This is a genomic window from Actinomycetospora corticicola (assembly GCF_013409505.1).
Taxonomy (GTDB): domain Bacteria; phylum Actinomycetota; class Actinomycetes; order Mycobacteriales; family Pseudonocardiaceae; genus Actinomycetospora; species Actinomycetospora corticicola.
The window spans coordinates 1648722-2105874 of the sequence record NZ_JACCBN010000001.1; the positions used below are offsets into that span (position 1 = coordinate 1648722).

427 protein-coding genes, 2 tRNA genes, 3 rRNA genes, 3 pseudogenes and 1 riboswitch (2 of these 436 only partly in view) are annotated in these 457153 nt (G+C 74.3%); of the genes and pseudogenes, 179 read left to right on the plus strand and 256 right to left on the minus strand.

Going from position 1 to position 457153, the window contains the following annotated elements:
• The 8 genes in view from BJ983_RS07850 to BJ983_RS07885 are tightly spaced (at most 50 nt apart) and all read left to right on the plus strand, a layout consistent with a single transcriptional unit that may run on beyond the window.
• On the plus strand, positions 1 to 11 hold the end of the coding sequence (locus BJ983_RS07850; RefSeq protein ID WP_246325549.1) for a DUF3097 family protein. Its footprint begins 901 nt before the window's first position; 11 of the gene's 912 nt are visible here — the last part of the coding sequence; its start codon lies off the left edge, out of view; its stop codon occupies positions 9 to 11.
• 25 nt (positions 12 to 36) lie between these two features.
• Positions 37 to 468, plus strand: a complete 432-nt coding sequence (locus BJ983_RS07855) for an NfeD family protein (protein WP_179793304.1) — start codon at positions 37 to 39, stop codon at positions 466 to 468.
• Between the two features lie 2 nt (positions 469 to 470).
• On the plus strand, positions 471 to 1658 hold the full coding sequence (locus BJ983_RS07860) for an SPFH domain-containing protein (RefSeq protein WP_179793305.1): 1188 nt from the start codon (positions 471 to 473) through the stop codon (positions 1656 to 1658).
• Between the two features lie 45 nt (positions 1659 to 1703).
• Complete coding sequence (locus tag BJ983_RS07865) at positions 1704 to 3386, plus strand: hypothetical protein (protein WP_179793306.1); 1683 nt, start codon at positions 1704 to 1706, stop codon at positions 3384 to 3386.
• Between the two features lie 50 nt (positions 3387 to 3436).
• Complete coding sequence (locus BJ983_RS07870; RefSeq protein WP_179793307.1) at positions 3437 to 5092, plus strand: glutamate--tRNA ligase; 1656 nt, start codon at positions 3437 to 3439, stop codon at positions 5090 to 5092.
• 28 nt (positions 5093 to 5120) lie between these two features.
• On the plus strand, positions 5121 to 5615 hold the full coding sequence (locus BJ983_RS07875) for a PH domain-containing protein (protein WP_179793308.1): 495 nt from the start codon (positions 5121 to 5123) through the stop codon (positions 5613 to 5615).
• Positions 5612 to 7147 (plus strand): PH domain-containing protein, encoded by a 1536-nt coding sequence (locus tag BJ983_RS07880; RefSeq protein ID WP_179793309.1) that lies wholly within the window; start codon positions 5612 to 5614, stop codon positions 7145 to 7147. The genes BJ983_RS07875 and BJ983_RS07880 overlap by 4 nt, the downstream gene beginning before the upstream one ends.
• Positions 7144 to 8136, plus strand: a complete 993-nt coding sequence (locus BJ983_RS07885; RefSeq protein ID WP_179793310.1) for a DUF3616 domain-containing protein — start codon at positions 7144 to 7146, stop codon at positions 8134 to 8136. The genes BJ983_RS07880 and BJ983_RS07885 overlap by 4 nt, the downstream gene beginning before the upstream one ends.
• A 6-nt stretch (positions 8137 to 8142) precedes the next feature.
• Here BJ983_RS07885 and BJ983_RS07890 read toward each other — a convergent pair whose 3' ends face one another.
• Positions 8143 to 10113 (minus strand): HNH endonuclease signature motif containing protein, encoded by a 1971-nt coding sequence (locus tag BJ983_RS07890; RefSeq protein WP_179793311.1) that lies wholly within the window; start codon positions 10111 to 10113, stop codon positions 8143 to 8145.
• 87 nt (positions 10114 to 10200) lie between these two features.
• On the minus strand, positions 10201 to 10929 hold the full coding sequence (locus BJ983_RS07895; protein ID WP_179793312.1) for a TSUP family transporter: 729 nt from the start codon (positions 10927 to 10929) through the stop codon (positions 10201 to 10203).
• 116 nt (positions 10930 to 11045) lie between these two features.
• Between BJ983_RS07895 and BJ983_RS07900 the strand changes: the two genes are divergently transcribed.
• Complete coding sequence (locus BJ983_RS07900) at positions 11046 to 11594, plus strand: hypothetical protein (protein WP_179793313.1); 549 nt, start codon at positions 11046 to 11048, stop codon at positions 11592 to 11594.
• Between the two features lie 142 nt (positions 11595 to 11736).
• Positions 11737 to 13113, plus strand: coding sequence for a transposase (locus BJ983_RS07905; RefSeq protein WP_281376260.1), 1377 nt, complete (start codon positions 11737 to 11739; stop codon positions 13111 to 13113).
• 146 nt (positions 13114 to 13259) lie between these two features.
• Here the strand turns inward: BJ983_RS07905 and BJ983_RS07910 are convergent, their stop codons facing one another.
• On the minus strand, positions 13260 to 14726 hold the full coding sequence (locus BJ983_RS07910) for an NAD-dependent succinate-semialdehyde dehydrogenase (RefSeq protein ID WP_179793314.1): 1467 nt from the start codon (positions 14724 to 14726) through the stop codon (positions 13260 to 13262).
• A gap of 188 nt (positions 14727 to 14914) precedes the next feature.
• Between BJ983_RS07910 and BJ983_RS07915 the strand changes: the two genes are divergently transcribed.
• The gene (locus BJ983_RS07915; protein ID WP_343053874.1) at positions 14915 to 16423 is read left to right on the plus strand and encodes an FAD-dependent oxidoreductase; all 1509 of its coding nucleotides are present in this window, start codon (positions 14915 to 14917) and stop codon (positions 16421 to 16423) included.
• 90 nt (positions 16424 to 16513) lie between these two features.
• Positions 16514 to 16831, plus strand: a complete 318-nt coding sequence (locus BJ983_RS07920) for a hypothetical protein (RefSeq protein ID WP_179793315.1) — start codon at positions 16514 to 16516, stop codon at positions 16829 to 16831.
• 93 nt (positions 16832 to 16924) lie between these two features.
• Here the strand turns inward: BJ983_RS07920 and BJ983_RS07925 are convergent, their stop codons facing one another.
• Together BJ983_RS07925 and BJ983_RS07930 are read right to left on the minus strand one after the other, a co-directional pair.
• Positions 16925 to 17581 carry a VTT domain-containing protein gene (locus BJ983_RS07925; protein ID WP_179793316.1) on the minus strand — a complete coding sequence of 219 codons (657 nt, stop codon included), beginning with the start codon at positions 17579 to 17581 and terminating at the stop codon, positions 16925 to 16927.
• 44 nt (positions 17582 to 17625) lie between these two features.
• Positions 17626 to 18237, minus strand: a complete 612-nt coding sequence (locus tag BJ983_RS07930) for a putative glycolipid-binding domain-containing protein (RefSeq protein ID WP_179793317.1) — start codon at positions 18235 to 18237, stop codon at positions 17626 to 17628.
• Between the two features lie 68 nt (positions 18238 to 18305).
• Here BJ983_RS07930 and BJ983_RS07935 point away from each other — a divergent pair, with 68 nt between their 5' ends.
• From BJ983_RS07935 to BJ983_RS07955, 5 genes are read left to right on the plus strand one after another with little or no spacing between them, the layout of a single operon-like run.
• Entirely contained in the window at positions 18306 to 19517 is a 1212-nt protein-coding gene (locus tag BJ983_RS07935; protein ID WP_179793318.1) for a hypothetical protein, read from the plus strand.
• Complete coding sequence (locus BJ983_RS32145; RefSeq protein ID WP_179793319.1) at positions 19514 to 20137, plus strand: DUF4129 domain-containing protein; 624 nt, start codon at positions 19514 to 19516, stop codon at positions 20135 to 20137. Before BJ983_RS07935 ends, BJ983_RS32145 begins: the two co-directional genes overlap by 4 nt.
• A complete protein-coding gene (locus BJ983_RS07945; protein ID WP_179793320.1) occupies positions 20134 to 21243 on the plus strand; it encodes a DUF4350 domain-containing protein in 1110 nt (369 codons plus the stop codon). Before BJ983_RS32145 ends, BJ983_RS07945 begins: the two co-directional genes overlap by 4 nt.
• Complete coding sequence (locus BJ983_RS07950; protein WP_179793321.1) at positions 21240 to 22190, plus strand: AAA family ATPase; 951 nt, start codon at positions 21240 to 21242, stop codon at positions 22188 to 22190. Before BJ983_RS07945 ends, BJ983_RS07950 begins: the two co-directional genes overlap by 4 nt.
• Positions 22190 to 23482: a DUF58 domain-containing protein gene (locus BJ983_RS07955; protein WP_179793322.1), complete on the plus strand. Its 1293-nt coding sequence runs from the start codon at positions 22190 to 22192 to the stop codon at positions 23480 to 23482. Before BJ983_RS07950 ends, BJ983_RS07955 begins: the two co-directional genes overlap by 1 nt.
• A gap of 42 nt (positions 23483 to 23524) precedes the next feature.
• Here BJ983_RS07955 and BJ983_RS07960 read toward each other — a convergent pair whose 3' ends face one another.
• Positions 23525 to 24520: a stage II sporulation protein M gene (locus BJ983_RS07960; protein WP_179793323.1), complete on the minus strand. Its 996-nt coding sequence runs from the start codon at positions 24518 to 24520 to the stop codon at positions 23525 to 23527.
• Between the two features lie 66 nt (positions 24521 to 24586).
• On the opposite strand from BJ983_RS07960, the gene BJ983_RS07965 reads away from it, so the two are divergent.
• Positions 24587 to 25336, plus strand: a complete 750-nt coding sequence (locus tag BJ983_RS07965; protein WP_179793324.1) for an RDD family protein — start codon at positions 24587 to 24589, stop codon at positions 25334 to 25336.
• A gap of 27 nt (positions 25337 to 25363) precedes the next feature.
• Here BJ983_RS07965 and BJ983_RS07970 read toward each other — a convergent pair whose 3' ends face one another.
• On the minus strand, positions 25364 to 27571 hold the full coding sequence (locus tag BJ983_RS07970; RefSeq protein ID WP_179793325.1) for a heavy metal translocating P-type ATPase: 2208 nt from the start codon (positions 27569 to 27571) through the stop codon (positions 25364 to 25366).
• Between the two features lie 59 nt (positions 27572 to 27630).
• On the opposite strand from BJ983_RS07970, the gene BJ983_RS07975 reads away from it, so the two are divergent.
• The 3 genes from BJ983_RS07975 to BJ983_RS07985 all read left to right on the plus strand — a co-directional run bounded on the left by BJ983_RS07975 (position 27631) and on the right by BJ983_RS07985 (position 31302).
• A complete protein-coding gene (locus BJ983_RS07975) occupies positions 27631 to 28062 on the plus strand; it encodes a hypothetical protein (RefSeq protein WP_179793326.1) in 432 nt (143 codons plus the stop codon).
• A complete protein-coding gene (locus BJ983_RS32150) occupies positions 28059 to 29936 on the plus strand; it encodes a cytochrome c oxidase assembly protein (RefSeq protein WP_179793327.1) in 1878 nt (625 codons plus the stop codon). Before BJ983_RS07975 ends, BJ983_RS32150 begins: the two co-directional genes overlap by 4 nt.
• Positions 29937 to 30111: 175 nt before the next feature.
• Positions 30112 to 31302 carry an MFS transporter gene (locus BJ983_RS07985; protein ID WP_343053876.1) on the plus strand — a complete coding sequence of 397 codons (1191 nt, stop codon included), beginning with the start codon at positions 30112 to 30114 and terminating at the stop codon, positions 31300 to 31302.
• Positions 31303 to 31308: 6 nt separating this feature from the next.
• Here BJ983_RS07985 and ilvA read toward each other — a convergent pair whose 3' ends face one another.
• Positions 31309 to 32586 carry a threonine ammonia-lyase IlvA gene (ilvA, locus tag BJ983_RS07990; protein ID WP_179793329.1) on the minus strand — a complete coding sequence of 426 codons (1278 nt, stop codon included), beginning with the start codon at positions 32584 to 32586 and terminating at the stop codon, positions 31309 to 31311.
• Between the two features lie 162 nt (positions 32587 to 32748).
• Here ilvA and htpG point away from each other — a divergent pair, with 162 nt between their 5' ends.
• The 3 genes from htpG (at position 32749) to BJ983_RS08005 (ending at position 36784) form a co-directional block, all read left to right on the plus strand.
• Positions 32749 to 34674 carry a molecular chaperone HtpG gene (gene htpG, locus BJ983_RS07995; protein ID WP_179793330.1) on the plus strand — a complete coding sequence of 642 codons (1926 nt, stop codon included), beginning with the start codon at positions 32749 to 32751 and terminating at the stop codon, positions 34672 to 34674.
• A 63-nt stretch (positions 34675 to 34737) separates the two neighbouring features.
• Entirely contained in the window at positions 34738 to 35763 is a 1026-nt protein-coding gene (locus tag BJ983_RS08000) for an LLM class flavin-dependent oxidoreductase (protein WP_179793331.1), read from the plus strand.
• A 172-nt stretch (positions 35764 to 35935) separates the two neighbouring features.
• The gene (locus tag BJ983_RS08005; RefSeq protein WP_179793332.1) at positions 35936 to 36784 is read left to right on the plus strand and encodes an NUDIX hydrolase; all 849 of its coding nucleotides are present in this window, start codon (positions 35936 to 35938) and stop codon (positions 36782 to 36784) included.
• Here BJ983_RS08005 and BJ983_RS08010 read toward each other — a convergent pair.
• Positions 36768 to 37157 (minus strand): tautomerase family protein, encoded by a 390-nt coding sequence (locus tag BJ983_RS08010; RefSeq protein WP_179793333.1) that lies wholly within the window; start codon positions 37155 to 37157, stop codon positions 36768 to 36770. The two genes, BJ983_RS08005 and BJ983_RS08010, sit on opposite strands and share 17 nt — an antisense overlap.
• Before the next feature lie 58 nt (positions 37158 to 37215).
• On the minus strand, positions 37216 to 38448 hold the full coding sequence (locus BJ983_RS08015) for a cytochrome P450 (RefSeq protein WP_179793334.1): 1233 nt from the start codon (positions 38446 to 38448) through the stop codon (positions 37216 to 37218).
• Between the two features lie 75 nt (positions 38449 to 38523).
• Between BJ983_RS08015 and BJ983_RS08020 the strand changes: the two genes are divergently transcribed.
• Positions 38524 to 39027, plus strand: a complete 504-nt coding sequence (locus BJ983_RS08020; protein ID WP_179793335.1) for a DinB family protein — start codon at positions 38524 to 38526, stop codon at positions 39025 to 39027.
• An 18-nt stretch (positions 39028 to 39045) separates the two neighbouring features.
• On the opposite strand, the gene BJ983_RS08025 is transcribed toward BJ983_RS08020, so the two are convergent.
• The 7 genes from BJ983_RS08025 to BJ983_RS08055 form a co-directional block, all read right to left on the minus strand.
• Positions 39046 to 40128 (minus strand): M20/M25/M40 family metallo-hydrolase, encoded by a 1083-nt coding sequence (locus tag BJ983_RS08025; RefSeq protein WP_179793336.1) that lies wholly within the window; start codon positions 40126 to 40128, stop codon positions 39046 to 39048.
• A 62-nt stretch (positions 40129 to 40190) separates the two neighbouring features.
• Positions 40191 to 40691, minus strand: coding sequence for a L,D-transpeptidase (locus tag BJ983_RS08030; RefSeq protein WP_343053878.1), 501 nt, complete (start codon positions 40689 to 40691; stop codon positions 40191 to 40193).
• 93 nt (positions 40692 to 40784) lie between these two features.
• A complete protein-coding gene (locus tag BJ983_RS08035) occupies positions 40785 to 41561 on the minus strand; it encodes an enoyl-CoA hydratase/isomerase family protein (RefSeq protein WP_179793337.1) in 777 nt (258 codons plus the stop codon).
• Positions 41558 to 42649, minus strand: a complete 1092-nt coding sequence (locus BJ983_RS08040) for a cation diffusion facilitator family transporter (RefSeq protein WP_246325550.1) — start codon at positions 42647 to 42649, stop codon at positions 41558 to 41560. Before BJ983_RS08040 ends, BJ983_RS08035 begins: the two co-directional genes overlap by 4 nt.
• A 55-nt stretch (positions 42650 to 42704) precedes the next feature.
• Entirely contained in the window at positions 42705 to 43424 is a 720-nt protein-coding gene (locus tag BJ983_RS08045) for a TMEM164-related integral membrane acyltransferase (protein WP_179793338.1), read from the minus strand.
• Positions 43421 to 44629: a hypothetical protein gene (locus BJ983_RS08050; protein ID WP_179793339.1), complete on the minus strand. Its 1209-nt coding sequence runs from the start codon at positions 44627 to 44629 to the stop codon at positions 43421 to 43423. Before BJ983_RS08050 ends, BJ983_RS08045 begins: the two co-directional genes overlap by 4 nt.
• Positions 44626 to 45315, minus strand: coding sequence for a substrate-binding domain-containing protein (locus BJ983_RS08055; RefSeq protein ID WP_343053880.1), 690 nt, complete (start codon positions 45313 to 45315; stop codon positions 44626 to 44628). The genes BJ983_RS08050 and BJ983_RS08055 overlap by 4 nt, the downstream gene beginning before the upstream one ends.
• A gap of 34 nt (positions 45316 to 45349) precedes the next feature.
• Between BJ983_RS08055 and BJ983_RS08060 the strand changes: the two genes are divergently transcribed.
• Complete coding sequence (locus BJ983_RS08060; protein ID WP_179793341.1) at positions 45350 to 45748, plus strand: DUF5997 family protein; 399 nt, start codon at positions 45350 to 45352, stop codon at positions 45746 to 45748.
• A 4-nt stretch (positions 45749 to 45752) separates the two neighbouring features.
• On the opposite strand, the gene BJ983_RS32685 is transcribed toward BJ983_RS08060, so the two are convergent.
• Both BJ983_RS32685 and BJ983_RS08070 read right to left on the minus strand, forming a co-directional pair.
• A complete protein-coding gene (locus BJ983_RS32685) occupies positions 45753 to 46700 on the minus strand; it encodes a cold-shock protein (RefSeq protein WP_179793342.1) in 948 nt (315 codons plus the stop codon).
• Positions 46701 to 46789: 89 nt separating this feature from the next.
• Positions 46790 to 46873, minus strand: a tRNA-Leu gene (locus tag BJ983_RS08070).
• Between the two features lie 75 nt (positions 46874 to 46948).
• On the opposite strand from BJ983_RS08070, the gene BJ983_RS08075 reads away from it, so the two are divergent.
• From BJ983_RS08075 to BJ983_RS08085, 3 genes are read left to right on the plus strand one after another with little or no spacing between them, the layout of a single operon-like run.
• Complete coding sequence (locus BJ983_RS08075; RefSeq protein WP_179793343.1) at positions 46949 to 48265, plus strand: M20/M25/M40 family metallo-hydrolase; 1317 nt, start codon at positions 46949 to 46951, stop codon at positions 48263 to 48265.
• Positions 48259 to 49014 (plus strand): SDR family NAD(P)-dependent oxidoreductase, encoded by a 756-nt coding sequence (locus tag BJ983_RS08080; RefSeq protein ID WP_179793344.1) that lies wholly within the window; start codon positions 48259 to 48261, stop codon positions 49012 to 49014. Before BJ983_RS08075 ends, BJ983_RS08080 begins: the two co-directional genes overlap by 7 nt.
• Before the next feature lie 2 nt (positions 49015 to 49016).
• The gene (locus BJ983_RS08085; protein WP_179793345.1) at positions 49017 to 49973 is read left to right on the plus strand and encodes a zinc-binding dehydrogenase; all 957 of its coding nucleotides are present in this window, start codon (positions 49017 to 49019) and stop codon (positions 49971 to 49973) included.
• 122 nt (positions 49974 to 50095) lie between these two features.
• Here BJ983_RS08085 and BJ983_RS08090 read toward each other — a convergent pair whose 3' ends face one another.
• Positions 50096 to 50311 carry a DUF5703 family protein gene (locus BJ983_RS08090; RefSeq protein ID WP_179797503.1) on the minus strand — a complete coding sequence of 72 codons (216 nt, stop codon included), beginning with the start codon at positions 50309 to 50311 and terminating at the stop codon, positions 50096 to 50098.
• Positions 50312 to 50380: 69 nt separating this feature from the next.
• On the minus strand, positions 50381 to 51370 hold the full coding sequence (locus tag BJ983_RS08095) for an aldo/keto reductase (protein ID WP_179793346.1): 990 nt from the start codon (positions 51368 to 51370) through the stop codon (positions 50381 to 50383).
• Between the two features lie 83 nt (positions 51371 to 51453).
• Between BJ983_RS08095 and BJ983_RS08100 the strand changes: the two genes are divergently transcribed.
• From BJ983_RS08100 to BJ983_RS08125, 6 genes are all read left to right on the plus strand, one after another.
• Positions 51454 to 52287: an undecaprenyl-diphosphate phosphatase gene (locus BJ983_RS08100; protein ID WP_179793347.1), complete on the plus strand. Its 834-nt coding sequence runs from the start codon at positions 51454 to 51456 to the stop codon at positions 52285 to 52287.
• 38 nt (positions 52288 to 52325) lie between these two features.
• Positions 52326 to 53060 carry an MSMEG_4193 family putative phosphomutase gene (locus BJ983_RS08105; RefSeq protein ID WP_179793348.1) on the plus strand — a complete coding sequence of 245 codons (735 nt, stop codon included), beginning with the start codon at positions 52326 to 52328 and terminating at the stop codon, positions 53058 to 53060.
• A 70-nt stretch (positions 53061 to 53130) separates the two neighbouring features.
• On the plus strand, positions 53131 to 53700 hold the full coding sequence (locus BJ983_RS08110; RefSeq protein WP_179793349.1) for a DUF3090 domain-containing protein: 570 nt from the start codon (positions 53131 to 53133) through the stop codon (positions 53698 to 53700).
• A 31-nt stretch (positions 53701 to 53731) separates the two neighbouring features.
• Positions 53732 to 54562, plus strand: a complete 831-nt coding sequence (locus tag BJ983_RS08115) for an SCO1664 family protein (protein WP_179793350.1) — start codon at positions 53732 to 53734, stop codon at positions 54560 to 54562.
• 1 nt (position 54563) lies between these two features.
• A complete protein-coding gene (locus BJ983_RS08120) occupies positions 54564 to 55499 on the plus strand; it encodes an MBL fold metallo-hydrolase (protein WP_179793351.1) in 936 nt (311 codons plus the stop codon).
• Positions 55496 to 56734, plus strand: coding sequence for an MFS transporter (locus tag BJ983_RS08125; protein ID WP_179793352.1), 1239 nt, complete (start codon positions 55496 to 55498; stop codon positions 56732 to 56734). Before BJ983_RS08120 ends, BJ983_RS08125 begins: the two co-directional genes overlap by 4 nt.
• A gap of 264 nt (positions 56735 to 56998) precedes the next feature.
• On the opposite strand, the gene BJ983_RS30135 is transcribed toward BJ983_RS08125, so the two are convergent.
• The 3 genes from BJ983_RS30135 to BJ983_RS08140 are packed head-to-tail and all read right to left on the minus strand — an operon-like array spanning position 56999 to position 58847.
• A complete protein-coding gene (locus BJ983_RS30135) occupies positions 56999 to 57418 on the minus strand; it encodes an excalibur calcium-binding domain-containing protein (protein ID WP_218890164.1) in 420 nt (139 codons plus the stop codon).
• An 11-nt stretch (positions 57419 to 57429) separates the two neighbouring features.
• Positions 57430 to 58080 carry a class F sortase gene (locus tag BJ983_RS08135; protein ID WP_179793353.1) on the minus strand — a complete coding sequence of 217 codons (651 nt, stop codon included), beginning with the start codon at positions 58078 to 58080 and terminating at the stop codon, positions 57430 to 57432.
• 59 nt (positions 58081 to 58139) lie between these two features.
• Positions 58140 to 58847, minus strand: coding sequence for an ICP22 family protein (locus BJ983_RS08140; protein ID WP_179793354.1), 708 nt, complete (start codon positions 58845 to 58847; stop codon positions 58140 to 58142).
• Positions 58848 to 59192: 345 nt separating this feature from the next.
• On the opposite strand from BJ983_RS08140, the gene BJ983_RS08145 reads away from it, so the two are divergent.
• The 5 genes from BJ983_RS08145 to eccB all read left to right on the plus strand — a co-directional run bounded on the left by BJ983_RS08145 (position 59193) and on the right by eccB (position 65978).
• Positions 59193 to 60653 carry an ATP-binding protein gene (locus tag BJ983_RS08145; protein WP_425484742.1) on the plus strand — a complete coding sequence of 487 codons (1461 nt, stop codon included), beginning with the start codon at positions 59193 to 59195 and terminating at the stop codon, positions 60651 to 60653.
• Positions 60643 to 62628: a vWA domain-containing protein gene (locus tag BJ983_RS08150; protein WP_179793355.1), complete on the plus strand. Its 1986-nt coding sequence runs from the start codon at positions 60643 to 60645 to the stop codon at positions 62626 to 62628. The genes BJ983_RS08145 and BJ983_RS08150 overlap by 11 nt, the downstream gene beginning before the upstream one ends.
• A 284-nt stretch (positions 62629 to 62912) precedes the next feature.
• Positions 62913 to 64163: a cysteine--1-D-myo-inosityl 2-amino-2-deoxy-alpha-D-glucopyranoside ligase gene (gene mshC, locus BJ983_RS08155; protein WP_179793356.1), complete on the plus strand. Its 1251-nt coding sequence runs from the start codon at positions 62913 to 62915 to the stop codon at positions 64161 to 64163.
• Positions 64164 to 64187: 24 nt separating this feature from the next.
• Positions 64188 to 64544: a DUF2237 family protein gene (locus BJ983_RS08160; RefSeq protein WP_179793357.1), complete on the plus strand. Its 357-nt coding sequence runs from the start codon at positions 64188 to 64190 to the stop codon at positions 64542 to 64544.
• Between the two features lie 3 nt (positions 64545 to 64547).
• On the plus strand, positions 64548 to 65978 hold the full coding sequence (eccB, locus tag BJ983_RS08165; protein WP_179793358.1) for a type VII secretion protein EccB: 1431 nt from the start codon (positions 64548 to 64550) through the stop codon (positions 65976 to 65978).
• Positions 65979 to 66063: 85 nt separating this feature from the next.
• Here the strand turns inward: eccB and BJ983_RS08170 are convergent, their stop codons facing one another.
• Positions 66064 to 66921, minus strand: a complete 858-nt coding sequence (locus BJ983_RS08170) for a PAC2 family protein (protein WP_246325983.1) — start codon at positions 66919 to 66921, stop codon at positions 66064 to 66066.
• Positions 66922 to 67048: 127 nt separating this feature from the next.
• Here BJ983_RS08170 and metH point away from each other — a divergent pair, with 127 nt between their 5' ends.
• The 4 genes from metH to hisG all read left to right on the plus strand — a co-directional run bounded on the left by metH (position 67049) and on the right by hisG (position 72679).
• Positions 67049 to 70594 (plus strand): methionine synthase, encoded by a 3546-nt coding sequence (metH, locus tag BJ983_RS08175; RefSeq protein ID WP_179793360.1) that lies wholly within the window; start codon positions 67049 to 67051, stop codon positions 70592 to 70594.
• Positions 70587 to 71258 carry an HAD family hydrolase gene (locus BJ983_RS08180; RefSeq protein ID WP_179793361.1) on the plus strand — a complete coding sequence of 224 codons (672 nt, stop codon included), beginning with the start codon at positions 70587 to 70589 and terminating at the stop codon, positions 71256 to 71258. Before metH ends, BJ983_RS08180 begins: the two co-directional genes overlap by 8 nt.
• Positions 71259 to 71361: 103 nt before the next feature.
• Complete coding sequence (locus BJ983_RS08185; protein ID WP_179793362.1) at positions 71362 to 71643, plus strand: phosphoribosyl-ATP diphosphatase; 282 nt, start codon at positions 71362 to 71364, stop codon at positions 71641 to 71643.
• A 52-nt stretch (positions 71644 to 71695) separates the two neighbouring features.
• Positions 71696 to 72679 (plus strand): ATP phosphoribosyltransferase, encoded by a 984-nt coding sequence (hisG, locus tag BJ983_RS08190; RefSeq protein WP_179793363.1) that lies wholly within the window; start codon positions 71696 to 71698, stop codon positions 72677 to 72679.
• Positions 72680 to 72685: 6 nt separating this feature from the next.
• On the opposite strand, the gene BJ983_RS08195 is transcribed toward hisG, so the two are convergent.
• Positions 72686 to 73516, minus strand: a complete 831-nt coding sequence (locus tag BJ983_RS08195; RefSeq protein WP_179793364.1) for a thioesterase family protein — start codon at positions 73514 to 73516, stop codon at positions 72686 to 72688.
• Positions 73513 to 74388 carry a RecB family exonuclease gene (locus BJ983_RS08200; RefSeq protein WP_179793365.1) on the minus strand — a complete coding sequence of 292 codons (876 nt, stop codon included), beginning with the start codon at positions 74386 to 74388 and terminating at the stop codon, positions 73513 to 73515. Before BJ983_RS08200 ends, BJ983_RS08195 begins: the two co-directional genes overlap by 4 nt.
• A 173-nt stretch (positions 74389 to 74561) precedes the next feature.
• Here BJ983_RS08200 and BJ983_RS08205 point away from each other — a divergent pair, with 173 nt between their 5' ends.
• The 9 genes from BJ983_RS08205 to prcA all read left to right on the plus strand — a co-directional run bounded on the left by BJ983_RS08205 (position 74562) and on the right by prcA (position 84706).
• Entirely contained in the window at positions 74562 to 75491 is a 930-nt protein-coding gene (locus BJ983_RS08205; RefSeq protein ID WP_179793366.1) for a DUF559 domain-containing protein, read from the plus strand.
• 343 nt (positions 75492 to 75834) lie between these two features.
• On the plus strand, positions 75835 to 76620 hold the full coding sequence (locus tag BJ983_RS08210) for a tRNA (adenine-N1)-methyltransferase (protein ID WP_425484804.1): 786 nt from the start codon (positions 75835 to 75837) through the stop codon (positions 76618 to 76620).
• 146 nt (positions 76621 to 76766) lie between these two features.
• The gene (gene arc / locus BJ983_RS08215) at positions 76767 to 78554 is read left to right on the plus strand and encodes a proteasome ATPase (protein WP_179797509.1); all 1788 of its coding nucleotides are present in this window, start codon (positions 76767 to 76769) and stop codon (positions 78552 to 78554) included.
• 20 nt (positions 78555 to 78574) lie between these two features.
• Positions 78575 to 79846 (plus strand): esterase/lipase family protein, encoded by a 1272-nt coding sequence (locus tag BJ983_RS08220; protein ID WP_179793367.1) that lies wholly within the window; start codon positions 78575 to 78577, stop codon positions 79844 to 79846.
• Positions 79843 to 81081, plus strand: coding sequence for a multidrug effflux MFS transporter (locus BJ983_RS08225; protein WP_343053887.1), 1239 nt, complete (start codon positions 79843 to 79845; stop codon positions 81079 to 81081). Before BJ983_RS08220 ends, BJ983_RS08225 begins: the two co-directional genes overlap by 4 nt.
• A gap of 10 nt (positions 81082 to 81091) precedes the next feature.
• Positions 81092 to 82609 (plus strand): depupylase/deamidase Dop, encoded by a 1518-nt coding sequence (dop, locus tag BJ983_RS08230; protein WP_179793368.1) that lies wholly within the window; start codon positions 81092 to 81094, stop codon positions 82607 to 82609.
• 106 nt (positions 82610 to 82715) lie between these two features.
• Positions 82716 to 82910 (plus strand): ubiquitin-like protein Pup, encoded by a 195-nt coding sequence (locus BJ983_RS08235; protein ID WP_179793369.1) that lies wholly within the window; start codon positions 82716 to 82718, stop codon positions 82908 to 82910.
• Positions 82911 to 83035: 125 nt separating this feature from the next.
• Complete coding sequence (prcB, locus tag BJ983_RS08240) at positions 83036 to 83869, plus strand: proteasome subunit beta (RefSeq protein WP_179793370.1); 834 nt, start codon at positions 83036 to 83038, stop codon at positions 83867 to 83869.
• A 57-nt stretch (positions 83870 to 83926) separates the two neighbouring features.
• Positions 83927 to 84706, plus strand: coding sequence for a proteasome subunit alpha (gene prcA, locus BJ983_RS08245; RefSeq protein ID WP_179793371.1), 780 nt, complete (start codon positions 83927 to 83929; stop codon positions 84704 to 84706).
• Positions 84707 to 84799: 93 nt separating this feature from the next.
• On the opposite strand, the gene BJ983_RS08250 is transcribed toward prcA, so the two are convergent.
• On the minus strand, positions 84800 to 86296 hold the full coding sequence (locus BJ983_RS08250) for a bifunctional phosphatase PAP2/diacylglycerol kinase family protein (RefSeq protein WP_343053890.1): 1497 nt from the start codon (positions 86294 to 86296) through the stop codon (positions 84800 to 84802).
• A 149-nt stretch (positions 86297 to 86445) separates the two neighbouring features.
• On the opposite strand from BJ983_RS08250, the gene pafA reads away from it, so the two are divergent.
• From pafA to BJ983_RS08295, 9 genes are all read left to right on the plus strand, one after another.
• Positions 86446 to 87804: a Pup--protein ligase gene (gene pafA, locus BJ983_RS08255; RefSeq protein WP_179793372.1), complete on the plus strand. Its 1359-nt coding sequence runs from the start codon at positions 86446 to 86448 to the stop codon at positions 87802 to 87804.
• A 100-nt stretch (positions 87805 to 87904) separates the two neighbouring features.
• On the plus strand, positions 87905 to 89674 hold the full coding sequence (locus BJ983_RS08260; protein WP_179793373.1) for a serine/threonine-protein kinase: 1770 nt from the start codon (positions 87905 to 87907) through the stop codon (positions 89672 to 89674).
• Positions 89675 to 89747: 73 nt separating this feature from the next.
• A complete protein-coding gene (locus tag BJ983_RS08265) occupies positions 89748 to 90728 on the plus strand; it encodes a helix-turn-helix transcriptional regulator (protein ID WP_343053891.1) in 981 nt (326 codons plus the stop codon).
• On the plus strand, positions 90725 to 91705 hold the full coding sequence (locus BJ983_RS08270; protein ID WP_179793375.1) for a WYL domain-containing protein: 981 nt from the start codon (positions 90725 to 90727) through the stop codon (positions 91703 to 91705). The genes BJ983_RS08265 and BJ983_RS08270 overlap by 4 nt, the downstream gene beginning before the upstream one ends.
• Before the next feature lie 47 nt (positions 91706 to 91752).
• Positions 91753 to 92016, plus strand: a complete 264-nt coding sequence (locus tag BJ983_RS08275) for a hypothetical protein (RefSeq protein ID WP_179793376.1) — start codon at positions 91753 to 91755, stop codon at positions 92014 to 92016.
• Complete coding sequence (gene tatA, locus BJ983_RS08280) at positions 92013 to 92279, plus strand: Sec-independent protein translocase subunit TatA (protein ID WP_179793377.1); 267 nt, start codon at positions 92013 to 92015, stop codon at positions 92277 to 92279. The genes BJ983_RS08275 and tatA overlap by 4 nt, the downstream gene beginning before the upstream one ends.
• 46 nt (positions 92280 to 92325) lie before the next feature.
• Entirely contained in the window at positions 92326 to 95208 is a 2883-nt protein-coding gene (locus BJ983_RS08285; RefSeq protein ID WP_179793378.1) for a DEAD/DEAH box helicase, read from the plus strand.
• A gap of 31 nt (positions 95209 to 95239) precedes the next feature.
• Complete coding sequence (locus BJ983_RS32155) at positions 95240 to 95980, plus strand: DUF4333 domain-containing protein (protein WP_179793379.1); 741 nt, start codon at positions 95240 to 95242, stop codon at positions 95978 to 95980.
• Between the two features lie 97 nt (positions 95981 to 96077).
• On the plus strand, positions 96078 to 96467 hold the full coding sequence (locus tag BJ983_RS08295) for an MmcQ/YjbR family DNA-binding protein (RefSeq protein ID WP_179793380.1): 390 nt from the start codon (positions 96078 to 96080) through the stop codon (positions 96465 to 96467).
• Between the two features lie 19 nt (positions 96468 to 96486).
• Here BJ983_RS08295 and BJ983_RS08300 read toward each other — a convergent pair whose 3' ends face one another.
• Complete coding sequence (locus BJ983_RS08300; protein ID WP_425484743.1) at positions 96487 to 97521, minus strand: 5'-3' exonuclease; 1035 nt, start codon at positions 97519 to 97521, stop codon at positions 96487 to 96489.
• Positions 97466 to 99484, minus strand: coding sequence for a DUF2339 domain-containing protein (locus BJ983_RS08305; RefSeq protein ID WP_179793381.1), 2019 nt, complete (start codon positions 99482 to 99484; stop codon positions 97466 to 97468). Before BJ983_RS08305 ends, BJ983_RS08300 begins: the two co-directional genes overlap by 56 nt.
• Positions 99485 to 99547: 63 nt before the next feature.
• On the opposite strand from BJ983_RS08305, the gene BJ983_RS08310 reads away from it, so the two are divergent.
• Genes BJ983_RS08310 through BJ983_RS08320 form a run of 3 tightly spaced genes read left to right on the plus strand, consistent with a single transcriptional unit; the run spans position 99548 to position 103043 of the window.
• A complete protein-coding gene (locus tag BJ983_RS08310) occupies positions 99548 to 100654 on the plus strand; it encodes a M24 family metallopeptidase (RefSeq protein ID WP_179793382.1) in 1107 nt (368 codons plus the stop codon).
• Positions 100648 to 102240 (plus strand): apolipoprotein N-acyltransferase, encoded by a 1593-nt coding sequence (gene lnt, locus BJ983_RS08315; protein WP_343053894.1) that lies wholly within the window; start codon positions 100648 to 100650, stop codon positions 102238 to 102240. The genes BJ983_RS08310 and lnt overlap by 7 nt, the downstream gene beginning before the upstream one ends.
• A complete protein-coding gene (locus tag BJ983_RS08320; RefSeq protein WP_179793383.1) occupies positions 102237 to 103043 on the plus strand; it encodes a polyprenol monophosphomannose synthase in 807 nt (268 codons plus the stop codon). Before lnt ends, BJ983_RS08320 begins: the two co-directional genes overlap by 4 nt.
• Positions 103044 to 103091: 48 nt before the next feature.
• Here BJ983_RS08320 and BJ983_RS08325 read toward each other — a convergent pair whose 3' ends face one another.
• Positions 103092 to 103430, minus strand: a complete 339-nt coding sequence (locus BJ983_RS08325) for an RNA polymerase-binding protein RbpA (RefSeq protein ID WP_018333474.1) — start codon at positions 103428 to 103430, stop codon at positions 103092 to 103094.
• Between the two features lie 251 nt (positions 103431 to 103681).
• Positions 103682 to 104476, minus strand: a complete 795-nt coding sequence (locus BJ983_RS08330; RefSeq protein WP_179793384.1) for a glycerophosphodiester phosphodiesterase family protein — start codon at positions 104474 to 104476, stop codon at positions 103682 to 103684.
• 234 nt (positions 104477 to 104710) lie between these two features.
• On the opposite strand from BJ983_RS08330, the gene BJ983_RS08335 reads away from it, so the two are divergent.
• Positions 104711 to 105520: a hypothetical protein gene (locus BJ983_RS08335; RefSeq protein WP_179793385.1), complete on the plus strand. Its 810-nt coding sequence runs from the start codon at positions 104711 to 104713 to the stop codon at positions 105518 to 105520.
• On the opposite strand, the gene ligD is transcribed toward BJ983_RS08335, so the two are convergent.
• The gene (gene ligD / locus BJ983_RS32160; RefSeq protein WP_343053896.1) at positions 105517 to 106914 is read right to left on the minus strand and encodes a non-homologous end-joining DNA ligase; all 1398 of its coding nucleotides are present in this window, start codon (positions 106912 to 106914) and stop codon (positions 105517 to 105519) included. The genes BJ983_RS08335 and ligD overlap by 4 nt on opposite strands.
• Positions 106915 to 107002: 88 nt before the next feature.
• Between ligD and BJ983_RS08350 the strand changes: the two genes are divergently transcribed.
• Positions 107003 to 108385: an FAD-binding protein gene (locus BJ983_RS08350; protein WP_179793386.1), complete on the plus strand. Its 1383-nt coding sequence runs from the start codon at positions 107003 to 107005 to the stop codon at positions 108383 to 108385.
• Positions 108386 to 108393: 8 nt separating this feature from the next.
• Complete coding sequence (locus BJ983_RS08355; RefSeq protein WP_179793387.1) at positions 108394 to 109644, plus strand: SAM-dependent methyltransferase; 1251 nt, start codon at positions 108394 to 108396, stop codon at positions 109642 to 109644.
• 411 nt (positions 109645 to 110055) lie between these two features.
• Here BJ983_RS08355 and BJ983_RS30625 read toward each other — a convergent pair.
• Positions 110056 to 110604 (minus strand): annotated as a pseudogene (locus BJ983_RS30625) (sigma-70 family RNA polymerase sigma factor); the annotation flags it as partial.
• An 8-nt stretch (positions 110605 to 110612) separates the two neighbouring features.
• The gene (locus BJ983_RS08365) at positions 110613 to 111182 is read right to left on the minus strand and encodes a hypothetical protein (RefSeq protein WP_179793389.1); all 570 of its coding nucleotides are present in this window, start codon (positions 111180 to 111182) and stop codon (positions 110613 to 110615) included.
• A gap of 543 nt (positions 111183 to 111725) precedes the next feature.
• Here BJ983_RS08365 and BJ983_RS08370 point away from each other — a divergent pair.
• The gene (locus BJ983_RS08370; protein WP_179793390.1) at positions 111726 to 112172 is read left to right on the plus strand and encodes a hypothetical protein; all 447 of its coding nucleotides are present in this window, start codon (positions 111726 to 111728) and stop codon (positions 112170 to 112172) included.
• Positions 112169 to 112651: a hypothetical protein gene (locus BJ983_RS08375; RefSeq protein ID WP_179793391.1), complete on the plus strand. Its 483-nt coding sequence runs from the start codon at positions 112169 to 112171 to the stop codon at positions 112649 to 112651. Before BJ983_RS08370 ends, BJ983_RS08375 begins: the two co-directional genes overlap by 4 nt.
• Before the next feature lie 4 nt (positions 112652 to 112655).
• Here the strand turns inward: BJ983_RS08375 and BJ983_RS08380 are convergent, their stop codons facing one another.
• The 6 genes from BJ983_RS08380 to BJ983_RS08405 form a co-directional block, all read right to left on the minus strand.
• Positions 112656 to 113513 (minus strand): alpha/beta fold hydrolase, encoded by an 858-nt coding sequence (locus tag BJ983_RS08380; protein ID WP_179793392.1) that lies wholly within the window; start codon positions 113511 to 113513, stop codon positions 112656 to 112658.
• Between the two features lie 120 nt (positions 113514 to 113633).
• Positions 113634 to 114659: an aldo/keto reductase gene (locus BJ983_RS08385; protein ID WP_179793393.1), complete on the minus strand. Its 1026-nt coding sequence runs from the start codon at positions 114657 to 114659 to the stop codon at positions 113634 to 113636.
• A gap of 39 nt (positions 114660 to 114698) precedes the next feature.
• Positions 114699 to 115115 carry a MarR family transcriptional regulator gene (locus BJ983_RS30630; RefSeq protein WP_218890167.1) on the minus strand — a complete coding sequence of 139 codons (417 nt, stop codon included), beginning with the start codon at positions 115113 to 115115 and terminating at the stop codon, positions 114699 to 114701.
• 463 nt (positions 115116 to 115578) lie between these two features.
• The gene (locus BJ983_RS08395) at positions 115579 to 116406 is read right to left on the minus strand and encodes a GAF and ANTAR domain-containing protein (RefSeq protein ID WP_179793394.1); all 828 of its coding nucleotides are present in this window, start codon (positions 116404 to 116406) and stop codon (positions 115579 to 115581) included.
• A 224-nt stretch (positions 116407 to 116630) separates the two neighbouring features.
• The gene (locus BJ983_RS30140) at positions 116631 to 117332 is read right to left on the minus strand and encodes an ANTAR domain-containing protein (protein ID WP_179793395.1); all 702 of its coding nucleotides are present in this window, start codon (positions 117330 to 117332) and stop codon (positions 116631 to 116633) included.
• A gap of 83 nt (positions 117333 to 117415) precedes the next feature.
• The gene (locus BJ983_RS08405) at positions 117416 to 118309 is read right to left on the minus strand and encodes a DUF72 domain-containing protein (RefSeq protein ID WP_179793396.1); all 894 of its coding nucleotides are present in this window, start codon (positions 118307 to 118309) and stop codon (positions 117416 to 117418) included.
• A gap of 48 nt (positions 118310 to 118357) precedes the next feature.
• Here BJ983_RS08405 and BJ983_RS08410 point away from each other — a divergent pair, with 48 nt between their 5' ends.
• On the plus strand, positions 118358 to 118999 hold the full coding sequence (locus BJ983_RS08410) for an MOSC domain-containing protein (protein WP_179793397.1): 642 nt from the start codon (positions 118358 to 118360) through the stop codon (positions 118997 to 118999).
• A 429-nt stretch (positions 119000 to 119428) separates the two neighbouring features.
• Here the strand turns inward: BJ983_RS08410 and BJ983_RS32165 are convergent, their stop codons facing one another.
• The 8 genes from BJ983_RS32165 to BJ983_RS08450 all read right to left on the minus strand — a co-directional run bounded on the left by BJ983_RS32165 (position 119429) and on the right by BJ983_RS08450 (position 126458).
• Entirely contained in the window at positions 119429 to 120172 is a 744-nt protein-coding gene (locus BJ983_RS32165) for an efflux RND transporter periplasmic adaptor subunit (protein WP_179793398.1), read from the minus strand.
• Positions 120169 to 121671 (minus strand): efflux RND transporter periplasmic adaptor subunit, encoded by a 1503-nt coding sequence (locus tag BJ983_RS08420; RefSeq protein ID WP_179793399.1) that lies wholly within the window; start codon positions 121669 to 121671, stop codon positions 120169 to 120171. The genes BJ983_RS32165 and BJ983_RS08420 overlap by 4 nt, the downstream gene beginning before the upstream one ends.
• Before the next feature lie 67 nt (positions 121672 to 121738).
• Entirely contained in the window at positions 121739 to 122209 is a 471-nt protein-coding gene (locus tag BJ983_RS08425) for an SRPBCC family protein (RefSeq protein ID WP_179793400.1), read from the minus strand.
• The gene (locus BJ983_RS08430; RefSeq protein ID WP_179793401.1) at positions 122206 to 123075 is read right to left on the minus strand and encodes an acyl-CoA thioesterase family protein; all 870 of its coding nucleotides are present in this window, start codon (positions 123073 to 123075) and stop codon (positions 122206 to 122208) included. Before BJ983_RS08430 ends, BJ983_RS08425 begins: the two co-directional genes overlap by 4 nt.
• Positions 123076 to 123169: 94 nt before the next feature.
• Positions 123170 to 123586 (minus strand): hypothetical protein, encoded by a 417-nt coding sequence (locus BJ983_RS08435; RefSeq protein ID WP_179793402.1) that lies wholly within the window; start codon positions 123584 to 123586, stop codon positions 123170 to 123172.
• Between the two features lie 211 nt (positions 123587 to 123797).
• On the minus strand, positions 123798 to 124073 hold the full coding sequence (locus tag BJ983_RS08440; protein WP_179793403.1) for a FeoC-like transcriptional regulator: 276 nt from the start codon (positions 124071 to 124073) through the stop codon (positions 123798 to 123800).
• Positions 124070 to 126208 carry a ferrous iron transport protein B gene (gene feoB / locus BJ983_RS08445; protein ID WP_179793404.1) on the minus strand — a complete coding sequence of 713 codons (2139 nt, stop codon included), beginning with the start codon at positions 126206 to 126208 and terminating at the stop codon, positions 124070 to 124072. The genes BJ983_RS08440 and feoB overlap by 4 nt, the downstream gene beginning before the upstream one ends.
• Entirely contained in the window at positions 126201 to 126458 is a 258-nt protein-coding gene (locus BJ983_RS08450; protein ID WP_179793405.1) for a FeoA family protein, read from the minus strand. The genes feoB and BJ983_RS08450 overlap by 8 nt, the downstream gene beginning before the upstream one ends.
• A 225-nt stretch (positions 126459 to 126683) precedes the next feature.
• Between BJ983_RS08450 and BJ983_RS08455 the strand changes: the two genes are divergently transcribed.
• Complete coding sequence (locus BJ983_RS08455; RefSeq protein WP_179793406.1) at positions 126684 to 127415, plus strand: VIT1/CCC1 transporter family protein; 732 nt, start codon at positions 126684 to 126686, stop codon at positions 127413 to 127415.
• A gap of 71 nt (positions 127416 to 127486) precedes the next feature.
• On the plus strand, positions 127487 to 128866 hold the full coding sequence (locus tag BJ983_RS08460; RefSeq protein WP_343053898.1) for an 8-oxoguanine deaminase: 1380 nt from the start codon (positions 127487 to 127489) through the stop codon (positions 128864 to 128866).
• A gap of 16 nt (positions 128867 to 128882) precedes the next feature.
• Here BJ983_RS08460 and BJ983_RS08465 read toward each other — a convergent pair whose 3' ends face one another.
• The 3 genes from BJ983_RS08465 to BJ983_RS08475 all read right to left on the minus strand — a co-directional run bounded on the left by BJ983_RS08465 (position 128883) and on the right by BJ983_RS08475 (position 131991).
• Complete coding sequence (locus BJ983_RS08465; protein ID WP_179793407.1) at positions 128883 to 130442, minus strand: uracil-xanthine permease family protein; 1560 nt, start codon at positions 130440 to 130442, stop codon at positions 128883 to 128885.
• A gap of 137 nt (positions 130443 to 130579) precedes the next feature.
• On the minus strand, positions 130580 to 131350 hold the full coding sequence (locus tag BJ983_RS08470) for a helix-turn-helix domain-containing protein (RefSeq protein ID WP_246325553.1): 771 nt from the start codon (positions 131348 to 131350) through the stop codon (positions 130580 to 130582).
• 50 nt (positions 131351 to 131400) lie between these two features.
• Positions 131401 to 131991 (minus strand): TetR/AcrR family transcriptional regulator, encoded by a 591-nt coding sequence (locus BJ983_RS08475; RefSeq protein ID WP_179793408.1) that lies wholly within the window; start codon positions 131989 to 131991, stop codon positions 131401 to 131403.
• Positions 131992 to 132083: 92 nt separating this feature from the next.
• Here BJ983_RS08475 and BJ983_RS08480 point away from each other — a divergent pair, with 92 nt between their 5' ends.
• Positions 132084 to 133589, plus strand: coding sequence for a CocE/NonD family hydrolase (locus BJ983_RS08480; RefSeq protein WP_179793409.1), 1506 nt, complete (start codon positions 132084 to 132086; stop codon positions 133587 to 133589).
• 43 nt (positions 133590 to 133632) lie between these two features.
• The gene (locus tag BJ983_RS08485) at positions 133633 to 134346 is read left to right on the plus strand and encodes a hypothetical protein (protein WP_179793410.1); all 714 of its coding nucleotides are present in this window, start codon (positions 133633 to 133635) and stop codon (positions 134344 to 134346) included.
• An 84-nt stretch (positions 134347 to 134430) separates the two neighbouring features.
• On the opposite strand, the gene BJ983_RS08490 is transcribed toward BJ983_RS08485, so the two are convergent.
• Positions 134431 to 135186: a DUF2071 domain-containing protein gene (locus BJ983_RS08490; protein ID WP_179793411.1), complete on the minus strand. Its 756-nt coding sequence runs from the start codon at positions 135184 to 135186 to the stop codon at positions 134431 to 134433.
• Positions 135187 to 135227: 41 nt separating this feature from the next.
• On the opposite strand from BJ983_RS08490, the gene BJ983_RS32170 reads away from it, so the two are divergent.
• A complete protein-coding gene (locus BJ983_RS32170; RefSeq protein WP_179793412.1) occupies positions 135228 to 135842 on the plus strand; it encodes a methyltransferase domain-containing protein in 615 nt (204 codons plus the stop codon).
• 19 nt (positions 135843 to 135861) lie between these two features.
• Positions 135862 to 136653: a DUF427 domain-containing protein gene (locus BJ983_RS08500; RefSeq protein ID WP_179793413.1), complete on the plus strand. Its 792-nt coding sequence runs from the start codon at positions 135862 to 135864 to the stop codon at positions 136651 to 136653.
• On the opposite strand, the gene BJ983_RS08505 is transcribed toward BJ983_RS08500, so the two are convergent.
• The 4 genes from BJ983_RS08505 to BJ983_RS08520 form a co-directional block, all read right to left on the minus strand.
• Positions 136625 to 137197, minus strand: coding sequence for a mycothiol transferase (locus tag BJ983_RS08505; RefSeq protein ID WP_179793414.1), 573 nt, complete (start codon positions 137195 to 137197; stop codon positions 136625 to 136627). The two genes, BJ983_RS08500 and BJ983_RS08505, sit on opposite strands and share 29 nt — an antisense overlap.
• Before the next feature lie 120 nt (positions 137198 to 137317).
• A complete protein-coding gene (locus tag BJ983_RS08510) occupies positions 137318 to 137803 on the minus strand; it encodes a MarR family winged helix-turn-helix transcriptional regulator (RefSeq protein ID WP_246325554.1) in 486 nt (161 codons plus the stop codon).
• A gap of 106 nt (positions 137804 to 137909) precedes the next feature.
• Positions 137910 to 138845 (minus strand): type I pantothenate kinase, encoded by a 936-nt coding sequence (coaA, locus tag BJ983_RS08515; protein ID WP_179793415.1) that lies wholly within the window; start codon positions 138843 to 138845, stop codon positions 137910 to 137912.
• A gap of 67 nt (positions 138846 to 138912) precedes the next feature.
• Positions 138913 to 139644: an SDR family NAD(P)-dependent oxidoreductase gene (locus BJ983_RS08520; protein WP_179793416.1), complete on the minus strand. Its 732-nt coding sequence runs from the start codon at positions 139642 to 139644 to the stop codon at positions 138913 to 138915.
• Positions 139645 to 139714: 70 nt separating this feature from the next.
• On the opposite strand from BJ983_RS08520, the gene BJ983_RS08525 reads away from it, so the two are divergent.
• From BJ983_RS08525 to BJ983_RS08560, 8 genes are all read left to right on the plus strand, one after another.
• A complete protein-coding gene (locus BJ983_RS08525; RefSeq protein ID WP_179793417.1) occupies positions 139715 to 140179 on the plus strand; it encodes a TIGR03618 family F420-dependent PPOX class oxidoreductase in 465 nt (154 codons plus the stop codon).
• A gap of 10 nt (positions 140180 to 140189) precedes the next feature.
• Positions 140190 to 141548 (plus strand): CNNM domain-containing protein, encoded by a 1359-nt coding sequence (locus BJ983_RS08530; RefSeq protein ID WP_179793418.1) that lies wholly within the window; start codon positions 140190 to 140192, stop codon positions 141546 to 141548.
• The gene (locus BJ983_RS08535; RefSeq protein WP_179793419.1) at positions 141545 to 142687 is read left to right on the plus strand and encodes a CNNM domain-containing protein; all 1143 of its coding nucleotides are present in this window, start codon (positions 141545 to 141547) and stop codon (positions 142685 to 142687) included. The genes BJ983_RS08530 and BJ983_RS08535 overlap by 4 nt, the downstream gene beginning before the upstream one ends.
• 19 nt (positions 142688 to 142706) lie before the next feature.
• Complete coding sequence (locus tag BJ983_RS08540; protein ID WP_179793420.1) at positions 142707 to 143717, plus strand: NAD(P)/FAD-dependent oxidoreductase; 1011 nt, start codon at positions 142707 to 142709, stop codon at positions 143715 to 143717.
• 314 nt (positions 143718 to 144031) lie between these two features.
• Positions 144032 to 144892, plus strand: coding sequence for a VldE C-terminal domain-containing protein (locus tag BJ983_RS08545; RefSeq protein ID WP_179793421.1), 861 nt, complete (start codon positions 144032 to 144034; stop codon positions 144890 to 144892).
• Between the two features lie 26 nt (positions 144893 to 144918).
• A complete protein-coding gene (locus BJ983_RS08550) occupies positions 144919 to 146343 on the plus strand; it encodes an APC family permease (RefSeq protein WP_179793422.1) in 1425 nt (474 codons plus the stop codon).
• Positions 146340 to 147149: a universal stress protein gene (locus tag BJ983_RS08555; protein WP_179793423.1), complete on the plus strand. Its 810-nt coding sequence runs from the start codon at positions 146340 to 146342 to the stop codon at positions 147147 to 147149. The genes BJ983_RS08550 and BJ983_RS08555 overlap by 4 nt, the downstream gene beginning before the upstream one ends.
• 32 nt (positions 147150 to 147181) lie before the next feature.
• Positions 147182 to 148555, plus strand: coding sequence for an MFS transporter (locus BJ983_RS08560; protein ID WP_179793424.1), 1374 nt, complete (start codon positions 147182 to 147184; stop codon positions 148553 to 148555).
• Positions 148556 to 148653: 98 nt separating this feature from the next.
• Here BJ983_RS08560 and gcvP read toward each other — a convergent pair whose 3' ends face one another.
• From gcvP to BJ983_RS08600, 8 genes are all read right to left on the minus strand, one after another.
• On the minus strand, positions 148654 to 151566 hold the full coding sequence (gene gcvP / locus BJ983_RS08565) for an aminomethyl-transferring glycine dehydrogenase (RefSeq protein WP_179793425.1): 2913 nt from the start codon (positions 151564 to 151566) through the stop codon (positions 148654 to 148656).
• A 221-nt stretch (positions 151567 to 151787) separates the two neighbouring features.
• Positions 151788 to 151892: riboswitch (glycine riboswitch) on the minus strand.
• Positions 151893 to 151957: 65 nt separating this feature from the next.
• Positions 151958 to 152575 carry a MerR family transcriptional regulator gene (locus tag BJ983_RS08570; RefSeq protein ID WP_179793426.1) on the minus strand — a complete coding sequence of 206 codons (618 nt, stop codon included), beginning with the start codon at positions 152573 to 152575 and terminating at the stop codon, positions 151958 to 151960.
• A 163-nt stretch (positions 152576 to 152738) separates the two neighbouring features.
• Complete coding sequence (locus BJ983_RS08575; protein WP_026204493.1) at positions 152739 to 153206, minus strand: bifunctional nuclease family protein; 468 nt, start codon at positions 153204 to 153206, stop codon at positions 152739 to 152741.
• A gap of 263 nt (positions 153207 to 153469) precedes the next feature.
• The gene (locus BJ983_RS08580) at positions 153470 to 154357 is read right to left on the minus strand and encodes a MerR family transcriptional regulator (protein WP_179793427.1); all 888 of its coding nucleotides are present in this window, start codon (positions 154355 to 154357) and stop codon (positions 153470 to 153472) included.
• On the minus strand, positions 154354 to 154815 hold the full coding sequence (garA, locus tag BJ983_RS08585) for a glycogen accumulation regulator GarA (RefSeq protein WP_179793428.1): 462 nt from the start codon (positions 154813 to 154815) through the stop codon (positions 154354 to 154356). The genes BJ983_RS08580 and garA overlap by 4 nt, the downstream gene beginning before the upstream one ends.
• Before the next feature lie 246 nt (positions 154816 to 155061).
• The gene (gcvH, locus tag BJ983_RS08590) at positions 155062 to 155448 is read right to left on the minus strand and encodes a glycine cleavage system protein GcvH (RefSeq protein WP_179793429.1); all 387 of its coding nucleotides are present in this window, start codon (positions 155446 to 155448) and stop codon (positions 155062 to 155064) included.
• A gap of 44 nt (positions 155449 to 155492) precedes the next feature.
• Positions 155493 to 156065 carry a cardiolipin synthase ClsA gene (clsA, locus tag BJ983_RS08595; RefSeq protein WP_179793430.1) on the minus strand — a complete coding sequence of 191 codons (573 nt, stop codon included), beginning with the start codon at positions 156063 to 156065 and terminating at the stop codon, positions 155493 to 155495.
• Positions 156066 to 156078: 13 nt separating this feature from the next.
• A complete protein-coding gene (locus BJ983_RS08600; protein ID WP_343053902.1) occupies positions 156079 to 156837 on the minus strand; it encodes an SDR family oxidoreductase in 759 nt (252 codons plus the stop codon).
• Between the two features lie 167 nt (positions 156838 to 157004).
• Here BJ983_RS08600 and BJ983_RS08605 point away from each other — a divergent pair, with 167 nt between their 5' ends.
• Entirely contained in the window at positions 157005 to 158132 is a 1128-nt protein-coding gene (locus BJ983_RS08605; protein WP_218890169.1) for a glycosyltransferase family 9 protein, read from the plus strand.
• A gap of 3 nt (positions 158133 to 158135) precedes the next feature.
• On the opposite strand, the gene selD is transcribed toward BJ983_RS08605, so the two are convergent.
• From selD to BJ983_RS08620, 3 genes are all read right to left on the minus strand, one after another.
• On the minus strand, positions 158136 to 159140 hold the full coding sequence (selD, locus tag BJ983_RS08610; protein WP_179793432.1) for a selenide, water dikinase SelD: 1005 nt from the start codon (positions 159138 to 159140) through the stop codon (positions 158136 to 158138).
• A gap of 55 nt (positions 159141 to 159195) precedes the next feature.
• Positions 159196 to 159918 carry a DUF742 domain-containing protein gene (locus BJ983_RS32175; protein ID WP_179793433.1) on the minus strand — a complete coding sequence of 241 codons (723 nt, stop codon included), beginning with the start codon at positions 159916 to 159918 and terminating at the stop codon, positions 159196 to 159198.
• Between the two features lie 464 nt (positions 159919 to 160382).
• Positions 160383 to 160613, minus strand: coding sequence for an RNA-binding S4 domain-containing protein (locus BJ983_RS08620; RefSeq protein ID WP_179793434.1), 231 nt, complete (start codon positions 160611 to 160613; stop codon positions 160383 to 160385).
• Positions 160614 to 160634: 21 nt separating this feature from the next.
• On the opposite strand from BJ983_RS08620, the gene BJ983_RS08625 reads away from it, so the two are divergent.
• On the plus strand, positions 160635 to 161384 hold the full coding sequence (locus tag BJ983_RS08625; RefSeq protein WP_179793435.1) for a TSUP family transporter: 750 nt from the start codon (positions 160635 to 160637) through the stop codon (positions 161382 to 161384).
• A 12-nt stretch (positions 161385 to 161396) separates the two neighbouring features.
• Here the strand turns inward: BJ983_RS08625 and BJ983_RS08630 are convergent, their stop codons facing one another.
• On the minus strand, positions 161397 to 161846 hold the full coding sequence (locus tag BJ983_RS08630; RefSeq protein WP_343053905.1) for a GatB/YqeY domain-containing protein: 450 nt from the start codon (positions 161844 to 161846) through the stop codon (positions 161397 to 161399).
• Between the two features lie 91 nt (positions 161847 to 161937).
• Between BJ983_RS08630 and BJ983_RS08635 the strand changes: the two genes are divergently transcribed.
• The gene (locus tag BJ983_RS08635) at positions 161938 to 162780 is read left to right on the plus strand and encodes a helix-turn-helix transcriptional regulator (protein WP_179793437.1); all 843 of its coding nucleotides are present in this window, start codon (positions 161938 to 161940) and stop codon (positions 162778 to 162780) included.
• Between the two features lie 3 nt (positions 162781 to 162783).
• Here BJ983_RS08635 and BJ983_RS08640 read toward each other — a convergent pair whose 3' ends face one another.
• From BJ983_RS08640 to BJ983_RS08725, 18 genes are all read right to left on the minus strand, one after another.
• The gene (locus BJ983_RS08640) at positions 162784 to 163530 is read right to left on the minus strand and encodes an SDR family oxidoreductase (RefSeq protein WP_179793438.1); all 747 of its coding nucleotides are present in this window, start codon (positions 163528 to 163530) and stop codon (positions 162784 to 162786) included.
• Between the two features lie 4 nt (positions 163531 to 163534).
• The gene (locus BJ983_RS08645) at positions 163535 to 163906 is read right to left on the minus strand and encodes a VOC family protein (RefSeq protein WP_179793439.1); all 372 of its coding nucleotides are present in this window, start codon (positions 163904 to 163906) and stop codon (positions 163535 to 163537) included.
• Between the two features lie 170 nt (positions 163907 to 164076).
• Positions 164077 to 164802 carry an SDR family NAD(P)-dependent oxidoreductase gene (locus tag BJ983_RS08650; RefSeq protein WP_343053906.1) on the minus strand — a complete coding sequence of 242 codons (726 nt, stop codon included), beginning with the start codon at positions 164800 to 164802 and terminating at the stop codon, positions 164077 to 164079.
• Between the two features lie 35 nt (positions 164803 to 164837).
• Complete coding sequence (locus BJ983_RS08655; protein WP_179793440.1) at positions 164838 to 166316, minus strand: AMP-binding protein; 1479 nt, start codon at positions 166314 to 166316, stop codon at positions 164838 to 164840.
• Positions 166313 to 166639, minus strand: a complete 327-nt coding sequence (locus BJ983_RS08660) for an EthD family reductase (protein ID WP_179793441.1) — start codon at positions 166637 to 166639, stop codon at positions 166313 to 166315. Before BJ983_RS08660 ends, BJ983_RS08655 begins: the two co-directional genes overlap by 4 nt.
• A 26-nt stretch (positions 166640 to 166665) precedes the next feature.
• Complete coding sequence (locus BJ983_RS08665) at positions 166666 to 167058, minus strand: nuclear transport factor 2 family protein (protein WP_343053908.1); 393 nt, start codon at positions 167056 to 167058, stop codon at positions 166666 to 166668.
• Between the two features lie 69 nt (positions 167059 to 167127).
• Entirely contained in the window at positions 167128 to 167820 is a 693-nt protein-coding gene (locus tag BJ983_RS08670) for a nitroreductase family protein (protein WP_179793442.1), read from the minus strand.
• Position 167821: 1 nt separating this feature from the next.
• Positions 167822 to 168181: a nuclear transport factor 2 family protein gene (locus BJ983_RS08675; RefSeq protein ID WP_179793443.1), complete on the minus strand. Its 360-nt coding sequence runs from the start codon at positions 168179 to 168181 to the stop codon at positions 167822 to 167824.
• A gap of 20 nt (positions 168182 to 168201) precedes the next feature.
• Positions 168202 to 168837, minus strand: coding sequence for a TetR/AcrR family transcriptional regulator (locus tag BJ983_RS08680; RefSeq protein ID WP_179793444.1), 636 nt, complete (start codon positions 168835 to 168837; stop codon positions 168202 to 168204).
• 56 nt (positions 168838 to 168893) lie between these two features.
• Positions 168894 to 170009: an acyl-CoA dehydrogenase family protein gene (locus tag BJ983_RS08685; protein ID WP_179793445.1), complete on the minus strand. Its 1116-nt coding sequence runs from the start codon at positions 170007 to 170009 to the stop codon at positions 168894 to 168896.
• Positions 170006 to 171313: an acyl-CoA dehydrogenase family protein gene (locus tag BJ983_RS08690; RefSeq protein ID WP_179793446.1), complete on the minus strand. Its 1308-nt coding sequence runs from the start codon at positions 171311 to 171313 to the stop codon at positions 170006 to 170008. Before BJ983_RS08690 ends, BJ983_RS08685 begins: the two co-directional genes overlap by 4 nt.
• On the minus strand, positions 171310 to 172467 hold the full coding sequence (locus BJ983_RS08695) for a thiolase family protein (protein ID WP_343053912.1): 1158 nt from the start codon (positions 172465 to 172467) through the stop codon (positions 171310 to 171312). The genes BJ983_RS08690 and BJ983_RS08695 overlap by 4 nt, the downstream gene beginning before the upstream one ends.
• Positions 172464 to 172892: an OB-fold domain-containing protein gene (locus BJ983_RS08700; protein ID WP_179793447.1), complete on the minus strand. Its 429-nt coding sequence runs from the start codon at positions 172890 to 172892 to the stop codon at positions 172464 to 172466. The genes BJ983_RS08695 and BJ983_RS08700 overlap by 4 nt, the downstream gene beginning before the upstream one ends.
• Positions 172889 to 173698 (minus strand): SDR family NAD(P)-dependent oxidoreductase, encoded by an 810-nt coding sequence (locus BJ983_RS08705; RefSeq protein ID WP_179793448.1) that lies wholly within the window; start codon positions 173696 to 173698, stop codon positions 172889 to 172891. Before BJ983_RS08705 ends, BJ983_RS08700 begins: the two co-directional genes overlap by 4 nt.
• A complete protein-coding gene (locus BJ983_RS08710; protein WP_179793449.1) occupies positions 173695 to 174924 on the minus strand; it encodes an acyl-CoA dehydrogenase family protein in 1230 nt (409 codons plus the stop codon). Before BJ983_RS08710 ends, BJ983_RS08705 begins: the two co-directional genes overlap by 4 nt.
• Positions 174921 to 175688, minus strand: a complete 768-nt coding sequence (locus tag BJ983_RS08715; protein WP_179793450.1) for an SDR family oxidoreductase — start codon at positions 175686 to 175688, stop codon at positions 174921 to 174923. The genes BJ983_RS08710 and BJ983_RS08715 overlap by 4 nt, the downstream gene beginning before the upstream one ends.
• Complete coding sequence (locus BJ983_RS08720) at positions 175685 to 176704, minus strand: phosphotransferase family protein (protein WP_179793451.1); 1020 nt, start codon at positions 176702 to 176704, stop codon at positions 175685 to 175687. Before BJ983_RS08720 ends, BJ983_RS08715 begins: the two co-directional genes overlap by 4 nt.
• 85 nt (positions 176705 to 176789) lie before the next feature.
• Positions 176790 to 177578, minus strand: coding sequence for an enoyl-CoA hydratase/isomerase family protein (locus tag BJ983_RS08725; protein WP_179793452.1), 789 nt, complete (start codon positions 177576 to 177578; stop codon positions 176790 to 176792).
• Between the two features lie 172 nt (positions 177579 to 177750).
• Between BJ983_RS08725 and BJ983_RS08730 the strand changes: the two genes are divergently transcribed.
• The gene (locus tag BJ983_RS08730; protein ID WP_179793453.1) at positions 177751 to 179094 is read left to right on the plus strand and encodes an MFS transporter; all 1344 of its coding nucleotides are present in this window, start codon (positions 177751 to 177753) and stop codon (positions 179092 to 179094) included.
• A gap of 4 nt (positions 179095 to 179098) precedes the next feature.
• On the plus strand, positions 179099 to 179845 hold the full coding sequence (locus BJ983_RS08735; protein WP_179793454.1) for an SDR family oxidoreductase: 747 nt from the start codon (positions 179099 to 179101) through the stop codon (positions 179843 to 179845).
• 72 nt (positions 179846 to 179917) lie between these two features.
• Here the strand turns inward: BJ983_RS08735 and BJ983_RS08740 are convergent, their stop codons facing one another.
• Positions 179918 to 180937 (minus strand): alcohol dehydrogenase catalytic domain-containing protein, encoded by a 1020-nt coding sequence (locus tag BJ983_RS08740; RefSeq protein WP_179797537.1) that lies wholly within the window; start codon positions 180935 to 180937, stop codon positions 179918 to 179920.
• 55 nt (positions 180938 to 180992) lie between these two features.
• Complete coding sequence (locus tag BJ983_RS08745; RefSeq protein WP_179793455.1) at positions 180993 to 181748, minus strand: SDR family NAD(P)-dependent oxidoreductase; 756 nt, start codon at positions 181746 to 181748, stop codon at positions 180993 to 180995.
• Positions 181749 to 181841: 93 nt separating this feature from the next.
• Here BJ983_RS08745 and BJ983_RS08750 point away from each other — a divergent pair, with 93 nt between their 5' ends.
• The 5 genes from BJ983_RS08750 to BJ983_RS08770 all read left to right on the plus strand — a co-directional run bounded on the left by BJ983_RS08750 (position 181842) and on the right by BJ983_RS08770 (position 186496).
• The gene (locus BJ983_RS08750; RefSeq protein ID WP_179793456.1) at positions 181842 to 183428 is read left to right on the plus strand and encodes an NHL repeat-containing protein; all 1587 of its coding nucleotides are present in this window, start codon (positions 181842 to 181844) and stop codon (positions 183426 to 183428) included.
• A 28-nt stretch (positions 183429 to 183456) separates the two neighbouring features.
• Positions 183457 to 184014: a chorismate mutase gene (locus BJ983_RS08755; protein ID WP_179793457.1), complete on the plus strand. Its 558-nt coding sequence runs from the start codon at positions 183457 to 183459 to the stop codon at positions 184012 to 184014.
• A 71-nt stretch (positions 184015 to 184085) separates the two neighbouring features.
• Positions 184086 to 184604 (plus strand): RDD family protein, encoded by a 519-nt coding sequence (locus BJ983_RS08760; protein WP_179793458.1) that lies wholly within the window; start codon positions 184086 to 184088, stop codon positions 184602 to 184604.
• Positions 184605 to 184622: 18 nt separating this feature from the next.
• On the plus strand, positions 184623 to 185831 hold the full coding sequence (locus BJ983_RS08765) for a sensor histidine kinase (RefSeq protein WP_179793459.1): 1209 nt from the start codon (positions 184623 to 184625) through the stop codon (positions 185829 to 185831).
• On the plus strand, positions 185828 to 186496 hold the full coding sequence (locus tag BJ983_RS08770) for a response regulator transcription factor (protein ID WP_343053915.1): 669 nt from the start codon (positions 185828 to 185830) through the stop codon (positions 186494 to 186496). Before BJ983_RS08765 ends, BJ983_RS08770 begins: the two co-directional genes overlap by 4 nt.
• Positions 186497 to 186506: 10 nt before the next feature.
• Here BJ983_RS08770 and BJ983_RS08775 read toward each other — a convergent pair whose 3' ends face one another.
• On the minus strand, positions 186507 to 189002 hold the full coding sequence (locus BJ983_RS08775; protein ID WP_179793460.1) for a phosphoenolpyruvate synthase: 2496 nt from the start codon (positions 189000 to 189002) through the stop codon (positions 186507 to 186509).
• A gap of 115 nt (positions 189003 to 189117) precedes the next feature.
• Positions 189118 to 189615 carry a hypothetical protein gene (locus tag BJ983_RS08780; protein WP_179793461.1) on the minus strand — a complete coding sequence of 166 codons (498 nt, stop codon included), beginning with the start codon at positions 189613 to 189615 and terminating at the stop codon, positions 189118 to 189120.
• Between the two features lie 130 nt (positions 189616 to 189745).
• Between BJ983_RS08780 and BJ983_RS32180 the strand changes: the two genes are divergently transcribed.
• From BJ983_RS32180 to BJ983_RS08800, 4 genes are read left to right on the plus strand one after another with little or no spacing between them, the layout of a single operon-like run.
• Positions 189746 to 190960 (plus strand): histidine kinase, encoded by a 1215-nt coding sequence (locus BJ983_RS32180; protein WP_179793462.1) that lies wholly within the window; start codon positions 189746 to 189748, stop codon positions 190958 to 190960.
• A gap of 5 nt (positions 190961 to 190965) precedes the next feature.
• Positions 190966 to 191598 (plus strand): response regulator, encoded by a 633-nt coding sequence (locus tag BJ983_RS08790; RefSeq protein WP_179793463.1) that lies wholly within the window; start codon positions 190966 to 190968, stop codon positions 191596 to 191598.
• An 18-nt stretch (positions 191599 to 191616) separates the two neighbouring features.
• The gene (locus BJ983_RS08795) at positions 191617 to 192177 is read left to right on the plus strand and encodes a sigma-70 family RNA polymerase sigma factor (RefSeq protein ID WP_179793464.1); all 561 of its coding nucleotides are present in this window, start codon (positions 191617 to 191619) and stop codon (positions 192175 to 192177) included.
• Positions 192174 to 192884: a methylated-DNA--[protein]-cysteine S-methyltransferase gene (locus BJ983_RS08800; protein WP_179793465.1), complete on the plus strand. Its 711-nt coding sequence runs from the start codon at positions 192174 to 192176 to the stop codon at positions 192882 to 192884. Before BJ983_RS08795 ends, BJ983_RS08800 begins: the two co-directional genes overlap by 4 nt.
• A 42-nt stretch (positions 192885 to 192926) precedes the next feature.
• Here BJ983_RS08800 and BJ983_RS08805 read toward each other — a convergent pair whose 3' ends face one another.
• Positions 192927 to 193649 carry an SDR family NAD(P)-dependent oxidoreductase gene (locus BJ983_RS08805; protein WP_179793466.1) on the minus strand — a complete coding sequence of 241 codons (723 nt, stop codon included), beginning with the start codon at positions 193647 to 193649 and terminating at the stop codon, positions 192927 to 192929.
• A gap of 16 nt (positions 193650 to 193665) precedes the next feature.
• On the opposite strand from BJ983_RS08805, the gene BJ983_RS08810 reads away from it, so the two are divergent.
• The 3 genes from BJ983_RS08810 (at position 193666) to BJ983_RS08820 (ending at position 195949) form a co-directional block, all read left to right on the plus strand.
• Positions 193666 to 194148, plus strand: coding sequence for a GNAT family N-acetyltransferase (locus BJ983_RS08810; RefSeq protein WP_343053918.1), 483 nt, complete (start codon positions 193666 to 193668; stop codon positions 194146 to 194148).
• A gap of 182 nt (positions 194149 to 194330) precedes the next feature.
• A complete protein-coding gene (locus tag BJ983_RS08815; protein ID WP_179793468.1) occupies positions 194331 to 194900 on the plus strand; it encodes a hypothetical protein in 570 nt (189 codons plus the stop codon).
• Positions 194897 to 195949 carry a protein kinase domain-containing protein gene (locus BJ983_RS08820; protein ID WP_179793469.1) on the plus strand — a complete coding sequence of 351 codons (1053 nt, stop codon included), beginning with the start codon at positions 194897 to 194899 and terminating at the stop codon, positions 195947 to 195949. The genes BJ983_RS08815 and BJ983_RS08820 overlap by 4 nt, the downstream gene beginning before the upstream one ends.
• Here BJ983_RS08820 and BJ983_RS08825 read toward each other — a convergent pair.
• The 5 genes from BJ983_RS08825 to BJ983_RS08845 form a co-directional block, all read right to left on the minus strand.
• On the minus strand, positions 195930 to 196466 hold the full coding sequence (locus BJ983_RS08825) for a hypothetical protein (protein ID WP_179793470.1): 537 nt from the start codon (positions 196464 to 196466) through the stop codon (positions 195930 to 195932). The genes BJ983_RS08820 and BJ983_RS08825 overlap by 20 nt on opposite strands.
• A 5-nt stretch (positions 196467 to 196471) precedes the next feature.
• Positions 196472 to 197098, minus strand: a complete 627-nt coding sequence (locus tag BJ983_RS08830) for a class F sortase (RefSeq protein ID WP_179793471.1) — start codon at positions 197096 to 197098, stop codon at positions 196472 to 196474.
• 69 nt (positions 197099 to 197167) lie between these two features.
• Positions 197168 to 197743, minus strand: coding sequence for a hypothetical protein (locus BJ983_RS08835; RefSeq protein ID WP_179793472.1), 576 nt, complete (start codon positions 197741 to 197743; stop codon positions 197168 to 197170).
• A 119-nt stretch (positions 197744 to 197862) separates the two neighbouring features.
• Positions 197863 to 198657, minus strand: a complete 795-nt coding sequence (locus tag BJ983_RS08840; protein ID WP_179793473.1) for a DUF1684 domain-containing protein — start codon at positions 198655 to 198657, stop codon at positions 197863 to 197865.
• A gap of 13 nt (positions 198658 to 198670) precedes the next feature.
• Positions 198671 to 200611, minus strand: coding sequence for an aconitate hydratase (locus tag BJ983_RS08845; RefSeq protein ID WP_179793474.1), 1941 nt, complete (start codon positions 200609 to 200611; stop codon positions 198671 to 198673).
• 45 nt (positions 200612 to 200656) lie between these two features.
• Here BJ983_RS08845 and BJ983_RS08850 point away from each other — a divergent pair, with 45 nt between their 5' ends.
• Positions 200657 to 200992 carry a hypothetical protein gene (locus BJ983_RS08850; protein ID WP_179793475.1) on the plus strand — a complete coding sequence of 112 codons (336 nt, stop codon included), beginning with the start codon at positions 200657 to 200659 and terminating at the stop codon, positions 200990 to 200992.
• A 16-nt stretch (positions 200993 to 201008) separates the two neighbouring features.
• Here BJ983_RS08850 and BJ983_RS08855 read toward each other — a convergent pair whose 3' ends face one another.
• Complete coding sequence (locus BJ983_RS08855) at positions 201009 to 201185, minus strand: YegP family protein (RefSeq protein WP_179793476.1); 177 nt, start codon at positions 201183 to 201185, stop codon at positions 201009 to 201011.
• Positions 201186 to 201367: 182 nt separating this feature from the next.
• Positions 201368 to 202207, minus strand: a complete 840-nt coding sequence (kynA, locus tag BJ983_RS08860) for a tryptophan 2,3-dioxygenase (RefSeq protein ID WP_179793477.1) — start codon at positions 202205 to 202207, stop codon at positions 201368 to 201370.
• Between the two features lie 150 nt (positions 202208 to 202357).
• On the opposite strand from kynA, the gene BJ983_RS08865 reads away from it, so the two are divergent.
• From BJ983_RS08865 to BJ983_RS08880, 4 genes are all read left to right on the plus strand, one after another.
• The gene (locus BJ983_RS08865) at positions 202358 to 203518 is read left to right on the plus strand and encodes a TIGR03617 family F420-dependent LLM class oxidoreductase (RefSeq protein WP_218890171.1); all 1161 of its coding nucleotides are present in this window, start codon (positions 202358 to 202360) and stop codon (positions 203516 to 203518) included.
• Positions 203508 to 204287 (plus strand): crotonase/enoyl-CoA hydratase family protein, encoded by a 780-nt coding sequence (locus tag BJ983_RS08870; protein ID WP_179793478.1) that lies wholly within the window; start codon positions 203508 to 203510, stop codon positions 204285 to 204287. The genes BJ983_RS08865 and BJ983_RS08870 overlap by 11 nt, the downstream gene beginning before the upstream one ends.
• 89 nt (positions 204288 to 204376) lie before the next feature.
• A complete protein-coding gene (locus BJ983_RS08875; protein ID WP_179793479.1) occupies positions 204377 to 204907 on the plus strand; it encodes a phosphohydrolase in 531 nt (176 codons plus the stop codon).
• A gap of 473 nt (positions 204908 to 205380) precedes the next feature.
• On the plus strand, positions 205381 to 205761 hold the full coding sequence (locus BJ983_RS08880) for a cupin domain-containing protein (RefSeq protein WP_179793480.1): 381 nt from the start codon (positions 205381 to 205383) through the stop codon (positions 205759 to 205761).
• A 3-nt stretch (positions 205762 to 205764) separates the two neighbouring features.
• On the opposite strand, the gene BJ983_RS08885 is transcribed toward BJ983_RS08880, so the two are convergent.
• Positions 205765 to 207732, minus strand: a complete 1968-nt coding sequence (locus BJ983_RS08885) for an HNH endonuclease signature motif containing protein (RefSeq protein WP_179793481.1) — start codon at positions 207730 to 207732, stop codon at positions 205765 to 205767.
• Between the two features lie 445 nt (positions 207733 to 208177).
• Between BJ983_RS08885 and BJ983_RS08890 the strand changes: the two genes are divergently transcribed.
• Positions 208178 to 208981, plus strand: a complete 804-nt coding sequence (locus tag BJ983_RS08890) for an HTH domain-containing protein (RefSeq protein WP_218890172.1) — start codon at positions 208178 to 208180, stop codon at positions 208979 to 208981.
• Between the two features lie 2 nt (positions 208982 to 208983).
• Positions 208984 to 209106 (plus strand): hypothetical protein, encoded by a 123-nt coding sequence (locus BJ983_RS31570; RefSeq protein ID WP_281376270.1) that lies wholly within the window; start codon positions 208984 to 208986, stop codon positions 209104 to 209106.
• On the opposite strand, the gene BJ983_RS08895 is transcribed toward BJ983_RS31570, so the two are convergent.
• From BJ983_RS08895 to BJ983_RS08910, 4 genes are all read right to left on the minus strand, one after another.
• Positions 209096 to 210673 (minus strand): DHA2 family efflux MFS transporter permease subunit, encoded by a 1578-nt coding sequence (locus BJ983_RS08895; RefSeq protein WP_246325556.1) that lies wholly within the window; start codon positions 210671 to 210673, stop codon positions 209096 to 209098. The genes BJ983_RS31570 and BJ983_RS08895 overlap by 11 nt on opposite strands.
• A gap of 100 nt (positions 210674 to 210773) precedes the next feature.
• Positions 210774 to 212141 carry an alkaline phosphatase family protein gene (locus tag BJ983_RS08900; RefSeq protein WP_179793482.1) on the minus strand — a complete coding sequence of 456 codons (1368 nt, stop codon included), beginning with the start codon at positions 212139 to 212141 and terminating at the stop codon, positions 210774 to 210776.
• Positions 212138 to 212641, minus strand: a complete 504-nt coding sequence (locus tag BJ983_RS08905; RefSeq protein WP_179793483.1) for a cytidyltransferase — start codon at positions 212639 to 212641, stop codon at positions 212138 to 212140. The genes BJ983_RS08900 and BJ983_RS08905 overlap by 4 nt, the downstream gene beginning before the upstream one ends.
• A complete protein-coding gene (locus BJ983_RS08910; RefSeq protein WP_179793484.1) occupies positions 212638 to 213996 on the minus strand; it encodes an acyl-CoA dehydrogenase family protein in 1359 nt (452 codons plus the stop codon). The genes BJ983_RS08905 and BJ983_RS08910 overlap by 4 nt, the downstream gene beginning before the upstream one ends.
• A 59-nt stretch (positions 213997 to 214055) precedes the next feature.
• Here BJ983_RS08910 and BJ983_RS08915 point away from each other — a divergent pair, with 59 nt between their 5' ends.
• The 4 genes from BJ983_RS08915 (at position 214056) to BJ983_RS08925 (ending at position 217003) form a co-directional block, all read left to right on the plus strand.
• Positions 214056 to 214571 (plus strand): isochorismatase family protein, encoded by a 516-nt coding sequence (locus tag BJ983_RS08915; protein ID WP_179793485.1) that lies wholly within the window; start codon positions 214056 to 214058, stop codon positions 214569 to 214571.
• A 392-nt stretch (positions 214572 to 214963) separates the two neighbouring features.
• Entirely contained in the window at positions 214964 to 215524 is a 561-nt protein-coding gene (locus BJ983_RS31575) for a serine hydrolase domain-containing protein (RefSeq protein ID WP_343053924.1), read from the plus strand.
• Positions 215524 to 216150, plus strand: a complete 627-nt coding sequence (locus tag BJ983_RS31580; protein WP_343054442.1) for a serine hydrolase domain-containing protein — start codon at positions 215524 to 215526, stop codon at positions 216148 to 216150. The genes BJ983_RS31575 and BJ983_RS31580 overlap by 1 nt, the downstream gene beginning before the upstream one ends.
• A 34-nt stretch (positions 216151 to 216184) precedes the next feature.
• Complete coding sequence (locus BJ983_RS08925; RefSeq protein ID WP_179793486.1) at positions 216185 to 217003, plus strand: acyl-CoA thioesterase domain-containing protein; 819 nt, start codon at positions 216185 to 216187, stop codon at positions 217001 to 217003.
• Here the strand turns inward: BJ983_RS08925 and BJ983_RS08930 are convergent.
• Positions 216957 to 218117 carry an FAD-dependent oxidoreductase gene (locus BJ983_RS08930; protein ID WP_179793487.1) on the minus strand — a complete coding sequence of 387 codons (1161 nt, stop codon included), beginning with the start codon at positions 218115 to 218117 and terminating at the stop codon, positions 216957 to 216959. The genes BJ983_RS08925 and BJ983_RS08930 overlap by 47 nt on opposite strands.
• A 258-nt stretch (positions 218118 to 218375) precedes the next feature.
• Between BJ983_RS08930 and BJ983_RS08935 the strand changes: the two genes are divergently transcribed.
• From BJ983_RS08935 to BJ983_RS30655, 3 genes are all read left to right on the plus strand, one after another.
• A complete protein-coding gene (locus BJ983_RS08935; protein WP_179793488.1) occupies positions 218376 to 219299 on the plus strand; it encodes a helix-turn-helix domain-containing protein in 924 nt (307 codons plus the stop codon).
• Positions 219300 to 219370: 71 nt separating this feature from the next.
• The gene (locus BJ983_RS30650) at positions 219371 to 220321 is read left to right on the plus strand and encodes a polysaccharide deacetylase family protein (RefSeq protein ID WP_179793489.1); all 951 of its coding nucleotides are present in this window, start codon (positions 219371 to 219373) and stop codon (positions 220319 to 220321) included.
• Positions 220318 to 221370, plus strand: coding sequence for an NADP-dependent oxidoreductase (locus BJ983_RS30655; RefSeq protein ID WP_343053926.1), 1053 nt, complete (start codon positions 220318 to 220320; stop codon positions 221368 to 221370). Before BJ983_RS30650 ends, BJ983_RS30655 begins: the two co-directional genes overlap by 4 nt.
• A 26-nt stretch (positions 221371 to 221396) precedes the next feature.
• On the opposite strand, the gene BJ983_RS31585 is transcribed toward BJ983_RS30655, so the two are convergent.
• Positions 221397 to 221867, minus strand: coding sequence for a BLUF domain-containing protein (locus BJ983_RS31585; RefSeq protein ID WP_179793490.1), 471 nt, complete (start codon positions 221865 to 221867; stop codon positions 221397 to 221399).
• Positions 221868 to 222079: 212 nt separating this feature from the next.
• On the minus strand, positions 222080 to 222685 hold the full coding sequence (locus tag BJ983_RS08955; protein ID WP_179793491.1) for a L,D-transpeptidase: 606 nt from the start codon (positions 222683 to 222685) through the stop codon (positions 222080 to 222082).
• A gap of 333 nt (positions 222686 to 223018) precedes the next feature.
• Here BJ983_RS08955 and BJ983_RS31590 point away from each other — a divergent pair, with 333 nt between their 5' ends.
• The 3 genes from BJ983_RS31590 to BJ983_RS08970 are packed head-to-tail and all read left to right on the plus strand — an operon-like array spanning position 223019 to position 224747.
• Entirely contained in the window at positions 223019 to 223693 is a 675-nt protein-coding gene (locus BJ983_RS31590) for a transglycosylase family protein (protein WP_343053929.1), read from the plus strand.
• Between the two features lie 41 nt (positions 223694 to 223734).
• A complete protein-coding gene (locus tag BJ983_RS08965) occupies positions 223735 to 224130 on the plus strand; it encodes a hypothetical protein (protein WP_179793493.1) in 396 nt (131 codons plus the stop codon).
• On the plus strand, positions 224127 to 224747 hold the full coding sequence (locus BJ983_RS08970; protein ID WP_179793494.1) for a TetR family transcriptional regulator: 621 nt from the start codon (positions 224127 to 224129) through the stop codon (positions 224745 to 224747). Before BJ983_RS08965 ends, BJ983_RS08970 begins: the two co-directional genes overlap by 4 nt.
• 13 nt (positions 224748 to 224760) lie before the next feature.
• On the opposite strand, the gene BJ983_RS08975 is transcribed toward BJ983_RS08970, so the two are convergent.
• Entirely contained in the window at positions 224761 to 226671 is a 1911-nt protein-coding gene (locus tag BJ983_RS08975) for an acetoacetate--CoA ligase (protein WP_179793495.1), read from the minus strand.
• 139 nt (positions 226672 to 226810) lie between these two features.
• Here BJ983_RS08975 and BJ983_RS08980 point away from each other — a divergent pair, with 139 nt between their 5' ends.
• Complete coding sequence (locus BJ983_RS08980) at positions 226811 to 228655, plus strand: SpoIIE family protein phosphatase (RefSeq protein WP_179793496.1); 1845 nt, start codon at positions 226811 to 226813, stop codon at positions 228653 to 228655.
• Between the two features lie 12 nt (positions 228656 to 228667).
• Here the strand turns inward: BJ983_RS08980 and BJ983_RS08985 are convergent, their stop codons facing one another.
• Entirely contained in the window at positions 228668 to 229558 is an 891-nt protein-coding gene (locus BJ983_RS08985) for an FkbM family methyltransferase (RefSeq protein ID WP_179793497.1), read from the minus strand.
• Between the two features lie 157 nt (positions 229559 to 229715).
• The gene (locus BJ983_RS08990; RefSeq protein WP_179793498.1) at positions 229716 to 231098 is read right to left on the minus strand and encodes a sugar porter family MFS transporter; all 1383 of its coding nucleotides are present in this window, start codon (positions 231096 to 231098) and stop codon (positions 229716 to 229718) included.
• A gap of 116 nt (positions 231099 to 231214) precedes the next feature.
• On the opposite strand from BJ983_RS08990, the gene BJ983_RS08995 reads away from it, so the two are divergent.
• Positions 231215 to 231673 (plus strand): SRPBCC domain-containing protein, encoded by a 459-nt coding sequence (locus tag BJ983_RS08995; protein ID WP_179793499.1) that lies wholly within the window; start codon positions 231215 to 231217, stop codon positions 231671 to 231673.
• Here BJ983_RS08995 and BJ983_RS09000 read toward each other — a convergent pair.
• Positions 231638 to 232579 (minus strand): pseudouridine-5'-phosphate glycosidase, encoded by a 942-nt coding sequence (locus tag BJ983_RS09000; protein ID WP_179793500.1) that lies wholly within the window; start codon positions 232577 to 232579, stop codon positions 231638 to 231640. The genes BJ983_RS08995 and BJ983_RS09000 overlap by 36 nt on opposite strands.
• Before the next feature lie 124 nt (positions 232580 to 232703).
• Here BJ983_RS09000 and BJ983_RS32690 point away from each other — a divergent pair, with 124 nt between their 5' ends.
• The 4 genes from BJ983_RS32690 to BJ983_RS09015 all read left to right on the plus strand — a co-directional run bounded on the left by BJ983_RS32690 (position 232704) and on the right by BJ983_RS09015 (position 237368).
• A complete protein-coding gene (locus tag BJ983_RS32690) occupies positions 232704 to 232781 on the plus strand; it encodes a putative leader peptide (RefSeq protein WP_352231126.1) in 78 nt (25 codons plus the stop codon).
• A gap of 132 nt (positions 232782 to 232913) precedes the next feature.
• Positions 232914 to 234116, plus strand: coding sequence for an acyl-CoA dehydrogenase family protein (locus tag BJ983_RS09005; protein ID WP_179793501.1), 1203 nt, complete (start codon positions 232914 to 232916; stop codon positions 234114 to 234116).
• Positions 234117 to 234334: 218 nt separating this feature from the next.
• Positions 234335 to 234958 carry a ribonuclease H family protein gene (locus tag BJ983_RS09010; protein WP_218890917.1) on the plus strand — a complete coding sequence of 208 codons (624 nt, stop codon included), beginning with the start codon at positions 234335 to 234337 and terminating at the stop codon, positions 234956 to 234958.
• A gap of 271 nt (positions 234959 to 235229) precedes the next feature.
• The gene (locus BJ983_RS09015) at positions 235230 to 237368 is read left to right on the plus strand and encodes an SNF2-related protein (protein ID WP_179793502.1); all 2139 of its coding nucleotides are present in this window, start codon (positions 235230 to 235232) and stop codon (positions 237366 to 237368) included.
• A gap of 113 nt (positions 237369 to 237481) precedes the next feature.
• Here BJ983_RS09015 and BJ983_RS09020 read toward each other — a convergent pair whose 3' ends face one another.
• The 13 genes from BJ983_RS09020 to BJ983_RS09080 all read right to left on the minus strand — a co-directional run bounded on the left by BJ983_RS09020 (position 237482) and on the right by BJ983_RS09080 (position 257727).
• A complete protein-coding gene (locus tag BJ983_RS09020) occupies positions 237482 to 238978 on the minus strand; it encodes an AMP-binding protein (protein WP_179793503.1) in 1497 nt (498 codons plus the stop codon).
• 55 nt (positions 238979 to 239033) lie between these two features.
• Entirely contained in the window at positions 239034 to 239411 is a 378-nt protein-coding gene (locus BJ983_RS09025) for a YchJ family metal-binding protein (protein WP_179793504.1), read from the minus strand.
• Between the two features lie 40 nt (positions 239412 to 239451).
• Positions 239452 to 241719, minus strand: a complete 2268-nt coding sequence (locus BJ983_RS09030; protein WP_179793505.1) for a serine/threonine-protein kinase — start codon at positions 241717 to 241719, stop codon at positions 239452 to 239454.
• On the minus strand, positions 241716 to 242180 hold the full coding sequence (locus BJ983_RS09035; protein WP_179793506.1) for a Rieske 2Fe-2S domain-containing protein: 465 nt from the start codon (positions 242178 to 242180) through the stop codon (positions 241716 to 241718). The genes BJ983_RS09030 and BJ983_RS09035 overlap by 4 nt, the downstream gene beginning before the upstream one ends.
• A 10-nt stretch (positions 242181 to 242190) precedes the next feature.
• The gene (locus tag BJ983_RS09040) at positions 242191 to 243159 is read right to left on the minus strand and encodes a TauD/TfdA family dioxygenase (protein ID WP_179793507.1); all 969 of its coding nucleotides are present in this window, start codon (positions 243157 to 243159) and stop codon (positions 242191 to 242193) included.
• Between the two features lie 2 nt (positions 243160 to 243161).
• Positions 243162 to 244427 (minus strand): 2,3-diaminopropionate biosynthesis protein SbnA, encoded by a 1266-nt coding sequence (gene sbnA, locus BJ983_RS09045; protein ID WP_218890175.1) that lies wholly within the window; start codon positions 244425 to 244427, stop codon positions 243162 to 243164.
• 125 nt (positions 244428 to 244552) lie between these two features.
• The gene (gene sbnB, locus BJ983_RS09050) at positions 244553 to 245635 is read right to left on the minus strand and encodes a 2,3-diaminopropionate biosynthesis protein SbnB (RefSeq protein WP_179793508.1); all 1083 of its coding nucleotides are present in this window, start codon (positions 245633 to 245635) and stop codon (positions 244553 to 244555) included.
• A 17-nt stretch (positions 245636 to 245652) separates the two neighbouring features.
• Complete coding sequence (locus BJ983_RS09055; RefSeq protein WP_179793509.1) at positions 245653 to 248217, minus strand: non-ribosomal peptide synthetase; 2565 nt, start codon at positions 248215 to 248217, stop codon at positions 245653 to 245655.
• Complete coding sequence (locus BJ983_RS09060) at positions 248214 to 252836, minus strand: Pls/PosA family non-ribosomal peptide synthetase (protein WP_179793510.1); 4623 nt, start codon at positions 252834 to 252836, stop codon at positions 248214 to 248216. Before BJ983_RS09060 ends, BJ983_RS09055 begins: the two co-directional genes overlap by 4 nt.
• Positions 252833 to 254905, minus strand: a complete 2073-nt coding sequence (locus tag BJ983_RS09065) for a serine/threonine-protein kinase (RefSeq protein WP_179793511.1) — start codon at positions 254903 to 254905, stop codon at positions 252833 to 252835. Before BJ983_RS09065 ends, BJ983_RS09060 begins: the two co-directional genes overlap by 4 nt.
• A gap of 227 nt (positions 254906 to 255132) precedes the next feature.
• On the minus strand, positions 255133 to 256032 hold the full coding sequence (locus BJ983_RS09070; protein WP_179793512.1) for an alpha/beta hydrolase: 900 nt from the start codon (positions 256030 to 256032) through the stop codon (positions 255133 to 255135).
• Between the two features lie 48 nt (positions 256033 to 256080).
• Complete coding sequence (locus BJ983_RS09075) at positions 256081 to 257031, minus strand: helix-turn-helix domain-containing protein (RefSeq protein ID WP_179793513.1); 951 nt, start codon at positions 257029 to 257031, stop codon at positions 256081 to 256083.
• A gap of 42 nt (positions 257032 to 257073) precedes the next feature.
• The gene (locus BJ983_RS09080; RefSeq protein WP_218890177.1) at positions 257074 to 257727 is read right to left on the minus strand and encodes a heme-binding protein; all 654 of its coding nucleotides are present in this window, start codon (positions 257725 to 257727) and stop codon (positions 257074 to 257076) included.
• A gap of 193 nt (positions 257728 to 257920) precedes the next feature.
• Here BJ983_RS09080 and BJ983_RS09085 point away from each other — a divergent pair, with 193 nt between their 5' ends.
• Complete coding sequence (locus BJ983_RS09085; protein WP_179793515.1) at positions 257921 to 258379, plus strand: BLUF domain-containing protein; 459 nt, start codon at positions 257921 to 257923, stop codon at positions 258377 to 258379.
• Positions 258380 to 258433: 54 nt separating this feature from the next.
• Here the strand turns inward: BJ983_RS09085 and BJ983_RS09090 are convergent.
• Together BJ983_RS09090 and BJ983_RS09095 are read right to left on the minus strand one after the other, a co-directional pair.
• Positions 258434 to 258507: transfer RNA gene (locus tag BJ983_RS09090), tRNA-Pro, on the minus strand.
• Between the two features lie 246 nt (positions 258508 to 258753).
• Complete coding sequence (locus tag BJ983_RS09095) at positions 258754 to 259314, minus strand: TIGR03086 family metal-binding protein (RefSeq protein WP_179793516.1); 561 nt, start codon at positions 259312 to 259314, stop codon at positions 258754 to 258756.
• 120 nt (positions 259315 to 259434) lie between these two features.
• On the opposite strand from BJ983_RS09095, the gene BJ983_RS09100 reads away from it, so the two are divergent.
• The 3 genes from BJ983_RS09100 (at position 259435) to BJ983_RS09110 (ending at position 265425) form a co-directional block, all read left to right on the plus strand.
• Positions 259435 to 262035, plus strand: a complete 2601-nt coding sequence (locus tag BJ983_RS09100) for a helix-turn-helix transcriptional regulator (RefSeq protein ID WP_179793517.1) — start codon at positions 259435 to 259437, stop codon at positions 262033 to 262035.
• Positions 262032 to 264638 carry a LuxR C-terminal-related transcriptional regulator gene (locus BJ983_RS32185; RefSeq protein ID WP_179793518.1) on the plus strand — a complete coding sequence of 869 codons (2607 nt, stop codon included), beginning with the start codon at positions 262032 to 262034 and terminating at the stop codon, positions 264636 to 264638. The genes BJ983_RS09100 and BJ983_RS32185 overlap by 4 nt, the downstream gene beginning before the upstream one ends.
• A gap of 76 nt (positions 264639 to 264714) precedes the next feature.
• Positions 264715 to 265425 carry a hypothetical protein gene (locus BJ983_RS09110; RefSeq protein ID WP_179793519.1) on the plus strand — a complete coding sequence of 237 codons (711 nt, stop codon included), beginning with the start codon at positions 264715 to 264717 and terminating at the stop codon, positions 265423 to 265425.
• A gap of 7 nt (positions 265426 to 265432) precedes the next feature.
• Here BJ983_RS09110 and der read toward each other — a convergent pair whose 3' ends face one another.
• Genes der through BJ983_RS09125 form a run of 3 tightly spaced genes read right to left on the minus strand, consistent with a single transcriptional unit; the run spans position 265433 to position 268377 of the window.
• Positions 265433 to 266806 carry a ribosome biogenesis GTPase Der gene (der, locus tag BJ983_RS09115; protein WP_343053934.1) on the minus strand — a complete coding sequence of 458 codons (1374 nt, stop codon included), beginning with the start codon at positions 266804 to 266806 and terminating at the stop codon, positions 265433 to 265435.
• 3 nt (positions 266807 to 266809) lie between these two features.
• Positions 266810 to 267592, minus strand: coding sequence for a (d)CMP kinase (gene cmk, locus BJ983_RS09120; protein WP_343053935.1), 783 nt, complete (start codon positions 267590 to 267592; stop codon positions 266810 to 266812).
• Between the two features lie 38 nt (positions 267593 to 267630).
• Entirely contained in the window at positions 267631 to 268377 is a 747-nt protein-coding gene (locus tag BJ983_RS09125; protein ID WP_179793520.1) for a pseudouridine synthase, read from the minus strand.
• Positions 268378 to 268419: 42 nt separating this feature from the next.
• Here BJ983_RS09125 and BJ983_RS09130 point away from each other — a divergent pair, with 42 nt between their 5' ends.
• The gene (locus tag BJ983_RS09130) at positions 268420 to 269598 is read left to right on the plus strand and encodes a YbfB/YjiJ family MFS transporter (protein WP_179793521.1); all 1179 of its coding nucleotides are present in this window, start codon (positions 268420 to 268422) and stop codon (positions 269596 to 269598) included.
• A 72-nt stretch (positions 269599 to 269670) separates the two neighbouring features.
• Here BJ983_RS09130 and BJ983_RS09135 read toward each other — a convergent pair whose 3' ends face one another.
• The 4 genes from BJ983_RS09135 to BJ983_RS09150 form a co-directional block, all read right to left on the minus strand.
• Positions 269671 to 270288, minus strand: a complete 618-nt coding sequence (locus tag BJ983_RS09135) for an SDR family NAD(P)-dependent oxidoreductase (RefSeq protein ID WP_179793522.1) — start codon at positions 270286 to 270288, stop codon at positions 269671 to 269673.
• Positions 270289 to 270361: 73 nt separating this feature from the next.
• Entirely contained in the window at positions 270362 to 270931 is a 570-nt protein-coding gene (gene scpB / locus BJ983_RS09140; protein WP_179793523.1) for an SMC-Scp complex subunit ScpB, read from the minus strand.
• Positions 270928 to 271719 carry a segregation and condensation protein A gene (locus tag BJ983_RS09145; RefSeq protein ID WP_179793524.1) on the minus strand — a complete coding sequence of 264 codons (792 nt, stop codon included), beginning with the start codon at positions 271717 to 271719 and terminating at the stop codon, positions 270928 to 270930. Before BJ983_RS09145 ends, scpB begins: the two co-directional genes overlap by 4 nt.
• A gap of 49 nt (positions 271720 to 271768) precedes the next feature.
• Positions 271769 to 272644, minus strand: a complete 876-nt coding sequence (locus BJ983_RS09150) for a ParA family protein (protein ID WP_246326019.1) — start codon at positions 272642 to 272644, stop codon at positions 271769 to 271771.
• A 164-nt stretch (positions 272645 to 272808) separates the two neighbouring features.
• Here BJ983_RS09150 and BJ983_RS09155 point away from each other — a divergent pair, with 164 nt between their 5' ends.
• From BJ983_RS09155 to BJ983_RS09165, 4 genes and pseudogenes are all read left to right on the plus strand, one after another.
• Complete coding sequence (locus BJ983_RS09155; RefSeq protein ID WP_179793526.1) at positions 272809 to 273588, plus strand: IclR family transcriptional regulator; 780 nt, start codon at positions 272809 to 272811, stop codon at positions 273586 to 273588.
• 107 nt (positions 273589 to 273695) lie between these two features.
• Positions 273696 to 274925 carry an MFS transporter gene (locus BJ983_RS09160; RefSeq protein ID WP_179793527.1) on the plus strand — a complete coding sequence of 410 codons (1230 nt, stop codon included), beginning with the start codon at positions 273696 to 273698 and terminating at the stop codon, positions 274923 to 274925.
• Positions 274922 to 275224: pseudogene (locus tag BJ983_RS32190) on the plus strand (thiamine pyrophosphate-binding protein); the annotation flags it as partial. The gene BJ983_RS09160 and the pseudogene BJ983_RS32190, both read left to right, overlap by 4 nt.
• A gap of 96 nt (positions 275225 to 275320) precedes the next feature.
• A complete protein-coding gene (locus BJ983_RS09165) occupies positions 275321 to 276529 on the plus strand; it encodes a thiamine pyrophosphate-dependent enzyme (protein WP_343053939.1) in 1209 nt (402 codons plus the stop codon).
• Here BJ983_RS09165 and BJ983_RS09170 read toward each other — a convergent pair.
• Positions 276517 to 276969 carry an ATP-binding protein gene (locus BJ983_RS09170; protein ID WP_179793528.1) on the minus strand — a complete coding sequence of 151 codons (453 nt, stop codon included), beginning with the start codon at positions 276967 to 276969 and terminating at the stop codon, positions 276517 to 276519. The two genes, BJ983_RS09165 and BJ983_RS09170, sit on opposite strands and share 13 nt — an antisense overlap.
• A gap of 161 nt (positions 276970 to 277130) precedes the next feature.
• On the opposite strand from BJ983_RS09170, the gene BJ983_RS09175 reads away from it, so the two are divergent.
• From BJ983_RS09175 to BJ983_RS09185, 3 genes are all read left to right on the plus strand, one after another.
• Positions 277131 to 277514, plus strand: a complete 384-nt coding sequence (locus tag BJ983_RS09175) for a helix-turn-helix domain-containing protein (protein ID WP_179793529.1) — start codon at positions 277131 to 277133, stop codon at positions 277512 to 277514.
• Between the two features lie 81 nt (positions 277515 to 277595).
• Positions 277596 to 278330: a GAF and ANTAR domain-containing protein gene (locus BJ983_RS09180; protein WP_179793530.1), complete on the plus strand. Its 735-nt coding sequence runs from the start codon at positions 277596 to 277598 to the stop codon at positions 278328 to 278330.
• A complete protein-coding gene (locus tag BJ983_RS09185) occupies positions 278279 to 279520 on the plus strand; it encodes a CaiB/BaiF CoA transferase family protein (protein WP_343053940.1) in 1242 nt (413 codons plus the stop codon). Before BJ983_RS09180 ends, BJ983_RS09185 begins: the two co-directional genes overlap by 52 nt.
• Before the next feature lie 7 nt (positions 279521 to 279527).
• On the opposite strand, the gene BJ983_RS09190 is transcribed toward BJ983_RS09185, so the two are convergent.
• From BJ983_RS09190 to BJ983_RS09200, 3 genes are read right to left on the minus strand one after another with little or no spacing between them, the layout of a single operon-like run.
• On the minus strand, positions 279528 to 280694 hold the full coding sequence (locus tag BJ983_RS09190; protein ID WP_179793531.1) for an acyl-CoA dehydrogenase family protein: 1167 nt from the start codon (positions 280692 to 280694) through the stop codon (positions 279528 to 279530).
• Positions 280695 to 280705: 11 nt separating this feature from the next.
• A complete protein-coding gene (gene xerD, locus BJ983_RS09195) occupies positions 280706 to 281638 on the minus strand; it encodes a site-specific tyrosine recombinase XerD (RefSeq protein ID WP_343053941.1) in 933 nt (310 codons plus the stop codon).
• Between the two features lie 17 nt (positions 281639 to 281655).
• Complete coding sequence (locus BJ983_RS09200; RefSeq protein ID WP_218890180.1) at positions 281656 to 282081, minus strand: pyridoxamine 5'-phosphate oxidase family protein; 426 nt, start codon at positions 282079 to 282081, stop codon at positions 281656 to 281658.
• 81 nt (positions 282082 to 282162) lie between these two features.
• On the opposite strand from BJ983_RS09200, the gene BJ983_RS09205 reads away from it, so the two are divergent.
• Positions 282163 to 282936 carry a helix-turn-helix domain-containing protein gene (locus tag BJ983_RS09205; protein WP_218890181.1) on the plus strand — a complete coding sequence of 258 codons (774 nt, stop codon included), beginning with the start codon at positions 282163 to 282165 and terminating at the stop codon, positions 282934 to 282936.
• A 243-nt stretch (positions 282937 to 283179) separates the two neighbouring features.
• Here the strand turns inward: BJ983_RS09205 and BJ983_RS09210 are convergent, their stop codons facing one another.
• From BJ983_RS09210 to BJ983_RS09335, 26 genes are all read right to left on the minus strand, one after another.
• The gene (locus BJ983_RS09210; protein ID WP_179793533.1) at positions 283180 to 283740 is read right to left on the minus strand and encodes a PASTA domain-containing protein; all 561 of its coding nucleotides are present in this window, start codon (positions 283738 to 283740) and stop codon (positions 283180 to 283182) included.
• A gap of 177 nt (positions 283741 to 283917) precedes the next feature.
• Complete coding sequence (locus BJ983_RS09215; protein ID WP_179797562.1) at positions 283918 to 284565, minus strand: NUDIX domain-containing protein; 648 nt, start codon at positions 284563 to 284565, stop codon at positions 283918 to 283920.
• 38 nt (positions 284566 to 284603) lie between these two features.
• Positions 284604 to 286358, minus strand: coding sequence for a CTP synthase (pyrG, locus tag BJ983_RS09220; RefSeq protein ID WP_179793534.1), 1755 nt, complete (start codon positions 286356 to 286358; stop codon positions 284604 to 284606).
• Positions 286359 to 286459: 101 nt separating this feature from the next.
• On the minus strand, positions 286460 to 287377 hold the full coding sequence (locus BJ983_RS09225; protein WP_179793535.1) for a copper transporter: 918 nt from the start codon (positions 287375 to 287377) through the stop codon (positions 286460 to 286462).
• Positions 287374 to 288585, minus strand: a complete 1212-nt coding sequence (steA, locus tag BJ983_RS09230) for a putative cytokinetic ring protein SteA (protein ID WP_425484746.1) — start codon at positions 288583 to 288585, stop codon at positions 287374 to 287376. Before steA ends, BJ983_RS09225 begins: the two co-directional genes overlap by 4 nt.
• A 121-nt stretch (positions 288586 to 288706) precedes the next feature.
• Complete coding sequence (recN, locus tag BJ983_RS09235; RefSeq protein WP_179793537.1) at positions 288707 to 290614, minus strand: DNA repair protein RecN; 1908 nt, start codon at positions 290612 to 290614, stop codon at positions 288707 to 288709.
• A gap of 96 nt (positions 290615 to 290710) precedes the next feature.
• Complete coding sequence (locus BJ983_RS09240; RefSeq protein ID WP_179793538.1) at positions 290711 to 291619, minus strand: NAD kinase; 909 nt, start codon at positions 291617 to 291619, stop codon at positions 290711 to 290713.
• Positions 291620 to 291639: 20 nt separating this feature from the next.
• Positions 291640 to 292461, minus strand: coding sequence for a TlyA family rRNA (cytidine-2'-O)-methyltransferase (locus BJ983_RS09245; RefSeq protein ID WP_179793539.1), 822 nt, complete (start codon positions 292459 to 292461; stop codon positions 291640 to 291642).
• Between the two features lie 4 nt (positions 292462 to 292465).
• A complete protein-coding gene (locus tag BJ983_RS09250; protein ID WP_218891745.1) occupies positions 292466 to 292636 on the minus strand; it encodes a hypothetical protein in 171 nt (56 codons plus the stop codon).
• A gap of 15 nt (positions 292637 to 292651) precedes the next feature.
• Positions 292652 to 293671 (minus strand): HAD-IIA family hydrolase, encoded by a 1020-nt coding sequence (locus tag BJ983_RS09255; protein WP_179793541.1) that lies wholly within the window; start codon positions 293669 to 293671, stop codon positions 292652 to 292654.
• A complete protein-coding gene (locus BJ983_RS09260; RefSeq protein WP_179793542.1) occupies positions 293668 to 294654 on the minus strand; it encodes a tetratricopeptide repeat protein in 987 nt (328 codons plus the stop codon). The genes BJ983_RS09255 and BJ983_RS09260 overlap by 4 nt, the downstream gene beginning before the upstream one ends.
• A gap of 1115 nt (positions 294655 to 295769) precedes the next feature.
• Positions 295770 to 295886 (minus strand): 5S ribosomal RNA (gene rrf, locus BJ983_RS09265).
• 133 nt (positions 295887 to 296019) lie between these two features.
• Positions 296020 to 299111 (minus strand): 23S ribosomal RNA (locus tag BJ983_RS09270).
• Between the two features lie 548 nt (positions 299112 to 299659).
• Positions 299660 to 301189: ribosomal RNA gene (locus tag BJ983_RS09275) — 16S ribosomal RNA — on the minus strand.
• The 16S, 23S and 5S rRNA genes sit together here, the layout of an rRNA operon.
• A gap of 360 nt (positions 301190 to 301549) precedes the next feature.
• Positions 301550 to 302830, minus strand: coding sequence for a tyrosine--tRNA ligase (gene tyrS, locus BJ983_RS09280; RefSeq protein ID WP_343053945.1), 1281 nt, complete (start codon positions 302828 to 302830; stop codon positions 301550 to 301552).
• 26 nt (positions 302831 to 302856) lie between these two features.
• Positions 302857 to 303486 (minus strand): DNA-3-methyladenine glycosylase, encoded by a 630-nt coding sequence (locus BJ983_RS09285; protein ID WP_179793543.1) that lies wholly within the window; start codon positions 303484 to 303486, stop codon positions 302857 to 302859.
• Positions 303483 to 304949 (minus strand): argininosuccinate lyase, encoded by a 1467-nt coding sequence (argH, locus tag BJ983_RS09290; RefSeq protein WP_343053946.1) that lies wholly within the window; start codon positions 304947 to 304949, stop codon positions 303483 to 303485. The genes BJ983_RS09285 and argH overlap by 4 nt, the downstream gene beginning before the upstream one ends.
• Positions 304946 to 305563 carry an arginine repressor gene (locus BJ983_RS09295; protein WP_218890182.1) on the minus strand — a complete coding sequence of 206 codons (618 nt, stop codon included), beginning with the start codon at positions 305561 to 305563 and terminating at the stop codon, positions 304946 to 304948. Before BJ983_RS09295 ends, argH begins: the two co-directional genes overlap by 4 nt.
• On the minus strand, positions 305560 to 306537 hold the full coding sequence (gene argF / locus BJ983_RS09300; RefSeq protein WP_179797570.1) for an ornithine carbamoyltransferase: 978 nt from the start codon (positions 306535 to 306537) through the stop codon (positions 305560 to 305562). The genes BJ983_RS09295 and argF overlap by 4 nt, the downstream gene beginning before the upstream one ends.
• An 11-nt stretch (positions 306538 to 306548) precedes the next feature.
• The gene (locus BJ983_RS09305; RefSeq protein ID WP_179793544.1) at positions 306549 to 307760 is read right to left on the minus strand and encodes an acetylornithine transaminase; all 1212 of its coding nucleotides are present in this window, start codon (positions 307758 to 307760) and stop codon (positions 306549 to 306551) included.
• Complete coding sequence (argB, locus tag BJ983_RS09310) at positions 307757 to 308683, minus strand: acetylglutamate kinase (protein ID WP_179793545.1); 927 nt, start codon at positions 308681 to 308683, stop codon at positions 307757 to 307759. Before argB ends, BJ983_RS09305 begins: the two co-directional genes overlap by 4 nt.
• A complete protein-coding gene (argJ, locus tag BJ983_RS09315; protein WP_179793546.1) occupies positions 308680 to 309840 on the minus strand; it encodes a bifunctional glutamate N-acetyltransferase/amino-acid acetyltransferase ArgJ in 1161 nt (386 codons plus the stop codon). The genes argB and argJ overlap by 4 nt, the downstream gene beginning before the upstream one ends.
• A gap of 40 nt (positions 309841 to 309880) precedes the next feature.
• On the minus strand, positions 309881 to 310912 hold the full coding sequence (gene argC, locus BJ983_RS09320; protein ID WP_179797572.1) for an N-acetyl-gamma-glutamyl-phosphate reductase: 1032 nt from the start codon (positions 310910 to 310912) through the stop codon (positions 309881 to 309883).
• Between the two features lie 34 nt (positions 310913 to 310946).
• Positions 310947 to 312815 (minus strand): NAD(P)/FAD-dependent oxidoreductase, encoded by a 1869-nt coding sequence (locus BJ983_RS09325; RefSeq protein ID WP_179793547.1) that lies wholly within the window; start codon positions 312813 to 312815, stop codon positions 310947 to 310949.
• Between the two features lie 225 nt (positions 312816 to 313040).
• Positions 313041 to 314684 carry a class I adenylate-forming enzyme family protein gene (locus tag BJ983_RS09330; protein ID WP_179793548.1) on the minus strand — a complete coding sequence of 548 codons (1644 nt, stop codon included), beginning with the start codon at positions 314682 to 314684 and terminating at the stop codon, positions 313041 to 313043.
• A gap of 95 nt (positions 314685 to 314779) precedes the next feature.
• Entirely contained in the window at positions 314780 to 315799 is a 1020-nt protein-coding gene (locus tag BJ983_RS09335) for a DNA glycosylase AlkZ-like family protein (protein ID WP_218890184.1), read from the minus strand.
• 28 nt (positions 315800 to 315827) lie between these two features.
• Here BJ983_RS09335 and BJ983_RS09340 point away from each other — a divergent pair, with 28 nt between their 5' ends.
• Positions 315828 to 317507 (plus strand): alpha-keto acid decarboxylase family protein, encoded by a 1680-nt coding sequence (locus BJ983_RS09340; RefSeq protein WP_179793550.1) that lies wholly within the window; start codon positions 315828 to 315830, stop codon positions 317505 to 317507.
• Here the strand turns inward: BJ983_RS09340 and BJ983_RS09345 are convergent.
• On the minus strand, positions 317486 to 318289 hold the full coding sequence (locus BJ983_RS09345) for an alpha/beta hydrolase (protein ID WP_179793551.1): 804 nt from the start codon (positions 318287 to 318289) through the stop codon (positions 317486 to 317488). The two genes, BJ983_RS09340 and BJ983_RS09345, sit on opposite strands and share 22 nt — an antisense overlap.
• Positions 318290 to 318326: 37 nt before the next feature.
• Here BJ983_RS09345 and BJ983_RS09350 point away from each other — a divergent pair, with 37 nt between their 5' ends.
• Positions 318327 to 318893 (plus strand): TetR family transcriptional regulator, encoded by a 567-nt coding sequence (locus tag BJ983_RS09350; RefSeq protein ID WP_179793552.1) that lies wholly within the window; start codon positions 318327 to 318329, stop codon positions 318891 to 318893.
• A 52-nt stretch (positions 318894 to 318945) separates the two neighbouring features.
• Here the strand turns inward: BJ983_RS09350 and pheT are convergent, their stop codons facing one another.
• From pheT to uvrA, 7 genes are all read right to left on the minus strand, one after another.
• A complete protein-coding gene (gene pheT / locus BJ983_RS09355; protein ID WP_179793553.1) occupies positions 318946 to 321456 on the minus strand; it encodes a phenylalanine--tRNA ligase subunit beta in 2511 nt (836 codons plus the stop codon).
• 36 nt (positions 321457 to 321492) lie between these two features.
• Positions 321493 to 322560: a phenylalanine--tRNA ligase subunit alpha gene (gene pheS / locus BJ983_RS09360; RefSeq protein WP_179793554.1), complete on the minus strand. Its 1068-nt coding sequence runs from the start codon at positions 322558 to 322560 to the stop codon at positions 321493 to 321495.
• A gap of 47 nt (positions 322561 to 322607) precedes the next feature.
• Positions 322608 to 323456 carry a TrmH family RNA methyltransferase gene (locus tag BJ983_RS09365; RefSeq protein ID WP_179797574.1) on the minus strand — a complete coding sequence of 283 codons (849 nt, stop codon included), beginning with the start codon at positions 323454 to 323456 and terminating at the stop codon, positions 322608 to 322610.
• Complete coding sequence (gene rplT, locus BJ983_RS09370; RefSeq protein ID WP_179793555.1) at positions 323453 to 323854, minus strand: 50S ribosomal protein L20; 402 nt, start codon at positions 323852 to 323854, stop codon at positions 323453 to 323455. Before rplT ends, BJ983_RS09365 begins: the two co-directional genes overlap by 4 nt.
• 72 nt (positions 323855 to 323926) lie before the next feature.
• Positions 323927 to 324118, minus strand: a complete 192-nt coding sequence (gene rpmI, locus BJ983_RS09375) for a 50S ribosomal protein L35 (protein WP_179793556.1) — start codon at positions 324116 to 324118, stop codon at positions 323927 to 323929.
• Between the two features lie 114 nt (positions 324119 to 324232).
• Positions 324233 to 324820, minus strand: a complete 588-nt coding sequence (gene infC / locus BJ983_RS09380; RefSeq protein ID WP_179797576.1) for a translation initiation factor IF-3 — start codon at positions 324818 to 324820, stop codon at positions 324233 to 324235.
• Positions 324821 to 325162: 342 nt separating this feature from the next.
• The gene (gene uvrA, locus BJ983_RS09385; protein WP_179793557.1) at positions 325163 to 328060 is read right to left on the minus strand and encodes an excinuclease ABC subunit UvrA; all 2898 of its coding nucleotides are present in this window, start codon (positions 328058 to 328060) and stop codon (positions 325163 to 325165) included.
• A 316-nt stretch (positions 328061 to 328376) separates the two neighbouring features.
• Here uvrA and BJ983_RS09390 point away from each other — a divergent pair, with 316 nt between their 5' ends.
• Complete coding sequence (locus tag BJ983_RS09390; protein ID WP_179793558.1) at positions 328377 to 329054, plus strand: MBL fold metallo-hydrolase; 678 nt, start codon at positions 328377 to 328379, stop codon at positions 329052 to 329054.
• A 25-nt stretch (positions 329055 to 329079) separates the two neighbouring features.
• Here the strand turns inward: BJ983_RS09390 and BJ983_RS09395 are convergent, their stop codons facing one another.
• Entirely contained in the window at positions 329080 to 330345 is a 1266-nt protein-coding gene (locus tag BJ983_RS09395; protein ID WP_179793559.1) for an EAL domain-containing protein, read from the minus strand.
• A 67-nt stretch (positions 330346 to 330412) separates the two neighbouring features.
• Positions 330413 to 331750, minus strand: coding sequence for an EAL domain-containing protein (locus BJ983_RS09400; RefSeq protein ID WP_179793560.1), 1338 nt, complete (start codon positions 331748 to 331750; stop codon positions 330413 to 330415).
• A gap of 150 nt (positions 331751 to 331900) precedes the next feature.
• On the opposite strand from BJ983_RS09400, the gene BJ983_RS09405 reads away from it, so the two are divergent.
• Positions 331901 to 332350 (plus strand): RNA-binding S4 domain-containing protein, encoded by a 450-nt coding sequence (locus BJ983_RS09405; protein ID WP_179793561.1) that lies wholly within the window; start codon positions 331901 to 331903, stop codon positions 332348 to 332350.
• Positions 332351 to 332354: 4 nt separating this feature from the next.
• Here the strand turns inward: BJ983_RS09405 and BJ983_RS30675 are convergent, their stop codons facing one another.
• The 9 genes from BJ983_RS30675 to nadA form a co-directional block, all read right to left on the minus strand.
• Positions 332355 to 333545, minus strand: coding sequence for a GH12 family glycosyl hydrolase domain-containing protein (locus BJ983_RS30675; protein WP_246325559.1), 1191 nt, complete (start codon positions 333543 to 333545; stop codon positions 332355 to 332357).
• Positions 333546 to 333670: 125 nt separating this feature from the next.
• Positions 333671 to 334618, minus strand: a complete 948-nt coding sequence (locus BJ983_RS09415) for a GH12 family glycosyl hydrolase domain-containing protein (protein WP_179793562.1) — start codon at positions 334616 to 334618, stop codon at positions 333671 to 333673.
• Positions 334619 to 334628: 10 nt separating this feature from the next.
• The gene (locus BJ983_RS09420) at positions 334629 to 335732 is read right to left on the minus strand and encodes an FAD-dependent oxidoreductase (RefSeq protein ID WP_179793563.1); all 1104 of its coding nucleotides are present in this window, start codon (positions 335730 to 335732) and stop codon (positions 334629 to 334631) included.
• A complete protein-coding gene (locus BJ983_RS09425) occupies positions 335729 to 336118 on the minus strand; it encodes a type II toxin-antitoxin system VapC family toxin (RefSeq protein ID WP_179793564.1) in 390 nt (129 codons plus the stop codon). Before BJ983_RS09425 ends, BJ983_RS09420 begins: the two co-directional genes overlap by 4 nt.
• The gene (locus BJ983_RS09430) at positions 336115 to 336399 is read right to left on the minus strand and encodes an AbrB/MazE/SpoVT family DNA-binding domain-containing protein (protein WP_179793565.1); all 285 of its coding nucleotides are present in this window, start codon (positions 336397 to 336399) and stop codon (positions 336115 to 336117) included. The genes BJ983_RS09425 and BJ983_RS09430 overlap by 4 nt, the downstream gene beginning before the upstream one ends.
• Complete coding sequence (locus BJ983_RS32695) at positions 336300 to 336737, minus strand: NUDIX domain-containing protein (RefSeq protein WP_218890185.1); 438 nt, start codon at positions 336735 to 336737, stop codon at positions 336300 to 336302. The genes BJ983_RS09430 and BJ983_RS32695 overlap by 100 nt, the downstream gene beginning before the upstream one ends.
• The gene (gene nadC, locus BJ983_RS09440) at positions 336734 to 337606 is read right to left on the minus strand and encodes a carboxylating nicotinate-nucleotide diphosphorylase (RefSeq protein WP_179793566.1); all 873 of its coding nucleotides are present in this window, start codon (positions 337604 to 337606) and stop codon (positions 336734 to 336736) included. Before nadC ends, BJ983_RS32695 begins: the two co-directional genes overlap by 4 nt.
• Positions 337607 to 337694: 88 nt before the next feature.
• A complete protein-coding gene (nadB, locus tag BJ983_RS09445; RefSeq protein ID WP_179793567.1) occupies positions 337695 to 339278 on the minus strand; it encodes an L-aspartate oxidase in 1584 nt (527 codons plus the stop codon).
• A complete protein-coding gene (gene nadA, locus BJ983_RS09450; protein WP_246325560.1) occupies positions 339275 to 340312 on the minus strand; it encodes a quinolinate synthase NadA in 1038 nt (345 codons plus the stop codon). The genes nadB and nadA overlap by 4 nt, the downstream gene beginning before the upstream one ends.
• A 233-nt stretch (positions 340313 to 340545) precedes the next feature.
• Between nadA and BJ983_RS09455 the strand changes: the two genes are divergently transcribed.
• Complete coding sequence (locus BJ983_RS09455) at positions 340546 to 341184, plus strand: NUDIX hydrolase (protein ID WP_179797581.1); 639 nt, start codon at positions 340546 to 340548, stop codon at positions 341182 to 341184.
• A gap of 41 nt (positions 341185 to 341225) precedes the next feature.
• Positions 341226 to 342008, plus strand: coding sequence for an LON peptidase substrate-binding domain-containing protein (locus BJ983_RS09460; protein WP_179793568.1), 783 nt, complete (start codon positions 341226 to 341228; stop codon positions 342006 to 342008).
• A gap of 40 nt (positions 342009 to 342048) precedes the next feature.
• Here BJ983_RS09460 and BJ983_RS09465 read toward each other — a convergent pair whose 3' ends face one another.
• Genes BJ983_RS09465 through bioD form a run of 4 tightly spaced genes read right to left on the minus strand, consistent with a single transcriptional unit; the run spans position 342049 to position 344669 of the window.
• Entirely contained in the window at positions 342049 to 342666 is a 618-nt protein-coding gene (locus BJ983_RS09465; RefSeq protein WP_179793569.1) for a DUF2567 domain-containing protein, read from the minus strand.
• Positions 342663 to 342905 carry a biotin synthase auxiliary protein BsaP gene (gene bsaP / locus BJ983_RS09470; RefSeq protein ID WP_179793570.1) on the minus strand — a complete coding sequence of 81 codons (243 nt, stop codon included), beginning with the start codon at positions 342903 to 342905 and terminating at the stop codon, positions 342663 to 342665. The genes BJ983_RS09465 and bsaP overlap by 4 nt, the downstream gene beginning before the upstream one ends.
• The gene (gene bioB, locus BJ983_RS09475; RefSeq protein WP_179793571.1) at positions 342902 to 343939 is read right to left on the minus strand and encodes a biotin synthase BioB; all 1038 of its coding nucleotides are present in this window, start codon (positions 343937 to 343939) and stop codon (positions 342902 to 342904) included. The genes bsaP and bioB overlap by 4 nt, the downstream gene beginning before the upstream one ends.
• Positions 343940 to 343949: 10 nt before the next feature.
• Positions 343950 to 344669: a dethiobiotin synthase gene (gene bioD / locus BJ983_RS09480; protein WP_179793572.1), complete on the minus strand. Its 720-nt coding sequence runs from the start codon at positions 344667 to 344669 to the stop codon at positions 343950 to 343952.
• Positions 344670 to 344756: 87 nt separating this feature from the next.
• Here bioD and BJ983_RS09485 point away from each other — a divergent pair, with 87 nt between their 5' ends.
• Both BJ983_RS09485 and BJ983_RS09490 read left to right on the plus strand, forming a co-directional pair.
• Entirely contained in the window at positions 344757 to 345662 is a 906-nt protein-coding gene (locus tag BJ983_RS09485) for an SPFH domain-containing protein (RefSeq protein ID WP_179793573.1), read from the plus strand.
• On the plus strand, positions 345663 to 345866 hold the full coding sequence (locus BJ983_RS09490) for a type II toxin-antitoxin system antitoxin (protein ID WP_179793574.1): 204 nt from the start codon (positions 345663 to 345665) through the stop codon (positions 345864 to 345866). It abuts the gene before it with no gap.
• A gap of 374 nt (positions 345867 to 346240) precedes the next feature.
• Here the strand turns inward: BJ983_RS09490 and lysA are convergent, their stop codons facing one another.
• The 5 genes from lysA to BJ983_RS09515 all read right to left on the minus strand — a co-directional run bounded on the left by lysA (position 346241) and on the right by BJ983_RS09515 (position 353430).
• The gene (lysA, locus tag BJ983_RS09495) at positions 346241 to 347644 is read right to left on the minus strand and encodes a diaminopimelate decarboxylase (protein WP_179793575.1); all 1404 of its coding nucleotides are present in this window, start codon (positions 347642 to 347644) and stop codon (positions 346241 to 346243) included.
• A gap of 88 nt (positions 347645 to 347732) precedes the next feature.
• Complete coding sequence (locus BJ983_RS09500) at positions 347733 to 347936, minus strand: hypothetical protein (protein WP_179793576.1); 204 nt, start codon at positions 347934 to 347936, stop codon at positions 347733 to 347735.
• 21 nt (positions 347937 to 347957) lie between these two features.
• A complete protein-coding gene (locus BJ983_RS09505) occupies positions 347958 to 349190 on the minus strand; it encodes an 8-amino-7-oxononanoate synthase (protein ID WP_218890186.1) in 1233 nt (410 codons plus the stop codon).
• A gap of 99 nt (positions 349191 to 349289) precedes the next feature.
• On the minus strand, positions 349290 to 351689 hold the full coding sequence (locus tag BJ983_RS09510; protein ID WP_246325561.1) for a SulP family inorganic anion transporter: 2400 nt from the start codon (positions 351687 to 351689) through the stop codon (positions 349290 to 349292).
• 478 nt (positions 351690 to 352167) lie between these two features.
• Positions 352168 to 353430 (minus strand): adenosylmethionine--8-amino-7-oxononanoate transaminase, encoded by a 1263-nt coding sequence (locus tag BJ983_RS09515; protein ID WP_179793578.1) that lies wholly within the window; start codon positions 353428 to 353430, stop codon positions 352168 to 352170.
• 36 nt (positions 353431 to 353466) lie between these two features.
• Between BJ983_RS09515 and BJ983_RS09520 the strand changes: the two genes are divergently transcribed.
• Positions 353467 to 354312 (plus strand): PaaX family transcriptional regulator, encoded by an 846-nt coding sequence (locus tag BJ983_RS09520; RefSeq protein ID WP_179793579.1) that lies wholly within the window; start codon positions 353467 to 353469, stop codon positions 354310 to 354312.
• Between the two features lie 162 nt (positions 354313 to 354474).
• On the opposite strand, the gene BJ983_RS09525 is transcribed toward BJ983_RS09520, so the two are convergent.
• From BJ983_RS09525 to BJ983_RS09540, 4 genes are all read right to left on the minus strand, one after another.
• Complete coding sequence (locus BJ983_RS09525) at positions 354475 to 354885, minus strand: VOC family protein (protein WP_179793580.1); 411 nt, start codon at positions 354883 to 354885, stop codon at positions 354475 to 354477.
• On the minus strand, positions 354882 to 356258 hold the full coding sequence (locus BJ983_RS09530) for an NAD-dependent succinate-semialdehyde dehydrogenase (protein WP_179793581.1): 1377 nt from the start codon (positions 356256 to 356258) through the stop codon (positions 354882 to 354884). The genes BJ983_RS09525 and BJ983_RS09530 overlap by 4 nt, the downstream gene beginning before the upstream one ends.
• 97 nt (positions 356259 to 356355) lie before the next feature.
• Positions 356356 to 357198 carry an amidohydrolase family protein gene (locus BJ983_RS09535; protein WP_179793582.1) on the minus strand — a complete coding sequence of 281 codons (843 nt, stop codon included), beginning with the start codon at positions 357196 to 357198 and terminating at the stop codon, positions 356356 to 356358.
• Positions 357199 to 357269: 71 nt separating this feature from the next.
• Entirely contained in the window at positions 357270 to 358109 is an 840-nt protein-coding gene (locus BJ983_RS09540; RefSeq protein ID WP_218890188.1) for a class II aldolase/adducin family protein, read from the minus strand.
• Between the two features lie 57 nt (positions 358110 to 358166).
• Between BJ983_RS09540 and BJ983_RS09545 the strand changes: the two genes are divergently transcribed.
• From BJ983_RS09545 to BJ983_RS09555, 3 genes are read left to right on the plus strand one after another with little or no spacing between them, the layout of a single operon-like run.
• Positions 358167 to 359192: an LLM class flavin-dependent oxidoreductase gene (locus BJ983_RS09545; protein WP_179793583.1), complete on the plus strand. Its 1026-nt coding sequence runs from the start codon at positions 358167 to 358169 to the stop codon at positions 359190 to 359192.
• 7 nt (positions 359193 to 359199) lie between these two features.
• On the plus strand, positions 359200 to 360237 hold the full coding sequence (locus BJ983_RS09550; RefSeq protein WP_179793584.1) for an LLM class flavin-dependent oxidoreductase: 1038 nt from the start codon (positions 359200 to 359202) through the stop codon (positions 360235 to 360237).
• On the plus strand, positions 360234 to 361022 hold the full coding sequence (locus BJ983_RS09555) for a crotonase/enoyl-CoA hydratase family protein (RefSeq protein ID WP_179793585.1): 789 nt from the start codon (positions 360234 to 360236) through the stop codon (positions 361020 to 361022). Before BJ983_RS09550 ends, BJ983_RS09555 begins: the two co-directional genes overlap by 4 nt.
• 163 nt (positions 361023 to 361185) lie before the next feature.
• Here the strand turns inward: BJ983_RS09555 and dnaE are convergent, their stop codons facing one another.
• From dnaE to BJ983_RS09685, 26 genes and pseudogenes are all read right to left on the minus strand, one after another.
• Entirely contained in the window at positions 361186 to 364731 is a 3546-nt protein-coding gene (gene dnaE / locus BJ983_RS09560; RefSeq protein WP_179793586.1) for a DNA polymerase III subunit alpha, read from the minus strand.
• Between the two features lie 224 nt (positions 364732 to 364955).
• The gene (gene dapA, locus BJ983_RS09565; RefSeq protein ID WP_179793587.1) at positions 364956 to 365798 is read right to left on the minus strand and encodes a 4-hydroxy-tetrahydrodipicolinate synthase; all 843 of its coding nucleotides are present in this window, start codon (positions 365796 to 365798) and stop codon (positions 364956 to 364958) included.
• Positions 365799 to 365850: 52 nt separating this feature from the next.
• A complete protein-coding gene (locus BJ983_RS09570; RefSeq protein ID WP_179793588.1) occupies positions 365851 to 366828 on the minus strand; it encodes a malate dehydrogenase in 978 nt (325 codons plus the stop codon).
• A gap of 106 nt (positions 366829 to 366934) precedes the next feature.
• Positions 366935 to 368209, minus strand: coding sequence for an NAD(P)/FAD-dependent oxidoreductase (locus BJ983_RS09575; protein ID WP_179793589.1), 1275 nt, complete (start codon positions 368207 to 368209; stop codon positions 366935 to 366937).
• Positions 368210 to 368379: 170 nt separating this feature from the next.
• Positions 368380 to 369066 carry a hypothetical protein gene (locus BJ983_RS09580; RefSeq protein WP_179793590.1) on the minus strand — a complete coding sequence of 229 codons (687 nt, stop codon included), beginning with the start codon at positions 369064 to 369066 and terminating at the stop codon, positions 368380 to 368382.
• 101 nt (positions 369067 to 369167) lie between these two features.
• Positions 369168 to 370103, minus strand: coding sequence for an RluA family pseudouridine synthase (locus BJ983_RS09585; RefSeq protein WP_179793591.1), 936 nt, complete (start codon positions 370101 to 370103; stop codon positions 369168 to 369170).
• Positions 370100 to 370720 (minus strand): signal peptidase II, encoded by a 621-nt coding sequence (gene lspA / locus BJ983_RS09590; RefSeq protein ID WP_179793592.1) that lies wholly within the window; start codon positions 370718 to 370720, stop codon positions 370100 to 370102. The genes BJ983_RS09585 and lspA overlap by 4 nt, the downstream gene beginning before the upstream one ends.
• A 53-nt stretch (positions 370721 to 370773) precedes the next feature.
• Complete coding sequence (locus tag BJ983_RS09595; protein WP_179793593.1) at positions 370774 to 372258, minus strand: potassium/proton antiporter; 1485 nt, start codon at positions 372256 to 372258, stop codon at positions 370774 to 370776.
• A 155-nt stretch (positions 372259 to 372413) separates the two neighbouring features.
• The gene (locus BJ983_RS09600; RefSeq protein WP_179793594.1) at positions 372414 to 373223 is read right to left on the minus strand and encodes a methyltransferase domain-containing protein; all 810 of its coding nucleotides are present in this window, start codon (positions 373221 to 373223) and stop codon (positions 372414 to 372416) included.
• A gap of 40 nt (positions 373224 to 373263) precedes the next feature.
• The gene (locus BJ983_RS09605; protein ID WP_179793595.1) at positions 373264 to 375264 is read right to left on the minus strand and encodes a hypothetical protein; all 2001 of its coding nucleotides are present in this window, start codon (positions 375262 to 375264) and stop codon (positions 373264 to 373266) included.
• A 72-nt stretch (positions 375265 to 375336) separates the two neighbouring features.
• Positions 375337 to 376275 carry a DivIVA-like cell division protein Wag31 gene (gene wag31 / locus BJ983_RS09610; protein WP_179793596.1) on the minus strand — a complete coding sequence of 313 codons (939 nt, stop codon included), beginning with the start codon at positions 376273 to 376275 and terminating at the stop codon, positions 375337 to 375339.
• Positions 376276 to 376660: 385 nt separating this feature from the next.
• A pseudogene (locus BJ983_RS30680) lies at positions 376661 to 377014 on the minus strand (cell division protein SepF); the annotation flags it as partial.
• A gap of 704 nt (positions 377015 to 377718) precedes the next feature.
• Positions 377719 to 378438, minus strand: coding sequence for a YggS family pyridoxal phosphate-dependent enzyme (locus BJ983_RS09620; protein ID WP_179793597.1), 720 nt, complete (start codon positions 378436 to 378438; stop codon positions 377719 to 377721).
• Complete coding sequence (gene pgeF, locus BJ983_RS09625) at positions 378435 to 379145, minus strand: peptidoglycan editing factor PgeF (RefSeq protein WP_343053959.1); 711 nt, start codon at positions 379143 to 379145, stop codon at positions 378435 to 378437. The genes BJ983_RS09620 and pgeF overlap by 4 nt, the downstream gene beginning before the upstream one ends.
• 40 nt (positions 379146 to 379185) lie before the next feature.
• Complete coding sequence (gene ftsZ, locus BJ983_RS09630) at positions 379186 to 380454, minus strand: cell division protein FtsZ (protein WP_179793599.1); 1269 nt, start codon at positions 380452 to 380454, stop codon at positions 379186 to 379188.
• 234 nt (positions 380455 to 380688) lie between these two features.
• Positions 380689 to 382131 carry a heparin lyase I family protein gene (locus BJ983_RS32195; RefSeq protein ID WP_179793600.1) on the minus strand — a complete coding sequence of 481 codons (1443 nt, stop codon included), beginning with the start codon at positions 382129 to 382131 and terminating at the stop codon, positions 380689 to 380691.
• Positions 382115 to 383464, minus strand: coding sequence for a hypothetical protein (locus BJ983_RS09640; protein ID WP_218890189.1), 1350 nt, complete (start codon positions 383462 to 383464; stop codon positions 382115 to 382117). The genes BJ983_RS32195 and BJ983_RS09640 overlap by 17 nt, the downstream gene beginning before the upstream one ends.
• Before the next feature lie 293 nt (positions 383465 to 383757).
• Positions 383758 to 384441, minus strand: a complete 684-nt coding sequence (locus BJ983_RS09645; protein WP_343053960.1) for a cell division protein FtsQ/DivIB — start codon at positions 384439 to 384441, stop codon at positions 383758 to 383760.
• Between the two features lie 206 nt (positions 384442 to 384647).
• Positions 384648 to 386180, minus strand: a complete 1533-nt coding sequence (gene murC / locus BJ983_RS09650) for a UDP-N-acetylmuramate--L-alanine ligase (protein ID WP_179797591.1) — start codon at positions 386178 to 386180, stop codon at positions 384648 to 384650.
• Between the two features lie 11 nt (positions 386181 to 386191).
• On the minus strand, positions 386192 to 387328 hold the full coding sequence (murG, locus tag BJ983_RS09655) for an undecaprenyldiphospho-muramoylpentapeptide beta-N-acetylglucosaminyltransferase (protein ID WP_179793601.1): 1137 nt from the start codon (positions 387326 to 387328) through the stop codon (positions 386192 to 386194).
• A gap of 7 nt (positions 387329 to 387335) precedes the next feature.
• Positions 387336 to 388616 (minus strand): putative lipid II flippase FtsW, encoded by a 1281-nt coding sequence (gene ftsW, locus BJ983_RS09660; RefSeq protein ID WP_343053961.1) that lies wholly within the window; start codon positions 388614 to 388616, stop codon positions 387336 to 387338.
• Entirely contained in the window at positions 388613 to 390109 is a 1497-nt protein-coding gene (gene murD, locus BJ983_RS09665; protein WP_179793602.1) for a UDP-N-acetylmuramoyl-L-alanine--D-glutamate ligase, read from the minus strand. Before murD ends, ftsW begins: the two co-directional genes overlap by 4 nt.
• Entirely contained in the window at positions 390102 to 391169 is a 1068-nt protein-coding gene (gene mraY / locus BJ983_RS09670) for a phospho-N-acetylmuramoyl-pentapeptide-transferase (RefSeq protein WP_179793603.1), read from the minus strand. Before mraY ends, murD begins: the two co-directional genes overlap by 8 nt.
• Positions 391166 to 392641 carry a UDP-N-acetylmuramoyl-tripeptide--D-alanyl-D-alanine ligase gene (locus BJ983_RS09675; RefSeq protein WP_179793604.1) on the minus strand — a complete coding sequence of 492 codons (1476 nt, stop codon included), beginning with the start codon at positions 392639 to 392641 and terminating at the stop codon, positions 391166 to 391168. Before BJ983_RS09675 ends, mraY begins: the two co-directional genes overlap by 4 nt.
• Positions 392638 to 394269 carry a UDP-N-acetylmuramoyl-L-alanyl-D-glutamate--2,6-diaminopimelate ligase gene (locus BJ983_RS09680; protein WP_343053962.1) on the minus strand — a complete coding sequence of 544 codons (1632 nt, stop codon included), beginning with the start codon at positions 394267 to 394269 and terminating at the stop codon, positions 392638 to 392640. Before BJ983_RS09680 ends, BJ983_RS09675 begins: the two co-directional genes overlap by 4 nt.
• 106 nt (positions 394270 to 394375) lie before the next feature.
• A complete protein-coding gene (locus BJ983_RS09685) occupies positions 394376 to 394984 on the minus strand; it encodes a TetR family transcriptional regulator (RefSeq protein WP_179793605.1) in 609 nt (202 codons plus the stop codon).
• A 49-nt stretch (positions 394985 to 395033) separates the two neighbouring features.
• On the opposite strand from BJ983_RS09685, the gene BJ983_RS09690 reads away from it, so the two are divergent.
• Positions 395034 to 395507 carry a GNAT family N-acetyltransferase gene (locus tag BJ983_RS09690; protein ID WP_179793606.1) on the plus strand — a complete coding sequence of 158 codons (474 nt, stop codon included), beginning with the start codon at positions 395034 to 395036 and terminating at the stop codon, positions 395505 to 395507.
• Here BJ983_RS09690 and BJ983_RS09695 read toward each other — a convergent pair.
• The 6 genes from BJ983_RS09695 to BJ983_RS09720 all read right to left on the minus strand — a co-directional run bounded on the left by BJ983_RS09695 (position 395497) and on the right by BJ983_RS09720 (position 402078).
• Positions 395497 to 397407 carry a peptidoglycan D,D-transpeptidase FtsI family protein gene (locus BJ983_RS09695; protein WP_179793607.1) on the minus strand — a complete coding sequence of 637 codons (1911 nt, stop codon included), beginning with the start codon at positions 397405 to 397407 and terminating at the stop codon, positions 395497 to 395499. The genes BJ983_RS09690 and BJ983_RS09695 overlap by 11 nt on opposite strands.
• Positions 397407 to 398141, minus strand: a complete 735-nt coding sequence (ftsL, locus tag BJ983_RS09700) for a cell division protein FtsL (RefSeq protein WP_179793608.1) — start codon at positions 398139 to 398141, stop codon at positions 397407 to 397409. Before ftsL ends, BJ983_RS09695 begins: the two co-directional genes overlap by 1 nt.
• Positions 398138 to 399097, minus strand: coding sequence for a 16S rRNA (cytosine(1402)-N(4))-methyltransferase RsmH (rsmH, locus tag BJ983_RS09705; protein WP_179797597.1), 960 nt, complete (start codon positions 399095 to 399097; stop codon positions 398138 to 398140). Before rsmH ends, ftsL begins: the two co-directional genes overlap by 4 nt.
• A gap of 301 nt (positions 399098 to 399398) precedes the next feature.
• A complete protein-coding gene (mraZ, locus tag BJ983_RS09710; RefSeq protein ID WP_179793609.1) occupies positions 399399 to 399830 on the minus strand; it encodes a division/cell wall cluster transcriptional repressor MraZ in 432 nt (143 codons plus the stop codon).
• Between the two features lie 817 nt (positions 399831 to 400647).
• Positions 400648 to 401055 (minus strand): DUF3040 domain-containing protein, encoded by a 408-nt coding sequence (locus BJ983_RS09715; RefSeq protein WP_179793610.1) that lies wholly within the window; start codon positions 401053 to 401055, stop codon positions 400648 to 400650.
• 255 nt (positions 401056 to 401310) lie between these two features.
• Positions 401311 to 402078 (minus strand): class I SAM-dependent methyltransferase, encoded by a 768-nt coding sequence (locus BJ983_RS09720; protein WP_343053965.1) that lies wholly within the window; start codon positions 402076 to 402078, stop codon positions 401311 to 401313.
• 58 nt (positions 402079 to 402136) lie between these two features.
• Here BJ983_RS09720 and BJ983_RS09725 point away from each other — a divergent pair, with 58 nt between their 5' ends.
• A complete protein-coding gene (locus BJ983_RS09725; protein ID WP_343053966.1) occupies positions 402137 to 403003 on the plus strand; it encodes a ParA family protein in 867 nt (288 codons plus the stop codon).
• Positions 403004 to 403006: 3 nt separating this feature from the next.
• Here the strand turns inward: BJ983_RS09725 and BJ983_RS09730 are convergent, their stop codons facing one another.
• On the minus strand, positions 403007 to 403570 hold the full coding sequence (locus BJ983_RS09730) for an SAV_6107 family HEPN domain-containing protein (RefSeq protein WP_343053967.1): 564 nt from the start codon (positions 403568 to 403570) through the stop codon (positions 403007 to 403009).
• A 26-nt stretch (positions 403571 to 403596) separates the two neighbouring features.
• Entirely contained in the window at positions 403597 to 403887 is a 291-nt protein-coding gene (locus tag BJ983_RS09735) for a hypothetical protein (protein WP_218890195.1), read from the minus strand.
• 302 nt (positions 403888 to 404189) lie between these two features.
• Between BJ983_RS09735 and BJ983_RS09740 the strand changes: the two genes are divergently transcribed.
• Both BJ983_RS09740 and BJ983_RS09745 read left to right on the plus strand, forming a co-directional pair.
• Positions 404190 to 404879 carry a GNAT family N-acetyltransferase gene (locus BJ983_RS09740; protein ID WP_179793612.1) on the plus strand — a complete coding sequence of 230 codons (690 nt, stop codon included), beginning with the start codon at positions 404190 to 404192 and terminating at the stop codon, positions 404877 to 404879.
• A gap of 47 nt (positions 404880 to 404926) precedes the next feature.
• Positions 404927 to 405598, plus strand: a complete 672-nt coding sequence (locus tag BJ983_RS09745; RefSeq protein WP_179793613.1) for an LppM family (lipo)protein — start codon at positions 404927 to 404929, stop codon at positions 405596 to 405598.
• Between the two features lie 129 nt (positions 405599 to 405727).
• Here BJ983_RS09745 and metF read toward each other — a convergent pair whose 3' ends face one another.
• Entirely contained in the window at positions 405728 to 406609 is an 882-nt protein-coding gene (metF, locus tag BJ983_RS09750; protein WP_179793614.1) for a methylenetetrahydrofolate reductase [NAD(P)H], read from the minus strand.
• Between the two features lie 132 nt (positions 406610 to 406741).
• Between metF and BJ983_RS09755 the strand changes: the two genes are divergently transcribed.
• The 4 genes from BJ983_RS09755 (at position 406742) to BJ983_RS09770 (ending at position 410748) form a co-directional block, all read left to right on the plus strand.
• Complete coding sequence (locus BJ983_RS09755) at positions 406742 to 407872, plus strand: polyprenyl synthetase family protein (RefSeq protein ID WP_179793615.1); 1131 nt, start codon at positions 406742 to 406744, stop codon at positions 407870 to 407872.
• Positions 407872 to 409356, plus strand: coding sequence for a phytoene desaturase family protein (gene crtI, locus BJ983_RS09760; RefSeq protein ID WP_179793616.1), 1485 nt, complete (start codon positions 407872 to 407874; stop codon positions 409354 to 409356). The genes BJ983_RS09755 and crtI overlap by 1 nt, the downstream gene beginning before the upstream one ends.
• A complete protein-coding gene (locus BJ983_RS09765; RefSeq protein WP_179793617.1) occupies positions 409353 to 410342 on the plus strand; it encodes a phytoene/squalene synthase family protein in 990 nt (329 codons plus the stop codon). The genes crtI and BJ983_RS09765 overlap by 4 nt, the downstream gene beginning before the upstream one ends.
• A 64-nt stretch (positions 410343 to 410406) precedes the next feature.
• A complete protein-coding gene (locus BJ983_RS09770; protein WP_179793618.1) occupies positions 410407 to 410748 on the plus strand; it encodes a hypothetical protein in 342 nt (113 codons plus the stop codon).
• On the opposite strand, the gene BJ983_RS09775 is transcribed toward BJ983_RS09770, so the two are convergent.
• Positions 410717 to 411076 carry a helix-turn-helix domain-containing protein gene (locus BJ983_RS09775; RefSeq protein ID WP_179793619.1) on the minus strand — a complete coding sequence of 120 codons (360 nt, stop codon included), beginning with the start codon at positions 411074 to 411076 and terminating at the stop codon, positions 410717 to 410719. The genes BJ983_RS09770 and BJ983_RS09775 overlap by 32 nt on opposite strands.
• Positions 411077 to 411184: 108 nt before the next feature.
• Between BJ983_RS09775 and BJ983_RS09780 the strand changes: the two genes are divergently transcribed.
• Complete coding sequence (locus BJ983_RS09780; RefSeq protein ID WP_179793620.1) at positions 411185 to 412384, plus strand: protein kinase domain-containing protein; 1200 nt, start codon at positions 411185 to 411187, stop codon at positions 412382 to 412384.
• Between the two features lie 8 nt (positions 412385 to 412392).
• Here the strand turns inward: BJ983_RS09780 and BJ983_RS09785 are convergent, their stop codons facing one another.
• The 5 genes from BJ983_RS09785 to BJ983_RS09805 all read right to left on the minus strand — a co-directional run bounded on the left by BJ983_RS09785 (position 412393) and on the right by BJ983_RS09805 (position 416445).
• The gene (locus BJ983_RS09785) at positions 412393 to 413727 is read right to left on the minus strand and encodes a class II 3-deoxy-7-phosphoheptulonate synthase (RefSeq protein ID WP_246326036.1); all 1335 of its coding nucleotides are present in this window, start codon (positions 413725 to 413727) and stop codon (positions 412393 to 412395) included.
• Positions 413728 to 413804: 77 nt separating this feature from the next.
• Positions 413805 to 414758: an NAD(P)-dependent oxidoreductase gene (locus tag BJ983_RS09790; protein ID WP_179793622.1), complete on the minus strand. Its 954-nt coding sequence runs from the start codon at positions 414756 to 414758 to the stop codon at positions 413805 to 413807.
• Positions 414759 to 414774: 16 nt separating this feature from the next.
• Positions 414775 to 415203, minus strand: a complete 429-nt coding sequence (locus tag BJ983_RS09795) for a nitroreductase family deazaflavin-dependent oxidoreductase (RefSeq protein ID WP_179793623.1) — start codon at positions 415201 to 415203, stop codon at positions 414775 to 414777.
• A 28-nt stretch (positions 415204 to 415231) separates the two neighbouring features.
• Positions 415232 to 415738 (minus strand): polyadenylate-specific 3'-exoribonuclease AS, encoded by a 507-nt coding sequence (locus BJ983_RS09800; RefSeq protein WP_179793624.1) that lies wholly within the window; start codon positions 415736 to 415738, stop codon positions 415232 to 415234.
• A gap of 14 nt (positions 415739 to 415752) precedes the next feature.
• A complete protein-coding gene (locus BJ983_RS09805; protein ID WP_179797605.1) occupies positions 415753 to 416445 on the minus strand; it encodes a 1-acyl-sn-glycerol-3-phosphate acyltransferase in 693 nt (230 codons plus the stop codon).
• 201 nt (positions 416446 to 416646) lie between these two features.
• On the opposite strand from BJ983_RS09805, the gene BJ983_RS09810 reads away from it, so the two are divergent.
• Complete coding sequence (locus BJ983_RS09810; protein WP_179793625.1) at positions 416647 to 417426, plus strand: alpha/beta fold hydrolase; 780 nt, start codon at positions 416647 to 416649, stop codon at positions 417424 to 417426.
• Positions 417423 to 417980: a hypothetical protein gene (locus BJ983_RS09815; protein WP_179793626.1), complete on the plus strand. Its 558-nt coding sequence runs from the start codon at positions 417423 to 417425 to the stop codon at positions 417978 to 417980. Before BJ983_RS09810 ends, BJ983_RS09815 begins: the two co-directional genes overlap by 4 nt.
• Here the strand turns inward: BJ983_RS09815 and BJ983_RS09820 are convergent.
• The 6 genes from BJ983_RS09820 to BJ983_RS09845 form a co-directional block, all read right to left on the minus strand.
• Positions 417977 to 418930, minus strand: coding sequence for an ROK family protein (locus BJ983_RS09820; protein WP_179793627.1), 954 nt, complete (start codon positions 418928 to 418930; stop codon positions 417977 to 417979). The two genes, BJ983_RS09815 and BJ983_RS09820, sit on opposite strands and share 4 nt — an antisense overlap.
• Positions 418924 to 419652 (minus strand): hypothetical protein, encoded by a 729-nt coding sequence (locus tag BJ983_RS09825; protein ID WP_179793628.1) that lies wholly within the window; start codon positions 419650 to 419652, stop codon positions 418924 to 418926. Before BJ983_RS09825 ends, BJ983_RS09820 begins: the two co-directional genes overlap by 7 nt.
• Positions 419653 to 419680: 28 nt before the next feature.
• Positions 419681 to 420919 carry a TRC40/GET3/ArsA family transport-energizing ATPase gene (locus BJ983_RS09830; RefSeq protein WP_179793629.1) on the minus strand — a complete coding sequence of 413 codons (1239 nt, stop codon included), beginning with the start codon at positions 420917 to 420919 and terminating at the stop codon, positions 419681 to 419683.
• Complete coding sequence (locus tag BJ983_RS09835; RefSeq protein ID WP_179793630.1) at positions 420919 to 421347, minus strand: SRPBCC family protein; 429 nt, start codon at positions 421345 to 421347, stop codon at positions 420919 to 420921. The genes BJ983_RS09830 and BJ983_RS09835 overlap by 1 nt, the downstream gene beginning before the upstream one ends.
• A gap of 97 nt (positions 421348 to 421444) precedes the next feature.
• Positions 421445 to 422245, minus strand: a complete 801-nt coding sequence (locus BJ983_RS09840) for a metallophosphoesterase family protein (protein ID WP_179793631.1) — start codon at positions 422243 to 422245, stop codon at positions 421445 to 421447.
• Positions 422242 to 422679, minus strand: a complete 438-nt coding sequence (locus BJ983_RS09845) for a polyketide cyclase / dehydrase and lipid transport (protein ID WP_179793632.1) — start codon at positions 422677 to 422679, stop codon at positions 422242 to 422244. Before BJ983_RS09845 ends, BJ983_RS09840 begins: the two co-directional genes overlap by 4 nt.
• A 178-nt stretch (positions 422680 to 422857) precedes the next feature.
• Between BJ983_RS09845 and BJ983_RS09850 the strand changes: the two genes are divergently transcribed.
• Complete coding sequence (locus BJ983_RS09850; RefSeq protein WP_179793633.1) at positions 422858 to 424651, plus strand: AMP-binding protein; 1794 nt, start codon at positions 422858 to 422860, stop codon at positions 424649 to 424651.
• Positions 424652 to 424726: 75 nt separating this feature from the next.
• On the opposite strand, the gene BJ983_RS09855 is transcribed toward BJ983_RS09850, so the two are convergent.
• The 4 genes from BJ983_RS09855 to BJ983_RS09870 all read right to left on the minus strand — a co-directional run bounded on the left by BJ983_RS09855 (position 424727) and on the right by BJ983_RS09870 (position 428969).
• Positions 424727 to 425896, minus strand: coding sequence for a glycosyltransferase (locus BJ983_RS09855; RefSeq protein ID WP_179793634.1), 1170 nt, complete (start codon positions 425894 to 425896; stop codon positions 424727 to 424729).
• Positions 425893 to 426963: an NlpC/P60 family protein gene (locus BJ983_RS09860; RefSeq protein WP_179793635.1), complete on the minus strand. Its 1071-nt coding sequence runs from the start codon at positions 426961 to 426963 to the stop codon at positions 425893 to 425895. Before BJ983_RS09860 ends, BJ983_RS09855 begins: the two co-directional genes overlap by 4 nt.
• A gap of 279 nt (positions 426964 to 427242) precedes the next feature.
• Positions 427243 to 427524 carry a hypothetical protein gene (locus BJ983_RS09865; protein WP_179793636.1) on the minus strand — a complete coding sequence of 94 codons (282 nt, stop codon included), beginning with the start codon at positions 427522 to 427524 and terminating at the stop codon, positions 427243 to 427245.
• 107 nt (positions 427525 to 427631) lie between these two features.
• Positions 427632 to 428969, minus strand: coding sequence for an NYN domain-containing protein (locus tag BJ983_RS09870; protein ID WP_179793637.1), 1338 nt, complete (start codon positions 428967 to 428969; stop codon positions 427632 to 427634).
• Positions 428970 to 429042: 73 nt separating this feature from the next.
• On the opposite strand from BJ983_RS09870, the gene BJ983_RS09875 reads away from it, so the two are divergent.
• Entirely contained in the window at positions 429043 to 430920 is a 1878-nt protein-coding gene (locus tag BJ983_RS09875) for a DEDD exonuclease domain-containing protein (RefSeq protein ID WP_179793638.1), read from the plus strand.
• The gene (locus BJ983_RS09880) at positions 430917 to 431195 is read left to right on the plus strand and encodes an Lrp/AsnC ligand binding domain-containing protein (protein ID WP_179793639.1); all 279 of its coding nucleotides are present in this window, start codon (positions 430917 to 430919) and stop codon (positions 431193 to 431195) included. Before BJ983_RS09875 ends, BJ983_RS09880 begins: the two co-directional genes overlap by 4 nt.
• 61 nt (positions 431196 to 431256) lie before the next feature.
• Here BJ983_RS09880 and trpD read toward each other — a convergent pair whose 3' ends face one another.
• The gene (trpD, locus tag BJ983_RS09885; protein ID WP_179793640.1) at positions 431257 to 432327 is read right to left on the minus strand and encodes an anthranilate phosphoribosyltransferase; all 1071 of its coding nucleotides are present in this window, start codon (positions 432325 to 432327) and stop codon (positions 431257 to 431259) included.
• Positions 432324 to 432731, minus strand: coding sequence for a hypothetical protein (locus BJ983_RS09890; protein WP_179793641.1), 408 nt, complete (start codon positions 432729 to 432731; stop codon positions 432324 to 432326). The genes trpD and BJ983_RS09890 overlap by 4 nt, the downstream gene beginning before the upstream one ends.
• A gap of 212 nt (positions 432732 to 432943) precedes the next feature.
• Between BJ983_RS09890 and ctaE the strand changes: the two genes are divergently transcribed.
• The 4 genes from ctaE to qcrB are packed head-to-tail and all read left to right on the plus strand — an operon-like array spanning position 432944 to position 437297.
• On the plus strand, positions 432944 to 433567 hold the full coding sequence (ctaE, locus tag BJ983_RS09895) for an aa3-type cytochrome oxidase subunit III (RefSeq protein WP_179797607.1): 624 nt from the start codon (positions 432944 to 432946) through the stop codon (positions 433565 to 433567).
• Between the two features lie 36 nt (positions 433568 to 433603).
• Complete coding sequence (gene qcrC / locus BJ983_RS09900; RefSeq protein WP_179793642.1) at positions 433604 to 434431, plus strand: cytochrome bc1 complex diheme cytochrome c subunit; 828 nt, start codon at positions 433604 to 433606, stop codon at positions 434429 to 434431.
• Positions 434428 to 435597 carry a cytochrome bc1 complex Rieske iron-sulfur subunit gene (qcrA, locus tag BJ983_RS09905; RefSeq protein ID WP_179793643.1) on the plus strand — a complete coding sequence of 390 codons (1170 nt, stop codon included), beginning with the start codon at positions 434428 to 434430 and terminating at the stop codon, positions 435595 to 435597. Before qcrC ends, qcrA begins: the two co-directional genes overlap by 4 nt.
• The gene (qcrB, locus tag BJ983_RS09910) at positions 435594 to 437297 is read left to right on the plus strand and encodes a cytochrome bc1 complex cytochrome b subunit (RefSeq protein ID WP_281376273.1); all 1704 of its coding nucleotides are present in this window, start codon (positions 435594 to 435596) and stop codon (positions 437295 to 437297) included. The genes qcrA and qcrB overlap by 4 nt, the downstream gene beginning before the upstream one ends.
• 1005 nt (positions 437298 to 438302) lie before the next feature.
• Here qcrB and BJ983_RS09915 read toward each other — a convergent pair.
• Positions 438303 to 438701: a cytochrome c oxidase subunit 4 gene (locus BJ983_RS09915; RefSeq protein ID WP_179793645.1), complete on the minus strand. Its 399-nt coding sequence runs from the start codon at positions 438699 to 438701 to the stop codon at positions 438303 to 438305.
• Between the two features lie 31 nt (positions 438702 to 438732).
• Positions 438733 to 439632 (minus strand): aa3-type cytochrome oxidase subunit II, encoded by a 900-nt coding sequence (ctaC, locus tag BJ983_RS09920; RefSeq protein ID WP_179797609.1) that lies wholly within the window; start codon positions 439630 to 439632, stop codon positions 438733 to 438735.
• 236 nt (positions 439633 to 439868) lie between these two features.
• Here ctaC and asnB point away from each other — a divergent pair, with 236 nt between their 5' ends.
• Both asnB and BJ983_RS09930 read left to right on the plus strand, forming a co-directional pair.
• Entirely contained in the window at positions 439869 to 441827 is a 1959-nt protein-coding gene (gene asnB / locus BJ983_RS09925; RefSeq protein WP_179793646.1) for an asparagine synthase (glutamine-hydrolyzing), read from the plus strand.
• Positions 441828 to 441927: 100 nt separating this feature from the next.
• Positions 441928 to 442917 carry an adenosine kinase gene (locus BJ983_RS09930; RefSeq protein WP_179793647.1) on the plus strand — a complete coding sequence of 330 codons (990 nt, stop codon included), beginning with the start codon at positions 441928 to 441930 and terminating at the stop codon, positions 442915 to 442917.
• Between the two features lie 135 nt (positions 442918 to 443052).
• On the opposite strand, the gene BJ983_RS09935 is transcribed toward BJ983_RS09930, so the two are convergent.
• The 3 genes from BJ983_RS09935 to BJ983_RS09945 form a co-directional block, all read right to left on the minus strand.
• Positions 443053 to 443409, minus strand: a complete 357-nt coding sequence (locus BJ983_RS09935; RefSeq protein WP_179793648.1) for a HesB/IscA family protein — start codon at positions 443407 to 443409, stop codon at positions 443053 to 443055.
• A gap of 168 nt (positions 443410 to 443577) precedes the next feature.
• A complete protein-coding gene (locus BJ983_RS09940; RefSeq protein WP_179793649.1) occupies positions 443578 to 443751 on the minus strand; it encodes a hypothetical protein in 174 nt (57 codons plus the stop codon).
• A 10-nt stretch (positions 443752 to 443761) separates the two neighbouring features.
• Positions 443762 to 444304, minus strand: coding sequence for a glycerate kinase (locus BJ983_RS09945; RefSeq protein ID WP_179793650.1), 543 nt, complete (start codon positions 444302 to 444304; stop codon positions 443762 to 443764).
• A gap of 89 nt (positions 444305 to 444393) precedes the next feature.
• On the opposite strand from BJ983_RS09945, the gene BJ983_RS09950 reads away from it, so the two are divergent.
• Genes BJ983_RS09950 through cobS form a run of 4 tightly spaced genes read left to right on the plus strand, consistent with a single transcriptional unit; the run spans position 444394 to position 447352 of the window.
• Positions 444394 to 445044: a DUF3043 domain-containing protein gene (locus tag BJ983_RS09950; protein WP_425484805.1), complete on the plus strand. Its 651-nt coding sequence runs from the start codon at positions 444394 to 444396 to the stop codon at positions 445042 to 445044.
• Positions 445041 to 445583 carry a bifunctional adenosylcobinamide kinase/adenosylcobinamide-phosphate guanylyltransferase gene (locus tag BJ983_RS09955; protein ID WP_179797611.1) on the plus strand — a complete coding sequence of 181 codons (543 nt, stop codon included), beginning with the start codon at positions 445041 to 445043 and terminating at the stop codon, positions 445581 to 445583. Before BJ983_RS09950 ends, BJ983_RS09955 begins: the two co-directional genes overlap by 4 nt.
• Positions 445584 to 445622: 39 nt before the next feature.
• Positions 445623 to 446567 (plus strand): nicotinate-nucleotide--dimethylbenzimidazole phosphoribosyltransferase, encoded by a 945-nt coding sequence (locus tag BJ983_RS09960; protein ID WP_179793652.1) that lies wholly within the window; start codon positions 445623 to 445625, stop codon positions 446565 to 446567.
• Positions 446564 to 447352 carry an adenosylcobinamide-GDP ribazoletransferase gene (gene cobS / locus BJ983_RS09965; protein WP_179793653.1) on the plus strand — a complete coding sequence of 263 codons (789 nt, stop codon included), beginning with the start codon at positions 446564 to 446566 and terminating at the stop codon, positions 447350 to 447352. The genes BJ983_RS09960 and cobS overlap by 4 nt, the downstream gene beginning before the upstream one ends.
• Positions 447353 to 447393: 41 nt before the next feature.
• Here cobS and BJ983_RS09970 read toward each other — a convergent pair whose 3' ends face one another.
• The 3 genes from BJ983_RS09970 to gcvT form a co-directional block, all read right to left on the minus strand.
• The gene (locus tag BJ983_RS09970) at positions 447394 to 448497 is read right to left on the minus strand and encodes a branched-chain amino acid aminotransferase (protein ID WP_179793654.1); all 1104 of its coding nucleotides are present in this window, start codon (positions 448495 to 448497) and stop codon (positions 447394 to 447396) included.
• Positions 448498 to 448572: 75 nt separating this feature from the next.
• Positions 448573 to 449064, minus strand: a complete 492-nt coding sequence (locus BJ983_RS09975) for a cupin domain-containing protein (protein ID WP_179793655.1) — start codon at positions 449062 to 449064, stop codon at positions 448573 to 448575.
• A 7-nt stretch (positions 449065 to 449071) separates the two neighbouring features.
• Positions 449072 to 450193, minus strand: coding sequence for a glycine cleavage system aminomethyltransferase GcvT (gcvT, locus tag BJ983_RS09980; protein ID WP_343053978.1), 1122 nt, complete (start codon positions 450191 to 450193; stop codon positions 449072 to 449074).
• 48 nt (positions 450194 to 450241) lie between these two features.
• Between gcvT and BJ983_RS09985 the strand changes: the two genes are divergently transcribed.
• The 5 genes from BJ983_RS09985 to BJ983_RS10005 all read left to right on the plus strand — a co-directional run.
• Positions 450242 to 451846, plus strand: a complete 1605-nt coding sequence (locus tag BJ983_RS09985; protein ID WP_179793656.1) for a leucyl aminopeptidase — start codon at positions 450242 to 450244, stop codon at positions 451844 to 451846.
• Between the two features lie 162 nt (positions 451847 to 452008).
• Positions 452009 to 453391, plus strand: a complete 1383-nt coding sequence (gene lpdA, locus BJ983_RS09990; protein WP_179793657.1) for a dihydrolipoyl dehydrogenase — start codon at positions 452009 to 452011, stop codon at positions 453389 to 453391.
• 37 nt (positions 453392 to 453428) lie between these two features.
• Complete coding sequence (gene sucB, locus BJ983_RS09995) at positions 453429 to 455435, plus strand: 2-oxoglutarate dehydrogenase, E2 component, dihydrolipoamide succinyltransferase (protein ID WP_179793658.1); 2007 nt, start codon at positions 453429 to 453431, stop codon at positions 455433 to 455435.
• 175 nt (positions 455436 to 455610) lie between these two features.
• Positions 455611 to 456498 carry a TIGR01777 family oxidoreductase gene (locus BJ983_RS10000; protein ID WP_179793659.1) on the plus strand — a complete coding sequence of 296 codons (888 nt, stop codon included), beginning with the start codon at positions 455611 to 455613 and terminating at the stop codon, positions 456496 to 456498.
• A protein-coding gene (locus tag BJ983_RS10005; protein WP_343053980.1) for an NAD(P)/FAD-dependent oxidoreductase crosses the window boundary here: on the plus strand, positions 456495 to 457153 show its 5' portion. Its footprint extends 622 nt past the window's final position; only the first 659 of its 1281 coding nucleotides appear in the window; it begins with the start codon at positions 456495 to 456497; its stop codon lies off the right edge, out of view. The genes BJ983_RS10000 and BJ983_RS10005 overlap by 4 nt, the downstream gene beginning before the upstream one ends.

Genomic DNA, 457153 nt, shown 5'->3' on the forward strand with positions numbered 1-457153 from the left:
TCACCACCTGAGCGAGATCCGGGGCACACTGGTGACGTGATCCCGCTCATCTGGGCGATCGCGGGAGTGTTGCTCGTCGTCGCCGAAGTGCTGTCCGGCGAGCTCGTGCTGGTCATGCTCGGCGCCGCCGCCCTCGGGGCGGCAGGCGCCTCGGCGCTCGGTGTGCGGCTCGGCCCGGACGTCGCGGTCTTCGCGGTGCTCGCGGCCCTGCTGGTGCTGCTCGTCCGCCCGCAGGTGAACCGCCGGCTCCGGGTGCACGACCCGGTGAACACCGGCACGCGGGCCCTGCTCGGCACCGAGGGCGAGGTGGTCGAGCCGATCACGGCCGACCACGGGACCGTCCGGCTGCGCGGGTCGGTCTGGTCCGCCCGCGCCCTGCACGACGACGAGCTCGCGGCCGGGACCGCGGTCGTCGTCGTCGAGATCTCCGGGGCGACGGCCGTCGTCACCCCGCACGGAAGGAGCTAGGGATGGGAACCGTCCTGCTCGTGTTCCTGGTGCTCGTCGTGATCCTCGTGATCACGACGGTCGCCAAGAGCGTGACCGTCGTCCGCCAGGCCGAGGCCGCCGTCATCGAGCGCCTCGGCCGCTACCAGCGCACCGCCGAGCCCGGCCTGACGTTCCTGGTGCCGTTCATCGACCGCATCCGCGAGCGCGTGGCCCTGTGGGAGCAGGTCGTCTCGTTCCCGCCGCAACCGGTGATCACCCGCGACAACCTGACCGTGTCGATCGACACCGTCGTCTACTACCAGGTCACCGAGCCGCGCAACGCGGTCTACGAGATCAGCGACTACATCAACGGCGTCCAGCAGCTGACCACGACGACCCTGCGCGACGTCGTCGGCGGGATGAGCCTGGAGGAGGCCCTGACCTCCCGCGAGACGATCAACACCGGGCTGCGCCGGGCCCTCGACGACGCGACCGGCCCGTGGGGCCTGCGGGTGGTCCGCGTGGAGCTGAAGGCGATCGATCCGCCGCCGTCGATCCAGGACTCGATGGAGAAGCAGATGCGCGCCGACCGGGAGAAGCGCGCCATGATCCTCACCGCCGAGGGGCATCGCGAGGCGTCCGTGACCGAGGCGCAGGGCAACAAGCAGGCCGCGATCCTCAACGCCGAGGGCGCCAAGCAGTCCGCGATCCTCGAGGCCGAGGCCGACCGGCAGTCCCGGATGCTGCGCGCCCAGGGTGAGCGCGCCGCGCGGTTCTACCAGGCACAGGGTCAGGCGAAGGCGATCGAGAAGGTCTTCGCGGCGATCAAGGCCGGCAAGCCGACGCCGGAGCTGCTGGCCTACCAGTACCTGCAGACGCTGCCCCAGATGGCGCAGGGCGACGCCAACAAGATGTGGGTGGTGCCGAGCGACTTCGGCAAGGCGCTCGAGGGCTTCACCCGCATGCTCGGCGCTCCCGGGGAGGACGGCGTGTTCCGGTTCCAGCCCTCGCCGGTCGACGACGAGACGGCGGCGAAGCGCGCGGGCGACCACGACGAGGACGTCGCGGACTGGTTCGACACCCGGACCGACCCGGAGATCGCCGCGGCCGTCGCGAAGGCCGAGGCCATCGCCACGCAGGGCGTGTCGGGAGACGCAGCGGAGCGGAGCTCGACCGTGCCGGGGAACCCGACGTCGAACGGGGGCGCGGCCCACCGGGCAGCCGAGTAGAACCACCCATCCCGTTCCCGACGCCAGGTCGGGAGACTCCGCGGCGTGCGCGCAGCTCTCGTGGCGGTCGGGATCGCCCTGCTGGTGACCGGTGCGGTCCTCGACCGCACCGGCTGGTGGGGCTGGGCGGGCGAGGTCACCGAGTCCACCGTGCTCGTCATCGCCCTCGTGGTGCTCGCCGTCGGGGGCCTGCTCGCGCGGTCGCGGGCGGTGGCGGCCCGGTGGATCGGGGCGGTGACGACGGCGGGATCCGGAGTCGTGGCGGCCGTGGAGCTGGTCGGCGCGGTCCGGGACGGCCTGCCGGGGCCGGCGGTCGGCGTGCTGCTCGTGGGGGTCGCGGCCGTCGTCGGGGGAGCGGTGGCCCGCGTGGCGCGCGTGACCGCGCGACGGCATCTCGTCGGGAGCGCCGGGGTCGTGGTCGTCGCCGTCGCGGCGGCGGTCGGGGCCGGGCCAGTCGTCGACACCCCGCACCGCACCACCACGGACGCGCCGATCTCGGACACCGCGTTCATCACCCGCGGGGACACGGTCCGCTGGACCTGGTCGGCCGGTGGCCCGGTCGCCGACGTCGTCCCGATCCGGGGCGGGGTGGCCGTGCTCCGGGGTTCGGACGGGCCGCGCGGCGACGCCCCGGAGGACGTCGATGCTCAGGTCGGGGGCCCGGGCGACGAGACCGTCGCGCTCGACGGCACGACCGGCGCGCCGCGCTGGACGTTCCGGCACGGGCAACGGCGCGTGGACGCGCTGACGCCCTCGCCGGACGGGACGGTGCTCGCCGTCTCGTACGTCCTGCCGGGGCGCAGAGCCGTCGTCACCGTGCTGGACGCGGCCTCCGGGGCCACCCGCTTCACCGTCGTCACGCCGATCCGCCGCGGTGTCCTGCAGCTCACCGAACGGGTCCTCACCGTCCTCGAGCCCCTGCCCGCACCGGTCCCGACGTCGTCGTCCTCGTCGCGACCGGAGACCACCTACCGGCTCGTCGCGCACCGGCTCGAGGACGGCGGGCAGGCCTGGACCTGGACCCCGCCGTCCGGCTGCACGCTGGGTGATCTCTGGTCGCCGACGCTCGGGCCGCCCGGACGGTGGACGCTCGCCACCCGGGACGTCGGGGTCACGCCGCTCGACTGCGGCCGCGACCGCGTGCTCACCGGCCTCGACGACCGCACCGGGGCCGTCCGGTGGAGCACGCCCGGCGTCGCCATGGTCACGCCGGACGGCGAGGTCGTGGGCGCCGAACCAACCGTTACGGCCCTGCCCGACGGCTCCGCCGTCCTGGTGGGCGGCGCGCCCGCGCAGGTCGTCGACGCGGCCACCGGCGCGGCTCGCCCCGTGCCCGGTCTCGGCGAGTTCGACCTCGGCGCCGTCCGACCGGGCCCGGTCCGTGCCCTCGCCCTCACCGAGGGGCTGCCGACCGGATCGATCGACCCGCGGACCGGCGCGATCGTGCCGCTGCCCGCGGAGGCCCCGGGCGAGTGCTCTACCCCGGAGGGGGCGGTGGCCGTCACCGACACGGGGACGCTGCGGTTCTGCGGCGCGGGCTTCGCGCTGCGCGTCGACGACGGCCCGGTGCTGCCGGTCGACCTCGGACCGCCCGCGCCGGACGGGGCGGACCCGGACCGGGACACCCTGCTCTACCGACGCTCCGCGGACGTCGTCCTCCCGGCGCCCGGGGCACTCGTGCTCACCACCACCCGCACCGACCCCGCCGTCGTCGTCGGCGTCGCCTGACCGGGGCCGGACCCGTCGTCGGGAGGACGGCCCCGACTAGCCTGGTCACCATGCTGGATCGCGCGACCGTCGACTCCCTCTTCCCGGCCGACCTGCCCGAGACCGAGGAGTGGGAGCAGCGGTACCCGCCGCGCGAGGTCGGAGACGGCGCGTTCGTCACCCGCTTCGGTCCGAGCCCGACCGGGTTCGTCCACATCGGCGGCATCTACACCGCGATGGTGTCCCGCGACCTCGCCCACTCGACCGGCGGCACGTACTTCCTGCGCATCGAGGACACCGACCAGGCCCGCGAGGTCGCGGGCGCCGACGTCCAGTTCGCCCGCGCGTTCGACGCCTTCGACCTGCGTCCCGACGAGGGGCCCCTCTCCGGCCACGAGGACGACGGGCCCTACGGCCCGTACCGGCAGTCGCAGCGCGGCGAGATCTACCTGAGCTTCGTCCGCGAGCTGCTGCGCCGGGGGCTCGCCTACCCGGACTTCGCGACGAAGGAGGAGCTCGCCGAGATCTCCGACGCGCAGAAGAAGCTCAAGCTGCCCACCGGCTACTACGGCCGCTGGGCGCCGTGGCGGGACGCCGACGAGGGCGAGGTCACCCGTCGTCTGGAGGCCGGGGACCCGTACGTGGTCCGGTTCCGCTCCGAGGGCAAGGTGGGGGAGCGGGTCGCGTTCACCGACCGGCTGCGTGGCCGCGTGGAAGCCGAGGACAACCACAACGACGTCGTCATCCTCAAGACCTCGGCCACCGAACCGCGGCTGCCGACCTACCACTTCGCGCACGTCGTCGACGACCACCTGATGCGGACCTCGCTGGTGGTCCGCGGCGACGAGTGGCTCTCGTCGGTGCCCACCCATCTGCAGCTGTTCACCGCGCTGGGCTTCCCTCAGGTGGAGTACGCCCACCTCGCGCCGCTGATGAAGCAGGAGGGCAGCTCGCGCCGCAAGCTCTCCAAGCGCAAGGACGACGAGGCGTCGGTCGACTTCTACCTGCAGGCCGGCTACCCGACCGACGCGGTCCTCTACTACCTGCGCGGGCTGGCGAACTCGCCGCTCGCCGAGGTCCCGCTCGCGGAGGCGCTGGCCACCCCGCTGCAGCTCGACCGGTTCCAGTCGGCGGGCCCGCTGGTGGATATGGTCAAGCTCGCCGACATCTGCGCCGACCACATCGCGACCCTGCCCGCCGCCGACGTCCTCGCCGGCGTCCGCGGCTGGGCCCAGGAGTACGACTCCACGCTGGTCGAGGTGCTCGACGAGAACGAGAAGCTGGCGCTGGCCGCGATCGACGTCGAGCGCGTCGGGGTGGACAACCCGCGCAAGGACCTCGCCTGCTGGTCGGAGTTCCGCACCGCGTACGGCTTCTTCTTCCCCGAGCTGTTCTCCGACGTCACCGACCCCGCCGACGAGCGCTTCAACGGCCTCGACCCGGCCCTGGTGGCGCGGCTGGCCGAGGACCTGGCGGCTCGGTACGTCCAGGAGGGCGACCAGCCGACCTGGTTCCAGCAGATCCGCGACCTCGCCGAGCGGCACGGGTTCGCCCCGAATCCGAAGACCTACAAGAAGGACCCCGACGCCTACCCCGGCATGCTGCGCGACGCCGCCAACGTGATCCGGGTGCTCGTGACGGGGGCGCAGCGCAGCCCCGACCTCTACGAGGTGACCCGGGTGCTCGGCGGCGACGAGGTGGTGCGGCGCATCCGCGCGGTGGCCTGACGCCCGCTCCTGCCCCAGGGTGGCGCACATGTCCGGCTCCGAGGTGCCCCTGCGCCCGCCGCGCGAGTCCCTCGACCCGCGGGTGCGGTGGTGGTGGCGGGTGCACGGCCTGGTCTGGCCGGTCGTGCTCGCCGTCGTCCTCGCGGTGCTCGGGCTGCTGATCCCCGCGGTCGGCTGGTTCCTGCCGGTGGCGGGGGCGCTGGTGGTGCTCGGGCTGGTCGTCGCGCTGCTGTTCCCCGCGTACTGGTACCGCGTGCACCGGTGGGAGCTCACCGAGGACGCCGTCTACACGCGGTCCGGGTTCGTCTGGCAGGAGTGGCGGGCGGCGCCGCTCTCGCGCATCCAGACCGTCGACACCACCCGCGGCCCGCTGCAGCAGGCGCTCGGGCTGGCCACGCTCGTCGTCACGACCGCCTCCGCGAAGGGAGCGGTGACCGTCGCGGGCCTCGACCACGAGCGCGCGGCGCAGATCGCGGAGGGACTGACCCGGGCGACGCAGGCCGTGCCCGGGGACGCGACGTGACCGTCGAGGACGGGTGGCGGCGGCTCGACCCGCGGACGGTCCTCGCCTCGGCGGTCCTCGCGCTGGGGGCCTGCCTGGCCGCAGGCGTGCCGGTGCTGCTCGGCCAGCGGGGGCGGGAGACGTTCGTCTTCACGGTGGGGCTCGTCGGGACGGGCGTCGTCCTGCTCGTCGGGGCGGCCACGCTCCTCGAGTGGGTCCGGCTCCTGCGGACCCGGTTCCGGATCGGCGCGGAGCGCGTCGAGGTGCACAGCGGGATCGTCGTGCGGGCCCGCAAGGGACTGGCGCGGGAGCGGGTGCGCACCGTGGAGGTGACCGCCGACCCCGTCCTGCGGGTGCTCGGACTCGCCACGGTGCGGATCGGGACCGGCCAGAAGGCCTCGGCGACGGACCGGCCGCTGGAGCTGCGGGCCCTGCGCCGCCCGGACGCGGAGGCGGTGCGTCGCGACCTGCTGGAGCGACCCGTCGTCGGGAAGGGCGAGCCGCAGGAGGAGCCGGCGGCCGCCCCGCGCGACGAGACCCTCGCCGTCCTCGATCCCGGCTGGGTGCGCTTCGCGCCGCTGTCGTCGCTCACCCCCGTCCTCGGGGTCGCGGCGTTCGGCACGCTGCTGCAGGGCTCGGACTGGTTCGGGCTGCAGCGGATCGTGCTCGACGACGCGGCGCGGCTGGCGCTGGCGCTCGGTGCGGTGGTGTCGCTGGTGGTCGGGCTCGTGGTGGTCGCGGTCGTGGGGACGGTGGCGTCGCTGGCGGTCTTCGTGGAGTCGTGGTGGGGCTACCGCCTCACCCGTGAACCGCGCACGGGCGCCCTGCACGTGCGGCGGGGTCTGCTGACACGGCGGTCGACGACGCTCGAGGAGGACCGGCTGCGCGGGGTCGCCGTGATCGAACCGGCGGCGGTGCGCTGGTTCGGCGCGGCCCGGCTCGACGCCGTCGCGACCGGGCTGTCGAGCGGTCAGGAGCAGCGCTCGGACCCGCGGGGGCTGCTCCCGGTCGCGCCCGCGGCGGTGGTCGACCGGGTGGTGGCCGAGGTGCTGCGCGAGCCGGCGGCGCCCACGACTCAGGTCGACCTGCGCGGGCACCCGCTCGCGGCGCGGACCCGCCGGGTGCGGTGGGCGTCGGCGGCCTGTCTGGTCCCGGCGGTCGTCCTCGCGGCGCTGGCACTCGGACCGGTGCCGGGGATGTGGTTCCCGGCCGTGGTCGCGGCGGTCCTCGGGCTCGCGCTGGGCTGGTGGTTGGGCCGCCTGGCGTACCGCAACCTCGGGCACGGGCTGGTCGGGCGCTACGTCGTGACGCGGCACGGGGCGCCCGGGCGGCGCACCGTCGCGTTGCGCCGCGACGGCATCCTCACCTGGACGCTGACCCGCACGCCCTTCCAACGCCGGGCCGGGCTGGTGACGCTGTGGTTCACCACGGCGGCCGGCGACGGCGCCTACGGGGTGTACGACCTCGGGATCGAGCAGGCGACGGCCTTCGCCGCCGAGGCGCTCGGGGAGCACTTCGCCCCGTACCTCCTCGACGCCAGGATGACGCCATGACCTCGCGCGCGGTCCTGCACCTGGCCGAGCACACGCACACGTACGGGCTCTCGCTGTCGGGGATGGCGGTCCGCGGGGAGCGGATGCTGCTCGCGCCCGACGAGGGGGCGGCGCTGCTCGGGCTGACGCGGCACTCCTCCGTGCAGGAGTGGAGTGAGCCGGTCGAGCTGCTGCTGGGTGACCTCGTGGACCTGCCGGGCGGTCCCGGCGACGAGGTCGACGTCGAGGGCATCGACGTCCGGGGCGACCACGTGTGGGTCACCGGGTCGCACTCGGCCAAGCGGAAGCGGGTCAAGCCGGGGACGCCGCCCGAGAAGGTCGCCAAGCGGCTCCGCAAGGTCTCGGCGGAGGAGCCGCGTCGGCTGCTGGCCCGGCTGCCGCGCGGGGAGGACGGGCTCCCGACGGCGAGCGGGGTCCGGCTGCCCACGGACGACCGCGGGCTCTTCGCCGCCCTCGCCGACGACGACCACCTCGGGCCGTTCCTCGGCATCCCCGGCAAGGACAACGGCTTCGACGTCGAGGGCCTGGCGGCGATCGCGGACGACCGGGTGCTCCTCGGGTTGCGCGGGCCGGTGCTGCGGGGGTGGGCGGTGATCCTCGAGCTGACCCTGGGGGAGGGCGACGGCGAGCTGACACTGCTCGACGTCCGGAAGCACTTCCTGGACCTGCGCGGTCTCGGCGTGCGCGACCTCGTCCGCGACGGGGAGGACCTGCTCGTCCTCGCGGGGCCGACGATGGTGCTGTCGCGGCCCGCGCGGGTGCTGCGGCTCCGTGGGGGCGCGCAGGGGCTGCCTCCGGCCGTGGCGGCCGACGAGGTCGAGACGGTGTGCGAGCTGGAGACCGGCGACGGCGAGGACCACCCGGAGGCGATCGCGGTGCTGGGGGAGGGGTCGCTCCTGGTCCTCCACGACAGCCCGGCCGCCGACCGTCTCGGCGAGCACACCGTGGCCGGCGACGTACTGCACGGGCTGGACGTCGGACGGCCCTGAGCCGGCTCAGAAGGGCGGATCGTCGCCGGCGTAGGCGGTGCGGTCGGTGCGGGTGGCGAGGTGCCAGGCGGTGTCGAACGCGGGGTCGGTGATGTGGCCGTGCTGGTTGGCGCGGGGTGTGCCGGGTCGCTTCGGGCGCGGGAGGTGCTCGGGGAGCCGGCGGCGGGGTCCGGTGCGGGGGACGGGGGCGGGGAGTGGCCGGTAGCGGTACGGGGTCTTGAGGTGGACGCGGCCGGTGGGGGAGGTCCACTCGAAGTGCCCGGGCGCCGTCTGGGTGACAGTCCAGCCGCTGGTGGGGTCGGACTTGAGGAGGTGGTCGCGGCGGCAGAGGGGGCCGAGGTCGTCGGCGAGGGTGAGGCCGCCGTCGATCACGGGTCGGGTGTGGTCGAGGTCGGCGCTGACGGCGTCGACGGCGCAGCCGGGGGCGTGGCAGGTGTCATCGCGGGCCTGGACCCAGTCGCGCAGGCGGGTGGAGGGGAACCGGTGGCCGGCCTCGGATCTGGTCCGGGCGGGGTGCTCGTCGGCGGGGCGTGCCCGTTCCTTGTCGAGTGCGCGCCGGGCGCGGCGAAGCAGCTCGACGGCGTCGGGATCGAGAACGCCGGGGTCGCGCGTATCGGTGTGCTGCGCGGTGAGGGTGTCGAGGTCGCTGGTGAAGGCGGTGAGTTCGACGATGTGGGCGTGGCGACGTCCGCCGGCCGGGGGTGGTCCTGCGCTGGGGGGTCGGAAGGACAGGACGTGTTCGAGGTGGCCGTGCGGGTCGTGGAGTCGGATGCGCCAGCGGGTGTGGGTGCGGGCCCGGGCCATGGCGACGGCGGCCCGGTGGGTGATCGGGCCGCGGCCGGGGAGTTCGCCGGGGGAGCGGTCGAGCCCGAGGACGCCGCGGAGCTCCATCCGCAGCACCGTGCGCGCCCGGAACGCCACCACCGCGGGCTGACCGCCACCGGCACCGTCCGGCTTGCCTTCCTGCGGGAGTCCACCGCCCGGACCAACGCGGTCGCCCGGGCCGTCGCCGCGCGGATCGTCGGGGCCGTCGCCGCCGCGCTGATCGTCGGGGCCGTCGGGCCCGTGATCGCCGTCAGGTCCCTCAGGCCCGGGCTCGTCGTCGGGGCCACGGTCGTCGGGGTCGTCGGGGTCAGGTCCAGGGCCGGTGTCGTCGGGGTCGGGGTCGGTGGGGCCGCCGAGGGCGGCGACGACGTACTCGACGACGTCGAGGTCGTACATTCCCGCCCCGGCGGGCCCGGTCAGGGTCAGCATCACCTCCGACTCCGCGGTCCCCACCGACACCGAGCCGATCCCGGCGCGCTTGAGCCGCCGCAACACCTCGTGGGCCAACGCGACGATCCGGTCGTGGGCGTCCTGGGCGGGGTCCTCGGGCAGATCCAACCCGCACAGCTCCGCCGCCCCCGAGGGCGCCGAGCGCAACGCCACCCGCCGCCGCGCGATCCCCGCCGCGCGGCGCCGCTCGGCCCACGCCGGGTCCACCGCCATCGCCACCCGCCCCACCAGCGCCCGCAACGCCGCGTACCCCAGCGACGGCGCGGACTCGACGATCTCCTCGACCACCGCGCGGGCCTGGTCGTCGTCGAGGTCGGCGACCAGATCCACGACGATCGAGGCCTTGCGTTCCTCCAGGCGCCCCGACTGCATCTGCTCACCGAGGACCGGGAGCCGCTCGAGGACCTGGCGGGCGAACTCCACCCGCGCCGCCCCGTAGGACTCCGACCACCCCAGCGACGCCGCCACGATCTTCCCCGCCCGCGGCCGCGAGGTGACCCGCTCCGCGGTACCGGCCCGCGCCCGGGAGCACTCCAACAGCCACCGGCACAGCCGCCACGCCATGATGTTCGCCAGCGTGAACTGCACGCTCAACCCGGCGTCGACCCACTGCCCCGGCAGGCCCTCCGGCCCGACCCCCGCGCGCGGCGCGGCCTCGGGCCCACCCTCGGCCCCACCCGGACCCGCCACCGCCGTCGTCATGATTCGAACACTAGATCGAACCTCCGACAGTCACGGCCGGAAAACCCCAGGACGACCAACCCGCCCGCATCACGAGACGGTCACGATCTACAGCTGCAGCAGGCCCCGCGCCACCGTCGCCGCGGCCCCGACCGCGGCCACCGCGAGCATGAGGCGACGCCCGACGACGGGGTCGAGACGCCGCTGCACCGGTCCGCCGAGCAGCACGCCCGCCGTGATGGCGACGAGGCCGGCGACCCACGTTGTCGCGGCGAGGTCGGGGACGCCCTTCACGAGCAGCGCGGTGAGGTTGACCGCGAGCAGGACGGCCTGGGCGGTCGGCACGAAGACCCGCGGCTCGATGCGCTGCGAGGCGCCGTAGGCCGAGATCAGCGGCCCACCCACACCGGCCGTGGCGTTGACGAACCCGGCCGCCACCCCGGAACCCACCGCGCCGGCGGTCCCGCGCAGGGCCGCCCCGGCAGCGGGGACCACGGAGAGAGCCACCCCGAGCAGCGCCAGCACGCCGACCACCACGAGCAGCGGCGCCTCCGGCAGCGTCGTCGCCACGAGCGCGCCCGTCGGGACACCCACGGCCGCCCCGGCGAGCAGCAGGCCGACGGCCGACCACCGGGCGTCCCGCCACGTCTGCACGAGCACCAACGTGCAGAGCACGCTCTGCAGGGCGTTCCCGAACGACACCCCGTCCCGCGGTCCCAGCACCGCCACCAGGAAGGGCGCGCCGACCAGGGCGAGCCCGAGGCCGGTGGTGCGCTGCAGCGTCGCGCCCGCCATCACCGGCACCCCGACGAGGAGGGCCACGACGACGGGACTCATGCCGCGCATCCTCGCACTCCGTGGTCGACACGTTGCGTGACTGGATCTGGTGTCCGGACGGCGGATCAGGGCATGATTCGGGCACTAGCGACACCCAGAGTGAGAAGAGGCGCGCCATGGCCGCTCGTTCAGCCCAGTCGACCCGACCCGTCGTCGGGAAGGAGGTCGCGCAGCGTCAGCAGGACGGTGGCCAACCCCACGCTCCGCGCCGCGGTGCACCGCCGGGCCGGCGGCTCGCGGCCGTCCTGGGGCTGGCGAGCCTGCTCCTGCTCGGCGCGTGCGGCTCCGGCGGGGGCAGCGCCGACGTCCGGTGCTCAGCGGGGCAGTGCCGGGCCGTCGTCACCGGGACGCCGATCGAGGTGTCCGAGCCTCCCGGGGCCGGGTCGATGGCCCTGGTCGCCGGGACGACGACGAGTCGCCCGAAGCCGACCACGTCGAGTTCGAAGAAGACCACCACTCGCCCGACCACGCGGAGCTCCACGCGGTACGCCGACGGACGGGACGAGGTCGACTTCGTCGTGCGGACGGTCGGGCCGGGCTGGGTGGAGATCGACGAGGACGGTATCCAGCGCGTGCCGGTCGGCGGGGTGTTCGCCGAGGACGACACGCTCGTCCGCCTCGAGTCCGCGGACGGTCGGACGGCGGTGTTCGTGTGGGCGAGGTGACCTCCGGACCTGTGAGTAGTAATCCGTGCTGGAGAGGCTGTCGGATTTTGTAGACGGCTGCCACCGGTCCTGATTGGATCTTGTGGTGGCTCGTGGGTTCCGTCCGGTCGATCGTGACACCGGGTTCTTGCTGCCCCCGGACATGCGGGACTGGCTTCCGGAAGGCCATCTGGCATGGACGGTGCTCGACGCGGTCGACGCGCTGGACCTCAGCGCGTTGACCGGGTCCTACCGGCTCGGTGGGCGGGGCCGGCGGGCCTACGACCCGGCGATGATGCTGGCGCTGTTGATCTACGCCTATGCGGTCGGGGAGTCCTCGTCGCGCCGCATCGAGGCCCGCTGCGAGCACGACGTGGCGTTCCGGGTGATCGCCGCCGGGGACGCACCGGATCACAGCAGCATCGCCGGGTTCCGGGTCCGGCACCGGGACACCTTCGCGGACCTGTTCGTCCAGGTCCTGCGGCTGTGTCGGGAAGCGGGGCTGGTCAAGGTCGGCACCATCGCCCTCGACGGCACCAAGATGCGCGCCAACGCCTCCTCCGGGGCCAACCGCACCGCCGCCGGCATCAAGGCCGCGCTCGACGCCGAGACCGCCCCTGACGCCGAGACCGCCCCTGGGGCTGGGGGTGACGCGGCGGTGGTCGCCGAGCAGCTGCGGCGCGCGGAGGCGACCGACGCGGCCGAGGATGCCGAGTTCGGCTCCGATCGCGGCGACGAACCGCCGCCGGGGATGCGGGACCGGTCGGGGCAGCGGTCCCGGTTCGCGGCGGCCGCGGCGCGGATCGCGGCCCGCGAGGCGGCCGAAGCCGCCCAGCAGCAGGGGGCGCAGGCCCGCTACGAGCAGAAGGTCGCGGCGCGGGAGGCCTACCGGGCCGAACACGGCCGCAACCCGCGCGGGCGGCCCCCGAAGCCACCGGCCGCTCCCGATCCCGACCGCAAGCCGGGCCGGGCGAACACCACCGACCCGGACTCGGTGGTGATGGCGACCCGCCAGGGCTTCGTGCAGGGCTACAACACCCAGGTCGTGGCCAGCGAGGACCAGGTCATCCTGGACGCCGAGGTCGTCACCGACACCAACGACACCCAGCAGCTCGCGCCGATGACCCGCGCCGCGCTGATCATGCTGCGGCTGCTCGGGCTCGAGGTCCCGCACACCGTGCTCGCCGACGCCGGCTACTGGAACACCACCGCCATCACCGAGATGGACACCGCCCACGACCGAGGTCTCGGCCCGGAGCCGGTGGTGCCGCCCGACCGGGCGGCGCTGCGACCCGAGCCCGGCGGGCACGACCCGCAACGCCAGTCCACCCGCGCCCGGCGCATGCGTGAACGGCTCCGCGAACCCGACCGACGCGCCCACTACCAGCGCCGCTCCGGGATCATCGAACCCGTCTTCGGGCAGATCAAGCAACGCACCGGCGACCGGTTCCGGCTCCGCGGACTGGCCGCGGTCAACGCCGAGTTCAAGCTGATCGCGATGACCCACAACCTGCTCAAACTCCACGTCGCCAGCCCCTGAACCGCTGGGTGGCGGCGCCCTCCGGGCGCCGCCACCCCGCCATCAGCAACCCGCCGTCAGGAATCACCTACCGCGGGGCAGTCATCGAACTACAAAGTTCGACAGGCTCTGGAGCACGAATTACTACTCACGGGCGCGAAGCGCACCTACACGTTCATCGCCACGTACTTGACCTCGAGGTACTCGTCGATCCCGACGTCGCCGCCCTCGCGGCCGAGCCCGGACTGCTTGACGCCGCCGAAGGGGGCGCCGGCGTTGGACACCATGCCCTGGTTGAGCCCGACCATCCCGGCCTCGAGGCGCTCGGAGAGCCGGATCGCCCGCTGGAGGTCACGGGTGTACAGGTAGCTGACCAGGCCGAACTCGGTGTCGTTGGCCGCGCGGATGGCCTCGTCGTCGTCGGTGAAGGTGAAGATCGGGGCGACCGGCCCGAAGATCTCCTCCTTGACCAGGCGCGCGGAGGTCGGCACGTCGGCGAGCACGGTGGGCGGGTAGAAGTAGCCGGCCCCGTTGGGGATCTCCCCGCCGGTGCGGACCTTCGCGCCCTTCTGCACGGCGTCGTCGACGAGCTCGGCGACCTTGTCGCGCTGGTCGGCCTCGACGAGCGGGCCCACCTCGACGCCCTCGTCGACCCCGCGCCCGAGCTTCATCGACCCCATCCGGTCGACGAGCTTCTTGGTGAACTCCTCGGCGATGTCCTCGTGGACGTAGAACCGGTTGGCCGCCGTGCACGCCTCGCCGATGTTGCGCATCTTGGCGAGCATCGCGCCGTCGACCGCGGCGTCCACGTCGGCGTCCGCGCACACCACGAACGGTGCGTTGCCACCGAGCTCCATCGAGGTCTTGAGCACCTGCTTGGCCGACTGCTCGATGAGCTTCTGGCCGACCTCCGTGGACCCGGTGAACGACAGCTTGCGGATGCGGCCGTCCTCGATCAGCGGCCCCATCACCTTGCCGGTGGACTTCGTCGTCACGACGTTGAGCACGCCCTCGGGCAGTCCCGCCTGCGCGAGGATGTCGGCGAGCTTGAGGATCGTCAGCGGCGTGAGCGACGCCGGCTTGATCACCATGGTGCAGCCCGCCGCGATCGCGGGGCCGATCTTGCGGGTGCCCATGGCCAGCGGGAAGTTCCAGGGCGTGATCAGCAGGCACGGGCCGATCGGCTGGCGCATCACGAGGACGCGGCCGGAGCCGGTGGCATTGACCTTCCACTCGCCGCTGATCCGCACGGTCTCCTCGGAGAACCAGCGGAAGAACTCGGCGGCGTAGGTGATCTCGGCCTTCGACTCGGCGAGCGGCTTGCCCATCTCGAGGGTCATGAGCATGGCGATGTCGTCGGCCTGCTCGGTGATCATCTCGAACGCGCGGCGCAGGATCTCGCCGCGCTCGCGGGGGGCCGTGGCCGCCCATTCGGCCTGCTTCTTCGCCGCGGCGTCGAGCGCCGCCATGCCGTCCTCGGGGGAGGCGTCGGCGACCTCGCACAGGATCTCGCCGGTGGACGGGTCCTCGACCGGGAAGGTCTTCCCCTCCGCGGCGTCCCGCTCCCGGCCGCCGATCAGCAGCTTCTTCGGGACGTCCTCGATGACCCGTCGCTCGCGGTCGGCGTCGCTCATCTGTGCGCTCAGCTCCTCGTTCGTCTCGTACGGTCGGGATGAGAGTCCACGCACGTGTGCCCGGACGGTCGGCCGACTAGTCACGACCTCCCGGCCACGGTCCCGTCGTCGACGAGCAGTGCCCCGGGGAGCAGCGCCACAACCGCCAGCGGGGGCGCGTCTGACGCCGGGTCCCTACCCTCGGGGGCGTGTTCTCTCCGCACGTCGTGGTCGCTCCCCGCCCGGACCTGCCCCAGCGCGTTCCTGACGACGGGGCCGGGAAGGTCGTCGTGGTCGGCGGCGGCCTCGCGGGGGTGACCGCCGCGACCGTCCTCGCGGAGCGCGGGATGGACGTCGAACTGCTCGAGGGCGCCCCCCGACTCGGCGGGCGGCTCGGCACCTGGCCGCGCACGCTGCCCGACGGCACCGCGGTCACCGTCGAGCACGGCTACCACGGGTTCTTCCGGCAGTACTACACGCTGCGCGACGTCCTGCGCCGGATCGACCCGGACCTGTCGTTCCTGCGCGACGTCGGGGGCTACCCGGTGGAGAGCCGGGAGTGGGAGTCCGAGGACTTCACCGACCTGCCGACCACCCCGCTGGCCAACCTCGCCGCCCTGGTGTGGAAGTCGCCGAGCTTCCGGCTGCGCGACCTGCGCAAGGTCGACGGCCGCGAGGCGCTGGCGATGCTGCGCTACGACCCGGTGCGGACCTTCGCCGAACACGACCACCGCACGACGGCCGAGCTCCTCGACGCCTTCGGGTTCTCCGAGCGCGGCCGCGCCATGCTCTTCGAGGTCTTCGCCCACTCGTTCTTCAACACCGAGCAGCGTTACTCGGCGGCCGAGTTCCTCGCCATGTGCCACTTCTACTTCACCGGCAACCCCGAGGGCCTCGGGATGGACGTGCCGGTCGACCAGTACGACGCCACGATCTGGGCGCCCTTCGCCGCGCTGCTCGACAAGCACGGCGCGACCGTGACGACGGACGCGCGGGCCACCGTCGTCGTGAACGGCCCCGGCGGCTGGTCGGTCGGGGTCGAGGGCGGATCGACGCGCACCGCCCGTCACCTCGTCGTCGCCACCGACGTGCCCGGCACCCGCGAGCTGTTCGCCCGCTCACCCGGTTTCCCGACGACGGCTCCCCGGCTCGCCGCGCAGGTGGCCGAGCTGCCCGGCGGCGAGCCCTACGTCGTGGCCCGCCTCTGGTGCCGGGGCGACGTCGACGCCGCGCACGCCGACTTCACCGGCGTCACCCGCGAGCGCATCCTCGACTCGGTGACCCTGTTCCACCGCATCGAGGCCGAGTCGGCCGCCTGGGCCCGCCGGACCGGGGGCTCGGTGATCGAGCTGCACTCCTACGCCTGCCCGCACGAGGCCTCGCGCGACGAGCTGGTCGCCGAGATGCGCCGCGAGCTCGAGGGGCTGTGGCCGGAGTTCGGGGACCTGGAGGTCCTCGACGTCGACGCCCACCTCTACGCCAACGCGCCCGGCTTCGACCCCGGCTACCACGCGCGGCGACCCGGCGTCGTGACCGACGCCCGCGGTCTGCGCCTGGCGGGGGACTGGGTCGCCACCGACATCCCGTCGGCGCTCATGGAGCGGGCCGCCGTGACCGGGGTGCTCGCGGCCAACGACATCCTGCGCGAGGAGGGCGTGGCGCCCGAGCCGATCCGCTCGATCACGCCGCGCGGGATCCTGGCGGGGCGCACGGGGTGATCCACGCCGGGCGCGCCCGACCCGTCGTGGTCGTGCCCGCACCGCTAGGCTGCCGCTCGTACGACACGGCATCGTAGGAGAAGGAGCAGCGTGCAGACCCGACGGGTGACGTCCTTGCTGGTCATCGCGGCGGCCTCGGCGGCCGTGCTGTCGGGGTGCGTGTACGACGCCGAGCCGGCGCCGGGCTCGGCGGCCAGCCCCAACGTGTTCTCCACGGAGGGCTTCCCGCCGCCCGGCCCCGCGCCGGTGCCCGGGCAGATCACGCCGGGTCGCGTCGCCCCGCCCGCCCCGGCGAACGCGCCGCGCCCGGAGACCGGCCCCGAGGGACCGCAGCCGACCCCGTCGCCGCAGACCTCCGAGGTCGAGCCGCGCCCGACGAGCGCGCCCGCTCCGGCGCCGGGGAGCTAGACCCGACCTCCGTGGCAGGAAAGCGTCGTTGCTGTCGTCCCACGACAGCAACGACGCTTCGCTGTCACCGGGCCCGGCTGCACCGAGCAGGGGCTAGGTCGCCGACCCGTCGTCGGGAAGCGGGCGGCGACGGCGGCCCCGGGCCGAGATCAGGATCCCGATCAGGCCGAGCGTCCCGGAGATCCCGAACGCGATGAACGACTGCGGGGAGATGCCACCGCTCACCGCGTCGCCGAGGAAGACCACCGCCGCGGTGCCGGGGATGAGCCCGACGAGCGTGCCGATCAGGTAGGCGTGCCAGCGGACGCTCGTGACGCCGAGAGTGTAGTTCAGCGGCGCGAACGGGATGCCGACCAGGCGCGACGACGTGACCGTCAGCAGCTCCCGCTCGCAGAGCCGTTCCTCCAGCGCCTGCACCCGTTTCGGGCCCAGCCGCTGGATCGCCCGGCCACCGAGCCGGCGGGCGATCCAGAACCCGACGAGCGCCGAGACCATCGACGCCGCCACCGCGATTGCGATGCCCCACACCGGGCCGAACATCAGGCCCGCGGCGAGCGTGAAGGCGGTGCGGGGGATGGGCGTGGTGGTGATGGCGGCGTGCACCAGGAAGAAGATGAGCGGCGCCGTGGGGCCGACGGCGAGCACCCACTCGCGCAGTTCGGTCGGCGTCGGCAACGGGACGACCACCGCCACGACCACGGCCACCACGAGCAGACCGAGTGCCAGCAGGCCCCGCGTCCGGTTGCGCACGCCGTCCCTCTCGCTCGCCGGCTCCCGACGGGACCCCAGACTACTCAGCCGACGCGGGCGAACAGGCCCTGGTACTCGCGGACCATCCCGAGCGGATCGACGGTGAACACGAAGGATCCGTACAGCGGGTCCGCGTAGACCCAGCGGTCCTCGGCCTCACGCCGGTAGCTCTGCGCGACCCGCGAGACGGCGAGCGAGGGCACGTCGACCCAGGCGACGTCGAGCGTGCGCTCCTCGCCGACCGCGAGCCCGAGCCGCCGGACCACGAGGGTGTTGGTGAGCGGGCTGACCGAGACGTCGACGTCCACGCACCCGGTGAGCTCGGGCCATTCCCGGCCGTCGAGGGTCCAGCGCCCGAGCGCGTCGGCGGTCAGCGTGACGCGGTCGAGGCCGTCGCCACCGAGCGCCTCGAGGAAGCACGCCCGGGTCTGCCACCGGGCGTCGACGACCACGGAGAACCGGGTCGACCACGGCCGGGGGACCGCCTGTTCGCCGATCGGGCCGGTGTCGTCGGGAGAGTCCGCACCCAGCGCGGCGCCGTCGAGCAGGAACGCGGCGTCGGGCTGCTCGGGGGTCGGGTCCATCTCCGAGACCACGCCGTGGGCCAGTCCGTGGGGCTCGTCCAACCGGCGCCAGAGTGCGGTCCCGAGGGGCATCGCGACATCGTGGCACGATCGGTGGGGGACGAAGTCGATCAGGTCACCTCGGACGGGGAGGGAACGCCGTGAGCGAGCCGCAGGACCGACGCCTTCCCGACGACGGGTCCGGGTCGGGGTCGGAGTCGGGCTCGGGTTCGGGGCCGGGCTCGGGGGGCGTCCCGCCCTGGGACCCGGCCGACCGTCCCGCCGACCCGCCGTCCGACCGGCCCGCCACGGGCGGCTGGCAGAGCCCCGGCCCGTCCGCGTCCGGTCCTGCGCCCGCCACCCCGGGCGGACCGACCGGCCCGCCGCGGACCCCGCCGCCGGCCGGCGACCCCTGGGGCTTCGGCGGCCCCGTCAGCTCGCCGCGGCCCGGCATCGTGCCGCTGCGCCCGCTCGCGCTCGGCGAGCTGCTCGACGGCGCGTTCCAGTACATCCGGGCGCACCCGAAGGTCGTGCTCGGCGTCTCCGCGGTGGTCGCCGTCGTCACCACCCTCATCCAGGCCCCGTTCCAGGCCCTGTACGGGCAGTCGCTCGAGACGTTCGTCGGTCCGGCCGGGACGACGCCCGATCTCGCCCGGCTCTCCGGCCTGGTGGGAGGCGCCTCGGCGCTGCTCGGGGTGAGCGCGGTGGTCGGGCTGCTCGCCAACACGGTGCTGACCGGCCTGCTCGTCGTCGTGCTGTCCCGCTCGGTGCTCGGCGCGCCCGTCGACGCGCGCGAGTGCTGGTCCGCCGCACGCCCGCGGCTACCCGGGCTGCTGGGCGTCGTCGTGCTGGTGGCGCTGGTGAGCCTGGTCGCGTTCGCGGTGTTCCTCCTGCCCGCGGGACTCGCGTACCTGGCCGGCGCGACCACGCTCGCCGCCGGTCTGGGCGTGCTCGGCATCCTCGTCGGCGCCGCCGCCACGCTCGTCGTGAGCGTGCTGCTGGCCCTCGCCGCGCCGGCCTACGTCCTGGAGGGGATCGGCGTGGTCGCCGCTCTCTCCCGGTCCCGTCGGCTCGTCACCGGACGGTTCTGGCCGATCCTCGGCACCCTGCTGCTCACCTACGTGATCGTGCTGATCATCGCGTCGATCATCGGCATCCCGTTCGGCGGCGGTGCGGCCGCGGTCGCCGCGGCGATGGGCACCAGCCCGTACGCGTTCGTGCCGCTGCTGATCACCTCGATCGGCAGCGTCATCGGGACGGCGCTCACCGCCCCCTTCCAGGCCGGCGTCACCGGGCTCCTCTACATCGACCAGCGCATGCGCCGTGAGGGCTTCGACATCGAGCTGCAGCGGGCCGCTCACGGGCTGGCGTGATCCCGGCCCCGCCGCCGTTCACCCCGACCGCCGACGAGGCCCGGGACCTGGCGGCGCGCGAGCTCGCGAAGACCGCCTACCGGGCGCGCGAGCCCGGCGTCCTGGAGCGGGTCGGGCAGTGGCTGCTCGACCGGCTCGACGACCTGGTCGCGCTGCTCACCGCCCAGCGCCTCGGCGGGGCGGGCGGCGTGCTGGTGGTGGTCGCGCTCGTGGTCGTGGCCGTCGTCGTGGTGCGGTGGCGGCTCGGGCGCGCCTCCCGGGCGGCCCGCACGGCGTCCGCCTCGCTGGACGCCACGGGGCTGACCGCCGCCGACCACCGCCGCCGCGCCGCGGAGCACGCCGACGCGTGCCGGTACGACGAGGCCGTGCGCGAGTGGATGCGCGCGCTGGTCCGCGACCTGGAGGAGCGGGACGTGCTCGCCGCCCGGCCGGGGCGGACCGCCGGGGAGGCGGCCCGCGAAGCGGCGGCCGTCCTGCCGGCCGCGGACGCGGCGTTGACCGACGCGGCGCGGTGCTTCGACGAGACGGTCTACGGCGGGCGCCCCGCCGACGCCACCGCGGTCGACCGCATGCGGGCCGCCGACGCCGTGGTGCGCGAGCAGCGGGTGGCCGTCGGGTGACCCTGCTCGTGCGCGCCCGGCGGGCCCGCGGGCCGCTCGTGACCGGCGTGCTCGTCCTCCTCGCGGCCGTGGTGCTCGCGATTGCCGGTGCGCGGGCCGGTCAGGGCCTGCTGCAGCCCGGCGGCGTGGACCCCGCGGGCAGCGGCGCGCTCGTGACGGTGCTGCGCGAGCAGGGCGTACGGGTGGACGTCGTGACCCGCCCCGAGGACGTCGTCGGCGCCGGTGGGGACACGACGGTGCTCGTCGCGTTCCCGGGCCGGCTCGCGACGACGGGTCGGATCGCCCTGGCGCACAGCGGCGCCGACGTCGTGCTGGTCGCCCCGGACGCCGCGACCCTGGAGGCGCTCACCCCCGGCGTGCGCGCCGCCCAGGCACCGCCGGACCTGCTCACCACCGGCGTCGTCCCTCCGCCCGCCTGCCCGCTGCCCGCCGCGCTCGCCGCCGGTCCGCTCACCCTCGACGGCGCGGTCTACGAGGTCACCGCGCCCGCCGTCGGGTGCTACGCCGCCGAGGGGGTCGCTCCGCTGGCGGTCAGCGGGCGGACGGTGGTGATCGGGTCGCCGACGCCGTTCACCAACGAGGCGCTCGACCGCGACGGCGCGGCCGCCCTGACGATGACGCTGCTCGGCGCCCACCCGCGCGTGCTCTGGTACCTGCCCGACCCCGGCGCCGACGGGGACGCCTCGCTCGCCGACCTCGTGCCCCGCGGATGGCTCTGGGGCACGGTGATGCTGCTGCTCGCGGGCGGCGCGGCCGCACTGTGGCGGGGTCGCCGGCTCGGGCCGGTGGTCGCCGAGCGCCTGCCGGTGCGGGTCGCGGCGGCCGAGACCACCCGCGGTCGCGCCGCGCTCTACCGGCGGATCGGGGCCCGCGGCCGGGCCGCCGCGGTGCTGCGCGCCGACGCCCGCCGACGTCTCGCCGCCCGGCGCGGCCTCCCGCCGGACGCACCCACCGAGGCCCTCGCACCCGGCGTCGGGAAGGATCTCCTCGACGGCGCGGACCCGACCGACGACGCGGCCCTCGTGCGGCTGGCCGACGATCTCGACGAGCTCCTCGGAGACGCAGCACAGCGGAGCTCGACCCGAACAGACAGGAGTGCTCCGTGACCCCCGACGAGGCCCGCGAGGCCCTGACTGCACTGCGCGGCGAGGTGGCGAAGGCGGTGGTGGGGCACGACGCCGCCGTCACGGGCCTGGTCATCGCCCTGCTCTCGCGCCGGCACGTGCTGCTGGAGGGCGTGCCGGGGGTGGCGAAGACGCTGCTGGTGCGCGCGGTCGCCGCAGCCTGCTCGCTGGAGAACCGCCGCGTGCAGTTCACGCCGGACCTCATGCCCGGCGACGTCACCGGCTCGCTGGTCTACGACGCCGGGACCTCCGCGTTCGACTTCCGGCCCGGTCCGGTGTTCACCAACCTCCTGCTCGCCGACGAGATCAACCGGACGCCGCCGAAGACCCAGGCGTCGCTGCTCGAGGCGATGGAGGAGTTCCAGGTCTCGGTGGACGGGACGCCGCGGCCCCTGCCCGACCCGTTCGTCGTCGCCGCCACCCAGAACCCCGTGGAGTACGAGGGCACCTATCCGCTGCCCGAGGCCCAGCTCGACCGGTTCCTGTTCAAGCTCGTGCTCGACCTGCCCGCGCGGGACGACGAGATCACGGTGCTCGAACGGCACGCCGGTGGCTTCGACCCCCGCGACCTGTCGGCGGTGCGTCCGGTTGCGGGCTCCGAGCACCTGACCACGGCGCGGGCGGCGGTCGGGGCGGTCGCGGCGCGCCCGGAGGTGCTGGCCTACGTCGTGGACGTGTGCCGGGCGACCCGGACCTCGCCGTCGGTCGCGCTCGGCGCCTCCCCGCGCGGCGCGACGGCGCTGCTGGTCGCCGCGCGCGCCTGGGCCTGGCTCGCCGGCCGCGACTACGTCACCCCCGACGACGTCAAGGCCTGGGCCCTGCCCGTCCTGCGCCACCGGCTCGCGCTGCGCCCCGAGGCCGAGCTGGAGGGCGTGACCACGGACGGCGTGGTCACCGGGGTGCTCGACTCGGTCCCCGTGCCGCGCTGATGGCCGTCTCCGGGCGGTTCGCACTGGCGGTGGTGGCGGGCGCCCTCGTCGTGGGCCTGCTCGTGCCGTCGCTCGCGGGCGTGCTCGGGATCGTGGCGGCGCTGCTCGTGGCGGTGGTGATCGACGTCGTGCGGGCCGGGTCGCCCGCGGCGCTGCGCCTGGAACGGGCCGAGGAGCTGGTGCAGGTGCGGCTCTCCGAGGAGGCCGCGACCACGCTCGTCGTGGCCAATCCTTCCCGACGGCGGGTGGTGGGGGTCGTGCGCGACGCCTGGCCGCCCTCGTGCGGCGCGCGTGCCGAGGTGCACCGGCTCGACGTCCCGGCGGGGGAGCGCCGGCGGGTGACGACGACGCTGCGGCCGTCCCGCCGCGGCGAGCACGCGGCGGCGCTGGTGACGGTGCGGGCGTGGGGGCCGCTCGGGTTGGCCGCGCGTCAGGGGTCGCGCGCGGTGGGCGGCCGGGTGCGCGTGCTGCCGGAGTTCGCCTCCCGGCGGCACCTGCCGGCCCGGCTGGCGCGCCTGCGGGAGCTGGACGGACGGCGGGCCGTGCAGGTCCGGGGCGCCGGCACCGAGTTCGACTCGTTGCGGGAGTACGTCCGAGGCGACGACGTGCGCTCGATCGACTGGCGGGCCTCCGCCCGCTCGACGTCCACCGTGGTGCGGACGTGGCGTCCCGAGCGCGACCGGCACGTGCTCGTCGTGCTCGACACCGGCCGCACGTCGGCGGGACTGGTGGGGGAGGCACCGCGACTGGACGCGGCGCTCGACGCGGCCCTGCTGCTGGCGGCGCTGGCCGCGCGGGGCGGGGACCGGGTCGACCTGCTGGCGGTCGACCGCGCGGTGCGGGCCTCGGTCATCGGCGCGCGGGACCCGCTGCCCGCGATGACGACGGCCCTCTCCGGCGTCGAGCCCGCCCTGGTGGAGACCGACATGCGGCTGCTCGCGGCCACCGTGCTGACGCGGGCCTCGCGCCGGTCGCTGGTCGTGCTGTTCACCGGGCTCGACGACGCGGCCGTGGCGGAGGGCCTGGAGCCCGTGCTCGGCCCGCTGCTGCACCGGCACACGCTGCTCGTGGTGGGCGTGGCCGACCCGGTCGTGGACGCGCTCGCCGACGGGCGGGGCTCGGGGGAGGCGGTCTACGGGGCCGCGGCGGCGACCGTGGCGCGGGAGGAACGGCGGGCCGTCGTCGGGCGGTTGCAGCGCCGTGGGGTCGAGGTCGTGGACGCCCTGCCCGACGACCTCGCGCCCGCCGTCGCCGACCGGTACCTGGCGCTGAAGGCCCGCGGCCGGCTCTGACTCCGCCCCGCCCCGCCTCGTGACAGCAAAGCGTCGTTGCTGTCACTGGACGCCAGGAACGACGCTTTCCCGTCCTGTGGGGGAGTCGAGGACGTCCGCCCGCGTGCGCAGCACCCGCCGGCCGTGCAGCACGTAGGCCACGAACAGCAGCCACGCCAGGACACCGACCCCGATGCGGGCCCACGTGGGCAAACCCGACGGGGTCACGAACGCCTCGATGACGCCGGAGATCAGCAGCACGCCCACGAGTCCGAGCGCGATGCCCACCGTGATGCGCGCCTGCCGGGCGAGCGACCGGGCACGGGTGAGCGGCCCCGGGTCGATCCACGACCACCCCAGCTTCAGCCCCGCCCCGGCCGCCACGAAGACCGCGGTGAGCTCGAGCAGGCCGTGCGGGGTGATGAGTCCGAGGAACAGGTCGAGGCGGCCGTTCGCGGCGAGGATGCCGCCCGAGATGCCGACGTTCACCACGTTCTGGACCAGGATCCACAGCACCGGGAGCACGAGCACCCCGGTGATCAGGCAGGTCGCGGCGACGAGAGCGTTGTTGGTCCAGACCCGGGCGGCGAACGAGGCGGCCGGGTTCGACGAGTAGTACGACGAGAACTCCTCGTCGACCAGACGGCGGGTCTCCTCGGGCGAGGCGATGGCGCCGGCGACGTCGGGGTTCACCGCCACCCAGGTGCCGACCAGCACCATGATCGCGACCGAGAGCAGTGCCGTCGGCACCCACCAGCGCGCGGACGCGGCGAGTGCGGCCGGGAACTCCTCGGTGACGAAGCGGCGCACCACCGCCCAGCTCCACGGCGTCGTCCCCAGCACCGCCGACCGGGCGCGCGCGACGAGCGAGGAGAGCCGGGACACGAGGGCCGGGTCGGGGGAGGACGACCGGACGACCGACAGGTGGGTCGCGGTTCGGCGGTACAGGTCGAGCGCCTCGTCGGCCTCGTCCGCGCTCCACCGGCGCCGGCCCCGGAGCAGCCGCTCGAGCCGGTCCCACTCCGCGCGGTGGGCGTCGGTGTAGGCGTCGACGTCCACTCGCGGAACCCCTCTCCGTCGTCGTGCCCCGTCGCTGCGCTTGCCCGGATGGCAGCATGTCCGATCATGACCCCACGCGATCCCGGCGTCGTGATCGGCGAGGCGGTCGAGCTCGATCTCGCTCCCGCCAAGCTACCGAGCCGCGCGCTCGCGTTCGCGCTCGATCTCGTGATCGTCGGTGCCCTGCTCACCGCGGCGCTGGTCGTCGTGGTGGTCACCGGCGTCGAGGTCGACGTGGCCCTCGCAGCGACGATCGCGGTGGTGCTCGCGGTGCTGGGCTTCGTCGTCTGGCCGACCGCCTGGGAGACGCTGACCCGCGGCCGGACGCCCGGGAAGATGGCGTTCGGGCTGCGGGTGGTGTCCGACGACGGCGGGCCGATCCGCTTCCGGCAGGCCCTGGTGCGCGCGCTGGCCGGGCTGTTCGTCGACTTCGGCCTCGCGAGCGGCGTGGTCGCGATCGTGGTGTCGGCGTGCACCCGGCGCGGGCAGCGGGTGGGCGACCTGCTCGCGGGCACGATCGTCCTGCGCGACCGGGTCCCGCGCTCCACCCGGCACCCGACCCTGCCCGACCCGGATCCCGCGCTGGCCGGCTGGGCCTCGACCCTCCAGCTCGCCGCACTGCCCGACGACCTCGCACTCGCGGCCCGCCAGTTCCTCGCCCGGGCCGGTGACCTCGCCCCGGAGGTCCGCCGCACCCTGGGGGAGCAGCTCGCGACCGACGTCGCCGCGCGGACCGCACCCGCCCCGCCGTCGGGAACGTCCGTGGAGGCCTTCCTGACGGCGGTCCTGGCCGAGCGCCGTCGCCGGGCGGCGTGAGGCCGCGCTAGGCAGATCTGGCTGGGCTCAGTTCCGCAGCCGCACGCTCGACGACACGACCAGCACCGACGACAGCGCCATCGTCAGGCCCGCGATGAGCGGACTGAGCAGGCCGAGCGCGGCGAGCGGGATGGCCGCGACGTTGTAGCCGAAGGCCCAGACGAGGTTGCGGCGGATCGTGGTCGCGGTCCGCTTGGCGAGGTCGAGGGCGTCCGGAACCGCGTTCAGGTCGTCGCGCACGAGGATGACGTCGGCGGCGTCGAGGGCCACGTCCGTCCCGGCGCCGACAGCGAGCCCGAGGTCGGCGGCCGCGAGGGCCGGGCCGTCGTTGATGCCGTCGCCGACCATGGCGACGCGTCGCCCGCCGGAGCGCAGGGCCTCCAGCGCCTCGACCTTGCCCGCCGGCAGCACGTCGGCGATCACCTCGTCGACCCCGACGGCCGCTCCGACCGCCGACGCCGCCTCGGCCCGGTCGCCGGAGAGCAACACGGTCCGCAGACCGGCCGCCCGCAGGCGCGCGATCGCGGGCGCCGCGGACGGCTTGACCTCGTCGGCGAGCTCGTACACCGCGGCCGGGTCGCCGTCGAGGCTCACGACGACGAGCGTCGAGTCGGCGGCCGGCTCCGGCGCCCACGCCGGCAGGTCCCGCAAAGGCTTCTCCAGCCGCACCTCCACGCCGTCGACCACGCCGCGCGCGCCGAGCCCCGGCAGGGCCCCGAAACCCTCGACGGCGGGGAACTCGTCGGCCTCGGCCCGGGCGCAGGCCACGATCGCCCGCGCCACGGCGTGCTCGGAGGCGTCCTCGACCGCCCCGGCGAGCGTCAGCACCCGTCGTCGGGAATCAAGAGAAGCCAGGTGCACCGCCCGCACGCTCATCGCGCCGGTGGTCACGGTGCCGGTCTTGTCGAAGACCACGGTGTCGACGACGCGCGAGGTCTCGAGCGCCTGGTGGCTCTTGAGGAAGATGCCCTCGCGGGCGCCGCGGCCGGAGGCGACGAGCATCGCCGTCGGGGTGGCGAGGCCGAGCGCGCAAGGGCAGGCGATGACCAGCACCGCCAGGGCCGCGGAGAACACGTCGCCGGCCGTGCCGCCCACGGCCCACCAGCCCAGCGCCGTGAGCACCGAGAGCGCGATGACGATGGGGACGAACACCGAGGAGATGCGGTCGACCAGCCGCTGCACGGACGCCTTCGACGCCTGCGCGGACTCGACGAGCCGGATCATCCCGGCGAGCTGGGTGGCGCCGCCGACGGCCGTGGCGGTGACGACGAGGCGCCCGGACACGGCGACGGTCCCGCCGGTCACGGTGTCGCCCGCGGCGACCTCGACGGGCACGGTCTCGCCCGTGAGCATCGAGCGGTCGACGGCGCTGGCGCCGGACTCGACGGTCCCGTCGGTCGCGACCTTCTCGCCGGGCCGGACGACGAAGCGGGTCCCGACGGCGAGCGCGGAGGCCGGGATGCGCGCCTCGGTGCCGTCGGGGAGCAGCACGGCGACGTCGCGCGCGGCGAGGGCGGCCAGCGAGGCGAGCGCGTCGCCCGCGGACCGCTTCGCCCGGGCCTCGACGTAGCGCCCGGCCAGCACGAACGTCGTCACCGCGGCGGCGACCTCGAGGTAGAGCGGGCCCACCGGGTCGAGGAAGACGCTGAGCGCGCCGGCCGAGGGGTCGGGGAGGTGCCCGGTGAGGATCGAGCCGAGCGACCACACGGTCGCCGCGATGATCCCGAGCGAGATCAGCGTGTCCATCGACGACGCGCCGTGCCGGGCGTTGATGAAGGCGGCGCGGTGCAGGGGCCACGCCGACCACACGACGACGGGGGCCGCGAGCGCCGCCACCACCCACGCCCACCCGGGGAACCGGGCCTCGGGGAGCACCGAGAGAACCAGCGGCAGGTCGACCATCGGGATGAACAGCACGGCCGCGACGACGAGGCGCCGCCACAGGTCGGCCACGCGGTCGTCGCGCGCGGCCTCCGCCTCCGGCACCGACCCGTCGTCACGCACGCTCAGCGGGGTCGCGCCGTAGCCCAGCTTCGCGACGACCTCGACGACGGTGGAGCGCTCGACGTCGGGACGCAGCGTGACCGTCGCCCGCTCCGTCGCGTAGTTGACCTGCGCGATCACGCCGTCGACCTTGTTGAGCCGGCGCTCGATGCGGGACGCGCAGGCCGCGCACGTCATGCCGGTGAGGAGGAAGTCCTCGGCCTGGTCCTCCCGCGGAGCCGCGACGGTCATGCCCCCGATGATGCGCCCCCCACGCGGGCGCGTGCACACCTGGTGTCACCATCGTCGGCGTGACCAGCACCGACGAGAGCACGCCGGACGCTGCCACCGACACCTCCGCGGGCGCCACGGGTGCGGCGACGTTCGCGCTGGTCGTGGCGGGGATGGCGCTGGTCAGCGCCTGGACGGGCTGGGGCGGCATGGCACTCGGCCTCGTGGCGCTGGTCGCCGCGGTGGTCGCGCTGATGCGGGTGCGCTCGGGCCGGGCGTCAGGTCGCGGTAAGCCCCTGGCCGCCCTCGGTGTGGCGCTGATCGCGGTGGTGATCGGCACCATGATCGAGTGGCCGACCATCGAGTCCGCCGTGACCTACCTGCACGCGTCGCAGGCCCGCACGCTCGACGAGTGCATGCGCCAGGCGATCAACGAGAAGGAACAGCACGTCTGCAAGTCCCAGCACCTCGACGAGTACCGGGCCCGCTTCCCCGACCGTCTCGACCCGTGAGGCGCCTCGTCCCCGCCGGGGCCGCGGCCCTGGTCACCGTCCTGGTCGCCGCGCTGCTGCTCGGCCGCTCCGCGTACCCGGTGCTCGGCCTCACCGACCCCGGCGAACTGGTGCAGCTCGGGCTGCCCCTGCTCCGGCTCCTGACGGCGGGTGCGGCGGCGGTGGTGCTGGGCGCCCTGGTGCACGGGCTCGTCGTGGTGCCGGGGGCCGACGGGCCGTCGGCCGAGCTGCGCGGCCTCGCGTCCGGCGCGGCCTGGGCGTGGGCGGCCCTGGCGGCCGGCACGGCCGTGTTCACCGTCGCCGACGTCTCCGGCGGTTTCGTGGCCCCGGGGCCCGACCTCGTCGTCGGGATGGTCGTGCGGGCGGCCCCGGTCGGGTGGCTGGCGTGCGCGGTCGGCGCGGCGGTCGTCGCCGTGTGGGTGCGCGAGGCACGGACGTGGTCGTCGGCGCTGGGCGCCGGCGTGCTGGCCTGCGTGGCGTTGCTCGGCCCGGTGATGACCGGGCACGCGATCGACGGGGTCGGCAAGGACCTCGGCACCCCCGCCGTGGCGCTGCACGTCATCGCGGCGACGGTGTGGCTCGGGACGCTCGGCGCTCTCCTCGTGTCGCCGGTGTCGCCCGCCCGCAGCGGCGCCGTGTCGACGGTGTGCGCGACGGTGACGGTGCTGAGCGGGGTCCTCGCGTCGGCCGTCCTCGTCCCGTCGTGGGGTGAGCTCGCGACGTCCTACGGCGTGCTCGTCCTGCTGGCCGCGGCGGTGACGGTCGTGGCCCTCGGGGTGTTCGTGCGGCGCCGGGTCGCGTCCGGCCGGGGTCTCGTGCTGGTCGAGCTGGTGCTGCTGGCCGTCGTCACGGGCCTGTCCGTCGCGATGACCCGGGCGGTCCCGCCGGTGCAGGCGCCGTTCCACACCACCCCGACCGAGGCGATGCTCGGCTTCGGCATCCCCGACCCGCCCACCCTCGGCCGCCTGCTCGGCGCGTGGCGCCTCGACGTGTGGTTCGCGGTGCTGGCCGTGGTGCTCGTGGTGGTCTACGCGCGGTGGCTGCGCCGGGTGGACGGGTGGCCCGTCGGGCGCGCCGCCTCGTGGTTCGCGGGCTGCGCGCTGCTGGTGGTCACGACGAGCTCCGGCGTCGGCCGCTACGCGGACGCGCTGTTCAGCGTGCACGTCGCCGAGCACATGCTGGTCAGCGTCGTCGTCCCGGTGCTGCTCGTGCTGGGCGGCCCGGTGTCGCTGGCGCGGCGGGCGCTGCCCGACGAGGGGGACACGGAGCGAAGCGGAGCTGGACCATCGGGCACAGACGCCCGCGACCGCCTGGAGGCCGTGCTCGACGCGCCGCTCCTGCGCTTCCTCACGCACCCCGCCGTCGCCGCGGTGCTGATGGTCGGCTCGCCGTTCGCCTTCTACCTCACCCCGCTGTTCTCGCTGCTCCAACCGCTCGGCTGGCTCATGCCGGCGATCTCGCTCTGGTTCCTGACGGCGGGCTACCTGTTCTTCTGGGTGGTGGTCGGGGTCGACCCGACGCCGGGTCAGAAGCTGCCGCACGTCGCACGGCTCGCCGTGCTGATCGCGTCGATGCCGTTCCACGCGCTGTTCGGCGTGATCCTGCTGGCCGCCGACACCCCGGTGGCGCAGACGCCGTCGACGCTCGCCGCCGACGGCGGGGGTGGCCAGGTCTTCGTCACCGACTTCTACTCCCGCCTGCGCCTGCCCTGGGCGCCGGATCTGCTCACCGACCAGCACCTCGCGGCCCTGCTCTCGTGGGGGATGGGCGACCTGCCGCTGGTGGGCGTGCTGGTGATCCTGCTCGTGCAGTGGCACCGGGCCGGGGTCGCCGAGGACCGGGCCGCCCGGGACCTGCTCGCCGCCCGTCGCTGAGCCGCACTCCTTCCGCGTCCGTCGTCTGCCGCGGCCGTCCCCGAAGCGGACGAACGGGCCGTTCGTGCGCCTAGAACGTACGAACGGACCGTTCGTACGGAGTGGGCGCACGTCTCATACCACAGTGTGAGACGGCGTCTCGCCAGGTGGGCGATCGTGAGGCATGCTGACGACCGTGAGCACGGAGACGAGCGCCCCCGCCCGACCACGACGCCGCTGGGCGATCCTCGTGGTCGGCGTGCTCGCCCAGACCGCAGCGTCGTCGTTCGTCTACGGCATCCCGTTCCTCGTGCCGACCCTGCGCGACGAGCGCGGGCTGTCCCTGGCCGAGGTCGGCGTCGTCGTGGCGGCCCCGACGACGGGCCTGCTGCTCGCCCTGGTCGCGTGGGGATTCGTGGTCGACCGGGTGGGGGAGCGGATCCCGATGGCGTCCGGACTCACCCTGGCCGGCCTCGTCGTGGGCGGGCTGGCGCTGGAGACCCCGGCGTCGCTGACGGTGATCGCCCTGCTCCTGGGCGTCGGTGGCCTCGGCGCCGCGTCGGTGAACGCGGCGAGCGGCCGCCTGATCATGGGCTGGTTCTCCGCCGACGAGCGCGGGATCGCCATGGGGATCCGGCAGACCGCGCAGCCGCTCGGGGTCGCGGTCGCCGCCCTGGTCCTCCCCGTGCTGGCGACGACCGAGGGACCGTTCGTCGCCCTCGGGTGGACGGGCCTGGCCTGCCTGGTCGCGGCAGGCCTCGTCGTCGGGATCGCCCAGGACGCCCCCCGGCGCGCACCCGAACCGCACGAGCCCACCGGCAACCCCTACCGGACCCCGACGCTGTACCGCCTCCACGCGGCGTCGGCCCTGCTCGTGCTCCCGCAGTTCGCGATCTCCGCGTTCGCGCTGGAGTACCTGGTCCGCGAGCAGGGCTGGTCGCCCGGCGTCGCCGGGGTGTTCGTCGCGGTCTCCCAGATCGCGGGCGCCGCGGGGCGGATCGCGACCGGCTGGTGGTCCGACCGCGTCGGCTCCCGGCTGCGTCCGATGCGCCAGCTCGCCGTGGGCTCGACGCTCGTGATGCTCGGGTTCGCGGCGGGCTCGGTCTGGGTGCCGGTGATCGCCGTCGCGGGCATCGCCGTCGGCGCGATCGTCACCGTCGCCGACAACGGGCTCGCCTTCGTGTCGACCGCCGAGATGGCCGGCCAGGCGTGGTCCGGGCGTGCGCTCGGCGTCCAGAACACGACCCAGAACATCGTCGCGTCCCTCGCCCCGCCCGTGCTCGGCGCGATCATCGGCGCGACGAGCTACGGGATCGGATTCACCGCGGCCGCACTGGCCCCGCTCGCCGCGATCGCCGTGACGCCGGTGCGCGCCGAGCGTCGCTGAGGCGGCTCAGACGAGGAAGCGGAACGCGGGCGAGCCCGGCTCGAGGACCTCGATCTGCAGCGGCGTCCGCGCCATCCGCTCCAGCAGCGGCTCGTAGTCCTCGCGACGGCCGATCTCGATCCCGACGAGGGCCGGGCCGGACTCGCGGTTGTCGCGCTTGACGTACTCGAAGCGGGCGACGTCGTCGTCGGGACCGAGCACCTCGTCGAGGAAGCGCCGCAGCGCGCCCGGCTCCTGGGGGAACTCGACGAGGAAGTAGTGCTTGAGGCCCTGGAAGCGCAGCGAGCGCTCGATGACCTCGGCGTAGCGCGAGACGTCGTTGTTGCCGCCGGAGAGGATGACGACGACCGTCTCGCCCGCCACGAGGTCGAGCTCCGGGCCGTCGGAGCGCACCGCAGCCCCGGCGAGCGCGCCCGCGGGCTCCGCGATGATGCCCTCGGTCTGGTAGAGCGCGAGCATCTCGGTGCACACGAGGCCCTCGTCGACGGCGAGCACCTGCGCGCCCGAACGGCGGATCAGCGGGAACGTCACGGCGCCCGCCTTCCGCACGGCCGCACCGTCGACGAACCGGTCGAACCCGTCCTCGTCGAGCACCACGGGGCTGCCCGCGTGCAGCGCGGCCGCGACGTTGCGCGCCCCGGCCGGCTCGACGCCGATCACGCGGGTGCGCGGGTAGGTCGCGGCGAGCCAGGTGGCGGTGCCGGCGAGCAGGCCGCCGCCCCCGACCGGGACCACCACGACGTCGGGCGCGTGTCCGAGCTGCTCGACGACCTCGGCGATCACCGTGGCCTGTCCGGCCACCGTGCGGGAGTCGTCGAAGGCGGGGACCAGCGTGGCTCCGGTCTCGGCGGCGTAGGCGCCGGCGGCGGCCGAGGCCTCGTCGTAGGTGTCGCCCTGCAGGACCAGGTCGATCATGTCGCCGCCGAGCGCGGCGATCCGCTCGCGCTTCTGGCGCGGCGTGGTCGACGGAATGATGACCCGCCCCCGCACGCCGTGCGCCCGGCACGCGAAGGCGAAGCCCTGGGCATGGTTCCCGGCGGACGCGCAGACGACCCCGGCCGCGCGCGCCTCGTCGTCGAGCTGGGAGATCAGGTTGTACGCGCCCCGCAGCTTGTAGGACCGCCCGACCTGCAGGTCCTCCCGCTTGAACCAGACGTTCGTGCCGGAGTCCGCGGACAGGCGCGGGTTGTACTGCAGCGGGGTCAGCTCGGCGATGCCGGTGAGACGCTCCGCGGCCTCGAGTACCTGCTTCTCGAACGCGGTCCCGCCCGTCGTGCCCGTCATCGAGCCCTGCTCCTCCGTGCTGCTGATCCGAACGGCTCATCGTAGGTCCGCCCGTCCCGACGGCGGGTCGCGGGGCATTCCCCGGTCCCCGCAGCCTGTCGGGGGGTCCGATTATCGTGGGCGTCGACCACGCCGGTGAGCACGAGAGGACGCAGGGAAGCGATGACCGAGACGATCGAGTTCCAGGCCGAGGCCCGTCAGCTGCTGCAGCTGATGATCCACTCGATCTACTCCGACAAGGACGTGTTCCTGCGGGAGCTGATCTCCAACGCCTCGGACGCGCTGGACAAGCTGCGCATGGAGTCCTACCGGGACAAGGACCTCGGCGTGGACACGTCGGACCTGCACATCGAGCTGCGGACCGACCCCGAGGCCCGCACCCTCACGATCACCGACAACGGCATCGGCATGAGCCGCGACGACGTCGTCACGCTGATCGGCACCATCGCGAAGTCCGGCACGGCCGAGACGCTCGCGAAGCTGCGGGAGGCCCAGGCGTCGGGGACCGAGGAGGTCACCGCCGAGCTCATCGGGCAGTTCGGCATCGGCTTCTACTCCAGCTTCATGGTGGCCGACCGCGTGGAGATGACCACCCGGCGGGCCGGCACCGACGGCGGGGTGCACTGGGAGTCGGCGGGGGAGGGCACCTACGAGCTCGCCGAGGTCGCCGACGCCCCGCAGGGCACGAGCATCACCGTGCACCTCAAGGCGGAGGACGCCGAGGACAACCTGCACGACTACGCCGACCCGTCGGTCGTGCGCCGGATCGTGAAGCGCTACTCGGACTTCATCACGTGGCCGATCCTGCTGAACCCCAGCGGCGTCACCGACACGGTCGTCGAGGGCGCCGAGGACGACGACGAGTCGACGCCCGACACCTCGAACGAGCCGATCAACTCGCGCAAGGCCCTCTGGGCCCGCCCGCGCTCCGAGGTGAGCGACGAGGAGTACGCCGAGTTCTACCGCCACGTCTCGCACGACTGGCAGGAGCCGCTCGAGACGATGCGGTTCACCGGCGAGGGCACCTTCGAGTACCAGGCGCTGCTGTTCCTCCCGGCGCACGCGCCGATGGACCTCTACTACCGCGACGCCAAGCGCGGTGTGCAGCTCTACGTCAAGCGCGTCTTCGTCATGGAGGACTGCGAGGCGCTCGTCCCCGAGTACCTGCGGTTCGTCAAGGGCGTCGTGGACGCGCAGGACCTCTCGCTGAACGTCTCGCGCGAGATCCTGCAGCAGGACCGCCAGATCCAGCTGATCCGCAAGCGTCTCGTGAAGCGCGTCCTGCAGACGATCACGGGCCTGCGCGGTGAGAACGCCGAGAAGTACGACACCTTCTGGCGCGAGTGCGGGCGGGCGCTCAAGGAGGGCCTGCTCTCCGACCAGGACAACACCCAGGCCATCCTCGAGGCCTCCAGCTTCGCCTCGACGCACGACCCGGAGAAGCTCACCACGCTCGCCGACTACGTCGCGCGGATGCCGGAGGGCCAGGAGTCGATCTACTACGTCACCGGCGAGTCCCGCGCGAGCGTGGAGAACTCCCCGCACATCGAGGCGTTCCGGGCCAAGGGCTACGAGGTCCTGCTCCTCACCGACCAGGTCGACGAGGTCTGGGTCGGCATGGTGCCGTCCTACGGCAGCGGGGACGACGCGAAGCCGTTCGCCTCGATCGCACAGGGCGACGTCGACCTCTCCGACGACGCCGAGAAGCCCGAGGGCTTCGACGACCTGCTCGCCTGGATGACGACGACGCTCGCCGACGACGTCTCCGAGGTCCGGCTCTCCACCCGCCTGACCACGAGCCCCGCCTGCCTCGTGGGCGAGGTCGGGGGCCTGCCGCCGCAGCTCGAGCAGATGATGCGCTCGATGGGGCAGGAGATCCCGGTGCAGAAGCGGGCGCTCGAGCTCAACCCGAAGCACCCGCTGGTGGAGAACCTGCGGACCGCGCACGCGGCGAAGCCCGACGACGCCGGCATCGCCGACACCGCCTCGCTGCTGCACGACATGGCGCTGCTCGCCGAGGGCGGGGAGCTCAAGGAGCCCTCGGCCTTCGTCGGGAAGCTCGCCCAGCGCCTCGCCGCCACGCTGTGACGGAATAGCGTCCCCGCTCCGCAGGTTCGTCGTTGAACATGCAACGACCCAGGAGGTAGTGCCGTGCACGTCGGCGTCGACAGCTTCGTCGCGAAGGTCACCGACCCGGACACCGAGCACGTGGTGGGTCCGGTCGAGCGGTTCGCGCACCTGCTGGAGGAGATCGAGACCGCCGACCGGGCGGGGCTCTACTCCTACGGCATCGGCGAGCACCACCGCAGCGAGTACTACGACGCCGCGCCCGCCGTGATCCTCGCGGCGGCCGCGGCGCGGACCCAGCAGATCCGCATGCGGTCCGCCGTCACGGTGCTCTCCGCCGCCGACCCGGTACGGGTGTGGCAGGAGTACGCCACGGTCGACCTGATCTCGGGCGGCCGGGTGGAGCTCGTCGTCGGGCGTGGGTCGTTCACCGAGGCGTTCCCGCTGTTCGGCCTGCCCTTCTCCGACTACGACGAGCTCTTCACCTCCAAGCTCGACCTGCTGCTGCAGATCCGGGACAACGAGCGGGTCACCTGGTCCGGCCCGCACCGTCCGGCGCTGAACGACCAGCCGGTGTTCCCGCGGCCGGCGCAGGACCCGTTCCCGATCTGGGTCGGCGTGGGCGGCTCCCCGGAGTCGTTCTACCGCGCCGGGGCGCTGGGCCTTCCCCTGATGATCGCGATCATCGGCGGGGCGCCCGCGCAGTTCGCGCCGCTGGTCGACCTCTACCGGCGCGCCGGGGCGGAGGCCGGGCACCCGCCGGAGCAGCTCAAGGTCGGGCTGCACTGCTTCGGGTTCCTCGGCGACGACGTCGCGGCCGCCACCAACGCCTTCTACCCGGGCTGGGAGGCGATGTTCACGACGATCGCCCGCGAGCGCGGGGGCATGCCGCCCTCGCGGCGCCAGTTCGACGCGACCCGCGGTCCCGACGGCGCGTACTTCATCGGCGACCCCGACATGATCGTCGAGAAGGCGACGCGGGTGGCCGAGCAGCTCGGTGGGATCGACCGGATCAACCTGCAGATGACGAACCCGCGCCTGCGCCACGCGGACCTGCTGCACTCCATCGAGCTGCTGGGGGAGGCCGCGCCGAAGCTCGCCGACGTGTGAGTGTCGGCGTCACGCTGGACTGCGCCCCGCTCGGCTGAGCCCGGCGGCGCCGCGAGGGTGACACCAGGCATGCCCGGCGGGTCCGGAACCTGCCTGGTGTGAACCTCGCGGCGGCCGCGGACGGCGGGTTCGTCGGGGTTCCGGCGTGAGCCGGATGTGATCAGATGGGCCCATGGACCCCACGGCGCTCCCGCCCGGCTTCGCCGACCAGCTCGCGGACTTCACCGCCCGCGCCGCCGACCCGGCCACGCCGAAGGTCGCGGCGTCGACGGTCCTGCTGCGGTCCGGGACGTCCGGCGTCGAGGTGTTCCTCCTGCGGCGGCGCACCCAGATGGCGTTCGCCGGCGGGATGGTCGTGTTCCCCGGGGGCGGGGTCGACCCGCGGGACGCGACCGACGAGATCGGGTGGGTGGGTCCCTCACCCGCGGACTGGGCTGCGAGCCTCGGCCTCGAGGAGGGCCCGGCGCGCGCGGTCGTCTGCGCGGCGGTCCGGGAGACGTTCGAGGAGACGGGGGTCCTCCTCGCCGGACCCGACGGCTCGTCCGTCGTCTCCGACACCTCGGGCGCGGAGTGGGAGGAGGCCCGGCGTGCCCTCGAGGCGCGGGAGCTGGCCTTCACCGACCTGCTCCGCGACCGCGGGCTCGTCCTGCGCACCGACCTGCTGCGGGCCTGGACCTGCTGGGTCACCCCGGAGTTCGAGCCGCGCCGCTACCGGACGTTCTTCTTCGTGACGGCGAGCCCGGAGGGGCAGCAGGCGGCCGGGGTGTCGACGGAGTCCGACGCGGCGGCCTGGCTGGGGGTCGACGAGGCCCTGGCAGCAGCCGGCGACACCGTGATGATGCTGCCGCCGCAGTACTGCACCTTCCTCGAGCTCCGGCAGTACGGGTCGGTGGCCGAGATCCTCGCGGCCGCCGACCGGCCCATCCCCGAGCCGATCATTCCGGGGCTGGACCCGGACGGGCCGCGGCTCGTCCTGCCCGACCGGTACGCCGAGCTGAACGCCGCTACAACTCGCCGGTGAGGAACTGGGCGCGGCCGTGCCCGAACGACCAGTCCTCCGGCTCGTTGCGCACGACCGAGACGATCAGGTCGGTCGGGCGCACCAGGCCCTCCTCGTCGAGCCGCTTCGCCAGCGCGGCGTAGAGGGCCTCCTTCTGCTCGCGCCCGCGGCCCTGCTGCGTCACCTGGATGATCGTCACGCCGTCGGTGCGCTCGATCCCGAGGCCCGTGTCCTCGGCGATGATCTCGCCGGCGTCGTGCTGGTGGATCACCTGGTAGCGGTCGCCGGGCGGGGCGGCGAAGACGTCCAGCATGACCTCCTGGACGGTGTCGGCGAGGCGGCGCACCTCCTCCGGCGCGCGGCCGCGGACGAGGTCGATCCTGACGAGAGGCATACCTCTGGGGTGCCTTCGGCCTGTGAGCACTAATCCGTGCTGGGACACGGATTACTACTCACGAGGGCGTAGCCCACCTCACGGGCAGCGCCTCCACCCCGTGGATGAGGTTCTCGTGCCGGTACTCGAGCGGACCGTCGACGAGGGCGAGGTCCGGGAAGCGGCGCAGCAGGGCCCGGAAGGCGATCCGCAGCTCCACCCGCGCCAGCGGGGCGCCCAGGCAGTGGTGGATGCCGTAGCCGAACGCGACGTGCGGGATCGGGGTACGACGGACGTCGAGGTGGTCGAGCCCCTCGCCGAGCGCCGGGTCGCGGTTGGCGGCGCAGAGCGAGGCCGTGACCAGCGAGCCTGCGGGGAACTCGTGCGTCCCCACCACCACGTCGTGCGCGGCTACCCGCGGGAAGCCCGCCGAGACCGGGGACACGTGGCGCAGCAGCTCCTCCACGACCCGACCGAGCGCGGCGTCGTCGTCGAGCGCCGCGCGGGTCGCCGCCATCTGCACGGGATCCCGCAGCAGCTCGAGAGTGCCCAGCGCGATGACGTTCGAGGTCGTCTCGTGACCCGCGACGAGCAGCAGGTTGGCGAGCCCGGCCAGCTCGTCGTCGTCGATGCCACCGTCCGCGGCGGGACGGTCGCCGTGCTCGCGGACGAGCATGCCGATGAGGTCGTCGCCCGGGTCGCGACGGGCGCGCTCGACCAGCGTGGCCATGTAGGCGCGGGACTCGGTGATCACCTGAGCCCGCCGGGCGAACGGCAGGTCGGAGCGAAGGGTGAGGGCCGCGCGCTCCTGGAAGCCGTCGCGGTCGGCGTACGGGACCCCGAGCAGCTCGCAGATCACCAGGGAGGGCACCGGGAGGGCGAAGTCGGCGACGAGGTCGGCCGGGGAGCCGGCCTTCTCCATCGCGTCGAGCGCGTCGTCGACGATCGTGACGATGCGCGGCTCGAGCTCCTTCATCGCGCGCACGGTGAACCGGCCGGTGAGCATGCGCCGCAGGCGCGTGTGGTGGGGCGGGTCGAGCGCGAGCAGCATCCCGGCCCGGCGGCGCACCATCTCGTCGGCGTCGAGCTCGCCGGGCGGCAGCGGGAGCCCCTCGAACCCGAACGCCGGGTCGCCGTGCACCGTCCGGGCGTCGGCGAAACCGGCCACGAGCGTCGCGGCGTGCCCGACGAGGGTGGTCACCGGGCAGGTCCCGTCGGCCTCCCGCAGCGCCGTGACCTCGGGAGCGGGGTCCAGCCCGTCCCGTCGCAGCCCCAGCCGCGGTGCCCGCTCCGTCGTCTGATCGATGCCCATGCTCACGACCCTGCCGCACGAGCGCCCGCCGGGGGAAGGGAGGTCGTCGTCGGGGTGTCCTGATAGGCAACCGCCATGGCCGGATTCGTGCTCGGGGACCGCCCCGACCCGCCGATCGCCGCCCCCGAGGCGGACACCCTGGTCGGCTTCCTGGAGTTCCAGCGCGCGACGTTCGCGTGGAAGTGCGGCGGTCTCGACGGGGCGGGGCTCGCGACGAGGGTCGGGGTCTCGACCATGACGCTGGGCGGTCTGCTCGGACACCTGACGGCGGTGGAGGACTCCTGGTTCACCGACGACTTCGCGGGCCGGTCGGTCGCCACCGCGGACGACCCGTGGGCCGCCACCGCCGCGCCGGACGTGCTGCGGTCGCAGTGGCGTGCGGCCGTCGACCGCTCCCGGGCCGTGGTGGCCGAGGCGCTGCGGGAGCAGGGGCTCGACGCGGTCGCCCGCGATCCGAAGCCGCCGGAGCGGCCGGTCACGCTGCGCTGGATCCTCGTGCACATGATCGAGGAGTACGCGCGGCACAACGGCCACGCCGACCTGCTTCGCGAGGCGGTGGACGGCGAGACGGGGGAGTGAGGTTCCCGACGACGGGTCTCACCCGCCTGCGAGCAGCCGCCCGTACGCGGCGACCGCCTCCTCGACCCGGGCGACCGAGCAGGTCTCGTCGGTGACGTGGGCCTGGTCCGGGTCACCGGGGCCGCAGATGATCACGCCGGCCCCGCCGAGCGCGCCGGCGAGGACGGCGGCGTCGGTGAAGTACGTGGCGTACCCGGGCTCCCGTTCGCCGCCGAGGAGACGGCGGGCGTGGGACACCGTCGCGGGGTCGGTGTCGACGACGGGGAGGTCGACCAGGCGCTCGACGGCGACGTCGTCGCCGACGAGCCCGCCGATCGTGGCGACGACCGCGTCCGCGTCGGTCCCGGGCACGAGGCGCAGGTCGACGCACATCTCGGCGCGGTCGGGCACCACGTTCGGCACGACCCCCGCGTGGAAGGTGCCGACGTTCGCCGTCATGGGGCCGTGGGTGTCGCTGACCGGCCAGTCGTCGTGGGCGTGCACGGCCAGCGCCGCGCGGGCGAGGTCGACCAGAGCGTTGTGTCCCAGCTCCGGGCGCGACCCGTGGGCGGGGACGCCGCGCGCGACCAGCCGCAACCACAGCGCCCCCTTGTGTCCCAGGAGGGGCCGACCGCCGGTCATCTCGCCGACCACGAGCAGCGGCGACGGGGCGAGCAGCGTCCGGTCGAGCGCCCGGGCCCCGTCGCACCCCGTCTCCTCGCCGAAGGTGAACACGAGCTGGAGGTCGCCGCCGCCGTCCCGGGCGTGGACGGTGGCCGCCTCGATCATCGCCGCGACCCCGCCCTTCATGTCGCTCGCGCCGCGGCCGCGCAGCCGCCCGTCGACGACGTCCCCGGCCAACGGGTCGAAGGACCAGACGGCGTCGTCCGCGGGCACCGTGTCGAGGTGGCCGGACAGGGTCACCGGGACGGGGCGATCGGTGGCGCGGACGTCCCGGGTCCGGGCGACGACGTTCGCCCGCCCCGCCTGCGGTTCGTCGAGGTCGACCCGGAGCCCGGCGTCGGCGAGCCGCTCGGCGACCAGGTCGGCGGCGACCCGCTCACCCCCGCCGCGGGTGTCGAGCCGGACGAGGGCGCGGGCGAGGTCGAGGGCACGGCTCACGGTGCGGTCTCCCGGGGTCGGCGGAGCGGACCCGTCCATCGTCGCGCGCGCCGAGCCCGGGCTCAGGAGACGACCTGGACCTCGTCGCCGGTCCGCAGGGTGTCGTAGAACTTCTCCGCCGACGCGGCGCGCAGGTGGATGCAGCCGTTGGACGCGACGTTCGGGTTGTCCTCGTGGAAGGCGTCGCCCGGGTAGAAGAACACCGAGTACGGCATCGGGGCGTCGAACTCGCGGCTGTAGTGGTCCTTGTCGCGATAGAGCACGTGGAAGGTGCCGACCGGGGTCGCGGCCCCCTTCTTCCCGCCGCGGGCGGCGACCGGCCCGTAGGTGATGTGGCCGGCGCCGTCGGTGAGCCAGGCCTGGCGCGACGACAGGTCCATGCAGGCCTTCGCCGTGATCGCGCAGGGGGTGGGCGACACGGGCGCCGGCGCGGCCGGGGCGACGGGCACCGGGGCGGGCGGCGCGGGCGGCAGGACGGGGCTCGCCGACGCGGTGGTCGTCGGCAGCAGGACGAGGGCGGCGGACGCGAGCAGGGTCGCGAACGTCCGGACGGTGGCACGCACGGGCACTCCTCGATGGTTGGGCTGCGCAACGGATGACCCGATCGCGCGACCCCACACCTCCCGTGATCGATCCGCAACCCGCGCCCGTCGGGCTCAGCGGCCCCGGAACTGCGCCGTGCGCTTCTCCAGGAACGCCGCGCGGCCCTCGGCGAAGTCCTCGGTCTCGAACATCCCGACCTGCGTGGTCTCCTCGACGTGCAGCGCCTCGGCGAGGCTGGTGGGCGGGTTCGCGAGGATCCGCTTGGTGGCCGCGAGGGCCAACGGCGCGGCCGCCGCCATCTCCTGCGCACGCTCCACCGCGACGTCCAGCGCCGACCCGTCGTCGACGAGCTCGTCGACGAGGCCCAGTCGCTCCGCCTCCGCCCCGTCGAACAACCGGCCGCGCAGCAGCAGACGGCGGGCCGGTCCGGCGCCCACCTTGCGCGGCAGGGTCCAGAAGAGCCCGGAGTCGGCGACCAGCCCGAGGCGGCCGAAGATCGCGCCGTACCGCGAGCTCCGGCCGGCCACGACGTAGTCGCACGCCGCGACCACCGACGTGCCGGCTCCCACCGCGGCCCCCTCGACCGCCGCCACCACGGGTAGCGGGCCCTCGACGAGCAGCGAGATGACGTCGGCGATTAGGTGCAACCGGTCGCGGGCGTCCGCGCGGTCGCCCTGCGGCATCGAGGAGACGTCGCCCCCCGAGCTGAAGTGCTTCCCGGCGCCGGTCACCACGAGCGCCCGGCACCCGTCGTCGAGATGGGCGGCCTCGAGCGCGGCGCGCAGCTCGCGGCGCAGGGGCACGGTGAGGGCGTTCCGGCGCTCGGGGACGTCGAGGGTGAGGACCCGCACCGCCCCGTCGTCGTGGAGGTGCAGGGGACCGTCGCTCATCCGCCGAGTCTGTCCTGCTCCGCCCGCCACTCGGCGAGGGAGGTGCCGAACCTCTCCAGGACGGCCCGCCGGAGGTCCTCGTCCTCGCGGGGGACGGGCTCCAGGAAGACCTGGTCGAGGTCGCCGAAGCGCTCCCGCAGCTCGTCGTCGAGCCGGACGCAGGCCCGCTCGAGGTCGCCGACCGAGAGCTCGTCCCGGAAGTCGACGCGGGCGCACAGCAGGACCGAGTCGGTGCCGGTGAGCATGGTCTGCAGGTCGACGACCGCGGTGACCTCCGGGGCGGCGTCGAGGTGGTCGTAGATCGCCTTGGTCACGCGCGGCTCCGCGGCGCGGCCGATGAGGAGGTTCTTGTTGGTCCGCCCGAGGATGACGGCGACGACGGCCAGCAGCAGGCCGATCATGATCGAGGCGATGCCGTCCCAGATCGAGGAGCCGGTCTCCTGGTGGAGCACGACCCCGACCGCGGCGAAGAGCAGACCGACGAGCGCGGCGGTGTCCTCGAAGAGCACGCTCTTGACCGTCGGGTCGTCGGAGAGGCGCAGGTAGCGCGCGAGCGAGAGCTTCAGCTCCGTGCGCTCGCGCAGGCACTGCCGCAGCGCCTGCTGCCAGGAGATCCCCTCGATGATCGCGGAGAGCCCGAGCACGGAGTAGGCGACCCAGGCGTACTGCTCCTCGGCCGGGTCGGGCGCGTTCTCGATGATCGTCGTGATGCCCTCGTAGACCGAGTACGTGGCGCCGACGACGAACACCGAGACCGAGGCGATCATCGCCCAGAAGAAGCGCTCCTTGCCGTAGCCGAAGGGGTGCGCCCGGTCGGCCCGCTTGCCCGAACGGCGCAGCGCGGTGAAGAGCAGCACCTCGGTGACGCAGTCGGCCGCCGAGTGGGCCGCCTCGGCGAGCATCGCCGACGAGCCGGTGAGCAGGCCTGCGACGAGCTTGAGCACGCCCACCGCGGCGTTCGCCGCGAAGGCGAGGATCACCGACAGCGTGCTCTGTCCCGACGACGAGTCCTCGGCGTCACGGCCCTCGTCGGTCGGGTCCTCCGGGGGCGGCACGAGCGCCGAGGGCGCGTCGTTCCTCGCGGTCATGGGGAGCTTCCTTCCTGAGGCGAACGAACCGGGTCCTACCCGCTTCACCTCCACCTCACCCGCCGCTGAGCTCCCGTTGACCCGGGATCGCTCCGCCCGGCCGAGCGGCCAGGGCCGTCCAGGGGAACGTGATCAGTGCCCAGACCGCGAGCACCACGACCGCCTCCACCAGCAGGTACGTCGGGTAGGGCCCGAAGAGGTCGAGGATGGAGGCGGCGTCGGGCTTGCGGTCGAGGTAGCCGTAGTTGGCACCGGTGAGCAGGTTGACCGGTTGCGCGACCGCGGCCCAGACGAGGGTCGCCGCGACGGTCCGCCCGTAGTCGGTCCAGCCCGGCCGCCGACGCCGGCCCCACGTCAGCAGCACCGCGGCCCAGATCGGCAGCACGTGTGCGGTGAAGAAGGCGAGGAAGCTCGGGGCCGGGAAGTCCGGGCCGCCGAGGGCCGGCGTGGCGATGGCCTGGACGGTGAGCGTCAGCGCCCAGTAGTAGGTCATCCCGTAGGCCCACTGCCGCCCGCTCCACAGGGCGTAGGCCGCGACGTAGGGCACGAGGTCGGAGAGCCAGAGCGGCAGCGTCTGACCCGCCCGAGCGGGCTCGAACGCGTAGATCTGGTACGCCAGCGTGGTCAGCACGAGCAGGACCGCGAGCGTCCGCTCCAGTTTCCCGACGACGGGTGCGGGCGCCCTCCGCGCGAACGGCACCAGCGCGACCGCCCCGACGACGGTGAGGACCACGACGACGACGTGCGACGTCCCCCAGGGCACGAAGGTGCTCACGCGCTCACCCTCCTCCGGCGTGAGGGGAACCCTCGTGTCACGAGAGCGCTCGGATCCTCCCCTCGCGAACGGGCGAGTGCCCAGGCAGCGAACGGGACCGCGCCGGCCCCGAGCGTCAGGTCGGCCTGCCACACGCTGCTGGTGAGCAGCAGCCAGAACCCGGCCGAGAGCACGGTCGGCGCGATCAGGACGGCGGCGGCGCACCAGCCGACCGCGCTCTCCGTGGTCGGCCGCAGCCGGACCAGCGCGGCGACCAGGAGGGCCAGCGCCAGGACCGCGATCCCGACGATGGCCGGGTGCAGACCGCGCTCGCCGGTCACCTTGGCGCCGACGTGCAGGGGCGAGAACCGGTCGGTCCCGCCGAGGAGGAACGGCACGATCAGCACCGCCCACGTGAGCGCGGCGATCCCGCCCACGAGCAGGCCGGCCCGCCACCCCTGTGGCAGGAAAGCGTCGTTGCTGTCAGTGGACGCCGGCAACGACGCTTTCCTGCCACGACGGGAGGGGCGCAACCCCACCGCCACGGCCACGATCACGACGACGAGCGCCAGGTGCGGCCGGGTGCACGTGGCGATCCCGAGAGCGACCGCCCCCGTCGTCAGGAACAGCGGGGAGCGGGCCCGCAACACCCAGGCCGCGGCCGCGACGGCGGGGACGACGCTCGACACGAGGTCGTCGCCGACGAGGAACTCGCGCGCCACCTCGGGGGTGATCGCCACGAGCGCCCACAGCAGCGTCGGCGCCGGGCGCAGGCGCCACCCTCCGTTCAGCACCGGCAGCAGCACCAGCGTCCAGGCGACGTTCTGCCAGGCCGCGTGGCCGGTCAGCGCCCAGAACGGCGCGGCGAGGACCAGCGAGCCGGGGAGCGGGGTGATCGGGTTCCCGAGGTAGGTCAGGCCGGTGTACGGGTAGAGCCCGCCCGCGAGGCGGGTGAGCGCGACGTCGAGCGCGTCGGCGCGATCGCTGCCGAGGCCCGGGGTCCACGACGGCGGGCCGAGCACGAACGCGACCACCAGTCCGACGGCGACGACCGCGACCAGGCCGCCGAGCACCCACCGCGGCGGACGCGCGACGTCGGCGGCCAGGACCAGCGCGACGATCACGACGTAGACGCCGACGACCGCCGGCGGCCCGCCGAGGGACATCGCCGGGAAGGTGGAGACGACGGCGAGGATCGCGCCGAGCGCGAGGGCGCCCGCCCTCATCGGCGGCGCGGGGGGCGGCGGGGCGGACGGCGCTTCTCCACGGTCCGCCGCTTCTCCGAGGTGCGCGGCTTCTCCTCGGACCGCGGGGTCCGGGAGCTGTTCACCGTGCGTCCGCGGACGATGCCGATGAACTCCTCCATGTCCTCGCTGTTCTCCGCGTCCGGCCACGTGAGCGCGACCGCCGAGGTCGGAGCATCGGTGAGGGGCCGGTGGGTGAGGTCGCGGCGGTGGTGCAGGCGGGCCAGCGACAGGGGGAGGACCAGCACCCCGACGCCGGCGGCGACGAGCTCGATCGCGTCGGCGGTGGTCTCCGGGTCGGACACCGCGGCGCGGCCGGGCCGCTCGGTCCAGGGGAGGGTGTCGTCCTGCGGACGTTGGACGATCTCGTCGGCGAGGTCGTCGAGCGTGGCCTCCTCGGCCGCGGTGACCACGTGGTCCTTCGGCACCACGACCACCGTGACCTCGGTGTAGAGCGGGATCGCGTGGAGCCCGGTCCGGTCGATCGGCAGCCGGACCAGGCCGGCGTCGAGCTCTCCGCCCCGGATCCGCGCCACGACCTCGTCGGTGGTCCCGAGGCCGACCTCCAGCGGGACCTGCGGACGACGCTCGGCCCACATCCGCGCCCACTTGTCGGGCGTGACGCCCGGGACGTGGCCGAGCCGGAAGGCGGCGGGCTGCTCGGTCACCGAGGGAGGATAACGAGCCCGATATCGTGGCCCCATGGCCCGCCAGACGCAGACGATGAAACCCGCGACGGCGGCGAAGAAGCTCGGTGTACTGCTCGAGGCGACGCCCGCCGAGTTCCAGGAGGGCGTGGTCTCCCGCGAGGAGCTCGACGCCCTGCAGGCCGACCCGCCGGAGTGGCTGCGCGACCTGCGTCGCGACGGTCCGCACCCGCGTCCCGTCGTCGCCGACCGGCTGGGCGTGTCGATCTCGGGGCTGGCGCGCGCGGAGATCACCGAGCCGCTCACCACCGAGCAGATCGCGGCCATCAAGGAGGAGCAGCCCGAGTGGCTGCGCAACGAGCGGAACCTGCGCGCCGAGACCCAGCGCGAGGAGGCCCGGCTCAAGGCCGAGAAGGCGGGGCAGGCCGAGCGGCCGAGGAGGGCGAGGGCCTGATCCCTCAGAGGCGCTCGACGCGGTCGGCCTGCGGGCCCCGGTCGCTCTGCCGCACCTTGTAGCGGACCCGGTCGCCCTTCTCCAGCGACTCCGACCCCACGATGACGGACACGTGGAGGAAGAGGTCGTCGCCGCCGGCGTCCGGGGTGATGAAGCCGAAACCGCGGTCGGCGTCGTAGCGCGCGACGACGCCCTCGCCGCCGCGCGCAGGCACGTTCTTCGACGGCGGCTTCGCAGCGGGTGCCGGCCGCTGCGGGGCGGCCTGCGGCTCGGCGGCGCCTCGGACCAGGCCGACGTTCCGGGCCTGCGGGCCCTTGTCCCCGGCGGCCACGTCGAAGGCGACCCGGTCGCCCTCCGCGAGCCAGGTCAGCCCCTCGTCCAGCGCCCGGGCGTGGACGAAGACGTCCCCGTCGCCGGAGTCGGGGGTGATGAAGCCGAACCCCTTGTCCTCGTCATACCAGGCCACCGTGCCGTCGGCGCCGTCGCCGGTGCCGGTCGCGCTGCCGGTCGCGGCGGGGGCGCCGGCCTCCGGTCCCAGCGGGATCACGTGCCCGGCCTGCGGGCCGCGCTCGCCCTCGACCACGACGAAGGCCACCCGCTGCCCCTCGGCGACCACCCCGCCGGTCACGATCGCGGAGCTGTGCACGAAGACGTCGGCGCCGCCGCCGTCCGGCGACGCGAAGCCGTACCCCTTGGCCGGCTCGTACCAGGTGACGGTGCCGAGCACCCCCAGGGCGCTGTCGGCGGCGACGTCGCCGGTGACGCGGACGCGGAGCGCCTGGGGGCCGCGGTCGTTCTCGCCCATCTCGAACTCGACGGCCTGGCCCTCGCGCAGCACCGTCCCGTCCCCGAGGACCGCGGAGGCGTGCACGAACACGTCCGGGCCCTCGTCGGGGGCGAGGAAGCCGAACCCCCGCTCGACGTCGAACCAACGGACGGTTCCCTGCGGCATCAGTTGCTCCGGGTCGGACGGTGGACGGGCCCGCGCGACCCGTCGTCGGGAATGACAAAAGGGCCGTCGGATCGACGGCCCTTCGTGTGTGTCCGAGGGGGGACTTGAACCCCCACCCCCTACTCGGGGACTAGCACCTCAAGCTAGCGCGTCTGCCATTCCGCCACTCGGACCTGCAGGAAGAAGACTACGACACCGGTCCCGCAGCGATCACACGGGGTGTCGCTACGGCTGGCAGGATGCGCCGCATGGGTGCCGCCGAGGACGAGGTCGTGCAGCTCACGAGCGAGCTGATCCAGATCGACAGCAGCAACACCGGCGAGCTGGAGACGACGACGGGGGAGGCCGAGGCCGCCCGGTACGTCGACGCGAAGCTGCGCGAGGCCGGGTACGAGACCGAGATCGTCGAGTCCGGCGCGCCGGGCCGCGACAACGTCTTCTGCCGCCTCGAGGGCGCGGACCGGTCGCGGCCGGCGCTGCTGGTGCACGGCCACCTCGACGTGGTGCCGTTCAACGCCGAGGAGTGGTCGGTCCACCCGCTCTCCGGCGCGGTCCAGGAGGGCTACGTCTGGGGCCGCGGCGCGGTCGACATGAAGGACATGGACGCGATGATCCTGGCGCTCGCGCGTCAGTTCAAAGCTGAGGGGATCGTGCCCCCGCGCGACATCGTTTTCGCGTTCCTCGCCGACGAGGAGGCCGGCGGCGCGTACGGGTCGCACTGGCTCGCCGAGCACCGTCCCGACCTGTTCGAGGGCTGCTCCGAGGCGCTCGGCGAGGTCGGCGGCTTCTCGGTGACGCTCGGGGAGGACGTCCGCGTCTACCCCGTCATGACGGCGGAGAAGTCGATCGCCTGGATGAAGCTGCGGGTGCGCTCGCGCCCCGGGCACGGGTCGATGATCCACGACGAGAACGCCGTGACGATCCTGTCCGAGGCCGTCGCGCGCCTCGGCCGGCACCGCTTCCCGCTGACGCTCACCGAGTCGGTGCAGGGCTTCTTCGACGAGGTCACCCGCCTGACCGGCATCGAGTTCCCCACCGACTCGGCGGCCGCGCTCGACGGTGCCGTCGCGAAGCTCGGCGGGGTCGCCCGCGTGGTCGGCGCGACCACCCGCGACACCGCCAACCCGACGATGCTGCAGGCCGGCTACAAGGCCAACGTCATCCCGTCGACCGCCGAGGCGACCGTCGACTGCCGCGTCCTGCCGGGCCGTCAGGAGGCCTTCGAGCGGGAGCTCGACGAGATCCTCGGTCCCGACGTCGAGCGCGAGTGGATCCGCAACCTCCCCGCCGTCGAGACCGAGTTCTCCGGCGACCTGGTCGACTGCATCACCACCGCGGTGCAGGCCGAGGACGGCGACGCCCGCACGCTGCCCTACATGATGTCCGGCGGGACCGACGCGAAGGCGTTCGAGCAGCTCGGGATGCGCTGCTTCGGGTTCGCGCCCCTGCGGCTGCCCCCGGACCTCGACTTCACGGCGCTCTTCCACGGCATCGACGAGCGGGTGCCGGTCGACGCGCTGCAGTTCGGTGTCCGCGTGCTGGAGAGGATTCTGAGGACGTGCTGACCGCACTGGTGACCGGTGGGGCCTCGGGGATCGGCGAGGCGGTGTCGCGGCGGTTGGCCGCCGCGGGCGCGAAGGTCGGCGTCGTCGACCGGGACGCCGTGGCCGCCTCCCGGGTGGCCGCCGAGATCGAGGGGCTCGCCGTGGCGTGCGACGTCACCTCCGAGTCGGCCCTCTCGAGCGCGTTCGCCGAGGTCGAGTCCTGGGGCGGGCGGCTCGACGTCGTGCACCTCAACGCGGGCTCCGTCGGCGGGCAGTCGGGGATCACCGACCTCGACGTCGCGGCCTACCGCACGGTGCTCGGCGTCAACGTCGACCACGTCGTGTTCGGGCTGAACGCCGCCGTGCCGGCCCTCCGTCGCGCCGGCGGCGGGACGATCATCGCGACGGCGTCCCTCGCGGGCCTGGTCCCGCTGCCGGGCGACGCGATCTACACGCTCACCAAGCACGCCGTGGTCGGCTACGTCCGATCGGCCGCGGCGACGCTCGCGCCGGAGGGCATCCGCGCGATGGCGCTGTGCCCCGGGTTCGCCGACACCGCGCTCATCGCGCACATCAAGGAGCAGTTCGGCGACTTCCCGCTCCTGACGCCGGGCGACGTCGCCGACGCGGTCGACGCCATGCTCGACCGCGGCGAGCCAGGGGAGTGCTGGTACGTGCAGCCCGGACGCGAGCCGGGGCCGTACGGCTTCCGCGGGGTGCCGGGGCCGCGGACGGGCGACGCACCTCCTTCGTTGTCCTGGGAGGGCTGAGGGTGCGCGGCTGGACGGTCACGTCGTTCGGGGAGCCGCGGGAGGTCCTGTCGCTGACGGATCTCCCGGAGCCTGCACCGGATTCCGGACGGCGGGTGGTGCGGGTCGAGGCGTCCTCGGTCAACTTCGCCGACATCCTGTACTGCCGCGGCACGTACCAGGAGAAGCCGCCGCTGCCGTTCACGCCGGGCCTCGAGGTGGCGGGCGTCGACGTGGAGACCGGCGAGCGGGTGTTCGGCCCGGCGGCGATGCCGCACGGCGGGTACGCGGAGTACGCGGCCCTGTCGTGGGCCTACCCGTGGCCCGAGGGCATGTCGGCGGCGCAGGCGTCCGGGTTCTGGGTGGCCTACCAGACCGGGTGGTGCGCGCTGCACCACCGGACGTCGCTCTCGGCGGGCGACACGCTGCTGGTGCACGCGGCCGCCGGAGGCGTGGGCGCGGCGGCGGTGCAGCTGGGGAAGGCGGCGGGCGCGCGGGTGATCGCGACCGTGGGGTCGGCCGACAAGGAGGCCGTGGCCCGTCGCTGTGGCGCCGACGAGGTGCTGGTGCTGGACGCCGAGGCGACCGCGCTGATCCCGGCGGTGAAGGAGCTGACCGACGGCCGCGGGGTGGACGTGGTCTACGACCCGGTCGGAGGCGACACCTTCGACGCCTCCCGCCGTGTCGTGGCGTGGGAGGGCCGCATCCTCGTCATCGGGTTCGCGGGCGGGCGGATCGCCGACGCCCCGACCAACCACGCGCTCGTGAAGAACTACGACGTCGTGGGCGTGCACTGGGCGGCCTACCAGAAGCGCTCGCCGGAGCTGATCGACGCGTGGCAGCGGGAGCTGGAGTCCCTGTGGGCCCGCCGCGCCATCGACCCGCTCGTGGGCGCGGAGTACACGCTGGAGCAGCTCCCGGACGCGCTGGACGCGATCGCCGCCCGCACGACGACGGGGCGGGTCGTCGTCACGCCGTGACGGGCCGACCCTGCTGAGCGAAGGGCGGCGGGCGTCCCGAGCCGGCCGAACCCGCCGTCGGGAAAGTGGATTCCCTGCCACTGGACGCCGGCAACGACGCTTTCCTGCCACAGAAGCAGGGCTCAGACCGACACGGCCTCGCGCATCCGCGAGAGCTTCCGGCGCAGCCACACCTTCCGGGTGCCGTCCGCGTAGAGCAGCGTCCGCGCCAGCTCCCACCCGCCGAACTGCGCCCGAAGGCCGAGCTCGGCCGTGGCGTTGAGCCGCGACACGTCGCGCGGCAGGCGGATCGGCTGGTACTCCCAGTCACCGTCGACGACGCCGGCCTCGAGGGTCATGCCGGCGGGGACGGACCGCTGCGAGTCACTCACGTGCAACCTCCTGGGTCGGCCGTCGACCACCGTACGTCAGGTCCAGGGTGCGGGGGCGTCGTCGCCCGACCCCACGACGCCGAGGGGCACCAGAGGCGATGAGGACACGTCGTCGAGGGCACCGCGGATCGCCGGGGGCAGCGTCAGCTCCTCCGCCTCGAGCGACCCGAGGAGCTGCGCGCCGTCGCGCGCGCCCACGACGGGGGCCACGACGCCGGGCCGGTCGCGCACCCAGGCGAGGGCGACCGCGAGCGGCGAGGTGCCCAGTCCGTGCGCGGCCGTGACCACGGCCTGCACGATCCGGGCCGCCCGGTCGGTGCGCCGCGCGCCGACGTAGGGGCCCAGGTGGGCGGACGCGCCGCGGGAGTCGGCGGGCGTGCCGTCGCGGTACTTGCCGGTGAGCACCCCGCGGCCCAGCGGGGCCCACGGCAGCAGGCCGAGCCCGTGGTACTCGGCCGCCGGGAGCACCTCGTCCTCCACGGAGCGATCGAGCAGCGAGTACTCCGACTGCACGCTGACCAGCGGCAGCCCTGCCGAACGGGCCGCCGCGGCGACCTGCCAGCCGGCGTAGTTGGCGATCCCGGCGTAGCGCACCCGGCCCGACGACACCGCGAGGTCCACCGCCGAGAGCGTCTCGTCCAGCGGTACCTCGGGGTCCCAGGCGTGGAGCTGCCAGAGGTCGACGTAGTCGGTGCCCATCCGGGCCAGCGAGGCGTCCAGGGAGGCCAGCAGCGAGGCGCGGGAGGCCCCGCCGCCGAACGGGCCGTCCTCGCGGCGGGCGCCGGCCTTCGTGGCCACCACCACCTCGCTGCGGGGGATCACGTCGGCGAACAGCCCGCCGAGGATCGCCTCGGCCTCGCCGTCGGCGTAGACGTCGGCGGTGTCGACGAGGGTGCCGCCCGCGTCGAGGAACGCCAGGAGCGCGGCCCCCGCCTCGTCGGCGTCGGTGTCGCGGCCCCACGTCATGGTGCCGAGCGCGAGTCGCGAGACCCGTAGCCCGCTGGCACCGAGTCGTCGCTGTTCCACGGAGCGGGAGCGTAGGGGGAGGCACCCCCGGACCGACCGACGACACCCGCAGGGCCGTCCGATAGCGTGCCGTTCCCGTGCAGATGAGCTGGTTGGAATCCGCCGTCCTCGGCCTCGTCCAGGGCCTGACGGAGTTCCTGCCCGTCTCGTCCTCGGCCCACCTGCGGTTCACCTCCGCGTTCTTCTTCGGGCACGACGCCGGGTCCGCGTTCACCGCCGTCTCCCAGCTCGGCACCGAGTTCGCGGTGCTCCTCTACTTCTGGCCGGACATCAAGCGCCTCGTCACGGCGTGGTTCCGCGGCCTGCGCAACCGCCACGAGCGGGGCTACGACTACCGGCTCGCCTGGTACGTCGGGCTCGGCTCGCTGCCGATCGGCGTCGCCGGTCTGCTCTTCCAGGACCTCATCGACGGCCCGGCGCGCAACCTCGCGCTCAACGCCTCGGTGCTGATCGGCTTCGGCCTCGTCCTCGCGGCGGCCGAGAAGTACGGCCGGCAGCGCCGCGGCGCCGACCAGCTCACCCTGCGCGACGGGGTGCTCATGGGCCTGGGGCAGATGCTCGCCCTGATCCCCGGGGTGTCCCGGTCGGGCGCGACGACGAGCGCCGGTCTGTTCCTCGGGCTCGAGCGGGCCGTCGCCGTGCGGTTCTCGTTCCTGCTGGCCCTGCCCGCGGTGTTCGCGTCCGGCATCTACAAGCTCAAGGACATCGGCGAGCCCGCCCTCCCGGGCCAGGTGACGTCGAGCTGGGGCCAGATCGCGCTCGCCACGGTGATCGCCTTCGGCGTGGGCTACGCGTCGATCGCGTGGCTGCTGCGCTACGTCGAGAACCACACCATCTACGTGTTCGTCTGGTACCGGGTGCTGCTGGGCCTGGTCGTGCTGCTGGCCGTCCTCGGCGGCGTCGTCCCGGCCACCTGATCACCCGGTCCGTCGGCGCAGGATTAGGGTGGGCGGACGTGACCACGGTGATCCTGCTCCGCCACGGACGCTCGACCGCGAACGTCTCGGGGGTCCTGGCCGGACGTTCACCCGGCGTCGGGCTCGACGACACGGGACGCGCCCAGGCCGAGAAGCTCGTCGAGCGGCTCGCGCAGCTGCCGATCGCCGCCGCCGTCCGCTCGCCGCTGCAGCGCTGCGACGAGACCCTCGGGCCGCTGCTGGCCGCCCGCGACCTCACCGCGGTCGTCGAGGACGACCTCGCGGAGGTCGACTACGGCGACTGGACCGGCAAGACGCTCGGCGAGCTCGGCAAGGAGGACCTCTGGAAGGTCGTCCAGGCGCACCCGTCGGCGGCGGTCTTCCCGGGCGGCGAGGGGCTCGCGGCGGTGCAGCACCGGTCGGTCGCCGCGATCCGGCGCCACGCGGCCCGGATCGCCGAGGAGCACGGCCCGAAGGCCATCTGGGTCGCCTGCAGCCACGGGGACGTGATCAAGTCGGTGATCGCCGACGCCCTCGGGCTGCACCTGGACTCGTTCCAGCGCATCACGGTCGACCCGTCGTCGATCAGTGTGATCAGCTACACACCGACGCGGCCCTTCGTGGTGCGCGTCAACGACACCGGCGGCGACCTCGCCTCGCTCGTGCCGAAGCCCGACCCGGAGCCCGGGAGCGAGGCCGCCGAGGGGGCGGCCGACCGGTCCGCCGACGACTCCGCCGACGCGGTGGTCGGCGGCTCGACCGGCGTAAACTGACCCGGCGCATGCCGAGCCGTCCAGCCGGGAATCCCATCTCGGCCCGATCAGCACGACCAATCGAGGGGCCATGCCCAGGGTGATCCACGTCTTCCGCCAGCCCGACCGGTTCGTCGCCGGCACGGTCGGCGAGCCGGGCGACCGCTCGTTCTACCTGCAGGCGACCGAGTCGGTCCGCCGCGTGTCGGTGCTGCTGGAGAAGCAGCAGGTGTCCGTGCTCTCGGAGCGCATCGGCACCCTGCTCGAGGAGGTCTCCCGGCGTTTCGGGGCCGAGGTGCCGCCGACCACGCCGGAGAACGAGGTCGACACCTCGCCGCTCGAGGTCCCCGTCGAGGAGGAGTTCCGCGTCGGCACGATGGGCCTCGGCTGGGACGCCGAGTCCCGCAGCGTCGTGGTCGAGCTGCTCGCGGTCACCGAGGAGGAGGTCGACGAGTCGGTGGTGCTCGACGACACCGACGAGGGGCCCGACGCCCTGCGGGTGTTCCTCAGCCCGGAGCGGGCCCGCGCCTTCGCCACCCGTGCCGAGCGCGTGGTGGGAGCCGGCCGCCGCCTGTGCCCGCTGTGCACCCAGCCGCTGGACGCCGCCGGCCACGTGTGCCCGCGCCAGAACGGCTTCCGACGCGTCGCGGCCGAGTCGTGACGGTCCGCACCGGCTCCCGGGGACGGAGCGCTTGACCGACACCCAGAGCACGCCGGACCCGGTCGACGTCGACCGCTTCGAGGACCTGCTGCGGCGGGGGACCCTCGACGTCGAGGGTCGGTTGACCGACGCCTCGAACACGACGCTGTTCTGCGCGGTCACCCTGGACGGCGTCGAGGAGCACTGCGTCTACAAGCCGGTGCGCGGCGAGCGCCCGCTGTGGGACTTCCCCGACGGCACGCTCGCCGGCCGCGAGGTCGCCACCTACCTGGTCAGCAAGGCGGCCGGCTTCCACGTCGTGCCGCCGACGGTCCTGCGCGACGGCCCGTTCGGTCCGGGCATGGTCCAGCGGTGGATCGAGACCGACGACGAGCGCGAGCTGGTCGACGTCATCGAGCCGAAGCTGGTGCAGCCCGGCTGGCGGACCGTGCTGCGGGCCCGCGGCGCCGACGGGGAGCCGGCGCTGCTCGTGCACGCCGACGACCCGGGGCTGCGGCGGATGGCCGCGCTCGACGTCGTCGTCAACAACGCCGACCGCAAGGGCGGGCACGTCCTCGCCGGCACCGACGGCCGCACCTACGGGGTCGACCACGGCATCTGCCTGCACCAGGAGACCAAGCTGCGCACCGTGCTGTGGGGCTGGGTCGGCGAGCCGCTGGACGACGAGGTCAAGGACGGCCTGAAGCGGCTGCGCGCGGCGCTCTCGCCCGGCAACGCCGCCGACCTCGCCGAGGAGCTGAACGACCACATCACGCAGCGCGAGATCAAGGCGCTGCGCTCGCGGACCGACCGGCTGCTGCACGACGACGAGCTGCCCTCGCCCTCCGGCGGGTGGCCGCCGATCCCGTGGCCGGCGTTCTGACGTGACCGCCCCGGACTTCCGCCACCGGCTGAGCTCGGAGCCGCTCGGCCCGTGGGGGGCGCTGCGGCTGTGGTGGACCTACCCGGACGACGCCGACGCGCGGCGGGACGCGGCCCGCATCCCGGTGACGCCAGGGGCGGAGCTGCCCGACCCGGCGTCGGGACGGCTCGGCGTGACCTGGCTGGGGCACGCGTCCGCGCTGCTCTGGGTCGACGGGGTGACGGTGCTCGTCGACCCGGTCCTCTCGCCGGGCATCCCGGGGGCGGCGAAGCGCCTGACCCCGCCCGGTCGGACGGTCGCGGAGCTGCCGCGGATCGACGCGGTGCTGATCAGCCACGACCACTACGACCACCTCGACGTCCGCACCCTCGGCGCCCTCCCGCGGTCGACGCGCATCCTCGCGGGGCTGAACTCCGCCGCCTTCTTCCGGGCCCGCGGGTTCACCGACGTCGTCGAGCTGGACTGGTGGGAGTCGGTCGGCGTCGCGGGGCTCTCCGGCGAGGTGCGGATCGAGTTCGTCCCGGCCCGGCACTGGTCGCGGCGCACGGTGACCGACTACTGCCACCGGCTCTGGGGCGGCTGGGTGGTCACCGCGCCCGACGGCCGCGCGGTCCACCACGCCGGCGACAGCGCGGCCGGGCCGCACGTCGCCCGGATCGCCGCCCGGCACCGCCGGATCGAGATCGCGGCGCTGCCGGTCGGTGCCTACGCGCCGCGGGAGCTGCTGCGCACGGTGCACATGGATCCCGCCGAGGCGGTGAAGGTGGCCGAGACGTTGGGCGTGCGCCGGGTGGTCCCGGTCCACTGGGGCACCTTCGTGCTCTCCGGCGAGCCGGTGCTCGAGCCGATCGAGGCGACCCGCCGGGCCTGGGCCCGCGCCGGCCGTGACCGGGACGACCTCTGGGACCTCCCGATCGGCGGGTCCCGCACGCTGTGAGACTGCTCGTCTGGGGCACGGCGGTCCTCGCGTACGTCTGCTCGGTGACCGGCCGCTCCGCGCTCGCCGCGACCGGACCCGTCGCGGCGGCCCGGTTCGACGTCTCCGCGGGCGTGCTGTCCCTGCTCGCCGTGCTCTCGCTCGCCGTCTACGCCGTGCTGCAGATCCCCGCCGGGATGCTCGTCGACCGCTTCGGCCCGCGCCGCCTCATCGCGGGCGGCGCCGTGCTCGTGGCCGTCGGGCAGGTGCTGCTGGCGGTGGCGCCGTCGTTCCCGGTCGCGGTGGTCGGGCGGGTGCTCGCGGGCGCCGGCGACGCCGTCATGTTCGTCAGCGTCCTGCGGCTCGTCCCGACGTGGTTCGCACCACGACGCGTCCCGGTCGTCAACCAGCTCTCCGGCATCCTCGGCCAGTTCGGGCAGGCGGTGTCGGCCATCCCGCTCGCCGGTCTGGTGGTCTCCTCGGGCTGGACCGCCGCGTACCTCGTCGCGGCCGGCGCCACGGGGCTGGTCGCGGTCGCCGCGGCGCTGGTCGTCCGGCCCGGCCCGCTCGGGGTGGTGGCGGCGACCGAGCACGGCCGCATGCGCGAGGTCGTCGCGAGCCCGGGCGCCCGGCTCGGCTTCTGGTGCCACTTCGCCTCGCCGTTCTCGGCGAACGTATTCGGCCTGCTCTGGGGCTTCCCCTTCCTGACGGCGGGGGAGGGCGTCCCGGTCGGTCCGGCACGGCTGCTGACCAGCGGCGTCGTGCTGGTGACCATCCTCTTCGGCCCGCTGTTCGGGCTGCTCTCCGGCCGGTTCCCGCACCGCCGCGTCACGCTGATCACCGCGTCGGTGCTGGGGCAGGCGGTGGCCTGGTGCGTGGTGCTCGCCTGGCCGGGGACGGTGCCGCTGTGGCTGCTCGTGGTGCTGGTGGTGATCGTCGCGAGCGGGGGATCGGCCTCGCTCGTGGCCTTCGACGTCGCCCGGTCCGCGGTGCCCCCGGGGTCCATCGGCCGCGCGTCGGGGATGACGAACGTGGGCGGGTTCGTGTCCTCACTGCTCGTCGTGGCGCTGGTCGGCGTCCTGCTCGACCTGCAGGGTGCGGGCTCCCCGGACGCGTGGGACGCCGACGTCTTCCGCGTCGCCATGGCCGTGCACGTCCCGGTCCTGCTGATCGGGCTGGCCGGCATGTGGTTCTCCCGCCGTGCGCTCACCGTTCCCGACGACGGGTCGCGGCTGCCGGTGGCTGCCTCGCGCTGAGGCGCTCCGGGCGCCCGTGTCGTTCGGTGTCGCCGGTCGTCCTGGCTCATGTCAGCGGTGGCACACGGCGCGCACCGGACGTCAGCCGCGCGCCACGCTCGCCGGAGCCGCCTGACCATGATCACGTCGAGTGGACGCACATGGCTGTTCCGAAGATCGACATCAGCCATGACGGTCCACTCGACGTGATCATGCTCGGGCGAGACGTCACCCATCGGGCTCCGGCTGCCCCGGGAGCCCGATGCGTGACGTCTCAGCAGGCCGTCAGGCCCGTGCGCGGACCCGGCGCGCGCCGACCATCCCGGCCGCCGCGGCGAGGAGCCCGCCACCGAGCCACCAGGCCGCGCCGTTCTCGGTGCTGCCGTCGCCGGTCTCCGCCCCGCCCTCCGGCACGACCGTCACCTGGTCCGGCCGGGTGTAGTCGGACGTGGAGACCGACTCGTCCTGCCCGGTGTCGCCCGAATCGACCGCACCGTCGGAGCCGTCCCGCTCGCAGGCGACGCCGTCCTTGTCCCGGTCGAGGGCCGGCCGGTACCCGGGCGCACCGAGAGGAATGTTGAAGACGCCGATGGCGGCCGCCTCCTTGCAGCTCGAGAACGTCTGGGCGGAGGCCGAGCCCGCGAGCCCGACCGGGGCCAGCACGAGGACCGCCGACACGGCGACGGCGGATGCGAGGCGCTTCATGGGTGTCTCCTTCATGAGGTGGGTGACCAGCCGTCGTAGGCGGCGAAGACGATCACGTTGTCGTCGTAGCGGTGGGCGCTGCGGTCGAGGGCCCCGCCGCAGGTGATGAGCCGGAGCTGGGCGTCGCGGGTGTCGCCGTAGACCGCCGTCGTCGGGAAGGCGTCCTTGTCGGACTGGACGACGGTGGTGACGGTGAAGAACGCCGTCCGCCCGTCCCGCCGGGCGACGGCGATCCGGTCGCCCTCCTCGACGTCGTCGAGGTCGGCGAACACGCCCGCGCGTCCGTCGCCGTTGACGTGCCCGACGACCACGGCCGGCCCGAGCTCGCCCGGCGTGGGACCGAGCCGGTACCAGCCGGCCTGCTCGGGGGTGTGGACCGAGGGCACCTCGATCCGCTTCTGCGCGTCGACGCCCACGGGCTGGAGCGTCGAGCACGCGTCGATCGATCCGACCGTCACGGAGACGGGGTCGGACGTCGGCAGGGGAGTGCGGTCGAGGTGGACCGGTGCCCCGACCGGCGCGCACCGCGGCGGTGCCGGCGGCACGGACACCAGCGCCGCGAGGGCGAGGAGCAGGGCCGCCACCACGGCGAGGACGAGCGTGGCTCGGGGCGGAGGAGTGCGCGCGAGGTCGTCGACCAGCCGTGTACTGACGATCGTCATGAGGTCTCCCGGGGCGGGCGGGAGGCCGCCCCGTGTTCCGGGGCGACCTCCCACGGCGATCAGAGGCGGGACGTCGCGCGGCGGATCCACACGGCCAGACCCCCCAGGAGCGCCAGCACCGCGCCGCCTCCGAGCGTCATGCCGACCGCATCCCCGGTGCTGCCGTCACCGGTCTCCGCCCCACCGTCGGGAACGACGCTGACCTGGGCCTTCTTGTCGATCTCGTCGACCCGGCCGTCGCCGTCGTCGTCGATGCCGTCGACCTTCTCGGGTTCGCCGTCGCCGTCCTCGTCGCTGTAGCCGGACCCGGGATTCAGCGCGCCCGAGCAGTCCTGCTGAGCCGGAAGCGAGGACCGACCGGCAGAGAAGGATTCGGGCGACGACGGAATGCCGCCGCCGGCCTCGCCGGTGTCGGCATCCGGGTCGTCGGCGTCTCCGGTCCCGTCGCCGTCTGCGTCGCCGGTCTCGTCGTCACCCCCGTTGCCGTCCTCAGCGCCGTCCTCAGCGCCGTCGTCGGCGCCCTCGTCGGAGTCCTCGTCGGAGCTACCTGTGTCGCCTCCGTCCTCGCTCCCGGTGTCGTCGCCTCCGCCACCGACCTCCTCTCCCGTGTCCTCGTCGATCGGCTTCGCGCCGCCGTCACTGTCGGTCTCGCAATTGGCAGCCTGATAGGCCAACGCCGGCGCGGCGCTGAACGTCGACGCCGAACTCACCCCCGGCATCACCATCAGCGCAACCACGGCTCCAGCAGCCATCATGGTCTTCTTCATCTCGAGCCCCCCGACTCGGTCGAAACCGACGAACCGGCCAGTTCGTCGGAGGTGCGGGAGTCAACTCGTGTGGGTGTCGAGAGTCGGGGACATCCACCGTCGGCACGCCGCACCCGATCGGGCGGACCCGGAACTGGGAAAGTGGACTCGCCAACACCAAGATCACGTCGACTGGACCGCCAGAGCTGATGTCGATCTTCGGAACAGCCATGGGCGTCCACCGGACGTGATCATGGTCCGGCGGCCGGACCACCTCGCGCGCGCCGACCCGCCGTCGGGACGAGCCAGGAGGGTGGGACCCGCTGAGCCAGGCAGAGGAGCGGATGCCGTCGTAGCGTGGTGGAGGTGAGCACCCCGCGCCCGAACCAGGCCACCGGCCCGTCCACCCCGGCGCCGAACACCCAGCCGGAGGGCCTCCCCACCACCCTGGGTGAGCTCCGCGCGAGCGACCACCCCGCCAAGACCGCGCGCAGCGTCCGTGACGAGCTGCGCGACAACCTCCTGACCGCCCTGCGGGCCGGCGAGAACCCGTGGCCCGGGATCGTCGGCTTCGAGCGGACCGTGCTGCCGCAGTTCGAGCGCGCGATCATCGCCGGCCACGACGTCGTCCTGCTCGGCGAGCGCGGTCAGGGCAAGACCCGGCTGCTGCGCAGCCTCGTGGCCCTGCTCGACGAGTGGACGCCCGTCATCGCCGGCTCCGAGCTCGGCGAGCACCCGGAGCAGCCGATCATGCCCGCGAGCATCCGGCGGGCGACGCTCGAGGGCGACTCGCTGGCGGTCGGCTGGCGGCACCGCTCGGAGCGCTACGCCGAGAAGCTCGCGACCCCCGACACCAGCGTCGCCGACCTCATCGGCGACGTCGACCCGGTCAAGGTCGCCGAGGGCCGCTCCCTGGGCGACCCGGAGACCATCCACTACGGCCTCGTCCCGCGCGCGCACCGCGGCATCGTCACCATCAACGAGCTGCCCGACCTCGCCGAGCGCATCCAGGTCGCGCTGCTCAACGTCATGGAGGAGCGCGACATCCAGGTGCGCGGCTACACGCTGCGCCTGCCCCTGGACATCCTCCTGGTCGCGAGCGCGAACCCCGAGGACTACACCAACCGCGGGCGGATCATCACCCCGCTGAAGGACCGCTTCGGCGCAGAGGTCCGCACCCACTACCCGCTGGAGGTCGCGGGCGAGGTCGCGCTGATCCGGCAGGAGGCGGACGTCGTCTCCGAGGTGCCCGACCACCTGCTCGAGGTCATCGCCCGCTTCACCCGCAACCTGCGCGGTGCCAGCGCCATCGACCAGCGCTCCGGCGTCTCGGCCCGGTTCTCCGTGGCCGCCGCCGAGACCGTGGCCGCGGCGGCCCTGCGCCGGGCCGCGGTGACGGGGGAGGACGTCCCGGTCGCACGCCCGGTCGACCTCGAGGCCGTGCCGCCGGTCCTGCGCGGCAAGCTCGAGTTCGAGTCCGGGGAGGAGGGTCGCGAGGAGGAGCTGCTGACCCACCTGCTGCGGCGGGCGGTCGCCGAGACCGCGCGCAAGCGGCTCGCCGGCGTGGACCTCGGTCCGCTCGCCGACGCCGTCGCCGAGGGCCGCCGCGTGGTGACGGGGGAGCGGGTCCCGGCCCGCGAGGTCGTCGCGACGCTGCCGTCGATCCCCGTCGTCCGGACCGTCGCCGACCGGCTCGGTGCGGGCGACACCGAGGCGCCCGGCCCGCTGGCCTCCGCCGTCGAGCTGGCCCTCGAGCACCTCTACCTCACCCGCAAGCTGGCCAAGGACGACCACGAGGACGACGGGACGGTCACCTATGGCGGCTGAGAATCTTCCCGACGGCGGGTCGGGGCGGAAGCCGCCGCCCGGCCGCTACTCCTACGGCCGGTTCTACGACGGGCCCGACCCGCTCGCCCCGCCGTTCGACATCCGCGAGGCGATGGACGCGCTCGGCCGTGACGTCATGGAGGGCACCAGCCCACGCCAGGCGATGCGCGAGCTGATGCGACGTGGCCTGCGCGACCAGCAGGGGCTCGACGATCTGCAGCGTCGCCTCAACGAGCAGCGCCGCCGGCTGCAGCGGGAGAACCGGCTCGACGGCACGCTGCAGGAGATCCGGGAGCTGCTGAACCAGGCGCTCGAGGCGGAGCGGAACTCGCTGCAGGCGGAGGACTCCGACGACGCGCGGTTCCGGGAGATGAGCCTGGACGCGCTGCCGGACTCGACGGCGGGCGCGGTCAACGAGCTGGAGAACTACGACTGGCGCAACGCCGAGGCGCGCCAGGCCTACCAGCGGATCCAGGACCTCATGGGCCGGGAGGCGCTCGACCAGCGCTTCCAGGGCATGAAGCAGGCGATGGAGAACGCGACGCCCGAGGACGTCGAGCGGGTGCAGGAGATGCTCTCCGACCTCAACGACCTGCTCGAGGCCCACGGTCGCGGCGAGGACACCACCGAGCAGTTCTCCGAGTTCATGGGCAAGCACGGGGAGTACTTCCCCGAGAACCCGAGCAACACCGAGGAGCTGATCGACGCGCTCGCGCAACGCTCCGCGGCGGCGCAGCGGATGATGAACTCGCTGTCCGCCGAGCAGCGCGCCGAGCTCGAGGGCCTCATGCAGTCCGCGTTCGGCGACCCCCGGCTGGCCGAGCAGCTCTCGCGACTGGACTCGCAGCTGCAGGCCATGCGCCCGGGGGAGGACTGGGACGGGCAGGGCCGGTTCCGGGGCGAGAACCCGATGGGCATGGGCGAGGGCGCGCGGGCGATGGAGCAGCTCGCGCAGCTGGACTCGCTCTCCGAGCAGCTCTCGCAGAGCTACCCGGGCGCCCGCATGGAGGACATCGACCTGGAGGCGCTCGAGGCGTCGCTCGGTCGGCAGGCCCGGGTGGACGCGCAGCGGCTCGCCGAACTCGAGCGTGAGCTGGAGAACCAGGGCGTGTTCGAGCGCGGCCCGGACGGCGCGCTGACGTTGTCGCCGAAGGCGCTGCGCCAGCTCGGCCAGTCGGCGCTGCGGGACGTCGTCGGGTCGCTGTCGACGCGGCGCGGCGAGCGGGAGACCCAGCGGTCCGGGGCGGCGGGAGAGGCGAGCGGGGCGACCCGTCCGTGGGCCTTCGGCGACACCGAACGGTGGGACACCTCGCGCACGCTGCTCAACGCCGAGCTGCGCAAGGCCGGCGGGGACGACCGCGCCCTCGACGTCACCGACGTCGAGATCGTGGAGACCGAGCAGCGGACACGGGCGGCGGTGGCGCTGTGCGTGGACACGTCGTGGTCGATGGTGGCCGACGGCCGGTGGGTGCCGATGAAGCGCACCGCGCTGGCCCTGCACCACCTCGTCTCGACGCGCTTCCGCGGCGACGCGCTGCAGATCATCACCTTCGGGCGGCACGCGCAGGCGGTCGACCTGGGGCAGCTCACGGGGCTGGAGGGGGTCTGGGAGCAGGGCACGAACCTGCACCACGCCCTGCTCCTCGCGGGCCGGCACCTGCGACGGCACTCCGACGCGGCGCCGGTGGTGCTCGTGGTGACCGACGGCGAGCCGACGGCGCACCTCGAGCCGGACGGGCACGCGGTCTTCGACTACCCGCCGACCCCGGAGACGCTGCGGGCGACCCTCAACGAGGTGGACGTGATCGCCCGCCTCAAGGCCGCCCTGACCGTGTTCATGCTCGGCGACGACCCGCGGCTCGAGGCGTTCGTCGACCTGGTCGCCCGGCGCAGCGGTGGCCGGGTGATCGCGCCCGACCTGGACGGGCTGGGGGCGGCCGTGGTGAGTGACTACCTCCACAGCCGGCGACGGTGAGGAGCGGAGACAAACGATCTCCCGGTGGCTCACGGTCACCGTTGTGCCACAGATAACCGGTTGCGTGATCGGGTGCACCCGAACGGGCCTAGCGCGTCGGTTACTCTGGGATACGGCAGGAGTCGAACCCCCCCGCGACTCCCGCCATCCCCGGTCGGGTCCCGGTTCCGCGAGGACAGGCCCGTCGTGCTCGCCCGCGACGGACCTGCGACGGGACCCGGCCGGGACCCACGCGGGTCACGTCCGGCCCCGGTGGGAGCGTGCGCTGGCATAAGGTCGCCCCCATGCAATCGTGGTCTGGAGTCGACGTCCCCCAGGTGCCCGGCACCCCGCCCCCGTTGCGGTTGTTCGACACCTCCACCGGCGAGATCCGACCCACCTCGCCGGCCGCGTCCGGGGCCCGGATGTACGTCTGCGGCATCACCCCGTACGACGCGACGCACCTCGGGCACGCCGCGACCTACCTCGCCTTCGACCTGGTCAACCGGTGCTGGCGCGACGCCGGGTACGACGTGCACTACGTCCAGAACGTCACCGACATCGACGACCCCCTCCTCGAGCGGGCGGAGCGCGACTCCGACGACTGGGTCGTGCTCGGGATGCGCGAGACGGCGCTGTTCCGCGAGGACATGGAGTCGCTGCGCGTGCTCCCCCCGCGGCACTACATCGGCGCGGTCGAGGCGATGGACGAGATCACCGAGCTGGTCGGCAAGCTGCTCGCCTCCGGCGCCGCCTACCGCGCCGACGACCCCGAGCACCCCGACGTCTACTTCGACCACACCACGACGGCGGACTTCGGCTACGTCTCGCGCTACTCGACGGCGGAGATGGAGCGGATCTTCCCGGAGCGCGGCGGCGACCCCGACCGGCGCGGCAAGCGCCACCCGCTCGACGCCCTGCTCTGGCGCACCGCTCGCGAGGGTGAGCCGTCCTGGTCCTCCGACCTCGGCGACGGCCGGCCGGGCTGGCACGTCGAGTGCACCGCGATCGCGATGAACCGCCTCGGCGACGCCTTCGACGTCCAGGGCGGCGGGTCCGACCTCGCCTTCCCGCACCACGAGTTCGGGTCCGCGCACGGCGAGGCCCTCACCGGGATCCATCCCATGGCCCGGCACTACTGCCACGCCGGGATGATCGGGCTCGACGGCGAGAAGATGTCGAAGTCGAAGGGCAACCTCGTCTTCGTCTCCCGCCTGCGCGCCGACCGGGTCGACCCCATGGCCGTGCGCCTCGCGCTGCTCTCGGGCCACTGGCGCACCGACCGCTCCTGGACCGCGGAGCTCCTCACCGGCGGGCAGGCACGCCTGCACCGGTGGCGCGAGGCGGTCTCGCTGGACGCGACGCCCGACCCGACGGAGACCGTCGAGAAGGTGCGCGGTCACCTCGCCGACGACCTCGACAGCCCCGGGGCGCTCGCCGCGGTCGACGCGTGGGCCGACGAGGCCCTGCGTCGTCCCGGCTCGGGCACCGTTCCCGACGGCGGGTCCCGGGCGGCGGGTGCGATCGACGCGCTGCTGGGCATCACCCTGCGCTGACGTATCCGCGAGGAGGAACCCACGATGGCCCGCAACGTGCTCGGTGGCGAGCTCGCCGACTGCAGCCACGACCCCGTCACCGGCTTCTACCGGGACGGCTGCTGCGAGACCGGCCCCGACGACGCCGGGGTGCACACGGTCTGCGCTCGGGTCACCGCCGAGTTCCTGGAGTTCTCGGCGGCCCGGGGCAACGACCTCACCCGGTCCGACGCGAACTTCCCCGGCCTCACGCCCGGCGATCGCTGGTGCCTGTGCGCGGGCCGGTGGAAGGAGGCCCTCGACGGCGGGGTCGCCCCGCCGGTCGTGCTCGAGGCCACCCACGCCCGGACGCTGGAGTGGGTGGACCTCGACGACCTGCGCGCGCACGCGATCACCGAGTAGCGCGTGTCCCGCCCCGCGCCCCCCGCGACCGCCGCGCAGGCCCGTGCGCGGCGCGGGGCGGTGCGGCGGCTGGACCAGGCCCTCGTCGAGCGGGACCCGCACGCGGACCGGGATCCGGAGCACTCCCGCCGTCGTGCGGTGGTGGTCGGAGCCGTGCTCGCAGTCCTGGGGCTGGCCGCGGCGGCCGTGGTCGGCCTGGCCCGCGGGGACACCGACTGGCGCGCCGCGACCATCGTGCGCGGCGTGCCCAGCGGCGCGCTCTACGTGGTGGCGCGCGAGCCCTCGCCCCGCCTGGTGCCCACCACCGACCTCAGCTCGGCGCGCCTGCTCGCCGCCGACGTCGATCCCCGGCGGGCCGACCCGGCCGCGCGACTCGCCCCCGCCGATCCCACCCCCGTCCGGGACGACGCCCTGGCCGGGGTCGAGCGCACCGGGACGGTGGGCCTGGCCGGCGCACCCGCGGTGCTGCCGGACACCGCGACCCCCGCGGCGCCCGACGTCTGGGCGGTCTGCGACGTGCCCGCGGGCGCGGGCGTGCGGGCGATCGTGCTCGGCGGCGAACCCGCGCTCGGCCGGACCCTGACGGCGGGGGAGTCGTTGCTGCTGCGCGGCGACGACGGGCGGACGTGGTTGGTCGGCGACGGCCGGCGGGCGGCGGTCGACCCCGCGGCCGGGGCCGTGGTGCGCGGCCTGGGCATCGCCGGGATCCCCGCCCGCCCCGCCGGGAGCGCCCTGCTCGGCTCGCTGCCGGAGGGCGCGCCGCTGGTGCCGCCGGGCATTCCCGGGGCGGGCCTCGCCCCGACCGACCCGACCACGCGCGCCCTCGGCCTCCCCGTCGGGGCGGTCGCCCGGGTCGGTGGGGCCACGCCCGGGGTCGGCCGGTTCCTGGTCGTGCTCGACGGCGGGGTGCAGGAGGTGCCCGACGTCGTCGCCGAGCTCATCCGCTTCGCGTCCCCGGGCGCCGATCCCCGGGTCGCCGAACTCCCCGCCGCCCTGGTAGACCGCCTGCCGCGGCGCGTGGGCGTCGACCTCGGCGCCTACCCCCGCACCTTCCCGCGCGTCCTCGGCGTGGAGGACGCGCCGGTGGCCTGCGCCGCGCCGACGGTCGGAGGCGCCACCACCGTCGCGGTGGCCGGGACCCTGCCCGCGCCGGTGCCGCCGACCCCGCTCGGCGAGCCCGGCGCTACGGGGCCGGTCACGGCGGTGCGGGTGGCCGGGGCCGGCGCGTACGTGGTGCCGGTCGGGCCGGGGGAGCCGTTCGACCCCGACCGCGGCGTGGTCGTCGACCAGGTCGGCCGGGTCTTCCCGGTGGCGGGTCGCTCCGCGGCCGCCGCGCTCGGGCTGGGCGACCCCCGCCCGGCTCCCCGCAGCGTGGTCGGCCTGCTGCCGCGGGGCCCGGTCCTGTCCGCCGAGGCGGCGCGGACCCTCCGCTGAGCGCAGGCAGTGCGTCGCTGCCTGCGTCCGGTGCCAGGGAACCCGGCACCGTCGGGACCCGGACCCACGACCCGTCGTCGGGAAGCTACCGCTCCCAGGGACCGCCGAGGCTCGGGCCACCGGCGACGTCGTCCGGACCGCCCGGGTCGCGCCGGCGCAGGTAGCGCTCGAAGTCGGCCGCGATCTCGTCGCCCGACGCCTCCTGGAGGTCGGACTCGGCGTCGCCGGCCTCCTCGAGGGCCTTGACGTACTCGCGGACCTCGTCGTCCTCGTCGGCCATCTCCGAGACCGTGCGCTCCCACTTCTCGGCCTGCTCGGGCAGCGCCCCGAGCGGGACCTCGACGTCGAGGACCTCCTCGACGCGCTGCAGCAGCGCGATCGTCGCCTTCGGGGCGGGCGGCTGCGAGACGTAGTGCGGCACCGCGGCCCAGAAGGAGATGGCGGGGATGCCCGCCTGGACGCAGGCGTCGTTGAGGACCCCGGTGATGCCGGTCGGACCCTGGTAGCGGGAGCTGGACAGGCCGTAGCGGGCCGCCGACTCCTTGTCGAACGACGAGCCGGTCACGGGAACCGGGCGGGTGTGCGGGGTGTCGGCCAGGAGGGCCCCGAGCGTGATCACCGTGGTGACGCCGAGCTCCTCGGCCTTGGCCACGATCTCGCCCACGAAGGACCGCCAGCGCATGTTGGGCTCGATGCCGCGCACGAGCACGAGATCGCGCTCCGAACCGGGCGGGCGGCAGAGCGTGAACCGCGTGGTGGGCCAGTCGATCGCCCGGCTGATCCCGTCGACCAACCGCACGGTCGGGCGCGAGACCTGGAAATCGTAGTAGTCCTCGGGGTCGATCGCACCCAGTTCCGTGGCATCCCAGTTCAGCGTGAGGTGCTCCACGGCCGTGCTGGCGGCGTCCCCGGCGTCGTTCCATCCCTCGAACGCACACAGCATGACCGGGTCGTTCAGCTCGCGAGCAGGGATTCCGGCGTCGTCGGAGGCGGACACCGGGCCAGTTTACGGGTCGTGACGAGGCTCGCAGGGCAGACGGTTGACCCGCTCGTCACGTTACGATCGTGTGATGACTACCCCGAGTGAGTCACCTTTCCTGACAGCCCTGCACTCCCGCGTACTCATCGGTGACGGCGCGATGGGAACGGCCCTGCAGGACCAGGATCTGACCCTCGAGGACTTCCAGGATCTCGAGGGCTGCAACGAGATTCTGAACGTGTCCCGCCCGGACGCCGTCAAGCAGGTCCACCTCGGCCACCTCGACGCCGGCGCCGACGTCATCGAGTCCAACACCTTCGGGACCAACTGGCCGAACCTCAACGAGTACGACATCCCCGAGCGGATCTACGAGCTGTCGCTGGCCGGCACGAAGATCGCCCGGGAGGCGGCCGACGAGTTCGCGACCGCCGACCGCCCGCGCTTCGTCTTCGGCTCCAACGGCCCCGGCACCAAGCTGCCGACCCTCGGCCACGCCCCGTACGCGAAGCTGCGCGACGCCTACGTCGAGTCGGTCCTCGGCCAGCTCGAGGGCGGCGCCGACGCGATCCTCGTCGAGACCTGCCAGGACCTCCTGCAGTCCAAGGCCGCGATCCTCGGCGCCTACCGCGCGATGGAGCAGTACGGCCGCCGCGTCCCCGTCATCTGCCACGTCACCGTCGAGCTCACCGGCACCATGCTGGTCGGCTCCGAGATCACGGCGGCCCTGACGGCGCTCGAGCCGCTCGGCATCGACGGCATCGGCCTGAACTGCGCCACCGGCCCGGCCGAGATGAGCGAGCACCTCCGGGCGCTCTCCCGGCAGTCCCGCATCCCGGTCACGGTCATGCCGAACGCCGGCCTGCCCGAGCTCGGCCCGAACGGCCCCGAGTACCCGCTGCAGCCCCAGGAGCTCGCGGACTACTGCGCCTCGTTCATCACCGACTACGGCCTGCAGCTCGTCGGCGGCTGCTGCGGCACCACGAACGAGCACGTCCGGGCGCTCGCGGAGACCTGCCGCGACCTCACGCCGACGCCCCGCGACCCGAAGCCCGAGCCGGGCATCTCCTCGATGTACCACTCGGTGCCGTTCCGCCAGGACGCCGGCCTGCTGATGATCGGCGAGCGCTCGAACGCGAACGGCTCGAAGGCGTTCCGCGAGGCGATGGTCGCCGAGGACTACGAGAAGTGCGTGGACATCGCCAAGGCGCAGACCCGTGAGGGCGCGCACTGGATGGACCTCTGCATCGACTACGTCGGCCGCGACGGCACGGCGGACATGGACCGGCTCGCCCACGACGTCTCGACCGCCTCGACGCTCCCCGTCGTGCTCGACTCCACCGAGCCCGAGGTGCTGGAGGCCGGCCTGGAGCAGCTCGGCGGCCGCTCCGCGGTCAACTCGGTGAACTACGAGGACGGCGACGGCCCCGACTCGCGGTTCATGAAGATCATGAAGATCGCGAAGGAGCACGGCGCCGCGATCGTCGGTCTCTGCATCGACGAGGAGGGCCAGGCCCGTACCGCGGAGTGGAAGACCCGGATCGCGTTCCGCCTCATCGAGGACCTGAACACCAACTGGGGCATCCGCACCGAGGACATCATCATCGACTGCCTCACCTTCCCGATCTCCACCGGTCAGGAGGAGGTCCGCAAGGACGGCATCGAGACGATCAACGCCATCAAGCAGCTCAAGGAGCGCTACCCCGAGGTCCAGACCACGCTCGGGCTGTCGAACATCTCGTTCGGTCTGAACCCGGCCGCCCGTCAGGTGCTGAACTCGGTGTTCCTCTCCGAATGCGTGGACGCGGGCCTCGACACCGCCATCGTGAACTCGGCGAAGATCCTCCCGATGTCGCAGATCCAGGAGGACCAGCGCCAGGCCGCGCTGGACCTGGTCTACGACCGGCGGACCGAGGACCACGACCCGCTGCAGCACTTCATGAACCTCTTCGAGGGCGTGTCGGCGCAGTCGTCGAAGGACCAGCGCGCCGAGGAGCTCGCGGCCATGCCGCTGTTCGAGCGCCTCGCCCAGCGGATCGTCGACGGGAACCGAAACGGTCTCGAGGAGGACCTGAACGCGGGCATGGAGGAGAAGGACCCGCTCGAGATCATCAACACCGACCTGCTCGGTGGCATGAAGGTCGTCGGCGAGCTCTTCGGTGCCGGCAAGATGCAGCTGCCCTTCGTGCTCGCCTCGGCCGAGGTGATGAAGGCGGCCGTGGCCCACCTCGAGCCGCACATGGAGGCGACCGAGAACTCCGGCAAGGGCAAGATCCTGCTGGCGACGGTCAAGGGCGACGTCCACGACATCGGCAAGAACCTCGTCGACATCATCCTGTCGAACAACGGCTACGACGTCGTGAACATCGGCATCAAGCAGCCGATCAACGCGATCCTCGAGGCGGCCGAGGAGAACAAGGTCGACGCCATCGGGATGTCCGGGCTGCTGGTCAAGTCGACCGTGGTCATGAAGGACAACCTCAAGGAGATGAACGACCGGGGGATCGCCGAGAAGTACCCGGTGCTGCTCGGCGGTGCCGCGCTCACCCGCTCCTACGTCGAGAACGACCTCGGCGAGCTCTACCAGGGCGACGTCCGCTACGCCAAGGACGCCTTCGAGGGCCTGCGGCTCATGGACTCCGTCATGACCGGCGAGGGCCCCTCGGAGGACGAGAAGGCCAAGGCCGCCGAGCGCAAGGAGCGCCGCGAGCGGTCCGAGCGGATCAAGGCCAAGCGCGACGCGGAGCGGGAGGAGTCCGAGGACGTCGACCCGGACGCGATCTCCGACGTCGCCCGCCGCATCGAGGTCCCGCAGCCGCCGTTCTGGGGCACCCGCGTCGTGCGCGGCGTCCGGCTCGCCGACTACGCCGCCCTGCTCGACGAGCGCGCGACGTTCTTCGGACAGTGGGGGCTGCGCGGCTCCAAGGGCGGGGACGGCCCCTCCTACGAGGAGCTCGTCGAGACCGAGGGCCGGCCGCGCATGCGCTACTGGCTCGACCGGCTCCAGTCCGAGGGCATCCTCGCCCACGCCGCGATCGTCGCCGGGTACTTCCCGGTGATCTCCGAGGGCCAGGACGTCGTCGTGCTCGACGAGGCCAAGCCCGAGGCCAAGGAGCTCCACCGCTTCTCGTTCCCGCGGCAGAAGCGCGACCGTCGCCTGTGCCTGGCCGACTTCTTCCGCACCCGGGAGGAGGCGACCGAGCTCGGCAGCGTCGACGTCATGCCGATGAACCTCGTGACGATGGGGCAGCCGATCGCGGACTTCGCCAACGAGCTGTTCGCGGCGAACTCCTACCGCGACTACCTCGAGGTCCACGGCCTCGGCGTGCAGCTCACCGAGGCGATGGCCGAGTTCTGGCACCGCCGCGTCCGCGAGGAGCTGACCTTCGCCGACGGGTCGACGATGGCCGACCAGGACCCGGCCGACGTGAACGAGTACTTCAAGCTCGGCTACCGCGGCGCCCGCTACTCCCTGGGCTACGGGGCCTGCCCGAACGTCGAGGACCGGGCCAAGATCGTGGAGCTGCTCGACCCGAGCCGCATCGGGGTCGAGCTCTCGGAGGAGGACCAGCTCCACCCCGAGCAGTCCACCGATGCGCTGGTGGTCCACCACCCGGAGGCCAAGTACTTCAATGCCTGATCTGGCTGCCGTCCTGTGGGACATGGACGGCACGCTGGTCGACTCCGAGGGTCTGTGGTCGATCACGATGACGGAGCTCGCCGCCCACCTGGGCGGCGAGCTCTCCCTCGCGACCCGTGAGGAGCTGACCGGCTCGAGCCTGCGCCGCACCTCGGCCACGGTGCTGCGCGAGGTCGGTCTTCCCGACGACGGGGCCTCGGTCGAGAAGGCCGGTCGGTGGCTGCTCGACCGCACCCACGAGGTGTTCGCCGAGGGCCTGCCGTGGCGGCCGGGGGCACGGGACGCCTTGGCGGCGGTGCGGGCGGCCGGCGTCGCCACGGCCCTGGTGACGAGCACCTACCGCGAGCTCACCGAGGTCGCGCTGGACCAGATCGGCCGCGAGTGGTTCGACGTCACCGTCTGCGGCGACGAGGTCACGGCCACCAAGCCCGATCCGGCGCCCTACCGGCGGGCCTGCCAGCTGCTGGGCGTCGATCCCGACGCGTGCGTGGCCGTCGAGGACTCGCCGACCGGTGCGGCCTCGGCGGAGGCGGCCGGCGCGTGGGTACTCGTCGTGCCCGCGGGCCCGCCGGTGCCGGCCGGTGGGCGCCGGAGCTTCCGGGAGTCGCTGGAGGGCCTCACCGTGAGCGACATGCGGCTGCTCCGATCGGCGAGCGTGCCCTGACCCCTTCGGTCGATCGTTCGGCCGCGGAGCGATACACGTCCGCCGATCGGATTCGGCCGTTCGGAGCAGTACCACCCGTCCATGCACATGAGGAGCCCGGAAGATGCAAGCATCGGCGAACGTGAAGACGTTCGACGGGCTCTTCGAGGAGCTCAGCACCAAGGCCCGTGACCGTCCCGAGGGCTCGGGCACCGTCGCCGCACTCGACGCCGGAGTCCACGCCCAGGGCAAGAAGGTGCTGGAGGAGGCCGGCGAGGTCTGGCTGGCCGCCGAGCACGAGACCGACGACAAGCTCGCCGAGGAGATCTCCCAGCTGCTCTACCGGACGCAGGTGATCATGCTCGGTCGGGGCCTGACGCTCGACGACGTGTACAAGTACCTCTGAACCATCGAACTCGGGTACCGCGCCCCGCGCGTGGTGCCGCCAGGAGAGAGCCATGCTCCGCGTCGCCGTCCCGAACAAGGGGTCCCTCGCCGAGGAGGCGTCGCGCATGCTGCGCGACGCCGGGTACCGGCAGCGGTCGGACAGCCGTGACCTGTCCCTGCACGACCGCAACAACGGGGTGCAGTTCTTCTACCTGCGCCCCAAGGACATCGCGACCTACGTCTCCGAGGGCCAGCTCCACCTGGGGATCACCGGGCACGACCTGACCGAGGAGTCGTCGGCCTCGGTCAACGAGGTGCTCAAGCTCGGGTTCGGCAACTCGGCGTTCCGCTACGCCGCGCCGATCGCCAAGGGCTGGACCGTGCAGGACCTCGCGGGCAAGCGGATCGCCACGTCCTTCCCGCGGCTGGTGCGCGCGAACCTCGCCCAGCAGCGGATCTCGGCCAAGGACGTCATCCGGCTCGACGGGGCCGTCGAGGTGTCGATCGAGCTCGAGGTCGCCGACGCCATCGCCGACGTCGTCTCGACCGGCCGCACGCTCGCGCAGCACGGTCTCGAGCCGATCGGCGACCCGATCCTCGAGTCCGAGGCCGTCATCGTCGACCGCAACGCCAAGTTCGACCAGCAGCCGGACTCCGTGGACATCACTAAGGCCAAGTACCGGTTCATCGAGCGGCTGCGGGGCGTCGTCTTCGCCCGGCAGTACGTGATGCTCGACTACGACTGCCCCCAGGTCGTCCAGGACGAGGCGGTCCAGATCACGCCCGGCGTGCAGTCGCCGACCGTCGCCCCGCTCTCGCTGGACGGGTGGGTGGCCGTGCGGTCGATGGTGCGCCGCAGCCGGGTCAACGACGTGATGGACGAGCTCGCCGACCTCGGCTGCACCGGCATCGTGACCTCCTCGCTGCAGTCCTGCCGCGCCGTCCTGCCCGGACACGGCGGCGTCAGCTCGATGCCGGGCGCCACCCCGCCCCCGGCCGAGTCGCCCTCGTCGTCCGACCCCGCCGTCGCGCGGATGGGCGTCGCGGGCCGCTGAGCGCCCTCAGCGGGGCCGGACGGTCAGCGCCTGGGCGGCGCGGCCGACCGGCCCCAGCTCGTCGTGGAGCACCGAGTAGGCCGTGCCGGTGCCCTCGGGGCCGATCACGCTGTCGGCGTCCAGCCCGGTCCACTCCCCGGTGGGCGCGCGGTGGAGGTGCAGCGTGAGGTCGGTGTTCACGAACAACCAGTTCCGCAGGTCGAGTCGGCTCGCGGCACCGTTCGTCGAGTCGGCCACCGCGGCGAGTCGCTGGGCCGGCGACGGCTCCTCGCCCTCGACGACCTGGCCGCGCAGCCGCCCCCACGCCTGCCCGGGCCCCCTGACCTCCAGGCCACCGGTGATCCAGCGCCAGTCCACCGAGGTCAGGTAGCCCGGCAGCCAGCCGTCGGGGATGTCGCGGGAGGTCCCGGCGTCGGGACCGGGCAGGGCGGGCATCGCGGTGCCCGGCACCGTGACGACGTCCCCGGTGTCGCCGACGCCGTGGAACCAGCCGTGCGCGCGGGCGACCGCCCGCGCCGGGCCGCCGGCCGGGTCGGCCGCGGCGAGCTCCGCCGTGACGAGCTCGATCGTGCGTCCGGGGCGGGTGACCTCCGCGCGCACCTCGAGCTCGCCGACCGGGACCTTGCCGAGCACCTCCACGGTGACCCGGGCGAGCCGCACGTCGTCCCGGCCCGAGCGCCGCTCCAGGGCCCGGATCAGCAGCGCGCTCGGCGGGCCCATGTGCTGGGCGTCGGCGAACCACGGGCCGGCCGTGGACGCGGACGCCGAGACCCGCGTGCCGTCCGGGCGGTCGTCGTCGAGGAGACGGAAGTAGGGCTCGGGGACGGGGGCGGTCATGGGGGAGCGGTCTCCACGGTCTCGTCGGGGCGCACGTCGCGGCTCTCACCGGGCCAGCCGGGGTAGTCCGGCGGCGTCCCGCCGAACGCTGGGCAGACTGCCTGGTGGGAGCACCAGCTGCACGCCCGACCCGGGTTCGGCCGGAAGTCGCCGGTGGGCGCCGCGCGCAGGATCGCGGCCCACAGCGCGACCACCGTCCGCTCGAAGCGCTCCAGCTCGGGCACGGTCGGCGCGTGGGTGAGGCTCTGCCCGTCGGCGAGGTACATCAGCCGCAGCTGGCGGGGCAGCACACCGCGGGCCCGCAGCAGGACGAGCGCATAGAACTTCAGCTGGAACAGCGCCCGTGCCTCGAACACCTCACGGGGCGCCGCCCCCGTCTTGTAGTCGACGATCCGCACGTCGCCCTCCGGGGAGACGTCGAGCCGGTCGACGTAGCCGCGCAGCCCGACCCCGGACGCGAGCTCGGTCTCCAGGTACACCTCGCACGCCTCGGGCCGCAGCCGCCGGGGGTCCTCCATCGCGAAGTACGCGTCGACGAGGGCGGCCGCCGCGGCCGGGTCGCCGAGCAGGGCCCGGTCGTCGCCGTCCAGCTCCGCCACGACCTCCGCCAGCAGCGCGTGCGCCCGCGCCGGGCGGCGCAGCGGTGGGTCGAGCCCGAAGAGCCGCTCCAGCACCGCGTGCACCACGATCCCGCGCAGCTGGGCGGGGCTGCGCCGCTCCGGCAACCGGTCGACCGCGCGGAACCGGTAGAGCAGCGGACACTGCTTGAAGTCCCCGGCCCGGGAGGGCGACAAGGCGGGCCGGCGCCGCGGCCGGTCCTCCGGCGACGTCCGCGGGGCGGGGACGGTGGGGGAGGTCGTCGTCTCGATCATGTCCCGCACGGTAGGGCCGACCCCCGACAGTCTCGCTCCGCCTCCGGCGCGCTCCCACGTCGTGATCGCGGCTTCGTGAGCGACACGCGCAGGCCCTGCCGCGACACGCTCACGAGGTCCATGCGCCCGAAGCCGGACGGATCCGGGCGGCCCCGGGCTGCGTCGGAACGGGTGTGAGCGTCGAGACGAGAGATCGGGTCGTCCGGGCACGGTTCCGGGACCAGGACGGGCTGCTGAGCACAGCGCAGGCGAAGGAGGCCGGCTTCACGCGCGCCCAGATCGCGGCGCGGGTGAAGAAGGGGGAGTGGCAGAAGGACCTGCACGGTGTCCTACGCGCCGCCGACCACACCGTCACACCCCGCTCCCGAGTGCGCGCGGTCGCGCTGTCCGTCGGCGACGTCGGGACGGTCGTCGGGTGCGCAGCGGCCTTCTGGTGGCGGCTGACCGACGTCTGCCCCGCCGTCGTCGAGGTGGCGGTCCCGCACGGCACGCGACTGCGGCCGCGCACAGGGGTCCGGTACGTGCACCGGGCGGTGCCCGACGGCGAACGCGTGGTGGTCGACGGGGTGGCCGTGACGAAGAAGCCCGCCACCGTGCTGGCCGCCGTCGTCTCCCTGGGGTCGTCCCTCGGTGCGCGCCTCATGGACCAGGCGCTCCAGGCGGGCGTCGACCTCGAGGCGATGTGGCGGGCCCATCGGCTCGGGGCGGGCCGGCACGGAGCGGCCCTCGCGTTCACGCTGCTCGTCCTCGCCGGCGGGGGAGCGCGGTCCGAGGCCGAACGTCGGGCGCACCGCAGCCTGCGGGCGGCCGGGATCCGAGGGTGGACCGCCGACCACGAGGTCCGGCTCCGTGCCTACGGCCGGGCGGTCCTCGACCTCGCGTTCGCCGACCAGCTGGTGGTGGTGGAGATCGACGGATGGGCCTACCACCGGGATCTGCGCGCCTTCCTCCGGGACGCGCGTCGGCAGAACGCGCTGATGGTCGAGGGCTGGATCGTGATCCGGACGAACTGGTTCGACCTGCGGGACGACCCCGAGGGGTTCGTCCGCACCGTCCAGGAGGTGCTCGCGACCCGCGGCGGGGCGGAGATCAGGACTTCGTGAGCGCGTCGCATCAGGGCTTGCGCGCGTCGCGCACGAAATCGCGATCATGGTCCGGCGAGGGGGCGACCGGGGGCCAGGGGCCGCCCGCCTAGGGTGGTCCGTCGTGCACCCCGCCGACGTGACCGCCGATCAGCCCGACGACGGGCCGGTGCACGACGAGCCGGCGCTCGCCGACGACACGACGGGCGACGACACGGTCGCCGACACCACGGCCGACGACGCCGCCCTCCCCGCACCGCACGACGACGCGCCCGGGGCGACCGGCCCCGCCGTCGGGAACACGGAGACCGACCGGCGCGGGCCCGCCCGGTCCGGGCCGTTCCTCCCGGGGGACCGGGTCCAGCTGACCGACCCGAAGGGCCGCCACTTCAGCCTCGTCCTGGAGCCCGGGCAGAGCTACCACACCCACCGCGGGGCGATCGCCCACGACAAGCTCATCGGCGCGCCCGAGGGCAGCGTCGTGCACTCCGCGGCCAACACGCCGTACCTCGCGCTACGGCCGCTGCTGCCCGACTACGTGCTGGCGATGCCGCGCGGCGCGCAGGTGATCTACCCGAAGGACGCGGCCCAGATCGTCATGTGGGGCGACGTGTTCCCGGGCGCGAACGTGCTCGAGGCCGGGGCCGGCAGCGGGGCCCTGACCTGCAGTCTCCTGCGCGCGGTGGGCCCGGAGGGCACGGTCACGAGCTACGAGATCCGCGACGACCACCTCGAGCACGCCGAGGCCAACGTGCTCCGCTTCTTCGGCGAGCACCCGTCGAACTGGCACCTCCACCTCGGTGACATGGCGGAGGCCACGGGCACGTTCGACCGGGTCGTGCTCGACATGCTGTCACCGTGGGAGCAGCTGGAGACCGTCCGGAACGTCCTGGTTCCGGGCGGGGTACTGGTGGGCTACGTCGCGACCACCACCCAGCTCTCGACGCTCACCGAGGCCCTGCGCGACCAGAACGGCTGGACCGAGCCCCAGGCGTGGGAATCGCTGGTCAGGCCGTGGCACAGCGTCGGCCTGGCGGTGCGCCCGGAGCACCGCATGATCGCGCACACCGCGTTCCTCGTGACCGCCCGGAGGCTCGCCGACGGGGTCACCCCGCCGCGCGTGCAGCGTCGCCCCACCCGGAGCCGGTAGCACACGTCTGAACCCGCAAGAAGCACGCTCGGTGACAAAAGCAAGGGAACGACGCGAGAAGTCCGTCACCGGCTCGCTACTCCACGGACACCCGGATTCACGGGTACGGTGACGCCACGGAGTAGCGGGAGGAGGGCGCCGTGAGCATGAACGACGACCCCAGGGGCCGATCCGACCAGGGCCGCGAACGCGGTGCGGCCGACATGGCCGCGCAGGTGCGATTCCTCGAAGAAGAGGTCGCCCTGCTGCGTCGGAAACTGACCGAGTCCCCGCGCCACACCCGGATCCTCGAGCAGCGGCTCGCGGACTCGGCGGCGCGGGTGTCCCAACTGACCGAGCGCAACGACAAGCTCACCGACACCCTCAAGGAGGCGCGGGCGCAGCTCGTGGCGCTCCGCGAGGAGGTGGACCGTCTCGCGCAGCCGCCGTCGAGCTACGGCGTGTTCCTGACCCTCCACGAGGATCAGACGGTCGACGTCTTCACGTCCGGCCGGAGGATGCGCGTCGCCGTGTCCCCCGCCGTCGAGGCCGGCGAACTCACGCGCGGCCAGTCGGTGCGACTCAACGAGGCGCTCACCGTCGTCGAGGGTGGCGACTACGAGCGCATCGGCGAGGTCTGCTCGCTGCGCGAGGTGCTCACCGAGGAGGACGGGTCGCGCACGCGCGCCCTGATCATCGGGCACGCCGACGAGGAACGGGTCATCCACCTCGCCGACTCGCTGTTCGGCCCGGACTCGCCGGAGCTCAAGCCCGGCGACTCGTTGATGGTCGACACCAAGGTCGGCTACGCCTACGAGAAGGTGCCGAAGGCCGAGGTCGAGGAGCTCGTCCTCGAGGAGGTCCCCGACGTCGCGTACACCGACATCGGCGGGCTCTCGCGGCAGATCGACTCCATCCGCGACGCGGTGGAGCTGCCGTTCCTGCACGCGGACCTGTTCCGCGAGTACCAGCTCCGCCCGCCGAAGGGCGTCCTGCTCTACGGCCCGCCCGGCTGCGGCAAGACGCTGATCGCGAAGGCGGTGGCGAACTCGCTGGCGAAGAAGGTCGCCGAGCAGCGCGGCGAGGACAGCCGCGACATCAAGGCGCACTTCCTCAACATCAAGGGCCCCGAGCTCCTCAACAAGTTCGTGGGCGAGACCGAGCGGCACATCCGGATGATCTTCCAGCGGGCGCGCGAGAAGGCGTCCGAGGGCACCCCGGTGATCGTGTTCTTCGACGAGATGGACTCGATCTTCCGCACCCGCGGGTCCGGCGTGAGCTCCGACGTGGAGACCACGATCGTCCCGCAGCTGCTCAGTGAGATCGACGGTGTCGAAGGCCTCGAGAACGTCATCGTCATCGGTGCGTCCAACCGCGAGGACATGATCGACCCCGCGATCCTGCGGCCGGGCCGGCTCGACGTGAAGATCAAGATCGAGCGTCCCGACGCGGAGTCGGCGATCGACATCTTCGGCAAGTACCTCATCGAGGGGCTGCCGGTCCACGAGGACGACGTCGCCGAGTTCGGCGGCAACCGCCAGGCGTGCCTCGACGGCATGATCGAGCGGGTCGTCGAGCGGATGTACGCCGAGACCGACGACAACCGGTTCCTCGAGGTCACCTACGCCAACGGGGACAAGGAGGTCCTGTACTTCAAGGACTTCAACTCCGGCGCGGTCATCGAGAACATCGTCGGCCGGGCCAAGAAGTACGCGATCAAGTCGCACCTGGAGAGCCAGCAGTCCGGTCTCCGGGTGCAGCACCTGCTCGACGCCGTGGTGGACGAGTTCTCGGAGTCCGAGGACCTGCCCAACACGACCAACCCCGACGACTGGGCCCGGATCTCCGGTAAGAAGGGCGAGCGGATCGTCTACATCCGCACGCTCGTCACCGGCAAGGGCTCGACGCAGGGCAAGGAGATCGACACCGCGTCCAACACGGGCCAGTACCTGTAGTACCGGGTACCGTCACCCCCATGACGGACGAGCAGCACCGGCCGCTTCCCGCACCTCGCAACGAGGTCCGGGGGGCGGCCGGTGTCGCGTCCGAGGCCGTCGACATCATCTCCCGCCCCGTCGAGGGCACCCACCGCGCCATCTCCGACACGGTGTTCGCCACCCTGCGCAAGGCGGGCCTGGGCCCGGCCTCGAAGCCCGCGCAGATGCTGCACGACGGCATCTCCGCCGGCGTCTACTCCGCCGTCCGCGGGCTCGGGCACGCCGCGGGCCGCGGGATCGGGCTCGCTGCGGAGGTCTACCGCGAGGCGTCCGGGAAGGCCGACTGGACCCCGATCACGTCGCGCCCGGCGGGTGCGGTGCTGACCGGCGCCATCAACGGCCTCGTCGGGGACCACATGGTGGCCCTCGACAACGACCTCGCCGTCCCGATGGCCCTCTACACCTCCACCGTCGGCGACCCCGAGGACGGCATCGACCCGCACGCCCAGCTGCGGCTCGACGACATCCGGGTCGCCGACCACCCGGAGCGGGACCTGTCCCACGTCGTGCTGTTCGTGCACGGCCTGGGGGAGACCGAGCACGCCTGGCGGCTCGCCGACGAGGACAGTGCGGGGGAGGGCTACGCCGAGCGCATCGCCTCCGCGGTCGGAGCGGTGCCGCTGCTGCTGCGCTACAACACCGGCATGCGCATCGCCCACAACGGCGCCGCGCTCTCGGTGCTGCTCGGCGAGGTGTTCGACGCCTGGCCGGAGAAGATCGAGCGGCTCGACCTCGTCGGCCACTCCATGGGCGGGCTCGTCCTGCGCCACGCCTGCCACGCCGCGGTGCTCGCCGGTGAACCGTGGGTGCACGCGGTGCGCCGCATGGTCTACCTCGGCTCCCCGCACGAGGGTGCGCCGTTGGCCCACCGCGTCGACCAGCTCGCGACGCAGCTGTCCCGCTGGGCGCGCTCGCGGACCTGGGGCGAGTTCCTCGACCGGCGCTCGGCCGGCATCCGCGACCTCGTCGCCGGGGTCTCCGACACCGACGTGCCCCTCTTGGCGTCCTCGAGCCACCACGGCGTCGCCGCGTGCCTCACCTCGAACGCCCACCACCCGCTCGCCAACATCCTCGGCGATCTGCTCGTCCCGGTGGACTCCGCGCGCGGCGCGATCGCCGACGTCGAGACGCTGCCGTCGTCGCACCACTTCCACCTGCTCAACGACCCGCGGATCCACGAGCACCTGCTGCGCTGGCTGGCTGTTCCCGACGACGGGGCATCCCCGGCCGTCGTCGACGACCGGCGGTGAGCGGGGACCGGGACCGGGACCGGGAGGACCGGACCCGGGGGAGCGCCGCCCGCACGGTCGTCCTCGGGGCGTTGACCGCGGCGGCCCCGCTCTCCATCGACACCTACCTCCCCGCGCTCCCGGCGATCGCGGTCGAGCTCGAGGCGTCCGCCTCCCTGGTGGCGCTGACCCTCACGGCGTGCGTGGTCGGCCTCGCCGTCGGGCAGCTCGTCGCCGGGCCGCTCTCGGACGTCCTGGGCCGACGCCGGCCGATGATCGTCGGCGCCGTCGGCTTCGTCGTCCTGTCGGCGGCCTGCGCCGTCGCCCCCGACGTCGGGACCCTCGTGGCCCTGCGGCTGGCGCAGGGCCTGTTCGGCGCCGTGGGGATCGTGCTGGCCCGCGCCGTCGTCCGGGACCTCTACGACGGACCTGCCGCGGCCCGCGCGTTCGCGGCGCTGATGCTCGTGTCCGGGGTCGCGCCGATCGTGGCGCCGGTCCTGGGCGGCCAGCTGCTGCGGCTCACCTCCTGGCGCGGGGTGTTCGTCGTGCTCGCCCTGCTCGGGGCGGTCGTGCTGGTCGGCGTGCTGCTCGCGGTCCCCGAGACGCTGCCACCCGACCGACGCCGCACCGGCGGGTGGCGGACCACCCGGCACGCGTTCGGCGTGCTGCTCGCCGACGGCCGGGTCCTCGCGTGCGTCGCGGCGGCGGGCTTCGGCTTCGCCGCGATGTTCGCCTACATCTCCGGGTCGACGTTCGTGCTGCAGGGCCTCTACGGGCTCTCGCCCCAGGAGTTCAGCGGCGTCTTCGCGGTGAACTCCGTCGGCATCGTCAGCGCGGTGCAGATCTCCGGGCGCCTGGTCGGCGCGGAGAAGGTCCGGCCGCAGCGGATGGTCCCGCTCGGCCTCGCGATCGCCGTCGTCGGCTCGTCCACCGTGCTCGCCGGGGCGCTCGGCCTCGGCGTCTGGGGCGTGGTGCCGGGCCTGTTCGTCACCGTCTGCGGGGTCGGCACGGCGCTGCCGGCCGCGACGACCCTGAGCCTCGCCGACCACCCGGAGCACGCGGGCAGCGCCTCGGCCCTGCTCGGCACCGCGCAGTTCCTCGTCGGCGGCTTCTCGGCACCGCTGGTGGGGATCGGGGGCGGGCGCACGGCGCTGCCGATGGGGCTGACGATGACCGGGGCCACGCTGGTCGCCCTGCTGGCCTTCACGGTGCTCTGGCGCCGGGCGAGGACGGCACCGGCGGCGGGAGCCAACTAGGGTCGGACCCATGACCGCGCGCCGCATCATGGGCACCGAGATCGAGTACGGCATCTCCGTGCCGGGCGACCCGACGGCGAACCCCGTCATCACCTCCACCCAGGTCGTCCTCGCCTACGCCGCGGCCGCGGACATCCCGCGGGCCCGCCGCGCCCGCTGGGACTACGAGGTGGAGTCGCCGCTGCGCGACGCCCGCGGCTTCGACCTCGGCCCGAGCGCCGGCCCGCCGCCGGACACCGGCGACCTCGACGACCTCGGCGCCGCCAACGTCATCCTCACCAACGGCGCCCGGCTCTACGTCGACCACGCCCACCCCGAGTTCTCCGCCCCCGAGGTGACCACCCCGCGCGGCGCGGTCATCTGGGACAAGGCGGGGGAGCGGGTGATGGAGGACGCCGCCGAGAAGGCGGCCGTGGTCCCGGGCACCGGGCGGATCCAGCTCTACAAGAACAACATCGACGGCAAGGGCGCCTCGTACGGCTCGCACGAGAACTACCTGTGCAACCGGCAGACGCCGTTCCCGAGCATCATCTCGGGCCTCACCCCGTTCTTCGTCACCCGCCAGGTCATGACGGGGGCGGGGCGTGTGGGGCTCGGGGCCTCCGGGGACGAGGCCGGCTACCAGCTCTCGCAGCGCGCGGACTACATCGAGGTCGAGGTCGGCCTGGAGACCACGCTCAAGCGCGGCATCATCAACACCCGCGACGAGCCGCACGCCGACGCCGACAAGTACCGCCGTCTGCACGTCATCATCGGCGACGCGAACCTCTCCGAGTACTCGACCTTCCTCAAGGTCGGGACGTCGGCGCTCGTGCTCTCGATGATCGAGGACGGCGTCCGCTTCGACGACCTGCGCCTGCTCGAGCCGGTGCGCTCGGTGCACCGCATCAGCCACGACCCGACGCTGCAGGTCGAGGTCGACCTCGCCAACGGCAAGCGGATGACCGCCCTGCAGATCCAGCGCGAGTACTACGAGCGGGCCGTCAAGCACGAGCAGGAGACCCAGGGCGACGACGTCGACGAGGTCACCCGCGAGACCCTGGACATCTGGGGGCAGGTCCTCGACGACCTCGAGGCCGACCCGATGCGCTGCGCCGACCGGCTGGACTGGGTGGCGAAGCTCAAGCTGCTGCAGAGCTACCAGGAGCGCGACAACCTGCCCTGGGACTCCCCGAAGCTCCACCTGATCGACCTGCAGTACTCCGACGTCCGGCAGGCCAAGGGCCTCTACAACCGGCTGGTCACCCGCGGGTCGATCAAGCGCCTCGTCACCGAGGAGGAGGTCCGCGCCGCGGTGACCCGCCCGCCGGAGGACACCCGCGCCTACTTCCGCGGGCGGTGCCTGGAGCGCTACCCGAGCGAGGTCGCGGCCGCGTCGTGGGACTCGGTGATCTTCGACCTGGGCCGGGAGTCGCTCGTGCGGATCCCCACGCTGGAGCCGCTGCGCGGCACCCGTGGGCACGTCGGCGAACTCATCGACAACGCCGAGAACGCCACCGCGCTCGTCGAGGCCCTCACGCGCGGCTAGGGCGGGCGCCGCGACGGGGAGTCGGATGATGTTCCTGACATCGGGACGGGCCCGGGGCAGGTAGGGTCGCACCCAGCAGCACCGACAGCGGTCCCGGGAGGCAGCCATGGCGCAGGAACAGACCCAGCGGCAGGGCGGTGGCGACGACGGAGACGGCGGCGAGGACACCACCGCCGCCGGCCAGGAGCGCCGGGAGAAGCTCGGCGAGGAGACCGACAGCATCCTCGACGAGATCGACGACGTCCTCGAGGAGAACGCCGAGGACTTCGTCCGTGCGTACGTCCAGAAGGGCGGCGAGTAGGGCGCATTGCGCTGCGGGCGAACCGCGGCGCATCGACAGTGCACGAGCGGCGGGCCGGGACTAACGTTCCGGCCCGCCGCGCCGTCTCGGTACCGGTACCACCAGCAGAGGAGCCACGACCGCCGATGGACCCCAGGAGCAGCCACGGGCTGGCCCCCGCGTACTTCGACTCCGGCACCTCCTCGTTCGTCGACTTCCTCTCGACGGTCCGGCCGGACCTCCTGCCGACCGCGCGCGGGGTGACCCCCGAGGTCGCGGGCGGCGTGCCGCACGGCACGACGATCGTGGCGGCGGTCTACGACGGGGGCGTCGTGATCGCCGGCGACCGGCGGGCGACGATGGGCAACCTGATCTCCCAGCGGGACATGCAGAAGGTCTACATCACCGACGACTACTCGGCGGCCGGCATCGCGGGCACCGCCGGGCTCGCCGTCGAGGCCATCCGGCTGTTCGCGGTCGACCTCGAGCACTACGAGAAGCTCGAGGGCGTCGGGCTCACCTTCGACGGCAAGTCCAACCGCCTCGCCTCGATGATCCGCGGCAACCTCGGCGCGGCCATGCAGGGGCTCTCCTACGTCCCGCTCTTCGCGGGCTACGACCTCGACGCCGTCGACCCGGCGCGCGCGGGCCGGATCGTGTCCTACGACGTCGTCGGCGGCCGCTACGAGGAGCACGGCGGGTACGCCGCGGTGGGCTCGGGCTCGCTGTTCGCCCGGTCCTCGCTGAAGAAGCTGCACGACGTGTCCGCCGACCGCGACACCACGGTCCGCAACACCGTCGAGGCGCTCTACGACGCCGCCGACGACGACTCGGCGACCGGTGGCCCCGACACCGTCCGCAACATCTTCCCGATCGTCGTGGCGATCGACGCCCAGGGCGCGGTCCAGCTGCCCGCCGACGAGGTCCAGGGCGTCGCGGAGGCCGTGGTCGCCGGCCGCCGCGAGCGCGCGACCAGCTGATTCCCCGTCGCCCCGCCCTGACCGACCCCACGCCACCGAAGAGGGAGCCTCCCCGCCATGACGATGCCGTTCTACGCGTCGGTCGACCAGCTGATGCGCGACCGCTCGGAGCTCGCCCGCAAGGGCATCTCCCGCGGTCGCAGCGTGGTGGTGCTGAGCTGCGCGGACGGGGTGCTGTTCGTCGCGGAGAACCGCTCGAAGTCGCTGCGCAAGATCTCCGAGATCTACGACCAGCTCGGCTTCGCCGCGGTCGGGCGCTACAACGAGTTCGAGAACCTCCGCCGTGCCGGCGTCCGCTGGGCCGACGTGCAGGGCTACTCCTACGACCGGCGCGACGTCTCCGGCCGGGCCCTCGCCAACGCCTACTCGAACATCCTCGGCGCGAGCTTCATCGAGCAGCAGAAGCCGTTCGAGGTGGAGCTGTGCGTCGCGGCGCTGGGGGAGAACGCGGACTCCGACCAGCTCTTCCGCATCACCTACGACGGGTCGATCTCCGACGAGCCGCAGTTCGTCGTCATGGGCGGCACCACCGAGCCCATCTCGACGGCGCTGAAGTCCTCCTACGACGCGTCGCTGGACACGCAGGGCGCCCTGCGGACCGCGCTCGACGCGCTGCAGGCGCAGAACGGCTCGTCGTCGGAGGACCGCACCCTCGGCGTGGACTCCCTCGAGGTCGCCCTGCTCGACCGCACCCGCCGGCCCCGGCGGTCCTTCCGCCGGATCACCGGTGCCGCGCTCTCGGCGCTCCTGCCCACGACGGAGCCGGCCGCGGACGACGCCGCCGGCGACACGGGCGCGGGCGACGAGGTCTCGGGCGCCGGTGGCGCCGACGCCTGAATCCCATCGAGCGAACGGCACTCTCGCAGCTTCTCGGTGCGCGGGAGTGCCGTTCGCTCGGTCAGTGCCGGTGACGCACGGTCGCCGGGACCATCACCAGGCGGTGGCGCGCTCCGGCCAACGGGTCTCGTCCCGGCGGTAGACCGGCACGGGGTGGTCGGCGACGGAGAAGACCAGCCGCTCGCCCGCGACCATCACCTCACCGTCCGTGGCCACCTCCAGCGGGCCGTCGAGCAGCTCGACGTCCAGGGTGCGGGCGGTGTGCTCGACGTAGGTGCGGATGTGCCCGAGCGTGCCCAGGAGCAGCCCGACGATCGCGCGCGCCCGGGAGAAGCGGCGGTCGGCGCGCAGGTAGCGCACCTCGAGCAGCCCGGTGTCCAGCCGCGGCCGGTAGGCGGGCGTCATGCCGGCGGGGGCGTAGGGACCGTTCCCGACGAAGAGCATCCAGATCGAGGTCTCCCGGCCGTCGATGCGGCACCGGATCGGCTTGGCGGAGACGAGCACCGCCACGAGGGCGGCGGACGCGGCCGGCCACTTGCCCCAGCGCTTCTCCCACTTCTCGCGCAGCCGCACCATGTCCGGGTAGCCGCCGAACGAGGCGGTGTTGACGAACACGACGCGCTCGCCACCGGCGGGCCCCGTCGACGCCGAGTACACGCGCAGCTCGCCCACGTCGACCGCGACCGCCTCGCCCGCCCCGGTCGCGTCGACGACCTCCTGCAGGTCGTAGACGCCCACGTCGCGCCCGAAGTGGTTGAGCGTTCCCGCCGGCATCACGGCCAGCGGCAGGTCGAGGTCCTCGGCGATCCGCGCGGCCGCGGCGACCGAGCCGTCCCCGCCCGCGATGCCGAGCGCCGCCGTCCCGGGCGTCGCCGCCGCCTCCTGCAGCCGCGCCAGGAGGTCGTCGCCGGGCTCGAGCCGGACGAGGGTGGCCTTCGGGAGGGCCGCCGCGATCTCCTCCGCCGGGTCCACCCCCGGTCGCCCGGAGCCCATGTTGACCACCATGGACAGCCCGTCGCCCTGCTCGAGGTGCGGCGCGTCGAGCCACGGCCGCGCGATCGCCTCGTCGACGGGTCGCCGCGGCAGCCAGCGCTGGGTGAGCAGCGCGGCCGCCGCCCCCACCGCGGAGCCGACCGCGACGTCGCTGGTCCAGTGCACGCCGACGTGGATGCGGGAGTAGGCGACCGTGGCCGCCAGCGGGGCGAGGGCGGCCCCGGCGCGGGGGCTCTCCAGGCCGACCCCGAGCGCGAAGGCGAACGCCGACGCCGAGTGCCCGGAGGGGAACGACGACGAGGTGGGCCGGTCGGGCAGGGAGCGGGAGGGCGGCAGCAGGTCCGCCGCGGGCCGCCGACGCGGCACGAGCGGCTTGAGCACCGCGTTGGACGCGAAGCTCGCCAGCCCGATCGCGAACACCCCGCGCAGCGCACCCCGGCGGGTCTTCCGGGTGCCCAGGCCCGCCAGCAGCGAGGCCGCGGCGAACCAGAGGCCGGAGTGGTTGGCCGAGCGCGTCAGCGTGAGCAGGGCGTCGTCGACCCGGGAGAGCGGGAACTCGCCGATCGACTCGGTCACCCGCCGGTCGAGCGCGCCCACCGGCCGCAGCGATCGGCGGCTCTGCCGCAGGCCCGTTCGGAAGACAGCCTTCGCGCGGCGTGCGCGTCGCCGGGGAAGCATGGGCATTGACCCTACGGCCCGGTGTCGAGGGCAGCCGCGAGCGGCCTCGGGGGCTTAGGCTGGAGCCCATGCAGCGGCGGATCTACGGCATCGAGACCGAGTTCGGTGTGACCTGCACCTTCCACGGTCAGCGTCGGCTGTCCCCGGACGAGGTCGCCCGGTACCTGTTCCGACGGGTGGTGTCGTGGGGGCGTTCGTCGAACGTCTTCCTGCGCAACGGCTCGCGGCTCTACCTCGACGTCGGGTCGCACCCCGAGTACGCGACGGCGGAGTGCGACTCGCTGGAGCAGCTGGTCGCCCACGACAAGGCGGGCGAGCGGATCCTCGAGGACCTGCTGCTCGACGCCGAGCGCCGCCTCGCCGACGAGGGCATCGGCGGCGACATCTTCCTGTTCAAGAACAACACCGACTCGGCCGGCAACTCCTACGGCTGCCACGAGAACTACCTGGTCGGCCGGTCCGGCGAGTTCTCCCGCATCGCCGACGTGCTCCTGCCCTTCCTCGTCACCCGCCAGCTCATCGCGGGCGCGGGCAAGGTCCTGCAGACCCCGCGCGGTGCCGTGTTCTGCCTCTCGCAGCGGGCCGAGCACATCTGGGAGGGCGTGTCGTCGGCCACCACCCGGAGCCGGCCGATCATCAACACCCGCGACGAGCCGCACGCCGACGCCGAGCGCTACCGCCGGCTGCACGTCATCGTCGGCGACTCGAACATGAGCGAGGTCACCACCCTGCTCAAGGTGGGCACCACCCACCTGGTGCTCGAGATGATCGAGCAGGGGGTCCAGTTCCGGGACTTCACGCTGGACAACCCGATCCGCGCCATCCGCGAGATCAGCCACGACCTCACGGGCCGGCGGCCGGTCCGGCTCGCCGGAGGCCGCGAGGCCGGCGCCCTCGACATCCAGCGCGAGTACCACCAGCGCGCCGTCGAGCACGTCGCGCGCCGGGGGAGCGACCCGGTGACCGACCGCGTGCTCGAGCTCTGGGGCCGCACCCTCGACGCCGTCGAGCGCCAGGACCTCACCCTCATCGACCGCGAGATCGACTGGGCGATCAAGCACAAGCTCGTCGAGCGGTACCGCAAGCGGGGCGACCTGGGCCTGTCCAGCCCGCGCATCGCGCAGCTCGACCTCGCCTACCACGACATCCGACGCGGCCGCGGCGTGTTCGACCTGCTGCAGCGCAAGGACCTGGTCGACCGGGTCACCGACGACGGCGAGATCGAGGCGGCGAAGGACACCCCGCCGCAGACCACCCGCGCGAAGCTCCGCGGGGACTTCATCGCGGCGGCGCAGAACGCCGGACGTGATTTCACCGTGGACTGGGTCCACCTCAAACTGAACGACCAGGCCCAACGAACCGTCCTGTGCAAGGACCCGTTCCGGGCGGTGGACGAACGGGTGGACCGGCTGATCGCCACGCTGTGACCGACGCTGTCGCGTCGATCACGTCTCGGCCCGGCCGGTCCGTGGACAACCCCCACCCGGCATTTCTCACCGACCGAGGACGAGGACGGCCACGACAGCCATGGATGAGCCCGCACCCCACGACCGCACGTCGCGGGTGAGCGCCGACCGCCAGCCGAGCACCCTGCACGACCGCGACCCGGTCACCCCCGACCCGCAGGTCGAGGGCACGGTGCTCGCCGGGCGGTACCGTGTGGGCGAGTGCCTGGGTGCCGGGGCGATGGGCGTCGTGTGGTCGGCGTGGGACCGCCGACTGCGGCGGACGGTCGCGGTGAAGCAGCTGACGCCGCCGCGGGACGGCGACGAGGCCGAGCTGCGGGCCGCCCGGGCCCGGGCGATGCGCGAGGGCCGGATCGCCGGCCGGGTCGTGCACGCGCGGGCGATCGCCGTGTTCGACGTCGTCATGCACGACTCCATGCCCTGGATCGTCATGGAGTACCTGCCGTCCCGGTCGCTCGCGGCGGTCCTCGCCGAGCGTGGGCCGCTGCCGCCGACCGAGGTCGCGCGGATCGGCGCGCAGATCGCCGACGCCCTCTCGGCGGTGCACGAGGCGGGCATCGTCCACGGCGACGTGAAGCCCGGCAACGTGCTGATCACCGATGACGGCATCGCCAAGCTGACCGACTTCGGGGTCTCCCGGGCGTCGTGGGACACCACGGCGACCGGCGGCGGGCTGGTCGCGGGCACCCCCGGCTACTTCGCCCCCGAGGTCGCCCGCGGCGGCGACCCGACCCCGGCCTCCGACGTGTTCTCCCTCGGCGCGACGCTCTACGCCGCCGTCGAGAACGAGCTGGTCTGCGGCCGCCTCGACAACACCCTCGCCGTGCTGCACGCGATGGCCGAGGGGCGGCTGCGCCCCGCGACGCGGGCCGGCGTCCTGGGCCGCCCGCTCTCGGCCATGCTGCGTCTCGAGGCCCGCCACCGGCCCGACACGGCCCTGCTGCGTTCCGCGCTGGAGGCCCGCGCGGCCCTGGCCGCGGCCGACTCGGCCCTCCCGGCGCCCGCGGTGACCCCGCCCGGCCCCGTCCCGACGCCCGAGGAGCCCGGCGACCCCTCGACCGCCGACGTCGGCGGCCGCCGGCCCGTCGTGGCCGGCCCCCCGACCTCCCCGGACGCGAGCGGCCCCGCACCGCACGACCGGTCCGCCCGCGCGTCCGACGAGGGGACCGGTGACGGCTGGTTCCCGCTGGCGCCCGTGACCGGCACCGCGACGGCACCGTCGACCCGCGCTGCCGGCCGCCGTCGTCGGCGGGTGCTCGCGGTCGTCGCGGCGTCCGCGGTGGTGCTCGCCGCCGGGGTCGGCGCCGCCCTGGCCGCCGCCGACCGGCCGGGCACGACGCCGCGCCCCGCGATCGCCGCGCCCGCCACCGCCCCGACGACCACCGAGGACGCGCCGGTCACGGCGCCGAGCACGGAGACCGTGCCGCCGGTGGCGGGTGCACCGCTCTCGCCGGGCAGCCCGACGACGGCGGAGGCGCTGCCTCCGGACGGCGACCCCGACGCCCCCGTCACCGAGGAGGACACCCGCGCCACGGTCACCGCGTACTACGCGAGCCTGCCCGGGGACATCCCCGGGGCGTGGGCGCTGCTCTCCGGCGACGCCCGCCAGGCCTCCGGGGGCTACGGCGGCTACCAGCGGTTCTGGAGCGGGATCACGTCGGTGAGCGCGGGCGACGTGCAGGTCGAGGGCACCTCGGCCCGCGCGGTCCTGGAGTTCACGACGTCGAGCGGACGCATGACCCGCGAGACCTACAGCTTCGAGGTCGACCGCAACGACCAGGGCGGGCTGGAGATCCGCTCGGCGGCACGGGGCGGCGCCGACTCCGCGTAGCCCGCGCGGCCCGGACGCGCCGGGATGCGGGATGTCGAACACAAGATCGAGCGGCGCACGTAGTCTCTGCTGCGTGCCACCCGCTCCGACCGCTCGCGCCGAGCGCCTCGTGAACCTGGTGCTCGCCCTGCTCTCGACGCGCCAGTTCCTGACGGCGGAGCGCATCCGCACCACCGTCGCGGGCTACGAGGAGGCGGCGACCGACGAGGCGTTCTACCGGATGCTGGAGCGGGACAAGGCCGAGCTGCGCGAGCTCGGCATCCCGCTGGAGACCGGCAAGCAGTCGATCTTCGACACGGTCGACGGTTACCGGATCGCCCGCGGGGACTACGAGCTCGCCGCGATCGACCTGGCGCCCGACGAGGCGACCGCGGTCGCCCTGGCCGCCCGCCTCTGGGACTCCCCGCAGCTCGCCGGGGCGGCTCGGACCGCCGTGACGAAGCTGCGCGCCGCGGGCGTCGAGGTCGACCCGACCGCGGCCTCGGAGGTCCAGCCGCGCGTCCGTGCCAGCGAGCCCGCGTTCGCGCCGCTGCTGGAGGCCGCCCGGGCCGGTCGCACCGTCACGTTCGCCCACCGCGGTCATCCGGCCTCGCCGGCCCGGACCCGCACCGTCGAGCCGTGGGGCGTGGTGTCCTACCGCGGCCGCTGGTACCTCGTGGGGCACGACCGGGACCGCGACGACGTCCGCTGCTTCCGCATCTCGCGCATCGAGGGCGACGTGCGACCGGTCGGCCCCCGCGGCGCGGTGACGCGGCCCGCGGGCGTCGACCTCGTCGACCTCGTGGCCCGCTCGGCCGGACCACCCCCGGCGTCGGGAACGGCCCGGGTCCGCCTGGTGCCGGGCCGGGCGGCCGGGCTGCGCCGCGCGGGCCGGCCCGATCCGCAGGGCGACCCCGACGTCGTCGAGCTCGACCTCGCGCGGCTGGAGTCCCTGGCCCGGTGGATCGCCGGGCACGGCCCCGACGCGGTGGTGCTCGAGCCGCCGGAACTGCGCGACGCGGTGATCGCGACCCTGCGCGCGAGCGCGGACACCCTCACCGAGGTGCGCTCGTGAGCGCCGAGGGCGTCGCGGAGCGCCTGCCCCGCCTGCTCACGCTGGTCCCGTGGCTGCTGGCCCGCCCCGGGGTGCCGGTCGCGGAGGCCGCCGCCGAGTTCGGGATCACCGAGGCGCAGCTGCGCCGGGACCTCGAGCTGCTGTGGATGTGCGGGCTGCCCGGCTACGGGCCGGGGGACCTGGTCGACCTCTCCTTCGAGGGCGACACCGTCACCGTCGTCTACGACGCCGGGCTCTCCCGCCCGCTGCGGCTCTCGGGGCCCGAGGCCGCCACCCTGGCGGTCGCGCTGCGGGCCCTGGCGGACGCGCCGGGGGTCGCCGACACCGATGCCGTCCACCGCGCCCTCGCGAAGATCGAGGAGGCGTCGGGACGGACCGACGACCCGTCGTCGGGGACGGTCGCGGTCGGCCTCGGCCGCACGCCGGGCAACGCCCGCGCCGAGGCGACGGTCCGCGACGCCGTCGCGCGGCACCGGGCGCTGCGTCTGACCTACTACTCGGCCTCGCGGGACGCCGTCGGGCGCCGCGACGTCGACCCGATGCGGCTGATGATGGTCGACGGGTCGACGTACCTCGAGGCGTGGTGCCGCCGCGCGGAGGGCGTCCGGATGTTCCGGCTCGACCGGGTGGACGACGCCGAGATCCTCGACGAGCCCGCCCGGCCGCCGGTGGGCGCGGCACCGCGCGAGGTGCCCGCCGACGCGACCGGCCTGCTCGCGCCCGACGCGGGGCGCCGACTCGCGGCGCTGCGGCTCGCGCCGGAGGCGCGCTGGGTCGCCGAGTACTACCCCATGGAGGACGTCGTCGCCGACGACGACGGGTCGGCGCGGGTGCGGATGCGCTACGGCGACCGGGCCTGGATGGTGCGGCTCCTGCTGGGGCTCGGGGACACCGTCGAGGTGCTGTGGCCCCCGGAGCTCGCCGCCGACCGCGCCGGGCGTGCCCGCGACGCCCTGGCGGCCTACGGCGTGGACTAGGCGAGCGGAGCGACGGGGGAGGGACGCGGTCGCGCTAGGGTCCGCGGGTGGTCGGTCCCATCGTGTGGAGCATCGTCGCCGTCGTCGTGGCCCTCGTGGCCCTCGCGCTGCTGGTCGGGGGCCTGCTGCGCTCCCTGCGGCGCACCAGCGCGGTCTCGGGGGCGTTGGGGTCCCTGCTCTCCGACCGGGTCGCTCTGCTGCGCGCCCGGGCGGCCGCGCTCGGCGTCCGGATGGAGCAGCGGAGAACGTCCGATTCGTCCCCGGTACAGTCGGGGACGACCACGCCGAGCTCGGAGGGGAACCACCCGTGAGCGAATGGATCATCGTCGCCATCGTCGGCGTCGTACTGCTCTTCAGCGCCAAGAAGCTGCCCGACATGGCCCGCGGCCTGGGGCAGTCGATGCGCATCTTCAAGGCCGAGACCCGCGGCATGAAGGAGGACGACGAGCGCGCCAAGTCCACCGATAAGGCCCCGGAGCCCGCGCCGCGGGCGGTCGAGCCCTCCCGGGTCGAGACCCCGGCCGTCGAGAAGCCGCGCGAGACGGTTCCCGACGAGACCCGCACGGCCGACTGAGCGGCTCTCCCAGCGCGCCCCCGCCGATGTGTGACACGGTGGGGGGGTGGCCCGCTCTCCCGCCGAGGCCTACGCCGCAGCGCGCACCCGCTCGGCGCACCCCGAGCTCGGCACCTTCGTCACGTCCCTGAGCTTCGAGCTCGACGACTTCCAGCGACGCGCCTGTCTCGCGCTGGAGGAGGGACACGGTGTGCTCGTCTGCGCGCCCACCGGCGCCGGCAAGACCGTCGTCGGTGAGTTCGCGGTCCATCTCGCGCTCGCGCGGGGTCAGAAGTGCTTCTACACGACGCCGATCAAGGCGCTGTCGAACCAGAAGTACGCCGACCTCGTCGCCCGCCACGGCGCCGACGCCGTCGGCCTGCTGACCGGCGACACGGCCGTGAACGGGTCCGCCCCCGTCGTCGTGATGACCACCGAGGTCCTCCGCAACATGCTCTACGCGGACTCCCCGGCGCTCGACGGCCTCGCCTACGTGGTGATGGACGAGGTCCACTACCTCGCCGACCGTTTCCGCGGCGCCGTGTGGGAGGAGGTCATCCTCCACCTCCCGCAGTACGTGCAGATCGCGTCGCTGTCGGCGACCGTGTCCAACGCCGAGGAGTTCGGCGACTGGCTCGTCGAGGTCCGCGGCGACACCACCGTCGTCGTCGACGAGACCCGGCCGGTGCCGCTGTGGCAGCACATGGTCGTCGGCGGCCGGATGTTCGACCTGTTCGCCGAGGAGCGGCGCGGCACGAACGCGCACGAGGTGAAGGTCGACCCCACCCTCGCCAAGGCCGTCGCCGAGGTCGACCGGGACGGCGGGGGACACCGGCGCGGCCGGTCCGGGCCGCCGCCGCGGGGCGGGCGCGATTCCCGTCGTCGGGACGACCGCGCCTCCGGCCCCGGCCGCGGTGGCCGCAGCGGCGGGCCGGGCTACCGTCCGCCGTCCCGCGTGGACGTCATCGAACGGCTCGACGCGGCCGGGCTCCTGCCCGCCATCACCTTCATCTTCAGCCGGGCGGGCTGCGATGCCGCCGTCACGCAGTGCGTGCGCTCGGGGCTGCGGCTGACCGACCGCGACGAGGTGGAGCGCATCCGCGCGGTGGTCGACCGCCGCTGCGCGGCCCTGCCCGACGCCGACCTCGACGTGCTGGGCTACTGGGAGTGGCGCGAGGGGCTCGAGCGCGGCGTCGCGGCCCACCACGCGGGCATGCTCCCGGCGTTCAAGGAGACCGTCGAGGAGCTGTTCGTCCAGGGCCTGGTGCGCGCGGTGTTCGCCACCGAGACCCTGGCCCTGGGGATCAACATGCCGGCCCGCACCGTCGTGCTGGAGAAGCTGGTCAAGTACAACGGCGAGTCCCACGTCGAGCTGACCCCCGGCGAGTACACCCAGCTCACCGGGCGGGCGGGGCGACGCGGGATCGACGTCGAGGGCCACGCCGTGGTGCTGTGGACCCCGGGGATGGACCCGGCGCAGGTCGCGGGCCTCGCCTCCACCCGCACCTACCCGCTCCGCTCGTCCTTCCGGCCCGGCTACAACATGGCCGTCAACCTGGTCGACCGCCTCGGGGTCACCGAGGCGCGGGCGCTGCTGGAGCAGTCCTTCGCCCAGTTCCAGGCCGACCGGTCCGTGGTGCACCTCGCCAAGCGCGTGGAGCGCAACCGGGAGGCCCTCGAGGGCTACGCCGAGGCGATGGGCGGGTCGGGCGCGGCCGACGGCGCGGAGGGCTCCTCGGCCGAGGCGTTCGCCGAGTACATGGACCTGCGGCGCCGGCTCTCCGAGCGGGAGAAGCAGCTCGCGAGGGCCGGCCGCTCGCAGCAGAAGGCGGAGGCGTCGGCCTCGCTCGAGGCCCTGGGGCGCGGCGACGTGATCGCGGTGCCGTCCGGCAAGCGGGCCGGGCTCGCCGTCGTGCTGGACCCGGGGGTGGACCGGTCCGGGCGCGGGATGGAACCGCGTCCGCTGGTGCTCACCGAGGACCGGTGGGCCGGTCGGCTCTCCATCGCCGACTTCCCCGACCCGGTCACCGCGCTCGGCACGATGAAGTTGCCCAAGCGCGTCGACCACAAGGAGCCGCGGGTCCGCCGGGACCTCGCCAATGCGTTGCGCGACACCGGCATCGAGGCCCCGGGGCGGTCCCGACGGGGCGGCGGGGCCGCCGAGGACCCCGAGCTCGCGTCGCTGCGCCGCGCCGTGCGGTCCCACCCGTGCCACGGGCGGGCCGACCGCGAGGACCGGGCGCGCTGGGCCGAGCGGCACGCCCGGCTGTCCCGGGAGACCGAGCAGCTCGAGCAGCGGGTCCGCTCGACCACGCACTCGCTGGCCCGGAACTTCGACCGCATCCGGGGCCTGCTGACCGAGCGCGGCTACCTCGCGGGAGACGAAGCGCAGCAGAGCTCGACCATGAGGCAGGGCGCGACGGGGGAGCAGGAGCTCACGCCCGCCGGGCACCGGCTGTCGCGGCTGTGGGGCGAGTCGGATCTGCTGGTCGCGGAGTGTCTGCGCCACGGGGTGTGGGTCGGGCTGAAGCCCGCCGAGCTCGCGGCCGTCGCGTCGTCCCTGGTCTACGACTCGCGCCGCGACGACGGCGGCATCCCGCGGGTGCCCGACACCGTCGAGGGCGCGGTGACCCAGACCGCGCAGCTGTGGACCGACCTGGTCCACGACGAGCGTCGCCACCACCTCGACCGCACCCGGGAGCCCGATCTCGGGTTCGCGTGGCCGGTGCACCGCTGGGCGCGGGGCGACGCGCTGGCGGTGGTGCTGTCCTCCGCGCGGGCCCACGGGCTGGAGCTGTCGGCGGGCGACTTCGTGCGCTGGTGCCGGCAGGTGCTCGACCTGCTCGACCAGATCCGCGCCGTCTGCGGCGCCGAGGACCCGGTGGGCCGCGCGGCCGCCGAGGCGGGGCGCGCCATCCGACGGGGCGTGGTGGCGGTGGGGGAGACCTGACGGGTCCGGTGCCCGTGAGACTCTTCGCGGCGTGACCAACACGGCGGGGGAGTCGTCGGCCCGCGAGCCCGAGGAGGCCGCGGAGCCGGAGACGACCCCGCCGGCGTCGCCGTCGCCCGCATCGTCTCCGTCGTCGGGGGCGGCCCCGCCCCCGGAGCGGTCCGACCCGGCGGCGCCGGCGACCGAGGCCGCTCCGACCCGGTCGACGGGGGTGCGCTGGGGCGACGGGTCGAGTCCGGGCACCGGTCGGGACGAGGACGCGACCCCGCCGTCGGGGGTCGTGGCTCCGGTGCCCGTGCGCACCACGGGGGTGGCACCGGTCCCGGCCCCGGGCGCCGCCTGGCCGACCCCGACCCCGACCCCGACCCCGGGCCCGCCCGGTCCGTGGCAGCAGACCGCGCCCGGGTGGGCGCCCCCTCCGGCACCGGCCCCCGACGCCGCCCGGCGTCGACGGGTCCGACGGATCGTGCTGGCGGTGGTGCTCGGGGTCGTCGTGCTCGCCGTCGTCGTCGTGGCCCTGCTGGCATTCCTCGTCGGGCCCCGGTTCGCGCGGTACGACGTGCTGGACCGGGCCGCCGTCGAGCGCGGGGTCACCGAGGTCGTCACGCGCGACTGGAAACGACAGGTCAGCGGCGTGAGCTGTCCCGACGACGAGCGGGTCCGGCCGGGCACGACCTTCTCCTGCACGGGCACGGTGGACGGGCGTCCGGTGTCGATCCCCGTGGACGTGGTGGACGGGTCCGGGACGTACGAGGTCGGCCAGCCCCGGTGATCGTCGAGCACCCTCGGTGGCCCGGCGCGTCATCGCGCCACCGACGGTGCTCGATGATCATGGTCCGCCGGGCGGCGCTGCTCTAGGGTCGGCCCGCATGGCGACGTGGGACGACGTGCGGCGGCTCGCGCTCGCCCTGCCCGAGGTCGAGGAGCTGGGGACCTACGGCGGGTCGGTGTCCTGGAAGGTGAAGGGGAAGCTCTTCGTCTGGGAGCGGCCGCTGCGGAAGCGGGACCTGGCCGACCTCGGGTGGGCCGAGCAGCCGGGTCCGGTGCTGGGCGCCCGGGTGCCCGACCTCGGCGCGAAGGAGGCGCTGGTCGCCGAGCAGGGCGTCTACTTCACGACGCCGCACTTCGACGGGCATGCCAGCGTGCTCGTCCACCTCGAGCGGATCCCCCTCGACGAGCTCGGGGAACTGGTCACGGAGTCCTGGTACGCCGTCGCGCCGCCGATGGTCCTGCGTCGCCACCCGCGCGATCCGGCCTGAGCAGCGCCGCCGGGCCGCGTCAGGCGTCGCGTCCGGCGAGGGCGGCCGTCAGACGGTCGACCGAGCCGGCGAGGTTCCAGCGCTCCGCGAGGGCGGCCAGGGCGTCGGGATCGGCCGGGGCGTGGGGGAGGGACCGGGTCGAGCCCGTCCAGTCGATGGGCGCGTCCTTCGCGACGAGCACCACCTCCGGCGCCACGGTGAGGTACGGCGCTGCCTTCACCAGCTTCGAGCGCACGGCGGCGGAGAGCCGGGCGTCGCCGCCGTCCACCACCGCCGTGATGAGCTCGGCCCACGAGTCGAACTTCGACACGACCTGCGACGCGGTCTTCTCCCCGACGCCGGGGACGCCCGGCAGCCCGTCCGAGGGGTCGCCGCGCAGCATCGCCATCTCGGCGTAGCCGTCGCCGGCCCGCCCGACCGGGACGCCGTACTTCGCCGCGACCTCCTCCGGGCCGTAGACCTCGTACTTGGACACCCCGCGGGCGATGTAGACGATCCGCACGCTGGTCGGCTCGTCGCGGACGAGCTGGAGCAGGTCGCGGTCCCCGGTGACCACCTCGACCGTCCTGGTGGCCTCACCGCTCGCGAGGGTGCCGATGACGTCGTCGGCCTCGAAGCCCTCCGCCCCCGCCGTCGGGATGCCCGCGGCGGCGAGGACGTCGAGGATCACCGGCACCTGGACGCCGAGCTCTGCGGGCGCGGCCTCGGCGTCGGGCCCGCCGCCGACGGAGGGGTCGGACGGGTCGATGCCCGACGAGGTGTCCACCCGGTGGGCCTTGTACGACGGCAGGGCGCGGACCCGGAACGCGGGGCGCCAGTCGCGGTCGAGGCACGCCACCACCGCGGAGGGCTGCCGGGCGCGCACGAGGCGGGCGACCATGTCGCAGAAGCCGCGGATCGCGTTCACGGGCGTGCCGTCGGCGGCGGTGAGCGACGACGGCACGCCGTAGAAGGCGCGGAACCACAGGCTCGCGGAGTCCAGCAGCAGCACGGGCCCCTCAGTCGTCTCCACGCCCGCTCCGGGTCGAGCTGCGCTGCGCTGCGTCTCCGCCATGGGGCGCAAGCGTGCCAGGCTCCTCGGCCGCGGTCGTCACCAGACGCGCGTACCGGGTGCCCGCGGCCAGCAGGACCAGGCCGGCGCCGAGGAACACGACGACCCGCGCGAGCCCGTCGAGCGCGACGAGGTCGAACAGGATCAGCTTCGCCACGGCCGCGACGACGAGCACCCCGCCCAGGACCCGGGGGAGGACCGCCCCGACGCCGCGCACCAGCAGCACGAGCGCGAGGGCCGTCCAGGAGATCGTCACCAGGACGTGGCCGACGAGGAACCCGCCCCGGTCCGGCGCCACCGCGAGGGCGAGCGTGACGACCACGCCCGCGGCGCCGTACAGCCCGACGACGCCGAGCAGACCCACCACGACGGCGGTGCGGTCCCGGCCTCCGAGCAGGTCCGCGCGGGCGACGGCGACCAGCAGCGACCCGGCGGCCGCGGCGAGGAGCACGCCGACCGCAGCCATGGCGAGCAGGGCGCCGGCCGGGCGGACGTCGCCGCCGACCACGACGTCGAGCGGGAGGTCCCGCACCAGGGCGACCACGCCGCCGAGGACACCGAACGCGCCCGCGACGGCGAGGACGACGGTCCGGCCGGTCCGCGCGGCGAGGACGCCCAGCACGGCGGCGACGGCCAGCAGCCCCCCGCCCGCGGCGGCCCCGGTCAGCGCGAGCGGGATCGCCTGCAGACCGAGGACCCCGGCCGCGGCGACCGCGGTGGCCACCAGGGCCGGCGTCGCGGGCACCCGGCCGGTCCCGCGCTCGGCGACCGCACCGGCGGCGAGCAGCAGGAGCACGGCGACGACGTCGAGGGCGGCGCCCCAGGGCCGGTCGAGGGACGGGGCGACGGCGATCAGCGGGAGCACCGGCGCGGCGATCGCGATCCCGGCGACGAGCGTGGCCGTGCGGTCCGCCCCCGGCGCGGCGACCAGCACCAGGGCCGCGACGACCCCGACGGCGAGCAGCGCCCCGACCGCGAGCGCCACCCCGAGCGGCGAGGACCCGGCGACGCCGACGGCCCCCGCCGCGACGAGCGCGGACAGGGCCGCGAACCCGACGGACACGGCGACGAGCACCGGCCAGGCGCGGCGGGCGGCGACCGGCAGGGCGACCGCCACCACGACGACGAGCAGGGCCACGAGCAGCGGCCCGGCCGACTCCGTCACGAGCGGCACGAGGAGGTCCGCCCCGACGACGACGCCGAGGGCCAGGTCCCGCCGGCGCCACCGGTCGGCGAGGAGCAGGCCGCCACCGGCCACGCCCAGCGCGAGCACCACCGCGACGACGGAGGGCAGGAGGTCGTACAGGGAGGCCGCGGCGGCCACCGTCAGGTAGAGGGCGGTGAGCCCGGTGGCGGCGAGCGACACCGGCCCGGGGTCGGCCGCGCCCTCCCCGGCGCCCTCGTCCGCCCGGCGCCGCTGCAGGACGATCCCGGCGCCGAGGAGCCCGAGCCCCACCAGCGCCCCGAACCCGACGCGGGCCTCCGCGCCGAACCAGCCGCGGGACGCGGCGAGGACGAGGAGCAGCACGACGCCGAGCAGGGTCACGCCCGTCCCCGTCGCCGCGAGCAGCCGGGCACCGGACAGCCGGGGGAGCCGGGAGCGCAGCGGGACCCGCGGGGCGGCCGGCGGCGGCGCCCACACGGCGGTCCCGGACGGCGGGGGCGGCACCGGCGGCCCCGATGGCGGGACCCGGACCGGGCCGGACGGCGCCCAGGGCGCGACGCCGGCCGGCAGTCCGGCGGGGGGCGCCGACGGCGGGACCGACGGCGGGGCCGCGGTCGACGGCGGGGCGGGCGCCGGACCCGGGCCGGGGACGGCCGCCGGGGCGAGGGCACCCGTCGTCGGGAACGGGGTCCCGCGGAGCACCCCGAGATCGGAGCGGACCCGCGCGAGCCGGGCCCCGAGGTCGGCGAGCTCGCCGTCGAGGCGGGACAGGAGGGCCGTGGGGTCACCGGGGTTCGTCATGGCGCCCACCCTGGCCGCCGGGGCCTGTGCCCGGGGAGGGGAGAACTACCTAAGGTGGCGGGCATGGGTTCCGCTGACCAGGTCACCGCCCGCCTCGACCGTGCCCGGAAGCTGGCCGCGGACGCGGGGGTGGACGCCCTCGTCGTCACCCCGGGGCCCGACCTGCAGTACCTCGCGGGCGTGGTGAAGCACTCCCACGAGCGGCTCTCCGCCCTGGTGCTGCCGACCCGTGACGAGGCCGCCTTCGTCGTGCCGCGCCTGGAGCGCCCGGGCCTGGCCGGCACCGGGGTGGACCGGGCCGGGATCCGCGTCCTGGACTGGGTCGACGGCGAGGACCCGCACGGCCTGGTCGCGGCGTGTCTGGACGGGGTCAAGCGCGTCGCGGTCGCCTCCGACATGCCGGCGCTGCACGTGCTCGGCCTGCGCGACGCCCTGCCGCTGGCCACCCAGGAGCTCGCGACCCCGGTGCTGCGCGAGCTCCGGATGCGCAAGGACGCCGCCGAGGTCGAGCACCTGCGCCGGGCCGGCGCGGCGATCGACGCCGTGCACGAGCAGGTGCCGGGCCTCCTGCGGGCCGGGCGCACCGAGGCCGAGGTCGGTGCGGACATCACCGCCGCGATCGTCGAGGCCGGGCACGCCGAGGCGGCGTTCGTCATCGTCGGCTCCGGCCCGAACGGCGCGAGCCCGCACCACGAGGTCTCCGACCGCGTGATCGAGACCGGCGACGTCGTCGTGGTCGACATCGGCGGCCCGCTGCCCGAGGGCTACAACTCCGACTGCACCCGCACCTACGTCGTCGGCGGCGCGACCGACGAGATCGTCGCGGCGTACGCCGTGCTGCAGCGCGCCCAGGCCGCCGCCGTCGCCGCGGCGCGCCCGGGCGTGACCGCCGAGAGCGTCGACGAGGCCGCCCGCGCGGTCATCCGCGACGCCGGGTTCGGCGAGAACTTCGTGCACCGCACCGGGCACGGCATCGGCCTCGAGGTCCACGAGGAGCCCTACATCGTCGCGGGCAACGGGTTGACCCTCGAGCCCGGCATGGCCTTCTCCATCGAGCCGGGCATCTACTTCGACGGCCGGTGGGGCGCCCGGATCGAGGACATCGTGGTGGTCACCGAGGACGGGTGCGAGGCGGTCAACACCCGCCCCCACGAGCTGCTCTCGTGCTGACGGCCGACGCGTCGCCGGACACCGCCGCCCGCCGCCGCCGACCGACCCGGGCGACGCTGCTGCGGGCGGTCGCGACCGTCGTCGCCGGGCTCGCCCTCTACGCGTCGTTCCCGCCGCTGGGCTGGTGGTGGGCGGCGCCGCTCGGGATCGCCCTGCTGATCGGGGTCGTGGCCGACCGGTCGTGGAAGGGCGCCCTCGGCTGGGGCGCGCTGGGCGCGGTGGCGTTCCAGTACCCGTTGCTCTCGTGGACCGGGACCTACGTCGGCCCGGTCTGGCTGTTCGCCCTGCTCGTCGTGGTGCTGGCCGCCGCCGTCCCGCTGGCGTTCGTCCCGCTCGTCGCCCGCCTGCCCGGCGCCCCGGTGTGGATCGCGGGCCTGTGGACGGCGGGGGAGGCGCTCATCGAGCGGGCCCCGTTCGGCGGCTTCCCCTGGTCCAAGCTCGCGTTCGGACAGGCCGGCGGCGCCTACGCGAAGCTCGCCTCCCTCGGCGGCGCCCCGCTCGTGAGCTTCGCGGTGGTCCTCTCCGGCGCCGGGCTCTGGGCCCTCCTGCGCGCGCTCCGTGCCCGACGCCTCCCGCCGGCCTGCGGAGCGCTGCTCGCGGTCCTCGTCGGACCCGTCGTCGGGATGGCTGTCCCCGCGCACCCGCTGACCGCCCCGGGGGACCGGGCCATCACCGTGGCCGCGGTCCAGGGCAACGTGCCGCGGGCCGGTCTGGACTTCGCGAGCCAGCGCCGCGCCGTCCTCGACAACCACGTCCGCGAGACGCAGCAGCTGGCCGACCGGGTGGCGGCGGGGCAGGAGCGTCGGCCGGACCTCGTGATCTGGCCGGAGAACTCCTCGGACATCGACCCGTTCCGCAACCCCGACGCGCGCGCGGAGATCCAGGCGGTCACCGATCGGGTCGGAGCCCCTGTCGTCGTCGGGGCCGTGCTGCAGGGCACCCGGGACGCCGACGGCACCATCGTCCAGGGGCCGCGCAACGTCGCCGTGGTGTGGACCCCTCGGGTCGGGCCCACCGACCAGTACGTGAAGCGGCACCTGCTGCCGTTCGGGGAGTACATCCCGATCCGCGGGCTCGCCTCGGTGTTCTCCGCCGACGTCGCGCGGGTGACCGACTTCGAGGCGGGCACCGGGACCCCCGTGCTCGACGCCGGACCGGCCCGGCTCGGGGTCGCGACCTGCTACGAGGTCGTCTTCGACGGCGACGTGCGCGACGCGGTCACGGCCGGCGCGGACCTGCTGACCGTGCCGACGAACAACGCGACCTTCGGGTACACGAACATGACCTACCAGCAGCAGGGCATGAGCCGCCTGCGCGCGGTGGAGCACGACCGGGCCGTCGTGATCGCGGCGACGAGCGGACAGAGCGCGGTCATCGCCCCCGACGGCACCGTGCTCGACCGGACCGGTGAACTCTTCACGCCCGGCGTGCTGGTGGACACCGTCCCGCTGCGCACCACGACTACCCTGGCCACCCGGCTGGGCGCGGGCCCCGAGTGGGTGCTCGCCGGGTTCGGGGTGGCTGCGGTCGTCGTGGGGGGCGTCGTGGGTCGACGGGTGCGACGACGGGAGGGCGGAGCGGCATGAGCGCGTCGCGGTCGCAGGAACTGCCGGTGGCGGGGTCCGGGGCCGACCCGGCACCCGACGGACGCGGGGTGCTCGTCGTCGTCCCCACCTACGACGAACGGGCCAACCTCCCCGGTATCGTCGAGCGCGTCCTCGCGGCGGCGCCGGCCGTGCGGCTGCTCGTCGTCGACGACGGGAGCCCGGACGGGACGGGGGAGCTGGCCGACGAGCTCGCGGCCGCCGACCCGCGGATCACCGTGCTGCACCACCGGCCCAAGCGGGGCCTCGGGGCCGCCTACGTCGACGCGTTCGCCCACGTCATGGCGACCCACCAGGCCGACGACGTCGGGTGGATCGTCCAGATGGACGCCGACGGCTCCCACGCCCCGGAGGACCTGCCGTCGATGCTCGCCGCCGCCCGGACCGAGGGCGCCGACCTCGTGCTGGGCTCGCGGTACGTGCCGGGCGGCCGGGTGGTCGACTGGCCCTGGTACCGCAACGCGCTGTCGCGCGCGGCCAACGTCTACTCGCGCCGGGCGTTGCGACTCCCGGTGCGGGACGTCACCGGCGGCTACCGCCTCTTCCGGCGGCCGGTCCTCGAGGCCGTCACCGCCAGCCCCGTCTCGTCGCAGGGCTACTGCTTCCAGGTCGACCTGACGTTCCGGGTGCAGCGCGCGGGCTTCACCGTGCGCGAGGTGCCGATCGTGTTCACCGAGCGCTCCGCCGGCGCCTCCAAGATGAGCGGGGCCGTGGTGCGCGAGGCGCTCTGGCGGGTGACGGTGTGGGCCGTCCGCGACCGCCTGGCGGGCCGGCCCCGGACATGACACGACCCCGCCACCGGAGGGTGACGGGGTCGGTGTGCGGGGCTGCGATCAGGCTCCGCGGCGCTCCTTGAGGAGGTCCAGACGCTCCTCGAGCAGCTCCTGTAGCTCGGGCTCGGAGCGACGCTCGAGCAGCATGTCCCAGTGGGTGCGCGGCGGCTTGACCTTCTTCTGCTCGGGCTCCGTGCCGTCGATCCGCTTGCCCTCCTCGCCGTGGAGGCGGCACTCCCAGGTGACGGGGGCCTCGGCGTCGTCGGAGAACGGGACCTCGAAGTCGTGGCCCTTGGGGCAGCGGTAGGCGAAGGCGCGGCGGGGTGCGAGGTCGTGGTCGCGATCGGTCTCGTAGCTGACGGCTCCGAGGCGGCTTCCACGGAGAACGCGGTCGGCCATGAGTGCTTCCTTTCCTCGACTGCGTGCGTGCCGCCCCTCGTGGGGGCGACCCAGGTCCCAACGCGGGGCATCACGTGTTCGTTCCCGCGACACCCGTCCGACACGTGGTCGTGACCCGTCTCACGCCGGCTCGCGCTCCGGGCCCCGACCCCTCGCACACATCGATGTGTTCACGTCCGTGTTACCCGGGGACCGGGGACGTCACACCGCGCCGCGGGCCACGAGGTCGCGGACCACCGGAATGCGCGGGGTCAGGCGCCGGACCACTCCCCGCGGACGACGAGGACCTCACGCAGGAGGTCCGGCCGGTCGGTCATGAGCCCGTCGACGCCGAGGTCGAGCAGCCGGTGCATCTCGGAGGGCCGGTCGATCGTCCACACGTGCACCTCGATCCCCATCGCGTGGGCCGCCGCCACCGTCGCCGGGTCGATCACCGGTACGGCGCCGACGCGGGTGGGCAGCTGCGCGAGGTCCCCGCCGACCGGCACGCGGCGTGCGAGGGGCCCCGGGAGCACCGAGCGGGTGCGCAACGAGAGGGCGGCCCGGGCCGAGACCCCGGTGACCACCCGGTCGCCGAACTGCCGGCGCACCGCCCGCAACCGGCCCTCGTCGGTGCTGGCGACCGCGACCCGCTCCGCGACGTCGTCGCGTTCCAGCAGGGCGAGCATGGGCCGCAGCGACCCGGGCGACTTGATGTCGACGTTGAACCGGAGCGTCGGCTCGGCCTCCAGCACCTCCTCGAGGCGCGGCAGCCGCTCCCGGCCGCGGACCCGCACGTCGGCGAGGTCGGACCAGTCGAGCGCCCGCAGCACGCCGGGGTGCCCGGCGACGCGACGCAGCGTGGCGTCGTGATGGACGACGAGGACCCCGTCCCGGGTGGCGTGCACGTCGGTCTCGACGTAGGCGAAGCCCTCCTCGCGGGCGCGGGTGAAGGCGGCCAGGGTGTTCTCGAGCCCCTCGAGGTCGCCGACGTGCCAGCCGCGGTGGGCGAACGCCCGGGGGCGCGGGGCGGCGAGGTAGGGGTGGGAGCGGACGACCGGCAGCACGGCCGCAGTCTGCCCGACCCGGACGACGGGCGGGCGACCACCGGACGGCCCGGACATGTCCCGGGCGCAGCAACCGGATCGCCCGATTGCCGGTCACGCCGGTGACACGGCGTGATCACGAACCCGACACGATGATCGCCGGTCACTCCCCGGCCACCTTGGGGGGATACGTACACATGGAGTAGTGTCGCGTCGGTCATCATCGACGGCCAGGAGTTCGGACTCGGGGGACGAATGACGCGCTCGCGGCACCGCCGCTCGGAGGGCTCGGGGGAGCCCGCCAGTCTGCCCTCCTGGGCGCAGCGCCATCTGGACGAGTCGGGCACCGCCGTGGGCGCCGTCGCGCCCGCCACACGCCACCGCCGTCCGGCCCGGGCCGCCGGGGTACGGGCCACCGCCGGCGACAGTCCGCTCCGGGGCTGGGGCGTCGCGATCCTGTCCGTCGCCGCGGCCGTCACGGCCGTGCCGCTCGCGATCTCCGCCGTGGCCAACGACCGGTCGGACGACCCGATGCCGACCGTCGACACCTTCACCGCCGGGGCTCCAGGCCCGCTGCAGGGCGCCGGGGGCGCCGGGACCCAGGCCTCGCCCGGCCGCGGTGGCACCGCCGGGACCGCCGACGACCCGGCGACGGCGGGGGTCCTGCCGCTGCCGGGCGCACCCGGGGCCGCGGCTCCGGGCCCCGTCCTCGTCCCGGTCCCGCTGCCCGCGGCCGTCGTCCGGCCGACCACGCCGCCGGTCCCGACCGCCGTCACGCCCCGTTCGGCCGCGCCGGCGTCGAGCACCACCACCCCGACGAAGACGACGACGACGTCGTCGGACGAGGGCAAGAGCGCGACGCCGCCGAAGAGCAGCTCCACACCGCCGAAGTCCTCCTCGGGCGGCAGCGGGGGCGGCGGCTCGTCGTCCTCGGGCGGTTCGGGGTCGGGCTCGGGCTCGGGGTCGAACTCCGGGTCCTCGAAGAAGCAGGACGGTCCCGTGACCGGCCTCGTGAAGGGCGTCGGCAACACGCTCGGCGGCGTCACCGGGTCCCTCGGGCTCTAGTCCGGCGGGGCCACCCCCTCGTCGAGCGCGCCCGCGTACAGGTCGCCGTGCTCGGCGATCCGGTCCAGCACCGCGGCGGGGGAGAACACGAGCGCGGCCGCGTCGTCGCACGCCTCGACCTCGGACCACGTCAACGGCGTGGACACCGTGGGGGCCCCGTCGACCGAGCGGGCCCGCAGCGAGTACGGCGCGACCGTCGTCTTCGACGTGTTGTTCTGCGACCAGTCGATGAACACCCGGCCGCCCCGCCGGTCCTTCGCCATCACGGCCGTGACGTCGTCGGGCGTCTCCCGGGCGAGCTCCTGCGCGATCGTCCGCGCGTACTCCGAGGTCCGGCCCGGGTCGGTCACGACGACGGGGGCGGTCATCTGCATGCCCTTCGAGCCGCTGGTCTTCACCACCGGCACCACCCCGTCGTCGTGCAGGCGGTCGCGGACCCGGCACGCGACCCGCGCGCACTCGACGAGGCCGGTGCCGGGCCCCGGGTCGAGGTCGAAGACCAGCTCGTCGGGGGGCTGCGGCACGTCGTCGGCGTCCACGCGCCACTGCGGTACGTGCAGTTCCAGCACCGCCAGGTTCGCGAGGTAGACCAGCGTGGCGAGCTCTTCGACGACGACGAAGCGGGCCGAGTCCGCGCCGCGGGAGGAGCCCGGCGTCGGGACGACGACCGTCCGGAGCCAGTCCGGCGCGTTGCGCCCGGCGTTCTTCTCGTAGAACGACTCCCCGTCGATGCCGTCGGGGAAGCGGCGCAGCGTGAGGGGGCGGCCGGCGAGGTGGGGGAGCACGGTGTCGGCGACCCGTGCGTAGTAGTCGATCACCGCGTTCTTCGGCGTGCCCGGGTAGAGCAGCTTGTCGAGGTTGGACAGCTTGAGCCCGCGCCCGCCGACCGAGACCCGGGGCGACTGGACGTCCCGCGGCGGCCGGGCCTTCGCCTCGGACTTCCGCGTGACGAGCCAGTCCTTCCCGTCCTCGTTCCGCTTCGGCCGGGTGAACACGAACCGCCCGTCGGTGTGCTCCCCGCGCAGCGTCACCGCGACCTCGTCGTCGGTCCACTTCTCGGTCTCGTAGGTGCCCGCGTCGTGGATCGTCATCGACCCGCCGCCGTACTCACCGGCCGGGATCTCACCGTGGAAGTCCAGGTACTCGAGGGGGTGGTCCTCGGTGTGCACGGCCAGGCGGGGTGCACCGGGGGCGTCGGGCAGCCCCTTGGGCACGGCCCAGCAGACGAGCACCCCGCCCCGCTCGAGCCGGACGTCGTAGTGCAGCCGGCGCGCGTGGTGCTCCTGGATCACGAACCGGCCGCCGGCGTCGGTGTCGGCTCCGCCGACCTCCCCGAACGGCTCGGGTGTCCGGCCCGGGTCCCGTTTGTCCCGGTAGGTCCGGAGTTCGCCCATGCTCCCCACCCCTCGTGTCGGTTCACCGTGAAGGATCCCACTGGCGAGACGGGTGCCGGTGGTGCGTACCAGGCATAGTCTCCGGGCCGTGAGCCGGGCGAACACGACGACAGGGTTCTCGACGGCACACGAGCAGGCGGTCACCGCGGCCCGCGAGCGACTCGCCGCGCTCCCGGCCGACGCGCCGGTGCGGCTGCACAAGAAGACCTCGAACCTGTTCCGGTTCCGCGACGGCGCGGGCGGCCTGGAGGTCGACGGGCTGGACCGGGTGCTGCACGTCGACCCGGTGGCGCGCACCGCCGACGTGGGCGGCATGACCACCTACGAGGACCTCGTGGCGGCCACGCTGCCGCACGGGCTCATGCCGCTGGTGGTCCCGCAGCTGAAGACCATCACGCTCGGCGGCGCGGTCGTCGGGCTCGGGATCGAGTCGACGTCGTTCAGGGACGGCCTGCCGCACGAGTCGGTGCTCGCCGCGGACGTCCTCACGGGCGCCGGCGCGATCGTCCGTGCGACGCCGGACAACGACGCCGCCGACCTGCACGCCGCGCTCGCCAACTCCTACGGCACGCTCGGCTACGCCGTCGCGCTGACGATCGAGCTCGCCCCGGTGCGGCCGTTCGTGGCGCTGCGCCACCTGCGCTTCGACGACGCCGCCTCCCTGGCGGAGGCGACCGCGCGGATCACCGCCGAGCACGCCCACGAGGGCGAGCACGTCGACTTCCTCGACGGGACGGTCTTCTCCGCGGGGGAGCAGTACCTGACGCTCGGCCGGATGGTCGACCAGGCCCCGTACCTGTCCGACTACACCGGGCAGGGCATCTACTACCGCTCGATCCAGCAGCGGACGACCGACTTCCTCTCGATCGCCGACTACCTGTGGCGCTGGGACACCGACTGGTTCTGGTGCTCCCGCGCCCTCGGGGTGCAGCACCCCGCGGTGCGCCGCGTGTGGCCGTCCCGCTACCGCCGCAGCGACGTCTACCGCCGGCTGGTCGCCCTCGACCGTCGCTACGGAATTTCCGAGCGCATCCAGATGCGCGCGACGGGGGCGAGCGGCGTCGAGCCGATCATCCAGGACGTCGAGGTGCCGGTGGAGCACCTCGCGGAGTTCCTGGACTTCTTCCACCGCGAGATCGGCATCAGCCCGGTGTGGGTCTGCCCGTTGCAGCTGCGCGGGGACCGCACCTGGCCCCTCTACCCCCTCGAGCCGCACCGGACCTACGTCAACGTGGGCTTCTGGTCCGACGCCCTGCTGCGGCCGGGGATGGCGCGCGATCACCACAACCGGCTGATCGAGCGGAAGCTCATGGAGCTCGACGGGCACAAGTCGCTGTACTCGACGGCGAGCTACACCCGCGAGGAGTTCGACGCGCTGTACGGCGGCGCGGCCTACCGGGCCCTCAAGGCCCGCTACGACCCCGCCGGGCGGCTGCCGGACCTCTACACCAAGTGCGTGACGAATTCGTAGGAGGAGTGATGAGCGCACCAGCCGTGGCCGGTCTGTTCCGCCCGGTGCTCGGGGCCGACGCCCCGATCACCGTGAAGGCGTACGACGGCAGCGTCTCGCGCCCCGCCGGTGGCGACTCGGTGGCCACCGTCGACGTGCGGAGCGAGACCGCCCTGGCCTATCTGGCCAGTTCACCGAACTCCCTGGGCCTGGCCCGGGCGTTCGTCTCCGGGCACCTCGACGTCGACGGTGACCTCTACACCGCGCTGACCGCGATCAGCGAGCTGACGATCTCCGACGTGTCGCCGCGCACGCTCGCCGAGATGGCGCTGCGGCTCGCCCCGATCCGGCTGCGCCACCGCAACCTCGCGCCGCCGCCGCAGGAGCACCGCCAGCACGGCTGGCTGCACTCGAGGTCGCGGGACGCCGAGGCCATCGCCCACCACTACGACGTCTCCAACCGCTTCTACGAGATGGTGCTGGGCCCGTCGATGGCCTACACCTGCGCGGCGTACCCGAGCGAGACGGCCACCCTCGAGGAGGCGCAGTTCGCCAAGCACGCGCTGGTCGCGGACAAGCTCGCGCTGCGCCCCGGGATGCGCATGCTCGACGTCGGGTGCGGCTGGGGCCAGATGTCGATGCACGCCGCGGAGCACCACGGCGTGCAGGCGCTCGGCGTGACGCTCTCGCGGGACCAGGCGCTGTGGGCCCAGAAGGAGGTCGCGCGCCGCGGACTGTCCGACCTCGTCGAGATCCGCCACGGCGACTACCGCGACGTCGCCGAGACCGAGTTCGACGCGGTCGCCTCCATCGGCCTGACCGAGCACATCGGCCGCGCGCAGCTCAAGAACTACTTCTCGTTCCTGTACTCCAAGCTGCGCACCGGCGGCCGGCTGCTCAACCACTGCATCACCCGACCCGACGCCCACCACCGCGCGCACGCCGACCCGTTCATCGACCGCTACGTCTTCCCCGACGGCGAGCTCCTGCCGATCGGCTATCTCGTCTCCCGGATGAACGGTGCCGGGTTCGAGATCCGGCACGAGGAGAACCTCCGCGAGCACTACTCGAAGACCCTCATGGCCTGGACCGCCAACCTCGAGGCGAACTGGGACGAGTGCGTCGCCGAGGCGGGGGAGGGCAGCGCCCGCGTGTGGAAGCTCTACATGCCGGCGTGCGCGGTCGGCTTCGACCTCAACAACATCCAGCTCCACCAGGTGCTGGGGGTCAAGCTCGACGACCAGGGGCGCTCCGGCTTCCCGCTGCGGCCCGCCTACTAGGAGGTGGCCTTCGGCCAGGTGAGCAGAAAAGGGGGCTATGACCCCACTTAGTGCTCACCTGGGCGGAGCCCACCTCGCGGCCACGGCGGCCATCCGGGCGTCCTCGGCGGCGAGCACGTCCTGCCGGACGCCGCGGTCGGTCACCCCGACCGGCCCGGCCGTCCCGTCCGGTCCCTCCGACGCGGCGGCGAGGACGTGGGCGTCCGCGGCGTCGAGGAGCCGGTCGAGCAGTTCGTGCCCGGTGCGCGGCGCGGAGTGCCAGTCGACCGCCTCGGTCGGCGGGGCCCCCACCGCCACGGTCGCGACCGGCTCGGCGGCCGCCCGACGGCGGGGACCCCGGGTGCCGCCGCGACGGCGCGGAGGTGCCGCCGGCCCGGCGTCGGGAGCGGGCGGGTGGTCGCCCCGCTCGATGATCAGCTGCCGGAGGCGGGTGAGCGCGCGGTGCTGCGCGACGCGCACGGCCCCCGCCGTGGAGCCGACCGCCTCCGCGGTCTCCTCCGCGGACAGCCCGACGACCACGCGCAGCCGCAGCACCTCGCGCTGCTTCTCGGGCAGCTCGGCCATGAGGGCCGCCATCTCGACGGAATCGGACAGGTTGACCGCGTGCTGCTCGGGACCGTCGTGGACGTCCTGCTCCTCGGGCAGCTCGTCGACCGGGTCCGAACGGTCGCGGCCCGCCGAGCGGTGCGCGTCGACGACCTTGTGCTGCGCGATGCCGTAGACGAAGGCGAGGAAGGGGCGCCCCTGGTCCTGGTAGGTCGGCAGCGCACGCAGCACCGCGAGGCAGACCTCCTGGGCGACGTCGTCGGGGGAGGCGTTCACCCGGTCGTACCCGCCGAGCCGGCTGCGGCAGTACCGGACGACCAGCGGCCGCAGGATGCGCAGCAGCGTGTTCATCGCGCCGCGCTCGCCGGTCAGGGCGGCCGCGACCAGCCGGTCGAGCTCCCGGGGATCGTTCAGCGGGTCGGTCACGACGCACCCGCCGCCGCGGTGACGGCCTCCCACTGCGCCATGGCCACGGCCAGCCGGCGGTCGAACTCCGGGGCCGGGAGCCCGAGCTCCGGCGCCGCCTCGGCCGCGGGCACGTCCAGCCAACGCAGCACGGCGAGATCCCGCGCGAGGGGATCGAGGTGCGCCAGCGCCCGCAGCGGACGGGCCGCGCGGACCGCGAGGAGCCGCCAGGGGTCCGGGTGCCGCCAGGCCGGGTCCAGCGACCGGGCCGCGAGCACGGCCCGCGGGGCGGGCGGCTGGGCCGGGCGCGGCCGGTGCGTGCCCGGGGCCGCCTGCCCGCCGACGCTGCGCGCGGTGCGCACGAGCAGCAGGGTCAGTTCGAGGGCGCGGACCTCGTCCGGCGCGGCGCCGAGCTGCGGCCACCGGTCCCAGAGGGCGGCCCGGCTGAGCAGGAACACGTCGTGCGCGCCCGCGCCGTAGGCGTGGCCGAGGATCGCGGCCCGGGGCTGGAGCAGGGCGTCGTGCTGCATCAGGAACGGCGCGATCTCGGCGGTCCCACGCCCCCGTGCGACGGGCCCGGGCGTCACGACGTCCTCCGACGCACGCCGTGTGCCTCCCGCTCGCCCTGTCGATCCATGCGTTCGCCCACCCGTGCCCCGACTTCCCCCTCGATGACCGGGCCGGCGAACCGGCCCTCGCGACCCCCCGCCGCGGCGATCACCCCACGTCGCGGGACGGGCCCGATCGGTGATCCCGCACCGGCCCCGACACCACGCCGTCGTGTGATGTCACCGTGACCGATGGGCACGGGCTCGCGGAAGGACCCGTCGACCGGCGGCGCGTCGCGTCGCCTCAGTGGCAGCCGCGACGACCCGCCGAGGGCCCTCGGACGCTGTCACCGGTCGTCCAGCCGCGACGAGCGGCACCACTGGCGGGTCGGAGCAGGACGATTCGCGCCCGATCGGCGGCAATGTTAGGACTCTATGGTGTAGTGATCGCTACCCCGTTCGGGCCAGTTGCCCGGCGTGTCGGTGGTCTGCGTGCCGGATGCGTCCGGATCCTCCGTCGCCCTGCACGCCGGGGGAGCGCCCGGCATCATCACGCGCGGGCGAGCGGACGGAGGCCACGACGTGGGACGGGACGCGGGCGTCGGCCACCCCACGCCGGTGCGGGTCCTGGTCGCCCTCGGCGTGCTGCTCGTGGTCGCGGCAGCCGTCCTCGGGGTCCTCGACCGGCAGGCGCGGGCGCGGGACGACGACGGGGCGACCACCCTCCTCGCCGCCCGTACCCACCTCGTGGACCTCGGCGCCGCGACCACCGATCCCGCCGCCCGCACCCGCGCGGTCGACGGTGCCACCGGGGCCTGGCGGGACCGACTGGCGGCCGCGACCACCACGGGGTCGACGTCGACGGTCGTGCGCACCGTCGGGCTCGAGGACCTCGACGGGGACACGGCGCGGGCGCTCGCCGTCGGCGTCGTCGGAGGTGACGGCGGGACCCGGCCGTTCCGGGCGGTCGTGACGTTGGCCCGGGTGGACGACCGCTGGCTCGTGGCGGACGTGGGGGAGCTCCCGTGACGCGACCCCGGCTCCGCCTCGCGGCCCTGGCGGCGGTCGTGCTGGTCCTCGCCGTCGTCGTCGGGACCCTGGTGCGTGCGGTCGTGTCCGCGGCACGCACGGAGGACGCCACGGAGGCCGCGGTCCTCGCCGCGACGGAGCTGACCCCGGTCCTGCTCGGCTACGACTGGCGCACCCTGGACGCCGACGTCGACCGGATCGACACCGCCACCACGGGACCGTTCGCGGAGCAGAACCGGGCCATCGTCGCGAGCCTCGTGGTCCCGGCGGCGATCGGCACGCGGGCGAGTTCCTCGGCCACCGTCCAGCGCGTCGCGGTGGTGAGCGCCGCGTCCGACCGCGTCGAGACGCTCGTGCTCTACACCCAGACCACGGCACGGGCCGGGAGCCCGGGGGAGACCGTCCCGCGGAGTGCCCGGGTCACGCTCCGGCCCGACGACGACGGGCGCTGGCTCGTCGCCGGGTTCGACGCCTCCTGACCGACTACCGGTCGAGGAAGGCGGTGACCGCGGCCGCCACCGCGTCCGGACGCTCGACCGGGAGGAAGTGGCCGGCGCCGGGGACCTCGACGGTCTCGCAGAGCGGCGCCGCGAGGCGGCTCAGCTCCGGGCGGACACACCCGTCCTCGCTGCCGAAGAGGTAGAGCAGCGGGTGGACGGGCAGGCCGAACACCGCCCGCTCCTCCCGGCGGTAGCGCGGGGAACGGTGCCAGGGCTGCAGCCATGCGCGGTAGTAGCTCAACGCGGCGGTGCGCCGGGCCGGGGTGTCGAGCGCGGCCAGGACCCGGGGGACGTCCCCGCTCGCCTCGTGGCCCGGCGACCAGTCGGCCCAGAGCTGCGGGACGAGCCGGTCGAGGACCGCCTCGGAGACCCAGGGCAGCTGCTGGAAGACGGTGTACCAGCTCGCCCGGAGCTGTTCCCCGACGAGCCGCGGGTCCCGCACCTCCGCCGCCGTCGCCAGGGGCGGCACGGCCATCGTGACGACGCGGTCCCAGAGGTCGGGCGCGAACACTGCGGCCCCGTAGGCGGCGACCGCGCCCCAGTCGTGCCCCACCAGCAGGGCCGGCCGTCGGTCGCCCAGCGCACGACGGAGCGCGACGGCGTCGGCGACGAGCGCACCCGACTGGTAGCAGCCGTCCGGCGCCAGCCCGGTCGGCGCGTAGCCGCGCTGGAACGGCGCCACCACCCGGTACCCGCGGGCGGCCAGCACCGGCGCGAGGTACCGCCACGACCACGCCGTGTCGGGGTAGCCGTGCAGCAGCACCGCCGGCGGCCCGTCCTCGGGCCCCGTCGTCAGGTAGGCCACCTCGAGCTCGCCGAGGCGGATGCGCCGCGTCTCCACCCCTCGATCATGGCCCGTCACGGCGTCCGACGACGGATCGGCGCCGCTCCTGGGCGAGTGGCCCCGCTGACGCATCCGGTGACACGGATCGGCCACCGACGGCCTGCGCGGGCGCCGACGTCACTCGCGGCCGGAGGAGATCCAGTCGTCGGAGGCGAAGGAGAAGTTGCGGCTGCCCTGCACCAGGTCGGCGGCGGCGTCGAGCCGGGACTTCTGCTCGGCGGAGAGCGTCAGGGCCACCGCGCCGGCGTTCTCGACGACACGCTCGGCCGACCGGGTGCCCGGGATCGGCACCGTCGGGACGCCGAACGCCGCGCCCTGTGCGTAGACCCAGGCGAGGGCGACCTGCGCCGCCGTGGCGCCGAGCTCGTCGGCGACCGCACGGACCACGTCGACCACCTCCTGGTTGGCCTCGAGGTGCTCGGAGAACCGCGGGGACTTCGCGAGCAGCGTCTGCGAGACCCGTTCCGCGGTCATCGTGCCGGTGAGGAACCCCCGTCCGAGCGGGCTGTAGGGCACGAACCCGACGCCGAGCTCGACCGCCTTCGGCACCACGTTGGCCTCGACGTCGCGCGACCAGATGCTCCACTCGCTCTGCACGGCGGCGATCGGGTGCACCGCGGACGCCTCGGCGAGCTCCGTGGCGGTGACCTCGGAGAGCCCGAGGTGCCGGACCTTGCCCTCGGCGACGAGCTCCGCCATCGCCGTCACGGTCTCGGTGATCGGCAGGTCGAGCTGGCGGCGGTGCATGTAGTAGAGGTCGATGTGGTCGGTCCCGAGGCGGCGCAACGAGTTCTCGCAGGCCTGCCGGACGTACTCGCGGTCGCCCCGCGTCGGCGTCGCGCCGTTGCCGACCTGCCCGGTGATCCCGAACTTGGTGGCCAGCTGGACCTCGTCGCGCCGGTCGGCCAGAACGCGCGCGATCAGCTCCTCGTTGGTACCCGACGGTCCGGTCGTGCCCTCGCGGGCGGTGCCGTAGACATCGGCGGTGTCGAGGAACGTGACCCCGGCGTCGAGGGCCGCGTGCAGCGTGCGGACACCGGCGTCCGGGTCGGTGGCGCCGTAGACGTCGGACAGCGCCATGCCGCCGAAGCCGAGCGCGCTGACCTGCAGTCCGTCGCCGAGGGTGGTGGTCGGGAGACTCATGGCCGCCACGCTAGGAGTTCGAGCGCACTCCAGGGCAAGTCAGGGGTCCAGCCGGCGGAGCAGCGCGGTCAATTGCGCGCGTTCGTCGCGGTCCAGGGCACCGAACACCTCGGACTGCGCCTCGTGCACCACGATCGCCAGCTCGGCGTAGGTGGCCGTGCCGCCGGGGGAGAGGGCCACCAGCACCCGTCGGGCGTGCTCCGGGTCCGGACGGCGGGTCACGAGGCCCTTGCCGTCGAGCGTCCGGACCGTGGCCGTCACGTCGCTGCGGTCCAGCGCGGCGGCCCGGCCCAGGTCGGCCTGCGTGCGGTGCTCGACGCCCGCGAGCACCGTCAGGACGCGGTACTCGAACGCGCTCGACCCGGCCTCGGCGAGCCGACGGGACAGCACGGTCTGCGCCCGGGCGGCGGCGCGGGTGAGCACGGAGGTCCCGAGGTCGGACCAGGAGGTGGGCACGCCGTTCTCCGTTCGGTGTTGGTCACGCCAACACTAGAGGTGTACGTTGGTGGCGCCAACACGGGGAGGGTCGGGTTCGGCGGCGGGATGCCCGACCGGCCGAGCCTCGGCGCCCGCATCGCGAGGTCGACGTGAGGCAGCTTCGTCGGCATCTCGATGTGCCTGATGCGAACCTCGGGATGCCTGACCGGCGGCCGAAGCCTCGGCGCTCACGCCGCGAGGTCTACGTCAGGCAGCTTCGTCGGCGTCCCAGCATGGCTGATGTGAACCTCGGTGCGCAGCCGGTCCGGCGCGAGCTGCCCGCGCCCGCGAGGTCGACGTCAGGCAGCGACGAGGGCGTCCCGACCTGCCCGGTGTGCACCTCGCGGCCGAGCCCCGTTCGCTCACCCCAGGAGCGATCCGATAATCGACATTATGTCAGATCGGACGGAGAACCCCGGGGTCACCGGGTCCCCCCGAGACCTCAGAGCTCTGCGCGGCGGGAGGCGATCGTCGTCGCGATGTCGCGGATCTTGACGTTCAGGTCCTGCGACGCCCGGCGGAGGATGTCGAAGGCCTCGTCGGCGTCGACCCCACGACGCTGCATGAGGATGCCCTTGGCCTGACCGATGACGTCCCGGGACTGGAGCGCATCGGTGAGCTGCGCCGTGCGCAGGCGCTCGGCCTCCACCCGCTGCGCGGCCTGCAGCGCCACCGCCCCGTGCGCGGCCAGGAGCAGCATCATGTCCTCGTCGACGTCGTCGAGGTGCTCGGCCGAGCTGAAGTAGTAGTTGAGCGCGCCCAGCCGCGGCAGGTCGCTCTCGGGGAACATCCCGGTCGCGACGACGGCGGTCATCCCGAGCTGCGCGACCCGCGGGCCGAAGCGGGGATAGCGCGGGTCGCGGGCGAGATCGCGGCTGTGGGTGGACCCGGAGCTCGAGTCGGCGACCGCCTCGACGCAGGGCCCCTCCCCGGTCTCGTACTGGATGTGGTCGGCCCGGGTGGCGAGCGCGTCGGTCTCGACCGGCGTGTGGAACGAGCCGTTCGCCTCGCGCAGCGTCACCGACACCATCGACGCGCCCGGCGCGAGGTCGTGCGCACGCTCCACGATCCGCTCCAGCACACCGAGGACGCCGGCCTCGGGCGGGACGGAGAACAGGTCACGCGCGAGGGCGAGGAACTGGTCGCCGAGCGGACCCAGCTCGGCCACGAGCGTCCGGCTGCCACCGTTGCGGCTCGCGCCTCCCCCGGCGCCCTCCGTGTCCTCGACGAACCGACGCCTGGCCGCCTGCCAATCCCGCTCCGTCGTCATGCCCTATGAGTACCCGGCGATCGGGGTCGCGCGCACGGGGAGGTTGCTCACGGGCGTGTCGTCCGGTCGGATTCCCCCGGAATCGCGGGCGTTAGCGACGCCGGGGGGTCGGGTATACGGCGGTCGCACCCGTACGGCTGCCCGGGCGGTCGGCTGGTGCAGGTCCTGGATGGTGCAGACCTCGCTGCCGCCAGGACCGCCCTCACGCCCCATCGGTCCCGACCTCACGACGGCTGGGGTGACGTCGCGCTGCCGTCCTGGTCGGTCACGTACCACCGGGCGATGTCGACGAGCTTGACGTTCATGTCCTGCGACGCCTCGACGAGTCGGGAGAACGCCGTCGCCGCGTCGATCCGGTAGCGGTTCATGAGGATGCCCTTGGCCTGGCCGATGACGTCGCGGCTGGCCACGGCGTCGCGGAGCTGCACCAACCGCCGGCCGCCCTCGACGACCAGCACCGCCTGGTGGGCGAGGACCTCGGCGATCTCCCGCTCGTGCCCGCCGTCCGGCTCGGTGCGCGCGAAGAGCGTGATCGCGCCGGCGGCGGCACCCGCGATGACGATCGGGACCGCGAGCACGTCGCGGTAGCCGGCACCGGTCACGGCGTCGGTCCAGGCGTCGGGGAACGGTCGGGCGTCGCCGGGGCCCGCTGCGCGCAGCTCCGACATGGCCCGCGTCGTCGGACCGCTACCGAGCCGGCCCTCGAGCGCGGCGAGCTCCCGGGCCGGACGGGACGTGGCCGCGCGGGTCGCGCGGTTCCGGTCCAGCACGAGGGTGACGGCGACGTCGTGGTCGGGCAGCGGTACGACGGCGGCGTGCGCCAGACCGGCGGCGATGCGGTCGAGCGACGACGGCTCGTCGTGGATGATCGCGAGCAGCTCGTGCGACAGACGTGCGGACGAGGCGATGAGGTCCTTCGAATCCACCTGGTTTCCTCGGGCGGGGACGACACGGCGACGTGCCTGCCTCACGGCTGAACCAGGGTGTCGGGCGATCCTATCCGCTGCCGTCACCCGGGAGGACCACAGGTCCGACCACGGGTACGAGCCGTCAGGGCGAGCGCGTCGCGCGGGGCGTGGGCCCCGCCGTCGTTGTCGAAGAAGACCCACACGTCGCGCGGGACCGCCGGGGCGGGCTCGCCCGGCGCGATGGTGTCCGCGGAGGCGGACGACTCCCCCGCCGCCCACGACCCGATGCGGGCCGCCCAGTCCGCCAGGGCGTCGTCGGAGTACCCGCTGCGGTAGAGCTCCGCGTCGCCGTGCAGCCGTACGTAGACCGGGTCGGCCGTGACGTCGTCGAACCGGGGGAACTCCCCCGCGCCGTCGGAGACGACGAGGGAGACGTCCAGGTCGCGCAGGGTCCGGACGACGGCGGGGTCGCGGAAGCTCGGGTGCCGCACCTCGAGCGCGTGACGCAGGGGGCGGTCGACGTCGACCTCGGTGCACGGGTCCCGGACCCGGTCCGCGTACGGCCGCGCGCGCTCGGCGGCCGCGACGGTGGTGCGGGGCAGTCCGGCCAGGAACCCGCCGATCAGCTCGGCGTCCCAGCGCGTGGCGGGCGGCAGCTGCCAGAGCACCGGGCCGAGCTTCTCCCTCAGGGCCAGCGGACCCGAGGCCAGGAACCGGCCCAGGGCCTCCTCGACGTCGTGCAGACGCTTCATGTGCGTGATGTAGCGGCTGCCCTTCACCGCGAAGCGGAAGTCCTCCCCCGTCTCCGCCGCCCACCGGCGGAACGTCGACGCCCGCTGCAGGGAGTAGAACGTCCCGTTGATCTCCGCCGCGTCCAGCCGGGTGGCGAGGTGCTCGAGGCGGCGCCGCTTCGCGAGACCGTCGGGGTAGAAGGCGCCCTGCCAGTGGTCGTAGGTCCAGCCCGACGTGCCGATGCGCACCCGGCCCGCGTCCATGGCCACGATTCTCCGCCCCCGCCGTCGGACCGGGTTACCGTCGCCGCCGTGGGCGTGATCGAGTCGGTGAACGTCGGCGTGGAGCGGGCGATCCTCGCGAAGACCGGGCGTTCCGGGATCGACAAGCGCCCGGTCGCCGGCGCGGTGTCGGTCGACGTCCCGGCCCCGGGGTGCAGCGGCCTCCCCGGCGACCCCGTCAGCGACACCGAAAACCACGGCGGCCCGGACCAGGCGGTCTACGCCTACGCCCGCGAGGACCTCGAGGCCTGGGTCCCGACGCTGGGACCGCTGCGCGCGGGGACGTTCGGTGAGAACCTGACGACCCGGGAGCTCGACGTCACCGGGGCACGGATCGGCGAGCGCTGGCACGTCGGAGACTCGCTCGTCCTGCAGGTCACGGGCCCGCGCATCCCCTGCCGCACCTTCGCCGCCTGGCTGGACCGCGCGGGGTGGGTCCGGGAGTTCACGACGGCGGGTGTCCCGGGCGCCTACCTGCGCGTGGTCGAGCCGGGCCCGGTGCGGGCCGGTGACCGGGTCGTCGTCGAGCGCCCCGACCACCAGGTGACGATCGGTCTCGCCTTCCGTGCACTGATGACCGCCCCCGAGCTCCTCCCCGAGCTCCTCCCGGCCCTGTCGTCGCTGCCGGCGGACGTGCGGGAACGTCTGCTGCGGCGTCTCCCGGCCCGGTGACCGGGCCGGCCCTGGACAACGGTGGTGGCGCCGTTCGCGGGCTCCGGGGACGCCTCAGCTCGTCGCCGCGGGCACCTCGTCCGGCAGGTCCGCCCCCGCGGTCGCCTGCCACGGGAAGCCGCCGCGACGGTGGCGCACCGCGTACCGCAGCCGGCCGTGGGCGTTGAGGCCGTGCCAGGCGACCTGGCTCAGTGGTGACAGGGCCGGGAGGCCACCGCAGACCGGGGACGAACGGGGTGGCGCCGGTGACCGGCCCGACGTGCGCGGCGTCGATCCGCTGGAGGTTCGCCTCGACGGCGCCGAGCTCGAGCGCGGGCTGGACGACGGCGATGCGCGGCATGCGGGCATCCTCGCGGTCCGGGCGGGACCGGCCGCTCCCCCCGCCCGGGAGAGCGTCCTCCCCCGTCCGAGCCGGCGGATTCGGGTGGGCTACTCCCCCGGCTTGTGGATGTCCACGGTGACGTTCATGCCCGGGATGAGGTCCGCGCCCTGCATGTCGGTGATGCCGACGCGCACGGGGATGACCTGGGTGACCTTCTGGAAGTTCCCGCCGGAGTTCGACTGCGGGAACGGGGAGAACACGGCGGCCGCACCGCCCTGGATCTGGTCGACGTAGCCGCGGAAGGTCCGGCCCGGGTAGGCGTCGACGGTGAAGTCGACCGGTCGGCCCACCTGCACCTCGTCGATGTCGGTCTCGTCCACGCGGGCGGTCACGTAGACGTCGGTCGGGTCGTAGGCGATGGCGAGCTGGCTGCCGGCGGTGAGGTAGGCGCCCTCGGCGGTGTTGGTGGTGGCGACGGTGGCGTCGGCGGGTGCCCGGATCGGGAGCTGGGGCTGCACGTAGGCACCCTGCAGCTCGACCCGGCCGAGGACCTGGTTCTTGCGCACCACCGTGCCGACCGAGACGTCCCAGCCGGTGAGGGTGCCGCTCGCCGGCGCGACGATCGGGATCTGGGTCCCGTCGACCTGCGCGTTGTCGGTGGAGACGAAGCGGCTGGCGTTGAGGAAGTACGACACCGCGAAGGCGATCGCGGCCAGCAGCGCGACCACGATGATCACCGCGAGGGCGATCTTCGTCGAGCGCTTGAGCGGCCGGCGCTTCGCGGGTTCCGGGGTGCCGTCCGCCGGGGTGGCGGTGTCGTCGCCCGTCGCGGTGTCCTGGGGTGTGCTCACGACGCGCCTCCACCGATGACGACCTGCTGTCCCTCGGCGAGGCCGCCGAGGATCTCGGTACGGTCCGCGCCCACGAGCCCGGTGGTCACCGGGGTGGGCACCAGTCGGCCGTCCGGTTGCTGCACCGTGGCCACCGTCGCGCTCCCCTCCCGGCGCAGCGCCGAGTTCGGCACCGAGAGCCGGTCGGACTGCGCGGTGACCACGGTGGTGCGCGCCGACTGGCCGTCGCGGACGCGCGGGTCGGTGTCGGTGAGCGCCATCGTCACGTAGTACTCGATGCTGCCACCGATCGCCGTGCCCGAGGGCGCGACGGACAGGACGGTGCCCGCGAACGAGCGCTCCGGGATCGCGTCCAGGGAGATCACCGTGGGCTGCGCCGGGACGATCTTGGCCGCGTCGACCTCCTGGAACGGCGCCACGACCTGGAAGGTCGCCACGTTCGTCAGGACGAGGAACTGCGTGCCGCCGGGCCGGGTCGGCGACGCGGCTCCGCCGGCGGCACCGGCCGCGGCGCCCGCGGCCTGGGCCGCACCGGGGATCGTCGCGTCCGAGCCCGGCGCGAGCGCGGAGGTGCCGGAGCTGGGCTGGAGGTACTCCCCCACCGCGCCGTTGAGCGCGGAGACGGTGCCCGCCGCGGGGGCCCGCAGCGTGGTGTTGGCGAGGTTGCGGCGCGCGATCTCCACCTGGGTCCGCGCGTTGTCGACCGCGGCCGCCGCGGCGTCGAGGCTGTTGGGGCGCGAGGCGCTGGCCGAGTCGAGCCCGTTCTGGGCGCTGACCTGGCCCTGGCGGGCACTCGCGACCTGCAGGTCGCCCGCCGCGGCGTCCACGCTGCGCTTCTGCTGGGCCTGCTGCAGCGCCTGCTGGGCCTGCTGGACGCCCTGCTGGGCGGACTGCACGGCGTACTGGGCCGCGGGGATGGACTGGCACGCCGCGGCCGGCGCCGTCGGGTACGCCCCGCCCGAGGCGCAGGCCGTCTGATAGGCCTGCAGCTGGGCGACCGCCTGCGCGTACCCGGCCTGGGCCTGCGGCAGCGCGGACCGGGCCGCGGAGATCGCGGCGTCGTCGGCCTTCAGCGTCGCGTCGACCTGGCGCTTCGTCGCCGACACCACCGACGCCGCGGCGTTCAGCGAGTTCTGCGCCCCGCCGACCTGGGTGCCGTCCTTGGTCTGCGCGTACTGCGCCTCCTGGCCCGCGAGACCGGCCTGGGCCTGCTTGAGCGCCTGCCGGGCCTGGAAGTCGTCGATGGTGGCGAGGACGGCGCCGGCCTCGACCTTGTCGCCGACCTTGACGCGCACCGAGGTGAGCTCACCCGCCGTCGGAAAGCCGAGGTTCGTCGAACCGAGCGCGGAGACCGACCCGGCGGAGTCGACCCCGGAGCTGACCGAGGCCCGCTCGACGCGCACGGTCTGTGGCGGGGCGTTGTCCTCGGAGCCGCCGCACGCGGACAAGGAGAGGGCCGCCACCGCCATCAGGGTCGCGAGCACCGCGCGTCGGGTCACGGTTGGTGAACGTATCCGACCCTAACTGGGATACGACTCCCGGCTCGTAATCCACCTCACGGGTGTCTCACCGGTACCCGCGGCGCACGACGCGCTCCAGGATCCCCAGCGTCCCCTTCAGCGCCTGCTCCGAGATGATCGGGAAGACGTTCTTCTCGCGCCACTCCGGTCGGATGTCCGACCAGTCGTAGTACGAGGTGACGAGCGTGCCCTCGTCCTGCGCCGCCAGGCGGTAGCCGTAGACGTGGCCGATGGACGGCCGCACCGTGCCCTCGATGGTCCAGGCGATCTCGCGGTCGGGCTCGAGGACGGAGATCGTCACCGTCACGTCGTAGCGCCCGAGCGGGACGTCGCCGAGGGCCTCGCGGTCCATGTGGACGACGAAGGTGTCGCCGACGGCGCCGACCCGCTCCCCCGTCGCGTCCATCAACATCCCCGAGCTGTCGATCGCGACGTGCCCGACGGGGTCGGTGAGCACGGCGAAGATCGACGCCGGGTCGGCGGGGATCGTGCGGGAGACCTCGATGCGGTCGGTCATCCGGTGATCATGCGCCACGCGTCCAGCGCGGTCGCGTCGAGCTCGCCGCGCGGGCCGGCGGCGTCGGCCAGCCCCACGCAGCGGTCGCCCAGGAACACCCCGAGGCCGTAGCTGACGGTGTCGTCGTCCACCCCGAGCACGGCCACGCCGATCTCGTACTGGGCCGGGTAGCCGACCTCGGCCACGTACTGCACGCGGTAGGCCGACGGCGCGAGCTCCGGCGGCGGGCCGCCCCAGCCCGGCGTCAGGAGCTCGTCGTGCAGGGCGGCGACGCCGTCGGCGTACCAGCTGACGAGGGTCACGTTGTTGACGTGCCGGTTGGTGTCGATGTCGCCCACGCGCGCCCGCAGCGTCACGGCGAACGGGTACGACGACCGGTCCCGCCGGTCCGGGCCGGGCTGGTACGCCGCCGGGGCGTCCGGCTCGTCGAGGACCAGGCCGGCGAGGTCGGAGCGCAGCGCGTCGGGCAGGTGGGCCGGCCCGGCCTCGGTCGCGAACACGGTGACGGTGCTGCCGAGCGCGACGCAGTCCTCGTCGCGGAACACGGCGTAGCCGTAGGTGAACGATGCGCCGCCCACGCGCCGCACGCCGACCCCGATGCGGTACTTGCCGTCGAAGGCCATGCGGTCGAGCCGCTCGACCGACTGCGCGGCGAGCAGGATCCGGAAGGCGCCGAACTCGCCGTCCTCGATCAGCCGCCGGAAGGCCGGCAGCTCCTGCCCCACGCGGGCGTCCTCGAACCAGCGGACCAGGCCGGTGGCCGAGATGTGGCCGTCGGGCCCCAGGTCGGAGTACCGGGGCGCGACGTCCCGCAGGACCGGGTAGGCCGCCGGGTGGGTCAGTGCCGCCGGGTGGGATACGGGCATGCGGCCCATCGTGGCCGTCACGGGTGGTGCCTGGCCGTCCGCCCCGGTGCGCGTCACAGGCCGGACGGGTCACACCCGGACCGCACACCTCCCGTCAGACCAGGCGCACCACCCCCGCCGACGTCGCGGTGAAGACGCCGCGCTGGACCACTCCACGGGCCTCGCACATCGCGACGAGCGCCTCGGCCCAGTCACGGTCGGCGGGGTGCACGGTCGCCGGGCCGAACCGTTCGAGCACGAAGACCACCGACCCGGGCCCGGCCGCGGTGCCCAGCCGCGGGAGCATCTCGGAGAGCAGCCGGCCGAGCCCGACCACGAGGTCACCGGGCAGGTACGGCACGTCGTGGACGGGGACGAGCAGCGGCGGTTGCCGCCGGTCGCCGTCGAGGGGGACGAGCCAGAGCGTGCGGTCCTCCCGCGCGGCGCCCACGAGGGACTCCACCCGGTCGCGCACGTCGTCGTCGGTCAGCAGCGGCGGGAGGTCCGGCGCCGGAGGCATCAGGTCGGTCATGACGACGAGCGTGACCTCCCGCGGTCGCCCGCGGGGGCGGTTCGGGAGAACCCGTCGGACCCGGTTCCGCGAGGGTCACATCAGGCAGGATTTCGGCGCCCGGAACCTGTCTGACGTGCATCTCGCGAGCCGGGCCGGCGGACCTGCCGTCGAGAAGGCGGCGATTCTGGCGTCCAGTGACAGCAACGACGCTTTCCTGGCATCGAAGCCCTCAGCCCGGGGGCCGCACGCTGATCGCCAGCAGCACGGGACGGCCGTCCCCCGTCCCGCAGCCCGGCGCCCCGTGGTCCCCCGAGGGGCACGAGCCGCACCCGCCGGACGAGCAGGCGGCGCTCAGGTCGGCCACGTCGAGCCGGCCCTTGCGGACCCAGTGGTCGACCATCGCCGACGCCTCGTCGCGGGAGACCCCGACCCGGCGGGCGAGGTCGTCGAGCCCCCGGGCCCGCCCGGTCCGGACCTCCTCCAGCACCTGACGCAGCGCGCTCACGAGAACAGGACCCCGATCTGGAAGACCGCCACCGCGAGCACCCAGGCCACGGCGAGCTGCATGACGACGCCGGCCGCGGTCCAGCGGGAGCCGATCTCCTGGCGCTGCGCGGCGATCGTGGTCATGCACGGCGTGTAGGCCAGCAGGAACACCATGAAGGCCAGCACGGCCGCGACGACGTGGCCGCCGGAGGTGGCGGTGAAGGTGTCCCGCAGCGCCGGGCCGAGCGCGCCCGCCTGGTGCACGTCGGACGGTTCCTCGGCGGAGTAGGTCTGCGCCGTGGTGGCGACGACCGCCTCCTTCGCCACGAACCCGGTGATCAGCGCGGCCGAGGCGTGCCAGTCGTCGAAGCCGGCCGGGGCGAACACCGGCGCCACCGCGCGGGAGACCGAGCCGAACAGGCTCTGCTCCGGGGCGACGTGACCGAAGGACGATCCCGCGTCCGCCCCCGGCGCCGCGATCGAGGAGAGCAGCCAGACCACGGTCACCGTGGCGACGATGATCCCGCTCGCCGTCCGCAGGAACGCCCGCAGCTTCTGCCACGTCTGCATCGCCGTGACCCGCAGCGCCGGCCGTCGGTAGGGCGGCAGCTCGAGGAGCAGCGGTTCGTGGGCGAGGTCGCGGAACAGCACCTTCCGCAGCACCCAGCCCATGCCGACGACCAGGACGATCGACAGCACGTACATCCCGAACACCATGGTCCCGGCCTGGTCGCCGAAGAAGATGCCCGCGAGCAGCACGTACACCGTGAGCCGGGCGGAGCAGGAGACGAACGGGATGATCAGCCCCATGAGCAGCCGCTGGCGCGGGTTGCGCAGGATGCGCGTGCCGGCGAGGGCGGGCACGTTGCACCCGAAGCCCACGATGATCGGCAGGAACGCCTTGCCGGGCAGGCCCATCAGCCGCATCAGCCGGTCCACCACGAAGGCCGCCCGGGCCATGTAGCCGGAGTCCTCCAGCACGGCGAGCAGCACGAACATGATCGCCATGAGCGGCGCGAAGCTGAGCAGCTGCCCGACGCCCGACACGAGGCCGTCCTGTACGAGCCCGTCGAGCCACTCCGGGGCCGAGACCGCTCCGAGCACCCACCCGAGGCCGTCGGAGACGGGTCCGTCGAAGAGGCCCTGCACGGCATCCTGCAGCGGCGCGGCGATCGAGGTGGTCGCCTCGAAGACGCCCCACATGACGGCGAGGAAGATCGGCAGCCCGAGGAAGCGGGAGGTGAGGACGCGGTCGGCGCGGTCGGACCAGGTGACGCGGTCGCCCCGACGACGCACGGCGGTCGCGAGGACGCGGTGGGCCCAGGCGTAGCGCGCCTCGGCCACCAGCAGCTCGACCTCCTCGGCGACGTCCTCGGCCGGGGTGTCCGGCGCCACGAGGTCCGCCGCGAGGTCCGCGGCCGCGCCGTCGGCCGCTTCCAGCGCCGCGAGCGCCCGCCAGCGTCCCGCCGGGTCCTCGGTCGCGAGCGCGGCGACCGCGGCGTCGAGCTCGGCGCCGAGGGTGGGCACGACGAGCGGGCGCGGGTCGGCGAGGGCGCCGGCGACCACGCCGGCGAGCACGTCGACGCCCTGGCCGCTGCGGGGCACCACGGGGACGACGGGGACCCCGAGCGCCGCCGCCAGGGCCTCGGGGTCGACCTCGACCCCGCGGGCCCGCGCGACGTCGACCATCGTCAGCGCCACGACCACCGGCGCTCCGGTGTCGGCGATCTGGGCGGCGAGGTAGAGGTTGCGGGTCAGGTTCGACGCATCGAGGACGGCCACGACGAGCTCCGGGCACCGGTCGGCGTCGACCAGCAGCTCCCGGGTCAGCTCCTCGTCCGGCGAGTCGGGCACCAGGCTGTAGGTGCCGGGCAGGTCGACCAGCCCGACGGCGGGTCCGGAGCCCGGCCGCCACTCCCCCGACGCGACCGCGACCGTCTTCCCCGGCCAGTTCCCGACGTGCTGCCGGGCGCCGGTGAGGGCGTTGAACAACGTCGACTTCCCGACGTTGGGGTTGCCGACGAGCACCACGCGGGCCGCACCGGCCGGGGCGTCGTCGGAGCCGTCGACGCAGCACGGCTTCTCCAGCAGCAGCGCCGCCGCTCCGCGGTCCCGACGGCGGACCCGGGTCCGGTGCTCGGTCACCTCAGTCATGTCCGGCCACCCACAGCTCCTCCGCACCCGCACGGTCGATGGCGACCCGGGCGTCGGCGTTGACCCCGACGACCAGGCCTCCGGCGCCCCGTCCGACCACCTCGACGGCCGCGCCCGGGACGAAGCCCAGCTCCGCCAGCCGGCGGCGCCGCGGCCCCGCCGCCCGGACGGCACGCAGGACACCCCTCGTGCCCACCGGCCACTGGTCGAGGGGACGGACCGTCGCGTCGGTGATCTCCGGAACTCGCATCGGGAACGGAGGTTAGCCTCGCCTATTCGACGTCGTCGAGCACGAGTCGGAATTGCCCCGGGAATTGCCGTCCATCCCGTCGCAGAATCGGAGAAATAGCTCGGAAGCGACATATTCCCGACGACGGGCGGAGGGCGCAGGCCAGCCTGGGCTCGGATTCCGGGCGAACCAGGCAAGCCTCGCTTACCTGGCAGACCACGCCCGACGTTGCTTGACTCTGGAGTCGTGAGCGAGGAGAGCGCCGAGGTCCTGCCGACCCACACCGACGAGCCGCACGTCGAGCAGAACGAGAACCGGCTCAACCGGCTGCGGGCCGGGGTGCTCGGCGCGAACGACGGGATCGTGTCGGTCGCCGGCATCGTCGTCGGCGTCGCCGGCGCGACGATCGAGACCGGTCCGATCCTGACGGCGGGGGTGGCCGGCCTGGTCGCCGGCGCGGTGTCCATGGCGCTCGGCGAGTACGTGTCGGTGTCGAGCCAGCGGGACGCGGAGAAGTCCCTGCTGGCCAAGGAGCGCCGGGAGCTGGCAGAGGATCCCGACGACGAGCTCGAGGAACTCGCTGCGATCTACCAGGCGAAGGGGCTGGCGCCGGAGACCGCGATGCAGGTGGCACGCGAGCTCACCGAGCACGACGCGTTCGCCGCGCACGTCGAGGCCGAGCTCAAGATCGACCCCGACGACCTCACCAGCCCGACCCAGGCCGCCGTCACCTCGGCGATCGCGTTCACCCTCGGCGGCCTGCTGCCGCTGCTGGCGATCCTGCTCCCGCCCGCGTCGTGGCGGGTGCCGGTCTGCGTCCTCGCCGTCCTGATCGCCCTCGGCCTCGCGGGCTGGGCCGGGGCCCGGCTCGGGGGCGCGGCGCCGGTCAAGGCGGTGCTGCGGGTGGTCGTCGGCGGCGGGCTCGGCCTGGCCGTGACCTACGGCATCGGCATGGCGCTCGGCACCGCGGTGGGCTGAGCGGTCGTGGCGGCCCGACGCTTCGCGGCGACGTAGCGCCGGCGCAACATCACCGCGATGGGATCCGGTCCGTGACCGACGCTGCGGTACCCGCTGACCTCGTCGTCACCGGTGCGGACCTGCTGGTCCTGTGCGACGACGCCGGCCGTGAGCTCCCGGGCGGCTGGGTCGCGATGACGGGCGGCCTCGTCACCGGCGTCGGGACCGGGCCGCCGCCCCCCGCCGTCGAGACCCTCGACGCCACGGGCTGCCTGGTGACGCCCGGGCTGGTGAACACCCACCATCACCTCTACCAGAACCTCACCCGCAGCCACGGACCGGCGATCCGCGGCGGGCTGTTCTCCTGGCTCACCACGCTGTACCCGCTGTGGGCGGGGCTCGACGAGGAGGCGTCCTACCTCGCCGCCCGCGTCGGGCTGGCCGAGCTGGCCCTCGGCGGGTGCACGACCACCACCGACCACCTCTACGTGGCGCCGGCCGGCGGCGGGGATCTGTGGACGGCCGAGATCGTCGCGGCCCGTGAGGCCGGGATGCGGTTCCACCCCACCCGCGGCTCCATGACCCGCTCGGTCGACGACGGCGGGTTGCCGCCACGCTCGGTGGTGCAGGACGACGACACCGTGCTCGCCGACTCCGAACGCCTCGTCGCGGCCCACCACGACCCCTCCCCCGCCTCGATGTGCCGGGTCGCGCTCGCGCCGTGCTCGCCGTTCAGCGTGTCCCCCGAGCTCATGACCCGGACCGCGGAGCTCGCCGAGCGGCTCGACGTCCGCCTCCACACCCACCTCGCCGAGGACGCCGACGAGGAGGCCTACTGCCTCGAGACGTTCGGGCGCCGTCCGGTGGAGCACTTCGAGGAGGTGGGCTGGCTGGGCGACCGCAGCTGGGTCGCGCACTGCCTGTTCCCCTCCGACGACGAGATCGCCCGCCTCGGCGCGGCGGGGACCGGTGTCGCCCACTGCCCGTCGTCGAACGCGGTCCTCGGGAACGCCCGGATCTGCCCGGTGCCCGACCTGCGGGCGGCGGGCGCCCCGGTCGGGCTCGGGTGCGACGGCTCGGCGTCGAACGACGCCGCGTCGCTGTGGCTGGAGGCCCGGCAGGCCCTGCTCGTCGGCCGGCTCCGGGCCGGTCCCGCGGCCATGAGCGCCCGGGACGTGCTCACCCTGGCGACCCGTGACGGGGCCCGCTGTCTCGGGCGGGACGGGGAGATCGGACAGCTCACCGTCGGTGCGGCGGCCGACCTCGTCGTCTGGCCACGGACCGGCCTCGCCCACGCCGGTGCCCTGACCGACCCGGTCGAGGCCTGGCTGCGGTGCGGCCCGACGGCCGCCCGCGACACCGTCGTCGCGGGGCGCTTCGTCGTCCGGGACGCCCGGCCGGTCGCCACCGACCTCGACGACGTCCTGGTGCGCCACCGCCGCGCGGCGGAGCGCATCCAGGGCGTCGGCTGAGCGCGGCGACTCCCCCTCAGGCGCGGTGGCGGGCCACGCCGTCCTCGGACTCCCGCGGTGCCGGCGCCGTCGCCCCCTCGTCGGGCGGCGCTCCCCCGGTCACCGCGCCGGCCTGCACCGCCTCCTCGACGGCCCCGACGCGCCGCGGGACGTTCGGCAGCCAGTGGTTGAACACGAGGTTCAGCACGAACACCACGATCACCGTGGAGGTGATCGAGGACCCGAAGATCACCTGGAAGTCGGCGGAGAAGTGCTGGTAGAACTTCGGCTGGATCGTCGGGATCAGGCCGACCGAGAACGACACGGCGATGATCAGCAGGTTGTGGTTGTTCGGCCCGCCGAAGGTCACCTTGTGCAGGGTCTGGATGCCGACCGCGGTGACCATCGCGAACATGACGGTGGCCGCCCCGCCCACCACGGGCCCGGGCAGCGCCGCCACCACCGCGCCGACCTTGGGCACCAGGCCGAGGATCACCAGCCCGATCCCGCAGACCGTGACCACCCACCGGCTCCGGACGTTCGTCATGCTCACCAGGCCGACGTTCTCGGCGTAGGCGGTGTCGGGGAACGAGTTCATGAAGCCCGCGAGGAAGGCCGACAGCCCGTCCACGGCGAGGCCGCGGGCGAGGTCGTTCGGGCGGAGGTCGCGGCCGGTCAGCTCACCGACCGCGAGCATGTCGGCGGTCGACTCGACGTAGGTCACCAGCATGACGATGCACATCGAGATGATCGCCGCGGCGGCGAACTTCGGCGGCCCGAAGTGGAACGGCGGGGCAATGCCGAACCAGCCGCTGGAGCCGACCGAGGAGAAGTCGACCAGGCCCATCGGGACGGCGATCATCGTGCCGAGGACGATCGCGATGAGGACCGAGGTCTGGCCCAGGAAGCCCCGCAGGAAGCGGGCGAACACCACGATCATGAGCACGACCACGCCGGCGAGCACGATGTGCGAGACCTGGCCCGCGTCGGGGTTGGTGACCATGGCGACCGAGCCGTCGTCGCCGAGGAAGGGCTGCCCCGCCGCGTTCAGTTCGGGGATCTCCGGGGTGAAGGTGGACGTCTTGTCGCCCGCGATGAGCCCGATGTTGGCCCCGATCAGGGAGAGCCCGATCATCGCGATGACCGTGCCGGTCACCAGGGGCGGGAAGTAGCGGATCACCATGGAGAACGGCTTGGCGATGATCAGGCCGAAGATGCCGGCGATGATCATCGCGCCGTAGACGTAGGGCAGTCCGTCCCGGCCGCCGTACGAGTTCGCGATGATGATCATCGGGTTGAGGACGGTGAAGGTGGCCCCGGCGACCACGGGCAGCCGCACGCCGAGGATCCGGCCGATGCCGGCGGACTGGATGATCGAGGCGATTCCGCACACCAGCAGGTCGGCGCTGACGAGGACCGCGATGTCCGACTCGTCGAGCCCGACGGCCGGGCCGACGATGAGGGGCACCGCGATCGCGCCGGCGTACATGATGAACAGGTGCTGCAGTCCGAGGACGATCAGCCGCGGCAGTGGCAGCACCTCGTCCACGGGGTGGACCGGTGGGCTCTGGTCGTCGGTCCGGGTCGGTGAGGCCATGTCGTCTCCCGGTCACGCCTGGGCACCCGGGGGGGCGGGTGCGCGGACCCCGAACATGACGAGGTGCTGTGACGGCCGTGAGGCGGGGATGTGTCGAGCGGGACAGATGTTGCGATCACCGTGACGATTCGCCGCATTCATCCGAATTCGCGGGCCAGGACGTCGCGCGTGTGCTCGTCGGCGGGCACGAAGGACTCGATCGACAATTCGTCCAGGGTGACGTCGAACGCCGCGCCGAAATGCGTGATCGTCGAGTAGAAGGACAGGTCGCCGAACTGCGGGTGACCGAGGTGCAGCGGCAGCATGAGCTGCGCCGCGCGGTCGAGGACCCGCACCGACCCGGCGTCGGGAGCTACCCAGGGCCGGACCTCCGCCCGCAGCGCGACCAGCCGCGGGTCGCCGGTCAGGTCGACGAGGCGGTCGAGCCGGTGCAGCAGGTGGGCCGACCACTGCGCCCGGTTGCGGACGTCGAGCACGTCCGGGTGCAGGGCGAGGCGGTAGACGTTGAGCGGCGGCGCGAGCCAGGCCTCGTCGACGCCCGCGAGCAGCACCGCGACCGACCGGTTGGCGAGCACCACGTCGCCCCGCCGGTCGAGGACCAGCGCCGGGTAGGGCTCGTGCCCGGTCACCAGGTGCTCCAGCGCCGTGCGCACGCCGGACAGGTCGTCCAGCGCCGACTCCGCGTAGCTCGGCGCGTAGCCCGCCGCGAGCAGCAGCGCGTTGCGTTCCCGCAGGGGTACCTCGAGCCGGGTCGCCAGGTCCAGCAGCAGCGCCCGGCTGGCCTGCGCCTTGCCCGTCTCGACGAAGCTGAGGTGCCGGGTGGAGACGTTCGCCTCCAGCGCGAGGTCCATCTGGCTGCGCCGACGGCGGGTGCGCCAGCCCCTGAGCATCGTCCCGGCGGTGGTCATGGCCGCAGACGCTAGGACTCCGGTGGTCACCGCAGCCATGACCTCGGAGGTCATGACGATGGGCCGATCCCCCGCAGCAGCGCGTCCACGAGGCGCCGCGCCCGCGCGCCGTCGACGGGTTCCCGGGCCAGCAGCAGCCGGAAGTGCACCGGGCCGACGAGCATCTCGACCGCCAGGCGCGGGTCGACCGTGTCCGGCAGCTCCCCGCGCTCGATCGCGCGCGTGACCATGGCGACCGAGCCCGCGGACCGCTCCGCCCAGAAGCGTGCGCGGGCCTCGGCCATCGCGGGCCGGTCGTCGCCGAGGGCGAGGACCTGGTCGAGCGCCCGCCCCACCGGCGTGGCCAGGAACGACGCGAGCGCGACGGCGTAGGTGACGAGGTCGTCGCGCAGGCGCCCGGTGTCGGGCACCCGCAGCTCGTGCTCGGTGGTCCGCAGCAGCGCGTCGAGGAGGACCCCCTCCCGGCTCCCCCACCGGCGGTAGATCGACGTCTCGTGCACCCCGGCGAGCGTGGCGACGGCCGCGATCCGGAAGTCGGTCAGCCCGCGGGCCAGCAGCACCTGGATCGCCGCGTCGAGGACCGCCGTGCGGACCCGGGCCGACCGGCCACCGGGCCGACGCCGCACCTCCGGAGCGCCCATGCCCGCACACTAACGCAAGTCCACTTGGCTTAGGTGTCACGCCGTGCGCAGACTGACGGCACCGTCCCGGTGGAGAAGAGGGAGCCAGCACCATGCGCATCGAGCGGGACATCGCCGTCCCCACCCGCGACGGGACCCCCGTCGTCGTCGACGTCTTCCGTCCCGACGAGGACGGTCCGGTCCCGGTGATCGCGTCGATCAGCCCGTACGGCAAGGGCGTGCACTGGCCCGAGCGCTACCCGCAGTACGAGCACGTCCCGCACCACGAGCACATGGTCTGGGAGACCCCGGACCCGGTGTGGTGGACCGACCGCGGCTACGCCGTGCTGCGCGCCGACACGCGGGGCACCGGCGCGTCGCCGGGGCGCCTCGACCTCTACGGCCGGCAGGACGCCGAGGACTTCCACGACGTGATCGAGTGGGCGGGGACGCAGCCCTGGTCCACCGGGAAGGTCGCCTCCAGCGGGATCTCCTGGCTCGCGATGATGGGGTGGCGGGCGGCGGCCCTGCGGCCGCCGCACCTGGCTGCGGTGATCGCGTGGGAGGGCTCCACCGACTTCTACCGCGAGGCCGCCTACCAGGGCGGGCTCTACACCCACGGCTTCATCGACTTCTGGTGGGCCCGTCAGATCGAGCCGCAGCGCACCGGGGCCGAGGGGGACGACTGGCGCGAGGTGCTGCCGGCCCACCCCCTGCTCGACGACTACCACCGTGCCCGGACGACCGACCTGGAGAACATCACCGTCCCGCTGCTCTCCGGCGCGAACTGGGGCGGGGTCCAGCTGCACCTGCGCGGCAACGTCGAGGGCTGGCGCCGGGCCGCGTCGGAGCACAAGTGGCTCGTCGCCTTCACCGGCACCCACATCGACCCCTACTACGAGGACTGGGCGCTGGAGCTGCAGGAACGGTTCCTCGACCGTTTCCTCAAGGGGGAGGCCGACCGCATGGACGGGGTCGCCCCGGTGCGGCTCGCGATCCGGCACGGCCGGGAGACCACCTGGCGCGACACCACCGACCTCCCGCTGCCGGGGACCGACTGGCGCGAGCTGTACCTCGGCGCGGGCACGCTCGGCTTCGACCCCCCGGCGGCCGGCACCGTGCCGTACCCGTCGACGTTCGACACCGACCCGGTCACCGAGCCGCTGGAGCTCACCGGTCCCGTCGCGCTGCGGCTGTGGCTCACCGCGCGGCAGGACGACCTCGACGTGTTCGCCCGGGTGCACCACCTCGACGCGGACGGCGTCCCGATCCCGGCCGTCGGCCCGCAGGGGCAGGACGTCCCGATGGCGATGGGGTGGCTGCGGGCGTCGCACCGTGCGACCGACCCGGAGCGCTCGGAGCCGTACCGCCCCTGGCACCCGCACGACCGGGCGGTCCCGCTCGTCGCGGGCGAGCCCACGCTGCTCGAGGTCGAGATCTGGCCGACCAGCATCACGCTCGCCCCCGGGGAGCGGCTGCGCCTGGAGTTCGCCGTCTCCGACTCCGAGCTGGGCACGATGGCCCACGACCACCCCGATCTGCGTCGGCCCGCCGAGGGCGCCGTCGTGCACGTCGGCGGGGAGCACGCCTCGCACCTGCTCGTGCCGGTGATCGGCTGACCCGACGGTGGGGGCCGGGCGGGTGCAGGGCAGGGTGACGCCCGTGAGCTCCGTGGACCTGGCCGTCGAGATCGCCGCCGACCCGGGGCGGGTGCGGTCCACCCTGGGCGGCGCGCTCGCGGTGTGGCTGCGCCCGATCGGCCTGGAGACCCGGGGCGACGGTGAGACCGTGGTGGTGGTCACCGGGGACGAGCCGGTGCGGATCACCCACCACGACGACGGGCTCGACACCGAGATCGACGAGGGCGGGGCGACCGTCTCCACGGCGTGGACGGTGGCGGGCCGGGCCGACCGGACCACGGTCGTCACCTGCCGCTCCACCGGCGCGGCCGACCCTGCGGCGTTCGGCGAGCGGATGACGACGGTGCTCGTGGCGCTCGCTGCCCACCTCGAGCACTTCCCCGACCCGCCCGGCACCGAGATGCACGCCTGGGGTCCGTCGCGCGGCCGGACCGCGGAGTCCACCGCGGAGCAGGCCCACGCCCGTTTCCTGTCCCAGGTCGGGGTGGTCGCCCCGCGGCAGGAGTTCCACACCTTCCGCGGGCTCCCGGCGATGTCCGGCACGTGCCTGGAGCGCCGCGGCGGCCGGCACCACAGCGCCGCGGTGATCCTCCTCGACGACCCGCTGCCCGGCGTCGCGGTGTTCGCCACGAGCGGCGCGCCCCCGGTCCACGAGATCCGCGCCCTGCTGTTCGGCGACGAGACGGTGGCCGAGCGTCTCCAGGCCCAGTGGGCGGCCTGGCTCGCGGCCGCCTGACCCGGCCCGACCCGTCGTCGGGAAGCCGATCGGGGGGAACCGTGAGGGGAGGATTCGAGCGCCCTTGTGGCGCGGGGGTTCCCCTCACGCGGGACGGGCCGGGGCAGCGGGGGCCGGCGACGGGCGCCCGCCCGGCACCCCGAAGCGGACCGAGACGCCCGGCGACCAGTGCACGAGGTCCGGCGCCCGCCCCGCGAGCTGCGGGAAGCCGGCCGCCGCGACCAGCTCGTCGTCGAACGCGGTGAGCTCGGCGCGGCGCAGCGGCCAGGGCTCGTGGACGTTCGGCACGTACAGCGGCACCCCGAGGTGCCGCTCGTGCAGGCCCCAGCGGGCGGTGAGGAACGTCGTCAGGTCGTCCTCCGCCGGCTCGCCGGGCCGGACCCGGACGACGCTGCGGTGCCCGCCGACCATCGTCGTGGCCCGGTAGGTCAGCTCGCCGTCGGCGTGCCGGAACGCCATCCGCGCCCACCGGTAGGGCAGCCCGAAGGCCGCCTGCGCGCCGAGGACGACGGCGAGCCGGTCGGCGTCGAGCGAGCGGAAGACGATGCCGCGCCGGCCCCGCTCGTCGACGGTGTACAGCCGGACGTTGGTCTCGAGGAAGGTCCCGAAGAACGGGATCGACGGCCCCCGGGAGATCCCGGCGCCGACCATCCGGAACGGGATCAGGCCGACGTAGGTGACCCCGTCGTGGAGGTCGGGGTGGACCCCGGGCGGCAGGAACGGCGCCACCTCGTCGGGCTCCACCGCCCAGTGCAGGAAGGCGGCGTCCTTCCACGACTGCGTCATCATCGTGGGCCCGCGGAAGGGCGGGGCCGTGGCGTCGACCGGCTCGGGGATCACGGGGAGGGAGTGCCCGCGCGGGCGTGCGGGAACATCAGGGTGTGGCCGATACCGACCTCACGTTCCCCCAGGGTTTCTTCGACCGTTCCGACGCCCGGGACGACGCCGTGTTCTACGGCCCGCCGCGGCTGGTGCAGCACATCGACGACGCCGCCGTCGCGACGGTCAGCGCGTTCTACGACGAGGTGGGGGTGGACGGCGACGTCCTCGACCTCATGTCGTCGTGGGTCTCGCACCTCTCGACGCCGCCCCGGCACCTCACCGTGCTCGGCATGAACACCGCCGAGCTGCGCGCCAACACCTGGGCGCACGAGCGGGTGGTGCACGACCTGAACGCCGACCCCCGCCTGCCCTTCGCCGACGCCTCGTTCGACACCGTGGTCTCCACGGTCTCGGTCGACTACCTCACGCGCCCGGTCGAGGTGTTCCGCGAGGTCGCGCGCGTGCTGCGCCCCGGCGGGACCTTCGCGATCGCGTTCTCCAACCGCTGCTTCCCGACGAAGGCGGTGCGCGGCTGGCTCGCCACGGACGACGCCGGGCACGTCCGCATCGTGCGCGACTACTTCACCGCCTCGGGGGCCTTCGGCGAGCCGGTCGACGAGCAGCGGCCCTCCGCGGGCGACCCGGTGTTCACGGTGCGTGCCACGCGCGCGTGAGCAGGTGTACGAAGGGCACATGGCCCTGACGCGCTTCGGCGGACCGTTGTCGAGGAACCTGCCCGAGACCCGCACGTTCACCGTGGAGGGGCCGGCGCACTCGCTGCTCCTCGAGCCCTTCCGCCGGCGCGTCCGGGCCGTGGTCGACGACGTCGTCGTGCTCGACACCGTCGACGGCTTCCTGCTGTTCGAGACCGGTCTGGGCCCGCAGCTCTACGTGCCCGAGGCCGACGTGCGCGCCGACCTGCTCTCCCCGAGCGACACCTCGACGCACTGCCCGTTCAAGGGCGACGCCACCTACCAGCACCTCACGGTCGGCGACCGCACGATCGCCGACGCGGTGTGGAGCTACCCCGACCCGAAGCCGGACGCCCCCTGGCTGGCCGGCCTCGTCGCACTGCCGATGAGCGCCGCCGACCGATGGCTCGACGAGGACGTCGAGGTCCTGGGCCACCTGCCCGACCCCTACCACCGCGTCGACCTGCGTCCGACGAGCCGGCGGGTCACCGTCACCGCCCCGGACGGCACCGTGGTCGCGTCGACGACCGCGGCCGTGCTGCTCGACGAGACCGGGCTCGACGTCCGGTTCTACCTCCGGCCGGAGGACGTGCAGGCCGAGCTCGTCGCGTCGGGCACCACCACGGTCTGCCCCTACAAGGGCGTGTCGACCTACTGGACGGTGCAGAGCGGTGACACCACCGTGGTCGACGGCGCGTGGTCCTACGAGACGCCGCTGGACGAGTCGCGCGGGATCGCGGGGCGGGTGTCGTTCTCGGACGACTTCACCGTGACGGTGGAGGGTCCTCGCTAGCCATCAGGAACTCGCGGAGGGCCTGCGCCTGTCCGGCACGGCGGGCGGTCTCGGTGATGAGGTGGAGCAGGATCCAGCGCAGCTCGATGTGGCCGCGACGATCGTCGCGCACGGCGTCGTCGAGCGACTCGGCCCCCGCGAGCGCGTCCCGGCCCTTCTCGCACACCTCCTGGTAGGCACCGACGAGTGCGGCCGGGTCGTCGAGCTCGGAGAACCGGAACGGCGCGTCGGTGTCGTCGACGTAGCTGAAGGGGTAGGGCGTCCGGCCGCCACGCTCGCCCCAGCGCTCGACCAGCCAGGTGCGCTCCAGGTCCGTGACCAGCCGCACGATGCCGACCAGCGACGCTCCAGACTCGGGCACCCGGCGCCGCAGCGCCCGGTGCGGCAGCCCGTCGAGGGCCAGGACGACCTGCGCGCGGAAGTAGTCCAACCAGCCCTCGAGTGCCTCCCGCTCGTCCGCGACCTGCGGCGGCTGCAGGCGCCGCACGGGCGTCCGGAACACGACGTCGTCGTCGGGGGCGTGCTGGGGCTCGTCGATGCTCACCGTGGTCCCGTGGTCGGGGGTCCCGGGTGGCGGGCGCCGGGACGTGATCGCGGCGGCCCAATATGCCCGGACCGGTCGGTCCCGACAAGACGGCCGCCGGGTGACACCGGGATCACCCGGCTATGACGACGGCAGGGCGACGAGGGCCTCCAGGGCGGGCAGCGCGGCGGCGAGGGCCTCGCGCTGGTCCTCCGGCAGCCGCTCGAGACGCTCGGCCAGCATCGCCGTGCGCTCGGTGCGGAGCCGCTCGATCATCGCCCGGCCGTCCGCCGAGAGCTCCACGAGCGCGGAGCGGGCGTCCTGGGGGTCGGGCGTGCGGACGAGCAGCCCGGCGTCGTCGAGCGCGGCGAGCACGCGGCTCATCGTGGGGGGCGTGACGGCCTCGCGGCGGGCGAGCTCGGAGAGCCGGAGCGGCTCGTGCTCCTCCAGGGTGACCAGCACGGAGGTCTGCAGCGGGGGGAGCACCGCGCCGGAGTCGACGCGGATCCGTCGGTTGAGCCGGCCGACGGCGAGCCGGAGCCGCGCGGGGAGCATCGGGTCGTGCGGATCGGTCCGCTCCCCCACACCCATCGGGGAGGCCGCGAGGTCGGACGAGGTCGTTGCCATACCTCAGCATCCCATCCCCGGGGCCCGGAGGTCACCATCGGGCACGTGTTTCCTGCCGCTTTCGTCCGATTCGCTCCTCTGGCCGTACCCCGTTCGGCCGTGTGGGTCAGAGTTTGCGCAGGCGAATCCGTCGCACGGCGTGATCAGGACCCTTGGTGAGCACGAGTCCGGCCCGCGACCGCGTCGGCGCGATGTTCTCCCGCAGGTTCGGACCGTTGATCTCGTCCCAGATCTGCGAGGCCCGCTCGCGCGCGGCGGTCTCGTCCATCTCGGCGTAGCGACGGAAGTACGACGCCGGGTCGCGGAACGCCGTCTCGCGCAGCGCGAGGAACCGCTCGATGTACCAGCGGCGCACGTCGGTGGGGTGTGCGTCGACGTAGATCGAGAAGTCGATGAGGTCGCTGACGGCGAGCGCGCTCGCCCGCTCCCCCGTCTGCGGCGCGGGCTGGAGCACGTTGAGGCCCTCGAGCACGAGGATGTCCGGCCGCGCGACCGGCCGCTGCTCGTCGAGCACGTCGTAGACCAGGTGCGAGTAGACCGGCGCCGGGACCTCGGGCTTGCCGGCCTTGATGTCCGAGACGAAGCGCAGCAGGGCCCGCCGGTCGTAGGACTCCGGGAAACCCTTGCGCGCCATGATCCCGCGCCGCTCCAGCTCGGCGTTCGGGTAGAGGAAGCCGTCGGTGGTCACCAGCGCGACGTTCGGGTGGTCCTCCCACCGGGCGAGGAGCAGGCGCAGCAGCCGGGCGGTGGTCGACTTCCCCACCGACACCGACCCGGCGATCCCGATGACGAAGGGCGTGCGCTCCTCGTCCTGGCGCAGGAACGTCCGGTAGGCCTCGAGCAGGCCGGCGCTGGCGCGTACGTGCAGGTCGAGCAGCCGCGAGAGCGGCAGGTACACGTCGCGGACGTCGTCGAGGTCCACCGGGTCGCCGAGGGAGCGCAGCTCCTCCAGCTCGGCCGCCGTCAGGGGGAGGTCGCCGGACTCGTCCCGGAGGGCCGCCCAGGAGGCGCGGTCGAAGTCGACGAACGGGGACCCGCTCATGAGGTCCCATTCTCGTCACGGCCACCCGGCCGGCCGCCACCGGCTGTCCGCCAGGTCACGGCCTGCATCAATTCCGGTACCCCAGCTGCCGCACCGACTGCACGGCGTACTCGACGACCACCACGGCCGGTGGGAGACCCAGCACGTGGACCACCCCGGCGGCGACGTCGGCGGGGTCGAGGCCCTCGTCGTGCATCCGCTCGCCGAACGTCGCGGCGTTCTCCTGCCCGGCCACGAGGTCGGTGGCGACGAAGCCGGGCGAGACCGTGCTGACCCGCACCCCGCGCGGACCCACCTCCAGGCGCAGCGTCTCGGCCACGGCGTGCGCGGCGTGCTTGCTCGCGGCGTAGACACCGCCCGCGGCCGAGGCCACCCGTCGTCCGGACATCGAGGAGATCACGACGACGGTGCCGCCCGGCCCGAGGTGGGGCAGCACGGCCCGCGCCGCGGTGAGCAGGCCGGTCACGTTGACGTCGAGCACGGTCCGCCAGCGCTCCGGGTCGGTCTCCTCGACCGATCCCAGCGCCATGACCCCGGCGGCGAGCACCACGTCGTCGATCCCGCCGAGCCCGTCGGCGACCGCGTGGACCGCGGCGCCGATCGACTGCGGGTCGGTGACGTCGCCCTCCGCGACCACGGCGGTGTCCCCGAGGGTGTCGGCCAGCTCCGCGAGCCGGTCCCGACGCCGGGCCACGAGACCGAGCCGGGCACCGGCGGCGCCCGCCGCCGTCGCGATGGCCGCACCGATCCCGGACGAGGCGCCGACGACGAGGACCCGGCGTCCGTTGAGGCTCTCCACCCGTCCAGCCTAGTGACGGCCGCCGGGCGCGACGCGCCGTGCCGGGGCACCCGCCCGTAGGCTGACGGCCGTGGCGAACACGGCGACGAACGACCGGGTCGGGCGCGAGGAACTGATCGAGTTCCTGCGCACGCGGCACAAGGCCATCGTGGTGACCCGGCGCGGCGACGGCGGTGACCAGACCTCCCCCGTCACGCTCGGGATCGACGCGGACGGCCGCCTGCTCGTCTCGACCTACCCCGAGCGCGCGAAGGTGAACAACATCCGCAAGGAGCCGCGCGTCGCGATGTGCGTGCTCTCCGACGACTTCGACGGCCCGTGGGTGCACGTCGAGGGCACCGCCGAGGTGCTCGACCTGCCCGACGCCCTCGATCCGCTCTGCGAGTACTTCCGCTCCATCTCCGGGGAGCACTCGGACTGGGACGAGTACAAGGAGGCGATGGCGAAGCAGGGCAAGTGCATCATCCGGCTCACCGTCGAGCACTGGGGCCCGATCGCCACCGGGGGCTTCCCCGCGCGGCTGAACAAGGGATAGCGCTCTTCTCGTGGACGTCCTGCTCTCCGTGCTCGGCCTCGTCGGGGTCGTCGCGGTCACCCTCGGCACGGCGGTGTTCGTCGCGGCCGAGTTCTCCCTGACCACGCTCGAGCGCAGCCAGGTCGACCACCACGCCTCCGAGGTCGGCGACCGGCGGGCCACGGCGGTCGCGAAGGCCCACCGCAACCTGTCCTTCGAGCTCTCCGGCGCGCAGCTCGGCATCACGATCACCACGCTGGTCACCGGCTACATGGCCCAGCCCGCGATCGCGACGCTGATCTCGCCGGTGCTCGAGGACGTCGGGCTGCCCGCGGGCGCGGCGACCGGGACGGCGGCGGTGATCGCGCTGATCCTCGCGACGGCGCTGTCGATGGTGTTCGGCGAGCTGGTGCCGAAGAACCTCGCGATCTCCGACCCGTTGCGGACGGCCCGCGCGGTGGCGGGGGTCCAGGCCGCGTTCTCGAAGGCCCTGGGGTGGTTCATCGGCGGGCTGAACGGGGCGGCGAACTGGATCGTGCGCCGGCTCGGGGTGGAGCCCGCCGAGGAGCTGCGCTCGGCCCGCTCCCCCCAGGAGCTCGGCTCGCTGGTCGCCACCAGCGCCGAGCAGGGCACGATCGACGAGGGCACCGCCGCGGTGCTCACCCGCACCCTGCGCGTGGGCGAGCGCCGGGCGGACGAGCTGATGACCCCGCGCGTGCGGGTGGAGACGCTGTCGACCGACGACACCGTCGACGACCTGCTCGCGGCCGCCGTCCGCACCGGCTACTCCCGGTTCCCGGTGGTCGACGGCGACCTCGACGACGTCCGCGGCGTGGTGCACGTCAAGCAGGCGTTCGCCGAGCCGCGCTCCCGCCGTGGCGGGCAGTTCCTGCGCAACCTCATGCGCACCGCGGTCACCGTGCCCGACTCGCTCGACGGCGACGAGCTGCTCGACCGGCTCCGCGGCACCGGCTTCCAGCTCGCCGTCGTGGTCGACGAGTACGGCGGGGCCGCAGGGATCGTCACGCTGGAGGACCTGGTCGAGGAGATCGTCGGCGACGTCCGCGACGAGCACGACCGCGGCGAGACCGCCCGGTTCCGCGAGACCGGCGACGACACCTGGATCGTCTCGGGCACCCTGCGCCCCGACGAGCTCGCCGAGGTGGCTGGCTGGTCGTTCCCCGACTCCGAGGTCTACGAGACCCTCGCGGGCTTCCTCCTCGCCGAACTGGGCCGCATCCCCTCGGTCGGCGACACCGTGACCCACGACGGCTGGCGGATGGACGTGACCCGCATGGACCGGCGCCGGATCGCGGACGTGCGGATCACGCGGCCGGCCGGGGCGGACACCGCCGCGGATCAGCGCGAGACGGCGGGGATCACACCGTGAACGACTATGTCGCCCTGCTCGCCATGGTGGGCCTGCTGCTCGCCAACGCCTTCTTCGTCGGCGCCGAGTTCGCGCTGATCTCCGCCCGCCGCGACCGGCTCGAGACGATGGTCGACGCGGGCACCGGCGGCGCCGCCACGGTGCTGCGCGCCACCGAGCACCTCTCGATGATGATGGCCGCCGCCCAGCTCGGGATCACGATCTGCTCCCTGGCACTCGGGTCGCTCGGCGAGCCCGCCCTGGCGCACCTGCTCGAGGCGGTGTTCGAGCCGCTCGGGGTGCCGAGCGCGCTGCTGCACCCGATCGCCTTCGTCATCTCCCTGCTGATCGTCACGGTGCTGCACATCGTCATCGGCGAGATGGTCCCGAAGAACATCGCGATCGCCGGCCCGGAGCGCACCTCGGTGTGGCTGGTGCCGCCGCTCGTGGCGTTCCTCAAGGTCGCCCGGCCGATCATCTACCTGCTCAACTGGATCGCCAACCACGTGCTGAAGCTGCTCGGGGTGGAGCCGAAGGACGAGCGCGAGTCGGCCTTCACGCCGTCGGAGATCGCCGAGATGCTCTCGGAGTCCCGGCGGGAGGGGCTGCTGGACGCCTCGCAGACCCGCCGGCTCACGCAGGCCCTCAACACCGCCGAGCGCACGGTGGCCGACGTCCTCATCCCCCGCGAGCGGCTCACCGTGCTCCCGTCGCGCCCCACGGTGGGCGCGCTGGAGGAGGCGGTGGCGAGCACCGGGTTCTCCCGCTACCCCGTGCAGGCGCCCGAGGCGCCGGACGCCCACCCGCGTCTGGACAGCAACGCGCTCCAGCCCGGCACCGCGCCGGTGCTGCCCGAGCGGACCGGGGTGGCGCCGAGCGTCGAGCTGGACGGCTACCTGCACATCAAGGACGTCCTCGACCTCGAGGGCGGGCCGGACCAGGTGGTCCCGGTCGAGCGGGTGCGGGCGCTGCCGCGGGTGACGGTCACCGCGCCCGTCGACGAGGCGCTGGCCTCCATGCGCCGCGAGGGCTCCCACCTCGCCCGCGCGGTGGACTCGGACGGCACCACGGTGGGGGTCGTCGCGCTGGAGGACCTCATCGAGGAGTACGTCGGGACGGTGCGCGACTCGACCCACGCGGCGCGCACCGGCCGCACCTAAGACGTCGGTCGCGCCGCGCATGGTCGAGTTCGCCGGCGGGGACACGAGCGGCATGGTCGACAGCGCGCAGCCCCAGCCCGACGTCCTCGTCGTCGGCGGCGGGATCAGCGGGATCGCCTGCGCGCGGGCGCTCACCGCGGCCGGGGTCGGGGTCCGGGTGCTGGAGCGCAGCGGACGGGTCGGCGGGCGACTGTCCAGTCCGCCGTTGCACGACCGCCCCGTCGACCTCGGCGCCGCCTACTTCACGGTCTCCGACGACGAGTTCGGCGAGCAGGTCGCCGACTGGGAGCGCCGCGGGCTCGCCCGTCCGTGGACCGACACGCTGCAGGCCTACGGCGCGGACGGGTCGGCCGAGAGCAAGCCCGGGCCGCAGCGGTGGGCCGCGCCCGGTGGGCTCCGCTCGCTGGTCGCCGACCTCGCCGAGGGACTGACGATCGAGACCCGGCGGGAGGTCGCAGCCGTCACCCCCGGTCCCGCGGTGGACGGCGAGCCCGCCCGCGCGGTGGTGCTCGCGATGCCCGACCCGCAGGCCGCCCGACTCGTCGACGCCCCGCTCGCGGCCGCGGCGGCCGTCGCGGGGCAGGAGTGGGAGCCCGTGATCGCGGTCGCGCTCGGCTACGCGGAGCGCTCCTGGGCGGAGATCCCGGCCGCGTTCGTCAACGACCACCCGGTGCTCTCGCTCATCGCCGACGACGGGTCGCGCCGCGGCGACGACGCCCCGGTCCTCGTCGCCCACACCACCGGGGACCTGGCCCGACGGCACCTCGACGACCCGGACGCCGTGGTCGACGAGGTGGTCGCCGCGGTCGGGGAGCTCCTCGGCCTCGACGCCGCCCCGCAGTGGACGCACGCCCACCGCTGGACCTTCGCGAGCCCGGCGCAGCCGCACGACACCGCCGACGACGTCCCGTTCCTCCTCGGCGACGACCTGGTCGCGGTGGTCGGCGACGGCTGGGGCCCGCCGAAGGTGGAGACCGCCTGGCGGTCCGGCACGCTGCTCGGCCGCACGCTCGCGGCCCGCCTCACGTGATCGGACCAGCCACCTCACCGGCCTGAGAGCCAGCCTGAGAAAGCGGGCCCGCTCGCCGCGCGAGCAGGTCCGGCCGCCGTCGACCCCTTCCCGACGACGGGTCCCGGTCTACCTTGGGTCAAGGAGACGTCACGAGAAGGTCACGGCATCGGCTCCCCACCGCGCCGTGAGCAGTCCCTCCACTCCGTGCCGGCCGACCCCGACGGCCGACGCGGTGGACGTCTCCGGGCCCGAAGCAGCTCCCCGATCCGGAAGGCCCCTGCGTGTCCCGGCACCGCTCCCCAGCGCCGGCGCGCCGCCCCTCCCGCTCCCCCGTGGAGTCGGGAGGGGTCGCGACCGTCGACGCCCCCACGACCGTGCTCGACCTCGCCGCCCTGGTGGCCGACCGGCAGGGCCGCGCCGGGTACACCCCGGACGGTCACGGCCGTCCCGCCCGCCGGGCGCACGCGCGCAGCGCCGCCGCCGCGCGCGACGCCCGTCGGCACGGGCTCGTCGCCGCCGGGGTCGCCACGGTGGCCCTCGCCGCGGTCACCCCGGCCGCCCTCCAACTGCCGGCCGGCGACGACGCGACCCTCGAGCTCTCCGCCCAGGGAACGCGCCTGGAGCCGGCGGCGACCGCCCCGGCCGTCACCCCCGTCGTCGTGAACGCCGCCTCGGACCCCGCCACCGCGGACCTGTTCAAGGCCGGCGACCGCGTCCGCCGTCAGGCCGAGCAGGCGTCGCAGGCCGCGGCCGCCGAGCAGGCGCGCGCGGCCGAGGCCGAGCAGGCCCGGGCCGCGACCGAGCGGGCCGCGTCGATCACCTCCTGCGGCGCCGACTCGAGCTACGGCGGCGTGGCGGACTCGGTGCAGACCGTCGGCAACGCCCTGGAGTGCGTGTTCCCCGGGCACGACGTGCTCGGGGTCGGCAGCCGCGGGAACGCCTCGGACCATCCGGGCGGCTACGCGCTGGACTTCATGACGACGAGCGGCGACGCGATCGCCGAGTGCGTGATCGACAACAAGGACGCCCTCGGCGTGAGCTACGCGATCTGGGACCAGCGGATCAACACCGGGTCCGGTTGGAAGAGCATGGAGGACCGTGGCGGCGCCACGGCCAACCACGAGGACCACGTCCACATCTCCTTCGAGCGCGGGGCCGACCCCGACGTCTCGGCGCTGCGCTCCTGCACCTGATCGGTTCGTCCCTTTAGGGTGCGCCCATGCCTGTGGCCCCGCCCGCGCACGCCTGGCTGCGCCGCAAACCGGTCACCGCGATGGCCGCCGAGACCGGGGCCGACGAGACGGCCGGCGGCGAGCTGCGACGCAGCATCACGCTCTTCCAGCTCACCGCGTTCGGCGTCGGGGCCACGGTCGGCACCGGCATCTTCTTCGTCCTCTCCGAGGCCACCCCGGAGGCCGGACCCGCCGTCGTGGTCAGCTTCGTCATCGCGGCGGTCACCGCCGGGCTGACGGCGCTCTGCTACGCCGAGCTCGCGTCCGCGGTCCCGGTGAGCGGCTCCAGCTACTCCTACGCGTACGCCACCCTCGGCGAGGCGCCCGCGATGGCCGTCGCGGCGTGCCTGCTCCTGGAGTACATGGTCTCCTCCGCGGCCGTCGCGGTCGGCTGGTCGGAGTACCTGAACGCGCTGCTCGCCGACACGATCGGCGTGCGGATCCCGGACGCCCTGTCCGGCGCCCCGGGGGCCGGAGGGGTCGTCAACCTGCCGGCGATGGTGCTCGTCGTGCTCTGCGCGCTGCTGCTGGTCCGCGGGGTCAGTGAGTCGGCGACCGCGAACGCGGTGATGGTCGTGGTCAAGCTCGCGGTCCTGCTGATGTTCGGGGTCATCGCCGCGACCGCGTTCTCCGCCGACCGGTTCGCCGACTTCGCGCCGTTCGGGGCCGCCGGGGTCGGCGCCGCCGCGGGTACCGTCTTCTTCTCCTTCATCGGCCTGGACGCGGTCTCGACGGCGGGTGAGGAGGCCGTGGATCCCCGCCGCACGCTCCCCCGCGCCCTGGTCCTCGCCCTGGTGATCGTCACCGTGATCTACCTGCTGGTCGCCGTCACCGCGATCGGCGCCCAGGACTGGCCCCGCTTCGAGGGGCAGGAGGCAGGCCTCGCCGCGATCCTCGGCGACGTCACCGGCTCGTCGTGGCCCTCGATCGTCCTCGCGGCCGGCGCCGTGATCTCGATCTTCTCGATCACGCTCGTCACCATGTACGGCCAGACCCGCATCCTGTTCACGATGAGTCGCGACGGGATGCTCCCGGCGGCCCTGTCACGGGTCGACACCCGGACGCTCACGCCGGTGCGGAACACGGTCCTCGTCGCCGTGGTGGTGGGCCTGCTCGCCGGTCTCGTGCCGCTCGACGTGCTCGCCGACCTCGTCTCCATCGGCACGCTCGTGGCGTTCACCGTGGTGTCGGTCGGCGTGATGGTGCTGCGCCGCACCGCCCCGGACCTGCCGCGCGGGTTCCGGGTGCCCGGCTACCCCGTCACCCCCGTGCTCTCGATCCTCGCCTGCCTCTACCTGATCTCCGGACTGTCCTGGGTGACGATCATCGTGTTCCTGGTGTGGCTGGCGGTCGCGCTCGTCTTCTGGTTCTTCTACGGCTCCCGCCGGTCGACGCTGGAGGTGGGCCGATGACGGTGCTGGTGGGGCTCTCGCCGCGGGCCCGCGACGACGCCGGCGGCGCGGTCGGGCTCGCGGCCCGACTCGCCCGGGCCTGGGCGGAGGACCTGGCCGTGGCGCTCGTCGTCACGCCCGGCACCGACGACGACCCCGCGCCCGCGTGGGCGGCCGTGGAGGGGGTACTCGCCGCGACCGGGCTCGAGGCACGCCGCGAGACGGTGCACGGCCGGTCGGCGGCCGAGGCGCTGGTGGCGGCCGCGGGCGCCGACGACGTCACGGCGGTGGTCCTCGGCACCGACGCCGACCGTTCCGGACGGATCGCGACCCGGGTGGCCCGTAGCTCGCCGGTCCCGGTGGTCCTCGCGCGGGGTGGCGGCTCGTCGGTGCCGGGGATGCCGGTCACGCGCGTCACGTGCGCCTTCGACGGGACGGATGCTGCGAGCGGGGTGCTCGCGGCGGCGGCCGACCTCGCCCGCCGGTCGTCGGCGTCCCTGCGGGTGGCCTCCTTCGCGGTGCGGCGGCGGGCCGCCATCCCGCCGGAGGTCGGGCTCGACGCCGAGGAGCCGGTGCTCGCGGCGTGGACCACCCAGATCGCGGCGGCGCAGGAGGCGGCGCTCGCGGCCCTGGGGATCGAGGGGGCGGACACCGGGGTGCACGTCGGGACGGGCTGGGACGCCGCCGTGCACGCCGCGGACTGGACCGAGGCCGACCTCCTCGTGGTCGGCGGCTCCCCGGGAGCGGCCACCCGGTTCTTCCTCGGCGACCGGGCCGGGGCGATCCTCGCCGCGGCCCCGGTGCCGACGGTGATCGTGCGCTCTTGACGCGGGGCACACCCGACGTATCAGGTGGCGGCATGTCGACGACGACTCCGGACACCGAGGTCGGGAAGCGGACGCTGCGGAAGGTCTCGCTGCGGGTGATGCCGCTGCTGATGGTCCTCTACTTCGTCAACTACCTCGACCGCGTCAACATCGGGTTCGCCGGACCCAACGGGATGAACCGCGAACTCGGGCTCACGGCGACGGCGTTCGGATTCGCGTCGGGGATCTTCTTCCTCGGCTACCTGCTGCTCGAGGTGCCCTCGAACCTGGCGCTGCACCGCTTCGGCGCGCGCCGCTGGCTCGCCCGCATCCTGATCTCCTGGGGGATCATCGCGACGGCGATGGCCTTCGTCGGCAGCGGCACCTGGCTGATCGTGCTGCGCTTCCTGCTGGGGGTCGCCGAGGCCGGGTTCTTCCCCGGGATCATCCTCTATCTGACCTACTGGTTCCCGGCCGAGCAGCGGGCGCGGGCGGTCGCGATGTTCATGGCGGCCGTGCCGGTGTCGACCGCCGTCGGCTCGGTCGTCTCCTCGTTGATCATCTCCAGCGGGGACGGCCTGTTCGGGCTCTCCGGCTGGCGCGTGATGTTCCTGGTCGAGGGCATCCCCGCGATCCTGCTCGCCGCGGTCACCTTCTTCGCCCTCACCGACCGCCCCGGCGACGCCCGCTGGCTCGCCTCCGAGGAGCGGGCCTGGCTGACCGAGCGGCTCGAGGCCGAGGCCCGCGCGACCGCCGACCGGGGCCACTGGCCGCTGCGCCGCGCGCTGACCAGCCCCCGCATCCTGGCGCTGGCGTTCGTCTACTTCGGCGTCACCTACGGGCTCTACGCGCTCGGGTTCTTCCTGCCGACGATCGTCGCGGGCTTCGAGCAGCAGTTCGGTACGAAGCTGTCGGTCGTCGAGCGGGGCGCGGTCACCGCGATCCCCTACGTGGTCGCCGCCGTCGCCATGGTGCTGTGGGGACGGCGGGCGGACACGGCACGGACGGTGCGCTCGACGGCCTGGTACGTCGCGGCGCCGGCCCTCGTCGGCGGGATCGCCATCCCGATCGCGCTCTACCTGCGCTCGCCGTGGACGGCGATGGCCGCGGTGACGGTGTGCGCCGTGGGAGTGTGCGCGGCGCTCGGCCCGTTCTGGGCCCTGCCGTCGCGCTTCCTCACCGGAGCCGCCGCGGCCGGCGGGATCGCCCTGGTCAACTCGCTGGGCAACATCTCGGGGTTCGCCGCGCCGTACATCACCGGCGCTCTGGCCGACGTGTCCGGCTCCCAGCGGGCGGGCCTCTGGGTGGTGGGCGTGTGCATGGTGGCCGCGGCCGCCGTGGCCGTCGCGGTGGGCACCCGGATCGGCCGCGAACGCGGCGACACGGACACCACCTCGGTCGACCGAAGGGCACCTTCGCTCGACTAGGCGGGCCGTGGGCGCCCACCGCCAGCCGGCCCCGTCACGAGCGAAGGGCCCCTCCGGTCGATCTACTCGACCGAAGGGGCCCTTCGCTCAGTACGGGGTCAGGCCTCGGCCAGCTCCTCCAGGGGCGGGCAGGAGCAGACCAGGTGCCGGTCGCCGTGCGCGGAGTCGATGCGCCGGACCGGGACCCAGATCTTGTCGGGACGACCCGCCGCCGGGAAGGCCGCCTCCTCGCGGGTGAACGGGTGGGTCCACTCGTCGACGAGCACCGAGCGGGCCGTGAACGGGGCGTGGACCAGCGGGTTGTCGTCCGCCGGCCACTCCCCCGCCTCGACCTTCGCCGCCTCGGCCCGGATCGCGATCATCGCGTCGCAGAAGCGGTCGATCTCGGCGAGGTTCTCCGACTCGGTGGGCTCGACCATGAGCGTGCCGGCGACCGGGAACGACATCGTCGGGGCGTGGAAGCCGTAGTCCGCGAGGCGCTTCGCGACGTCGTCGACGGTGACGCCCGAGGCCTTCGTCAGGGGCCGCAGGTCGAGGATGCACTCGTGGGCCACGAAGCCACCCGGCCCGGTGTAGAGCACCGGGAACGCGTCGCGCAGGCGGGCCGCGACGTAGTTCGCCGCCGCGACCGCGGTGAGCGTCGCGCGACGCAGCCCGTCGACGCCCATGAGCCGGACGTAGGCCCACGAGATCGGCAGGATCGAGGCCGAGCCCCACGGTGCGCCCGCGACCGGGCCGATCCCCGTCTCCGGGCCCGCCGACGGCTGGGCCGGGTGGTTGGGCAGGAACGGCGCGAGGTGCTCGGCCACGCCGATCGGTCCGACGCCGGGGCCGCCGCCGCCGTGCGGGATGCAGAAGGTCTTGTGCAGGTTCAGGTGGCTGACGTCGGCCCCGAACCGGCCCGGCCGGGCGAGCCCGACCAGCGCGTTGAGGTTGGCGCCGTCGACGTAGACCTGGCCGCCCGCGTCGTGCACGGCGGCGAGCACGTCCCGCACGCCCGGCTCGTACACGCCGTGCGTGGACGGGTAGGTGATCATGATGGCGGAGAGCTGATCCCCGACCTCGCCGATCACGCGCTGCAGGTCGTCGAGGTCGACGTCGCCGCGCTCGGTGGTCTTCACGACCTTGACCCGCATGCCCGCCGAGATCGCCGACGCGGCGTTGGTGCCGTGCGCCGAGGACGGGATGACGCAGACGTCGCGGTGCAGGTCGCCACGCGAGTGGTGGTACGCGCGGATCGCGAGGAGCCCGGCGAGCTCGCCCTGCGAGCCGGCGTTCGGCTGCAGCGACACCGCGTGGTAGCCGGTGAGGTGCACCAGCCACGCCTCGAGGTCACCGATGACCTGCAGCATCCCGGGGGCATCGGTCTCTGGGGCGAACGGGTGCAGGTTCGCGAAGCCCGGGTAGGTGATCGGCTCCATCTCGGCCGTGGCGTTGAGCTTCATCGTGCACGAGCCCAGCGGGATCATGCTCCGGTCCAGCGCCACGTCCTTGTCCGAGAGCGCGCGCAGGTAGCGCAGCAGCGAGGTCTCGCTGCGGTGGCGGTGGAACACCGGGTTGGTGAGGTACGTCGAGCTCCGCACCAGCGCGGCGGGCACCGCGTCCTCGGTGGCGGCGTCGAGGTCGGCGACCTCGACCTCGCCGACGCCGAACGCGCGCCAGAGCGCGGCGAGGTGCTCGCGGGTGGTCACCTCGGAGCAGGCGACGCCGACGTGGTCGGCGTCGACCTCGCGGACGAGGACCCCTTCCCGACGACAGGCTTCGGTCACCCGGGACGCCTGACCGGGGACGTGGACGAGCACGGTGTCGAAGAAGTCGCGGTGGACCACCTCGACGCCGCCCTTGACCAGGCCCGCGGCGAGCACGGCGGCCATGCGGTGGGTGCGCCGCGCGATGTCGGCCAGGCCCGACGGACCGTGGTAGACGGCGTACATCGAGGCGATGACGGCCAGCAGCACCTGCGCGGTGCAGATGTTGCTGGTGGCCTTGTCCCGGCGGATGTGCTGCTCGCGGGTCTGCAGGGCGAGCCGGTGCGCCGGGTTGCCGTCGGCGTCGATCGAGGTGCCGACGAGGCGACCGGGCAGCTGGCGGGCGAGCTGCTGACGGACGGCGAGGAAGCCGGCGTGCGGACCGCCGAAGCCCAGCGGCACGCCGAAGCGCTGCGTGGAGCCGACGGCGACGTCCGCGCCCTGGTCGCCGGGCGGGGTGACCATCGTGGCGGCGAGCAGGTCGCACGCGACGACGACCTGGGCCTTCCGCTCGTGCGCGGCGGCGATGACGGCCGTGTGGTCGCGCAGGGCGCCCGACGCGCCGGGGGCGGCGAGCAGGAGACCGAAGAAGTCGCCCGCGGGGAGCTCGGCGGTCGCGTCGACCAGCTCGATCGTGATGCCGAGGGAGTCGGCGCGCGTGCGGAGGACGGCGATCGTCTGCGGCAGCGTGTCCGCGTCGACGAGGAAGCGGTCGCCCTGGTTCTTCACCACGCGGCGCAGCAGCATCATCGCCTCGACGGCCGCGGTGGACTCGTCGAGCATCGAGGCGCCGGCGACGTCGAGGCCGGTGAGGTCGCAGACGACGGTCTGGAAGTTCAGCAGCGCCTCGAGCCGGCCCTGGCTGATCTCGGGCTGGTACGGGGTGTACGCGGTGTACCAGGCCGGGTCCTCGAGGACGTTGCGGCGGATCACCGGCGGCGTGATCGTGCCGTGGTATCCGAGGCCGAGCATCGGCACGAGGGTGGTGTTCGACCCCGCGAGGGACCGCAGCTCGTCGAGGACCTCCGCCTCGGTGGCGGCCGGCGGCGGCGCCTGGTCCCGCGCGCCGCTGGTCTCCCAGTCGGCCGGGTCGGTGCGGATCGAGGTCGGCATCGCGGCGTCGGCCAGCTCCTCGAGCGATCCGACGCCGATCGTGTCGAGCATGCGGGCCAGCTCGCCGGCGTCCGGGCCGATGTGGCGCTCGGAGAAGGGGCGGCCGTGCTCGAGGGCGGCGAGGGAGAGTCGGTCACTGCTGGGGCTCACGCGGGGCCTCCCGGCGTCCGGCGGTCAGGGTCTCCCCGACGCGCGCCACGACGGGCGCGCCGGGATCCCTCCCCCTCTGCCACTGCCCGCTTCGGATCCTGCGCGGGCGCCTGAGAGCTTCACCGGACCTCGACCCCGACGCCTGCGCGTCGGGCCGGCTTGCACCATCGGCGGGCGGACTCCGTCATCGCTGACGGGGTCCACCGCTTTCCAGAGGTGGTCTGACCCACGCGGTACGGGATGCCTGAGAGATTCCGGGGAGGAGTTGCTCCTTCGGCGCCTGCGTCCAGAGGCTTCTGACTGCAGGACTCTCCCGCGTGGGGTGAGCGACCAACGGGCGTGACGTTACCGTCACGGGGTGCGTCCTGTCAGCCCGCCGGGGGCGTGAGGTCTACCCCGCCGACCGGGCGCCGCGGTTGCGCCGGGACGCGAGCTCGTCCTCCGGCGCGTGCTCGACGACGGCCGCGCCGGCCCCGGCGCGCTCGGCCGGGAAGTGCGCGATCGAGCCGGACAGCTCGCGCATCGCGCCGCCGACCGCGATCCCGAAGACGCCCTGACCGCCCTGGAGCAGGTCGACGACCTCCTCCGGCGAAGTGCACTCGTAGACGGTGACGCCGTCGGAGAAGAGCGTGATCCGCGCGAGGTCCCGCACGCCGTGGCGGCGCAGCTGCTCGACCGCGGTGCGGATGTTGTTCAGCGACACCCCGGTGTCGAGGAGGTTCTTGACCACCTTGAGCACCGCGAGGTCCTTGAAGGAGTACAGCCGCTGCGAGCCCGACCCGGTGGCCGTGCGGATGCTCGGGACGACGAGCTTGGTGCGCGCCCAGTAGTCCAGCTGCCGGTAGGTGATCCCGACGATCTGGCACGCGGCGGGGCCGCGGTAGCCGAGGACGTCGTCGTTCGGGCCCTCACCGAAGAGCTCCTCGGGGAACAGCGAACCCTGCTCCCCCGCCGGGCCCAGCGGCTGCAACGAGGCACCCTGCTCGGGCCGCTCATCGGCTCCCGCCACACTTGCCTCCTCGACCCCGGCGACCGGCTGTCCGGCCCTGGTCAGAGACCGTACGAGGGGTGTCCACGGGGGTCAACGCGACGCGCGGTCAAGTCTCTACCTGAACTTCACGGTGAGACGAGCGGCGCGTCGGGGCCGACGCGCCGTTCGACCACCCGTTCGATCACGTGCCGGCGAAGTCCTCCGGCGACACGGTGTCGAGGAACTCGCGGAACTTCTCGACCTCGTCCTCCTGCTCGTCGGGGATGACGAGCCCGGCCTCGGAGAGCACGCCCTCCTCGGCGTGGATGGGCACGCCCACCCGCAGGGCGAGCGCGACCGAGTCGCTCGGCCGCGCCGACACCCGCACGTCGCCGTCGAAGACGAGCTCCGCGTAGAAGGTGCCCTCCTGCAGGTCGGTGATCCGCACCTGCTCGAGGCGCCGGTCGAGCGCGCCGAGGACGTCCTTCAGCAGGTCGTGCGTCAGCGGCCGCGCCGGCTTGACGCCCTGCTGCTCGAGGGCGATGGCGGTGGCCTCGACCGAGCCGATCCAGATCGGCAGGTAGCGGTCCCCGTCGGACTCCCGCAGGAGGAGGATCGGCTGGTTCGCAGGCAGTTCGACCCGTACGCCCACGACACGCATCTCACTCATGCGTCTCGCCTCCTGTTCGGCCCTGGTGCGCGCGAGCACACCGTGATCTGGAGTGCCGACCCGGCCGTCCGACCAGCGGAGTACGACCGGAGTCGACGCAGGGGAACGCTACACGCTCCGGGGCTCCCCGGGGCGGTGGCGAACGCCCGCCGGGGACCCGACCGGCACGCGTCGGGAGCGGTCCCGGCGACCGGCCCCGGACGGACGACCGGGCCGTCCGTCACGATCGATCGTGGCGGACGGCCCGGTCCTGGGTCGGTTCTCTAGCGGCGCAGACCGTGGCGCAGGCCGGAGCCCACGAGCAGGGCGTGCAGCCGCCCGGAGAGCGCGGCGAGCTCACCCGAGAGGTCCGCGGCGCGCTTGGTGGCCTCGGGGGCCCGGCTGCGGGCGACGGGGGTGACGAGCTGCGTCAGCAGGCCCACCTCACGGTCGGCGCCCGCACGCAGCCCGCGCAGGAGCCGTGGTTCGACGCCGAGCGCGGAGAGCGCGGCCGCCGTCCGCGCGATCACCGGGGCCTCCGGCTCGTAGCGGCCCGACACGTCGGGCCGCAGGATCCCGTGGTGCTCCAGCGAGGTCAGCAGCGCCTCGTCGACGCCGTCCTCGGCGAGCACGGTCTCGCGGTCGACGCCCTCGGCCGCGCCTGATCCGGCCGCACCGAGCGCCCGGTCCGGGTCGTCGTCGGAGGGCAGGACCGCCGCCGTCGACCCGACGGCGCTCAGCGACCGCGGGCGCGGGACCGCGCCGAACCGGGACCCGCCGTCGGGACCGCCTCCACCGGGGCCACCGGGGCCACCGCCCCCGGTCCGCGGCGCCGGCGCGTCGGCCGGGCCGGCGACGTCGGGCGGCGCGGTGAGCAGCGGGCCGTCGGCCGTGGGCGCGGCGTCGAACTCCTCGAGCTTCGCCCGGATGACCTTCAGCGGGAGGTAGTGGTCCCGCTGCGCGGAGAGCACGAACCGCAGCCGCCGGATGTCCGCGTGGGAGAACTGGCGGTAGCCGCTCGGGGTGCGGGCCGGCGAGATCAGACCCTCGGACTCGAGGAACCGGATCTTCGAGATCGTGATCTCGGGGAAGTCCCCGCGCAGGGCGTCGAGGACCGCGCCGATGGACAGCGCGCCCCGCGAGTCGCCCTGGGGCAACCCTGCCGCGGTCACGAGTACTCGGCGCCCTGTCCGGCCGAGCCGGCGTCACGCGGCCCGGTGAGGAAGACCAGACGGAACTTGCCGATCTGCACCTCGTCGCCGTTGGCGAGCACCGCGGTGTCCACCGGCTCGCGGTTGACGTAGGTGCCGTTGAGGCTGCCCACGTCGACCACCACGAACTCCGCGCCGTCGCGGCGGAACTCCGCGTGACGCCGGGAGACGGTGACGTCGTCGAGGAAGATGTCGCTGTCGGGGTGCCGACCGGCGCTGGTGGTGTCGCGGTCGAGCAGGAAGCGCGACCCGGCGTTGGGACCGCGCTTGACGACCAGCAGGGCCGAGCCGGCGGGCAGGGAGTCGACCCCGGAGACGCCGCCCCGGGACTCCTCGCCGGTCTCGGCGAGGAAATCGGCCCGGAAGACCGACGTCGTCTCGCCCTGACGCTCGGGGGGGACCGGACCGCCTGTGCTCACCGTGCTCCTCCGTCGATGCTCGCGTGCCGCTGCTCGTGCCGGGCTCGTGCGGGTTCCCGGGGGAACCCCCACGCGGGTGCGTCACCCGGCCGGGCCACCCCCACGGCGCCCGGTCGGGGTCGTGGGGAGGAGGCCGTGGTCACGGTACCGTGCGTCACCATCACGCCGTGGGTCGGTCCCGCTTCGCTCTTTCCCACTGATGTCAACGCGCGGTGACCGTGTCGGTCACGCACCGTCGGGTGGAATTCACGCTCCGTCGACGACGGCCTGGTAGGCCTCGGCGTCGAGGAGGTCGGAGCGCTCGCCGGCGTCGGAGAGGCGCAGCTCGAACATCCACCCGGAACCGTAGGGGTCGGAGTTGACCTGCTCCGGGGTGTCGCCGAGGTCGGAGTTGACCGCGGTGATCTCGCCCGCCAGCGGGGCGTAGATCTCCGACACCGACTTCGTCGACTCGACCTCGGCGATGGAGTCGCCGGAGGCGACCGTGTCGCCGACGGTCGGGAGCTGGACGAACACCACGTCGCCGAGCTGCTCCTGGGCGAAGTCGGTGATGCCGACCCGCACGACGTCGTCGTCGCCGGCCGAGGCGATCCACTCGTGTTCCGCCGTGTACTGCAGACCCTCGGGGACCACGACGACTCCTTCTGCTGCGTTGATCGGGTGAACGGGCCGGGAGCCTAGCGTGCGGGTGTCCGGATCAGCTGGACGACGTAGAGCGCCCCCGACCACAAGTGCAGGGCGATGCCCCAGGCGGTGAAGGCGTACGCGAAGGGCCGCGCGACGTCGGCGCCCGGCCAGTCCATCTGGGCGAGCAGCAGCAGCGGGAAGGCGTAGAGCAGGCACAGCGTCGCCGCCTTGCCGACGTAGAGCACCGGGAAGGCCAGGTAGCCCTTGCGGCGCAGCAACGGCAGGGCGGCGGACACCACGACGTCCCGGCCCACGATCAGCACGACCACCCACCACGGCACGATGTCGCGCACCACGAAGGCGACGAGCGCCGCGAGGGTGTAGAGCCGGTCGGCCAGCGGGTCGAGGGCCTCCCCCAGCTTGGAGTACTGGTCGAGCCACCGGGCGAGCTTGCCGTCGAGCCAGTCGGTGACCCCGGAGATCACCAGCACGATCAACGCCCACCCGTCGGCCTGCGGGCCGAGGAGCAGCCACAGGAACACCGGCACCCCGGCCAGGCGGACCGCCGAGAGGAGGTTCGGGACCGTCAGCCAGCGCTCGGACGCGATCTCCCGGATGGTCACGCCGGACAGTGTGTCAGCGTGCGGTCCACCCCATGTCCATGGTGACCGGCACACCGGTGAACGTGGACCCGGCGGGCGTGGTCAGGAACGCGACGACGTCGGCGACCTCGCTGGGCTCGATGAGCCGCTTCACCGCGTGCGGGGTGAGGATGACCTCCTCGATCACCCGGTCCTCGCTGATGCCGTGCGCCTTCGCCTGGTCGGCGATCTGCTTCTCCACCAGCGGCGTGCGCACGTAGGCCGGGCAGACCGCGGCCGCGGTGACGCCCTGCGCCGCCCCCTCGAGCGCGAGCGTCTTCACCAGCCCGAGCACGCCGTGCTTGGCCGAGACGTACCCCGCCTTGAACGGGCTCGCGGCGAGGGCGTGCGCCGAGGCGATGGGGATGAAGCGGCCGCCGCGCGGGGCCTCGACGAGCGCGGGCCACGCGTACTTGGCGAGCAGGAACGGGCTGGTCAGCAGGATCTGCAGCAGGGCGTCCCAGCGGTCCTCGGGGAAGTCGGCGACCGGGGAGACGTGCTGGAAGCCCGCGTTGGGCACCACGAGGTCGATCCGGCCGAACGCCTCGAGGGCGGTGTCGACCGCGGCCCGGTTGCCCTCGCGGGTGGTCAGGTCCGCGCCGAGGGTCTCCGCACCCTTCAGGTCGTCGACGGCCTCGAGGTCGACGCCGAGGACCTGCCAGCCGTCGGAGACGAGGCGGTCGACGACGGCGCGGCCGATGCCGCTGGTCGACCCGGTGACGATGGCGGCGCGGTCTTCTGAAGGGGTGCTCACGGCGCCGACGGTAGGTGGCCCGCGCCCCCCGCGACAGGTGAGGTCCACACCACGCCCCGCGCCCCCGATGTGGTGGGGCCACACCCGTTCGGCGCGCCCGGGGTGCCACCGGCCGTCCCGACCGGTGGACCGGGCGCGGGTCGGGCACCACGGGCGGTGTGACTGCCGTGGTGACCACCCCTGTCGTCGGGACCGCTCCGGCCCTCGGCGTGCCCGCCGACCCCGCCCCGCTGGTGCCCGACGTGCGCCGGCTCGCGATCCTGCGGGCCAACGGCCTGGGCGACCTCGTCGTGTCCGAGCCCGCCCTCTCCGCGGTGCGGGCGGCGTACCCGGACGCGGAGATCACGCTGCTCGGCCAGCCGCACCACGAGGCGCTGCTCGCCGGGCGCCCCTCCCCCGTCGACCGCGTGGTGTTCGTGCCGCCGGTCCCCGGGGTCCGCGTCGGCCCGGGCCCGGACGCGCCCGCCGACGTCGTCGAGGCCTGGGCCGCCGAGCAGCGCGCGTACGGCTACGACCTCGCGATCCAGATGCACGGGGGCGGCGGGAACTCGAACCCGCTCGTGGCCCGCCTGGGGGCCCGCGTGACGGCGGGGACGGCCGCCCCGGGCGCGCCGCACCTCGACCGCTGGGTGCCCTACACGCCCTACCAGCACGACACGCTGCGCTGGAACGAACTCGCGGCGACCGTCGGGGCGCTCACCCCGCGGATCGAGCCGCGGCTCGCCGTCACCGAGGCCGACCTCGCCGCGTCGCGCGACGTCGTCGCCGAGTCCGACCGGCCGCTCGTCGTCGTGCATCCCGGGGCCACGGACGCGCGCCGGTGCTACCCGGAGGACCGGCTCGGGGCGGTGGCGGCGTCCCTCGAGGGCGCGCGCGTGGTGGTGGTCGGCGGGGGGTCCGAGGGCGACCGGGTGGCGGCGGTGGCCCGCGGGTTCGCCGCGGTGGCCGGGCACGAGCCGGAGACCGTCGTCGGCGGGCTCACCCTGCCCGGGCTGGTGGGCCTGCTCGCCCGCGCCCGGCTGATGATCGGCAACGACTCCGGGCCGCGGCACGTCGCCGGCGCGGTCGGCACCCCGACCGTCGCGGTGTTCACCTACGCCAACCTCGCCGACGTGGCCCCGCTGACGCGGGTGTGGCACCGCGTGCTCGTGTCGTGGCACGGCGGCTGCGCGGTGTGCGGGCGCCGGGTGCTCGAGGGCTGGTGCGGGCACCACGCGTCGGCGACGCACGACGTGCCGGTCGACGACGTGCGCGAGGCCGCGCAGGACCTGTGGGCCCAGGCCGCCCTGACGTAGCCGTCAGCGGACCCGCAGGCGCACCCCGTCGTCGGGAACGAGCTCCCCGATCACCGGGTGGCCGGGGATCTCGCCGACGAGGAGCAGTCCGCCCGAGGTCTGGGCGTCGGCGAGCAGGATCCGGTCCTCCTCGCCCACGCCGTCGAGGTCGGACTCCGGCGCCACCCAGTCGAGGTTGCGCCGCGAGCCGCCCGGCACGTGACCGGCGCGGATCGCCTCGCGGGCCCCGTCGAGGTACGGCACCGCCGCAGCGTCGATCACGGCGGTGACGCCGGAGGCGCGGGCGAGTTTGAAGGCGTGACCGAGCAGGCCGAAGCCGGTGACGTCCGTGCCGGCGACGATGCCCGCCTCCACAGCGGCGCGGGAGGCGGCGGCGTTGAGCGTCGTCATCGTCTCGATCGCGCCGGCGTGCACCTCGCCCGTGGCCTTGTGCCGGTTGTTCAGGACGCCGAGGCCCAGCGGCTTGGTGAGCGTGAGCGGCAGCCCGGCCCGCCCGGCGTCGTTGCGGATGAGCTTCGCCGGGTCGGCGGTGCCGGTGACGGCCATGCCGTACTTCGGCTCCGGGTCGTCCACCGAGTGCCCCCCGGCGACGTGGCAGCCCGCCTCGTCGGCGACGACGAGCCCGCCACGCAGGACCTCGGCGGCCATCTCGTAGGGCAGGACGTCGCGCGGCCAGCACAGGAGGTTGAGCGCGACGACGGGACGACCGCCCATGGCGTAGACGTCGGAGAGCGCGTTCGCGGCGGCGATCCGGCCCCAGTCGTACGGCTCGTCGACGACGGGGGTGAAGAAGTCGGTGGTGGCGATCAGGGCGAGGCCGTCCCGGATCGTCACGGCGGCCGCGTCGTCGCCGTCCTCCAGCCCGACGACCAGCTCCCCGACCCGCTCCGCCGTCGGCGACGGGGACAGCGTGCGGACGAACGACTCCAGCTCGCCCGGCGGGATCTTGCAGGCGCACCCGCCGCCGTGGGCGTATCCGGTCAACCGCTTGTCCGCCACCGCCGTCATGGGTCCATCCTGCGCCAGACCTCGACGTCGGGCACGGGCGGATTCGCCCGGATTTCTACAGCCCGTGCAGCCCGCGCAGGACGCGCGCCATGACCTCGCGATCGGGTCCGCGTTGCGGGCCGCTCGCCGCCGTCGGGTGGATCCGCAGCGACCCGTCGTCGGCCATGTCGCCGATGAGCACCCGTGCGACCCCGAGCGGCACCCGCATGAGGGCGGCCACCTCCGCGACCGAGCGGGGGGCCGCGTCGCAGAGCTCCCCGATCACGACGTGCTCCGGGTCCTCCAGCGGGCGACGCGGACGGGGCAGCGAGATGAGGGTCTCGACCATCAGGTCCGGGCGCGCCCGGGTCCGGCCACGGGTGCGGACGTACGGGCGCACGGACACGCGCGACTCGTACCCCTCGGCGCGGTTCTTCAACTCCGCGAGGTGCAACGGAGCGGTCGGCGCCTCGTCCGGGCACGGGGCGATCGGGTCGTAGCGCTTCTCGCGCAGCGGCGCCGCCTGGACCGGCACGGCCGCGTCCTCGGCCGCCTGCTGTTCCCTCGCCCGGCGCAGCTGCCGCCCGCGGGAGCCGAAGCGGGCGCCGGTGCGTCCGATCGCCGGGTCGCCCGACGGCGGGTCGGGCAGGATCGGCTCGTCGGGTGCGGCCTCGAGCACGGACCCGGCGTCCTCGGTGGGCGGCTCGACCAGACGCGGGAACCGGGCCCCGGTGCGGCCGAGCTGCTGGCGTCGGCGGAGCCGGCCGCGTCGCCCCTCACCCACGGGCTCGTCGGTCACGCTCCGCACCCACTCTCCGCGCGCTGCGGGACGAGCGTCCCGTTCTGGACAGGCCCATCACCCTACGGCAGATTTCCGACCCGTCTCCGGTGACTCTCGGTCCGCTCGATGACGATCTCGTGACATCTCACGGCGCGAACGGACCAACGGATGCCGCCGTCCTGTGACCCGTGGGGCGGGCGCGGCGATCGGCGCCGCGAGATGCGCGCCAGGCAGGCCGCGCCGACCGCGGACCTGTCTCCCGTGGCCCTCGCGCACGGTGACACCCGGGTCGGGATTCGGCCGTTCCGGTGGTCGGTGACCGACCTGGTCACTCCTCCGGCCGAGAGGGCTCTAAGCTGGTGTCGGCCCTGCCTACGACCTCTCGGCAGGGCTCATCTCGGCGGAACCCGGGGGTCGTCGTCGTTCCACCCGGTTCGCCGGGACGGCGCCTCCGGGTTTCGTTGCATACGCAAAAGATCGCGCTACTCGGGCGTCACCACGCGGGCCCGGTCTCCCCCGAACGCCACGACGTCGCCGCCCGCGAGCTGCCGTCCGCGCCGCGTCTCGGCCCGCCCGTTCACCGTCACCTCGCCGGACGCCACGACGTCCTTCGCGTCGGCCCCGTGCTCCACCAGACCCGCGAGCTTGAGGAACTGGCCGAGCCGGATGGTCCCGGTCACCTCGACCGCCCGCACCGCGTCGCGTCCCGTCATGCCCGTGATCTGATCACAGCCGTGCTGACGACGCTGCTCCTCGTGCTCGCGGGGGTGGCGGCCGGGTTGTCGGGGTCGATGGCCGGGCTCGCGTCGTTGTTCTCCTACCCCGCGCTCCTGGCGGCGGGCCTGCCGCCCGTCGTCGCGAACCAGACCAACACGATCGCCCTCGCCGTCTCCAGCACCGCCTCGATCGCCTCGTCGCGCCCGGAGCTGCGCGGACAGCGGGCGCGGGTGCTGCGGCTGATCCCGCTGACGGTGGTCGGCGGGGTGATCGGCGGGGCGCTGGTGCTGGTCACCCCGTCGGAGACGTTCGCGCTGATCGTGCCCTTCCTGGTCGCGTTCGCCTCGCTCGTCCTGCTCCGCCCGCCGCGGGCGGCCGCGGCCGGTGCGGGACGGGCCGACGGTCGCCCCGGACCGGCGACGGTCGTCGGCGCGATCCTCATCGGCGTCTACTCGGGCTACTTCGGCGCCGCGGCGGGGGTGCTCATGCTCGCCCTGCTCACGCACCTGCTGGCGGACACCCTCGTCCGGGTCAACGCCGTCAAGAACGTCCTGCTGGGGGCGTCGAACGCGGTCGCCGCGATCGGGTTCATCGTGTTCGGCACCGTGGTGTGGACCGCCGCCCTGCCCCTGATGCTGGGCCTCTTCGTCGGCAACTACGCCGGCCCGGCGATCGCCCGCCGCCTGCCCCCGGGGGTGCTGCGGGTCGGGATCGCGATCGCCGGGCTCGTCCTCGCCGTCGTGCTGTTCGTGCAGGCGGTCGGCTGAGCCGACCCGCCGTCAGGACGAGAGCTGGCGCTTCACCTCGGAGGAGACCCGCTTGCCGTCGGCGCGCGAGCCGACCTGCGGCTGCACGACCTTCATCACCTGGCCCATCTGCCTCGGCCCCTCCGCCCCGGTCTCGGCGATGGCGGCGGCGACGATCGAGCTCAGCTCCTCGTCGGTGAGCGGCTGGGGCAGGTACTCGACGAGCACCTGCTCCTCGGCGCGCTCCCGGTCGGCGAGCTCGACCCGCCCGGCGCCGTCGAACGCCTCGGCGGACTCCCGGCGCTTCTTCGTCTCGCGCACGAGGACGGTCATGACCTCGTCGTCGGAGAGGTCGTGGTGCTCGGTGCCCGCGGTCTCGGCGTTGGTCACGGCGGTCAGCGCCATCCGCAACGTCGCGACCCGCACCTCGTCGCGAGCCTTCATGGCGGTCGTCAGGTCGCTGCGGAGCTTCTCCTTGAGCACCCGTCCAGCGTAGGCGCCGCCGTCCACCCCGAATCGGGGGTGGGACTGCGAGGACCACGACAGGAACGGCCGTCCGGCCCAGACTGAACCCATGACCTCGGAGTTCGGACGCACCGTGCGCCGCTGGCGCGACCGGCTCGAGCCCGCGGCGGTGGGGCTGCCCGCGGGTCAGCGCCGCCGGGCGGCGGGCCTGCGTCGCGAGGAGCTCGCCGGTGTCGCCGGGATCTCGGCGGACTACCTGACCCGCCTCGAGCAGGGCCGGGCGTCGTCGCCGTCGGCGCAGGTGGTGGAGGCGCTCGCACGGGCGCTGCGGGTGTCCGACGCCGAGCGCGACCTGCTGTTCACGCTGGCCGGGCACGCCGTGCCCGGCCGCGACGTGGTGCCCTCGCGCATCACCCGCAGCGTGCAACGGCTGCTCGACCGGCTCGGGCACACCCCGGTCGCGGTGTTCGACGCGTCGCTGACCCTGCTCGTCGCCAACGCGCCCTACGACGCGCTGATGGGCGACACGACGAGCTGGCAGGGGCTCGAGCGCAACGTCCTGTGGCGCCACTTCGTCGGCCCCGGCGGGCGGGTCGCCTACACGGCCGACAGCGCCGTCGTCTTCGAGGAGACGACGGTCGCCACGCTGCGGTTGAGCGCGAGCCGCTATCCCGCGGACCGGTCGCTGCGCCACCTGGTCGACCAGCTCGCGGCGCACAGCCCGCGCTTCGTCGAGCTGTGGGACGCCGACCTGCCGGACCCGATGGCGGAGTCCTCGAAGCGCAAGACGATCGAGCACCCGGCGGTCGGACCGATCGCGCTCGACTGCGACACCCTCGTCGTGGCCACCGACGACGTGCGGATCATGGTCTACACGGCCGACCCGGGGACTCCGGACGCCGAGCGGCTGGAGCTCGCCGTCGTCCTCGGGACCCAGGCGCTCGTGGAGTAGCTCCTAGGTCAGCGCCCGCACCAGGGGCATCGGCATGACGCGCAGAGCCGGCCCGAGGAGCGACCACGGCCAGCGCGGCGCGTAGGCGTGGGCGGGACGGCGTTCGATCGCCTCCACCATCGCCCGGACCCCGGTGGGCGCGTCGACGCCGAACGGCATCGACATCCCCTCGTTGAGGTCGGTGCGGATGTAGCCGGGTGCGATCTCCGTGACGACGATCCCGGTGCCGTGCACGTCGGCGCGCAGGCCCTCGGCGAACGTCGACAACCCGGCCTTCGCCGCGGCGTACACCGTCTGCGCCCCGCGCAGGCCACGGTCGGCCGCGACCGAGGTGATGAGGACGAGGTGCCCGGAGCCCTGCGACCGGAACAGCTCCATCGCGGCCTCGGCCTGGGCGATGGCGGCGACGAAGTTGGTACGTGCGGTGCGCAGGTTCGCCTGGGGCTGCCCCGAGCCCACCTTCCGGCCGTCGCCGATCCCCGCGTTGACGATCACCCGGTCCAGCCCGCCCAGCTTCCCGGCGACCTCCGGGAACACCCGGGCGACGGCCGCGTCGTCGGTGACGTCGAGCGCCGCCGTGACCACCTGCGCCGACCCCGGACGCGCCGACAGCTCCGCCGCGAGCGACTCCAGGCGTTCCGTCCGTCGGGCGACGAGCGCGAGCTCGTGACCCCGGACGGCGAACTCCCGTGCCATGCCCTCGCCCAGTCCGCTCGACGCGCCCGTGATCAGTGTCCGCACGGCTGCCATGCAATCACGCGTCGTGGTGCTCGAGGATGTTCACCACGACACCCCCGGGGGTCCGGACGAAGAACCGCCGCACGCCCCACGGCTCGGTGGTCAGCGGGTGGACGATCTCCAGCCCGGCGTCGATCATCCGGCGGTACAGCGGCTCGTGCTCCGCGGGCTCCACCGCGACGGAGAGCACCGGGTCGACCGGCGCGCTCGTGTCGTGGGTGAGCAGCTGGACCTGCGGGATCTGCGCGACCCCCGTGGCGCTGTGGTTCACCACCCAGCCCTGGTCCATGGGGGTGTCCAGGCCGAGCAGGTCGGTCCAGAAGGCGCGGTCGGCGGTGGGGTCGGTCATCGCGACGTCCGCGATGATCCGGCGTACGGGGCTCGTCATGGGAGGAGAGCCTTCCCGACGCCGGGTGGGTGCGGCTTGGACGAATCCGTCAGCGTGGCGTGACCGGCGCCGGGAGCCAGGTGCCGTCGCGCGCGGCGTCGCCGGGCGCGTCGATCCGGAGGATCAGGGAGAAGGTGCCCTCGGGACAGGGCAGCCGGGCGGCGCCCTCCTCAGGTCGCGTGGTAGCCGCCGTCGACGGGCACGGTGAGCCCGGTGATGCGGGCGGCGTCGTCGGAGAGCAGGAAGGCGACCACCGCGGCGACGTCCTCGGGCGTCCCCATGCCCGGCAGGGGCGACTGGGACTCCATCTGCTCCTCCATCGCCGCCGGGTCCGGCGCCGCCCGGATGTGGGCCTCCACCAGGGGCGTGCGGACGGCACTCGGGGCGACGGCGTTGACGCGGATGCCGTGGGCGGCGTACTCGACGGCCGCCGTCCGGGTCAGTCCGACGACGCCGGCCTTGGAGAAGCCGTAGGGCGCCAGGTGAGGCTTGCCCGACAGCCCCGAGGAGGAGGACATGTTCACCACCGCACCGCGTCCGGCCGCGACCATCGCCCCGAGGGCGGCCCGGAGCACGTAGAACGCGCCGTCGGCGTTGACCCGCATGACCGACGTCCACGCCGCGTCCGACGTCAGGTGGACGGGCACCTGCTCGCCGACCACCCCGGCGTTGTTCACCAGGGCGTCGATGCTCCCGTGCGTCGCGACGACGTGGTCGAAGGTCGCGGCGACGGCACGGGCGTCGGTGACGTCGACCTCGTGGGCGGTGGACCCCGGCAGTCCCGCCGTGGCCTCCCGCACCGCGTCGGCGTCGCGGTCCAGGAGCTGGACCGCCGCCCCCTCGTCCGCGAGTCGGCGGGCGGCGGCCAGGCCCAGCCCGGAGGCCGCACCCGTCACGACCGCCACCCGGCCCGTGAACCGTCCCACGTCCGTCAGGCCCGGACCGCGCGCAGCTGGTCGGCCAGCCGCGCCGCGTCGACCCGCGAGAGCTTGCCGACGCGGTTCATCGGCAGGTCCTCGACGCGGAACACGTACTCCGGCCACTTGCCCTTCGTGAGCCCGAGCTCGCCCAGGTGACGCTGGACCTCCGGGAGGTCGAGGTCGTCCCGGGCGGTGACCAGCAGGACGGCGACCCGCTCGCCGAGGACCTCGTCGGGCACCGGGACCACGCAGACCTGGTCGACGTGGGGGTGGCGCGCCACCGCGGTCTCCACCTCGGTCACGTCGATGTTGCGGCCGCCGCGGATGATGATGTCCTTCTCGCGCCCGCGGATCGACACGGTGCCGTCCGCCGCGACCGCGACGAGGTCGCCGGTCGGCAGGAACCCGTCCCCGGTGAGCGCGGGCGGGACCACCTCCCCGGCCCGCGCGTAGCCGACGAAGAGCGACGGCCCCCGGACCTGCGCCCGACCGGTCGACCCGGCCGGCAGCGGCACCCCGTCCTCGTCGACCGCGCGCAGCTCGGTCCCGGGGAACGGCGTGCCGTCGGTCCCGAGCCTCGTCACGGGATCGTCGCCCGGGAGGGACGTGGTGTGCCCGAGGCACTCCGACATCCCGAACACGCGCAGGATCCGGGTGCCCAGGTGTTCCTCGGCCCGCCCGAGGGCCCCGGCGTCCATCGGCCCGCCGCCGACGGTCATGGCCGTCATGGCGTGGAGCTCGCCGCCCCGGCGCGCGGCGGTGCCCATCTGCAGCGCCATGGTCGGCACGCACATCGTCCAGCGCGCGTCGTGCTCGGCCATCAGGTCGACCGCCACCGCGGGGTCCCAGCGGTCGAGCAGGAGGACCCGACCCCCGAGCAGCAGGGGCAGGTACAGCCCGAAGCAGATCGCCGCGGCCGAGGAGAGCGGGACGAGCGCGGCGACGGTGTCGCCCGGGTGGAGCCCGACCGCGTCGATCGTGGCCCGCCCGGCGTAGCGCAGGGCGTCCTCGGACTGGACGACCCCCTTGGCGCGCCCCGTCGAGCCCGACGTCAGGCCGATCACGACCCCGCCGCCCCAGCGGTCGCCCCCGCGCGCGGGACGGGCCGTCAGGTCCCATCCGTCGAGGACCTCCGCGTCTCGCGGACCGGGTGCGATCGCCGCGGCGACCTCGGGCGAGAGGACGACGGCGTCGGGATCGACGTCCTCGCACGCGCCGACGAACTCCTCCCGGGTGGTGTGCCGGCTGAGCAGCGCCAGGGTCCCGTCGAGGCGTCCGACGGCGACGGCCGCGACGAGCGTCCGCCACGAGTTGTCGGCTTGCACCATCACGGTCGGCCGTGGTCCGGTGCGTGCCTCGAGAGCGGCGGCGAGCACCACCGCCCGCGCCAGCACGGAGTCGAGGCGGTGCGCCCCCTCGGCGTCGATCGCGACGACGTCGTCGGGCGCTGCGGCGGCGCGGCGTTCGAGCTCGGCGTGGAGCTGCCTCACGGCCGGGCCCCGACCATCTCGCGCTCGTCACCGAGCAGGGCGATGCGCCGGCCCTTCATCGACCCGACGTGCCGCACGGCTGCGGCCCACTCCTCGCTCTCGAGGGCGGCGCGGGCCGAGGCCTCGTCGTCGAAGCTCAGGATCGACACCCCGTCCCAGCCCTCGGAGCGCGGTTCGAGGGCGCTGGACACGGCGGTGTGCCGCCAGGCCCGCAGGCCGGGCAGCGGGTAGGTCATCTCCGCGTGCTCGCCGCGCCACCAGTCGATGAACTGCTCGTGGGTCCACTCGGGCGGACGGGCGGCCAGCAGGACGAGGTTGAACACGATTGCCTCCTTCTCGACGACGGGTGTCAGTGGGCTGCGACGTCGAGCTCGGGCGAGCGCCCGATCATCAGGTCGGTGACGCGGCCGTCGGCGTCGAGCCGGGCGGCCGCCACGAACGTGGACTCGAAGGCGTCCCCGCGGCGGGCCTGGCCGAACACCAGCTCGTCCGAGGCCACGGTGGAGGCACTCAGGACGTGGTGCGTCAGCACGCTCTTCTCGCGCTGGGCGAGGTAGCCCTCCATCGCCGCGCGTCCGCCCGCGAAGTCCCGCGCCTCCCCGCCCCCGGTGCCGAAGACGATCGAGAACCGGAAGTCCGGCGCGATCATGTCGAGGATGTCGTCGGGGGAATCGCCGTCGAGACTGGCGAACCAACGGCGCAGGAAGGGGGCCGCGGGGGCGGCCGGATCGGCGTCGATCACCACAACTCCTGAGTTGAGTTCAGTTTAGGTTGTTCGAGAGTAGGCACCGGGTGCCGCCCGGGGCAAGGGTCACCGTGCGGCGAGACCCCGCACGTCGGGGACGGACGGCAGGCTCGCGTCCCAGCCGTCCAGGTGCAGGACGTCGTCGACGGCCGGTCGGCGGGCGCGGCCGAACTTCTCCCCCGTCGTGAAGGCCACCGGGGTCAGGCACACCTGCTGCACCCGGTCGAAGGGGATGCCCAGCAGCTCGGCGGCGTCGCGCTCGCGGGCCATGTGCATCGTCGTCCAGCAGGTGCCCAGACCGCGGGCCCGGGCGGCGAGCATGAAGCTCCACGTCGCCGGGAGGACACCGCCCAGCAGCGAGGCGTTCGCCATGGCCGACGCGCCGTCGAGGCGGGCGCCCTCCAGGCAGGTGATGACGATGGTGTCGACCTCGTGCAGGGCGCTCGCCAGGGCGTCGGCGGACCGTGCGGAGCGTTCCTGCGTGCGGGCACCGCTGGCGTCGTCGGTGGCCACCTTCCCGATGTAGCCCTCGGACTCGCGGTAGGTGCCCTCGTAGACCTCGGTGTAGAGGTCGGCGAGGCCCTTGCGCAGCACGGGGTCCCGGACGACGACGAAACGGGTCCGGGGCAGGTTGGAGCCCGCCGGGGCCTGCAGCGCCACGTCGATGCAGTCCCGGATCAGCTCGAGCGGGACGGGGCGGGAGGGGTCGAGCCGGCGGCGGACCGCCCGCGTCGTGGTGAGGACCTCGTCGGCGTCCATCTCAGCTCCCCTCGGGCAGGGCGAACATGCCGAAGTCGGGTCGGAAGAACGCCTGGTAGCGCGAGACCAGCCCGTCGGTGACGAGTGCCGTCGCCGTGAAGGAACCGGTCCCACGGCCGTCGGCCTCGGTGACGATGCCGTGCACCATCTCGAGGTCGCCGTCGACGGCCCGGCGGTGCACGTGGTGGCGGCGACCCACCGCGGGACGTCCGGCCACGTAGGCCTCCAGGTCGGCGCGGCCGGAGCCCCGCACGTCCTGCCCGGGGATCGCGATCAGGAACTCGACGTCGGGCGCGACGAGGTCGAGCCCGCTCAGCGGGTCCGCCCCGTCGAGGCGCCCGTAGTAGTCCTCGATGATCATGTTCAGTCCTCCTCGACTCCTCACGGTTCGTCGGCGGCGACCATGCGCGCAGCACAGCCCGCCATGTAGGTCGCGATGTCGTCCAGGTCGAGCGCCCCGTCCGGGCGGTACCAGCGCCAGACGCCGGTGAGCAGCCCCAGCAGGCTGCGCGCCATGATCACGGGGTCGCGGTCGGGGAACTCCCCGGCGCGGATGCCCCGCTCGAGCAGCTCGACCCAGTTCCGCTCCACGCGGGCCACGAGTTCCCGGGAGGCGAGCCGTTCGGTCTCCTCCCGCTCGGAGGAGCGGGCGGCGGCGAGCAGGCCGATGTTCGCGACGAGGATCCGGTTCTGCTGCACCTCCTGCGGCGAGAGGGCGTAGGCCGCCCCGACCGCGGCCCGCAGGGCGGCGAGCGCGGTGGGCGCGTCGGCCGTGGCCGCGTGGAAGGCGACGTCGGAGTTGCGCAGGCCCAGGCGCATGACGGTGAGCAGGCAGTGGGCCTTGGACTCGAAGTAGTGGTAGAGCGCGGTCTGGCCGATCCCCACCCGGCCGGCGACCGCCGACCACTTGGTGCCCTCGTAGCCGGTCTCCCCGAAACACTCGACGGCGGCGGCGAGGATGGCGGGTCGCTTGGACCGCGGGCCGTCGTCGACCTCGGTGAGTGCTGCGATGCTCATGGGCGGCCCTTTCGGCAGACGGGTCGCGTCCAGCCTAGTCAGCGCCTGAACCGGGTTCATGCGCGTGCGACGTCGACGGCCTCGAGGAGGGCCTCGCCGTGTGCGGCGCCCAGCAGCACACCGTCGGCGGTCGCCCGCCGGACGTGCAGGTGGGCCACGTGCTCCCAGGTGAAGCCGATCCCCCCGTGGACCTGCACGGTCTCGGCCGCGACCCAGGCGTAGGCCTCGCTGCAGACCAGCGCGGCCGTGGCCACCGCCGCCGGGGTCTCCGACGAGACCTCGGCCAGGGCGGCGGCCGCCCACCAGGACGCGGAGCGGGCGGCCTCGACCCGGACCGCCATGTCGGCGCAGCGGTGCTTGATCGCCTGGAACGTCGCGATCGGGCGGCCGAACTGGACCCGGTCCGCGGCGTAGGCGACGGACAGCTCCATCGCGGCCGCCGCCCCGCCGGTCTGCTCGCAGGCGAGCGCGGCCCGACCGCGGCGCAGGACCCGCGCGACGGCCTCGCGGGCGTCACCCGGGTGCCCGAGACGGCGCGCCGGGACGCGGTCGAGCAGGACGTCGGCGAGCTGCCGACTCAGGTCCAGGGCCCGCAGCGGCGAGCGGACCAGCCCTTCGGCCGTGCCGTCCACCACGAACACCGCCGGCTCGCCCTCGACCGCCGCGACCACGAACAGGAGGTCCGCCGTCGCCCCGTCGACGACCTGCAGTTTCGTCCCGGAGAGGCGCCACCCGGCGTCGTCGTCGCCCTCCGCCCGGGTACCGAGGTGGTCGGGGTCCCACTCGCCGTGGTCCTCGCGGAACGCGAAGGTCCCGGTCCGCTCGCCGCTCGCGAGGGACGCCAGCAGCTCGCGGCGCAGCTCGTCGGTGCCCGAGAGTTCCAGCAGGGCCCCGACCGCGAGCACGGCGGTGGAGAACCAGGGCAGCCGGACCGGTCGGCGGCCGAGTTCCTCCGCGACCACGGCGACCTCGCGGAAGCTCGCGCCGGCACCCCCGAGGTCCTCCGGGACGTCGAGGGCGGCGACCCCGAGCTCGCCGGCGAAGCGCCGCCAGAGGTCGGGGTCCCACGTCGGCTCGGCATCGCGGGACGGCTCGCCCCGGCGCTCCAGGAGGTCGCGGACGACGGCGCGCAGGTCCTCGGCGTCGGCGTCGGGCGTGATGCGCAGGCTCACGGGGTCTCCCCGTCGTCGGCCGCCGCCGCCAGGACCTCGGCGTAGCGCTCCCGGGACTCGGCGCGGCGGGTGGGCAGGATGTAGGGCGGGAAGAGGCCGTCGTCGGGCTGGGTGCTGCGCAGCAGGGCCTGGGCGAGGTTGACCTTGTGGACCTCGGTGGCGCCGTCGGCGAGCCCCATGTGGTACGACTCCAGGACCCACTTCCCGAACGGCAGCTCCTTCGAGATGCCCAGCGATCCGTGGATCTGGATGGCCCGTCCGGCGGCGTCGGCGAGCACCTTCGGCATCGCCGCCTTGACCGCCGCGATGTCGGCGCGGACCTTGCGGTAGTCCTGGTAGCGGTCGATGCGCCACGCGGTCTGCAGCACGAGCAGACGGAACTGGGTGAGCTCGATCCAGGTGTCGGCGATCATCGCCTGGACCAGCTGCTGGTCGGCGAGCCGGCGTCCCTTGCTGGTCCGCGACACCGCCCGGCGCTTCATCATCTCGAAGGCGGCGGTGACAAGTCCGACCGTGCGCATCGCGTGGTGGATGCGGCCCCCGCCGAGGCGGGTCTGGGCGACGGCGAAGCCCTCCCCGCGCTCGCCGAGGATGTTCTCGGCCGGGATCCGGACGTCGGTGTAGCGCAGGTACTGGTGGGTGCCGACCGGCTCCTCGTGGCCCCAGACCGAGGTGTCGCGCACCCGCTCGATCCCGGGGGTGTCCGCCGGGACGACGAACATGGACATCGAGCGGTGCGGCTCGGCGTCGGGCTCGGTCACCGCCATGACGATGAGGAACTCCGCGAACAGGGCGTGGCTGGAGAACCACTTCTCGCCGTTGATGACCCACTCGTCGCCGTCGAGGACGGCGGTGGTGCGGAAGCCGGTCGGGTCGGACCCGCCGTGCGGCTCGGTCATCGAGAAGCTGGAGACGATGTCGCCCGCGATGAGCGGCTCGAGATAGGCCTTCTTGAGGTGGTCGGTGCCGTAGTGGGCGAGGATCTCGGCGTTGCCGGAGTCCGGCGCCTGGCACCCGAACACGACCGGGCCGGAGTGCGTGCGGCCGAGCTTCTCGTTGAGCAGGGCGAGGCGCAGCTGGCCGTAGCCCTCGCCGCCGAGTTCCGGGCCGAGGTGGCAGGCCCAGAGCCGACGTTCCTTGACCTTCTCCTGCAGCGGCTTGATCAGCGCGTTGCGCACCGGGTCGCGCGGGTTCCAGGCGTGCTCGACGACGAGGTCGACGGGCTCGATCTCGTCGCGGACGAACTCCTCGACCCACTCGAGCTCCGCGGCCACCTCGGGCTCGGACTCGAATCCCCAACTCATGACGGCTCCTCGCGGGTCAGCACGGTGCAGGCGGAGATGCCCGGCGCGCCGTAGACGTGGGTGAACCCGACCTGCGGGTTCCCCGGGACCTGGTGCTCGCCGGCGTCGCCGCGCAGCTGGAGCACGTTCTCGTGGACCTGGCGCAGGCCCGAGGCGCCGATCGGCTCGCCGTTGGCCAGGCAGCCGCCGTCGGTGTTGATCGGCAGGCGGCCCTCGATCGCGGTGGCGCCGGAGAGGATCAGTTCCTCCTGCTCGCCGTGGGCGCACAGGCCGGTCTCGGCCATGTGCATCAGCTCGGCGCCGGACTCGGTGTCCTGGATCTGGGCGACGTCCACCGCCGACGGTGCGATCCCCGCCGCCGCGAACGCCGCGGCGGAGGCCTCGACGGTCGGCGGGTCGGCCCGGTCGAGGGCGAGCCACGGCGAGAAGACCTCGAACGACCCGTAGCGGCGGCTGCGGAAGGTCGCGGCGGCCAGGTACACGGGCCGGTCGGTGTAGTGGTGGGCATCCTCGGCACGGCAGAGCACCAGCGCCACGGCGCCCTCGGCCGGCGAGCAGTACATGTACTGCGTCAGGGGGTGGGAGATCATCGGCGCCGCGGCGATCTCCGCGGCGGCCATCTCCTTCCGACGCCACGCCATCGGGTTGCGGGCGCCGTTGCGGAAGGCCTTGGCGGACACCTCGGCGAGCACGTCGGGCTTGATGCCGTGGTCGTGCAGGTAGCGCTGGATCTTCATCCCGAAGAACTGTGTCGTCACCATCATCCCGGTCTCGCCGTACCAGGACCCGATCCCGTGGTCGGCGGGGTCGGTGTCGAAGGCGCCGCGCGGGTGCTTGTCGAAGCCGATGACGATGCCGAGGTCGTGCGTCCCGGAGCGGATCGCGGCGTCCGCGGCGATGAGGGCGGACCCGCCGGTCGCGCAGCCGTTCGCGACGTTGATGAACGGCAGCCCGGTCAGCCCGAGCTCGGAGACGAGGGTGTCGGCGTCCCCGGCGGAGTGCGAGCCCCCGAAGCCGAACTGCATGTCGGAGAACCGCAGGCCGGCGTCGTCGAGGGCCCGTCGCGCGGCGTGGACGGCCTGGGCGCGGCCGGAGACGCCCTCGGTGCGGCCGAACCGGTGCATCCCGATCCCGACGATCGCGACCCCGCTCACGGTGTACTCCTCACGAACGCGAAGGTGTGGACCGGGCCGTCGGCGTCGTCCCGGAAGGGCACCAGGGCCAGCTCGACCGGCATGCCGATCTCCAGGCGGTCCGGGTCGGCCTCGGTCAGGCGGGACTCCACGAGCAGCTGCCCGGGGAGCTCCACGTAGCCGACGGCGTAAGGCTCGTGGGCCTCGGTGCCGGTGTAGGGCGGCTTGGGGCGGAAGCCCTGCGTGGTGAAGGACCAGAGCGTGCCGGTCCGCGAGAGCGGGACGTCCTCCATGTCCGCGCCGGTGCAGCGGGGGCAGCCGCCCTGGCGGGGGAAGGTGTGGGCACCGCAGTCGGAGCACCGGCTGCCGAGCAGCGCGGGGCCCTCGGCGGTGTCGGTGAGCAGCGAGGGGTCGACGAACCTCGTCGTCGGGTCCGGCGCGGTCACGGCGCGGCCAGCCGTCCGCCGTCGACGGCCAGCAGCGCGCCGGTGGTGTAGCTCGCGCCGGGCCCGCACAGGTACAGGGCCGCCCCGACGATCTCGGCGGGCTCCCCCACGCGCTCCGACGGCCAGTCCTGCGCCATCCGTGCCACGACGGCCGGGTCCCACGACCGGCTGATGTCGGTGGCGAAGGGGCCGGCGAGGATCGTGTTGACCCGGACCGTCGGCCCGTACTCCTGGGCGAACCCCGCGGTCAGCGTGTTGAGCGCCGACTTCGCCGCGGTGTAGGGCAGGTCGCCCGCGGTCGGGCGGCCCGACCCCATCGAGGAGATGTTGAGGACGACGCCGCCGCCCCGCTGGGCCATCCGGGCCCCGGCGAGCGCGGTGAGCCGGAACGGGCCCTTCACGTTCACGGCGAAGACCTTGTCGAACAGCTCCTCGGAGACCTTCTCCAGCGAGGGGTAGGTCGGCGCGATGCCGGCGTTGTTCACCAGGACGTCGACCGGGCCGAGCTCCTGCTCGACCTCGTCGAGCAGCGTGTCCACCTGGTCCCACTGGCCCATGTGCGCGGCGTGCGCGGTGACGCGGCGCCCGGTCGCGGCGGCGAGCTCGGTGGCGAGCGCGACGCAGGCGTCCTTCTTGCGCGACGCCACCGCGACGTCGGCACCCGCGGCGGCGAGCGCGATCGCGATCTCCCGGCCCAGGCCCCGGGAGCCGCCGGTGACCAGGGCGGTGCGCCCGGCCATCGGCTGCGGGTCGGGGCGGGCCGCCGCGACGGCGTCGGTCACGGAGGTCCTCACGGTGTCCGTCATCGGGGGATGTCCTTCCAGGCCACCCCGCGGTCGGCGCGGGGTTCCGGCGGCAGCCCCAGCAGGCGCTCCGCGATGATCGTGCGCTGGACCTCGTCCGACCCGCCGGCGATCCGGTAGCCCGGGGCGCCCAGCACGTGCTCGGTCCAGCGGTAGCTGCCGTCCCCGGCGTCGGCGATCAGCCGCGACCCGAGGACGGCCGCGGCGGCCTGCGACACCAGCGACAGGCGCTCGGTCCAGGCCAGCTTGCGCAGCGACCCGATCGCGCCGTTCTCCTCGCCGGCCAGGCGGGCCTCCCGGTCGCGCTGCGCGGACACCGCGGCGACCTTCTCCGCCGCGTACACGGCCGCGAGCAGCCGGCGGACCTCGGGGTCGCCGGTCCGTCCGAGGCGACGGGCGTCGGAGAGGAGCTGGTCGAACCCGCCCCCGAGGTCGGCGTTCGCGCCGGAGTGGCCGCGCTCGAAGCCGAGCGTCGCGAGCGTGACGCCCCAGCCGCCGCCGACCTCGCCCAGGCGCCACGCGTCGGGGATGCGGACCTCGTCGAGGAACACCTCGCAGAACGACGTGCCGCCCGACATCTGGCGCAGCGGCCGCACGTCGACTCCGGGGGTGTCCATCTTCAGCAGGAAGGCGGTCAGGCCCTTGTGCTTCGGGACGTCGGGGTCGGTGCGGCAGATGAGCTCGCCCCAGTCCGCGAACTGGGCCCCCGAGCTCCACACCTTCTGCCCGGTGACCACCCAGCCGTCGCCGTCGCGGACGGCCTTCGTGGCGAGCCCGGCGAGGTCGGAGCCCGCTGCGGGCTCGGAGAACAGCTGGCAGGCGGTGACGTCGCCGCGCAGGAGCGGGCGGACCAGCTCCTCGGTCTGCGCCGGGGTGCCGAACAGCTGCACGGTGGGGGCGACCAGGGCCGTGGAGACCGAGGTCAGCTCGTGCTGACCCGGCGTCGAGAACTCGCGCTCGACCTCGGCGAACGCCTCCTCGTGCAGGCCGGAGAGGCCGGCGCCGTGGTGCTCGGTGGGCCAGGAGAGCGCGCCGTACCCGGCGTCGAAGCGCGTGCGCAGCCAGCCGCGGATGCGGTCGATGAGCGCGCGCTCCTCGTCGAAGGGCAGGTCGTGGAACACCGCGACCGAGTGCCGGTCGTCGTCGCCGCGGGGCGGGACGGTGTCCGCGAGCCACTCCCGGGCCCGCTCGGTGAACTGGTCGAGCTCGGTCTCGCTGACGGTGGTCATCGTGCCGTCCACCCTCCGTCGACGGTGAGGATCTGTCCGGTGAGGTAAGTGCTGGCCGGCGAGCACAGGAAGAGCAGCGCGGTGTCGAGCTCCGCGGGTTCCCCGGCGCGGCCGAGCATCGTGTTGCGGCCGATCCAGCGCACGGAGCGCTCGTCGGCGAACAGCTCGTCGTTCATCTCGGTGCGGAACCAGCCGGGGGCCAGGGCGTTGACCCGGACCCCCCGGCGGCCCCAGTGGCCGGCGAGCTCGCGGGTCAGCCCGAGCAGCCCGGCCTTGGACGCGGCGTAGCTCGCCCCGCCCATCGGCGCGGCCGACACCAGCCCGAGGATCGAGCTGACGTTGACCACCGCCAGTCCGTCCGTCCCGGCGGCCTCGGCGGCCATCCGGGCGAGGTGGAACGGGCCCACGAGGTTGGTGCCGAGGACCTCGGCGAAGCGCTCGGAGGTCTCGTCGGCGGGCGCCGCGCCGCTGTCCACGCCCGCGTTGTTGACCAGCAGGTCGATCGTGCCCGAGCCGGCCCGGACGGTCTCGATCAGGACCCGCCGCCCGTCGTCGGTCGACAGATCGGCCGCGACGGGGCGGAACAGCGGCTGGTCGGCGGCGAGTTCGCGCAGGCGCTCCTCGCGCCGGGCGGCGGTCCACACCGTGGCCCCGGCGGCGGCGAGCACCGCGGCGAACCGGGCCCCGAGCCCCGAGGAGGCCCCGGTGACGACGGCGGTGCGGCCGGTGAGGTCGAACAGCTCGGCGGGGGCGGCGACGCTCACGGCGCGCCCCCCGCGAGCAGGTCCCGACCGGAGTCGATGAGGGCGGCGATCGTCGGTGGCAGCTGCTCCTGCACCGGGTCGTGGTGGCGGCCCTCGCGGTGGCGCCGCAGGTTGTGCCCCATGATCGCGGCCATCTTCATGCGGGCGAGCGCGCGGAACCACGGCGTCTGCGGCTGCGTCCCGCCGGCCGCGCGGTAGAGCTCGCCCAGCTCGTCCTCGGACGGCAGCCCCGGGACCACCCGGCCGACGCCGGGGAAGAGCGTGCCGTCGGTGAAGACCCCGAACCAGCCGAGGTCGACGCGGGGATCCCCGATCCCCCAGATCTCCCAGTCGACGAGGGCGGTCGGCTCCAGGCCGTCACAGAGCAGGTTCCCGAGCCGGAAGTCCCCGTGCACCAGCACGGGCGCCACGGCCTCCGGGACGTCCGCGTGCAGGGCCGCGAGCAGGTCCCCGGAGCCGGGCCGGAGCTCGACCGGGACCGCGTGCATCGTCTCCTCCCAGCGGAGGAGCTCGTCGTGCGGCGTCGCGGGGTCGGGCAGCTCCCCACCCGCCGTCCGGACCCCCTGGGCGAGGGCGTCCAGCGGCACGGCGTGCAGGGCGCCGAGGACGCCGGCGGCCCGGGTCATGCGCTCGCGGGCCACGCGCGGGGAGAGGTCGGTGTCGACGTCGAGCACGGGCTCGACCGCCTCCCCCGCGGCCAGCTCCATCGCGAACCAGGCCGGGGCCTCCTCGTCCCGGGCCGTCACGGCGGGGATCGGCAGCCCGCGCCCGGCGAGCGCCGAGAGCACGCGCGACTGGCGGAGGACGTCGTGGCGGCCCCTCGCCGGCCGCCCGGGGGGCACGGCCTTCACCACGTGCCCCGACCCGCCGTCGCGCAGGACGTAGGTGAGCCCCGACCGACCGCCCTCGAGCACGGTCAACGGCCCGGCGTCCGGGGCGCCCAGCGCCGTGCGGACGCGGCCCGCGAGAGCGGGGTCCGCATCGTCGGTGCGCACCGGCACCGTCTCCTGGGTCATCGGGGTTCCTTCCCACCGGATCGTCGTCGGCCCGGGCGGCCCCGCCGGCAGCCCGAGCGGGCCGCCGGCGTCGATCAGGACCGGCTCAGCGGCCGGTCCACTTCGGGTCGCGCTTCTCCAGGAAGGCGGACACGCCCTCGGCGGCGTCGTCGGAGTTCAACGTGACGCCGACCGCCAGGTGCTCGAGCACCATCAGCGAGGCGATGTCGGCGTCGAGGCCACGGTCGACCGCCATCTTGGTGAGCTTCATCTGGAACGGGCTCTTGTCCGTCAGGTGGCTGACGAACTCCTCGACGGTGGCGTCGAGCTGGTCGGCCGGCGCGCTCGTGTTGACGAGGTCGAAGTCGGCGGCCTCCTTGCCCGTGAGGAGCTTGCCGGTGAGCATGAGCTCCTTCGTCTTGCGGATGCCGATCATGCGGGGCAGCCGGTAGATCGGGCCCGCGCCGCCGAACAGGGCGCGACGGATGTGGAAGTCGCCGATCAGCGCGGCGTCGTCCGCGATCGCGAAGTCGCACGAGATCATGACCTCGAAGCCACCCGCGGTCACGTAGCCCTCGAGGACCGCGACCGACGGCTTCGACATGTTGTAGAAGCGGTCGCACACCTTCGCCGAGACGACGGCGACGTCCATCGCCGTGCTCGAGCCGATGAAGTCCGACTGCAGGCTGTCCAGGTCGAAGCCCGAGGAGAAGGTGTTGCCGCGGCCGCGGACCACCACGGCGCGGATCTCGTCGTCACCCTCGATCTCGGTGATGATCTCGTCGAGCCGGTGCAGCATCGGCACCGTGATGCAGTTGCGCTTGTGCGGCCGGTTGAACCAGACCCGGGCGATGTGCCCGTCGCGCTCGAACTGGATGTCGTCCTCGACTGCCATTCGGAGCCTCCCAAGTTGAACTGAGTTCAGGTCGAAGCTTGAGCTGAACCGAGTTCGATGTCAACCCCTCGCGTCGCCGAAACTCGGGGTTGAACTGATGTCAGTTCAGTGTCTACCGTCACGTCTCGTCGAGGACGACGGGTCCCCGGCGCCGAGCGCGAAGGAGCGCCGCATGACGACGAGCACCCGGACCGACCGGGAGGTGGTCGCCCGCCGGGCCAGCACGGCAGCGGCCGTGGGCACCGCCATCGAGTACTACGACTTCGCGATCTACGGCTCCCTCGCGGTGGTCCTCGCGAAGCTGTTCTTCCCCGCCACCCAGGGTTTCGTGGCGCTCCTGTCGACCCTCGGGGTGATCGCCGGCGCGTACGTGATCCGGCCGCTCGGGGGCCTGATCTTCGGCCGCATCGGCGACCGGCGGGGACGCCGCACGGTGCTGCTCGCGACCGTCGCCCTCATGGGGATCGCGACCACGCTGACCGGCCTGCTGCCCACGTACGCCTCCATCGGCGTCGCGGCGCCGATCCTGCTGACCGTCCTGCGTCTGCTGCAGGGACTCTCGGCCGGCGGCGAGGTCGGCGGTGCCGTGTCGCTGTCCACCGAGTCCGCGCCGTCCAAGCGACGCGGCCTGTTCGGCTCCTCGACGTCCATCGGGGTCGCGATCGGCCTCGCCGGCGCGGCCGCCGTCGTCGGGACCGTGAGCGCGCTGACGACCGCCGAGCAGATGGCGAGCTGGGGCTGGCGCATCCCCTTCCTCATCGCCGCACCGCTGCTCGTCGCCGCCGTGATCTACCGCCTCAAGGTCGAGGACTCGCCGCTGTTCCTCAGGATGGTCGAGGAGTCGGCCCCGCCCAAGGCACCGCTCACCGAGGTCGTCCGCGACCACAAGGGCAGCCTGCTGCGCATCATCGGCCTGGCCTACTCGACCCTGACGACGGGCGCCCTCGCCTCGGTCTACCTGGTCGTCCACCTCTCGGGGGTGCTCAAGTACTCGCTCTCGAGCAGCCTGTGGCTGACGGTGCTCATCATCCTGGTGCCGATGGGGCTCATCCCCTGGGCCGGCGCCCTGAGCGACCGCTTCGGCCGCAAGCGGGTGGCCGCCACCGGCATGATCGGCTTCGTCGTGCTGTCGGTGCCCTGCTTCTGGCTCATGCAGCAGAACTCGCTCCTGCTCGCGATCATCGCCGCGCTCGTGCTCAACGTGCCGTTCGCCGTCCAGCAGGGCGTCGTCTACACGATGTACGCCGAGCAGTTCCCGACGCGCGTGCGGTACTCGGGGGTCTCGCTGGGCTTCAACCTCGGCGGCATCATCGGGACCGGCACGGCCTCGCTGGTGGCGACCTCCCTCGTCGCCGCCACCGGCGTGACGATCGCCCCGGCCTTCTACGCCGTGTTCGCCGCCGTGGTCGGACTCCTCGTCCTGCTCGCGGTCCGGGAGAGCGCCGGCGAGCGGCTCGCGAACGGCACCCCGGACGGGAGCGACGCCACCCCGGTGCCCGCCGCCGCGGACCGCTGACGCCGTGCGGGGACTCGAGGGGCGCCGGATCGTCCTGACCGGCGCCTCCGGCGGCCTCGGCCGCGCGATCGCGCAGCGGCTCGTCGAGGAGGGCGCCTCGGTGGCGCTCACCGACGTCGACGAGGGGGCGTTGACCGACCTCGCCGAGACCCTGGCCGGCGACACGCTCGTCGCCGTCCTCGACGTCGCCGACCCCGACGCCTGGTCCCGCACGGTCGACGCCGTGCGGGACCGGTGGGGCGCGGTGCACGGGCTCGTCAACAACGCGGGGATCGGCAGCCTCGGCACCGTCGAGACCGAGACCCGCGAGCGCTGGGACCAGGTCGTCGCGGTCGACCAGCTCGGCACCTGGCTCGGCATGCAGCACGTCGGCCCGGTGATCGAGGGCAGTGGCGGCGGCGCGATCGTGAACGTCGCCTCGATCCTCGGGGCGACCGGCGGGCTCGCCAACAGCTTCTCCTACGCCGCGGCCAAGGGCGCGGTCCGGGCCATGACGATGAACGCCGCGCTGCACTGGGCGCAGCGCGGGGTCCGGGTCAACGCGGTGGTGCCCGCGTTCATCGGCACCGCTCCCCTGCTCGAGCGCTACGAGGGCACCGACCGGCACGCCGCGATGCTGGCGAACACGCCGATGGGACGCCTCGGGCGTGCGGAGGAGGTCGCCGCCGCCGTCGCGTTCCTCGCGAGCGCGGACTCCGCCTACACCACGGGCTCGGAGCTCTACGTCGACGGCGGCTGGGCGGCCCGGTAGAGCGGGTCCGGCGCTGCCTGCCGACCCGCCCTGCCGCGACCGTGTCCGACGGACACGGTCGCGGCGTCCCGCTCACCCCGTGGCCGGCACCAGGACCGCGCGGCCGAGCAGCCGGCCTCCCCGGAGGTCGTCGAAGGCGCGGTCCGCGTCCGTGAGCGGGTAGATCGTGGTCCGGGGCGTGAGCGCCCCGCCCCGGGCCACCCCGACGACGGCCTCGAGCTCGGGCCGCGACCCCCAGAACGGCACGCGCACCACGGCCCCGGAGGGCAGCACCCCGGGCTTGGACACCGTGAGCGCCCCGCCGCCGCTCCCGACGACGACCAGCTCACCCGCCGTCCGGAGCAGGGAGACCGCGAGGTCCAGGCTGCTCTGCGCCCCCGCGAAGTCGAAGACGACGTCGGCGCCGTGGCCCCCGGCGCCCGCCACCGCCGCGGCGGCGTCGCCGGGCAGCACCGCGACGTCCGCGCCGCACTCCCGGGCCAGGCCGAGCGCCTCCTCCCGGGTGTCGACCGCGACGACCGTCGCCGGCCCGAGCGCCCGGAGCAGGCCGATCGCCAGGTGCCCGAGACCCCCCACGCCGATCACCACGGCGAGCGCGTCCGGCTCGGCGAGCGCCTCGCGGGCGCCCTGGACCGCGTGGAACGAGGTGAGCCCGGCGTCGGTCAGCGTCGCGGCCACCACGGGGTCCAGCCCGTCCGCGGGCACCACCCGGGCCCGGTCGAGGACCATCGCCTCCGCCATCCCGCCGTCGAGACCGAGCCCGAGACCCGCGGCGGGCAGGCTCGCCCGGAGGTCGCAGTAGTTCGTGCGGCCCGCGGCGCAGCGTGGGCAGTGCCCGCAGCCGAAGGGGGCGTGCACGACGACCTGCTGCCCGACCGCCAGGTCCTCGACCCCCTCCCCCAACGCCGCGACCCGGCCGCACGTCTCGTGCCCGAGGGTGAACGGCAGCTCCCAACGCGCCGCTGCACCACCGTGCAGGACGGCGAGGTCGGAGTGGCAGACCCCGGCCGCGAGGACGTCGAGGCGGACCTGCCCCGGGCCGGTCTCGGGGACATCGACGTCCCGCAGTTCCGCCGATCCCGGCGCGGTCATCCGATACGCGAGCACGGTGTGCCTCTCCTTCGAGGAACGGATGTCGTAGTGACGGTCAGACCGCGGTGTAGCCGCCGTCGACCGCGATGGACGCGCCGGTGGTGAAGGCGGCCCGGTCGGAGAGCAGGAATGCGACCATGGCGGCGATCTCCCCCGGGGAGCCCGGGCGTCGCAGCAGGGGCGTCACCCGGCCCGCGATCGCCGTGCGCGGGACGGACGACAGGCCCGCCGGGTCGGCCGCGCTGTTCGCCGCGAGGTCGGTGGCGACGAGACCGGGACACACGCAGTTCACCCGGAGTCCGCGGTCGGCGTACTCGGCGGCGAGGCTCCGGCTGAGGGCGACCACCCCGCCCTTCGTGGCGTCGTAGGCGGCCGACCGGCCCGCGGCGACGAGACCCCCGACCGAGGCGACGGTGACCACCGCTGCAGCCTCCTCGCGCAGGAGATGGGGCAGGCAGGCGCGGACGGCGAGGAAGGTGCCCGTGAGGTTCACGTCGAGCAGGCGACGCCAGGTCCCCAGGCTCATCTCGTCCGTCGGCGACCCGTCGGTCACGCCGGCGCAGGTGACGAGCCGGTCCACCCCACCCATCCAGGCGGCCGCCTGCTCGACAGCCGCTTCGACCGCGTGCTCGTCCGCGACGTCGCAGGTCAGGGGCAGCACCACGCCGTCCGGGAGGACCGGCGAGGGCGCCGGAGCGCGCAGGTCCAGCGTCGCGACCCGCGCGCCGTCGTCGGCGAGCTGCTCGACCACCGCACGTCCGATCCCGCTGCCCCCTCCGGTGACGACGACCCGCCGCCCCGTCTCCGGCATGCCGCACTCCCGTCGTGACGACCTTCGACTGAAACGAGTTCACTTCACCACATCCCGGCGGGGCGGGCCACCTACTCGACACAGGAGTCGTGCATGACCGTCGACGACACTCGCCCGGACCTCGCACCACGCTGGCGGGTGCTGGGCCGGACGCCGGCTCGGCCCATCGGCGGCGCGAACGGGCTGCGCATCGGCCCGGACGGAGCGCTGTACAACGCCTCCGCCTTCGGCAACCAGGTCTCGCGGATCGACCCCGACACCGGCGAGGTCACCGTGGTCTCCGCACGCGGGAGCGCCATCGTCTCGCCGGACGACCTCGCCTTCGACAGCGAGGGCGTCCTCTACGTGGCCGAGTGCATGGACGCCCGCGTCACCGCCCTCCGCGACGGGGTCTACACCGTCGTCGCCGACGACGTCCTCGGCGCCAACGGCATCACCGTCTTCGAGGACCGCATCTTCGTGGGCCAGTTCATCCCCGGCGGATCGATCCTCGAGGTGTACCGCGACGACCGGCCCGCCCGCCTCGTGGCCGCGGACCTCGACGGACCGAACGGCCTGACGATCGGGCCGGACCGGCTCCTCTACACCGCGCTGCCCTTCGCCGGGCAGGTCGCCCGGGTGTCGGTCGACGGCGGCGAGGTCGAGATCGTCCTGGAGGGCCTCGCCGCACCGTGCTCCTGCCGTACCGGACCCGACGGCCGCATCTACGTCGGCCTCGGCGGTTCGGGCGAGGTCGTGGCCTTCGACCCGGCGACGTCCGTCACCGAGACGGTGGGACACGGCCGGCCCGGGATGGACAACCTCGATCTCACCGCGGACGGTCGCCTCTTCGCCTCGTACTACATCGACGGGGCGGTGTACGAGCTCCTTCCCGACGGCAGGTCGCGGGAGATCGTGGCCCCGGGCCTGATGGCGCCCTACGGGCTCGCGGCCACCACGGCCGGCCTCTGTGTCGCGGACGGTCTTGGCGCCGCGCGCATCACCGCGGACCTGACCCTGGAACGGACGGACAAGATCACGGACCCGGGCTTCCCCGGCTACGTCCGCGGGGTCTGCGCGTCCCCGGACCGCACGGCGATGTTCGTGACCAACAACCTCGGCATGGTCACCCGCCACGCCGCCGGATCGTGGACGTCGTCCGAGACGTGGGCCGAGGGGCTCGGTGAGTGCACGGGCGTCGCGGCCCGGGGGGACGGCGTGGTGGTGGCCGACTCCGGGGGTGGGCGGGTGCTCGAGCTGCCGCGGCCCGGCGAGACCGTGGAGCTCGCGACGGGGCTCGGCCGTCCGAGCGACGTCGCGGTGACCGCCGACGGCCGCGTCTACGTCTCCGACGAGGCCCGGGGCACCGTCGAGCTGATCACGGCCGGCTCGACCCCCACGGTGTTCGCCGACGACCTGAGCATCCCGCAGGGCATCGCCGTGGACGGTGAGGGGCTGCTGGTCTGCGAGGTCGGTCACCGCCGGGTGGTGTGGCTGCCGTTCGACGGCGGCGGACGCCACGTCGTGGCGGACGAGCTGCCGGTCGGCGAGGACGGCACGCTGCGTCCGACCGTGAACGGCCTGCCGATGATGATCCCCGGACCGATCGCCCCGTTCGCCGGTGTCGAGGTCGACGAGGACGGCACCGTGTACGTCGCGGCCGACCAGGAGGGCAGCGTGATCGCCCTCCGTCGGGCCTGACCCGCCCGGGTCCCTACGCTGATCGACCATGACCCGACGGCTGGTCCTCCTGGCGCTGCTCGCATGCTGCGCCGGGTGCGGCACCATCGCGTCCCCGAACGCCGCAGCCGGGCCCTGGGACCCCGTCGTCGGGGTGGTCGCCGACCGGCTCGCGACGGCGGACACCGTCGCGGCCTCGAAGTACGTCTCGAAGGCGGGCGTCGAGGACCCGGCCCGGGAACGGGTCGTCCTCGACGCCGCGGCCGCGGCCGGATCGACCCGTCGTCTGGACCCCGCGGAGGTGGCCGCGGTGGTCGGCGACCAGATCGCCGCGAGCAAGGTCGTGCAGTACGGCCTGCTCGAGGACTGGACCGACCGCCCCGCGACGGCGCCGACCACGCCGCCCGACCTCGCCGCCGTCCGCACGACCCTCGACGCCGTCACCCCGCGCCTCGTCGACACCCTGGCCTCCGCGCAGCCCGCGCGCACGGACCCGGTCTGCCGGGGCGAGGTGACCTCGGCGGCGGTGCGCGTCGCGGCGGCGCGGTCGCTCGACTCGCTGCACCGGCGGGGGCTGGAACGGGCTGTGCGGTCGTTCTGCCCCTGACGTCTCCCCCCACGGGTGGAGACCGGAGATCGTCCCGTGGGCCGAGGATCTCCGGCCCGCGGACGATCATCGTGGACGACACACGGCACCGGTCCACGGTGCCCACGCCCGAGGAGCTCCTCGTGTCGATCACCGCGGTCCCCCCGCTCGCGCCCGCCCCGCCCGCCCCGCTCGCCTCGATCTCCCGGCGCGTCCTGGGGTTCGTGCTCGACGTCGGCCTCGTGGCCGTCCTCGGGCTCGGCGTGTGGTGGCTCGAGCACGGCGGGCACCTGGTCCGTCTGTTCCCGGTGCCCTACCCGGGGGTCCAGAACGTCGCGATCCCGCTGTTCTACGTGCTGGTCCTCGCGGTCGTGCCGGCGGTCGCGGGCCGGACGCCCGGGATGGCCGTGCTCGGGATGCGGGTCCGCGACGCCGGGCACCGCGGGCGGGTCGGGTTCCTCCGTCAGCTCGTGCGGGCGGTGCTCCTGCCCGTCGACCTCATCGCCCTCGGGCTCGTCGGCGTCGTCGTCATGTGGCGGACCCCGCAGCGCCAGCGGACGGGCGACGTGATCGCGCAGACCGTCGTCGAGCGCACCCCGCAGGCCGGGTGAGGCACGATGTCGCAGGTCATGACCACCGTCGGAGAACGACCCTCCTGGCTCGACCGGGCCGTCGCCGCCGTCCGCCGCCGCCCGGTCGCGGTCGACGCCGTGCTCGCCGCCGCGGTCGCCGCCGTCTCCCTGGGCTGGGCGACGGACGGCCACGTGGCGCGGGTGGACCGCGTCGCCGGGCTCGTCTGCGCCGTGCTGTTCGCGCTGCCCGTGGTCCTCCGACGCCGGTACCCACTTCCGATCGCCGTCGGGGTCGCCGTCGCCGCCGCGATCACCATGGTCGTCCTGCCCGGCGTCAGCGCGACGATCCTCCTGCCCGTCCTCGTGATCGGCTACTCGGTCGTGGTGTACGGCCCGCGCTGGGCCGGGCCGGTCGCCGCCGCGGTGCTGGTGCTCGGCGCCGTGCTGCCGTTCACCCTGCGGCTCGGGGCGCCGGGCGTCGGGTCGGCGGCCGGCGTCCTCGCGATCATCGGCGCCCTCTTCGGGGTCATCGTCTGGCTGCTCGGTGCCCTGCGCCGGGCGCAGCTGCGCTCGGTCGGGCAGCTCCGCGAGCGCGCCCGCCTGCTCGAGGAGGGCCGTCGTCGGGAGGTCCGGCTGGAGCTGTTGGCCGAGCGCTCCCGTATCTCCCGCGAGGTGCACGACATCGTCGGACACTCGCTCTCCGGGATCATCGCCCAGGCCGACGGCGGGCGGTTCGCCGCGGCGCAGGACCCGCAGCGGGCCGTCGAGGTCCTGGCCGGCATCGCCGACGCCGGACGTGGGGCCCTCGGCGACATCCGCGGGCTGCTGAGCACCCTGCGCGAGGGTCCCGACGACGAGTCCGACGCGACGCCGCCGACCGTCGACGACGTCCCGGCCCTGGTCGCCCAGGTCCGCGCGGGCGGACTGCCCGTCTCCCTCGACGTCACCGGCTCCCCGCGGGCCCTGCCCGCCGGCGCCGGGCTGACCGTCTACCGCGTCGTGCAGGAGGGCCTCACCAACGTGGTCAAGCACGCCGGCGTCGCGACGCCGACCCGCGTCACGCTCGCCTGGGGGCCCGAACTCGAGGTCGCGGTGCGCGACGACGGACCGCGCGGCGCGCGCCCCGCCGCCACCCGCGACGGCTACGGCCTCCTCGGCATGCGCGAGCGCGCGGCGCTGCAGGGCGGCTCGCTGGACTCCGGGCCCCGTCCCGACGGCGGGTTCGCGGTGCGGCTGCGGCTGCCCCTGCCGGCGGCGGCCCGGTGAGCGCGCTCCGCGTCCTGCTGGTGGACGACCAGCAGCTGGTGCGGGCCGGGTTCGCGATGGTCCTGGAGTCGGCGCCCGACCTCACGGTGGTCGCGCAGGCCGGCGACGGGCAGGAGGCGCTCGACCTGCTCGCGACCACCGAGGTGGACGTCGTCCTCATGGACGTGCGCATGCCGGTGCTCGACGGGATCGAGGCGACGCGGCGTGCCGTCGCCGCTCACCCCGGCGTCCGGATCGTGGTGCTCACGACGTTCGACCTCGACGAGTCGGTCACCGCCGCCATCGCCGCGGGGGCCAGCGGCTTCCTGCTCAAGGACGCGGCCCCCGAGGACCTCATCGAGGCGGTCCGCACCGTGGCCCGCGGCGACTCCGTGATCGACCCGGTCTCCACCCGCCGGCTCCTGGCCCACGCCGCGCCCCTGCTGGCGGGTCCGGCGCCGGTCGCCGACCCGGTGGACACCCCTGAGCTCGAGCACCTCACGCCCCGCGAGCGGGAGGTGCTCGTGCTCATGGGCGAGGGCCTCACCAACGCCGAGATCGCCGAGCGCCACGTCGTCAGCGAGGCCACGGTGAAGACCCACGTCGGGCACGTCCTCGCCAAGACCGGCTCGCGGGACCGCGTGCAGGCGGTGGCCCTGGCGTTCCGTGCGGGCCTGGTCCGCTGACCCGTCCGCCTCACGCCCCCAGGAGCTCGACCGACCCGTTCGTCCCGTCGACCCGGATGCGCTGCCCGTCGACGATCCGTCGCGTGGCGCCCTCGACCCCGACGACGGCCGGCAGGCCGTACTCCCGGGCGACGACGGCGCCGTGGGTCATGGTGCCGCCGACCTCGGTGACCAGGCCGGCGACCGCGACGAAGGCCGGGGACCAGCTGGGGTCGGTGAAGGCGGTGACCAGGACGTCGCCGGGCGCGAACACGGCGTCCGCGAGGTCGAGCACCACGCGGGCGCGGCCCTCGACGACCCCCCGCGACACCGGCAGGCCGGCGAGCGCACCGGGCGGCAGGTCGTCCCGGCGGAACGCCCCGGAGAGCGCCTCGCCGTCGGAGGTGAGCACCCGCGGCGGGCTCAGCGTCCGCGCGACGGCGAGCTCCTGCCGCCGCTGCTCGAGGAGGTCCCGGTCCACCCGGCCCGTGCGGGCCACGTCCTCGAGCTCGTCGAAGCGCAGCAGCGCGACGTCGTCGGCCCGATCGAGCACGCCCGCCGCGACGAGGCGCGCCGCCTCGTCCCACAGCGCCCGGCGGTAGAGGGCGTAGCGCCGGATCATCGCGAACTTCGGGTACTCGCGATAGCCGATGAAGGTGCGCAGCCGGTCGATCATCGCAGCGGCCGCGGCGGCCTCCTCCTCGCCGTCGGGACGCTCCCGCAGCCGCGCGAGCACCTCCTCCCGCTTCTGCTGCGCCATCCGGCGTCCCTCCTGGACGCGGCGCGCGCCGGCGCCGGGCTCCGCGTGCTCGACGTGTCCGAGGAGGACCGGGACGAGGGTCGCGGGACGGTCGGCCCACCGGGGCCGGCTGATGTCGATCTCGCCGACGCAGCGCGCGCCGTAGGCGTCGAGGAACGCCTGCAGCGCGTCGTGGGCCGCGCGACCGCCCTCGACGTCGAGCAGCCCGTCCAGCCCGTCGTCGTCCCCGAGCCCCCGGAGGAAGGTCACGACCGCCGGGGAGTCCCGGACGACGTCGGCGACGTCCAGGAGGGCCGTCCCCATCTGCGAGGTGACGTCGTCGGGCACGGCGAGGGTCAGGGTGTCGGACACGTGCGTCTCCCCCAGCCACACCGCCAGGTGCTCGTCGAGCCAGAAGGCCGCGTCCATCGCCGTCGTGAAGACCCGGTGGCTCCGCGGGTCGAACAGGAGACGCCGGAGCTCGCCGAGATCGGAGCGGACGAACGCGAACAGGTCCGCGCCGTGGCGGGCCCGGATCTCGCGGGCCGCGGTCGCGACGGAGGCCTGCGCCGCGGCGACCAGCTCGGCGACCACGGCGGGGTCGGCGTCGAGCATCTCCTGCCCCGCAGGCGGGGCTCCCCGCCCGTCGTCGGCGGCGGGGTCGATCTCCCCGCGCGCGAGCACGGACTCCAGCGCGTCCCGGACCAGCGGGTCCCCCCGGCCCATGACGTCGAGCAGCACCTCGCGGCCGGTGGGCGAGGCCAGGGCGGCCGTCACGTCGACGAACAGGCGGCTGCTGGCCTCCGCCATCGGTCGGGGCGTCGTCAGCTGCCAGACCGAGAGCCCGAGCGGGGTCATGGCGCCGGTCATCATCTGCTGGTGTCCGACCGACACGTAGACGTGCAGCCGGTCGTCCCCGACCGGTGGGACCGGGAACAGCGTGGTGATCGGTCGGCTCTGGACCACCGCGAACCCGCCGTCGGCCCGGCACCACTCGATGTCCTGCGGGCCCCCGAGGGCCGCCTCGATCCGGCGGCCCAGCTCCACGAGGGCCACGACCTGCTCCTCGGTGAGGACCCCGGTCCCGGGGGCCTCGAGCACGGCCCCGTCGCGGACGGTCCACCGGTCCGGCTCGGCGACGCCGGAGACCAGGGCCTCCCCGAGCCCGGCGACGGCCTCCACGGCGGCTGTTCGCCGGTGCGAGGTCACGGGGTCGGCCGTGAACAGCACGCCCGAGGCCTCCGCCGGCACCATCTCCTGCACGACCACGGCCATCGCCACCGCGCGGTGGTCGATGCCCTGCCGGAGCCGGTAGGTGGTCGCGCGGTCGGTGAACAGCGAGGCCCAGCACCGCCGCACGTACTCGGGCACCTCCGCGACGGGGACGTCGAGGAAGGAGTCCTGCTGCCCGGCGAAGGAGGCGGTCGGGAGGTCCTCGGCGGTCGCGCTGGAGCGGACCGCGACCCGGCCGTCCCCCGACGCGAGAGCGGCGATCGCCGCGGCGACGTCGTCGGGCACGGGCAGCCGCACGATCCCCTCCCGGATCGCGGTGCTCGCCGTCGCGATGGCGGCACGGTCGTCGGGCGCCAGGTCACCGAGGCGCGCGATGCGGTCCCCGAGCGCAGGAGACCCCGCCAGCACCCGCCGGAACGCCGCCGTCGTCACGGCGGAACCGGGCGGGATGCGGACCCCGGGGATCCGCGTCAGAGCCCCGAGGTTCGCAGCCTTCCCACCCACCTCGCCGATGCGGCTGCGGTCGATCTCGTGCAGGTCCAGGACGTAGGTCATCGGCCCCCCTCGGCGACGTCCCCGCGACGTCGAGCCGAGATCGTGGGGCACGACCCGGGTCTTGCCGCAAGCCCCGTCAGCCGCTATAGCTTGGAGGTGGCGGAGAGGACTCCGGTCACCTCACGCGCTCGAGCGTCATCGCCGGCGCCCCCGGCAGGGACCGCGCCCGCTGCATCGTCACGAGGCCCTGCGCGCCGAGGCTCACCGCGATGAACAGCAGGATGCTCGACGAGTTCAGCGTCGCCGCCGACGGCGCGACCACGCCCGCGAGCACGTCCAGCCCCACGTGCACGCCGATCCCGACGAGCCACAACGCCGCGGTGCCCCAGTGCCCCTGGGTGAACACCTTCCCGTCGGCCACCCAGAGGTTCACCGTCGCCGCCCGCAGCAGGCCGAGCGCCGCCCCGACCGCCAGGCCGGTCACCAGCAGCACCCAGCCCAGGGTCGACACCTGCGCCAGACCGGTCGCCTGCGCGATCTCCACGACGCCGACGATCCCGAGGATCCCGGCGACCCGCACCCGCTTCGGCGTGAACTCCCGGACCCGCACCTGGTTCCAGATCACCCACCCCAGCACCGCGACCCCGATGACCACCGACAGCATCCCGTTCACAGGTCCCGCCCCTCTCGTCCGTTGGTGATGACGAGCGTCGTGCGCCGCGGTCCCCGGCACGTCGACCCCCGGGTGGAGACGGGGTGGAGAACCGTCGTCACCGGGGAGGAGCGGGTCCACACTCGACGTCGTGACCGCCACGACCACTGAGCGCCGCGAGCCCCCACCCCGCGCGGCCTTCACGACGGCGGGCGTGCCGCACGTCGATCCGGGCTCCTCCCGCGCCGCCTTCCTGCAGCGGCTCCGCCCCGTGCTGTGGCTCTCCCTCGTCGCCGGGACCGTCTGGCCGCTCACCGGGGCCTCGCTCCTGGCCGGCGGGTTCGTGCTGGTCGGGGCGGTGTGCGCGATCGCCGCGGCCCGCGATCCACGCATCACCACCGCGGCCGCCGAGGGCGACCGGTGGCGGACCGGGCTCCTCTCCCTCTGTGCGGTCGCGGGCCTCGTCGCGACCGTCCTGGTCCCGGTCGGCGCCGCATACGCGACGCTGTTCGTCGCGGCCGGGCTCCTCGGGCGGATCGTCCTCGACCCCCGGCTCGTCTGGGGCTTCGTGACCTTCTTCGGCGTGGTGCTGTCGATCGTCTTCGCGCTCGCCGTCGAATCCCCCTGGGGCCTGTTCCTCGGGCTCGTCCTCCCGGTGCTCGCGTCCCAGTCCCTCAACCGCGCCCGCCTGCAGCGCGAGCACGTCCGCGTCGTCGCCCTGCTCGCCGAGCGGGACGCCCTGCGCGAGGCGGAGCTCGCCGGCGCGGCCGCGCAGGAGCGCGCCCGGATCGCCCGCGACCTGCACGACGTGCTCGCCCACAGCCTCTCCGGGCTCTCCCTGCACCTTCAGGCGATCCGGGCGGTCCTGGCCAAGCGGCTCGGGCCCGACGACGCCGTGCTCACTTCCGTCGACACCGCCGCCGACCTCGCCCGCTCCGGGCTCGCCGAGGCCAAGCAGGCGGTGGCCGCCCTGCGGGAGAACCCGGCCGCGACGACGGCCGACCTCCACCGCCTCGTCGACTCCCACGGCGCCGTCCTCACGGTCACCGGCGACCTCGACGCCGTCGGCGAGCATCTCCGCGACGCCGTCCACGCCACGACCCGCGAGGCGTTGACCAACGCCGCCCGCCACGCGCCCGGAGCCGCGGTGACCGTGACGGTGGACGTCGCCGACGAGCTCGTCCTCGACGTGACCAACGGAGCCGGGGACCCGTCGTCGGGACGGAGCGCCGACGGAGGCGGGAACGGCCTGGTCGGGCTGCGCGAGCGCGCGGCGCTCGTCGGCGGGACGCTGCAGGCCGGTCCCGACGACGGGGGGTGGCGCGTGACGCTGCGGGCGCCGGTCCCCGGCCGGGTGGCAGTCTGACGCCCGTGATCCGGATCGTGCTCGCCGACGACCAGGCCGTGGTCCGCGACGGGCTCTCCATGCTGCTCGGTGCGGCCGACGACCTGGACGTGGTCGCCACGGCGAAGGACGGCGTCGAGGCGGTCCCGACCATCGTGCGCGAGCGCCCCGACGTCGCGCTGGTCGACCTGCGGATGCCCGGGCTCGACGGCGCCCAGGTCACCGCGGAGGTCACCGCGCAGGCCCCCGACGTGCGGGTCCTCGTGCTCACCACCTACGCCGAGGACGACGCCGTCCTCCCCGCCCTGCGCGCGGGCGCGGCCGGGTACCTGACGAAGGACACCACCGGCGAAGCCCTGTGCGCCGCGATCCGCACGGTGGCCGCCGGCGGCTCGGTGCTCGACGCGGCCGTCCAGGCCCGCCTGGTCGCGCTGGCCGGGACCCCGGCCCCGGCACCGTCGATCCCCGACGGGCTGACCGCCCGGGAGGTGGACACGCTGCGTCTGGTCGCCCAGGGGCTGTCGAACCAGCAGGTCGCGTCGCAGCTGTTCGTCAGCGAGGCGACGGTCAAGACCCACGTCAACCACCTCATCTCCAAGCTCGCCGTCGACGGACGCCCGGCGCTGGTCGCGTGGGCCTGGCGCAACGGCGTGACCTGACCCGGTGTTCTGCTCGTCGTGACCGGGACCGCGACCGACCTGCGCGCCGCCCTCGTCGCGGACCTCGACCTCGGGTTCGCGGACGTCGTGCGGACCTACCAGGGGCTGCTGCTCGGCACGGCGCTGCGCCTCACCGGCGACCGGCCCGCCGCGGAGGACCTCACCGCCGAGGCGTTCCTGCGGGCGTTCCGGGCGCTGCGCGACTACGACGCGGCGCGCCTCGCCGCCCTCGAACCGCGCGGTTGGCTGGTGACGGTGCTGCTCAACGAGCACCGCAACACGATCCGCACCGCCACCCGCCGGCCCGCCCTCACCGGCGTCCCGGTCCCGGACCGGGCCGCGCCCGGACCCGACCCGGCCGACGTCGCGACGCGCGCCGACCCGGAGCTCGCGGCCGCCCTCGCCGCCCTGCCCGCCGTCCAGCGCGACGCCGTCGTCCTGCGCCACGTCGCCGACCTCGACGTCCCGGCCGTCGCCGCCGCCCTCGGGGTCGGCGAGGGCACGGCCCGCTCGCACGTCTCCCGCGGGCTCGCGCGCCTGCGCACCCTGCTCGCCCCCGCCGATCGGAGCACCCCATGAGCGACCCGCTGCTCACCCGCCTGACCCCGCCCGACGTCGGGAAGGATCTCGCCGACCGCGTCGTCGACACCTTCGCGACGACGACGGGCCCCCTCGGGGAGGTCCTCGTCGCCCGCTCCACCGAGGGCGTCACCTACGTGCGCCCGGTCGACGACCCCGACGGCTTCCGCGCCGAGTACCGCCGCCGCCTCGGGCGGCCGCTCGTTCCCGACGACCGGTCGGTGCCGGCCATCGACGCCCGCACGCGGGTCGACCTGCGGGCCTGCTCGTCGTTCGAGCGCGACGTGCTCGACGCGACCGCCTCGATCCCGGCCGGACAGACCCGGCCCTACGGCTGGGTCGCCCGCGAGGTGGGGCGCCCCGCGGCGGTGCGGGCGGTCGGCACCGTCCTCGCCCGGAACCCGGTCCCACTGATCGTCCCGTGCCACCGCGTGACGAGGGCCGACGGCTCGCTGGGGCGCTACATGCTCGGCGAGGCCGCGAAGGCCCGGCTGCTCGCGGCCGAGGGCGCGGACCTCGACCGCCTCGCCGGCTTCACGACGGCGGGGGTGGTGCTGATCGGGAGCGACACCACCGGCATCGCGTGCCTGCCGTCGTGCCACCACGCCCGCCGGATCACCGACGCCCACCGGGTGCCGTTCCGGTCGGCGGCCGCGGCACGGGAGGCGGGCTACCGGGGCTGCCTCGTGTGCCGTCCCGGCATGTGAGCAGAAAGGGGGCCTATCGGCCCACTTTCTGCTCACCAGTCCTCACAACGTCTGGCCGCCGTCGACCGTCAGCGTCTGGCCGGTGATCGCCCGGGAGGTCACGAGCCCGACGACGGCCGCGGCCACGTCCTCCACGGTCGTCTCACGGCCGACCATCGCGCCGGCCGCGAGCGTGCGCCCCCGCTCCTCCTGACCGGCCCACCAGCGCGTGAGCACGAGCCCCGGCGCCACCTCGTTGACCCGGACCGGCGCCAGCGCGTGGGCCAGGGCCCTCGTGAGCCCGGACAGCGCCGCCTTCGACACGACGTAGGGCACCGACGAGCCGCGCCCGGCTGCGGCGGCGATGCTGCCGACGTTCACCACGCACCCGTCCTCGGCGGCCTGCAGGTCCGCCGCGCAGGCCTTGGCGCAGTGCCAGGCCGAGAGCGTGTTCAGCCGGAAGAGCCGCTCGAAGACCTCGTCGGTCGCCGCGTCCAGGTCCGCCATCGCGATGTGCTCGGTGCCGCCGGCGTTGTTGACCAGCACCGAGACCGGGCCCAGCGCCTCGCGCACCTCCCCGGCGAGGGCCGTGACCGCGCCCTCGTCGGTCACGTCGGCCCGGAACGCCCGGGCCGACCCACCCGCCGTCGTGATGGCCTCGACGGTGGCCGCGGCGTCGTCGGCCGACCGGCTGTAGACCACGGCGACCGGGTGCCCGAGCCGCGCGAGCGCCTCCGAGATCGCGCGTCCGATACCCGTCCCGCCGCCCGTGACCAGTGCCGTCATGGCGCAGGATCGTCGCGTGTCCGTGACGATCCGACCAGCCGAGCCCGCCGACGTCCCCGCCCTCGTCCGCTTCGTGCACGACCTCGCGGCGTACGAGCGCGAGCCGGAGTCGTGCCACCTGACCGAGGACCAGCTGCACGAGGCACTGTTCGGCGACACGGCCGCCGTGTTCGCGACGACGGCGCTCGTCGACGACGAGCTGGCGGGCGCCGCGATCTGGTTCCTGACCTACTCCACCTGGACCGGGGTGCACGGGATCCACCTCGAGGACCTCTACGTCTCCCCCGCCCACCGGCGGCGCGGCGTGGCGCGGGCGCTGCTCGCCGAACTCGCACGGACCTGCCTGCGCCGGGGCTACGCGCGGCTCGAGTGGGCCGTCCTCGACTGGAACACCCCCGCGCTGGACTTCTACGCGACGCTCGCCTCGGTCCCGCAGGACGGGTGGACGACCCACCGCGTCGACGGCGCGGCACTGGACGCAATCGCGCACGACGACTAGACCGACCGCGGTAGGCCAGGCCGACGATCGAACCCGTCGACATCGGCGGTCGTCGGCAACTACCGTGCTCCAGCTACGCATCCGGGTTCGGGCGAGCTGATCGCGGGCACTGGATTTTCGGTCGGGATCCCTGATCCGTCGCTCCGACCCCGGGGCGGCCAGGGGCCCGGCGGAGGGAGTTCATGGTGGACGGGACCGTACTCACGATCGTGATCGTCGCGGCCGTGGTGATCGTGCTCGGCATCGTGCTGATCCTGGTCGCCCGGTACCGCGCCAGGGCGACGACGGCGTCGCTGAAGAGCCGGTTCGGCGAGGAGTACGACCGCGTGATCGCCGAGTACGGCAAGCGCGACGGCGAGAAGGAGCTGCGGGCCCGGCTGAAGCGACGCCAGGAGCTCGAGCTGCGTGACCTCGGCGCCGACGAGCGCGACCGCTACGCCCGGGCGTGGGAGTCCGCGCAGTCGACGTTCGTGGAGAACCCGCCGACCGGGCTGCGCGACGCCGACCTGCTGGTGCAGCAGGTGATGCGCGACCGCGGCTATCCCTCGGAGCGTTTCGAGGAGCGCGAGAAGCTGATCTCGGTGGACTACCCCGACCTCGTGGAGCACTTCCGCTCCGCCCACACGGTCGCGGTGGCCGACGAGCAGGCCGACCAGTCCCTCGAGGACCGCCGCCAGGCCATGGTCGACCACCGCTACCTGTTCGACGCCCTGCTCGGCGGCGGGGACGCCCAGCGGACCCGACGGCTGTGACCCGGCCGTACACCTCCTCCCACGACGGTGCCGCCGGCCCCGTCGTCCTGGGCGACCGGTACGAGCTCGTCGAGTTGCTCGGCCGGGGCGGGATGGCCGAGGTGCACCGGGCCCTCGACCGCGACCTGGGCCGCGTCGTCGCCGTGAAGCTGCTCCCCGAGGACCGGCGCGACGATCACACCGACGCCCGCCGGCTCCGCGACGAGGCCCGGGCGGCGGCCGTGCTGAGCCATCCCCACGTCGTCGCCGTGCACGACGTCGGGTCCTCCCCGCACGGCGTGTACGTGGTCATGGAGCTCATCACCGGCCGCACGTGGGGCGACACCGTGCGGGAGCAGGGGCAGCCGGGCCTCGTCGAGGCGGCCCGGGTGGGGGCGATGGTCGCGTCCGCGCTGGCGCACGCCCACGAGCAGGGCATCGTGCACCGCGACGTGAACCCCAACAACGTCATGCTCCTCGACGACGGCACGCCCAAGCTCATGGACTTCGGCATCGCGAAGACCGAGAACGTCCCGGGGCTCACCGAGACCGGCAAGGTGGTCGGGACGGTCGCCTACATGTCCCCGGAGCAGGTCCGGGGCGAGCGGCTCGACGGCCGCTCGGACGTCTACTCCCTGGGCTGCTCGCTCTACGAACTGCTCACCGGTCGGCCCCCGTTCGCCGGCGTCGGCGCCGCGGAGGTCGCCGCGCAACGACTGCGCCAGCCGCCGACCCCCCTGCGCCAGATCACCCCGTCGGTCCCGATCGGCTTCGAGGACGTCGTCCTCCGTGCCATGGCACTCGACGCGCGCGACCGCCCCGACGCCGCCACGCTGAGCCGCTCGCTCGACGACCTCGCCGACCGCTACGCCGCGCCGCCCCCGCAGGAGTCCGCGACCGAGGTCATCGACGCGCATCCCGACGGCGGGTCCGACCGGACCGACGACGCAGCTCCCCCGTCCCCGGAGACACCCTCGCGCGGTTCGGGCCTCCGCACGGCGGGGGTCCTGCTGGTCGTGCTCGGCGTCCTCGCGCTGGCCGCCGTGGTGGTCATGCTGCTCGTGCGCTGAACAGCCGCACCGCGGCGATCGTGCTGGGGACCAGCAGCGTGACCCCCGACCCGACCCCCGCGACGAGCGCGACGACGTCGGCGGTGTCCTCGCCACCGGTCAGGCCGATCGCGAACCCGAGGACGCCGAGCACGGTCATGACCGCACCGATCGCCAGGAACGTCCGTTCCCCGGGCAGCCACCACACGGCGAACGCGACGAAGTGCAGTCCCACCACCAGGGCCACCCAGGCGATCGGCAGGTGCGGGGCGAACCGCGCCAGCAGCGGTGCCCCCACGACGAGCGCGACCGCCTCGACCGCGACGATCCGCAGGTAGGCGGTCCGGTGCATCGGGGGGCCGGCGGCGCCGGACATTCCCCGGCTGCGCTGCGCGGCGACGACGATCGCGATCCCGGCGGCGATGGCCACGACGATCACCGGGAGGCGCGCGGCCCCGAGGAGCTGCGAGTTGGCGGCCACGAAGACCACCCCGAACATCGCCGCGATGAGGTCACCGGGATGGAGTGGGCGCGGCACGCCGGTCACCGTAACGAGGTCTCCCGCGCGAAGACGACGGTGTTGTCGCGGTAGCTGCGCGCGGCCGCGTCGAAGGAGCCGCTACAGGTGATGAGGCGCAGCTCCGGCCCGGCGGTGCCGGAGTAGACGTCGGCGGTGGGGAAGGCGTCCTTGGCGAACGCCCGGGTGGCGTACACCGCGAACGTGACGACCCGCCCGTCCGCCCGCGTCACCTCCACCGTGTCGCCCGGGGCCAGCGCGCCCAGCCGGAAGAACACCGACGGCCCGTTCTCCGCGGAGTCGATGTGCCCGATGATCACCGACGGGCCCTGCTGACCGGGAGTCACCGAGTAGCGGTACCAGGCCGCCAGGTCGTACAGCGGGCCCTTCGCCGGGACCTCCATGGTCCGGTCGGGGTTCAGCCCCACGGACGCCACGCGCGAGTCGACGCCGATCTTCGCGACGACGATGCGCGCGGGCGGCGACGGCGGAGGGCCGGTGGGGGTCGTGCGCGGCGCGGCGCTCGTCGCGGGCGGCGCGCGCAGGGCGCCCGCGTCCCGCTCGACCGGTGCCCGCTGCTGCAGCGCCAGGCCGACGACCACGGCCACCACGCCCACGACGGCGAGCAGCGCCGCCACCGCGAGCAGCACCACCCGCCGTCGGGAACGGGCGGGCGGGGCCGACGTCGAGGCGTCGGCACCGCCCGGTCCGGTCGTCAGGTCTCAGTCCTCGGCACGACGACGGGTCGCGGCGACCGCGACGCCGCCGGCCGCGAGCAGCGCGAGGCCACCGAGACCGAACAGCTCGGGGTGCTCGACCCCGGTGGTGCTGCCGCCGCCGGTCTGCACGCCGCCGGACGGGGTCTGGCTGGGCGCGCCACCGGTGCCGCCGGCGCCGTTCGAGCCGGAACCGTCCGAGCCGTTCGCCCCGGAGCCGGTCCCGCCGGCGCCCGACCCGGTGCCGCCCGCGGCGCCCTGGCCCGAGCCACCCTCGCCGTTGGTGCCGGTGCCGGTGCCACCCGCGGCACCCCCCGCGGCCCCGCCGGCAGCACCACCCTCGGCGCCCGGCGTGCCCGGGGCACCCGGCTGGCCCGGGGCGGGAGCACCCGGAGCCGGTGCCCCCGGCGCCGGCGCGCCCGGCTGGCCCGGGGCGGCGGGCGCGGACTGGCCCGCGGCGCCCGGCTGGCCCGGAGCACCGGCCGGCGCCTCCCCACCGCTCGAGCAGGCCCCGAGCGCACCGATGGACAGCGCGGCCGCGGCCACGCTGTAGCCCACGCGACGTCGCGTCATTCCCGACATGAGTCCTCCTCGATCTCGTTCAGATCACGATCGAGGGGTTCATACCCGCTTCACGTCCGCCATCCCGTCCGGGAACACGAATGACCCACATCGAATCGGTGGCGCCCGTCGGCCCTCGCTCAGAGGTAGCGGCGCTCCCCCGCCTCGACCGCGACGTCGAGGACGTTGTCGGCGGGCGGCAGCGGGCACGTGGCGAAGGCGACGAGCGCGCAGGGCAGGTTCACCGTGCGGTTGAAGTCGAGCGTCACCGAGCCGTCGGCCTCGGGATCGGCGGTCCGCAGGATGCGGCCACCGCCGTAGGTGGATTCCCCGCTCGTGGCGTCGCGGAAGTGCAGGGAGAGCCCCTCGCCCTTCCCGGCGAGCGCGACGAGCCGCTGCTCGACGCCGTCGAGGGTGAAGGTCACCGTGCCGACCGCGGTCGGGAAGTGCTGCAGCCCGTCGACCACGGCGCCGACCGTGATCCGCCGCGGCTCCGGGTAGGCCTCGAACCGCCCGGTGGCCACCCAGCGCCCGTCGACCGGGAACGTCGGCACGCCGGTGAAATCTCGTCGGGTCGGCGCCTGCGGGTCCCGGACGCGCAGCGCGTACGAGTCGGTGCGGCGGGCGAGCTCCACGACCCGCTCCCCCACGGTCACCAGCACCCCGGGCGCCCCGTCGACCGGCGCCACCGTGGCCGTGCCGTCCACGGTCGTCCCGTCGACCTCGACCCCGTCCGCCGCCCCGGCGGTGATCCGCACGGTGCCGTCGCCGGGGGCCCGCCACGTCCCGGGCAGGTCGGTGATCACCTGCTCCGAGTCGTCCAGCCACTCCAGCGCGGTGAGCGACATCCAGCCGTGCGGCTCGCGGAGCGTCGTCTCGCGCTCGTCGTGCCAGCGCTGCCAGTCGGTCTGCAGGTCCTGCGTCGCCGTCGTCATACCGGGTGCAACCTCAGGCCCGGGACACGGATTCCGAGCGGAGGCGGGCGATCGTGCCGCCGGCGAGCAGCGTCGCCCGCTCGCGGGGTGCCAGCCGCAGTCGCAGGCGGACCTCCCCGACGTCGGTGGACGCGGTCAGCTCCTCGATGCCCGCCTCCACGGCGTCGCGCAGCCCCTCGATCGTCCAGGTCTGGTCGGTCTCCGCCCGCCCGTGGTCCTCGGCGTCGACGAACTCGAGCGGCACGATCCCCTGCGCGATCAGGTTCGCCCGGTGGATGCGCGCGAAGCCCGCCGCGATCACCGCCCGCGCCCCGAGGTACAGCGCCGCCTGGGCCGCCTGCTCCCGCGACGAGCCCTGTCCGTAGTTGTGGCCACCGACGATCACGCCGTGCTCGCGCGCGAGGGCCCGGTCGTGGAACCCCGGGTCCTGCCGGGCGAACATCGACCGGGCGCACTCCGGGATGTTCGACCAGTCGCTCATCCCCATGCCGTCCGGCGCCATGTCGCCGGTCGAGACGTCGTCCCCGACCACGATGAGCACCGGGTCGGCCAGCCGGTCGGGCACCTGCGCCCCGGCCGGCGGCGGCACGATGTTCGGGCCGCGGACCACCTCGACCTGCGCCGCCTCGTCGTCGGGACGGGGCCGGAGGATCTGGTCGTCGACGCGCCGCGGGTCCGTCGGCGGCGGGTCGAACGACGGGACCTCCCCGAGGTCCCGCGGGTCGGTGATCACGCCGTGCAGGGCGGTCGCGGCCGCGGTCGGGGGTGAGCAGAGGTAGACCTGGTCGCCCGCGGTGCCGCTGCGGCCGGGGAAGTTGCGGTTGAACGTGCGCACCGAGGGCCTGCCCGCGCTCGGGGCCTGCCCCACCCCGATGCAGGGCCCGCACACCGGTTCGAGCATCCGCGCGCCCGCGGCGACCAGCTCGGCGTACACCCCGCCCCGCGCGACCCGGTCGAGGATCTGCCGCGAGCCCGGCGTCACGGTCATCTCGATCGCGGGGTGCACGATCTCGTCCCGCAGCACGGCACCGACGATCGCGAGGTCCTCGTAGGACGAGTTCACCGACGACCCGACGCAGACCTGCACCACCTCGGTGCCCGCGACCTCCCGGACCGGCACCACCGACCCCGGCGACGACGGGCACGCGATCAGCGGCTCGAGGTCGCCCAGCTCGATCACCTCGTGCTCGTCGTAGGTCGCGTCGTCCTCCGCCGCGACGTCGGCGAAGTCGTCCTCGCGTCCCTGGGCCCGCAGCCACGACCGCACCTGCCCGTCGGCCGGGAACACCGCCGCCAGCGCGCCCAGCTCGGTGATCATGTTGCAGATCGACCCGCGTTCGAGCACCGACAGCGCTGCCGCACCGGGCCCGGTGAACTCGTAGGCCCGCCCCTGGCCGCCGCGCACGCCGTGGCGACGCAGCAGCTCGAGGATCACGTCCTTCGCCGCCACCCACGGCGGCAGCTCGCCGCGCAGCTCCACGTTCACGACGGCGGGTGCGGCGGTCGCGACGCCGTGCCCGGCCATCGCGACCGCGACGTCGAGCCCGCCCGCGCCGAACGCGACCATCCCGACCGCGCCCGACATCGTCGAGTGCGAGTCCGCCCCGAGCAGCAGCGCTCCGGGGCGGGCGAAGCGCTCCAGGTGCACGTAGTGCGAGATGCCGTTGCCGGGGCGGGAGAAGTGCAGGCCGTAACGCGCGGCGAAGGTCTGCAGGTAGCGGTGCTCGTCCATGTTGCGGCCGTCGACCTGCAGCACGTTGTGGTCGACGTAGAGGACCGACGGCGAGACGGCGACCCGGTCGACCCCGAGCGCCTCGAACTGCAGCGCGCACATCGACCCGGTCGCGTCCTCGATCAGCACCTGGTCGACGTCGAGGACGATCTCCTCCCCCGGCGTCAGCTCCCCCTCGCGCAGGTGGTCGGCGAGGATGCGCCGGATCAGGTTCTCGGGCACGGGGGCTCCTCCTCGACTCGGCGACGCTGGACGAGACTGGACGCCGTGAGCGACCCCGCGGCGCGACGCCTCGTGGTCGCCGGGGCGTTGCGCCTGCACCTCGCCCGGCGGCTCGGGACCGGGGTGCCCCCGGAGGCGGACGACGACGCCCTGCTGCGCGCCGCGGCATCGCTCGGAACCGACGTCGACCGGGTGGCCGGACTGCACCGGGTCGCCTTCGACCCGCCCTACCCGGGCAGGGGTGTCGTGCAGCCCGTGCGCCACGGGCGTCGGCTCGTGCTGACGACCGCCGCCCGGGACGACGACGGGACCACGCTCGGCGTGGTGCTCACCGTCCTCGTGCCCGGGCGGGCGGCCCAGGTGCAGATCAGTCCGGCATGAGGGCCGGCGTGCGGGCTCAGACCTCGGTGACCGCGGCGCCGTCGGCCGCCTTCTGCACCGACTCGCAGCCCTTCCTGGCGGCGGCCTTCGTCTCGTAGGCCTCGCCGCTCGCGACGATCTGCCCGTTGCTCGCCTTGAGCCGGAACCGGAACTTGCCCGACTTGTCCTCGTAGACCTCGAACTTGCCCGCCATGACGGCCTCCCTGATCAGGCTGGGGTGTGAACCTGCTGGTCAGGGGCGGAGGCTAGCGGGACCCGCCGTCGGGAAGGAACACCCCGACACGCCCTTCGTGTCGCGCGAGAGACAGTGACGCTCATCCACGCGATCAGCGGCAACCACCCGGTCGTCGCCGAACGCCCACCGCGCGCGGACGACTAGAGCGCCGTGCGCACCGCGTAGAGCTCCGGGAAGAACGTCAGCTCGAGGGCCCGGCGCAGGAAGCCGGCGCCGCTCGATCCGCCGGTCCCGGTGCGGAACCCGATCGTCCGCTCGACGGTCTTGAGGTGGCGGAAGCGCCAGAACTGGACGTTCTCCTCGATGTCGACGAGCTCCTCGCACGCCTCGTAGAGGTCCCAGTACCGGTCCGGGTCGGCGTAGATCCCGCGGAACACCTCGACGAGGCCCGCGTTCTCGACGTGCGCCCGCGTCAGGTCCCGCTCCAGCAGCTCCGTCGGGACCGGGTGGCCGCGCCGGGCGAGCAGGCGCAGGAACTCGTCGTAGAGGCTCGGGCGCTCGAGGGCCCCGGTGAGCACCCGCTGCGCGGTCGGGTCGTCGGCGAAGAGCTCCAGCATCGCGGCGTTCTTGTTGCCGAGGACGAACTCGACGGCGCGGTACTGGTAGCTCTGGAACCCCGACGACGTCCCCAGGAAGCCGCGGAACTCGTGGTACTCGCTCGGCGTCAGGGTGGCGAGCACGGACCACTGCTCGATGAGCTGGCGCTGGACGTGCTTGACCCGCGCGAGCCGCTTGAGGGCGAGCGACAGGTCGTCCCGGGCGAGGTCGTCGCAGGCGCCCGACAGTTCGTGCAGGGCCAGTTTCAGCCACAGCTCCGAGGTCTGGTGCTGGATGACGAACAGCATCTCGTCGTGGTGCTCGCTGCGCGGGTGCTGGGCCTCGAGCAGCTCGTCGAGGTGCAGGTACCGCCCGTAGGACAGGTTCTCGGTGAAGTCCCGGACGATGCCCTGCTCGAGGTCGCGGGTGTTCTCGGTCGTCATCGTTCGATCTCCTCGCCGCACCGGGGGCAGGTAACTCCCGACGCTGCATCCGAGCACGCCGACAGGGGGTCCTCCGGGTCGGGCATCGCCCCGCACGCGGGGCAGAGCAGGTGCGCCCAGCAGACGGGGTCGCCCCCCTGGTCCTCCGACATGGCTCCCAGGGTGCACCAGGACCCGTCGTCGGGAAGGCTCGCGTCCGTGCGCCTCGAGACGCTGCTGCCCCTCGGCAAGGTCGACCCGGGGCTGCGCGCCCCGGAGACCCCGCTGGACCTGCACGCGGTCGCGGACACCGCGCGGTTCCTGGAGGAGATCGGGTACGGCGGGATCGCGGTGGAGGAGACGAAGGACGACCCGTTCGTCGTCCTCGCCCTGGCCGCGGCCGCGACGGAGCGGCTGCGGACCACCACCGCCGTCACGATCGCCTTCCCGCGCAGCCCGACGGTGATGGCGCTGCAGGCGTGGACCCAGCAGAAGCTCTCCGGCGGGCGGTTCACGCTCGGCCTCGGGACGCAGGTGCGCGGCCACATCCGGCGGCGGTACGGGCTGGAGTGGCACGCGCCGGCGCCGTGGATGCGGGAGTACGTGCAGGCTCTCCGCGCCGTCTGGGACACGTGGCAGCACGGGGTGCCCCTGGACTTCGCCGGGGAGCACTACCGGCTCGACCTCATGGTCCCGCTGTTCGACGCCGGCCCGATCGAGCACCCGGACATCCCGGTCCACCTGGCCGCCGTGAACCCGTTCATGTGCGCCGTGGCCGGGGAGGTCGCCGACGGCGTCCGGCCGCACCCCGTGTGCACCCCGAGCTACATCGCCGAGGTGATGCTGCCCGCCGTCCGGCGGGGGGCGGCCCGTGCGGGACGGTCCCTGGACGACTTCCGGGTGTGCATGAAGCCGCTGGTCGCCTCCGCGCGGACCGAGGAGGAGCTGGCCCGGAAGGTCGAGGACGCCCGCGCGCGGATCGCGTTCTACGCGTCGACGCCGGGCTACCGCGCCGCCTTCGACCACCTCGGGCTGTCCGACCTCGCGGCCGAGGCGAAGGAGCTGTCGAAGGCCCAGCGCTGGGAGGAACTGCCGGGCATGATCGACGACGCGACGCTGGACCGGTTCGTGGTCATCGGGCTGCACGACGAGATCGGCCGGCTCCTGCTCGACCGGTACGCCGCCGTGGTGACCGACGTGGAGTTCTCGATCGCGGTGCGCGACGACACGGACCGCGAGACGCTGCGCTCCACGGCCGCCCAGGTCCAGGGTGCCGACGACGGAGCGGCACGGGCGGAGATTCTCGGGAAGGGGACTGCTGGTGTCCGATGAGGTGCGGGTCGAGACGGCCGACGGGATCACCGTCATCACGCTCGACCGTCCGAAGGCGCTCAACGCGATCAACTCGGTGGTCGCCACGGCGCTCGGCCGGGCGCTGCGGGCGGCCGACGACGACGAGGCGGTGCGCGCGATCGTCGTGACCGGGACCGGACGGGCGTTCAGCGCGGGCGCCGACCTGAAGGCGGTCGCGCAGGGCGACACGCTCTCCGACGCCGACCACCCCGAGTGGGGCTTCGGCGGCTTCGCGCAGCAGGCCGTCGCCACCCCGACGATCGCCGCGGTCAACGGCCTGGCGTTCGGCGGCGGCTGCGAGCTCATGCTGTCCTGCGACCTCGCGATCGTCGACGAGAACGCCCAGCTCGGTCTCCCCGAGGTCACGCGCGGCCTCGTCGCCGCCGCGGGCGGACTCCTCCGGCTGCCGCAGCGGATCCCGCGCGCGGTCGCGCTCGAGATCGCCATGACCGGTCAGCCCATCACCGCCGCCCGGGCCTACGAGCTCGGTCTGGCCAACCGTGTCGCCCCGGCCGGGACCGCGCTGGAGGCGGCCCGCGCGATGGCCGCGACGATCGTGGCGAACGCCCCGCTCGCCGTCCGGGAGTCGAAGGGCCTCATGCTCGCCGCGGCCCACCTCGAGGAGCTGGGGGACGACGCCTGGGCCGCCAACTCCGAGGTCCGGAAGCGCATCTTCGTCAGCGAGGACGCGAAGGAGGGACCCCGGGCGTTCGCGGAGAAGCGCGCGCCGCAGTGGACCGGCCGCTGAGCCGTTCCCGGCGGCCCGCGCACGGTCGGTGGACGAGGCGCGTCGCTCGGTCTCGCGATGATCGTCGCGCGGGGCTAGCGTCGCCGCCCGTGCCGTCGGATCTGCCGTCGTTCGCCGCGTCGCGGGCGCTCGCCGAGACCCTGCTGGCGGACCACCGGCCCGAGTGGTGGCGGCACGCGCAGGCTGCCGCCCGCGAGGCCGTCCGGCTCGCGCAGCTGCCCGGCGTCGACCGCGACCCCCTGCTCCACGCCGCGGTGCTGCTGGACGTCGGGCGCTCGCCGGTCGTCGCGCGGGTCGGCTTCCCGTCCCTCGACGCCGCACGGTTCCTCCGGGTCCGGGGCTATCCGCGGCGGGTCGTCGGACTGGTCGCCCACCAGTTGGCGTCCGACGTCGAGGCGGAGCAGGCCGGGGTGGACCTCAGCGGGTTCGCGGCGGAGGACTCCCCCACCGCCGACACGCTCTGGTGGTGCTCCCTGGTCGCCGACACCTCGGCCGCCCCTCTGGCGGTGGGTGACGGCCGGGCCGACACCGACGGTCGGCGCCGCGATGCCACACGGGGTGCCGTCGCCCGCACCCGGGACCGCATCGACGCCGCCGGGCTGCCCGTCGTGGTCCCGTGAGCTGATTGAGGTGCTCCGCGGTCTCTCGGGCCTGGTCGACGCGGGCAAGGTCCCGCACATCGGCTTCTCGAGGACCCACGCCGTCGCCACCTGCGCGGGCGTCCGATCCGGGGCGTCGGCGATCCGGGCGGCCCGGAGGACGTCGAGACGGCCGGTGCGGAGCCGGCGCAGGCTGCCCTCGACCGCTGCCCGCATGCTCGCGAGCTCGTGGCCGGACGGCTCGGTGCCGTGTCCCCACCGCGTCCCGAGGTTGCCGGTGCCGAGGGCGGTCCGGGAGGTCAGCAGCCCGGTCCTGCGACCGACGGTGGTGTGGCGCATCGGGGCCTCCGGGATCGAACGGTTCGCGATGTCGGATCGAGCGTCGACCTCCGGGCTTGGCGCGCACTGAGCGTCCGCTCGTCGGAGGGACGCGTGACCTGGCCGCTCTCCGGCCGACATCGAACCGTCACAGCGGCAGCGGAAGCTCCTCGCCCATGACCACTGCATCCGAGCCCGTCGAGCTCGTCGTCACCGACACCACCACCGCGGAGTGGGAGGACTTCCCGGTGCCCGCGATCGGCGCCGTCCTCGAGCACGTACCGCTCGTCGACGACGCCGAGACCGGGATGATGGTCGTCAAGATGGTCTACCGGGCGGGCTTCACCAATCCCTGGCACACGCACCCCTGCGGGCACGGCATCTACGTGCTCTCCGGGACGCTGAACACCCACCAGGGGACGTACGGCCCCGGGTCGTTCGTGTGGTTCCCGGAGGGCGGCTCGATGGAGCACGGTGCCACCGACGACGCCGACTGCACGTTCCTGTTCATCACGAACAAGCCCTTCGACATCCACCACCTGCACCCGACGACCTGACCGTCAGGTCGCCCGTGCGGTGATCTGCCAGGGCCGGTTGTGCCGGGGTGTTCGGGTGGGGTCGAGCCAGGCCGGTGGGGTGAACCAGGGCAGGTGGTCGATCATCGCGACGTCCCATCCGGCGTGGTGGACCAGGTCGTGGTGGTACCGGCACAGGCAGACCAGGTTGTCCAGGGCGGTGTCGCCGCCGTGGGCCCAGTGGGTGATGTGGTGGGCCTGGGTGGTGCGGGCTCGCCGGCGGCAGCCGGGGAACGCGCAGTGCCGGTCGCGGTGGACCACGGCGCGGAGGATCCCGGCGGGGACGGCGCGGGTCTTGCGGCCGATGTCGAGGACCTCGCCCTTCGATCCGAGGACGACGGGGATGATCTGGGCGTCGCAGGCGAGCCGGCGGGCGGTTTCGGGGCGGATCCAGGTGGAGTCCCCGAGCAGCGCGAGCGTTTGGTGGGCGTCGGTGAGTTGTTGGCGCAGCGTCGCGTAGTCCAGGGTGACGGTGAGGGTGACCCCTTCCCGGCCCGGTAGCGACATCGCGTCGAGGTCGGGTGGGGTCCACGGCCGGTGCGGCGGCGGTTCGTCCTCGGGCTCATCCTCAGGTGGCCCGTCGCCGAACAGCGGAGAGTCTCCGGGTTCGGTGTCGGTGTCCACGCCCGGTGGCACCTCTGCGAGGTCGCAGTCAGCGCGGTCGGCGGTGTCGTCGTGCGGGCGGGCGGCGTCGGTGTCGTGGTGGGGCTTAGCAGTGTCGGGTGCGGGTTCGGTGGGCCAGGCGGTGGTGTCGCCGTGGTCGTCGAGGTCCGGCAGCGGCATGGAGGCGGTGGGGCTACCGGGATGCTGTTCGCCGTCGGGGTGGTCGAGCCCGGCCCGGTGGCTGGCGGAGATCAGGTCGAGCAGTCCGGTGGCCTGCCGGTTCGGCTTTGAATCCCGGGCCTCGACCCGCGGGTCGACCCCGACCCGGCGACCGTCGGCGTCGTCGGAGACCGGTGGCAGGCCGGTGTCGGGGTCGGCGGTGACCGCGGAGGCGGGTGCGGGGGTGGCGGCGCGGATGGCGTCGGTGAACAACGCCGCCGCGGCCGGCTCGCGCAGCACCAGTTTCGCGTTGACCTGACCGTTGCGTCGCCGGGTCAGGTGCAGCTCGTTGCCGGTCGGGTCGTCGTCCTTCGGGGCAGCGCCGTCGGGGTCGAGGCGGTCGGCGATCGTCTTCGCCGCCGACGCCAACGCCCGCGGCGAATGCGTCGCGGCCAACCCCGCGAGCTGCTCCTCAGCCACCGCGAGCACGCCGTCGTCCAACTCGGGGACTTTCCGCAGCCGGTCCATGGTCTTGTTGATGATCTCGACGTGGTACCCGTCGATCACCCCGTCATCCACCGCCGCGGCGGTGGCGGGCAGCTGCGCGGGGGTGGTCGCGCCGGTCGGAGTGGTGTGCGGGTGCAGGACCTCGGCGTGCCGGTCGAGCATGGCGACGGTCTTCGGGTCGAGCCGGACGTGGTCCTCCAACAACCGCGGCAGCCGCTGATACCGGGTCTCGGCCAGCACGTCACTGGCCCGCAGCGCCGTCACCGCCCTGTACAACCGGGCCCCGGCCAGCCGGTGTGCGGTTGTGGCGGCGTCGACCTCGTCCAACACGGCCTGCGACGACGCCGACAACCCGCCCTCGCGGTCGGCAGCAGAGCCTGTGTCGGTGACCCCGGGCACCGCCCAGCCCGGCTCGTCAGCTCGGGACTCGTCAGTCCCGGGGTCCCGCGCGCCGGACTGATCCACACCCGGGCCGTCGGCCGTGGGCACACCAACCCACGGCACGTGGTCCTGCGGGTCCTCGGGCTCGAAGAACGGTGGCTCGGGTTCAGGCGCCCACGGGAAGAGCGCCTCGAACTCGACGTCGGAGAGCGGGCGCCAGGTGGGCTCGTCGGGGTCCTCGGGTTCCCAGGGCGGCAGCGGCTCGGGCCCCGTCCAGGGGTCCCACGCCGCGTCGATCGCCATGCACCCAGTATCGAACACCAGTTCGACTAGATCAACCGGCGAACGGAGCAACTTCGACCACGTCCTGCACCAGACACGCCACTCGAGGACCTAGCGACCACAGCCATGGTCGCCCGGCAGCAAAGGCGGATCTCATGTGCCGGCGGCGACACCGGCGGACGGAGCGACGTCCGAGCGGGGATGCCCAGCGGGGCGGCCACCGATGACCGCAGGGCTGCCGCCGGGGACCTCTGCCGGGTCCGGACCATGATCGCGACTTCGGGTGCGACACGCGCACGATCTGATGCGACACGCTCCCGAAGTCCTGATCTTCACCGAACGCGGCCGCGAGGGCGGCCCGCATAGGTGCGCCGCGCTCAGGACCGAAGACGAACGCCACCACCCATCCAGGTCCCCGAGCTCCTGCCGGTCACCCGGTGACCGCTTCCCACGGCATCCTCACCCCGTGGCCACGACCTCCGCCCGCACCCTGACCCTGCTGTCCCTCCTGGGCACCGGGCGGACGTACTCCGGCCGTGAGCTGCGGGAGCGGCTCGAGGTCTCCGAGCGCACGCTGCGGCGGGACGTCGACACGCTGCGGGAGCTCGGCTACGTGATCGACCCCGTGATGGGCACACACGGCGGCTACCGGCTCGGACCGGGCGGGGCCGTCCCGCCCATCGTGCTCGACGAGGACCAGGCCGTCGCGGCGGTCGTGGCCCTGCAGAGCTCCCCGAGCGTGCTCACCGGCATCGAGGAGTCGGCCCGCCGCGCCCTCGACACGATCGTCCGTGCCCTCCCCCGCCGGCTGCGACCCACGGCCGACGCCTTCACGGTCACCGTCGTGCCGAACCAGTGGGAGTTCCCCACGCCACCGATCGACGCCGCACTCGTCGAGCAGGTCGGCCGGGCGGTGCGGCAGAACCAGCTCCTGCGGCTGGACCATGACCAGGAGCCACTACGTCTCGAACCCCACCACCTCGTCGTCTGGGCGGCCCGCTGGTACCTCGTCGCGTACGACGGGAGCGCCTGGCGGGTCCTGCGCCTCGACCGCCTCCGTCTGCACGCGCCGACCAACGCCCGCTTCGAACCGCGGCCCCTACCTGAGTCGCCGGCGGACCTCGTCCGCCACACGCCCGACCGCGGCGATCACCCCGCGCCCTGGCCCTGCCTCGGCCGCGCGGACCTCGACCTGCCCCGGAGACGGTCGCCGAGTTCGCCCCGGGCGGTGCCGTCGTCGACGTCGTCGACGCGAGAACGTGCCGCCTGACGATGGGCGCCTGGTCCTGGATCGGGCTCGCCGGGCTCTACCTCACCTTCGGCGCGCGCCTGTCGGCCATCGAGCCCGCCGAGCTTCGCGCGGCCTTCGTCGAGGCCCGGGGCCTCACTCCATGACGGCGGGTCCCGACGACGGGCTCGGGGCCGGGCCGGATCGCAGGCGGAGGGCGAGCAGGACGCCGACGGCGGTGAGCGCGGCCGTCACCATCATGAGGTCGTCGATCGCGGTGACGAAGGCGTGGGCCTGCACCTGCGAGTAGCTCATGTACTGCTGGACCATCGGCGTGTGCGCGGACATGTGCATCGCCGCGCCGGTGTCGCTGCCCTCCTGCGCCTGCGCGGAGGACAGCAGGGCGGTGAGCGCGGCGAGCCCCATGGCCGACGTCGTGCGCTGCGTGACGTTGTTGAACGCACTCGCGCCGGAGACGCGGTCGGGCGGGACGGCGGAGATGCCGCCGGTCATGATCGGCATCATCGCCAGGCCCATCCCGACCGCCCGGAACACGAGGATCCAGCGCAGCTCGTTCCACGACGTGTCGATCGAGAGGTCGCGCAGCATCCACGTACCGAGGGCGAGGATCGTCAGCCCGATCACGGCCGGCCACCGCGGGCCGATCCTGTCGTAGAGCCGCCCCGCCACCGGCATGAGGATGCCCATCACCACGGCCTGCGGCAGCAGGAGCAGCCCGGTGTCGAAGGCGCCGAGCCCCTGGCTCTGCTGCAGGAACAGCGGGATGAAGAACAGCACCCCGAAGAGGCCTACCGAGAGCACCGCGATCAGCAGCAGCGAGTTGGTGAACGCCCAGTACGAGAACACCCGCACGTCGAGCAGCGGCTGGTCGACCTCCAGCTCGACCACCACGAAGAGCGCCAGCGCGAGCAGCCCGACGGTCAGCAGGATCAGCACCGGGTAGGACGTCCACCCCCACGACTGCCCCTCGGACAGGGCGAGCAGCAACGAGAACAGCCCCACCGCGATCGTCAGGAAGCCCAGGACGTCGAAGCGCTTCCCGCGCACACCCTTCTCCATCGGCAGCCACACCACGGCCGCGATCGCACCGACGATCCCGATCGGCACGTTGATGAAGAAGATCAGCCGCCAGTCGACGTACTCGACGAGGTAGCCGCCCAGCGTCGGCCCGACCGCCGGCGCGAAGACGATGCCCAGCCCGTACATCCCCATCGCCGCGCCGATCTTCTCGCGCGGGACGATCCGGTAGACCATCGACAGCGCGACGACCGGGATGATCCCGCCGGGGACCGCCTGCAGGATGCGGAACGCGATCATCGAGTTGAGGTCCCACGCGAGCCCGCACAGCGCCGAGCCCAGGCCGAACCCGACGAGCGAGACCACGTAGGCGCGCCCGAGCCCGAGCCGCTCCCCCAGCCACGCGCTGACCGGCACGATGACGCCGAGCGCCAGCGAGTACGCCGTCGACACCCACTGGATCTCGTCGGTGGTGGCGCCGAAGTCCTTCTGCATCGACGGGATCGCGACGTTCACGATGCTGACGTCGAGCACCGACATGAACATGCCGGTCACCAGGACCAGCAGCGCCACGATCCAGGGCGTCCCCGTTCCCGACGGCGGGTCCTGCCGCACCGGGGCGGTCGGTGGAGCCGCCGGGGCGGGCGCGGACGTCGGTGTGGGCTCGACGGCGGGTGCGTCCGCGGTCGTCGTCATGCGCGGAGTCTGCCACCACGCAACTCACACCGACCCCACGCCAGCGGAAGAAACTGCTGGTCAGGGCGTCATCGGTCCGCTTCGACCCGAGATGTCCGACTCAGAGCTCCATCGGCTCCGGGTCGTCGGGCAGCGCGAGGGTGCGGCGCGGGGTGGGCCGGTGCCCGAGGAAGTCGGGGCGGTTCGCGTGCCCGAACAACAGCGGCAGGAGCTCGGCGGCGGTGATCCGGCCGTACCAGCCGGCCGCGGCGGGGGCCTCGCCGAACGCGGTGACCGGGTCGGGCCGCACCGTGGGGCCGGCGACGACGAGCGGGGTCGGGTCGCCGGTGTGCAGCACGCCGCCGGTCGAGGGCGTCGCGTGGTCTCCGGTCACCGCGACCACGGCGTGCTCCGCGAGGTCGAGCAGCCCGGCCAGCCCGGGATCGGCGGCCTCCAGCACGTCGAGCTTCGCCCGCGGGAGCTTCGTGTGGCCGGCCTCGTCGGTGGCCTTCGTGTGCACGTGCACGAACCGCGCGCCGCCCGCGATCAGGTCCCGGGCCGCGTCGAGCCGCGCGGCGAGATCGGTCCCGACGTCGGGTGCGGGCGCCAGGTGCCGCGCCTCCATCCCGAGCAGGGCCGCGATCCCGCGGTAGAGCCCGGTCGAGGTCACCGCCGCCCCGGCGACCCCGGTGACCTCGTCGAACGACGGCAGCGGGTCCCGGCGGCCGGACCACTTCGTCGTCAGCACGTCCAGCGGTGGTCGCCCCCAGCGGCGGCGGTTCACGGGGTGCCCGACCAGCGTCCGCCGCGCCGCGCGCAGGAACGCCGTCAGCGTCGAAGCGCTCCCGGCCGCCGCCGGGGTGCACGGCTGGACGGCCAGCCACGGGTGCCGGTCCTCGAAGAAGGGGTCGGAGTCGGTGACCGACCCGTCGTCGTGACCGGGCAGCGTCAGCAGCGCCTCCCCACGCCGCCCGAGCGGGTGCAGCTCGACCCCGTGCTCCGCGGCGACGCGACCCAGCGCGTCGAACAGCGCCGCCGCGTCGGACCCGTCGTCGGGAGCGCACCGGCCCGTGATCCACAGGCGCCCGTCCTCGACCCGCGACGACCGCAGCGCCGCGTGGCACACCGCGACACCGAGGGGCACCTCGACGCCCGCGCCGAGCGCCTCGAGCACCGCCCGACCCGGGAACGGCACGTCGCCGAACCCGAACATCGCCCAGTGCGCGAGTTCCGAGGCCGGCGCGCGGCCCCAGCCGAACGGCAGGTGCCAGCCCGAGCACCCGCGGGCGGCGAGCGCGTCCAGGACCGGGGTGTGCGCCGCCTCGGCCGGGGTGCGGCCGCCGAGCTCCGGGACCGGACGGTCGCCGAGCCCGTCGAGGACCACGAGCACGACCGGCAGCCGGTCGTCGACCAGCCGGGGCTGGGTCTCGCCGTAGCCGGGGGCGGGAGACGCAGCGGAGCGGAGCTCGACCCCCTGGCGGGCGGTCACAGGAGCGACCGCAGCACGGGCACCGTCGAGGCGGGCACCAGGTCCTCCCAGGACCCGTCGTCGAACCCCGCGCGGATGTCGGTGGCTTCGAGCTTCGCGTCGGGATCGCCGACGAGCACGGTCACGGCGTAGCCGCCGGCCCGGAGCTGCGCCGCCTTCTCCGCCTCCCAGTCCGAGTACGCGCGGACGTACTGGTGGGCGTCGAGCGGGACGTACTCGGGCCAGACGTCGGGGCGGGTGAGGTCGAACGGCACGACGGTCGCCGTCAGCCCCGCGCCCGCGAGCGCGGCGGTGAGCAGGCGGACCCGCTGGTAGAAGGTGAACGGGTTCGCGGCGTCGGTGTGCCGGTGGGCCGAGGTGGCTTCCCGACGACGGGCTCCGCGGTCCGGGTTGGTCACGGCGACCACGAGCTCGTCGTGGTCGGCGAGCGCGTGGGCGAACAGGTCGAGATGCTGCGCGTGCACCGGCTGGAAGCGGCCCGTGACGGCGGCCAGGCTCACCGCAGCAGTCCCCGCGCGATGGCGTTGCGCTGGATCTCGTCGGTCCCGGCCGGGATCTTGAGGTTCCGCGCGATCCGGAACAGCTTCTCCTCCGGCGAGCCCTTCCGGAGTCCCGCCCCGCCGTGCACCTGCATCGCGCGGTCGGCGACCCGGAAGAACGCCTCGTCGTTGACCACCTTGAGCAGGCTCATCAGGCGCGGGCCGGCCGGGTCGAGCGGGACCGCGGCCGGGCCGCCGGGCAGCGCCTCGAGGTCGACCTGGAGCTGCAGCGACGCGGCCCGTGCGGTGTACACGTCGGCGTCCATGTCGGCGAGCATGTGCGCGACGACCTGCTGCTCGGCGATCGGGCGGCCGCCGACGGTGCGGGTGCGGGCCCGGTCGACCGCACGCTCCAGCAGCCACTGCCCCCACCCGGCGCACATGCCACCGCGGATCATGCGGCGCCAGTTGATCCAGGTCATGGCCAGGGCGAACCCGTCGCCGGGCTCCCCCACGACGTCCTCGGCGGGGATGCGGACGCCGTCGAAGTGCAGCTCGCCGGTGAGACCGTCGTCGAGCATCGTCGGGATGTCCCGACCCCGGGTGACGCCGGGAGCGTTCGCGTCCACGAGGAACATCGTCAGGCTGCGGGTGCCGGCGCCGGGCTCGGTGACGGCGGTGACCTGGATGACGTCGCAGAAGTGGGCGTTCGTGATCCACGCCTTGTGGCCGTCGAGGATCCAGTCGTCGCCGTCGCGGCGGGCGTGCGTGGAGATCGCGAGGACGTCGGTGCCGACGCTGGGCTCGGTGTTGGCGAATGCGGCGGTGATCTCGGCGCGCTTGAGCGGGTCGACCCAGTGCTCCCGTGCGGCGGGCGTGCAGTACTCGACGGCGTCGTTCGGCCCCTCGGTCCAGGCCAGGGCGGCGAGCCCCAGACCGAGTCCGCTGCGGTGGTAGACGAACTCCTCGACGTGCTGCATCTCGGGCCGGGTGAACCTCGGGCCGTGCGCTCCCGGGACGTGCGGCGCGTACAGCCCGGCCGCCGCCGACCGGCGCTGCGCCTCGCGGCGTGCCTCCCAGACGGCGGGGTGCATCCGGCCCGCCTCGTCGAGGTGCGGGTTGAACGGGGTGCCCACGTCCTGGCGCGCGAGCTCCTCCTCCAACGGCCCGATCTCGATCTCGAGGAACGTCCCGAACCGCTCCCGGTGGTGCTCGACCCGCTCGGTCCGACCTGGTGCGGCAGGCAGCGGAGCGGAGCTGCCGCGCGAGACGCCGGCTGGTGCGGCACGCAGCGGAGCGGAGCTGCCGCGCGGGACGCCGGTTGCTGCGGCACGCAGCGGAGCGGAGCTGCCGCGCGGGACGCCGGATGCTGCCATGGCCAGTGATCTACCGTCTTGTCCCCCGCGGCGCCACCTCCGGACCTACGGTGGCTCCCATGCCGGCGCTCACCGCGGAGGACTCGGTCCTGCTCGTCGTCGACCTGCAGGAGCGGCTGATGCCCGCGATCTCGGGGGCGCCGGAGGTGCTCCGCAACGCCGCGCGGCTGGTCCGGGCGGCGACGCGGCTCGAGGTACCGGTGATCACGACCGAGCAGGACCCGACGAAGCTCGGCCCGACGGTCGGCGAGGTCGCGGACCTGCTGCCCGCACCCGCCGTCGGGAAGTCGACCTTCGCCGCGGAGCTGGAGCTGCCCCGGCCGCGGGCCGTGGTGTGCGGCTGCGAGGCGCACGTGTGCGTGCTGCAGACGGTGCTCGCCCTGCGCGCCCAGGGGCACGCCGTCGTGGTGGTGGCCGACGCGGTCGGCAGCCGGGCGCCGGAGAACCGCGACGCCGCGATCGCGCGGATGCACGACCACGGCGTCGACGTGGTGACCACGGAGATGGTGGTCTTCGAGTGGCTCGGGGCCAGCACGAACCCCGCGTTCCGTGAGGTCCAGGCGCTGATCAAGTAGCCGACTTCGCCCGCCGCTCGTTCCACGCCTCGGAGGCGACGGCGAGCAGCAGGCCCACACTGAGGTGCACACCAGGCAGCCCGGAGTGCCCGCGGAGCTGCCCCATGTGAATCTCGGCGCCGCCTCCCGGCCGGCGCGTGTCCCGAGGTGCACACCAGACATGCCGGAGCGCCCGCGGAGATGCCCCATGTGCACCTCGGCGCCCGGACCGGGTCCACCGCGCACCCCGTCACCCACACGGGCCGCACGGGACCCAGGTCCCTTGTGGATCCGGGTCGCGCCGATGAGCATCGGCCGGTCGCCGATCGTCCGGACACCCGTCCGCATCGGCGGCCGGACGGCACGGGGGCCTCCGTGAGCTGCCGCGCCACCGGCCGGCGGAAAGGACACCCGTGATCCGGGCTCTCCCGGGCGCCGCGCTGACGGTCGCCTGCCTGACGGCACTCGCCCTCGGGCTCACCGCGTGCTCGTCGTCCCCGTCCCCGACGACCGGGCAAACCACGCCCACCGCCACCTCCCCCGCCGCCGGGACGTTCCCCGCGGACGTCGTGGCGCAGATCGACCGCGACGCCCAGGCCTCGCTGCAGGGCGGCATCACCGGCACCGTCGTGAGCATCGTGGACCCGGCCCGCGGGACGTTCCTCAAGGCCTACGGGACCGCCGACACCGCGGGCACCCCGATGACCACCGACATGCACTACCGCATCGCGAGCGTCAGCAAGACCTTCACCGCGCACGCCGTGCTGCAGCTCGTCGGCCAGGGCCGGCTCTCGCTCGACGCCCCCCTCGCCCAGTTCGTGCCCGACATCCCGAACGGCGACGCGATCACGGTCCGCGACCTGCTGGGGATGCGGGGCGGGGTGTACGACTTCACCGCCGACGCGGACTTCGACCGCCGCTACGAGGCCGACCCGACGCTGCCGGGCTGGACCCCCAGGACGTCCTGGCGCTGATCCGCGCCAACCCCGACAAGGCCAGGCCGCCGAACACGACCACCGTGTACTCGAACTCCGAGTACGTCCTGCTCGGGCAGATCCTGGAGAGGGTGACCGGCCGACCCGCCGCCGAGGCCCTCGACGGGGTCGCGGGGTCACTGGGGCTGCCGCAAACGTCCTGGCCGGTCGGCAACGACCTCCCGGCGCCGTTCACCCGCGGCTACCTCTCCACGGTCGACGGGACGACCCCGCCGCCCTACCGCGACGGCACGCTCTCGAACCCCCTGGTCCCCGACACCGCGGGCGCGCTCGTCTCCACCGTGCCCGACATGACCCGCTACGCGCCCCTGCTCGCGACCGGCGCCGGTCTGGCGCCCGCCGTCGCCGCACAGCGCCAGGCGTGGACGCCGCTGACCACCTCCGGCGTCCGCGTGCAGTACGGGCTCGGCATCACCCAGCTCGGCGACTGGGTGGGGCACGACGGGTCGATCATCGGCTACAGCGACATGGTCTTCTACCTGCCGAGCGCGCGGGCGACGGTCGTGGTGATGGTCAACGCGGCGGACGGGAACGCGGTCCCCTCGCAGGCGCTGTGGGGACAGATCGTCAAGCTCCTCTACCCGACGTCGCTGCCCTCCTGGTGATCCGGGCAGCCGTCCGGCTGCGATGATCGCGCGAATGACCACCGAACCCACCGCGTTCTTCCGGGCCGACGGCGAGCGGTTCGTGCCGCTGCAGCGGGCGACCAGCGGATGGGGCGGCGCCGACGGGCCGGGGCAGGTGCGCGGGACCGCGGTGAGCGGCCTGCTGGGCCGCGGGGCCGAGCGGGCGGCGGCCCGGCTGGACGACGCCGACCGCTTCCGGCCCGTGCGCTGGACGGTGGACCTCTTCCGGCCGGGGGCGATGGCGCCCGGCACGGTGGAGGCGACGGTCGTCCGCGGCGGGCGCCGCCTGCGGCTGATCGACGTGGCCCTGGTGCAGGCGGGCGGGACGGTCGCGCGCGGCTCGCTGCTCCTCCTGGCCACCGGTGGGCCGACGAGCGGCACGACCTGGACCGCGCCGCTCCCGGCCGTCCCTCCCCCGCCGCCCGCGGACCTCGTCCCCGACCCGGCCGAGCCGACCCTCTACCGCGCCGGGGGCGACTGGACCACCGAGCGTCGTCAGGAGAACGCGGCCCGCAAGGCGACCTGGTTCCCCTCCGCGCCGATCGTCGAGGGCGAGGAGCCGACCGGGTTCGCGCACCTGGCCGCGATCGGCGACGCCGCCAACCTGACGTCGAGCTGGGGCACCCTCGGCGTCGAGTACATCAACGCCGACCTCACCCTCGCGATCGCGCGTGTCCCGGCTGCCGGCGACGGCGTCGGGGTGTCCGCCGAGTCGCGGGTCGAGGCGGACGGGATCGCCCTCGGCACCGTGACGATGTTCGACCGCCACGGCGCGCTGGGGAGCGTCACGATCGCGACGCTGGCGAACGGGGCGCAGGTCGTGAAGCCCTGAGCGACCCGTCGAAGAGCGAGACCACGCTCCGCGGCGCGTCCGGCCCGAAGAACGTCTCCAGGTTCGCCGCCGAGAGCGCGGCGACCTCGGTGCTGCGCGGGAACAGCCGCGCCTCGTACGCGGCGAGCGCCGTCCCGACGTCGGGTCGGGTCGCCAGCTCGACCGCCAGCTCGGCCCCGTCGAGCATGGCGAGATTCGCGCCCTCACCGGCGAACGGGGACATGAGGTGGGCGGCGTCCCCGACCAGCGTCACCCCGGGGACCCGGTCCCAGGTGAGGCCGACGGGCAGGGCGTGGATGGGCCGGAGCACCGGGTCGGCGTCGCTGTCGGTCACGAAGGCGGTGAGCTCGGGCGCCCAGCCCGCGAACTCGTCGGCGAGCGCGGCCCCGGCCGGCCGGTCCTCGGTCCCGGAGACCGCCACGTAGCCGCGGACCCGGCCGTCGGCGTAGCGGTGGGCGATGATGCCCCGCCCCGGGTCGACCGCCATCAGCGTGCCGCCGCCGATGGCCGCCACGCTCGCCCGGTGGTCCGGGCGGTCCGCGGACGCGGCGGAGAAGGCGATCTCGACGAACCGGACCCCGCTGTGGACCGGCCGGGCGTCGGTGAGCAGCGGGCGCACCCGCGACCACGCACCGTCCGCCCCGACGACCACGTCCGCGTGCGAGGTGGAGCCGTCGGCGAAGGCGAGGTCCCACCCGCCGTCGGGACCCCGCCCGATCGCCGTGAGCCGCTGACCCCAGCGGATCGTCCCCGGGGGCAGCGAGTCGACGAGCATCGTCCGGAGCTCGCCGCGGTCGACCTCCGGGCGGGTCGAGCCGGGGTCGGCCGGGCGGTCGAACAGGACGGTGCCGTGGCGGTCGACGACCCGCTTGGCGTCCTCGCCGGGGCGCACCAGGGCGCGGAACCCGTCGTCCAGACCGGCGGCGTGGAGGGCGACCTGCCCGGTCTCCTCGTGGATGTCGAGCAGACCGCCCTGGGCGCGGGTGGTCGCCGTGGCCTCGCCCTCGTAGACGGTGGCGGCGATGCCGTGGGTGTGGAGCACCCGGGCGAGGGTCAGCCCGCCCAGTCCGGCTCCGACGACGACGACGACGACGACGACGACGGTCTCCTGCATGCGAGCGCTCCTCGGGGCGGCCGGCACGCGGACGTGCTGGCGGGAGACGCTCACCGATCAGGGGCTGCTCGATGTGTGCGCGACGTCCGGGGACGTCGTTTTTCGCGACGACGGGGACGCTAGCCCGGTCGACCGCGGACGACAACCACCGGAGCGATCGACGCTGCCCCGCGGCGGTGCGGGAGGGGCGCACGCACATCGCGCACTTCACGTCGATGGTGTCCGGGGGCGAGGATGCCGCCAGCGGACGAGCCGGAGGTGCCCGTGTACGAGGGCGGTGGGCAGGTGGCCGACGAAGGGTGGGCCGCAGCGGTCAGCGAGCAGCACGGGCGGGTGCGGATCGCGCGGCCGCAGCACTATCGGGGCCGCCTGACCTGGCAGCGCTCGGCCCGCCACCGCCTGGTCTGCTGGTCCGGGGACGAGGAGGGGGTGCGCCGCGATCCGCAGGACGTGCGACGGGACCCGCGTGGGACGTTCTCGCTGTTCGTGGCCCTGCGCGGGCGGGCGCGCGTGGAGCAGGGCGGCCGGCGGGTCGATCTCACGGGCGGCACGATGGTCCTCTGCCCGTCCGACCGCGCCACGGCGTTCTGGCACGGTGCGGACTTCGCGGCCCTCGCGCTGATCGTCCCCGAGGTGAGCATCCTGGGGAGGTGGTCCCCGGTCGGTCGGCCGACCACCGCGCTCGACCGGAGCGCGGGGATCGGGCGGGTCGCGTTCGAGCTGCTCCGCACCGTCTGGGACGAACGCGCCACGCTGACCGAGCGGGAGTTCGACACGGTCTGCGAGCGCGCCGTCGACCTGCTGTGTCTCGCGGCCACCGGGACCCGGGACGCGGGCTCGAGCCACGCCGACGCGGTGGCCGTCTCCGTCCGGCACTTCGTGGAGGAGCACGCCGACGACCCCGCGCTCGACGGCCCGGCGGTGGCCGCCGCCCTGGGCTGGTCGCAGCGCTACGTGCAGTCCGTCCTGCGCGGCGCCGGGACGACGCCGACCGCCCTGATCCGCGAGGTGCGGCTCGAACGCGCCCGTGCCCGTCTCGAGCAGAGCGCGACGACTCCGATCGCCCGGATCGCCGCCGAGTGCGGGTACGCGAGTCCCGGCGCGTTCAGCACGGCATTCCGACGCCGCTTCGGCGTGCGCCCGGGCGATGTCCGTCGGCCCTCGCGGACGCCCGGACGGTGAGCGTGCGCGCACGCTGACTTCCCTGCGCCCGCAACGAAGTCGGGCGCGGTCCGGGGGGTGACGGTGGCGCGATGAACCTGGACATCGACGTCGCCGTCACCGTGGACGAGCTGATCCTGTGGGAGGGCACGCCGATGCCGGCGGGCCACACCGCACGGACGGTCACCGACGGGTTGTGCCGAGCCTTCGCGGAGCACGGTCTGCAGGGCGTCTACGGCTTCGCCCACACCTCTCCCGTCGAGGACGACCCGGCCCTGGAAGCGGTCCTCGAGAACTGGTGCGCCGCCGGGCACCATCTCGGCAACCACACGCACCACCACGCGAGTCTCAACTGGCTGGACGCCGAGGCCTACTGCGCCGACGTCCGACGCGCGGAACGATGGATCGGGCGCTACGTCGAGCAGGCACCGGTCCGGTACTTCCGGCACGCCATGGACTCCTCCGGGCAGACCGAGGCCAAGCGGGGCGCCGTCGAGGACTTCCTCCGCGAGCAGGGCTACACCACGGCGCCGATCACCGCGTGGTTCGGGGACTTCGCCTGGACCGCCCCGTACGAGCGCGCGGTCCGTACCGGGGACACGGAGGCCCTCGACCTCCTGCGGACCTCCTTCGTCGAGGCGGCGGTAGGCCACCTCGTGTGGCACGCCGAGGCCGGGAAGCGCATGTTCGGGGCCGCCTTCCCCTACATCTGGCTCATCCACGGCACGGCTCTCGCCGAGGAACTCACCGGGGAGATCCTCGCGCGCTTCCGCGAGCTGGGCGTGCGGTTCGTCCCGCTGGAGACGGCCATGGCCCACCCGGCCAACCGGTCGTTCGCGCCCGTCACCCGCCTGTTCCGCAATCACCTCCAGCGCTACGCCCTGGCCGCCGGCGAGCCCGTCCGCAGCGTGGAGCCCGAGGCGCTGGCCGCGGTGCTCGACGCGGCACCGGTGGCCGGGGAGGACAGCCTCGCCGTCTACGACGGCATCCTGCGCCGGGTCGTAGAACGCGTCGGCGGCACCTACGACTGGAGCTGGGCGTGAGCGGCGCGGTGGTGCACCCGCTCCCGCGACCGGTCGTCACGCGGGAGGTCCACCTCGTCCGGCGCCCGCACGGGTTCCCCGAGCACGACGACTTCGCCCTGGTCGACCGTGAGCTCACCGGCCTCGGGGACCGCGAGGTGCTGGTGGCCAACCACCACTTCTCGGTCGACCCCTACATGCGCGGCCGGATGAACGACATCCCGAGCTACGTCGCGCCCTACGCTCTCGGCGAGGTCATGGACGGCCGCGCGATCGGCACCGTCCTCGCCTCCACGGCCGACGGGATCGCGGTCGGCGACCTCGTCCGCACGAACCTGGGCTGGCGCACCCACGGCATCGCCCCCGCGACCGGCGTGGAGCGACTCGACGTCCCGGACGGCGTGTCCCCCTCGGCCTACCTGGGCGTCCTCGGAGTCCCCGGGCTCACCGCATGGGTGGGGCTGCTCGACGTCGCCGGTCTCCGGGACGGCGACACGGTGTTCGTCTCCGGGGCGGCGGGGGCCGTCGGCAGCCTCGTCGGTCAGCTGGCGCGGCTCAGGGGCGCCTCCAGGGTGATCGGCAGCGCCGGATCGTCGGCGAAGGTCGCATGGCTGACCGACGAGCTGGGCTTCGACGTGGCGTTCTCCTACCGCGACGCCCCGGTGCGTCGGTCCCTCCGCGCGGCGGCGCCGAACGGCATCGACGTCTACTTCGACAACGTCGGTCACGACCATCTGGAGGCCGCTCTCGCCTCGGCCAACGACTTCGCGCGCTTCGCCGTCTGCGGCATGATCGCGGGCTACAACGACACCGCCGACCAGCGCTCGCCGGGCGTCCGCAACCTCGCCGAGATCGTCCGCAAGCGCCTCGCGATCCGAGGGTTCATCGTCACCGACTCGCTGGACCGGAACGCCGCCTTCCTGCAGGAGGTGACCCCGTGGGTCGCCGGAGGACACATCCGGTCCCGGGAGACCGTGGTCGACGGGATCGACCACGCCGTCGACGCCTTCCGCGGTCTCCTGCGCGGGGAGAACACGGGGAAGATGCTCGTCGCTCTCCACGACTCCTGAACGGGGCGCGGGACGAGCCGGACCGGTCAGAGGGGCTGGATCTCCGGGTTGGCGTACTCCCGCATGAGGTCGAGCAGCATCGCCTGACGTCGGTCCTCGAGGCGCGGGATGGCGTGCGGGGAGTCGATCGCCTCCGCCCCGCGTGCGGCGGGGAGGTCGGCGCCCTCCGCGTCGGACACGTGCGCCATCGCCCACTGGCCGAAGGCGCGCGCGGAGACCACGCCCTCGTCGAGCGTCTCCACCTGCTCGTGGCGCTGGTCGGAGGTGATGGTGGCGTAGAGGTCGCGCACCTTCGCCTCCTCGCCCTCGAGGACCTGCACGAAGACGTCCTGCCACACGAGCAGCGCCCCGCTGAGCCCGAGCTCGTGGTTCTTCCGCCGCGACACCTCGAAGATCTCGTCGAGCTCCGCGGGCCGGTTCTCGCTGCCCATCGTCGTGCGGCTGCGGTAGACGAGGCGGAAGACCTGCTGGCCGAGGTCCGCGGTCGTGTCGGTCACGTCGTCGTGCTCCTTCGTCGCGCTCGGGGTGCTCCTCGGCCGCGGGCCCGAGGGCCGCTCGCCGGAGGGTCGGGAGTGCCCGGGCCCGTGGACCGCCACACCCCGAGACCGCGACGCGCAGGTGCGGCGCGCCCGCCGTCGATGGCCGATCCGTCGCACCCGACGCGTCGGAGGGGCCATCGACCCGGACGGCGCAGCGTGACCGGGAGCGATCAGTCGCCGTGCCCGGCGCGGGCCGACCGCTCGTCGGAGCCGTTCACGACCTGGACCTTGTCGCCGTCCTGCAGGTCGGCGAACACGGCCTTCGCGTCGTCGGTCTCCATGCGGACGCAGCCCGCCGAGGACCGGGCCGGGTCGCCGGCGTGGAAGGCGATCCCCTTGTCGGCGAAGAACACCGAGTACGGCATCGGCGCAGGACGGCCGTCCGGCGTCTTCGACTCGCCGCTGACGTGGTCCTTCTCCTTGCGATAGACGCGTAGGGAGTGCCCGACCGGCGTCGCGTACCCCTCGCCCCCGGTGGAGATGGTCATCGGGCCGCGGACGACCTTCCCGTCGCGGATCAGCCACGCGCGCTGGGTCTCCAGGTCGACACAGGCGCGGGCGGACACCGAGCACGGGGTGCCCGGCGTCGCGGCCTCCGCGTGGGCGGCGCGGGCCACGGGGTTGTTCTCGGTGGAGACGGCGTCCGCCAGCGCCGGCACCGCAAAGGTCCCCGCGGTCACCAGCGCCGCGCCCGTCAGCGCGGCCGCCAGCCACCCGCGGCGGCGACCGACGCGCTCGGCGGTGGGGGCACGGTGCCGGCCGATCCCGGTCCTCATGTCAGCGATCTCCTCCTCCTCGGGAGGAATCACTCCTCCGGGTCTGCCGTCACGCCCTGCAACGGCCGGGACGGAACGGACCACGAGCCGCCGACCGGGCGAATCCGACGGACACCGTCCGCTCACACCGGCCGACCCCGGACCGCTCGGCGCCGCCGACCGGCGACGAACGGATCTCTCTGAGGGCGTGACGCGGCATCCGGTCGCGGGCGTTGAGCCCTTCGGCGGCTCGGCTCGTCGTCGGTCGCGTCCCGACGGCAGATCGGCGCAGCCGGGCGACCCCGGCTCTCAGGATCAGCGGGGCGTCCCAGGATGCCTCCCTACCGTCGCCCCGTGCCCGCGAAACACCGCGCTCCCCGCGCCGCCTCCCCCCTCCGCCGGACCGTGGTCGCCTCCACCACCGGGCCGCTGGCCCTCGCCGCGCTCGGCTCCGTCGTCGCTCCCGCCGCCCAGGCGGCCCCCTCGGTCAACTGGGACGCGATCGCCCAGTGCGAGTCGTCGGGCAACTGGGCCGCGAACACCGGCAACGGGTTCTCCGGCGGCCTGCAGTTCACGCCGTCCACGTGGAAGGCGTTCGGCGGCACCGGCGCGGCCCACGACGCCTCCCGCGAGGAGCAGATCGCGGTGGCCGAGCGCGTCCTCGACGGGCAGGGCATCGGGGCCTGGCCGGTGTGCGGGAAGAAGGGCGGCACGCCGTCCTCGGGTTCGTCGTCCTCCTCGTCGTCCTCCTCGGAGTCCTCGACGAAGGCGACGCAGAAGACCTCCCAGAAGTCTGCGCAGAAGGCGGCGAAGAAATCGTCGGGGTCGTCCACCGGCACGTCGTCCGGGAAGCACGCCGCGACCGGCGCCGGCGGCTACACCGTCCGTGCGGGCGACACGCTCTCCTCGATCGCCGGCTCCCAGGGGGTCTCCGGCGGGTGGCGCTCGCTGGCCGACGCCAATCCCGACATCGCCACCAGCCCGGACCTGATCTTCCCGGGGCAGTCCCTCACCCTCCCGGGCGCCTGACGACCCTTGCTGTTGGCCGTTCGGTCAGTAGTATTGACCGTATGGCCAACAAGCGTGCCCGCCCCGACCTCGCGACGACGTCGGGCCTCGTCGGGCTCTACGTGGTGATCGTGCTGGCGACCCTCGTCGCCCTGACGGTGCTGGCCGCCACCGCGCCCGACCTGGCCACTCCGGAGGCGTGGGGGCACGCCGTGGTCGTCGCGGTGTTCGCGGTGCTGCTGCCCCTGCGCCTGCGGGTCGCCCGCCGCGGCAGCCGTCGGGCGCTCACCGCCGTCGGGGTCATCGCGGTCGTCCTGGCCCTGGTGAACCTCGTGGAGGCGTTCCTCCCGGCCTTCCCCGGGTGGATGCGGGCGGAGATGGTCGTCGTCGCCGCGCTGATGGCGGCGGTCGGGGTGCTCGTGACGCGCGCACGCGGACGCGCGACCATGGCGGGGTGAGCGCGGACCCCGGAGCCGGCCGCCGCCGGCGGTTGAGCGAGGAGGAGCGCCGGCGGCAGATCCTGGCGGCGACCGTGTCGACGGTGGCCGCGCACGGATACGACAACGCCTCGCTCGCCCGCATCGCCGAGCAGGCCGGGGTCTCGAAGGGGCTCGTGTCCCACTACTTCGGGACCAAGGAGGACCTGATGGCGCACGCGGCCACCGAGGCCGTGCGCGTGGTCCGGGAGGCGATCGCCGCGGAGCTCGACCTCGCGGCACCCGTGCCGGTGGTCGTGCGTGCCGCCCTGCACCGGGCGGCGCACCTGCGGACGACCCACCGCGAGGTGGTCGCCGCCCTCGGACAGATCCTCACCCAGCTCCGCGCGGCCGACGGCTCGCCCCGGCTGAGCCTCGCCGACTACGAGGAGACCTACCGCGCGCAGGAGGTGCTGTTCCGCCGCGGCCAGGCCGAGGGCACCCTGCGCGACCTCGACCCGCGCGTCGTCGCCGTCACCTACCAGGGGGCGATCGACAGCATGCTCGGGTACGCCGAGGCACACCCGGACACCGACCTCGACCGCTACGCCGACACCCTCGCCGACCTGTTGCTGGGTGGCCTCCAGGTCGGGGGCTGACGCGCGTCGGTGGTCAGCGCGCCGCCCGTGCCGCGAACGCCGTGAGCGCCGCGGGGTCGTCGACCGCCCCCGGGCTCGCGACCTCGTCGACCGGCCGGCCCCGGAGGATCTGCTTGACGGGCTTCTCCAGCTTCTTCCCCGTCATCGTGCGCGGGACGGCGGGCACGGCCTCGATGACGTCGGGGAGGTGGCGCGGGGACAGCTCGGACTTCAACGCCGAGCGGATCCGGCCGAGCAGCCCGTCGTCGAGAACGCCTCCCCCGGCGACCACCACGAAGAGCAGCAGCTCCCCCGGCCCGCCGTCGCCGGCCTCGAGGTGCACGACGAGGGAGTCGGCGACCTCCGGGAGCTCCTCGACGACGGCGTAGAACTCGGCGGTGCCGAGCCGGACGCCGCCGCGGTTGAGGGTCGCGTCGGAGCGGCCGGTGATGACGAAGCTGCCGCGCGAGGTGCGGACCGCCCAGTCGCCGTGGCGCCAGACGCCCGGGAACTCGTCGAAGTAGGACTCGCGGTAGCGCTCGTCGCCCGGGTCGTTCCAGAAGCGGACCGGCATCGACGGCATCGGGCGGCGGATCACCAGCTCCCCGACCTCGTCGACGATCTCGCGGCCGGCCTCGTCGAAGACGGTGACGTCGACGCCGAGGCACGGCCCGGCTAGCTCGCCGCGGTACACCGGCAGCCACGGGTTGCCGGCGACGAAGCCGGAGCAGACGTCGGTCCCGCCGCTCATCGAGTTCACGAGTACCCCGTCGCCGAGCTGCTCGGCGGCCCACTCGAACCCGTCGTCGGGAAGGGGTGAGCCGGTGATCCCGAGGAGCCGCAGCGACGACAGGTCCCCGACCGACCGGGGCTCGATCCCCGCCTTGCGGCAGGCCATGAGGTAGGCGGGGCTGGTGCCGAGGTGGGTCAGCCGGGCGTCGGCGGCGATGCGCCACTGCCCGGTGAGGTCGGGGTACAGGAAGTTCCCGTCGACGAGCACGATCGCCGCCCGGCAGAGCAGGCCGGAGACGAGGATCGGCCACATCGTCCAGGCGGTGGTGGTGAACCAGCAGAAGCGGTCGCCGGGACGCAGGTCGAGCGCCAGCCCGTGGTTCTTGTAGTGCTCGAGCAGGATGCCGCCGTGCCCGTGGACGATCGCCTTGGGCAGCCCGGTGGTGCCCGAGGAGAAGAGCACCGTGAGCGGGTGGTCGAACGGCACGGGCTCGAAGGCGAGCTCGGCGGCCTCGCCCAGCAGGTCGGCCCACGGCGTCGCGTCCGGCACCTCGCAGGAGCCGTAGGGCACGGCCACGACGTGCCTGAGGGTCGGGAGGCCGGCGCGGATGGTCGCCACGTCGGCCGTCTTGTCGATCGGCTTGTCGCCGTAGACGTAGCCGCCGATGGTCAGCAGCACGCTCGGCTCGACCTGGGCGAAGCGGTCGATCACGCTGCGCGCGCCGAACTCCGGGGCGCAGGCCGCCCACACCGCACCGAGTGACGCGCACGCCAGGTAGGCGACGACGGCCTCGGGGACGTTCGGCAGAAAGCCGACCACGCGGTCGTCCCGCCCGACGCCGAGCCGCTGCAGGCCGGCCCGGCAGCGAGCGACCTGGTCGACGAGCTCGCCGAAGGTCAGCTCCCGCTTCTCCCGGGTCTGGGAGTACGCGACGACGGCGGACTGCCCCGGATCTCCCCGCAGCAGGTGGGAGGCGTAGTTGATCGCGCTGCCCGGGAACCAGGTCGCGCCCGGCATCTCCCGGGTCGCGAGGACCTCGTCGGACAGGCCGTCGACGCCGAAGTGGTCGCGGATCGCCCGCCAGAAGCCGTCGGGGTCCTCGACCGACCAGCGGTGCAGCTCCGCGTAGTCGGCGAACTCCCGGTCCAGTCCCGCGACGAACTCCCCCAGGGCCGTCCCGTCGAGGGGGCCGGCGTCCCGGATCACGGTCATGGCGTCACGCTCCGTCGGGCTCGGCACGGCTGGCAGGAGCACGATCCTCGCCCACCGGTGCGGCCGGGCGCCACGACGGCGGGGCGGAGCGGCCGCGGTCGCGGGTCGCCGACGCGATGCCGCTCTAGGATGGTCCACGGTGGAGGGACGAGACAGGCAGGACGCGACCATGGGCGGCGTGGGGGTGGCCGCGGGTTCCGACGCGGGCACGGACGTGCTCGCGGCGCCGGACCGGCTGGTCTCCCTGCACGACACCGGGCTCACCTCCACGCCCGACGCGGCGCTCGACGAGATCGCCGAGCGCGTCCGTCGCCTGCTGGGGGTCCCGGTGGCGCTCGTGTCGCTCGTCGATCCCGGCGGGCAGTGGTTCCCGGGCCAGGCGGGCCTGCCGCACCCCTGGTCCGTGCAGCGCCACACCCCGCTGAGCCACTCCTTCTGTCAGCACGTCGTGGCCTCCGCCGAGCCCCTCGTCGTCGTCGACGCCCGCGACGACGCCCGCGTCGACGAGAACCTCGCGATCCGGGACCTCGGGGTGATCGCCTACGCCGGGATCCCGCTCCTCGACGGGGCGGGGAACGTCCTCGGCTCCCTGTGCGCGATCGACCACCGGCCCCGGCGGTGGACGGCCGCCGAACTCGACCTGCTGAGCGGGCTCGCCGCCGGGTGCGCCGCGGAGCTGCGGGTCCGGCTCGCGCTCGCGGCGGCGGTCCGGGACCGCGAGCGGCGGGACCGCGTCGAGCAGGACCTCGCGGCCGCCTACCAGCGCAGTCAGTCGCTGCTGCTGGCCTCGCAGGCCTTCATCGACGCCACGGGTCTCGCCGACATCCGCCGGCGGCTCGCCGACCTCGTCTCCGCCACGTTGCGGCCGGTGTCGGTGCGCGTCGCGGTGCTCGACGACGGCGGGTCCTACCGCCTGCACGACGGGGCCACGACCACCCCCTCGGAGGGCGTGGTCCTCCCCTTCACCCCGGGCGACCGGTCCGGGGGCGGCGAGCGGGAGCTGCTCACCGTCGTCGGAGACGGGGAGGAGTCCGACGACGGGCTCCCCGGCGGCTTCCGCGCCTGGCTCGCCCGCCAGGGCATGCGGGTGGCGCTGGTGATGCGGCTCCTGGGTCGCGACGGCGAGCTCGGGCTGGTGGTGCTCGGCTGGCCCGACGCCCCGCGCCTGGAGGACGCCGACCGGCTGTACGCGACGACGATCGCGGGGTACGTGGCGCAGGCCGTGGCCCGGGTGCGCTTCGTGGAGCACCGGGTGAACGTCGCGCACGAAATGCAGGCCGCGATGCTCGCGCCGCTGCCCGACGTCCCCGGGGTGGAGCTGGTCGCGCGCTACCGGCCCGCGGACGCCCACGAGGACGTCGGCGGGGACTGGTACGACGTGTCCCTGCTGCCCGGCGGCCCGGGTCCGGTGCTCGCGGCGTCGGTGGGCGACGTCGTCGGGCACACCCTGGACTCGGCGGTCCGCATGGGCCAGGTGCGCTCGATGCTGCGTCAGGCCGCGTGGGACGTCGGCGGCGGACCCGCGTCCGCGCTCGCCGCCACCGAGCGGGCGATCACCGGCGACGCGCTCGGGCACGCCGGCACCGCGGTGCTGGTGCACCTGCGTCGCGAGGCCGGCCGGTGGGTCATGACCTGGACCAACGCCGGCCATCCCCCGCCCGTCGTCGTGAGTGCGGCCGGAGCCGTGACCGTGCTGGAGGGCCTGGACCCGCTGTTCGGCTACCCGGTCGCGCTGCAGCGGCCGCGCGGTGACCACCACGCCGTCCTGCACGACGGCGACACCCTGTTCCTGCACACCGACGGGCTCGTGGAGCGTCCCGGCGAGGACCTCGACGAGGGACACCGCCGCCTCGGGGCCGCCCTCGCCCGGCACGCCGGCCTGGCGCCGGACGCCCTGGTCGACGCCACGATCGCCGAGGTCGCGCCGGCCGCCACGGACGACGTGGTGGTGCTCGCCCTGCGCCTCGGCGTGGACGACGACTGACGGTCCGGGGCATCAGCGCGTGCGGCGCCAGAAGCTGTTGTACGGGGTGAGCTTGTCGACGAAGGTCCAGCCGGTGGCCTGCAGGTAGCCGATCACGGCGTGGTCCACGAAGTCCTCGACCAGCAGGAACGCCTCCGCGGCGTGCGAGGTCGTGGCCAGGGCGCCGTCGAGCGCCGGGACCTCGTAGCCCTCGACGTCGATCTTGAGCACGACGACGTCGTCGCGCGGCACCTCGGGCAGCCCGGCGAGCGTCGCGTCGACCGTCGTCACCGCGACCTGCTCACGACGCGCTCCCGCCACGAGGTCGGCGCGCAGCCCGCTGCTGCCCGGCTCCTCGGCGTCGAAGGTGAGCTGGAGCCGGTCGACGGTGCCGTCGCCGCAGGCCGCGCGCACCCGGTGCACCCGGTCGGCGACCCCGTTGCCCTCGACGTTGCGGGCGAGCAGTTCGTGCGAGGCGTAGGCCGGTTCGAAGGCGACCACGGTGACCTCGGGGTCGTGCCGCGCGACGGTCACCGTGTAGGTCCCGAGGTCGGCCCCGATGTCGAGGAACGTCACCGTCCGGCCCGCCGCGCGGTAGCGGTCCAGCTCGACGAGCAGGCGGTCGACGTCCGGGCGCTCGAAGGCCGGGGAGGCGCACGCCGCGTCGATCGTGCCGGGACGGACCGCGAACCGGCCGAAGCGGGAGTCGACCTCGTCGATGTGCAGGCCCCGCAGCGGGGCCGGGCGCCGTCCGGTGGCGCGGGCGACGGAGTAGGACCACTCGTAGGCCGCGAGCCGCAGGCGGTGCGAGCGGACGTCGGTGACCATGCCGACGGTCTTGTCCCGCACGTAGGAGGCGACGAAGCGGGCCTTGTCCCGACGTCGGAAACCGAAGGGGCGCGAGAGGACCGGCGCAGAGGTCATGGTGTGAACATCGCAGCCTGGAGCCGTCGACGTTAGGCCGATCGTGTGAGCAGCACTCGGACGAGTGGCGCCCGCGACCCGTCGTCGGGACGACAGGACCGGGAGTGCGGCGGAGTGCGCCAGGGGTGGTGCATTCCGCCGCACTCGCGCGGCCGGGCTACGCCTGCGCGACGGGCGCCGGCTCCCCCGTGAGCGACCGCTCGATCTCCTCGAGGCTGCGGCCCTTGGTCTCGGGCAGCAGGCGCTGGACGAAGACGAACGCCAGGAACGTCATGACGGCGAAGAACAGGAAGTTCCAGCCGGCCCCGAAGGTGTCGAGCAGCGAGGGGAACGCGAGCGCGACCGCCATGTTGAACAGCCAGTTGAACGTCACGCAGATGCTCACGCCGGCGGCCCGGACGCGCAGCGGGAACAGTTCCGGCAGCGCCACCCACTGCACCGGGCCCCACGAGATCGAGAACGACGCGATGTAGACGATGATCCCGACGAGGGTGAGCGTGAGCAGCAGCGGCCCCTGCGTGAGCCCGACGAGGTTGGTGACCGTCAGCAGGATCATCGCCGCGCACATCCCGAGCGCCCCGAACAACAGCAGCGGCCGGCGGCCGGCGCGGTCGATGAGGAACATCCCGGGAATGGTCATCACCATGTTCACCGCGCCGATCCCGACGTTCGCGAGAATGGCGCCCGAGGCCCCGAACCCGACGTTCGTCAGCAGCGTCGGGGCGTAGTAGATGATCGTGTTGATCCCGACGAAGTTCTGGAAGAACACGAGCAGCATCCCGACGACGAAGATCGGCCGCAGCCGGGGCCGGAGCAGGGCCTTCGGGCCGAGGTCGTCGGTGCCGGACTCGTCGCCCACCGACGCGTGGATCTCCGCGAGTTCGGCGTCGGCGGCCTCCTCGCTGCCGCGCAGCCGCGTGAGCACGGCGCGGGCGTCGGCCTCGCCGCCGGGCTTGTTCGCCACCAACCAGCGCGGGCTCTCGGGCTGGGTGTAGATGCCGACCGCGAGCAGCACGGCGGGGACCACGCCGATGCCGATCATCCAACGCCAGCCGTGGATGTCGGAGAACGCGAAGTCGGTGACGTAGGCCAGGAAGATGCCGATGGTCACGAGCAGCTGCATCAGCGAGGTCAGGCGCCCGCGGATCTCCTTCGGCGCCAGTTCGGAGAGGTACATCGGGACGACGACGGAGATGATCCCGACGCCGATCCCCATCACGAACCGGAACCCGATGAGCATCGCCGCGTTCAGCGCGAGCGCCGCCCCGAGCGTGCCGATCACGAACACCACGCCGCCGGCGAAGATCAGCCGCCGCCGTCCGAGGCTGTCCGCGAGCCGCCCCGAGAGGCCGGCGCCGAGCATCGCGCCCACGAGCAGGCCGGAGACGACGAGGCCCTGCAGCAGCGGCGAGAGCGGGATGTCGTCGGGGATGTAGAGCAGCGCCCCCGAGATCACGCCGGTGTCGAAGCCCCAGAGGATGCCGCCGAGGGCCCCGAAGAACCAGATCGCGGCGGTCCGACCGCGCTGCCGAGTCGCCATGCCAGACCTCACCGTAGGTTGTGTAGCCCAACTTCTCCGGAGATGGTGCAGGCGCTTGCGTCCTGCGGCAACGCGAACCTCACATCCCGACGACAGGTCGGGCAGGATCGGCGGGCATGGCCCGGACCGACCACGCCGCGCGGGTGGTCGCGGCCGCCCCCGCCGCCGTGCGCGCCGCCCTCCTCGACCCCGACGCACTGACGTCCTGGCTCCCGCCGGAGGGCATGCGCGGACGGATCCAGCGGTGGGACCCGCGGCCGGGCGGCGGGTTCCGGATGGAGCTGACCTACCTCGACGCCACGGACGCGCCCGGGAAGTCGACCGCCGGCACCGACGTCGTGGACGTCGCGTTCGGGGCCCTCACCGACGACCGCGTCGTCTGGCGGACGGAGTTCGTCGCCGACGACCCGGCCTTCGCGGGCGTCATGACGATGACGTGGTCGTGGTCGGCGGGGCCGACCGGCACCGAGGTGGTCGTCACCGCCACCGACGTCCCGCCCGGGATCGGGCCGGACGTGCACGAGGAGGCCATGGCGTCCTCACTGGCCCACCTGGCCGCCGTCGTGGAGGGCTGACAGCTCCCGCGCCACCGCTCCCCCGAGGGCCACGTTGGCCCGGTACAGCGCGAGGTTGACCTCGAGACTGCGGCCCTCGCTGGCGCGGTGCAGGTGGTCGAGCAGGTGCGGCGTCGTGTCCTTCCCGCGCACACCCTGTGCCTCCGCGTCGGCGAGGGCGCCCTCGAGCACCGCACGGTGCAGCGCGTCGTCGAGCTCGTCGGCCCCGTCCACCGGGTTGGCCAGCAGCACCGCCGAGTGCAGGCCGAGGGCGTCGCGCGCCCGGACGACCGCGGCGACCTCGGCGGGCGTCTCGACGCGGTCGGCGATCCCGAAGCCCGAGTCGCGCACGTAGAACCCCGGGAACGTCGTCGTCCGGTAGCCCAGCACGGTGACCTGCAGCGTCTCCAGCCGTTCCAGCGTCGCCCCGACGTCGAGGATCGACTTCACACCGGCCGACACCACGAGGATCGGCAGCCCGGCGAGCGCGACGAGGTCCGCCGACTCGTCGAACGTCTCGGCGGCGCCCCGGTGCACGCCGCCGAGCCCGCCCGTGGCGAACACCCCGACCCCGGCCCGGTGCGCGAGCAGCGCCGTCGCCGACACCGTGGTCCCGCCCGACCAGCCCTGCGCCATCGCGACCGGCAGGTCCCGGGTGCCGACCTTGTGCACGTCGTCGGCGGCCCCGAGCCGGTCGATCTCGTCGGTCGACAGCCCGACCGTCGGGCGCCCCTCGATGACCCCGACGGTCGCCGGGACCACCCCCGCGTCGCGGAGCAGCTCCTCGGCGTCCCGCGCGGCCGTCACGTTGCGCGGCCGCGGCAGGCCGTGGGTGATGATCGTCGTCTCCAGCGCGACGACGGGGCGGTGGGCCACGACCGCCTCCCGGACCTCGTCGGACACGGCCACGCCCGGGGTGATCGGCATGGGCCCACCCTGCCCGACGGCCCGACCCGCCACCCCTGCGCGAGGTGCCCCTTCGTGCCACGGGAACGTCGGGATCCTCGCCGCACGCCTTGGTGCGGTCCCGACGGCGGGTTAGGGTCGCTCCATGATCGCGGCGGTGCTGCTGACCACGCGGGGTCACATCGACCTCGCGCGGGTCGCCTCCGCGCTGTGTCGCGGCTGACGTCTCGTCGCCGCCCCGTTCCGCCTCCCGGCCCGCCTCCCGCGTGGGGGAGGCCTCGCGCGCCCGGAACTCCCCTCCCGATGCGGGCCCGCCGTCGTGCGCCGGCCCGTCCCGCCCTGCGAAAGGACCCCCATGACCGCGACCGTCCCGCCCGAGACGACCTCGGACGCGGAGCTCGACGAACGCTTCGCGCCCGTGTTCGCCCGCATCGCCGAGGGCGCGCTGCAGCGCGAGCACGACCGGTCGCTGGCCTTCGACGAGGTGGCCGCCCTCAAGGAGGTGCGGTTCGGCGCCCTGCGCGTCCCCGTCGAGTACGGCGGCTACGGCGCCTCGGTGCGCCAGCAGTTCCGGCAGCTCGTGGCGCTGGCGGCCGCCGAGTCCAACCTCCCCCAGGCCCTGCGCGTGCACTGGTGGTTCGTCGAGGAGCAGCTGCTCGACCAGCCGGGCCCCGACCGCGAGCGGTGGCTGCGCGCCGTGGCCGACGGCCGCCTCGTCGGGAACGCCATCTCCGAGCCCGGGGTCGGCGCGATCGACCGCTACCGGACGACGCTGACGCCGGACGGGGACGGCTTCCGCCTGAACGGCACGAAGTACTACAGCACGGGCAGCCTCTACTCCGACCACATCATCGTGGCGGCCGACCGGGACGGCGAGCGGCTCGCGGTCCTCGTGGACGCCGACGCCGAGGGCATCACCCAGCACGACGACTGGGACGGGTTCGGCCAGCGCCTCACCGCGAGCGGCACCACCGAGTTCAGCAACGTGTTCGTACCCGGGGACCGGGTGCTCGGACCGGGCTACGGGACGCCGGGGCGGACCTACGGCACCTCCTACCTGCAGCTCGTCCAGCTCGCGGTCCTCGCCGGGATCGCGCAGCGGGCCACCGACGACGTGTCCGAGTGGGTCCGCCACCGCACCCGCTCGTACACCCACGCGGTGGCCGACCTGCCGAAGGACGACCCGCTGGTGCAGCAGGTGATCGGCCGCCTGTCGTCGGCCGCCTACGCCTCCCGGACGATCGTCCTCGAGATCGCCGACCAGCTCGACCACATCCTGGTGGGCCACGACGACGACGCCGACCTGCTCGACCGCGTCGAGTTCGACGTCGCGCGCGCCCAGGCCGCGGTGATCCCGACGGTGCTCGACGCCACCACACAGCTCTTCGAGGTCGGCGGCGCGTCGATCACCTCCGAGGCCCTGCGCTTCGACCGGCACTGGCGCAATGCGCGCACCATCTCGACCCACAACCCGCTGATCCAGAAGCTCCGGACCGTCGGCGACCACGTGCTCAACGGCGCGGAGCTGCCCTACGCCTGGAGCGCCGGCAAGCGCTGACCCCCCGCCCCCCGGCGCGAGGGGAACCCTCGAGCCACAAGAACGCTCGAATCCTCCCCCCGCGGCCGGGTGGCAGCGCTGCGCCGTTCGCGAGACGTGCACCAGGCAGACCGACCGGCCGCCGGACCTGCCCCACGTACCACTCGCGGAGGCCCGGGTGGCCACGCGCCGGGGGCGGCGAGCGCGCGTCCGGCGCGACCTACCCTGGCCGCGTGCCGATGACCGCGAAGTACGCGACCACGTGCGGGGTGTGCGCCGCCTCCGTCTCCCCCGGCGAGCAGATCGCGAAGGCCGGTCAGCGGTGGGCGCACGTGGCCTGCGCCGACGGCGCGGACCAGGCGGCCCCGTCGTCGGGAACGACGAAGCGCACGACGGCGAAGGCCGCGAAGCCGGCCCGCGCGGACATGCCCGCCGCCGAGGGCGCCCTCGAGGTGTGGACCGACGGGGCGTGCTCGGGCAACCCCGGGCCCGGTGGCTGGGCGTGGGCGACGAAGGACGGCCGGCAGGCGAGCGGTGGTGAGTCCCCGACCACCAACCAGCGCATGGAGATCCGCGCGGCGCTCGAGGCCGTGCGGGCGCTCGAGGGGCCGCTGGTGGTGGTCAGCGACTCGACCTACGTCGTGAACTGCTTCCGCGACGGCTGGTGGAAGGGCTGGATCGCCCGGGGCTGGGTGACGAGCGCGAAGAAGCCCGTGGTCAGCCGGGACCTGTGGGAACCGCTGATCACCCTGGTCACCGAGCGCGGCGACATCTCCTTCCGCTGGGTGAAGGGCCACTCCGGGGACGAGATGAACGACCTGGTCGACCGGCTCGCCGTCGAGCAGTCGAAGGCCCTCGCGTAAGGCCGTGGCCTGCCCCTGCGCGTGTCCTGTCCCGTTCGAGGTCCGGTCCGCGTATAGTCGGGGCTGCGGCACCATTCGTGGGGTCGCACGGTCCGGGTGACTCACCGGTTCTTCGCAGGGCGGTCCGCTCCTGCGGCGGTGGTCCCGGGCAGCGGGTCGAGGTCGCACCTCGCGGGACGCAGCCAGAGCGTTCCCCGCGGCGCACCCGGCCCTCACTGTCACGCGACAGGCCCGCACGGCGCACCGTCGGCCGTGCACGGAGGAGGAGTACGTGGCTCGAGGAGGCCAGCCCACGCGGGCTCGCCGGGGCGCCGGCGGCAACGACCGGCGCCGTGGTCGCCGGGGCGCCGACGACGTGATGTCGGTGCTCCAGCGCGCCGTGCGCGAGGTCAAGACCGCGCTGGGCAACGAACGCGTGACGCCGTCGGTGCGCACCAAGTTCCAGGCGGTCGCGCTGATGCTGCGCGACGAGCGCGCGCGGGTCCGGGCCGACGAGTCCCTCGGGGAGACCAGGCGCGGCGAGCAGCTGAAGCGGCTCGACGACGTCGCCACCTCGCTCGCGATGAGCGCCGTCCGCGACTCCCGGCTCATGGCGCTGCTCTCCGAGGACGCCGTCGTCTCCGACGAGGCCCGCGCCCTCGAGCGCGACATGCTGCGCAAGGCCGGCGTCGAGGTGGAGCCCGAACCGGAGCCCGAGCCCGAGGAGGAGCCGGTCGCCCCGGTGCGCTCCGGGGTCGTGCCGCAGTCGGTCATCTCGCGCCAGCTGGCCAACCCCTTCATGGAGCCCGACTACTCGATCGAGCGCCCGAGCGCCCCGCGCCCGTCCCGGCTCGCGAGCTGGGAGCTCCTCGAGCCGCTGCTGCGCTCCTTCGAGCGCGCCGGCGCCGGCGCCCCGGCCTGCATGGACCTCCCCGAGCCCGGCTCGCTGCGCACCCGCGGCGGCCAGGACCTCATGCCCCATCAGGGCGAGGTCGTCGAGGCCGTCGCCGAGGGCCACCGCACCTTCCTGCTCGCCGACGAGCCCGGGCTCGGCAAGACCGCCCAGGCGTTGCTCGCCGCCGAGGCCGCCGAGGCGTACCCGCTGCTCGTCGTCGTCCCGAACGTCGTCAAGACCAACTGGGTGCGCGAGGCCGGCCTCTGGTGCCCGCGCCGCGGCGTCACCGCGGTGCACGGGAACGGCGACTCGGTCGACGGCTTCGCCGACATCGTCGTGGTCAACTACGACGTCCTCGACCGGCACGTCGGCTGGCTCGGCGACTTCGGGTTCCGCGGGATGGTCGTCGACGAGGCGCACTTCATCAAGAACAAGGGCTCGCAGCGCTCGCAGCACGTGCTGACGCTGTCGGAGAAGATCCGCTCGTTCGCCGGGCGACCGCTGCTCATGGCCCTCACCGGCACGCCCCTGATCAACGACATCGAGGACTTCCTCGCGATCTGGGAGTTCCTCGGCTGGATCGACGACAAGAAGCCCCTCGGCGACCTCATGGACTCCCTGACCGAGACCGGCCTGACGCCGGCCGACCGGGGCTTCTACCCCGAGGCGCGGCAGGCCGTGGTCGACATGGGGATCGTCCGGCGCCGCAAGGTCGACGTGGCCGCCGACATCCCGGAGCGGCTGATCGCCGACCTCCCGGTCGAGCTCGACGGCCCGACGGGACGGTCCATCCGCGCCGCGGAGCGCGACCTCGCCGCGCGGATGATGTCGCGGTACGACGAGGCCCTCGCGACCCGCCGTCAGGACCGCGAGGTCGAGGGCATCGACCACGACCTGGTCCGCCTCGTCGCGACGTGGGAGCAGAAGGACGCCGAGAACTCCCCCAACGGCGACAACGTGTTCAGCATGATGCGCCGCATCGGGCAGGCGAAGGCGTCGCTGGCCGCCGACTACGCCGCGCAGCTCGCCCGCAGCGCCGGCAAGGTCGTCTTCTTCGCCAAGCACGTCGACGTCATGGACGAGGCGCAGGCGACCTTCGACAAGCAGGGCGTGCGGTGGTCGGCGATCCGGGGCGACCAGTCCCGCACCGCCCGGCAGAAGAACATCGACGCGTTCGTCGAGGACCCCGAGGTCCAGGTCATCGTCTGCTCCCTGACGGCGGCCGGGGTCGGCATCAACCTGCAGGTCGCGTCGAACATCGTGCTCGCCGAGCTCCCCTGGACCGCCGCCGAGCAGACCCAGGCGATCGACCGGTGCCACCGCATCGGCCAGGCGATGCCGGTCACCGCGTGGCGCATCCTCGCGGCGCAGACGATCGACGCCCGGATCGCCGAGCTGATCGACGACAAGGCCGGGCTCGCCGCCGTGGCCCTGGACGGGTCGGACGAGGAGATCGCGTCGGCGGACGCCCAGCACGCGACGTTGGTCGCACTGCTCACCAGCGCGCTGGAGTCGCGGACGCCCGCCCTGTCCTGACGACGGGGCGGGGCTCCCGTCCGGGCCCCGACCCCCGCGAGTGGTACGTCAGGCAGGTCCCGTGCCCCTCGAACCTGCCTGACGTGCACCTCGCGGCGAGCGGGCCGGTTCGGTCACTCCACCTCGAGGTCCGACGGCGGCTCGACCTCGCGGTGCAGGATCTTGCCGGTCGGGCCCTTCGGCAGTGCGTCGACGACCCAGACGTGGCGGGGGTACTTGTAGGCCGCGAGCTGCTCCTTCGCGTAGGCCTTGACCTCCTCGACGTCGATCTCGGCGTCGCCGCGGACCGAGATCGCCGCGCCGACCTCCTCGCCGAGGCGGGAGTGCTTGAGCCCGACCACGGCGACCTCGGCGACCGAGGGGTACTGGTAGAGCACCTCCTCGATCTCCCGCGGGTAGACGTTGTAGCCGCCGCGGATGATGAGCTGCTTCTTGCGGTCGACGATGAAGAAGTAGCCGTCCTCGTCGACCTTCGCGAGGTCGCCGGAGCGGAACCAGCCGTCGGGGATCGACTCGGCGGTGGCCTCCTCGCGGCCGAAGTACCCGGCCATCACGCCCTCGCCGCGGATGGCGATCTCGCCGACCTCGCCGGCCGGGACGTCCTCGCCGTTGTCGTCGACGAGTCGCAGCTCCATGCCCGGCACGGGGAGGCCGATCGAGCCGGCCTTGCGGTCCTGGTCGGGCTGGTTGAACGAGGCGACCGGCGAGGTCTCGGACAGGCCGTAGCCCTCGAGGATCGTGGCCTCGAACTTCTTCTCGAACGAGTGCAGCAGCTCGACCGGCAGGGCGGCGCCCCCGGAGATGCAGGTCCGCAGGCTGCTGGTGTCGGCCTGCGCGTCGGTGTCCAGCAGCGCGCCGTACATGGTGGGGACGCCCTCGAAGACCGTCACCTTCTGCTGCTCGATGATCTCCAGGACCGCCTTCGGGTCGAAGCGCGGGATGAGCGCCAGCGACGCCCCGGACGCCACCGCGGCGTTGAGCCCGCAGGTCAGGCCGAAGACGTGGAAGAGCGGGAGGCAGCCCATGATGACGTCGTCGGGCGTCGTCCGGATGAGCGCCTCGACCGTGGTCCGGCAGTTGGTGTCGAGGTTGTGGTGGGTCAGCATCGCGCCCTTGGGCTGCCCGGTGGTGCCCGAGGTGTAGAGGATGACCGCGAGGTCCTCGTCGCCCCGCTCGACCGGGTCGGTGACCGGCTCGCCGTCGAGCTGCCCGTCGGCGGGCCCGGCGGCGGGGAGCTCGAGCACCTTCAGCCCGGCGGCCTCGGCCGCGCCGCGGGCGGCCTGCGCCACCTCGTCGAGGGCGATGACCACGCTCGCGCCGGAGTCCTCCAGGTAGTAGCTCACCTCCCGCTGGGTGAGCATCGGGTTCATCGGGACCACGCCCGCCCCGACGAGCAGCGCGCCGTAGAAGCCGATCGGGAAGGCCGGGACGTTCGAGGAGACCAGGCCCACCCGGTCCCCCGGTTGCACGCCGAGCTCGAGCAGGGCGCCGCCGACCGCCCGCGCGGACGCGAGGAAGGAGGCGTAGTCGATCTCCTCCCCGCCGGCCCGGAGCGCGATCCCGTCCGGAGACCTGTCCGCCGTGTCGACCAGGTTCTGTGCGAGGTTCACCGTCGTACCCCCAACTGTGTATGCGAGGGGGAATCGAACCACGGATGTCCGACGGTCAGCGCGGGACGGACCCGTCGAGGTACACCCACCGTCCGTCGACGCGCGTGAACCGGCTCCGTTCGTGCTGGGCGCCGTCCTGGTGGTGGGCGCGGAACTCGACGACGCCCTCGGTGTCGAACAGCCCGCCCGCGACGCGGTCGACGATCTCCAGGCCCCGCCACCGGGTGTCGGGCTCGAGCTCGAGCGTGGCGGGCCGGGTCCTCGGGTGCCACGTGCGCAGCAGGTGCTCGACGTCGTGGTGCACGAACGCGGTGTAGCGCGACCGCATCAGGGCCTCCGCCGTCGGCGGGGCCGCCCCGTCGGGTCCGAGGTAGCGCCCGCAGCACGCCTCGAACGTCTCGGACGATCCACAGGGACACCGGCGGGCGGACACGGGCGCCGAGGATAGGCGCCCGCGTCCGTGAGCCGAGCCGTCAGGCGGTGCTCGCGATGTTGAGGACGGTGACGGTGCCGTCGAGCAGGTTGGTCACGTAGGCCTGCCGTCCCTCGGGCCCGACCGCGACGCTGGTCGGGCCGCGGCCGGTCGGGACCGTCGCGGTGATCTGCAGGGTCTGCGTGTCGAGCACCTGGATGGAGTTGGCGTCGACGGGCGCGATGTAGGCGTGCTTGTTGTCGGCGGCCAACGTGATGTCCTGCGGGTGGTCCTGGGTGGGCACCGTGGCGACGACCCGGTTGGTGTCGGTGTCGGTCACCGACAGCGTGTTGTCGTCGTAGTTGGCGTTGAGCAGCATCGGCGAGTTCGGCATCCGCACGATCGAGTGGGGGCTCTTCCCGACGGGGGTCGTGCTCAGGATCGCGTCGGTGCCCGTGTCGATCGTGGTCAGCAGGTTCGACTCGTGGTTGGCCGCGTACAGCCGGGTGCCGTCCGGCGACAGGTCGACCCAGTGCGGGTTCGGGGCCACGACGATCGTGGTGACCACGCTGTCGTCCGCGGTGTCGATGACCGTGATCGAGCTGGAGTCGTGGTTGGGCACGTAGACCCGCGAGCCGTCCGGCGAGACGTGCAGCGCGAACGGGCGCTTGCCGGTGGGCACCCGGGCGACCACGGCGGCCGTGCCGGTGTCGATGACCGCGACCTCGCTGACCGAGTAGTCCTGGTTGGTCACGCTGACGTAGGCCCGCGAGCTGTCCGGGGAGAAGGCGACGAACTGCGGTCCGCCCTCCGGGACCGCGATGGTGCCGGTGACGGTGTTCCGGGTGGTGTCGAAGACGGTGACCATCCCGGCCTGCCGGTTCGCGATGTAGGCGAACTTCCCGCTCGGCGCGATCTCCATGTAGCCCGGCGTCGGCCCCACCGGCACGGTCTGCGCCACGGTCGGGGTCGCCACGGAGTTCGCGACGACGGGTCGGGTCGGCGCGGCCGCCCCGCCCTGCTGCCCGGCGGCGAACCCGCCGCCCCCGGAACCGGTGCTCCGGCCGACGACGACGCCCACGGTGACGGCGACGACCACCACCAGCAGCACCACGGCCGCGGCGAGCAGGACCGTCCGCCGCCCCCGGGGCGACGGCGCGGGGGCGCCCGCGGACTCGGCGGGCCGGCCGGGTGGGGACGGCGGGGACGGCGGTGGTGACGACGGCGGGGTCGGTGCCGGTGCCGGTGGCGGCGCGGCCCGCCCGGACGACGGGCCGGCCGTCCGGGGGCGGCCGGAGGTCGGGACGGCGGTCGTCCGGGCCTCGGTGCCCGTCGGCGCCTCGGCGGTCGCGACCGTGGTGGTGGGGGCGTCCAGCGCGGTGGCCGCCCCGGCGGGTGCCGCGGGGGCGGACGGCGGGGCGGACACGGACGCGCCGGCGGCCACCGGGACGGGGGCCGACGCGGGCGCGGAGACGCTCGGCGCGGGCTCGGGGACCGGGACCGGGCCGGACGTCGACGCCCCGAGGGCCGCCCGGGCGGCGCGGGCGAGCTCGCCCGCGCCGGCGTAGCGCTCGGCCGGGTCCTTGGCCATCCCGCGCACGACCACGTCGTCGAGCGCGTCGTCGATCCCGGGCACGACCTCGCTCGGGCGCCGCGGGCTGAGGTAGACGTGCGCGTACATCTGCGACGGGAGGTCCGAGCCCGGGAACGGCTTGGCGGCGGTCAGGCACTCGAAGAGCACGCAGGCGAGCGCGTAGACGTCGGTCCGGGCGTCGACCTCGCGGTTCTCGAACCGCTCGGGCGCCATGTAGTCCAGGGTGCCGAGCGTGGCCCCGGAGACCGTCGCCCACGACCGGGTGTGCCCCGCGGCGTGCGCGAGGCCGAAGTCGACGACGTAGGCGAAGTCGCTCGGCGTGACGAGGATGTTGGACGGCTTGATGTCGCGGTGCACGAGACCCTCGGCGTGGGCGGCGTCGAGGGCCTCCGCCACCTGCGCGACGAGGGCGACGGCGCGCTCGGCCCCGAGCGGCCCGGTCTCCTCGATGACCTGCGCCAACGGCTTGCCGTCCACGAGCCGCATGTCGATGAAGAGCCGGCCGTCGATCTCGCCGTAGTCGTGGATCGGGACGACGTGCGGCTCCCGGAGCTTCGCGACCGCGTAGGACTCCTGCCGGAACCGGCGCTGGAAGATCGGGTCCCGGCTCGTCGACTCGGGCAGCAGCTTGAGCGCCACGTCCCGGTTGCGCCGGGTGTCGAACGCGCGGTGGACCTGCCCCATCCCGCCCGCGCCGATGAGCTCGCCGATCTCGTACTGCCCGAACACGGTCATCCCGTCCGCCCTGCCTCGTCGAGTACCAGTTGTCCGCGGTCCACCCGGACGGGCCGGGCCGCGAGCGGACCGAGGGCCGGGCCCCGGGTGACCGCGCCGTCGAGGTCGAAGCGGCTGCCGTGGCAGGGGCAGACGATCGCGGCGTCGGTGACCTCGCCGACGAGGCACCCGTCGTGCGGGCAGACCGCCGAGAAGCCGCGAAGATCGCCCGCCGTCGAGCGGGTGACGACGACGGCGAAGCGCTCGTAGACGACGCCCCCGCCGCGGGGCACCGCGTCCGCCGGCCCGAGAACCGTGCCCGGTCCCCCGGCCACGGCGCCGCCCACCGGGCGGCCGGGCGCGAAGCCGGCGCTCCCCCCGGACGGCGGCGCGGCGGGACCGCAGGCCGCCGTCAGCGAGGCCAGGACCCCGCCGGCCAGGACCGCCCGCCGGTCCGGGCGGGTGCACCGCTCGTGCGCCACCTCCCGCTCCCTACATCCGCACCGGGTCCGCCATCCCGACGACGACGGTGCGGTCGCCCTCGTAGGCGTCCCGTCCGTGCGCGGTCCGGATGTTGTCGACCACCAGTAGGTCCCCGGCCTGCCACGGCTCGCGCAGCGTGTGCGCCGTGTACGCCCCGTTGATCAGGTCCACGACGTCCTCGCCGATGGGCTCCCCCTCGCCGAAGCGGGTGGTGAACGGCAGGCCGTCGGGTCCGTGGAGTTCGACGAGGTACTCGCGGACGTCGGGGTCCAGGGCCCACTCGCTGAGGAACGCCACCTGGTTGAACCAGCAGGGCCGCCCGTCGACCGGGTGCCGGACGATCGCGCGCCGCCGCTGCCGGGTGCGCAGCCCGCCGTCGGGGTCCCAGGCGAACTCGATGCCGTTCGCCCGGCAGTACTGCTCCACCGCGCCGCGGTCCCCGGTGCCGAACGCCTCGGCCCAGGAGGCCCCGATGTCGTCGTTGTAGTGGCGGACCAGCAGCCAGCCCTCCCGCTCGAAGCGGGCGACGAGCGCGGGCGGGAGCGCCTGCAGCACGGCCGCCCCGTCCCCGACCGGGGTCGCGCCACCCCGTGCGGGCGCGGCCAGACAGGCGAAGAACATGAAGGCCGGCGGGTCGGGCACGTAGCTCAGCTCGTTGTGCAGGCACATCTGCTGGCTCGCGGGCCACGGGGTGGCCGACTGCAGACCGTCGACGAGGCGGGTGCGCGGCGCGAACGGCTCGCGCTCGCCGGTCAGGCCCCCCGAGGTCAGCCGCTGCATCACCGCGGCCGTGACGGCCTGGTCGCGCAGCCCGAGCCCGCGCACCAGCACCGACCCGTGGCGGGCCAGGATCTGGCGCACCTCGGTGCGGTGGTGGTGCGCCCAGCCGACGGGGTCGGCGGCGCCGTCGGCGCGCAGGACCGGCGGGCGGCCGGCCTGCAGGTCGAGCGGGGCGGGGGGTCCGAGGGTCGCGGACATGGTCACTCCTCCGACGGCGGGGGTGGGACGGCGGCGCCCGCGTCGGGCAGCCGGTGCGGGCGGGAGAGCTGGCCGGCGCTCCCGTAGTGCTCCTCGCGCCACGCCGGGGAGTACACGGTGTCGAGGTAGCGCTCGCCCTGGTCGGGCGCGAGGGTCACCGCGGGCGTGGTCGGGGTGGCGTGCCGGGCGAGCCAGCGGGCGGCGCCGGCGACGACGGTGCCGGTGGAGCCTCCGAAGAGGAACCCGCGCATCGCCAACCGCTGGCACATCCGGACGGTGTCGGTCTCCGGGACGACGACGACGTCGTCGACGAGGGAGCGGTCGAGCGCCGGCGGCGTCATACCCATGCCGAGCCCGGGGATGTGCCGCGGGGACGCCGGTCCCCCGAAGCTCACCGACCCCTCGACGTCGATCGCGACGACGCGGACGTCGGGCCGGTGCTGCTTGAACCAGCGGGCGTTGCCCATGAGCGTGCCGCAGGTCCCCGCGCCGACGAAGAGCACCTCGAGCCCGGGGAACGCCCGGGCGATCGCCGGGGCGGTCGCCGCGTAGTGGGCGCCGGCGTTGGCGGGGTTCTCGTACTGGTTGAGCCAGACGGTGTCGGGGTTGCGGTCGCAGAGGTCCTTCAGGTGTTCCAACCGGGCCCCGAGCAGCCCGGTCTCCGGGTGCGGCGTGGAGATCACGTGCACCTCGGCGCCGTAGGTCTCCATGAGGCGGCGGGTCTGCGGATTGCACCGGTCGTCGGTGACGCAGATGAATCGGTAGCCGCGATTCGCACTCACCATTGCGAGGGCGACCCCGAGATTGCCCGACGACGACTCCACGATGATCGACCACGGATTGAGCTGGCCCGCGATCTCCGCGGCCTCCACCATCGCGGCCGCCGCCTTGAGCTTCACCGAGCCCGCGAAGTTCATTCCCTCGACCTTGCAGAACAGCGCCTGGTCCACGATCGGACGCAGGTCGACGAACAGGTCGTGGGTGTTGAACTGCTGGGGGGCCGAGACGACGTTCGGCGCCGGGCCGTGCGGCGGCCGGGACCGGGGCGCGGGCGGCGCCGGCGCGGGTGGTCCCGCCGTCCGGCGGCCGTCGCGCACCGGCGGCGGGCCCGACCGGCCTGACCGTGGATCCGGCGCGACCAGCGCCGCCCGGCCGTCGTCGGTGTAGGAGACCTGCACCGTCGTGCCCGGGGCCACGGCGACGGTCGCCGCGTCGAGTCCGTGCAGCTCGATCCGCACCGTGGTGCCCGAGTCGTCGGAACGGTTCATCGCCCTACCCCCTCACCCTGGTCCCGTGTGGCGCACAGCATGTCCCATCCGGACGCTCTCCGGAATTGACCTGACACTTTTCGCCACGCCCGGTCACCCGCGGTCACCGACCATTCTGGAATCGTTCAACGTCGCTCGGGCCCGGTCCCGTAGCGCTGCATCTCGTGGAAGAAGCCGTCGATCTCCTGCAGGTTCCCGGCGTGGGCGATCTCGTCGTACACGGCCTTTCCGACGGCGAGATCCAGAATGCCGAGCCCGAACGGCGAGAACACCACGGTCCGGCCCTCCGGCGGTGTCAGCCGGCCCGCCATCACGTCGTCGAGCGTGCCGTCGACGAAGTCGCGGTGGCCCACCTGCTGCTCCGCGAGGTGCAGCGAGGTGTTGGCGCGCAGGCAGTGGTCGACGTCGTCGACGACGTTCGTCGCGTCCAGCACGATCTCCGGGGCGAGGTCGCGCAGCGACACGTGCAGGACCAGGGGGTGGTGGTCGAACCAGGCCGGGTCGTGGACGTGCGGCTCGCCGGCCACCGTGGCGAAGACGACGAGGTCACTGCTCCGGATCAGCGACCCGGCGTCCTCGTGGACGGTCACCGCGGTGGTCGGGTCGTGGCGGTCGAGGTAGCCGCGGAAGCCGGCGGCGCTCTCCGGGTTCAGGTCGAACACCCCGACCTCGTCGAACTCCCACCCGGTCCCCGAGAGGTAGGTGTGCAGGTAGCGCGCGATCAGCCCGACGCCGAAGAACCCGACCCGCCGGGGCCGCGTCCGCCCGGCGGTGAGCCGGTCGGCGGCGAGCGCGGCCGAGGCCGACGTCCGCACCGCGTTGATGATCGAGGCCTCGAGGCAGGCGAACGGATAGCCGGTCGCGTGGTCGTTGAGGATCAGGACGGCCGACGCGCGCGGGCGGCCCTCGGCGACGTTGTCGGGGAAGCTGGACACCCATTTGATGCCGTCGACCCCGACGTCACCGCCCACCGAGGCGGGCAGCGCGATGATCCGGGAGTTCGGCTTGTCCGGGAAGCGCAGGAAGTACGACGGCGGGTTGCTCGTCCGTCCCTCGCCGTGCATCCGGTAGGCCTGCGCGACCACGTCGACGATCTCGCGCTCGCGGCCGTGCAGGGCGGCGGCGACCTGCGCCCCCGGGACGACGGCGAAGCCGGGGATCCCGCCGGTCGCGGCGGGGGCGGGTGCGGGGGCAGCGGCGGTGGACATGGTCGCCTCCTGGGCGGTCACGGGGCCGGGCTCGGGTCGGGGGTGGCGGGGTCGGAGCCGGCGGGGTCGGAGCCGCCGCTGCGCTCGTCGAGGAGGGCGGCGAGGTCGGCGAGCACGGGGTGTGCGCCGATCTCGGGGAGGCCGACGGCCTTCTGCAGCCGGACGGCCATCTTCACGGCGAGCAGCGAGGAGCCGCCGCGCTCGAAGAAGTGGGCGTCGCGGCCGATGGCGCTCTCGTCGACCCCGAGCAGTGGCGCCCACACCGCGGCGAGGCGCTGCTCGGTCGGGGTCAGCGGCGCGGTGTCGCCCACCGGGTCCGCCGGGGCGTCGAGTTCGAGGGCCAGCGCGGTCAGGGCCTTGCGGTCGATCTTGCCGTTGGCGGTGACCGGGAGGGCGTCGCGGTGGTGCAGGACCGGCGGCACCATGTAGTGCGGGAGGGAGGCCGCCAGCAGGCCCCGGAGCTCGTCGTCGGGAACGGGGGCGGCGGCGCCGTAGAAGCCGACGAGCTGCTTGCCGCGTCCCGGGCGCTCGCTGACCACCACCGCGGCGTCCCGGACGCCGGGCGCCCGCAGCATCGTGTTCTCGATCTCGCCGATCTCGATGCGGAAGCCCGAGATCTTCACCTGGTGGTCGCGGCGGCCGAGGAAGTCGAGCTTGCCGTCCGGGAGCCAGCGCCCCTGGTCGCCGCTGCGGTAGAGCCGCTCCCCCGGGCGCAGCGGGTCGGGCACGAACGCGGCGCGGGTCCGGTCGGGGTCGTTGACGTAGCCGCGGCCCACGCAGACCCCGGAGAAGACGATCTCGCCGGGGGCGCCGAGCGGCACGGGCTGGAGGGCCGGGTCGACGACGTAGACGCGGACGTTCTGCACGGCCGGCCCGAGCGGGACCCGCTCGTGGTCGGGCACGGCGGTGAGGACCTCGTGGTTGGTGTCGTCGCTGGTCTCGGTGAGCCCGTAGGCGTTGACCAGCGGGACGTCGGGCCGCACGGCGAACCAGCGCACCACCAGTTCCTTCTTCACCGCCTCGCCGGTGACGGCCACGCGCCGCAGGTCCGGGAGCGCCACCGGGGTCTGCTCGAGGTAGGAGACGACGACGTCGAGGTAGGACGGCACGAGCTGGGCGACCGTGACCCGGTGGCGGGCGAGCAGGTCGACGAAGCGCGGCACGTCGAGCACGGCCTCCTGCTCGACCAGCACCGTCGTCGCGCCGACCAGCCAGCCCGCGACCAGCTGCCAGAGGGAGATGTCGAAGCACTGCGGGGCGGTCTGGGCCACCACGGAGTGCTCGTCGACGCCCATGTCGTCGATCTTCGCGAGCAGGTGGTTGAGCATCCCGGCGTGCTCGCACATCGCGCCCTTGGGCTCGCCCGTCGAGCCCGAGGTGAAGTAGAGGTAGGCGAGCCGCTCGGGGCCGACCTCGACGTGGGGGTCGACGTCCGGGTGGTGCTCGGCCCACGCCTCGGCGACCAGCAGCCGGGTGGGGCCCGCCGCGCCGAGCCCGGCCAGGGCCTCGTCGAGGGTGGTCGCCGCGTCGGGCTCGGTGAGCACGAAGCGGGCGCCCGCGCGGGTGAGGACCGTCGCGATGCGGTCGGCGGGGAAGTGCGGCTCGAGCGGCAGGTAGGCCCCGCCCGCCTTGAGGATCGCGAGCACGCAGGCCGCCCAGCCGACGGTGCGCTCGGCGACGACGGCGACGACGTCCTCGGCGCCCAGCCCGCGGGCGAGCAGGGCCCGGGCGATCGCGTCGGAGCGCTCGTCGAGCTCGTGGTAGGTCCAGGACTCCTCGCCCCGCACGAGGGCGACCGCGTCCGGGCGCAGCGCCGCCTGGTCCCGCACCAGGTCGTGCGGCCGGCGGTCGGGCAGCTCGCGGGTCGGGCCGGCCAGCCCGTCCACCTGGAACGCGAGCTCCTCCGGGCCGAGCAGGCACCCCCGGGTCGGGGGCGCGGCCGGGTCGGCGGTCAGCTGCCGCAGCGCGGTGAGGTGGTAGCCGAGGACGCGGCCGGCGGCGTCGTCGTCGAGCACGTCGGCGCGGTGGTCGACCCGCAGCGCGGTGACGCCCCAGACCACCCGCAGCACGGCGGCGTCCGGCAGGGGCGCCGGTCCCGGGTCCTCTGCCGCGGTCGTGTCGAGCACGGTCGGCGGCCAGGTCCCGACGGCGGGGTCGGTGCGGAGGGCGGCGAGGGTCCGGTCGGTGCCCTCCGGGTCGGGCACGCCCGCGGCGCGGACCAGCGCGGCGTGCGCGGCCGCGATCAGCTCGGAGCCGGACGCGACCCCGGTGTCGACGCGGCACGGCCGGGGTTCGTGGTCCGGCCCGACGGCGAGGGCGGTCAGGGTGTCGGGTTCGCCGGTGAGCGCCGCGACGACGCGGGCGTGGGCCGCGAGCACCACGGAGCCGACCCCGACACCGTGGTCGTGGGCGACCCGCCGGACGATCGCCCCGAGGTCGGCGGGGACGGGCGCGACCCGGCTGCCGGTGCGCTCCGGGCCGGGCGGGCCCGGGTGCCAGGCGGGCAGCGGGGTGGCGCCGCTCGCGACGACGGCGCGCCAGTCGGGGCGGGCGCTGGTGGCGGTGTCCTGCACGGTGGTCATCGGGGCCGTCGGTCCTCTCTCGGGCGGGCGGTGGCGTCGACGAGGCCGGCACCGGGCCGGGGTGCGACACGCGGGCCGCCGGGGGGCGGGGGTCCCGGGAACGGGGGGCCGGACCGGGGGGCCGGGCCCGTCGGGCCCATCAGGTGTGCGGGGCCGGGCGGGGGCACCGGGTGGGGGGCGGCGGCGGGCGGCGGGACCCGTCGTCGGGGACCCGGGGAGCACCGCGTGGCGCGGGCGGGGTTGCCGCTCCAGTGCTCCCCCGGCGGCACCTCCTCGCCCTTCATGAGGAAGGTGTCCGGGGCGAGGACCGCGTCGTCGCCGATCGTGGTGCCGTAGTGCACGAACGAGCCGACGCCGAGCGTGACGCGGGCGCCGACGACGACGTGGTCGGACTTGAACCCGCCGTCCTCCTGGGAGTGGCACTGGATGACGGTGCCCTCGCCGAGCGTCGTGTCGTCGCCGAGCCAGGTGAAGGACTTCTCGGTGAGGTTCGCGCCGTCGTCGAACACGCGCCTCCCGACGTGCACGCCGAGCAGGCGCCAGATCCAGGCCTTGAACGGCGTGCCGTTGGCGATCTGCACCCAGTCCGGCGCCGGGACCTTCCAGTAGCGCTCGTGCCGGAGGAACGCCCGGTCGTAGATCGAGCACCCGCCGGGGGCGCGGGACATCAGCGGGCGCAGGCACCGTTCCACCAGCGCGAACCAGAGGGCGAGGACGACGAGGCCGAGCACCTCGACCCCGACGACCTCGGCGGCGCCCGCGGCGATCGGCAGCGACGCGACCAGTGCCACCGAGAGCAGCACCAGGTAGGTGTAGATCCAGCGGACGAGCAGGTGCAGGCCCATGGAGACCGCGTTGTGCCGGTTCTTGCGGCGCAGGAGGGCGGCGAGCTCCGCGGGGTCGGTGACGTCGAGCTCGCTGTCGCGCGCGACGGTGCGGGGGATCTCGAAGCTGGGCGAGCCGAGCAGGCCCACGCCCTGCCGGATGGGTCCGTGCTGCGGGACGGCGACCTTCGTGGCGAGCAGGCAGTCGTCCCCGGTGCGGCCCAGCGGCGGGTAGGCGATGCGGTTGCCGAGGAAGTTGTTCGCCCCGATCCGCGTGGCGGACAGGCGGAACGACGTCGCCGAGTACTCGGCGTTCATCACCGACAGGCCGTCCGCCACGACGGTGCCGGGGCCGACGACGGTGAGGAACGGGTTCTCGTGCTTGACCGCCATGCCGAAGTTCGACCCGGTCTGGCGGATCGGGCGCAGCCGGTAGCCGACCAGGGCGAGGTAGTGGGCGATCGCCGAGCTGTCGCCGAAGAGCTCGACGAAGGGCTTGACGTTGGTGAGCGTGCCGATCGCGCGGTGCTGCCAGTACCGCAGCCCGTAGAGCGGGTGGACGGTGTCCGGGCGCAGGCCGATCGCGAGCAGGCGGGGCAGCGTGGTGACGAGCAGGAGCCCGAGCACGATCGCGCCGAGGTAGATGCCGCCGGAGAGCAGCAGCGTCCGGAGGTGGAAGGCCGGGTCGGCGAGCGAGCCGGCGGGCGGCTCGAGGAGCGCGGCGGCCGCCGGCACGAGCGCCTTGAGCGCGGCGAACGCGACGAGCCCGGCCGGCAGCACGACGGCGACGGCGAGGGCGAGGACGCCGAGCGAGTACAGCACCCGGCGCGCTCCCGTGGCGGGCGCCGGCGGGACCGGGGGCAGGCCGGCGTCCGCGCGCCGGGCCGGCGAGCCGTGCCAGTGCTCCCCCGCCGGGACCGTCTGGCCGGCGTGCAGCGCGGAGGAGTGCGACAGCGAGGCGCCGTCCCCCATCGCCGTCCGGACGTCGAGGACGGTGGACTCGCCGACGACGACGTGCGCGCCGAGGCTGACGCCGCCGATCTCCACCCGCCCGTCGTGCGCGCGGTAGCAGGCGACGACGGCGTCCTTGCGGATCAGCGTGCCGTCGCCGGCACTGAAGAGGTCGGTGCAGACGGGGATCTGCGGGCTGAGGATCACCACGCCCCGCCCGACCCGCGCGCCGAGGGCCCGCAGGTGCCAGGTGTGCAGCGGGGTGCCGGCGAACAGCAGGGTGGCCGGACTGCTGCGGACCAACGTCTTGACCACCCAGAACCGCAGGTAGGCCACGCTCCACACCGGGACCGACCCCGGTCGCCACCGGCCCACGAGCACCCACTTGGCGAGGATCGGCAGCGCGGTCGCCGCGACCAGGCCCGCGGCCGCCGCGCCGACCGCCCGGCCGTAGACCGCGAGCGGTCCCGAGGCCGCCGTGACCCAGGTCGCGCCCCACGTCAGGAGCACCGCGGCGACGTAGCTGTAGGCGAGGAAGCAGAGCAGCTGCGCCACCCCGCACAGGACGAAGGCGGCGGTCCCCGCCCGCGGCCGGTCCGAGTCGGCGCCCTCGCTGTCGGTCCCCGTGTCCGCGGGGGTGTCGGTCTCCTCGGCGTCCCCGGCCCCCGCCGCGCCCGCCGCCGGCGCGAGCGACGCCGCGAGGGCGAGCAGGGTCGGGTTCCGGTAGATGTCGGGCATCCCCACCGACGGCAGCTCCGGGTGCTTGCGCAGCCGCGCGCAGAACCTCGCCATCAGCAGCGAGTCCGCGCCCAGGTCGCGGAAGAAGTCGGCGTCCTCGGGGACGTCACCGCGGCCGAGGACCTCGGCGAGGGTCGCCGCCAGGCCCGCACGGAGGCGGGCGGCCCCGGCGACGTCGGGGGTCACCGGGGCGGGTGCGAGGGCGTCGGCCAGCCCGGCGAGGGTCGGGTGCTGGTAGATGTCCTGCATCGCGGCCGACGGCAGGTCCGGGTGCTTGCGGATGCGGGCGCAGAAGCGCGCCATGAGCAGCGAGTCCGCCCCGAGGTCGGCGAAGAAGTCCGCGTCCGCGGGCACGTCCGGCCGCTCGAGGACCTCGGCGAGGATCGCGGCGAGCGCGGCCCGCACCCCCGTGGAGGCCGCGCCCGCGTCCGCCGCGGGCGTCGCGGGCGGGGACCCGCCGCCGGGACGGATCCGGATCGGCGTGCCCGGTGTACTCGGCGTGCCCGGCGCGGTCGGCCGGGGCGGGACCGGGGGCACGGCCACCGTCGGGACGGCGAGGGTGCCGCCGAGGTCGAGGTGGACGGTCTCCGCGGGCTGCGCCACGGTGGGCGCGTCGAGGGCGGTGGGCCAGGCCGGCGGGACGGGTGCGGCGGGACGGGCGGGCAGCGGCATGACCGACGTGCGGCCCGGGGTCCCGGAGCGTCGGAGGGTCGGCGCCGGGGCGGCGACCGGGCGCACGCGTCGTCCGCGGCCGCCGGCACCCTCCACGCGGCCGACCCACTCGACCCCGCGGTCGGGGGTGAGCCGTCCCAGGTCGCCGGTGCGGAAGGTGCGCCGGCCCGGTTGGCCGGGGATCGGGACGAAGGCCTCGTCGGTGAGGTCGGTCCGGCCGACGTAGCCGCCCGCCACGCCCCGGCCGGTGAGGCCGATCTCGCCGACCCGGCCCGGGGGCAGGGCCCGGCGGGGGTCGGCGGGATCGAGCAGGACGACGTCGAGGCCGGGCACCGCCCGGTACACCGTGTTCTCGCGGCCGGGCGCGAGCTCCGTCCACAGCGCGACGACCCCGGCCTCCGGGGCGCCGTGCACCCCGAGCAGCCGTCGGCCCGGTGCCTGCCAGCGCGCCACCGTCGCCGCGGGCGGCTCGGGGCCGACCAGCACCAGCAGGCGCAGGTCCGGGAGGTCCGGGTCCACGTCGTCGAGCTCGGCCGGCTCGGCGACCAGGACCGTCGTCCCCGTGGCGCGCAGGAACGCCGCGAGCGCGGGGCCACGGAGGTGCTCGCCCGGCGCGGGGGTGACGACCGTGGCACCCCGCGACCACGGCACCCACGTCTCGAGCACCGCCCGGTCGGATCCCCGGGCGGGGTCGTGCAGGACGCGGTCGGCGCCGGTCAGCCCGAACAGGTCCCCCAGGACCCGGACCCGGTCGGTGACCGCGGCGTGGTCGACGGCGGGGGCCCGCAGAGCGGGGTCGGCGCCGGTGGGACGTCCGCCGTCGTCGTCCTGCGCGTGCACGACGACGTAGGCCGGGGCGTCGCCGACCGTGCCGCGCTCGGCGGGGGTCAGTCGCCGGGTGTCCTCGGCGTCGACGTGGCCGGCGACCCGGTCGAGGTACACCGCGTCGACGTCCGTGGCCCGCAGCCGGGGGGCGTGCTCGGCGGTGGTGAGGACGACGCCGGCCCCGGAGGCGTGCACGACGGCGGCGAGGGCCGCGTCGGGCAGGCCGTGGTCCAGCGACACCCAGGCGGCGCCCAGCTTCGCGACGGCGAGCTGCGCGACGAGCGCGTCGGCGGCGCGTTCGAGCAGGACCGCCACCCGGTCCCCGGCCGCGAACCGGCGCCGGCGCAGGTAACGGGCCAGGCGCGTCGCCGACGTGTCGAGGTCGACGTAGGACAGCGCCCCGACGGTCGCGCCGCCCATCTCGACGGCGAGGTGGTGGGCGCGCCCGACCCGGCGGAACTCGTCGCACCGGCGCTCCACGACGCGGTCGAGCCGACCGTCCTCGGACGGGCGCGGCGCAACGGCCGGGCGCCGGTCCCCGGTCCGGGGGGCGGCGGGCGGGCCGAGCCGGATCTCCCGGGTCGGCCCGGCCGTCGTCGGGCCGGTCACGACGCCGCCCGCAGCACCGTGACGGTCGCGTCGAGCAGGTCGGTGACGTAGGCCGTGCGGCCGTCGGGCGTGACCGCGACGGCGCTCGGGGCCCGCCCGGTCGGGATCGTGGCGGTGACCGTGGCGGTCCGCGGGTCGACGACCTGGACCACGTTGGCGTCGATCGCGGCGACGTAGGCGTAGCGGCCGTCGGCGCTCGGGGCGACCGCCTGCGGGTGCACCGCGGTGGGCACCGTCGCGAGGACCCGCCCGGCGCCGGCGTCGACGACGGAGAGGCCGTTGCCCGCGAAGTCCGCGACGAGCAGCCACGGCTCGGTCGGGTGCCACGCCACCGCGTGGGGCGCGCGGCCGACGGGCGTCGGCGTGGGCGGACCGCCGGCCGCGTCCACGACGGTGACCCGGTCGGCGTCGTCGTTGGTGACGGCGAGGCGGGTGCCGTCGGGCGAGACGGCCAGGCCGTGCGGGCCGGCGCCGACGGCGATCCGGTCGACCACGGCGTCGGAGCCGGGATCGACGACCGTCACCGACCCGCCGTCGGGATCGGAGGCGTAGACCCGACCGCCGTCCGGGGCCACGGCGAGCGCGGCGGGCCGCGAGCCGGTGGGGACGCGGGCGGTCACCGTGCCGCTCGCCGTGTCGACGACGACCACCTCACCGGTCGGGCCGGCGGCGCCGAGCAGGGCCACGTAGGCCTCGGCGCCGTCCGGGGAGAACGCGAGGGCCTGCGGGCTGCCCGGCACCGGGATGGTCCCGACGGCGGCGCCGGCCGCGACGTCGAACACGGTCACCGTCCCGGCGTCGCGGTTGGCGACGTAGGCGAACCGCCCGTCCGGGGCGACCTGCATCGCGACCGGCGACGATCCGACCGGCACGGTCGCGACCACGGTCGGCGTCGGGCTCGCCGGCCGCGGGGTCGGCCGCGCGGCGGGGGTGGCGCCGGGGAGCCCCACGGTCAGCAGGAGCACGACGACCGCGAGGACCACCGCCGTCGCACCCGCCGTCGCGACGAGGAGGCCGCGGCGGCGACGCCTGACCGGGGGCGGTGTGCGGAGCTCGGGCAGCGGGGCCCCGGGGGTGGGGCCCGACGGGTGCGGGTCGCGGGCGGCGGACCGCCCGGGGACGGGGGGCCGGGGCGGTGCCGCCGCGGCCCGGGAGGCGCTCGGCGTGGCGACGGCGAGGGCCGCCCCGGGCACCAGCGTGGTGACGGCGGCGTCGGCGGGCAGGCGCACCGCACCCGCGGCGCGGCGTGCGGGGGCCGCGGCGCGCAGCGCCACCCGGGCGGCGGCGACCAGCTCACCCGCCGTCGCGAAGCGGTCCTCGGGCGCCTTCGCCATCCCGCGGGCGACGACGGCGTCGAACGCGGCGGACACCCCCGGGCGGCGCTCGCTGCACCGCGGCGGGTCGAGGGTCAGGTGCCCGTACATCTGGGTGGGCAGGTCGCCGGGGAAGGGCTTCTCGTCGGTCAGGCACTCGAAGAGCACGCAGGCGAGCGAGTAGACGTCGGTCCGGGCGTCGACGGGGCGCTGCGCGAAGCGCTCCGGCGCCATGTACTCCAACGTGCCGATGGCGACGCCGGCCTGGGTCAGCTGCGTGTGCGGCGAGCCGACGGGGTGGGCGAGGCCGAAGTCGACGACGTAGACGAAGTCGCTCGGCGTGACCAGCACGTTCGACGGCTTGACGTCGCGGTGCACGAGTCCGTCGGCGTGGGCGGCGTCGAGGGCGTCGGCGATCTGGGCGAGGTAGGCGACCGTGCGGTGCGCCGACAGTGCACCCTCCGTGTCGAGGAGGTCCTGCAGGGAGCGCCCCTCGACGAGGCGCATGTCGAGGAAGAGCCGCCCGTCGATCTCGCCGAAGTCGTGGATCGGGATCAGGTGGGGTTCGCGGAGCCGCGCCACGAGATGGGACTCCCGCCGGAACCGGTGGCGGTACTCCTCGCTCTCGCACAGGGAGTCCGGCAGGAGCTTGAGGGCGACGTCGCGGTCGTGGCGCAGGTCGCGGGCGCGCCAGACCTCCCCCATGCCGCCCTCACCGATGAGCGACAGGAGCTCGTACTCGCCGACCCGCTCCATCCTCGTGGCCCCCCGGATACGCCGACCCGACTGTGGCTCAGGTCATAGTGAGGCACGCTCCGTGGTACAGAAGCCGCCATCCGAGTGACGGGACTACTGCATCACCAGCCGTCGACTACTGCACGCCTACGGCGGGTCGCAGACGGTCGGCGCCTTCACGGGCATCGACTCGCTCGGCGTGTCCGTCGTGCCGTGCCCTGGGAGGTCGCCCCCCGCGCGGAGTCCGTTCAGCCCCCGAGGTGCTCGAGGAACCAGTCGCGGGCCGGGGGCATGGAGTGGTCGTAGCCGTCGACGTAGGCGTCGAAGTGCCCGCCCGGCAGGACGACGAGCTTCTTCGGCTCGCGGGCCTGCTGGAAGGCGCCGATCGCGAGCTCGGTCGGCGTCAGGACGTCCTGCCGGGCGACGAGCATGAGCAGCGGGGTCGGGCTGATGCGGTGGATGTAGCTGATCGGCTCGTACTCCGAGAGCATCTCGACGGTCCGCAGCGTGACCTCGTTGCGCCAGGACGGCGCGCGCTGCTCGTGGGTCTCGGTGAACCACTGGTAGGAGTCCGGCGTGGGCAGCGCGGAGGGTGCCATGGGGTCCTTGTCGACGACGGGGACCGTCGCCGGGGCCTCCCCGCGGCCGCGGGCCTCCCGGTCGGCGTCGAACTGCTCGCGGAAACCGCCGATGAAGTCCGAGCGCACCAGCGAACGGATGTTCTCGTAGCCGGACACGAGCGGGACCTGGGCGACGACGGCCTTGACCCGCTTGTCGATCGCGGCCACGACGAGGACGTGCCCGCCGGAGTAGCTCGACCCCCACACGCCGACGCGGGAGCGGTCGACCTCGTCGAGCGAGCTCGCGTAGGTGATGGCGTGGCGGTAGTCCCGGACCTGCGCGACCGGGTCGATCTCCTGGCGCGGCTCGCCGTCGGAGGCCCCGAAGTTGCGGTTGTCGAACACCAGCGCGTTCAGGCCGGCCGCGGCGAAGGACTCGCCGTACTTGTCGAGGTACATCTCCTTCACCGCCGAGAAGCCGTGCGCCAGCACGACGACGGGGGCGGGTCCCGATGCGCCCTCGGCGAGGTAGAACCACCCCCGCAGCGTGACGTCCTCGGCGCTGAACTCGACATCGCGACGGGCCATGACGTGCCTCCTCGGTGCTCCGGTGCACCGTGAGCGTCGCGGCGGGCGTCAGGTCGGCGCGTGTACGGGAGCGCCCGCCGCCGGTACCAGCGCGACGGCTTCGGGCGTCGACGCGCGGCGCCGATAGTCGCGCGGGGAGCAGCCGTACGCGGCGCGGAAGCTGCGGGTCAGGTGGCTGGCGTCGAAGAAGCCCCACCGTGCGGCGAGGGCGGCGACGGTCGCGTCGCCCGCGAGCAGGTCCGCGCGGACCCGCGCGAGCCGTCGCGCGCGCAGCACCGTCGTGAAGGTCTCCCCCGTCTCGCGGTAGAGCCGGTTGACGGTGCGCACCGAGACGCCGAGCGCCGCGGCCGCCGCCTCCACCCCGACGTCGTGGTCGGCGAGCCGGGCGTCGAGCCACCGGTCCGCGCGGTCGCGCAGGGCGGGGCGGGCGGCGGTGGGGTCCACGGCCGTGTCCGGTCGCAGGGCCCCGCGGACGAGTTCGAGGGTCGCGTTGCGGGCCGCCGTCACCGCCGCCCCCGCGAGGTGGGGCAACGTGCGGCTCAAGGTGTCGAGGTAACCGGTGAGCAGCTGCATGGCCGGGGTGTCCCGGTCGATGACCACGCCGCCGGTGAGGTCGAGGCCCTCGACCGCCGCGCGTGGGACGACGAGGCTGCGCTTGACCAGCGGCTCCCACACCGCGAAGCGGGCCGGTCGGGCGCTGTCCCAGGCCACCGCGTCGCCGGGGCGCAACAGCGCCTCCTGCCCGTCCTGCCCGACGGTCTCGCTCCCGCCGCGGTTGATCAGGACGACGAGGTGCTCGCCGTCGGTCGCGGCGATCTGGCTGCGACCGCGCATCCCGCTGCACGGGCCGCACTCGCAGTCGAGCAGGGCGAGGTCGTCGATCCATTGCCGGCGGACGACGGCCCGGAAGTCCCCACTCGTCGTCGGGACCCGGACCGACCAGGGCAGGTGCGTGGCCGAGAGCAGGCTCTCCCACTCGTCAGTGGCGTCCGACGTCATCAACGGCGCCTCCCGGGTCTCTCCCGGGGACTGTAACCGCGGTCACGTGGTGCCGGACACCGTCTCGCCCCAGTCGACGTCCACCGGGACGACGACCTCGTTGCGCCGGCGGGACGGCAGGGTCCACGGCGGGTCGTAGAACCAGGCGCCCGGCTCCCCCGTCACCGTGATGCCGCGTTCCCGCAGCGTGGCGAGCAGCTCCTCGGTGCGGGCCGCGACCGCCGTGCGGCCGCGATCTCCGCTGAAGCGCAGGACCGCGACGGTCTCGGCGGGGACGGTGACGAGGCGGACGGCGTCGTCGTCGGGCGTCGGCAACGTCCCCAGGCTCCAGCGCGACGGCATGAAGAACCGGATGCGCCACCCGTCGGCGTCCGCGGCCTGCGCGACCGGCGCGGTCATCGCGATCCGTTCCCCGCCCGCGGGCTGCTGGGCGACCGGCGCGGTCATCGAGATGCTCTCCCCGCGGTGGTTCGCCCCGAAGATGTAGCCGGCGAGCCGCCGGAACCCGTCGTTGCGGGCGTTCTCCTCGTCCCCGGCGACCACGGTCTCCGCCGCGATCCGCGGGCCGTAGCGGCGCAGCTCCACGGCCGGGGTCAGCGGGCGGCGCAGGAAGTGCGGCTCCTCCGTGCCCACGCGGATGCCGACGACGCCCAACACCGACTCGGCGATCTGCAGCGGCAGCCTGACGATCTGCACGGTTCCTCCCGTCCGTCCGCGGGCTCTCGTGGCCCGCTGACCTGGAGTTCCACCGTCCGGGCTCTCCCACGCGTCGGTAGGGCCCGGGGTCTCGGGCCGGTGAGGATAGGCGCAGTGGACGACGGGGTATTCCGGCGGATCGGCGCGATGGTCAGCGACGAGAGCTCGGGGCCGACAGCGCGGAGGACACGTCATGGGGGACACCGCCGTCCCGGGCCACGAGGCCGTGTTCCGGCTGGTCTACCGCAGCAGTGTCCGGCTGCTCCCCGAGCTCCGTGCCGACGCGCTGGCGGACATCTTCGAGGTCGCCCGCTGGAAGAACGACGCCCTGGGCGTCACGGGCGCCCTGCTCATCTGGCAGGACGTGTTCGTCCAGGTGCTGGAGGGCGACGAGTCGGTGGTCCGCACCCTCTACGCCACGATCCACGCCGACCACCGCCACGACCACGTCGCCCTGCTCGACGCCGCGCCCGCGCCGGAGCGCGTGTTCGCCGGGTGGTCGATGGCCCGGGTCGGCAACGACCACGGGGCCGACATCCCCGTCGAGATAGACCGCGAGGTGGCCGCGGCCGCGCCGCGTCCCGTCGACACCGTGCAGAACACGATGCTCGACGCCATGCGGGAGTACGCCCGCGACGCGGTCGGAGCATGAGAAAAGCCCGCTGACCTGGTTCTCCACCAGAGTCAGCGGGCCTCGTCGGTTCTGTCGGGACGACAGGATTTGAACCTGCGACCCCTTGACCCCCAGTCAAGTGCGCTACCAAGCTGCGCCACGTCCCGAACCGCTGCCCGACCGCTGCAGCGCCGTGAACACTACCGCACGGGGTCGCCGGCCACCGTCGACGGGGCATGATCACGGCGAGCGTGGCGCGCTGCTGACGATCAGTGCGCGCCGTGTGCCACCGCTCACGTGCGGACGCCGGCCCGACCCGGCGTCGGGGAGCCTCGGCCCCGCGAGAGTCACGTGGAGCAGGTTCCGCGAGCTCCGAACCTGCCTGACGTACACCTCGCGGCGAGGAGCCGGACCTACAACGACGGCGGACCCGCGGCCGGGTCCCGGCCGGAGAGCCGGAGCAACCGCTCGAGACCGGCGGACTCCCCCGCCCCCGCCACCGGGTGCGCGAACGGGCCGCCGTCCATGCCCGCGACCTGCTCGACGAACGGCAGGCAGACCTCGACGTCGGCCTCGGCGACCGAGTACGGGACCTGCAGCGCGCCCGCGAGGTCCCAGCCGTGCAGCACCACCTCGTCGAGCGCGACGATCCCGAGCGCGGCGCGCGGCATCGTCGTCCCGCCGGCCTCGTCCGAGCCCTGCCACGCCTCCTCGGAGCGCCACGCCGCGGCGAGGTCGGCGAGCTCCTCGGCGAGCAGGTCGCGCCAGCCGTCCGGGAGGTCCGAGGCGGGCGGGGGTGACGACGGCGGGGTCGCGCGGGCCACGCCCGCGAAGTGCCACGCGAGGCCGGCGAGGTGCTCGACGAGGTCGCGCACCGGCCAGGCCGTGCAGGGGGTCGGGCGGTCGAGGTCCTCGTCGGTGACCAGGGCGACGACGCGGGCCGCGGCGGCGGTGGCAGGGCCGAGATCGTGCACGCGGAACCTCCAGGGCGGGAGGCCGTAGCCAAACACAGTTCACGACGGCTTCACCACAACTGCTCCCGATGAGCAACACTTGCCGCCGACTGCCGGGTCCGGAGGGGACGCGAGGCGCAGATGGAGACGTGGCCGTTCACGGAGCGCGAGGACGTGCTCGCCGCCGCGACGCGGGCCGTGCGCGACCACGGCGCCGTCGTCCTCGGCGGACCGGCCGGGGTGGGCAAGAGCCGGCTCGCCCGGGAACTGGTCGCGCGCAGCGCCGGACCGGTCGTCGGGACGGCGCGGGCGACGGCGTCGGCGCAGGAGATCCCGCTGGGCGCGCTGGTGGACCTCCTCCCCCGGGTCACCGTCGACGCCGCGGCACCCGGCGTCGACCACGTGCGCGCCGCCCTCGACGCCCTCGGTGCCGTGCCGGGCGGCCTGATCGTCGTGGACGACGCCCATCTGCTCGACGAGACCTCCGCGACGGTGGTCCACCAGCTGGCGCACGGTGGGCGGGCCCGCCTCGTCGTCACCCTGCGCAGCGGGGAACCGACACCGGACGCGGTGACCGCGCTGTGGAAGGACGCGGAGGCGCCGCGCATCGACCTGGCGCCGTTCACCCGGGAGCAGTCCGCCGTCGTCCTCGAGACCGTCCTCGGTGGGCCGCTCGAGGCACGCACCGCCCGCCTGCTGCACGAGACCGCCGGCGGCAACGCCCTGTGGTTGCGCCACCTCGTCGAGGGCGAGCGCGCCGCGGGACGGCTGGCCCGCCGGGGACCGGCCTGGGTCTGGACGGGCGAGGTCGACCTCTCCCCCGCGCTGCGCGACCTCCTCGACGCCCGGATCGGCACGTTGAACGCGATGCAACGGCGGGTCCTGGAGCTGCTCGCGGTGGCCGAGCCCCTCGGTCTGGGCATGCTCGGCGCGCTCGTCGGGGAGGACGTGGTCGAGGACGTCGCCGAGCGCGGGCTCGTCACGATCGCCCCCGACGGCGCTCGCTACGAGGTCCGGCTGGCCCACCCGCTCTACGGCGAGTCGGTGCGCGCCGCGATGAGCGTGCCGCGCGCCCGCCGCGTGCGCGGTGAGCTCTCCCGGGCCCTGGCCCGCACCGGCGCCCGTCGGGCGGGCGACGATCTGCGCCGCGCCGTCCTCGACCTCGGCAGCGACCGCCCGCTGGACCCCGAGGAACTGATCGCGGCCTCGGTCCAGGCCTCGGGTCTGCGCGACTTCGGCCTCGCCGAGCGGCTGCTCCGCGCGGCGGTCGCGGCCGGCGGGGGGTTCGCGGCGCGGCTCGCGCTGGCCCACCTCCTCGACTACCAGCTGCGGGTGGACGAGGCCGACTCGGTCGTCGACCCGACCGACGCCGGCATGACCGACGTCGAGCGGCACCAGGCCGTGATGCTCCGCGGCCTCTCCCACCACTTCCAGCTCGACCCTCCGCGCTCCGGGCCCGCGTTGGTCACGCGGGACGAGGCCGCCCACCACGGCGGTCGCCCTGATCCGGCCTACGACGGCCTGCGCGCCCTGTTCCTCGGTTCGGCGGGGCAGGTCCGCGAGTCCCGGGCCCTCGCCGAGGGTGTCCTGGCCGACGAGCGGCGTCCGGACGAGGAGGTCGCCCTCGCGGTCTTCGTCCTCGGCCTGGTGGGTGCGGTGAGCGGCACCGGCGACGATCTGCGGCCCTTGGTGCAGCGCGGCATCGAGGCCGCGCGGCACGGCATCACGGCGACGGTCATCGCCAACATCGGCTACATGGAGCTGCTCGACGCGGACCTGCGGGGCGACCCGGCGCGCGCCCAGCACCGCCTCGACTGGATCCGCGGCCTCTCGGGACCCCAGGCGTCGTCGTTCGCGGCGCTCTACGAGGGCCGCATCGCGATCAGCCGGGGACGGCCGCGGAGGGCGATCCGCGCGCTCGAGTCCGCCCTGCCGTCGTTCCCGGGCCACGGCGGCGGGTGGGGCGGCTGGAGCGCGGCGCTCGTCGCGCAGTGCCACGGCGCGCTCGGCGACGGCCCCGCCGCCCGGGCCGCCCTCGCGGACGCGGAGACGCGGCGCCACCCGCACATCGGGATCGTCGACTTCGAGTACGACCTCGCCCGGGCCTGGGCCGCGGCCGCCTCGGGCCGCACCCAGGAGGCCGTCGAGGCCTGCCGCACGGGGGCCGCCCGCTGCCGGGACACCGACCTCGCCGCGGCCGAGGTCCTGCTGCGCCAGACAGCCGTCCGCCTCGGGGACCGGGAGCAGGCCGGACGCCTGGGCGAGCTCGACCGACGGCTGCGCACCCCCCGGTCCGGCCTGGCCCGCGACCACGCCGAGGCCCTGGCCGCCCAGGACCCCGAGCGCTTCCTGCAGATCGCGTCCCGGCTCGAGGACGCGGGCATGGTCCTGGAGGCCGCCGACGCCGCCGCCCGGGCTGCCACCGTGGCCCGCGCGGACCGTCGGCTCGTCCTGGCCGCCGAGGCCGAGCAGCGCGCGCGGACGCTGGCGGCGGGCGGCGAGGGCGCCCGGACGCCCGCCGTACTCGCGGCCGATGCGCCGATGCCCCTGTCGGACCGCGAGCGAGAGATCGCGCTGCTCGCCGGCGAGGGCCTGACCAACCGGCAGATCGCGGAACGCCTGCACGTCTCGGTGCGCACCGTCGAGTCGCACGTCTACCGGGCCTGCACGCGGCTCGGTCTCGCGGACCGCAGTGCGCTGGCGGCCGTCGCGCGGGCGGACCGGGTCGGGCGCACACCGTGACGTCGACGGCGTGGCCGTTCACCGGCCGGGAGGAGGACCTCACGCGGGCGGCGTCAGCGCTGACGGACCGGGGCGCGGTCGTCCTGGTGGGCGCGGCCGGCGTCGGGAAGAGCCGGCTCGCGTTCGAACTGCTCGAGCGCCTCGGCCGGAGCCGCGTGCTCGGGGTCGTGCGCGCGACCGCCTCGTCGCGGGAACTGCCGCTCGGCGCCCTGCTCGACCTGCTCCCCGAGGTGCCGACGGACCTGTCCGGCTTCCAGCTCGCGGTCGGTGCCCTCGGCCCCCGCGACGGCCGGGACGTCCTGCTCGTCGACGACGCCCACCTGCTCGACGGGCTCTCGGCGGCCGCGGTGACCCGACTGGTCGCGCGTGGGGTCCGGCTGGTCCTCACCGTGCGGGCGGGCGAGCCGGTCCCGGAGGCGGTCACCGCGCTGTGGAAGGACGACGTGGCCGTGCGGCTCGACGTCGGTCCCCTCGACCGGCCGCGCACCGTCGCCGCGCTGGCCGGGGCGCTCGGCGGCCCGGTCGAGCCGATCACAGCCCGCCGACTGCACGAGACCTCGGGCGGCAACCTGCTGTGGCTGCGCCACCTCGTCGACGGCGAGCGCGCGGCCGGACACCTGCGCACCGAGGCGGGGACCTGGGTGTGGTCCGGTGAGGTCGCGCTGTCGCCGGTGCTGACCGATCTGGTCGGGACCCGGCTGGGCGGGCTGACCGCGTCCCAGCTCCGCGTGCTGGAGCTCCTCGCCGTCGTCGAGCCGCTCGACCTCGACCTGCTCGAGTCGCTGGCCGGGGCGGACGCCGTCGAGGAGGTCGCCCAGCGGTCACTGGTGTCCCTCGAGGAGGTCGGTGGCCGGTGGGACGCCCGCCCGGCGCACCCCCTCTACGGCGAGGTGATCCGGGCCCGGATCAGTGTGCCCCGTGCTCGACGCCTGCGGGCGGAGCTCTCCGACGCCCTGGGCGGTCAGGGGGCGGGGCGCGCCGGGGACGACCTGCGGCGGGCGGTGCTGTCGCTGGACAACGGCCGTGCCCCGGACCCCCTCCTGCTCCTCGCCGCGGCGAGCCAGGCCTCCGGCCTCAGCGACCTCGGGCTGGCCGAGCGGCTCCTGCGCGCCGCGGTCGCGTCCGGCGGCGGCTTCGACGCCCGCACCGCCCTCGCGGCGCTGCTGGTGTACCTGCTGCGCGCCGACGAGGCCGACACCGTCCTGGCCGGGGCCGTCGACGAGGCCTCCGGCCCGGACGAGGTCACCCGGGCCGTGCTCGTGCGCACGCTCGTCGCGCACTTCGGCGCGTCCGGGTCGGACGCGGTCGAGGGCGGCGAACACGTGCTGCGGGAGGCCGAACGACGGGCCCACGGCCCGGACGCTCCCGAGGACCCCCGCTACGACGGCATGCGGTGCGTCATCGCCGCGTGCCGGGGGGAGGTCGACGCGGCGATCGAGCGGGGCAGCCGGGTCCTGGCCGCGACGACCCCGCCCGACGACGACGTGGTCCTCGCGAGCTGGGGCCTCGGGTACGCCCGCGCCCTCACCGGGGACGACCACCCGCCCGGCGACCTGGTCGAGCGCGGGCTGCGGGCCGCACTGCGTGGGCGGGTGATGGCGAACTATGCGGGCAACATCGGCTTCAGCGAGCTGCTCGACGCCCACCTGCGCGGCGAGCCGGACGCGGCCGGTCGACGGCTCGCGTGGGCCCGCGACCTCCCCGGCGCCGAGGGTGCGCTCTGGGTCGCGCTCTACGAGGGCCGGCTCGCGTCGGTGTTCTCCTCGCCCCGCGCGGCGATCCCCGCCTTCGAGGGCGTCCTCACGATGTTCCCGGGCCACGGCGGCGGGTGGTCGGCCTGGCTGCTCGCCCTGGTCGCGCAGTGCCACGGGGTGCTCGGGGACGCCGAGGCCGCCCGGACGGCGCTCGCGGCGGCGGAGGGGCGCCGACACCCGCAGGTCACCATGATGGAGTTCGAGCTCGATCTCGCGCGGGCCTGGATGCTCGCCGCAGCAGAGAGGTCGACGGAAGCGGTCGCGGCGGCCCGCGTCGCGGCCGAGCGGTGCCGGGCGCTCGGGATCGGGGCCGCCGAGGTGTTCGCCCGTCAGAGCGCGGTGCGCCTCGGCGACCACGAGCAGGCCCCCCGGCTCCGCGAGCTGGACGACCGGCTCGGCTCGCCCCGCTCCCGGCTGGCGGCCGAGCACGCCGAGGCGCTCGCCGCGCAGGACCCGTCCCGGCTGCTCCTGGTCGCCGGCCGGCTCGAGCGGTCCGGGATGCGCCCGGAGGCCGCCGACGCCTTCGCCCAGGCGGCTGCGGTCGCGCGCGCCGACCGTCAGCTGGTGGCCGCGACGGACGCCGAACGGCGGGCCCGGGCGCTCGCCGCCGACTGCGGGGGCCTCGCCACCCCCGCCCTCGCCCGGGCCGGCGGGCCGGTCGTGCTCTCGGTCCGCGAACGCGAGATCGCCCAGCTCGCCGGGGAGGGCCTGACGAACCGGCAGATCGCGGGCCGCCTGCAGATCTCGGTGCGCACCGTCGAGTCGCACATCTACCGCGCCTGCTCGCGGCTCGGGCTCTCCGACCGTACGGACCTCGTGGCCGTGGCCGGCCCTCGCGAGTTGCAGTAGTCCACTACGGCAGACGCCCCGCATCCCGCGGCCGATCCTGATCACGGTCGGGGACGAGGATCGCGAGGGCGTGGACATGGCGAGCAAGCGACTGAACGGCGTCTGGCGGCCGGGCACGGGCGGCGAGGTCTGGTACACGGGTCTGTCGGCCGCCGACTTCCAGGCCAAGGACGGGGAACTCTTCCCCCAGAACTGGCGCGTCGCCGGCCTGGACACCAACGGCGGCTTCTCCGCGGTGTGGCATCCCGGCACCGACAGCCAGCGGATCTGGTGGAACATCAGCTGGCCGGACTTCGTCCGCCGGAACGACGAATGCGTCCACCAGGGTCTGCGTCTGGTCAGCCTGCGGGTCTCGGACACGCACCACGCCGCGGTGTGGCGCACCGGGACCGGCCGTCAGGAGGTCCTCCGCACCCACAGCGTCAACGAGCTCCTCGCCGCCGACAACCAGCACGTGGCCGAGGGCCTGCGGCTGGTGACGATGCAGCAGGACTCCGACGAGGAGGCGTACTACGGCGTGTGGCGCGCCGACCTCGGCGGTGGGGCCCAGCAGGTGCGGCGGGTGCTCAGCGACGCCGCGTTCCGAGCCGAGGACACCCGACAGCAGGCGGCCGGGCTGCGGCTCGTCGAGATCACCTCGATCGCCGGGCTCACGGGGGTGTGGCGTACCGGGACGGGTGGGAGCAGCTGGACCTACCAGCAGCCCTACGACGGGTTCGCGGGCCTCATGACCCGCAACTACGCCGCAGGGCTCCGCCTGGTGAACCTGTCGGTCGGCTACGTCTGAGGCGACCTCAGGACTTCTTGCGCTTCTCCCGGACCCGCACGTTGATCTGGATCGGCGTGCCCTTCAGCTCGAAGGTCTCGCGCAGCTTCCGCTCCAGGAACCGGCGGTAGCTCGCCTCGAGGAAGCCCGAGGTGAACAGCACGAACGTCGGCGGCCGGCTCTGCGCCTGGGTGGCGTAGAGGATCTTCGGCTGCTTCCCGCCGCGGACCGGGGGCGGCGTGGCGGCGACGATGTCGGCGAGCCACTGGTTGAGCTGGCCGGTGGGGATGCGGCGGTCCCAGTTCTCCAGGGCCGTGCGCATCGCCGGCGCCAGCTTGCGCACCGAGCGGCCGGTCTTCGCCGAGATGTTGACCCGCTCGACCCACGGGAAGCGCACCAGCGCCCGCTCGAGCTCGCGCTTCATGGCGTCGCGGCGGTCGTCGTCGACGAGGTCCCACTTGTTCATCGCGAGCACCAGCGCGCGGCCGGACTCGACGACCTGCGTCGCCACGCGGAGGTCCTGCTCGCTGATCGGCTCGGAGGCGTCGAGCAGCAGCACGGTCACCTCGGCCGCCTCGATCGCACCCTTGGTGCGCAGCGAGGCGTAGTACTCCATGCCCGACGCCTGGTGGACCTTGCGCCGCAGGCCCGCGGTGTCGACGAGCTGCCAGACCTCGCCGTCGATCTCGACGAGCGAGTCGACCGGGTCCGTCGTCGTGCCGGCGGTGGCGTCGACGACCGCGCGGGTCTCCCCCGTCAGCTGGTTGAGCAGCGAGGACTTGCCGACGTTCGGCTTGCCGACCAGGGCGACGCGGCGAGGGCCGCCCTCGAGGTCGACGTCGTCGCGCGGGGACTCCGGGAGCACCTCGAGCACGGCGTCGAGCAGGTCGCCCGAACCGCGGCCGTGCAGACCCGACACCGGGTGCGGCTCACCGAGCCCGAGGCGCCACAGCGCCGCGATCTCCCCGAGGCCGCGCGCGTCGTCGACCTTGGTGGCGCACAGCAGCACCGGCCGGTCGGAGCGGCGGAGCGTGCGGGCCACGGCCTCGTCCACCGAGGTCGCGCCCACCTGCCCGTCGACGACGAGCAGGATCGCGTCGGCGGTGGCCATCGCGGTCTCGGCCTGCGCCGAGATCGAGGCCTGCATGCCCTTCGCGTCCGGCGTCCAGCCCCCGGTGTCGACCAGGGTGAAGCGCCGCCCGTTCCACAGGGCGTCGTAGGCGACCCGGTCGCGGGTGACCCCGGGGACGTCCTGGACGACCGCCTCCCGGCGGCCGATGATGCGGTTGACCAACGTCGACTTCCCGACGTTCGGACGCCCGACGACCGCGAGCACCGGCTGGGCCGGACGCTCGGAGTCGTGCTCGGGCAGGTCAAAATCCGCAGGCAGTTCCTGCGTCACGTCTTACCTTCCGTCGGCGCTGGTCTGCACCAGCGCGGAGACCAGCATGCCGCGCTCGGCGGCGAGTTCTTCGAGTCGGTCCAGGACGCCCTCGACGTCGAGCAGCGAGGTGTCCACCTCCACGGCGTCCTCCGCGGCGCGCAGCGGGGAGGCGGCCCGGGAGGAGTCGAGGCGGTCGCGGCGCGCGAGGTCGGCGCCCGTCGCCGCGGCGTCGGTGGCCCGCCCGGCGGACGTGTCCTCGGCGCTGCGGCGCCCGGCGCGGACGGTGTCCGACGCCACGAGATAGATCTTCAGGTCGGCGTCCGGCGCCACCACGGTGCCGATGTCCCGACCCTCGACGACGATCCCGTACCCGTCGTCGAGCGCCTCGGTGACGATCCGCCGCTGCTCGTCGACCAGGTGGCGGCGCACCTCGGTCAGCGCCGAGATCGCCGAGACGTTCCGGGTGACGTCGGCCCCGCGGATCTCCGCGGCGACGTCCTCGGCGCCCAGCCGCACGCGCGGCTCGGCCGGGTCGGTGGACATCACGAGGTCGGCCGCGAGCGCCACCGCGACGGCCTCGTCGTGGCCGTCGGCGTCGGTGACCGTCGCGTCGAGCGCGGCACCGGAGCGCATCACCGCGAGGGTGGCCGCCCGGTACATCGCGCCGGTGTCGAGGTAACGGGCGCCGAGGCGCATCGCCAGGCCGCGGGCGGTCGTCGACTTGCCGGTGCCCGACGGTCCGTCGACCGCCACGACTCCCTGCAGGACCTTCTCCACGACCAGCGCCTCCCGAACGTCGACCACACCTGCGTCCGGGAGTCCATTGTGCCTGATCCGGGCGTCTAGAGGCCCACCGCGTGGTACAACGCTCCCACCTCGTCGCGCCCGAGCTTGCGCAGCGTGCCCGGCCGCTGGTCACCGAGGCGCACGTCGCCCACCGCGGTGCGCACCAGGCGCTCGACGGGCTTGTCGACGGCCTCGAAGATGCGGCGCACGATCCGGTTGCGCCCCTCGTGCAGGACCACCTCGACCATCACCCGGGCGCCCGACCGGTCGATCACCTTGAAGCTGTCGACCGCGGCCGGCCCGTCGTCGAGCTCGACGCCCTCCCGCAGCCGCTTGCCGAGGTCCTTCGCGATGGGGGTGCGGATCTCGGCGAGATAGGTCTTGGGCACCTCGTACGACGGGTGCATCAGCCGGTTGGCCAGCTCGCCGTCGTTGGTGAGCAGCAGCAGGCCCTCGGTGGCCGCGTCGAGGCGACCGACGTGGAAGAGGCCCTTGGTCGACCCCGCCTTCTCCAGGACGACGTCGCCGACACACCGGCGCCCCTCGCCGTCCCACATCGTCGAGAGCATCCCCTCGGGCTTGTTCAGCGCGAGGTGCACGGTCTCGACGTCGGTGACGATGCGGCTGCCGTCGACGTGGATGACGTTGACCTCGGGGTCGACCCGGCGCCCCATCTCCGTGACGACCTTGCCGTCGACCTCCACCCGACCCTGGCGCATCAGGATCTCGGCCTGCCGCCGCGAGGCCACGCCGGCCTCGCTGAGCACCTTCTGCAGGCGGACTCCCTGCTCACCCTCGGTCACGGGACTCCAGCGTAGTCGTGCTGCGGACTAGGCTCGGCGACCGTGTCGACGCCGACCGTCGCGGCCCGCCCGCGCCCGGGTCCCGCCGTCGCCGCGGGGGCCGCGGCGTTCGCCGCCGCGATGGGCGTCGGGCGCTTCGTCTTCACCCCGATCGTGCCCGTCATGCGGGCCGGGACCGGCCTGACCACCGCCGAGGTGGGCCTGCTCGCCTCCGCCAACTACCTCGGCTACCTCGTGGGCTGCGTGCTGGCGGTCGCCCCGCTCGTCCGCCGCCGGCGCGGGGCCTTCCTGACGGCGGGTCTGGTCCTGACCGTGGTGACCCTCGCCGTCATGCCGCTGTCCGCGGACTTCGGCGTGTGGGCCGTGGCCCGGGGCGTCTCCGGGATCGCGAGCGCGTTCGCCTTCGTCACGGCGGCCGACCTGGTGCTGACCCTGCTGCGCCGCCAGGACCGGGACGACCTCGCGGGCTGGGTGTTCGGCGGCGTCGGCGCGGGGATCGCCCTGTCCGGCCTGGTCACGCCGGTCGCGGCCGCCGTCGGGGGGTGGACCGCCACGTGGTGGACCGCCGCGGTCCTCGCGCTCGCCCTCGGGCTGCTCGCCGTCCGGCTGGCCCGTCTCCCGGCGGTCGAGGACGAGGGGGTCGCGGACGGCCCGCCACCCCGCACGGCGCTCCTGGTGGCGCTCGGCGTCGCCTACTTCCTCGAGGGCGCGGGCTACATCATCACCGGCACGTTCCTCGTCGACGTGGCCACCGACATCGGTCCGTCCTGGGTCGCGGCCGGGAGCTGGACCATCGCCGGGCTCGCGGGCGTGCCGTCGTGCGTGCTGTGGGCCCGGGTCGCCGCCCGCCACGGCCGCGGCCCGACGCTGCTCGCCGCCCTCGCCGTGCAGGCCGTGGGGCTGGCACTGCCGGCGGTCGTGGCGTCACCGGTCGCGGTGGTGGTCTCGGCGGTCGTGTTCGGCGGGACCTTCATCGGCATCGTCATGCTCACCCTGCCGCTGGCCCGGACGCTCGCGGGCCGCGGCGCGGGACCCGTCGTCGCCGGATTCTCCGCGCTGTACGGCGTGGGCCAGGTGGTCGGCCCGGTCCTCGTGGCCGTCGTCAGCGGCGACGACGCGCGGCCCGCCCTCGCGCTCGGCGGGGCGCTCGTCGTGGCCGCGACCGTGGTGGCGGTCGCGCCCGCCCGGTTCGGCACCCGTACCGGATCGCTTCCGGGCTGACCGGCGGACAGCGCGAGTGCGGCGGAGTGCGCCACCCGTGACGCACTCCGCCGCACTCGGCGCCGAGCCGGCTCAACAGCCGTGCCGGACCTCCCGGTCGGTGACCGCCCCGGTGTGCAGCTCCCAGTAGTGCTCGGCGATCTCGTCGGGATCCCACGGCCCGCCGGGCTCGACCGGACCCCCGACCGTCACCGACGCCGTGTGCACCTCGGGGCGCCAGGCGTTGAGCAGCTCGACCAGCCCGCGGACGCCGACCTTGCCCAGCGAGAGGCTCGTCAGCGCCGGGTCCGGGCGGACCATGCCGGAGGTGACGACGAACGTGCCGGTCATCTCCGGCAGCAGCTCCCCCGCCGTCGTGATCGCCCCGACGACGTTGACCGCGTAGGTGTCGAGCATCGTCTGCTGGTCGAGCTCGCCGGGCTCGTCGGTGCGGATGATCGCGGCGTTGTAGACCACGACGTCGGGTGTGCCGTGCTCGTCGACGAAGGCCCGCAGCGCCGCACGCAGCGCCTTCTCGTCGGTGGCGTCGGCGGTCCGGGTCCAGGTGGTGCCACCGACGGCCTCCGCCGCGGCCGCGACGGTCTCCTCCCGTCGGGCGATCAGGCCGACCGTGAACCCCTCCCGGGCGAACCGCCTCGCCACGGACGTCCCGATGCCCGGTCCGACTCCGACGACGATCACGCTGGGCACGGGGCAGCTCCTCCACGATGTGGCTTTCCTGGCGCTGGACGACAGCAACGACGCTTTCCTGCCACGGGCGAGGTCACAGCTCGTCGATGTCGTCGACCTCGGGCAGCAGCGGGGCGATCGGGGGCAGCTCGTCGAGCGACCCGAGGCCGAGGCGCTCCAGGAACAGCTCCGTGGTCCGGTACAGCGTTCCCCCGGTGGCGCCGTCCACACCCGCCTCGACGATCAGGCCGCGCGCGGTCAGCGTGCGCATCACGCCGTCGACGTTCACCCCGCGCACCGCGGACACCCGGGCGCGGGTGACGGGCTGGCGGTAGGCGACGACGGCGAGCGTCTCGAGGGCCGCACGGGTCAGCCGGGCGCGCTGGCCGTCGAGGACGAAGCGCTCCACGTACGGCGCGAAGCGGGCGCGGGAGGCGTAGCGCCAGCCCTCGTCGGTGCGCCGGAGCTCGAAGCCGTGGTCGCGGTACGAGGCGGCGAGCCGCTCCAGCGCGGTGGTGACCCGGGCGAGGGGCTGCTCGAGCACCTCGGCGAGCTGGCTCGCGGGCACCGGGGCGTCGACGACCATGAGCACGGCCTCGAGCGCGGCGTCGAGCTCGCCGTCCGTCCCCAGGCCGGGCAGCGACCCGTCGTCGGGAAGGCTCATGCCTCGGGGTCGAGGGCGGCGGTCCCGCGGTCCTCGGAGTCGGGGGCCCAGCGGACCGCGAGCTCGGCGAAGGCCTCCTCCTGGTCGAGCGCGACCTGGCGTGAGCGGTACAGCTCGAGCACCCCGAGGAAGCGGCCGACGACCTCGACGCCGTGCTGGCAGTCCGCGCACAGCTCCGCGAACGTCAGGCGCCCGGCCACCTCGAGCCGGCCGCTCATGATCGCGACCTGTTCGGGGACCGAGACGCTGTGGGCGTGCAGGTGGTCCAGGCCGACGGTCGGCGGCGGCGCGGGCCGGAACACGGCCGCGGCGATCTCGGCGAACCGCGCGGCGTCGACGCCGAGCTCGACCGGCGGGAGCAGCGAGGCGAGCTCCGGGGACAGCGACACCGCCCGCGGGTAGCGCAGCCGGGCGGAGGACTCCAGCTCGCGGAACAGCGCGGCGACCTGCTGGTAGGCGCGGTACTGCAGCAGCCGGGCGAACAGCACGTCCCGGGCCTCGAGCAGGGCGAGGTCGTCCTCGTCCTCCACCTCGGCGCTGGGCAGCAGCCGGGCCGCCTTGAGGTCGAGCAGGGTGGCCGCGACGACGAGGAAGCCGGTCGTCTCCTCGAGGTCGGCCGACCCCCCGAGGGCCGCGGTGTAGGCGATGAAGTCGTCGGTGACGCGGGAGAGCGCGACCTCGGTGACGTCGAGCTCGTGGCGGCCGATCAGCGCCAGGAGCAGGTCGAACGGGCCGGTGAAGTTGTGCAGGCTGACCTGGAAGCCCTGCCGTTCCGGCGCGACCGTCATGGTCCGGCTCCCCTATCGGCGTGCTCCCCTGTCAGCTTCGCAGTCGGCGTCACCGCGCGATGACCTCTCGCGCGAGCGCCCGGTACGCCTCCGCGCCCTGGGAGCGGGAGGCCCACTTCGTGATCGGCTCGCCGGCCACCGTGGTCTCCGGGAACCGCACCGTCCGGTTGATCACGGTGTCGAAGACGAGGTCGCCGAACGCCTCCACCACGCGGGCCATGACCTCACGGGTGTGCAGGGTGCGCGGGTCGTACATGGTGGCCAGGATGCCGGTGATCTCGAGGTCCGGGTTCAACCGGTCCTGCACCTTCTCGATCGTGTCCATCAGCAGGGCCACCCCGCGCAGCGAGAAGTACTCGCACTCGAGCGGGATGAGCACCCCGTGCGCGCAGGCCAGGGCGTTGACGGTGAGCAGGCCGAGCGAGGGCTGGCAGTCGACGAGCACGTAGTCGTAGTCGGCGAGCGCCGGGGCGAGGACGCGGCCCAGGGTCTGCTCGCGGCCGACCTCGCTGACCAGCTGCACCTCGGCCGCGGAGAGGTCGATGTTGCTCGGCAGCAGGTCCAGGCCCTCGATCGCGGTGCGGAGCACGACGTCGTCGAGGGTGGTGCGCCGCTCCATGATCAGGTTGTAGATGGTGGTGTCGAGCTCGTGCGGCTGCACCCCGAGGCCCACCGAGAGCGCACCCTGCGGGTCGAAGTCGACCAGCAGCACCCGTCGTCCGTACTCGGCCAGCGCGGCGCCCAGGTTGATCGTCGAGGTCGTCTTGCCGACCCCGCCCTTCTGGTTGCACATCGCGAGGACCGTCGCCGGGCCGTGCCCGGACAACGGGGCGGGCTCCGGGATCTGCCGGCGGGGTCGCGACGACGGGTCGGGCACCTCGGAGACGGCGGGCGCTGCCACGTCCGGGCGGGCCGGTTCCCCCATCCGGAGCGACTCGGCGTCGAAGAGAGGTGCCGACATCGGTGCTCGTCCTCCCTCCGGGTGACCCCGCGTCCCCGTCGTGCGCCCAGGCTAGGAGGGGCACCCGACCGGAGCCATCATGACGCGCCGGGGTGTGGCGGAAGCGATTGCGGGGGACCCCTGACGCCATGACTGGCGGCGGGACCCCGGACGGGACCGGAGCCGCACGCTCCGTCCTGGGTCGTGCGCTCAGCGTCCTCGGTGCGTTCACCGACGCCTCGCCGGAGCTGGCGCTCGCCGACATCGTGACCCTGACCGGTCTCCCTCCCGCCACCGCGCACCGGATCGTGGCCGAACTCGTGGCGTGGGGGGCGCTCGAGCGGGTCGGCCGTGGGCGGTACCGGATCGGGCTGCGGCTGTGGCGGATCGGCGCGCTCGCCCCGGCCGCCCGCACCCTGCGCGAGGCCGCGCTCGCCCCGATGCAGGACCTCGCCGCCGTCACCGGGCACGTGGTGCACCTCGTGGTGCTCGACGGGTTCCGCGCCCTGTTCGTCGAACGCCTCCCCGGCCGGGAGGACCTGACGGTGCGCTCGCGGGTCGGCCGGGACATGCCGCTGCACGCGAGCGGTCCGGGCAAGGTGCTGCTCGCCCACGCCCCGACCGCCTTCGTCGAGCAGGTCATCACCCGGGGGCTCCCCCGGCTCGCGTCCGGCACCATCACCGACCCCGGGACGCTGCGCGCCGCGCTGGCCGAGATCCGGCGGACCGGGCACTGCCTGTCGCGCGAGGAGATGACCGAGGGGGCCTCGTCGATCGCCGCGCCGGTGGTCGGCGCCGACGGGACGGTGGTCGCCGCGCTCGGGGTGGTGGTCCCGGCCTCCGCCGCGCTGCCGCCCTACGTACCGGCGGTGATGGTCGCGGCGGCCACGGCGTCACGGAACCTGGGCGCCCGCCCCCCGTCGCGTTGAGAGTCGCTCTTCCGCCCAGTGGGAGGAACCGGTGACCGCCCCCGGTGGGCGCTCCCATACTCCGCCCACGCCCTGACACGGACGTCACGGCAGGAAGGTGGCATGCGATGACGAACCCGTCCTCGACCTGGGTGCGCTGGCTCGCCTGGTCCGCCGTGGCACTGGAGGGCTACGACCTGGTCGTCCTCGGCGTCGTCATCCCCGTCCTGCGACGCGACCCGGTGTTCGCGCTGAGCCCCGGCAGCGCCACCACCGTGGCCACGATCGGGCTGCTCGGCGTCATGGTCGGCGCCCTCGCGGTCGGGCCGGTCGCCGACGTGTGGGGCCGCCGCCGCACGATGATCGTCTGCGTCGTCGCCTTCTCACTCCTCGGCGCCGCGTGCGCGCTCGCGCCGAACGCCACGGTCCTCGGCGGCCTGCGCTTCCTCGCCGGCGTGCCGCTGGGCGGCGTGCTGCCGGTGGCCCTCGCGATGACCGCCGAGCACGCACCCGTGCGCCGCGGCAACAGCGCCACCACCGTCCTCATGACCGGGTACCACGCGGGCGCCGTCCTGGCCTCGCTGCTCGGCGCCCTGCTGGTCTCGAGCCTGGGCTGGCAGTTCATGTTCGTCGTCGGCGCCCTGCCCGCCCTGGTGCTGGTCCCGCTGATGGCGCGCCGCCTCCCGGCCGACGCCGCCCCCGTCGCGCGGGACGCGACCGCCGGCCGCAACCCCGTGGGCGTCCTGTTCCGTAGCGGCTACGGCGTCGCGACCGTCGCCTTCTGGGTCGCCTCGTTCATGGGCCTGCTGCTCGTCTACGGGCTGAACACCTGGCTGCCGGAGATCATGCGGCTCGCCGGCTACGAGCTCACCCAGGCCCTGTTCCAGCTGCTCGCCCTCAACGTCGGCGCGGTGATCGGCCTGCTCGTGGGCGGCCGGGTCGCGGACCGGGTCGGGGTCCGCCCGGCCACGATCGCCTGGTTCGCGGTGGCCGCGGTCTTCCTCGCCTTGCTCTCGATCCGCCTGCCCGGCGCGACGGTCTACGTCGCGATCCTGCTCACCGGCGTCTTCGTCTTCTCCTCGCAGGTGCTCGTCTACAGCTGGGTCGGCCGCATCTACCCGGCGGTCGCGCGCGGCACCGCGCTCGGCTCGGCGAGCGGGGTGGGGCGCCTCGGCGCGATCTCCGGCCCGGCCTTCACCGGCGCCCTGGTCGCCGGTGGCGTCGCCTACCCGTGGGGCTTCTACTTCTTCGCCCTCGTCGCCGCCCTCGGTGCGATCGCCGTGGTGTTCGTCCGACGCACCGAGCCGGCGGACGACCTGGCCGCGACCGCCGTCGAGCGTGACCGGGCGGCGTCCTGACCACCGTCCGCGAGGCCGCGTTCGACGTCTTCCGGCGTCGCGGCCTCGACCGCATCTTCGCGAACCCCGGGTCGACCGAGATCACGCTGCTCACCGGCCTGCCCGACGACCTCGACTTCGTCCTCGCGCTGCACGAGGGCTCCGTCGTCGGGCTCGCCACCGGCTACGCCACCGCGACCGACCGCCCCGCGCTGGTCGTCCTCCACACGACGGCGGGCCTGGGCAACGCGGTCGGCGCCCTCGCGACCGCCCGGGTCAACCGCGTCCCGCTCGTCGTCCTGGTCGGGCAGCAGGACCGGCGCCACCTCGCCGCGCGACCCTTCCTCGCGGGCGACCTGGAGGGGCTGGCCGGGTCCTACCCGGTCTGGTGGTCGGCCCCGGCGCGCCCGCAGGACGTGCCCGGCGCCCTCGACCGCGCGTTCCACGAGGCCGTCTCCGGCCGCGGACCCGCCGTCGTGACCGTCCCCAGCGACGACTGGGACGCCGAGGCCGACCCCCGCGCGCTCGCCTCCCCCGCCGTCGTCCGCCGCGGCCTCCGTCCCGACGACGGGTCGGTGCGGGAGCTCGCGGCGCACCTCGCCGCCGCGACGTCGCCGGCCCTCGTGGTCGGGGCGGACGCCGACTCGCCCGCCGCCTGGGCGGCGCTCGTCGACCTGGCGGAGCACCTCGGGGTGCCCGTGTGGCAGGAGGCGTTCGCCGCCCGGGCCGGGTTCCCGCAGGACCACCCGCTCTTCGCCGGGCACCTGCCCCCGGAGCGCGGCGCGCTGCGGGCCACCCTCGCGGGGCACGACCTCGTCCTCGTCGTCGGAGCGCCCGCGTTCCGGCAGTACCGCTACGCGCCGGGCGAGCTCGTGGAGCCGGGGACGACCGTCGTGCTCGTCTCCGACGACGCCGAGGACGTACACCACAGCCGCGCCGACCTGGCCGTGCTGGCCGACCCGGGGGCCACCGTCGCCGCACTGACGGCCGCCGTGTCCACCACCGTGCCACCCTCCGCCGCCCCGCGTGAGGGGAACCCTCGGGCCACAAGAGCGCTCGAGGGTTCCCCTCGTGCATCGGACACCGCCCTCGACGCGCCCACCGTGTTCACGGCCCTGGCGGCCCGGCTCCCGGCCGACGCCGTCGTCGTGGAGGAGACCCCGTCCTCGCGCCCCGACCTGCACCGGCTCGTCCCGGCCCGCGCACCGCTCGGGTTCCTGTCGGCGGCCCAGGGCGGGCTGGGCTTCGGGGTCCCCGCGTCGATCGGGGTCCGGATGGGCGCCCCGGACCGGCCGGTGGTCGCGGTCGTCGGCGACGGCTCGACGCTCTACGGCGTGCAGGCCCTGTGGACGGCCGCGCACTACGGGGTGGGCGTCCTCGTCCTGGTCCTCGACAACGGCCGGTACGCGATCATGGACCGGTTGGCCGCGGAGGCGGGCGGCAAGCCCCCGTGGCCCGGCTTCGGCGAGGTGGACCTGACGGCGGTGGCGAGCGGGCTCGGGTGTCCCGCGCTGCGGGTGGACACCGTCCGCGGGCTGGCCGACGTGCTCGACGACGTCGTGCCCCGGCTGGCCGAGCGGTCGACCCCGCTCGTCGTGGCCTGCGACCTGCGTCAGGTCCCGTAGCGCCCGAGCGGCACCGGGCAGCGCAGGAGCAGCCGCAGGCGCACCTCGAGCGCGGGCGGGAACTGCACCTCCGGCTCGGGCGCGGGCAGGGCGTCGAGCTCGAACCACACCCGGTGCCCGCCCTGGTAGGGCTCGTGGCCCCAGCGGTCGGCGAGGACGGCGAGCAGGCCGTCGGTGTCCGCGACGGCGGGCCGGACGGCGCTGCCGTCGCAGATCGCGACGTGCAGCGTGCCCCCGTGGCAGGTGAGCTCCAGCCGGAGGTCGTTCTCCCCGCGGGCGTGGGCGACCACGTCCGCGGTGAGGTCGTCGATCAACAGCTCCAGGTCCACGCGGTAGGTGGCGCTGTCCCAGCCGTCCGCGAGACCCAGGACCAGCGTGCGGGCGTCCCGCACGGTGTGTCCGGTGATCGGGAGGTCGACGACGGCGGTGAGAGTGGTCATGCGGGGTCCGATCCGGGCCCGGTCGGGCCCATCACTCGTTCGAAGCATCTCCCGCTGGTGCGCAACAGGGTCAGCTACCAATACAGTGGCACACAATCGAAAGCGCAACAACTATTGCCCGCAACGGCCATTGTCACGCTGAGCACCCCGGGAGGAGACCCGTGTCCGACGCGGAAGCGGTCCACGAGGGCGGTGGGGACGGCGAGGTCGATGCCGCGCTCGCGGCGCTCGTGACCGAGCTCGGCTCGTGCATCGAGAGCCTGCGCGCCGCGCGGGACCGGGCCGAGGAGCTCCAGGAACAGCGTGCGGGCGGGGCCGACTGGCTCACTGCGGTGCGCGCGGAGGAACCGCCGTTGATCGTCGAGCGCATCTCGCAGGCGCTCGGGTCGCTCAACACGGTCGGCGGTCGGTGGCGACGCCGGGAGGCGACCGCGCTGCACGCGTCGGGCATGAGCATCAACGAGATCGCCCGGCTGTTCGGTGTCACCCGACAGCGGGCCTCGGTGCTGGTCCGGGAGCAGGCCGACGCCGGCGAGGGCGGCTGATCCCCCACCCGCGGTCCCGTCTCCTACCCTGGGCCCCTCTGCCCTCGAGCACCGAAGGGCCCGACGCCGGACCGAGGAGAGATGGAACCGCACGAGGTCGACGCCCTGTCCGACGCCCTGAACCACGCCGCGACCGCCGTCCTCCGCGAGCCGAACCCCGACGGCGGACTCGGCACCACCGAGGAGGTGCTCACCCGGATCGTCCAGGTGACGGTGCAGCGGGTGCCCGGCGCCGACGGGGCCGGCATCACCCAGACCGACCACGGGAAGGTCACGAGCCGCGCCCCGTCCGCCGACTGGGTCGCCGACCTCGACGCCGCCCAGGCGGAGCTGGACGAGGGCCCCTGCGTGGACGCCGGCAGCCTCGACGAGCCGACCCACGTCGAGGCGATCGACCTCGACCGGGAGACCCGGTGGCCCCGGTGGCGGCCGCGCGCACGGGACGTCGGCGTGCGCGCCATGCTGTCCTACGCGATGGGTCCGCCCGACTCCCCCGTCGGCTCGCTGAACCTCTACTCGTTCACGCCCGGGGCGTTCACCGAGGCCGGCCGCGTGACCCTCGAGGTGTTCGCCCTGCAGGCCGCGATCGCGCTCTACGGGGCGAGCCGCGCCGAGGGCCTCGACATCGCGCTGGCGGGTCGCGACCGGATCGGACAGGCCAAGGGCATCCTCATGGAGCGGCACGGCGTCGACGGCGACCGGGCCTTCCGGATGCTCGTCGAGGCCTCGCAGCAGTCCAACATCAAGCTGCGCGACGTGGCCGCGTGGCTGCTGGACGAGCACGCGCGGACCGCCGCCGAGCGGGACCGGCCCTGAGCGCCCTCCCGCTCGCCGGGCTGCGGGTGCTCGACATGGCCTCACTCGCGGCCGCACCACTCGCCGCCACCTACCTCGGGGAGTTCGGCGCCGAGGTCGTCAAGATCGAGCCGCCGGGCGTCGGCGACGCGATCCGCGGCTGGGGCGCGCAGCGCGACGGTGTGGGCCTGATGTGGAAGAGCATCGGGCGGAACAAGCGCTCGGTGACGGTGGACCTCCGTGCCCCCGACGGCCAGGACCTCGCGCGGCGACTGGCCGCGCGGTCCGACGTCGTGGTGGCCAACACCCGACCGCAGACGCTGCGCCGGTGGGGACTCGACTTCGAGCGGCTGCACGCGGAGAACCCGCGGACCGTCGTGCTGCACGTGACGGGGTTCGGGCTCACCGGCCCGAAGAGCGAACGGCCCGGCTTCGGCACCCTCGGCGAGGCGATGAGCGGGTTCGCCCACCTGACCGGAGAGGCTGACGGGCCGCCGACCCTGCCCGCGTTCATGCTCGCCGACGGCGTGGCGTCGCTGCACGCCGCCTACGCGGTGATGGCGGCGCTCTACGACCGCGACGTGCACGGGGCGCCGGGACGGCTCGTCGACGTCAACCTCGTCGACCCGCTGGCCCGCGTCCTCGAGCAGAGCCTGCTCACCTGGGACGCCACCGGCAGCGTGCCCCGTCGGGCGGGCAACCGCTGGGACATCTCCGCGCCGCGCAACACCTACCGGACCGCCGACGACCGGTGGCTCGCGATGTCGGGCAGCGCCCCGAGCGTCGCGCTGCGGGTGTTCCGGGCGATCGGGCGCCCCGACCTCGCCGAGGACCCCGCCTTCGCCGACGCCCAGGGTCGGCTGGCCCGGGCCGGCGAGGTGGACGGGCTGGTGGCGGCGTGGGTCGCGCAGCGCACGCTCGACGAGGCCATGACGGTGTTCGAGGCCGCCGAGATCGCCGCCGCACCCGTCTACGACGTCACCGACCTCGTCGCCGACGAGCAGATGGTCGCGCGGGAGGTGTTCCGCCGGATCCCCGACGAGCAGCTGGGCAGCCTGCTGGTGCAGGCCCCGGTGCCGCGGCTGTCCGGGGTCGAGGGCCGCATCGACCACCTCGGGCCGGAGCTCGGGGCCCACACCCGCGAGGTGCTCGCCGAGGCGGGCCTGTCCGAGGCCGAGATCGACGACCTCGCCGCCCGCGGCATCATCTGATGCCCGTCTAGTACGAGCGCTCCAGCCCCAGCACGCTCTGCGCCAGGTAGTTCAGCGCCATGGCCTGCGGCAACGGGGCGAGCCGCTGCAGCCGCGCCTCCCGGAAGTACCGCTCCACGTGGTACTCCTCGGCGTAGCCGAACCCGCCGTGGGTCTGCACCGCGGTGTCCGCGGCGAAGAACCCGGCCTCGGCGGCCACGAACTTGGCCGTGTTCGCCGCCTCCCCCGCGGGCTCGCCCCGGTCGACCTTCCACGCCGCCTCCCGGACCACCAGCTCGGCGGCGTGCAGCCGGGCGTGCGCCTCGGCGAGCGGGTGGGCGACGGCCTGGTTGGCCCCGATCGACCGGCCGAACACCCGACGCTCGCGCGCGTAGGCGACGGCCCGTCGCAGCGCCGCCCGCCCCGTGCCCAGCGCCTCCGCGGCGATCAGCACCCGCTCGGCGTTCAGCCCGTCGAGAATCTGCCGGAAGCCCTGCCCCTCCTCCCCGACGAGGTCCTCGCCCGCGACCGCGAGCCCGTCGTAGGCGACCTCGCAGGAGGCGACGGCGTTGCGGCCCAGCTTCGGGATCGGGGTGATCGTGACGGCGGGGTCGCGCAGGTCCGCGAGCAGCAGCGAGAGCCCGTCGGTGCGCTTCGCGCACTCCGCGGCCGGGGTGGTGCGCACGAGCAGCAGCACCTTCTCCGACTCGAGCGCCTTCGACGTCCACACCTTGCGGCCGTGCACGCGGTAGCCGTCACCGTCGCGGACCGCGCGCGTGGTGATGGCGGTGGTGTCCAGCCCGGCGTCGGGCTCGGTGACGCCGAAGGCGACGTGCAGGTCGCCGGTCGCGATCCGCGGCAGGTAGCGCTCCCGCATCGCCTCGCTGCCGTGCAGGACCACCGGGTGCATGCCGAAGATCGACATGTGGATCGCGCTCGCGCCGTTCATGCACGCCCCGGAGGCGGCGACCTCCTCCAGCACGATCGAGGCGGCCTCGATCCCCTGCCCGCCCCCGCCGTAGGCCTCCGGGATCGCGATCCCGACCCACCCGCCCGCTGCCATCGCGTCGTAGAACGCCCACGGGAAGGCGTGGTCGCGGTCGCACGCCGCCCAGTAGTCGTCGTCGAACTTCGTGCAGAGCTCCCGGACCGCCGCCCGGATCAGGCGATGGTCCTCGGATTCGGTGAAGTCCACGGGCGCCGACGCTAGCCCGCTCGGCCCGCGCGCGCCCTCGGGTGCGAGGTCGCGTAGACCTCGCGGAGCCGGTCGACCGTGACCATCGTGTAGATCTGCGTCGTCGTCACCGACGCGTGCCCGAGCAGTTCCTGCACCACGCGCAGGTCGGCCCCGCCGTCGAGCAGGTGGGTGGCGAACGAGTGCCGCAGCGTGTGCGGCGAGATCTCCGCGGTGATCCCGGCGAACTCGGCGGTCTCGCGCAGCACGTTCCAGGCGCTCTGCCGCGACAGCCGCGCGCCGCGGGCGTTCAGGAAGAGCGCAGGCGTGCCGCGGCCGCGCACCGCGAAGCCCGGCCGCGACCGCACCCGGTAGGCGTCCAGGGCGGCGAGCGCCGGGCGCCCGACCGGGACGAGGCGCTGCTTGCCGCCCTTGCCCGTGAGCACGACGGTGCGCTGCTCGGCGTCCACGTCGTCGACGTCGAGGCCCACGACCTCGCTGATCCGCGCGCCCGTGGAGTAGAGCAGCTCCAGCAGCGCCCGGTCCCGCACCCCGCGCGGGTCCTCCGTCGACGGCGCCTCCAGCAGCCGGGTCACGGTGTCCACGTCGAGCGCCTTCGGCAGCTTGCGCGGCGGCGCCGGCGGGTGGACGTCCGCGGCGACGTCCTGGGTCACCTCCTGCTCGGCCAGCGCGAACCGGTGCAGCCCCCGGACGGCGACGACGGCCCGCGACGCGCTCGCCGTCGCCAGCGGCCGGTGCCCGTCCTCCCCCGTCCGCAGCGCCACGAGGAAGGTCCCGACGTCGGGTGCGGTCACCTCGGCGAGGTCGGTGCGGCCGATCCGCTCCAGGTGCTCGAGGTACCGGTCGAGGTCGCGCCGGTAGTTGGTCAGGGTGTGCACCGACATCCCGCGCTCGACGTCGAGGTGGTCGAGGTAGGTGGCCACGACGTCAGCTGGGTGAGCCACCCCGCCGTTGTACCTCGTCAGACCGCCGGTCCCCGGGTGACCCGCCGCGGGTGCAGCACGATCCGGCGCACGTTCGCGGGGTCGGCGAACGTCGCCAGGAGCTCCCGGTGCTCCTCGGTGTCCGGGTCCGCCCAGTAGCGCCCGACGAGCCGGTGGGCGAGCTCGGCAGCCCCGTCGTCGTGCACGGTCACGTCGGCCTCGACCGACACCCACCCCTCCGGCTCGTCGACGGGAGCGACCACGACGAAGCTGGCCCGCGGCTCCGCGGTGAGCCGTCGGACCTTGAGCGCGTCGGCCATCGAGAACAGCTGCAGGTCGCCCTCGGGGGTCGTCTCGAACCACACCGGCCGCGGCGCGGGGAGCCGCTCCGGGCCGGGCGGGACGGTGAGCAACCCGACGAGGGGCCGGTCGAGCAGCTCGCGGTCGGCGGCGGTGATCGTCATGTCCCCAGCCTGTCCGCCCGGCGGGGCCCCGCCCATGTCCGTGCCTCCCCGGCACCTTCGCGGGCGTCTACCCTCCGGCTCGTGAGCGCGGTGGAGGGACTGCTCGGCGCGATCCGGGTCGTGGACCCGGAGCTCGTCGTCGAGGAGCCGTCCGGGCGCGCGACGCTGGTCACCGGCCGCCGCCGGAGCCTCCTCGCCGTCGCACGCGGCCGGTTGCGGCTGCGCGGGCTGGAGCTCGGTCCCGGCGACGCCCTCCTGCTCCACGACGGCGGGTCGGTGCCGGTGGTCGCGGAGGGCCCCACGACGATGGTGGTCGCCCGGTTCGCGCTGCAGGGCGCCGCCCCCCGGCTGCTCGCGCTGCCCGACGAGGTGCTCGCCCCGGCCGACTCGGAGTTCTGCCGGCTCCTGATCGAGCGGGTGGCCGACCAGGCGGGGACCGTCGGCTCCCCCGGCGACGTCGTGTCCGCCCGCCTGCTGGACTGGCTCGTCGTCGAGACCGTCCGGGACGTCCTCGTCGCGCGCGGGTCCGGGGAGGTCGCCGACGCCGGGGTGGTGCGGGCGCTCGCCGCGGTGCACGCCGACCCGGCCCGCGCCTGGACCGTGGCGACGCTCGCCGACCACGCCGGGGTGAGCCGGGCGGCCTTCGCGCGCCGGTTCTCCGACGTCGTCGGGACCTCGCCGCTGGCCTACGTGCGCGAGCACCGGCTCGCGCTCGCCGAGCACGCCCTGCTCACCGAGCCCGAGGTCACCGTCGCCGCCGTCGCCCGCCGCGTCGGCTACGCCAACCCGTTCAGCTTCTCGACGGCCTTCCGGCGCCACCGGGGGGTGGCGCCGAGCGAGGTCCGCGCGTCTTGAGCGCGCCTGCAGGCCGGCTTCGGCGCACAAGATCTTGCTCTGCCGTGCGAAGTGGTTGCTGAGCGACCACTTCGCACGGCGCGTCAAGATCTTGCACGCTGGGTGCCCGCGCCAACCTTGCAGAGCTCGGAGCCACGGCCTCACCAACGTTCGGGCTCTGCAGGTCCAACGCCATGGACGTCGCGCCAACCGAGACTCCACCACGCGGCGGGAGAGAACGCGACGCCGCGGTCACCGGCTGATCTAGCACCACCACTTTCGCCGGCAGAAGCCGCCGGTCAACGCCCCGTCGGGCAGGTTGTGGTCCTCGTCGACGTCGATGTCCACGTCGGTGTTGGACGGCGGGGTGGTCGTGGTGCTCGCCGTCGGAGGAGTCGTAGTGGGTGCGGCGTTCGAGACCATCAGCTGGATCGAATGCACGGTGGACTGGCCAACCCGCGTACCCGGATAGGGGTTCTGGTAGGCGATCACCGAGTTCGCGTAGGAAGGGGCGAAGCCCCCGACGCGGATACCGCGCGAGGCAAGGTCGTTCACGGCGGCCTGCAGCGTCCAGCCGACGTAGTTCGGCATCGCGATCTTGTCGGCGTAGTACTGCTGGCCGACGGTGTAAGAACCGGTCGGGGTCATCGGCAGCGACGAGCTTCCAGCAACCGGTGTGGCAGCAGCGCGATCGGCGCGGGCGGCGGCGCTATTGATCGACAGCCCGACCACGAGCGCGGTCACGATCGCAAAAATGATCCCGAGCTGGGTCCGTGGTCGCAGGTCTTTCCACGACGCTCGCCCAGTCTGCGGCTGCTCGTCCATCTCGTCCCCCCGAGTCTGTTCACTCGGATGGTTCGCCCCGCCAACTGGCCTCGTTACGCGCCGTGTCTATCTCGTGATCTCCACGGGTTAGTGAAGCGGCCCTGCACGGCGGTCCCATAGTCGCGGTCGACGACTCGCCTACTCAATGAATACCTCCGCGTCGCACGACGCGTTCATTCAGCCCTGCTTGCGTTCGGCGTACTCGGTCGGCCGGTCGAGCCACGGCGCGTCGACCGGGCGCGGGTGGAAGCGGCCGGCGACGACCTCGACCGCGGCGAACACCCCGGCGATGCAGGGCCCGTTGACCAGGTCGCCCGACATGGCGCCCGCGACGAGGTCGTCGAGCGGCACCCGGCGGATCACCAGGTCGGCCTCCTCGTCGTCCCCCGCCTCGGGGCGCTCGACCTCCCGCAGGCCCCGCGCGAGGAAGACGCGCACCGACTCGTCGGCGAACCCGGGGCAGCCCACGACGTCGACCAGGGTCGACCAGTCGTCGGCCTCGATCCCGACCTCCTCGACCAGCTCCCGCTTCGCGGCCTCGACGGGGGCCTCGCCGGACCCCCCGTCGAGCAGACCCGCGGGCATCTCCCAGATGCGGCGACCGATGGCCGGGCGGTACTGGTAGATCATGACGAGGCGGTTGTCGTCGTCGAGCGCGGCGATGGCCACCGCGCCGTAGTGCTCGACCTTCTCCCGCGTCGCGACCCGCCCGCCCGGCATGCGGACCTGGTCGCCGCGCAGCGCGAAGATCGCGCCCTCGTAGAGCGTCTCGGTGTCGACCACGTCGAACGAGTGCGGCGGGTGCCCGCCGTGCGGGTCGCGCAGCGAGTCCGGGGTGACCGGGTCGCGGGGCTCGGACCGCGTCACGGGACGCCGGCCTCGGACAGGCGTGCGGCCTCCGCGTCGACCGGGTCGTCGCCCTCGAGGTCCGCACTCCCACCGTCGGTGTCGCTGTTGCCGAACAGACGCGACGAGGCGTCGTGACGCAGCGACGCCGCGACGAAGGCCGCGAAGAGCGGGTGCGCCCGGGTGGGCCGGGACTTCAGCTCGGGGTGGGCCTGCGTGCCGACGAAGAACGGGTGCACCGCGCGCGGCAGCTCCACGAACTCCACCAGCGTGCCCTCCGGCGAGGTCCCCGAGAACACGAGACCGGCCTCGGCGAGGCGGTCACGGTAGGCGTTGTTGACCTCGTAGCGGTGGCGGTGGCGCTCGGAGACCTTGCCGGTGCCGTAGGCCGCGCGCGTGATCGTCTCGGGGGCGAGGACCGCGGGGTAGGCGCCGAGGCGCATCGTCCCGCCCATGTCCCGCTCGCCGGAGACCACGTCGGTCTGGTCGGCCATCGTCGAGATCACGGGGTTCGCGGTGGCGGGGTCGAACTCGGCGGAGTTGGCGTCCTCGATCCCCGCGAGGGCCCGCGCGGCGTGGATGACCATGCACTGCAGGCCCAGGCAGAGCCCCAGCGCGGGGATGCCGTGCCGGCGGGCGTGGTCGAGCGCGCCGATCTTGCCCTCGATGCCGCGGACGCCGAAGCCGCCGGGCACGAGCACCCCGTGCGCCCCGGCGAGCGCCTTGTCCGCCCCGGCCGGGGTGTCGCAGTCGTCGCTGGGGACCCAGCGGATGTCGACCTTCGCGCGGTGCGCGAACGCGCCCGCGCGGACGGCCTCGGTCACCGACAGGTAGGCGTCGGGCAGGTCGACGTACTTGCCGACGATCGCGATCGTGACCCGCTCGGTCGGCTGGTGCACGCGGTCGAGCAGGTCGCCCCAGACCGTCCAGTCGACGTCACGGAACGGCAGGCCGAGCCGGCGCACCACGTAGGCGTCGAGGCCCTCGGAGTGCAGCACCTTCGGGATGTCGTAGATCGACGGCGCGTCGGGGCAGGCGACCACGCCGTCCTCGTCGACGTCGCACATCAGGGAGATCTTGCGGGTCATCTCCTCGGGGATGTGCCGGTCGGCGCGCAGCACGAGCCCGTCGGGCTGGATGCCGATGTTGCGCAGCGCGGCGACGGAGTGCTGCGTCGGCTTGGTCTTGAGCTCCCCGCTCGGCGCCAGGAACGGCACGAGGCTGACGTGCAGGAAGAAGCAGTTGTCCCGGCCGACCTCGTGGCGCAGCTGCCGCGCGGCCTCGAGGAACGGCAACGACTCGATGTCGCCCACCGTCCCGCCGATCTCGGTGATCACGACGTCGGGTGCGGTCCCGTCGGGGTCCTCGCGCATCGCGAGGACCCGCGACTTGATCTCGTCGGTGATGTGCGGGATGACCTGGACGGTGTCGCCCAGGTACTCGCCGCGGCGCTCCTTCGCGATGACCTCGGAGTACACCTGGCCGGTCGTCACGTTGGCCCGGGCGGAGAGGTCGCGGTCGAGGAACCGCTCGTAGTGCCCGATGTCGAGGTCGGTCTCGGCGCCGTCCTCGGTCACGAAGACCTCGCCGTGCTGGAACGGGTTCATCGTCCCGGGGTCGACGTTGAGGTACGGGTCGAGCTTCTGCATGGTGACGCGCAGCCCGCGGGAGGTGAGCAGCTGGCCGAGGCTGGAGGCCGTGAGCCCCTTGCCGAGCGACGAGGCCACCCCGCCGGTGACGAAGACGTGCTTCGTGGTCCGTGGCTGCTGCATCAGTGCCCCCCGACGCTGCGGGAGGCGGTCCGGGCGACGAGCACGTGCGAACACCGATCCACGGGACCTCACGGTAACACCGCCGACCGGGTGACCGGCGGTCAGGCCACCGGCGTGCGCTGGGGCAGCGGGGCGAGACCCGGGGCGGAGCCGTAGGCGCCCGTGCGGCCCGCGGCCTGCTCGGCGGTGGCCAGCACCGCGGCGATCCGGCCCGCCGTCGCGCCGATCCCGTCGACGGTGGAGACCCCGCGCAGCGCCTGGTCGGTGCGGACGGCGGCCACGGCCCCGTCGGCGGACCGCGTGGCGAGGACCGTCCCGGCGCCGCCGGCGTGGACGCCGGAGGCCAGGTGCGCGAGCGTGGTGGCGCGCCCGGCCGCGTCGGGCGTCGGCGTGGGACTGCCGCCGACGACGAGCGCGAGCTGGGCCGGGGCGGGCGCCGCGCCCGGGGCGAGGAACCCGCCGTCGGACAGCGCGGTGAACGCCGTGCCCACCTCGGCCGGCGAGCTCGAGGGGCCGCGGCCCGCCGTCACGAGCGAGCCGAGCAGGGAGCCGGTGAGGGTGCCGACGTCGGTGGTCGAGGGCAGCTGCACGCCGGCGGGCAGGACGCGGGTGACGAGACCGCGCAGGGCGTCGGCCCGGTCGGGCGCGAGCATCGCGTCGGTGAGCGACAGGGTGCCGGTGACCCGTCCGCCGGCCTGACCGACGAGCCCGGTGAGGGCGTCGAGGTCGGCGGGGTCGGCGTCGGGGGCGGCGACGAGGACGACGGTGCGGTCGCGCAGGGCCCCGCCGACGAGGGCGGGTGCGGTGCCGGCGAGCACGCGGTCGGCCGCGACCTGCTGGGCCCGGGCCGTGTCCCGCTCCGCGGTGAGGACCCCGACCTGGCCGGAGAGGTCCGCGCGGTCGGTGGACAGCGCGCCGAGCATCGTCTGCGAGAGCGACGACGCGCCGAGCACCACCCCCAGGGCGAGCGCGAGGACCACCGCGCACAGGGAGACGATGTGGTAGCGGAACGAGATCATCCGACGACGCTCCGCACCACGGCCGTGGCCCACGCGACGACGGCCTGTCCGCCGGTCTGCAGGAGCAGCACCAGCGACGGTCCGGCCCCGAGGGCGAGCGCCGCGACGACGGCCGTGGCGAGCACGGCGACGACGAGCATCACCAGCGTCCAGATCGAGACCCGGCTCCGGTAGAGCGCGAGCACCGCGGGCGCGTCGACGAGGGTCGGACCCAGCCGCAGCCGCGTCAGGAAGGTCGAGGGGATGGAGCCGGAACGGCCGCGGTCCAGGAAGCCGCCGAGGCTCGCGTCGAACCCGACGGCGACGACGAGGGCCGCGCCGTGGGCGTGCGCGAGCAGCAGGGCCATGTCCTCGGGGTTCGCCGAGGAGGGGAACGCGACCGGGTCGACCCCGAGGTCCTGCATGCGGGCCAGGCCGGCGATGAAACCGTCGGGGTCCGCGGGCACGACGACGTCCCGCGCCTTCCGGGCGGTCGCGGGGTCGAGCTCGGCGACGGTGCCCAGCACGACGGCGGGGGTGTGCCCGGCCTCGCGGAGCGCGTCGGCGCCGTCCCCGACGCCGATCAGCACCGGCTTGTACTCGCGGATGAAGCCCGTGAGCGACCGGACCTCCTCGGCGGTGCCGGGACCGCCCGCGACCACGACGACCTGCTTGTCGCGCATCGAGGTCGCGATCGCCGGGACGCCGACGCCGTCGACGAGCAGGGCCCGCTCGCGGCCGAGGAACTCGCTGGTGTTCGCGGAGAAGGCCTCGAGCTGGGCGGCCATGCCCCCGCGGGCCTCCTCCAGCAGGTCCGCGACGGTGTCCCGGTCCTGCGCGAAGCCGCGCAGCATCTCCCGGTCGCCCGCGTGGACCGCCCCGTCGTGCAGGCGCACGGTCGCGCCGTCGACGAGCTCGGTGAAGACGTCCGCGCCGCAGTCGTCGACGAGCACCACGCCCGCCTCGACGAGGATCTCCGGGCCCAGGTTCGGGTAGCGCCCCGAGATGGAGGGCGCCGCGTTCACCACGCCCACCACCCCGGCGTCGAGCAGCGCCGTCGCGGTCGCCCGGTCGAGGTCGACCTGGTCGATGACGGCCACGTCCCCCGGCCCGAGTCGGCGCAGGTAGGCGGCGTCGGCCCCCGCGGATCCGCGGCGCCCGAGCCGGGCCGTGCCACTCACCCCGGGGAGCGCCGCACGGGTCCGGGTCCCGCGTCCAGGCCATCGCATGCACACGATGCTGACGGCCGATCACGATCCGGACACGTCGCCACGCCGAGGCACCCCACAGGTCTCACTCGACCCGGGCGTCCCATCCGTCACAGGGGTGAGCGGTCGGCCGCCGCCCGGCTCAGCCGGCGCGTCGCTTCGGGCGCCGGGCACCACCCTTCGCCGTGCCCTTGCTGATGGGGGTGGGCGCGGGGACGGCCCGCTTGTCGTCCGCCGCTGCGGCGAGCAGCTCCTCGGCGTGGGCGCGACCGGTCTCGGTCTCCTCGGTGCCGGCCAGCATGCGCGCCAGCTCGACCACCCGCTGCGAGTCGTCGAGCGTGCGGACCGAGCTGCGGGTGACGCCCTCGGTGCCGGCTCCCTTGTCCACCACGAGCTGCCGGTCGGCGTACGCCGCGACCTGCGCCAGGTGCGTCACGACCACGACCTGGTGGGTCTCGGCCAGCCGCGCGAGCCGCCGCCCGATCTCCACCGCGGCGCGCCCGCCGACCCCGGCGTCGACCTCGTCGAAGACCAGCGTCGGCACCGTGTCCGCGCCCGCGAGCACGACCTCGACCGCGAGCATCACCCGGGACAGCTCTCCGCCGGACGCCCCCTTGGCGATCGGCAGCGGCGGCGCCCCGGCGTGCGGGGCGAGCAGCAGCTCGACCTCGTCGACCCCGTCGGGGCCCGCGGCGACCCGGCGTCCGTCGAGCTCGAGCGCGTCGGCGGCGGTGCTGTCCTTCCGCCCGACCTCGACGGAGACGGTGGCCGCGGCCATCGCGAGCCCGTCGAGCTCGGAGCTCACGGCCTCGGCCAGGCGGGCCGCCGCCTCGGTGCGCACGGCGCTGAGCGTCGAGGCGTGCGCGGCGAGCTCGGCGCCCAGCCGGTCGGCCTCCGCGGCCAGCGCGGCGATCGCCTCGTCGGACACGTCGAGCGACCCGAGCCGCTCCCGGGCGGAGTCGGCCCAGGCGAGCACGCCCGCGACGTCGGCGGCGTACTTGCGGGTGAGCCCCTTGAGGGCGGCCTGGCGCTCCAGTACCCACGCGAGGCGCTCCGGGTCGGCCTCCAGCCCGTCGAGGTAGCCGGACAGCTCGGCGGCCACGTCGGTGAGGAGCGCGGCGGCCTCGGCCAGGCGCGGCTCCAGCGCGGTGAGCCGCGGGTCGTCGGTGGCCAGCGCCCGGCGCGCCTCCCCCACCAGGGCCGTCGCGTCCGGCTCGTCGCCCGTGCCGTCGGGCGGGCCCGCCACCGCGGCGAGCGCGGTGAGGGCGGCGGAGCGCAGGTCGTCGACGTCGGCGAGCCGGCGGGCCTCGGCCACCAGCTCCGCGTCCTCCCCGGGCTGCGGGTCGAGCGCCTCGATCTCGGTCAGCCCGTGGCGCAGCAGGTCGGCCTCGCGCGCCATCTCCCGGGTGCGCTCGCGACGGTCGGCGAGCGCGGCGACGGCCGCGCGCCACCGACCACGGACGTCCCGGTAGCGGGCCAGCGCCTCGGTCGCGGGCGCACCGGCGAACCGGTCGAGCACCGCGCGCTGCTCGGCGGGACGCAGCAGGCGCAGGGCCTCGTGCTGGCCGTGGACGGCGAGCGAGGCGTCGGCGACGTCGGTGAGCACGGCGAGCGGCACCGACCGTCCGCCGAGGTGGGCGCGCGAGCGCCCGTCGGCGGAGACGGTGCGCGCCGCGATGAGCGACCCGTCGTCGTCGAGCGCGGCCCCCGCGTCGCGGGCGACGCCGGCGGCGTCCCGCGGCCCGTCGTCGGGAGCCCCGTCCTCACTCCCCCCGGCGGCGTCGGTCCCCTCGGACGGCCCGTCCTCCCCGGCCGGGCCGGACCCGGCGTCGGGAACGGGCAGCACGTAGCGACCCTCCACCACCGCGCGCGACGCCCCACGTCGCACGCGGGAGGAGTCCGCGCGTCCGCCACCCAGGAGGTGCAGCCCGGTGATCACCATCGTCTTGCCGGCGCCCGTCTCGCCGGTCACCGCGGTGAGCCCCGGATGCAGCTCCAGGGTCGCGTCCTCGATCACGCCGAGGCCCTGGATTCTCAGCTCGGAGAGCACGCGATCACTGTAACGACGGGGTCCGACACCCAGGGCCGAACACGCCGATCGGATTCGAACAGGTGGTCGAACGGTCGGTGAACGGCGGTGGCCGGACTACGGGCGACGGCCGCGCCACCCCTGCACGGGCAGCCCGAACTTGCGCACCAGCCGGTCGGTGAACGGCTGCACCCGGAGGCGGACGAGCAGCACGGGGGTGCTGCCCTTGCCGATCTCGACCCGCGACCCCGGGGGCAGGTCCAGCGTCCGGCGCCCGTCGCACACCAGTACTCCGGCGTCGCCGCGGCCGGACACCTCGAGCGCCACCCGCGAGTCCGGCGACACCACCAGGGGCCGGGAGAACAGGGCGTGGGCGTTCGACGGCACCAGCAGCATGGCCTGGACCTCGGGCCACACGACCGGCCCGCCCGCGGAGTAGGCGTAGGCGGTGGACCCGGTGGGGGTCGCGCACAGCACGCCGTCGCAGGCGAACTCCGACACCGGGCGGTGGTCGACCTCGAGCACGACGTCGAGCAGCTTCGCCCAGTTGGTCTTCTCGACGATGGCCTCGTTGAGCGCCCACGTACGGCCGAGGACCTGGCCGTCGGTGGTGGCGGTGACGTCGATCGTCATCCGCTCCTCGACCCGGTAGGTCTGGTGGACCACGGCGTCGAGGACCTCGTCGAGGTCGTCGAGGTCGGCCTCCGCGAGGAACCCGACGTGGCCGAGGTTGATCCCGAGCAGCGGCACCCGCGCCTGGCGGGCGAGCTCCGCGGCGCGCAGGAGGGTGCCGTCGCCGCCGAGGACGATGACGATCTCGGCCCCGTTCGCGGCGTCGTCGTCCGGGGCGACCCGCAGGGGCCGCTCGTGCGGCTCCAGGTCGTCGAAGAGCCCGGCGTCGCTGGAGTACTCGTCGGGCATCACCCGCAGCGCGAACCCCGCACGGTGCAGTCGGCACGCCACCGTCGACGCGACCTTGCGGGTCGCCTCGCGTCCGGTGTGCACCACGATCAGTGCGTCGCGCACCCGTTCTCCCGTTCCTGGGTTCACTGTGGCCCGTTCTCGACCGCACGACGCACGATCGCGTCGTCCTCCGCACCCGTACCCGTTCCGGGCCGCAACCAGAGGAAGTACTCGACGTTCCCCGACGGACCGGGCAGGGGGCTCGCCGTCGCACCGGCCAGCGTCAGGCCCCGTCCGCGGGCCGCGGCCACCACGCCGAGCACGGCGTCGACGCGCAGCTCCGGGTCGCGCACCACCCCGCCCGACCCGAGCCGGTCCTTCCCGACCTCGAACTGGGGCTTCACCATCGGCAGCAGCGCGCCGTCGGGCGCCGTGCACGCCGCGAGCGCGTCCAGCACCAGGCGCAGCGAGATGAACGAGAGGTCCGCGACGACGAGGTCGACCCGGCCACCGATCTGCTCCGGGGTGAGGGCGCGGACGTTGGTGCGGTCCAGCACCGTCACCCGGTCGTCGGTGCGCAGCGGCCACACCAGCTGGCCGTAGCCGACGTCGGCGGCCACCACCTCCCGCGCGCCGCGACGCAGCAGGACGTCGGTGAACCCGCCGGTGGACGCGCCGGCGTCGAGGCAGCGCAGCCCCGTCGGGTCGACCCCGAACGCGTCGAGCGCGCCGAGGAGCTTGTGCGCGCCCCGGCTCGCCCAGTCGTCGATCGTGCCGTCGGGCTCGGGGGTCACGACGACGGCGGCGGCCGTCTCGACGGCCGTCGCGGGCTTGGTGGCGACGCTGCCGCCCACCGTCACCCGACCGTCGGCGATGAGGGCGGCGGCCTGCTCCCGGGACCGGGCGAGCCCCCGGCGCACCAGCTCGGCGTCGAGGCGCAGCCGGCGGCTCGTCGTGCGCGCCACCGGGTCAGCCCCGGTCGACGTCGGCGAGGGCGCCGGTCAGGGCCTCGTGCAACGCCTCGAAGCGGTCGGCGTGCTCCAGGGGATCGACGGCGGACGCCGGGTCGCCGAGACGTTCGACGGCGGCCGCGGCGGCGCGCAGCCCCGCGAGTCCGTCGTCCGGCCCACCGTGATCCACGGCGTCCACGCTAACTCACCGCGCGGCGTCGAGTCCGAGCGCCGAGATCATCCGGCCGGCCGCCTCGTCGGCCCCCGTCACCGTGGACGCCGTCGCGGTGTCCCCGACCGCCGCCCAGTGGGCGGCGCACAGGGCGCGCAGGGCGGCCGCGCGGTCCTCGGCGCCGTCGCCGGCGTCGGCGGGCGCACCCAGCTCGAGCGACCCGTCGTCGTGAACGGTCGCGCGCCAGCCGTCGTCGGTCCCGACGCGCACCGCGTCCAGGTCGGTCAGCGCCGCCAGACCCGCCGCGACGTAGGTGGGGCGCTGCTCGGCGGGGGCGGCCAGGACGTCGGCCGCGGTCGAGACACCGGTGAGCACCAGCAGGGACTCCGCCTCGATGGCGTGCCCGCCCGCGATGTCGGTGTCGAGACGGTCGCCCACCACCAGCGGCGAGCTCGCACCCACCCGCTCCATGGCCTGGCGCAGCAGCGGCGCGGCGGGTTTTCCCGCGACCTGCGGTTCCCGACGGCTGGCGTGCCGCAGCGCGGCGACCATCGACCCGTTGCCGGGCAGGAGGCCCCGCTCCGAGGGCAGCGTGGGGTCGATGTTGCAGGCCACCCACGTCGCGCCGTCGGCGAGGGCGAGGGCGGCCTCGGCGAGCTGCCGCCACCCCGTGTCGGGCGAGTGGCCCTGGACCACGGCGACCGGGCCGTCGTCGTACGCCCGGACCGGCGTCAGGCCCACGGCGGTGATCTCGTCGGCGAGCGCATCCGTCCCCAGCACCAGCACCGTCGCGCCCGCGTCCAGCTGGTCGGCCAGCACCGCGGCGCCGGCCTGCGCGCTGGTGACCACGTCGTCCTCGGTGACGGCCAGCCCGAGGTCGGCGAGGTGACCCGCGACCGCGCCGGGCGTCCGTGAGGCGTTGTTGGTGACGTAGGAGACCGTCGCGCCGCCCTCCCGGGCCGCCTCGAGGGCCTCGACGGCGCCCGGGATGGCGTCCGGTCCGGCGTAGACCGTGCCGTCGAGGTCGACCAGCAGCGCGTCGTGCCGGGTCACCGGTCCCGGTCCTCGTCGCTCCCGCGCGGGCGGTCGGGCTCGTCGGCGGCGGTCGTCACGGCTGCCTCCGGCTCCGTCCCGACGACGGGCGCGTCCTCCACGTCGGCCGCGGGCTCGTCGGCGACGAGATCGGTCTCGACGTCGGTCCCCACGTAGGCCTCGGTCGCGGGGTCGACGTCGCCCTCGGCGTCGAGGTCGCCCTCGGTGTCGACGTCGGTGTCGACGTCGCCCTCGGTGTCGACGTCGCCCTCGGCGTCGGTGTCGAGGGCGGCCTCGCTCGCGGTGTCGGTCGCGGCTTCGCCGTCGGTGTCGGTGTCGGTGAGGTCCCCGGGCGGGGTGTCCACCCCGGCGGCCACGAGCGCGGCCCGCTCCTCCGCGTCGGTCTCGCCCTCGGCGTCGGTCTGCGCGGCGTCGAGGAAGGCGCGGACGGCCTCCTCGCGACGTCCGGCCGCGATGAGTGCCTCGCCGTAGGCGTAGAAGAGCCGGCACGTCCACGGGTCGTCCGCGCGACGCACGTCGAGCTCCGGGACCTGCAGCCCGACGACGGCGGCCGCGAACTCGCCCAGGTCCCGGCGCGCCCCGGACGTGACGATGAGCAGTTCCATCGCCTCGTCGCGCGGCAGGTCGGCCGACTCCGGGCTGCGGGCGATCTCGAGGGCACGCTCCGGGCGCCCCAGGGCGCGCTCGGCATCGGCCATCACGGCCACGTGCGCCGCGCCGCCCATGCGCCGGCTCGCCCGCAGCTCGGACAGCGCCTCGGCCCACTCCCCCGCGTGGTACGCGGCGAGCCCGGAGGCCTCACGGACGACCGCCACCCGGGAGGCCCGGTGCCGCGCGAAGCGCGCGTGGGCCAGCGCGGCGGTCGGGTCGTCGTCGAGGAGCTCGCCGACCGCGACGAGGTGCCGGGCGACGTTGTCCGCGAGGTCCTTCGGCAGTCCGCGCAGGTCACGGCGGACCTCGACGTCGAGCAGGTCGGGGGTCACCTCGTCCGGCAGCGTTGGCTCGGTCGGCCGCGGCTGCGCGTCCTGGTGCCGCCGGATCGGACGGTCCTCGCCCCGTGCCGCGCGGTCGTCGCGGGGACGGTCACCACGGGTGCGGTCGTCCCGGCGGTCCTCCCCGCGGGGGGCGTCCCGACGGTCGCGGGACGGACGCCCGTCGCGGTCCCGCGGCGGGCCCTGGCGCCGGTCTCCACGGGGCGGGCCGCCTCGCCGCTCGCCGCGGGGCGGGCCGTCACGACGGTCCCCCCGGGGCGGGCCGTCCCGCCGGGCGTCCCGGGGCCCGGTATCCCGAAGGTCTCCTCGCGGCGCGCCACCGCGCCGGTCGTCCGGGGGTGCGGAGTGCCCACGGTCTCCACGCGGCGCATCGCTGCGCCGGTCGTCCCGCCCGTGGCCGAGGTCCCGGGACCTCGTCGTGTCGTCGCGGGACCCGTCGACGCGGCGCGGGCGGTCGTCGGTGCCGTGCCGCGAACCGCCGGGCCCGCCTGCACCGCCGTCACGACGGGGAGCGCCTCGGCGGTCAACGCCGCCGTCACGGCTCTCCCACGGGCGCGAGCTCCGGCCACTCTCGCTCGAGCCGGACCGGCCGCGGTATCCCTCGCGCTCTCGGGGAGGTCCGTCGGTACGGCGCGAGTCACCCGAGGCACGCTCACCCGCCGGTCGGCCACCACCGGTGCGGTCACTCCGGCGGTCGTCGCGTCCGGGAGCGCCGTCGCGGCCGCGCGGCGCGTCCTGACGGGGGGCACCTCGGTCGGTGCGGGGTGAACGGCTGCGGTCGTCGGGACGTCCGCCACGACCGCGATCGTCCGTGCGGGCCGGGCGGCCACGGCGGTCGTCGGGCCGGCCTCCACGACGATCGGGGCTGCTGTTGCGGGCCCGACCACCGTCTCGGGAGTCCTCAGGCCGACGCCGGTCATCCGAAGCGGACGACGATCGGTCGCCCCGGCCGTCCTGCGGGTCCACGCTCACGATCGTCCTCCTGACACGACGAAAACGGGGCAGGACCTCTCGGTCCTACCCCGTGTCTGTCACGTGGGCGGACCGAGGTCCGCGCCGTTCACTGTCGAGATATGGGTCCACGTATTCGTGGGGGTGGTTGGGTGTTCCGGCGGTGTCCTACTCTCCCACGACCTGGCGGTCGCAGTACCATCGGCGCTGGAGGGCTTAGCTTCCGGGTTCGGGATGGGACCGGGCGTTTCCCCTCCGCTATGACCACCGGAACACCGAACCACCCCCACGGTCGTGCTGTGGGGGGTCGGGTTGTGTGGATGTGGACGCGAGCAGAGCTTTTCGGTTGCGCTTGAGGGACTTGTTGAGTCACCGCCGACCCAGTGTGTGGGTGTTGGTGGTGTGTCGGGCAAGTCCTCGGCCTATTAGTACCAGTCCACTGCATACCTTGCGGTACTTCCATGTCTGGCCTATCAACCCACTGGTCTGGTGGGGGCCTTAACCCTCATGGGGTGGGAGACCTCATCTTGGAACGGGCTTCCCGCTTAGATGCCTTCAGCGGTTATCCCTTCCGAACGTAGCCAACCAGCCGTGCCCCTGGCGGGACAACTGGCACACCAGAGGTTCGTCCGTCCCGGTCCTCTCGTACTAGGGACAGCCTTCCTCAAGTCTCCTGCGCGCGCGGCGGATAGGGACCGAACTGTCTCACGACGTTCTAAACCCAGCTCGCGTACCGCTTTAATGGGCGAACAGCCCAACCCTTGGGACCTACTCCAGCCCCAGGATGCGACGAGCCGACATCGAGGTGCCAAACCATGCCGTCGATATGGACTCTTGGGCAAGATCAGCCTGTTATCCCCGGGGTACCTTTTATCCGTTGAGCGACACCCCTTCCACAAGGTGGTGCCGGATCACTAGTCCCGACTTTCGTCCCTGCTCGACCTGTCGGTCTCACAGTCAAGCTCCCTTGTGCACTTGCACTCGACACCTGGTTGCCGACCAGGCTGAGGGAACCTTTGGGCGCCTCCGTTACCCTTTGGGAGGCAACCGCCCCAGTTAAACTACCCACCAGGCACTGTCCCTGGACCAGATCATGGCCCGAAGTTAGATGCCCAATTCGACCAGAGTGGTATTTCAACGGCGACTCCACCCGCACTGGCGTGCGAGCTTCACAGTCTCCCACCTATCCTACACAAGCCGAACCGAGCACCAATACCAAGCTGTAGTGAAGGTCCCGGGGTCTTTCCGTCCTGCCGCGCGTAACGAGCATCTTTACTCGTAGTGCAATTTCGCCGAGTCTGTGGTCGAGACAGCGGGGAAGTCGTTACTCCATTCGTGCAGGTCGGAACTTACCCGACAAGGAATTTCGCTACCTTAGGATGGTTATAGTTACCACCGCCGTTTACTGGCGCTTAAGTTCTCAGCTTCGGCCGTGAGGCCTAACCGGTCCCCTTAACGTTCCAGCACCGGGCAGGAGTCAGTCCGTATACATCGTCTTGCGACTTCGCACGGACCTGTGTTTTTAGTAAACAGTCGCTTCCCCCTGGTCTCTGCGACCCCACCACCCTAGCCCGCGAAGAGCTTCAGGTAACAGGGTCCCCCTTCTCCCGAAGTTACGGGGGGATTTTGCCGAATTCCTTGACCACAGTTCGCTCGAACGCCTCGGTATTCTCTACCTGACCACCTGTGTTGGTTTGGGGTACGGGTCGCGTAGGAACTCGCTAGAGGCTTTTCTCGGCAGCATGGGATCACTCTGCTTCGCCTCAACGGCTATGCGTCACGTCTCAGCCTTATGTGGCGTACGGATTTGCCTATACGCCGGCCTACACGCTTGCACCAGTACAACCACTCACTGGCGGAGCTACCCTCCTGCGTCACCCCATCGCTTGGCTACTACCAGGCAGGATCCCGCGCTCCCCCGTCCGACTCCCGAAGGAGTCATGGGGTTCGGGCGGTTAGCACACCTGGGCTCGCCATGGACGCGCCTACACGAGCACGGGAATATCAACCCGTTGTCCATCGACTACGCCTGTCGGCCTCGCCTTAGGTCCCGGCTCACCCTGGGCGGAAAAACCTGGCCCAGGAACCCTTGGTCATCCGGCGGCAGAGTTTCTCACTCTGCTGTCGCTACTCATGCCTGCATTCTCACTCACACGGGTTCCACGGCTGGATCACTCCGCCGCTTCACCACCCGCATGACGCTCCCCTACCCAACACCACCACCGTTAGGTGTCCGTGGTGTTGCCGCGGCTTCGGCGGTGCGCTTGAGCCCCGCTACATTGTCGGCGCAGGACCACTTGACCAGTGAGCTATTACGCACTCTTTCAAGGGTGGCTGCTTCTAAGCCAACCTCCTGGTTGTCTGGGCGATCCCACATCCTTTCCCACTTAGCGCACGCTTAGGGGCCTTAGCCGGCGATCTGGGCTGTTTCCCTCTCGACTACGAACCTTATCGCCCGCAGTCTCACTGCCGCGCTCGAGCTCACCGGCATTCGGAGTTTGGCTGACTTCAGTAAGCTTGTAGGCCCCCTAGGCCAACCAGTGCTCTACCTCCGGTGAGTAACACGCGACGCTGCACCTAAATGCATTTCGGGGAGAACCAGCTATCACGGAGTTTGATTGGCCTTTCACCCCTACCCACAGCTCATCCCCCAGGTTTTCAACCCTGGTGGGTTCGGGCCTCCACACCGTCTTACCGGCGCTTCACCCTGGCCATGGGTAGATCACTCCGCTTCGGGTCTAGAGCACGCGACTATCGACGCCCTGTTCGGACTCGCTTTCGCTACGGCTACCCCACACGGGTTAACCTCGCCACGTACCGCTAACTCGCAGGCTCATTCTTCAAAAGGCACGCCATCACCGATCCGAAGACCAGGCTCTGACGGCTTGTAGGCACACGGTTTCAGGTACTATTTCACTCCCCTCCCGGGGTACTTTTCACCTTTCCCTCACGGTACTTGTCCGCTATCGGTCATCAGGAAGTATTTAGGCTTACCGGGTGGTCCCGGCAGATTCACAGCGAATTTCACGGGCTCGCTGCTACTCGGGCACGTCACCACGCGATGATGAACAGTTTTCGTCTACGGGGGTCTCACCCTCTACGCCGGCGCGTCCCAACGCCTTCGACTAACCATCCACCACCACGCCCAGGGTCAGCAGCCCCCGGACATGACGCCCCACAACACCCCACCAGCAACACCTGCCAGCTATCACACAAGCGGGGTTTAGCCTCTTCCGCTTTCGCTCGCCACTACTCACGGAATCACTGTTGTTTTCTTCTCCTGCGGGTACTGAGATGTTTCACTTCCCCGCGTTCCCTCCACCCGCCCTATACATTCAGGCGGGGGTGACAGCCCATGACGGCTGCCGGGTTACCCCATTCGGACACCCTCGGATCACAGCTCGGTTGACAGCTCCCCGAGGCCTATCGCGGCCTCCCACGTCCTTCATCGGCTCCTGATGCCCAGGCATCCACCGTGCGCCCTTGACAACTTGACCAACACACCAACAACAACCACACACACATGCATGCGGCCATCGGCGATCAACAATAGTCATCAAGCAAAACTCGGTCACACCACAACCACCACCGACCCCGCCCTCCGAAGAGAACAGACCGGAAGCATCGTGGCGACCAGAAAAAAGATGCTCGCGTCCACTGTCCACTTGACAACCCAACCCACAGACCACCACCGAACCACCCCACAGGGGCACCGGCAGTGACTGTCCAGAGAAAACAACAACCCCCACACCCAACCAACCCGAAAACCCTCCCCCCGAAAGGAGAAGCAGGCCGATGAATGTGAGGGCGCGTCGTCCCCTCAGGACCCAACAGTGTGCCAACGCCCCCCGGCCCGAAAACCAGGAGAAGCTCGTGTTCCGTTCCACTTCAATCCAGTAAGCAACCACCCACCCACACAGCACCATCCAAGAAGACGACACTGCGAGATGCGGTGGCCCTCCGCCGCACCGGACTCCGGCCGCCACCCGAAATAGGCAGCAGTCACCAGGACCAGTGACGACGATCCGAGGCAGATGCTCCTTAGAAAGGAGGTGATCCAGCCGCACCTTCCGGTACGGCTACCTTGTTACGACTTCGTCCCAATCGCCAGTCCCACCTTCGACCGCTCCCCCCCTTGCGGGTTGGGCCACGGGCTTCGGGTGTTACCGACTTTCGTGACGTGACGGGCGGTGTGTACAAGGCCCGGGAACGTATTCACCGCAGCGTTGCTGATCTGCGATTACTAGCGACTCCGACTTCACGGGGTCGAGTTGCAGACCCCGATCCGAACTGAGACCGGCTTTACGAGATTCGCTCCACCTCACGGCTTCGCAGCCCTCTGTACCGGCCATTGTAGCATGTGTGAAGCCCTGGACATAAGGGGCATGATGACTTGACGTCATCCCCACCTTCCTCCGAGTTGACCCCGGCAGTCTCCCATGAGTCCCCGGCATAACCCGCTGGCAACATGGGACAAGGGTTGCGCTCGTTGCGGGACTTAACCCAACATCTCACGACACGAGCTGACGACAGCCATGCACCACCTGCACACCAACCACAAGGGAGGACGTATCTCTACGCCTGTCTGGTGCATGTCAAACCCAGGTAAGGTTCTTCGCGTTGCATCGAATTAATCCACATGCTCCGCCGCTTGTGCGGGCCCCCGTCAATTCCTTTGAGTTTTAGCCTTGCGGCCGTACTCCCCAGGCGGGGCGCTTAATGCGTTAGCTGCGGCACGGAACCCGTGGAATGGACCCCACACCTAGCGCCCAACGTTTACGGCATGGACTACCAGGGTATCTAATCCTGTTCGCTACCCATGCTTTCGCTCCTCAGCGTCAGTATCGGCCCAGAGACCCGCCTTCGCCACCGGTGTTCCTCCTGATATCTGCGCATTTCACCGCTACACCAGGAATTCCAGTCTCCCCTGCCGAACTCAAGTGATGCCCGTATCGACCGCACGCCCAGAGTTGAGCCCCAGGTTTTCACGGCCGACGCGACACACCGCCTACGAGCTCTTTACGCCCAATAATTCCGGACAACGCTCGCACCCTACGTATTACCGCGGCTGCTGGCACGTAGTTGGCCGGTGCTTCTTCTCGACCTACCGTCAACCCACAGAAAGTGGGCCTTCGTCGATCGCGAAAGAGGTTTACAACCCGAAGGCCGTCATCCCCCACGCGGCGTTGCTGCGTCAGGCTTCCGCCCATTGCGCAAGATTCCCCACTGCTGCCTCCCGTAGGAGTCTGGGCCGTGTCTCAGTCCCAGTGTGGCCGATCACCCTCTCAGGCCGGCTATCCGTCGTCGCCTTGGTAGGCCATCACCCCACCAACAAGCTGATAGACCGCGGGCCCATCCCCCACCGAAAAAACTTTCCACCACCAGGCATGCACCCAGTAGTCCTATCCGGTATTAGACCCAGTTTCCCGGGCTTATCCCAGAGTGGAGGGCAGGTCACCCACGTGTTACTCACCCGTTCGCCGCTCGTGTACCCCGAAGGGCCTTACCGCTCGACTTGCATGTGTTAAGCACGCCGCCAGCGTTCGTCCTGAGCCAGGATCAAACTCTCCAACAAAAACAGTTAGAGACGATCAAAGTCCCTGACAAAAACTAGCAATCCAAACAAACCCCAACCAAAAGCCGGGGCCAGAACACAAAACGTCAGCACACTGTTGAGTTCTCAAAGGACGACCACACGAACCCGCTCAACATCCCCACCGGGATGCGGCACCGCTCGGTGTTCCGTTCGAGGCTTCAACCTACCAGACTAGCTGGAGGGCAACCCCTCGAACCTATCCCGCCGCCCGGCTCCGGGGCAACCCCTTCGCTCTGGCGACATGGAGAACATTACACGCCCGATCAGGGCCCGTTTCAGGGGGGTCCACTTTCGGGATCACCGCAGGTCGAGCGGGGTTTCCCGCCCGACCCACGGCCGTCATCCCCCCGACACGAGCTCGACGCCCGCCGTCGTGCGCTTGCCACGGCGCACCACGAGCCACCGGCCGTGCAGCAAATCCGACTCGGCCGGCGTCCAGTCCTCGGCCTCGACCTTCACGTTGTTGACGTAGGCCCCGCCCTCGGCGACGGTCCGCCGGGCGGCTCCGCGCCCCGCGGCGAGACCGGTGCCCACGAGCAGGTCGACGATGGTCGGGTCGTCGCCCCGGGGCACGGTGGTCGACGGCACCTCGGCCAGGGCCGCCGCCAGCGTGGCCGCGTCGAGCTCGCGCAACTCCCCGCGTCCGAAGAGGGCCTGGCTGGCCGCCTGCACCCGACCGACCTCGTCCGCGCCGTGGACGAGTGCGGTCACCGCCTCCGCGAGCGCGCGCTGGGCGGCCCGCGCCTGCGGCTTCTCCACCGTCAGGCGCTCCAGCTCCTCGATCTCCTCGTGGGACAGCCAGGTGAACGCCCGGAGGTACTCCCCCACCTTCGCGTCCTCGGCGTTGATCCAGAACTGGTAGAAGGCGTACGGGCTCGTGAGGGTCGGGTCCAGCCACACCGTGCCCGACTCGGTCTTGCCGAACTTCGACCCGTCGGCCTTGGTGATCAGCGGGGTCCCGAGGGCGTGGGCCGATCGACCCTCCACCCGGTGGATCAGGTCGATGCCCGCGGTCAGGTTGCCCCACTGGTCGCTGCCACCGGTCTGCATCGTGCAGCCGTACCGGCGGTACAGCTCGAGGAAGTCGTAGGACTGCAGGATCTGGTACGAGAACTCGGCGTAGCTGATGCCCTCGTCGGACTCCATGCGCCGACTGACCGCCTCCTTGGCCAGCATCCGGCCCACCCGGAAGTGCTTGCCGAGGTCGCGGAGGAAGTCCAGGGCCGACATGCCCTCGGTCCAGTCCAGGTTGTTCACCAGGAGCGCGGCGTTCGGACCGTCGAAGTCGAGGAAGGGCGTCAGCTGCGCGCCGATCTTGTCCACCCATCCCGCGACGACGTCCCGGTCGTTCAAGGTGCGCTCGGAGGTCGGCTTCGGGTCGCCGATGAGCCCGGTCGCCCCGCCGACGAGAGCGATGGGCCGGTGGCCGGCCCGCTGGAAGCGGGCGAGGGTCAGCCACTGCAGCAGGTGCCCGATGTGGGCGCTCGGCGCGGTGGGGTCGATCCCGGAGTAGAGCGTGACCGTCCCGGTGTCGAGGTCGCGGCGCAGCGCGTCGAGGTCGGTGCTCTGGGCGATCAGGCCCCGCCAGGCGAGGTCGTCGAGGATGTGTGGTGCGGTCACCCGCCCATTGTCCCCGGTCCGCCGGTCTACCAGTCGGGACCGTCCGGCCGGGCGCGTCCGGCCTTGTACGGCGTGACCGCGGGCGACCCCGCCACCCAGAGCCGCCACGGGCGCTGCTGGCCCGCGGCGACGCCGACCCGGGGCCCCGAACGGACCGCCTCGTCGGGCACCGGCTCGCCCTGCTGGAGGCGCACCGGCGACGTCGGGTCGAGCACGTCGATGCCGTTGTGCTCGCGGACGAGCCCCAGCAACGTGCACAGCCGGGCCGGGCCGCGGGCGAGCTCGGCGTCCCGCCCCCGGGCCGTCGGGCGGCGGACGTGGGCGACGGCCGGGTCCGAGAGCACCTCACCGGCCCGGAGCAGTACCGCCCCCGGGCGGCCGTCGACGAGGGCGACGACGTTGGCGCAGAAGTGCATGCCGTAGACGAAGTAGACGTACAGGTGCCCGGCCGGGCCCCACATGACGTCGTTGCGGGGGGTGCGGCCGCGGTAGCAGTGCGACCCGGGGTCGTCCTCCCCGCGGTACGCCTCGACCTCGACGATCCGCAGGCGGACCTCGCCCTCCGGCACCTCGGCCACCAGCTCGGCCCCGAGCAGGCGGCGGGCCGCGACGAGCGGGTCGACGGCGAGGTCGGCGCGGTCGAGCCCGCCGGTCACCGCCGGTCGATCGGCCGGGCCGCCCAGCCGCGCGCCTCGATCACCGCGCCGACCAGCCGGTCGTACTGCTCGGCGACGCGCTTCGGGGCCGTCCCGCCGTGAGCGTCGCGCGAGGCGATCGATCCCTCGACGGTGAGCACGGTCCGGACGTCGGGGGTGAGGGCCGGGTCGCACTCGAGGAGCTCGGCGTCGCTGAGCTCGTCCAGGCCGATGCCCCGGCCCTCGGCCACCCGGACACACGCACCCGCGGCCTCGTGGGCCCGGCGGAACGGGACACCCTGGCGCACCAGCCACTCGGCGATGTCCGTGGCCAGGCTGAAGCCGGCGGGCGCGAGCTCGGCGAGCCGGTCGGTGTGCACCGTCAACGTGCGGATCATGCCCGCCATCGCCGGCAGGACCATCGCCAGCTGGGCCGCCGAGTCGAACAGCGGCTCCTTGTCCTCCTGCAGGTCGCGGTTGTAGGCGAGCGGGAGCGCCTTCAACGTCGTCATCAGGCCCGCCAGGTTGCCGACCAGCCGGCCGGCCTTCCCCCGTGCGAGCTCCGCGACGTCGGGGTTCTTCTTCTGCGGCATGATCGACGAGCCGGTCGACCACGCGTCGTCGAGCGTCACGTACCCGAACTCCGCGGTGGCCCAGAGGATCACCTCCTCGGCGATCCGCGAGAGGTCGACCGCCACCATCGCGAGGACGAAGGCCCCCTCGGCGGCGAGGTCGCGCGAGGCGGTGCCGTCGATGGAGTTGTCCACCGCGTCCCGGAACCCGAGGTCGCGGGCGACGGCGGCGGGGTCGAGGCCCAGCGAGGTGCCCGCGAGCGCCCCCGAGCCGTACGGGGAGAGTCCGAGCCGGCGGTCGAGGTCGCGGCAGCGCTCGACGTCGCGCAGCAACGCCTGCGCGTGCGCCCCCAGGTGGTGGGCGAGCAGCACCGGCTGGGCGTGCTGCAGGTGCGTCCGCCCGGGCATCACGGCGTCCGGGTGGGCGCGACCCTGGCCGACCAGGGCGTCGACGACGTCGCACACCCCACGGGTGAGGTCGCGCAGCCGGTCCCGCAGCCACATCCGGAGCTGCGTGGCGATCTGGTCGTTGCGGGAGCGCCCGGCCCGCAGCTTGCCGCCGAGCTCCGGGCCGACGCGTTCGATCAACCCGCGCTCGAGCGCGGTGTGCACGTCCTCGTCGGCCTCGGCGGCCACGAACGTGCCGTCCGCGACGTCGGTCTCGAGACGCTCGAGACCGTCGAGCATCCCGCGGAGCTCGTCCTCGTCGAGCAGGCCGGCGCCGTGCAGCACCCGCGCGTGCGCCCGGGAGCCCGCGATGTCGTAGGGCGCGAGCACCCAGTCGAAGTGCGTCGACTTCGACAGGGCCGCCATCACCGCGTCGGGCCCCGAGGAGAACCGTCCGCCCCACAGGGCCGCCGAACCGCCGGTCGAGCTCCGCTGCGCTGCGTCTCCGCCCGATCCCGCCGTCACCGCAGTCCCTCTCCCTCGTCCTGTTGCGTGCGCGCCGCCCGCGGCGGCGGTCTCGTGGCCAGGCCGACCAGCACCTCGGCCAGGCCGGCCCCGTCGAGCGGTTCCCGGGCGACCACCACGACGGTGTCGTCCCCGGCGATCGTGCCGACCACCTCGGACAGTGCCGCCCGGTCCAACGCGCTCGCGAGGTAGTGCGCGCCGCCGGGGGGCGTGCGCAGCACCGCGAGGTTGCCGGAGTGGTCGGCCGAGACCAGCAGCTCCGCGAGCAGCCGCGACAGTCTGTCGGTCCCCCCGGTGACGCCCCGCACCGGGCTCCCGTCGTCGGGGACCACGTAGCGCCCGACCCCGCCCTCGACCCCGCGCAGCTTGACCGCGCCGAGCTCGTCGAGGTCGCGGGACAGCGTCGCCTGCGTGACCTCGACGCCCTCACGGCCGAGCAGGGCGGCGAGTTCGGTCTGGCTGTGCACCTCGGCGGTGCTGATGAGTTCGACGATGCGCGCCTGGCGTGCGGCGCGACTCGTCCCCGGACGCAGCCGCTCGAGCCGCTCGCGGGCCACCCGGGGGTCGGGCGGTACACCGCGGTCGGTGTCGAGGGCGTCGTCCGGTGGCGTCATCGACCGAGCAGCCAGGTCAGCAACGCCTTCTGCGCGTGCAGGCGGTTCTCGGCCTCGTCCCACACGGCCGCGGCCGGCCCGTCGAGGACCTCCGCGGTGATCTCGTCCCCGCGGTGCGCCGGCAGGCAGTGCAGGACGGTCGCACCCGAGGCCGCCCGCTCGAGTAGCTCCGCGTCGATCCGGCAGGGGCGGAACGGCGCGACCCGGTCCAGGCCGTCGTCCTCCTGCCCCATCGAGGTCCAGGTGTCGGTGACCAGCACGTCCGCGCCCGCAGCCGCCTCGAGCGCCGCCGCCCGGCCCTCCACGGCCACGAGCGCGGCCGACCCGCCGGTCGCGGCGGCCCGGGTCTGCGCGTCCGCGACCACCGCGGGGTCGGGGAGGAACCCGTCGGGGGCCGCGACCCGCACGTGCATCCCGGCGGTCACGCCGCCGAGCAGCAGCGACTGCGCCATGTTGTTGGCGCCGTCGCCGAGGTAGGTGAGTGTGAGTCCCGCGGTGCGGCCGTGGCGCTCGACGACGGTCTGCAGGTCGGCGAGGACCTGGCACGGGTGGAAGCCGTCGGTGAGCGCGTTGACCACCGGGACGTCGGCGTGGGCCGCCATCTCCTGGATGCGGTCGTCGGCGCCGGTGCGCCAGACGATCGCGTCGACGTAGCGGGACAGCACCCGGGCGGTGTCGGCGATCGTCTCGCCCCGCCCGAACTGCGCGTCGCGCCCGTCGATCATGATCGGCGTTCCGCCCAGGGCGGCGATCCCGACCTGGAACGACACGCGCGTGCGGGTCGAGGGCTTGTCGAAGATGACGGCCACCGCCCGGGGACCGGCCAGTGGCCGGTGACCGTACGGATCGGCCTTGATCGCGGCCGCGAGCTCGAGGACCTCCGCCTGCTCGGCCGGTGCGAGGTCGTCGTCGCGCAGGAGGTGCCGCGGCGCCCGACCGGTGGCCCGGGGACCCGCGCCGTCCGGGGCGTGCAGCGACGCGGCGCTCACGAGGTGCCCTCGGCCGCCGCGGCACCCTGCGAGAGCACGTCCGGCAGGGCCGCGAGGAAGCCGTCCACCTGCCGGTCGGTGACGACGGCGGGCGGAGCGAGACGGACCCGGCCGGGCACCGCACCGTTGATCAGGAACCCGGACTCCAGCGCCGCCGCCGTGACCTGCGGCGAGGCGGGTGCGGTCAGCGCGACGCCGACCAGCAGCCCCGCGACGTCGACGTGGTCGACCAGCGGGTGGTCCAGACCCTCGATGCGGACGCCGAGGTCCTTCCCGAGGGCGTCCGCGCGGTCGAGCAGCCCGTCGGCGACGATCGTGTCGAGCACGGCGAGCGCCGCTGCGCAGCACACCGGGTTGCCGCCGAAGGTGGTGCCGTGCTGGCCCGCCCCGAGCAGGTCGGCGGCCGCACCGATGCCGATGCAGGACCCGAGCGGCAGTCCTCCGCCGAGTCCCTTGGCCAGGGTGACGACGTCCGGCACGATCCCGGCCCGCTGGTGGGCGAACCACACCCCGGTGCGGCCGATCCCGGTCTGCACCTCGTCGATCACCAGGAGCGCACCGGCCGCCGTGGTGATCTCGCGGGCGGCCTGCAGGTAGCCCTCCGGCGGGATGATCACGCCGGCCTCGCCCTGGACGGGTTCGAGCACGACCGCGGCCGTGTCGGAGTCGACCGCGGCCCGCAGCGCCTCGGTGTCGCCGTAGGGCACGAACTCCACGCCGGGCGGCATCGGCTCGAACGGCTCGCGCTTCGCGGGCTGCCCGGTGAGGGCGAGCGCGCCCATGGTGCGGCCGTGGAAGCCGCCCTCGGCCGACACGATCTTCGACCGGCCCGTGCGCCGGGCGATCTTGAACGCCGCCTCGTTCGCCTCGGCGCCCGAGTTGCACATCAGCACCCGGCCGTCGGGGACGCCGAGCAGCGCCAGCAGGCGCTCGGCGAGCTCGACGGTGAGCGGGTTGATGACCAGGTTGGAGGTGTGCCCGAGCGTGGCCACCTGCCGGGACACCGCCTCGACGACGGCCGGGTGGGCGTGCCCGAGGAGGTTCACGGCGATGCCGCCGAGCAGGTCGAGGTACTCGCGGCCGTCGGCGTCCCACACGCGCGCGCCCTCGCCGCGGACCAGGCTGATCGGCGGCGTGCCGTAGTTGCCCATCATGGTGTCGGACCAGCGACGACGGAGGTCCTCACCGGTCGGTGCTGCAGTGGTCATGCGGGGGGACCTCCTCCTGGGGGTGCGGGAGCGGGGACGACCATCGTCCCGACGCCCGTGCTGGTGAAGACCTCGAGCAGCACCGAGTGCGCCACCCGCCCGTCGATGACGTGGGCGCGCGGGACGCCGCCCTCGACCGCCCGCAGGCAGGCCTCCATCTTCGGGATCATGCCGCTCGACAGGCCGGGCAACAGCGTGGCGAGCTCGGTCGCGTCGATCTCGGTGCGCAGGCTGGAGCGGTCGGGCCAGTCGGTGTAGAGGCCCTCGACGTCGGTGAGGACGACGAGCTTGCGGGCCCCGAGCGCGACCGCCAGCGCTCCGGCGGCGGTGTCGGCGTTGACGTTGTGCACCACGCCGTCGACGTCGGGTGCCACGGTGGAGATGACCGGGATGCGCCCGCCCGCCACGAGGTCGAGCACCGCGGCCGGGTTCACGTCGACCACGTCCCCGACGAGTCCGACGTCGACCTGCTCGCCGTCGACCGAGGCGGTGCGGCGGGCGGCGGTGAAGAGCCGCGCGTCCTCCCCGGACATGCCGACCGCGAGCGGCCCGTGGGCGTTGATCAGGCCCACGAGCTCACGTCCGACCTGACCGACGAGGACCATCCGGACCACGTCCATGGTCTCCGGTGTGGTGACGCGCAGCCCGCCGCGGAACTCGCCACTCATCCCGAGACGGTCGAGCATCGCGGTGATCTGGGGGCCACCGCCGTGCACGACCACCGGGCGGATGCCGGCGAGGCGCAGGAAGACCATGTCCTCGGCGAAGGCCCGGCGCAGCTCGTCGTCGACCATCGCGTTGCCGCCGTACTTGACGACGACGACGGCGTCCTGGAACTCACGGAGCCACGGCAGGGCCTCGGCGAGGACGGCGGCCTTGGCCTGGGCGTCCTGGTGGGCGTCCCGGGGGGCGGTGGTGGTCATGTGGAGTAGGCGCTGTTCTCTTCGACGTAGGCGTGGGAGAGGTCGGTGGTCAGCACGGTCGCGGTGCCCTCCCCGAGCCCGAGGTCGACCTCGACGGTGACGTCGCGCCCGGACAGGTCGGCCTTCGACCGGTCGCCCACCGCGGCCGCGGCGGCGCACAGCAGCACGCCGTTGACGGTGACCGACAGCGTCTCCGGCTCCACGCGGGCATCGCTCGCCCCGATCGCGGCCGCGATCCGGCCCCAGTTCGGGTCGGACCCGAACAGCGCCGTCTTCACGAGGCTGTCGCGGGCCACGGCGCGCGCGCCGACGAGCGCGTCGGCGTCGGAGGCCGCACCCGAGACGGTGACGGCGATGCGCTTGGTGACGCCCTCGGCGTCGGCCTGCAGCCCGCGCGCGAGCTCGGCGCAGACCTCCCGCAGCTCGTCCGCGAACGTCGCCTCGTCGGGCGTGACCCCGGAGGCGCCGGAGGCGAGCAGCAGCACCGTGTCGTTCGTGCTGGTCGAGCCGTCGATGTCCAGCCGGTCGAACGTGGTGGCCGTGGCGGCCCGGAGCGCCCGGTCGGCGACCTCGGCGTCGAGGTCGGCGTCGGTGGTGACGACGACCAGCATCGTGGCGAGGCTGGGCGCCATCATCCCGGCGCCCTTGGCGAAGCCCCCGACGGTCCAGCCGTCGCGGGAGCGCGTCGCCTGCTTGTCGACGGTGTCGGTGGTGAGGACCGCCGTGGCCGCGCTCGTCCCCGCGTCGGGGTCGGCCGCCAGCGCCCCGGCCGCCTCGTCGACCCCGGCGAGCAGCGACGGCAGGGGCAGGCGCTCGCCGATCAACCCGGTGGAGCACACGGCGACCTCGATCGCCCCGCACGCGAGGACCTCGGCGACCTTCTCCGCGGTGTGGTGGGTGTCGGCGAACCCGTCGGGGCCGGTGCACGCGTTGGCGCCGCCGGAGTTCAGCACGACCGCCCGCAGCGCGTGCTCCCGCAGCACCTGCTGGGACCAGAGGACGGGCGCGGCCTTCACCTGGTTGCGGGTGAAGACGCCGGCGGCGGTGTGGGCGGGACCGTCGTTCACCACGAGGGCGAGATCCGGTCGGTCGCCGTGCGCGCGGAGGCCCGCGCGGACTCCGGCGGCACGGAAGCCGGCGGCGGCGGTGACGCTCACGGCGTGCTCCTCGGGGTCGCGGTGGACGGGGCGGGGACGGTCACGGGGCCAGCCCCGCGACGGGCAGACCCAGGGTCTCCTCGAGGCCCACGGCGACGTTCACGGACTGGAACGCCCCGCCCGCGGTGCCCTTCGTGAGGTTGTCGATCACCGCGGTGGCGACGAGGCGGCCCGCATCGGCGTCGACCTCGACCTGGATCTGCACCGCGTTCGACCCCAGGACGCTCTTCGTGGCGGGCTGGACGCCCTCGGGGAGCAGGTGGACGAACGGCTCGGTCTCGTAGGCCTTGGCGTACACCCGCCGGGCCTCCGCCGCGTCGATCGCGGGGTCGGCGAGCGGGGCGCTGACCACGGCGAGGATGCCGCGCGGCATCGGGGCGAGCACGGGGGTGAAGGAGACCCGGACCGCCCCCGCCCCCAGCCCCGACAGGTTCTGGACGATCTCGGGCGTGTGCCGATGGGCGCCGCCGACGCCGTAGGCCGCGGCCGAGCCCATCACCTCCGACCCGAGCAGGTGCGCCTTCGCCGCACGGCCCGCCCCGGAGGTGCCGGAGAACGCGACGACGCTGATCTCGGGGGCCACGATCCCACCGGCCACGGCGGGCAGGGCGGCGAGCGTGGCCGTGGTGGGATAGCAGCCCGGCACGGCGACCCGGCGGCTGCCCCGCAGCTCGTCGCGGGCGCCGGGGAGCTCGGGCAGCCCGTAGGGCCAGTGACCGGCGTGGTCCCCGCCGTACCAGCGGGCCCAGGCGGCCGCGTCGCGCAACCGGTGGTCGGCCCCGCAGTCGACCACCAGGACGTCGTCCGGGAGCCGGGCGGCGAGCTCGGCCGACCGACCGTGCGGCAGGGCCAGGAACACCACGTCGTGCCCCGCGAGGGCGTCGACCGTGGTGGCGACGATCGGGCGATCGGCCAGGGGGGTGAGGTGGGGCTGGTGGGCCCCGAGCAGACTGCCCGCGGAGTCCCCCGCGGTCAGCGCGCCGACCTCCACCTCGGGATGGCCCAGCGCGAGCCGCAGGAGCTCACCTCCGACGTAGCCGCTGGCTCCGGCCACCGCGATCCGCATACGTATGACTATGCACGATCACGGAATTCCATGCAACGGATCAGCGGAACCCGTGCCGCCCGGTGCTCAGCCAGGTCAGGGCGGGCTGGTCGCCGGTGGCGGGTGCCCGCATCCGGTCCTCGGCACCCACCCGGACGGGAACGGCGGCCGAGGGATGCGGTTCGCGCAGGGTGGGGCCGTCGACGACGGCCGGGTCGACGGCCCGGACCGGACCCGCCGTCGGGATCGCCCCGGTCGTCGGAGCCGGGGCGACGTCCGGGTCCCCGTCGCCGCGGCGCGGCGAGGGGGCGACCGCGCCCGTCGCCACCGGGTCCCGGCCGAGCACGGCGGCGGCGACCCAGTCCAGGACGATGCGCGCCTTGCGCTCCGCGGTCGGCATGGCCCAGAGGTGATAGGCACGGTGCAGCGCGTAGGCCGGCCACCCCATGAGGCGCACCCCGCGGATCTCGGCGACGCCGCGGCGGCGGCCGAGTCCGGCGACGACACCGGCCGACGCGTGCTGGTAGGGCTGCAGCGGGCGACCGCCCAGGTGGGCGACGACGTTGCCCGCGAGGACCCGCGCCTGCCGCACCGCGTGCTGGGCGGTCGGCGCGGTGAGCTGCTGCGGGTTCTCGTCGGCGAGCAGGGCCCCGCGGGCGAGGTCGGGCACCGCCGCGCCGTCCCCGGCGGCGAACACGTGGTTCCGGCCGATGACCTGCAGCATCGCCGTGCAGCGCACCTTGCCGGTGCGTTCCAGCGGCAGGTCGGTGCGCTCGAGCAGCGGGTGCGGCCGGGTCCCGGCCGCCACGACGACCGTGTCCGTCGGCACCACGGTGCCGTCCGCGAGCCGGATCACGCCGTCCTCGGCGGACACCAGGCCCGCGCCCACCCGGACCTCCACCCCGCGGCGGGCGAGCCTGCCGTGCACGCGCGCGGCGGTCGGCTCGGTCACCTCGGGCATGATCCGCCTCGCGGCCTCGACCAGCACCCAGCGCATCTCGTCGCGGTCGACGCCCACCTGGCGTCCGGCGCGGCGGGCGAGGTCCTCGAGCTCGCCGAGGGCCTCGACGCCCGCGAAGCCGCCCCCGACGACGACGAAGGTCAGCAGCCGCGCGCGGCGGGCGACCTCCTCGGCGGTGGTGGGGACGACGGAGGCGGCGGCGTCGAGCCGGGACAGCACGTGGTCGCGCAGCGCGGCCGCGTCGGACACGCTGCGGAAGGTCATCGCGCACTCGGCCAGGCCGGGCACGGGGAGCTCGCGCGCCACCGCGCCGGGGGCGAGGACGAGGACGTCGTAGGGAATCTCCTTCGACAGCCCGTCCGGCAGGGACACGACGGCACGACGGCGGGCGTCGTCGATCGCGACGACGGCGCCGGTGACGACGTCGCAGCGGTCGAGGACCCGGCGCAGCGACACGGTGAGGTGCCGGGGCGCGATCGAGCCGCCCGCCGCCTCGGGCAGGAACGGCTGGTAGGTCATGTGCGGCTGCGGGTCGACCACGGTGACCGAGCCGACCGGCGTCGACGCCCGGTCGCGGGCCCCGCTGCGCCGGCCGCGGTGGCGGCCGTCGCCGGACCGGCCGAGGCGGGCCTGCAGGGCGCGGGCGGCGACCAGCCCGACGTAGCCGCCGCCGACCACCAGGACCCGGGCCCCGGGCACGAAGTCGCCGGTGTCCGGGATGGTGCCGGACAGGGCGCCCGGTCCGCGCAGGACCGTGCCACCCGCGAGGGCCGCGCCCCCGGCGACGGCGGCGACGGCGAGGGCGGCGGCGAGCCACCACCCGAGGAGCCCGGCGGCCCACAGCGCGAGCACGGCCGCGGGACCGGCGAGCACGCCGAGCACCGCGAGCGTCCGGGTCGCCGCACGGGGACGGCGGCCGGTCGGGGACCACTGGGTGGGCACGTCGGGCGTGCCCGGGTACTGCGACATCGCGTGGGCTCCTGTCGGGGGCAGGACGACGGCGGACGTCCACCGACCGGGCGGACCCGGGGGGAGCCGGTGGACGGGTGCTCACGCTAGGCACACGGACGCTCGCGCAGCGCGGACCTGAGAGCGCCGGCGGACGACACCGCCCGACGCCGCCCGCCCCGCGCTCAAGGGCGCCGGATTGCTCCGCGTGGACCAACGTCCTGCCGCGAACGCGACCGACTGCTCTCAGGAACCGCCGTCGGACCAGGCCGGACCGTCGGTCGCGCCGAGCAGCGCGTCACGGAGATCCCGCTTGAGGACCTTGCCCGCCGCCGACGTCGGCAGCGCGTCCACCACGAAGATCCGCCGGAGTCGCTCGTACGGCCGGACGGCCCCGTTGATCGCCGTGGCCACCTCCGCCACGACCGCCGGGTCCGAGCCCGGGGACAGGACCACCGCCGCCGTCGGGGACTCCCCCACCGCCTCGTCGGGCAGACCGACCACCGCCGCCGTCAGGACCTCCGGGCGGGCGACGAGGAGCTCCTCGAGCTCGCGCGGGTACACGTTGTAGCCCTTGAACAGCAGCATGTCCTTGACGCGGTCCACCACCGACACGAGGCCGTGGTCGTCGACGATGCCGATGTCGCCCGTGCGCAGCCAGCCGTCGACGAGCGCGTCGGCGGTCTCGTCGGGCCGCTCGTGGTAGCAGCGCATCACCTGGGGGCCCCGCGCCCAGATCTCGCCCCGCTCCCCCACCGCGACCGGCTCGTCCCCCGGCCGTCCGGAGCCGACCTCGAGCAGCGTGAGCTCGGTGTCCGCGATCGGGACGCCCACGGTGCCGATCCGCCGGTGCGCCGAGCGGGCCGAGGGCGAGGTGCAGAGCGCCATGGTCGCTTCGGTGAGCCCGTAGCCCTCGAGGACGATGGCGTCCGGCATGAGCGCGGCGATCCGTTCGGCCTGCGCGACGGCCATGGGGCTGGCGCCGGAGGTCACGGAGCGGACGCTGGACAGGTCGCGGCTCCGGGCGTCGGGGTGGGCGAGCAGCGCGTGGTACATCGCGGGCGCCCCGGACAGGGTGGTCGCGCGGTGGCGTTCGACGTCGGCGAGGTAGGCGGCCGGGTCGAAGCGGTCCTGGACGACGGCGGTGGCCCCGGCGACGAACCCGATGGTCAGGCCGTTGCACCCCATGGCGTGGAACCACGGCGCGACGGCGATCGACACGCCCTCCCCGAGGCGGACGGGGTGCTCCTCGGGCGGCGAGGTCTGCTCGACGGTGATCCCGCCCCGCACGTCGGGGACCGGGACCGACCCCGAGCCGGAGGCCGTGTACTGCAGGACGTTGGCCACGACGTTGGCGTGGGTGAGCTCCACGCCCTTGGACCGGCCGGTCGTGCCGCCGGTGTACGCGAGGTGGGCCAGGGCGACCGTGGGGTCGAGCTCGACGTCGGGCGGGGCGTCGGTGGGGCTGGTGGGCAGGTCGAGCCGGCGTCCGTCGGTCCCGATGACGCCGGGGAGCGTGGTGTCGCGACTGATCACCGCGGTCGCCCCGGCGTCCTCGAGCTGGGCGCGCAGGAGCTCCGGCGGCAGGGCCGGGCTCGCCAGCGCGACGGTGGCCCCGGCCAGCAGGATCCCGTGGTACGCGACCGGCCAGACCAGGCAGTTCGGCAGGTGCAGCCCCACCACGTCACCCGGGCGGATGCCGCGCCCGATCAGGGCGTGGGCGACGGCGCACGCCTCGGACCACAGCTCGCGGAAGCTCAGCGACTCGTCGTGGTGGACCAGCGCGGCGCGGTCGCCGAAGCGCCGGGCGGCCCCGTCGAGGAGGGCCCCGACCGGGACCACGGGGAGGTCGATGGAGATCGGGGAGCGCAACGTCGAGCCCGTCGTCATGGTCGGGGAGTCTGCTCCTCCACGGAGTGGATTTCCTGTCACTGGACCTGCCGGCAGTCGAGGGGAGCACGCCGATAGGGCTTTGCTGTCACGGGTCAGAACAGCTCGCGCTCCACCCGGCGGTTGCGGCCGGTGCCCTTCCACGCCCACGTGCCCACCACCCGGCCGTCGCGCACGACGGTCGGCCGGAAGACGCCGTTGTTGCCGGGGCAGATGCGGTCGGCGTGCTCGGCGTCGAGGACCTGGGTGCGGTCGGCGTAGCCGAGGACGAACTCGTCGAAGCCGGGCAGCAGGAGCTCGTCGGGCATGTCGGCGGCGGCCAGCCGGTCCGGGGTCTCCGGGTCGTGGAGCAGGCCGTCGGTCTCGGCCAGGTCCGGTCGGGCGCCCTCGATCGCGGTGGTGACGTCGGCGGCGGGCAGCCCGGTCCAGCGGGCGAAGTCCCTGCGGCCGGCCGGGCCGTGCGAGCGGAAGAACCGGCGCGCCCACTCGACCAGGGCCTCGTCGCGCCCGAGCCGCCGCGGCTCCGGCACCCATTCGTCGAGCAGGACGAACGCCTGCTCCCTGGTGGATGGTCGAGCTCCGCTGCGCTCCGTCTCCGGCGGCGAGGCGAACGGACCCTGGACGAGCAGTCCACGCTGGCAGAGCACGCTCAGCGCGTGGTAGGCGCGGGACGAGGTGAGGTCCAGCCCGGCCTCGGCCCAGCACTCGCTCATCTCGGCGCGGGTCCGACGTCCGCCGCCGCGCAGCACCTCGACCGCGACCTCCCCGGCCCGGTCGAGGGTCTCCTCGGCCAGCCCGAGACCCGCCCGGCGCTGGGCCGCGGCGGCGAGCGGCCGGGGCGTCCCCAGCGGCAGCATCCAGGCCAGGTCCTCGGCCGCCACCACGTGCAACGTCCCGCGCATCGGCCACGAGCGGACGATCGACCCGTCGTCGAACGCCCGTCGCACCGCGTCGACGTCGCCGGCGTCGGTCCGCAGCGCGATCGACTGCAGCACACCGGGCAGGTCCTGGCCCTGCGCGCACCCGAGCCACGCCGCCGCGGCGCCAGGTGACGGACACCGTTCCCCCACGAGGCGCAGTGCGGCCAGCCGCTGCCGCCCGAGCGTGTTCTCCACGGCCCGGATCCTGGCAGCATCACCGGCCATGACCTACTGCGTCGCCGACTACCTGGCCGACCGCCTCGCGGAGGTCGGGGTCGAGCACGTCTTCGGGGTGCCCGGGGACTACAACCTGGCGATGCTCGACCACGTCGTCGGTCACGAGCGGCTGCAGTGGGTCGGGTGCGCCAACGAGCTCGACGCCGGGTACGCCGCCGACGGGTACGGGCGGCTGCGCGGGATGGCGGCGCTCGCCACGGCGTTCGGGGTCGGCGAGCTGTCGGCGATCAACGCGGTGGCGGGGAGCTTCGCCGAGCACGTGCCGGTGGTGCACGTCGTCGGGGCGCCCTCGACCGACCACCAGTCGGCCCACCGGATGGTGCACCACTCGCTCGGTGACGGCGTCTTCACCCACTTCATGACGATGCACGAGGGCATCACCTGCGCCCGCGCGGCCCTCACCGTCGACACGGCGCGGGCGGAGATCGACCGCGTCCTCGTCGAGGTGCGCGACCGGCACCTCCCCGGCTACCTCCTCATCCCGACCGACGTGTCCGCCGCCGCCGTCGACCCGCCGTCGGGAACGCTCCCCGCGCCGGTGGACCACACCGACCCCGAGGCCCTCGAGGGCTTCGTCGAGAGCGCGCGGGCCCTGCTGGAGAAGGCCGGCTCGGTGGACCGTGTCGGGGTGCTCGCAGGGCTGCTCACCCATCGCGTCGGCGGCCGCGAGGTGCTGCGCGAGCTGCTCGACGCCGGACCGCTCCCCCACGCCACCGACGTCTGGTCGAAGAGCCTGGTCGACGAGAGCGTCGACCACTTCGTGGGCACCTACGCCGGCGCCGCGAGCGCCGAGGAGGTCCGGACGGCGGTGGAGGACGCCGCCGCGCTCATCGTCGCGGGCGTCTACTTCACCGACCTGACCAGCGGGTTCTTCACCCAACGGATCACGCGGTCGCGGACGATCGAGCTCGGGGCGCGGACGGCGAGCGTCGGGGCCGCGACCTTCGCGCCGATCGAGCTGCCGACCGCCCTCGCCGCCCTCGTGCCGCTGGTGCGCGACCTCGCGGCGCAGGGCGGAGCGATGGCGCCCCGGCCGGGAGCGGCGCCGACGCTGCCCGCGGTGGACGCCGACGAGCCGCTCTCCCAGGACGTGCTGTGGGCGGAGATCGCGGGGTTCCTGCAGGAGGGGGACCTGGTGCTCGCCGACCAGGGGACGTCGTTCTACGGAGCGTCCACCCACCGGCTGCCGCGCGGCGTGGACTTCCTCGGTCAGCCGCTGTGGGCCTCGATCGGCTACACGCTGCCCGCGACGCTCGGGGCCTGCCTCGCGCAGCCGGACTCGCGTGGGGTCCTGCTCATCGGCGACGGTGCGGCCCAGCTGACGGTGGCCGAGCTCGGCACGATCGTCCGCGAGGGGCTCGCACCCGTGATCGTGGTCGTCGACAACGACGGCTACACCGTCGAGCGGGCGATCCACGGGCCGACCGAGCCCTACAACGACATCACCCGCTGGGACTGGACGGCCGCCCCGGCCATGTTCGCCCCCGGCGGCGGCGCGACGGCCTGCCGGGCGGGGACCGTGGGCGAGCTGCGGGCCGCCCTGCGCGTCGCCCGGGAGGACCCGACGACGACGGCCATCGTGCAGGCCGTGGTACCGCGCGACGACGTGCCGCAGCTGCTCGCCGACCTCACGAAGGCGCTGGGTCAGGCCAACTCCAGCTCCTGAGCGAGGAACTCCACGGTCATCGCGTCGACCTGGCGCGCGGCGTCGGTCTGCGGCGCGGGCTCGACGCCCGGCTCCTCGGCCAGCGCGTGTCCCATGTCGTTGACGACCCGCAGCTCGGCCCGGGCGCCCTGTTCGCGGAGCATGTCGCGGAGGCGACCGGCAGGGTAGAGGAACGCGTCGAGGTCGTCGTCCCCGCCGACGATGCACCGCACCGACGTGGTGCCGAACTCGTGCGAGCGCCACACCAGGTCCATCCGGTCGGCCACGGCCTCGGACTCCGGCGTCCAGCGGTAATCCATCCCGAACTGCCGCGCCAGCAGGTCGACCACCGGCCGCAGCTGGACCAGCGGGCTGATCAGCACGGCCGCACGCGCTGCCACGACCTTCCCGACGACGGCTCCTCCCGCGACACCCGCGCCCGCCGAACCGCCGACCACGGCGACGGGACCGTCGGCGATGCCGTGCCGGCCCCGGACCTCGTCGAGCAGCGCGGGGAGCTCGGCCACCGCCTCGGCGTTGATGCGGCCGTGCAGGTTGAGCACCGGCTCCTCGAAGCCGAGCCGCATGACCTCCTCGCCGCCCGGGGAGCGTTCGCCGCTGAGCGGCAGGCCGGGATAGAGCTTCCACACGTCGAGCCCGGCGAGCGGCAGCGCCGCGGCGAAGGCCCGCTCGGTCCGCGGGGCGTCCATGAGGTGCCAGGCGATCACGAGCGGGGCGTCGGCGGCCCCGGTCGAGGGGGGCTCGAGCACGTACGGGACGCCCGCGGCGGAGGTACTGTACATAGTCCAATGGTAGCTGGACGCTGTACAGTTGGGAAGCATGAGGACCCCCGGACAACGGGCCGGACTGAGCCGACCCGCCGTCGTGACCGCCGCCCGCGCGGTCCTCGACGAGGGCGCATCGTTCTCCATGCGGGCCGTGGCCGGGCGGCTGGGGGTCGCCCCCAACGCGCTCTACAGCCACGTCGACGGCCGCGACGGACTGCTGGACGCCGTGCTCGACGACCTGCTCGGGGCACTGCCCTCCCCGGCGAACCGCGATCCGCGCGCCGGGCTCGTGTCGCTCATGACCGCCACGCACGACCTGCTGCTCGACCACCCGCGGCTGGTGCCGCACTTCGTCGCCCGGCAGGGATCGCGCGGCCCGAACGCGACGCGGCTCGGCGAGACCATGCGCGCCTGTCTGGCCGCCGCGGGGGTGGACGACCCGGCCGCCCAGGACACCGCGATCCGGGTGCTCGTCGTGCACGCGATCGGCAACGCCGCCCTGGGGGTGGCCGCCGACGGCGCCCCGCTGCCGGCGGACACCCTGCGCGCGACGTACGCGGCCGGGCTGTCGTGGCTGGTGGACGGCGCGCTGGGTGCCGTCCGATCCCGTCCGGCGTGAGGGGAACCCTCGAGCGCTCTGATGGCACGAAGGTTCCCCTCACGCGGGGTGGTCAGGCCCGGAGCGTGGCCCCGTGGCGTTCGCCGGCCAGCGCGATCGCCGCGTCGCGGGCCGCGCCCGCCTCCTCGAGGGTGAGCGTCCGGTCGGGGGCGCGCAGGCGCAGCGCGAACGCGAGCGAGCGCCGGCCCTCCCCCACCTGGGCACCGGAGTAGACGTCGAAGAGCCGCACGTCCTCGATCAGCTCCCCGCCGCCCTCGACGAGCGCCGCACCGATCGCGGCGGTCGGCACGTCCACCGGCGCCACCAGCGCGACGTCGAGCAGCACCGGCGGGAAGGCCGACACCTCGGGGCGCGCGAGCACCTCGTGCACCGGCAGGCGGTCGAGCTCGAGCTCCATCGCGCACGTGCGCGGCGGCAGACCGAGGGTCTCGAGGACCTTCGGGTGCAGCTCGCCGGCGTGCCCGACGAGGACGCCGTCGACGTGCAGGGCCGCACACCGCCCCGGGTGCCAGGGGGCGTGCCGGTCGTTCGACACCGACGGGGTCGCGCCGTAGACCGCGGCGACGGTGCGGGCGGCGTCGATCGCGTCCGCCCACGTCGCGGGCCGTCCCTCGCCCCACCAGCCCTTGGGCTCCCACGCGCCGGTGAGCACGGCCCCGACCCGCAGGGGCTGCGCCGGCAGGGCCTCGAGCAGGGCCGCGATCTCCGCGTCGGTCGGTCGACCCGCGGTCCCGACGACGGGTGCCGCGGCGGGCGTCCCGTCGGGGCGCGCCACCTGGCCCACGTGGAAGAGGGCGAGGTCGCGCAGGCCGCGCGAGACGTTCCGGACGACGGCGTCGAGCAGCCCCGGCAGGAGGGTCGTCGCCATGAGCGAGCGGTCCGCGTCCAGCGGGTTCGCGAGCCGGACCGCCGTGCGGCGCGGGTCGTCGGCGTCGAGCCCGAAGGCGTCGAGCACGGTCGGCGCCATGAACGGGGAGGGCAGCACCTCCTGGTACCCGGCGTCGGCGAGCGCGTGCGAGACCTGGCGCCGGCGGCGCTGCGCCATCGTCAGCCCGGTGCCGCCCGCGAACTCCGGCAGCACCGACGGGATCACGTCGTAGCCCTCGAGGCGCAGGACCTCCTCGACGAGGTCGGCCGGGCGGGTCAGGTCGGGGCGCCAGGTCGGCGGGACGACCGAGACCCCGTCGCCGCCGACCTCGACGGCGCAGCCCACCTGCACGAGGCGTCGCACGCTCGCGCCCCGCGGGTAGGTGACACCGGCGACGCGGTCGGGCAGGTCGAGCGGCATCGTGATCGTCGGGGTCGGCTCCTCGGTGCCCTCCGCGAACGGGCCGACGTCGGTGACGCCCCCGTCGACGGTGGCGCCCCCGTGGTGCGCGAGCAGGGCCGCGGCCCGGTCGGTCGCGGCGCGCGCCACGGCCGGGTCGACCGCCCGCTCGAACCGGCGGGCCGCCTCGCTGGGCAGCTTGTGCCGCCGCGCGGCGCGCGCCACCGACGCGGGGTCCCAGGTCGCCGCCTCGAGCAGCACGTCGGTGGTCGACGGGGTGACCTCGGTGGACGCCCCGCCCATCACGCCCGCGAGGCCGATCGGCCCGGACGCGTCGCACACCACGACGTCGTCGGGGTCGAGCGCGCGGCTGACGTCGTCGAGGGTGGTGAGCTTCTCGTCGGCGCGCGCCCGGCGCACCACGACGTCGCCGCGGATCCGCGCGGCGTCGTAGGCGTGCATCGGCTGGCCGAGCTCGAGCATCACGTAGTTGGTCACGTCGACCGCGAGCGAGATCGGGCGGATGCCTGCGAGCAGCAGCCGTCGGGTCATCCACCACGGCGACGGCGCGGTGGGGTCGAGCCCGGTGACACGGCGGGCGACGAACCGGCGGCAGCCCGAGGCCGGCTCGACCGTGACCGGGTAGCCGGCCTCCCCCGACGTCGGGACGCCCTGGTCGATGGCCGCCGGGTCACCGAAGGGGGCGTCGTAGGCGTTGGCGAGCTCGCGGCCCATCCCACGGATCGAGAGCGCGTACCCGCGGTCGGGGTTCACCGCGACGTCGAGCACGGCCTCGGCGGAGCCGTCCGCCAGGCCGAGCAGCGGCGCGGCGTCGGTGCCCGGCTCGGCGGTGTCCGGCGGGAGCACGAGGATGCCCGCGTGGTCGTCGCCGAGGCCGAGCTCGTCGAGGGCACAGAGCATCCCGTCGGAGACCCGCCCGTAGGTCTTCCGCGCGGCGATCGCGAAGTCGCCGGGCAGCGTCGTGCCGGGCAGGGCCGCGACGACGAGGTCGCCGACGGCGAAGTTGGTGGCGCCGCAGACGATGCCCTGCGGCTGCTCCGGGTCTCTCCCGCGCGTCCCGACGTCGACCCGGCAGAACCGGATCGGCTTCTTGAACTCGGTGAGCTCCTCGATCTCGAGGACCTTCCCGACGACGAGCGGGCCGGGCACCGCCTCGAGCTGCTCGACGTCCTCGACCTCGAACCCGACGCGGATCAGCGCCTCCGCGAGGTCCTCGGCCGAGGGGTGCCCGGACAGACCGACGTGCTCGGTGAGCCACGAGACGGGGGCGCGCACGGGAGAATCAGACCTTCCGGTGTCTGGCGGGACGGATCAGGGCTCGACGGTGAACGCGCTGGTGAAGCGGACGTCGCCCTCCACCATGTCGCGCATGTCGGGCAGTCCGTTGCGGAACATCAGCGTGCGCTCGAGGCCCATGCCGAACGCGAAGCCGGAGTAGACGTCCGGGTCGACGCCGCAGGCCTCGAGGACGTTGGGGTCGACCATGCCGCAGCCGCCCCACTCGACCCATCCGGCGCCGCCCTTCTTCTGCGGGAACCAGACGTCGGGCTCGGCCGAGGGCTCGGTGAACGGGAAGTAGGACGGACGCATCCGGATGCGGGAGTCCGGCCCGAACATGGCGCGGGCGAACGCGTCGAGGGTGCCCTTGAGGTGGGCCATGGTCAGGCCCTTGTCGACGGCGAGGCCCTCGATCTGGTGGAAGACCGGGGTGTGGGTCGCGTCGAGCTCGTCGGTGCGGAACGTGCGGCCCGGGCACACCACGTACACCGGCAGGTCCCGCTCGAGCAGGGTGCGGATCTGCACGGGCGAGGTGTGGGTGCGCAGCACCTGCTTCGCCTCGGGCGGCTGGACGTGGAAGGTGTCCTGCATCGTGCGCGCCGGGTGGTCGGGCAGGAAGTTCAGCGCGTCGAAGTTGAACCACTCCGACTCGACCTCGGGTCCCTCGGCGACCTCCCAGCCCATCGCCACGAAGACGTCGGCGATCCGCTCGGAGGTCTGGGTGAGCGGGTGCCGGCTGCCGCGGGCGTGGCGGGTCGTCGGCAGGGTGACGTCGACGGCCTCCTCGCCCAGCACCCGGTCGTCGCGCTCGGCGAGCAGGACGGCGTGCCGCTCGTCGTAGGCGCTCTGCACCGCGAGGCGGGCCTCGTTGACGCGCTTGCCGGCGTCGGCCTTCGCCTGCGGCGGCAGGGCCCCGATCTCACGGCGGGCCAGCAGCACCGGCGAGCGGTCGCCCAGGTGCGCGGGCTTCAGCGCGGTGAGCGCGTCGAGCGTGGTGGCGCCCGCGAAGGCACTGGTCGCCTCGTCGCGCGCGGCCTCGAGCGACTCGGCGGCCAGCGCGGAGACCTGCTTCGGGTCGAACGAGTCGTTGGTGCCGGACATGCTCGGCGGACGCTCCTGCTCTCGGGGTGGCTCGGTGGGGGTCGAGTCTATCGAGGGCCCTCGACCGGGGTCGCAGCCTGCGTCTCCCGGGCCCACGCCGACTGGGCCCGCACCGAGGCGTACAGGCAGACCGCGGCCGCCGTCGCGAGGTTCAGGCTCTCGGCGCGGCCGCGGATCGGCACGCGGACCCGGTGGTCGGCCTGCGCCGCGACCTCGGCGGGGACCCCGTGGGCCTCGCTGCCGAGGATCCACGCCGTCGGGGCGGCGAGGAGGTCGTCGGTGCCGGGCCCCAGCACGGTCTCCCCACCGCCGTCGGCGACGACGAGGCCGAGCCCGGCGGCGCGGAGGCGGGAGAACCCGGCGTCGGGATCGCGTTCGCGGAGGACCGGGAGGTGGAAGAGGCTGCCCATGCTCGCGCGGACGCACTTCGGGTTGTACGGGTCGACGGAGTCGCCCAGGAGGAGGACCGCGTCGGCGCCGGCGGCGTCGGCCGTGCGGATGACCGTGCCGGCGTTGCCCGGGTCGGCGACGTCCACCAGGACCGCGACGAGACGCGGCGCCGGGGGCAGCTCGGCGTCGGGCTGGCGGCACACGAGCACGAGGCCCTGCGGGTGCACCGTGTCGGTGAGGCCGGCGATCGCCTTCTCCGTGACGAGCGCGGTGCGGACCCCGGCCTCGCGGGCCCGGATCAACAGGTCGCGCTCGCGGTCGGCGACCGGCTCGGTGACGAAGAGGTCGGTCACGGCGCCCGGGTCGGTCTCCGCCCGGGTCACCGCGTCGTGCGCCGGCCGGACCCCCTCGAGGAGGAAGCGGCCGGTGTCCTCGCGCGCCGCGCGCCGCAGCAGCTTGCGGGCTGCCGCGACGCGCGGGGTGCGCTCGGTGAGGAGCTCGCTCAGGCGGCGGCCTCGTCCGAGGTCGACTCCGCGCCCTTGGGCACGTCGGCGACGGCGGCCTTGGCGGTCTCGACCAGCGACGCGAACGCGGCCGGGTCGGAGACGGCGATCTCGGCGAGGACCTTGCGGTCCGCCTCGATGCCGGCGAGCTTGAGGCCCTGCATGAACCGGTTGTAGGTCATGTCGTTGGCCCGGGCCGCCGCGTTGATGCGGGTGATCCAGAGCTGCCGGAAGTCGCCCTTGCGCTGCTTGCGGTCGCGGTAGGCGTAGGTCAGCGAGTGGAGCTGCTGCTCCTTGGCCTTGCGGTAGAGCCGGGAGCGCTGCCCGCGGTAGCCGCTGGCGTCCGCGAGAACGGTACGGCGCTTCTTCTGGGCGTTGACTGCGCGCTTGACGCGTGCCACGTCGTCCTGCCTTCGATCGGGTCGGGGACGGTCACCGGGGCGTCACGGCGACCGGGTGGTCAGAGGGGTTGCTCAGATACCGAGCATCTTGCGGATGCGGCGGTCGTCGGACTTGGCGACCTCCGTCTGACCCGAGAGCCGACGGGTGTGCTCGCTGGACTTCTTCTCCAGCAGGTGGCGCTTGCCGGCCTTCTCGCGCAGCAGCTTGCCGGAGCCCGACACCTTGATGCGCTTCTTGGTCCCGGAGTGGGTCTTGTTCTTCATCCGTCCTCGTCCTGGTCGTCCTGCCGTCCCGGTGTCGTCGTCCGACCCGGGCGGGGGCGGCTCCTGCGCCCGCGGTGCGGGCCGTACCGGACGGTACGGCCCGCCTCCGCGACGTCAGGAGGTCGGCGTGGGCTCCGCGGCGGCCTCGTTCTCCGCCTGGGCCGCAGCCTGCTGCTTCGGCGTCTTCGCGATCTTCTTGTTCGGCGCGAGCACCATGGTCATGTTGCGGCCGTCCTGCTTCGGTGAAGCCTCGACGAAGGCGAGGTCACCGACGTCCTCGGCGAGCCGCTGGAGCAGCCGGAAGCCCAGCTCGGGCCGGGACTGCTCGCGACCACGGAACATGATCGTGACCTTGACCTTGTGACCCTGACCGAGGAAGCGGGTGACGTGACCCTTCTTCGTCTCGTAGTCGTGCGGGTCGATCTTCGGCCGGAGCTTCTGCTCCTTGATCACGGTCTGCTGCTGGTTGCGACGCGACTCGCGGGCCTTCTGCGCGCTCTCGTACTTGAACTTTCCGAAGTCCATGAGCTTGCAGACCGGCGGGCGCGCCTGGGCCGCGACCTCGACGAGGTCGAGGTCGGCCTCCCGGGCCAGCCGCAGGGCGTCCTCGATGCGGACGATCCCCACCTGCTCGCCGTTCGGACCGACCAGACGGACCTCCGGCACGCGGATGCGCTCGTTGATGCGCGTCTCTGCGCTGATGAGTTCTCCTCGGGTTCGACAGTGTTACGGCCGCAACCCGGCGAGAGGTGTCCTTGTTCCCCCACGACGTCGGGCCCCGCGCCGTCGTGCTCGTGGCGGGGGCCCTGACTCGTACCGATCGGACTCGTCCCCGGGATCTCTCCCGGCGACGGGTCTTGTTTCGGCCGTCCCTCGCGGAACGGCTGAGACCGGGACCCGGCCACCGGGGGCGGCGCGGGTGGGAGACGGGCTCCACTTGCCGCTCGGCGGGCACGGCTGTGCTCGTCGAGCTGGTCGCTTGACGAAGACTCTACCACCGGCCGCGTGTCGGGCTCCCACGGCGTGGCGGAGGGGGTGGCGGGGTCAGCCCGCCTTGGCGCGCGTGCGCTTGGCCGGGGCGTGCTCCGGGGTGACCAGCTCGGCGAGGAACTGGCCTGTGTAGCTCTCGGGCACCGCCGCGATCTGCTCGGGCGTGCCCTCGGCGACGACCGTGCCGCCGCCGTTGCCACCCTCGGGGCCCATGTCGACGACCCAGTCGGACACCTTGATGACGTCGAGGTTGTGCTCGATCACCAGCACGGTGTTGCCCTTGTCGACCAGCCCGTTGATGACGCCGAGCAGCTTGCGGATGTCCTCGAAGTGCAGGCCGGTGGTCGGCTCGTCGAGGATGTAGATCGTCCGGCCCATCGAGCGCTTCTGGAGCTCGGAGGCCAGCTTCACGCGCTGGGCCTCCCCACCGGAGAGCGTCGGCGCCGGCTGCCCGAGCCGGACGTAGCCGAGCCCGACCTCGGTGAGCGTCTTCAGGTGCCGGTGGATCGCGGTGATCGGCTCGAAGAACTCCGCGGCCTCCTCGATCGGCATGTCGAGGACCTCGGCGACCGTCTTGCCCTTGTAGTGCACCTCGAGCGTCTCGCGGTTGTACCGGGCGCCCTTGCACACCTCGCACGGCACGTACACGTCCGGCAGGAAGTTCATCTCGATCTTGATCGTGCCGTCGCCCGCGCACGCCTCGCAGCGTCCGCCCTTGACGTTGAACGAGAACCGGCCGGGGCCGTACCCGCGCACCTTCGCCTCGTTCGTCGAGGCGAACAGCTTGCGCATGTGGTCCCACACGCCGGTGTAGGTCGCCGGGTTGGACCGCGGGGTGCGGCCGATCGGCGACTGGTCGACGCGGACGAGCTTGTCGAGGTGCTCGAGACCGGTCACGCGCGTGTGCCGGCCGGGCACCTGCCGGGCGCCGTTCAGCTTGTTCGCCAGCACGGTGGCCAGGATGTCGTTGACCAGCGTCGACTTCCCCGACCCCGACACCCCCGTGATCGACACGAGGCAACCGAGCGGGAACGAGACGTCGACGTCGTGCAGGTTGTGCTCGCGGGCCCCGACCACCGCGATCTGGCGCTTGCGGTCCCGCGGCCGGCGGATGTCGGGCACCGGGATCGAGCGGCGCCCGGACAGGTAGTCACCCGTCATCGAGCCGGTGTTGGCCAGCAGCTCCTGCACCGACCCGGAGTGCACCACCTGGCCGCCGTGCTCCCCCGCGCCCGGGCCGATGTCGACCACCCAGTCGCTGGCCCGCACCGTGTCCTCGTCGTGCTCGACGACGATGAGGGTGTTGCCGAGGTCGCGCAGTCGCGTGAGCGTGTCGATCAGCCGGCGGTTGTCGCGCTGGTGCAGCCCGATCGACGGCTCGTCGAGCACGTAGAGCACGCCGACCAGACCCGACCCGATCTGCGTGGCCAGGCGGATGCGCTGCGCCTCACCGCCGGAGAGCGTGCCGGCCGCGCGGGACAGCGAGAGGTAGTCCAGCCCGACGTCGAGCAGGAAGCCCAGCCGCGCACCGATCTCCTTGAGCACGGCGCCGGCGATCACCTGCTCGCGCGGGCCGAGGACGAGCCCGTTCATGAAGGACGCCGCATCCGCCACCGAGAGCGCACACACCTCGGCGATCGACATGTCGCCGAGGCTCTCGTGGCGCAACGTCACGGCGAGGATCTCGGGCTTGAGCCGCGTGCCGGTGCACGTGGGGCACGGGACCTCACGCATGTAGCCCTCGTAGCGCTCGCGGGCGCTGTCGGACTCCGCCTGGTCGAGCCGCCGCTCGAGGAACGGCACCACGCCCTCGAAGGCGGCGTAGTACGAGCGCTCGCGCCCGTAGCGGTTGCGGTACCGGACGTGCACCTGGTCGTTCGACCCGTGCAGCACCGCCTTCTTCACGGCCGCCGGCAGCTTGCGCCACGGCGTGTCCATGCGGAAGCCGACGGACTCGGAGAGCGCCGTGAGCAGGCGCTGGAAGTAGTCGGCGGTCTGGCCCATGTTCCAGGGCGCGATGGCGCCGTCGGCCAGGGAGAGCTCGTCGTCGGGGACGAGGAGCTCCGGGTCGACCTCCATCTTCGTGCCGAGGCCGCTGCAGGCCGGGCACGCGCCGTAGGGCGAGTTGAAGGAGAAGGCGCGCGGCTCGAGGTCGTCCACCGCGAGCTGGTGGCCGTTCGGGCAGGCCATCTTCTCGGAGAAGCGGCGCTCGCGCTCCGGGTCGTCCTCGTCGAGGTCGACGAACTCGAGCACGAGGATGCCCTCGGCGAGCCGCAGGGCGGTCTCCACCGAGTCGGTCAGGCGCTGCTTGGCACTGGCCTTGACCGAGAGCCGGTCGACCACCACCGCGATGTCGTGCTTCTCCTGCTTCTTCAACGTCGGCGGCTCGGCCAGCGGGTAGACGGTGCCGTCGACCAGCACGCGCGAGTAGCCCTGCCCCTGCAGCTGCGCGAACAGGTCGACGTACTCCCCCTTGCGCCCGCGGATCACCGGCGCGAGGACCTGGAACCGGCGCCCGGACTCCATCGCGAGCACCTGGTCGACGATCTGCTGCGGGGTCTGCTTGGAGATGACCTCGCCGCAGGTGGGGCAGTGCGGCGTGCCCGCGCGGGCGTAGAGCAGGCGCAGGTAGTCGTACACCTCGGTGATCGTGCCGACGGTCGACCGCGGGTTGCGGCTGGTGGACTTCTGGTCGATCGACACCGCGGGCGAGAGCCCCTCGATGAAGTCGACGTCGGGCTTGTCCATCTGCCCGAGGAACTGGCGCGCGTAGGCCGAGAGCGACTCGACGTAGCGCCGCTGGCCCTCGGCGAAGATCGTGTCGAACGCGAGGCTCGACTTCCCGGAGCCGGAGAGCCCGGTGAACACGACGAGGCTGTCGCGCGGCAGGTCGATGTCGACGCCCGTGAGGTTGTGCTCACGGGCGCCCTTGACGACGAGGCGGTCGGCCACGGATCAGCTCCCCAGGCGGTTCGGACAGACTGGTGCTCGCCTGTCATACCCCCGGGCACCGACAACATCGTGCGGCCGCGACTCGGCGGGGGTTCTCCTCCACTGTAGGAGCCGTTGTCCACCTCGCCCGCCGGGCCCGGATCCGGGCGGTCAGCGGCCGCTCCACGACGGCGGGCGCGGACACACCCCGTCGCCGGGAGGGGCCACGTGCGGTGAACGGACGAGCGGGTACGCCTCCCGGGTGACCGGCGCGCAGGGGTCGCCGCCCGACCCGGGCGAGGCGTGACCGTCGGGGTGAGCGGGCAGACTGTCCGGCGTGGAGCTTCTCGACGAGTACACCGGCCACGTCGACCCGGAGGGCCCGGCCGCCCGGCGCGACCTCGACGCGGTGACGATCACCAAGGTCTCCGTCGGTCCGATGGACAACAACGCCTACCTGCTGGTCGACCGGGCCACCGGCTCGACGCTGCTCATCGACGCCGCGAACGAGGCCGAGCGGCTGCTCGACACGGTCGACACGGTCGCCGAGCGCGGGAACACGAAGACGATCATCACGACCCACCAGCACTGGGACCACGTCCAGGCGCTGGAGGCGATGACGCAGGCGCTCACGCCCGAGACCTACGCCCACGAGCTGGACGCCCCGGAGCTCCCGGTCACCCCCGACCACACCGTCGGCGACGACGACGAGGTCCGCTTCGGGGAGTCGTTCGTCGAGGTCATCCACCTCGACGGGCACACCCCGGGCTCCATCGCCCTGCTCTACCGCGACCCGAACGGCTCGGCGCACCTGTTCACCGGCGACTCGCTGTTCCCCGGCGGGCACGGCAAGACCGCGACGGTCGACCACCACAACGCGCTGATGAACGACCTCGAGCGCAGGGTGTTCGACCGCCTCGACGACGACACCTGGGTGTATCCCGGCCACGGGGACGACACGACGCTCGGCGCCGAGCGCCCGCAGCTGCCGGAGTGGCGCGAGCGCGGCTGGTAGGTCCTCCGGACGACGGGTCGGGCGCTCAGACGCCCGGCATCGTCGCGCCCGGGGCCGGCACCGTGCGACTCATCAGCGACCGGGCGAGCTCGAGCACGAGGTCCCGCTCGTAGACCACGGCGTACTGGTACTCGCCGCCGAGGAACTCGCGGGCGACGAGCGCCGCGGCCACGTGCGGACCGACGACGATGACGTCCCACTCGGCCCGCAGCGGGTCGCCCTCGCCGAGGTCGGCGCCGCGCACACCCGGCAGCGGCTCGGTCCCGGCGCCGAGCAGGGCGACGAGGCTGGTCTCGGCGGCCGCCCGCACGTAGCGGGCGGCGCGGGCCCCGTCCGGCACGCCGCGCGGTCCGACGGTGGCCAGGGTGACGGTCGGACCTTCGGCGGTCAGGGCGCGGCGCTCGAGCAGCTCGGCGGCGAGGGAGACCTCGGCGAGACCACCGTGGCGCATCGGCCGGCTGCGGGAGACCGTCGCGAAGGGGCTCCGGCGCGTGGGTCCCTCCGGCGCCCGGGCGAGCGGGACGCTCACCGGCGGGATGCGCCGCGGGTCCGGCCCGAGCAGGCCCGGCCGGCCGTAGTACCAGCCCTGGCCGAGGGTGGCGCCGAGCGCGCGGGCGGTGCGCTCGTGCTCGGCGGTCTCGATCCCCTCGGCGAGGACGATCGCGTCGTTCTGCTCCGCGTAGGCGAAGACCGCGGTGGCGATGCGGGCGGCGGCGTCGTCGTGCGGGTCCTGGATCAGCGCCTGGTCGAGCTTGACGACCTCCGGGCGCAGGAACGGCATCAGCGCCAGGGAGCTCGGGTGGCTCCCGACGTCGTCCAGCGCCACCGCGACCCCGACGTGGCGCAGCCGGGTGGCGAACCACTGGACCCGCGCCGGGTCGGCGGTGAGCGCGCGCTCGGTGAACTCCATGACGAGCCGGCCGCCGCGGGCCGCGAACTCCCGTGCCACCGCGGGCGGCGGGCCGATCGGGATCCCGTCGGGCTCCACGTTCAGGAACAGCGTGCTCGGCCCGTCGTCGCCGGCGGCCAGCGTGGCCTCGAGCGCGCGGATGCGGCAGAGCTCGTCGAGCTGGGCGAGCCGGTTCTCGCTGCGGGCCCGCTCGAAGAGCTGTTCGGGACGCTCGAGCGACCCGGCCGGGCCGCGGGTCAGGGCCTCGTGCGCGATGACCCCGCCGGTCGCGAGGTCGACGATCGGCTGGAACGCGGTGGTCAGGGCCTCCATGGCCCCGGTGAGCTCGTCCCCGGCCTCGACGGCGGCCCGGGCGCCACTGATGCGCCAGATGTCGGCCACGTCTCACCCCTCCGGGACCTCGTGCGTGCACTGCGTGCCCGGACCGTACCGCCATCCTCCGATGGAGCTAGGGACGCACCCCGGAACCGACCCGGACGGGCGAGGACGACGACCCTCCGGACGCATCTGCGGCCGGACGGGGGACGACGCGGGCCATCAGCGACCGGGCGACCTCGAGGACCAGCGCACGGTCGTGCGTGAGGACGTGGTCGAACTCCCGCGTCGGGTCGCCCGGGTCGGCGTCCGGCTCGAGGTCCTTGGCCACGAGGGCCGCCGCGAAGTGCGGTCCGACCACGACGACGTCCCACTCGCCGTGCACCGGGTCGTCGGGCAGCAGGTCGGCGCCGCGTACCGCGGGCTCCGGCTCGTCGCCGATCCCGCGGCCGAGCACGCCGACGAAGGCGGCGGTCCCGGCCAGGGTCCGGTAGCGCCGCCGGGACGCGGGGGTCAGGTTCACGGCGTCCTCGTACGCCGCCAGCACGACGGCGAGCTCGCCCTGGGCCGCGGCCTGCCGCTCGAGGTGGCGGCTCACCGCCACCAGCAGGGCCTTGGAGGCCCGGCGCGGAGTGCGCACGCGGGCCACCGTCGCGAACGGGCTCCGCGCCACCGCCTCGACGACCGGGCGGCGCAGGACCGGCGGGCAGAACGGCGCGGCCAGCCCGGCGAGGTGGTCCGCGGCCGCCGGCAGCCCGACGTGCCACCCCTGCACGAGCGTCGCCCCGAGCCCGCGGGCGGTCACGAGGTGCTCGGGGGTCTCGACCCCCTCGGCCAGGACCACCGCCTCGCTCTGCTCGGCGTAGGCGGCGACCGCCGACATGATCTCCGCGACCCGCCGCGGGTCCCGGCCCTGCACCAGCGAGAGGTCCAGCTTCACGATCTCGGGCCGGAGGAAGGGCATGAGGGCGAGGGACGCGGGAGCGGCGCCGACGTCGTCGAGGGCGATCCGCAGCCCGTGCGCCCGCGCCTGCTCGGCGAACGCGAGCAGGCGGGCGGGATCCGCCGCGAGGTCCCGCTCGGTCAGCTCCACGACGATGCGGACCCCGCGGGCGAGCAGGGCGGCGGTCGCGGGACCGGGGGTGAGGTCGACCGGCGCCGCCGGCGGCTCGATGTTGACGAACAGGCCCAGCGGCCCGGTGAGGCCCGCGTCCGCGGCCACCTCCACGGCGCGCGAGCGGCAGAGGTCGTCGAGTTCGGCGAGGCGGCCGCTGCGGCGGGCGGCGGCGAACATGCGGTCCGGGCGCTCGAGCGGCCCGCCGACGGGTCCGCGCGCCAGGGCCTCGACGCCCACGACCGTGCCGGTCGCGGCGTCGGCGATGGGCTGGAAGACCGGGACCACGGCGCGCTCGGCCAGCAGGTCGAGGAGGGCGGCCTCCTCGATCGAGGCCACCCCGCGGTCCTGCGGCACCCGCGCTCCCTCCCCCGGTGACACGAGTGGAACCGACCGTACGCGTGCTCGTCCGGAAGGGCGATCGGGAGCGACCCGTGGTCGCCGACCGTCGTCACGCGGCGGATACGCGCTCCCCGGGAGCGCGCCGTGCGCCAGAATGGGGGCGGTATGGACGGGACGACACGCGTGGACCGCTGGCTCTGGGCGGTGCGGCTGAGCAAGACGCGGGCGGACGCGGCGACCGCGTGCCGCGGCGGTCACGTGCGGGTCAACGACAAGCCCGCGAAGCCGTCGACGCCGGTGCGGGCCGGCGACACGGTGCGCACGCGGCTCTACGACATCCCGCGCATCGTCGAGGTCGGCACCGTCATCGAGAAGCGGGTCGGCGCCCCGGTGGCGGTCACCTGCTACGTCGACCACACGCCGCCTCCGCCGCCCAAGGAGACCGTGGTCCGGGTGGCGGCGCGCGAGCGCGGCGCCGGCCGCCCGACCAAGCGCGACCGACGCCGGATGGAGGCCTTCGCCCAGGCCTCGCTGCTGCACACGGTGGACCACGACCTCGAGCCCGACCCCGAGCCCGAGCCCGACGAGGACGTCGAGGACGGGCCCGGGGCCTGAGGTCCTACTGGCCGTTGCGGGTGACCGAGTAGGACGTCGTCTCCAGCCCGTCGCCCCCGATCCACGGCTCGAACCCGGCCTGCACGCTGGTGAGGTACCAGCCGTCCTTCGCCTGCCCGCGCTTCTGGGCGTCGGTGACGAAGCCGGTGATGTTCAGGTCCTTGACCTCGGTGGTCTGCTGCTGTCGGACGTAGGAGATGGTCGGCAGGTCCGCCTTGCCGAGCCACACGTCGTAGCCGACGCCGTCGAGGGTCGCGGTCCCGACCTTCTTGCCGATCGGCTGCACGCGGTCGGTGTGCTTGAGCCAGATCATCAGCTCCAGCCCCGTCGGGCGCCCGGTCTTGCGGGCGGTCGGGTCGAGCCAGATGTCGTAGGCGACGTTGTAGTCCCCGGAGGACGGCGTCTTCACCGACCAGGACGACCGCAGGTCACCCAGGTCGGAGATCGGCCGCGGGAACGGCGTGCCCTTGGTGCAGTTGCCGTAGTTGCAACCGAAGACGATGGACGGGTAGGACGCCGGGCCGCTGTTGTTGCGGTGCTTCGCCTCGACGCGGAAGGCCGCGCTCGCGCCCGTCGGGCCGGCCGACGGGCCGTCGTACGCGACGATGCACTGGGAGGTGCTCGCGCCCCAGAGCGAGTTCTGCACCTCGTAGCGTCCGCCCGCGACCGGGGTCGACCCGAACTTCTCGCAGACCTTCTTCTCCGCGCGACCTGCGGACGCGGTCGTGGCCTCGGGGGCGTCGGTCGTGGTCTCCGGGGCGTCCGTGCCCACGGTCTCCGGCGTCTCCGGCGCGTCGGTGGCCTCCGGGGCGTCGGTCGTCTCCGGCAGGTCCCCCGGGACGTCGCCGGTCTCCGGGAGGCCCGTGCTCTCCGTCGGGCTCGCGGGCGCCAGGGTGCTCGTCGACGGGGCGTCGGCACCCGGAGTCTCCGTGGTGGCCACCGCGACCGGCACCGGCACGGCGGTCGTCGCGGACGCCCCGTGCGGCACGCCGGTCAGCACCGCCAGCGCGACGAGGGCCAGTCCGCCGCCGACCATGCGCGCGGCGTCCGCGCGGAGACCGCCGCGCCGTTCGTGCCGGGGACCGGTCACCGTCCACGCCCCGGCCCGCCGCGCCGCACCGGACCGCCGGTGCCGCCCGACCCGCCGTCGGGACTCCTGCGGCGTCTCGCTCGCCGTCGATGACCGACCGTTCATCCGCGCCGTCCTCCCCGTTGGACCGTTCAGCGCGGAGAAACGTACGTTCGGCGCAGTCGGCTGCGCCAGGCGGCGTCAGCCGTTCGGGCGGACGGCGGAAGCCTTCACACCCACTCGGGTGACGTTCAGACCCCGTTGCGCGTGGCGTTGAAGGCGTCGGTGGACAGGCCGGAGCCACCCACCCACGGTTCGAAGCCCGCCTGGAGGTTCGTCAGGTACCAGGAGGGCTGCACGACGCCCTGCCGCTGGGCGTCGCGGACGAAGTCGGTGATCGGGAGGTCGAGCACCTGACGGACCGACTGCTGGCGGACGTAGGAGATGACCGGGACACCGTTGTTGTCGCCGGTGAACACGTCCCAGGCGGCGCCGCCGAGGTTGACGGAGCCGCGCTTCGAGCCGATCGGGTCGATCCCGCCGGCACGGACGGTCCAGATCATCAGCTCGGCGCCGGTGTTGTCGCCGTCGCGGCGCGGGGTCGGGTCGAGCCAGATGTCGTAGGAGGCGTTGTAGCGGCCCGAGTCCGGCACGGTCACCGCCCAGCTGGACCGGACGTCGCCGAGGTCGGACAGCGGCCGCGGGAACGGCGTGCCCCGGGTGCACGTGCCGTGGTTGCAGCCCCAGACGATGCTCGGGTAGGCGGCCGGGCCCGAGTCCTTGTCGTGGTTCGCCTGCACGGCGAACCCGGTGTCGAAGGCGGTGGTGCACTGCGGGGTCTCGGCGCCCCAGGCGTCGTTCTGCACCTCGAACCGGCCGCCCGCGACCGGCACGGAGCCGAACTTCTCGCACACTCGGGGGCCGGTCCGGTTGCCGATCGCCGAGAGCGGGGCGAGGAGCTTCGGGACGGCGGGGGCGACGGCCGCGGGGAGGCCGGGCAGCGGCGCCGGGAGCGGCTCGGCGCCCGCGAGGGGCTGCGACCCCGCGTCGGCGGTGCGGTCGACCGTGATCGGCGGGACCGTCTCCTGCGGTCCGCCGCATGCCGCCAGCAGGGCGAGGACCGCGGCGGCGACGACCACGAGGAGGCGTCGAGACCGGCCACGCAGCGCAGCGGAGCTGGCCCCTCGGGACTGACCCATACGGGGGAGGCTAGAGCAGCCGGTCCGGGTGGTACGCGGCGGGCTCGACGCCGCATCGCCGCAGGTCGTCGGGCACGGGACGCCCCAGCAGGACGGCCGCGGCGAGCGCCGCCGCCGCAGGTGCGGTCTCGATCCCGGAGCCACCCTGACCGGCCACGACGGCGAGCCCCGGGACCCGCTCCCCCACGACGAGCGTCCGGTCCGGGGCGAAGGTCCGCTGCCCGGCCCAGCTGGTCACCACCGACCGCAGACCGAGCGTGGTCACCGCGTCGACCCGCTCGAGGCCCAGCGCGACGTCGAGCTCGTCGGGCCGGGCGTCCCCGGGGTCCTGCGGGGTCTCCTCGGACGGGCTCACCAGCAGGTACCGCCCCTCCGGCTTGGCGTACCAGGCGTCGGCGGCGCTCACCGCGAACGGGTCGTCGGGCCGCACGTCCGCGCGGACGATCGCGATGGTGCGCCGGTAGGCCTGCAGGCCCAGCACCGGCGCGCCGGCGAGGGCCAGCAGCCGGTCGGTCCACGCCCCGGCGGCGAGGACGACGAGGTCGGTGTCGAGCCCGTCGTCGGGAAGGTCGAGGTGCCACCCGGTGGACGCCGGTGCCATCCCGACGACGGGTGCGCCCGTCCGGATCGTCCCTCCCGCGTGCCGGAAGCGACGGCGGTAGTGCTGGTGCAGGCCGATCGGGTCGGCGTCGTGGGCGTCGGCGACCCAGCCGGCGGCCCGGACCGCGTCGGACCGCAGCGCCGGCCAGCGGCGGACCGCCTCGGCGGGCGTGAGTTCCTCCACCGGGTCGAGCGGGAGGATCTCGTCGCGCAGCACGCGTTCCTCGTCGGCGGTCGTGGCGACGTGCAGCACGGGGCGGGGACGGAGGAAGGGATGGCCCGCCTCGTCGGCGAGCGCGTCGAAGCGGTCGCGGGAGGCGGCGACGAGCGCACGCATCGGCGTCGACCCGTGCCCGGGAATGTAGCTCGCCGCCGACCGGCCGGTGGTGTGCCGTGCGAGCTCGGACTCGGCCTCGAGCAGCACCGGGCGTTCGACGCCGGCCGCGGCGAGCTCCGCGGCCACGGACATCCCGCCGATCCCGCCGCCGACGACGACCGCCCCCGCCGTCGTCACGTCCCACCCCGGATGGTCACGACGTCGACCCCGAGGTCGAGCGCCGTCCACGAGCCGTCGGCCGTCACGGCCGGGAGACCGAGCCGGGCGGCGAGCGCCAGGCAGCACCGGTCCCCGAGGGACAGACCCGCCGAGCGCGTCGACGCCCCCAGCCGCGAGGCGACGAGGGCGTCCTCCAGCCCGACGGGCTCCACCGCCAGCCCGAGCGTTCGCAGCCGGCTGATCGTGCGGTCCGCGTCGACGCCGTACTGCGCGAGCTTCTGGTGCACCTCGGACACGTTGACGGCGGAGATCACCGCGGTCGGGAGGTGCGGCGCGACGACATCCGCGCCACGCTCGGCCCGGATCCAGGCCAGGACCGCCGACGCGTCGAGGACCGCCGTCATCGGGCGGCGTCGGCCGTCGCCTCGGCGCGCCGCTCGGCCAGGAGCTCATCGGCCACCGACCGGTCGGCGTCGCCCTGCCACGCGTCGGCGACGTCCCGTCGGATCCGCATCATCAGCTGCTCCGCCGACTCCAGCACCAGGCGCCCGTCCTCCACGTACACGAGGAGCCGGGCGCCCGGCGTCAGCCCGAGATCGCGCCGGAACTGCGCCGGGATGAGCACCCGGCCCTCGCGGCCGAGGACGACCTCGGAGGATTCCCGGCTGTCGGGAGCTTCTGACACGAACCCAGGATACCTGACAGGCCGACGGTCGAACTGTCAGAACTCGCCTCGGGGTGAGGCCCTCGCAGCCGCGACACAGGGCCGCCAGTCGACCGTGGACGGTAGTGCAGCCCGGTCTCCTCCTCGAGCTCGCGCAGCAGGCCCTCCTCGAGGGACTCCCCGAACTCGATCCCGCCCCCGGGCAGGTCGACGCCGTCGAGGTAGGGCAGCAGCAGGATCTCCGTGCCCCGCAGGACGATCGCGTAGGCGCTCGGGCGCCAGGTGAGCTCGTCGAGACGCGTCGCCCGGGGCACCCCCCGTTCGTCCGGGACGGTGATCACGGCCCGATCGTCGGTCACGTCCGCAGGTCCAGCCCCAGGTCCAGCGCCGGGGACGAGTGCGTGAGCCCGCCGACGGCGAGGAAGTCGACCCCGGCCGCCCCGTACGCCGCGGCGGTGTCGAGCGTCAGGCCACCCGACGCCTCGAGCCCGCACGACGGGGCCGCCGCGTCCCGCCGCCGGACCGCCTCGGCGCACTCGTCGGCGGTGAAGTTGTCCAGCAGGATCAGCTCCAGCCCGAGCCCGAGGGCCTCGTCGAGCTGGTCGAACGAGTCGACCTCGAGCTCGCAGGGCAGCTCCGGCGCGGCGGAGCGCGCGGCGTGGACCGCGGCGGTGACCGATCCGGCCGCCGCCACGTGGTTGTCCTTGATGAGCAGCGCGTCGCCGAGGGACATCCGGTGGTTGACCCCGCCCCCGCAGCGGACCGCGTACTTCTGCAGGGCCCGCAGCCCCGGCACGGTCTTGCGGGTGTCGCGGATCCGGGCGGGCGTGCCGGCGACGGCGTCCACCCAGGCGCTCGTGGCCGTCGCGACCCCGGAGAGCTGGCACAGCAGGTTGAGCGCGGTGCGCTCGGCGGTGAGCAGCGTGGTCAGCGGGGCCCGGACGGCGAGCGCGACCTCGCCCGCGGTGAGACGCGAGCCGTCGTCGCGGACGTCGAGGATCTCGAGGTCGGGCCCGCAGACCCGCTCGAGCACGCGCACGGCGACGCCGACGCCCGCGAGCGTCCCGGCGGGCCGGGTGCGGAACTCGCCCACCGCGACCGCACCGTCCGGCACGCACGCCGCCGTCGTGCGGTCGGGGCCGTCGCGCAGGTCCTCGTCGAGGGCCCGGTCGACGACGGCATCGATCTCGGCGGCGTCGAGTCCCTCGGGGAGCAGGACGGCGGTCATGCGGCACCTCCGGTGATCGTGAGGGGAGGATTCGAGCGCTCTTGTGGCACGAGGGTTCCCCTCACGCCGGGAGGGGTGGCGGCGTCGGTCACGCGGCACCTCCGAGGGCCGTGTCCAGGGGGGCGACGTGCAGGGCGCCGTCGTCGAGCGTGACGGCGATCGAGGTGCCCTGCCAGCGGTCGTCCCGCCGGGGGAAGTCGCTGCGCAGATGGCACCCGCGGGACTCGGTGCGCCACCCCGCGGCCGCCAGGACGGCGCCCGCGGCGAGGGTCAGCGCGGCGTCCTCCACCGCGGCCCGGGTGTCGAGGGCGCGGGGGGAGGTCGCAGCCTCGATGACGTCGGAGGTCGCCGCCAGCCCGGCTGCGTCGCGGCCGACCGCCGCACCGCGGCTCATCGCGCGCTGCAGGGTCGCCCGGTCCGCCGCCGGCACCGTCCCGACGACGGGCTCTCCCGCGACCAGCACGGGTCGCGGACCCGCGAGGGCCGCCGCCACGTCGACACCGGCCCGCCGTCCCACGACGAGGCCCTCGAGCAGGCTGTTCGACGCGAGCCGGTTGGCCCCGTGCAGACCGGTCCGGGCGACCTCGCCGGCCGCCCACAGGCCCGGCACCCCGGTCCGACCGGTGGTGTCGGTGACCACCCCGCCGCACGCGTAGTGCTGGGCGGGACGGACCGGGATCGGCTCGCGGGCGAGGTCGACGCCGATCGCGTCGCAGGAGGCGGCGACGGTCGGGAACCGGCGGCGGACGTCCGGGACGCCCGTGGCGTCGAGCAGCACGTGATCGGCGCCGGTCCGGGCCAGGACCGCCGTGATCGCGCCGGCCACGACGTCGCGGGGCGCGAGGTCGCCGCGGGGGTCGACGTCGTCCATGACCCCGCGACCCGACAGCTCGACCAGGTGCGCCCCCTCCCCCCGCAGCGCCTCGGTGACCAGCGGCGCCCGGCCGACCAGCCCCGGGACGTGGAGCGCCGTGGGGTGGAACTGCACGAACTCGACGTCGGCCAGCGCCGCCCCGGCACCCAGGGCGAGCGCCCAGCCGTCGGCGGTCGCGACGGCGGGGTTGGTCGAGGTCTCGTAGAGCCCGCCGATCCCGCCGGTGGCGAGCAGGACGGCCGGGGCGGCGACGGTCCCGAGGCGACCGGCGTCGTCCACGACCTCCAGCCCGCTCACCCGCGTGCGGTCCCGCACCACGGCGACCGCGGTGTGCCCCGACAGCACGGTGACCTCCCCCGGCAGGGCGGCGAGCAGGGCCCGCTCGACCTCGGCGCCGGTCGCGTCCCCGCCCGCGTGGATGACGCGCGTGGTCCCGTGGCCGCCCTCGCGGGTGCGGGACAGCCGGGGACCGGTGGAGTCGAAGAGGGCGCCGCGGGAGCGCAGATCCTGGACCGCGGCGCGGCCGGACCCCAGCAGGTCCCGGGTCGCGGCCTCGTCCACGAGCCCGCCGCCGGCGGCCAGGGTGTCGGCCACGTGGGCGTCGACGGTGTCCCCGACGATGTCGCCGAGCACCACGGCGATGCCGCCCTGCGCCCAGCGGGTGGAGCCCTCGTCCGGGGCGTCCTTGGTCACGACGACGACCCGCAGCCCGCGTCGCGACGCCTCCGCCGCGGCCGAGAGCCCGGCCACCCCGGAACCGACGACGACGAGGTCGGCGGCCGCGGCCCAGGTACTCACTCCCCACCCCCGGGCTGCCCGATCTCGATCATCCGCTGCACCGACGCGCGGGCCCGCTCGGCCGTCGCCGCGTCCACGTGCACCTCGTCGCGACCCTCCTGCAGCGCCCGCAGGAGGGCGCCCGGCGTGATCATCTTCATGTACCCGCAGGACGCGCGGTCGTTCACCGGCCGGAAGTCGACGGCGGGGTTGGCCCGGCGCAGCTGGTGCAGCATCCCGACCTCGGTGGCGACGAGCACCGAGGACTTCGTCGTGTTCTTCGCGGCGTCGAGCATCCCGCCGGTGGACAGGATGTGGACCTGCTCCGCCGGCACCACGCCCTCGCCCGCGAGGTAGAGCGCGGAGGTGGCGCACCCGCACTCGGGGTGCACGAACAGGTCGGCGTCCGGATCGGCCTGCGCCCGCGCCGTGAGCTCCGCACCGTTGATCCCGGCGTGGACGTGGCACTCCCCGGCCCACACGTGCAGGTTGGTCCGGCCGGTCTCCCGGCGGACGTGCGCGCCGAGGAACTGGTCGGGCAGGAAGAGCACCTCGCGGTCCGGGTCGATCGACGCGACGACCTCGACGGCGTTCGACGAGGTGCAGCACACGTCCGTCTCGGCCTTCACGGCCGCCGTGGTGTTGACGTAGGAGACCACCACCGCGCCGGGGTGCTCGGCCTTCCAGGCGCGGAGCTCGTCGGCGCTGATCGAGTCGGCGAGCGAGCAGCCGGCGCGGGCGTCCGGGATCAGCACCGTCTTGTCCGGAGCGAGCATCTTCGCGGTCTCGGCCATGAAGTGGACGCCGCAGAAGACGATGGTCGACGCGTCGGAGGCGGCCGCGACGCGGGACAGGGCGAGCGAGTCGCCGGTGTGGTCGGCGACGTCCTGGATCTCGGGGCGCTGGTAGTTGTGCGCGAGCACGACGGCGTCCCGGGCCCGGGCGAGCTCGCGCACCTGCGCGGCCCAGGCCTCGACCTCGTGCGGCGCGGACAGCGAGCGCGGTTCGACGAGATCCGTCGGCGGCTGGTGCACGGCGTCGTCGATGACGGTCATGGCCGGTCCTCCCCCGACGCGACCCCACCCGTCGTCAGGAAGGAGCGTCGGTGCTGTCCGAGGTTTTCGCCTGTTGGTCGAAAACAGGGCTGACCGTACGCGGCGTGCTCCCGGCGCGCCAGCATCTGGGCCGGGCGGGATGACGCAGCACACACGTGGTCACGGACCGCTACCGTGACGGGGTGGAGGCCGAGGGCCTGATCGCCCACGACGTGCTGGCCGTCGTGCTGCGGATGGCACCCAGCTCGCCCGAGGTGCTGCTCTGGCAGCGGGCGCGCGAGCCGCACACCGGCCGGTGGGCCCTCCCCGGCGGACGCCTCGGGGCGACCGAGGACGTCGAGGCCTCGGTGCGCCGACACCTCGCCGAGAAGGTCGACCTGGGCGAGGTCGCGCACGTCGAGCAGCTCTCGGTGTTCTCCGACCCCCACCGCGGGCCCGCGCCCCGCCGCGTCGCGACCGCCTTCCTCGGGCTGGTGCCGAGCGACGCCGACCCCGCGGTCCCCGACGACACCGCCTGGCACCGCGTCGACGCGCTCCCGGAGACGGCGTTCGACCACGGCGAGATCACCCGCGCGGGCCTCGAGCGGCTCCGCGCCAAGCTCTCGTACACCAACATCGGGTTCGCGCTGGCGCCCGAGGTCTTCTCGATCTCCGAGCTGCGCGGGCTCTACGCGGCCGCGCTGGGCCACCGGGTGTCGGCGACCAACCTGCAGCGCGTGCTCACCCGCCGGGGCGTCCTGGTGCCCACCGGCAGCACCGCCGCCCCCGGTCCCTCCGGCGGCCGACCCGCCGCGCTCTTCCGCTTCTCCGAGCGGCACCTGCGGGTCACGGACCCGTTCGCCACGCTGCGTCCGCCCGAGCGCGACTGCTGACCCCCGCGCTCACCCGGCGACGGGGGCCTCCTGGCCGTAGCGTGAGCGCCGTGCCCGAGACGCTGCCCCTCTTCCCACTGGGCACGGTGCTGTTGCCCGGGGCACCGCTCCCGCTGCACATCTTCGAGCCGCGCTATCGCCAGCTGACCATCGACCTCGTCACCGGGGCCTTTCCGGGCAAGCAGTTCGGGGTCGTCGCGGTCCGCGAGGGATGGGGTCCCGACGACGGGACCGACGGGCTGCACGAGGTCGGTTGCACCGCTGCCCTCCGCGAGGTCCGCCGCCTTCCCGACGGCCGGTTCGACCTCCTCACGATGGGCGACCGGCGGTTCCGGCTGCTGTCGGTGGACGCCACCGCGGCGCCGTACCTGGTCGCCGAGGTCGAGTGGCTGCCCGACCTCGAGGGCGACGACCCGGTGGCCCTCGAGCCGCTGGAGCGCGCCGCCCGCGCCGCACACCGCCGCTACTGCACCGCCGCGTGGAGCTACCGGCGCCGGGCCGACCGGGACGTCGAGCTGGCCTCCGAGACGGGCCCCGAGGTCGAGGACGTCGACGACGAACTGGACGACCTCGACGACGACGCCGCGGCCCCGCCGGTGGCCGTCGAGCAGTCCGACGTCGACGTCACGGTGCTCCCGCACGTCCTCGCCGCCGACTGCCTGCTCCCGCTCGCCGACCGGCAGGAGCTGCTCGAGCAGACCTGCCCGAAGGCGCGGCTGGAGCTCGTCTCGCACGCCATGAGCCGCGAGGCGACCCTGCTCGGCCGGCTCGGTGCCGTGTGGGCGCCGACCGCCAAGTTCATGGTGCCGACGAGCGACAACTAGGTGCTCCGCACGTGAGCACTAAGTGGGGCTATAGGCCCTCTTACTGCTCACCTGGCGTACGCCCCATGTCGTCCTCGCCCAGCGCGATCGCGCACAGCAGGTAGGCGAGCACGGCACCGAGGCCCGCGCCGAGCACCGTCCAGAACGAGCCGATCGTCGCCGGCACCGTGGACAGCGTCGCCGGGATCGGCGCGCCCGCCACCGCGCTGCCGGTGGCCTCGGCGCGGTCGAGCAGCACGCCGATCGGGCTCCGGTCGGTCAACGGGCCCGCCAGCGCCGTGCCGACGAAGGCGGCCAGCCAGGCCCCCGCCGTCGTCGCGAGCCCGATCCCGAGCAGGGTCACCGGGCCCCGGCGCTCGACGCGTCGCCAGGCGAGCGCGCCCACGACCACCCCGTAGGCCGTGGCCAGCAGGAAGAAGATCGCGGTCGCGTCGAAGACGTGGTCGGACTCGGCCGCGAGCGGCGAGCTGGCGCCGGTCGCGGTGGTCACCGTCGCCTGCCCGGGCGCGACGAGCGCCCAGAGCAGGCCGAGCAGGACGCCCGCCAGCGCGACCACGACCACCGTCAGGACGGTCGGACGCAGGTCCGCCCGGAGCTCGTCGCGGGACAGGGTCCCGCGCGGCTCCTCGGCCACGAACTCCTCGGACTCGAGCGTCACCGCTGCGCGGCCTCCGCACTGGTCCGCTCGCCGTGGCGGCTGCACCGGGCGGTCCAGCCCATCGGGTCGACCTGCACGACCATCTTCCGGGCGCACTCGGCGCAGTAGCGCGGCGGGTCGATGCGCGACAGCCGCGCCCGGCAGCGCTCGTGGTCGCCGGACGCGGTCTCGCCGCCGCAGAAGGAGCAGTACACCGCCGACTCCGCCTCCGGTTCCAGCTCCGCTCCGCTGCGTGTCACAGCGTGTCGTTCAGGGCCTTGATCGGCATCTTGAGGGTCTCGAGCATCTCGAGGTCCTGCTCGGCCGGGCGGCCCAGGTTGGTGAGGTAGTTCCCGACGATGATCGCGTTGATCCCGCCCAGCATCCCCTGCTCCGCACCGAGGTCGCCCAGGGTGAGCTCGCGGCCGCCGGCGAAGCGCAGCACCGTCTTCGGCATCGCGAGCCGGAACGCCGCGATCGTCATCAGCGCGTCGGGGCCCTGCGGCACGTCGAGGTGCGCGAACGGGGTGCCCGGGTTCGGGATGAGGAAGTTCATCGGGACCTCGTCGGGCTCCAGCGACGCGAGCTGCACGGCGAACTCCGCGCGCTGCGCGAGCGTCTCCCCCATGCCGACGATGCCGCCGCAGCAGACCTCCATGCCCGCCGCGCGGACCATCTGCAGGGTCTCCCAGCGCTCCTCCCACGTGTGGGTGGTGACGACCTCCGGGAAGTGGCTGCGCGCCGTCTCGAGGTTGTGGTTGTAGCGGTGCACGCCCATCGCGGCGAGCCGGTCGACCTGGTCCTGGGTCAGCATCCCCAGCGAGCAGGCGACGTTGATGTCGACCTCGGCGCGGATCGCGGCGACCCCGACCCGGATCTGCTCCATGAGCTTCTCGTCCGGCCCGCGGACGGCGGCGACGATGCAGAACTCGGTAGCGCCGGTCTTCGCGGTCTGCTTCGCGGCCTCGACGAGGCGGTCCTTGTCCAGCCACGCCGCGCGCACGGGCGAGTCGAAGAGCCCGGACTGGCTGCAGAAGTGGCAGTCCTCGGGGCAGCCGCCGGTCTTGAGGCTGACGATGCCCTCGACCTCGACGTCCGGACCGCACCAGCGCATCCGCACCTCGTGGGCCAGCGCCAGCGCCTCGGTCAACCGCTCCGCCGGCAGCTGCAGCACCTCGAGGACCTGAGTCTCGGAGAGCCCCTCACCCCGCTCGAGGACCTGCTCCCGGGCGACGGCGAGGATGTCGCCCTCCGCCGTGGTGCCGGTGGCGGTGTCGGTGCTCGCCGTCGTCACGCGTCGCTCCTCATCCTCGGGGGGTCGGACGGTCCGGAGTCTGCCTCACCGTGGCGGTCGCGTCCCACCGCCCACCCAGGACGGGATGCAGACCACACCGCGCCGCGGTTTCGAAGGCCCCCGGATCGGTCCCGCCGAGCTCGGCCGGCAGCACGCCGAGCAGGGGCGCGCCGGTGACCCGGGGCAGGTCGTCGAGGTTGGTGCGCTCGGCGAGGTCCGGCCCGGCCGGGTAGGCCCCCACGACGGTGCCGAGGAGTTCCCGACGGCGGGTCGCGAGGGCCTCCGCGGTCAGCGCGGCGGAGTTGAGGACCCCGAGCCCGGCCGTCGCGACGAGCAGGACCGGCAGGTCGAGGTCGGCGAGGGTCTCCCCGTCGTCGTTGAGCCGGACCAGCAGTCCCCCGGCGCCCTCCACGAGGACGAGGTCGGCGGTGACCCCGGCCAGCGCCCGCTCGACGTCGACGATCCGCAGCGGCGGGAGGCCGGATCGGCGCGCGGCCGTGGCGGGGGCGAGCGGCTCGGGGTAGCGGGCGAGCTCGAGCGTGGTGACCCGGCCCGCCGTGAGCCGCTCGACGTCCGCGAGGTCGCCCGGCTCCCCCGGCGCGATCCCGGTCTGCGCGGGCTTCACGACGACGACCCGTTCCCCCGCCGTCGCGGCCAGCGCGGCCACCGCCGCCGTGACGACGGTCTTCCCGACGCCGGTCCCCGTCCCGGTCACGATCATCGTCCGCACGGGCGGCGAGCGTAGGCGCTCGCGCCGTCCCCGCCGAATGTGATATCACTTTGATGTCTTCACGACAGCTCACCCCAGGAGGTCGCCATGTCCACGACGGTGCCGTCGGTCCCGATCGACATGCCGGAGGCCCGCACGCGGGAGTTCCCGGCACGGGACGTCTCCGGCTGGGGGGTGCTCGGGCTCGCGGTGGTGCTCGTGGTGGCCGCCGTGGCAGTCGGGATCGGGCTCGGGGCAGGGCCCGGTCCGCTGCTCGCGGTACTCCTCGTGCTGGTCGCGGTCGTGCTCCTGCGGGGTCTGGTGGCGGTGTCCCCGGGCGAGGCGCGGGTGGTGCAGCTGCTCGGGCGCTACCGGGGCACGGTGCGCACCGAGGGTCTGCGGTGGGTCAACCCGTTCACCACCCGCCGCTCGCTGTCCACCCGCATCCGCAACCACGAGTCCGACACCACGAAGGTCAACGACCTCGACGGCAACCCGATCGAGATGGCCGCCGTCGTGGTGTGGCGGGTCGAGGACACGGCGCGGGCGGTGTTCGAGGTCGACGACTTCGTCCGGTTCGTCGACATCCAGACCGAGTCGGCCGTGCGCCACATCGCGGGCTCCTACCCCTACGACACGGTGGACACCGACCGCCGCTCGCTTCGGGAGAACGCCGACGAGATCACGGCGATGCTGTCCGCCGAGATCGCGGCCCGGGTGGACTCGGCCGGCGTGCACGTCATCGAGTCCCGGATCACCCAGCTCTCCTACGCCCCGGAGATCGCGCAGGTCATGCTCATGCGTCAGCAGGCCGGGGCCGTCGTGGCGGCGCGGAGTCGACTCGTGGAGGGCGCGGTCGGCATGGTCGAGGCGGCGCTGGCCCGGCTGGAGGAACGCGGCACGGTCGACCTCGACGAGGAGCGGAAGGCGACGATGGTGTCGAACCTGCTCGTCGTGCTCGCCGGGGACCGCTCCGTCCAGCCCGTGGTCAACGCCGGCTCGCTGTACCAGTAGATGGCCGAGCGCAAGAAGCTGCTCCTCCGCCTCGACCCGGCGGTGCACGACGCGATCGCCCGCTGGGCCGGCGACGACCTGCGCAGCGTCAACGCCCAGATCGAGTTCCTCCTCCGCCGGGCGCTCGACGACGCCGGCCGCTCGCCCCGGGACGCCCGCCCGATGCGCCGACCGGGCCGTCCGCCGGCGGACGAGGAGTCGTGAGCCCTGCCCGGATGAGCAGCGGGCCGCACGGACGCGGGGTCTCCCGCGCGGGCCCGTCGACACGCCGGACAGTTGATCATGCCGAGCGCGACGTCCCGGGCGTCGCGCTCGGCATGATCAACTGCCTAGCTTCGGGCGGCCGGTGTCCTCGGGCGGATTGTCTGCCCGTAGATCTCGTCGAGCGGACCGAAGCGCTCGCTGGGCGAGCACTTCGCTCGGCTCGTTCCGATCTTGAGAGCTCGTTCCGAGCGAAGGGTCCCCTCGTGCGGTAGAGCCGCAGGGGCGCCCACCGCGAAGGGGCCGCACTGACGGTGGGCGCCCACGGCCCGACTATTCGAGCGAGGGGGCCCTTCGCTCGGGAACGGCGGGACCGGTCAGTCCCGGCCCAGCACCACCCCGCCGCACCAGGCCTCGTCGTCCCAGGACCCGGCGTCGGGAGCGCTCCGGGGCAGGCAGCAGTCGCGGGCGAGCAGGTCGGCCGTGGTCTCCCGGCGGACCAGCACCCGGGCGACCCCGTCGCGCACGCCGACCAGGGGCGGGCGGCCCACGAGGTTGTACGACGACGCCATCGCGTGGTGGTAGGCGCCGGTCCCGGGCACGGCGATCACGTCGCCGACCGTCACGTCCTCGGGCAGCGCCACGTCGCGGGCGAGGACGTCGCCGGCCTCGCAGTAGCGGCCGACCACGGTGGCGGGCCGCCACGCCGCGCAGGTCGTGCGGCCGACGAGGTGGGCGTCGTAGGCCGCGCCGTAGAGCGCAACGCGCGGGTTGTCGCCCATCCCGCCGTCGACCGCGACGAACCACCGGCCGCTGCCCGCGCACTTCGTGGCCTGCACGCGGTACAGCGTCACCCCGGCGCGCGCGACGATCGCCCGCCCCGGCTCCACCCCGAGGCGCAGCGGCGCCAGCCCGCGCGACGAGCAGCCGCGCGCGATCGCCCCGGTGACCCGGCGGGCGAAGCCCGCGACGTCGAACGGGGTCCCGCCGGTGACGGCGTGCCCGCCCCCGAGGTCGAGTTCCGTCAACGCGACGGGCAGCTCGGCGGCGAGGTCGAGGAGCGGGTCGACGGCCCGCTCCCACACGGCGGTGTCGGCGATCTGCGACCCGAGGTGGCAGTGCAGCCCCACCAGCCGCAGGGCCCGGCGCCCCGCGATCGCCGCGGCCACCGCCGCCGCCCGGCCGCCGGCGAGGGGGACGCCGAACTTCTGGTCGTCGCCGCCGGTGCGGATCGCCGGGTGCCCGCCCGCGTCGACGCCGGGCGCGATCCGCAGGAGCACGTCGACCACCCGACGGTGCCGGGCGGCCACCGCCGCGAGCCGGTCGGCCACGTCGAGGGAGTCGACCACGACCCGCCCCACCCGCGCGGTCACCGCCGCGTCCAGCTCCGCCTCGGTCGGCGCGTTGCCGTGCACGACGATGCGGTCCGCGGGCATCCCGGCCCGCAGCGCGAGGGCGAGCTCGCCGCCGCTGCACACGTCCAGCCGCACGCCCGCCTCCACGAGCAGCGGCACCAGCCCGGCGCACAGCAGGGCCTTGCCGGCGTACGCGACGTCGGCGTCGGGGAGCGCGACGCGGTAGGCCCGCAGGCGGGCGGCGACGTCGTCGAGGTCCAGCACGGTCGCCGGGGTGCCGAACCGGGCGGCGAGCTCCGTGAGGGCCGCTCCCCCGACGGCGAGGTCGCCGCCCGGGGCGGGCGCGGTGGTCAGCGGCCAGGCCGCCGGGTCGACGTGCTGGTAGAGCGTGCTGCGCAGGCTCGGGATCACCGTCTCCAGGGTCACGACGACGAGCCTGCGGTCACCTCCGGCGCCGCGGCGCGGTCGTGGACGCGGCGTTCACGACGGCGGGTCGGGCTTTGACGGGTCGGATCTACAGCCAGTCGCGCACGCGCACGGCGTTCGGGTCCGCCGCCGGACGCTCGGCGGCCTCGACGTCCGGGCGCGGCGTGCCGTCGACGTCGTGCACCGCGCCGCAGCACCGGCAGCGCAGGTAGTCGGCGGCCTCGGCCAGCGGGCGACGGCAGCGGCCACAGTGCCAGAGCCGGAACGCCTGGCGGCTGTCCGTGACGGTCACGCCGATCTCCTCCTCATCGATTCAGTACTGCTCGGTCCAGGATGCCATCCCGGGTCGCGCCGAACGCGCCGGGGACCCGCCCACGATCGGGCCGAGGACCTCGTGCAGCACCCGGTCGACCAGCGCGAGGTCGTCCGCGGAGAGGTCCGCCCGCGCCGTGAGCCGCAGCCGTGAGGTGCCCTCGGGGACCGACGGCGGGCGGAAGCAGCCCGCCCGCAGCCCGGCGTCGGCGCAGGCGTCCCGTGCGGCGACGGCGAGGTCGGGCTCCCCGAGGACCACCGGCACCATCGCGGCCGTCGGCTCCGCGACGCCGAGGGTCGGCGCCGCGGACCGTGCCGACGCGGCGACCGTGGCGGCCGCGTGGTGCAGCGCCGTCACGCGGTCCGGCTCGGCCCGCAGCACGCCGAGCGCGGCCAGGGCGGCGCCGACGCTGGTCGGGGCGAGCCCGGTGTCGAAGATGAACGCCCGGGCGGCGTCGACGAGGTGCGCGATCACGGCGTCCGAGCCCAGCACCACCCCGCCCTGCGACCCGAGGGACTTCGACAGGGTCGCCGTCGTCACGACGTCGGGCTCCGCCGCCAGTCCCGCCTCCGCGACCAGTCCCGCACCCGCCGGGCCCCGGACGCCGAGCCCGTGCGCGTCGTCGACCAGCAGCAGCGCCCCCCGCGCCCGGCACACGGCGTGCAGCTCGACCAGCGGGGCGAGCCCGCCGTCGACGGAGTCCACCCCGTCGGTGACCACCAGCCGTCGCGTCTCCGGCGCGTCCGCGAGCACCGCGTCGACCTCGCTCGGCACCGCGCAGCGGCCGACGACGACCCGCGCGCGGGAGAGCCGTGCCGCGTCCACGAGCGAGGCGTGCGCGGCGACGTCGCTGACCACCACCGCGCCCCGGCCGGACAGCGCGGTCACCGCACCGAGGTTCGCCGTGTAGCCGCTGGAGAAGACCAGGGCGTCGGGGGCGCCGACGAAGTCCGCGAGGTCCGCCTCGAGCTCGGCGTGCAGCCGCGTCGAGCCGGTGACCAGCCGCGATCCGGTGGACCCGGCGCCCCACGTGCGGGCGGCCGCCACCGCGCCCTCGACCACGCGGGGGTCGCGGGCGAGGCCGAGGTAGTCGTTCGACGCGAGGTCGACGAGGGGCTCGACCACGTCGCGCGGGGACAGCACGCGGCGCAGGCCGGCCGCCCGCCGGTCACGCGCGGTCTCGGCCAGCCAGGCGAGGGGATCGTCCACGGACGGACAGCCTAGGCACTCCATCCGCACCGACCCGGCGTCGGGAACCTCCCGGGATGGCAGGAAAGCGTCGTTGCCGTCACCGGACGACAGCAACGACGCTCCGCTGCCATGGGGGTGGGGTCAGCCGCTCGCCGGGAACGCGGTGGTCGCCGGCTCGGGGCGGGTCGCGGTGGCCCCCGCGCCGAGGCGGTCGCCCGAGGCGGGGACGAACCGGTCGCCGTCGAGGACGTGCATCCGGGCGGTCGGGATGTCGAAGAACAGCCCGACCAGGCGGACGCGGCCCTCGGCCACGGCGGTCGCGACGCCCGGGTGCCGGGCGAGGCGGTCGAGCTGGACCGCGACGTTGACCATGGCGAGCTGGTCGACGTCGCCCCAGCCCCCGGAGCGGGCGTGTTCGCCGACCGGGTGCTTCGCCGCCCAGCGGGCCTTCGACTCCTTCGCCCCGGTGAGCCAGCGGCCGAGGGCGGTGTCGCCGGGGACGTCCCGGCCGACCGCCTGCATGGCGCCGCAGCCGGAGTGCCCGCAGACCACGAGGGTCGGGACGTGCAGGGCGTCGAGGGCGTACTCCAGCGTCGCGCCGACCGAGTCGTCGGCCTCGGTGCCGAGCGGGGCGAGATTGCCGACGTTGCGGACCGTGAACAGGTCGCCCGGGCCGGACGAGGTGAGCACGTTGGGCACGACCCGCGAGTCGCTGCACGTGAGGAACCACGCGTGCGGGGCCTGCCCGTCGGCGAGGTCGGACAGGTACGGCGCGACGAGGCCCGCCGCCCGGCGGTGGTACTCGCGCAGGCCGGTGAGGATCGGGTCGGCGTCGTCGGAGTGCGCGTGGCCGTCGTGCTCGTGGTGGCCGTGGCCCCAGCCCTCGCCGTAGGTCGCGTCGTGCCGGGCCTGCCACACCGACCACGGCGAGAGGAACCGTGGCACGGGGCCGGGGCGCCGGTCGCCGGGGCCGCCGGCGGTCGACTCGCGGCGGGCGACCAGACCCATCGTCCCGACCTCGTCGATCCGCACCGTGCCCCCGGCGAGGCGGTGGCGGTCCTCCCACTCCGAGAGGTGGTCGTAGGCGGCGTGGTCGAGGTAGTCGGTGACGAGATCGACGACGACGTCGGCGCCCTCGGGAATCTGCGCGAGGCGGCGCGAGAGGCGCGGCACCGAGAGGAAGCACAGCGCGCCCTCGACGACGACGTGCCAGGTGCCGCCCTCCTTGCGCCAGGAACTCGACGGTCCGGTGTCACCGGGGCGGGGCTCCTGGACCTCGATCGACGCCCACACCACGCGGCGGAGCACCATCAGCAGGGCGAGGCCGAGCCCGACGAGGACACCGGTGAGCAGGTCGATGAAGACCACGCCGAGGATCGTCACGACGTACACCGGCAGCTCGCCGTGGCGGTGCAGCTCCCGCATGTGGCCGACGTTGACCAGCTTCGTGCCGATGTGGACCAGGAGCCCGGCCAGCACGGCCATCGGGATCTGCTGGACGAGGCCGAGCAGGGCCACCGAGAAGACCACGACCCACACGCCGTGCAGGATCGCCGAGACGCGGGTGCGCCCGCCCGCGGCGACGTTGGTCGAGCTGCGGACGATGACGCCGGTGATCGGCAGGCCGCCGAGGAGACCGGAGAGGGTGTTGCCCGCGCCCTGGCCGACGAGCTCGCGGTCGAGGTTCGTCTGCGAGCCCGGGCGCATCCGGTCGACGGCGACGGCGGAGAGCAGGCTCTCGATCGACGCGATGATCGCGACGGTGAGGACGCCGACGAGCACGCCACCGAGGTCGGACGTCGGCAGGATCGGCAGGGCGATCGCGTCGAGGACGTCGCCGCCGATCTCGACCCGGACGACGGGGAGCGCGAACACCGACGCGACGACGGTCAGGGCGACGACGGCGAGCAACGGCGCCGGGATGCCGCGGAGCCAGGACGGCACCGCCTTCGGCAGCTTCGGCCACGCCAGCAGGACCGCGATGACGGCGAGTCCGAGCAGGGTGGCCGGGCCGGACGCGGAGAGCAGCTGCCCGGGCAGCGCGATCACGTTCGCGAACGCGTCGCCCTGCTGCTCGCCGCCGAGGACGACGTGCAGCTGGCCGAGCACGATCGTCACGCCGATGCCGGCGAGCATCCCGTGCACGACGGCGGGCGAGATCGCCAGCGCGGCCCGGCCCACCCGCGTGAGGCCGAAGACGATCTGCAGCAGACCGGCGGCCACCGTGATGGCGCACGTGACGCCCCAGCCGAAGCGGTTGACCAGGTCGGCCACGATGACGGTCAGGCCCGCGGCGGGTCCGCTGACCTGCAGCGCGGAGCCGCCGAGCGCGCCGGCGACGATGCCCCCGACGGCGGCGGCGATGAGGCCCGCGGTGAGCGGCGCGTCCGAGGCCACGGCGATGCCGAGCGAGAGCGGCACGGCGACCAGGAACACCACCAGCGAGGCCGGCAGGTCGTAGCGGATGTTCTCGCGCAGGCTCGTCAGGGCTCCGGCGAGGCCGGACGCCGGGGTCGGCGGGGATGAGGGGGGAGCGCTCATGGGCGGCGGTGTCCTCCGGACGGATCGTCTCGGCCACGCGCCCGGCGACGGTGCCGATCGCGCAGCCCGGGGCGGTCCGAGCGGTCTGCGTCCCCCGCCGTCGTCGTCGACGGCGAGCGCGGCAGTCGTCTCGGCTGCTCGGTCACTGTGGGTGTACGTCGGGTCCCTCGGCGGCGGGGCCGGAGATCGACGACGAGCTGGAGTCTGCCCTGCCGCGCCGCCGCGACGGCCGGTTCACCTGCCGTTCACGTGACTCCCGGTACCGGGAATCCTCCGTGGTCCCCGCGGCACGCCGCGGGGAGTGAATCGCGCGCAACCGATGATCACGGAACGGGGCGTTGGGCCGTTCAGCCGCGTGAAGCAGGTCGCACCGGTGCGCCGATCAGGTGAAGCTGACCTTTACCGACCCTTTGACTGTCGTGTCGCCCGCCTTTGCCTTCCCTGCCGGTCCGGACCTCACGCGGGAGACACATCTCCGTCATCCGGCCGCGGCGGCCGCCACGACGGCCTCGCCGATGCGCGCCACGTCGTCGGGGACCGCGACGAAGGGCGGCATCGTGTAGATCAGGTCGCGGAAGGGCCGCAGCCATACTCCGTGACGCTCGGCGGCGGCCTGTGCGACGGGCACGTCCACGGAGTGGTCGAGCTGCACCACCCCGATCGCGCCCAGCACGCGGACGTCGCGGACCCCGGGCAGCGAGCGGGCCGGGGCGAGCCCCGTCGTCAGGACCTCGCCGATCCCTGCGACCTCGGACCGCCAGTCCCGGCGCAGCAGCTCGGTGACGCTCGCGAGCGCGACCCGGGCGGCGAGCGGGTTGCCCATGAACGTGGGGCCGTGCATCAGTCCTCCGCCGCCGCCGTCGGCGCTCACCGCCTCGGCCACGGCCGCGGTGCAGAGCGCCGCGGCCATCGTCAGGTAACCGCCGGTGAGGGCCTTCCCCACGCACAGCACGTCGGGCGCGACGCCCGCGTGGTCGGCCGCGAAGAGTTCCCCCGTGCGTCCGAACCCGGTGGCGATCTCGTCGAACACGAGGACGAGGTCGTGCCGGTCGGCGATCTCGCGCAGCGCGGCGAGGTGACGGGGCGAGTGGAACCGCATGCCGCCCGCGCCCTGCACCACGGGCTCGACGATGATCCCGGCGAGCTCGTCGGCGTGCCGTGCGGCGAGGTCCGCCAGGTGCTCGTCGTAGGCCGGGTCGTACGTGGCGGGCGGCACGTCGGCGAAGACCTGCTCGGGCAGGAAGCCCTGCCAGAGCGCGTGCATCCCGCCGTCGGGATCGCAGACGCTCATCGCGGCGAAGGTGTCGCCGTGGTAACCGCCGCGCCAGGTCATCATCCGCGTGCGGCCGGAGCGCCCGCGGGCCCGCTGGTACTGCAGGCACATCTTCACCGCGACCTCGATGGAGATGGACCCGGAGTCGGCCAGGAACACGTGCTCGAGCGGCGCCGGGCTGATCTCGACGAGGCGCGTCGCCAGCTCGACCGCGGGGTGGTGGGTGAGCCCGCCGAACATGACGTGGCTGAACGCGTCGGCGTGCAGGGCGGCGTCGAGCGCCGGGTGCCGGTAACCGTGGACCGCCGCCCACCACGAGCTCATCCCGTCGACCAGCTCGCGTCCGTCGTCGAGGGTCAGCCGCACCCCGCGCGCGTCGGTGACCACCAGCGGCTCGCTGCGCCCGGGCATCGGACCGTAGGGGTGCCAGACGTGCTGGCGGTCGAGGGAGCGCACGGAGTCCGACACCTGCCGGACGGTAGTCCTGACCTACGATCACGCCCCATGGCGGCGGGGGCGGGCGAGGCGTTCTCGCGACGCCGTGAGGTGGCGGCGACCAGCGCCCGGTCGCTGCTCCTGACGGTGCTCGGTGAGTTCGTCCTCCCGGCCGGCGAACCGGTGTGGACCCAGACGCTGCTCGACGCCCTCGGCCGCGTCGGGGTCGAGGAGAAGTCCGCCCGCCAGGCGCTCGCCCGCACGGCCGCCGACGACGTGGTGGTCTCGGAGCGTTCCGGACGACGGGTGCGGTGGTCGCTGACCGGCGCGGGTCGCCGGCTGCTCTCCGAGGGCGCCGCCCGGATCTACGGGCACGGCACGCGGCACGAGGCGTGGGACGGGCGCTGGCTGGTGCTCGTGGTGAGCGTCCCCGAGGCCCAGCGGGCGCTGCGCCACCAGCTGCGCACCCAGCTCGCGTGGGCCGGCCTGGGCTCCCCCGCCCCCGGGGTGTGGGTCTGCCCGGACGCGACCCGGGTCACCGAGGCGCACCGGGCGCTGGTCGACGTCGGGCTCGACACCTCCGCGCTCGTGGTGGTCGGCGGCACCCACGGCGGGCTGTCGGACGCCGAGCTCGTCGCCCAGGCCTGGGACCTGCGGGAGGTCGAGGCGCGCTACGCGGAGTTCGTGGAGCAGTTCGCCGACCTGACGCCCGCCGACGGCGAGGACGGCGGGGTGCTCGCGGCCCAGGTCCGGCTCGTCGACGCCTGGCGCCGCTTCCCGTTCCTCGACCCGCAGCTGCCCGCCGAGCTGCTCCCCGACGACTGGGTGGGCGCCCGGGCCGCCGAGGTGTTCCACGCCCGCCACGAGGCGTGGGCCCCGGGCGCGCAGGCGGCGTTCGCGGAGCTGGCGGGCTGAGCACCCTCCGGGTGCAAGCAATGCGTCGCTGCTTGCACCCGGTGCCAGGAAATCCGGCTCCGTCGATCGGCGGCCACGGACAGGAATGGCCCACCGATGTCACCGGACGCGTCGGAGGAGCCACAGACGCATCCCTGAGCCGCACCCGCCGTCGGGAAGGGATCAGGGCGTCGGCAGCCAGACCTCCCAGGCGATCCCGTCGGGGTCGGCGAACGAGATGAACTGCGCGTAGCCGATGTCGCGGACGGGGCTGTGCTCGACCCCGTGGGCGTCGAGCTGCTCGCCCCAGGCGTCCAGGGCCGTGCGGTCGGCGACCGTCAGCGCCACGTGGTCGAGGCCGGTGCGCTGCGGGCTGAACCGCTCCCCCGACCCGTCGAGCGGCTCGTGGATGCCGAGGGTGATCCCGGACCCGGGATGGCGCAGCAGCTGCCGGGGGTGGCGCGCCTCGGGCGGCCCCTCGAGCCGCTCGGTGACCGCCTCGAACCCGAGGACCCGACCGTAGAACTCGGCGCTCGCCGCCATGTCCCGGACGACGAGCGCCACGTGCGCGATCCCGGAGACCGTGGTGGTCACTGGATCCACACCGTCTTCGCATTGGTGAACGTCTGCGTCCCGAAGCTCGCGAGCTCGCGGCCGTAGCCCGAGTTCTTGGCCCCGCCGAACGGGACCTCCGGGGTCGAGGCCGTGATCTTGTTGATGTTCATCATGCCGGTCTCGACCTCGTTCACCAGCCGCTCCGCCTCGTCCGGGTCCTGGGTCCAGGCGCTGCCACCCAGGCCGAAGCTCGAGTCGTTGGCGATGGCGATGGCCTCGTCGAGGTCCTTCGCGCGGAAGAACAGCGCGACCGGGCCGAAGAGCTCCTCGTAGTAGGCCGGGGCGTTCTTCGGGATGTCGGCGAGCACCGACGGCGGGTAGTAGTTGCCCTTCCCGCCCAACGGCTTGCCGCCGGTGAGGAGCTTCGCGCCCGCTGCCACCGAGTCCTGCACCTGCTGGTCGAGCTCCTCGAGACCCTGAGGCCCGGACATCGGGCCGAGGTCGGTGTCCTCGGCCATCGGGTCGCCGACCTTGAGCGCCTCCATCTTCTCGACGAGGAGGCGCTGGAACTCGTCGGCCACCCGCTCGTGGACGATGATCCGCTTGGCGTTGATGCACGACTGGCCGTTGTTCAGCGTGCGCGAGGCGACGGCCTGGTCGGCGGTGGCGTCGAGGTCGGCCGAGGGCATCACGATGAAGGCGTCGCTGCCGCCGAGCTCGAGGACGCTCGCCTTGACGTTCTTGCCGGCGCGGGCGCCGACCTCCCGGCCGGCCGGCTCGCTACCGGTGAGCGTGACGGCCCGCACGCGGTCGTCGTCGATCATGGCCTCGATCATCGAGGAGCCGATGAGCAGCGTCTGGAAGACGTCCTGCGGGAAGCCGGCGCGCACGAGGACGTCCTCGATGGCGAGCGCGACCTGCGGCACGTTCGAGGCATGCTTGAGCAGGCCGACGTTGCCCGCCATCAGCGCCGGGCACAGGAACCGGAAGACCTGCCAGTACGGGAAGTTCCACGGCATGATCGCGAGGACCGGGCCGAGGGGCTGGTAGCGGGTGAAGACCCGGGCGTTCTCCGGGGCGTCGGCCGGGTCCCACGGGTGGTCGGCGAGGTGCTCCGCGGCGTGGTCGGCGTACCAGCGGCAGCCCAGGGCGCACTTGCCGACCTCGGCCTTCGCCGCGGCGAACGTCTTGCCCATCTCGAGGGTCGCGAGCTCGGCGAGGTGGTCGACCTCGGCGTCGAGGATGTCGGCGGCCGCGCGCATCCAGCCGGAGCGCTGGTCGAACGTCGTGTCGCGGTAGCTCTGGAACGCGTCCCAGCTGCGCTGGATCCGCTCCTCGAGCTGCTCGGAGGTGAGGGAGTCGAACTCCCGCACGGTCTCCCCGGTGGCGGGGTTCGTCGATGCGATGGCCATGACACGTGCCTACCCCTCCTGACCGGCCGGACACACCCGCGCGGTCGGTCGACGAGGATCACGGCGCGGCCGCACCCGCCGTCGGGACGGCCGGGAGCTACAGCCCCGGGAAGACGCGGGCCGCGTTCCCGCCGAGGACGGCGTCGGTGAGGTGCTCGGGCAGGCCGAGGTCGCGGACGCCGGCGACGTTGCGCGACGGGCTCGCGGAGGGCGCGTCGGTGCCGAAGATCGAGCGGGCGGCGATGCGCTCGATGCCGAAGCTCGCGTAGTAGGTGGGCAGCCGCTTGGGCGGGAGGCCGGCGAGGTCGAGCCACACGTTCTCGCGGGTCAGGGCCAGGGACGCGGCGGCGTCGTAGCTCCAGCCGCGCCCGCCGTGGGCGAGGATCACGACGAGCTCGGGGAAGTCGCGCAGCACGTCGTCCATGAGCACCGGGTCGCCGTGCTTGGACGTCGCGCCGGGGAAGAACGACGGCCCCGTGTGCACGATGACGGGGATGCCGCGCTCGGCGCAGCGCGCGTAGGCCGGGTAGAGCTCGCGGTCGTTGGGGGCGACCCCGGCGTGGACCGGGTGGATCTTGAGTGCGACGGTCGCGCCGTCGCCGAGGTCCAGCTGGCGGTCGAGCTCGCGGGCCACCGGGTGGTGCACGTGCGGGTTGACGTTCGCGACGATGCGGAACCGCTCCGGGTCGTGCTCGACGATCTGCAGCACGTCCTCGACGGTCTGCCAGCCCGTGGCCTTCGGGCTGTACTCGCAGAACATCAGCACGCGGTCGACGCCCTCGGCGGCGAAGTACTCGCTGACCCGGGACGGGACCGGCGTCCCGTCGTCGTCGTACATCGCCGCCCAGGCCCCGGCGTCGCCCGCGGGCCCGATCCACGTCTCCCACGGCACCTTCAGCCGCGCCAGGTGGGCGACGTGGACATGGGCGTCGACGATCAAGGTGGCCTCCGGCCAGGTGAGCAGAAAAGGTCGTTATAGCAGCCGTTTCTGCTCACCTGGGCTCCGCCCACCTAGTCGAACAAGTCCGGATCCGTCCGGACGATCTCGTCCCAGATCGGCTGGAACGAGAACCAGCCGGCGTAGGCCGAGCCGGTCTGCTCGGCGGAGAACTTCGCGTTGACGTGGTCGATCTGCGTCGGCGTGCCGGCGGCCTCGGCGAGCAGCTGGGCCTGGCAGTTGCGCTCGGTGTTGATGAACCACCAGGCCGCCTCGGCGACCGTGTCGCCGACGGTGAAGATGCCGTGGTTCTGGTGGAACACCATCTTGCGGCCGGTGAGCCCGGTGGCGAGGGCGCGCCCCACCTCGGGGTCGAGCACGACGGCGCCACGGCCCTCGGTGACCACGCCGTGCTGCTCGTAGAGCGTGCAGGCGTCCTGGGTGATCGGGTCGAGCGGGCGGCCCAGCGAGGACCACGCCTTGCCGTACACCGAGTGCGCGTGGGCGGCGGCGACGACCTCGGGGTGCGCGGCGTGGACGGCGGAGTGGATGACGAAGCCGGCCTGGTTCACGGGCTTGTTGCCGTAGACGACCTCGCCCTCGTGGTTCACGGCGATGAGGTCGGAGACCCGGATGTGCCGGAAGCTCATGCCGAACGGGTTGACCCAGAACATGTGCGGGTCCTCGGGGTCGCGGACCGTGATGTGCCCGGCGATCCCCTCCCCGAAGCCGAACCGGCCGAACACCCGGAACGCGCCGGCCAGCTGCTGCTTGCGGTGCAGCCGCTCCTCCTCGACGTTCGAGAAGGTCGGCGGCTTCGGCATCTGCAGACCGGGCTGCTTCGGCTGGTAGCCCGGCATCCCGTCGACCTCGGGGGTCTGCTCGTCGCTGCGGTCCTGCGTCGGTGCGGCCATCTCCCGACGGTGCGCCGTGGTACGCGCGCGGGTCAAGAGGAGAGCATGATCGGAGGCATGCCCGCACCCGGCGTCGCGCTCGAGAAGCTCGGTTTCCTCACCATCGGCACCTTCGACGGCGACGACCCCGCCCCGGGCCACGAGAGCCTCCTGCAGGAGATCGTGCTCGCCGAGGAGCTCGGGTTCGACTCCGTCTGGCTGCGGCACCGCCACCTGCAGCACGGCGTCTCCTCCCCCGTCACGTTGCTCGCGGCGGCCTCGCAGCGCACGTCGCGGATCGAGTTCGGCACCGCCGTGACCCCGCTGGGCTGGGAGAACCCGCTGCGCTACGCCGAGGACCTCTCCACCCTCGACGTCCTCTCGGGCGGCCGGATGAACCCCGGCCTCTCCGTCGGCCCGCCCGGCCACTTCGACGACGTGAAGCAGTCGCTCTACCCCGACACCGCCGACGCCGAGGACTTCACCTACACCCGCGTCGAGCGCCTCCTGCGGCTGCTGCGCGGCGAGCCCGCGAGCACGTTCTCGGGGGTCCAGGGCATCGAGGTCTTCTCCGACCACGTCCAGCCGCACGCCGCGGGACTCGCTGACCGCGTCTGGTACGGCGCGGCGAGCGACCGTTCCGCGGTCTGGGCCGGGCAGCAGGGTCTCAACCTGCTGACCTCGTCGGTCGTGCGCGTCGGCGAGGACGAGGAGCCGGACTTCGCCGGGATCCAGTCCCGCACCATCCGGGCGTACCGGGAGGCCCTTCCCGACGCCGGGTCGGGGCGGGTCTCGCAGGGCCTCGTCGTCATCCCGACCGACACCGCCACCGACGCGCAGAAGGCGAAGTACGCGGAGTACGTCGAGGGCCGCACCGCGCGGACGTCGTCGCCGCAGGGTCCGGGCCGGCTGCTGTTCGCGAAGGACATCCTGGGGACCTCCGAGGAGGTCGCGCAGGCGCTCTACGCGCACGCGGCGTTCCGCGAGGTCACCGAGGTGGTGTTCGCCCTTCCGTTCGGCTTCGCCCACGAGGACTACGTGCAGATCCTCACCGACATGGCGACGACGCTCGGACCTGCCCTGGGATGGTCCCGCGCGGCATGATCGGCCCATGCCCGAACCCGGTGTCCCCCTGGAGCGCCAGGGCTTCCTGACGCTCGGTACGTACGACGGCGCCGACCCCGCGCCCGGCCACGAGTACCTGCTGCGCGAGATCGTGCTCGGCGAGGAGCTCGGCTTCGACTCGGTGTGGCTGCGCCACCGCCACTTCCAGTCCGGCATCTCCTCGCCGATCGCGATCCTCGCCGCCGCCTCGCAGCGGACCTCGCGGATCGAGTTCGGCACGGCGGTGACGCCGCTGGGCTGGGAGAACCCGCTGCGCTACGCCGAGGACCTCGGCACCGTCGACGTCCTCTCCGGCGGCCGGATGAACCCCGGCCTGTCCGTCGGGCCGCCGATCCACTGGGACGACGTGAAGGCCGGGCTGTACCCCGACACCGCGGACGTCGAGGATCTGACGTACCACCGCGTGGAGCGCCTCCTCGCGATGTTGCGCGGCGAGCCCGCCAGCACCTTCGCGGGCATCGACGGCATCGAGTCGTTCTCCGATTACGTGCAGCCGCAGTCGCCCGGCCTCGCCGACCGCGTCTGGTACGGCGGCGGCAGCCGGCGCTCGGTGCGCTGGGCCGGGGAGCAGGGCCTCGCGATGCTCACGAGCAACGTGATCCAGTCCGAGGGCCACGACCTCGGCGACGACGCCTCCCGGGTCTTCCCGCTCATCCAGCAGGAGCAGATCGAGCTGTTCCGCTCGGTCCACCCGCTCGGGGCGGCCGCCCGCGTGTCGCAGGGTCTCGTCGTCATCCCGACCGATTCCGCCACCGCCGACCAGAAGGCCCGCTACACCGCCTTCGTCGAGCACCGCACCCCGCGCACCGCCGTCGCCCACGGGCCCCGGCAGATGCTCTACGCCCGCGACCTCGTCGGGACCTCCGAGCAGATCGCGGAGGAGCTCTACGCCAACCCGGCGTTCCGGGAGGTCCGCGAGGTGGTGTGGGCGCTGCCGTTCACCTTCGAGCACGCCGACTACGTGCAGATCCTCACCGACATGGCGACGAAGCTCGGCCCCGCGCTCGGCTGGAGCCCGCGGTGAGCCTTCCCGACGCCGGGTCGGTGCGGGTCTCGCGCGACGGTCCCGTCACCACGGTCACGCTGCACCGCCCGGAGCGGCGCAACGCCGTCGACGGCCCGACCGCCCTCGCACTCGCCGACGCCTTCCGCGCGTTCGACGCCGACCCGGGCGCCGCGGTCGCCGTGCTGCACGGCGCCGACGGGGTGTTCTGCGCCGGAGCCGACCTGACCGCGGTGGGCTCGTCGTCCGGCAACCGCACGGACCCGGCCGGCGATGGTCCGATGGGGCCGACCCGGCTGCGGCTGTCGAAGCCGGTGATCGCCGCCGTGTCGGGGCACGCGGTGGCCGGTGGCCTGGAGCTGGCGTTGTGGTGCGACCTGCGCGTCGCCGACGAGACCGCCGTGTTCGGGGTCTTCTGCCGCCGGTGGGGCGTGCCGCTGATCGACGGCGGGACGGTCCGCCTCCCCCGGCTCATCGGAGCGAGCCGGGCGATGGACCTGGTGCTGACGGGCCGCCCGGTCGACGCGGCGGAGGCCCTGTCGATCGGGCTGGCCAACCGGGTGGTGCCGGCCGGTGAGGCGCTGTCGGCCGCCCAGGCGTTGGCGCGCGACCTCGCGGCGTTCCCGCAGGTCTGCCTGCGCGCCGACCGGGCGTCGGTGCTCGGCCAGGAGGGATTGGACGAGGAGGCCGCGCTCGCCGCGGAGTTCTCGGGCGGCATGGCGGCGCTCATGGCCGAGGGCGTGGCGGGGGCGGCCCGGTTCGCCGGGGGCGCCGGACGGCACGGGACCTTCGACTCCTCGGGCTGATCTCCTCCGCCGAGGGTCACACCACGCAGGATCCGGGCGCCCCGGACCTGCCCCACGTGAACCTCGCCGCGGGGCTCCGACCCGGCCACCGCCGAGGGTCACACCACGCAGGTTTCGGGCGCCCCGGACCTGCCCCACGTGAACCTCGCGGCCGAGCCGGCCGTCAGCTGAGGCAGCGGGGTCCGAGCAGGGCCTTCAGGTCGCCCATGAGGGCGCTGGAGTTCGTGACCTTGAGCCCGTCGTCGAGCCGGAGCACGTGGGAGGCGCCGTTTGCGGCGAGCAGCGTGAGGTGGACCTCGCTCGACCCGGGGTGGGCGACGAGGACCTCCTTGAACTTCCCGACCCGCTCGGGCGTGCACCGGGCGCTCTCGATCGTCACCCGCACCGGCGGGGCGGCCTGCGCCCCGGTGGACAGATCGGGCACGGCGAGGTCCTCCACGAACAGGCTGACGCGGTCGTCCCGCTTGTTGACCTTGGCCTTGAGCAGCACGATCGCGTCCTCGGAGACGTCGATCGACACCGCGGCGTAGGTCCGGGGGAAGAACAGCACCTCGATCCCGCCGGCGAGGTCCTCGATCTGGGCCGATGCCCAGGGCTCGCCCTTCTTGTTCACCCGCCGGGTGACGCTCGCGAGGATGCCGCCGACGGTGACCGCCGCGCCCTCGGGGACGTCGCCCTCGAGGATCTTGGTGATCGGGGTGTCGGCGCGGCTGGCCAGGACGTGCTCGATCCCGTTGAGCGGGTGCCCCGAGACGTAGAGGCCGAGCATCTCCCGCTCCAGGGCGAGCCGGTGCTTGGGCTCCCACTCCCCCTCGGGGACCTTCACGTCGAACATGCCGGTGGTGTCGACGGCCTCGGCGTCGTCGCCCGGCTCGTCGAAGCTGCCGAACAGGTCGAACTGGCCGTCCGCCTCGGCGCGCTTGGTGGTCATCACCGCGTCGATGGCCTCGGCGTGCACCAGGGCGAGGCCCTTGCGGGGGTGGCCCAGCGAGTCGAACGCGCCCGCCTTGATCAGCGACTCGACCGTCTTCTTGTTGCAGACCTGCTGCTCGACCTTGCGCAGGAAGTCGGAGAAGTCGGAGAAGTTGCCCTTCTCCCGCCGGCTGCCGACGATCGACTCGACGACGTTGGCGCCCACGTTGCGGATGGCGCCGAGACCGAAGCGGATGTCGTCGCCGACCGGGGCGAAGTCGCGCACCGAGTCGTTCACGTCGGGCGGGAGCACCGTGATGCCCATGCGCCGGCACTCGGCGAGGTAGATCGCCGCCTTGTCCTTGTCGTCGCGGACGCTGGTGAGCACCGCCGCCATGTACTCGGCGGGGTAGTTCGCCTTGAGGTAGGCGGTCCAGTAGGAGACGACGCCGTAGGCGGCGGAGTGCGCGCGGTTGAACGCGTAGTCGGAGAACGGCAGCAGGATGTCCCACAGCGTCTTGATCGCCGCCGCGGAGTAGCCGTTGTCCTTCATCCCCTGGGCGAAGCCGGCGTACTCCTTGTCGAGGATCTCCTTCTTCTTCTTGCCCATCGCGCGGCGCAGCAGGTCGGCCTTGCCCAGCGAGTAGCCCGCGAGCACCTGGGCGATCGCCATGACCTGCTCCTGGTACACGATCAGCCCGTAGGTCTCGCCGAGGACCTCCTTGAGCGGCTCGGCGAGCTCCGGGTGGATCGGGGTGACCTCCTGGCGACCGTTCTTGCGGTCGGCGTAGTCGTTGTGGGCGTTCGCGCCCATCGGGCCCGGCCGGTAGAGCGCGCCGACGGCCGAGATGTCGTCGAACTCGGTGGGCGCCATGCGCCGCAGGAGGTCGCGCATCGGGCCGCCGTCGAGCTGGAACACCCCGAGCGTCTCGCCGCGGGACAGCAGGTCGTAGGTGGCCTTGTCGTCGAGCCCGAGGGCGTCGAGGTCGAGCGGCTCCTTGCCGTTCAGCGTGATGTTCTTCAGCGCGTCGTCGATGATCGTCAGGTTGCGCAGACCGAGGAAGTCCATCTTCAGCAGCCCGAGCGTCTCGCAGACACCCATGTCGAACTGCGTGATGATCGCGCCGTCGGCCTCGCGCCGCTGGATCGGGATGACGTCGATCAGCGGTTCCTTGGACATGATCACGCCGGCGGCGTGCACGCCCCACTGCCGCTTGAGGCCCTCGAGGTCCTTCGCGGTGTCGACGATCTCCTTGACCTGCGGGTCCGACTCGTAGAGCGCCCGCATCTCGGCGGCCTCGGAGTAGCGCTTGTGGCTCGGGTCGAACACGCCGGACAGCGGGATGTCCTTGCCCATGACGGCGGGCGGCATCGACTTGGTGATGCGGTCGGCCACCGCGTAGCCGGGCTGCCCGTAGAGCACGCGCGCGGAGTCCTTGATCGCGGCCTTCGCCTTGATCGTGGAGTAGGTGATGATCTGCGCGATCTTCGACTCGCCGTACTTCTCGGTGACGTAGCGGATCATCTCGCCGCGCCGACGCTCGTCGAAGTCCATGTCGATGTCGGGCATGGAGACGCGCTCGGGGTTGAGGAACCGCTCGAAGATCAGCTTGTGGTGGATCGGGTCGAGGTCGGTGATCCCGAGGACGTAGGCGACGAGGCTGCCGGCCGCACTGCCGCGGCCCGGCCCGACGCGCAGGTTGACCGAGCGCGCGTAGTTCAGCAGGTCGGCCGTCACCAGGAAGTAGCCCGGGTAGCCCATCTGCATGATGACCGACACCTCGTAGTCGGCCTGCTTGCGGTACTTCTCGGAGAAGCCGTTCGGGAAGCGCCAGTGCAGCCCCCGCTCGACCTCCTTGACCAGCCAGGACCCCTCGGTCTCCCCCTCGGGCACCGGCGCCACCGGCTGCAGGTCGCGTCCCTCGGTGAAGGTGACGTCGACGCGCTCGGCGATCGCCAGCGTGTTGTCGCACGCCTCGGGGAAGACCGGGTCCCACTGCGCCCGCATCTCGGCGGCCGACTTGAGGTAGAAGTCCTGCGCGTCGAACCGGAACCGGTTCGGGTCGTTCATCGTCTTGCCGGTCTGCACGCAGAGCAGCACCTCGTGCGGCTTCGCGTCCTTCGCGTAGGTGTAGTGCAGGTCGTTCGTCGCGAGACCCGGCAGATCCAGCTTCTTCTTCAGGTCGTAGAGGTCGTCGCGGACCCGGCGCTCGATCTCGATGCCGTGGTCCATCAGCTCGCAGAAGAAGTTGTCGCGGCCGAAGATGTCCCGGTAGTCGCTCGCGGCCTGCATGGCCCCGTCGCGGTCGCCCTGCTGGAGCAGGCGCGCGACCTCGCCCGACGGGCAGCCCGTCGTCGCGATGATCCCCTTGCCGTAGGTCTCCAGGAGCTCCCGGTCCATGCGGGGCTTGTAGTAGTACCCCTCGAGGCTCGCGAGGCTGGAGAGCCGGAAGAGGTTGTGCATCCCCTCCGTGTTCTCCGCCAGGAGCGTCATGTGGGTGTACATGAGGTCGGGGTTGTCGCTGCCGTTGGCGTTCTGCCCGATCGACACGCGCTTGCGCTCGTGCCGCGAGCCGGGCGCGACGTAGCCCTCCATGCCGATGATCGGCTTGACCCCGTGGGCCTTGGCCTTCTTCCAGAACTCGTAGGCGCCGTAGGTGTTGCCGTGGTCGGTCATCGCCAGGGCCGGCATGCCCATGCGGGCGGCCTCGGAGAACAGGTCGTCCAACCGCGCCGCACCGTCGAGCATCGAGAACTCGGTGTGGGTGTGGAGGTGGACGAACGAGTCGTCGGACACGCGAGAGACCTCCCCGGAACGGCTACCTCGTCACGCCCCGACCCCGGCGCCTGCGGGAGGCGACCAGGGGGCTCGGGACTGCGGCCACGCTACCTGTCGGGTCCGACAGTCTCGGCGCTCACTCGGGCGGCGGGACGTCGGCGCTGCTCACCGCGCCGCGGCGGCGTGTCGACGCACCGGACTGGCGCGAACGGCCCCGCCCCCACCCGCCGTCGGGACGGGAACTAGAGCAGGCCGGCGCCCTCGAGCGCCTGCCGCACCACGGCGGCCTCCTCCTCGGAGGCCTCCACCAGCGGGAGGCGCAGGCCCGGGCCGCAGAGGCCCAGCATCGCGAGGGCGGCCTTGACCGGGATCGGGTTCACCGTCACCGAGAGGGCGTCGAGGATGGGCTTGAACGCCGCCTCCAGCTCCGCGCGGTTCTCCGGCTCGCGGGCCATGCGCGCCATGAGATTGCCGCAGACGTGCGAGGCGACCGAGATGACCCCGCACTCCCCCAGGTCGAGGACCGGGGCGTACAGCTCGTCGTTGCCGGCGTAGATGCCGAGGCCGTCGACCTTCGCGAGGTTGGCGTTCGCGGCCTGCTTGACGTAGTCGACGTGCTCGATCTGGGCCAGCTCGGCGAGCTCGTCGTTGGGCACGTCCCGGGACACCCGCGACGGGATGTTGTAGAGCACGATCGGCTTGTCGGTCGCCTTCGAGACCTCGCGGTAGTGCGCCGCGAGCCCCCGCCGGTTGGGGCGGTTGTAGTACGGCGTCACCGAGAGGATGCCGTCGACGCCGGCCTCGGTGGCCCGCTCGGTCATCTCGACGGCGTGCCGGGTGTCGTTCGAGCCCGCCGACCCGATGACGGTCGCGCCCGCGGGGCGCTCGGCGCAGGCGAGCTCCACGAGGCGCATGTGCTCCTCGATCGACAGCGTCGGGGACTCACCGGTCGTCCCGCACACGACGATCCCGTCGGAACCGTGCGCGGCGAGGTGGTGCATCAGGTCGACGAAGGTCTTCTCGTCGACGGCGCCCTGCTCGTCGAAGGGCGTGACGATGGCGGTGAGGACGGTTCCGAGCGACACCCGGACAGGTTGCCCTGTCGGGGTGCCGCCCGTCGACACCGGGTGGCCGGTCCTAGACCAGGCCGAGCTTCTTCACGGCCTCGCGCTCCTCGGCGAGCTCGCCCGTCGAGGCGTCGATCCGCTCGCGGGAGAAGTCCGAGATGTCCAGGCCCTGGACGATCTCCCACTTCCCGTCCTTCGCGGTGACGGGGAAGGACGAGACGAGGCCCTCGGGGGTGCCGTACGACCCGTCGGAGACGATCGCGGCGGAGGTCCAGTCGCCCTCGCGGGTGCCGTTCACCCAGGTGTACACGTGGTCGATCGCCGCGGCGGCCGCGGACGCCGCGGAGGACGCGCCGCGGACCTCGATGATCTCGGCGCCGCGCTTCGCGACGCGCGGGATGAACTCGTCGGTCAGCCAGCCCTGGTCGATCTGGTCGGCGACCGGCTTGCCGTCGATGAGGACGTTCGAGACGTCGGGGTACTGCGAGGCGGAGTGGTTGCCCCAGATCGTGAACTTCGAGATCTGGCCGACACCCACGCCGAACTTGTTCGCGAGCTGCGCGAGGCCGCGGTTGTGGTCCAGCCGCGTCATCGCGGTGAAACGGTCCTTCGGCACGTCCGAGTTGGACGCGGCGATGAGGGCGTTGGTGTTGGCCGGGTTGCCGACGACGAGCACCTTGACGTCGTCGGCCGCGCCGTTGAGCGCCTCGCCCTGCGGCTTGAAGATGCCGCCGTTGGCCTCGAGCAGGTCGGCGCGCTCCATGCCCTTGGTCCGCGGACGGGCGCCGACGAGCAGACCGACGTTCGCGCCCTCGAAGGCCTTCGTCGCGTCGTCGTAGACGTCCACGCCGTCGAGCAGCTCGAACGCGCCGTCCTCCAGCTCGAGGGCGGTGCCCTCGGCGGCCTTCACGGCCTGCGGGATCTCGAGGAGCTTCAGCCGCACCGGGCGGCCCTCCCCGAGCAGCTGACCGGAGGCGATGCGGAACAGCAGCGCGTAACCGATCTGACCGGCGGCACCGGTGACGACGACGTTGACGGGCGAGGCCATGCTCAGTCTCCAGACGGATGAGGACCCTGATCTTCCGGGCCGCCAGCCTCCCACGTCCGACCGGGCGGGACGCGGCGAGGCGTGTCACCTCACCGCGCCCACCAGGTCAGTCGCCGACGACGAGCTGCGAGCGCCGCTGCCCGATGTACCGGAAGGTCAGGGCGAGCGAGACCATGATCCGGTTGCGGTTGCCCAGCAGCGCGAAGACGTGGACGAACATCCACGCCAGCCACGCGAGCGTGCCGGTGAGCTTCGGGCCGTGCGCGATCTCGGCGACGGCGGCCCGACGCCCGATGGTGGCCATCGTGCCCTTGTCGAAGTACCTGAAGGGCTCCAGCGGCCGGCCCTCGAGCAGGGCCACCAGGTTCTTCGCGGCCTGCGCCCCGGTCTGGATCGCCGGCTGCGCGAGCTGCGGCAGCGGGTTCTCGTCGATGACCCCGATGTCGCCGGCCACGAACACGTCCGGGTGCTCGGGGACGCGCAGCTGGGAGTCGACGACGATGCGTCCGCCGCGGCCCTGGGTGAGGCCCCACTTCTTCACGGTGTCGTGCGCGGCGACCCCGGTGGCCCAGATGGTCATCTGGGCCGGGATCTCCTCGCCGGACTTCAGCACGACCCGGTCGGGCCGCACCTCGGACACCGCGGTGCCGAGCCGCAGCTCCACCCCGCGCTCGCGCAGCTGGTTGGCCGCGTACCGGCGGAGCTTCGCGTCGAACGGGCCGAGCACCTTGTCGGTCATCTCGAGCAGGACGACCTTCACGTGGTCGGGGTCCAGCTCGGGGTAGCGCGACGGCAGCATCGAGTTGCGCAGCTCGGCCAGCGTGCCGGCCATCTCGACGCCGGTGGCGCCACCGCCGACCACCACGACCGACGCACCGTCGGTCTCGCCGGTGGCGGAGATGTGGTCGAGGTAGCCCATCATCCGGTCGCGGACCGCGAGCGCCTCGGCCCGCGTGTAGATCGGGTAGGCGTTCTCCCGCGCCCCGGGCACACCGAAGTAGTTCGTCGTGACGCCGTTGGCGAGGATCAGGTAGTCGTAGGACAGCTGCGGCCCGACGTCGAGCGTGAGCACCTTCGCGTCGGGGTCGATCTCGGTGACGACGCCCTTGCGGAAGGTGACCCAGGTGGAGCCCTTGCGCTCCACGTTGGACACGAACGACCGCGCGCCGTAGGTGATGTCGCCGGGGTTCAACGCACCCGTCGCGACCTGGTAGAGCAGGGGCTGGAACGTGGAGTAGCTGTGCCGGTCGATCAGCGTGACCCGTACCGGCGCCTTGCGCAGCGACCTCACGGCGGAGATCCCGGCGAAGCCCGCTCCCACCACGACGACGTGGGGACGCGTGTCCGTCGCCGTCGCCCCGTTCGACACCGCGGCACTCATCAGCCCTGCGCTCCTCTCCCTTCCGCGCTGATCGGTTCGATTCAGACCGACCCGGCGCGGTATCCCTGGCGTACCCGCCATGGTCCTCCGTCACGCCGCGCCGTGGGGCGTCGCCCCGTGCCGTGCACGTCACGTCGTGTCTCCGCTCACGGGGAGCACACCGACGTGTGTCACCCGGTCGGCGGCACCGGCCCGTCGTCCGGTACGGGCCCGACGACCGGCCCGTCGGCCCGCCCGAGGCCCTGGTCCGGCAGCAGCGGGGACACCGCGAGGCGGGTGCGGGCGGTGCCCGGCGGCGCCACCTGCACCGCCCGCACGCCCGGCCGGGAACGGAGGGCGGGCACCTCCGAGGGGGCGACCCGCACGACGACGGCGACGAGGCACCCGCAGTCCGGGCGGCCCAGTGCGGCGGCCTCGGCGGACGCGACCGCCGCGCGCCGCGTGCCGGCCGGCGCCACCGTCGCGTCCTGGGCGGCCTGGCCGGCGGCCGTGGTCAGCGCGGCCCGGAACGCCGCCTCGGGCGGCGCGGGCTGGAGGTCCACGTCGCGCAGCGCGGTCTGCACGCGGGGGAAGGGCACGCGCACCACCGCCCGCAGGGGCTGGGCGGTCCCGACGGCGGATGCGGCCGCGGCCGGGTCGAGGCCCGCCTCGAACTGCACCAGGGCGAGCCGCGGCGACGGAACCCCGGGGTCCGGGACGACGGCCGCGCGGGCCAGGTAGGCGGCGACGTCCTCCCCCGCGTCGGGGCCGAGCCGGACGGCATCGGTCGACCCGGCCGGGCCGCTCACCCCCGCGTCGGGTCCGCTGCGCTGGCTGCCCGCCGCCCACGCGGTCACCAGCACGACGACGAGCAGCACCGCCGCCGCGATCGCGTACCGCGGCCAGCGGGGCAGGTCCTCGTCGTCGGGACCGGCCCCGTCGTCCGGAACAGGCCCCGGACCGGCATCGGGCGCCTGGCTCAGCTGGAGGCCCGCAGGACGTCGAGGGCGTGAGCGAGGTCCGCGGGCGGCTCGCTGACGTACTCCACCCACCGGCCGTCGGCGGGATGGTGCAGCCCGAGCCGGTGGGCGTGCAGCCACTGGCGCGTCAGGCCCAGCCGCTTGGACAGCGTCGGGTCGGCGCCGTAGCCGGAGTCGCCCACGCACGGGTGGCGCAGCGCGGAGAAGTGGACGCGGATCTGGTGGGTGCGCCCGGTCTCGAGCTCCACCTCGAGCAGCGACGCCGCCGGGAAGGCCTCCAGCGTGCGGTAGTGGGTGACCGAGGGCTTGCCGTCGGTCATCACCGCGAAGCGCCAGTCGTGCTTGGGGTGCCGGTCGATGGGGGCGTCGATGGTGCCGTCGCTCGGGTCGGGATGACCCTGCACGACGGCGAGGTAGGTCTTCGCGACCGTCCGCTCCCGGAAGGCCGTCTTGAGCACCGAGTAGGCCCGCTCGGACTTCGCCACCACCATGACGCCGGTGGTGCCCGCGTCGAGCCGGTGCACGATGCCCTGGCGCTCCGCCGCCCCGGACGTCGCGATCGAGACCCCGAGTGCGGCGAGACCGGCGACCACGGTGGGCCCCGTCCAGCCCGGGCTCGGGTGCACCGCGACCCCGACGGGCTTGTCCACGACCACGATCTCGTCGTCCTCGTGGAGCACCACGAGGCCCTCCACGGCGCGGGCGGTGACGATCCGCTCGGCCGGTTCCCGCTCCGGGTCGGGCAGGTCGACCTCGAGCCAGCTGCCCGCGACCAGCCGGTCGGACTTGCCGGCGACGGCCCCGTCGAGGCGCACGGCGCCGTCCTCCGCGAGCGCGGCGACGACGGTGCGGGAGAGACCGAGCATGCGGGAGAGCCCGGCGTCGAGACGCAGGCCGTCGAGGCCGTCGGGGACCGGGAGGGTGCGCAGGCTCATCGGCCCTCTCCCCCGGTCGAGCTCCGCTGCGCTCCGTCTCCGGCTCCCGCCGGGCCGACCGGGTCGCGGCCGGACCGGGACCCGTCGATCTCGATCCCCCACAGCGCGAGCCCCACGAGCAGCGCGCCGCCGAGGCAGATCGCCGAGTCGGCGGCGTTGAAGACCGGCCACCAGCCGACGGAGACGAAGTCGACGACGTGGCCCTGCAGCGGCCCGGGCCCGCGGAAGAAGCGGTCGACGAGGTTGCCCAGAGCACCGCCGAGCACCAGGCCCAGCGCGATCGCCCAGCCCCGCGAACGCATGCGGCGGGCGAACCGGGCGATGCCGATCACGACCGCGACGGCCACGAGCGTGAGCAACCAGGTCATGCCGGTGGCGAAGGAGAACGCGGCGCCGGGGTTGCGGACCAGGACCAGGCTGACGGTGTCGCCGAAGAGCAGCGGGATGCGCTCGCCGTCGACCATCGTGGCCACGATCGCGATCTTGGTGGCGAGGTCGACGGCGACCACGAACACCGCGACGGCGACCAGGAGCGGCAGCCGACGGCGGGCGGGGGGTGCGGTCCCCTCCGGATCGGCGGCGTCGGTGGCGGCGGTGCCGTCCCTGGCGTCGGTCATGTCCCCATCCTCCCCCGCGACGCCGCGGGCTCGGCGTGAGGCCCCTCGCTCGCTCAGGAGGTCGGGCTGCCGGCGTCACCGCGCCACCGCGCGAGACGGCCCGACCGGTCCACCGCCCGCAGCCGCCGCTCGGCGGCCTCCCGCGCGGTGGCGGTGGCGACGACGAGGAGCTGGTCGCCCTCCTGCAGGCGGGTGTCCGACTGCGGGGTGAAGCTCGCGCCACGCCGGACCACCAGCGACAGGCCGGTGCCCTCGGGCAGGCGCAGCTCCCGGACGTAGACCCCGTGCATCCGCGACCCCTGCGGCACCGTCATCTGCAGCAGGTCCGCCCGCAGCGCCTCCAGCGGCGCGGCGTCGACCTCGATCTCCTGCACCGGCGGCTTGGCCAGGCCGAGGGCCTTCGCGACGGCGGGGAGGGTCGTCCCCTGCACGACGGTCAGGACCACGACCAGCACGAACACGGCGTCGACGAGCTCGCGGGCACCCGGCAGCCCACCGGTCAACGGGATCAGCGCGAGCACGATCGGGACCGCCCCGCGCAGCCCCGCCCACGACAGGAACACCTGCTCCTGCCACGGCACGCGGAACCAGGGGGCGGCGGCCACCACGGAGAGCGGGCGGGCGAGGAGCAGGAGCACGGCGGCCGCGATGACGGCGGGGACGACGGCGGCGAGCAGCCGGTCCGGGGAGACGTAGAGCCCGAGCAGCACGAACAGGCCGATCTGGGCGAGCCAGCCGAGGCCCTCGGCGAACGACCGGGTGCCCTCGCGGTGGGGCAGCGTGCCGTTGCCGAGCACCAGCGCGGCGACGTAGCAGGCGAGCAGCCCCGAGGCGTGCAGGCTCTGCACCAGCGCGTAGGCGCCGACGCAGACGGCGAGCGTGGCCAGCGGGTAGAGGCCGGTGGCCGGGAGCGCCGCCCGGCGCAGGCCCGCGGCGCCGAGCCGACCGATCACCAGGCCGAGCACGCCGCCGAGGACCAGCTCGTAGACCACGAGCAGCGGGTCGGTCCAGGAGATCGCGGCGCCCGTCGACAGCAGCAGGACGGCGATGAACGCCGGGGCGTCGTTGAGCCCGGACTCCAGCTCCAACGCGCCCACCAGGCGCCCGCCGAGGCCGAGTCCGCGCAGCACGCTGAACACCGCCGCAGCATCGGTGGAGGCGAGGACCGCGCCCCACAGGAAGGCGACGCGCAGGTCCAGACCGAGCAGCCAGTGCAGGGCGTAGCCGGTGACCGTGACGCTGACGGCGACCGAGACCGTGGACAGGGCGATCCCGAGCCCGAGCGCGGGGCGGACCGTCGACCAGCGGGTGGAGAGCCCGCCGTCGGCCAGGATCAGGACCAGCGCGGCGACCCCGAGCGCCTGGGTGAGCTCGGCGTCGTCGAACCGGATGCCGAGGCCCGCCTCGCCGAGGAGCACGCCGATGCCCAGGTAGAGCAGCAGCGAGGGCAGGCCGAGCCGCGTCGAGAACCGGACCGCGACGACCGCGAGCAGCACGACGGCCGAGCCGATCCCGAGCAGCAGCGGCAGCCGTTCCACGCGCCGCGGTCCCCCTCGTCGTCACCCACCCCGAGCCGAGGGGGCATCGTACCGTCGCGACCCCGGGGCACGCCGTCGTCCGCGGTGGCCGGACCTGGTGGCCGGACCTGGTGGCCGGACCTGGTGGCCGGTCCGGTGACTGGTCCCGGTGGCCCTCAGGTCCGCCAGGTCAGCGTGACCCGCTCGGCGGGCGGGGCGGTCGGGCCGTCGTGCTCGGCGAGCGCCGTCGCCACCTCGCCCGCCCGCTCGGGCGGCAGGCACAGCCGCCGGGCGACGCGGGCCGCGCGCACGTCGGGGTCCTCCAGCGGGCGGGGCTCCGAGGTCCAGCGCTGCACCTCGGGCTGCACGCCGAGCTCGGTCAGCACCGCCAGCGCGTCGTCCGCGGTCGGGGGCGCCGGGCGGCGCACGCCGTGGAACCGCTCCCAGAACGGGTCGAGCCAGGCCTGCGGGTGCGTCGCGTGGATCTCCATGACGACGCCGGAGCGGGCCGCCGCGCCGAGACCCGCGGCGAAGCCGGCCAGGTCGTCGGTGTCGTAGCCGACGTGGTGGCAGAGCACGAGGTCGGCGGTGCCGGTGTCCGGCAGCGCCTCCGGCCAGGTCCCGAGCACGCCCTGGTAGGGCATCCCCCACTCCAGGCAGGCGCCGACGAAGGCGGCGAGCATGTCCGACGCCGGGTCCACCCCCACCACGTGGCGCGCCTCGCCCACCAGCGCGAGCGAGGCCGCGCCGGCCCCGCACCCGACGTCGAGCACGGTGCGCCCGGCGGACGTGGCCAGGATCGCGACCGCGGCCCGGCGCGACGGCGTGTCGGGCGGCTCGGCGACGGGCCGGAACCGCTCCGGGTCCTGCCGATAGGGGCTGGCCGGGGCGTGGGCGAGGATCTCGTCCGGGACCGCCCGGGCCGCCATGAGGGCGGACCAGCGAGCGGCGGCGGTGTCGGGCTGCGTGCCGGTCGGGGTCTCCACGGTCACCATCTGATCACGGGGCACCCCGACCCGCTCCCCCTCAGCGCCGGCTGTCCGCCCCGTGCTGCTCGGCGAGCGACCGCACTGGAGCGCACCAGGAGCACCCGGTGAAGCCCAGCTCGATGGCCTCCGACACGGGCAGCGGGATGACCTCGCGACCGAACAGGTAACCACAGCGCCCGAGGTGGAAGCGTGGCTCCTCGTCGATCACGAGCACCTCGTCCACCCGCGCGACCACGACGTCGAGGCTGGCCCGGTCGGGCTGCTCGTCCTCGGGCTCGGGCGCCCGGGCCGGCGGGGGCGTCAGGGGCGGCGTCATGGGTGGCGCCTGACGACCGTGCCCGTTCGTCCCGGGACGGTCGGCGTCCGCTCCCCGGGCCGCGCCGTCCGCCTGCTCCCGTCCCTGCGCCGGCGGCATCTGGTCGGGCGCGGTCTGGTTCGGCGGCGCCTGCTGCGGTGGGACCTGGGCGGACGTCCGGGCCTCCGGGGCCTGGGTGCCCGTCGCGTCCGCATCCGCACCGGACGGCGCCCGCGGCGGCGGACCGTCGCCCGGGCGCGTCTGCGCCGGCTGCCCGGGTCCCTGCTGCGCCTGACCCTGCACAGGCTGCCCGTGCTGGGGCTGCCCGTGCTGGGGCTGGCCCTGCTGCGGTTGGCCCGGAACCTGGCCCTGCTGCGGCTCACCCTGCTGCTGGGCCTGAGGAGACTGACCCTGCGGCCGGCTCTGCAGCGGCTGGCTCTGCAGCGGCTGGCTCGGCTGCGACGGCTGACCCGGCGCCTGCCCCTGCGGCGACTGCCCCGCCGGCGGCTGGCTCGGCAACGGCTGGCTCGCACCGGTCCGACCCGGACCGGAGTCCGACGACTGCGACGGCTGTGACGGCGGGGCCTGGCGCTGGATCCGGCCGGGCTGCCCCTGCGGCGCCGCGTACGGCTCCTGCGGCCGTCCCTGCTGCGGCGAGCCCGTCGGGGGCTCGGCGCTCCACGGGCGCCGGCCGTCCTCGAGCCGCGTGGGCGCGTCCTCGGGCTCGCCGGGGCGCCCCGACACCGTGGCCGGGTCGGGCGCGCCGTCGGCGCGGGCCTCGTCCCGCCGGTCCGGCGCGTCGCGGCGGGCTCGGGCGAGCGCGTCGGCGGACATCCGGTTGGTGGCGTCCTGCTCGTCCTCGTGGTCGTGCGAGGCCGCCGACGCCGCGACGGCGCCCGCGATTCCGGCCGCGCCCGCGCCACCGGCCACCGTCGCCGCGGTGAGGCCCTGCCCGTCGGCGCGGGTGACCTCGGCGTCGGGGGTGTTCTGCGCCCGGGTCGGCGCGGCGTCGCCGGCCGCCGTCGACGCGGACGTCTCGGCGGCCTCGGACGACGTCGAGGTGTGCTCGGTCTGCTGCGGGGGCGCGGCACCCGGTCGGCCGGGCCCCTGCTGACCACCCGGGCCACCCGGACCCTGGGGCCCGCGCGGCGCTCCGGGCGGACCCTGCGGCGGCATCCCGCCGGGGCGGGCACCGGGCCCGGCGGCGGGAGTGTTCGGCAGCGGCACGAGGCCGAGGAACCGGGAGCCCTCGGGAGCGTTGGGCACGCGCGACGGGTCGTGCCCCAGTCGGCCGGACGCCGAGGCCCGGAGCCCCCGGGGAATGCCCCGCGGGCGGGCCGGTGGCGGAGGCATCGGCGCGCGGCCGGGCGGGCCGAACGGGGCCCCGCCCTGCTGCGGGCCGCCCTGCGGCGGACCCGCGGCCGGCCGGCCGGCCGGCGCATCCTGCGGGACCGGGCCGGACGGAGCCGAGGAGCCGCCGGGCGCCGACGACGGGCCGGACGGCTGCGACCAGGGCTCCTGGCCCGACGTCGCGGACGTACCGGGAGCGCCGACCGCGGCCGGCGCGGCCGCCGGAGCGGCGTCACGGGCCTTCCGCCGCCGCATGACGTCGGCGATCAGGAGGCCCGCAGCCACGGCGCTGGCCGCGACCGAACCCCAGGCCCAGGCCGCGGTGGCCGTGACCACCGCGACCACGAGCAGGGCGAACGCCACGACGACGCAGAGCAGGACCAGCAGTAGCACGATCGACCCCTCACCTGGCGGGTCGGGTCACCGGTTCGGAAGCCTTCCCCTGCCCCGACCGGATCGCCCGACTCAGCTGCCGGCTTCGGCCCTGGAGCCGTATCCGCTGGTCGCGTATCCCCCGGACCCGTTGCGGCTCGCACCGTCGGCCGGCGCCGCCGACCCCCGGCCCTCGAGGTCGCGCAGCTGCGACTCCAGGTACGTCTTGAGGCGGGTCCGGTACTCCCGCTCGAACGTGCGCAGCTCGTCGATCTTCTTCTCGAGGCCGCTCTTCTGCTGCTCGATGAGGGTGATCGTCTCGTTGTGCTTGCGCTGCGCGTCGCGCTCGAGGGTCGAGGCCTTGTCGCGGGCCTGCCGCTCCAGCGTCTCCGCGCGGGTCCGGGCGTCGTTGAGCATCGTCTCGGCGCGGCTGCGGGCCTCGTTGACCATGCTGTCGGACTTCGTCCGCGCCTCGGAGAGCAGCTGCTCGGACTTGGTCCGGGCGTCCGAGAGCATGCCGTCGGCCTCGGACTTGGCCTCGGCGGTCAGCCGGTCCGCCATCTCCTGGGCGAGCCCGAGGACCTTCGCGGCCTGGACGTGGTGGTCACCCCCGGCCATGGGCGAGGGGTCGGCGCCGTAGGGCGGCGGCACGATCGACTGCGACTGCTGCTGCGGCACGGGCTGCTGCGCCACCGGCATCGGCTGCTGCACCGTCCGCGGCGCGTCCTCGACGGGGCGCTGCGGCGGCTGGACCATGGTGGTCGCCGGCGCGGGCGGCTGCGACGGGCTCTGCTGCGCGGGGGCCTGTGCGGCCTTGCTGCGGGCGTCGTCCAGATCGGCGTGGGCACTCGAGAGCTGCTGCTCGAGCTGCTCGACCTGCTCGCGGAGATCGTTGTTCTCCTCGAGCAGGCGTCCGAGCTCGGCCTCGACGAGGTCGAGGAACGCGTCGACCTCGTCCTCGTTGTAGCCCCGTTTGCCGATCGGCGGCTTGCTGAACGCGACGTTGTGGACGTCGGCGGGGGTCAGCGGCATCGGATCTCCTCAAGCACTCCTCGGCTGCGGAACCCCAGGTACCTCGGGCTCTTCGAGCTCCGCGACACGCAGAGTATGACCTCTGCGAGCAGGTGAACCATAGTGGACAGGTCCAGGGTTGCGCTGCGAACGACGCCCGATCGGTGACACAGCGCCACGGATCATGGGTGGGCCACCCACACGCGTACCTCGCGACACGCCTGAGAGCGATCGGCCGGACGGTGCGGGACCGCTCACCGATGTCGACCGGCCGTAGCGGCCGGACTTCCCCTTCTCCGCGCGGCGGTCACGGGCCGGCCGGACGCTCACCGACCCCGTCCGACCACTGACCGCAATCGCCCGACGAGGGCTTGTCCGCTCTCAGACTCGGCTCAGGAAGAGCAGCTCAGGACGTCTCGGCGAACTTGCGCCGCTCGGTCGCCGAGACCTCGACGTTGGGCGGTGAGAGAAGGAACACCCGGTTCGTGACCTTCTCGATCGAGCCCCGCAGCGCGAACGCGAGGCCCGCCGCGAAGTCGACGAGCCGCTTCGCCGCGGCGTCGTCCATCTCGGTGAGATTCATGATCACCGGAATGCCGTCGCGGTAGCGCTCGCCGATCACGCGGGCCTCGTTGTAGCTGGTGGGCCGCAGCGTGGTGATCTCGGGGACGGCCGGCGTGTCGACGCTCTTCGCGGGCGCCGCCTCGACGGCGCGAACCGGGCGCACCGGCTCCTCGGAGAGCGCGAGAGCGGCCGCACCGGACGCACGGAGCGCCTCCGTGCCCGAGCCGCCCGCGGCGAGCGACCCGGACAGCGACCCGGTCGGGGACGAGCCGGTGCCCGACGACGCGCTGCCCACGGCGGCGAGGGCGCCGCTGCGGGACCGCGAGGTGTGGTTCGGACCGGTGTTCTGCTCCCAGCTGCGACCCCGGGCGCTCGAGCGGACGGACACGTCGGCCTCCTCGTCACGGTCACCGGAGCTCGCCCGGTCGTCGGCGGCGAGCCGCGGGAGGTCACGCTCGGCGCGCCCCTCGGACTCGGGGTCCCGGGGCCGCGGGGTGCGGACCCGGTCGTCGGACAGCGCCCGCTCGCGCTCCGGGACGGCCCGGCGCTCGTAGCGGTCGGACCGGTCGGCCTCGTACCGGTCGTCGTAGGAGTCGTAGCGCTCCTCGAAGCGGTCGGACTCGTACCGGTCGGCGTCGTACCGGTCGGATTCGTGGCGGCGGCGCGCGGCGCGCTCGCCGACGTACCCGTCGTAGCGGTCCCCGGCACGAGCAGGGCGGTCGCCGTACGGGTCGTGGTCGCCGTACCCGTCGTAGGCGTCCAGCTCGTCCGCGGGCACCATGCCGAAGTACGCCTTCACCCGGTGCAGAGCGGTCATGGCAGCCCTCTCCCTGTCGCCGCCGACCGATCCCGCGAGACCGTCGACTTACATCCGTGTCATTCACTCACACGGAACGCTAGCTACCGGGTGCCGAGGAGCGCCGCTCCGACACGCACACACGTCGATCCGTGCTCGATCGCGGCCTCCAGATCCCCCGACATGCCTGCTGACACGGTCCTCGCGTGCGGGAATGCCGTGCGCACCCGCTCGGCCACCGCCGCAAACGTGCCGAAGGCCTCCGCGGGATCGGCGTCGCGCGGAGCCACCGTCATCACCCCGTCGAGGGAGAGGTGGGCGCACCCGTCGACACGCTCGGCCAGCGCCTCGACGTCGTCGACCCCCACCCCGCCGCGCCCCTCGGCGCCGTCGAGGCTCACCTGGACCAGCACGTGCAGCGGCCCGGAGCGCTCCCCCGCCTCCCACGCCGCCCCGGCCGCCCGGTCCAGCGCGTCGGCGAGCCGCGGCGAGTCCACCGAGTCCACGGCGTGGGCCCAGCGGGCCAGCGACCGGGCCTTGTTCCGCTGCAGGCGCCCCACCACCCGCCAGCGCGCGTCGACCTCCGGGCGCAGCGTGGCGAGCTCGTCGGCCTTCGCCGCGCCCTCCTGCTCCTTGTTCTCCCCGAACTCCGTGAGTCCGAGGTCGGTCAGGAGGGCGACGTCGCCGGCGGGCCAGGTCTTCGTGACGGCGAGCAGCGCCACCTCGGCCGGGTCCCGCCCGGCGGCCCGGGCGGCCGCGTCGATGCGGCCGCGGACGTCGGCGAGGGCGGTCCGGAGCGCCTCGCGGCGCGCGTCGGGGGTCACCGGCGGTCGTACTCCCACCAGACGACCCCGGCCAGCCGCCCCGTCGGCCGGGTGCGGCGATGGCTGAACAGCTGGTCGTCCTCGAGGGTGCAGCGCGAGTCGGCGTCGATCGCGGTCACCCCCTGCTCGCGGAGCTGGCGCACGAGGCCCGCGCGCAGGTCGAGCGAGGGCGTGCCGATCCGGGTGGTGCCGCCGCTGCCCGGCAGCGCGGCCTCGACCTCGTCGCGCATCGCCTCGGGCACCTCGTAGCACTGCCCGCAGACGCTCGGCCCGAGCAGCACGTCGATGCGTCCGCGCTCGGCGCCGAGCTTCTCCATCGTCTCGAGGGTCGCGGGCAGCACCCCGGCCGCCGCCCCGGTGCGCCCGGCGTGTGCGGCCGCGACGATGCCGGCCTCGGCGTCGGCGAGCAGCGCAGGCACGCAGTCGGCGACGACGACGGCGAGGGCGAGCCGGGGCTCCTCGGTGACCAGCGCGTCCGCCGTCGGGACCGCGTCCTGCGGGCCCTCGACGACGGACACCTCGGTGCCGTGGACCTGGTTCATCCACGCGACCCGGGTCGGGTCCAGCCCGATCCCCCGGGCCAGCCGCTCGCGGTTGGCGGCGACCGCCGCCGGGTCGTCCCCGACGTGGTCACCGAGATTGAAGGAGTCGTACGGGGGCCTCGACCGGCCGCCCGCACGCGTGGTCAGGACACGACGTACCCGCACGTGACCCATCGTTCCAGGCCCCCGGTGGACGCGACGGAGCTCAGCGCATGAACGAGGGGACGTCCACGTCGTCGTCCTCGGCCTTCTTCGCCGGCTTCTCCGGAGCGGCCGGGGCCGCCGGGGTGGCCGCCGCCGGCTCACCCTTCGCCTCGGCCTGGCGGGCCGCCTCCAGCTCCTCGGGCCGCGGCACCGGGGTGGCCGGGGTCGTCGGGGCCTGGGCGACCGCGGTCGGGATCGCGGGCTGCGGCTGGACCGGCGGCGCCGTGTGCCGCGCCCCGGAGTCACCCGGGGCGATCGGGCCGCGTCCCGGCCCGCGGCCGGGCTGGCCGATGGCGCTGGGGACGGCCTTCGCGTGGGTGGGCGCCCCGGAGTCGAAGCCCGCGGCGATGACGGTCACGCGGACCTCGTCGCCGAGCGAGTCGTCGATGACGGTTCCGAAGATGATGTTCGCGTCGGGGTGCGCGGCCTCCTGCACCAGCGAGGCGGCCTCGTTGATCTCGAACAGGCCGAGGTCGGAGCCACCCGCGATGGAGAGCAGCACGCCGTACGCGCCGTCCATCGAGGCCTCGAGCAGCGGCGAGTTGATCGCCTTGCCCGCCGCCTCGACGCTGCGGCCGTCACCGCGCGCCGAGCCGATGCCCATGAGGGCGCTGCCGGCCCCGGACATGACGCTCTTGACGTCGGCGAAGTCCAGGTTGATCAGACCCGGCGTCGTGATGAGGTCGGTGATGCCCTGGACCCCGGAGAGGAGCACCTCGTCCGCCGAGCGGAAGGCGTCCATCAGCGAGAGCGACACGTCGCCGAGCTGCAGCAGGCGGTCGTTCGGGATCACGATGAGCGTGTCGCACTCGTTGCGCAGCTCCTGGATCCCGTTCTCGGCCTGGGTGGCGCGGCGCTTGCCCTCGAAGGAGAACGGGCGGGTCACCACGCCGATCGTCAGCGCACCGAGCTTGCGGGCGATGCCGGCCACGACGGGGGCACCGCCCGTGCCGGTCCCGCCGCCCTCCCCCGCCGTCACGAAGACCATGTCGGCCCCCTTGAGGACCTCCTCGATCTCCTCGGCGTGGTCCTCGGCCGCGCGGCGCCCCACGTCGGGCGCCGCGCCGGCACCGAGGCCGCGGGTGAGCTCACGCCCGACGTCGAGCTTGACGTCGGCGTCGGACATCAGGAGGGCCTGCGCGTCGGTGTTCACCGCGATGAACTCGACGCCCTTGAGGCCGACCTCGATCATGCGGTTGACGGCGTTGACGCCGCCGCCACCGATGCCGACGACCTTGATCACGGCCAGGTAGTTGTGCGGGGGCGTCATGGGACCGCCTTTCACTGCGGAGTTCGGCGACACCGGCCGACACGCGGGGCCAACCCTCGAGTCTCGACCTCCGGGTGAGGTCTAGGGTCGAGGGCTCCCCGTTCCGGTGTCCGCGCGACCGTAGGCAGCCGACACCGCGTGATGCACGCAGGCGCGCCGGGCATGTCCCGCCTCGATGTCACCCGTCTGCCCCAACCGGTGCGAACTCTGGATGACGGGTCGAGACTTCCGGCCTCAGCCGGCCACCGACGCGTAGGACGTGCCGAGCCGGGCGTCGGAGAGCTCGTAGGTCGCGGTCTGGCCGATGCCCGTGTCGCGGTAGAGCCCGAGCTTCCAGTAGCTGTAGTTACCCGGGTAGAGCGTGCCGCCCGGCGGACGGAAGCCCGCGACCTTCTGCTGCCCGTCGACCCAGGCGTCGACCACGCTCTTCGCGCTGGAGCTGGAGAACTTCACGTGCAGCACCAGCGTGGTGACCTTGCCGGTGACGGCGGGGGCGATGACCTTGTCGAAGTTCTTCGACCCGCCGGGGTGGTCGAAGCCGCCGGAGAGGATGTAGTTGCCGTTCCCGATCCGCAGCTCGAGGGGCGGGCTCCCGGTGCCCTCGTTCTTGAACTGCGTGATGAGCTGCCAGGAGTTCGCGTTCACCGGGAAGCCGTCGGCGAGCCGGACCGACAGCCGGATGTAGCGGTCCTGCCCCTCGGTGAAGTTGTCGACGTTCGGCTCGATCTCGGAGCGCTTGCCGCCCCCCGGCATGGTGAACCGCAGCGCCTTGCGGCCCGCGAGGTCGGTGGCCGGGACGACCGTCGGCGTCTTCGCGCCGACCATGTTCCACGGCGTGTCCTTGAACATGCCCAGGCCCTGCGCGGTGATCGCCGCGTCCCAGATCGGCTTGGCCGCCGGGACGGGGGCCGTCCCCGAGTTCGGGGTGGGGGCCGGGGTGGTCGGCTTGATCGGGACGACGGTGGTCGACGGGGCCGGGGTGGTCGTGGTCGGGCGCACGGTGCTGGTCGGGGCCGCCGTGGTGGCCGGCGCGGCGGTGGTGCTCGGCGCCGGCGGGGCGGTGGCCGACGCGGGCGACGCCGACGTCGTCGAGGTGGTGATCCAGAGGCGCTGCACAGCCGGGCTCACGGCCCCCGACCCGCCGAGGAGCACGATCCGCGCCTGCACCTGGGTGGTGAGGGCGGGCAGGACGGTGCGGACGTCGTCCTTGGTCGGCAGCCACGGGCTCCAGGCGCCGTCGGGGAGGACGCCGCGGACGTCCACCCGGGCGGTCGCGCCGGGCGGCAGGTCGGCGGTCAGCTCGGTGGTGATCGCGTTCGTCGCCGCGGCGGGACGGCGCGGCGCGAGGACCAGCACACCTTCCGACCGGGCCTTCGCGGTGGACGGGGTCACCAGGCGGACGGCGCCGTCGACGAGCGCGACGTTCGCGTCGTCACCGCCGGACACGGCGAGCTCGGCGCCCCAGGTCTCCCCGGTCGGCACCGCGGTCGCCGAGGCCGCCAGCCCGATGACCGCGGCGAGCAGGGCGCCCGCCCCCGCCGTCAGGACGGTCCGACGACGACGGCGGGTGCGGCGCTCGCGGTCGGCGACCGCGGTCGAGGGCTGCGCGCCCGGTCCGCTGTGCGGGGACAGCGGCCGGTCGGGCAGGGGGGCGAGGAGGTCAGCAGGACGCGACACGGGGGGCCTCCACGGCGGCGGCGGGGACGTACTGCTGGGGACCGATCTGCAGCCACTGGCTGCTCGTGCCCTGCGACCCGGTGCGGGACTGGCCGGCCGCGGTGCAGGTGACGGCCATGCGGGCGCCGCCGGCGACGGCGCCGACCGCGGACGAGGAGTCGGTGGGCGCGGAGCGGACGACGAGGGTGGGCGCCCCGGTGGGTCGGGCCAGGGCGGAGGGCCCGGTGCCGGTCCAGAGGTAGGTCACGGTCACCCAGCTGTTGTCACGCAGCTGCAGGTCGTCGTAGTAGGTGCCGTCGGCGAGGTCGATCCCCGCGGGGTTCGCGACCTTGCGGCCGAAGCCGTCCTTGCCGCCGTTGTAGCCCCGCTGGAACGCGGCCTGGGCCTGCGGGAAGCCGAGGGCGAGGTCGCCCCACTGCTGCCGGGTGCCCGGGGCGTTCCAGTAGTCGTCCTTGATGTTCCAGGGGCCGACGTCCCACACCGGCGACCAGGCGCAGCGGCCGTTCGCGGCGCACACCTTGACCGTGTAGTCGCCCTTGTCGCGGGGCGCGAGGCCACGTCGGGAGGGCAGGGCCACGAAGTGGTCCCGCGGGACGATGACGTGGCCGTTGGCGGTGGTGTTGCCGACGAGACCGATGCGCGTGGCGAACACGCGGCTCGTGAGGGCGGCGACCTTCGCGGGGTCGGGCGCCGGCGCCGGGGTGGTCGTGGCCGGCGCGGGCGTGGTCGTCGGGGCCGGGGTGGTCGTCGGGGCCGGGGGCGTGGTCGGGGTGCCGGCGAGCGGCTTGACGCGGTCGGTGGTGAACCACAGCCGCTGCAGCGCCGGGCTCGCGCCGAAGTCGCCGGCGACGAGGGTGACCCGCACCTGCAGGTCCGTGCTGGGGTCGTCCAGGACGGCGGGTGCCGTGGCGGTCGCGGTGCTCCACTGGCTCCACGTCCCGTCCGACTTCACCCCACGCACGTCGACGATCACCTGGCCGCCGGGCGGCACGTCCGCGGTCACCTTCGCGGTGATGCGGTCGACGGGGGTCGCGACCCGGTAGGGCGCCAGGTACAGCTCGCCCTCCGTCCGCGGGGAGCGCGCGCTCTGGGCCCGGACGACGCCGTCGGCGAGCCGGATCGCCCCGGCCGCCGCGACCACGTTGGTGTCGTCGCCGCCCTGGACGGACAGCTCGGGCACCCAGGTCTCCCCCGGCGAGGTCGCCGAGGCCTGGTGCCCCAGGGACAACGCCAGGACGCCCGCCATCGCGGCGGCGGCGAGGGCCGACGCCACCGTCCGCCGCACCCGCGGGGGTGCCGTCCCCCTCGGATCGCGGTTCATCCTCTTGGCCATCGCGCTCGCACCTCTCCCACCGTCGTGACGACGGGGGGAGTTGACGCTGCGTGACACATCTGGGTCAAGCGAAACGCGTGGTGTGCACGTGAGTGATAACCGGAGTGGTGAAACCCGTTCGCGCAGGTCACACGTCCTTCACGTGTCGCCCGAGCGGGTGGTCACCTCCCCGGACGGGGGGTGTGGAGGGGCGTTCCGCCACCCTCGGTGCCCGCTGCCCCCCGGAGACACGGTGACCGCGCGTGACACTTCGAGTGGTGATCGAGGGTCGGGCGGTCGCGCTGCGGCAGCGGTCAGCTCACGACGGGCAGGTCCGGCGTCGAGACGTCGTACACCGAGCCCGGGCGCGTCAGCAGCGGCCCGAGCACGGCGGCCTTGCGCTCGTCCTCGGCGTCCGCGCCCCAGCGCACCGTGCGTCCGTCGAGGAGGAACGAGACGTCGTAGGCGCCGTTCGCGCGCAGCTCGGTGACCTTCGCCCGCAGCGTGGTCGGCAGCGCCTGCAGCACCCGCACCGCGGCCACCGTCGCCGGGTTCCCGGGCGACGCGGCCACCCCTGCGGGCAGCACCAGCCGCGGCACCCCGGCCGGCGCGGCGGGCATCGTGCGGTAGACGAACCCGGAGCCGTCGAGCAGCCCGACCCCGCCCGGGGCGGGCACGGCGGCGACCGGCTCCCGCTCGGTCACCGCCACCGTCACCGTGCCCGGCAGGGACCGCCGCACGTCGACCGACGCGACCCTCGGGATGGCGGCGACCCGCGCGTCCAGGTCGGCCGTGGAGAGCCACAGCAGGGAGGTCTCCGGGGGTACGGCCGCGGCCTGCTGCACCGCCGGGAGGGTCTCCGCCGCGGCGCCGGTGACCTCCACCGCGCGGACGTCGAACACCGGGGAGAACCCGAGCAGCCAGACCAGCCCGCCGACCACCGCCAGCGTCCCCACGGCCACGGTCCACCGCCGACGCAGCACCCGCCGTCGGGCCACGCGCGCCTCGAGCGCGGCGTGGTCGCGGGGGCCGCGGTCCCGCGGGGGCCGCGACGACGGGCGACGCGCGCGGCCGTCACGTCCCCGGGCGTCCCGGGCGCCCTCGGCGCGTCCGCGGCCGTCGCTGCGCGTGCGCCCGCCCGACCGGCCCGACCTGCCGTCGGGAACGCCGGGGCGGGGACGGCGGGTCGGGGGCGGCAGCGGACTCAGCCCCCGACGGGAGCCGGGGCGGTCGTGTCCCCCGTCGCTCCGCTCGCCTCGTCCCGGCGCTCGAGCTCGAGCAGCACCTCCGGGCCGAGGACCGTCACGTCGCCCGCGCCCATGGTGATGACGAGGTCGCCGGGTCGGGCGAGGTCGGCGAGCAGGCTCGGGACGGCGGCCCAGGAGGGCTCGTAGTGCACGTGCTCGGCGGGCAGCGTGACGTGCCGGGCGATGGTGGCGCCGTTGACGCCGGGCTCCGGCTGCTCGCGGGCCCCGTAGACGTCGAGCAGCACGACCTCGTCGGCCAGCGAGAGCGCCGCCCCGAACTGCTCGGCGAAGTCCCGCGTCCGGGAGTACAGGTGCGGCTGGAAGGCGACGATCAGGCGTCCCCGCTCCCCCAGCACCGGGCGGGCCGCGCGCAGCTGGGCCTCGACCTTCGTGGGGGCGTGCGCATAGTCGTCGTACACGCGGACCCCGCGGGCCTCGCCCCGGAGCTCGAAGCGGCGGCGGACGCCGGTGAAGGACTCCAGCCCCTCCAGGAGCTTGTCGAGCGGCGCCCCGAGGTCGAGCCCGGCCAGCAGCGCGGCGCACGCGTTGAAGGCCTGGTGCTCCCCCGCGACGCTCAGCCGCAGCGTGTGCTCGGCGCCCACCGACCCGGTCGAGCTCCGCTCCGCTGCGTCTCCCCCCACGCGGATCGTCAGGATCCCGGTGGAGGCCTCGGCGCGGTAGTCCAGCACCGTGACGTCCTCCGCGCCGACGGCGGTCCGTCCGTAGCGGCGCACCCGCACACCCGCGGCCGCCGCCCGGTCGCCGAGCGCGGCGGCGCCCGGGTCGTCGGCGCACACCACGAGGGCCCCGCCCGGCTCGATCCGGCCGGCGAACGCGTCGAACACCGCCACGTAGGCCTCCACGGTGCCGTGGTGATCGAGGTGGTCCGGCTCGACGTTGGTGACGATCGCGACGGCGGGCGAGTAGGCCAGGAAGGAGCCGTCGGACTCGTCGGCCTCGGCCACGAACACGTCGCCGTGCCCGTGGTGGGCGCTCGAGCCGGACGTGAGCAGGTCGCCGCCGATCATGAACGACGGGTCCGTGCCGCAGGCCTGCAGCGCCACGACCAGCATCGAGGTGGTCGACGTCTTGCCGGCGCTGCCCGACACGCAGGCGGCGCGGTGGTCGGCCATGAGCTCGGCGAGCACCGCCGAGCGGTGCAGCACCGGGATGCCGCGCGCGGCCGCCTCGAGCAGCTCGGGGTTGTCGGGGTCGGCCTGGTGGACCGCCTTCGTCGTGACCAGGGCGGTCGGGCCGCCGGGCAGCAGGTCGAGGTTGGCGGCGTCGTGGCCGACCGACACCTCGGCGCCCAGCGTCCGCAGGGCGAGCACCGCCCGTGAGTCCTTCGCGTCCGAGCCGGACACCATCGCCCCACGGGCGAGCAGGATGCGGGCGATCCCGCTCATCGCGGCGCCGCCCGCGCCGATGAAGTGCACGCGGGAGAGCAGCCGTGGCAGGTCCGGGACCAGCGCCTGCTCCCCCGGCTGCATGATCTCGTCGGTCACCGGTCGATCCCCTCCGTACCCGCCGTGCCCTCGGCCGCCTCCAGCACCATCCGGGCCAGTGTCTCGTCCGCGTCCGCGTGCCCCGTACGCCGGGCTCCCGCACTCATCGCCGAGAGGCGTTCGCCGCTGGTCAGCAGGGGGACGACGAGCTCGACGACCTTCTCGGGGGTGAGGTCCGCGTCCTCCACCAGGATGCCCCCGCCGTGCTCCACCACCGGCAGCGCGTTGAGCCGCTGCTCGCCGTTGCCGTGCGGCAGGGGGACGTACACCGCGGGCAGGCCGACCGCCGACACCTCGGCGACCGTCATCGCCCCCGACCGGCAGATCGCGAGGTCCGCGGCGGCATAGGCCAGGTCCATCCGCTCCAGGTAGGGCACCGCCACGTACGGCGGCGTGCCGCGGGGCACCTCGACGGTGTTCTTCGGCCCGTGGGCGTGCAGCACCCCGATCCCGGCCGCCCGCAGCGCGCCCGCGGCCCCCGCCACCGCCTCGTTGAGCGACCGCGCCCCCTGCGACCCACCGAACACCAGCAGGGTGGGGGCGTCCGGGTCGAGACCGAAGTGCGCCCGCGCCTTCGCCCGCAGCGCCTCGCGGTCCAGGGTCGTGATCGCGCGGCGCAGCGGCATCCCGATCACCGGCCCGTCGAGCCCGCTGCCGGGGACGGCCGCGGCGACCGCGGCGGCGTGGCGGGCGCCGACCTTGTTCGCGATGCCCGCGCTCGCGTTCGCCTCGTGCACGACGACCGGGACCCGGCTGCCGGGCAGCCGCGCGGCCAGGTACGCGGGCAGCGCCACGTACCCGCCGAACCCGACGACGACGTCCGCCTCGACCGCGCGGAGCACCTTCCGGGTCCGCCGCACGGAGTTCACGACCCGCCACGGGAGGGCCGCGAGGTCCTTCGACGGCTTGCGGGGCAGCGGCACCGGCGGCACCAGCTCGAGCGGGTAGCCCCGCTTCGGGACGAGCGTCGTCTCGAGGCCCCGGCTGGTCCCCAGGGCGGTCACCCGGGCGTCCGGGCGCAGCCGCCGCACCGCGTCGGCCAGCGCGAGCGCGGGCTCGATGTGTCCGGCGGTGCCACCTCCGGCGACGACGACGGACAGCGGACGACGGGGGCTGCGGGGACTGTCGGACACACGACTCCTACGTGGTGCGGGCGCGCCCCGGCTCGGGCGGCGGCAGGCGCAGGGCCCGCGCGAGGCGGCCCTGGCCGTGCGTGCGCAGCGCGGCGGCGGCATCGGTCTCGTGACGGGCGAAGTTCGCGAGCAGGCCGCCCGCGAACAGGGCGAGGGCGAGGGACGTGCCGCCTGAGGACACCAGCGGCAGCGGGATCCCGGTGACCGGGAGCAGGCCGACGACGTAGCCGATGTTGATGGCGGCCTGGATGACCAGCCACACCGTCAGCGTCGCCGCCACGACGCGGATCCAGGGGTCGACGGAGCGGGCGGCGATCCGCAGCCCGGTGTAGGCGAGGGTGCCGAACAGCGCGATCACCGCGGACGCCCCGAGGAAGCCGAGCTCCTCGCCGATGATCGCGAAGATGAAGTCGTTGTCCGCGTTCGGGAGGTAGCTCCACTTCGCCCGGCCCTGGCCGAGGCCCTGGCCGAACACGCCGCCGTCGGCGAGCGAGAACAGCGCCTGTCGCGCCTGGTACGCGGGCCCGAGCGGGTCGGCGTTCATCGGGTCGAGGAACGCCGTGATCCGGCTCTGCCGGTAGCTGGCGGCCACGCCGAGCACCACCACGCCGATGACGCCGACCGTGCCGAACAGGGCGAGCAGCCCCAGCGGGGCGCCGGCGAACCACAGCAGCCCCACCACGATGACGCCGAGCGAGATCGTCGTCCCGAGGTCGGGCTGCAGCATCACCAGCACGAAGATCAGCATCGCGACCGGCACCATCGGCAGCAGGGCCTGGCGCCACCGCCGCGGGGCCGGCCGGTGGCGGACCAGCACGTGCGCGCCCCACAGGGCGAGGGCGATCTTGGTGATCTCGCTGGGCTGCAGGGACAGGCCGGCGACCCGGAACCACGACCGCGAGCCGTTCACCTGCGCCCCGAGCCCCGGTACGAGGACCAGGGCGAGCAGCACGAGGCACGCGGCGAGCAGCCACGGGCTCGCCGCCCGCCAGCGTCGCGGCGGCACCCGCAGGCCGAGCCAGAACAGCCCCGCCCCGAGCACGGCGAACGCGAGCTGCCGGAAGAAGACGCCGTAGGACGACCCACCCGCGGCGTAGGCGTTCACCGACGACGCGGACAGGACCATGACCAGGCCCAGCGCGGTCAGCAGGCCGAAGACCGCGAGCACGAGGTGCAGCGAGGTCAACGGGCGCCCGAGCCACTGCGAGAGCGCGCCGGCGAGGGCGCGCACGTTCGGCGGGGCCTGCCGCGTCCGGCGCGGCGTGCGCCCCGTCGTCCGGGTGGTCACGACGACGGGTCCGCGGCCGGCTCGGCCACCGCGCCGGCCTCGGGCACCGGGTCCGGGTCGAGGCCGGGCTCGGCGCTCGCCCCGCTCGCGCCCGCGACCCGCTGGGCCGCCGCGGCGAACGCGTCGCCCCGCGCCGCGTAGTCGCGGAACATGTCCATCGAGGCCGCCGCGGGGGCGAGCAGCACGACGTCGCCGGGCCGGGCCATCGTCGCGGCCGACCGGGCCGCCGCCAGCATCGGGTCCATCGGGACATCGTCGCCCCCGCCGACGTCGTCGACCGGCACCTCGGGGGCGTGTCGGGCGAGTGCCTCCAGGAAGCGGGCCCGGTCGGCGCCGAGCACCACCGCCCCGGCGAGCCGCCCGGCGTTCGCGAGCACGAGGTCGTCGACGGCCGCGCCCTTGAGCAGGCCGCCCGCCACCCACACCACGCGGGCGTGCGCGGCGAGCGACGCGGCGGCCGCGTGCGGGTTGGTGGCCTTCGAGTCGTCGACCCAGCGCACCCCGCCCGACTCGGCGACGACGGCGCCGCGGTGCGCCCCGGGTGCGTACGCGCGCAGCCCCGCGGCGACCGCCTCGGCGGGGACCCCGTGGGCGCGGGCGAGCGCCGCCGCGGCGAGCGCGTTGGCCTCCCCCGGCGGGCCCGAGGGGACGATGTCGGCCACCTCGGCCAGCAGCACCGGACGCCGGTCCTCGCCCCCGGCGTCGTCGAAGGCCCGGTCGACCAGGCGGCGCACCCCGCGGGTGGTGTCGACGCCCAGCTCTCCGGGGCCGGGCTCGCCGCGGGTGAACCCGACCCGGCGTCCGGGCGCGGCGCGCAACAGTCCGGCGGCCCGCTCGTCGTCGAGCCCGCCGATCGCGACCCGGCCGCGCAGCACCCGGGCCTTCGCGGCGGCGTAGGCGGCCATCGAGCCGTGCCAGTCGAGGTGGTCGTCGGCGACGTTGAGCACCGCGCCGGCGAACGGGGCGACCGAGGGCGACCACTCCAGCTGGAAGCTCGACAGCTCGACCGCCAGCACCCGGTGCCCGGCGCGCAGCGCGTCGACGATCGGCAGACCGATGTTTCCGCAGGCCACGGCGTCCAGGCCCGCCGCCAGCAGGATCGCCTCGAGCATCCCGGTGGTGGTCGTCTTGCCGTTGGTGCCGGTGACGGCGAGCCAGACCGGCGGGCCGTCGGGGCACACCGCCGGGTCCTGTCCCAGCCGCCACGCCAGCTCCGGCTCGCCGATCATCTCGACGCCCGCCGCGCGGGCGGCGAGGGCCAACGGGGAATCCGGCCGGAACCCGGGGCTGGTGACGACGAGGTCGCACCCGTCCGGCACCGACGCGAGGTCGGTGGTGGACGCGACCGGGCGGTCGCCCAGCGTGGCGAGCTGCGCCGGGTCCGCGTCGGCCACGGTCACGCGGGCACCGAGCTCGAGCAGGACGTCGACCACCGAGGCCCCGGTGCGCCGGGCCCCCGCGACCAGGACGTGCCGTTCACGCCACTCAACCACCGGACGCGGCCAGCCACTCGCTGTAGAACAGCCCGAGCCCCAGCGCGCAGCAGATCGCCGCGAGCAGCCAGAACCGGATGATCACCGTGGTCTCGGCCCAGCCGGCGAGCTCGAAGTGGTGGTGGAAGGGCGCCATGCGGAACAGGCGCCGCCTCGTCGTCCGGAAGACCGCGACCTGGAGGACCACCGAGAGGGCCTCGACGACGAAGACGCCGCCGAGCACCACGAGCAGCAGCTCGGTGCGGGTGACCATCGCGAGGCCGGCGAAGAGCCCGCCCAGGGCGAGCGACCCGGTGTCGCCCATGAAGATGCGGGCGGGCGCCGCGTTCCACCAGAGGAACCCGATGCAGGCGCCCATCCCGGCGGCGGCCACGAGCGTGATGTCGAGCGGGTCGCGCACCTGGTAGCAACCCGCCTCGATCGCGGTGCCGCAGTCGTTGCGGAACTGCCAGAACGAGACGATCAGGTAGGTCGCGAGCACCATCGCCGAGATGCCCGCGGCGAGTCCGTCGAGCCCGTCGGTGAGGTTCACGGCGTTCGAGGCGGCCGTGACGATGAGGTAGCAGAACAGGATGAACCCGACGCTGCCGAAGCCGACCACGGCGATGTCCCGGACGAACGACAGGTTCGTCGAGGCCGGGGTGAGCCCCTGCTCGTCGACGAACTGCAGCGCGAGCACGCCGAAGATCACGGCGGTGACGAACTGGCCGACCAGCTTCGCGGTCTTGTTGAGGCCCAGGTTGCGCTGTCGCCGGATCTTGATGAAGTCGTCGAGGAACCCGACCACGCCGAGCGAGGTCATGAGCAGCAGGACCAGGAGGCCGGACGCCGAGATCGAGACGTCCGCGGCCAGGTGCGAGGCGAGGTAGCCGACCCAGATCGCGATGAGGATGGCGACCCCGCCCATCGTCGGGGTGCCGCGCTTGCCCTGGTGGCTCTGCGGGCCCTCCTCGCGGATCTCCTGCCCGAACCCCTGCCGGATGAACAGCCGGATCACGTACGGCGTCAGCAGGATCGACACCGCCAGGGCGAGCCCGGCGGCGACCAGTACGCCCTTCACTGCGTGTCTCCCGCCCGGCCGTGTGCCAGCTCGGCTGCGCTCCATGTCGCGAGGAGTGCCTCGGCGACCTTCTCCAGCCCGGCCGACCGGCTGGCCTTCACGAGCACCACGTCCCCGGGCTCCGGGTGCACGGCCTCGACCGCGCTCGCGGCGTCCGGCACCAGGTCCGAGGACAGGCCCGCGGCGCGGGCGGCCTCGTGCACCCCGCGCGCGGCCTCGCCCACGACGACGAGGCGGTGCAGGCCGGTGCTCGCGGCCAGGCGGCCCAGCTCGGCGTGCGCGGCGTCGGCGTCGTCGCCGAGCTCGGCCATCGCGCCGAGCACGGCGATCCGACTGCCGCCCTCCCCCGCTCCCATGGCGGCCAGGGTGGCGAGCGCGGCCCGCATCGACTCCGGGTTCGCGTTGTAGGCGTCGTTGAGCACCCGGACCCCGTCCGGCCGCTCCCCCACCTCCATCCGCCAGCGGCTGCGCGGGACGGCCGCACCGAGCGCCGCGGCGATCGTCCCGACGTCGAGGCCGGTCGCCTCCAGCGCGATCGCGGCGGCCACGAGCGCGTTGTCGACCTGGTGGGCACCGCGCAGCCCGAGGGCGACGTCGGCCTCGCCGGCCGGCGTGACGAGCCGGAAGCGGGCCCGGCCCTCGGGGTCGATCGTCTCGTCGACCGCGCGGACGTCCGCCTCCGGCGCGCGCCCGGCGTGCACGACCCGGGCGGCGGTGCGGGCACGCATCGCGGCGACCACGGGGTCGTCGGCGCCCAGCACCGCGACCCCGCCGTCGGCCGCCGCGGGCAGCGCCTCGACCAGCTCGCCCTTGGCCTGCGCGATCGCCTCGCGGGAGCCGAACTCCCCGAGGTGCGCCGACCCGACGTTGAGCACCGCGCCGATCCGCGGCGGCGCGACCCGGCACAGGGCCGCGATGTGCCCGCGGCCGCGGGCGGACAGCTCGAGGACCAGGTGCTTCGTCGCGGTGTCGGCGCGCAGCACGGTCCAGGGGTGGCCGAGCTCGTTGTTGAAGCTCCCCGGCGGCGCCACGGTGGGCCCGTCGCGCTCGAGCAGCGCCGCGACCAGGTCCTTGGTCGAGGTCTTGCCCGACGACCCGGTGATCCCGACGATGCCGAGCTGCGGCAGGGCGTCGGCGACGTGGCGCGCGAGGGTCTGCAGCGCGACCAGCACGGCGGCACCGGACGCGTCGTGGGCGGCGTCGGGGACGTGGGCGTCGGTGAGGGGCTCGACGAGCACCGCCGGGCCGTCGACCTCCCGGGCCGCCAGGATGCCGGCCGCCCCGGCGGCCACCGCCGTCGTCGCGAAGGCGTGGCCGTCGACGCGCTCACCCGGCAGGGCGACGAACAGCCCGCCGGGGGTGACCGCGCGGCTGTCGAACTCGACCGTGCCCGTGATGCGCTCGTCCCCGGTCGCACGGTGCAGCCGTCCGCCGACGAGGCGGGCGAGCTCCGCGAGGGTCAGCTCGATCACGCAGGTTCCTCTCCCAGGGCGGTCGTGAGTTCGTCGACGTCGGAGAAGGGCAGCGTCCGCGCCCCGACCTTCTGGCCGAGCTCGTGGCCCTTGCCGGCGACGACGACGACGTCGCCGGGTCGCGCGGCGGCCACGGCCGCCCGGATCGCGGCGCGCCGGTCACCCTCCTCGGCCACGATCGCACGGGCGTCCGACGCCACCCGCGCCCCGTCCAGCATCGCGGCGCGGATGGCCGCCGGGTCCTCGGAGCGCGGGTTGTCGTCGGTGATCCAGACCAGGTCCGAGAGCTGCGCGGCGAGCGCGCCCATGACGGGCCGCTTCTCCCGGTCGCGGTCGCCGCCGCACCCGAGCACCGTCAGGACCCGGCCGTCCACCTGCGTCCGGAGGGTGCGCAGCAGCGCCTCCACGGCGGCCGGCTTGTGGGCGTAGTCCACGACGGCGAGGAACGGCTGGCCGGCCTCGACGCGCTGCATGCGCCCGGGGACGGTGACGGTCGCGAGCCCGGCGGCCAGGCGCTCCGGGTCGAGCCCGGTCGCGTGGCCGCACGCGAGCGCGACCAGGGCGTTCGCGACGTTGAAGGCGCCGGGGAGGCGCAGCGTCACCGGGAGGGCGAGCCCGTCGGGGCCGAGGGCACGGAAGGACTGCGAGCCGTCGGGGTGGGCCACGACGTCCGCGGCGGTCCAGTCGGCCGGCCCGGTCGTGCTCACCGTGGTCGCGGCGACGGAGTCGGCCAGCCGCCGGCCCCACGCGTCGTCGACGCAGACGACGTGCCGGTCGGCCCGCCCGTCGAACAGGCGCGCCTTCGCGGCGAAGTAGTCCTCCATCGTCGGGTGGAAGTCGAGGTGCTCGGCGGAGAGGTTGGTGAACGCGCCGACCGCGTACCGGGTGCCGGACACCCGGCCCTGCGCGAGGGCGTGGCTCGAGACCTCCATCGCCGCGTGGCTCACGCCCTGCTCGACCATGGCGGCCAGCAGCGCCTGCAGGTCGGGCGCCTCGGGCGTGGTGAACGCGCTGGGCACCCGGCGGCCGTGCATGCGGGTCTCGACGGTGCCGATCAGCCCGGTGGTGGTCCCGGCCGCGGCGAGCGCGGCCTCCAGCAGGTACACCGTGGTCGTCTTGCCGCTGGTGCCGGTGATCCCGAGCAGCGCCAGGTGCGCCGACGGGTCACCGTAGAGCCGCGAGCACGCCGGCCCGAGCGCCTCGCGCGGCTGCGGGTGCACCAGCGTCGGCACGGTCCCGACGGCGGGGCGGGTCGCCCCGGCGGGGTCGGTGAGCACCGCGACGGCGCCCCGGTCGAGGGCCTGGTCGGCGTAGTCGGCACCGTGGGCGCGCGCGCCGGGGAGGGCGGCGAACAGGTCCCCCGGCCTGACCTCGTGGGCACGGAGCGTCGCGCCCGTCGTCGGGACGTCGGCGCCGGACGAGCCGTCGGGGACCCGGACCTCGGGGGACGTCCCGGTGGCCTCGGCGATACGCGCGGCGAGGGCGTCCAGGGCCGTCGGGAGCACCGTGGCGGGCCGGACGACGGCCTCCTGCGCGGTCGGATCCGCGTCGCCTCCCCCGGCGCTCGTCGACGTCCCCGCTCGGCCCTCGGGGGGCTCCACGGCGGTCCGGCTCGGAGCGGGCGGCACGGGCGGAAGGCTACTCACCGTCCCGATCACGCCCTCCTGCGCCCTCCCGCCGCGCACCCCCGCCCGAGGGGAACCCGCACGCGGTCCGGGCGGACGGATGCTCCCCTCACGGGGCGGTGCGGGACCCGTCGTCGAGCATCCGCAGGTGGGCCGCCACGGCCGCCCCGGCCCGGTCCGCGTCGCCGGTCGCGAGCAGGTCGAGCAGGGCCCCGCGCAGCACCGCGAGCAGCAGGGCGCGCTCGGCCGTGCCCTCCGGGGTGGACACGCGCCCCGAGGGCTGGTGGGCGGCGAGCAGGAGGTCCCAGTCGGTGACGGTGTCGCGGGCGAAGCCGGCCCAGGGGCTCGCGTCGTCACCCGGCTCCTGCCCCAGCGACCGGCTGTACGCCTCGAGCCACAGGCGCAGCAGCGCGCGGTGTTCCGCGGCGGCGAGCCACTCCCACAGCACCCGACCCACGCGCGCGAGCCCGGCGTCGTCGGGAAGGGCGTCCAGGACCCGGAGCTGGTCGGCCCGCGACCGCCCGAGCAGGGCCCGGACCAGGCCGTCCTTGCTGCCGAAGAGGTAGAGCAGGACCCGCGGGCTCGAGCCGACCGCCTCGGCGAGCGGGCGCAGCGACATGCCCGCCCAGCCGTGCTCGAGGACCCAGCCGTAGGTCGCGTCGAGCAGCTCCCGCCGTCGGGCCGACCCGGTCTCGTCGGTGGTCTCGGTCGCCGTCACGGACGTCAGTGTGCTTCACTGAAACACTTGTTTCAGTCAGGAGGGTGTCATGGGTGAGGTCACGGTCCGGGCAGCCGACCGCCCCGGCGACCTGGGCTGGGTGGTGATGGAGCACGGCGAGCTCTACGCCGCGGAGTACGGCTGGGACGTGGAGCGGGTGACGGCGGGGATCGTGGCGGGCTACACGCCCGGCCCCGACGCCGCCTGGATCGCCGAGTTCGACGACCGCCGGATCGGCTGCGTGTTCTGCGTGCGCGAGGACGCGACGACCGCCCGGCTGCGCCTGCTGCTGCTCGACCCCGCCGCCCGGGGACTCGGCCTGGGCCGTGCCCTCGTGCGCCGGTGCGTGCAGCACGCCCGCGACGCGGGGTTCGCGCGCCTCGTGCTGTGGACGAACGCGCCGCTGGCCGCCGCGCGGGGCATCTACCTCGCCGAGGGCTTCGTGCTCACGGCCGAGGAGCGGCACGACGAGTTCGGCGTGCCGCTCCTCGGCCAGGACTACGCGCTGGACCTCACGGCGTGAGCTGCAGCGGGACCTGGCGCGGCGGCGCGGTGGACACCGGCACGTTCCCGTGGGCGGCGAGGTAGGAGCCGATGTCGTGGAACAGCGGCGCCGCCGAGTCGCCCCCGGGCGGGGCGTCGAGCATCAGCGCGACGACGTAGCGCGGGTGCTCGGCCGGGAACATGCCCGCGAAGGTGATCCAGTAGATCGACTTCGCGTAGCAGCCGCAGCCGGGGTCGACCTGCTGCGCGGTACCGGTCTTGCCCGCGACCGGGTAGCCGTCCATCGCCGCCTTCGCCCCGGTGCCCTCGTTGGGGCTCTTCCCGGACTGGATGACCGACTGCAGCATCTGGCGCATCGTCTGCGCGGTCTGCGGCGACATCGCGCGCACCGGCTCCGGGGCCGGCGCCGGGGTCCGCACGCCGTCGGGCGCGACGGTCGCGGAGATCACCCGCGGCGGGATGCGCACCCCGTCGTTGGCGATGGCCTGGTACATGCTCGCCATCTGCAGGGTGGTCATCGACAGGCCCTGTCCGATCGGCAGGTTGCCGAACGTCGAGCCCGACCAGTCGGCGCGGGCCGGAACGGACCCACCACTTTCGCCGGGCAGCTCGACGCCGGTCTTCGACCCGATCCCGAGCTTGCCGAGCATGTCGGCGAACCGGTCCGGGCCGACCTTCTGCGCGGTCAGCAGCGTCCCGACGTTCGAGGACTTCCCGAGGATGCCGTTCATCGTCATCGGCACCGGACCGTGGACCCAGGCGTCGTTGATCGTCCGGTCGGCGACCTTGATGTTGCCCGGCACCGTGAGGACGTCCTCCGGGCGGATGAGGCCCGCCTCGAGCGCCGCCGAGAAGGTCACCGCCTTGTTGACCGACCCGGGCTCGAACGGCGTCGTGACGGCCGGGTCCCCGCCCACCGGCGCCCCGCCCGCCCCGGCGTTGGCCAGCGAGAGGATCTGCCCGGTCTGCGAGTCCAGCACCACCGCGCTGCCGTCCTTCGCCCCGGTGCGCGCCACGTAGGCCGAGAGCTTCTGCTGCACCGTGTACTGCAGGTCGGCGTCGAGGGTCAGGACGATGTCGGTGCCGGCCTGCGCCGGCTGCTCGGCCCGCGTGGAACCCGGGATCACGGCGTCGCTGCCCTCGGCGGTGTCGACGACCCGGAACCCGTCCTGGCCGGCGAGCACCTTGTCCTCGGCGCTCTCCAGCCCGACGTTGCCGTTGATGCGGCCCTTGTCCATCGACCAGGACGCGCTGCCCACGACCGATCCGCCGACGTCCCCGGCCGGGTACTGCCGCGACTCGCGGTCCTCCTGGGCGATCTCCGGGAACTGCTCCCGAATCGTGCGCGCCGCGGTGGGGTCGACGAGCGGGGCCAGCACCACGTAGCTGCGGTCGCTCATCAGCGCGGCGAAGAACGGCTGGGGGTCGGTGTGCAGGATCGCGCCCATCCCCTGGGCGATCGTCGCCTTGCGCTGCTCGGGCGTGGGGGCGCCCGGCGTGTTGCGGATCTCCGGCGTCGACCAGTCCGCGGCGATCCGGCGCGGGTTCGCGACCAGCGCCTTCGCCTCCACGGAGAACGCCAGCGGGGTGCCGTCCCGATCGAGGATGGCGCCGCGCTCGGCGGGCACGACCAGGCGCGTCATCCGCTGCTTCGCCGCGTCCGCGGCGAGGTCGCCCGCACTGATGGCCTGGACCTCGACGAGCTTGCCCGCTGCGATCACGAGCAGCACCACGAGCAGCAGGCGCCCGATCCGCAGACGGCGACGCGGGTCCGGGGGCCGGGGCGTGCGGGGGCGACGGGGCGGTCCGCTGCGGGGCGGCGGGCCCGGCCGTCGGGGCGGGAGCGGACGGTCGTCGCGACCGCGCGCGCCGGGGACGCGGGACGGGGGCCGCGTCAGGGTCGCGGGCGGGCGGGCCATCAGCGGCCGCCGGCGCCGGCCGGGGCGGGCGCGGGGGCGCCGCCGGACGAGGACTGGACACCGGTCGCCGGGTCGGCGCCGAGGGCCTCGGGGTCACCGGCCTGGGTGCGGGCGTCCTGCGGCGTGGCGGCTGCCTGGGTCGCGGGTGCAGCCGGGTTCGCGGCCGGCGGGGCGGCGGGCGCCGGGTTCGCGACGGCGGGCGGGGCCGGCGGCGGGGCCGCGGCGCGCGCCTTCTGCGGGGTGCCGACGACCTGGCTGGTGCCGTCGGGGTGCACGAGGATCACGGCCGGGATGCCGGCGGGCACCATGCCGATCCGCTCGGCCGATGCCGCGAGCGCCGGGGCCGCCTGCATGGCCGCGACGTCCCGGTGGAGGCGCTCGACCTCCTCGGAGCGGTCACGCGTGGCCTGGCGGGCGTCGTCGAGGCGGTAGGAGTCGGCCGCGGCGGCGGTCGAGAGCCACAGCGTCGCGACCAGACCCGACGTCAGGAGCACCATGATCAGCAGCACGAACGGCGCCGTGCCACCCGCGCTCTCCGCCGGGGCGGCGGCGCTCGTGGTCCGCGGACGTCGCGTCCCCGCGGCCGGCGCACGTCGCGAGGTGGCGCGCGCCCGCGCGCCGGCCTTCGTGGTGCCCGTCGTCGGGTCCGCGGGCGTCGGCGCGGTCCGTGTCGTGCTCCGCGCGCCGTCGGTGCGGGCCGTCGTCGCGCGCTGGGTCAGGGTTCCCGAGCTCATGCCGCCTCCCGGACACGTTCCGCCGCTCGCAGTCGCACCGAGGCCGCCCGCGGATTGGCGGCGATCTCGGCCTCGTCGGCCTTCTCCGCGCCACGGGTGAGCAGCGCGAGTTCGGGGTGGTCCTCCGGGCGCAGCACCGGCATGTCCGGCGGCGCGGTGACCTGGGACCGCTGGGTGAGGACCCGCTTGACGATGCGGTCCTCCAGCGACTGGTAGCTCATGACGACGAGCCGCCCGTGCAGCGCGAGGGCGTCCACTGCGGCGGGGATCGCCCCGGCGATGGCGTCGAGCTCGCCGTTGACCTCGATGCGCAGCGCCTGGAAGGTGCGCTTCGCCGGGTGGCCCCCGGTGCGCCGGCTCGCCGCCGGCATGGCCTGCTCGAGGAGGGCGACGAGCTCCGCGCTGGTCCGCAGCGGAGCCCGTCGCCGGGCACGGACGACGGCCTCGACGATGCGTCGGGCCGCACGTTCCTCCCCGTAGTCACGGAGCACCCGCACGAGCTCGCCGGGTGCGTAGGAGTTGAGGACGTCCGCGGCGCTCGGACCCGTGGTGGGGTCCATGCGCATGTCGAGCGGCGCCTCGCGGGAGTAGGAGAAGCCCCGCTGGTCCTCGTCGAGCTGCAGCGAGGACACCCCGAGGTCGAACAGCACGCCCTGCACCGGTCCGAGACCGAGCCGGTCGAGGACGTCCGCGATCTCGTCGAACACGGCGTGCACGAGGTGGATGCGTCCGGCGTGCGGGGCGAGCCGCTCCCCCGCGAGCCGCAGGGCCTCGGGGTCGCGGTCGAGGCCGACGAGGGTCAGACCGGGGTGGCGGGTGAGCAGGGCCTCGGCGTGCCCGCCGAGTCCGAGCGTGCCGTCGACGACCACCGCGTCGGGCCCGTCGAGGGCAGGGGCGAGGAGTTCGAGGCAGCGTTCGAGCAGCACCGGGACATGGCGCTCACCCGTGGTGCGCATGTGGGTGAATTGCGAGGCGTCGTCGTGCGAGGGACCGGTCGGGTCCATAATCCGCCTCCACCGTGTCCACTCGGGCGCTCGTCTGCTGCGTGCGGACCGGCGGGGACGTCGGCCTGCTGCGTGCGGTCCGGCGGGAACGCCGGCTCGCGCCCGGTGGGGCGACGGATGCCGTCACGTCCCGGCCCGCAGGGCAGGCGGACCTGGCACCGGGGAAGGGATGCCAGGGCCGTCACCCTGCGGGTCGGGGCCTCACGGCACCCGAGCCCCCACGCCTGGGCGTGGTCGTGCACGGTGGTCCTCGTCAGAAGACCCCGGGGAGAACCTCCTGCTGGGCCTGCGCGTAGCTGTCCTCGTGGGCGTCCTGGTAGGCCTGCCACTTCGCCGAGTCCCAGATCTCGAGGCGGCTGACCGCTCCGATGACGGTGCACTCCCGCTCGAGCCCGGCGAACCGCCGCAGCTCGGCGTTGATGGGGATGCGCCCCTGGGAATCGGGCCGCTGCTCGTCGGTGCCGGCGAACAGGTAGCGCTGGTAGGCGCGCACCCGCTCGTCGGTGAACGGAGCCTCGGCGACCTTCCGGGCCATCTGCTCGAACTCGTCGCGGGGGAACACGTACAGGCAGTGGTCCTGCCCCTTCGTGATCATCAGCCCCCCAGCGAGCTCGTCCCGGAACTTGGCGGGCAGGGTCAACCTGCCCTTGTCGTCCAACCGCGGGGTGTGGGTGCCGAGGAACACGGCTCCACCTCCCCGATGGAGCCCCTTTCGCTCCACTGCGCACCACAATACCCCACAACACTCCACCTTCAACCTCGCCGGGGCGGCGTGTGCGCCCCGATCGGTGGAGTTCGCCCAGGTCAGTGCAGGTGGGGAGAGGTGGGGGACGTGGGGGAACCGCCCGCCGACGATCCCGGATCCACCGGGTCGGAGCAGGCCGTGACACGCCGTCCGGGCCGGTCGGAGGGCCTTCCGGGCCTGTTCAGCGGCCGGGTGGGGCGGGGTGGGGGCTCCGGTGGGGCGAGGTGGGGGCTCCGGTGGGGCGAGGTGGGGAGCGCCTGACAGCAGTGGCCCGTTCATGTCGTCAGATGCGTCAACGGGGCCACTCGCTCCGCCGCCTGCCCAGCCCTTCTGCGGCGAGGTTCACGTCAGGCAGCCCGAACCGCGCCGGGACCTGCCCCATGTGCACCTCGCGACGCCGGGTGGGGCGCAGTGGGGCGACCTGGTGGGGCGCGGTGGGGAGCGCCTGACAGCAGTGGCCCGTCATGTCGTCAGATGCGTCAACGGGGCCACTCGCGCCGTCGCCCGCCCAGCCCTTCTGCCGCGAGGTTCACGTCAGGCAGCCCGAACGGCGCCCGGACCTGCCCCATGTGCACCTCACGACGGCGGGTGGGGCCATGTGGGGCGCGGCAGCACCGGCCGCACCGCGAGATTCACGTCGGGCAGGCCCGGGGCGCCGGCACCTGCCCCCTGTGAACCTCGGCGCCGCTCCCCGCACACGAACGCGCCGCCGACCCCACGGGGTCGACGGCGCGTCGGAGAACGGGGTGAGCGGGAGCTACTCCTGCTCGAAACGCTTGCGGAAGCGCTCCTCCATCTTCGTGGTGAAGCGACTCTTGTCCTTCTCACCGGCCGGGGCGGACTTGCCGTCGCCCTCACCGGCGGCCGCCTCACCCTTCTTCCCGCCGGTCGCCGTGATCGCGAGGACCGCGCCGGCGAACATCATGAGGAACCCGATCACGCTGACCACCGGGAACCCACCCGGCGACAGCGACTGGATGAACACGAGACCCATCACGAGGGCGACGACCCCGACGACGAAGAGCACCACGCCTTGAATCCGGCGTCGCCGCGACGGACGGCGGAGCCGGCCCCCACGGACGGTCGACGCGAACTTCGGATCCTCGGCATAGAGCGCGCGTTCGATCTGATCGAGCAAGCGCTGCTCGTGCTCGGAGAGCGGCATGATTCTCCTCCGGCACCGGAACGAGAGCGAGGAACGTCCCCGGGGGAAGGGACGATCGGCACATCGACGTGATGGCTTCCCTCATCGTACGAGCCGTCCGGCAGTCCGACTACCCGGACTGGTGTTCTGCGCGGACGATCATTCTTTCGGCCGGTGAGAGGCTCGCCACGGACCACTCCTCGCGATCATCCGGGCGCACGTGGTGATCTCGGGAGCCTCACGGGCACCCGACTCACGCGGATCTCACCGCACCCGTCAGTCGCCGGTGCGTCGGGCGAGGACGTGGATCCGGGACGCGAGGTCGCGCAGCGGTGGCGTGGTGGCCGCGAGGGCCTCCAGCTCGGCGAGGTCGCCCGGCGCGCCGGCGTCCGGGGCGTGCTCCGGGACCAGGTCGGCCAGGACCCGGTACCCCTGCACCCGCTCCAGGGTGAGCGCCTCCTCCTGCTCGACGAGGGCCGTCACCTCCGCGGTGTCCATCCGTCGCAGGAGTTGGTCGGCCGGACCCCACCGGCCGGCCGGGTCGGCCAGCATCCGGCGGGCCTCCCCCACCCGGCCGCTCACCACACGGGCGAGCACGGCCGCGTACCGGTTCGCCACGAGCAGCGAGACGAGACCGCACGGCGCGGTGGCCGCCGCGAGGGAACGGACCGCGGCCACGGGGTCGTCCACGTATTCCAGCAGGCCGTGCCCGAGGACCAGGTCGGCGTGGACCCCGTCGGTCACCTCGGCCAACGCGTCGACGTCGGCCTGCAGGGCCCGGACCCGGTCGGCGACGCCCGCATCACGCGCGCGGCTGCGCAGCACCGCCAGGGCGTTGGCGCTCGAGTCGACGACGGTGACCTCGCACCCCTCGGCGGCGAGCGGGACCGCCCAGGCGCCGCTGCCCCCGCCCACGTCCAGCACGTGCGGCGCGCCCTCCCCGGCGGCCCGGCGGGCGCGGGCGGCGGCGAGCTCGTCGTACAGGCTCGCGGCCACGACGTCGACGGCCGGGGGCACGGGCGGACGGGCCGGGCGAGCGGTCACGGCCACACCGTAGTGCTCAGCCATCGGGGATCCGCGCGTGAGCCGGTACGTTGCCCCCGTGTACGTGACGGGTGTGCTGAGCCTCAAGGGCGGGGTCGGCAAGACCACCGTCACCCTCGGGCTGGCGGGAGCGGCCGCGAAGCAGGGGCTCCGCACCCTGGTGGTCGATCTGGACCCACAGGGCAATGCCACGACGGCCCTGGAGCCGGGCGAGAGCGAGACCACCGTCGCCGACGCCCTCGAGCACCCCTCCCCCGCCGTGCTCGCCAGCTCGATCGCGCCGAGTTCGTGGGACGACACGGTCGACGTCCTCGTCGGCTCGGAGGACATCGAGCGCCACAACCACCCGGACCCGGGCTCGCAGCGTCTCGGCCGGTTGTCCCGCCTGCTCGCCGCCCTGCCGCGCAGCACCGTCGCGGACCTCGACGACACCGCCCCGCCGCGGCGTGGCACGACGCCCGGCGCGAGCCTCCCGCACTACGAGCTGGTGCTCATCGACTGCCCGCCCTCGCTCGGCCAGCTCACGCGCTCCGCGCTCGTCGCCGTCGACCGCGCGGTCCTGGTCACCGAGCCGACGATCTTCGCCGTGTCCGGGGTCCAGCGCGCCTTCGAGGCCGTCCAGGCCGAACGCGCCCACAACCCGCGCCTGCAGCCCCTCGGGGTATTGATCAACAAGTACCGCGCCCGCTCGGCCGAGCACGAGTTCCGGGTGAACGAGCTGCGCGAGCTGTTCGGCCCGCTCGTGCTCTCCGGGGTGCTGCCCGACCGCACCGCGGTGCAGCAGGCCCAAGGGGCCGGCGTCCCGATCCAGCGTTGGGACACCCCGGGGGCCCGGGAGATCTCGCAGCAGTTCGACGTCCTGCTCGGCCGGATCGTCCGCGCCGGGCACAGCGCGAAGGAGCGACGCGGCCGCCGGACCGGCTGAGCCCTACAGCGGCCGCAGGCCCGCCACCGTGCGCGTGACCAGCGCGAGGAACAGGTCGGCCTGACGCACCATGTCGTCGGCGTCGCGCTGGCCCACCAGCCGCGTCGCCCCCGCCTCGACCGCCGACCGCGTCGACGAGTGCGCGGCGAAGAACGCCGCCCACTCCCCGTACTCGGGCGCGACCGAGGTGAGCAGCGTCCACGCGTCGGTGGGGCGCGACGACCGCTTGGCCGTCGCCCGCACCGCCAGCACGGCGGCCGCCGAGCGCAGCGCGGCGAGGTGGGCGAGCCGGAAGCGCTCGGCCGGGGTGGTCGCGGCCTGGGCCTCACGGAGCCCGTCCCGGGCAGAGCCCAGCAGCGTCACCACCGAGCGCGACGGCGGGGGCGCCGGCGGACGGGGCACGGCCGCCGGGCGACGGTGGGACTCGCCGCGACGCCCCGCTACGGGCGCCCGGCCCGTGGCCCCGGCGCGCCCCGCCGTCCTCGGGGCGGGCGCGGAGGAAGGCGCGGAGGCGTACGCCCCGGTGTCGAACAGGTCGCCGGTGGTGCAGGTGGTCGGAGTGCTCACGGTGTCTCCTCGTGGGACGTGGGTGATCAGGTCAGCCAACGGAGGTCCCAGACCCCCGGGCCGGATCGCATGCGCAGGACGAACTCGCTCGCCGGCAGGTGCGGCTCGTCGGACCGGCGCGCCATCACCCGCCAGCACCGGCACCGGTCGCCCCCGATGGGCATCGCCGACCGGAACGGCCACCGCGACTCCTCGATCCAGCGTTCCTGGACCTCGGTGACCAGGTAGTGGCTGTCCCGCCGGTTGGGCCGGCGGTGGAACTCGACGGGATCCCCGTCGACGCACCGGACCTGCACCGGCGACGGGCTGCGAACCATGCGTCCTCCACGGGCGGCGCGCTCCTCCCCGCCCCCACCTCGTGCGGGGACGGGCTGTGCCTGCCACCGTGGGGAAGCCGGCGGCCGACGCGGCCGACGGGACGCTTCCCCACGTCCCGTCGACCGGCCCTGTCGAACACGTGTTCGACTGCCACGAGTGAACCCTGCCCCGGTGCGGACGTCAAGTCGTCCGGGAGTGGGCGTGATCCGCGACGCCCGGCGTGATGAGATGGCCCGATGGACCGGGAGGCAACGGCGTCGGCGGTACCCGACCTCGGGCCGGGACCGGCACGGACCGCCCGGTGACGGCCGCGCCGGAGGACCCGCACCTGGTCGACCTCGACCCCGCCGACCTCGGACACCGCCTGGACGAGGCCCTCGACCTCTACGTCCGCGCGATGGGCTACCCGCCGGGCACCGCCCGCCAGCGGGCGCCCATGTGGCTGGAGCACTCCCGGCGCGTGGGGTGGCGGGCCGTCGGTGCGGTCGACTCCGAGGACACCCTGCGCGGGATCGCCTACGGCTACCCCGGGGCACCCGGGCAGTGGTGGTACGAGGAGGTACGCCGCGGCCTGCGACGGACCCACCGGCCGTCCCGGGGCACCGGTGGTGGGCTGTTCGGCGCCGGCCTCGGTCGTCTGCTGGGGGACTCCGGCGCGAACCCCGAGACCCCCGACCTGGACCCGTGGCCGCTCGACGACGACCCGGACCGCTACCTCGCCGACTACTTCGAGCTCACCGAGCTCCACGTCCGCACCGACGCGCAGGGCCACGGGCTCGGCGAGGCCCTGCTGCGCCGCCTGCTGGAGCGGGCCGACGCCGGGCACGTCCTGCTGTCCACCCCGGAGGCCCCGGTACCGACCCGGGCGTGGCTGCTCTACCGCCGGTGCGGCTTCCGCGACCTCCTGCGCCACCACCGCTTCTCCAGCGACCCGCGCCCGTTCGCGGTGCTCGGCCGGACACTCCCCCTCGAGCCCGCCGACCGTCCCTGAGCGCGTTCACGCCGAGACCGTCGGACCCGCCTGGCACGATGTTCGACGTGCCCACCCGCCGCCGGAGCTCCCTGATCCTGTTCGCCGTCGTCCTGACGCTGGTGGGGCTGCTCGGCACCGGGTGCGTCCGGGTGCGCGCCGGGCTCGCGGTGTCCCCGGAGGACACCGTGTCCGGCGCGATCGACGTCGGGACGCCCGACGGCACGCCGGCCGGGAACGGTCCGCCGCTGCAGGTCCCGTCGGACCTCTCCGGCGACGTCACGATCACCCGCTACGAGCAGGACGGCTACGTCGGCTCGCACGTCGTGTTCGAGGACCTCTCGTTCGACGACGTCTCCCGGCTGCTCCCCCAGCTCAGTCCCACCACCTCGTCGGCGATCCGGCTGCAGCTGCGCCGGGCGGGCGACCGGGTGGTGCTCTCCGGCCAGGTCGACCTCACGCGGGTGGCGCCGGAGAGCGCCGACGTCCAGCTGAAGATCGCCTTCCCGGGCACCGTGCGCCAGACCGACGGCACGCAGTCCCAGGGCGTGGTGAGCTGGACGTTCACCCCGGGGCAGGTCGGCGAGGTCAACGCCGTCGCCGAGTACCCCGACCCCGACGCGCCGTCGTGGGTCAGCTGGGCCCTGCTGCTCACCGCCGTCGTCCTGGTGGCGGCCGGCGTGGTGTTCGCGCTCGCCGCCGCGACGCGCCCCCGGGTCGACCGGCGGGCGCGCCGCTGACGCGGCGGCACCGGGCACGCCACCCACGCGACTGCACCCGGCACACCACCCGCGCGACGGCACCCGGCACGCCACCCACGCACGCACCGGGCACGCCGCCGCCGACGCGGCGGCCGAGCCCGGCAGACCTCAGACGGAGGGCGTGAGCCCGAGCCGCTGGACCACGTCCACCACGGCCGGGTGGCGGTTCATGCTGATGTAGTGAATGTTGCCGACGCCCTCGTCGAACATCCGCTGGGAGAGCTCGACGCACAGGTCGATCCCCGCCTCGCGGAACCCGGCCGCGTCGTCCACCAGGGGCTCCAGCCGCTCGGACATCGCGCTCGGCAGCGCCGCCCCCGAGAAGTCGGCCCCGCGCTCCATCGCCTTCGGCGTGGTGATCGGCATGAGCCCCGGCATGATCGGGATCTCGCAGCCCGCGGCGGCGATGCGGTCACGCATCCGGAGGAACTGGTCGGCGTCGTAGAACATCTGGGTGATCGCGAACTCCGCGCCCGCCTTCACCTTCTGCACGAAGAACCGCGTGTCGGAGTCCTCGTCGCCGGACCGCGGGTGCAGGTACGGGAACGCCGCGACGCCGACGCAGAACGTGCCGAGGCGCCGGACCATGTGGACCAGTTCCTCGGTGTAGGAGAAGCCCGCGGGATGCGGGACCCACTCGGCGTCCTTGTCGTTCGGCGGGTCCCCCCGGATCGCGAGGACGTTGGAGATGCCGGCCTCGGCGTACGAGCCGATGACGTGGCGCAGGTCGTCCATCGAGGCGTCCACCGCGGTGAGGTGGGCCATGGCGGTGAGGGTCGTGTCGGTCGCGATCCGCCCGGTGGTGCGGACGGTGCGGTCGCGGCTCGATCCCCCCGCGCCGTAGGTGACCGAGACGAACGCCGGATCCAGGGGCTCGATCGAGCGCACCGTGTTCCAGAGCGTCCGCTCCGCCTCGTCGGTCTTCGGGGGGAAGAACTCCACCGAGAAGGTCGGCGTCCCGCGCTGGATCCGCTCCATGACAGTGGCCATCCGGTGACCATACGTGTACGGGCGTCGCGCGTGGGGCTTTCGTGTGACGGTCGACGCGAGCCCTTGCGCCCGCCCAGCCGGTGCGTCGTGGGTTCCCTAGTGTGGCGGACGCCGACGGTGGAGGGAGACCGGATGACCGCAGGTTCTACGCTGCACGCGGGTACCGCGGCGCAGGGGACGACGCCAGTCGGGGCGGTCGAGGCCGATCTGCCGGCCGCCGTCACCGCCGCACTGGACCGCTTCCTCTCGGTCCGCCGCGAGACCTGCGCCGATCTCGCACCGGAGTTCGTCGACGCGGTGGACGACCTCTGCACCTTGGCCCTCGGCGGCGGGAAGCGGCTGCGTCCCACCTTCGCGTGGTGGGGCTGGCGCGGTGCCGGCGGGGACCGGGTCGCGAACCCCGACGCGGACGTCGTCCTGCGCACCGTCTCCGCCCTCGAGCTGGTCCAGGCCTGCGCCCTCATCCACGACGACCTGATCGACGACTCCGACCTGCGCCGCGGCATCCCGACGGTGCACTCCCGGTGGACCGCCCGGCACGCCGAGCGGGACTGGATCGGTTCCTCCGAGCGCCTCGGCTCGGCGATCGCGGTGCTCGTGGGCGACCTCGCCCTCGCCTGGTCCGACGACATGCTGCGTTCGGCCGGCCTCGACGCCGACACCCTGGCGCGCGTGGCCCCGGTGTGGGACGCGATGCGCACCGAGATGCTGGCCGGCCAGTTCCTCGACGTCGTGGGCCACGCGACCGACCAGGCCACGCCGGAGGGCGTCCTGCGGATCAGCCGCTACAAGACCGCGGCCTACACCATCGAACGCCCCCTGCACCTCGGCGCGGCGCTCGCGGGCGCCGACGACGCGCTCGTCTCCGCCTACCGCCGGTTCGGTACCGACCTCGGCATCGCCTTCCAGCTCCGCGACGACGTGCTCGGCGTCTTCGGGGACCCCGCCGTCACCGGGAAGCCCGCCGGCGACGACCTGCGCGAGGGCAAGCGGACCCTGCTCGTCGCCCTCGCCCGTCGGCACCCCGACCAGGAGGCCGCCGCCCCCGTCGAGCACGCGCTCGGCCGCGACGACCTCACCCCGGACGACGTCGAGGCCGCCCGCCGCGCGCTGGTGGAGCTCGGCGTCGTCGACGAGGTGGAGGAACGCATCACCACCCTCACCGCGTCCGCCCTGGACGCGCTCACCACGGTCGAGATCGAGCCCGAGGCGTGCGAGCACCTCACCGCGCTCGCGACGAAGGCCACCCGGAGGAGCTTCTGATGGCGGGCGGGAATCACGTCGTCGTCGTGGGCGCCGGCCTCGGCGGGCTCACCGCGGCGCTGCACCTGCGCGGCGCGGGCCGCGAGGTCACCGTGGTCGAGCGCGACCCCTTCGCCGGCGGTCGCGCCGGGCGGATCGATCTTCCCGACGGCAGGGGTGGGGCCTTCCGGCTCGACACCGGCCCGTCGGTCATCACGATGCCCGACCTGCTCGAGGAACCGCTGACCGCCGTCGGCGAGAAGCTGGGCGACCGGCTCGACCTGGTTCGCCTCGACCCCGCCTACCACGCCCGGTTCGCCGACGGGTCGGAGCTGCGGGTCCACACCGACGGTGACGCCATGGAGCAGGAGATCCGGGAGCGGGTCTCGGCCCGCGACGCCGACGGCTACCGGCGGCTGCGCGCGTGGCTGACGGAGCTCTACGGCGTCCAGATGGCCACGTTCATCGACGCCAACTTCGACTCCCCGCTCGACGTCCTCTCCCCCGATCTCGTCCGCCTCGGCCTGCTCGGTGGCTTCGGGCGGCTCGGCCCGCGGATCGCGAAGTTCATCGACGACGAGCGCCTGCGCCGCATCTTCTCCTTCCAGGCCCTCTACGCCGGGGTGCCGCCGGCCAAGGCGCTGGCCGCCTACGCGGTGATCGCCTACATGGACACGATCGCCGGGGTCTACTTCCCGAAGGGCGGGGTGCGCGCGCTGCCGCAGGCCTACGCCGACGCCGCGGTCTCGGCCGGCGTGACGTTCCGGTACGGCACCACCGTCACCGGCCTGACCCGCAGCGGGTCGCGGGTCACCGCCGTCGAGACCGACGACGGGTCGATCCCGGCGGACGCCGTGGTGCTCACCCCCGACCTCCCCGTCGTCCACCGCATGCTCGGCCGCACCCCGCGACGCGCGGTACCGCTGCGCTGGTCGCCGTCGGCGTACGTCGTCCACCTCGGGCTCGACCGGCCGATGACCGACCTCGGCCACCACACGATCTCCTTCGGCGACGCCTGGGCGTCGACCTTCGACGAGATCATCACCGACGGCCGGCTGATGTCCGACCCGTCGTTGCTGATCACCCGGCCGACCGCCACGGACCCGACGCTCGCCCCCGCCGGCGGCGACTACGTCTCGGTGCTGGCGCCCTGCCCGAACCAGGACACCGCCCCCGACCTCGACTGGGACCGGGTGGGCCCGCGCTACCGCGACGAGCTGCTCGGCGTCCTCGCCGGCCGCGGGATCGACCTCGGGGACCACGTCGTCGCCGAGCACCGCATCTCCCCCGCCGACTGGGCCGGGATGGGGATGGCCGCCGGCACCCCGTTCTCCGCGGCGCACACGTTCGCGCAGACCGGCCCGTTCCGGTCGAGCAACCGGATCCGCGGCGTCGAGAACGCCTTCCTCGCGGGATGCGGCACGACGCCCGGCGTCGGCGTCCCCACGGTGGTCGTCTCGGGCAAGCTCGCGGCCGAGCGGGTCGCCACGCTCGGCCGTTCATGACGACGGGTACGGCCGCCCCGCCGCGCGGGGCGGCGGCGGAGCTGGACGCCGCGGGGATCACCACGCCCGCCCTGCGGGGCGCCTACGCCCGGTGCCGGGCCCTGAACGCCGAGCACGGCCGGACGTACTTCCTGGCCACCCGGCTGCTCACCCCGGCCCAGCGGCCGGCGATCCACGCGCTGTACGGCTTCGCGCGGATGGCCGACGACGTGGTCGACGCCCCCGGCGCGGCCACGGTCGCCGAGGTCGTGGCCCGGATCGAGGAGATCCGGGCGCGGATGCGGGTGGCCCTGTCCGGCGAGCGCGACGTCCTCACCGACGAACCGGTCGTCGCCGCCCTGGCCCACACCGTCGAGCGCTACGCCATCGACCACCGGTACTTCGAGGACTTCATGGACTCGATGGCGATGGACCTGACGGTCACCGACTACCCGACGTTCGACGACCTCGCGGTGTACGTGCACGGGTCGGCCGCCGTGATCGGGCTGCAGGTCCTGCCGGTCCTGGGCACGGTGGTCCCGCGCGCGGAGGCCGAGCCGTCGGCGGCGGCCCTCGGCGTGGCCTTCCAGATCACGAACTTCCTGCGCGACGTCGGGGAGGACCTCGACCGGGGCCGCATCTACCTGCCCGCCGACGAGCTGGCCGCGTTCGGCGTGGACCGCGAGCTCCTCACCTGGTGCCGGGAGCGGCGGTACACCGACCCGCGGGTGCGGCGCGCGATCGCGCACCTCGTCGCCCGGACCCGGGCGATCTACCGGCGCGCCGACGCGGGGATCGCCCTGCTCGACCCGGTCTCGCGGCCCTGCGTGCGTACCGCGGCGGTGCTCTACGGCGGGATCCTCGACGAGATCGTCGCGGCGGACTACGACGTGCTCGCCCACCGGGTGGTCGTCGGCAACGCCCGTCGGGCCGCCGTCGCGGGCCCGGGGCTGCTGCGCGCGGTCGCCGCCCGCCACCGCCCCGGGGTCCGTCGCCGCACCCGATGAGCGCACGGCACTCCCGCGCACGTCGAGGCTGCGACGGTGCCGCTGGCTCGTCAGGGTGGACGCCGTGACCGACGAGCTGGTCCTCGCCTTCGACGCCGACTGCCACCGCTGTCGGGCGGTCGCCGCAGAGGTCCGACGACGGGTCGGTGACGCCGGGCTCGAGGTGCTGCCGCTGCGCGACTACCGCGTGCAGCAGTGGCGGGCCGAGGTCTACGGGGCCGACCCGCCGCACGCCCCGACGCTGCTGGCGGTGACGGTCGTGGACGGGGTCGACCAGGTGCGCGCGTGGCACGGACCCGCCGTCGTGGCCGGGCTGCTGCGGACCCTCGGGGCGCGGCGCACCGCCGCGCTCGCCCCCGTCGTGGGGACCCTGCTCAGAAAGCCATCGCCTGCGCGCGGCGCTTGACCTCCCCGCCGCGGTCCGAGCGCAGCGCCTCGACGGGCGCGCCGGGCAGCGTCGGGTCCTCCTGGAAGAGCCACCGGAGGATCTCGGCGTCGGTGAACCCGCCGTCGCGCAGCAGCGTGATGAGGCCGGGCAGGCCCTTCACCACCCCGGAGTCGACGAGGAAGGCGGCCGGGACGATCCACTTGTCGCCCTCGCGGACGCCGAGGAGCTGGCCCTGCTTGATCATCTGGCTGACGCGGGTGCGGGGCACGCCGAGTCGCTCGCCGGCCTCGGCGAGGGTGAGGGCTTCGATCTCTCGGCCCACGAGAGCGGTCAGTGCGGCGGTCATCGCCGCACACTGTGCCAGAGCGCGCGCGGCTCGACATCAGTCTTCGGGGAAAGCCGCTGCCGCGCGTCGTCGGCGACGCGCCGCCACCCGCGCGCCTAGCATCCGACCATGCCGCGCGACACCGCCCCGGGGACCGTCCGCACGGTGCTCGACGGGCGCTACCGGGTCGGCGAGGTGATCGCGCGCGGCGGGATGTCGACCGTGCACCGGGGCACCGACCTGCGCCTCGACCGGCCGGTCGCCGTGAAGATCATGGAGCCGTCCCTGGCGTCCGACCCGGTCTTCGTGCGCCGCTTCGAACGCGAGGCCCGCGCGGCCGCCCGGCTGAGCCACCCCGGGATCGTCGCGGTGCACGACCAGGGCCGGCACTCCGACGGCACGATCTTCCTGGTCCTCGAGCTGGTCGAGGGCGGGACGCTGCGCGACGTGATCCGCGAGCAGGTCCGACTCGCGCCGGCGACCGCCCTCACCGTGGTGGAGCAGGTGCTCGCGGCGCTGTCGGTGGCGCACCGGATGGGCATGGTGCACCGCGACGTGAAGCCGGAGAACGTGCTCGTGTCGACCACCGGAGTGCTCAAGGTCGCCGACTTCGGGCTGGTCGCCGCCGCGTGGGACGGCGCCGCCGACGGCTCGCTCGACACGGGCGGCTCCACCTCCGACGACCTCATCCTCGGCACCGCCGCCTACCTCGCCCCCGAGCAGGTCCAGCACGGCCGCACCGACGAGCGCAGCGACGTGTACGCCGCCGGGGTGATGCTGTTCGAGCTGCTCACGGGCGTGCCGCCGCACGACGGGGACACCGCGCTCTCCGTCGCCTACCGGCACGTGAACGTCGACGTGCCCGCCCCGTCCACCCGCGCGCCGGGGATCCCGCGGGCCCTGGACCGGCTCGTCGTCGACGCCACCCGCCGGGACCCCGACGACCGCGTGGAGAGCGCCGCCGCCTTCCTCGAGCAGGCCCGCCGGGCGCGCCGGGCGGAGGGCCTGCCGTTCGCCCCGGTCGGTCCGCCGCAACGGCGCCGGACCGCCGCCGCTCCCCCGCCGCACACCGGCACCCGTGTCTTCACCGGCCCCACGCCGCGCGCCCCCGTCGACGACCCGCCGCCCGCGCCCGAGCCCGAGCCCGAGGAGGAGCCGGACCCGCCGTCGAGGAGCGACCGCAACACCGACGTGGTGGACCGCGTGGAGCGGCACGCCCGCCGTCGGGACCGCATCCGGTCCCGACGGGTCTTCGTCGCGTGGGTGCTGGCCGTGATCGCCGTCAGTGTCGGCTCGGGGATCGTCGGCTGGGGTCTGGGGACCCCCTAGTCACCGGCCTAGTTCCGCAGCATCTCCGCGATGAGGAAGGCGAGTTCGAGGGACTGCTGGGTGTTCAGGCGGGGGTCGCAGGCGGTCTCGTAGCGGCCGGCGAGGTCGGTGTCGGAGATCTCCTGGGCGCCGCCGAGGCACTCGGTGACGTTCTCCCCGGTGAGCTCGACGTGGATGCCGCCGGGGTGGGTGCCCAGGCGGTGGTGGACCTCGAAGAAGCCCTGGACCTCGTCGACGACCTGGTCGAAGTGCCGCGTCTTGAACCCGGTGGTGGCCTCGTAGGTGTTGCCGTGCATCGGGTCGCACTGCCAGATCACCTGGTGCCCGGAGGCGGTGACCTTCTCCACGATCCCCGGCAGCACCTCGCGGACCTTGCCCGCGCCCATCCGGGAGATCAGGGTGAGCCGGCCGGGCTCGTGGTTCGGGTCGAGCCGCTCGACGTACTCCACGGCCTGCTCCGGGGTGGTGCCCGGGCCGATCTTGAGCCCGATCGGGTTGGCCAGCAGCTCGGCGAAGGCGATGTGGGCGCCGTCGAGGGCGCGGGTCCGTTCCCCGATCCACAGGAAGTGCGCGCCCAGGGAGAAGAGCCGCGGGTCGTCGTCGCCGCGACGGGTGGAGTCCAGGCGCAGCAGGGCCCGCTCGTAGTCCAGCACCAGCGCCTCGTGGCTGGCGTAGATCTCGGTGGAGTGCAGCGAGTGGTCGGTGACCCCGCACGCGGACATGAACCGCAGCGCCCGGTCGATCTCGGCGGCGACGGCCTCGTAGCGCTCGCCGGCGGCGGAGTTCGCGACGAACTCGCGGTTCCAGTCGTGGACCTCGTGCAGGTCGGCCATCCCGCCCGAGGTCAGCGCCCGGGTCAGGTTCATCGCCGCCGAGGCGTTGGCGTAGGCGCGGATCATGCGGCCCGGGTCGGGGATGCGGAGCTCGGCGTTGCCGGCCAGCGAGTTGACCATGTCCCCGCGGTAGGACGGCAGGCCGAACGCGTCGACGTCGGAGGACCGCGGCTTGGCGTACTGCCCGGCGATGCGTCCGATCTTGACGACGGGGGTCGAGGCGCCGTAGGTCAGCACCACCGCCATCTGCAGCAGCGTGCGGATGTTGCCGCGCAGGTGCGGCTCGGTGTTGTCGGCGAAGGTCTCCGCGCAGTCCCCGCCCTGCAGCAGGAACGCCTCCCCGCGGGCCACCGCGGCGAGCTGGCCGCGCAGCCGGTCGATCTCGGCCGGGACGGTGATCGGTGGGACGTGCTCGAGCACCGTCCGCGCGTCGGTCACCGCCGACGGGTCCGGCCAGGCGGGCTGCTGCGCCGCCGGCCTCGAGAGCGCAGCGTCCAACCGCTCCCGCATCTCGGCGGGGAGCGGGGGCAGGCCGGGCAGGGCATCCACGGGCAGGTCGACGGACCACACGAGGGATCAGCCTACTGTCACGCCACCCGGTGCTGGATCGGTTCCCCTCGGAGGAAGCGACCGACGTTCGTCACGAAGCCCCGCGCCATCCCGGCGTACGACTCCTCGGTGATGCCGCCGACGTGCGGGGTGACCAGGACGTTGTGCCCCAGCAGCTCGTCGTGGGGGTCGATCGGCTCGACCCACGTGACGTCGAGCCCCGCCCCGGCCAGGCGTCCGGAGGCCAGCGCGGCCAGGAGCGCGTCGCGGTCGACGACGGGGCCGCGCGCCACGTTGACCACGTGCCCGGCGGGGTTCAGGGCCGCCAGCGCGGCGTCGGCGACGATGCCCCGCGTCTCCTCGGTCAGCGGGCAGGCCACGACGAGGTCGTCGCACCCGGCCAGGGCGGCGGGGAGGTCGCCGCGGCGGTACTCGTCGACGACCGCGGACGCCTCCGGGTACGCGGCGGCCTCCCGGCGCCCGATGCCGACCACGCGGACGCCGAACGCCCGCAGCCGCGTGGCCACCTCGACCCCGATGTCCCCGGTGCCGAGGACCGCCACCGTCCGGCCGCGCAACGTGCTGCCCATGGGCGCCCCGACGACCTTCTCGGCCACACCCGCCCGCGCCTCCTCGTAGCGGCGCAGCAGGGCCAGCAGCAGGAGCAGGGCGATCTCGGCGACGGCCGTGGCGTTCCCGGACGAGCCGCCGGGCACGTTGGCGACCGGGATCCCCCGCTCGCGGGCGGCGTCGAGGTCGACCCCGGAGACCCCCACCCCGAACTGCTGGACCAGACGCGCCCCGCAGGCGTCGATCAACGGGCCGTCGATCGTGCTGCCCAGCGGGGCGAGCACGTCGGCCGGCACGGGGGCGGAGTGGGGCACGTCCACCAGCTCGGCCCCGTCCAGCTCCGGGATCGCGAGGTCCGCCAGCGCCTCGGTGAGACACCGGCGGACCTCCGGGAAGCCGCCACCGACCAGCCCGATGCGCACGCCCGGCATCATCGCGCTAGACGGGCTCGGCCACGAACACGGGGATCTCGCGGTCGGTGGCCTCCTGGTAGTCGGCGTACGACGGGTAGGCCGCGACGGCCCGCTCCCACCACTGCGCGCGCTCCTCGCCCTCGACGATCCGGGCGCGGTAGGTCTTCGTCTCCCGGCCGTCCTGGATCGGGAACTCCGGGTTCGCGACGATGTTGTGGTACCAGGTCGGGTGCTCGTCCGCCCCGCCCTTGGACGCGACGATCGCGTAGTCGCCGTCGTGCTCCACCCGCATCACGGGGGTGTGCCGCAGCTTGCCGGTCTTCGCCCCGCGGAGGGTCATCAGGATGATCGGCGACCCCTTGACCGTGATCCCCTCGGTCGTCCCGGTGCGCTCGATCTGCTCGATCTGCTCGCGCACCCAGTCGGTCGCGTTCGTCTCCACCTGCTCGCTCATACGCGGGGGAACCCGGCCCCGCGGACGATCATTCCGGGTCGCCCATGCGTGCGCGCCAGATCTCGTCGATGACCTTCCACTTGACGAGGTTGTGCCGGGCGTCGGCGAGGGCGTCGTGCGCGTCCGGCGGGGCCGGCGGGAGCTCGGGACGCCCGACGTCGTCCCAGCGCTGCCGCAGGTCACGGGTGAAGCGCGGGAGGTTGCGCGGCAGGTCGGGCATCGCGCCCCAGAGCTGGGCGACGACCACGTGGTCGTACGGCGCGTTCCACGCCCAGAGCTCGACCGCGCCCGGACCCGCCGTCACGAAGGCGTGGAAGTCCTCGCGCAGCTGCAGCCGGCTGCGCCAGGCGGGGTCCGACGACGGCGGGAGCTTGTCCAGCACGTTCTTCCGGACCCACGGACCGGCCTTCATCGGGTCGAACGCCCGCGAGATCGCGTAGAACTCGCCGCCGTGTTCGTCGACCGCCCCGAGGGAGACGAGGTCGATCGTCGTCCCGTCCTCGATGAACTCGCAGTCGTAGAAGATCCGTGCCACGGCGCCCGATTCTGTCAGGCGGCCTCCGCGTCCCCCGCGCTCTCCTTGGCCTTCGACGCGTAGACGTCCACGTACTCCTGCCCGGAGAGCGCCAGGATGGCGTCCATGACCTCGTCGGTGATGGCCCGCTCCACCTGACGGTCGTCGGCGATGCCGGCGTAACGGGAGAAGTCGAGCGGGCGGCCGATCGCGATCGTGATCTTCACCGGGCGCCAGAAGCGGGAGCCGACCGGGTTCGCGCGGTCGGTGCCGATCATGGCCACCGGCACCACCGGCACCCCGGCCTCGAGCGCCATGCGGGCGACGCCGGTGCGGCCCTTGTAGAGCCGGCCGTCGGGCGAGCGGGTGCCCTCGGGGTAGATCCCGAACAGCCGTCCCTCCCGCAGCACCCGGATGCCGGTGTCGAGGGCGGCACGGGCGGCACGGCCGTTGCCGCGCTCGATGGGGACCTGGCCCATGCCGGTGAAGAACCAGCGCTGCAGGGTGCCGACCGGACCCGGCGTCGTGAAGTACTCCGCCTTGGCCGGGAAGGCCATCCGCCGCGGCACCATGAGCGGGAGGACGAAGGAGTCGAGCACCGCGAGGTGGTTCGACGCGACCAGGGCCCCGCCCGTACGCGGCAGGTGGTCCGCCCCGCGGACCTCCGGCCGGAACGCCGCCCGCATCAGCGGGCCCATGAAGACCCACTTCATCAACCAGTAGAGCACCGCTGTCCCCTCGCCAGACCGCACGGATGTCGCAGCCTAGGCAGGGGCGTGTCGCCGGACAACGACAGCGCGTCAGGGCCGCCCACCGACCGGCCACCGACGACACCACCGGATCGGGCACCTGCACGTACCGCGCGGGTGTGGGACGTGACACGATGGGCGCCGGGCGTCCTCGCGCCCGAAGTCGTCGTGGAGGCACGAGTGCCGGTGATGCCGGGGGCGGAGCCCTTCTCCGCCGATCCCGAGGGCGCCGAGATCGGCGTGGTGCTCTCGCACGGGTTCACGGGGTCCCCGCAGAGCATGCGCCCCTGGGGCGAGCACCTCGCGGCCGAGGGGATCGCGGTGCGCGGCCCGCGGCTGCCCGGGCACGGGACCCGGTGGCGCGACATGCAGGCGACCCGCTGGCCGGACTGGTACGGCGAGATCTCCCGGGCCGTCGACGAGCTGCTGGAGCGGTACCGCTCCGTGTTCGTCTTCGGGCTCTCGATGGGCGGCACGCTGACGCTGCGCGTGGCCGAGGAGTACGGCGACGCGATCACCGGGATCTGCCTGGTCAACCCGTCGGTGACCACCCTGCGCCGGGACGCCGCCTTCGCCCGCTACCTGGCCCGGCTGTGGCCCTGGGCGCCCGGGGTGGCCAACGACGTCGCGAAGCCCGGCGTCACCGAGCTCGGCTACGACCGGGTGCCGCTGAAGGCGTTCGTGTCGCTCACCGAGCTCTGGGCCCTCGTCCGCGACGATCTCCCCCGCGTGACCAGCCCGGTCCTGCTCTACCGCTCCACGGCCGACCACGTCGTGGAACCGGTGAACGCCCGCCTGGTGCTCGACGGGGTCTCGGCCACCGACGTCACCGAGGTCGTCCTGCACGACAGCTACCACGTGGCCACGCTCGACCACGACGCCCCGAGGATCTTCGCCGGCAGCACCGAGTTCGCCCGCCGGCTGCACGCCACCCGCGCCGAAGCAGGGAACCCCGCATGAACACCCCCGAGCCCGAGGACGAGGCCGGCTCCGGTCGTCCCGCCGACGCCCGGCACTTCTCCGAGCCCGCCGACGTCGACGCGGCGTTCGCCGCGATCGTGGCGGAGTGGGCCGCCGCCGACGCGCCGCGCTGGCCCGTCGTCCCCGACGAGGGGCCGTCCTCCGGGATCGGCGTGGCCACGCCCCCGCAGGGGCAGCCCTCCGCGCACCCGGAGCGGCCGGCCGACGAGCTGTTCGCGCCCGCCCCGTCGCCGACCCCGGAGTCGTCCACGCCGCCGCCCGCGCCCGTCCGGCCGCACCCGCCGGCGCGGCCGCAGGACGACCACTTCGTCCCGCCGGAGCCGCCCCCGCTGCCCCGGATCGGGCTCTCCAGCCTGTTCGGGCTGCTGCTGCTCGTCGCGGGCGTCGTGCTCCTCGCCCTGCCCGCACTCGTGGGTGGCGTGGCCGGGCTCGGCATCGTGCCGGGCCTGCTGGCCATGGCCGCGGGCCTGGGGTGGCTCGTCGTCGGGATGCGGCGGCCGTCGGAGTCCGACGACCCCGACGGCACCCTCTAGAGCGCCCGCTCCCCCGCGTCCAGCGCGGCGCCGATCATGCCGGCGTCGCCGCCCAGGACCGCCGCCCGCACGTCGGCCAGCCGACGGTGGCCCCGGCCGGTGACCTCGTCGGCGTACGTGCGGCGGGCGTCGTCGAGGTAGAGCTCCGCCGACGCCGACACCTCGCCGCCGATGACGACGACGTCGGGGTCGAAGGTGTCCGCCACGAGGGCCAGCCCCCGCCCCAGCCAGGCCGCGAAGTCGGCGACGACCCGGCGGGCCAGCAGGTCCCCGGCCGCCGCGGCCTGCGCGACGTCCCGCCCGGAGAGCGGGAGACCCCGCTCCCACGTGGCGCGGAGGGTGGAGAAGTCCTCGCTCGCGGAGACGACCTCGTCGGCGCTCGCCCCGAGGGCCGTCCCGCTGCAGTAGCGCTCCAGGCAGCCGCGCTTGCCGCACGGGCACGGGCGGCCGTCGGGCACGACGACGATGTGACCCAGCTCCGGCGCGACGCCGAAGGCCCCGCGGAACACGTGGCCGTCGACGACCAGCGCGGCCCCGATCCCGGTGCCCAGCGCGACGAGGACCGCGACCCGCGCCCCGGCCGCGGCCCCCACGCGGTGCTCGGCGAGGCCGGCCGCGTTCGCGTCGTGCTCGAGGGTCACGGGCAGCCCGAGACGGTCGGTCATCCGGTCGACGACGGGCTCGTCCCGCCACGGCAGGTGGGCACCGAAGGACACCGACCGCCGCTCCGGGTCGACGAAACCGGCGACCGCGAGCCCGACCGCCCCGACCTGGTGGTCGGTGGCGCGGGCCTCGCCGGAGAGGTGGTCGACGAGCTTCGCGACCGTCTCGTCCAGCTCCCCGGACTGCCGCGGCGTCGCGGCGACCCGGCTGGCGAGCAGCGTGCCGTCGCCGGCGACGAGTCCCGCCTTGACCGTGGTGCCCCCGATGTCGACCCCGACGGTCAGCACGGGCGGGGCCGGCGCCGGACGGGGATGTGCTGCACGCCGCGGCGGCCCGGGACGCCCCGGAGGACGGGACCGGTCGCCACCACGGGTTCGGCGGCGTCGTCCGCCGCGGTCGGCGCCCCCGCCGTGTGCCGCGGGCTCGGGCGCGGGCCGCGGCGGCCGGTGGGCCGGTCGGTCGCGGACCGCGGATCCCCGACGGCGGGCTCGGGGGCGGGCTCCGGCGTCGGGTCGGGGGTGGCGTCGGACGGCCGCGCGAAGCCGACCGGCGGAGTCGGGTCGAACGTGGCGTGGGGCGCGACGTCCCACGGGACGTCGGACCAGGTCGGGGCGCCCCACTCGGCCGGCCACGCGGGCGGCGTGGTGCTCGCCGGTGTCGGGGTGGGGCCCTCGGCGGCCGCGGGGGCCGGCGCCGGGTGGGCGTGGTGGTCGTGCGCCCCGGTCGCGTGGCTCTGCACCAGCAGCCGCAGCAGGACCAGGAGCCCGGAGGCCTGCTCCGCGAGCGTGGCCGTCAGCTCGGGCTGTTCGCCGCGCAGGGCTGCCACGAGCGCGCACACCGGGCACCAGCTGCAGGGGCCCGGGCTCTGCCGCGGTCGCTCCCCGCCGTCGGGACGCGGGCCGCGCGGCCCCTCGACGCGCGTGCCGACCCAGTCGAGCAACGTCGTGGCCGTCTCCCGCGCCTCGCGGGCGAGGCGCTCCCGGGCCACCCGGTCGGCATCCGTCGTCATCGTCGGGTCCCCCCGTTCCCCCGGACGTTCATCGCATCCAGACCGCGGGGTCGGGGCGGAACGCGATCGAGAGCACGTCGTCGTCGAGCTCGGCGGCGACGACCTCGCACCGCCGCAGGACCGGGGGCAGGGCCACCGTCCGGCGCCGGCGGCCGACCGTCACCGCGAGGTCGTCCCCGATGCGCGCGAGGTCGACCTCGCCGTCGCCGATCCCCGGGACCTGCAGGTCCAGCTCGTACTCGCTGTCCACCGACGTCCCCTCGCCCGCGGTGCGGCGCAGTTCCATCAGTGGCCGCGCGCCGACGCCCTCGAGCGGGTCGTCGGTGCCGTAGAGGTCCTCGGCGAGCTCGGCGAGCTCGGCCACCCCGACCGGTTCACCGGCCCGGTGGGCGACGGTCCGCAGGCCGACCCCGGTGCCCGCCGTCAGCTCCGCGAGCTCGGCGAGGACGCCGTCCTGCTCCCCGCGGCGGACCCGGAGCCACTGCACGGCGGCGCTGCGACCGGCACCCGGGTCGGGCACCAGGCGGTTCGCGATGAGGCCGTCGACGTGGAGCTCGTGCAGGGCCAGCGCGGTGATCGTGCGCCGGGTCTCCGCGGCGACCACCCGCTCCGGGGTGAGCACCAGGCGGATCGTGGTGGTCGACCGGTCGGCCAGCATCGCGCGCAGGCCGGAGAGCTGCTCGGCCAGGCGGGACAGCGACGCCGCGGCCGCATCCCACTTCGCGACGGTGGCCCCGCTCCCGGCGAGCCCCGCGAGGACGCCGCGCACGGCGCGGCGGTGTGCGGGGAAGAGCCGCTCCAGGTAGCCCCCGAAGGCCTCCGGGAGGCTCAGCAGCCGCAGGGTCTCCGCCGTGGGGCCGCAGTCGACGACCACGACCTCCCACGGCCCGTCCTCGGTGGCGCGGCGGACCTGCTCGAGGGCGAGGAGATCCTCGACGCCGGGCAGGACGGTGAGCTCGTCGGCGACGATGTCCTCGACGCCGGCGCCGGCCAGCAGCGTGCGCAGCTGGGCCCGCAGCGGCTCCCAGGCCTCGTCGACGAGCGCGCGGGTGTCCACGTGCGCGGCGAACAGGCCGGGGAGGGCCACCCCGTCGATCTCGGTCGGCTCGCCGCCCAGCGGGACGTCGAAGGCGTCCCCGAGGGAGTGCGCCGGGTCGGTCGAGAGCACCAGGACCTTACGTCCCGACCGCGCGAGCGCGACCGCGGTGGCCGCCGCGGTCGTCGTCTTCCCGACCCCGCCCTTGCCGGTGAAGAGCAGGACCCGCACTAGCCCTCCACGCGTCGCTTGAGACCGGTCAACGCCGTGTCCATGATCCTCTTCTCGGCGCGGCGCTTGATCAGGCCGGGCATGGGGACCGCCAGGTCCACCGACAGCGTGTAGGTCACGGTCGTCTCCTTCTCGGAGCCCTCGAGCCGGTAGCGCCCGCGCTGGCCGCGCTGCATCTGCCCGGACACGAGGTCCCAGGTGACGCCGTCGTCGACCCAGTCGTACGCCAACACGTAGGTGTCCTTGAGCGGACCGGCGTCCAAGGTGAACCGGACCTGTTCGGGGCGGCCCTCGTCGTCGTGCGTGAGGACCTTCGCCGAGGTGATCGAGTCCGCCCACTCAGGATAAGCGGGGAAGTTCGCGATCACGTCGAGCACGGCCGTCGGACCGGCCGCGATGGTGATGGACTGCGTGGACTCGTCCGCCATGGCGCCGAAGGTTACCGCCGGGGGGTCGCCGGTCTCCGCCCGCCGTCGTCCTCGCCACGCCCGGGGTGGGTGTGAGGCGGCCGTGATGTCGCGTGGGTCACCACCGGGCCACCGCCGGAGTCCCCCGGCGCCGGAAGTGCCCGACGTTCAGGCACTCGGTGTGACCGATCCGTGCACGGGTGGTGAGCGGGGCGTGCACGTGGCCGTAGAGGGCGAGGCGGGGCCGGGTGGCCCGGATCTGCTCCAGGAGCGCGGGCGAGGTCAGCTCGTGCGTGCGGGCCACCACGTCGTAGGCCAGCTCGGCGACGGCGGGCGGGGCGTGGCTGCACAGCACGTCCACCGGGCCGAGAGCCTCGACCGCTGCCGTGTACTCCGCCGCCCCGCGCATGTAGGAGCGGAACGCGCCGGCGCGAGGCTCGACCTCCGGAGGCAGCGGGACCCCGCCGACGAACCCCACGCAGGTGTCCCCGATCTCGACCACCTCGCCGTCGACGGCCCGGACGTGGGGGTGGGCGGCGAGGAACTCGGGCCACATCGCGGGGACGTCGACGTTGCCCGGCATGAGCCACACCGGGACGTCCACCGCGCCCAGGGCCGCGAACATCCGCCCGTACTGCCGGTGGACCGCCTCGTCGACGCGGGCGCGGGGGTCGTCCACGTCGGCCCACAGCCGTTTCGTGAACTCCCGCAGCGCCCCGGGCCCGCCCTCCGAGCGCAGCCGGGCGAACTCGACGGTGGCCGCCGGGCCCAGGATGTCGGCGAGGATGCCGTTGGTGGGCTCGTCGTAGTCGACGAAGTCGATGAGGTCGCCCAGCACGACGAGCGCCTCGGCGCCCTCGGCGGCCCGGGTGAGGTCCTCGCTGTTGCCGTGGACGTCGGAGACGACGTGCACCCTCATGCGCGGGCCGGGGTGGGCTCACCCGGACGACGGGCCCACCCGGGGGCCCCGGTCGGGGCGGCCTCGAGGCGGGCCTTCAGGTCGAACGCGACGGCCTTGGCGGCCCGCTGCCGGCGCAGCGCCTCGCGCGCCGGGCCGCTGCGGCCGCGCAGCAGCCGCCGCGCGGACCCGCCGTCGGGACCGGGAGCGGGGTCGAGGCGCAGGAACCAGTGCACCACCGTGCCGTCGCCGACGGCCTCGCACCACACCTCCGCGCTCCCGACCCAGCGCCCCGTGACCGACCAGCGCAGGCCGGCGGCCCCGCGGTCGGCGAAGACGTGCAGCTCGAGATCGGGCCAGAGGCGCGGCCAGGACGCGGGGTCGGCGAAGGCGGCGGCGACCACCGCGGGCTCGGCCAGCACGAACGTCTCGTCGATCACGTCCAGCGCGGCCACCGCGACAGCGTGCCCGACGTCCCTCCCGGTCGCAGCGCCGGAGGCGTCGCACGATGACCGATCTGTCCGTTTACTCCCGTATACCGCCGGGTAGTGACGGCGGGCCGCCCTCGCCCTAGGCTGCGCGGACGCCGACGTCGCATCCGGACGCCGGTCGAGGTGGAAGGGTGTGTGCGGGGTGCAGGAGTACAGCGTGCCGGCGTCGGCCAAGGTCGCCGACGACGACCGACTCACCGATGCGGTCTGGGCGAACGCCGACGAGCACCCGGGGGACACCGCCTACCTCCGGCTGGTCGACGACTCGTGGCAGCCCACCACCTTCGGAGCCTTCCGCGACGAGGTGGTCGCGGTGGCGAAGGGATTCGTCGCGGCGGGCCTGGAGCCGGGTGACCGCGTCGGGATCGTCGCGAAGACCCGCTACGAGTGGACGCTGCTCGACTACGCGCTCTGGACGGCGGGCTGCGCGGGTCTCCCGATCTACGAGACCTCGTCGGCCTCGCAGTACGAGTGGTGCCTGTCGGACTCCGGCGCCCGCGGCGTCATCATCGAGACCGACGAGCACCGGGCGACCCTGGACAAGGTCCGGGAGAACCTGCCCGAGCTCGCCCACGTCTGGCAGATCGACGGCTCCACCCCCGCCGTCGACGCCCTCAAGGAGGCCGGCCGCGACGTCCCCGACGCCGACGTCGAGGCCCGCCGAACCGGCGTCCGCGCGGACGACCTCGCGACGCTGATCTACACCTCGGGCACCACCGGCCGCCCCAAGGGCTGCGAGATCACCCACCGCAACCTGCTCTTCGAGGTCCGCGCGGCCGGCGACACCTTCGGCTCCATGATGGAGGCCGGCAACTCGACGCTGCTGTTCCTGCCGCTCGCGCACATCTTCGCCCGCGTGGTGCAGCTCGCCGCGCAGGAGCAGCGCTACGTGATCGGCCACTTCGCCGACACCTCGAAGCTCTCCGCGGAGCTCCCCCGCTTCAAGCCCGACTTCCTGCTCTCGGTGCCGCGCGTGTTCGAGAAGGTCTACAACTCGGCGAAGCAGAAGGCCTACCAGGGCGGCAAGGGCCGCATCTTCGACCTCGCCGAGGCCACCGCCGTCGACTACTCGAAGTCGCTCGACACCGGCGGCCCCGGCCTGGTGCTGCGCGGCAAGCACGCCCTGTTCGACGCCCTCGTCTACTCCAAGCTGCGCGCGGCCCTCGGCGGTCAGTGCCGCGGCGCGGTGTCCGGCGGGTCCGCCCTCGGCGCGCGCATCGGCCACTTCTTCCGCGGCATCGGCGTGCCGATCCACGAGGGCTACGGCCTCACCGAGACCAGCGCGGCGATCACCGCCAACGCCGAGGGCGACATCCGCGTCGGCACCGTCGGCCGCCCGCTGCCCGGCATCACCGTCGCGATCGCCGACGACGGCGAGGTGCTCGCCAAGGGTGACGTGGTGTTCCGCGGCTACTGGAACAACGCCGAGGCCACGTCCGGCGCGCTCGAGGACGGCTGGTTCCACACCGGCGACATCGGCGTGCTCGACGACGGGTTCCTCTCCATCACCGGGCGCAAGAAGGAGCTCATCGTCACGGCCGGGGGCAAGAACGTCGCCCCCGCCGTGATCGAGGACCGCATTCGCGCTCACCGCCTCGTGAGCCAGGCCCTCGTGGTCGGCGACAACCGGCCCTACGTCGCGGCGCTGATCACCCTCGACGAGGAGGCCCTGCCCGACTGGGCCTCCGAGCACGGCAAGTCCGGCAGCACCGCGGAGGACCTGGTCGAGGACTCCGACCTCCGCGCCGAGATCCAGTCCGCGATCGACGACGGCAACGACGCGGTGTCGAAGGCCGAGTCGGTGCGCCAGTTCCGCATCCTCACGTCGGACTTCACCGAGGACTCCGGCGAGCTGACCCCGACGATGAAGCTCAAGCGCAACGTCATCGCCGACCAGCGGGCCGACGAGATCGAGGCGGTCTACGCGCAGCGGTGACCCGTCTCCGCCGGTGAACGAACGGCACTCTCGCGCACATAGATGCTGCGACAGTGCCGTTCGTGCTTTCGGGGGTTACTCCGGACGGGCGAGTGCCTCCAGCCGGCGGGCCCGCGACGACCAGGTCCACTCCGCCTGCATCCACCGTCGGCCCGCGGCCCCGGTGCGTGCGGCGTCGTCCGGGTCGTCGAGCAGGTCCGCGATCACGTCCGCGACGTCGACCGGGTCGCGCCCGTCGGTCAGGCGGCCGGTCCGGGTCCCCGTCGGGCCCCCGCGCACCGTCTCGGGTGCCCCGCCGGACCGGCCCGCCACCACGGGCACCCCGGTCGCGGAGGCCTCGAGCAGCACGATACCCAGACCCTCGACGTCGAGCCCCCCGCCGAGCGTCCGGCACGGCAGGGCGAAGACGTCGAGCGCCGCGTGGTGCGCCGGGATCTCGTCGTGGGCCAGCGGGCCCGTGAACACGACGTCGGCCTCGACGCCGGTGCGCCGTGCGAGGCGCCGCAGCCGGTCGCGGTCGGGTCCGTCGCCCGCGACGAGCAGCGCCGTGCCCGGCACCCGTCGTCGGATCGCGGGCAGCGCCCGGATCAGCACGTCCTGCCCCTTGCGCCGCACGAGGCGGGACACGATCCCGACGACGGGCCGCTCCCCCAGTCCGTACCGCGTGCGGAGGTCGGCGCGGGCCCCGGCGTCCGGGCGGAACCGCGTGGTGTCGATGCCGGACGGCAGCGGCTCCAGGGCGGCGTCCGGGCCGAGGGCCGAGGCGATCCGCCCGCGCGTGTAGCGGCTGACCGTGGTGACGACGTCGGCCTCCCGCCCGATCCGGTGCAGCAACTGCCGGCTGCCCGGCAGCATCGACCAGCCGACCTCGTGGCCGTGGGTGCTGGCGAGGACCCGCCGGACGCCCGCGCGGCGCAGGGCCGGGGCCATGAGCCCGAGCGGCGCGGCGGCCCCGAACCAGACGGTGTCGTGGCCCGGGGCGAGCTCGACGGCTCGGCGGGTGGCCTCCGGGGTCGGCAGCATCATCGTCGTGGGCAGCCGGTGGACGGCGAAGGGCTGGGCGGCGTCGAAGGCGACGCACCGGCCGTCGGAGTCGGCGGCGTCGGGCCAGGTGGAGGCGAGCACCGTCAGGGCACCGGGCGCCAGACGGACCGCGAGCTCGTGCAGGTAGGACTGGATGCCGCCCGGCCGCGGCGGGAAGTCGTTGGTGACGAGCAGGATCCGGCCCGTCGCCGGACCGGTCACGGCGGTGAGATGCGGCGGATCGACGAGAAGCTCCGGACCGGCGCCACCTTGACGACGTCGCCGGACTGCGGGGCCTCGAGGAACTTGCCGTCGCCGACGTAGATGCCGACGTGATAGGCCGGGTCGCCGAAGAAGATCAGGTCCCCGACCTGCACCTGCGAGGGGTCGACGGCCTGGCCGACCTGTTGCTGGGCGGCGGCCACCCGCGGCATCCCGACCCCGATCTGCCGGTACGCCCACTGCACCAGCCCCGAGCAGTCGAACGTGTTCGGCCCGGTGGCCCCCCACACGTACGGCGCCCCCTGCCGGGTCAGCGCCGCGCGGAGGGCGGCGATCCCCAGGGAGTTCCCGGCGATGTTCGTCGGGAAGTTCGTGATGCCGCCGCCGCGCAGGAGGGCCCGGTCGCTGCGGGACAGCCGCGCGAGCGCCGCGTTCGCCGCCGCGACGTCCTGGTCGGCCTGCGCCTTCGTGCGCGTGGCGTCCTCGAGGGTGCGGGCGGCGTCGTCGGCGGCCCGGCGGGCATCGGTGGCGCTGGCGTCGGCGTCGCGCTGGGCGTTCTCCGCCGCCGTCGAGGCGTCGAGGTAGCGCTGCAGCACGGACCGGTTGGCCGTCGAGATCGTGTCGAGCAGCTCGACCTTGTCCAGGTAGGCCTGCGGGGTCGGGCTGGAGAGCAGCGCGCCGAGCTGGTCGAGGTCACCGCCCTGGTAGGTCGTCCGGGTCAGCTGGTCGACCGCCACGTAGGCCTGGTCCAGTGCGCCCCGCGCCGTGGCGACGGCACCCCGGGCGTCGTCCGCGGCCCGTCGGGCGCGGTCGGCCTCCGCGCGGCGCACCGGCAGCTGTTCCCGGGCCCCCATGGCCGCCTCGTTCGCGGCCTCCGCCCGGGCGTTGGCCTCGGCCAGGGCCCGGACGACGTCGTTGGCCCCCGGCGGCACGATCGGGTCGGCCAGCGCGGTGCCGGCCGTGCCGGGCACGAGGAGGCCGGCGAGCGCGAGCAGCAGGACGACCAGCACCGGCGTCGGGGTCCGGCGACCGGGGCGCGCAGCGCGTCGGGGCGGTCGGGGCGTCACGGGGCGGGGAGCTCCCTCTCTCGGCCAGGGCGGCCTCCCACGGACGGCGACGCGGGGAACGGGGCCCGCAGGAGGTGACGGGACGGTAACCGACCGGTACCGGGGCCCCGCAGCGTGGTGCCCCGCGACGCGTCCGACGGGCTCCCCCGCTCCGCGTCCGGCGGGCTTCCGCGCGCCGGGGCGCCTCCGAGCGCCGCACCCGGCGAGGTGTCCCGCACCGCACCCGGCGAGGTGTCCCGCACCGCGTCCGGTGTGGTGCCCCGCGTGCGGCCCCCGCCGTCATCCGGCGTCCCGGCGGCGGGCCCGACCCGTGGGACGGGCCGGCTGCCCGGGCGCGCCGGGGACGAGCCGCAGGTGCGGGATCAGCCCGTGGTCGGCGAGCACCTCCAGGGCCCGGCGCTCGACCGGCCCGAACTCGAGCGGCAGGGGCGCGCCCGGGGCCGCCGGCTCCCGGGGCGCGTCGTCCCGGGCGGGCACCTCGGGCACCCCGAGCAGGACCCCGACCACGCAGTCGTCGCACGCCTGGTGCCGCACCACGCAGGTGTCGCAGTCGATGAGCATCGCGGCCTCCGCCGATCGGCCCCGGCATCTCCCGGGGAGTCGTGGCGGAAGGTAGGAGGGGGGTCCGACAGTCACGGCCCGCCGGAGGAGCCGGTGTGACCGGCGTCTCAGATCCGGGCGAGGCGCTCGAGCAGCACGCTCGACGGCACCGGGTGCGCTCCCCGCCGCCGGACCGAGTCGACCACCGCGCGGTCCGAGGTGACCACCACCAGCGGCCGCCCCTCGGGTTCGGCGTCCACCAGGGTGCGGATGAGGTCGTCTGCGATGACGCCGGGCTCGGAGAACAGGACGCGCACCCCACGGACCGAGGCGGTCGGCACCCCGGAGATGCCCGCGCCGTCGAAGACCAACGTCGTCTCGGCGTGGGTCCGGGCCGCGAGCGGGGCGACGGCCGCGACGAGCCGGTCGCGCTGGGCCGCCAGGGCGAGGGCCGGCCAGCCGGTCTTGGTGACGTTGTAGCCGTCGACGAGCAGGTGCACCTCGGGCAGCGCCAGCAGCCGGTCGAGCGCCGCGGGGTCGGTCACGCGCGCCATCGGGGCCCGGGACGCCGACCCGACGAGTTCCGCGGGCCGGGGACCCACCCGCTGGTCGTCCGCGCGGAGCCCCAGCTCGTGGCGCAGGCCGGCGGCCGCCCCCGCGACGGTGTCGACCAGCAGGGCGAGCCGCGCGTCGTCCGCACGCCGGGCCTCGTGGGCGGCGCGGCGGGCGGACTCGAGCTCCGCCGTCGCGCGCCGGGCCCGGGCCTCGGCCGCAGCGACCGCCTCCTGGTCCCGGGTGCGCTCGCGGCGCAGGTCGTCGAGCTCGCGCACCAGGTGGCCCTGGCCCTCCTCGAGGCGGCGGTCCGCCTCGGCGGCGCTCAGCTCGGCCTGCCGGACCCGCACGCCCTGCTCCCGCAGCCGCGAGCGGAGCTTGACCACCTCGTCGGTGAGGTCCGGTCCGGCCGTGCCGACCTCGGCCCGCGCCGCGTCCCGCTCGGCGGTGACCCGCTCCACCTCCGCCGTCAGCCGCTCCGCCCGGGCGAGAGCGGCGTCGCGCTCGGCTCGTAGGCGCCCGACGTCGGCGCGTTCCCCCGCGTCGCGCAGCAGCTCGCCCGCGGTGTCCCCGTCGCCGGCCAGCACCGCCACCGCCGCCGCGTGCACCGGCTCGGCCACCGGCGGGTCCCACTCCTCGGGACGGTGCTCCCGCCACCACGCCACGACGTCCTCGGCGAACCCGTCCGCCGACCCGAGGGCGGACAGCAGCGGGGCCGAGCCGACCTTGGCGCGTTTGGCCGGGGCGAAGCGGGCGATGGGGCGGACGGGGGCCGGCAGGTCCGCCGCCGGCATCTGCCCGACCGCGCGGCTCACCAGGTCGGCGACCCGGCTGCGCACCGTCTCCGGGGCCGCGTCGAGGAGGGCGGCGCGCAGGGCCGCGCCGTGCGGTGCCTCCACCTCCCCCGCTGCCATTCGCCCAGGCTAGCGGCCCGGACGGCGTCCGAGGGGACGAGACTGTCGGGGGGTCGATCTAGCGTGCGGCGGCGTGGAGGCACCACGCCCGGTCACGGGACCCGACCCGCAGCTCACCTTCGAGGAGCTGGGGACGCCGCTGCACGCGGCCACCTTCGTCGTGCTGGACCTGGAGACCACCGGCGGGCCCCCGGCGGGCTCCGACGCCGGTGACGGGCCGGACGCGATCACCGAGATCGGCGCGGTCAAGGTGCGTGGGGGCCGGGTGGTCGGCGAGTACGCCACGCTGGTCGACCCGGGGCGGGACGTCCCGCCGCAGATCGTCGCGCTCACCGGCATCACCACGGCCATGGTGTCCGCGGCGCCGCGGCTGCCGGCCGTGCTGCCGGGCTTCCTCGAGTTCTGCGCGGGCGCGGTCGTGGTGGCGCACAACGCCCCGTTCGACGTCGGGCACCTGCGGGCGGCGTGCCGGCGCCACGGATCGGTGTGGCCCCGGCCGCCCGTGGTGTGCACCGCCCGCCTGGCCCGGAAGGTGCTCACCCGCGACGAGGCGCCGTCCTGCCGGCTGTCGGCGCTCGCCGCGCTGTTCCGGGCGGGTACCCGCCCCGTCCACCGGGCGCTGGACGACGCGCGGGCCACCGTCGACGTGCTCCACGCCCTGTTGGAGCGGGTCGGCGGCCACGGGGTCTCGTCGCTGGAGGACCTGCTCGCCCTGCAGGTGGAGGTCACCCCGGCGCAGCGCGGCAAGCGCCACCTGGCCGACGCGGTGCCGCACGCGGCGGGCGTGTACCTGTTCCGCGGCCCGGCCGACGAGGTCCTCTACGTCGGTACGTCGAACGACCTGCGCCGCCGGGTGCGCTCGTACTTCACCGGCTCGGAGAAGCGGGCGCGCGTCAAGGAGATGATCGGGCTCGCCGAGCGGGTCGACTGGGTGGAGTGCTCGCACCCGCTGGAGGCCGAGGTGCGGGAGCTGCGCCTGCTCGCCGGTCACGCCCCCCGCTACAACCGGCGCTCCCGCTACCCGCACAAGGGGTGGTGGGTCGCGCTGACCGACGAGCCGTTCCCGCGCTGGTCGGTCGTCCGCACGCCCCGCACCGACGCCATCGGCCCGTTCGGGCGCCGGCCCGACGCGGTCCGCGCCGTCGAGGCCCTGGTCGACGCCGTGGCGCTGCGGCCCTGCACGCAGCGGATCCCGGCCCGGGGCGGCCGCGGCAGCCCCTGCGCGCTGCACGGGCTCGGCCGCTGCGGGGCGCCCTGCGCCGGACTGCAGACCGCGGCCGACTACGCCACCACCGTCGACGGGGCCCTCGCCCTCGTCCGCGGGGGGTCCGACGACGGGCTCGTCCGGCTGCGGGAGCGGGTGGCCGACCTGGCCGCGGGCGAGCGGTTCGACGCCGCGGCCGCCCACCGCGACCGGTTGGCCGACCTCGCGGGAGCCCTCGGCCGCGTCCAACGGCTGTCGGCGGTGGCCGGTACCGAGGAGCTCGTCGCCGCGCGGCCCGACGGCGTCGGCGGCTGGGAGCTGGCGGTGGTGCGGCACGGCCGGCTCGCGGCGGCGGGCACCGCGCGGCGCGGGGTGCCGCCCATGCCGGTGGTGGACACGCTGGTCGCGGCGGCGGAGACGGTCCGTCCGGGCGCCGGGCCGCTCGGCGGGGCGCCGCCCGAGGAGGTGGGGGTGATCACGCGGTGGCTCGAGCGGCCGGGGACACGGATGGTGCGCACCACGCAGCCGTGGGCGGTCCCGGCGCACGGCGCGGGCTCCTGGTCGGACTGGGTGACGCGGGCCCGGGAGGCCGCCCGGACGACGGTGACGGACCCGTCGGAGGTCCCCGGGGAGCGGGCCGTGGGGTCGGGAGGCGGGGCCGGTCGTCGTCCGCCCTCTAGAGTTCCCGCCGAGCACGCCGGACCGCCCCGCGCGGGCCGGACCCGCCGAGCCAGGGAGTCCCCGTGATCACGGCCATCGTCATGATCCACGCGAACGCCGACCGGATCCCGGAGACCGCCCAGGCGATCGCCGAGCTCTCGGGGGTCACCGAGGTCTACTCGTGCGCGGGCGACGTCGACCTGATCGCCGTGGTGCGGGTCCGCGAGCACGACGAGCTCGCCGACGTCATCGCGGGTGGCCTGAGCCGGGTGCCGGGCGTGCGGGATACCTCGACCCACATCGCCTTCCGGTCCTACTCCGCGCAGGACACCGACGCGGCCTTCGCCGTCGGGCTCGACTGAGCCCACCGGTCCCCCGGCACCGCGGAGACGTCCCCGCACGCCTCCGTCGGGTCGGTGTGCCTCAGCCGCGGAGCCGCGCGGCCGTCGTCGCCCACCGCTCGAGCAGGGCCGCCGCCGACCCGTCGTCGACCGCCGCGGCGGCCCGGTCCCGCCCGGCCGCGACGGCGTCGTGGAGGTCGGTCCGGGCCGCGCCCCGGGCCTCGTCGTAGGCCGCGAGCGCCGCGCCCGCGTTGAGCAGGACGGCCTCGCGGACCGGCCCGCGCTCGCCCGCGAACAGGGCGTGCGCGACGGCCGCGTTGACACTCGCGTCGCCGCCCCGCAGGTCACCCGGTGCGGACACCGGGACCCCGATGCGGGTGGGGTCGAGGGTCTCCACCGTCACGCCGTCCGGGCCGGCCCGCCAGACCGTCGTGGTCGTCGAGGTGGTGATCTCGTCGAGGCCGTCGTCACCCCGCACCACGAGCGCGGTGTCCCCCCGGTCGGCGAGGACCGAGGCGAGCAGCGGCGCGAACCGGGCGTCGGCACAGCCGATCAGCGCGGCCGCCGGACGTGCCGGGTTCGTGAGCGGCCCGAGGAGGTTGAAGGCCGTGGGGACACCGATCTCGCGGCGCACCCCGCCGACGTGGCGCATCGCGGGGTGGAAGGTCTGGGCGAAGCAGAAACCGATGCCGACCTCGTCGACGCTCGCCGCCACCGCGTCCGGGCCGAGGTCGACAGGGACCCCGAGCGCCTCGAGCAGGTCCACCGAGCCGCACGCCGACGACGCGGCGCGACCACCGTGCTTGACCACGCGCGCACCGGCGGCGGCCATGATCACGGCCGCCATCGTCGAGATGTTGACCGTGTGGGCCTGGTCGCCGCCGGTCCCGACGATGTCGACGACGACACCGTCCACGTGGACCGCCCGCGCGTGCGAGCGCATGACCTCCGCGAGCCCGCCGATCTCGGCGGCCGTCTCCCCCTTGGCCCGCAGTGCCACGACGAAGGCGCCGACCTGGGCGGGTGAGGCCTCCCCGGACATCATGCGGTCCATGGCCCAGGCGGCCTCGGTCCCGGCGAGGTCCTCGCCGCGCAGGAGCCGCCCGAGCAGCGCGGGCCAGGTGGGGGCCCCGGTCACGCCCGGTGAGCTCATCCCTGGCGCGCCGGCACCCCGGCCCGCAGGACGTCGGCCACCGTGCGGGCCGCCGTCACCGGGTCGAGGGGCTGGACGAGGACGGCGTCGGCCTGCGACCAGGTCGCGAGCCAACGGTCGTCCTCGCGGCGCACGACCACGATCACCGGGGCCGGGTCGTCGCTCTCGTTCTTGAGCTGGCGGCAGACGCCCATGCCACCCGTCGGCTGCGCCTCGCCGTCGAGCACGGCGAGGTCGAGCTCGCCGGCGTCGGCCGCGCCGAGGACGTCGGCGATCCCGTCCGCCTCCCGGAACCGCAGGCGCGGGAGGTCACGCGCGGGACGGCGTCCGACGGCGGCCATGACCGCCTCGCGCACCTCCGGGCGGTGGCTCATCACCACGACGTCGAGCGTGTCGGTGCTCATCTGGGCGGGCCCTCCCGGCGCAGTCCGTACTTCTCGCGCGAGAGCCTAGTCATCCGCCGTCGGGACCCGCCCCGACCCGCCGTCGGGACCCCTCGACTACGACGCGACGTACGACGCCCAGTAGGAGTATCTGCAGGTAGATCGCGGTGCAGGTCGCAGGCGTGATCACGGGGGCTCGCCCCACCCGGCTGATGTCAGGGGGAGGTGACATGATGACGCCCGTGACGACCGCTTCGAGTGCGCCGGCGCCCTCCTTCAGCGCGCGGATCCACTCCCTGAACCGGCCCAACGTGGTCAGCGTGGGGACGATCATCTGGCTCTCGAGCGAGCTGATGTTCTTCGCCGGGCTGTTCGCGATGTACTTCGTGGCGCGCGCCCAGAACGTCGGGGAGTGGCCACCGCCGCCCACCGAGCTGGACGTGCCCTACGCCCTGGTGAACACCATCGTCCTGGTGGCGTCGTCGTTCACCTGTCAGTACGGCGTGTTCGCGGCCGAGCGGGGCGACGTGTTCGGCCTGCGCCGCTGGTACACGGTGACCTTCGTGATGGGCCTGTTCTTCGTGCTGGCCCAGGTGAACGAGTACCACACGCTGGTCACCGAGCACGCCACCACGATCGCCTCCAGCGCCTACGGCTCGGTCTTCTACATCACCACCGGGTTCCACGCGCTGCACGTGACCGGCGGCCTCGTGGCGTTCGTCCTGCTGATCGCCCGGACGTTCCTCAGTCGGTTCACGCCGGCGCAGGCCACCGCGGCGATCGTCGTGTCGTACTACTGGCACTTCGTGGACGTGGTCTGGATCGGCCTGTTCGCGGTCATCTACTTCATCCGTTAAAGCCAGGCGACGAGAGAGTCAGGGGTAGGCCACCACATGAGCGACCGGACGCCACGCCCGCGCAGGAGGCTGTGGGCGCGTGCGGGCACCAAGACGCGTCGTCGCGTCGCGGGCTTCCTCGCCCTCGGCGTGGCGCTGCTCGCCGTCGGCGGGCTGTACACCGTCTTCCAGCCCGAACCGGAGACCGCCCGCGCGCAGGACGCCGCACTCGTCCGCGAGGGGCAGTCGCTGTACGATAACGCCTGCATCACGTGCCACGGCGCGAACCTGCAGGGCGTCGTCGGACGCGGCCCCAGCCTGATCGGCGTCGGTGAGGCGTCGGTCTACTTCCAGGTCTCCACCGGCCGCATGCCGCTGAAGGCCCAGGGCGCGCAGGCCGACCGGAAGAAGCCGGAGTACGACGCGGCGCAGACCGACGCCCTCGGGGCCTACATCCAGGCCAACGGCGGCGGACCGGTCGTGCCGAACGCCCCGGACGCGGCGCTGATCGGCTCCGACCTGGGGCGCGGCGGTGAGCTCTTCCGGCTCAACTGCGCGCAGTGCCACAACTTCACCGGTCGTGGTGGCGCGCTGTCCTCGGGCAAGTTCGCCCCGGTCCTCGACCCGGCGAACCCGCACCAGATCTACGCCGCCATGCTCGTCGGCCCGGGCAACATGCCCACCTTCGCCGACTCGCAGCTCTCCCCCGAGGAGAAGCGCGACATCATCGGTTACATCAAGTCGGTGAGCCCCGACTCGGGCGCGATCAACCCGGGCGGCAACGGCCTCGGTGGCTTCGGGCCGGTGCCCGAGGGCATCGTCGCCTTCTTCGTCGGCCTCGCCGCTCTGATCGGTATCTCCCTCTGGATCGGATCCCGCCAGTGACTGCACCCCCCGAATCCCAGTACGGCGACAAGGCCGGGTCGCAGCCGGACTCGAACCAGCTGCACATCCCGAGCGACGCCGAGCTCGCCGAGATGAGCACCGACGACCTGGTGCGTCTCGGCAACCGCATCGACGACATCGAGGTCGTCTCGGACCGTCCGCGCTTCCCCGTCCCGGGGACCCGCGCGGAGAAGCGGGCCGAGCGCCAGGTGGCCGGCTGGTTCATCCTCGCCGCCGTCATGGGCCTGGCGTTCATCGTCATCTTCATCGCCTGGCCGTGGGAGTACGTCTCCCCCGGTCAGGAGGGCGACCTGCTCTACGCCCTCTACACGCCGCTCATCGGCGTGACGCTCGGGCTCTCCGTGCTCGGCGTCGGGATGGGCATCATCGCCTACTCGAAGAAGCTGCTGCCCGAGGACCTGGCGATCCAGCAGCGGCACGACGGCCGGTCCTCCGAGGTCGACCGCCGCACCGCGGCCGCCCGTCTCGTGCAGACCGGGCAGCAGAGCGGGCTCGCCCGCCGCAAGCTGATCTTCCGGTCGCTCGGCGCGGCCGGCGGCATCCTGACGGCGGGGATCGCGGTCGCGGCCTTCGGTGGCCTCGTCAAGAACCCGTGGAAGGAGGGCGACGAGTCGCCCCTCCTCGTGACGGACTGGCGCTCGGACAACGGTGAGCGGGTCTACCTGCGGAAGTTCAACGGTGACCCGGAGGACGTCGTCCTCGTGCGGGCGGGCGATCTGGAGCCGGGCTCCATGGAGACCGTCTTCCCGTTCAAGGAGTCCGACCGCGCGGACCCCGAGCACCTCGCCGAGGTCGTCCGGTCCTCCGACTCGCCGGTCATGCTGATCCGGCTCCGGCCGAACGTCACCGTGATCAAGCGGGCCGGCCAGGAGGACTTCAACTACGGGTCGCTCTTCGCCTACTCGAAGATCTGCACCCACATGGGGTGCCCGACCTCGCTGTACGAGGACCAGACCAACCGGATCCTCTGCCCGTGCCACCAGTCGCAGTTCCAGGCCAACGAGTACGCGCGTCCGATCTTCGGACCGGCCGCCCGTCCACTGGCGCAATTGCCCATCGCGGTGGACGATCAGGGGTACCTGTACGCCCGCAGTGACTTCATCGAGCCGGTGGGGCCCGGCTTCTGGGAGCGTCGTTCATCATGAGTGCGATCACCACACCCACTCGTAGCGGAAGCACGGCGATGAAGCTCGTCGGCACCGCCGCTGACGAGGTCGACAGCCGTATCCACCCTGCCGGCGGTGTCCGTCGTCAGATCAACAAGGTCTTCCCCACGCACTGGTCGTTCATGCTGGGCGAGATCGCGATGTACAGCTTCATCGTGCTGCTCCTCTCCGGCACGTGGCTGGCCGTCTTCTACGACCCGTCGATGGCCGAGACGACCTACGAGGGCGTCTACCCCGGCCTCCGCGGCGTCACGATGTCGATGGCGTACGAGTCGACGGTCAACATCTCCATGGACGTGCGTGGCGGGCTGTTCATCCGCCAGGTGCACCACTGGGCCGCGTTGCTGTTCGTCGCCGCGATGATCGCGCACATGATGCGGACGTTCTTCACCGGAGCGTTCCGCCGCCCGCGTGAGACGAACTGGGTGCTCGGCGTCGTGCTGCTGCTCACCGGCATGATCGAGGGCTTCATCGGCTACTCGCTGCCGGACGACCTGCTCTCCGGCACCGGCATCCGCACCGGGCTCTCCGCGATCGTCATGTCGATCCCGGTCGTCGGGACCTGGCTGCAGTGGGCGATCATGGGTGGCGAGTTCCCGGGCCACATCATCATTCCGCGGCTCTACATCGTCCACGTCTTCCTGCTGCCTGGGATCATCCTCGCGGTGATCGGCGTGCACGTGGCGCTGGTGTGGTTCCAGAAGCACACCCAGTTCCCCGGCCCGGGGCGGACGGAGCGCAACGTCGTCGGCGTCCGCATCCTCCCGACCTTCGCGGCCAAGGCCGGCGGCTTCATGGTCGTCTCGGTCGGCGTCATGGCGATCATGTCGGGCGTCTTCCAGATCAACCCGATCTGGAAGCTCGGCCCCTACGACCCGACGCAGGTGTCCGCGGGATCGCAGCCCGACTTCTACATGGCGGTCTTCGACGGCGCGGTGCGTCTGTGGCCGTCGTGGGAGATGTACCTGAACCTGAACTTCATCGGGCTGAACTCGTACACGGTCCCGGCGATCTTCTTCCCGGCCGTCATCGGCTTCGGCCTGCTGGTGAACCTGCTGGTGGCCTACCCGGTCATCGAGCGCAAGCTCACCGGCGACGAGGCGCACCACAACCTGCTGCAGCGTCCGCGCGACGTCCCGGTCCGCACGGCGACCGGCATGATGGCGCTGTCGTTCTACTTCTGGCTCGTCCTCGCCTGCGGTAACGACATCTTCGCCTACACGTTCGACATCTCCCTGAACGTGATGACGTGGATCGGCCGCATCGGTCTCCTGGTGATCCCCCCGGTCGTCTACTTCGCGACCTACCGGATCTGCCTGGGCCTGCAGCGCTCCGACCGTGAGGTCCTCGAGCACGGCATCGAGACCGGCCACATCAAGCGCCTGCCCCACGGTGAGTTCATCGAGGTGCACCAGCCGCTCGGTGGCGTCGACGATCACGGGCACGCCCTGCCGGTGGCCTATCAGGGGGCGACGGTCCCGAAGCGGATGAACGACCTCGGCTTTGCCGGCAGCCCGGTGAAGGGTGGCTGGTTCCGCCCCGACCCGGCCGAGGAGCAGGACGACGTGCAGGGTGTCCACGGCGGCACCGGCACCGATCCCCTCCAGGTCGAGCCGAGCACCGGGCGCGAGCTCGCCGGTCGTCCCGACGCCGGCCGTCCGCGCGACGTCCGGGACTGACCCAGAACGACCCAGGAACGGGGCGGGGAGCCGATCGGCTCCCCGCCCCGTTTCGTCGTGTCTGGGGTCCACGGTGGGCTCTCTTGAGGGTGACACCAGACCTGTCCCACGTGAGTCTCGTGGCGTGACTGGCCCCCGCTACCCCGATTCGAGGTGCACACCAGGCAGCTTCCGCGGCCTCAGAACCTGCCCCACGTCACTCTCGACGGCGGACCGCCACCGCGGCCGTAGGCGCCATAACCAGGTACGGACGCCCGGCGCGTGCACCTCGTGGCGGCCGGTCGTCCAGCAGGCTCGTCCGCCACGTCTTGGCCTCCGAGGTGCACACCAGGCAGCACCGCGTGAGTCTCGGGGCAGGACTGGCCCGCCAGCCCGATTCGAGGTGCACACCAGGCAGCCTCAGAGGCCTGAGAACCTGCCCCACGTGACTCTCGACGGCGGGGGCTGCCCGAGGGCACTCCGGGCGCGTGAGGGGCGTGCCACCCTGTGGCCAGCTAGTCGTCTAGCAGCTCGTCGGCCACAACCCGGCCCCCGAGAAGCACATCAGGCAGCCTCAGAGGCCTCAGAACCTGCCCCACGTGAATCTCGCGGCAGGGCCGTCCCGCCAACCCCCACGAGGAGCACACCAGGCAGCCCCAGGGGCCACAGAACCTGCCCCACGTGACCCTCGACGGCGCGGGGGCTGCCCGAGGGCACACCGGGCGCGTCAGTAGCGTGCCACCCTGTGGCCAGCTAGTCGTCTAGCAGCTCGTCGGCCACAACCCGGCCCCCGAGAAGCACATCAGGCAGCCGTCGCGGCCTCCGAACCTGCCCCACGTGAGTCTCGCGGCGGGGCCGTCCCGCCGACCCGACTCGAGAGTCACACCAGGCAGCCCGATGAGCCACAGAACCTGCCCCACGTGAACCTTGCGCGCCGACGGGTGCAGGGCCGCTCAGCCGGCCCCACGGAGACACGAGAAGGCCCCTCCCGCCGTGGCGGGAGGGGCCTTCTCGGACGAGCAGAACTCAGTGGGCCTCGGGGCCCGCGTGGTACTCGAAGACCAGGCCGCAGATCGCGATGATCATCGCGATCCCGGCGAGCACGATCAGCCACCACTGGTAGATCGCGAGGCCGAGCCCGGTCAGCGCGACACCGCTGGCGACGCCGAGCGGCCAGTAGCTGCCCGGGCTGAAGAACCCGATGTCCCCGGCGCCGTCGGACACCTCGGCCTCCGGGTTGTCCTCCGGACGCTCCTCGAGGCGCCGGGAGACGAACCGGAAGTAGGTGCCCACGATCAGCGTGAGGCCACCGGTCAGCGTGAGGGCGACGATGCCGACCTCCTCGCCCGACAGCACGCCGTAGACGATCGCGCAGACGAAGCAGAAGACGGTCAGGATCTCGAAGATCCGGGACTCGACCTTCATCGCCGAGTGCTCCTCTCAGCTGCCGTGGCCATCAGAAGGCCAGGCGGTCGGTCGGGTTCGGGTTGAACGGCCGCGTGGTGGTCGCCGTGGGCGAGCACAGCTCGCCGCAGTTCATCGTCTGCAGCGCCTCGGCGGCCGAGTACGGCTGCCGGGTCTGCGGGTTCAGCGACTGGCGCAGCTGCATGTACTGGTCGAACAGGTTGCCCGGCAGGGCACGCACCTCGAAGTTCATCATCGAGTGGTACGAGCCGCAGTACTCCGCGCACCGGCCGACGAAGGCGCCCGGCCGCTCGATCCGCTCGATGACCCAGGTGTTCTTCTGGTCGTTCTTCTCCGGGTCCGGCATCACGTCGCGCTTGAAGAGGAACTCCGGCACCCAGAACGAGTGGATGACGTCCTCGGCGTGCTGGGTGAACGAGATCGGCCGGTCGGTCGGCAGGACGAGGAGCGGGACGTCCTCGGTGGTGCCGACGGTGGCGACGGGCGTGCCGTCCGGCGTGCGCGCCTCGGGGTAGGCGAACTCCCAGTTCCACTGGAAGGCCACCACGTCGACCTTCAGCTCGTTGCCGGCCGGCTGGCGGTCGACGACGTTCTGCACGACGACGGTGAAGTAGAAGAGCACCGCGACGATCACCAGCGGGATGACCGTGAGCACCAGCTCGAGCGGCAGGTTGTACTGGAACTGCCGCGGCAGCTCGGACGCCCCGGCCTTGCGGCGGTGGAACGCGACGGTCCAGGCGGTGAGACCCCAGACGATCACACCGACCACCAGGGCGGCGATCGCGGACCAGGTCCAGAGTTCCCGCATCATCCCGGCCTCGGGCGTGACGCCCACGGGCCACCCGAAGCGGATCGCGTCCTGGAACGAGCAACCACTGGCGACGAGCGCCGTGACGACGCCCAGACCGGTCAGCTGAGCCGCTCGCGTCAGACGTCGCCGCCGGGGGGTCGGTACCTCCCCGGCCTGGGCAAGGCTCCCTGCTCGGCGCACTGCTGGCTGCCCTCCTCGAGGCCGTGCGACCTGGGTGTTCACGGCGCTGGGGCCGACCCGAGGTCTGGACACGCGGAGCCTAGCCGAGCTGACTCCTACGCGCTGTCGGAGGGGCGCGGCGGGCGGCCCCGAGACCGTCGGAGAGACCGTCGGACCCCCTCGCCATACTGGCTCCCGTGTGCGGGCTGATGGGGTGGATCACCACCGAACGGACGGGAGCACGACACGCTCAGGATCTCGAGGCGGCGCTGCCCTGCATGCGCCACCGGGGTCCGGACGAGGCGGGGACGTGGTCCGACGAGGACGTCGCCCTGGGCTTCGCGCGGCTGTCGATCATCGACGTCGAGGGGTCGCACCAGCCGCTGGAGTTCCCCGGCGACACGGGGCAGCGCGACGCGACCGGCGACGCGGTAGGGCGCTACCGGATCGTCTTCAACGGCGAGATCTACAACTACCTGGAGCTCCGCGAGGAGCTGGCGCGCGACCACGGCGTCACCTTCGCCACCGAGGGCGACACCGAGGCCATCGTCGCGGCCTACTCGGTGTGGGGCGCCGACGCGGTGCCACGCCTGCGCGGCATGTTCACCTTCCTCATCTGGGACACGGTCGACCGCGTGCTCTTCGGTGCGCGCGACCCGTTCGGCATCAAGCCGCTGTTCTTCGCCGCCGGCGCCGAGGGCGTGGCCTTCAGCAGCGAGAAGAAGTGCCTGCTCGAGGTGCTCGGCCCGCTCGGCGCCTCGGACGCGGCGCCCGACCCCGAGGCCCTGCAGCACTACCTGACGCTCCAGTACGTCCCGGAGCCCGCGACGCTGCACCGCGGCGTGCGGCGCCTCGAGTCCGGCTGCTGGTTCACCATCTCCCCCGGCGAGCCGATCTCGGTGCAGCGCTACTTCACCCCGCGCTTCGTCGAGCGGCCGATCCCTCGTGGCGACGCCGCGGAGGAGACCCACCGGCACGAGGAGATCACCGAGGTGCTGCGCGACTCGGTCGCGAAGCACATGCGCGCCGACGTCACCGTCGGGTCGTTCCTCTCCGGCGGCATCGACTCCACGGTGATCGCGGCGCTGGCCCGCGAGCACAACCCCGACCTGATCACCTTCACCACCGGGTTCGAGCGGGCCGGGTACTCCGAGATCGACGTCGCCGCCGAGTCGGCGCAGGCGATCGGCGTCCGGCACGTGGTGAAGACGGTCACCGCGCAGGAGATGATGGACGCCCTGCCGCTGATCGTCTGGTACCTCGACGACCCGGTGGCCGACCCGGCGCTCGTCCCCCTCTACTTCGTGGCCCGCGAGGCGCGCAAGCACGTCAAGGTCGTGCTCTCCGGGGAGGGCGCCGACGAGCTGTTCGGCGGCTACACCATCTACAAGGAGCCGCTCTCCCTCGCGCCGTTCGACGTGCTGCCGGGTGCCGTCCGCAAGCTCGCCGGCGCGCTGAGCGACCGACTGCCCACCGGGATGCGCGGGAAGGACCTGCTGCGCCGCGGGGCGCTGCCGCTCGAGCAGCGCTACTACGGGAACGCCCGGAACTTCTTCCCGGCCCAGCTCGCCGACGTGCTGCGCTCCTACGACGACGAGCTCTCGCACGTCGACGTCACGTCCTCGTTCTACGAGGGCTCGCGCGACTGGAGCCCGGTGGCCCGGATGCAGCACGTCGACCTGTTCACGTGGCTGCGCGGCGACATCCTGGTCAAGGCCGACAAGATGACGATGGCGAACTCGCTGGAGCTGCGGGTGCCGTTCCTCGACCCCGAGGTGTTCCGGGTCGCCTCCGCCCTGCCGACCGACCAGAAGATCGCGCACGGCACCACGAAGTACGCCCTGCGGCGGGCCATCGAGGGCATCGTCCCCCCGCACGTGCTGCACCGCCGCAAGCTCGGCTTCCCCGTCCCCATCCGCCACTGGCTGGCCACCGACATGCTCGACTGGGCGCGCGGCATCGTCCGGGAGTCGCAGACCGACGCGATCCTCGACAAGGCGGCCGTCCTGCGGCTCCTCGACGAGCACCGCAGCGGCCCGGTCGACCACTCGCGGCGCATCTGGACCCTGCTGGTCTTCATGCTCTGGCACGGCATCTTCGTCGAGCAGCGCATCCGTCCGGAGATCCCCGCGCCCGTCTACCCGGTGTATGCGTGACGTGGGCAGGGCAACGATCGGGCTGTCGGACTCCGACGGGTCACCTACGGTGATGCGTTGATCCGGAGCGAGTAGTCACACCGAGAGGATTTCCCGGCCCATGGACGTACTGGGGATCGGCAACGCGATCGTCGACGTGCTCACGCAGACCGACGACGACACCATCACCGCCTTCGACCTGCCGAAGGGGGGCATGACGCTCGTCGACCAGGACCAGGCCGAGTCGCTCTACGCGAAGGCCGGCGAGACGACGGAGCGTTCGGGTGGCAGCGTGGCCAACTCCATCGCCATCGCGGCCGCCCTCGGCTCCGACGCGGGCTACGTCGGCAAGGTGCACGACGACCAGCTGGGCGGCTCCTTCACGAGCTCCATCCGCAGCCACGGGGTGAGCTTCCGCACCCCGGCGCTCACCGAGGGCCCGTCGACGGCCCGCTGCCTCGTGCTGGTCACGCCCGACGGCGAGCGCACCATGGGCACCTACCTCGGCGCCTGCACCGCCCTCGGGCCGGAGGACATCGACCAGGACGAGGTCGCCGGCTCGGCGGTCACCCTGATCGAGGGCTACCTCGCCGACACCGAGCAGGCCCGCGCCACCATCGGCAAGGTCATCGACGCCTCGGCCAAGAGCGAGGCGAAGGTGGCGCTCACGCTGTCCGACGCCGGGTGCGTCGAGCGGCACCGCGAGTACTTCCGCGAGCTCACCGCGGCCAACGTCGAGATCCTGGTCGCCGACGAGGACGAGGTCGCCGCGCTGGTGGGCGACGACGGCATCGAGTCGCTGCTCGCCGACCAGGGCGGGCACTGCGAGATCGTGGCCGTCACGCACGGGGCGAAGGGCTCGACGATCTACGCCGTCGGCGGGGTCCGCCACGAGATCGAGACCCGTCCGGCGGACGAGCTCGTCGACACCACCGGCGCGGGCGACGCCTACGCGGGCGGTCTGCTCTACGGCATCACGAAGGGCCTGGACCTCGACGTGGCCGGGCGCATCGGCTCGGTCGCGGCGTCGCACGTGGTCGCCCAGCTCGGGGCGCAGCCGCCGGAGAACCTGAAGTCCAAGGTCGCCCAGGACGTGCCGCAGGCCGGCTGAGACGCCCCCCCGAACGACACGAACGGGCCGTTCATCACGGAAGACCGTGACGAACGGCCCGCTCGTGCATCAGGACCCCGGACATGACGAGAGCCCCGGCCCCGCAGCAGCGGGACCGGGGCTCGTCGTCGGGACTCAGTTGAAGCTGTCGCCGCAGGCGCACGACCCGGTGGCGTTCGGGTTGTCGATCGTGAAGCCCTGCTTGTCGATCGTGTCGACGAAGTCGATCGTCGCGCCCTGGACGTACGGGGCGCTCATCCGGTCGACGGCCACCTTGAGGCCGCCGAAGTCGCGGAAGAGGTCCCCGTCGAGCGAGCGGTCGTCGAAGAAGAGCTGGTAGCGCAGGCCGGCGCAGCCCCCGGGCTGCACGGCGATGCGCAGGTGCATGTCGTCACGGCCCTCCTGGTCCAGCAGGGCCTTCGCCTTGCTCGAGGCCGCGTCGCTGAGCTCGACGCCGTGCTCCTCGGTCTTGGTGGGGTTCTCGACGGTCATGGTTCTCCCTGAGCTCCCGATGCGTTTCGCGCCGTCCAACCTCGCCGGGCGGCGGGATGTTCCCGCCCGGTGCGGCCCCGTCGTCTCCGAGGGGTCCTCCGGACGACGGCGGGACGCGGCTCGCCTGCGATCTCCATGGTGTCACATCGCGCGCCGCACATCACGGCGTCAGGAGGTCCCCGTGGCGGGCGGCACGGCGAGGTGCCGCCAGCGGGGCCCGCGCAGGACCGCGAACGCCGCGACGACGAGCATCCAGACCACCTGGAGCCCCGTCCCGAGCACGAGGGCGGGCACCCCGGTCACCACCACCAGCAGGACGAGCGTGTCCACGTGGTCGTCCATGACGTCCCCCTCAGTCCGGGGAGTCGTCCTCCCCGGGTCGCGGACCCGGCACGAGGGGCTCGGCACGCGGGGGCGGCAGCACCTCCGGGCGCAGGTCCGCCCGGCCGCGGCGGCCGCCCCAGTGGACCGCGATCCCCTCGGCCAACGCCGAGAGGGTGCCCGACGGATCAGCCATCGACGCCTCCACCGACCCGGCATTCGCACCAGCCGCGTAGGCCCCGTGGATGCCGGCCTCGAACGCGACGCGGGCGCCGACGTGGACCTGCCCCGCCAGGACCACGCACGGGACCGAGCGGGCCATCGCGGCCGCGGCCAGGGCGGCGACCGCGGTGTCCCGCAGCGACCGGAACTCCAGGCTGCCCTCGCCGGTGACGACGAGGTCGGGCAGCTCGTCGTCGGGGGTCAGTTCCAGGGACCGGGCCGCCTCGCCGACCGGGGACCGCCGGATCTCGTCGGCGGTGGCCCCCCGGGTCCAGCCGTCCGCGATCGCCGTCGCGGCCTCGTCACCGGTCAGGGTGCCGCGGAACGCGTCCGGCGCGATGAGCACGCGCATGTCCCGCACCGTAGGGCCCCGGCGCACGGGTCGCGAGAACCCCGCTGCGAGGTGTCCGGATGCTGCGCCGGGTGCCCTATCCTGGCGGGGTGAACTTCCTGCGCCGTGGCTCCTCCACCCCCGAGAGCTCCGTCTCCGACGAGCCCGCCGAGGCCGAGGACGTCGTGGCCGTGGGCGCCGCCCGCCGCAACCAGACGGCCGGCAAGGGACGCCCGACGCGCTCGCGGCGCGACGCCGAGGGCCGCAGCCGCGGACCGGTGGCGCCCGCCCCGAAGACGCAGCGCGAGGCCATGAAGCGCGCGAAGTCCCTGCGCGGGGACAAGACGGAGCGCCGCCAGGCCTCGGCCGAGCGCCGCAAGCGGATGATGGCGGGCGACGACCGGGTGCTCCCGGTGCGCGACCGCGGACCGGTCCGCGCTTATGTCCGTGACCTCGTGGACTCCCGCCGCCACCTCATGGGCCTGTTCATGCCCCTGGCGGTCCTGATCTTCGTCACCGTGGTGATCCCGATCCCCGGCATCCAGAACATCGGCAGCCTGCTGTGCCTGTGCATGCTGGCCGCGATGGTGGTCGAGGGCACGCTGCTCGGTCGCCAGATCACCGCCCGCGTCCGGGCCAAGTACCCGGACGAGGAGATCAGGGGCTTCTCCATGGGCTGGTACGGGTTCACCCGCGCCACCCAGATCCGCAAGCTCCGCATGCCGGCGCCGCGGGTCTCCCCCGGCACGGCGATCGACTGAGCACCACCCTCGTCCTCGGCGGTACGCGGTCCGGCAAGTCGGCCCACGCCGAGGGGCTGCTCCCCGCCGACCACGCCGTCTACGTCGCCACCGCGCGGCCGGTCGACCCGGACGCCGACCCCGAGTGGGCCGACCGCATCGACGTCCACCGCCGCCGACGGCCCGTCGGCTGGGAGACCGTCGAGGACGTCGACGGCCGGGGGACGGCGGAGACGGTCCGGTCCCGCCCGGAGCCGGTGATCGTCGACGACCTCGCCACGTGGGTGACCGGCCTGCTCGACGACGCCGGATGGGTGCGCGACGCCGCGTCGGTCGCGGACGCGCGCACGGACCTGGTCACGGCGGTCCGCGCCCGGACCGGCCCGCTCGTGCTCGTGTCCGCGGAGGTGGGGCTCGGCGTGGTGCCCTCGACGTCGGCCGGCCGCCGGTTCCGGGACGAGCTCGGGCTGCTCAACGCCGACCTCGCCGCGGTGTGCGACGAGGTGGTGCTGCTCGTGGCGGGTCTGCCGGTGCCGCTTAAGGTGGCCTCCGCCCCGTGAGTTCCCGCCAGCGACCGAAGGGAGCACCCCGTGCCGTCGGTGGCACCACCTGACGACGCCGCCCGCGCCGACCTCCGCCGCCACCTCGACGGTCTCCCGCTGCCGACGCACGCGCTGGGGCGCCTCGAGGAGGTCGCCGGCTGGCTCGCGGCCTGCCAGGCCCGCTCCCCCGCGCGCCCCCCGGCCGCGCCGCGGGTGGTCCTCTTCGCCGCCGAGCACGGCATCGCCGCCGCCGGGGTGTCCGCCTTCCCGGCGACCGAGACGAAGGCGCGGCTCGACGCGGTGCGCAGTGGGACCGCCCCCACCAACTCCCTCGCCACCGTCGCGGGCGCCGACGTCCGCGTCGTCGAGGTCGGTGACGGCCCCAGCGGGCGCATCGACCGCGAGGACGCCCTGACCGAGGCCGGGCTGCAGGACGCCCTCGCCGCCGGGGTGCACGCCGCCGACGAGGCCGTCGACGAGGGCGCCGACCTGCTCGTCCCCGGCGAGCTCGCGGTCGGGGTCTCCACCCCGGTCGCCGTGCTCGCCGCCGCGCTGTGCGCCCGGGAGCCCGTCGCGGTGGTGGGGCGCGGCTCGGGGATCGACGACATCGCCTGGATGCGCAAGGCCGCAACCGTCCGCGACGCCCTGCGCCGGTCGAAGGCGGTCGGGCGGGACCCGGAGGGCCTGCTCCGCGTGGTCGGCGGCGCCGACCTCGCCGCCCTCGTCGGCTTCCTCACCCAGGCCGCCCGCCGACGCACCCCCGTGCTGCTCGACGGGGCCGCCGTCTGCGTGGCCGCGCTCCTCGCCGACGCCCGCAGCCCCGGAGCCCGCGCCTGGTGGCTCGCCGCGACCCGCGACACCGAACCGGCGCAGGCCCTCGCGCTCGAGGTGCTCGGCCTCGACCCGCTGCTGCTGCTCGACCTGCGGGCCGGGGCCGCGACCGGCGCCCTCGCGGCGGTCCCGCTGGTGACGATGGCTGCGCGGGTGGCCGCGGGCTCGTGACGGGCGTTCCCGACGCCGGGGCGGGTCGTCTCGGTGCGGTCCGGCTCGCGCTGTCGCTGTTCAGCGTGGTGCCGGTGCGGGCGGACGTGGTCGACCGGCGCACCGCGGGCCGGGCCCTGACGCTCGCCCCGGTGGTCGGCCTGGTCCTCGGTGCCGTGGTCGGCGGGGTGGTGCTCGGGCTGCTCGCGCTCGGCGCCCCGGACCTGCTCGCGGGCGTCGTCGGGGTGGCCGCGGGAGCGCTGCTGACCCGTGGCCTGCACCTCGACGGGCTCGCCGACCTCGCCGACGGCCTCGGGTCCTACGGCGACGCCGCCCGGATGCTCGCCGTGATGAAGGACCCGTCGACCGGGGCGTTCGGGGTGGTCACGCTCGTCGTCGTGCTCGGCGCACAGGCAGCGGCCCTCCCCGTGGTGGCCGGCCAGGGGGCCGTCGGGGTCATCGGGGTCGCCGTGGCCTGGGCCGCCGGCCGGGCCTCGTTCACCTGGTGCGCCCGACGACGGGTGCCCGCGGCCTCCGAGGGCGGCCTCGGGGCGCTGGTGGCGGGCACCCAGCACCCCGCGGTCCCGGCCGGGTGGCTCGGCGTCCTCGCCCTGGCCGCGACGCTCGCCGTGCCCGGCCGCTGGTGGCAGGGGCCGGCGGCCCTCGCCGTGGCCGCGGTGGTCGTCGTGCTCCTGGCCCGCCACGCCGTCCGGCGGCTCGGGGGCGTGAACGGCGACGTGTTCGGGGCGGTGTGTGAGGTCGCGGTGACCGTGGCCCTCGCCGGTCTGGCCCTCGGCGGCGCGTGACGGCGGGTCCGGGAGCCCGGACCCGCCGTGCGACGCGGTGATCAGCCGAGCTTCGACATCCAGCCGTGGGGGTCGGGTGCCGCGCCGCGCTGGATGTCGGTGAGCCGCTCCCGCAGGCGGGCGGTGACCGGGCCGGGCGACCCGTCACCGATCTCGAAGGACCCGCCGTCGTACTTGACCGACCCGACCGGCGTGATCACCGCCGCCGTGCCGCAGGCGAACACCTCGGTGAGGCCACCCGAGGCGACCTCCTTCTCCCACTCGTCGGTGGAGATGCGGCGCTCGGTGACGGTCGCCCCGTCCTCGCGTGCGAGCTCGAGCAGCGAGCGGCGCGTGATGCCCGGTAGCAGCGACCCGGACAGCTCCGGCGTCACGACCTCGTGGTGGCCCTCCGCGTCGGTGAAGACGAAGAAGAGGTTCATCCCGCCCATCTCCTCGACCCACCGGTGCTCCAGCGCGTCGAGCCACACCACCTGGTCGCACCCCTGCGCCGCGGCCTGTGCCTGCGCGGCGAGCGAGGCGGCGTAGTTGCCGCCGCACTTGGCCTCGCCCGTGCCGCCGGGGACGGCGCGCACGTAGTCGGTGGACAGCCACACGCTGACCGGCGCGAGCCCCCGCGGGAAGTAGGCCCCGGCCGGCGACGCGATGAGCAGGTAGAGGTACTCCTCGCTGGGCCGGACCCCCAGCCCGGACGACGACCCGAACATGAACGGCCGCAGGTAGAGCGACTCCTCGCCGCCCGCCGCGGGCACCCACCGATGGTCGACGGCGAGCAGCTGCTCGATCGACTCGAGGAACAGGTCCTGCGGCAGCGGGGGCATCGCGAGCCGCTCGGCCGAGCGGGCCATGCGCTCCGCGTTGGCCCACGGACGGAACGAGGCGATCGACCCGTCGGGCTGCCGGTAGGCCTTCAGCCCCTCGAAGATCGTCTGGCTGTAGTGCAGCACCACCGACGCCGGGTCGATCTGCAGCGGGGCGTAGGGCTCGACCCGGGCGTCGTGCCAGCCCCGCGCCGCGTCCCAGCGGACGGTGACCATGTGGTCGGTGAAGTACCTGCCGAACCCGGGCGCGGCGAGTACTTCCGCCACCCGCTCGTCCGTCGCCGGGGAGGGGTGCGGGAGAACCTCGAAGGCCGTGCTCGACATGGCGCTCACTCTAAACCGCACCCCTGATGACGGACACGCCCTCGATCCCGGCGGCCTCCGCGGTCGGGCCCGTGGTCACAGCTCCGCGAAGCGGGCGTAGGCGGGCCAGTCGCGCAGGTTGACCTGGTCGCACTCGGCGGCCATGGCGTCGATCTCCTCGGCCGACGCGCCGCGCTGCAGGCAGTCCGCCAGCCGCCGGAAGTACTCCTCGCGCGGGGCGCCGGGCACGAACAGGATGAGGAACCGCGCGACCTCGTCGCCGACCGCCCCGAAGGCGTGGACCCCGTTGACCGGCACGTGCGCGAAGTCGCCCTCGCCCAGGGTCCGCCAGGTGTCGTCGCTCATCACCGCGAGCCGCCCGGAGATCACCCAGAACGACTCCGAGAACCCCTGGTGGTAGTGCGGCACGGCGCCGACCCGGCCCGGCGTCGCCGCGGACTCGAAGAGCCCGAAGCCGCCCCCGACGGCCGTGCCCGGCGCGGTGAACCGCGCGGGTCCGGCGACCTCCGCGTCGTCGCGGTAGCGGTAGACGCCGGGCTCGGCGTCGGGGACGGTCGGGAAGCTCATGGGCGGATCACCGCACGTGGGAGGCGACGAAGGGCGGCGCCACGACCTGGCACTCGAGGGCGCGGCCGCGGACGTCGATGCTCACGAGGTCACCCTCCGACAGGCCGGCGGCGGTGTCCAGGAGGGCGAGCGCGATCCCCGTCCGCAGCGTGGGCGAGAAGGTGCCCGAGGTCGTCTCCCCCACCGGCGTCTCCCCCAGCTTCACGGTCATGTGCGCCCGCGGGACGCCGCGCCCGGAGGCCTTCAGGCCCCACGCCCGGCGTCGGGGGCCGCGTTCGCGCTCGGCGAGCAGCGCCTCCCGCCCCCAGAACTCCTCCTTCTTCCAGGCGACGGCGAACCCGACGCGCGCCTGGACGGGCGTGATCTCCGGGCCGAGGTCCTGCCCGTGCAGCGGCAGGCCGGCCTCGGTGCGCAACGTGTCGCGGGCCCCGAGCCCGGCGGGCAGGCCGCCCTGCTCGGCGACGACCGCCGCGAGCGCGTCCCACAGCGTCTCCGCGACCTCGCTCGGGGCGATGAGCTCGTAGCCGTGCTCGCCGGTGTAGCCCGTCCGGCAGACGCGGACCTCCCGGTCCTCCCAGGTGCTGTCGACGAAGGCCATGTAGTCCAGGTCGACGTCGCCGGTGTCGGGGAGCACGCCGACCTCGGCGAGGACCGCGCGCGACGACGGGCCCTGCACCGCGAGCACGACGTGCGCGTCGTGCTCGTCGGTCACCGTGACGCCCTCGGGGGCGACCGCCGCGAGCTGCCGCCCGACCCCCGCGGAGTTCGCCGCGTTCGGCACCGCGAACACCTCGTCGTCGCCGACGAGGTAGAGGATCAGGTCGTCGACCACGCCGCCGTCCTCGGCGCAGCACAGCGTGTACTGCGCCTTGCCGGGGACGATGCGGCCGAGGTCGTTGGTCAGGCAGCGGTTGACGAAGGCCGCCGCGCCCGGGCCGCTGATCCGCACCTTGCCCAGGTGGCTGACGTCGAAGAGGCCGACGGCCTCGCGGGTCGCGGTGTGCTCGGCGACCGTGCCGGAGTACTGGACGGGCATCTCCCACCCGCCGAACGGCGCGAACGTGGCACCGAGGGCCTCGTGGCGGGCGTGCAGGGGGCTCTGTCGCAGGTCCAGTCGCTGTTCGGTCACGGGTCCGGGACCGTACGGCACGGCGCACCGTCGGGGGCTCGTCCTAGCATGCGGTCACACCGACCAGCAGCACCCGGAGGCGCACCGATCGTGACTACCCTGCCCGACCTCGAACTCAGCGACGCGCAGGCCGCCCACGCGGTCGTCGACGTCCTCGTCGTCGGTCTGCGCCCCGGGGCCGCCCCGGGCGGCGGGGACTCCACCGGGGACTCCGACGAGCCGGTCGCGCCGGTGCTGGTCGGCGCGCAGGACGTCGACGCCGCCTTCTCCGGCGAGCTCGCCTCGCTGCTGGCCCTGACGGGGGCCACCGGCAAGGCCGAGGAGGTCGTCAAGGTCCCGACGCGCGGTGCGGTCACCGCGCCGGTGCTGCTCGCGGTGGGTCTGGGGCCGGAGTCCGCGCCCACGGGGCTGCAGGGCGGTCCGGACGTCGCCGAGCAGGTGCGCCGGGCGTCCGGCGCCGCCACGCGGGCCCTGCCGACGACCGCGACGACGGTCGGGACCACGCTCTCCGGGATCGACCTCGCCGCGGCGGTGGCGGGCACGGTGCTGGGCGCCTACTCCTTCACCGAGTACCGCACCGCCGCGGACGGCCCGGCGCGGTCGGTCTACTTCCTGGGTTCCTCGCAGGGCAGCGGCGGCGCCCCCGAGCGCGAGCGGGCCACCCTCGCCGACGCCGCGATGACCGCGCGGGCGGTGTGCGCGGCCCGTGACCTGATCAACACCCCGCCGAACGACCTCTACCCGGCGGAGTTCGCCCGGCGTGCCACCGAGCTCGCCGAGGCCGTCGGGCTGGGCGTGGAGGTCCTCGACGACGAGGCGCTCGCCGCGGGCGGCTTCGGCGGCGTCCTCGGGGTCGGCGGCGGCTCGTCGCGGCCGCCGCGGATGGTGCGCCTGACCCACACCCACCCCGACGCCACCCGCACCGTGGCCCTCGTCGGGAAGGGCATCACGTTCGACACCGGCGGCATCTCGATCAAGCCCGCCGCGAACATGGACCACATGACCTCGGACATGTCCGGGGCCGCCTGCGTGATCGCCGCGACCTGCCTGGCCGCCGAGCTGGGCCTCGCGGTGAACGTCACGGCGACGGTGCCGATGGCCGAGAACATGCCCTCCGGCACGGCGTACCGCCCGGGCGACGTGCTGACGATGTACGGCGGGAAGACCGTGGAGGTCCTCAACACCGACGCCGAGGGTCGGCTGATCCTGGCCGACGCCATCGTGCGGGCGTGCGAGGACTCCCCCGACTACCTGGTCGAGACCTCGACGCTGACCGGCGCGCAGCTCGTCGCGCTGGGCGCCCGCACCGCCGGGATCATGGGGCAGGACGCCTTCCGCGACCGCGTCACCGCGGCCGCCGCATCGGTCGGCGAGGGCGCGTGGGCCATGCCCATGCCCGAGGAGCTGCGGGGCGACCTCGACTCGCGGGTCGCCGACATCGCCAACGTCACCAACCACCGCTTCGGCGGCATGCTCGCGGCCGGGCTGTTCCTGCGCGAGTTCGTCGCCGACGACGTGCCGTGGGCGCACGTCGACGTCGCCGGCCCGGCCTTCAACACCGGGGGCGCGCACGGCTACACCCCGCGGGGCGGCACGGGCATGCCGGTGCGGACGCTCGCGGCCGTGCTGGCCGACGTCGCCGCGCACGGCTGACGTGATCGATCACCTCGACGGCCCGTTTGCCTGCGGTGGAAGGATGGAGGACAGCGACCGGCTCCGACACGGGTTCTCGACGGACGGAGCCGGCGGTTCCCCTGCGGGCCACACCCGACGTGGGGAACGCCGCACGTCACACGCCGACGCGGGAGAAGTGAGTTGAGCGAGAGCGACACCTACGACGTCCTCATCCTGGGCGGGGGCTCGGGCGGTTACGCCTGCGCGCTCCGCGCGGCGCAGCTGGGGCTCTCCGTGGCCCTCGTCGAGCAGGACAAGCTCGGCGGCACCTGCCTGCACCGGGGCTGCATCCCCACCAAGGCGCTGCTGCACGCCGCCGAGGTCGCCGACAACGCCCGCGAGGGCGAGCAGATCGGTGTGAAGAGCTCGCTGTCGGGCATCGACATGAGCGGCGTCAACTCCTACAAGGACGGCGTCGTCGCGAAGCTCTACAAGGGCCTGCAGGGGCTGATCAAGTCCCGCAAGGTCACCATGATCGAGGGGCACGGCCGGCTCGTCGGCCAGGACACCGTCGAGGTCGACGGCCAGCGCTACACCGGCCGGAACGTCGTGCTGGCGTCCGGCTCCTACTCGAAGACGCTGCCCGGCCTCGAGCTCGGCGGCCGCGTGATCACCTCCACCGAGGCGATCAACCTCGACTACGTGCCCGACCGCGTGGTCGTGCTCGGCGGCGGCGTCATCGGCTGCGAGTTCGCGAGCGTCTGGAAGTCGTTCGGCTCCGAGGTGACGATCGTCGAGGCGCTGCCCCACCTGGTGCCGAACGAGGACGAGTTCCTCTCCAAGCAGCTCGAGCGCCAGTTCCGCAAGCGCAAGATCGCCTTCAAGATCGGCACCAAGTTCACCGGCGTCGAGCAGACCGCGGACGCGGTGACGATCAGCCTGGAGAACGGCGAGCAGATCGAGGCCGACCTCCTGCTCGTCGCCGTCGGGCGCGGCCCGAACACCGCGGACCTCGGGTACGAGGACCAGGGCGTCACCCTCGACCGCGGGTTCGTGCGCACCGACGAGCGGCTCCGCACCGGCGTGGGCAGCGTCTACGCCGTCGGCGACATCGTGCCGGGCCTGCAGCTCGCCCACCGCGGCTTCCAGCAGGGCATCTTCGTCGCCGAGGAGATCGCGGGGCTCAACCCGCCGGTCATCGACGAGACGGGCATCCCGCGGGTCACCTACTGCGAGCCCGAGATCGCGTCGGTCGGTCTCACCGAGGCCCAGGCCAAGGAGGCCTACGGCGAGGTGGTCACCACGACCTACGACCTCGCGGGCAACGGCAAGTCGCAGATCCTCCGCACCGCCGGCGCCATCAAGCTGGTCAAGGGCGGCACGGGTGACGACGCCCCGGTGGTCGGCGTGCACATGATCGGCGCCCGGATCGGCGAGCTCGTCGGAGAGGCGCAGCTCGTCTACAACTGGGAGGCTCTGCCGGTCGAGGTCGCGAACCTCGTCCACGCCCACCCCACGCAGAACGAGGCGTTCGGCGAGGCGCACCTGGCGCTCGCCGGCAAGCCCCTGCACGCGCACGGCTGATCGCCCACACCGGTTCGACGAGGGAGTACCGAGCACGATGGCCTACACCGTCCAGATGCCTGCTCTCGGGGAGAGCGTCACCGAGGGCACCATCACCCGGTGGCTGAAGCAGGAGGGCGACCACGTCGAGGTCGACGAGCCGCTGCTGGAGGTGTCGACGGACAAGGTCGACACCGAGATCCCCTCGCCGCAGGCGGGGGTCCTCCAGCGGATCGTCGCGGCCGAGGACGACACCGTCGAGATCGGCGGCGACCTCGCGGTCATCGGCGACGGTGACGACGACGGCGGCAGCTCCGGCGGGTCCGGGGGCGGGCAGGCCGAGGCGGCACCGGAGCCCGAGCCGGAGCCCGAGGCCCAGCAGTCGGAGCCGGAGCCGGAGCCCGCGCCGTCGGAGCCCGAGCCGGCCCCGGCGTCGTCGGGCGGCAGCAGCTCCGGTGGCTCGTCCGGCGGGTCCGGCGGTGGCTCCGGCACGACGATCGAGATGCCCGCCCTGGGCGAGAGCGTCACCGAGGGCACCATCACCCGCTGGCTCAAGCAGGTCGGCGATGCGGTCGAGGTCGACGAGCCGCTGCTCGAGGTGTCCACCGACAAGGTCGACACCGAGATCCCCTCGCCGGTCGCGGGCACGCTGCTCGAGATCAAGGCGAACGAGGACGACACCGTCGAGGTCGGCGGCGCGCTCGCCGTCGTCGGCGACGGCTCGGCGGACGGCGGGTCGGCCCAGCCCGAGGCGCAGTCCGGACCGGACGCGCAGTCCTCGTCCGACACGCAGGCCTCCTCCGACACGCAGGCGGAGCCGGAGCCGCGGCAGGAGCAGGGGCAGCCCGAGCCCGAGTCGCAGCCGGCGGCCTCGGACGGCGAGCACACCGCGGAGAGCTCGGACGGCGCGGTCGCGGCGTCCGGCGCGGACGACTACGTCTCGCACGAGACCGAGCAGCCCGCCGGGCCGAGCGGCCCGGCGAACGCGGGCTCGCTGCAGTCCGGCGGGGCGCCCTCGAACGGCACGGGCGGGGGCGAGACGGCGGGCTCCCCCTACGTCACGCCGCTGGTGCGCAAGCTCGCCCAGGAGCGCGGGGTCGACCTGGCGTCGGTGTCCGGCACCGGGGTCGGCGGGCGCATCCGCAAGCAGGACGTGGTCGCGGCCGCCGACGAGGCCGACCAGCAGCAGAAGGCGGCCCAGCAGGCGTCCGCGGCGCCGTCGGCGAACGAGCCGACCGCGGCCCCGTCGGACGGGTCGCAGGGTGCGGTGCACGGCGGCGAGGTGCAGAAGCCGGCGGCGAGCCGCAGCTCGAACATCCCGACGCCGGACGACTCCGGTCTGCGCGGCACCACGCAGAAGCTCTCCCGGCGCCGCGCGACCATCGCGAAGCGCATGGTGGAGTCGCTGCAGACCTCCGCGCAGCTCACCACGGTCGTCGAGGCCGACGTCACCCGCATCGCGCGCCTGCGCGACCGGGCGAAGGCCGACTTCGAGCGCCGCGAGGGCGTGAAGCTGTCCTTCCTCCCGTTCATGGCGATCGCCACCGTCGAGGCCCTCAAGGCCCACCCGGTGGTCAACGCCATGATCGACACGGAGAAGGGCGAGGTCACCTACCACGGTTCCGAGCACCTCGGGATCGCGGTGGACTCCCCCGCCGGGCTGATCGTGCCGGTCATCCACGACGCCGGGGACCTCAACCTCGGCGGGCTGGCCCGCAAGATCTCCGACGTGGCGCAGCGGACCCGGGACAACAAGATCTCCCCGGACGAGCTGTCGGGCGGCACGTTCACGATCACCAACACCGGCTCGCGCGGCGCGCTGATCGACACCCCGATCATCAACCAGCCGCAGGTCGGCATCCTCGGCACCGGGGCCGTCGTCAAGAAGCCCGTGGTGGTCACCGACGGCGAGGGCGGTGAGTCGATCGCGATCCGGTCGACGGTCTACCTCTGCCTGTCCTACGACCACCGCATCGTCGACGGCGCCGACGCCGCCCGGTTCCTCGGGTCGGTGAAGGCCCGGCTCGAGGCCGGCGCGTTCGAGGCGGACCTCGGGCTCGTCTAGTCCTGCCCGCTGCTGACCGGAGGGCCCCGTCACGCGACGGGGCCCTTCGTGATGTGTGCGGGGAGTTCCCGAGCGCTCTCATGGCACGAGGATTCCCCGCACGGGACGGGGGTCGGACGAACCGGACAGCGTGTCCAGGTCGCGCCGCACCCCCGACTCCGCGACGATCACGGGTATGCGCGTCGTCATCTCCGGGTCGTCCGGCCTCATCGGCACCGCCCTGGTCCCCCACCTGCGCAGTGCCGGGCACGAGGTGGTCCGCCTCGTGCGGCGCACCCCGCAGGCCCCCGACGAGCGCGGGTGGGACCCGCCGTCGGGACGGATCGACGACGGCGCCCTCGAGGGCGCCGACGCGGTGATCAACCTGTCCGGCGCCGGGATCGGCGACAAGCGCTGGTCGGGCGCCTACAAGCAGGAACTGCGCGACAGCCGCACCATCCCCACCGACGTCCTCGCGCGGGCCGTGGCCGCCCACGGGATCCCCACGTTCATCAGCGGGTCCGCGGTCGGGTTCTACGGCGACACCGGTCAGGTCGCGGTGGACGAGACCGGGGCGCGGGGCCGCGGGTTCCTCGCCGATCTCGTCCGGGACTGGGAGAACGCGACGGCCCCGGCCGCGGAGGCGGGCGCGCGGGTGGTGCTGATCCGCACCGGGCTGGTGCTCTCGCACTCCGGCGGCCTGATGGGCCGGATCAAGCCGATCTTCACGTTCGGGCTGGGCGGCAGGCTCGGGTCCGGCGAGCAGTACTGGCCGTGGATCTCGCTCGACGACGAGGTCGGGGCGATCACCCACGCCCTCGAGCACGACACCGTGGTCGGCCCCCTCAACGCGACCGGGCCCGCCCCGGTGACCAACGCCGAGTTCACGAAGGTCATGGCCGCGACGGTCCACCGGCCGGCGCCCTGGATGGTGCCGGGGTTCGCGATGCGCGCGGTGCTCGGCGAGTTCGCCGACGAGGGCGTGCTGGTCAGCCAGCGCGTCCTGCCCGGCGTGCTCGAGCGTGAGGGCTACACCTTCCAGCACCAGACGGTGCAGGCCGCGCTCGCCGCGGTGCTGGAGTGAGCGGGGCGACGCGCAGCGCAGCGGAGCCGGAGCGGGGTGGGGGTGGGCTGCCGGACGAGGTCGACGTCCTCGTCGTCGGGGCGGGCCTCGCCGGCCTGAATGCGGCACGGACGGTGGCCCGCTCCGGGCGGTCGGTCCTGGTGTGCGAGGCGTCCGACGGGGTCGGCGGCCGGGTCCGCACGGACGTCCTGGACGGCTTCCTGGTCGACCGCGGCTTCCAGATCCTCAACACCTCCTACCCGGCGCTGCGCGCGGCGGTGGACCTCGACGCGCTCGACCTGCACCCCTTCGTGCCGGGCGCCGCGGTCCGCACCGACGACGGGGTGCTGCACCGGGTCGCGCGGCGCCCCACGTGGCTCCCCCGGTCGGCGCTGACCCGGTTGATCTCGCTGCGCGCGAAGCTCGGGATCGCGGGCTTCACCGCCCGCTCGGTGCTCGTGCCCCCGCAGCGTCAGGCCGCGGCACCCGAACGATCCGCCCGCGAGGACCTGGCCCGGTTCGGGCTGTCCGGCCGCGACGTGGACCGCTTCCTGCGCCCGTTCCTCGCCGGGGTGCTCGGCGACGGCGACCTGCAGACCTCGTCGCGGGTGGTGTCGTTGTTCTGGCGCACCTTCGCCCTCGGCGACCTCACGCTGCCGGGCCGCGGGATCGGCGC

What these genes read in the sequence shown, in the direction of transcription:
- BJ983_RS07860 (WP_179793305.1), top strand. Translation starts at nt 471, where the DNA reads ATGGGAACCGTCCTGCTCGTGTTCCTGGTGCTCGTCGTGATCCTCGTG.
- BJ983_RS07870 (WP_179793307.1), top strand. Translation starts at nt 3,437, where the DNA reads ATGCTGGATCGCGCGACCGTCGACTCCCTCTTCCCGGCCGACCTGCCC.
- BJ983_RS07875 (WP_179793308.1), top strand. Translation starts at nt 5,121, where the DNA reads ATGTCCGGCTCCGAGGTGCCCCTGCGCCCGCCGCGCGAGTCCCTCGAC.
- BJ983_RS07885 (WP_179793310.1), top strand. Translation starts at nt 7,144, where the DNA reads ATGACCTCGCGCGCGGTCCTGCACCTGGCCGAGCACACGCACACGTAC.
- BJ983_RS07890 (WP_179793311.1), bottom strand. Translation starts at nt 10,113, where the DNA reads ATGACGACGGCGGTGGCGGGTCCGGGTGGGGCCGAGGGTGGGCCCGAG.
- BJ983_RS07895 (WP_179793312.1), bottom strand. Translation starts at nt 10,929, where the DNA reads ATGAGTCCCGTCGTCGTGGCCCTCCTCGTCGGGGTGCCGGTGATGGCG.
- BJ983_RS07900 (WP_179793313.1), top strand. Translation starts at nt 11,046, where the DNA reads ATGGCCGCTCGTTCAGCCCAGTCGACCCGACCCGTCGTCGGGAAGGAG.
- BJ983_RS07905 (WP_281376260.1), top strand. Translation starts at nt 11,737, where the DNA reads ATGCGGGACTGGCTTCCGGAAGGCCATCTGGCATGGACGGTGCTCGAC.
- BJ983_RS07910 (WP_179793314.1), bottom strand. Translation starts at nt 14,726, where the DNA reads ATGAGCGACGCCGACCGCGAGCGACGGGTCATCGAGGACGTCCCGAAG.
- BJ983_RS07930 (WP_179793317.1), bottom strand. Translation starts at nt 18,237, where the DNA reads ATGCCCCTCGGGACCGCACTCTGGCGCCGGTTGGACGAGCCCCACGGA.
- BJ983_RS07955 (WP_179793322.1), top strand. Translation starts at nt 22,190, where the DNA reads ATGGCCGTCTCCGGGCGGTTCGCACTGGCGGTGGTGGCGGGCGCCCTC.
- BJ983_RS07965 (WP_179793324.1), top strand. Translation starts at nt 24,587, where the DNA reads ATGACCCCACGCGATCCCGGCGTCGTGATCGGCGAGGCGGTCGAGCTC.
- BJ983_RS07970 (WP_179793325.1), bottom strand. Translation starts at nt 27,571, where the DNA reads ATGACCGTCGCGGCTCCGCGGGAGGACCAGGCCGAGGACTTCCTCCTC.
- ilvA (WP_179793329.1), bottom strand. Translation starts at nt 32,586, where the DNA reads ATGACGGGCACGACGGGCGGGACCGCGTTCGAGAAGCAGGTACTCGAG.
- htpG (WP_179793330.1), top strand. Translation starts at nt 32,749, where the DNA reads ATGACCGAGACGATCGAGTTCCAGGCCGAGGCCCGTCAGCTGCTGCAG.
- BJ983_RS08005 (WP_179793332.1), top strand. Translation starts at nt 35,936, where the DNA reads ATGGACCCCACGGCGCTCCCGCCCGGCTTCGCCGACCAGCTCGCGGAC.
- BJ983_RS08010 (WP_179793333.1), bottom strand. Translation starts at nt 37,157, where the DNA reads ATGCCTCTCGTCAGGATCGACCTCGTCCGCGGCCGCGCGCCGGAGGAG.
- BJ983_RS08015 (WP_179793334.1), bottom strand. Translation starts at nt 38,448, where the DNA reads ATGGGCATCGATCAGACGACGGAGCGGGCACCGCGGCTGGGGCTGCGA.
- BJ983_RS08020 (WP_179793335.1), top strand. Translation starts at nt 38,524, where the DNA reads ATGGCCGGATTCGTGCTCGGGGACCGCCCCGACCCGCCGATCGCCGCC.
- BJ983_RS08035 (WP_179793337.1), bottom strand. Translation starts at nt 41,561, where the DNA reads ATGAGCGACGGTCCCCTGCACCTCCACGACGACGGGGCGGTGCGGGTC.
- BJ983_RS08040 (WP_246325550.1), bottom strand. Translation starts at nt 42,649, where the DNA reads ATGACCGCGAGGAACGACGCGCCCTCGGCGCTCGTGCCGCCCCCGGAG.
- BJ983_RS08050 (WP_179793339.1), bottom strand. Translation starts at nt 44,629, where the DNA reads ATGAGGGCGGGCGCCCTCGCGCTCGGCGCGATCCTCGCCGTCGTCTCC.
- BJ983_RS08060 (WP_179793341.1), top strand. Translation starts at nt 45,350, where the DNA reads ATGGCCCGCCAGACGCAGACGATGAAACCCGCGACGGCGGCGAAGAAG.
- BJ983_RS32685 (WP_179793342.1), bottom strand. Translation starts at nt 46,700, where the DNA reads ATGCCGCAGGGAACCGTCCGTTGGTTCGACGTCGAGCGGGGGTTCGGC.
- BJ983_RS08075 (WP_179793343.1), top strand. Translation starts at nt 46,949, where the DNA reads ATGGGTGCCGCCGAGGACGAGGTCGTGCAGCTCACGAGCGAGCTGATC.
- BJ983_RS08090 (WP_179797503.1), bottom strand. Translation starts at nt 50,311, where the DNA reads ATGACCCTCGAGGCCGGCGTCGTCGACGGTGACTGGGAGTACCAGCCG.
- BJ983_RS08100 (WP_179793347.1), top strand. Translation starts at nt 51,454, where the DNA reads ATGAGCTGGTTGGAATCCGCCGTCCTCGGCCTCGTCCAGGGCCTGACG.
- BJ983_RS08110 (WP_179793349.1), top strand. Translation starts at nt 53,131, where the DNA reads ATGCCCAGGGTGATCCACGTCTTCCGCCAGCCCGACCGGTTCGTCGCC.
- BJ983_RS30135 (WP_218890164.1), bottom strand. Translation starts at nt 57,418, where the DNA reads ATGAAGCGCCTCGCATCCGCCGTCGCCGTGTCGGCGGTCCTCGTGCTG.
- BJ983_RS08135 (WP_179793353.1), bottom strand. Translation starts at nt 58,080, where the DNA reads ATGACGATCGTCAGTACACGGCTGGTCGACGACCTCGCGCGCACTCCT.
- BJ983_RS08140 (WP_179793354.1), bottom strand. Translation starts at nt 58,847, where the DNA reads ATGAAGAAGACCATGATGGCTGCTGGAGCCGTGGTTGCGCTGATGGTG.
- BJ983_RS08150 (WP_179793355.1), top strand. Translation starts at nt 60,643, where the DNA reads ATGGCGGCTGAGAATCTTCCCGACGGCGGGTCGGGGCGGAAGCCGCCG.
- mshC (WP_179793356.1), top strand. Translation starts at nt 62,913, where the DNA reads ATGCAATCGTGGTCTGGAGTCGACGTCCCCCAGGTGCCCGGCACCCCG.
- BJ983_RS08160 (WP_179793357.1), top strand. Translation starts at nt 64,188, where the DNA reads ATGGCCCGCAACGTGCTCGGTGGCGAGCTCGCCGACTGCAGCCACGAC.
- BJ983_RS08170 (WP_246325983.1), bottom strand. Translation starts at nt 66,921, where the DNA reads ATGCTGTGTGCGTTCGAGGGATGGAACGACGCCGGGGACGCCGCCAGC.
- metH (WP_179793360.1), top strand. Translation starts at nt 67,049, where the DNA reads ATGACTACCCCGAGTGAGTCACCTTTCCTGACAGCCCTGCACTCCCGC.
- BJ983_RS08180 (WP_179793361.1), top strand. Translation starts at nt 70,587, where the DNA reads ATGCCTGATCTGGCTGCCGTCCTGTGGGACATGGACGGCACGCTGGTC.
- BJ983_RS08185 (WP_179793362.1), top strand. Translation starts at nt 71,362, where the DNA reads ATGCAAGCATCGGCGAACGTGAAGACGTTCGACGGGCTCTTCGAGGAG.
- hisG (WP_179793363.1), top strand. Translation starts at nt 71,696, where the DNA reads ATGCTCCGCGTCGCCGTCCCGAACAAGGGGTCCCTCGCCGAGGAGGCG.
- BJ983_RS08195 (WP_179793364.1), bottom strand. Translation starts at nt 73,516, where the DNA reads ATGACCGCCCCCGTCCCCGAGCCCTACTTCCGTCTCCTCGACGACGAC.
- BJ983_RS08200 (WP_179793365.1), bottom strand. Translation starts at nt 74,388, where the DNA reads ATGATCGAGACGACGACCTCCCCCACCGTCCCCGCCCCGCGGACGTCG.
- arc (WP_179797509.1), top strand. Translation starts at nt 76,767, where the DNA reads ATGAACGACGACCCCAGGGGCCGATCCGACCAGGGCCGCGAACGCGGT.
- BJ983_RS08220 (WP_179793367.1), top strand. Translation starts at nt 78,575, where the DNA reads ATGACGGACGAGCAGCACCGGCCGCTTCCCGCACCTCGCAACGAGGTC.
- dop (WP_179793368.1), top strand. Translation starts at nt 81,092, where the DNA reads ATGACCGCGCGCCGCATCATGGGCACCGAGATCGAGTACGGCATCTCC.
- BJ983_RS08235 (WP_179793369.1), top strand. Translation starts at nt 82,716, where the DNA reads ATGGCGCAGGAACAGACCCAGCGGCAGGGCGGTGGCGACGACGGAGAC.
- prcB (WP_179793370.1), top strand. Translation starts at nt 83,036, where the DNA reads ATGGACCCCAGGAGCAGCCACGGGCTGGCCCCCGCGTACTTCGACTCC.
- prcA (WP_179793371.1), top strand. Translation starts at nt 83,927, where the DNA reads ATGACGATGCCGTTCTACGCGTCGGTCGACCAGCTGATGCGCGACCGC.
- pafA (WP_179793372.1), top strand. Translation starts at nt 86,446, where the DNA reads ATGCAGCGGCGGATCTACGGCATCGAGACCGAGTTCGGTGTGACCTGC.
- BJ983_RS08260 (WP_179793373.1), top strand. Translation starts at nt 87,905, where the DNA reads ATGGATGAGCCCGCACCCCACGACCGCACGTCGCGGGTGAGCGCCGAC.
- BJ983_RS08295 (WP_179793380.1), top strand. Translation starts at nt 96,078, where the DNA reads ATGGCGACGTGGGACGACGTGCGGCGGCTCGCGCTCGCCCTGCCCGAG.
- BJ983_RS08300 (WP_425484743.1), bottom strand. Translation starts at nt 97,521, where the DNA reads ATGGCGGAGACGCAGCGCAGCGCAGCTCGACCCGGAGCGGGCGTGGAG.
- BJ983_RS08305 (WP_179793381.1), bottom strand. Translation starts at nt 99,484, where the DNA reads ATGACGAACCCCGGTGACCCCACGGCCCTCCTGTCCCGCCTCGACGGC.
- BJ983_RS08310 (WP_179793382.1), top strand. Translation starts at nt 99,548, where the DNA reads ATGGGTTCCGCTGACCAGGTCACCGCCCGCCTCGACCGTGCCCGGAAG.
- BJ983_RS08320 (WP_179793383.1), top strand. Translation starts at nt 102,237, where the DNA reads ATGAGCGCGTCGCGGTCGCAGGAACTGCCGGTGGCGGGGTCCGGGGCC.
- BJ983_RS08325 (WP_018333474.1), bottom strand. Translation starts at nt 103,430, where the DNA reads ATGGCCGACCGCGTTCTCCGTGGAAGCCGCCTCGGAGCCGTCAGCTAC.
- BJ983_RS08335 (WP_179793385.1), top strand. Translation starts at nt 104,711, where the DNA reads ATGACGCGCTCGCGGCACCGCCGCTCGGAGGGCTCGGGGGAGCCCGCC.
- ligD (WP_343053896.1), bottom strand. Translation starts at nt 106,914, where the DNA reads ATGGGCGAACTCCGGACCTACCGGGACAAACGGGACCCGGGCCGGACA.
- BJ983_RS08355 (WP_179793387.1), top strand. Translation starts at nt 108,394, where the DNA reads ATGAGCGCACCAGCCGTGGCCGGTCTGTTCCGCCCGGTGCTCGGGGCC.
- BJ983_RS08385 (WP_179793393.1), bottom strand. Translation starts at nt 114,659, where the DNA reads ATGAGTCTCCCGACCACCACCCTCGGCGACGGACTGCAGGTCAGCGCG.
- BJ983_RS08395 (WP_179793394.1), bottom strand. Translation starts at nt 116,406, where the DNA reads ATGACGACGGAGCGGGATTGGCAGGCGGCCAGGCGTCGGTTCGTCGAG.
- BJ983_RS08405 (WP_179793396.1), bottom strand. Translation starts at nt 118,309, where the DNA reads ATGGACGCGGGCCGGGTGCGCATCGGCACGTCGGGCTGGACCTACGAC.
- BJ983_RS08425 (WP_179793400.1), bottom strand. Translation starts at nt 122,209, where the DNA reads ATGACCGACCGCATCGAGGTCTCCCGCACGATCCCCGCCGACCCGGCG.
- BJ983_RS08430 (WP_179793401.1), bottom strand. Translation starts at nt 123,075, where the DNA reads ATGCCCGTATCCCACCCGGCGGCACTGACCCACCCGGCGGCCTACCCG.
- BJ983_RS08435 (WP_179793402.1), bottom strand. Translation starts at nt 123,586, where the DNA reads ATGACCGACCTGATGCCTCCGGCGCCGGACCTCCCGCCGCTGCTGACC.
- feoB (WP_179793404.1), bottom strand. Translation starts at nt 126,208, where the DNA reads ATGACTGAGGTGACCGAGCACCGGACCCGGGTCCGCCGTCGGGACCGC.
- BJ983_RS08450 (WP_179793405.1), bottom strand. Translation starts at nt 126,458, where the DNA reads ATGCGAGTTCCGGAGATCACCGACGCGACGGTCCGTCCCCTCGACCAG.
- BJ983_RS08465 (WP_179793407.1), bottom strand. Translation starts at nt 130,442, where the DNA reads ATGGCCTCACCGACCCGGACCGACGACCAGAGCCCACCGGTCCACCCC.
- BJ983_RS08470 (WP_246325553.1), bottom strand. Translation starts at nt 131,350, where the DNA reads ATGACCACCGCCGGGACGATGCTCAGGGGCTGGCGCACCCGCCGTCGG.
- BJ983_RS08475 (WP_179793408.1), bottom strand. Translation starts at nt 131,991, where the DNA reads ATGGGCGCTCCGGAGGTGCGGCGTCGGCCCGGTGGCCGGTCGGCCCGG.
- BJ983_RS08480 (WP_179793409.1), top strand. Translation starts at nt 132,084, where the DNA reads ATGCGCATCGAGCGGGACATCGCCGTCCCCACCCGCGACGGGACCCCC.
- BJ983_RS08500 (WP_179793413.1), top strand. Translation starts at nt 135,862, where the DNA reads ATGGCCCTGACGCGCTTCGGCGGACCGTTGTCGAGGAACCTGCCCGAG.
- BJ983_RS08510 (WP_246325554.1), bottom strand. Translation starts at nt 137,803, where the DNA reads ATGGCAACGACCTCGTCCGACCTCGCGGCCTCCCCGATGGGTGTGGGG.
- coaA (WP_179793415.1), bottom strand. Translation starts at nt 138,845, where the DNA reads ATGAGCGGGTCCCCGTTCGTCGACTTCGACCGCGCCTCCTGGGCGGCC.
- BJ983_RS08540 (WP_179793420.1), top strand. Translation starts at nt 142,707, where the DNA reads ATGGTCGAGTTCGCCGGCGGGGACACGAGCGGCATGGTCGACAGCGCG.
- BJ983_RS08550 (WP_179793422.1), top strand. Translation starts at nt 144,919, where the DNA reads ATGCCTGTGGCCCCGCCCGCGCACGCCTGGCTGCGCCGCAAACCGGTC.
- BJ983_RS08555 (WP_179793423.1), top strand. Translation starts at nt 146,340, where the DNA reads ATGACGGTGCTGGTGGGGCTCTCGCCGCGGGCCCGCGACGACGCCGGC.
- BJ983_RS08560 (WP_179793424.1), top strand. Translation starts at nt 147,182, where the DNA reads ATGTCGACGACGACTCCGGACACCGAGGTCGGGAAGCGGACGCTGCGG.
- BJ983_RS08575 (WP_026204493.1), bottom strand. Translation starts at nt 153,206, where the DNA reads ATGAGTGAGATGCGTGTCGTGGGCGTACGGGTCGAACTGCCTGCGAAC.
- selD (WP_179793432.1), bottom strand. Translation starts at nt 159,140, where the DNA reads ATGACGGCGGTGGCGGACAAGCGGTTGACCGGATACGCCCACGGCGGC.
- BJ983_RS08620 (WP_179793434.1), bottom strand. Translation starts at nt 160,613, where the DNA reads ATGACGGGACGCGACGCGGTGCGGGCGGTCGAGGTGACCGGGACCATC.
- BJ983_RS08635 (WP_179793437.1), top strand. Translation starts at nt 161,938, where the DNA reads ATGACCTCGGAGTTCGGACGCACCGTGCGCCGCTGGCGCGACCGGCTC.
- BJ983_RS08640 (WP_179793438.1), bottom strand. Translation starts at nt 163,530, where the DNA reads ATGGCAGCCGTGCGGACACTGATCACGGGCGCGTCGAGCGGACTGGGC.
- BJ983_RS08645 (WP_179793439.1), bottom strand. Translation starts at nt 163,906, where the DNA reads ATGACGAGCCCCGTACGCCGGATCATCGCGGACGTCGCGATGACCGAC.
- BJ983_RS08670 (WP_179793442.1), bottom strand. Translation starts at nt 167,820, where the DNA reads ATGGACGCCGACGAGGTCCTCACCACGACGCGGGCGGTCCGCCGCCGG.
- BJ983_RS08675 (WP_179793443.1), bottom strand. Translation starts at nt 168,181, where the DNA reads ATGATCATCGAGGACTACTACGGGCGCCTCGACGGGGCGGACCCGCTG.
- BJ983_RS08680 (WP_179793444.1), bottom strand. Translation starts at nt 168,837, where the DNA reads ATGAGCATCGCAGCACTCACCGAGGTCGACGACGGCCCGCGGTCCAAG.
- BJ983_RS08690 (WP_179793446.1), bottom strand. Translation starts at nt 171,313, where the DNA reads ATGAGTTGGGGATTCGAGTCCGAGCCCGAGGTGGCCGCGGAGCTCGAG.
- BJ983_RS08705 (WP_179793448.1), bottom strand. Translation starts at nt 173,698, where the DNA reads ATGACGGACACCGTGAGGACCTCCGTGACCGACGCCGTCGCGGCGGCC.
- BJ983_RS08710 (WP_179793449.1), bottom strand. Translation starts at nt 174,924, where the DNA reads ATGACCACCGTCAGCGAGACCGAGCTCGACCAGTTCACCGAGCGGGCC.
- BJ983_RS08720 (WP_179793451.1), bottom strand. Translation starts at nt 176,704, where the DNA reads ATGACCCAGGAGACGGTGCCGGTGCGCACCGACGATGCGGACCCCGCT.
- BJ983_RS08725 (WP_179793452.1), bottom strand. Translation starts at nt 177,578, where the DNA reads ATGGCAGTCGAGGACGACATCCAGTTCGAGCGCGACGGGCACATCGCC.
- BJ983_RS08730 (WP_179793453.1), top strand. Translation starts at nt 177,751, where the DNA reads ATGACGACGAGCACCCGGACCGACCGGGAGGTGGTCGCCCGCCGGGCC.
- BJ983_RS08740 (WP_179797537.1), bottom strand. Translation starts at nt 180,937, where the DNA reads ATGACCGCGCCGGGATCGGCGGAACTGCGGGACGTCGATGTCCCCGAG.
- BJ983_RS08745 (WP_179793455.1), bottom strand. Translation starts at nt 181,748, where the DNA reads ATGCCGGAGACGGGGCGGCGGGTCGTCGTCACCGGAGGGGGCAGCGGG.
- BJ983_RS08750 (WP_179793456.1), top strand. Translation starts at nt 181,842, where the DNA reads ATGACCGTCGACGACACTCGCCCGGACCTCGCACCACGCTGGCGGGTG.
- BJ983_RS08755 (WP_179793457.1), top strand. Translation starts at nt 183,457, where the DNA reads ATGACCCGACGGCTGGTCCTCCTGGCGCTGCTCGCATGCTGCGCCGGG.
- BJ983_RS08765 (WP_179793459.1), top strand. Translation starts at nt 184,623, where the DNA reads ATGACCACCGTCGGAGAACGACCCTCCTGGCTCGACCGGGCCGTCGCC.
- BJ983_RS08775 (WP_179793460.1), bottom strand. Translation starts at nt 189,002, where the DNA reads ATGACCTACGTCCTGGACCTGCACGAGATCGACCGCAGCCGCATCGGC.
- BJ983_RS08800 (WP_179793465.1), top strand. Translation starts at nt 192,174, where the DNA reads ATGAGCGACCCGCTGCTCACCCGCCTGACCCCGCCCGACGTCGGGAAG.
- BJ983_RS08805 (WP_179793466.1), bottom strand. Translation starts at nt 193,649, where the DNA reads ATGACGGCACTGGTCACGGGCGGCGGGACGGGTATCGGACGCGCGATC.
- BJ983_RS08815 (WP_179793468.1), top strand. Translation starts at nt 194,331, where the DNA reads ATGGTGGACGGGACCGTACTCACGATCGTGATCGTCGCGGCCGTGGTG.
- BJ983_RS08835 (WP_179793472.1), bottom strand. Translation starts at nt 197,743, where the DNA reads ATGTCGGGAATGACGCGACGTCGCGTGGGCTACAGCGTGGCCGCGGCC.
- BJ983_RS08840 (WP_179793473.1), bottom strand. Translation starts at nt 198,657, where the DNA reads ATGACGACGGCGACGCAGGACCTGCAGACCGACTGGCAGCGCTGGCAC.
- BJ983_RS08855 (WP_179793476.1), bottom strand. Translation starts at nt 201,185, where the DNA reads ATGGCGGGCAAGTTCGAGGTCTACGAGGACAAGTCGGGCAAGTTCCGG.
- kynA (WP_179793477.1), bottom strand. Translation starts at nt 202,207, where the DNA reads ATGACGACCGAGAACACCCGCGACCTCGAGCAGGGCATCGTCCGGGAC.
- BJ983_RS08865 (WP_218890171.1), top strand. Translation starts at nt 202,358, where the DNA reads ATGGCTCCCAGGGTGCACCAGGACCCGTCGTCGGGAAGGCTCGCGTCC.
- BJ983_RS08880 (WP_179793480.1), top strand. Translation starts at nt 205,381, where the DNA reads ATGACCACTGCATCCGAGCCCGTCGAGCTCGTCGTCACCGACACCACC.
- BJ983_RS08885 (WP_179793481.1), bottom strand. Translation starts at nt 207,732, where the DNA reads ATGGCGATCGACGCGGCGTGGGACCCCTGGACGGGGCCCGAGCCGCTG.
- BJ983_RS31570 (WP_281376270.1), top strand. Translation starts at nt 208,984, where the DNA reads ATGGGCGCCTGGTCCTGGATCGGGCTCGCCGGGCTCTACCTCACCTTC.
- BJ983_RS08895 (WP_246325556.1), bottom strand. Translation starts at nt 210,673, where the DNA reads ATGACGACGACCGCGGACGCACCCGCCGTCGAGCCCACACCGACGTCC.
- BJ983_RS08910 (WP_179793484.1), bottom strand. Translation starts at nt 213,996, where the DNA reads ATGGCAGCATCCGGCGTCCCGCGCGGCAGCTCCGCTCCGCTGCGTGCC.
- BJ983_RS08915 (WP_179793485.1), top strand. Translation starts at nt 214,056, where the DNA reads ATGCCGGCGCTCACCGCGGAGGACTCGGTCCTGCTCGTCGTCGACCTG.
- BJ983_RS08925 (WP_179793486.1), top strand. Translation starts at nt 216,185, where the DNA reads ATGACCACCGAACCCACCGCGTTCTTCCGGGCCGACGGCGAGCGGTTC.
- BJ983_RS08930 (WP_179793487.1), bottom strand. Translation starts at nt 218,117, where the DNA reads ATGCAGGAGACCGTCGTCGTCGTCGTCGTCGTCGTCGTCGGAGCCGGA.
- BJ983_RS30650 (WP_179793489.1), top strand. Translation starts at nt 219,371, where the DNA reads ATGAACCTGGACATCGACGTCGCCGTCACCGTGGACGAGCTGATCCTG.
- BJ983_RS08955 (WP_179793491.1), bottom strand. Translation starts at nt 222,685, where the DNA reads ATGAGGACCGGGATCGGCCGGCACCGTGCCCCCACCGCCGAGCGCGTC.
- BJ983_RS08965 (WP_179793493.1), top strand. Translation starts at nt 223,735, where the DNA reads ATGGCCAACAAGCGTGCCCGCCCCGACCTCGCGACGACGTCGGGCCTC.
- BJ983_RS08975 (WP_179793495.1), bottom strand. Translation starts at nt 226,671, where the DNA reads ATGACCGTGATCCGGGACGCCGGCCCCCTCGACGGGACGGCCCTGGGG.
- BJ983_RS08985 (WP_179793497.1), bottom strand. Translation starts at nt 229,558, where the DNA reads ATGACCTCTGCGCCGGTCCTCTCGCGCCCCTTCGGTTTCCGACGTCGG.
- BJ983_RS08990 (WP_179793498.1), bottom strand. Translation starts at nt 231,098, where the DNA reads ATGGCGACTCGGCAGCGCGGTCGGACCGCCGCGATCTGGTTCTTCGGG.
- BJ983_RS08995 (WP_179793499.1), top strand. Translation starts at nt 231,215, where the DNA reads ATGGCCCGGACCGACCACGCCGCGCGGGTGGTCGCGGCCGCCCCCGCC.
- BJ983_RS09000 (WP_179793500.1), bottom strand. Translation starts at nt 232,579, where the DNA reads ATGCCGATCACCCCGGGCGTGGCCGTGTCCGACGAGGTCCGGGAGGCG.
- BJ983_RS32690 (WP_352231126.1), top strand. Translation starts at nt 232,704, where the DNA reads ATGATCGCGGCGGTGCTGCTGACCACGCGGGGTCACATCGACCTCGCG.
- BJ983_RS09005 (WP_179793501.1), top strand. Translation starts at nt 232,914, where the DNA reads ATGACCGCGACCGTCCCGCCCGAGACGACCTCGGACGCGGAGCTCGAC.
- BJ983_RS09010 (WP_218890917.1), top strand. Translation starts at nt 234,335, where the DNA reads ATGACCGCGAAGTACGCGACCACGTGCGGGGTGTGCGCCGCCTCCGTC.
- BJ983_RS09030 (WP_179793505.1), bottom strand. Translation starts at nt 241,719, where the DNA reads ATGACCGTGTTCGGGCAGTACGAGATCGGCGAGCTCATCGGCGCGGGC.
- BJ983_RS09040 (WP_179793507.1), bottom strand. Translation starts at nt 243,159, where the DNA reads ATGTCCGCGACCCTCGGACCCCCCGCCCCGCTCGACCTGCAGGCCGGC.
- sbnA (WP_218890175.1), bottom strand. Translation starts at nt 244,427, where the DNA reads ATGAACCGTTCCGACGACTCGGGCACCACGGTGCGGATCGAGCTGCAC.
- sbnB (WP_179793508.1), bottom strand. Translation starts at nt 245,635, where the DNA reads ATGTCCACCGCCGCTGCCCCCGCACCCGCCCCCGCCGCGACCGGCGGG.
- BJ983_RS09055 (WP_179793509.1), bottom strand. Translation starts at nt 248,217, where the DNA reads ATGACCACCGTGCAGGACACCGCCACCAGCGCCCGCCCCGACTGGCGC.
- BJ983_RS09065 (WP_179793511.1), bottom strand. Translation starts at nt 254,905, where the DNA reads ATGGAGCGGGTCGGCGAGTACGAGCTCCTGTCGCTCATCGGTGAGGGC.
- BJ983_RS09070 (WP_179793512.1), bottom strand. Translation starts at nt 256,032, where the DNA reads ATGGCCCGTCGCGATGTCGAGTTCAGCGCCGAGGACGTCACGCTGCGG.
- BJ983_RS09075 (WP_179793513.1), bottom strand. Translation starts at nt 257,031, where the DNA reads ATGACGTCGGACGCCACTGACGAGTGGGAGAGCCTGCTCTCGGCCACG.
- BJ983_RS09085 (WP_179793515.1), top strand. Translation starts at nt 257,921, where the DNA reads ATGGGGGACACCGCCGTCCCGGGCCACGAGGCCGTGTTCCGGCTGGTC.
- BJ983_RS09100 (WP_179793517.1), top strand. Translation starts at nt 259,435, where the DNA reads ATGGAGACGTGGCCGTTCACGGAGCGCGAGGACGTGCTCGCCGCCGCG.
- BJ983_RS09110 (WP_179793519.1), top strand. Translation starts at nt 264,715, where the DNA reads ATGGCGAGCAAGCGACTGAACGGCGTCTGGCGGCCGGGCACGGGCGGC.
- scpB (WP_179793523.1), bottom strand. Translation starts at nt 270,931, where the DNA reads ATGAGCCTTCCCGACGACGGGTCGCTGCCCGGCCTGGGGACGGACGGC.
- BJ983_RS09145 (WP_179793524.1), bottom strand. Translation starts at nt 271,719, where the DNA reads ATGACGGTCGCGCCGGAACGGCAGGGCTTCCAGGTCAGCCTGCACAAC.
- BJ983_RS09150 (WP_246326019.1), bottom strand. Translation starts at nt 272,644, where the DNA reads ATGGGGGAACCGGCCCGCCCGGACGTGGCAGCGCCCGCCGTCTCCGAG.
- BJ983_RS09155 (WP_179793526.1), top strand. Translation starts at nt 272,809, where the DNA reads ATGACTGGCGGCGGGACCCCGGACGGGACCGGAGCCGCACGCTCCGTC.
- BJ983_RS09160 (WP_179793527.1), top strand. Translation starts at nt 273,696, where the DNA reads ATGACGAACCCGTCCTCGACCTGGGTGCGCTGGCTCGCCTGGTCCGCC.
- BJ983_RS09170 (WP_179793528.1), bottom strand. Translation starts at nt 276,969, where the DNA reads ATGACCACTCTCACCGCCGTCGTCGACCTCCCGATCACCGGACACACC.
- BJ983_RS09180 (WP_179793530.1), top strand. Translation starts at nt 277,596, where the DNA reads ATGGAACCGCACGAGGTCGACGCCCTGTCCGACGCCCTGAACCACGCC.
- BJ983_RS09200 (WP_218890180.1), bottom strand. Translation starts at nt 282,081, where the DNA reads ATGACGATCACCGCCGCCGACCGCGAGCTGCTCGACCGGCCCCTCGTC.
- BJ983_RS09210 (WP_179793533.1), bottom strand. Translation starts at nt 283,740, where the DNA reads ATGGACGAGCAGCCGCAGACTGGGCGAGCGTCGTGGAAAGACCTGCGA.
- pyrG (WP_179793534.1), bottom strand. Translation starts at nt 286,358, where the DNA reads ATGCAGCAGCCACGGACCACGAAGCACGTCTTCGTCACCGGCGGGGTG.
- BJ983_RS09225 (WP_179793535.1), bottom strand. Translation starts at nt 287,377, where the DNA reads ATGATCTCGTTCCGCTACCACATCGTCTCCCTGTGCGCGGTGGTCCTC.
- steA (WP_425484746.1), bottom strand. Translation starts at nt 288,585, where the DNA reads ATGCGATGGCCTGGACGCGGGACCCGGACCCGTGCGGCGCTCCCCGGG.
- BJ983_RS09295 (WP_218890182.1), bottom strand. Translation starts at nt 305,563, where the DNA reads ATGACGCCACCGGACGACGCCCTCGACACCGACCGCGGTGTACCGCCC.
- BJ983_RS09305 (WP_179793544.1), bottom strand. Translation starts at nt 307,760, where the DNA reads ATGACCACTGCAGCACCGACCGGTGAGGACCTCCGTCGTCGCTGGTCC.
- argB (WP_179793545.1), bottom strand. Translation starts at nt 308,683, where the DNA reads ATGACCACCACCGCCCCCCGGGACGCCCACCAGGACGCCCAGGCCAAG.
- BJ983_RS09325 (WP_179793547.1), bottom strand. Translation starts at nt 312,815, where the DNA reads ATGTCGCAGTACCCGGGCACGCCCGACGTGCCCACCCAGTGGTCCCCG.
- BJ983_RS09330 (WP_179793548.1), bottom strand. Translation starts at nt 314,684, where the DNA reads ATGACGACGGGCTCGACGTTGCGCTCCCCGATCTCCATCGACCTCCCC.
- BJ983_RS09340 (WP_179793550.1), top strand. Translation starts at nt 315,828, where the DNA reads ATGACCTACTGCGTCGCCGACTACCTGGCCGACCGCCTCGCGGAGGTC.
- BJ983_RS09345 (WP_179793551.1), bottom strand. Translation starts at nt 318,289, where the DNA reads ATGTACAGTACCTCCGCCGCGGGCGTCCCGTACGTGCTCGAGCCCCCC.
- BJ983_RS09350 (WP_179793552.1), top strand. Translation starts at nt 318,327, where the DNA reads ATGAGGACCCCCGGACAACGGGCCGGACTGAGCCGACCCGCCGTCGTG.
- pheS (WP_179793554.1), bottom strand. Translation starts at nt 322,560, where the DNA reads ATGTCCGGCACCAACGACTCGTTCGACCCGAAGCAGGTCTCCGCGCTG.
- rpmI (WP_179793556.1), bottom strand. Translation starts at nt 324,118, where the DNA reads ATGAAGAACAAGACCCACTCCGGGACCAAGAAGCGCATCAAGGTGTCG.
- BJ983_RS09405 (WP_179793561.1), top strand. Translation starts at nt 331,901, where the DNA reads ATGGACGGGACGACACGCGTGGACCGCTGGCTCTGGGCGGTGCGGCTG.
- BJ983_RS30675 (WP_246325559.1), bottom strand. Translation starts at nt 333,545, where the DNA reads ATGAACGGTCGGTCATCGACGGCGAGCGAGACGCCGCAGGAGTCCCGA.
- BJ983_RS09415 (WP_179793562.1), bottom strand. Translation starts at nt 334,618, where the DNA reads ATGGGTCAGTCCCGAGGGGCCAGCTCCGCTGCGCTGCGTGGCCGGTCT.
- BJ983_RS09425 (WP_179793564.1), bottom strand. Translation starts at nt 336,118, where the DNA reads ATGACGGCGGTCCTCGACGCGTCGGCGGTCCTGGCCTGGATCCGGGCC.
- nadC (WP_179793566.1), bottom strand. Translation starts at nt 337,606, where the DNA reads ATGACCGCCGTCCTGCTCCCCGAGGGACTCGACGCCGCCGAGATCGAT.
- nadA (WP_246325560.1), bottom strand. Translation starts at nt 340,312, where the DNA reads ATGACCGTCATCGACGACGCCGTGCACCAGCCGCCGACGGATCTCGTC.
- BJ983_RS09455 (WP_179797581.1), top strand. Translation starts at nt 340,546, where the DNA reads ATGGCACCCAGCTCGCCCGAGGTGCTGCTCTGGCAGCGGGCGCGCGAG.
- BJ983_RS09485 (WP_179793573.1), top strand. Translation starts at nt 344,757, where the DNA reads ATGTCCACGACGGTGCCGTCGGTCCCGATCGACATGCCGGAGGCCCGC.
- BJ983_RS09490 (WP_179793574.1), top strand. Translation starts at nt 345,663, where the DNA reads ATGGCCGAGCGCAAGAAGCTGCTCCTCCGCCTCGACCCGGCGGTGCAC.
- BJ983_RS09505 (WP_218890186.1), bottom strand. Translation starts at nt 349,190, where the DNA reads ATGGAGTGCCTAGGCTGTCCGTCCGTGGACGATCCCCTCGCCTGGCTG.
- BJ983_RS09510 (WP_246325561.1), bottom strand. Translation starts at nt 351,689, where the DNA reads ATGAGCGCTCCCCCCTCATCCCCGCCGACCCCGGCGTCCGGCCTCGCC.
- BJ983_RS09520 (WP_179793579.1), top strand. Translation starts at nt 353,467, where the DNA reads ATGGCGGCGGGGGCGGGCGAGGCGTTCTCGCGACGCCGTGAGGTGGCG.
- BJ983_RS09530 (WP_179793581.1), bottom strand. Translation starts at nt 356,258, where the DNA reads ATGGCCATCGCATCGACGAACCCCGCCACCGGGGAGACCGTGCGGGAG.
- BJ983_RS09540 (WP_218890188.1), bottom strand. Translation starts at nt 358,109, where the DNA reads ATGGCCGCACCGACGCAGGACCGCAGCGACGAGCAGACCCCCGAGGTC.
- BJ983_RS09545 (WP_179793583.1), top strand. Translation starts at nt 358,167, where the DNA reads ATGCCCGCACCCGGCGTCGCGCTCGAGAAGCTCGGTTTCCTCACCATC.
- BJ983_RS09550 (WP_179793584.1), top strand. Translation starts at nt 359,200, where the DNA reads ATGCCCGAACCCGGTGTCCCCCTGGAGCGCCAGGGCTTCCTGACGCTC.
- BJ983_RS09570 (WP_179793588.1), bottom strand. Translation starts at nt 366,828, where the DNA reads ATGGCCTCGCCCGTCAACGTCGTCGTCACCGGTGCCGCCGGTCAGATC.
- BJ983_RS09575 (WP_179793589.1), bottom strand. Translation starts at nt 368,209, where the DNA reads ATGAGTGCCGCGGTGTCGAACGGGGCGACGGCGACGGACACGCGTCCC.
- BJ983_RS09585 (WP_179793591.1), bottom strand. Translation starts at nt 370,103, where the DNA reads ATGAGCCTGCGCACCCTCCCGGTCCCCGACGGCCTCGACGGCCTGCGT.
- lspA (WP_179793592.1), bottom strand. Translation starts at nt 370,720, where the DNA reads ATGACCGACGCCAGGGACGGCACCGCCGCCACCGACGCCGCCGATCCG.
- wag31 (WP_179793596.1), bottom strand. Translation starts at nt 376,275, where the DNA reads ATGCCGCTGACCCCCGCCGACGTCCACAACGTCGCGTTCAGCAAGCCG.
- ftsZ (WP_179793599.1), bottom strand. Translation starts at nt 380,454, where the DNA reads ATGACGCCCCCGCACAACTACCTGGCCGTGATCAAGGTCGTCGGCATC.
- BJ983_RS09640 (WP_218890189.1), bottom strand. Translation starts at nt 383,464, where the DNA reads ATGGCCAAGAGGATGAACCGCGATCCGAGGGGGACGGCACCCCCGCGG.
- murC (WP_179797591.1), bottom strand. Translation starts at nt 386,180, where the DNA reads ATGCAGCCGGGGGAGCAGGCGCTGGTCCCGGACCTGCCACGGCTGCTC.
- BJ983_RS09690 (WP_179793606.1), top strand. Translation starts at nt 395,034, where the DNA reads ATGGGTGAGGTCACGGTCCGGGCAGCCGACCGCCCCGGCGACCTGGGC.
- BJ983_RS09695 (WP_179793607.1), bottom strand. Translation starts at nt 397,407, where the DNA reads ATGGCCCGCCCGCCCGCGACCCTGACGCGGCCCCCGTCCCGCGTCCCC.
- ftsL (WP_179793608.1), bottom strand. Translation starts at nt 398,141, where the DNA reads ATGAGCTCGGGAACCCTGACCCAGCGCGCGACGACGGCCCGCACCGAC.
- rsmH (WP_179797597.1), bottom strand. Translation starts at nt 399,097, where the DNA reads ATGCGCACCACGGGTGAGCGCCATGTCCCGGTGCTGCTCGAACGCTGC.
- BJ983_RS09715 (WP_179793610.1), bottom strand. Translation starts at nt 401,055, where the DNA reads ATGCCGCTCTCCGAGCACGAGCAGCGCTTGCTCGATCAGATCGAACGC.
- BJ983_RS09735 (WP_218890195.1), bottom strand. Translation starts at nt 403,887, where the DNA reads ATGGTTCGCAGCCCGTCGCCGGTGCAGGTCCGGTGCGTCGACGGGGAT.
- metF (WP_179793614.1), bottom strand. Translation starts at nt 406,609, where the DNA reads ATGGCCACTGTCATGGAGCGGATCCAGCGCGGGACGCCGACCTTCTCG.
- BJ983_RS09755 (WP_179793615.1), top strand. Translation starts at nt 406,742, where the DNA reads ATGACCGCAGGTTCTACGCTGCACGCGGGTACCGCGGCGCAGGGGACG.
- crtI (WP_179793616.1), top strand. Translation starts at nt 407,872, where the DNA reads ATGGCGGGCGGGAATCACGTCGTCGTCGTGGGCGCCGGCCTCGGCGGG.
- BJ983_RS09765 (WP_179793617.1), top strand. Translation starts at nt 409,353, where the DNA reads ATGACGACGGGTACGGCCGCCCCGCCGCGCGGGGCGGCGGCGGAGCTG.
- BJ983_RS09775 (WP_179793619.1), bottom strand. Translation starts at nt 411,076, where the DNA reads ATGACCGCCGCACTGACCGCTCTCGTGGGCCGAGAGATCGAAGCCCTC.
- BJ983_RS09780 (WP_179793620.1), top strand. Translation starts at nt 411,185, where the DNA reads ATGCCGCGCGACACCGCCCCGGGGACCGTCCGCACGGTGCTCGACGGG.
- BJ983_RS09785 (WP_246326036.1), bottom strand. Translation starts at nt 413,727, where the DNA reads ATGCGGGAGCGGTTGGACGCTGCGCTCTCGAGGCCGGCGGCGCAGCAG.
- BJ983_RS09795 (WP_179793623.1), bottom strand. Translation starts at nt 415,203, where the DNA reads ATGAGCGAGCAGGTGGAGACGAACGCGACCGACTGGGTGCGCGAGCAG.
- BJ983_RS09815 (WP_179793626.1), top strand. Translation starts at nt 417,423, where the DNA reads ATGAACACCCCCGAGCCCGAGGACGAGGCCGGCTCCGGTCGTCCCGCC.
- BJ983_RS09825 (WP_179793628.1), bottom strand. Translation starts at nt 419,652, where the DNA reads ATGACGACGGATGCCGACCGGGTGGCCCGGGAGCGCCTCGCCCGCGAG.
- BJ983_RS09835 (WP_179793630.1), bottom strand. Translation starts at nt 421,347, where the DNA reads ATGGCGGACGAGTCCACGCAGTCCATCACCATCGCGGCCGGTCCGACG.
- BJ983_RS09840 (WP_179793631.1), bottom strand. Translation starts at nt 422,245, where the DNA reads ATGAGGGTGCACGTCGTCTCCGACGTCCACGGCAACAGCGAGGACCTC.
- BJ983_RS09865 (WP_179793636.1), bottom strand. Translation starts at nt 427,524, where the DNA reads ATGCTCATCGACTGCGACACCTGCGTGGTGCGGCACCAGGCGTGCGAC.
- BJ983_RS09870 (WP_179793637.1), bottom strand. Translation starts at nt 428,969, where the DNA reads ATGGCAGCGGGGGAGGTGGAGGCACCGCACGGCGCGGCCCTGCGCGCC.
- trpD (WP_179793640.1), bottom strand. Translation starts at nt 432,327, where the DNA reads ATGAGCTCACCGGGCGTGACCGGGGCCCCCACCTGGCCCGCGCTGCTC.
- BJ983_RS09890 (WP_179793641.1), bottom strand. Translation starts at nt 432,731, where the DNA reads ATGAGCACCGACACGCTCGACGTCGTGGTGATGAGCCACCGCCCGGAG.
- ctaE (WP_179797607.1), top strand. Translation starts at nt 432,944, where the DNA reads ATGACGCCCGTGACGACCGCTTCGAGTGCGCCGGCGCCCTCCTTCAGC.
- qcrC (WP_179793642.1), top strand. Translation starts at nt 433,604, where the DNA reads ATGAGCGACCGGACGCCACGCCCGCGCAGGAGGCTGTGGGCGCGTGCG.
- qcrB (WP_281376273.1), top strand. Translation starts at nt 435,594, where the DNA reads ATGAGTGCGATCACCACACCCACTCGTAGCGGAAGCACGGCGATGAAG.
- BJ983_RS09915 (WP_179793645.1), bottom strand. Translation starts at nt 438,701, where the DNA reads ATGAAGGTCGAGTCCCGGATCTTCGAGATCCTGACCGTCTTCTGCTTC.
- BJ983_RS09930 (WP_179793647.1), top strand. Translation starts at nt 441,928, where the DNA reads ATGGACGTACTGGGGATCGGCAACGCGATCGTCGACGTGCTCACGCAG.
- BJ983_RS09935 (WP_179793648.1), bottom strand. Translation starts at nt 443,409, where the DNA reads ATGACCGTCGAGAACCCCACCAAGACCGAGGAGCACGGCGTCGAGCTC.
- BJ983_RS09940 (WP_179793649.1), bottom strand. Translation starts at nt 443,751, where the DNA reads ATGGACGACCACGTGGACACGCTCGTCCTGCTGGTGGTGGTGACCGGG.
- BJ983_RS09945 (WP_179793650.1), bottom strand. Translation starts at nt 444,304, where the DNA reads ATGCGCGTGCTCATCGCGCCGGACGCGTTCCGCGGCACCCTGACCGGT.
- BJ983_RS09970 (WP_179793654.1), bottom strand. Translation starts at nt 448,497, where the DNA reads ATGTCGAGCACGGCCTTCGAGGTTCTCCCGCACCCCTCCCCGGCGACG.
- BJ983_RS09975 (WP_179793655.1), bottom strand. Translation starts at nt 449,064, where the DNA reads ATGAGCTTCCCGACCGTCCCCGACGCCGAGCCCGGCGTCTACCGCTAC.
- BJ983_RS09985 (WP_179793656.1), top strand. Translation starts at nt 450,242, where the DNA reads ATGCGGTCACACCGACCAGCAGCACCCGGAGGCGCACCGATCGTGACT.
- sucB (WP_179793658.1), top strand. Translation starts at nt 453,429, where the DNA reads ATGGCCTACACCGTCCAGATGCCTGCTCTCGGGGAGAGCGTCACCGAG.
- BJ983_RS10000 (WP_179793659.1), top strand. Translation starts at nt 455,611, where the DNA reads ATGCGCGTCGTCATCTCCGGGTCGTCCGGCCTCATCGGCACCGCCCTG.